This window comes from Paenibacillus polymyxa (assembly GCF_015710975.1).
Taxonomy (GTDB): domain Bacteria; phylum Bacillota; class Bacilli; order Paenibacillales; family Paenibacillaceae; genus Paenibacillus; species Paenibacillus polymyxa.
Genome location: NZ_CP049783.1, coordinates 173015 through 634387 on the forward strand (window position 1 = coordinate 173015; position 461373 = coordinate 634387).

Consider the following 461373-nt stretch of genomic DNA (forward strand, 5'->3'; position numbering starts at 1 on the left):
TAATCGTCCTGTCCAGTATCTTTTTACAATACTGGAGCCGCTGATAACAGAAGCTTGTCATATCATCGCCAGCTGTGGTTATACCGATCATCAGTTTATTGGCATACGCCTTCATTGCTTCCTTGATGATGTTATATTGCTTGGGCCGTGTATAAGCGTGCAGCTCGTCGGCAATAGCATAGTTACAGTTCAAAGAGTCCTGGGCATCAGGATTTGCCGCCAAAGCTTCAATGTTTATCGAACCTTCCCCAAAATCGCCAGAGATACTATGGTTCTGGTTATTGTCCAATATTCTAAAACTCTTTTCTTCCCCCATTTGTCGAAGGTTAAAAAGGATGAATTTAAAACTTTGAAGTGCTTGACGTAAAGCAGCGCCCACAATGTAAATCGTTGAACTAGACTTAACACTAAGAAGTGCAAGCGCCCAAGCCAATGCCGCTGAAAATGGCGTCTTACCATTCTTCCGGGGCAAGTAAATGAATGCTTCCTGATACCTTCGGATGATGGTCCCTTTATTGAAGAATGAAAGAAGGTTATAGATAATAAATTTCTGCCATGGTTCCAATAAAAAAGGCTTACCTCTCAATGGTGTGCCATCAAGACGTTCGCCCTTTTCATGAACAAATGTACTTTCAATGATTTCAATGACATATTCAGCGTCGGAAGGATTAAAATCATAAACACCCGATGCAACATCATCTTTAAAACGCTGGCAACCTTGAATAAGCTCTTTGCCAGCTAATTTTCGCCCTTCTACAATGCTGTCGGCATACTCCATGACTATATTGTAGTTCGGAAACTGTTCAATCACTTATTTCCTCTTACTCAATAAGCTTTGTAATTTGGATTCCTTCGGTTTATCAACCGTCACAGTATCAAGGGATTTAGGATTCAGGCATAGACGGTCAGAGTATGCCAGAATATCCTTTCGCAACGTTTCGAGAGACGCAAGAATCGGGCTTTTTTTTGCGCCTCCCTGGTCTGTACTTACCTCGTACTGGTAACCACCGTCCTCGAACTCTTTGGTCAGCGTGTTATACTGAAAAACCAGTTCCGCATAGATGTCAATTATCCTATTGTACTGCGGTTTATGAACACCAAGTGCTTTCATATCCGCAACAGTCGCCCGCTTGATCGTCTCCTTTGTCGGTGCCTTCGCCACATGCCTTCACCTCCCATTTACTGTAATTTATTGATCCAAAAAAAGTTTTTCGGGACTCGCACTATTGGAAAAGGCTCCCTTGCCCGGTCCCCAGATAAAATTTTAAAAAAAAATAAAAAGGGGGGGCTTTCTAAAAAAAATATATTTTTCAAAAAAATAATTTCAAATTTATTTGCTCAGTCCGCTTAGAGAAAATACATTGCCTTGCTCTCTGTCGAAATGTTCCCTTACTCTCCCTTGCCATGCTTTGCCTAGCTCTGTAAGCTCATGCGATTGTCTATCATGCATGGCGTTGTGCTGCCTGTCTGATAGTGATACTAAGTTCCAATCCTTTAGCGCAAGCTCTGGGTAATGCTCCAGCGGATAGATGTGATGTACCGTGACAGCCGATTCAGATTTTCCAAACCTTTTGCTTTCTTGGCACATGTATTTATCACGCCGCAGGATAGCAGCACGCTTTCGCTTCCAACGTTTTGATTTATAGAATGGGTTGGTCATGCTTCTATCTCCTTTGAATTGATACGCATAATAATGCGCATAATGTATTGACGCGCATGATAACACGTGTTATAATAAGAGTATAGAAAGGAGGTAAGCGATGCCGAAACAAATAACAGTAAGAGAGTTAGTCAAACGGTTGAGAAGAGAAGGGTTTAGGCCTTCACCTTCACACACTGGCGGCGGTAGTCATAAGCGGTGGAAACATAAAGATGATCCAACACGCTATGCGGATATCAGTTTCCACAATGAAGGAGCCACCATACCGATTGGTACACTCAAGAGCATCGAGAAGACAACAGGGGTTATCTTTTAACCCCTGCGCTTCTCCCTAAACGCTTACCTCCAGTAAGGATCATAAGCAGGTGAATTTTTCACCCCAATTATTGAAGCATATGCTTCAAAAAAGTTTAGTCTATACTTGAACCATATGGTTCAAAAAAATTTAGTCTTTAATTGAGACATATGTCTCAAAAACAAAAGGAGTGAGATAAATTGAAAAACACCTATGTTTATCCTGCTGTCATTGAAAAAGCAGATGATGGTATAGGACTGTACTTCCCGGATATTCCCGGAACGGCCGTTCTTGCCCCTGATATTCCAACGGCTGTTGTTGATGCTAAAAACATGTTAGTTGATCGTATACTGGAACTTGAAGATAATAATATGGCAATTCCGTCTCCGTCTGATCCGGCCAGCATTGAGTTAAACGATGCCAGTGACCGGATTGTATACGTTGAAGTTTTCTTGCCTCCATACCGGGATGCAGCAATGAATAAATCTGTGACCATCAATTGCACTGCGCCTCAGTGGCTTCGTGATGCCGGGAAGGATGCTGGTTTGAATTTCTCCCAGCTGCTTCAAAGCTCCGTAAAAGATGCTTTGGGCATTAAGCAAAAGTAACTACAGAGTGAAATAAAATGAATTAAGGCGTCCATTGCGGGTGCCTTTTTCTGCATCCCATCCTGGAAAGTTACTATAATAGCTCTGCTGCAAGCTGCTTGAGCACTGGTGGTGTGGCAATGAGTTTACCTTTTGACTTGTTACCATGAATGTAGGCTTTATCCTCTCGGGCATAATAGACAACGCCTTGGCCCTCAATTACCGGAAAGCCGCTTTCATCGTCAGTCAGCGAAGTTTGTACATGCTTGCCGTGCTGTGCTGCGTGCTCCTCATCGTGCAAGTGAAGGATACCGTCAGAACTGAGAAATGCGAAACGTGGTTTTACAGACATATTATTTTCCTCCATGTGTGCATAACAAAAAGGACGCGGTTACCCTACGCCCCTCATGTCTGCTTATGTTATTAAACTATTAGTGGGTACCAAAAAATAGTTTCTACCTATAGGTGGCAGTTGGGGGACAAAAATAAGCTTTCTGACACCGCTTGAGCAACTTTTTTTTGTGCCCTCTCCACATACTCGGTTACGCTATCCCTTGTAATATCCAAAAACTCTGCTATCTGACTCCGGCTGAAACATTGTCCATGAGCCATAGTGTAGCATTCGCGCTCGCGTGGACTGAGCGTAGATAATGCGTCCTCTATCTGGAACAACTGCCACTCAGATAGATTCGCCGGACTCCCCGCATGATTGCGTTGTACATATGCCTGCATTCTTAGTGGATCTACCGGACGTTCTCGCTGATAAGCAGCCATCCGTTCAGCTCCACGTTTATTCCCTGGTCTTCTTCCTGTATTTAGCCATTCCTCCACATACTCACAATCCGATATCATACCTGAAATAACTTTCTTATCATCAGCATCCGCTTTAGCGTACAGTCTTCTGGCAATGTTTAGGGACTTGTGATAGTTAAGAGATGTAGCAGCGCCCAGGTCAACAATATTTATATCTTGCATATTCTTAATTCTCAGCCCCATGATCTAATCCCCTTTGTGATATAATGGGTGTGAGAAATGAAGTAACAGGCCCCCGTGCTCCCTGTCAAGGTTGCGGGGGCTTTGTTGTGTTCATCCTTCATATTTTTGTAGCAGCTCCATGTATTTATCATGCCACATCCTCGCCGTGGCTTTATGATCCTCTATAAGCTCGTCTGACTTCCTAATAGTGTCGGTTAAAGCAGAAGAAGACTCCCGCATGATAATCTTCATCCGGTCTATCTCTTCAATTAGCATACCAGCCGCACTTTTCCAGTATGAAAACTTTCCTCCTTCAAGTTCCCTCCGAATTTGCTCAATGTCTACCTTCGGAGGACCAGGCATTTTAACAAGCTGTTTGAATTTAGGCAATATTAATCCTCCCTTAGTGGGTGTAGGTCCTACACCCTGTATTGGTTTAATCATCATAAGTGTCGAGTTAAAACTTCGTCTCTCATATTGTCTACAACTTCATTTAACATATTGTTCACCTCAATTAAATCTGGTAAAATTAAATTCAAAAAATTAGGAGAATAATATGAACTTTTTAACAGTACTTCTTATGTGTATTCCGCTTTATGCTGCATTCAGAGCTTTTACAATCACTCGTGATCCAGAAGCAAAAAAAAGAATCCCAAAAACGACACTAAAAGCTCTAACTTTTTTTGCTTATTTTATATTTATCGTTTTGGGATTTTTTATAATTACAGAAGGTGTAGAATACCTCTCTCAGTTATAATTGAATTGGTAGTTGCAAGTAGTTTTATAAATCTGAAGTGATTTAGAGTACGGGGGTAAAGGCTGTTATGCCTCATCCCTCGAAACACTTTGAATTGTCCTATTCATGCTCAGGATTGCTAAATTCTGTTTCGTAATCATCCATGATGACTTTTGACCCATGCGTGTATAGCTTAAACAAAGTCGCCTCAAGGCCATACAAACCGCCCATGATCGTTTTTTTGTCGAACGACTTATCGGCAATTTCTACACTGTTGATGTAGCCTTCTTTATCAAGGACAAGGCGATATTTACAATTGTATTGGGACTTATCTGGCTCCGGATCAAAATAGATGAACGACAGAACCCGTCTATCAGCATCAACATGAACTGTGATCTCTTGAACTTCCTCGTAATCTAGTTCATTCAACTCGCATTCATCTTCAACCATTTCTTTAATAAGCTCAGAAAAATTGACTTCTTCTCTTTTGGTTCCAAGCAATTCTTGAAGATTTTCTTGCATCTTGGCAACGCCGACACTGTGAATGGATTTTTCAACTTCGCTTTTTATCACGTCTAGAATTATATGGTTGTAAGATGGGATATCGAGGTTCTCCAAATTAATCTGAAGTTGATTGCGTACTGCTTCCTTCAACCCTTTTCCGAAGTCACTCCAACTACGCAAGGAATCTTCGACAACATCCTTAATAGTTTCTTCTAGTTGCTTCCTAATGACTTTTTCTACGTAGCCTTCTTCGTTTTATGCTGCCAATTGGTTATTAATGATTAAGTTCATATCCATTTGTATGTCCTCTCTGCCCTTGGGGGCGGTCTATTCGATCCAGCGGTCACGTTTCGTCTTTTCCATCCAGTCTTTTTGAAGATTGTCTATGTTAAACACGTAATGTCTACGGCCCAGCACGTAAGATACAAAACTGCCCGTGCTGCGTTCGTAAAAACATCCGTTCAAAAGCTGCCCATCCATCCCTTTTCGCAAATCCGGTGTTTCCTGTACAATCTCAGCAGAATAAAAGTTAAATTCCAGTTGCGTCATACCGTCTCCAAGCCGTTCAACTGCTCTTTAGTACGGAAGTAGAAGGGGGCATATCGGTATTCGGATCGGTGTTTTGGATTGTACATGTATGCTACGGGTGTTTCATTTTCCGCTACTGGGCAGTTCATGGTTACGCAGCTCGTACGAGTAAGCAATATCCCTCCAGCTGGGGGCAGCCCATTGTGCCATTTGCCCCGCTGTGCGTCCTTATCCGGTATCAGCACAGGCATGTTTAATTGTCTGACTTCATCGCGGCTTAACCAGCCGTTTGCATTCGGCATATATTCTCACTTCCTTGGTAGAGGGGCAGCCTTAGCCGCCCCAAGGATGTATTAAGCAATGATAGTTACAAAACCGGATTTAATCTCGTCCTCCAGCTCGGCATAAAGATGCTCCTTAATGCTTGCCATAGCTTGTAACTTCCACGCGCCTCCATCTGCTTCAAATAGGGCTGCGCGGGGTCCAGATTGCAAACGGAACACAAAGCTGCATTCTGGCTGAGGAATATCAATAAACGTTCTGTACGGTTTCAGTTTAACGGGATTAGGAACCGTTACCTTTTCAAGACTGGCGACCCCGCTTTTGGCTGTTACCTGTTGCGATACCCCATCGTCTGCGTAGGTATTTCCAGACTCTTCTTTAACGTTTCCTACTAACTTCAATACAGCAGCCCGATCAAGGTTTTCCACAAAGCAAGCTTGTAATTGGACATTGAAACTCTCTACATCCATGTACCTTTCAAAATTAATATCTGGTAAAACCGCAGATGCTTGAAGCATCACATTACGCCGCTTATCCCGGTTAAAAGCACTCAGCACCCGTACATCAGTCTCGCTGACCACATGAACCAATACAGGCTCCAATTTGTCGTAGTTGTCCATCAGGTATGTTACCAAGGCGGACAGCGTATTTACCTTGAGCGTGCTTGTTACTGGCTCCTGTACCAACTCCAGCGAACCCGTAGTGTAAATCTGACCGCCTACTTCCTTGACCTCTTTATTCGCCAGAGCTGCGATGTACTGCATTGCTTCCTTAATCATTTATAATTCCTCCTAAAATTTGTTTTTTTATTTGAAGACGACAACATTGCCTGTACCGGATTTTATTTCCCCGGTATCCTGGTCAATTGTTTCCCCAGTTCCAGTACGTACGGTACCTTCATTGTCAAAAAACGTCTGATCCTCATCACCGAAAAGCAATTCCTGCGCCACAACATTTCCAGCATTGTCGGTACCCATGATAAAGGTGGTCTCCAATGGGTTATCTGGAGCTATGGTTGACTTAGTGGTAACATTGGTATTAATTTTTTTCCGTTTTGCATCCGGTTTAAGGTTTACCGTTATTGTGATGCTGCGTGCAGCCGTTGCGGACGTATTGGGATCGTCAATATTCCTCATGACCCGATCCCATTCTTTATTGAATTTTTCCTGCACGCCACCTTGTACCAGCCTGCTCAGTTCAATACGGTTTTGCATGTAAACAACCTCCAAATAATAAATTTATAAGTACATACGTTTGGTATAACGGCTGTGGAGGGCTGCGGCCTCTGTCCATAACTGAGTCCTATTCCACAATCAAAACGTCAGGACGTATTTTGATGTAGCCCCATCGTATCTGGTCCAAAGCGATAATAATTACTTCCTGCCAACTATCCCGCTTAAAGTGCTTCCGAATCTGTTCTACGCTTTTGCCTTGTCTCCACATATCACGAAACTTTTTCAAATCGTCTGCGGACCAAATAAAGTTCAATTCCTCGCACGCAACATAAATTTTCCTAGTCTGTTTTCCCTGTTGTTCCAGACGCTTGTCCCAATCTTCTGGCGTGTATATCCTTTTTCCCAAATCCGGCACCTCCGATCCGCCTTAATAACTCCACTTCGGCATATGCCCGAATGTCATAATCCAATCGTTCGTCATGAAGCATTTCACGCAACCGGGAAACAGATTGTTTTTCCATATATGCTGTTGGTGTCACCGCTGTTCCCCCTTGCCTGATTGCATACGTTCAGCTAGCCGTAGCAATTCCTCGTATTCTTCTTGGGATACGTCTTGCTCATCCCCTGGCTCTGGAGACTTAACAATATCAATAGGCTGCTTACCGCTCCTACCACCGCCTTTGTTCGGTGGCTTCTCCTTGGTCCAAGGTTCGTCTATACCCTCAGCCTTCCAATTTTTTAGAATGCCGTTGACATATGACATACTGCGTTTTCCGGCAACTACGGCTTTTTTCATAGCTTCACATAGCCAGCGGTTACCATAGTCCTTTTCTAAGATTGCTATTTCATCGGCTATAAGAGGGCTGATTGTTCCAAAGCCTTCATTTTCAAATAATCTAAAAGGGTTATTCTCAATTTCAGGAAGACTACTACCAGAAATCTGTTCTGTTCCGTTCTCTTCCCTTCCCTTCTGTTCAGTTCTGTTCTCTTCTCTTCTGTTCTCTTCTAGAGGAATATTTGGGAAATTCCCGGAACTACCGGGAAAGTCCAAAGGAGGGTCAGGAAATTTTGAGCGTGTCCGTTTATGCAATCCTTGTTGATGTGCTTCAAAATTGACCACTTGAACCACCTTTTGACCGTCAGCTTCATACCATTCAATAAGGCCAGCAGACTGCAAACGGTGCAAAGACTCTTTCACATCAGAAACCAGCTTGTCCAACATAGGAACCACCAGCGCTTTAACTTTAGCTGGCGATCCTGCTAAACGTCCAAAATCATCTGTATGAGGAATCATCCATGTGAACAGCAACATATCAAATATGTCCGGCAGTTCATTAACTTTTTCTGAAATGGATATAACCTTAGATATCATCCTTTTTTCAGCCATCCCTAACGCTTCCCTTCGATTCTGGATTATTCTTAGAAGTTCCGGGAAGTTCCGGGAAGTTCCTGACATAATGGTCCAACACTGCGTTAATAGCTGCCGCCATAAAACGCCTTGATCGTATACCATCCTGCGTACCGTCCAACCAACGATGGCAGGGAATGCAGACATGGATAAGGTCAGTGACCTTCGTTTTTTCATCAATATGACCCCGCCCGGTCAAATGCGCCCTTTCCTCTGCCCAAGCTTTACCACAAAGCTCACATAATCCAGCAGAACGTTCTTTTAACTGCTGATCTACTGTATTGCTTATGTCGCCTTTCTGGCGTTGCGTATGCCTGATACGTTTACTGCTGGTTTGCTGCTTTTTACTGTACGGTTGAAAAGGTAAAGTCACGAACCACCACCCCCTATATGCATATCAACACGGAGCCTCAAGCGCAGTTCATACAGGTATTCAGCCAACGATTTAAATTCGTTCTTCCATAAATGCATCCGCTCGAAATCTTCCGCTTCGGTATCCCGTATATCCAACACAGCCAGTTCTGCCGCAACCTTTTTGTTCCTCTCGGTTGTATCTCGCATGGTTTCGGCATAAACTCGCTTTCGCAAATTATAGGTTTGCATATGCCTTCCGCTCATATAGGCGGATACTCGCCCCATTAACGTATGAGCCTGCGTCAGCAATTCAACCTTTCGCACCAATGCACCCGGTGAATCGTCAGTGAACGACTCTGCTGTATCCCGAAGACGCTGTATGTCATGGATGTACTGTTTGATTTCCTTAATGTCCATGCGTGAGACTCCTATTTTCAAAAAATTAAATGTGTGCTATAATCCCGTTAATTGTTTATTCATGCAATCGTGTTGGTAGCACGATTATGGGTCTGTTCATAATTGAGCAGATCCTTTTTTCATTTCCCGTTCTAAACGAAATAGCTTTCCGCTAAGAACATGCCACTCCTTTTTATACTCGATCGGGTTAATCCCCAATGAAATAGCTTCTAGTTTCTTATAGTTCAATTCCCGCATTCGTTTACGTATCTGCTTGCATTCCGTCTGTTTGTCCAACTCCGCTACCTCTTCTCCTGTTAAATGCAATAACGACATGTCCAGGCGAACCGCATCACTAAGCAAACTGTTTATGAAGTAAGCGCCCTCGAAGATTGTTCCGCCCGGTACCTCTAGGTAACTTCGCAAGCCGGAATTGTCTATTACTGGTATTAAGCGTGTTTCCAAGTTGAATCCCCTCTCTCTGGCGTAAAGCCGTTTCAAGATCTGTTATTGCTTCATCAAAGTAATCTGTTTGCAGAACTGCACGCATCGCGCACAGCTTACACAGCCGTTTCCACAACATACGTCGCTCAGCTAATCTTTCAGGTGTCAATGTTCATACTCCTTTCAGGTCAGTGTCCCGATGGACAGTTCTTTTACAACGGTTGTGTATATCTCTTTTAACTTTGGATCTGCCTCGATCACATCAAGGCGGTTCGTTTCAGATATCTTGGTCTTGGTTGCACCTGACTCGCGCAACCGATCATGGAGGTTACGAAGTCGGCGGTTAAGGTCGCATTTAGCCCGACTCTCCAGCATTTCATAACTCCGCTTTCGCAAATCCCGAAATACTCCGCCTGACCGCCTAGCAGCTCCATTAAGCATCCCGTTTAGCTTGTCTCTCCAATCGTCGTCACGCTGCAAGATTGTTTCCTGTATTACAGCTACCCTTTGGTCTGTTGCGTCCTGGCGCTGCATAATGGCTTGTTGCTGCTGCTCCTGCTGAATCAATAGCTGGAGTATCGGACTTAGTTGGGATGTGTCTACGGCTGTGGTCTGTATCTTCTCACGCATCCGGTGGAACTCGGTAATGTATCTTTCCTTAAATTCCATAGCCTTTGGGCCAGTGTAGCCCATGACCAACATCGTGAAGCCTTGCTCTGTCATAAGGTATTTTGGAGTTGGTCGGCCTTGCCCGTTTGTATAATCTGACTGCACGAAATGGTGCAGTCGAAAATCATCACTGCAAGGTAACTCTCTGATATCTTGCATTACTCTGCGATGCTCTTTGCCAAATGCTTCAGCTACAGTAAGGCTATCTGTTACGGCTTGTCCTTTTTGGATAAATACCAATTGGATCATAAAACTACTCCTTCCGATTAAATTCATAGCGATTCTTCACAGTACGTTGTTACATCATTCCAGTACACTGTTTCTGAGCGGCAATCCATCACTTTGGTGTTTTGTTCAATTTGATTGTTCCTTGTCTTCCAACCATTTATCTAGTGCAATCTGGCGAAAGTGAATTAACGTTCGATTTCGAATGAAAGGAATCTCACGGTCTTTGACCATGCGCCGTAACGTAGAATCCGAAACTTTCAGATACCTGCAAGCCCCAGCAAAGTCGAACACATTGGCATATAGCAGTCGTTCGATGTCTGGTTTAAGTTCGGAAAGAATCTGGTCTCTCAGTTCCTGCTTGATCTCCACTCGTAGAGCCTCAATGAAATCTGTGGTTGACGGCATTCAAGCACCTACTTAATCGTCAATTAAATTGACGTTGAATTTAAAAAAATAAGTAATTTAAAACAACACCTTGCGTCAATATAATTGACGGTGTATAATAGCCATTAACGGGTTATTAATTAGATTGAGCCTGCTGGCTCAATCTCAACTTCTGCTAAGTCAGGAAATAGTTCTTCAGCAGTGGTCTTCAAATACTTTACCAACTTGAAAAGTAGTTTAGCATCTGGGTTAGCTCTGCCAGCTTCAATATGTCGGATGTGATTTTCTGTCACACCCACAGCATTAGCAACTTCCCGTTGAGTCAAGTTGAAAAATTTTCGACGATTCTTGAAAGCCATACGTTTAACAGGAGTATCATGTTTCATTTAGCTCACCACCTTCCTGAATGACGTTTATTTAATTGACGTACACCCAATATATCACGTCAATTAAATTGGCGCAACACATTTTAATATTTTTTTTGACATGGAGTGTGTAAATGTGAATGAACAAGAGAAAAAAACAATGGGGCAACGGATTAGAACTGAAAGAGAACTCAAGGGTTGGTCTCAAGAAAAACTAGGTGAAATACTAGGGATGAACAGAACTAACATTTCAAACTATGAGTCGGGAAGAACCATTCCACCTGGCAACGTTGTAAAAGATATGGCCAATTTATTTGGGATCAACTCTGATTATATTTTGGTAAATTCGGATGTTCGAAGGTTTATAGACTTGGAAGTTGAAATGAAGGGTCAGTCTGGTTTATATGCAAATCCTGATGTGGAAACTATAGCAGCCCATCATGATGGAGAAGACTGGACGGAAGAAGAACTTCAGGACATTGAGGAATTTAAAGAATTAGTAAAACTAAGAAGGCAGCTTAGGAAGAACAAGGAGTGACATGATGGTATCCTACAACTATGAAACTCTATCCGCCAAGGCTCGTGAATCGAACGTTGAGATTGTCGAGAAGCAATTACGGGGCCGAAACAAAGGTTTCTATTCCGACGGGTTGATTCTCATAGACACACGAATTTCGACTATTATCGAAAAAGCTTGCATACTTTCAGAAGAGCTTGGGCACCATCACACGAGTTTCGGCGATATTCTTGATCAAAACATCATACATAAACGAAAACAAGAACTTCGCGCCAGACAATGGGCGTACCAATGCCTGATACCTCTTAATGGCATCATTCAAGCCCATCATGCCCGAATATCAGGCCGCTATGATCTGGCAGAATACCTGGGGGTAACAGAAGAGTTTCTTCAGGCTGCAATCGATCGATATACTGAAAAATTTGGTTTATCGGTTCAAGCTGATGAAAGGCATATAATCTATTTTGACCCGTTAGGTGTCGTAGAGTTAAAAGTGTGACCTTCGCAATCTCGTCGTTGCGATGCGGTTTTTCACGCCCAAAAATAGAACATATGTTCCCTAAAAGGAGGTGATTTAGATGTGAATGGAAATGGTTGGTGTTTAATAAATAGCAGAAAGGAAGAAGAACATGGCATGGACAGAACACTTAGGGGGCAACAAGTACAAATTAGTTGCCCGTGATCCATCGAAAGTAAATAAACCCAAACGGTCCATTTCCGTTGAGGTACCCAAAGAGATTGTTAAATCAGAGAGGAAAACAAAGCAGTGGCTCACATTGGAATTAGCGAAATGGGCTGCAAAGGTTGAAGCTGGTAAAGCGAACAAGTCTGAGAAAGTCAAATTCATGGATTTTGTACCGATCTGGAAAAAAGGTTACGCTGAAAAAAACATGGGGAAATACACTCTTAAAACTAACATGTGGTACATTGAATCTTTCTTGCTGCCTGAGTTTGGCAACGTGGGAATTGAAAGAATCACCACATTGCAACTAGTGACGTTTTTTGCAGATTTGAAGCGTCAAGATGGCAAGGAATATGCAACAAATACAAAGCTAAATATCTATAAGGCAGCTAAGTCCATCTTCGACGCAGCATTTACATGGGAAGTGATTACTAAAAATCCTATTGACGGTGTTCAACGCCCCCGAGCGGGAAAGAAAGAAAAGAAGGCAATGCGTAGCGTGAAGAAGTCGTACAGCACTACTGAGGTTGGGACGCTTCTAGCAGCCCTATACAGCCTTCCTGACAGATGGAGGTTATATTTCACCGGGTCTATGCTTGGAGGCTTTAGACGGGGCGAACTGTTGGCTATAGAGTGGCCTGACGTAAGCTATGGCAACCAAGCGATTTGGATTGATAAACAGATAACCTTTAACGAGTTGGGTGAAAAAATCGAAGGTGAGGTTAAGACAGAGGAAAGTGAGGGGTGGATTGCAATGCCAAAATGGTATATGGACCAGCTAAAAGATTTTGAAAAAGAGTGGAAAAAAGAAGCGGCGCGCTGCAAAGATTGGAAAGGTGAAAACAAACAATATGTATTCCATAGTGGGCAGGGCATGATGTACTACCCCACAACCCCTACTGTTACCTGGCGAAAGTTTCTCAAAAAGCATAATCTGCCGCATGTAAAACTACATGGTTTACGTCATACCGCTGGTATGCTGCTACGGGAAAATGGCGTGGATTTGAAAACAATACAAGAACGATTAAGACATACCAAAATCGGAACTACAGCAGACATCTATACACACGCATCCGACATTATTAGTCGAGCAGCAGCAGACCGATTAGAATCGTTTGATCCAAACAAATGAAAATTTGCCCCATGAACTGCCCCATAACCAAAAATAGCTCTGTCGTTTTACTAATTAAGGGTAAAGAAAAAACCCTTGCGCCACAAGGGTTTCAAACATTTTCGAATCAAAGCGGGTGATGGGAATCGAACCCACGCTATCAGCTTGGAAGGCTGAAGTTCTACCATTGAACTACACCCGCATTATATAACATCTTGATTCTTATGTATGACATGCACAAAACTTTGTCAACTAACTGAATCAGGATGGTATTTAGTATAACTTACCTTTTTGAAAAATGCAAGCATACTAGACGCCATCCTGAGCCAGCCAATTCACAGGTTTACGTAAAAACAATTTTTCAAAAACTTCTGCCGGAATGGGACGACTAAAATAATACCCCTGACCTTCATGACAATCCTGCGCCTGCAAAAATTGAAGCTGCTCCTCATTCTCCACCCCTTCAGCCGTAACCTTCAGCTTCAAATGGTGAGCCATAGAGGCAATGGTAGATACAATGGCCGCATTTTTGCTGTCAACCAGTACCTCATTTACAAAGGACCGGTCAATTTTCAGACGATCAATCGGAAGATTTTTCAAATAATGCAATGAGCTATAACCCGTTCCAAAATCATCAATACTGATTGCAACACCAATAGCTTTTATTTTTTTCAACTGTTCAAAGGCCCGGTCCTTATCAAAAGTCATACTCTCGGTAATCTCCAGCTCTAAATAGCGTGCCTCCAGTCCCGTATCGGACAAAATCCCCCGAATGACATCAACCAGCTTTTTTTGCTGGAATTGGCGCATGGATAAATTGACCGAAATCGGAATCGATGGATACCCCAGCTCCTGCCACTGCTTATTTTGGAGACATGCCTCACGCAACACCCATTCCCCCAAGGGCACGATCAGGCCACTTTCTTCAGCTACTGGAATAAAATCACCCGGCATCACCATCCCGCGATGAGGATGATTCCAACGCACCAGCGCTTCCAAACTCGTTAGCTCGCCACTTTGCAGGTGGACACGTGGCTGATACACCAATGAAAATTCTTCATTTTCAAGCGCACGCCGCAAATCATTCTCCAACTGGAGTCTTTCATGCGCTCGCATCTGCATCGCACTAGCATACCGCTGAAAATTCACCCCTTGCTCCTTGGCACTATGTACAGCAGTATCCGCCTGTTGAATAAGTTGTTCGCTCTGATTCGCATCCGACGGGTACAAAGCTATGCCAACGCTCACCATTACATGATAAGACTCCCCATTAATATCAAACGGCTGATCGAACAGCTTCACCATATCATCAATACGATTTCTCATGACATCTGAATCTTCGTAGCCCATTAGAAGAAAGGCAAATTCATCTCCACCCATGCTAAAGACCGCTTCACCTTCGCGGCAAAAATGCCCCAAGCGTTCGCCTACCGCATACAGCAAATAATTGCCTGCCGTATGCCCAAGCGAATCATTAATCGCTTTGAAACGATCAATATTTAGCACTAAAAGCGCTACTGTCTCATCAGATTTCAATGAATGGCGCAATATTTTATCCAGGCGCTGGGAAAGACGTCGCCGATTGGGGAGGCCTGTTATATCATCGTTATAAGCAATATGATTAAATTCAGATTCTGCCGCCTGTTTTTCCCGATAAGGAACCAGAACCATAAGCCGGACCAGACCGCTCAACAAATTATAAAACGCAATCACGTTAGTCAAAAGTCCTATAAGATGATTGATATCACTCATTTGCTCAGCAAATAAATAGAACAACTGGCTCACAACACACAGCCCAATCCCACGAACCATAAGCAACATGCCCAATTCCGCGGGGCGAACTTTCCGATATTTTCGTACTCCAAAAATAAATGTGAGTACCAGCAGTAACATGACAACCAGATTCAACGTCCAGCCCAGGTTACCTAATTCGTACCGTATACGTAGATCCGGTAAGCCTGCATCATATGCCTTTATAACTCCTAGAATCAGCAACGTGCAGCCTATCCCTGCCCACAAAGCCACTGTCTTGTATTCTGACTTCGTCTTTCTAAATGGAAGGGAACAAACGAATAAGAGCATGACCGAGGTAAAGGCACGATTTACAAACAGCAGCCACAACGAAATGCCCGGAGACAAAGCAAAGTCCGTCAGGCTTACGAAACTAAACGAAACGATATGAACAAGATAAAGCAGACCAGCCACCAAAAACGTTGGGGCAATAAGAAGTCTCTGCCAGGTTAACTGTTCCAGCAATACGGACCAGGATTGATAAAAAATAGAAAAACAAATCGCCGCACAGGCAAATCCTATAATCGGATATACCAAGAAAAATACATTATAGGAGTATATTTTATTCAAAGTTACGTGAAATAATTGCACTAAGACAAATAAAACTATGGCGGCAATTCCAATGCCTATCGTTTTTTTTACTTCCAGCCGTATATTCATTCAGCCTCTTCAGCCCCTGCATATCGGAGATTCCGATCATCTAAGACGTTTGACAGCTTTGGAAGCCGTTGTTTAAGTCTATAGTATCAAAAAAATGTTGTATTCTGGTATATAATAGCATTTAATCTGTGAAAGGTGAATCATTTTTTTGTTCTATATTCATGAATTTATTTTCGCATTTATGCAAATGCACATGCTTACAGTACCAAAAAAGCGCATCATCTTTTCAGATCATGCGCTTCAGATGACATTTTTCAAATAGGTGATACCTATACCCCAACGCTGCACACCACAACAGAAATAGTATGTACAGGACCCCTCTGCGAAAATCTCATCATATTAGACTACAGGAAGTGTGATTTTAAATTGTGTACCGCTTCCATGTTTACTGTCTACATGAATGAAGCCTCCGTGATTTTTGATAATACGATAGCTCACAGCCAATCCCAAGCCGGTTCCACTTTCTTTTGTTGTAAAAAAAGGATCGAATAAACGCGCCAATGTATTGTGATCCATACCTAAGCCGTTATCCTCAATGCAAATGTGCACATAAGAGCCCTCAAGCACGGTATGGATATCAATGCATCCCTCTCGTTCCCCGCTGATGCTTTCAATGGCATCCATCGCATTTTTAATCATATTGAGGATAACCTGCTTAATCTGCTTCACGTCAATGGAAACCTTCATGAGCTCATCATTTTCATCCAGTACGATCTGGCAGCCCTTCATCAACGCCTCGCTTTCTGTCAGCATCACTACTTCTTTCAACAGTCCCATCACAGATACAGCCGTTTTTTGTGGAGCAGAAGGCTTGGACGAATTTAAAAACTCATAAATAATGTCGTTCGCACGATCAATCTCGGTTAAAATAATACGGGCATACTCATCCCTACCCAACTCCACCAAGTGCGGCCGAAGCAATTGAATAAAACCCCGGATTGCAGTAAGCGGGTTACGGATTTCATGGGCGATAGAGGCCGAAATACGTCCCAGCATCGCCAGCTTGTCGTTTTGATACGCCGTTTGCTCAATCTGCTTATAATCCGACACATCCTTTACACTAAACAAAAAATCGCCATCCATCTGATCACCGTAGGTCACTGTTATCAACCAATGCCGACCATACTCATCAATCAACTCATGATAGCGCTTTCTATGAAAGATAGTTTCTTTATAAATCCGCATAATTTTCTTCTTCTTAAACCGACTTAACTCAGGATGATGCAAAATTTGCATCAGGTTGCGACCTGCGAGCGAACTACGTGGTAGCTCCAGTAATCTCGCCATTTGCACGTTAATAAAGGTCAGTACCCCGTCACTGTCAAACAGCATGATACCACTATCCAGGTTCTCCAGTACATTTTCATACTTATTATTGGCGATCTGTGTGGAAGGGCAAGCTCCCACGGTATCAAGCAAGGCTTCTTGGAATTCACTGATCATGCCAGGCTTCCCCCTTGTATCGGAATGATAAACTGGCCGTATCGGACGTGTAATATTCTTGAAGAATAGAAAGGTATCTATCGATTACCCTTCAAATGGTGTAGAAAACAGTTTCAATCAACTCCGACCATTTTTTTCGATTCGAGTCTTATTTTATGATAGACAAGATTAAGGATCACAGTCAATCGGAAAAAGTGTCGAATCCACATTTTTATCTTATTTTCTTTCGTCATAATATCTGCGCAACATTACCAAAATAAAAAAATAAGTTAAAAATAAGCGCCCTACACACCAAAGAAGCTCTCCAGATTTGAGAGCTTCTTTGGTGTGTAGGATGTCAACTGCCGCTCTTATTATGTTGAAGCCGGGATCGTCTTTGACTCATAACAGCCAGTCTTCTCTTAAGCTCTCCCTGCCATTTCTCATCGTTCATTTGTTTGGCTACCGTCAATAAATCCAGCGACATGTCAATTTGGCGCTTCACAATTTCAACTGCATCTTCACTCTCACGATTTACACAATTTTCAAATATCGTATCATCGTCTTCCATGACATAATCCTGAAAATCAATCTCGGATGCCCCATCTCCATGTGCATACTCAGCCAAAATTTCATACTCATTTTCGACTTTATAATGAACTTCAATGCGACGACATACCGGGCAAAACAGCAAAGGAACATTATGGACTTGGGTGCGGTAATGCTTCAGCGTTCCCTTGGTTCCTACCATGCTTGCTCCACAGCAATAACTCATCCGGGCTCAGCCTCCTCTGAACAAAACCTGTTCTGCCTTGTTTATCTTCTACAATACCTTATTCGCTTTCATCAGGCAAAATTCCTCCAGAACACAACAACATTTCCATAATTATTTGTTACTTCACTCTGTATTACATGAATCAGACAGGCTATTCCTATATCTTCGGCTGCATAGTGCAGGCAAGCAAGCCCCCAACAACGGTAAAGTAACCGCTTGTTGGGGGCTTGCTTGTTTAAGTTCAACTTGTAAAGCTAATATTACAGATTTTTATCGCCTGGTTTCCAGTTCATTGGGCACAAGCCACCGGATTGCAAAGCTTGCAGTACACGCAATGTTTCTTCTACACTGCGGCCTACATCGTTGTGGTTAACCACTTGATATTTCAGTTCGCCTTCTGGATCAATGATGAACAAGCCGCGCAATGCAACGCCTTCTTCTTCGATCAGAACGCCATAGTCGCTTGCTGTTTTTTTCGTGATGTCAGAAGCCAATGGGAAGTTCAGTTTGCCCAGACCGTTGTTTTCTTTAGCTGTGTTGATCCATGCTTTGTGGCTGTGCACGGAGTCTACACTGATACCCAAAATTTCAGTATCAAGCTCTTTGAATTGGTCAGCAGCATCGCTCAATGCTGTAATTTCTGTTGGGCATACAAACGTGAAATCCAGTGGATAGAAGAAAAATACGAGCCACTTGCCACGGTAATCGGAAAGTTTCACCGAGCCAAATTCTTGACCGTCTCCAGATACTGTTTCCAATGCAAAATCAGGTGCGGGTCTTCCTACCAATCTTTCTGCCATAATGTGAAATCCTCCTTTAAAATATGTAAGAAAAACACCAATTGTGCTTTCCTCAATCATCTGTATTGTAATAAACAACCTACTTGATAAATGTTATCATTCGCTGAAATCAAAGTCAATATTATAACCATTACTTTTTTATAATTATTTTAAACTAGCTTAAAAATTCACGATTTATTCACATTTGGAGTTTTCTGATACGCAAGTAGCTCCTGATTGCTCAGGAGCTACGATGTTAATTATTTGCTGTAAAGTTATACTGTATAACCGCCCTATATAATAGGAAGCTTTTTTTCAGAACGGGTGCGTTTTCGGAGCCTTTAGCGAATAGCTGCTGCAATTAAATCGCCCATTTGGGTAGTCGAGATCGCTTGTGATTTATCCACTGCGATATCTGCCGTACGGTGTCCTGCATCCAGTACCTCAGCTACCGCCTTCTCAATAGCGTCAGCTGCTTTCTCGTACCCGAAGGTGAGGCGGAACATCAAAGCAACGGACAAAATTGTTGCAATAGGATTCGCCAGTCCTTGGCCTGCAATATCAGGCGCCGAGCCGTGCACCGGCTCGTACAGACCGAAGCTGCCTTCTCCCAGTGATGCAGAGGAGAGCATACCGATGGACCCGGTCAGCATAGCTGCTTCATCACTAAGAATGTCACCAAACATATTTTCCGTTACGATGACGTCAAAACTAGATGGACGACGCAACAATTGCATGGCACAGTTATCAACCAATACATGCTCAAGCTCGACATCTGGGTAATCTACAGCGACCCGGTTAACGACTTCACGCCACAAACGGGAAGTTTCCAGTACATTAGCCTTATCCACCGATGCGAGTTTTTTGCGACGTTTTTGTGCAATTTCGAAGGATTGACGAACAATACGCTCTACTTCTGTTACATTATATGCGCAAGTATCGACCGCTTCTTCACCCTGAGCACTCTCTCGTCTATACTTCTCACCGAAATAAATGCCGCCCGTCAGTTCGCGCACCACGATCAAGTCCGTTCCTTCCAGTACCTCTGGTTTCAAAGTAGATGCGTCCTTAAGACAATCGAAAACGACAGCAGGACGAAGATTTGAAAACAGACCAAGCTCTTTGCGAATACCGAGCAATCCGGTTTCAGGACGAAGCTCCTTAGGATTGTTGTCCCATTGTGGTCCTCCTACCGCTCCCAACAGCACGGCATCTGCAGATTGACATACGGCCAGTGTTTCTTCCGGCAATGGAGTCCCTTTCTTATCAATGGCAATCCCGCCGAACAGCGCATGCTCTGTTTCAAATGAAAGGCCAAATACTTCTTCCGTACGTTTCAAAATTTTCTCTGCCTCTGCGACCACTTCAGGTCCGATTCCGTCTCCCGCTATTACTGCAATCTTTTTAACGTCTGCCATCACGTACACTCCTCTTGTTATACAGCCATACAGCCGTATTTCTCATACCTTCTTTGTAACATATAAAGCAGGGCTTTGACCAAGATATAGAATCTATCAATTCAATAGGCTCAGCCTATAAGCTGATTTTTCCATCAGAGAACAAGAAAACAGGACCGGTAACACCCGATCCTGTCTATATTCATTTCATAGGCATGTATAAACTTAGGATTTATAATCTACGCGATTGCTGTAATTTTTACGCTTGTCGATCAAACCATTCAGTGCATCCACATAAGCTCGTGCACTTGCTTCCAAAATATCAGTGCTTACCCCGCGTCCCTGTACAGATATTCCGTTTTGAGTCAGCACCACATGTACTTCACCTAGAGCGTCCTTGCCATGGGTAACAGATTTGATGGAGTAATCAGAAAGTACAACACTCTCGCTGCTGGCTTGGTCAATCGCATTATAGATCGCATCGACTGAACCATTTCCCTCAGCTTCTGTCTCGATTACCTGACCTTCATCGTTAACCAGGCGCACTTGTGCGGAAGGCGTAGCCTTGTTCCCGTAAGTTACGAAAATGGTTTCCAGCTTGAAGACTTCAGGTGCATCGGCCAATTTTTCTTCCAACAATGCCAAGATATCATCATCCGATACTTCCTTCTTCTTATCAGCCAAATCCTTAAACTGACCAAAAGCGCGATTCAGATCTTCATCGTTCAATTCGTAGCCCAATTCGACCAAACGCTCTCGGAAAGCATGACGCCCTGAATGCTTGCCCAGTACTAGCTTGCTTTCTTTCAGACCGATACTTTCCGGTGTCATAATCTCATAGGTCGTCTTTTCCTTCAGCATGCCGTCTTGGTGAATACCTGATTCGTGCGCAAAAGCGTTAGCACCCACGATCGCCTTGTTGCCCGGCACTACCATCCCCGTCAAACGGCTAACCAAACGGCTCGTACGTGCAATTTCAGACAGTTGCAGAGACGTTTTGGCCTGGAAAAATTCCTGTCTCGTCTCCAGTGCCATGGCGATTTCCTCAATGGCCGTGTTTCCAGCACGTTCACCGATACCGTTAATCGTTCCCTCAATCTGATCTGCACCGTGCAGGATGGCAGCAAGCGTATTCGCAGTAGCCATTCCCAAGTCATTGTGGCAATGTGCACTCAATTGAATCTTCTCCACATCAACCACATTTTGCTTGATATGTTTGAATATATTTCCGTATTCGTATGGTGTTAGGTAACCTACCGTATCTGGAATATTGACGACAGAAGCCCCTTCCTGTACAGCCATGGTGACCATTTCAACCACAAAATCAAGCTCCGTTCGCCCTGCATCCTCCAATGAAAACTCCACTTTTGGCAAATACTTCAATCCATAACGAATGGCTGCACGGGCCGTTTCCAGTACCTGTGCCTTCTCCATCCGCAGCTTATGCTGACGATGAATTGGAGAGGTTGCCAAAAAGATATGGATACACGGGTCCTGTGCTCCCTTAAGTGCCTCGCGAACCGCATCAATATCCTGTTCCCTTGCACGCGAAAGGCCAATAACAGTCGAATTTTTTACAGCTTTTGCTACTGCATTAACAGCCGCGAGATCACCCGGAGAAGCAGCTGGGAACCCAGCCTCCATACGATCGATTCCCAGCTTCTCCAACTGATGAGCGATCTCTACTTTCTCACGAGTATTCAAGTTCACGCCAGGTGACTGTTCTCCGTCTCTCAACGTTGTGTCAAATATATATATTTTGCGCAACCTAACGCACCTCCTCAGGATTTGGACCCTTAAATTACAATGCGGCTCACGCAATAAGCAGGGCCGCATTGTAATTAATATTTATAAATAATTCATATTGTCGAGCTTATAGTACAAAAGGTTATTACTTTTTGATCCAATGCATCATTTCACGCAATTGTCCGCCCACTACTTCAATCGGATGGTTAGCTTCATTACGACGAGTAGCCGTCAGGAATGCACGTCCAGATTGATTTTCAAGGATGAAGTCACGAGCAAATTTACCTTGTTGAATGTCAGTCAATACATCCTTCATAGCTTTCTTCGTATCTTCTGTTACCACACGTGGTCCAGTTACATAATCGCCATATTCTGCTGTATTACTGATGGAATCACGCATTGTTGCCAATCCACCTTCATACATCAGGTCAACGATCAGCTTAAGCTCATGCAAGCATTCGAAGTATGCCATCTCAGGAGCATAACCTGCCTCAGTCAATGTTTCAAAGCCCGCTTTTACGAGTGCGCTCACACCGCCACACAATACCGCCTGCTCACCGAACAGGTCCGTCTCCGTTTCTTCACGGAAGGAGGTTTCAATTACGCCCGCACGTGTACAGCCAATGCCTTTTGCGTATGCAAGACCGATCTCCTTGGCTTGACCTGTTGCGTCCTGCTCAATTGCGATCAACCCCGGTACGCCAAACCCTTCTACATAGGTACGACGTACCATATGTCCTGGGGATTTTGGAGCAACCAGCAATACATCGCTATCTTTAGGAGCTACGATTTGTCCAAAATGAACATTGAAACCATGGGAGAACAAAAGTGCTGCGCCTTTTTTCAGGTTAGGTTCGATTTCATTTTTGTAGACAGAAGCTTGAGTTTCATCAGGCAACAAAATTTGAACCACATCTGCACGGCTTGTTGCATCAGCTACGTTCAGAACTTCAAAACCGTCGTTTCTTGCGACATCAGCTGATTTGCCTTCACGCAAACCAATAACAACATTCACACCACTGTCACGCAAGTTTTGTGCTTGGGCATGTCCTTGGCTACCGTAACCGATAACGGCCACTGTTTTTCCTTTCAATACGCTAAGTTCTGCATCTTTTTCGTAGTACGTTGTAACTGCCATGGTTAATTTCCTCCTTTTAATTGGACCCTTCATAATGAGCGGGTAGTCCAAGAGACTTCGCCTCTGAATGGCATTTAAAAATCTCTTCGAGCACCCGCTCTTATGCGGGCGGTTCTTTAATGATGTAATGCGCTATAAGCGGTAAATCGTTAAAGCTTCATATTATGCATTGCCACGTATCATAGCTGTAACCCCGGTTCGGGTCAACTCGCGAATACCATAAGGCTTCAGCAATTCGATCATTGCATCAATTTTTTCGGTATCGCCAATGACCTGAACAATTAAGCTCGTCGTTCCAACATCAATTACAGCTGCTCTGAACGTTTCTACCACGCCCATAATTTCTGGTCGCTGGGGCGGTTCAGCCTTTACCTTAATCATTGCCAATTCCCGAGCAACCATCGGCTTGGAACTGAGATCAATGACCTTGATCACATCAACCAGCTTGTAAAGCTGCTTTTCAATCTGCTCCAGGTTGTTCTCATCTCCTACAGTCACAATGACCATACGGGATAATCCAACTTCCTCCGATTGACCCACAGTTATGCTTTCAATGTTGAAGCCACGGCGACCAAACAGTCCAGATACACGTTGCAAAACGCCGGGATGATCATTTACCAGTACAGCAATGGTATTTTTTGTCGTCATTTTACTCGTCCCCCATCAGCATTTGATCAATTGTCGAACCTTGCGTCACCATCGGATATACATTCTCTTCCTTGCTGACTACAAACTCGACAACGACCGGTCCGGGTGTATCAAGCGCCTCCTGCCAAGCCCGACGTGCTTCTTCCTTATTCGTAGCACGCAGTCCTTTGACACCGTATGCTTCGGCCAGTTTCACAAAATCCGGGCTTCCAGCCAGGTCAATGTGACTGTACCGATTGTTATAGATCAATTCCTGCCATTGGCGAACCATTCCAAGTACCTGGTTGTTGATGATTACGATTTTGACCGGAATGTTATTGATTGCACAGATGGCTAATTCCTGCGAACACATCTGCATGCCGCCGTCTCCGTTAATCGATATTACCAATCTGTCAGGATTGGCCATCTGAGCGCCGATGGCAGAAGGGAAACCAAATCCCATCGTACCCAGTCCACCGGAGGTGACCCATGAACGTGGCTGATTGAATTTGTAATACTGTGCTGCCCACATTTGATGCTGTCCTACGTCCGTCGTAACGATTGCTCCGCCCTTGGTCGTTTTATCCAACAATTCAATAACCCATTGTGGTTTAAGCACTGTTTCAGAATCCTTATAAGAAAAAGGTTTCGCAGCTTTCCATTGCTGAATTTGCGCTCTCCATGCATCTGCCAGATCCGCGCGTTTCACATCCTGATTCAGCAATTCCAATACTGCCTTCACGTCGCCTACGATTGGAATATCCGCGGCAACATTTTTTCCGATTTCAGCAGGATCGATATCAATGTGTACAATTTTGGCTTGAGGAGCAAATCCATCCAACTTGCCTGTCACCCGATCATCAAAGCGGGCACCAATACAGATCAGCAAATCCGACTGTTGAATCGCCTGATTGGAAGTGTATGTTCCGTGCATTCCCGGCATCCCTGTCCAGAGCTCATGTCCACTTGGGAATCCTCCCAAACCAAGCAATGTTGTTGCAATCGGAATTTCCGTTTTACGAACAAATTCGTAAAGTGCTTCATGTCCACCGGAGTATACAACTCCTCCACCTGCCAGAATGAATGGACGTTCTGCTTCGGCGATAGCTTGAGTCAGCTTGTCTAGTTGAATTTTGTTGGGCAACACATTCGGGTTGTAACCCCGCATGGTCACAGGTTCCGTCTGTGGAACAAACAACGTCTGGGCTGCGGAGACATCCTTCGGAATATCAATCAGTACTGGTCCTTTTCTACCTGTATTGGCAATATGAAATGCCTCATGGATGATTCGCGGCAGATCCTCTACATCTCTCACCAGATAGCTGTGTTTCGTAATCGGCATTGTAATTCCCGTGATATCAGCTTCCTGGAAAGCATCTGTACCGATCAGGGAAGATACAACATTACCCGTGATGACCACCAACGGCACCGAATCCATATAAGCTGTCGCTATGCCAGTTACCAGGTTTGTCGCTCCAGGTCCGGAAGTCGCGATACAGACACCAACTTTACCGCTTGCCCGTGCATAACCATCTGCCGCATGAATAGCTCCCTGCTCATGACGAGTGAGGACATGCTTGAAATCCTTGAAGCCGTACATGGCATCATAGATATAAAGCACTGCACCACCTGGATATCCAAAGACACACTCTACTCCCTCCAGCAAAAGGCTACGGAGTAAAATTTCCGAACCTGTAATCACCTCAGGCTTCATCCACTTTTGACGTAATTCATCGGTTGACCTAACTTCAGGAATTTGTGCACTCATTGGTCATCCTCCTTTACAAAATTTACATACAGCTGACATTTGTAAAAACAAAAAAACCTTTCATCCCTAGAACAGACTTGCTGTTACTGAGGGACGAAAGGCTGTAGCTTCCGTGGTACCACCCGTGTTTGCCCGATATTTCGCAATATCGAACCTTGGCAGGTACAGAAATCACAAAGGATCTCCATATCTGGCGTCTGTAACGTAGACCGTACGATTTTCCCTAATAGGCGATTCGGCGCACCGTTAATATCATGGGGCCCGAATACTTTTCAGGAAAACAGCTCCAAGGTGAGCTCGTTAAAAAGGGATTTTGGTGAAGCTTGCAGCTAATGCCTCACTCTCTGAACAAAAGAGCCCTAATCACTTCGTCCTCTTCATTGCCGTTGTGTTCATGTCATTCTTTCAAATGTTTAGACACATTATATGTCCCCCATCTGGGATAGTCAATACCCAGATTTCATAAAAATTTATGTTTCTCTGCTTAAGCCCCTCTGAGCCGCACGCTTGTAAGAGGTACCCGCATATGATAAAAAAGACCGCACAGTGAGACTTTGTACTCCTCCAAAGCCATGACATATCTTGTTAAAAGGGTAAAAAAGGAGGCCCGTTTATGATTCGCAAACGATGCGCCCAAGATGACAACATGATCTTTCGTCTAATCGAGCAAGAGCTTGTCCCTCTATCGCATTTAAGTGCCCAAGAAATGGATCAAATACGTAAAGAATTACCCCGGCGCTTAAACCGGGGCATCACTTTTGTAGCTTGCAGACCGGATAATGCACAGGTTGTTGGCTTCATTCATGTTATGCTGCATGGAGAACTATTATACATTGATTTGATCGCAATTTCTTCGGCTCATCAAGGTAAAAGATACGGAAAAAAGTTGCTGGAGTATGCCGAGCAATACGGCAGACTGCGACGTTGCAAGCGGGCTAAAGTGATGGTGGACGAAGACAATGTGCGAGGGATCCATTTTTATCTACGCCATCAATACCACATGCTACGATATGTGGCTCTAAGCCGATGTCACGAACTCGAAAAGTCACTGTGAAAAGTATGGTTTTCAGGGTCGTGATTTTGTAAAACTAAAAAAAGTTAGGGTAAAAAGGATAGCCTACCCCTGGGTAGCCCCCGTCTGTGTACGGTCCATACTGTGGACCATATCCTGGCCCTCCATAGCCTGGTCCTCCATAACCTGGACCGTAGCCACCGTAGGCACCCACGTATGGAGCTGTGCCAATGGCAAGCAAATCAAAAAGCACCAGAGGAATAATCGCCTTCGTGTTTACTTTTTTCTTACGGTTTGGTTGGAGAATCAGTCGGTTACCTGAAATGCGAATCAGCTTGCCACTGACCCGGGAGCCATCCTTACGTATAGCGAAGATGACTTTGCCGACAAGCTTCTCCACCTGCTTTCTGGTTACTGCCTGTTTCATCGTATTTCCTCCTTCTTTCTCAACGGATGGACAGATTGAACGGCTCCTTGATAGCTTACCACCACCACAAAATAGACTGGAGCTGACAGGGGCCGAGCGTCCGTCCAATCTGCATAGCACAGTCTATTCCATTCAAGCCATAAGCGTATGTTTAAATGCCTGCACAATGTAAAAAAATCTGGTACCTGCACATGCAGATACCAGATTTTCATATACACCAATATGTGTATTTAAAAACATTCAGTTGTCTATGAGTCATTAACGCTTGCTTGGATCATACAGTTGACCCAAAGCGGCCGGAGCGCGTGAACGTCCAACTGCCGCTACCAGCACAATAATTGTCAGGAGATACGGCAACATAAAAATAATTTCCTGGGGAATACTTTGCGACCATGCAAACAACTGCACATAGTTGCGAATTGCTTGTGAAAAACCGAAAAACACTGCCGCTCCAAAAGCACCGAGCGGATTCCATTTACCGAAAATCATAGCCGCAATAGCAATATAGCCCTGCCCTGAAACGGTATTATGTGAGAACATATTGGTTGTAGTCAAAGTGATCGTAGCTCCACCAATCCCAGCCAACGCACCACTAATCATAACACCGATATAACGAAGGCGATTGACCTTGATCCCCACGGTATCGGCTGCACCCGGATGCTCCCCTACTGAACGCAAACGCAAGCCAAACGGAGTTTTATACAAAGTAAAGTAGCCGATAATAACTAATAGAATAGCTAGATATGTCGTTGGATAGGCTTGGAAGAATGCTTTTCCTGCAATCGGAATATCCACAAGATAAGGAATGGATATCTCGTTAAAACCTTGAATTCGACCGGTGTCCCCATCACCCTCAAATAACAGCTTAACCATGTAAAGTGTACTACCTGCTGCCAAGAAGTTAATGACAATCCCGCTGATTACCTGATCAGCCTTGAATGTAATAGAGGCTACAGCATGAATTAGCGAAACCAGAATACCGAACACCGCAGCTGACAGCACACCTACCCAAGCCGCAGAGGTGCCACCTAATCCTGCTTGCTCAGCATAAAATCCGCCCACACCTGCCGCAAACGCGCCAAACACCATAAGACCTTCCAGTCCAAGATTCGTTACACCGGATTTTTCCGAAAAAACTCCGCCAAGAGACGCAAAAATAATCGCCGTCGCAAAAACGAGCGTTGTATGGATTAATTCACCAAGTGTTAACCAACTCATTTTACAACACCTTCTCTTTCTTCCGCTTGGAGTAGAGCGGCTTCACAACCCAACGCACAATACCTTGGGCCGCAATGAAGAAAATAATCGAGCCAATAACTACCCGGATAATTTCTGGCGGTACATCCGCGCTAAAGCTCATTCCCGCAGAACCATACGTGAGCGTTCCGAACAAAACAGAACCGAGCAACACACCGAACGGATTATTCATCCCGATCAAAGACACAGCGATACCGTCAAAGCCGGTTCCTGGTGATCCTGCCATGACAGATTGATAATGGAAAACCCCCAGCACCTCAAAGGCACCAGCCAATCCGGCAAAAACACCACTAATAAACATCGCTTTTATGATATTACGATTTACATTCATACCTGCATAGCGGGATGCATCCTGATTAAATCCGACAGCGCGAAGCTCATAGCCCTGCTTTGTTTTCCACATGAAAATATAGAAAAACACTGCCGCCAGCACAGCAATAACTGTGCCCCAATGAACCCGAGCATTCCCCATCATCTGGGACAGCCAATCAATGGAAATAGAAGCGGAAGGTTGGATATCCACAGAGCGATTTTCGCCTTCCATAAGTGCGAACTGATTAATTACCAAATTAGCCAAATACAGACCGATCCAGTTCATCATAATACATGTAATAACTTCGTTCACGCCTCGCTTGGCCTTCAAATAGCCAGCAATCGCAGCCCACAAGCCTCCGAAAACAGCTCCTGCGATCACAGCCAGCGGTGCATGAAGGATAGCAGGCAGCCCATGAAGTTTGATACCTACAATCGAAGCAGCTGTCATACCGACCAAAAACTGACCTTCGCCACCGATGTTAAACAACCCGGCACGAGCCGCAAAAGCAAATGCCAAGCCTGTTAAAATCAACGGTGTCATCTCACGGATCGCTTCGCCAAAATTGTAGGAATCTCCGTACACACGGCTAAACAAAGCGGAATAAGCCACAATAGGATCATACCCGCCAATCAACATCACGATAGCACCCAGAATGAGGCCTAGAATAATAGAGACCAGAGCCAGAACAAAGGAGTCTTTTGTGAATATTTTCAATAGGTTAGCCATTCTCTACTCCTTTCTTCACTGCACTTCCTGCCATCATTAGCCCCAGTTCCTGGTCATTCGTTTCTTCAGGCAGCACTTCCCCGACAATCTTACCCTCATAAATAACAGCAATTCGATCGGATACATTCATAATCTCGTCCAGCTCAAAAGAAATGAGCAGTACCGCTTTACCTTGATCCCGCTGAGCAATCAGTTGCTTCTGGACAAATTCAATAGCTCCAACATCCAGCCCGCGTGTAGGCTGCGCCGCAATGAGAAGGTCTGGGTTTTTATCAATTTCACGCGCTATGATTGCCTTTTGCTGATTTCCACCAGATAGCGATCTTGCCTTGGTATGAATATCTGGTGTTCTAACATCAAACTTCTCAATAAGACTTTTTGCCTGTTTTTCTATAGCGTCCTTGTTCAAGAAGCCATTTTTACTGTAAGGAGCCTGATAATACGTCTCCAGCACCATATTTTCACTCATGGAAAAATCGAGCACCAACCCATGCTTATGGCGATCCTCTGGTATATGTGAAACGCCTGCCTCTGAAATTTTGCGCGGTGGCTGATTTGCCAGTTCTGTTCCGAGCAAACGGATACTCCCGCTATCCACCTTGCGCAAGCCTGTCAAAGCTTCTATTAGCTCACTCTGTCCATTGCCGTCTACTCCGGCAATCCCCAAAATCTCGCCGGCCTTGACCTGCAGGTTCAATTCATTCAGAACATGAATGCCATCCTTGTTTTTAGAAATTACTTTGTTCATTTCCAGTACAGTTTGTCCTGGTTGAGCAAGCTTCTTATCCACTTTAAAGGACACACGACGGCCCACCATTTTCTCAGCCAACTCATTTGGTGTTGTTTCAGATGTTTTGACCGTGTCAATAACTTTACCTCGGCGAATAATCGTAACCGTATCTGCAATTTGCATAATTTCTTTGAGTTTATGAGTGATAAGAATAATTGATTTGCCTTCAGCTACTAAGCGCTTCATAATGTCCAGCAACTCAGAGATTTCCTGTGGTGTCAGCACCGCTGTTGGCTCATCAAAAATTAGAATATCTGCACCGCGATAAAGCGTTTTGATAATTTCCACACGCTGTTGCATACCAACAGATATATCCTCAATTTTGGCATTCGGATTTACCTGAAGTCCGTATTGTTCAGACAACCGCTGTACTTCTGCGGCAGCCTTTTTATAATTGATTTTCAGACCTTTACGTGGCTCCGACCCAAGGACAATATTTTCGGTTACGGTAAACGGCTGTACGAGCTTAAAATGCTGATGCACCATGCCGATCCCCAGATCAATTGCCTTATTTGGACTATCAATCTGTACGGGGTTCCCTCCCATTTCAATGGTCCCTTCATCCGGCTGATACAGTCCGAAAAGAATATTCATAAGCGTAGATTTGCCCGCGCCATTCTCACCCAAAAGGGCGTGAATTTCTCCTTTATGCAGCTTGATGCTGATGGAGTCGTTGGCAACGATGCCGGGGAATCGTTTTGTAATTTGCTTTAACTCAACGACGGGGGTCGCTGCATCCATGAGATCACCCTTATACACTTTATAGTATGTGCTCCAATGAGCTGATTTTGACCGTTATAATCTTATAACTCCAGACGTAAGAACAAGGCTAGTCTTATGAACCAGCCTTGTTGCCACCTTTATGTTCTTCACCTAACTTATTTCGAAGGAACTGTAATTTCGCCTTTAATGATTTTTTGCTTGTATTGTTCTACAAGATCAAGCACGTCTTTAGGAACGTTTTTCGTAGATGTATCTGCCAAACCAATTCCGTTATCCTTCAGAGCCAGTGTTTCGACACCGCCCTTAAACTTACCGTCAATTACTTCTTGGGATACGCGTTTTACTGCTTCATCTACGCGTTTTACCATCGACGTTAATGTTACTTCATCACCAAACTCAAGGGATTGGTCTTTATCTACGCCGATAACCCATACTTGCTGACCTTGCTGCTTACGTGCAAGTGCTTCGTTAAATACGCCTGTTCCTGATCCGCCAGCTGCATGGAAAATAATATCTGCACCATCGTTGTAGATCGTTGCTGCTGCAGCTTTACCTAAATCCGGCTTATCAAACGCACCCGTATAGTTCACAATCAGTTGTGCTTTTGGATTTACAGCCTTAATCCCTGCTTCAAACCCTTTTTCAAAACGTTTGATCAACGGGCTGTCTTGTCCACCCACAAAACCAATTTTGTTTGTTTTAGTAAGCTTACCAGCTACAACCCCTACCAGGAAGGAACCTTCATTTTCAGCAAATACAACCGATTTGACATTAGGCGCATCCACAACACTGTCAATGATCGCCAAATTTTTGTTCGGATTGTCTTTTGCTACTTGTCCAATCGCATTCGCCAGATTAAAACCGATACCCCAAGTCAGGTTAAAATCACCTTTAACGAATTGGTTCAGGTTAGGAATATAATCTTGGTCGGATTTACTTTGCAGGTATTTAACTTTAACGCCTGATTCTTTCTCAATAGCTTGAAGTGCCTCCCAAGCAGATTGGTTAAACGATTTGTCGTTTACTCCGCCCACATCTGTAACCATGCCAAGTTGGACATTTGATGTTTTGGCAGAACCGCCTGCTTCTCCACCATTTGCATTGGAAGCACCTTGATTTTTGTTACCGCAGCCTGCGAGAATGACCGAGATCGCCAGCAGCATAACCAAAGACATACTAAACAATTTCTTCATGCTGATACTGTTCCCCCTTAGTGTTAGATCCCTGGACTGTCTCTTTTCTTTAGAAAATGTATTTCATTTTCATGTCATTTACTGACGAGACAGATCGTACAGAAGACTTACTTTAGAGATTATACAATTATGATCGGCTAAAATCTAGACAATTAATAACCTTGGGTCAATTTTTTTTAGAATTTCAAAAATGTAAGCGTTACAAAGTTAAAAAAACCATACATTCTATCATCATACGTCATATTTATTCGTATTTTGAAGAAAATGAAGTCTTTTTTAATGTTAAGTATGTACAAAAAAAGGCGTCCCTACACAGCGTACTGCTCGGGACACCTTTGTTACCACTTCCGTGGTTTTCACGCCTTAATTAAGCGTTGATTTTACCTTTAGCAACAGTTGCCAAAGAGTTGAATGCATTAATATCATTGACTGCAAGATCAGCCAAGATTTTACGGTTAATGTCTACACCAGCCAATTTCAGACCGTGCATCAATTTGCTGTAAGACAAACCATTCAAACGAGCTGCTGCGTTGATACGCACGATCCACAGTCTGCGGAAGTTACGTTTCGTCTGACGACGGTCACGGTATGCGTAAACAAGCGATTTCATTACCTGCTCGTTAGCTGTTTTAAAAATGCGGTGTTTGGAACCAAAATAACCTTTAGCAAGCTTCAATACTTTTTTATGACGACGACGAACGACGAATCCGCCCTTTACTCTTGCCATATCAAAAGACCTCCCAAATAATGTTTATACTTTATTTATTGCCGTGCTTATGCTATTTCAGGTTAGCAAGACCTTGTTTCAAACGTCTAACGTCCCCAGGTGCCATCTCAGGGTTAGTACCCAGAACGCGTTTTGCACGTTTGGATTTGTGGGAAAGCAAGTGGTTTCTGTAAGCTTTGTAACGCGTCACTTTACCAGTACCGGTAATTTTGAAGCGGCCTTTAAGGCTGCTATGTGTTTTCATTTTTGGCATTGAACTTCCTCCTTAATTTGTCATTGACTCTTTGGAGCCAATATCATAATCATGCTGCGTCCTTCGAGCTTGGGTTGGCGCTCCACGGTACAAAGATCAGCAACTTCCGTTTTCACACGTTCGAGAATTTTTTGACCCACATTAGCATGGGTAATTTCGCGACCACGGAAACGAACAGAGCATTTCACCTTGTCCCCTTCATTCAGGAACTTCACCACATTGCGAAACTTGGTTTGGTAGTCATGTTCCTCGATGTTGGAACGGAACCATACCTCTTTGATGTCAACGATCTTCTGGTTTTTACGGGCTTCCTTTTCTTTCTTTTGTTGCTCATAGCGGAATTTTCCGTAATCCATAATCCGACACACGGGCGGCTTCGCTTGAGGCGCCACGTTCACGAGATCCAAGTTTGCGTCAATCGCCATTTGCAAAGCTTCACGAGTCGGTTTAATCCCGATTTGTTCCCCGTTTGCACCAACTAGACGCACTTCTCTCACTCGAATCTCATCATTGATCATATGTTCCTTACTAATAACCCTCCACCTCCAGAACCTGTTATTGTTGTATTGTGTTTAAGCACAAAAAAGGGATGACGACTATGCAGCCGACATCCCTGTCTGATACTCAATTCATCATGAAAGTTCAATTCACAAATCATTGGATCATGACCAGCCGGCAATACCGGACAGGTGAGAAGTCGGTCCTTCTACTTGTTAATCCATACTTTTCAATTAACATACTCAAATATCATATCATGTTACTACTGAGTCGTCAACACTTTTATAAAAACAGTTGAAGCCCAGCCTCTGTAGGACACAAAGTTTTACTTTATCGTCCATTAACCTTGCTTGCTCTGAACCTCTTCCAGACGAACGACACGCGTATGCTGGGTGTGACTCCATTGCTTGTTGTTCTGTGTAAAGAACGCATAGAACGTAATCGGATACCACGAAATCAGATAGACCGGGAACAGCAGCAAGTACAAATATACTTTTTTGAACGTGACCTTTTCCAAGATCATCGCGATCAAAAAGGTAACAATATTCAGCCCCACAGCCACAAAACCGGTCCAAGCAGGGAATTGTACGTAGATATTTTCAATATTGGGTCCACCAAATAATGCAATATCTACCCACATCGCTACTGTCATCAAGAAGGTAAACAGTACGATATACACGTTTAGACCATAAAGAGCCATATCGAATTTAATCAGGCTTCTATGCTTGATACTCTGCCACAGCAACGGGAAGAAATAACGACGAGCAACCGTAAAGTGACCTTGCATCCAGCGCAGACGCTGTCTGGACGAAGCTTTGAACGTCAACGGCTTCTCATCATAAACCTTGGCATCGTAATTAAATCTTGGATATACGTTGCGTTGTGTACAACGCATAGTGAATTCCAAATCCTCTACCAGACTTGTTGCACCCCAGCCCATTTCCTTGAGCAGATTTGTTTCAAAGCACATGCCTGTACCACCGAGGAAATTAGCCATATTCAGGTTATGACGTGACAACTGCCACAAACGGTTGATGTACCAATAAGATACCCCGTATGCGGCTGTGATCCAAGAGTCCTCAGGATTCTTAGTATCAATGTATCCCTGGATAACACGGGCGCCTGAGCACAAGTCATTGTTCATTTCGCTTAAGAAATTGGTATGCGCCAAATTGTCAGCATCAAACATGACAATGGCATCATATTGACGCGGCATAGCCCATAGCTCCTTGAGCATCCACTCAATAGCATAGCCTTTACCACGCAAATTCGGATTCGTACGTTCACATGCATTCATGCCGTGAGCACGAACGATGTCCGCTGTCTTATCTGTGCAGTTATCACAGATTACGAATACGTCGTACAGCTCCTTTGGATAGTCAAGCTGCTTGAGATTTTCCATCAATGCTCCGACAACTTGTTCTTCATTGTGGGCAGCGACTAAAATGGCAAATGATTTTTCTGGAGCCGCCTGCTCTTTCCTTTTCTTGCGAACCAATCCGAACAAGGAGAATGCAAACTGATAGACTGCGATCAACGCCAGTATAATCTGGAGCGTCACAAAAATAGCGTCTAACATGATCTCTTGTTACCCCCTTTTTATACCCCTTTAAAAATCTTGCGTTTGTCTGTTTTCTATCTGTGTAGCGCAAGTTGCGGCGCTTTGTGCGCCTTTTCTGTAGTTTTGACCCGACCCTTGCTTTCTTCTTTCGGCTCTGCGCAGCCCCCTTTTGGCTGACACAGGAATGCCATTACGATTTTCGTTGGTTTTCAATCTTTTGTCAAAGCCCCTAAACGGGTCTCAGCAGCAAAAAAACACGACAAATTCCCGTTTGAACCGAGAATGCGGCGCTGGACCTTTCATTCATGACGCTTAGGTCTTATTTTCATCCATTTGCTAACTTTTTATTTCTTTGGTCCCTCCTTTTTGTGGGCCAATTAGCAACCACTTCTAATCACTCTATCTTATTAGACGGATGAACGCAAAGAAAGTTATACAATACTGCTTATATTCCATTAACATTTTTGTGTAGAATTGAACCAGATAAGTGGTGATTCTTGAAATGAACAGCGTTTAAAAATATGATGAGAGCAAGAGAATAATTACTTAGATCTGATTCTGTCAAATTGATTCAAAATATTTGCCGACAGACCTGAACCGGCAACCGGAGGAAACCAAATGCAACGTCTAGTCGTAAAACTTGTAAATCTGGAGCAGCGATTGTTCAAATGGATCAACGGGCGCTTACACAACCGTTTTTTGAACTTTTGGCTGTACTATCTCACACATTTAGGCGGCGCTACCTTTACTATAGCCTCTACGCTTCTTATCTGGTGGCTCGCTCCGTATCCATGGAAAGATTCCGGCATGAAAGGAGCTATCGCTCTTGCGGTCAGTCACATCCCCGTGGCTATCGTTAAAAAGCTGTATCCGCGGATACGTCCGTACTTGGCGCTACCAGGTACGAATACATTTCGCAATCCCCTGTCGGATCATTCTTTTCCCTCAGGACACACGACCGCAATTTTTTCGGCTACCGTTCCTTTTATGCTGCAGTCACCCATGCTAGCACTGTTGCTGTTGCCTGTAGCGATAATTGTAGGTTTTTCTCGAATTTATCTGGGGCTTCACTATCCCACGGATGTACTTGCAGGAGCAGTCATCGGAACGTCTGCAGCAATAGGAACGGTTGCATTCTGGCCTTAAAGCCGATATGGTATGATTGAGAACATCCCAGCAGGAACAGGTGAAATGAGAGTGGCTAAAAAACGAGTGTTATTATTATCGGAAGGTTTCGGTGCCGGACATACTCAAGCTGCCTACGCGCTCTCAAGCAGCTTGCGGAAGCTTTCTCCGGATGTGCAGACAAGAGTGCTGGAGCTGGGGAGCTTTTTGAATCCGAGAATGGCCCCGCTCATTATTACAGCATACAAGAAGACTGTTGTATCGCAGCCTCGCCTAGTCGGATTGGTTTACCGTCATCAATACAAAAAATCATTAAACCGTCTTACAACGCTCGCTTTGCACCGTCTGTTCTACACACAGACCCGAAATATTCTTCGGCAGCTTCGTCCCGATTTGGTGGTATGTACTCACCCCATCCCAAGCGCGGTCATTTCACGTTTGAAGCGCTTAGGTCTACATGTCCCGCTGTGTACCGTCATAACAGACTACGATGCACATGGAACATGGATTAGTCCTGAGGTTGACCGGTACTTTGTATCTACGCCTGAAGTCATGCGTAAGCTGCGCGCGCGTGGAGTACCCGTATCAAAAATCCAGGTGACCGGCATTCCGGTGCATCCCAATTTTTGGGAACATCCAGGGCACGATGAAATCAGAGAACAATTTGGACTTAAACCCATCCCGACAGTACTTGTTATGGGCGGCGGCTGGGGGCTGATGAATGACGAATTTATACATCGTTCACTTACCGATTGGAGAGAAAAGATTCAATTTATTTTTTGTTTGGGGCATAATGATAAAATTCGTCGTAAAATGGAGCTAGATCCCCGGTTTAATCATCCAAATATTCATATTTTCGGATTCACACGGGAAATCGACAAATTAATGGAAGTATCGAATTTGCTCATTACCAAACCCGGCGGAATGACATGCACCGAGGGGTTGGCCAAAGGGATTCCGATGCTGTTTCACAAGCCTCTCCCTGGACAGGAGGAGGAAAATTGTCAGTATTTTACGGCTCAAGGCTTCGGAGAACCGATTACTTCGCTGGATGTTGTCGTTAAATGGATGAACCGGCTGCTATACGATTTTCCAGAAATCGTTCGCAAGCGACAGGAGCACATTCATAATATAGCGCGATATTATCCTCTTCAGAGCGCACAGAGTATTTTGGATATACTGGAACCAAACAGGGTGCTTTCCTAAAAGGAAGCACCCTGTCTTGTTCACTTTATTTATTTTGTCTGCTTTTACTTTCCGTATTTTTCAAGCCGTGTTTTTCCGTACTCTTCCAAAGCATCTTTACCAATCAGCACCTCGACGCGATGAATATTCATACCTTTACCCATGAACTTTTGTTCATATTCCGTCATGACATGCTCCTCATTGATTCCATCACGATGAAGGTTTAACGAAATATTCGTCATTTGCAGACCGCTGTCAGCGAATGAATTCAGAGAAAACTCAAACAATGTCTCCGAATCTGTCTTAAAATGAATTTGTCCTCTGCTATTCAAAAGCTGACGATACTTGTCCAAAAAACGCGGATGCGTCAAACGACGGCGAGCATGCTTGGCTTTAGGCCAGGGATCGCTAAAATTCAGATAAATGCGTTCTACTTCCCCTGTTTCGAAAACATTCTCGATCTGTTCGATGTTTGCCAGTGCCAATTTGATATTGGGCGGTGTAACAACCTCTGAATCACTCCAGGCCAGGCGGGACTTTTCCGTAGCACGGCGAACCAGCTCATCATACATATCAAATCCGATATAGTTAACCTCTGGATTTCGGTAGCTCATTTGGCTTATAAATTGCCCTTTACCCATACCAAATTCCACATGAATGGGGCGATCATTACCAAAAAGCTGCTGCCAATTCCCCTTATACTGTGATGGCTCCAAGATGACCAGATCTTGCTGTTCTTCCAGACTTTCACGTATTCCTTTTCTTCCGCGTAAACGCATGTTACTCCTCCATATGCTCTGTTATCAAGGAAAAAGGAATTCCACCCCCGCTTGAAGATACGGAAATGAAATTCCTTTTTCAATATATTTGGATTGGGGTCCAACTAGTTTAATTGTTCATAGTCTACCCCATCAGCAGGTGAAAAATCAATTGTCTTTTGGCAAGCGGCTCTGATTTTTTGACGTGCAGCCGTTCCAATCTGACGATCCTGCCCAAAACGGACACCAGTCAATGCTAACGCCTCATCAAAGGTTAACTCAACAGTAACTTTATCCATACGCGTCTTATCCTGCGTATTCATAAAAGATCACCTCACGGGTTATTTGTGATGGAACCGACGTGCACTTCCCCTAAAGCAGGCGATAGAAATAGCATAGCTGTCTCCCTGAAGAATAATCATTAGCGGCTGATAAGTTTTTATCTTCAGGATTAAAAACAGTCCTTTTATCATATGTCTGGTACCGCTTACAATATAACATATTGTGTAACCTTTTTCAATCCGGAAAGCGATAAAATCCGCACTTTTTAATGACTTTCTTGGTCAAGTGATTCCCATTTAAGATTGAATTTTGTTACAATAGGGTGATCGTAAAAAAAGGAGTCCTCCCATGAAAACAGATTTGTTGCCTGCTCCTCTCCTGTGGGGAGATAAACGGTTCCATACATGGAATTACGAAATGCGCGAGCAATTTCAAAATAAAGTGTTTAAAGTCATGCTGGATGCGGGTTTTACTTGTCCAAATCGCGATGGATCCATTGCCAAAGGGGGTTGTACCTTTTGTAGTGCACGCGGCTCAGGTGATTTTGCCGGACGTCGCCGCGATGATTTGGTCACCCAGTTCAATACGATTCGGGATCGCCAGCATTTAAAATGGCCCAATGCTAAATATATTGGCTATTTTCAAGCCTACACCAATACGTATGCCCCGGTTGAGGAACTACGAGAATATTTCGAGGTTATTTTGGAACAGCCCGGTGTTGTCGGTCTGTCCATCGCTACACGTCCCGATTGCCTGCCTGATGATGTAGTCGATTATCTAGCCGAGCTGAACGAACGCACGTACCTGTGGGTCGAAATGGGCCTGCAAACTGTCCATGAATCGACCTCTGAGCTGATTAATCGTGCTCATGATACTCAGTGCTATCTGGATGCTGTAGAAAAGCTACGTAAGCGGAATATCCGTGTGTGCGCCCATATCATTTATGGTCTACCGCAGGAGACGCATGAAATGATGCTCGATACAGGACGTGCAGTAGCTGCTATGGATGTGCAGGGCATCAAAATCCATCTCCTGCATCTCATGCGTAAAACGCCAATGGTCAAGCAGTACGAAGCCGGATTGCTACGCTTTCTGGAAAAGGACGAGTACATTAAGCTCATTGTAGATACCCTGGAGTTTTTACCCCCTGAAATGATCGTTCATCGGTTGACCGGAGATGCACCACGTGATTTACTGATGGGGCCTATGTGGTCGCTTAAAAAATGGGAAGTGCTTAACGGCATTGATAATGAACTAAAATCACGTGTAACGTGGCAGGGAAAATACTGGAGGAAATCTTAAATGGGATTCCTGTCTGTTCTGAGCTATGCTCATCAATTAGTAGCTGCGCGGGTGCAGCCAGGCGATACTGCTATAGACGCCACTGTCGGCACAGGAGCCGATACGTTGTTTCTGGCTAAAGCTGCTGGCAAACGGGGCCGCGTCTATGGGTTCGATATCCAGCAGGCAGCTTTGGATTACGCTCGTCGTCGGCTAGAAGAAGATACTTCCTCTTCATTAGCAGAAGTATCACTATTGCTGCAAGGCCATGAGCAAATGCGGGAGGCCGTTCCAGATCTGCTGCATGGTAAAGTGGCTGCTGTCATGTTTAACCTTGGCTACTTGCCGTCCGAAGGCGCCGATCTTACGGTTATCACACATACAGACAGCACGCTCGTCGCACTTGAAGCTGCCTTGCATTTGCTGCGCCCGCGCGGTATTTTGTCTGCCGTATTATATCCAGGACACGCCGGAGGCAGGGAAGAAGCGGAAGCGGTTCTTCAATGGGCTTCTGCCCTCCCAGTCTCCAGCGGTCAAAGCATTATTTACCGTCAATTACAACGAGACGCTTCGCCTTACGTAGTCGCGGTTGAAAAGAAATAATGTCGGGTTGTTAAACTCGCATATTTGGTAATGAGCGACTTTCTTAGCCGCCTTACATATATTTTTAGCGCCATATGGGTCTATTCATCCTGGTCTATTGCCCAGCGGCACGTTTTGATTGCCTGATTCTGTTAGATCGTACTCATTACTCATTATGGAGGAGAGAAATTATGCTAAAGCCATACCCGCTGCAATTTCAACCTGAATTCAAAGAGAGAGTTTGGGGAGGACGAGCCTTAGAACAATTTGGTCTGACCCCACCAGAAGGACATATTGGTGAAGGATGGATGATTGCCGATCATCCAAATGGAACAACAACGGTTATCAATGGCGAGCTGGCTGGAAAAGGACTGGATGAAATCCGCCAGACCTACGGACAGGATTGGCTTGGCGCAAAGGGCGTATCGAAAAAAGGCGGACGTTTTCCACTTTTGATCAAGCTACTGGATTGCAACGATGACTTATCCGTTCAGGTCCATCCGACGGATGATTACGCTGGACTTCCAGCTGGAGAATTAGGAAAAACCGAAATGTGGTACGTGCTTGATGCCAAGCCGGATGCCAAAATTATTTATGGTCTGACCGAAGGTGTAACCCGTGAAAGTCTGCGTACAGCTCTTGAAAGCGGAGATATCATGGGCAGTTTGCGTCAGGTTCCAGTTGAAGCAGGCGATACATTCTTCATCCCCGCTGGAACCGTGCATGCACTGTGTGCAGGTGTTGTGGTTGCTGAAATTCAGCAAAATTCGGATACAACCTATCGCTTATATGACTACAATCGCCCCGGTCTGGACGGCAAACCTCGTGAGTTGCACATCGAGGACTCCCTTAATGTAACTTCTTACGAAGGTGCAGGTGCAACAACGATGAAAACGGACGGCTTGCAGCCTGGAGAATGGCTCCAACTGGCATCCTGTGAGTATTTTGTTGTGGAAAAGGGTATCGTAGAGGGAAGTTGGACACTTTCTACAACGGAAGACAGCTTCACTATCCTTGTAATTTGCGAAGGCAGTGGAACCATAACATGGGACAATAATACGGAGTCTCTTTCCTGTAAAGCTGGAGATTGCTTCCTGCTCCCCGCTAATCTGGGCGGTTACACGCTGAATGACGGAATGACCGTACTTAGATCTTATCTTCCTTAAAGCTTAAAGGATGTGATGTCTAATCATGCGGGAATACACCTTCACCATCGCTGAAGATGACGGAACAGAGCTTTTTGCTTACCGATGGCTACCCGAGCAGAATGTTCCCGTCAAGGGGATCGTTCAAGTTTCGCATGGCATGTGTGAGACGTCCTACCGCTACATTCGGCTGGCCGAAAAACTTACCGCTTCTGGCTACGGTGTGTATGCCAACGATCATATCGGCCACGGACGCACAGCGGGTGATCCTGATAAGCTCGGTATGCCGGGAGCCAATGCATTCAATCGAATGGCAAAAGGCATGCTGGAGCTAGGCGAAATTGCGGCCAAGGAATTCCCTGATCAATCTCGTTTTTTACTGGGTCACAGCATGGGGTCCTTTTTAACCCAGAAAATTATGTATGATGATCAGCAGTCGTATCACGGGTTTATTTTATCAGGGACCAACGGACGACGTAGTCTGCTGAAACTCGGGGAGCAGGTTGCCCTGCTGCAAGCCAAACTGCAAGGAATGGATCATCGCAGCATGCTGCTCAACGCTATGGTCTTTGGCGGCTTTAACCGTGCCTTTCGTCCGGTGCGCACAGCGTTCGACTGGCTGTCCCGTGATCCTGAGGAAGTAGATCAGTTCGTGCACGACCCATTATGCGGAGCTATTTGCACGACAGGCTTTTTCCTCGATTTTTTCAGGCTTTTACAAGAAATCCACTGGCCTTCCTCGCTGCAAAACATTAATCCAAAACTGCCCGTTTATATTTTTGCCGGGGATCGTGATCCGGTGGGCTTGTTTGGAAAAGGTGTGTTGTCGCTAGTGGATATGTATCGAAGCCTGAAGCTTCAAGACGTGGAGTATCGCCTTTATCCTGACGGTCGCCATGAGATGTTGCATGAAACCAATCGTAACGAGGTAATGAGTGACATCGTGGACTGGCTCGACCGTCATATTAACACAGGAGCAACCTCTGTTTCCGTTTTGTCTGGAGCCTCCGAAGCGCCCTCTTTATCAGCTTCGCCCAAGTCATCATCCTAGTGAGGAATAAGCAAAAGAAACCTTTAAAGCACGATAAAAGTGGCTTTAAAGGTTTCTTTTGTATTCCTTTATATTTCATCAGGACATCATTTTTAAGTTATTACCATGCATTTCGTTCTTTCAGGGAAGTAATATGAGCTATGTGATGTTTGCCATGCCAGGCATAGATGCCAATGTTTCGTTCCAGGCGGATCGTCTGGCCCGATTCAGGATGAATAAATGTTCGGTGTAGCTGATCTTCCCCTAACGAGCGTAACATGGTCACCCATCGTGCATGCAGTCCTTCCAGCAATTGCAACGAAGGTTCCAGTGGAAGCTCTCTGGCATCTGGTATTTCAGCCCAACGCCCCTCATCATAGGGTTTGATTGTCGGTGTATCCTCGGTCAGCGCCAGCTTAAAACGGATATAACTGTTCATATGGCTGTCTGCCAAATGATGAACAACCTGTCGAATTGTCCATCCTCCTTCGCGATAAGGCGTATTTAGTTGTTGCTCATTCAGTCCTTCGACCGCCTGACGCAGTTGTCCAGGCAATTCAGCAATGTCGTCGATCCATGTGATCAGCTGTTCTTCTGTAATGGTATCTGGAACCACAAACGGTCCAATTGGGTAGCGCAAGTCTTTGTCCAAAACAATTCCCGCCCTTCTCTATATCTGAATGTCTGCAATGCCTATAGCCTTATGTTAGTACTATGCAGGAAAAAAAGCAGACCCGCAAGAGTCTGCTTTTGTCATGCACGTACAGAGGAAATACACTCGCTTAATTTATTTTTATCCTTCCAGCAACAATGATTCGGGATCTTCCAGCAATTCTTTGACCGTTACCAGGAACCGGACCGCCTCGCTGCCATCAATAATACGGTGGTCATAGGACAAGGCGATATACATCATTGGACGATTTTCCATGCGTTCCTCGTCGATGGCAATCGGGCGAAGTTGGATTTTATGCATTCCCAAAATACCCACTTGCGGTGTATTCAGAATTGGCGTAGACAGCAGGGAACCGAAAATACCTCCATTGGTTATGGTAAAGGTTCCTCCTTGCAAGTCTGCCAGAGAAAGTGAATTGGAACGAGCTTTGCTAGCCAAATCGGCAATGCTCTTCTCAATTTCAGCAAAACCAAGCCGATCCGCATCCCGGACAACGGGAACGACCAAACCTTCCTTAGCAGATACAGCAATCCCAATATCATAGTATTTTTTCAGTACGATATCATCGCCGTTGATTTCTGCATTCACAGTAGGGAAGCGCTTGAGCGCGCCAACCACTGCTTTCGTAAAGAAGGACATAAAACCCAACCCTACATCGTGTTTCTCCTTAAACTTATCTTTACGGCGTTTACGCACATCAAGAATGGCGGTCATATCCACTTCATTAAAAGTAGTAAGCATGGCGGCTGTTTGCTGTGCTTCAACAAGACGCTTGGCAATCGTCGCTCTCCGACGGGACATCCGCTGCCGCTCCACAGGCTTGCTGTACTCTGTTTGAGCTGGAGACGGTGACACAGGCTTGCTGGCAACGGGAGGCGCAGGTACAGATGCTGTACGTGATACTTCAGCACCATTATGCGTTTTTACGTCCTCCTGGAACACACGTCCAAGCGGGTCCTTTCCCTGTACCTGCTCCAGATTAATCCCGCGCTCACGCGCCAGCTTCCGGGCGGATGGTGATGCCGTCTGACCATTTCCGTCACTATTGGAGGGAACTGGCGGCGCAGACTTTTCTACTGCCTTACCGCTGCTTTCTACGGAAGTTGGTGAAGTTGCTACGGACGGCGCTTCAGGCGCTTGGGTCGCTGCGGCTTCTCCGGCACCGGTTGCTTCCGCGCCACTGCCGCTTCCGATCAAGCCAACAGCTTCACCGATAACCACAGTATCCCCCTCCTGACGAAGGATTTTCTGAACCACACCTGCTTCTTCCGCACTAATTTCCAGATTAACCTTATCCGTTTCCAGCTCCAGTAGAACATCTCCCTGTCCTACGGAATCTCCTTCCTTCACAAGCCATTTGGAGATTGTCCCTTCCGTGATGGATTCTCCCATTGCTGGCACTATAATGTCGCTCACAGCCGCTACCTCCCCAGTGTAATATTGTTTTTGGAATCCTGCTTCAACGCCGATTGAATAATTCGCTGTTGTTCTAGGCTGTGTACTTGCTGATAACCACTCGCCGGGCTGGAACGATCCGGTCTGCCTGCGTAGCGAATTTCCGCTCCCTGTGGCACAACCTCTCGCAGACGAGGCTCCATATAACTCCAGGCTCCCATATTTTTAGGTTCTTCCTGAGCCCATACGAACTCCTTAACATGTGGGAAGCGATTGAAAATATTCCGAATTTCCTCTGCCGGGAAAGGATAGAGCTGCTCCACACGAATAATATGCAAGTGCTCTTCTGCCTCATTCCCGTTCTTATCTTTCTCCAACGCTTCCTCCAGATCAATGGCAATCTTGCCACTACACAATACAATGCGCTCTACCCGATCTGGACGTGATCCCAGACCAGGTTGCTCCAACACAGGACGGAATGTTCCCTCACTGAATTCAGAAGCAGGCGAAGCAACACGATTGTTGCGAATCAGGCTCTTCGGCGACATCATCACCAGCGGGCGAGCTTCCTCACTTTCGCTTAATGCAGCCTGACGGCGCAGCAGATGAAAATACTGTGAGGCGCTACTCAAATTGGCGACAGTCCAGTTATTTTGTGCAGACAGCTGGAGGAAACGCTCCAGACGTGCACTCGTATGCTCAGGTCCTTGTCCTTCGCTACCATGCGGCAACAGCATCACCAGACTGGATTTCTGTCTCCATTTGGCACGGCCAGCGGAAATGAATTGGTCGAAAATAACCTGCGCACAGTTGGCAAAATCGCCAAATTGCGCTTCCCAAATGACCAACGTTTCGGGAGAAAACACGTTATAGCCATACTCGAAGCCGAGGACTGACGCCTCAGACAATGGACTGTTATGAATACTGAACGAAGCACGCGCTTCCGGCAATGTATGCAGCGGGCAATGGGTACGCCCGGTTTCGGGCTCATGCAGCACAAGGTTACGGTGAGCAAAAGTAGCACGCTCCGCATCCTGACCTGTCATACGAATAGGCTTGCCGTCTGCTAGAATGGTGGCCAAAGCCAGCGTCTCTGCCAAGCTCCAATCTACCTTTTCACCCTCGTTCAGAGCTGTTTTTCTACGTTGTAAAATTCGTTCCAGCTTCGGATATACATGAAAAGCCTGTGGCCATTTGAGCAAGTTTTCATTGATTTGGCGCAGCTTTTTCAGTTCAACCGCAGTACGGACCGGAGAGCTCTGATTTTTTTTCCCCTTCACAGCTGTAAATTCAGGTTCCTCTTCTGGTTGATTTTTCACATGCTCATGCGCTTCCTTCAGTCGGTTTTGCACCTTCTCAATCAGAGCAGTACTAAATGCTTCATCAACTATGCCCTGCTTCATCAGCTTTTGAGCATACAATTTGCTAACCGTCGGATGATTCTTCACCTTACGATACACTAGTGGTTGTGTTGTTTCTGGATCATCGGATTCATTGTGACCATAACGACGGTAACCAATCAGATCAATCAGAAAATCCTTCTTGAAACGATTGCGGTATTCGCCAGCCATACGAGCCGCTGCAATACAAGCCTCGGGATTATCCGCGTTCACGTGTACAATCGGAATTTCGTAGCCCTTAGCCAGATCGCTAGCATAACGGGTCGAACGTGAATCAACACTCTCTGTCGTAAAACCCAGACGATTGTTCACAATAATATGCACTGTACCGCCATTACGGAAGCCGCGCAAATTGGTGAAATTGAGTGATTCGGCTACGATACCTTCACCCGGAAACGCCGCATCACCGTGCATAATAATGGTAGCTGCCTTGCTGACATCCAGCTTCGGATAGCCTGCTTCACTGCGGTCTTCCTGCGCCGCGCGCGAAAAGCCTTGGACAACCGGATTGACATATTCTAGGTGACTTGGGTTGTTCGCCAACGTTAGACGGGCTTGCACGGCTTCCCCATCTTTTACAAAACGGTCTGCGCCCAGATGATATTTTACATCCCCAGTCCAGCCGTAATTAATTCCCGTGGAACCTTCCGACGGAATCAGATCCTTATTCGGTGAATGATGAAATTCAGAGAAAATTTTGCTGTAAGGCTTGCCCAGCACATGTGCCAATACATTCAGACGGCCGCGATGCGCCATCCCCATCAGGACATGACTTGCTCCTGCATTTGTGGTTAGACGAATAATCTCGTCGAGTACAGGGACAAGCACATCATTACCCTCGATGGAAAAACGCTTCTGTCCGACGAATGTTTTATGCAAGAACTCTTCGAACTGTTCTACTTCTACCAATCTGCCTAGCAATGACTTGCGTTCCTGTGTAGTGAGCGGCTTGGAGGACCAACCGGATTCAGCATAGCTATTCAACCAGCTACGTTCCTCCTCGTTATGAATATGACTAAATTCATAGGCGATCGGTCCTGTGTACGCTACACGTAGCCGTTGAATGGCTTCCCACCCGTTCAGTGTTCCCGCAGGAGCGTTATCCCATATTAAAGAGGCTGGAAAAGCCTTCAGGTCTTGTTCAGTTAAACCGTAAGATGCTGGATCAAGCAAACGTGTATCCTGCTCTGCATCCAATCCCAGTGGGTCAATTTGGGCGGCCAAATGTCCGTATTCACGGATATTCCACACCATTTTGCCCGCTGTAACCGCTTTCTGTAATATGTTTGAATCAAGGTGCCCCAGAGCACTTGTAGGGGGCCTTGCAACTTGTTGTCTATCATGGAAGCAGCCGAATATTCGGATTGTGGCGGCTCGCCCCATTGATCAAACAGCTCGCGGTAAGCCGGATCAACTGTTCCGGGGTCCGCTACATACTTTTCATACTGGTCCTGCACATAACCTAGATTAGGTCCGTAATACGTCTGCCAAGGTACCTGTCTGCTGCTCTCTTCCATTGTCATCTCGTTCCCTCCGTCAAATTTTGAAATTCATAGCTGGACGGAAATCATTTTCATTTTGATGTTTTGTTAAATCTTTAATTTGAGTAATTCACACTATGTTCACATTATATGAAATCCATCATCAAAAGTCGAATTTCACAGTGCTTATTTCTCTTCCATTGTATAAAGTTTTCTAGCTATGAGCATTTCCTTTTTCTCAACATATCCATGCGTAAATGAGATGAATCGGGTTGTTCTGTAATTCTGCAGCCTTGATCATTTAAAGATTAGAATGTGGTATAAAAGGATATCCTAATCAAAAAAAGTTAACAACGCTTTCAGAACATACAACTTATCCGTAAGGCTTGTTATCGGTAATATGGGCAAAACCACAATGGAGATGATATTTAATTTCAGGAATCAAACACTTGGCAACTTAAATAACCAGCCACCGGATATCAACCGACGGCTGGTTATTTAAGTTATGTTGCTCTCATACTACGCCAAACGAGTTAAAAACAACTTTCCAGTCCAACCCACTATGATTATCGTTGACAGCAGAATAAAAATGGTAGATGGCCGTTACGATGCAAATTCAAACTTAAAGTGACATTAAAGTCACTTTTCTGTACAATTTTCCTACTTTTCACTATTATTTTACTTAGGCATCTAAAAACCGCTTTGAAAGCGAAAGGGATGGAACTGTGACTGGACTAAAACAAATACTCAGAAACAAGAATTATGTCAGGTTTTTTCTGGCAACCTTCGCCTCACAAATGGGGGGAATTATCGGGGTTACTGCATTCATGTTTTATTTGTTGAAACGGTTTACAAATCAGCCTTACTATGCAACACTTGCCGAGTTAATGTATTCGCTCCCGATGCTGGTAGTATTTCTCGTGGTTGGAGTGCTGGCAGATCGGATGGACAGACAAAAAATTGCTGTTAATTGTGACTGGATTAGCGCTTTTTTATCTTTATGCTTACTTATTTTTATTTGGGTCGATTCGATTCCTTTGGTATTTGCCCTTCTCTTCATCCGTAGTGCTGCCTCCAAATTTTTCTTCCCAGCCGAAAGTGCCATTATACAGGGGATATTAAACGAAGAAGATTACACCATTGCCGCAGGCCTCAATCAAATGATGGGGAGTCTTTTCATGTTATTTGGAGGAACTTTGGGGGCCGTCGTCTACTGGCACCTTGGAATTACTGGAGCCATCCTCATTGATGCTGTTTCTTTTATTGTGTCTGCACTGCTTATTCGTTCCTGCAAAATTCCCAAGGAAGTACGCCTTCCGAACGGGGCACATCAATTTAAACAATTAAAATTCAAACTTGTCATGATCGATTTTAAACAAGGGTTTCTTTACATATTACGCAACAGACTATTGCTTTGGTTGGTTTCAGGCTTTTTTATGTTCGGTATTTTAAATGGTGGCTTTAGCGTTTTACCGATGTTTATTCTTAAATATAAGCTAGCTCCAGGTAACTATGAGCAGTATATGGTTTGGACAGGTATTATTTTTGGAGCTGGTGTGTTGCTTGGTACCCTAATCGCTTCGCTCATCTCCGCCAAGCTAAAGTTACACCAAATGATTGCAGCCGGAGTTCTGGTTGCCGGAATAGGTATGTGCATACTTGGATTTGTTAACCACCTCTATGCTTTTCTGATTATCAATTTTGTCATTGCACTGATCCTTCCGTTCATTAACATCGGCATAGGAGGATGGCTGCCTCGTATTGTAGATCCTCAAATGATGGGACGTGTGCAAGGTTTGATTAATCCGTTAATGATGCTGTCCCAGTCACTTACATTAGGTTTCATTGCTGTAAGCTTTCCTTCGTTTATTTCAATTGAGCTCTTGTTTTTATTAGTTGGGGTCTGTACCGTTATGGTAGGCATATACTACACTATTGTGCTTCCCCGTTATGCTGATTACAGCACTTCTTCTAAGGCCCTTCAGGAATCTCTATAGGTAAATTAAAAAATCATAAATGGCAGCATTGAGAGATTGTTGATTTGCCACTTTTGCTTCCGAATCCCGTGCAGAAGTGGCTTCATCCTATCTCCCCTCAATACTTCACAAGTACATACATTTGTTGTATACGACTATCTCGTCAAAACCCAGTAGAGACAAAGACTGATAGAGTATGTAATATACAAAAAAATGCCCGGCAGGCGCACTATCCGCACCAGCAGGACATTTGGATTATAATCGGAGTAGCGGGATTCGAACCCACGACCTCACCCACCCCAAGGGTGCGCGCTACCTAGCTGCGCTATACCCCGATGAACCAGTGTATGTAAACCGTTGCTGTTATTTACCATTATAATCTGGTCATAAAAGCCTGTAAAGGCATAATTTAGTCTGAGTGACGCAAAAAGTATAGACTAAAATCTGAGATCACAGGAGCTAACCATGCAGAGCAAAAAAATAATCATTTCCGCAGCATTATTACTTTTTTTAGTACAATTAAGCAATCCTATGTGCTATACCTTTGCACAGGATGAACTTGTCATAGATCAAAAAACGAAAGAGAGACTAGCAGAGCAATATGGCTTGGAAGAACCTCAGCCACCTACATCTGAGCAACAGCAAAAAATATTATTCGGAGCTGATTGGGGATTTAGTTTTCCTGTTAGTGCTGTTGTGCAGGACTTAATTAGCTTAACTCACGACCCACTTATATTTATTAGTCATCAATTGATTCATTCGCTAAAATCATAAGCCTTTTTTCATATATGGAAAATTCAATAATGTAAAACATTAGGATCATTTTTTTGTAGCAAGTTGCCTGCTGCCTGGAGTCATTTCATCCTTTTTTAAGAAGGTTTAATTCAATGGGGCCCCTACCATATAACCACAGCAGTTCATCGAATAAAAATGTCAGTCCATCCTTCGCGCGTAAGCGTTCGATAATCTCCGTGACAACTTGCATAACTTCCCCTTGTACACCCTCTGCCAGTTGCAAGCCTCCGCTCTCTCCATCCAGGTAAAGATGCGTATGATATGACTGCTCCACCTTCTTCACATGGCGCAAACACAGGATGCCATTTTCGAGGTAAAAGAAATATTGACAGTCATAAAGAACTCCTTCAAATATCTCATACATATGAGGGTAATCATACGGCCCCTGTACCATGGATACCCGCTCCAATTCTATTACCGATTCTGTCATACATCCTCGCTCCATTCCTTTGTTCAAAGTTTCTTATTTGCCAATAAGCTTTCTTTTACAGGTAGTTTTTCAAACTAGGCTGTTGAACGATAATTAATTGCTAATTGCAAAACCTTTTGATACGATAGGCATATTACTACAACGTTCACAAATAACATTTCAACAAACTAAATGCACATTACAGTGTTACTTTTGTTGTTTTCAGAATACATCCAACAGTGTTTATTGTCAATACTTTGATGTTTCTTTTTAACACTATAGAATGCATTAAGCTGGAGGAAAATATGATAAAGATTCATCTTTCCCGTATTATGGGTGAAAAACGGATAAATATTGCCGAGCTTTCCCGCATGACTGGATTACATAGAAACGGAATCACCAAACTTTACAACGAAGAAACAGACGGTGTGAAATTTGATACGCTGGATAAAATCTGTAAAGCTCTAGATTGCCATGTTCAAGATGTTATCGAGTATGTAGAGGATGATACAAATTAGTAAAATGGCACTTCTCTTGTTATGAGAAACTGTTTCAGTTAGGTTTAGAACCCATGGCGTACTCCCTGGTGAACTGATCGAATACTTGCCAGAAGACGACGAAGAGAGCCGTTAACATGTTAAGGGCTCTCTGTTTTTTGTATAATATTTAAAGTACTTTTTTACCGATCTTCCCACTCAATTAGATTTCACACCGTAATCCCTTTCTATAAGGTAATTTTAAATATATTTTTCCCACGTATGATAAATGTCCAATAAAGCATTAGGATTACGATCACCGTCTAAAACTCGATACATTTTATTCGTTAAGATCATGATCACATCCATATCTATTTCCTTAGACAAACCAGTGATAACAGGACGATTTACGCTAAAATAAGACTTTGGTTCCTGAATGATCCTCTTCTAACTCCAAAGCACTTTACTTTGAATCTGTACATTCCCTAGATACCATTCCCAAATATCTATGTGCAAAAAGGTGGTTGCATTAATTTATATTCCATTTCAAAATCCCTTCTTGCTTTGCTATCTTAATTCGAAGAAAAATTCACGGTGACACCGCCTGATACTAAGATCGTTAAAAGATCCCTAAAATATTGCTGTGGTGAAAATCCATAACTTCTTTCTTCTTGATCCCATTCTTCCTCGAATCTTTCCAAGAAATAATGTGCGTTTTTCCAATGGATCGTGAACGGTCCTACTGCCCCAAAACCTCCACAGAGACAGTCCGATATACTGTCCAAGCTAAATCCATAGTACCCTCCAGGCCCATTAATTGCTTCACCAAGTGCTATAAAAAATGTTGTAAAATCAAACATGTATTCCCCGTCTAAGGTGTAGACTTCTCCTCGTTTATCCGGTCTGGCAAAATGATTAGATGCAGAATGTATTCTAGTCACATTTAGCCATTCAGACCGTTCTTCGTTAGAAAAGCCTTGCCATATATTATTTTCAAGCGACTGAGAGCACTTTAAGAACTCCCATAATCTTAATTCAACAGGAGAGGGCTTCGTTTCAAGTATACCGGTTAGTTCCAGATTGAAGTTTCCTTTATTGTAATTTAGTTTATGGATTATAAAGGATTCAGGTAGGTGATAATAATAGCTTCCAATCCCTTTTTCTTCGTCATTTAAAATGACAATGCACAAGTTGGATACAGATTGTTTTGTCTTTGCTATGTTTCTTATGAATTCCTCATTAAAGACAAATTGTTCAAAAATGACCTTTTCATACGTTTCGACCATAATATCACCCGTTAGCCCAACCACATCTTGACAATAACCAACTGTGAGCCCACTTTCATCATCCATGACAGCAAATCTCTGCCTCATTTTGTATCATATCTCCTCACAATAATTTTAAGGAATATAGCATTTTAGGACTTCATTTTTAGTTTTTTGGGTAGAATAATCAATTATTCTGAAGCCGATAAGAATTGAAGTCCTCTGGCTTTTTAATTTTTTTCAGTTCTTCTGCAGGTATTGCAAAATGAACTTTTCCTAACTCGGACTTAAATGTTAACGAAGCATCATACTTCTTTTCAACAATTTACTGCTTTATTTCCAACATCTCTTGAAGATAATGAGTTGCTGAAATAAGAATTATAGTGTTTGATGAGAATGCTTGGCTAACAGTAGAATAGCTTGGGGGTTCATCGCGGTATATTTCTCTTCCTCTAATCCCTTTAAAATCTCTTACTATTCCCTTATTTGGATTTGGGCAAAACCTCATTCCTACTAGGTATGACAATCCATGATATTCATTCAATTATTTCGCTTTTTTTAGCTACTATACCTGATAGTTTATTTCCTGATAACAAGTAGCTTATTCCACCTTGCGATACTTCTAGGTCTACGTTACTTTTACTCGATAACCAAATAATATATCCATCCTCAATCTGTTCAATGACTACATCATCATCAATTGAAGATATCTCAAAAGAAGGTGTCCCATAAATCCATTCGTCAAGATGAAAATATGTTGAAATTTCAGCTTTGAAACTCTTAGGATAAATACATTCAATCTCTCCAAGTTGCCCTTTCTCATTTAGCCAAATGCAACATCCATTACCAAGCTGAGTAGGTTTACAATCATCTGTCATATTATCTGTGACAATATTGTAGGTTTCAATAGACGGAGTGTATGTGCATGACACGCTAGAGGTACTGTGGTTCGTATCAATCTCTTTTAGTAGCACTACTAAAGTTCTCCTTTCGCTCATTATTTGAAACTGCCAAGTTGAACTCCAATAATCTCTTTACTTGTTGGATTGACATTAGACCTTAATATCGGGTATAGGCGCTATTCTGTATACGATCTGTCAGTAATCCATCCCCGTTGTATCGGTACTCTCGTAAATCGGTTCCCTCTGGCATCATACGAATAAGCATTCTGATTTTCGGTGGAGGCAGCAAACCGATTCAGCTTATCGTACGTAAAGGTATTCTCTTACATTTAAAATAATAGCCTTCTTTTTTATACATTATATAAATTTGAATAGTGAAAAACGTCCTCACGCTCATCCCATCCATTGATTTAAAATAAACAAAATGTTATATTGTCTATAAAATAATCATCATTCGATTGAGGTGTTTGCTAAAATGGACCATTCCGAACTATTCTGGAATGCTGGTATCGAAGAACTGAAGCGTGGATATATTCGCCAAGGGGAGCAGGTAATTTGCCTCTTGGACGGACAACGATATGAACAAGGCATCATATATCAGGATCAAGGGGTATTTTATGACGCGGAACGGTATATGCGTCTTCATATTGAGCGGACGTACGGTTCGGTCTTTGACTATTTGATCGGTCTGGACAAAAAGCTGACTGGACTGACGGATCACCAGAATCGGTTACTTCAGTTATTTTATCAAGGGATGGGCGATGCGGATATTCAAAAGGAAACCGGAATCGGCAGTGCATCCACCATACGCAATCATCGCTTTGGTCTCAAGGAAAAAGAACGGCAGGCCAAGGTATTTCTCACATTAATGGAACTGTTAAAGGAGAAAGATCGCCACGCTCCCGCCATGGTAGAAGTACCCGTACAAGCACGGATGGTAGACGAACGTTACAACATTACAGAAGACGAAAGGCAAAAGGTACTCACGAAGTATTTTCCGAATGGGACAGACGGGCGCCTAAAGACCTTTAAAATGCAAGAAAAGCACAAGCTGATTGTGCTGCGTGAAATTGCGGGCCGTTTTGTGAAGGGACAAATATATCATGAGGAAGATATCAATGCGATTTTACAGGAAGTGTATGACGATTATGTCACGGTGCGAAGATATATGATCGAATATGGTCTACTAGATCGCAAACCGGATGGCAGTGAATATTGGTTGAAGGAATCGTGAAGCTAGGCGCTTATAAAATCAGCATTTTGCATAATTCGATTCTCGACGCTCGTAGGTACAATATATAGACGAACTAAAGCGTTTCGATCTATACATTGCTGATTTGAAAACGCTCTTGGGATTTATGCAAAATGCTCAAATAGGAGGATTCGACAATGGATCGAAGAAAAGAACTAGTTCAGCAATACATGGAGATGAAGACAGAGGCAGGAATCTATTGTATTCGCAATACACGCAATGGGAAAATTTTTGTCGCTTCCACGCCGAATTTAAAGTCGCTGAATGGACGGCGTTTTGAGCTGCAAATGGGTGGATTTAAGAACAAACCACTACAACAGGAATGGAATGAATATGGCGAAGATTCGTTTGAATTTGAAGTGCTGGACGTTTTGAAGAAAAAAGATTCGGAATTCTTTGATGTCAAAGATGCACTGGAAAAGCTGGAGCAGACCTGGCTTGATCGACTCCAGCCTTACGGAGACAAAGGATATTTATAAACTTACTGCTTTACGGGAAACTCCTTTCGAAGATAACCAAAAACAACAGCGTCAACAAACTGACCTTTTTCATAGAAGTAATCTCTCAGGTGACCCTCTTTAGTAAAGCCACTTTTGAGCAGCAGCCGTCTGGAGCCTTCGTTATCTGGATCAATGAAGGCTTCTATACGGTGAACCTGCGGCAATTGAAAGCCATAATCCACTACCGCTCTCAACGCTTCTGTCATCAGCCCTTGTTGCCAATATTCCGGCGCCAGCTCATAGCCAATTTCAATACGAGAGTGCTCCTTCTGCCAGTTATGAAATCCAATTGTACCCACCACCTGCTCAGGAGCTTCTTTTAACGTAATTCCCCAACGAAAACCCGCTTGCTTCTCGTATCTGGTTAGCATGGAACGAATAAATTTCTCAGCTTGCTCTACCTCCGTAAAACTTTCCAAATCATAATATTTTGTGACCTCATCTCTGGAAAAATAGGCAAATACATCCCTCGCGTCTCCTAATGTAAGCTGTCTTAAACGAAGCCGATCGGTTTCCAGAATCGGAAACGTTTCCATTGTCATCATTCATCTCCTCCTTCACATTCACAGAACCTACCTTGTCAACCACCAGCCGATCCCCACCATCAATCCATTGATGAAGAATAATGCGATACATGCTCTCCACTTGTTGATTTTACTTGTTTGAAAAAAGCTGGTTACCGTACTACGGCACATAAACAATGTAAACAATAAATTCCAAATAATACGCATACCATATTTAACGTAGTATAGAGCAGGGCTTAGCTGCACACCACCTAACATTGGGGAGACATCGGGAATAAACAGAATTGCACACGCATAACGCATGGTCTCATATGTAAAATAAAATAATGCCAGCCACCAAGCCCACTTCTTACCGAACAACATACCAATACCGGCAGCCGTTCCTGCCAAGCCAAGCAACGCGATAAACCCTTGAAACATGCCTCTGCACATGCCTAATAACGTAGAAGCCTCATTTAGTGCATTGAGCGTCAATAGCTGTGTCACCAACAGGAGTGCTCCATTAAAAATTAGTAAAATAGCTGCAATGCTTACACCTAAAGGTCGTTCGAAAACCACGTTCGTTACATAATCTTCTACTTCTTTTTTCGTATACAAATCGGACACTTCTTCTACTCTCCTAACCCAATTATATACCTCCATTTTGCGGCGGGCATAATAACAGTGTGTTCTCGCCTCATTTCCATATATCGGCTTTTAGGAAAATATGGTTTAATCTTCCCTGAAAAATTCCGTTATCTATACAATAATTTATTATTCAGGGCAACTATGCTATCAAATTAACGTCATGGGAATCCCGATCATTAACAGAATCCCAAATAGAGTAATATCTATCCTTATACTACCATTCCAAGAGTGAATCTGACAAATGATTGATACTAGCACTTATGAATGTATACGCGTTATTTTCGTAGCTCTGTAACCTTTAGAGGACTCGATATACTCTACTTGATACCCCATTCGGGCATCCAAAAGCTCTTCCATGAATAGGAGACATGGACTGTAAATAAAGCTCCCTCCTGGCCGAATGGCTCTAAGCAATTCCATATATTTATGAGCGTACTCATGAATATTACCGTCTGTCTTCAGATGATGATGTATAAAATGATTGGAGAATGCCATATGTGAAACGATCGTTCCCCATGTACTTTCTTCATAAGTAGTCGCTAACCAATCTCCTCGGGTGATACAACCGTCTGTTTCAGCCAGCCGATCTGTTCCGTATGCCTCAATTCCATAGGCACGTAAATAAGTAACCAACCGTGCCTCTGATCCGCAGCCAACATCTAGAACAGGCTCTTGCAAACGAGCAATGTCTAATCCTAGCAGATTCGCTTGTAACTCCGGTGTATATTCCTCACAAGGTACCCAAAAGGTATATTCATTCTCTGCATACTTAGCGAACACTTCACGTCCATTGGTACGAGTTAAAAAATCTCTCAAATGCCCATAATGCTGCTGGAGCAGTAAGTCCAGAGTTGCCCCTGCTATAGACTTCTTTTGGAACAGCTTTTCAATCCGGGTGAAGAATCGATCATACAGCTCCGCAAGCTCCCTCGCATGATCTGTGTGAAAATGTAGATACTGATTGGTATTTACAAACTGAGACAGTATTTTGGCCGCTACATCCTTCACAAAAACATGATACGTATGCTGGCGCTTCAAGCTTTGAAGCATGAGGATCAGTTCCGAGCTTCGCTGCGTCAGCCAGTACGTCATTTCCGTTGAAGGTCCTAACAGAACAGAACCCTCGCGCATGTAAAATAAACTCCGATGCTGATTATGCAGGAGTTGACCGGTAATAAGATTATGAAGTTGAGCGACTGTCATAGTGCTTCCTCCTTAAAGTCCAGAACATTAAAGCCCCACCCAAGCCTAAATCATGCTGGGTTTGGGCAGGGCCAGCTCATTTTCTGAGTATATCATTATGGAGACTCGGTGCTATTGCAGATTCTCCGTCTTTACATTTGAAGATAAAGGAATATTCAAGTCACGAACCCCTTGAGCTACCAAGCGGGCTATTTGCTCCGCACCATACTCCTGAAAATGTGTATCATCCTTCACGCCATCAGGAAATGCAGGATACACACCTGGATCCAAATGTAAAAACAGTGGAAGTGTTCCTTCCAGGCCTAGTGTATCATAGTAGGCTACACTCAATTGACTAAGATCGACCAGTGCAACACCCGTCTCTGATGCTGTTTCCTTCATCGCCTGCACATATTCCGGGAAACTGATCCGAAACGATGCACTTGCTGCATCATAATCGCGGCGGCCTACAGGAGTAATTAGCACAGGGACCGCACCGCGTTGGTTGGCTCCTTGGATGTACGTTTTCAAGTAAACTTTGTAATCGGCAGGTGAAACATAACGTTCCTGATTATTGATCGCGGCATCATTATGCCCAAACTGTATGAACAGGTAATCTCCTGGACGGATATTCCGTAAAATATCATCTAACCGCCCTTGAACCAAAAAAGTCTTCGTGCTACGTCCACCAATAGAACGGTTCACAAAAATAGTCTCATCTGTAAAAAATGGAGCAATCATTTGCCCCCAGCCTGCCTGAGGCTTCATCGAGGCTTTGTAAGTTTGAACCGTAGAATCGCCCGCCAGGTATACGGAAGGATGCTCTCCAGCTGTTCGAGCCTCCTTGGGAGTGATAACCAAGGCGTTGATCTTCGCTTCATTTCCTGAGAAATACAATTCTAGCTGACCGTCGATGAGTGCAAGCTCAAACGCAGCCTCAACAAATTGTCCTGCTGTTTTGGCGGTAGGTTCTACTTTAACAATGGATTCGGCTTTAACCGTAATATCCGTGTTTCCGGCAGTATCTCCGGCAATTAGAGAAAGCGTGTAATCCGCAGGTGGTAAATTGACGACAAAGGATGAGCCTTGAACACGCACAAAATCTGAGCGGATAGCATCACTTCCACCACGGTTCTCTTCATTTACCTTGGAAAGATCGGTAAATCCATAGCCACGCTCAGGCGTGTAAGCATCCTTAGCAGTGACCTGAGTGTAGCCGTCAGCCACATCCCCAGGACCAAAATCAAAACGAAGAGGCGCCGCAAGCTGCTTTTCCGCTAATGCCTGCCCTGGAATAAGTATGGTTGCAAACAACAAGCTGAACCCTACGCATAACCCAATCATCTTACCGAACGACCTGTGATGCTTTCCCTTTTGTTTCAAGCGCAACCCTCGCTTCTCAGATTATTTGAGTGGTGTGTCATCGTCCATACGTCTATTGATCCCCACCAGCCTTTGGCAGCCTTGGTCCAGTACCCAGGATACCACAATACCAACCGTGTACCTGATCAGATCCACGGTCAGAAACCCTTTCCCAAGCACTAGGCCGCCCAGGGTGGTCGCCCGAATGTGGTTAATCCAAGGAGCCTGGTACATCTGACTGAATTCAATAGCGAAGCAAAACAGCACACTGCCCCAAAGGGCTACAGACAACTGACGGTTCACCCACAACATTCTCAGCCCAAAATAAATCATGCATGCCCACAAGGCATCCCCAAAGTGATTGGCAACGAATGCAGGTAACTGGGTGGAGAAAGCCCTGCTTCCCAAGCCCAACAAGATCATGACCAGCACGGCAACCAGATACGCAGCGCGAGCCTTCCAGTGGAACTTTTCCTTTATTTCCTGATTAATTCCCCTACTGCTGCTCTTACGAAATTTTCTCATACTAAATTACCTTTCCTAACACCGGAAAATACCTACCAAACTTCTAAAACTTCGTAAAGCATCCTCTAGGGATAGCGCTCGCAAGATTGCTGAACCTTAAGCTGATGTCACATTGTATGCACACCAACTTGTCTGTATTTTTCGTCATATTATGAATCATATAAGCTCCCGCAATATCATACAATCGCTTGCTAAAATTCAATACCACGCACTTTGGCAAAAACCATATGGTGTACCATATTCCCCTCTTCATCATACTCGACATTCCTTAAAATCCCCTCTAATGTAAAACCTGCCCGTTCCGCTACCTTGGCGCTGCGCGTATTTCTGGAATCACAAAGAATCTCTAACCGGTTAGCATGTAAATGCTGTATGGCAAAATCTGTAATACCGTGCACGGCCTCTGTTATAATCCCCTTTCCGGTCCATGAGGTTCTGAGCCAATACCCAATTTCGAATCTTCGTGCATCCCAATTAATTCGGTGCAGACCGCTACTGGCTACAAATTGTCCCGAAGCCGTATCAAATATATACAGCACCATGTCAGACCGATCCAGAAATTTAAGTCTGGCTTGGCGTGAACGGATTTCAGATTCCTCTACCGTAGGGAGATTTCTCGCAAAAGGAAGCCAAGGCCGCAGCTCATGTACACTCTCGCGTATCGCCTCATTGACCGCCGCACCATCGCCCCATTGCGGAGCGCGTATAGTCAATCGCTCCGTCTGGAATTGTTCCGGGAATGATAACAGAATGGGATTCGGTTGCTGCTCGATACTCATGATGCTCCCTCCTCCATATTCGATGGATAACTGAGACGATCCAGCCAGCCAGTGATTTCTCGTAGGCTCTGAATCTGATGATCAGGTACAATGCCTGCTTCATTCCACGTCATAAAGCCTTCCAGCCAAATGGTATGCAATCCTGCACTTTGCGCCCCACGAATATCATTTGTCGGATGATCGCCTACATAGCAGGCATGACCAGGTTCGGCAATGTCCAGCTCTTTCAGTGCCAACTCGAAAATACGAGGATTAGGCTTCTCGACGTTGACGCCACCCGATACGATAATGGAATCCACATAATCTCTCAGCATAACCCGGTCAATCTTAGCCTGCTGCGTACGAAGTGAGCCGTTGGTAATCATACCAAGCTTCAAGCCCCGAGACCGCAGTTCAGACAGCACTTCCTTGGCTCCGTCCATCAGTACCGTGAATTTATGGAATTGACCATACCAAAAGCCCAGCATCTCCTGTACTGTCGTATCGGGATTTTTCAGTTTCAGGTCTGCATGCAGCTCCGTATACAGCTCCCTTTTATCCCGGTAGCCGTCCTGATCTGCCTGATCTGCCAGACGTATTCGTTCAACGACCGCCGCACGGCTGGCCGGTTCTTCTGCCACAATAAATCGTTCTATAAACCGCTCCGTATATGCCGCGAATGCCAGTTTGCGGTTAATCAGTGTATTATCCAGATCAAAAATAATAGCTTCTATAGACATAACAAGCTCCTTTCTGTCCGTAAATTTATACCGATCAGCTCGAAACAAATTGAATAACTCCGATCATAATAAGCAAGAAAAAAATAGACAAGAAAATGATGATCATGTACTTTAAGATTTTGCTGGAAGTCGACTTTTGTTCCAGTTTGGTCTCGATCTGGGTCAACCTTTCTTTGATTTCTTCCAAATCCTGCTCCAACTTCACCTTAGTCTCTCCTTCCTTTATCTCGACTTATTTAATTTCCTAACGATTCGGCGATTCAGCTACATAAATCACTCCAAAAGCGAACTGTTTTTACCGCCTCAAAATTAATCTGTTCGTAAGTCTTCTCCCCAAATTCCAGCTTGAAATACTCCTGCAAACTTTCTCCATACACGATAATATCCGTTTGATACACTGAAAATACCGGATTTCCTTCTTCACATGGCTGCTCTGGGATATATCGGTGACCATAGACGGGGATCAGCTTGGGCACACGCAAAAACTCACGTTTACATATGTCCACGGCTTCCTGCAAATCTGTTGGTCTATTCCCCCATTCAGAATGCCAGAACATGTTCTGTTCCACATCGAAAATCATACCTTCAAGCGGCCAATTCAGCCTTTCCCAAATGACACCCATCCGCTGTGGTGACGTATCTCTCCAAGGAATAAAGCTTTTACCGACTGGAAGAACGTTCATCAGCAGCTCTCTTAAGTCGGGCGGAAATTGAATATCATACCTGTCTTCGACTTCAGTAATCTCCCGGGTGGATAAGCCTGGGGTTAAGGTTACATCGTCTTTACGTAATAGATCGATAATATAAGCGACATCCATCTTCGATTGAACACCTCTATTCGCTGTCTGATTGCACCTTCTGATTGAATTCTAGCAGCTTAGTCGAGCGGATTGGTCAAGAGGCCTACCAGACTTGTAACTTCAACTTCACCGACTCGGCGTGGGCCTTCCATAAAATATCCCCTGGTTCCTACATGTATCCGGTGTCGGTGTACCTTTTCCCTCATTTCTCCAAACAAAATCCACATTCTTGCCTGACCTTCCCGGTGAACCGGGTGCCTGGTATCCATGATCAATTGACCCTCTTCATCTTCAAACTCAGGATGTATTGCATAAATTCCCGTTGTTGTAATATCGTCGCCCTCATAGGAAAAATCGCAGCGATAACCCTGAATAGGCAGTTGTTTCCTGCCTCCTTCTTCCGGTGTGTAAAATCGATATTCTACTATAAAATCGTGCGGATGCTGCCTACTATGTTCATAGGGATTCCACATTTCATATCATCCCCTCTGGTCTTTCCCAAAAATATGTACTTCTTTCTAGTGTAATCCAATAGGAAAAGAAATCCAAGACCTATCCGCAAGACATTGCTGAATAAGCTTGGATGATATGAGAGTCTTTTTTTCAGAATATATGACTTTTATACTTGCTGTCCGTTCACCTGAATATCTACGTCTACCTGCTGTCCCAGCCAAGCCCGCATGCGATTCCACGAAAAAACCTGCTCCATGTGAAAAACACCATATGGAAGTTCTGAACGATACAGGGCAAGCGCCGCAAAAACGGCGGCTTTAGCAGTCAAATCAGACTGATGATGTCCCCTTAGCCTGCATTCGACCCTCGTCTCCTTACCATTAAGAGTTCCTTGGGCGTCTACCTTGACCGCTACAGCATTTCCTCCAAAATGCACCTTGCCAAAGCTGCGAACTACTGCCTCACGAACCGTTGGCTTTCGGAGCAGACCTGATATTCCTATTGTCCGAAGCCCTGCCAGAAGCCGGGTGGTCAATCGCGAATCGAAGCACAGGCGTGTGCTGACCGTAGGAACATCAAGTGTACGTGGAAGTGTCTGTTGATCCGAAAAAGGAAACCGATACGCCCGATGACGACCCACTCCTGCACCAAAGTCTGCCACTATGCCGTCGGTAAAGCTTCTTCGAGTCACTGGGCGTCCCTGTTCTATCACCTCCAAGTCGGTATGAATCTGATCTACAGTCCACTCAATCGCAGCCTGACCGTGTCGATCACCCAAACCCAGCATCAATGATATGTTCAGTTCATCCGTTTGATCCATGAGCTGTGTCGCTTGCAATGCCAATAGATTAGTTAGCCCTGGAGCTAACCCTACACTTAGCAGCGCAGTGGCCTGATAAGCTCGGGCCTCCTGATGACACTGCTCCACCTGACTCAAAAAGGCCGCATTCGCAGTAATATCCATGTAATGCACCCCATGCTGAAGACAGGTGCGTACCAAGGCTGTATTGTCCTGATCCAGACACATAATAACCATTTTGGCTTGCTTTAATATCGACGGGTCCAGCGGTTCATGAATATTAAGCTGCAAGGGTCGTATCTTGCCATTCGATTGTTGGCTGAATGCAGTGGCACGTTCCAGACTGCGGCCTGCGGCAAATACCTTGCCGGGGAACATTTCACTTAACTCTGTACATACAATTTTTCCAACATGGCCATACCCGCCAATAATGATGATGTTATCCTTTGTCATAAGCCGTCTCTCCCTCTTTAACCGCAAACCATGCATTCACTAAAAAAGCACCGTAATACCGGGTGATGTGGGTAAAGCCTGCATCTATCAACAGTTCCTGAATTGCTGCATTGGACACCGGGTTTGACTCACGGCCGATGGAAGCAGCGAATCGCTCCCAATCCTCCAGTGAAATGCCCTGACTCAGCATATGAGCTTTCCATGCCTGCATTTGGAGGGAAAAAGAAGGCTCCTGCGGATTCCCATTAATAGAAGCTAGACAAAAAGGTGCATCCGGCTTGAGTCGAGCGGATATCTGGCGCAGCAATGCCTGTTTACTTTCCAAGCTCTGAAGAAAATGAAGCACCAGTAGGCAGGTAGCAGCGTCATAGACTGGTTCATCGGATAATTCTTTGCAGTACTTTTCGTGCTGTTCTTCAGGCGATTCTCCAGACAACTCTTCCAACGTGCCTGTAACAAATGATATTTGTGAACCGATGCCCGCTTGTGTCACACGTTGACGTGCCAAGTCCAGCATGTGCTCAGAGGGATCAACTGCCGTAAAGGACCATGCCTCATGCCGCCCTCCGAGCGTAATCAATTCCTGACCGCCCCCGGCTCCGACAATCAGCACATTCGGATCGATATTCCTGTTATGAGCCTGCGCTTCAAGCTGTGCGGTTATCAAACAATCTGTCATCTCATACAGATGGGTGTATCCAGGTATTTTTAAAGAAATCGTATCCGCATATTTATGTACATTCGGATGATTCCAGCTCATAGGTTGATTTGAGTCGGTATTTCCAATATGGGGTTGTTTCATATGTGCTCTCCTCCAAACATTTAGCCTTGATCTTCAATGACCATTCATTTATTGTAGATTTAATTAAGAATCATTCTCAATTATAAAGACAATACGAATATCCACCATCCCATAAATATGGGATTTAGGAAGAGGCACTTTAAGAATCTCCAGCTTTCACGATAGGAGTAAACGATGAACGCACATTATACTCAATTTGCACAGCTTAAGAATGATCAACAACCAATCATGGAAATGGGAAATAAATCACCCTCATCTCCTACATACAAGCACACGCTAATCGACCGCTTGCGTACTCAGATTTCTTTTGATGCGGCATGCTGTACCTCAGTAGATCCGCGAACGCTGCTTTCCACGGGTGCATTTACGGAGTCGGGTGTAGAGGACATTCATAGCAAACTGCTAGAATACGAGTATCTGCACGATGATATCATGAAATACGATCAATTGGTGCGAGAAGGACAGCCTATCGCGACGCTTCATGGATCTACACAAGGCCAGCCGGATCGCAGCACACGTTTTAGAAATGTTTTGCAGCCCGCTGGATTCGGCGATGAGCTGCGTATTCCATTTATGTACAAAGGAAGCTGCTGGGGATTTCTTACGTTGTTCCGCCACTATGGAAAGCCTGTATTCAGCGCGGAAGAGCAACAACTGCTTGAAGCGTTAGCGCCATCCATAGCCTACCATCTGCGTCAAACCAGTGTCGGTGTATCTCCAGCCCCCGCTATGGCTATGGAACATGAACTTGAGCCAGGTGTTCTGACGCTTTCCGCTCAACTAGAACCCCTCTCGTCCAATATAGTAGCAGAACAGTGGCTAAAGCTGCTTCGGCAGCAGGAGGGAATCCATGAGGACGAGCTGCCGGCCTCTGTTCGGGCGGTAAGCTTGCGAGCGCTATCCACTACTACTGCACCAGCCAGACTATGTATCCCTTCCGCAGACGCTGGAACTCCTTGGGTCACCGTCAGAGCTACTCTCCTGCAAAGCGGACGTGAGCATACGGGCGAGAAGCAGCTGGCTGTATGGTTTGAGCCTGCTAAAGCAACCGACATGTTGCCGCTCATGGCTGAGATCTACTCATGGACTGAACGAGAGAGACAGCTTGTCCGGCTCATTGTCCAAGGCTTTTCTACCAAGGAACTGGCAAGTGCACTTCATATTACGGCCTACACGGTGCAGGATCATCTGAAAGCCATTTTCTTGAAAACAGAGGTAAGCAGCCGTCGTGAGCTAGTATGGAAGGTATATTCCAGATTCAATTAATTATGTAAAAAAGACAGATGACCCGGTTAAGGATCATCTGTCTTTGCATCACTGCTCTATTGAGACGCAAGAGTCTTATTTCTGCGAAGAGGATTTCGTATCATCGTATGATACTGGTGAGGGCTTCGCAATCCATTCATCAGCCTCAGGCTCGATATCCACGCCATTGTCCAGCTTCGTTTTCTCCATCAAGGAATCTCCGTCCTCGTTCTTCTTGTTGCGGATTTTCGCTTCGTCTTGAGTGTGGTCGCTCATGTTGATTCCTCCTTTTTTAATTTCATCTGATGGTTGTACCTTACTCATAATTACCCATTGCCGTCCTGTACAAACCTCTACACCACCAGATGCCCTTTTTTCTCCGCCGGTCCAATGGTCGCCTCAATGCCAGCATTAAACTCCAGAAAGTCGCTCTCTACTCCATCACTAAAAATAACTCCATTCTCCGGCATCTGCGAAGCAATTCGCAGCGGTCTTTCAACGGCCACCTGTCCAAACACCAGCTCCGCAGCAGTCGTCCGACTGGGGAATGGTTCTCTCACTGTAAAATAAAGCGAAGGCGAGCTCCAGGTTGCACGATGATCATGCCCCATTCCTTCTACTGTCCCTTCCTGGCTGAAAGCAGCATCTGACATCAGGTGATCTGGAGTCAGCGAGACCGGATGCCGTGTAGCACTGCCGACAATCCCGGCAGCTCCAGCCAGCACACTGGTCAGCCAGCCCGTCGCCCCCAACCCGGTGGAAACAATAATACCGCTGGACGATTGCTGCTCTACCTGATCCTCCAATCTCAGCTCATATCTCGCAGAAACATGAGTTTTGCGCCCGATGAACAAATCGTTCACAGCATATATGGATTGGCCATCATTTAGTTGGGCCTTAGCCAGTGTAACCTCCTTAATCGGCCGTCTGTGCACGAACACATCCGGCACCACCCAGCGCAGATCAGATACAGTAAACGGCAGCAATACTCCATCCCAGCGCATCGGATCTGGATTCACGCCGATTAGCGGCTGCTCGCTCAAATATTTTAACGTGTTGGCTACCAGCCCATCCTGACCCAGTACCACCACCGTATCCTGCTCACCAAAAATAAAGTTCGGCACATGTTCCCGCTCCACAATCTGGACACGCCCCAAGGCCGATAACTCGGACGTCGCCGTTGCCACCGCCCTGCGGTAATTTTCATCCTCCAGCACATAATCACTAAAATCCGCACCCAGCCGTTCCATAAAGAAGCGAGCCTGCTGCACCGTATTGTAACGAACAATCAGTTCCTCCAGTCGCGTTTTACGCTTCACCAAAATAATCTTCTGCTCAGTCATTCGGCTGCTCATCGTGATCTTCCTCCAGACCCTCTCGATCCTGCTGATCCACTTGTTCCCGTATCTGACATGAGACCTTGCAGCAGATCAGGCGTAATATTCAACTGGCCGATTTTCCCTGCATTTTCTGCGAGTTCCTGAAAGGCGATCGCAATCAGCTTATCCGGGCTCATATCCATGTTGGCCATAGCTTGAAGTACGTTAGGCTCGACATCCTGCAACGATTTCATCACCGCTGTCAGCTCATAGGCCTTGGCATCGGCTTCGGCCTTTTTATTCGTTACGGTCAGCTCAATCAGTTCGCGCTTTTTCTCTTCCAAGGCCGTGTCAAACCGCAGCTGCTCCTCCTTCATCTCACTTTGCTTTTGCTTTACGGAACGCTCGGCATCCAGTTGGGTTTCGCGAATCTGCCTTTTTTTCGTCTCCACCGCAATTTCCGTATTCAGCTCATTTTCCTTCACACGCCGCTCCTGCTCAATGGATGCGTTACGACGCTCATACAATGCGTGATCCGCACTGCGAAGAATTTCTTCTCTCGCCTGCGCTTCCAGTGCTCTCATCGTCTCCTTATTTGGTAAAACCGCCAAAATGGACAGCCCCATAACCTCAATGCCCAGTTTCTCCATTTCAGTATGCTGAGCAATATCCTTCGTCATGTTTTGGGCCAGACGTTCACTGGACTGAACCGCTTCTTTGAGTGGAACACGTTCCAAATACTTTTTGGTAAGCACCTTGGCGATGTTAATCACCCGTTGAGCCAGCTTGCTTGGATCGTCCGAAATGTAGCGACGTTCCTTCAAATCATACGTGTAGTTTAAAATCTGCGTCGTTCTGCGGTAATCCACGATCCGATAAGTCAGTTGCCCCTGCACGGTCACCGCCTGGAAATCATTTGTCATATCTTCAAACATAAACGGTACATCAATGGAAGAGACAGGCACGACAACGACCGAGGTGGTCGGCGCGTAGTAATAAAAAGATAACCCAACACCCTCTCGAACCACCTTCCCGTTCTTCACCTTCATGACATACTCACTGGGCTGAAATTTAACAAAATTAAATCCAAACATCAGCGCTTCCTCGCTTTCTTTAGAGTGTTCATTTTTATTATTTCTTAATTGTTATTATCAATTTGTTATTAACAATAAAATAACACAGATAATCCATAATATCAATATGACATTTACAAAAAAAATAAAGGCCGCTTCCTCTCCGATACGCTCGGTTAAAGAAAACAGCCTCAGATTTCTTGCATTTTATTTTATAAGTACACTTTTAAAAATTTATACCTAACTGCATATTTACATAGAATCAGCAGCAAAACGAACCGCTCTGCTAACTAAAACAGGCAGCACGGATATATGACCTTCATCTGTAAATTCTCGGTACTCTACGTGTAGTCCTAGATCGTCCCTAGTCGTTAAACGCGTAGCTAAGTCCCTGGCCTTTTCCTGCATGCCACTAAAATGTCCGGCCTCTAACTCCCCTACAGCAATCAACAGCTTTTTATTCCAATGCTTCTGAGCTATAGAAGCTACAAACTGTTTCTCTTCATCCATAATAACTTGTCCGCCCCAGTGTATAGACGGACTTCCCGCCACATACACCTGAAAAGAGTTTGGTCTTGTAAACAGGGTATGTAATACGAACAGTCCTCCAAGCGAATGCCCGAAGATCGTCTGTCGGTTGCGGTCGATAAGAAAATCACCCTCGATCATTGGCTTAAGCTCATCTTCAATAAATGACAAGAAATGCTCGGCGCCCCCGCTTTCTTTGCAGGCATCTTCATTTGGCTTTACCGGAAGCTCCACAGCCGCCCCAGGCAGTGTAAGATCGTAATATCGTGAAGGATGAAAGGGAGCCTCTGTTGGATAGCCTATTCCTACAATGATAGCTGGAACAACCCCCGTTTTGTCAGGTCGTCTCCCCTGAACGCGCACCGCTTCCACCATGGTTCCAAAAACAGAATTGGCATCCAGCACATAAATAACGGGATAGCCAGATACAGGAGGTTCCTCGGCAGGAATGGCAATATAAATATGATACTCACAGTTTTCAGCCTGCGAGTACATTACTCGATGCTGACTGCGAGGAACATACACAGCTCCATGTGCATCGCTGGAATGATAATCTTGCGTAAATACGTTTTTAATGAGAATTACCTCCTATAGAACCTTAATTCCAATGAAATCAGGCCGTTTTTTTCATAAGCAAGACTACAAAATAAGGGACCCCGATCACCGCAATAATCAGTCCAACGGGAATTTCCGCAGGCGCAACCACCGTTTTGGCAACAAAATCAGACAACAGCACCAGTACCATACCGACCATACCGCATACGGGAATCACAAAACGATGATGAAGGCCAACAAGCCTTCTGGCGATATGAGGAGACAATAATCCTACAAAGCCTATTCCTCCAGAAACAGACACACAGGCACTCACCAGTCCAATGCTGGACAGCAAGAGAATAGACTTTTCCTTTTCGGTCGCAACGCCAAGACTTTTAGCTGTATGTTCATGTAATTGAAATAGATCCAGCACATACGATTTCAACCAAATAACAGGAATTAATATGACAAGCCATGGAATTACGGCAGCAACCAGCTTCCAATCAGCACTCCAAATACTGCCCGACATCCATACTGTCGCCATCTCGAAATCCGAGGCTTTCATTTTCAGCGACAGATATAAGCTTAAGGAACCGAAGCCAGAGCCAATCGCGATACCTACAAGTAGCAGTCGCTGCGAATCCAGACGTCCTGCTTTCCAAGCAAATGAATAGATCAGCAGCGCAGCCAACAAACCTCCAATCAAGCCAAAAAAGGGCATAGCCAACGCCGCAGTCCAGCCTGTCGTTTCCATTTGTCCTTGGTAAAAGAACATAAATATGACGATTGCTGCTCCCGCCCCTGCGTTAATGCCTAAAATGCCGGGATCGGCCAAACCATTCCGTGTAACTCCCTGTACCGCCGCCCCAGCAATCCCCAGACCTAAGCCGACCAAGGCCGCAATCACAACACGCGGTAGCCGAAAATCAAAAATCACCAAATCCAGCTGCGGAGTAGGGTGGATACGGAACAATGTCTGAATTACTTCCTGAAGGGTCATGTCGAACTCTCCATGGGTCAGACTAACATAGGAGGCTGCTAAAATAAGTGCAGCCCCACCTGAAAATACGAACCACAGCCGTTTCACACTGATTTTACGCATGCTCTCCCCCTCCTTTTCTACGTATTAAGTACAGAAAGAAAGGGATGCCAATGACCGAGGTAACCACTCCAATAGGCGTTTCAAACGGATAATTAAGAAAACGGCTCAACACATCAGACATGCCCAAAAAAACACCACCGATCAAACCAGAGCATGGAATGACCCAACGGTAATCTACTCCGATTAAATATCGGGTAATGTGCGGAATCAACAAGCCAACAAAAGCAATTTTCCCTGCCAGCGCAACAGAAACACCTGTCAGCAATGCTACACAGAGCATCGCCCCCAACTTGACTGGTAATGCCCGCTGTCCCAGACCTGTGGCCACGTCGTCGCCCAAAGACAGTAGTGTTATTGGCTTGGCCAGCAGCATTGCTCCTACAATTGCCACAAGAGCAAAGGGAATTGCCAATTGAATCATCCCGGGGTCCATTTGGTGCAGACGAGCGTTAAACCAGAAGCTTACATTTTGCGATACATTAAAATAAATGGAGAGAACGGCCGACAGGCTGCTTAAAAACGTGCCAATGATCGTTCCCAAAATGGCCATACGAACCGGGGCAAGACCGCCGGGAATCATCCAGGCTAAACCGAATACAATAGCCACCCCAGAGCCGATCCCACAAAAGAACTTCCAATCAGGCCCATCGAAGTGGAGTTCGGTGCAAGGATCATCATTAAGGTGATCACAAACGCCGCCCCATCCGACACCCCCATAATTGAGGGTGAAGCCAAGAAATTCCGCGTCATTCCTTGCATAATGGCTCCTGAAATCGCGAGAAAAGCACCGATTAATATAGAGCCGACCGCTCTAGGCAGACGCGAGTTTAAAACGACCTGATGGTCCACGTTTCCAGCATCAAAATGGAAAAAGGTAGCAGTTACCGTCTCCCATTCTATCGTCTTGGCTCCGTACATCACAGACAGCAGTAATGTTAGTACGATAAACAAGGGAGAGACGAAGATTACAAGGTAAGGAGAGATCAACTTTTTTCCCATGTTCCTACCTTTACTGCGAAAGTCGGTTCATAACCGCTTCCAAAAAGGCAAGTTTGCTCCATGAAGTACCACCTTGAGCATTGGGATCTACAATGTTGACGAAGGTTTTCCCATTCTTGACGGCATTGATGCTGCTCCAAATCGGATTCTTCTCCAAATCTGCCAATGCCTGCGGCTGGTCCTTGTTCTCTCCTTCGGAGAATTGCACGAACAGATAATCGGGGTTCATATCAGCCAATTTCTCCAGAGAAACCGCCTCTTGTGCTTTAACTGTATTTAACTCTTCCGGTACCTTAGCTCCTAGATCAGCATACAGCGAAGGATTGAAATATACATCCGCAGGGTATACATACAGATTGCCTGTACGAATCCGTACCATCAGTACCTTTTTATTTCCCCATATTGGTTTGAGCTTCTGTTGGGCCGCCTCCGCATCTTGCTTGTACTTGTCCAGGATCTCCTTCGCCTTCGCCTCTTTGCCTGTAAGCTGTCCCAACATTAATAGATTCGCTTCCCAGTTCGTTGAAATATGGGATACTGGAACCAATGGAGCGACCTTCCCTAGCTGTTCTGCCACCGCAGGCCGAAATTTAGAACTCCCAAGAATCACATCTGCCTTCAGTTTCAGGATCGTTTCAGCGCTAGGCTGCATTCGATCACCAACGTCTGCGGCTCCTTCCATCGCTTTTTCCATGAACTCAGGAAATGTTCCGCCCGAAGTAACCGCCCCAGTTGGTTTCACTCCCAGGACAGCTGCATCTTCCATCGCTTCCAGACTAGCTATAATAATATGATCCGTCTTGGCTAGCTTATAAGTCTTATCTAGATATGTAATCGTCTTAGCACTTTCTACGTCAGAAACAGACGTTTGTCTCGATGCATTGGTATTCTTTTGAGCTGAGTTATCTACCTCCTGCACCTTTCCACCACATGCCGTCAACAGCAAACTTGCCGATAATAAGGTACACATCCATATTGCAAACTTCTTCATAATCTGAAAGACTCCCCTCTACCTACTTGAATTTACAGATAATAATTATCATTATCATTGATAACTATTATCAATAGTAGGAGAGAAATCGGCGTATTGCAATATTTTTTCTAATATTTATTAAAAAGAGAGCTAGCTTCCCCTAGAATCCTTGCAATTAGGAAGCATCAGCCTCCCCTATTCTGTTGGATATCATTCACATTCCATTCTTTATAAAACTGCTCCAAATACATTTCCATCCATTGATGCCGAACCTCCGCCAGTTCTCGGGCATAAGGGGTATTCATTAAATCCTTGAGCTTGAGCAGCTTTTCGTAAAAATGATATATGGCACTTTTACCTGCGGCACGATATTCATACTGTGAATAGTCTTGACCCGGTTCATGCATGATACTGCCTTTTGAGCCTGCATACATAAAGGTTCTTGCAATCCCAATCGCTCCCAGAGCATCCAACCGATCTGCATCCTGCACAACCTGACCTTCCAGCGTTTCCATAGGCGGATTTTGTCCACCATTGTAGGACATTGTAGCAATAATGCTCATCACGTGTGTGATCACATCCGCATCGTTTACATGCAGATGCAGCCACTGATCAACTTTATCCAGCCCCGCTTGTTTGGATTCATTTAATTTTTCATCCGCTACATCATGCAGCAGTGCTGACAGCTCGCACACGAACGGATCTGCACCTTCTTTTGCAGCAATTTCAACAGACAGCTTCCTCACCCGGTCAATATGCCACCAATCATGACCACTGTGGTCATGCTCCAACTGCTGCTGTACATACGGCTCTGCCTTTTGAATAATATCTTCCATCATCGCTTCCTGCTGCTCTGTTCGTCTCTTCATAAGTCACCTTTCCATCCCGTCCATATTTGCTATGTGAGGTTGGTTTATTTTTTTATATGCTTGTCCATTTGCTTAGCGCGAATCATCGAGAGCGCCTTACGGGCTGCCAGCTTCCCATTCGGGCTTCCATGTTTCACTACTTCTTTTAATATTTCAGTCGCTGGTTCATACTCATGATACCCCAATAGAATACATGCACGTTCCTGTACATACATATCTTCATCATCTACATAAGGAAGCAATGAATCCACCTCACTAACAGGTGTAATCGCCATTAAGCTGTAAAGAAGCTGGCACCTCACATCATCCTCCATTGATGAATCCTTTTCCAGTATAGCCTGCATTTCATGCATACAGCGAATATCTTCTGCTAGTTGTTCAGTGCTTATGTCGTTGTCAGACGGGTAATCCTTACGCAGCTGTTCCCAATCCAGCTCTGGGTTTTGCTCTAACTCTGCAATCAGCGAAGCTGTACTTCGGTACATCGGTGACAAATCTGTTTCCTCGTGATTGATGTAACATAATTTATATGCTAGTGGCCCCTCTACATATAGACCTACATAATTAGAATGATCATCGGTCCATGCTATGGATTAGTAAAGCTTCCAGCGTATCGTCAGGTAGATCAATCGCTTGGCGTTCAAGCACCTCTTGTAAGCTCATTTTTCCACACTCCTAATCTTTCTACTCCAAATCTATTATCTAATCCCTGAAAAGGACAGGCTATCTCCATTTTATTCTATATGTGTATGGTATCCAACCTTAGGTCGACAAGTCCGTAACTATGCAAAAAAAGACCCCCCTTAACCACATCAGCTGTAGTTAACGGAAGTTCTTTTTTAAACTGATTCCCTTATTTTATTCCACGACACCAAGCTCGCGGTTTTTTTCCTTGAAGCGGCTGTTGTGAGAAGATACATATGCGGCTTTATCAGCTGTCGGATCAATGTACAACTTGGCGCTGTTGAGGGCAAGAGCAGCATCTGTGAACGTACCTGCAATCAGATACAGCTTGCTTCCGTACTCGACAAAATCGCCTGCAGCAAAAATCCCCGGTAGATTCGTTTCCAGCTTGTCGCTCACGCGGGCATGCCACTCTCCCATATCCAGTCCCCAATCTCGCAGGGGGCCGAAATCGGATTTTAGGCCATGATTTACGATAACTGCATCAACATTCAGCATCTCTATTTCGCCCGTATCTACATGATTGATCGTCACCTGCTCAATCGTTTCTCCGTTGTTGCTATGTAACTGACTTACCGCATAAGGTGTGAGAACACGGACCGAAGAGGACTTCATACGGGCTACATTTTTCTCATGTCCGCCAAAATGATCCCGACGATGTACAACTGTCACACTCGCCGCAATAGATTCCAGCTCATTCGCCCAATCTACCGCTGAGTTGCCTCCACCGGAAATCAGGACATGCTTGTCCCGGAACGGCTCCAGCTCTTGTACGGTATAATGCAGGTTTGTAACCTCGTAACGGTCAGCGCCTTCAATCTCCAGTTTAGCCATTTTGAGAATACCATAGCCTACGGCCAGAACGATCGTACGCGTCCAGTGCTGTTCCCCTGTGGCAGAAGTCAGCAGGAACGTGCCATCTTCCTGCCGATCCATCCCTGTAATCTGTTGTCCCAATACAATGGTAGGCTCGAACGTTCGTGCCTGCTGCTCCAGCTGGTCAATCAGCTTTTCACATAAAATCGGGGTTACCCCGCCAACATCCCATATCATCTTCTCCGGGTATATGCGCATCCGTCCGCCTAGCTCATGCTTGGCTTCGATCAGCTTGGTTTTCATATCTCTCATGCCACTGTAAAACGCAGTATACATACCGGCAGGACCGCCGCCGATGATCGTTACATCATATAATTCCAAGGACTCTGTCACTCTGCAACTCTCCCTATCATAGCGTATTATGTCTGCTTCTATTATAAGTGATAATAATTATCAATATCAATTAAGAAATAAAAACATATCTGTGACAGAGGTATTAGTGACTTTGGAACTACGTTTATACAGTTATTTGGCTACTGCTTTCGTTAACCTTGTGGATTAGGTAGGGATTGCTGCACTATTGCACGCAATGCTTTTTCATTCAGCCCAGTCTGTACAAATTGAAAACGGTGACCTGCCAGCCTCTGAACTCGATCTATGATCTGACCCAGATGATAAGCCGTATGCTCCACCACATGGTAAACGTCATACATATTTATATCGCCTGTGTTGTCCAATGCTGCACAGAAGGAAGAAAAAGCATCTTCAACTTCCTCCATAAGCTGTTCTTTGTTTTGCACTGAAGGCTTGAAGCTATCCTCCATCCCTTGCTTGTATGTAATCGTCGGATCCATGAGTTTGACTGCATTTCTACGCACATGCACCATTATATGATGGACAATTCCTCCAATACTGTTCTGTTCCGCTTCACCAGCGAACCATAACATGGGTTCATCCAAAAGCTTGATGCATACCCGCAGCTTAACCAAATATTGATCGTACATTCTGTGCTTGGATATGATCTTAAATTCATGCATGGAAGAATTCATATGTTCATTTCCTCCTTTATCTTTTCAGGTGTATTTTTTGAAAAAGTCACTTCCGTGGATCATCCAATATCGTTCAGCAGGAGGGACCTCTTCCAAAAAGTTCTGATATTCCCCTTTCCACCCCACCGGGACATAGTGTTCGAAAGAAGCTGGCTCCGGAAATAGAGAGTAGAGAACTTTCTGGTCAAAATCAACATACAAAGCAGGACAGAATTCCAACACTTCATCCTTATGCTGGATTGCTTCATCTAGCATTTGGAGCATTGTAGTGAGTTCTCCCGCAGCCACCTTATATTCACAGATGTGTTCCAAAAATGCTCCGGCTGTGGTCTCATCCAAAATAGCGATGCCAAACCGTTCCTCCATCTCGGTATTCAAAAACCAATACTCTCTTTCCGTCACATACCAATTCCATTGTCCCTGAAACATGACACCGACAATGATATTTTTCGCATATTCTGGCCATATTTTCATGAGCTTTTGCGTTCCCCTCCCTCACTTACAGCTCGATCCAAAACCGGTTTACACGGTTTCCATCTTCCTCTATGTAATCCTTGTCCGGTATTCCGCCGTTTCGCAGAATTGTTTTTTTGGAACTGATATTATCGGAGTCGCATACGACGAGGGCTTTGGAAATACCCAACTCTTTTGCTTTGCCCAATGCTAAGGCCAGCATAGTCCCAGCGTACCTGTTCCCTCGTGCAGAAGGACGGATACCATAACCGATATGACCGCCAGCGTTTAACAGATGCTCATTAAGATCATGACGGATATTCACTGCTCCGACGACCTGGTCATCTGCATCCATCAGCCAGTAGGTCGAACTTTTAACCCAGCCTTTAGACAAGCCAATTCCGTTTTTCTGTTGACTTAAAAACGTCAGCATACCTTCAAAATCATACGGTTCTATAGAAATCACCCAAGGCACCATATGCTCCTGGCTCTTTTTCCATTCCTCATAAAATGAAAGATAAGCATCCTTCCAGCGCCGATCCGGCTCAACCAATCTGATGGCCTGCATCCTACTCACCGCCCCCTCATTAAGCACTCCATGTATCTACTAATGGTCTCGTCATCTCTACACCCCATAGTTCTTCATCGTTGCTTCCAATGTTTCATCCGTATCCGCCAGCCACACGGAGCTAACCTCAAACGTCCCTGGCTCGAAAAACAATGGGAACCTCCGCTTAAACCAATCCTGCATCGGCAAATTCAGTGCTTCCTTCATATCTACCCACAGTAGTTCTCCCTCAGGAGGATTTTTTAATAGCTCACCTTCCGTTGCTGTAGCCAAATAATTAAAGACCATATATCTCAGCCCTTGGTTTGGATCACAATATTCGTCGATTCCTTTAAAAGCAATTTCCGTAACCGTTAAGCCTGTTTCCTCTTTTACTTCGCGAATGGCTCCATTCACAATGCTCTCTGGGAACTCTACTTTTCCTCCTGGAGCAATATAACCCGGAAACCCCTTTCGATTGGGTCTGTTCATTAGCAATACCTTGTTTCCATCTTGAATCATGCACATGGTATATATTTTGTGTGTCACTTCTGTACTCAATCCGATCATACCTTTCTCTATTCACATTCTCTATGATCTAGCTTTTAACTTTCTCACCGACATATCTTGGTTGAATATGGTATTCACCATAGAACGATTACAGTCCCTCGTCAAACAACTGTAGACCTATGATTTCAAAGGCGACACCGTCACCCGTTTTAACGTGGATATCACCATTCAATTCGTCAGAATCCAAAACAAACGTAGCCTCTCCTACAACAATCTCCAGACAGTCTATCCCACCTGCTTCGCCTTGTATCACTTGTTGTATCATCCCTTGAATCCAATAGTCACCTAGCTTTGGTTGAGGTTGAACAATGCCTGTCTTTTCCGTAGGCCTCAGTCTTCTGAACCCTTCTATACTGGATGGAGAAGTCTCGACCGAAATGACACAGCCGGGAATTAACTTTTCCAAGCTTTGTTCATACGGAACAACATACGCATATCCCGAGGTCAGTTCATGCCGAAAATATGTCCAGTAGCCGTATATCTTTTCCTTGCCAATATTACGAATGATAATCTTTTCATCTTGATTTACTTCCTTGATCTGTACGCGCATTTATGAAGTCCTCAGTAGATATTTTTCTTATAATAATAATGTTTAAAGCCTCTAGGAGCCTCATCAATGACACCGACTACTTCATACCCCTGCTTTTCATAGAATTCAGGTGCTTGAAAAGAAAAGGTATTCAGTTGTATCAAAGTACATCCTTTATCTCTAGCGATTTGTTCAATTTCACTAAGTAATTGCGAACCGTAGCCCCTTCCTCTATGGCCCTGATCTACCCACAAAATATCAACCTCCACCCAGTTCCAACAAAGTACACTTAGAAGACCGCCGATGACCTGACCGTCTCCTTTTTTGAGCGTAAGATTAATTTCTTCATATTGGGTTTGAATATCTGCCGGGACGTGTTTTGCATTAAACTCAATCAACTTGTTTCTGACGAAACGAGCTTCATCCCTACTACTTCGACTCCATTGAGGTTCCAATGTCATGGCTTAAATCCTCCAATTAGAATGTATAACAATCTATTAAATACTAAAGTCAAAAGCCTTCCATCTGCCCACTGTTATTTATTGTAATACTTTTTTAGGTTTAGTCACATGATTCATTTTGAACTACTATAAAACGCGAAAGCAGGCTCCCTATGTAACAGAGAGCCTGCTGTCTTTTGTATCCATCGTCTGGCTTACAGGAGAAAAGATAGGATGACTAAATAGAAATATCCAGTGATTTTCCAACCCCCGTGATATCACTGCCATTCGAGCTGCTGGTACGAGTCATTTCCATATTACTTGGAGCGGACTTTTCCATTTTTGGTGTTGACGTGCTGCTGGATTGAGAACTTTGCTGTGCAATCTGAGCTTCAATTTGCTTAATTTGCTGCTGAAGCTGCTTCATTTTCGTTTCTTTTGTATCCTTATTATCTTTGCTTTGCTGGACCTTATTGTACTCTGCTTCAAGCTGGGCTTTTTGCTTTTCCAAACTGGCTGTATCGTTGGTACTGGATGAAGATGAAGTTGAAGTATTGGCAATAGATATAGAGCTACTAGATGTGGTTGAAATATTCACAGAAGGATTCTCCTTTTTAAAAGCTAAGTTTGAGTTACAAGTGTGGGCTAAGCGTTTTTAAGGTATGCTATTGCGCTCTAAAGATTATGACGAAGACGATACAGATTGTTCAAAAATCTTAGCGATTTTATCGAATAAAACTGATACTTCTTCATCTGTTGCATTCGATTCATCTGTGTTTCCCCAAGCGTTTTTTAATGCAGAAATCAGGTCTGTTTGCTCATCTGTTTCTGAAGATATGGAGCCAGATAGAAGATCGGAACTCAGGACGTTTTGCAAATCATTCAGTAAGGATCTTTTTTCATCTACGGTATGCTCTTCTTCAGATGTAGTGGTGTTATCCTCTTGATGAGTAATCTCCTGAATATTCCATGCAAATGGGGGCATAATTCCACCCATCGCCTGCATCATTGGAGGCAGACCGTCAGGTCGGAATGAGTCACCTTCAGGCGGCGGTGTAGGGCGGTTATTCTGGATCGTTTCAGCTACTTTATCGAATAAATCTGATACTTCCTCATCTGTTGCTGTCGAAAGATCCACCCCGGATAACAAGTCGCTGACTGTAGCCAAAGGATTGTTTGTACTGTTATTGATTTCATTCGTTTCAGATAAAGCACTTGAAGACGTCAAGTAACTTTGTAAATCTGACAATAACGCTTTCTGTTCGTCCATAGTCAGCGCCACAGTATTCTGGTCGTATTTGTAGCCATAACTGTAGTTTTCCGTAGGAAGCGGAGCCTGCATACCTCCGGCGTATTCCATAAATTCCGCACTTAATTCGAGTGAATCGCTGGATTTCTTGTGTGTGGTATGCCCCGCGTTATTTAGTCCATTCTCATTTGACTTCAGCGTATTCGAGTTATCGTAGGAAGTCGAAGTCGTGATGAGATGCCTGTTGATGGATAATGACAAAGTAGATCCCCTCTCAGTGTACATAATGTTTTTAGCTGCCCACCTCTCTTTCATCGGTTGTAAAACTGAAGGCAGCCTGAGAGAATGCTGAATGATAACTGAATGAATTCGGACTGTCCCATACTGTACTCCTTTTCCTTCTTCCTAGACTATAGTCAAGGAAAATCCCCTCCGCAGGACGGGGAACCGAGCCCTACTCCAGACAGGAGCAAGTAAAGGGATAATTTGTTACTCTTAGCAGAGAATAAATGAACGCATTTTGAAAATTGAAGGTAGGGGAAAGAAGTATGATCCGTATTAGTCATTTAGTTCACGAGAGACTTATGTTCCTATTCAAATTTTTGTACTCGCCTGCATATGTGGGTAGCGTAACACCCAGTTCCAGATTTTTAGCTAAAAATATGATAGAATCCATTCCATGGAGTGATGTTCATGCCGTGGCTGAGCTTGGGGCTGGAACAGGCGCAATTACCCAATACATCCCGTCTACGACAAAAATTCAACCTAAGGTTTTGCTCTTTGAGAAGGACCCGACCATGCAGCAGAGTTTAAAAAGAAGATTCCCGAATTATCTGTGCTATTCCGACTCGCGTGAGCTTCAGCTTGCTATGAAAAATGCTCAAATTGAACAGCTTGACTGTATAATCAGCGGGCTGCCATTCTTCAACTTTCCACAAGCGATGCGAGATCAAATCGTAGAACAAATTCATCGGTCACTCAGGGATGGAGGGATGTTTGTCGCCTTTCAATACTCTAAACAGATGAAACAGCAGTTAGGTGAATGGTTTGATATTGAAGAAATCAAGTTTGTACCTATGAATGTTCCACCCGCATTCGTGTATGTATGCCGAAAGAAAGCTTAAGAAAGGAGTATGGGGATGGATGTTGAATATTTGATTTCCATTATCGAACAATATGGCTATGCAGCATTATTCTTCTCTCTATGGCTCGGAATTGTGGGACTGCCCATTCCAGACGAAGTTATAGTGATGACTGGCGGGGCCGTAACAAGCATGGGGATACTTCATCCGTTACCTGCTTTTTTAATTGTATATCTCGGGGTTGTATCAGGCCTATCCTTAGGTTATGTGTTGGGGAGAAGCTTGGGTACACCCATTTTGGATCGTTTGCGCCGGAAGAAGAAAATGGACAAGTACATTACTTTTTCAGAAAATTTAGTACATAAGTATGGAAACTTCACGATATGCATCAGCTACTTGCTACCGATCGTTCGCCACATTGTCCCTTATATTGTGGGGATCAATAAAATGAGTTTTAAGCGCTACGCTCTATTCTCTTATTCAACGGGCTTGATTTGGACGCTGATCTTCTTTTTGCTCGGACGTCTCTTTGGCGATCATGTACAAGCAGCAGGAGAATTGATTCATCGTTATGGCTTGCAGGTGGCACTGCTTCTCATCATGCTGACAATTATATTTTTTATAATGAAATTCGTGTGGGGGAAGAAAACAACGGAGGATTAGCTGAGATAAAGCTCACCAAAGTCAAAAAGACGTTTTTAAGTATTTTATCACTTTGATTATTCCTTATTTATGGTATACTTTTCTAATACAATATGCGGCTATAAAGGGCGGTCGGCTAGTCTCCCAGAAGGGAGGTGATGCCCATGGAGGTCAAAGATGCTATCTCCTTAATGATCATGTTTGGTATGTTCATTTTGGCGTTACTTACCTACATGAAAAAGAAATAGACCGCCCTGACCAAAGGTAAACGGTCTATTCTCGACCATATCTTACGCGGCCGACTGCTCTTTATGCAGTTATTGTATGGTGGAGTCGTGTTAGCGCACGGCTCCTTATTTATTCTTACCTTATTATAACCGATTTTATTACGTAATTACATGTCTTTGTTACTCGAATTTCTAAATTAATGGATTAATTAAGGGTTCATACTGCGATGAATAAGCCCTCTCACCCTAGGCTATTTTTTTAATTGAAGCAGCTTAACCAGCTTATCATGAATGGCCGTATTCGGGTAATTCCCGCTAAATTGGGAGGAACCCGGACCCATTGCAGTTAGCGCTACATCAACGGATGTATGCCCTCCTGTGGTCCAGTCGATATAAAACTTCTCATCAGAGCCTTTTACGGTAAAAGGACCGTCTTCTTTGGAAATACCTTCACCGGATTCATCCTCTGCATCTTCGCCTTCAATGGCCAAACCGCCCGTTTCATGGTCTGCCGTCACTAACACCAAAGTATCTGGATGCGCTTTGGCATAGTCCTTAGCTACTTTGACAGCCTTATCCAGCTGCTGCCCGGCTTTAATGGTTAATTCACCTTCATTGTCGTGCGCCATCTCATCCGTTCCTTCTTCCTCTACCATCAGGAAAAAGCCTTTTTTGTTTTTGGATAGAACATCAATCGCTTTCGCTGTCATATCCGGTAAAGAAACCGTTGGGTTGTAAGAATTGCCTAGTTTGTTGTGAGCTTGGAACATTTCTTCATTGGCGAACAGCCCTAGTAATTTAGAGCCTTTGGCTGCTTTCATTTCAGCCTGGTCTGTCACATAGCTATAGCCCAACTTCTTCGCTTGTTCCACCAAATTTCCTTGAGTTCCCTTACTAGCTTCCTCAGGATCTTCTGTCGGTGCATCTGGATGTTTGCCTGCTGTTCCTGCAGGGTACCAGAAATCCTCACCCCCGCCCAGAATCACATCCAGCTTGCTTTTCTCAATATACTGCTTGGCAATCTCGCTTTGAGCAGAACGCTTCTCAACATGCGCACCAAAGGCAGCGCCCGTCGCATCTGTCACTTGGCTTGTCGTCACTACTCCTGTAGACATGCCTGCTTTTTTAGCCAGCTCCATAATGGTTGTCACTGGTTTTTTATTCAAATCCATTCCGATCGCGCCGTTATACGTTTTCACACCTGTTGCAATGGCAGTCGCAGCGGCGGCAGAATCTGTAACCAGGTTGTCCCCTGAACTCGTGCTAACCAGGCCTGTTACAGGCATCTTGTCCATTTCAAGCAATCCCGATTTTCCAACCGTTGCTAAGCGAATCGCGTTACGACTGGCTTCTCCCATACCATCACCGATAAAAAGAATGACGTTTTTAGGAGTATCCGCTTTAGCTGATACAGCCTTCTGTGCCTTGGACTCTGCGACAGTGGACTTCGTAGGAGCCGCGGCTGCAAAAGCTTTAGGGATATCAGCAGATAATAAGGGTACAGTCAAAACAGTCACAGCACTCAACGCAAGGATACTCTTTTTCATGGAACGCTTTTTCACAAGGTCACACTCCAATAAATTTAATATTCATATATGATAAATTCATCATATATTGGTTTTGTAAAAAATCGTAAAGCACTAGGTTTCCCGAATGTAAAAAATTGAAGTGGTCATCTATATTTTATAAAAAAAGAAGACATCGACTCCTGATATTCCAAGAGTTGATGTCTTCTGGTGTTTATATTAAATCGCGGCGATATTTTTGCCGATGGGCATGGTGTAGTATAGCGGTTTTTGCTGTCCGTTTTGCTGATAAACTACAAGCAACAGTGTGCGGCCTTCGGCTGTTAATGGGCTACCACCACTCAGGATATGATCCAGACTGAACGGCAGGACATCCAGCACAGCGTGCTTTTGCAGTTCCTTTTCACCCAGCTTCAAGGAAGCAAAGGCTGGGATCATCTCGCGGTATGGCTGCGGCTGTTGGCTAGCCACATCCATCTCACCCGTGCTTTCCTCGCCCACATCTGCCACCGCAGGTGACAACAGCGCATCCGGGTGCTGAAGGGCCATTTTCATATAGCTGGACCAATCGTCCTTCTTCAGGGTATGTTCCCACCAGATTTTACGCGGCTTATATTTATGGTTTAAGAAATAATCAAGCTTCATCAGCCCAAGTACCATTTCCATTCGCTTGGTTCCCCGCGATTCCAAAAAGGACTGGAGACGCGTAAACAGGTCTTCGAGCTGATGTCCGATTTTTTGCCAGCCCTGTCCTTCCCAGTAGTCTCCAAATTCCTGAAAGAAATCAAAGGCGGACGAGAATTCACGCTCAATCAGGTAGCTCACCGTATGGTCCATACGATGAGAGTTCCAGTATTTCTCCAATACATCTTCCAAGCGTTTGAGCCTCACAATATCGGCAAAGGAAAGGACGTCATTGCTCAACATTTCATACGGCGCAACATCCATATAGGTATAGTTATACTTATCGGCGTCAATGCGCAGACCTGTACCACGCAGCATTTTGAGAAAGCCAAGCTGAAGCTCTTCTGGACCAAGCGCAAAAACGTCATTAAACGTTTTACGGAATGTATTGTAGTCCTCCAATGGCAATCCGGCGATCAGATCCAGATGCTGGTCGATTTTACCGCTTTGCTTGACCTTTGTAACGGTGCGTGAAAGCTTGGCAAAGTTCTGGCGGCGCTTAACCAGTTCATTGGTGGGATCATTCGTTGATTGGACACCGATCTCAAAGCGAAATACCCCCGGTGGTGCATTCTCCGCCAAATAATCCAACACCTCGGGACGCATAATATCTGCCGTAATCTCAAACTGGAAGACACAGCCACGGTGATTTTCAATCAAAAACTTGAACATTTCCAGTGCATAATCGCGTTTAATATTAAAGGTTCGGTCCACAAATTTAATCAATTTAGCCCCATTGTCAATCAGATACAGAATATCCGACTTAGTGCGCTCAATATCGTAATAACGCACCCCGACCTCAATGCTGGACAAACAAAATTGGCAACTGAACGGACAGCCCCGGCTCGTTTCAAAATAGACAACCCGTTTCCCGAGCTCCGGGATATCCTCTGCAAAACGATATGGAGACGGCAGCTCGTTCAAGTCCGCTTTAGGGCGACCCGGCATGATAATAACCTCTTCTCCCTTACGGTAAGCCAGTCCATATACAAAATGAAACTTGCGATCTCCTTCCAGTTCCTGCAGCAGTTGATGGAAGGTTTCCTCTCCCTCACCAACAACAATAAAATCCACATTCGCCAAGCGCTTCATCCAGTGCTCCGTATCGTAAGATACCTCCGGGCCACCCAAAACAATTTTGACCTCGGGCATAATCTTTTTCAACACATCAATGACTTTAATCGTCTCTTCAATGTTCCAAATATAACAGGAAAAACCGATGACATCTGCTCCCCGTTGAAACAGATCAGATACGATGTTCATCACCGGGTCCTTAATTGTATACTCCGCCAGCTCGATATCAAAATCCTTTCCACTGTAGGCTTTGAGGCATCGGATGGCCAGTGAGGTATGAATATATTTTGCGTTTAACGTTGATAAAATGACTTTCATAGGTCACAACCTTCTATAAGTTTGCATGGACTCTTATATCCTTAGTATAGCTATTCAAAATCCTCGTACACATCGTCTGCAAAAATCTCATCCTCGCTCACCATTCCGCCGGTATTCCCCTGATTTTGAAAGAAATCAAGAAACGGCTTGCCATACTTGCGGAACTTCACTTCACCAACACCCTTGATCCGCAGCATGTCTGCTTCGGATTGCGGACTCGCTACGCTCATCTCTCGCAGCGTGGCATCATTGAAGATGATATAAGACGGTACATGCTCCTGAGCGGCCAGATCGCGACGGATTAAGCGCAATTGCTCAAACACAGTTTCGTTGACCGCAGCAGGATAGGTGTCGCGTCCCTTTCGTCCACGTGATCCCGCTCCCCCTGCTAAAGCAGTGGCATGCCGCACCACACGCTGCATGACTTCTCGCTGACCTCTCAGCACTTCAGCAGCAAGCTGTTGCAAGCGTACGACCGGATACTGCCCCTCGGACAGCATCAGATAGCCTTCCGACACAAGAACATTGATAATCTCAGCAATTTCTTTCTCCGTTCGGTTGCCCATCACGCCATAGGTTGGCAGGCTGTCAAAACCATACTGCAGCACTTTTTTGTTACGCGAGCCTTTCAACACTGAGGCCACCATGGAAACCCCATACCTCTCCCGCATACGATGAATGCACGAAAAAATCTTTTGCGCATCTATGGTCATATCGACCAGTTCCCGCTCGTCAGTACATGAACTGCATATGCCGCAGGCTTCATGCTCCTCCGCTTCTCCGAAATACTCCAGCTGTGCTGAACGTAGACAGCGAGTCGTGTAACAATAGTCAACCATCTGCTGGAGCTTACGGTAGTCGTTGCGCTTGCGGTCTTCATCCTGTGGATTTTGCTCAATCAGGAACTTCTGGGTCACAATATCTTGCGGTCCGAACAGCAAAATACATTGACTCGGGTCGCCATCACGTCCTGCGCGTCCCGCTTCTTGTACGTACGCCTCCATATTTTTAGGCATATTGTAATGAATGACATAGCGTACGTTTGATTTATCTATCCCCATACCGAAGGCATTGGTTGCGACAATGACACGGATATCGTCGTACAGAAACCCTTCCTGGCTATCTGCACGTTCCTGATCTGTCATTCCTGCATGATAACGTCCGGCTGCCATGCCAGCGTCGCGCAGGCGTTGATATAAATCATCCACGTCCTTACGTGTCGCCGCATAAATAATGCCCGATTCACCCTCATGTTCACGGGCATAATTCAGTAAAAAGCTGCGTTTGTCCTCCCCTCGCAGCACACTGAACGCCAAATTCGGCCTCCCAAGCCCCGTAACGAACGTTTCCGGTGAGCGCAAACGAAGCAGGCGTACGATGTCATCCATAACCTGTGGTGTAGCCGTCGCCGTAAACGCAGCTACGATTGGACGTTCATATAGCCCGTCCACGAATGGAGCCACAGCCAGATAGCTGGTACGAAAATCATGACCCCACTGGGATACGCAGTGAGCCTCATCTACCGCAACGCAGGAAATCGGTAACTGAGCCATCTCATCACGGAACCAATCCAGTTCCAGTCGTTCAGGGGCGACATACAGCAACTTCAAATCTCCGTTCCGTGCGGCGCGTATACGGTCATTGACTTCTCGACCGCTCAACGTGCTATTAATGTAGGCAGCTGCAATCCCCATCGTGGTCAGCGCATCCACCTGGTCTTTCATTAACGAGATCAGTGGTGACACAACAATGGTCAGCCCCTCATGCAACAACGCGGGAATCTGGTAGCATATCGATTTTCCGCCACCTGTCGGCATGATGCCCAGCGTATCGTTGCCTTCCAGCATACTGGCCACAATTTTCTTTTGTCCCTCCCGGAAATCGGGATAGCCATAAAATTTTTGCAGCAAGTCCTGCGCCCGTTCCAATGTTGGTGCTTGTACACTCATAGTTTCAAAACTCCTCATATTTCTAGCGTCCTCGACGCATATCGGCTTTTCTTTCGTTACCTTATAGTTTACCGGGGTTAAGGGCAATGTTCAACCGCTGGAAGTCTGTCCATCGGGTTTTAGTCTCTTATGGCATTCGCTGTTTTCTCATGATATAGTGAACACGGTGCCGCAAATGGTCCACAATATGAAGAGATACGGCTCCAAGAAGGAGAAAGAACCCATGAATAATCGGAAACCTCAAAGGAAAAATCATACAAAATCAACTTCAAACACAAGCCACTCCAGACGCAATCACAAACCCGCCGGAAAATCTGGCTCCTATAGACCGGAAGCTCAACGAAAAACCCATACTTTGGATAAATCCCCTGCCAAAACATACATCGTTCAGGAACCTGCAGAGCTATTGAGCTTTTTAGTTGAGCATGTGACTGGCATGGGTCGTAATTCCATTAAATCGGCATTGGCGCGTGGGCAAGTTTCCGTCAACGGTACTCCTCGTACTGTGCATAATTTTCCGCTGGAGCAAGGACAGACTGTCGCGCTCTCCAAGGAAAAGGTAGCTCCTGTGGTGCCGCTAACCGGGCTGCGTATTTTGCATGAGGACGAAGCTATTATCGTTATTCATAAAGATGCTGGGCTACTTTCTGTCGCTTCTGCGCAGGAACAGGAAGTCACAGCCTATCGCCAGCTTACAGCCCACGTACGACGCGAGCATCCGTACAACCGTATTTTTGTACTGCATCGTTTGGATCGTGATACATCAGGAGTGATGATGTTTGCGAAAAGCGAAGCCATACAGCAGGAAATGCAACAAGCGTGGAAGGAAGTTGTGTATGAACGAACATACATTGCTCTCGTAGAAGGGCAGGTTAAAAAAGACGCGGGCACAATCACCTCATGGCTGAAAGAAAGCAAGACGCTGAAAATGTACTCCAGTCCTTATCCGAATGACGGCCAGCATGCAATCACTCACTACAAGCGGCTTCAGGCCAATCGGCATTTTTCTTTGCTGGAAGTACGTTTAGAGACCGGACGCAAAAATCAAATTCGCGTGCATATGGAGGATATCGGTCATCCGATTGTTGGAGATAAAAAATACGGTTCCAAGAGCAAGTCGATTGGGCGCCTTGGTCTGCATGCACAGGTATTGTCGTTTATTCATCCCGTCACCGGAGTATTGCTGCGTTTTGAATCCGACATTCCTAAAAGCTTTTTGAATCCGTTTCGGGAGTAGACTGGAGCAAAGCACACGAAGAAGAGTGTAAAAATACAAAGAGAAATTAGGGGGCTGTAAAAAAACAGCCCCTTTTTTGTTGGTTAAGCGGTATGCCTCCGAACACCATCAGCCATTTTCATCAACTCATCCCATATGTATATGGGTGAATTACACACTGGACATTCTACCCAACCGTTTAAGTAAGGTAACTGGGCAAGAAGTAATTTCTCATCTATTTTTTGAGCATATTCGTATAGCCACTGTATATCGGCACCTCTATGGTCCAATGAACGGGGGCGAATCGGATAGGGGATTAGATTGCCTGAACTGACAGGGTCTTTATCATAGATAACGAGAGTGTCACCCTGTTCATCAGGCCAAATATAGAGCGGGGTACCGCAATGGGGACAATCCAGCATATATTCGTCACCTGTATCAAAAGTTTGTAGCATATAGGCTACGCAATGATCCCCCTCAAAGGCGGCAGCCGCAGCGAGAACATAGCGCTTGCCGACATCTTCTTCGTGTTCTTTCGCATAGAGCACCATTTCTTCCGTCAATTCTGCAAGGCGAACGATGGCACTTCGATATTGCGTATAAATATATTCTGCCAGGCTAGAATCCACTTCCACCTGATCCCTTGCAAATTCCAACGGGATTTTGGTATGTAAGGGATTATTATTTTTCGCTTCAAATATTCCACAAATGGTATATATATCTGCCCGAATCTCTATATCAGAACTTTTTAGCGCAATGTCTACTAGGTAAGGTACAGCAGCAAAAGTACAAGTATACAACGTATTTTGGTGATACAATTCCTCCCAATACAAGGTGTCAGCCATTTCGCCATCATATCCGGCTTGGAGCTGTTTTAACATTTCTGGAACGTATTGAGAAGAACCGTAGGGGCCTTGGAGCAGAGTCCAGGCCGGATCGGACAAAGCCAGCATCTTTATACTCCTTCCACCGTTTTTCTTACAGTCATGAGATAGGTTTATAAAATGAGTTTGCGATCAAAATTCATTTTAACTTCATAATTCTTAGCTTGTTACGTTTATTTCATTATACGCATAACAGTGGCTGAAGTTGCTTTTCTCATTTTATGCAATGTACAAAATCACTATTTTTCAGGGCCTATAATCATATTCGGTTAAGCTTTCAGCATTATGAAGGTAACATACATTAAATTCATGAATTACGAACCTAGATCTTTTGTTGTACTACGAACCTTCTGCCAATTCCGTTCCCTTCCTGTATACATATATACATAGTCCACATTATAAGCTCTGTTACTTAAAAATTGCTGAGTAAGAAATAAAGTATATTAACGTTTAATTCCCATACATGTAAAATCGAGAGGATCTCAAGTGAATCTGGCTGTTTTTAATGATACCAAATGGGTAAAACATACATGTTCAAGTCTTTATTTTATCCGCTACAAAGCTGATTTTATGAATCGGTATATGAAAAGGCGTGTTGGGAATATTATGTATGAATACTGCGACTATAAGGGGAAATAGCCTATGACCATAACACCGGAACAGCGGATTACCCTGCACGGATTTAACAATTTGACCAAATCATTGAGCTTTAATATGTACGATATTTGTTACACCAAAACCAAAGAAGAACGCGAGGCCTATATTGAATATATTGATGAACAATATAACTCGGATCGACTGACAGCTATTTTAAAAAATGTATCCGATATTATCGGCGCCCATGTACTCAATGTTGCTCAGCAGGATTATGTCCCTCAAGGAGCGAGCGTGACAGTGCTTATATCAGAAGGGCCGATTGTGGAGGTACCGAATGATTCGTATGCAGAATCACCAGGTCCCCTACCTGAGTCTGTCGTGATACAGCTGGATAAAAGTCATATTACGGTTCACACCTACCCTGAATATCATCCAGACGAGGGGATCAGTACGTTTCGTGCAGATATTGATGTTTCTACCTGTGGGGAAATCTCCCCGCTCAAGGCACTTCACTATCTGACTCATTCTTTTGACACTGACATTATGACGATTGATTACCGGGTACGCGGCTTTACACGTGATACGAATGGTCATAAGCTTTTTATCGACCACGACATTGCCTCGATTCAAAACTATATTCCCGACGAAGTGCGCAATCAGTATGACATGATCGACGTAAACGTGTATCAGGAAAATATTTTCCATACCAAATGCAAGCTAAAACAATTTGATCTGGACAACTACCTGTTCGGCTACACAAAAGAAAGTCTGAGTGAAAAAGAGCAACAAAATATATCAACACGACTCAAAATCGAAATGGACGAAATTTACTACGGCAAAAATATGACGTAAACCAAAAATGGATCATTTCGTTATACAAAGGACGATTGCTTAGACTGGAATTCAGCCGGGCTTTCGTCTTTTTTGGATACAAGATCATATATATTACTCAGCTTGATCTGTACAAGTGGAAGAATGTTCACTATGATAGGGGAAGAAACCACTAATTTAAACTATCAGCCTAGATCTTAGACTTGCTCCCGATTGTAAGCGCAATCAATTGATCACTATTTTGTTTTAAAAGACAAAGGAGGAATTTGCATGCAAGGCGGTATTGGCGGTAAAAATATTATTTTACGACTGGAAATTTCCACCGAGCACATCCAGTTTGGTCAATTGATTACGTTGGTAAACGAACATGGCGGAGATGTCATCGCCATTGACGTCATCCGCACCTCTGAGAAGGCCACTGTGAGAGATATTACAGTCACCATTGCTGATCCAGCAGAAATCGACCGAATGATCGCCCGGATTAAAAAAGCACAAGGTGTAAAGGTACTGTCCATCTCTGATCGCACCTTCCTCTTACATCTCGGGGGCAAGATTGAAATGCAGCCCAAGGTCCCAATTCAAAACCGCGACGACTTATCCCGGGTATACACTCCTGATGTGGCGCGCGTATGCATGGCAATTCATGAGGAGCAGGACAAGGCTTTCCGATTAACAATTAAGCGTAACACCGTCGCTGTCGTCTCTGACGGAAGCGCTGTCCTCGGACTCGGCAACATCGGCCCGTATGCAGCCATGCCGGTTATGGAAGGCAAAGCCATGCTGTTCAAGCAGCTTGGGTCCGTCGATGCCTTCCCAATCTGCCTGGATACGCAGGACACGGAAGAAATCATTAAGGCTATTAAGCAACTGGCCCCAGCCTTTGGCGGTATTAATCTGGAGGATATTTCATCGCCACGATGCTTTGAAATTGAACAGCGATTACGTGACGAGCTGGACATCCCTGTTTTTCATGACGATCAGCATGGCACAGCTGTTGTTTTGTACGCAGGGCTGATTAATGCGCTCAAGGTGGTCGGCAAAGCTCTGTCTGACGTCAAAATTGTCGTCTGCGGTATCGGGGCTGCAGGTGTCGCCTGTACCAAAATTTTGCTATCTGCAGGGGCAGTGAACATTATTGGTGTAGACCGTCACGGTGCGCTTACAGCTGATGAAACCTATGAGCACCCGATGTGGAACTGGTATGCGCAGCATACCAACCCTGAGCGGCTGTCCGGCACGCTATCTGAGGTTCTGAAGGACGCAGATGTGTTTATCGGTCTGTCGGCAGGCGGAATATTGCAACGAGAAGACGTGAAGCGTATGAAGGAAGCTCCTGTCCTGTTCACCATGGCTAACCCGGTTCCGGAAATTAACCCAGAGGATGTCGAGGATATTGCAGGAGTCATCGCCACTGGGCGTTCGGACTATCCTAACCAGATTAACAACGTGCTTTGCTTCCCCGGCATATTCCGAGCAGCACTGGACTGCCGCGCCCGTGAAATTAATGAAGAAATGAAGCTGGCGGCCGCAGAGGCCATCGCAAGCACAATCCGTCCCGATGAATTAAACAAGCTATATATTATCCCGGGTGTTTTTAACGAAGGCGCTGTACAGCAGGTGCGTAAAAAGGTGATTCAAGCCGCGATTGCGAGTGGTACGGCCAGAAGAGTACCTAGAGATTTCAGATAAAAGAAAAGGATTGCTCCCGTAAAATGGGTGCAATCCTTTTGTATAGAAGGCTAGGTCTGTATTTCGATACTCTTCACAGCAGTTATGACTTCCATTTAGAAAACAATTGACTGGCACGCTGGGCAAACTCCTCCAGGTTGATGCTGGAGTTGTCCAGCTTGTAATACCATTTTTTGATCGTATCCAAAATCCATGAAGGAACCTTAACCTCGGAGAAACCGGAATAGAACGTATGATACGCCCACACCAAATGCTCCCAACGCTTGTCATCGCCTTCTTTTACATATTCAGATACGTCTAATACCTTGGCGCGTCCGTCTTGCATGAGTACATTCTTGAGATGAATATCACGGGGATTCAGTCCCCTGGACCGAACAAATTCCCTCGCCTTTTCCACGTCCAAAATGACCTGCTCCGGCACCGGAATTCCTTGCAGCAGGCAATCTAGCAACGTAACACCAGATTCGTAACTAATGACAATATACTTATCGCCTTTTCCGTAATAATGAGGAAAAAAATCAGACCCTTGCAAACGCTCATATACATCGGCTTCTGCATCTTTTTTTTCGATCGCCATGTCTGAATACACCTTGAACGCGTAGCCTGGCAACGTATCGAGTGTAAATACAGCCGCATCTGTCCCAATGCCAATACAGCGTACGCCTTGGGTGGCTGTTTTAATGGTAACTGGGTCATTATCCTCCGTACTATATACGGTCACTTGACTTATGATGTCGTCTGCCTGCCTCCATGGTTCTACCATGCGCGGGTCCCTCCTTCTCTGTTCTACCCATTTCAAATGAAGTTAGATTTATAACAGATAAATAGTATTACGGACCAGCTTTTGAAATAGCTTCAAAATAGGTTAGATTCTTTTGGATAACACGATATGTACCGTGTCTAACGTGCGTCTGGCAGGAGCAGCTTTCTTAACTCTGTGTAACTTGCCGCGGTTTTATAAGCCCCCGACACATCAGATTCCGGGAAAGCGTTCCTGTGATTGAACCAAATGACCTGCCAATTTGCAGCTATAGCTCCCGCCACATCATTACGCCAGGAATCCCCAATGTAGCAGCAATGCTCTGCTAAAGTTCCTGTCCGTTCGTTCACTATTTCGAAAATGCGCGGATCAGGTTTAGCATAACCAACGGTCCCAGACACAAAAATATGCTCTGCTGCAACATGATTTTCCAGTGTCATGGCTTTAATTTTGCTCATCTGGTGTTCTTCAAGACCGTTCGTAATTAAACCAACCACATAGCCAGCCGAGCTCAATTCATCAATTAACGAAGTAGCCCCCTCAAAAGACTCAATTCGGTACTGACGATCCAAGTATTCTTGTTGGACATGCACTGCCTGCTCACGGGTAATATCTACCCCGAATTCTTGTAGAGCCAGAATAAAACGACCTTCCCTCATCTCATCCAGTTCTTCCTGCCCTGCTTTCCCCTCCAATAGTCCTCCTTTAGCCGATAGTAAATCGCTGTAATAGCGAATACGGTGGTAGACTTCCTCATATGGAAAACGCTCACTTAATCCTAATACTGTACGTAATGCATCACGTGTAGGGTGCAGATGATCGTACATCGTATCATCTACATCAAAAAAAACAGCCTTCTTTTGCAAGTTCATATGCCCACTTCTTTCTGTTAAATCTTTGGATGACACTTCTCTATACCTTGTCCTGATATTATACCCGTTGACCTATTACGTTGCACCCTGACCTACCCAGCCCGTATCTGTCATTCACCCTTCTCAGATAATAACATACACTGAAAAGACTGCATTTTGGCAAACTCACTTTACTTCACTACTGCGCTAACATAGGCATCTTGTCCTAATTTGAACGAAAGCGTTTTATTTTGATAGCACACGGGTAAAAGGTCACATTTTTGAAAATATTCGTCATACAGGTTTACATTTCGTGTAAAATCACGTACCTTTTAGGGATGAACGCTTTACAGATGTACTTGGATAAGGGAGGTATACACAATGGATTCCGGTTCTAACCTAGCCTATGGATCAGCCACACCTTTGATTGAGGCACTTATAGAGTTTGAACAGGAGCTTGAAGCGAACCGGCATTCTCTGAGTTTTGATTTGGGATTGATTATGGAACAAGGCCGCGCTCCGCGATATATGGCTACACCGCCTGATGTTATTCCTTTTGCCCACGCTGGAGTGGACGGGATACATTATGGCTTTTTAACCGATTTTGGTCTTGAAAAGGACCTTTCACAGGCTCCGATTGTATGCGTCTCTCCCGTCGATTGGACAGGGGTATGGGTGGTTGCCCGCCATTTGCAGGATTTTTTAAGTGTTGTTTATACAGAAAACAGTTCATTAAAACGATACTATGCCAGTGGAGCAGACTATTCTGGACATGCTGGTCAGCGTCCTCCGCAGGCTGTGGATGAACGTACCGCGTTTGTACGCAAATGCTTTCGGGAGCGCTTTGGCATTCTGCCGATTCAAGATATGGCCGCCTACATCGACAGCTTGCGAACAGAGCGTAAGCAAAATGAAGTTGCTCCTACACTGAATGGCTTGGGTATTCAGGCACCTTCTTCTTTAAAGCGTAGCTCTTCTATTGAGAGCGACTTCTTGAACGTAACGGAGCCATTCCTTTGGGAACAACAAGGTGAAGCTGTACGTGATTTGTTCCGCAGCGGTTCGCGTGAAGCCAGACTAGCTTTTATTCGGGATGCTCAGACACGGCATCTGTTCACCCATTCAGCCCTTCGAGCTTTTGTAACAGGACAGCTTAGGCTGATGGGCTTGTCTGAGGCCGCAACATACCTAGAGGAGTCCTACTATACCGTTATTCCCGATACGATAGAATCTCGATAAACTCCATAGATTCCCCCAATTTAACCGCCTCTGAAAAGGCGGCTTTTTGTGCTACAATAAATGAAAACAACAGGGTCGAACGACCTGGGGCGCATGAAAGAGAGCGAGCATGAATAATCATTCCTATCCTACTCCTGAAATCGTTGAGGTTTGTCTGCTAGCAGGCAAACTGATGATGCAAAATGGAGCCGAGACCTATCGTGTTGAAGACACGATGTCCCGCATTGCTTCAGCCTATGGCATATCCCAGTCCCATAGCTATGTAACACCCACTGGAATTTTTTTTGCCATTAATGATTCGGAACCTGCCAAGCTAATCCGGATCGTAGAGCGGACTACAGATTTGCACAAGGTGACCGAGGTGAACTCCATTTCACGTAAAATCAGCGCAGGCACTTTGTCTCCCAGCGCAGCCGTAAAAGAGCTTTCGGAAATTGAACGTGGTCCCCTCCGCTATTCCAATCGTGTACAACTGATCGCTGCAGCGTTGGCCAGCGGTTGCTTTATGATCATGTTTGGTGGAGTGTGGCGAGATTTCCCCGGAGCTGTGTTGTGCGGCGGTATCGGATTTGCAGCCTTACAATATTTCCACAGGCTCGTTAAGGTTAAGTTTTTCTCAGAATTTTCTGCATCTTTTCTAATCGGCTTGCTGGCGGCTCTGTTAGTGATCGTCGGCGGGGGTCAGATGATGGATAAAATTATCATTGGCTCCGTTATGCCACTGGTGCCGGGCTTGTTAATTACAAATGCTCTTCGGGATTTAATGTCCGGGCACCTAGTCTCAGGGCTTTCCAAAGGTGCAGATGCTTGCTTGACGTCTTTCGCCATTGGTGCTGGTGTTGCAGTTATCATTTCTTATATGTAATTTGGAGGAGATTCAAGCTTATGCTTGCACAATTATTCACAAGCTTTATTGCCACCGCTGCTTTCGGTATACTGTTCCACGCTCCTCGGCGTTCGCTGCTGCAATGTGGTTTTGTCGGTATGCTGGGCTGGCTTGTCTATTATTCAACCACGGATAGCATGGGACCTGTGAGCGCCAGCCTTTTAGCCACGATCCTTATCGGCATCGTCAGTCAAGGTTTTGCTAGACTGTACAAAATGCCTGTGATTATTTTCAGCGTGGCAGGCATGATTCCCTTGGTGCCAGGAGGAATGGCTTATAATGCCATGCGCCAGTTCGTACAACATAATTATCCTCAGGCACTGGAGCTAGCCATGAGCACACTCATGATCGCCGGGGCAATAGCAGTCGGTTTGGTGATCTCTGAGGTGCTTAATCAAATCTTTCACAACGTACGTTTTAAACCTCAGCGTTAAAAACGAAGAAATAACAAAGTAAAAAAGGCTGCTCCCAAAATCGCCACACTGACAGTGTATGAGACGATGGTGGGGACAGCCTTTTTGTGTAGCTCAATATTAATCTACTCGCTTACCTAATATAGCCAGATCTCGCTCTATGCTGTCCAGCACGGCAACACGTGGATAGTATCCCCACTGCTCAAAGCCAAACTTCCGCAGCAGCGCAATACTCGGTTCATTATGACCAAATACAAACCCCAACAACGTTGTAATTCCTAGTCTAGGACATTCATTTAGCAAATGCTGTACCAGACGGCTTCCAGTGCCGGTTCCACGAGAATCCTCATGGACATAAATGCTAATTTCTGCTGTACCGTTATAAGCTGGACGGCCATAAAAGGACTGAAGGCTGGCCCATCCGGCAATGTTCCCCTTTTGTCTTAGTACCCACAAAGGGCGGTGGTTTTCCTGATGAGCTTCAAACCATGGAATGCGGCTCTCCACTGTCACAGGCTCCAGGTCTGCCGTGACCATTCGTCCTGCAATCGTAGAATTATAAATATCCACAATATCGGGAAGATCCTCCCTGCATGCAATTTCAATGGAAAAAGATTGGTCCTTGTTCATTATCGTATCTGCCCCCCTATTGTGGTGATTTATTTATTGTACAGGACAAGCGCTGGAACAGCCATATCGAGTTGTTTTGCGGATTAACCCCAAAGGGTCTTATAATAGAATTTGAAGATAAGCCAGCACTGCATTAACCAATTTAACAACATGAGACGGGAGGTATGCTTCGGAGTCAAAGGAATCCGAAGCAGCTTAATATGAATATTGGAACTCAAATTTTGATTTTGGAAGTGTCTATGGGACCTTTTTTTGGACACTCGATCATTCATCCTGTACTACTCAAGGACGAGGATGGACTTACACTGATAGACTCGGGCATGCTCGGCCAATTGGAGCCTCTGCGCAAAGCTATTTCAGATGTGGGTGAGGATATAAGCCGTCTGAAAAGAATTATTATAACGCATCAGGATATTGACCATATCGGAAATGTTCAAGCACTGCTGGACTTGCTACCGAACACTGCCCTGCTGGCCCATAAGGATGACATTCCATATATGACAGGAGAACGACCATTTATAAAGCTGACGCCGGAACGCATCAATCTGATGGAGCCTGCACTCAAGCAACAAGCAGAGGATATGATTCGCCGCCTGCCAGATTTGCGCTTTGCTCATATGCTTGAGGACGGTGAACATCTGCCTTATGGTGGAGGCATACAGATTATTCATACACCTGGTCACACGCCCGGACATATCAGCTTGTATGTGCCTGCACACAAGCTGCTGTTGGCAGCAGATGAACTGCGTGTAGTCGAGGGTGAGCTGGTCGGTCCCGCTGAGTCGGCTACGCCGGATATGCCGTTGGCTCTGAAGAGCCTTGATAAACTGACCGTATTGGATGTAGATAAGGTACTCTGCTACCATGGTGGTTACTATGATCAGAATGTGCAGGCACATCTGCAAGCATTAAGTCAGTCAAGAGAATAAGCCATATAAATTATGATGTAATAAGAGCTATAATGAATAAATGGACAGAAAGGAATGAGACTCTATGAATGATAAAATGACCAGATTGTATGATGAACTGAAGTCACAAGCTTGGGATGGCCTACTTGTGACCGATCCCAAACATATTTACTACCTGACAGGCTTCGCCAGTGATCCGCACGAGCGTTTTCTAGGGCTCGTGCTGCTTCGTGACCAAGAACCAGAACTAATTGTACCAGCCCTGGACGCAGAAGCTGCCCAAGCTGCTTCCTCGGTGACGCGTATATCCACCCACACCGATACGGACAATCCGTATGATCTGTTACGCCAACGCACAGGTACCGGAGTGAAAGCATTCGCACTGGAAAAGGAACACGTCTCCGTCCTCCGTTACGAACAACTACATACTGCCATTGGCGCTGCTCAATATGTTGACTTGGGTCCGGTGCTTCAAGACATGCGCGTGAGAAAAACTCCTGAGGAAGTACAACGTCTGAAGCATGCAGCTCGTTTGGTGGAAGATGCTCTTCGTCACGGCCTAACCCATGTTCGCGAAGGGGTGACCGAAGTCGAGTTGGTAGCCGAAATCGAATACCAGATGAAAAAACTCGGTGCAGATGGTCCATCCTTTGACACTACAGTGTTGTCTGGACCCAAAACAGCCTTGCCACATGGTGTCCCAGGGACCCGCAAGCTGCAACACGGTGATCTGCTCATGTTTGATATGGGTGTATATTCCGATGGTTATGCTTCGGATATTACGCGCACTTTTGCCTTTGGCAAGCTGTCAACTGAGTTGGAAACGATATATAATACGGTTCTTCGCTCAAATGAAACCGGAATTGCCGCCATTCGCCCGGGAGTTTCCTGCGCATCCGTAGATCAGGCAGCACGAGCCGTTGTTGAAGCCGCTGGATATGGCCCTGCTTTTAACCATCGGGTTGGACATGGTCTTGGTATGAGTGTTCATGAATATCCATCTGTACACGGAGGCAATAACGATCTGCTTCATGAAGGGTTTGTGTTCACGATCGAACCCGGCATCTACGTACCAGGTCTGGGGGGGGTGCGGATTGAAGATGACGTTCTGGTCACCTCTGAGGGTGTTGAAGTGCTGACTTCCTTTCCGAAGGAACTGACCGTGCTGGGGTAATCTATTGCTATTCTTTATATTGATATGTTAAAAGTACGAAAAAAAAGAGGGGCAACCCCAAGCCAATTAAGGCTTGAGGGTTTGCCCCTCCTCTTCTATCAAACGGAAATTACGTGCGATGTATAAAATCGGTGTACCTGCCGCAGTCAGTACAAATTTTAAGATGTAGGTGGTGAACAGCAGTTCGATCCATATCCCCCACGCATAGCCGTAAAAGGCAATGCTACAGAAAATGAGGGTGTCTATAAACGAGCTGATCATCGTGCTGCCATTGCCGCGAATCCAGAGCTGATGACGCTCCGGGAAAAACTTGCGAATCCAGGCATATAGACGCACGTCCAGCAATTGACTGACCGCATAGGCTGTCAAGCTGGCAAGCGCAAGCCTTGGCAACAATCCGAAGAGCTGTTGCATCGGTGTCTGGGCAAAATCGGTTGCAGTAGGCTCAAATAACAGCACCATCTGCATCGTGATCGTCGTCATAATCAGAGTGAAAAAGCCAAACCACACAGCTTTTCGCGCCTCTTTAGGCCCATATTTTTCATTTAGTAAATCGCTGGCCATATACATAGAAACATACATTGTATTTCCCAATGTCGTGGTAATGCCGAGCAGATCAATGGTTTTGGTTACCTGAATATTGGCCAATACAGTAGCAACGCCAATCCAGGCGTATAGCCCTTTTTTACCAAACAACCGATAACATAGCAAAAAGAACATAAAATTGACGAGGACAAATGCTGCCCCCCATAACAGATTAAACATGAAATCCTCCTAGTTTTGATAGCGCGGGATGGTTGCGAACCGCGGTTCATCCGAACAAGCCGGAAAAACATTATTTTAATGTATCATAGATTAGGATTTGTGAACAGCTATAATTTACACTGCCACCAGCCCAAAATAAAGAGCCGACCTTAGGGTCGGCTCTGAGTATGGAGGTGCACACTGCATGTGTTACATATACATATGCGATAAATGCGATATGAGGCTGCAGTGTATACCATTCGTCTATCTTTTACTTAAGAGTGTGCCGCTGCATCCAGATCCGTGCCATGGTTGTTGAACACGTCTTGATCGTTCTCCTTGAGTACTTTGCCAGAGATAAGACCTGCGGTAATAGAATCATTAACATTCAACGCGGTACGGCCCATATCAATTAACGGTTCAACCGAAATGAGCAATCCTGCCAAGGCCACGGGAAGGTTCAGGGTAGAAAGCACGATCAGGGAAGCGAAAGTGGCACCCCCGCCTACACCTGCCACACCGAACGAGCTCACCGTAACAACCAGAATAAGTGTGAGGATAAAATCCCAGCTTGTAGGATCTATGCCCACCGTTGGAGCAATCATGACCGCCAGCATGGCAGGATAAATACCCGCACAGCCGTTTTGCCCAATGGTTGCACCCAGGGTCGCGGACAGATTTGCGATGCCGTCGGACACACCAAGCTTTTTCGTTTGTGTTTCAACATTTAATGGAATGGTCGCTGCACTGGAACGAGACGTAAAAGCAAAAACCAGCGTAGGCAATACCTTTTTCACATATGTCACTGGATTATAACCGAACAAGGCCAGCAAAATAAGATGAATAACGAACATGACCAATAAAGCCACATAAGAAGCAAGTACAAACTTGATCAGCTTCAAGATTTCATCCGGATTTGTCGTAGCTACAACTTTCGTGATCAGTGCTAAAATACCGTAAGGCGTCAATCTTAGCACCAGCGTTACAATCCGCATCACTACAGCGTACACTGCGTCGATCACTTTGCGGAAGGTTTGCGCCTGCTCCGGTTTTTTACGATCCAATCCGAGTACTGCCACCCCGATAAAGGCTGAGAAGATAACCACTGCCAACGTCGATGTACGGCGTGCCCCTGTCATATCTTCAAAAGGATTCGAAGGAATAAATTCCAGCACCTGCTGTGGAATAGTCATATCCTGAACTGTTCCCAGGCGTTCTTCCATCTTCAGTCCCTGCGCTTGCTCCTTTTCACCACTTTGAATCTCAATTGCTTTTAGATCAAAAGACAGGCTGGTTACAATACTTACTGAAGCTGCAATCGCCGTTGTAATCAGTAGCACTGCAATAATGGACACGCTTATTTTGCCTAGGTTCTGTCTTCCCTTCAAATTCATAATAGCCGAAATAATCGACACCATGATAAGCGGAATAACGACCATTTGCAGCAAACGGACATAACCATTACCTGCAAGGTTGAACCAATCGACCGATTTGGTAATGACCTCTGAGCCAGCCCCATAAGCGTACTGAAGAATAGCCCCGTAGATCAGTCCGAAGCCGAGCCCGGTAAAAACTCTTTTTGTAAAAGAGATGCGCTTTTTCTGCATCCAGACCAACACGCCGAGCAGTGCAAGCAGCACGATAACATTTAAAATAATAAAGAAGGTATCCATATATCTTTTCCTCCAAACTTATACGTAAGATGTTTTCTAAAGTGACCCTTCAATCCGAAGATTACTATATCACAAAGCCAACTATTTTTGTAGGTTTTATTGAAATAAAAATAATAAAACTGCTTCAGCCTTAGATTTTATGAAAACGACAAACAGCAAGCCTTCGTAAGATGAAGGCTTGCTGTTTGTTATCCTGAACACAACAATTCGTTTTCAATTTATACGTAGATTTTTTTAGCTGTTAGACGATCACTGTATATAACAGTTCTTGTTCCTTAACGACTTTATGCTGATTCCCTGCGGGCTCCAATTCGCTAAACTGATCTACATTTGTAACAATAACAGGCGTTATCGTTTCGTATCCAGCCTTGCGGATTTCCACCAGATCAAACTCCAGTATAAGATCGCCTACCTTTACGCGATCTCCTGCTTTAAGATGAGGTGTAAAATGAAGTCCTTTTAGTTTAACAGTGTCCATCCCTACGTGAATGAGCATTTCAAGTCCTGAATCACTCACCAAACCTACAGCGTGCCCACTTTTGGAAATGGAGAACACTGTGCCCTCAACTGGGGAAACAACCCGACCTTCGGAGGGTTCAATAGCCCATCCTCTACCCATAATTTCTTGAGAAAATGCAGGATCATTGACTTCACTGAGCGGTTTAACTTCACCCACAATTGGGCTGAATACCGGGATTTTCTCACCTTTTGGCAGTGAGCTCATCGCAGATTGTGCTACTTCCTCAGTAGAGATCTCGCCAGCAGCATCTGCTGCTTGTGTCGCTTCTTCGTTCTTTTCATCTGTAAAACCGATCACATAGGTAACAATCGTAGCAACCACAAATGCAATAATGAGACCAAGAATTGCATACAAGAAAGTCGGTCCAATAAACATAGCCAGACCAGGCAAACCAACGAGTCCCCCAACGACGTACGCTTTTGTGCCAAACAAACTCATAAAGCCCCCGCCGACAGCTCCGCCAATCAACGCTGCCGTAAACGGTTTTTTAAACCGCATATTAACACCATACATTGCAGGCTCGGTTACACCCATAATAGCTGTCAAGCTCGTGGAGAAGGCCACTGTTTTGACTTTGGCATTTTTGGATTTCAAGAATACGCCGAGTGTAGCACCAGCCTGAGCCAAGTTAGCTGCTCCCATAATTGGAATCATGTAGTCATAACCCAGCGTTGCAATCGATCCGATCATAATCGGAACCAACGCGTAGTGCATACCCGTCATAATGATCAGGGAGAAGGTACCGCCGAGCAGTAGACCTGCAAGTGCACTTGTATTTTCAAACAACCAAGAGATACCACCAGACAGGCCGTTACCAATAATAGAGCCGAGCGGCCCTACAGCAACCAAAGTCAAAGGTACAATAATCAATAAAGTCAGTGTTGGGACAACAAGCAACTTCAGTGATGCATGAGTATACTTATCAATGAATTTTTCAACATAGGACGCCAGCCAGATCGCGATAACAATTGGAATAACGGTCGAGGAATACGTGGCCGCTGTCACCGGAAGGCCAATAAAGCTAACCTTCACATTCGAAGCCAGTAATGCTGTAATGTCTGGATGTAAAATAGAAGCACCAATCGCCGCACCAATAAACATATTACTGCCGAGTTTTCTAGCAGCACTGACAGCCAGAATAATAGGCAGGAAGTAGAACGCACCATCACCTATTGCCGCTAAAATCGTATAGGTTTGACTCTTGTCAGACATCCAGTGCATAGCTACCAATAGGGCAATGATCCCTTTGATCATACCTGCACCGGTGATCGCTGGCAAAATAGGTGTAAACATACCCGCAATAAAGTCGAACAGTTGGCTGATCGGGTTTTGTTTTTTCTTGGATGCAGTGCTTGCGCCTGTTTCACTTTGCGGTGCCTTGGACATGTTGCTCACCAACGATTTATATACATTAGCTACATCATTACCGATAATCACCTGAAACTGGCCGCCACTCTCCATGACTCCCATGACACCATCCGTTTTTTGCAACTGCTCTTTTTGAGCTTTCTTATCATCATGAAGATTGAAACGCAAGCGCGTCATACAGTGAATGACCTGCTCTACATTTTCTTCTCCACCGACCAATGTAAGTATCTCTTTGGATAATTGATTTCGATCCATGGGGTGTTCCTCTTTTCTTTTTAAGGTATAAAGTGTGAAAATTAGGAATAAAAAAAAACCTGAATACAGAAAGCAGACAGCTTTATAAAAGCCAATCTTCTTTCAGCATTCAGGTTTTGCCTTCTGGTTTAGAAGTAGCAATCCTAAATCCCTGATCATCTATAAAATCATTGATTTTTAATGATGCGTTCGATATGAATGGTGAGATACAGCATCTCATCCTGGGACAAGCTTCGACCATAGATCTTAGTCGTATAATCTCTTATTTTTTCCGCACAAGCATAAGCGTCCTTATATTGTACCTTAACCATATCATGAAGGGAATTATCTGTATTTTGTACAGGAGTTCCATTCATAACCCGTTGGGCAAAAAATTTGAGATGTGTAATAAAGCGGTAATAGCTTAATGACTCTTCATCCAGCTCCATTACAAAAAAGCGACTTACAATGTTTATGATATCCTTGACGATATTAGTCAGGGTTATCGTTTCACGCATTTCACTGTTAAGCTGTGCATTCACCAAATGTAAGGCAATAAACGCCCCTTCATCATCTGGAAGTGTAACCCCCAGCTTGTCCTGAATCATGTGTAATGCTTTGGTTCCAATCGCGAATTCTTTGCGGTACATTCGTTTGATTTCCCAGTAAAGTGCATTCTTGATGTCCATACCCAAACGATAACGCTCTATGGCAAAATGGATATGATCTGTCAGCGAAATATAGATGCTGTCATGCAACTCTACACCAAGTATCGTTTTGGCATATTGGATGATTTCATCAGAAATTTCAACATACTCAATAGGGATATCAGACATCAGGGTCATCAATTTACGGGAAACCTCGGTACTTTCAAGCTTGAAAATTTTCTCGATTTTCTCCTCTTCAATCTCATCGCCTGTGTTCTTTTTAAAAGCAATTCCTCTTCCCATAATGACTAATTCTTTCTGCTGTTCATCAATGACCGTTACGACGTTATTATTCAGCACCTTTGCTATCTTCATTCCATCACCTTAAGCCGCTTGGAGTAGTAAAAAAAAGGCAACACCAAAACTGACACAAAGTGCCTGTTTATGGTTTTGCCCGATATGCTCAGTAACAATCCATGATTGTGCAGTTTTGAATAACTGTCATCATAGTATCATATAAACACTGAGCTGACAAGATTTTTTGTAAACACTTTCATGATGTAATTAAGTGCTGTCGCTGCACCTTAACTGTTAGAGCTCTTTTCCACATTCAAATCCGAAGAAGCACTGATGCGGGATCGGATGCAATTTTGGATCGCTCCTCTTTTTCGTCCACAAAGCCCATAAAATACGTAATTACGCCAGCCGTAACGAACGAAATCAGCATGCTCAAAATGGCGTAAACAAATGTAGCGTCGGAAAACAGTGGTAAGCTAAGCAAGCCAGATAAGGCTGTAAAAGCAGTCAATTTCACTTCAAACAGACACATACACGCCCCGCCAACAGCCCCGCCGACCAGTCCCGCGATAAGCGGTTTTTTGAAGCGCACATTAACGCCGTATAATGCCGGTTCAATGATTCCAAACATAGCCAATATGCCTGTGGAAGCAGCTAGTGTTTTGACTTTGGCATTTTTGGATTTAACACATACACCAAAGGCCGCGCCTGCCTGAGCCATAACTGCTGCCCCAACAACAGGAGTAATAGAATCATAGCCATTCGTAGCTATGGATTCTATTATGTTCATCGACATCATATATTGCATGCCCGTAGAATTGAGCACAGGTATCGTCCCGCCAAACAGCAGACCCGCAAATACTTCCGCATCGTCAAACAGTGAAGCAAGACCATCTGACAAGTTATGAGCCAGGGTCGTCCACAGCGGACCAAAAACAAACAGTAATAAAGGCACAATAATGATAAGCGTCAATGTCGGAACGACCAATAGTTGAATAGAATAGCGGTCGAACCTACTCAATCCCTTTTCAATCTTTGATGCAAGCCAGACAACAATAAGGATCAGTATAAAAGAAGCAACATACTGCGGCTCCACCACGGGTAAATCGTCTGAGTTCATTTTTAGGCTGGATTGCAGCAGTTCTATAATGCCAGGATGAAATGAGCAGGCCGCAATTGCCGCCGCATTAAATAAATTGCTACCAAGCTTTCTTGCCGCATTTACCGCTATCATAACGGGCAAAAAATAATATACGACCCCACCAATGTACCCTAAAACAGTGGAAACTTGAGTATCAGAAAAAAAATCTAAGAACAATAAAACAGGCGCAATCACCTGAATGATTCCTCCACCAATTAGCAATGGCAAGCACGGAGTGAATACACCTGAGATAAAATCAAACAGGCGGCTGAACGGATTGCCTCCTCTATTCGCTTTATCTTTGTTTCTAGTCGGTTCCTGTTTATCTTCTCCTTCTACCTCCGAGTTTATTTCCTTAGAAAGTAATTCACGATCCATAACTGCCTTTACCCCTTTTATATGTATATTGAAGACCACATTCGAACGTACTAAAGCTAGCTTAGAAGAAGCTTGTAAAAAGTAGCATTCCTTATACTACTTATATTCCTTCTTTTTTACAATAGTTATAAAAGCACAGGTAAAGCATTTTAATTTTTTACTCCTGATAATTTACATCAAACTTACATCTAAACACCTAAGACCATAGTTATATATTTTTTGTTTGTTTTTGGGCAAATATGACTATTCAACCGTCTGTTAATTATGTAAAATAGGTCTAACCTACTTTTTAGTAAATCATGGATTACTTCCCTTTCTCATTCTTGTCCCTTGAATACAGCTGAAATATACATAGAATCCGAACATTTTCAGTCTTTTCTTCAAGCAAAGAAAGGAAACAAGTAGATCATGGCTGTCTAGTATCTCATTGGACAAGCGGCCTACATCAAGCAGGGCAATTCGTCTGTTTTATCACCATCATGTGAGAGGAGAATTTTCATGAAGCGTTTTAATCGTTCCCTTGGCGCAAAGCTACGAATTATGTTTTTGCTCATTCAGCTCTTTGCGTCTCTTCTGTTCAGCATCAGTTTTTATGCAGTTTCCATGAGTATCATTAATAGCAGTGTCATGCCTCAAGTAGACCAATTGCTAGAAACTGGGGCTAAAAATGTGTATCAGGATCTCAATATTTCCTTAGCTGTTCAAGCTGGGCAAGGAAGTGGGTCTGGTTCCAGCTCTGCTATGCAGATGGAAGCTTATCTTCAGGACAAGGTTGACACCCTCAAATTAGAATCCGCATATATTGCGGTGCTGAAGGATGATGGTAAGGCCGAAGTTGTCGCACGAAACGTAAAATCAGCATATAAGGTCAAGGATACCCTCGTTCCTGTTGAGGATATTAAAAAAGCCAAACAAGGCGAGATGAATATCAGTGGCATTTACAGCGACTCGCACGGAGTACACAAAACCGCCTTCTTTGCCATATCAGGCAGTAATCTGATTCTTGGCGTGAACGAAGATGTTGGATTCGTACAGGAAAAATCCCAACAAATTCTATGGATTTGCATAGGTATTACACTGACAACACTTATACTGGGCGGAGTTATTTCTACCCTTGTCATACGTAAAGTTGTACAGCCCATTGCCGAATTGGTTCGTCATAGCGAAAAAATTGCCCAAGGTGATCTTTCACAAGACACGAAGGTTCATGGAGTTAATGAAATCGCTCAACTTGCCCGCAGCTTCCAATCTATGTCTCATAACTTGAAAGAAATGATTGGCCATGTGCTTACTACATCAGGTGCAGTTGTTAAAGGGTCGGACGAGCTGCTTCGTCGGACTGAGGCTATGAGTGTAAAAGTGCAGGACTCTACAGCTGCCGCTGAAGAAGTAGCCAAGGGCAGCAACAGCATCGCTTCTGCTGCTGCTGAAAATGCGCAGGCTATGGAGGAGATTGCTCAAGGTGTTCAGCATATCGCTTCCTCTGCCAATGATGTATCTGATCAAATCAGTGAAGCGACGAAAGAAACGGTTAACGGTAATACGCTTGCTCAAAAAGCTGTAGCTCAAATGTCACAGGTAGGACATGCCGCTGATGAGTCGCTTCGATACATACATAGTATGAATGAACGCTCAGAAGCTATTGGTAGCATCGTTTCTGCAATTTTCGATATTACAAAGCAGATTCAAATGTTGTCCCTGAATGCCTCCATTGAGGCTGCCCGTGCGGGCGAGCATGGACGGGGCTTCGCTGTAGTTGCCGGGGAAGTTCGCAAGCTCGCAGAGCAATCCAAAGAAGCAACACAGGAAATTTCGGACTACTTGGTTACCATTCAGGAAGTATCGCAGCAATCTGTGGACTCTGTGACCCAGGTTAGCCGTGAGATTCACTCGGGAACAGAAATGGTTCAGCAGGCGAGTTTCGCTTTTAACCAGCTAAGTGAGCTCATGCAAAAGATCAACGCTACGATTCAAACCGTATCCGCAGCAACAGAGCAAGTATCCGCCAGCTCGGAGGAAGTATCTGCTTCCGTGGAAGAAACAGCTCTCATTGCTGCCAATGCACAGCATATGATTCAGGAGATCGGTTTAAATGCCGACGAGCAACTGAATGAAATGGAAAGCCACAGTGAGGTTGTTCGTCAATTAAGCCAACAAGCAACTGAGCTGCAAAAGGCGGTCCAAAAATTTAAAATTAAGTAAGCTGAGCTGCTAAAAAAGGTATCTCTCAGTCACAAAAATGACTGTAGAGATACCTCTTTATTTTTTAAAAGCGATTTAAAGGATCTTCCATGAAGAAGTTTATGAATCCATCCCCAGAATGCGATAAACTTGCTCCATATCTAAATGAGCGCGTACCACCTCTGCGACACGGTCAAACTCTTGTTCCTTGGCTTCACGTACAGTAAAAGTGCTATCTAAAGCTGCCAAGCCCTTGGCTTGTCGCAATCCATCCAACCAGGACCGGCGAAAACGGTCATTATCAAACACACCATGCAAGTAGGTTCCCCATACCTTACCGTCAATCGTGCCCCAACCTTCCTCAAAGGCGGCCCCTTCCCCACGCTTAATCTGGAATAATGTTTTCATATTCGTTGAGTCTGGAGTCCTGTCTATAGATACATGTGGTTCCGTGACATACTCCGTAACACCCATATGTATTTCATAACCTTCAATGATTGGCTTGGCGGCAGAATCTGAATCAGGTGCAGCGCTTAGCAAAAGCGGGCAATGATTAGACAGGGTTCCTTGAACACGCACGGTTTGCTTTTCCTTTAAGAAGGTCGTGGATAGAGCTAGCCATCCTAATCCATCTGCCTGCTGCGGCAACCCAGATTCGACGGCATCGGGGTCAAATAGCGCTGTGCCCAGCATCTGATAGCCCCCACAAATACCAACCAGTTGTGTGCGTCCCGTCTTCATGGCCTCTCGAATGTCTTCCTCCAGCCCTCTTTCACGCAATTCCAGCAGGTCTCCGATGGTGTCTTTGGTTCCCGGTAAGATAATAGCGTCCGGTACGCCCAATTGTCCGGCCTCTGTGACATAACGTACACTCACGTCAGGCTCTGCAGCCAAAGCATCCGTGTCCGTAAAGTTGGAAATACGCGGATAGCGTATCACCGCTATATCTAATTCTTTATCTTTTGTTGACTGCTTAGGCTTCTTGTCCAGTACGACCGAATCCTCTGCTTCAATGCGAATGTCCGGTAAATAGGGCAGTACACCGAGTACAGGAATACCTGTCCGTTCTTCCAGCCAGTCTAATCCCGGTTGAAGCAGGGACAAATCGCCTCTGAATTTGTTAATGATAAATCCACGGATACGCTGTACTTCATGGGGTTCCAGCAATTCGATAGTCCCTACCAGAGAGGCAAAGACACCGCCCCGGTCAATATCCGAAACCAGCAATACTGGAGCATCCGCCCAGCCTGCAAGGTTCATATTTACAATATCGCGGTCCTTTAAATTAATCTCTGCTGGGCTGCCCGCCCCTTCCATAAGCACAATATCATAGGTATCACGCAGCCGATTCAGCGCATCCATAACGGTATGCTTGGCTTGTGGCAAAAAATCCTTTCGGTAATCAGAGGCGCTCATATAGGCATAAGGTACACCGTGTACAACAATTTGTGAGTGCATGTCCTTGACCGGCTTAATCAGAATTGGATTCATATCGGTCGTCGCCTCAATACCACAGGCTTCGGCCTGCACACCCTGAGCACGTCCAATTTCCTTGCCGTCCTCAGTAACATAAGAGTTTAACGCCATATTTTGTGACTTAAACGGTGCGGGACGATAGCCGTCCTGCAGAAAGATCCGGCACAGTGCAGTCGTTACTACGCTTTTGCCCACATCCGACGCTGTTCCTTGAAGCATCAATATAGCTGCCGGGTTCGTGCGGGACGGTTCGAAAGTTGACAATTGCCTCTTCCCCTTTAACGAATTCATTTCAAATTTGATCACAACCCGTACAAAATGACAATAAACAGCAACAAAACCGTCTCCAGCAATTCGTTCAAAGCTCCGTATATATCCCCCGTAAGTCCCCAAGGCGGCGGTTAATACGGTTTGCAACAAAGGTTCCAGCTCCGTAGGCCAAAAGCGGAAGCAATGCAAATCCTAGCCAGATTGGAAAAGACCCAGAATTCGAAAGATGCATCTGTAAGTATGCCCCTGCTAACGATAGGCCCCCTGCTTCCTCTGTTACTGTAGCTAAACCTGCAAAGATATATTGCCCTGCAGCAGCGCATAGCGTCACTAATACTGCCCAGAATACGGCCAGTCCGACACGTTTACCGTTCATATCAGCAAAACGCGCCGCCAGCCCATCATCGTTACGGGCTTTAGGCCAGCGCCTCATCGCATGTACCATAAACCAACGGCTCCAAACCATCGGAAGTATCAGCAAGCCGGACGCATTTCGCTCAACCAGCACGGTATACAACAAAGAAGCCTTGAGCATGAGTAGCAGCACACAAGCAATAACACCCATTGCTCCTACACGGCTATCCTTCATAATTTCCAGCATCCGTTCACGGGACCTGTAGCTAAACAAGGCATCAGCCGCATCCATCCACCCGTCCAGATGCAGTCCGCCCGTCAACCACACCCAGACAGCAAGGGTAAGAATCGCACATGGCACTGGTGGCAGCACCATAGCCGTAAACGCCGCAAAGCTCCAAACGATAATGGCAATAACCAATCCAACCAGCGGATAATAGCTTGTACTGCGTTTCAGCAACTCCGGGGAAAAATCCAGCTCCGCCTTGACCGGTAGACGGGATAAAAATTGAAAAGCCGCAGCAACAGCCTGACGTTCACTGCTCATAGCTTATATTCCAACTGTTTAAGTTCTACGGGGATGCCCGCCGTTACTAAAAAAACTTCATCACAAAGACGGGCAATCCGCTGATTCATAATCCCGCTCAAATCCCGGTACAGCCTTCCAAGCGGATATTCTGGTACAATACCGTCACCGACCTCATTGGTTACGATGACGAGCGATCCCGGATACTGCTCCACAGCTGTTGCCAGTTCATCCATGGCGGCTCTGGCGACAGTTTCACCGTCCTCGCCTGCGGCCAGCAGTACGTTCGACAGCCACAGGGTCAGGCAGTCGACCAGCACCATAGACGCAGGCTGCGACGCTTGAGCGTCGCCAAGCCGCCGCAGCAGCTCCGGCAGCGCCTGCGCTTCCTCCAGCGTCTGCCAGTCATACCCGGCAGAATCGCGCTGGAGCCGATGAAGGGCGATGCGCTTCTTCATCTCCACATCATAGGCTTGGGCCGTTGCAATGTAGCAGGCGCGCGGCGCGCGCGCCATGCATAATCGCTCGGCAAAGCCGCTTTTTCCGCTGCGTGCCCCGCCGGTCACGAGCGCCTTCATCGCTGCGCGGCTCCCTGACCGTCCGATACACCTGCATCGGCAAAGGTCGCCATTTCGCGCATAATGCGGCACGCCGCATCAATCAGGTGCAAGCTCAGCGCACCGCCCGTGCCCTCCCCGAGCCGCATGTCCAGATGGAGCATGGGCTCCAGCTTGAGCTGGCGAAGCACCGCTGAATGTCCGCGCTCGTCCGAGGCGTGCGAAGCAAGCATGTACGCCGCGCTTGCAGGCGCAAGCGCGCGTGCAGCGAGAGCAGCCGCGCCGGAAATAAAGCCGTCCAGCACCACTGGACAGCGATGTGCGGCTGCGCCGAGGATGACGCCTGCCAGGGCGGCAATCTCCAGACCGCCGACCTTGGTCAGCACGTCCAGCGCGTCATTGGCATCCGGCTGATTCACATCCAATGCGCGGCAGACAACGGCTATTTTACGGGTAAGACCCACCGAATCTACACCCGTCCCCCGGCCTACGATAACTTCCGGCTCAAGCCCGGTGAGCGCACATACAACAGCAGCACTGGCTGTCGTATTTCCAATGCCCAGCTCTCCGGTAACGAATAGCCGTGTGCCACCTTTAACCGCTTCTGCTACAGCTTCAGCTCCGGCCAAAACTGCTTGTTCCGCTTCCGTACGCAGCATGGCTGGCCCTTTAGCCATATTCGAAGTGCCCATGCGCACCTTACGATTCACCAAACTCGGGTGAGAGACATCCGCATTCACGCCAACATCTACTACCTGGACATCAGCGCCCGCATGACGTGCCAGCACATTAATTGCTGCGCCGCCTGACAGCATGTTATACAGCATTTGCTGCGTAACCTCAGCTGGAAAGGCGCTAACTCCCTCTTCACACACCCCATGATCCGCAGCCATGACCATCACCGTTTTACGATCAAATTCAGGCTTGTCCACACCAGTAATTCCTGCTAACTGGATGGCCAAACTCTCCAGCTTTCCAAGACTTCCAGGTGGCTTCGTTAATTGGTCCAAATGTGCTGAAGCTGCCGAAGCCGCCACTCCATCCGGCTGGGCAATGCTATCGATCAGCTGACGCAGCTTGTCGCTCATATCTTCCACTCCCTGATCTTTTTTTAGTATGTTCCCATTCTCCTATTGGTCTGCTGTAGACGCAGCGCTTCTGCGCAGCAAGAGCTGCGGCACACCGCTATCGGGATGCGGAAGCATCACAGGCTCAACACCATATACACGACGAATCCGGTCCTCTGTTAGCAAATCCGATGAAGTACCCAATCCTTCAACCATTCCATCCTTAAGTACAAGCAAATTATCGCAAAACTGTGCCGCCAAATTAAGATCATGCAGGACAGCAATGATTGTCACGCCCGTTTCTTGGCGCCATTCTGCCAGCAACTCCATAAATTCAAGCTGATAGCGCAAATCCAGATAGGTCGTAGGTTCGTCCAGCAGCAATACCTGTGGCTCCTGTACCATCACCTTTGCTAATGCTACACGCTGTCGCTGTCCTCCACTCAAGCGGTCCAATGTTCTGTCGGCCAGTGAAGTTAGACTCAATCGCGCTAGGACCCGTTCCGTAATCGCCTCCACATCAACTCCCTTTTCCCTGCCTAGCCAGTCCTGATGAGGAAACCGCCCCATTTCTATAACTTCCCTGACGGTGTATCTCACTGGAGGAATGCCCTCCTGCTGGAGTACGGCTACAAGTCGGGAAAGCTCTTTTCTGCTGTAGCTACCGACCTTTTTGCCATAGATATGAACACTTCCAGAAGTCGGCTGATCTACGCCAGAAAGCAGATGCAGCAACGTCGATTTACCACTCCCATTCGGACCAATGATCCCCCACCAAGCTCCTTCGTCTACGTTCCAGCTAATATTCTTCAACACATCAAACTCTCCATAAGCACGGGTAAGACCTGCTATTTCTAACGCTTGATCACGCGCCTTCAGTAATTCACTTTGTTCGGTCACAGCAGATCCCCCCTGCGTAGCTTCTTGTTCCGGTACAGGAGATATGCGAAGAACGGTGCTCCCACAAAGGCTGTCATCACGCCCAAAGGAATTTCCGTCGGGGCTAACAGCGTACGAGCTGCCGTATCTGCCCAAGCCATAAAAATAGCTCCACCCAGTGCAGACAACGGAACGATCATCCGGTAATCAGGACCTGTCACCAGACGAATGATATGTGGTACAACGAGTCCGACAAAGCCAATGACTCCGCATACTGAGACAGCGGCAGCTGTCAGCAAGGTAGATATGATCAGGACAGATAGCTTCGTCGCATCTACATGAACCCCCATATGAGCCGCTTGACGTTCACCCAAAGCCAGAATATTCAGCACCCGTGCCCGGTTCCATAGAAACACCAGCCCAACGATCACGTAAGGTAACAGAATTCCCGTATATGACCAACCTCGCAGACTAAGACTTCCCAACGTCCAGTACAATATTTCATTGACTGTTTCCTTCGACATGGCTGTCAGAAAAGAAACAATGGCTCCCCCAAAAAATTGCATCACCACACCTGATAAAATGAGGCTTTGGGTCGGAATTTTCCCACCTTCACGCGCCAACGTCAACACCATCCACAGCGTCAGCATGCCGGTTATAAATGCGACTAGCGGAAGGGTCCATATACCCACAAATGAAAATTGAAGCCCCCAATAAATCAGCACTGCCGCTCCTACCGAAGCTCCCGAAGACACTCCCAGTGTATACGGATCAGCCAAAGGATTACGCAGCACACCCTGAAATCCGGCTCCCGCCAGCGCCAGCGCTGCTCCAACCAACATTCCCAGTAACACCCGTGGCAGTCTCACCTTCAAAATAATCTGCTCTGCAGATGTATTCCAATCCGGTGTAAACGTATCACCTAACCACGGTAGGTGGTTGATCAAAATACCTGTGATCTGGCTGACCGGAAGACTGACCGAGCTGATGCCAAGACAGAGCAGCAGCGTCAGCAGCAGCAAGACAAGACCAGTCCCCCCAAAACCGATCAGTCTACGGTTCATTTGAAAATTTCAGGGTACACGCCCTTGGCTACTTCCTTGAGTCCTTCTGTTACGCGTGGACCTGGACGGCTAATCAAATTATCATCCACGGCAAATACACGATTGTTACGAACAGCCGATATTTGATCCCATCCACTACGAGCTTTTATGATATCGCCGAGGGACTGGCCTGTTTTGTCATCCTTCACACTTTTGCTGTATAAAATCACGTCAGGGTTGGCAGCTATAATATTTTCCTCACTGATTTGGTACCAGCCCTTCTGCGTGGCACCCACGTTTTCGCCGCCCGCCAATGTGATCAGTTCGTCCATAAACTCGCCTTTACCCACTGTCCAGCCTGGTGAAAATTCGACGTATACCCGTAGCTTCTGCCCTTTGCCGATATTTTTAACTCCTTCTTTCACTTCCGCTACATCTGCTCTCATCTTGTCGGTCACCGCTCTCGCTTCTTTCTGATGATCGGTGATTTTCCCATACAATTCGATGTTAGCTATGACATCTTCAACGGTCTTCGGTTCCGTTTTAAAAATCATAATTCCCATGTCACGCAGCTTAGTCGTAGCCTGTTCACTAAGTGAAATTCCTGCAAAAACGACATCAGGGTTCGCAGCAATGATCGCCTCTTCGTTCGGTTTCATAATACCGCCCACTTTAGGCTTTTTCGTAGCTGCCTCCGGGTAATCAGAGTAGTCGGATACACCAACAATTTCCTTATCCAATCCGATAGCGAACAACGCCTCGGTTTCTGCCGGGGAGACGGAAACGATCTTGTCCGGTGCCTTTTTAAATGTAAATTCCTGTCCTGTTGCATCCTTAACCGTTAGCGGGTAAACCGTTTTGCCCGGAGGCTCTTGTGCGGTCACGGTCTGTCCCGGCTGCTGTGAAGAAGCTTGGCCCTCTTTATTTTCTACATTTTTTCCATTCGCGCCACATGCACTCAGCACAACTGCCAATATCAGCGCCAATAGACCTGTTGTCCATACCTTTATTTTTTTGCCTGCCATGATTTGCACCCCTTCATACAAAAATCGTTAAGAGCGTTACTTGAACATCATCCGATATTTTCCTCATTCCAGCCTTCTTTTCCTATCAAAAACCCCCGCATCCTCATATCAGGATACAGGGGTCACGTTAGCACAGATCGTGCGCAGGCGGGCAGCTTCTTTCCGCATGGACAGTCACTGCGAACACGTCATCCTTTCCTCGAAGGATTATGGTGACAGGCGGACGGGCAGGTATCCTGACTTATGGAAGAGGCATGCCCTGATATTCTTTCACATGCTTGGCGGCACATGTAACAGGGCTAATGAGCATGTTTCCATTTACAGTGGCGGGACCGCGTCGGACTCACACCGACTTCCCTTTTAACAGCGCAATGAAGAAAAGCAAGTTCCCTCACACGGCGCCGACCTCGTCTGCTGGATATTTGATGTAGTGTAGTCAAGCCGTTCTTTTACTTGATGATTATAGGTTAAAAAGAGTTAGCTTACAACCCAAACAGCTGCTTGATTCGCCACAACTACCCTAGTGAAAAAGCAATTTTGCTATACAATTGTGCAGTCCTGCCAGCCTTAACTGAAGCCTAATCGCTTCTCCCGGTTTTGGATTCAGACTCCAAAAATCATGACCTGGTATCAGCATACAAACCAATTGGCGAATTACTCCACCATGCGTGACAACCAAAACAGAGGGCGGTGCAGCATTCGACTCTATTGGCTGAACCTTCAAAGCAATGCGCCACGCAAACAGAGAGTCAAGGAATTCACGCAGACGATTCACAAAATGGACCCAAGACTCTCCTCCAGGCGGGGTGATTCGTTGCGGCTCATCAATCCAAGCGCGATACAACGCCACATCCTTAAGCATGTCATACGTTTTTCCATCCCACTCGCCAAAGTGAAGTTCTCGCAGACGTGGTTCCATCATGGGAGGCATAGCAGATAGGGAACGTTCAGTCGTCAATGCTGACTCCGGCAAAATGATCTGCAAGGTCTGGCGACATCGCATCAAGTCACTGCAATAGATTTGAGCAAAGGACTGGCCCTGCAATTTTTCCCGCAAAGGCTTTAATTCCTGCTCTGCTCCAGACAGCAAACTCAAATCGGCATGTCCCAGATATCGACGTTCCTTATTCCATGAGGTTGTGCCATGACGAACTAGCACGAGCTCCATGTCCCACTGCAGATCTTCTTTAGCATCATTCGGCTCACTATCCTGTTGTGGGTTCGGACTTAGTGCACATTCTCGCACTCTTTTCCCTTCTGTATTTTGTTTCAAAATAATGTCACTCCTCACCGCATCCATCCCAAGGCAAAACACCCCGCAGCTCCCAACAAACACAACCCTACAAACATAGTGGATACGGCGAACATCAGCCGGATGGTATGCCGGATATCCTTCGACTCCAGTGGTCGTATCTCTTCGCCCATATATGCCCGAAAGGAGCGTACGCCGTGATACACGTTGTAGCCACCGAGACGAATCCCCAAGGCACCTGCCACTGCTGATTCGGGGAAGCCGCTGTTCGGGCTTGGGTGCAGACGGGCATCCCGCTTGACTGTGCGCCAGCTTCTTGCAGCATCCAGCCGATACAACCACGCCGCTATCACAAGCATAACTGCTGTCAGGCGAGCCGGAATGTAGTTAGCTACATCGTCCAGACGTGCCGAGGCCCAGCCTAAATGCAGGTACTTTTCATTTTTGTAGCCAACCATTGAGTCGAGCGTATTTACGGCACGATATGCCAGTGCCAAGGGGGCTCCCCCGATCAGGGCATAAAAAAGCGGGGAAATAATGGCGTCCACGATATTTTCAGCGACTGTTTCGACGGTACCGCGTACAATTTCAGGCTCGTCAAGCTGCTGCGTATCCCTCCCGACAATCATGCCTAGCTCCCGACGTGCCACAGTCAGGTCATTCGCCTGCAACGCTCGGTATACGGCCATCCCTGCGTCCTTTAGTCCTTTGGAAGCAATTGTGGTTGCAACCAGAACAATTTCTACGACGACAGACAACCATGGGTGAATCCAGGCAAGCACACACAATAGCCCCCAAGCAAGCCCAAAGGAGCCTCCTGCCACAATGAGTGGAAGCAGTATACCCGCACGTTTCAATCCCCGGTCACTGCGGACCTTACGACGAATCGCTTTTTCCAATGCTGAAATGGCATGTCCCATCCCGATGACTGGATGTGGCAACCATCTCGGATCGCCGATTAGCCTGTCCAGCAAATAGGCTGCCATGATAACCAAGCTAACGATCACGCCGCTCCTCCTCCAACACTTCACTGAGTGCAGACAGCAGCATATTATTGGCTTCGGCGTCCTTGACTGCAATTCGAAAATGGCTCGCCGACAGCCCCGGATACATGGCACAGCTACGTATAAGAATCCCACGTTGTCCAAGCGCCTGCTGAATAGCCGATGAACTCCACGTTCCCGGCGCCCTTGCTAGCACGTAATTGGCTTCGCCGGGAACGACACCGCAGCCCCATTCCGCTAAGGCAGTCAGCAAGCGACTGCGCTCCGTCGCAATCAGTTCCTGTGTGCGGCGCTCATAAGCTTGCCCACTTCTCAGACACGCCTCTCCAGCCAGCAACGCCAATCCATTAACACTCCAGGTCACCTGTTTGGCCGTCATTTGCCGGATATAGTCCGGATGAGCAATCGCATAGCCCAATCGCAAGCCAGGAATGGCATAAAATTTGGTCATCGATCGGATCAAAATCACATGAGGATAGCGATCCAGCACAGGCAATAATGAGACTTGTCGTTCCAGTGGGATAAAATCAATAAAGGCTTCATCCACCACCAGCACGGTACCCGTTCTGCCAGCCGCTTCTGCCAGTTCGTATAGCTCCTGCACGCCATATTGCACACCGTTCGGATTATTCGGTTGCCCAAGGAACAGTACATCTACCTGCTTCATGAGCTGAAGGATGTCCTCCACGTCTGCCTTCCATTGAAGCGAAGCCTTCCCGTATACCCGGTGGATCTCGGCTCCAAATTTGCCAGCCAGCTCGGCATATTCCGAAAAACACGGCTCCACTGTGCCCACACGCTTGGGAGCCAGGCCCAATAGCAGCAGCGCCATGCTTTCAGCAGCGCCGTTACCGATGCTCAGCGACTCCGGTGGAACGTGCAGCCGCCGTGCCAGCATATTTTTAAAGTGGCGGTGTCCAGGGTCTGGATAGCGAATCACCGTGTCCAATGAGCTTCGCAGTGCCTCAAGCACCTCCGGTGGCGGGCCGAGCGGATTAATATTCGCACTAAAATCCACAAAATCCGCCGCAGCTCCGCCAAATGTCGCGGCAGCCGTTTCCCTGTCCCCGCCATGACCGTAAACCTCTATCATTGCCTCATATCCTTTCCGCCCGTTTTCAATCATTTAGCTCCATTATGAGGCTGCTTTTCGCGTCCCGTCAATGCAAATGAGCTTTTGTACATGGCTCACTTGGGTTACAATAGGGGGAGGCACACATAAAATACACAGTTTGTATATACGGAGGAATGGACATGCTGTTCATCGACAACCAGGGCATACACGATCCAGCCATTAATCTTGCTATTGAGGAATACGCGCTCAAGCATTTACCGCTGGACGACAGCTATCTGCTGTTTTACATTAATCAGCCTTCTATTATTATAGGCAAGCATCAAAACACCGTTGAAGAAATCAATGCTGAGTTTGTGAGAGACAACAATATTCAAGTCGTTCGTCGCCTGTCCGGCGGCGGGGCTGTATATCATGATCTCGGTAACTTAAATTTCAGCTTCATTACCAAGGATAACGGGGAGTCCTTTCATAATTTCCTCAAATTTACGCAACCTGTGATTGACGCCCTCCACCAAATGGGAGTAGAAGCCGAAATGACGGGACGCAACGATCTGCAAGTCGGAGAACGTAAAATTTCAGGAAATGCTCAATTTGCCACACGTGGACGTATGTTCAGCCATGGTACATTGATGTTCAACCTGAATCTGGACAATGTGGCTGCATCGCTGCACGCCAATCCCGAAAAATTCAAATCCAAAAGCACAAAATCCGTCCGTAGCCGCGTGGCTAACATCAGCGAACTGATGGACCGTGAGATGACCATAGAACAATTTCGCGAGGAACTGCTGCGGTCCATCTTTGGTTCAGAATTGGATCAGGTGCCTCAATATAAGCTCACCGATGCGGATTGGGCTAAAATCCATGAAATTTCCAAAGAACGCTATCAATCGTGGGATTGGAACTATGGTCTATCCCCTGAGAGCAATATCAAGCACACACGTAAATTCCCGGTCGGTATTATAGATATCCGCATGGATCTGAAGGAAGGCTACATCCGTGATATTAAAATCTACGGGGATTTCTTCGGTGTAGGTGATGTCGCTGATATTGAAAATATCCTGCGTGGCAAGCGTTATGATGAAGGTGAGGTCCGTCAAGCCTTATCCTCTCTCGATTTGAAGCATTACTTTGGTAATATTGAACTGGACGACTTTGTTGGACTTGTATTTCTGGAAGACTAAGCGTTACTTTTTTCCATGGTTTCAAGCCAATACTTCAGTGGTTATAAGGGGACAGGCTCTTATGGGCGTCGTCCCTTTTTCAATGCGATATTGTCATTTTGAATATTATAAGATACAATTTTAATATTGCCCCATGATAGAGATAAAGGAGAGAATACCGATATGTATAAATTAATTGCCATTGATATTGATGATACTCTCATTAATGACCAGAAAGAAGTTACTCCAGCGACACAACAGGCATTGGAAGCTGCTGTAGCTAAAGGTGTGGTGGTTACTCTCGCTACTGGACGAGCTTATGCCTCCGCGCACAAAATTGCACGCCAAACGGGGTTGAACGTACCGATCATTACGTACCAAGGAGCTTTGGTTAAAAACCTGCTGGACGAAAACGTGCTGTATGAGCGTTATGTTCCACTCGTAGCTGCACGTCGTCTGTATGAATTCTGCGTGGAACGCAATCTGCATTTGCAAACGTATATAGATGACAAATTGTACACTCGTGAAGATAATCAAAAAATTAAAGATTACACCGAGCTGAACAACACGGAATATTTTGTAGAGCCTGTGTTCAGTAAAGTTATAGAGCAACCAGCTCCTAAATTGCTGATTATCGACGAGCCGGAAGTGTTGGACGAATTAATTCCCGAACTTCGCGAATTGCTTGGCAGTGAAGTGCATATTACAAAATCCAAGCCTCATTTCCTGGAAATTATGCATCATGAAGGCACCAAGGGCCACGCTCTTGCCTTCCTTGCAAACCATTTTGGCTGTGATCTGTCGGAGACCATTGCGATCGGCGACTCTTGGAATGACCATGAAATGCTGGAATGTGCCGGTCTTGGCATAGCGATGGAGAATGCGATTCCTGATTTAAAAAAGCTGGCTGATTACATTACTCGCAGTAATAACGAAGACGGTGTAAAGCATGCCATCGACAAATTTGTACTCAATATTGAATAAGCAGAAACTGACTGTACCCATAATACTTAAATAAAGTATTACAACAACAAAGCCTCCAAACGCCGCATGTTTAGTAATATACGGCAGTTTGGAGGCTTTTTCTATCATATTACATCATATTCTAACAACTTCGAAATATCAGGCAGCAGAGCGTACTTTGCGTCTGTTCACCAGACGGATGATTCCGTTATTCATACACATCAACCCGGTCACAATGAGCAGCACCCCTGCCAGCATCCACCAGCTTACATGTTCTCCATACAAAAAAGCACCCAGGCCTACAGCAATTGGTGGTGAAATGTAGAGCCATGTGGTCGGAAACAATGGATTCGTACGCGCCATAAGCCAGTAAAATAGTGTTTGCGCAATCATGGAGCCAAACAGGATCAAATAAAACAGAGAGCCTATGGCAGGCAGCAGATTCCATCCCTCAGAATTCCAAGGCTCAGTGAAAGCCGACAGTACTAGCAGCATCCAACCACCATGGAACATTTGAGCTGCATTTAAGGCAATCGGATTCGTATCACGAAATGCATCCATAACTCGCTTGGAATACAGGGCTCCACCCGAATAGCATAGCTCACCCAGCAAAATGGCTATGCAACCTGCCAACCACAGGCCGCTGATTTGAACCGCTAAGCCGGGCAATACCACCAGCACGACCCCGAGAAAGCTGATTATACAGCCCATGAGCGTAATTCTCGTCGTTTTTTGCCGCAGTATTGCAGACTGCATCAGTACAATCATCATCGGTCCGGTGGCTGACAAAATAGCGCCGATCCCCGAGCTGACATATTGCTCTGCCCAATACAGTGTTGAGAATGTGCCGAAGGTCGTTCCCGTGCCAATCAGCAGCATTTCCTTACGCCATAACAACGACCACCGAACCTTTCCCGACAGCCTCATCGCAATAAACAAGATCGCCCCTGCTGTCATAAAACGTGCTCCTGCCGATAAGAACGGCGGAAGTCCGGCCTCCACTCCCACTTTGATAGCCAAAAATGTGGTGCCAAAAATAAGACACATAACTGTAAAGGCGATGCCAATCATGATACTTCCCTCTCCCTTCTGTTACTCACAAGCATACAAGGAGACATACAGAACAGATGGGCAACCACAGAACAGTTGTATACGTTTTTGAAGTGCTGTATAGTACAATACACACAAAGGAGCGTGGACAGCATGGGCAAGGTTAACAGCGAATTATTGTTTTCAACAGAAAATAACTCGGCCGATCCGAGCTTAAAGCTGTATGAGCAGGTCGTCCATTACGTAAATGTGCGGATTGAGCGCGGGGACTGGCCAGCAGACGTTAAATTGCCGTCGGTGCGAAGTCTGGCTCAGGAGCTGGGTGTGCATCGGTTAACCGTATTCCGGGCATATCAGGAGTTAAAGCAACAAGGACGCATCTATGTAAAAGATAAATCGGGATATTACGCTCATGCTTCCCATGCAGCAGAATTGGGAATATGTACTGCCTATTCGGAACGATCATCCACAAAGCGGATCTTCCAATCGGAATCCACTTACATGGCAGACGACCCGTCTGTTTCCGTCTGGAGGGGGCTGGATGGACTCACCCAGGTTCATGCCGTGAACGCAGACTTCCAATTTTCCAAGGCCCTGATTGATCCCTCTCTCCTGCCTAACCGATACTGGAGAGAATTAATGATGCAGGTGTTTGAAAAGCATCCAAAAATCGCAGCTACCTATTCTTCTGTACAAGGAGACGCTGAGCTTCGTGATGCCATGGCGCAGCATTTTAGCACAGATAAGCATTTTGCAGTATCAACGGACGAAGTACTGATTACCTCCGGCGCACAGCAAGCCATCGATTTGGTTTCCCGATCTCTGATCCGTACAGGAGACCGTGTATTAATCGAACGTCCGGTCTATGGTCCCGCCATGGAAATATTCCGTAGACAAGGCGCCCGCCTAACTGTAACTGATATACGGCCAGAAGGTTATGATATGGATCAGATTGAATGGTGCCTGAAAACGGAAAAACCGCGTCTCTTTTATGTGAATCCGACCTTTCACAATCCGACCGGCTTTACGATCCCCGATGAGCAGCGCAAACGTCTGCCCGAACTGGCCGAGCGCTACGGCTGTCTTATTGTCGAGGATGACAGCACCTATGATATCAGCTTTGGGCAAAAGCCGCCTTCTCCGATTTTCTCCTATGATATCTCGGGGAGCGTCGTCTATATTCGCAGCTACAGCAAATATGTCGCACCCGGTCTGCGAATCGCAGCCGTAACCTGTAGGCCTCAGCTCATGGACAGTCTACTGAGCGTCAAAGCGCTAGTGGACAACGGATCGCCGCTGCTGAATCAAAAGCTGTTTTTACAATACTTTCAATCCCCACGTATGCAGCAGCATATTAAAAAGCTATGTATTGCGCTCCAGATTCGTAAGGAAACGATGGAGACCAGTCTCCGCGATTCCGGCTGGACATGGACCAGCCCGGCGGGAGGACTCAACCTGTGGCTCCAGCTACCTTCTACGATACAACCTAATGAGCTGCTTGCCAAAAGTATACAAGAGTCCGTTTCCTTTGTCCCAGGCAATGTATTTGATCCCATCGGTGCAGAGGGTAAAACGCATATACGGTTGTCCTATTCTTACGCCAATGAGCTGCAAATTAAAGAAGGGATCTCCACACTTCTACGCATCAGTCGAACGATGTAAAGGTAAAACCATCGTTATTCTAACGGCAAACTCATGCCTGTATGTGCCAAACTGATCCCTTCCAGCAACCCGTAGTTGTATGTGATATCCACATCATGGGACATATGTGTAAACACCGTGCTTCCGGGCTTCAGTCTTCCTACAAGTTCCTGAGCCTCCAGCATGTCATATACTGAGCGGGTGGTATACTCCGCTTCCTCATGGTAAAAGCTCGTCCCCAGCACGAGTAAATTCAGATTATGTAAAGGTAAAATTTCCGCCTCATTCAGTCCAATCGAATCCGAACAGTAGGCCCATGAGAAGCCGTCTTTTTCCAAACGATATGCGTAAGCATATCCGTTCTTCCCGTGATTCACACGCCATCCTCGGATGTTCCACCCGCCAAGTTGGACTCCCTGATCTACTGGAATAAGATCCAGGTTTCCAGGGAGCCAGGAAAATTGACGTAAGATCGTGTCGATCACTTCCTGTGGAGCGAACAAGCGCCCTCTATTACCGGTCCAGCGACAGGCATCCGCCCATTCTGGCAATCCTCCAATATGATCAAAATGTGCATGTGTCACGAGGATCGTAGGGATAAAACGCAAACTGCGCAATTCTAACTGTCTACGCCAGTCGGGGCCACAATCAATCATAAAATCCTCTGTCTCGCTTTCGATCAGCACAGACGATCTCAACCTTACATTCGTTCCTATCGTGCGGGCCTCTGTGCACACGAGACAATCACAATATACACGCGGAACCCCCATTGCATCCCCTGTGCCAAGAAAAATAAGCCGATTCATGATTTAACTCCTATCTATCTGGGTGTTTTTACTCCTATTATAACGAACATATCAAGCCTGCGTAAATCACCCCAGCGACCAACGACAAAAGGAGCATGTCCAAAGCCGTAAAACAGGCCAGACACCCCCCTTATATGTGATCTTTTTATTTTCAAATGATAATAGGCATGGGGTCTTCCTTCAGTCGGTTTTCCACCATCCAGCTGGATTCCTCATTATATAGATAGGCCCGATGCACCAACACTCGCACCTGCTGACCAGGTTCCAGTGTAGACTTTTCCAATGAACGGTATGTCATGAGACGCTGATCCCCGACCTGGACTTCAACCATCCATTCACTCCCACGAAAATGTAAATGCTTCACAATGCCTTCCTCGGTTGCCGACAGGAGCGCAAATTCCTCACTCGGTCCGACATCAATGTATTCAGGGCGAATCAAGGCACGTGTTCCCACTCCAGCAGCTTCCTCGAAGCCTCTGAGACTAGCCGCCTGTTCAATCACCGTGGATTCCCCAATAAAGGAAGCCACAAACGGGGTCCCCGGTTTTTTATAAATATCCCAAGGCGTTCCCTTCTGCTCCAGCCGTCCTTGATTAATCACCATAATCTCATCCGCTACTTCAATCGCCTCGTCCTGATCATGGGTGACGAAAATAGAGGTAATGCCCACTCGCTCAATCAACTCTCGCAACCAGGTGCGCAGCTCCTGACGAATCTTCGCGTCAATAGCCGCAAATGGCTCATCCAGCAGCAGTAGTTGAGGCTCCGGTGCCAAAGCACGCGCAAAAGCAACCCGCTGTCGCTGTCCACCTGACAACTGATGCGGATAACGATGCTCAAAACCTTTGAGCCCCGTGAGTTCGACCAGCTCAGTGACCCTTTCCTTGATGCGGGCTTTGGAGCTTTTTTTCACTTTCAAACCAAAGGCAATATTGTCGTACACGCTCATATGCTTGAACAAAGCATAGTTTTGAAATACAAATCCGATTCCACGCTCCTGTGGTGTCAGCTCGTTTACCCTTTTTCCGTGAAAGCGGATCTCTCCTGCATCCGGTTGCTCCAGCCCCGCCAAAATGCGAAGAATGGAGGTTTTCCCCCCGCCACTTGGACCGAGCAAACCAATAAGATGACCCGTCTGAATATCAAAAGATACGTCCTTTACCGCATGAAAATTACCGAAATGCTTGTTTAATCCTCTTACTTCCACATGCATATCCGTACACTTCCTTTCCGCTTCTGGACCAGTTCAGGAACAGCAGCAGCCTTGCTTATCGCAAAGCACGCACCTCATTTGAAAACATTCAATTATTCCAATAAACTTACTTTGTTTTTCTTATGTGATACTTTATCAAAGGAAAGTAATTTTCGTCAACTCTATATATTATCTTAAGAATGAAAAGGGTAAAGTAATACATAGAAAGGAGATGGATTTATGTTGCATACTTTTGAATTATCTACGACACGGCGAGATGAAATGCGTGATATTACGCGTGAGGTTGCAGCACTCATCGAAAAAAGCGGGGTGCAGCAAGGAACAGCTCTAATTTATTGTCCACACACGACAGCCGGCATCGCCATTAATGAAAATGCCGACCCAGATGTCAAACATGATGTCATTTTAAGGCTGGATGAGGTTTATCCCTGGGAACATCCCCAATATCGTCATATGGAGGGAAATACGGCATCCCACCTAAAATCCATTACTACAGGCCCATCACAAACAGTTATCATTCATGATGGAAAGCTGTTGCTTGGACGATGGCAGGGTCTTTATTTTTGTGAATTCGACGGCCCACGCAGACGCCAATACCATGTGAAAATTATGAAGGGCTGACGGAGGCATGCAAAAAAACAGACGATGATGTTCTCCCTCTGGATACATCATCGTCTGTTAAATTCTTAGTCGCTTTCGCAAAGTACCGTAATGATAAGTCACCGTCATGAAGTGCAAACACCCAAAAAAGCGCCCTACATGTTCATGGCTGAAGCGTATGAATGCAGGTACGCTCATAGGTGTCTGCACAGCAGCTTTACATGTGCTAAAGCAGCGGGCCTGATCTCTTCAAATGTTAAACCGTCCTGAATATAAAATGACACAAAGCCATGCATGGATAAAAACAGACTTTTCGGTACTCTTGAGCATTCTTCCTCCGAATGTCCCTGACCATTCAATTCCTGGCGAATCATAGACGCAAATAATTCCACACAACGGTTTTGCTCTGTCCGACAGTATGCAAAGAGCTCTTCATCGTGCATCATGAACATAATTTCGTACTGATATGGATTTTCCAAGCCAAAACGGATATATTCCAGCATCAGGTACTCCAATCTGCTCAAGCCATCATCAGGCGTGCCTGTTGCTGCTTGCAGTAGAATCCCACGCAATGTATTGAAATCTTCAATCACAATGGCGTAGAACAGTTCAGCCTTCTCTTTAAAATGATAGTATAACGAACCATGACTGTAACCCAGATGCTGGCCAATGCTGCGCATTGAAATCGCACGGTAGCCCTTGGTGATAAACAAGTGCCTGGCCGCTTCCAGAATCCGCCCTCTTGACAACTCCTGTTCTACTGCTCTTCTAGCCATATTATTTATTCCCCTTCAATAAAGTAAAGCTGCTCTCCCTCCGACACAAGCGATTGTCCCTGTGTCAAGTCGGTTATCCAGTTGCAGAAGGATTCCGCATCACCAGCCAGCGGCAGACAGGTTAAGGTAACTTTATCCGTAAACATCGTTTCTCCGGTACGGATGCTGCGATTGCGTAATTCATTTTCCACTTTGCCCAACCAAGTATAATCCAATTCCACAAAAACTTCACGATGCAACACACGTGTAATCGCATCCCCTGCCTCGATAGCTGCAACAGCACCATCTGAGTACGCGCGAATCAGTCCGCCTGCTCCCAGCAAAATCCCGCCAAAGTAACGGGTAACCACAATAGCGACATTTTTCAGTTTCTGATTGCGGATGACCTCCAAAATGGGCTTACCCGCCGTCCCGCTCGGTTCTCCGTCATCCGATTGCTTTTGGATTTCGTCTCTTTCCCCAATCATATAGGCCGAACAATTATGGGTAGCATTCCAATGCTCTTTTTTGATGCGTTCTATAAAAGCAACTGCTTCTTCCTCAGTTTGAACAGGCTGAATATGGCCGATAAAACGGGATTTTCGGATTACAATTTCCTTGTTGCCGGCACCGCGTACGGTTCGGTATTGTTCCAACATACACGTATAACCTTCCTTACTTCATTTTACAAGAAAGCAGTTCCCCGCTTCTGGCAGCTGGCGAACTGCTTTCCTGTACTTAATTGATGCTATACACTATAATGCTTCAGACCGAAAGCCTGTTTCGAATTAGAAATTATAGTTCCCTTATTCAGACAATCTAGCTTCAAGCTCAGCTTTTTCTTTTTCGAAGCCCGGTTTGCCGAGCAGCGCAAACATGTTCTTTTTGTAAGCTTCTACCCCCGGTTGATCGAACGGATTTACGCCCAACAGGTAGCCGCTGATACCGCAAGCCTTTTCGAAGAAATAAGCAAGGTAGCCAAAGGAGTAAGGGCTCAAGTCAGGAATATTTACAATCAGGTTTGGTACTTGTCCGTCTGTGTGAGCCAGCAATGTACCTTGGAATGCTTTTTTGTTTACAAAATCCACTGTTTTGCCTGCCAGGAAATTCAGTCCATCCAGATCATCCTCATCTGCTTCAATGGTGATGTGACTAGGTACATTTTCTACTTGGATTACCGTTTCGAAAATGTTACGGCTGCCTTCCTGAATGAATTGTCCCATAGAGTGCAGGTCTGTCGAGAAGTCAACAGAAGCTGGATAAATACCTTTATAATCCTTGCCTTCGCTTTCTCCGTACAGCTGTTTCCACCACTCGGATACGAAATGCAAAGACGGCTCATAGTTTACGAGAATTTCAATTGCTTTACCTTTGCGGTACAAAGCGTTACGAACGGCTGCATATTGGTAAGCCTCGTTCTCAGCTACATTCGGGTTGCTGTATTCTTTGGAAGCGTCTGCTGCACCTTGCATCATTTCTTCGATGTTGATGCCTGCTGTAGCAATCGGCAACAAGCCTACTGCTGTCAGCACGGAGTAACGGCCACCCACATCATCAGGAATAATGAAGGATTCATAGCCTTCCTCGTTAGCGAGCTTTTTCAGAGCGCCACGTTCTTTATCCGTTGTAGCGTAAATACGTTTGCGCGCTTCTTCTTTACCATATTTTTTCTCCAGAGCCGCACGGAATACGCGGAAAGCGATAGCTGGCTCGGTTGTTGTACCTGATTTGGAGATGACATTCACAGAGAAGTCTTTTCCTTCAATCAGTTCCAACAGATGATTCACATATGTAGAGCTGATGTTGTTGCCTGCAAAATAGATAGCTGGACCCTTGCGTTGATCTTTAGGCAGCGCATTGTAGAAAGAATGCGACAGCATTTCAATCGCAGCACGTGCTCCAAGGTAAGAACCGCCAATACCGATTACAATCAATACCTCGGAATCGCTTTGAATTTTAGCAGCAGCCTTTTGGATGCGCGCAAATTCTTCTTTATCATAATTGGTAGGCAGGTCAATCCAACCCAAGAAATCTGAACCTACACCTGTTTGATTGTGCAGTTGCTCATGAGCCAACTTGATGGGCTCTGCAAAATAATCAATTTCGTGCTGCCCTACAAAGGAGAGCGCTTTAGTGTAATCAAAAATAACTTTTTTAGACATATTTGGAACCTCCTGTTTGGTATTACTAAGACCATGAATACGAACATAAGGACTTAGGAATAGGATACTTTAATTTGCTGAGCCTGACAAGCTTGCGTTACCTGTGTGTTCTGTGCCTTGACAGACCCTGCTGTAGATAGGGTAGCATGCCCATGCTACAATGAACTGAGAGCAATCTGTTTCAATATTCAATTCAAGCCGAACTCGCATCTGCATCGGACGGCAACTTCCAACAAGAAAGGTGATTAGCAATGAAAAACATCGGATTTATCGGACTGGGCACGATGGGCGCCCCGATGGCATCCAATCTGCTAAAGCAGGGATTCGGAGTCACAGTTTATAATCGTACCGCTTCGCGCTGCGAGCCCTTGGTAGAGCAAGGCGCACGTGCAGCTTCAACCCCTCGTGAAGCGGCCGAAGGGCAGCACCTGGTCATTACCATGGTCAGCGATGATCAATCAATACGTGACGTGTATTACGGTCAGGACGGTGTGTTTGCAGGTCTTACGGCTGGTATGACCGTGATGGACAACAGCACAATTTCACCTGAGCTGGTCAAACAATTGGCCGTCGAAGCGGACAAGCTGGGCTGCTCCTTCATTGATGCCCCCGTAACAGGCAGCAAGCCTGCCGCTGTAGATGGAACACTCGTGTTCATGGTCGGCGGTCATGCAGAAGCGATTGCGGCGCAATCAGATGTTTTTGATACCTTGGGCAAAAAGGTGCTCCATATGGGACCAAATGGTAGCGGGGCCGTGGCCAAGCTCGCTCACAATACGATGGTCGGTATAAATAACCTCGCTCTGGCTGAAGGCTTTGCCATCGCCGCTAAATCCGGCATTCCAGCAGACAGCTTCCTAGAATTGGTACAGCTCGGATCGGCAGGCAGCAAAGCCGCTGACCTCAAAGGGCGCAAAATCATTGAGCATGATTTTAGCAACCAGTTCTCACTTGCTCTGATGCTCAAGGATTTGAAGCTCGCTTCCTCACTAACAGACAGCCTGTCCATCCCTACGCCCATGTTGTCCATAGCCAAAAGCTTGTTTCAAGCCGGACAAACACAAGGCTACGGCGATGAGGATCTATCTGCCGTCGTAAAGACATACGAAGCATGGATTGGCCGCACCATTGGTGGTCAGCCTCTTGAGTAAGCTGTACTTTTCTTTGTAACCATGCTGCTGTGTGTTTGTATTTATAACACAGCTTTAGGGTAAGAACACTCGGCTTGTAGCTTGAGTGCTCTTACCCTTTTCAGAGCATTATTCCTGATAAGAACAGCAATAATCCGTTACACTTCGTACTTCCAGCTTGAAGGAAGACTTCGCAGGTACATGGAAGGTCGATGTGCCATGTATCTCCAGCCATTCCTCAGTACCTGGAAGCATCACTCTCAGGTCCCCTGCCAAAATCTCCATAATCTCACGGGAATCCGTACCGAACTCGTATGTTCCCGGCAACATAATCCCCAGTGTTACCTTACTACCATCACCTAGGATAACTGTGCGGCTTGTAACCTGACCATCGTAATAAACATTTGCTTTTTTAACTACGCTTACTCCATCGAACTGTGTCATTCGTTATCCCCTCATCTGCTCTCAATGGTGAATGAATATGGTGCATCATAACATAATTTGGATTCCAGCTTCAGTATGAAAATACACACTGTATCTGCGTACTCTATCCACTGATAATTCAAAGACATTTTATCGCAAAAAACAAATGTATGAAACAAACAGCCGTAAGCCTTACTCAGGTTACGACTGTTTGTGATACATGGATTGCCACAGCAGGTAAGTCGTTTGCCAGCAATACACGATCATTGCTTTATGGACAAACTCTTCCTAATTACTGATGCTCCAATGTTTTATTTCAACAATGCTTTGACACGGCTAACAACATTCTCTACTGTAAAGCCGTATTCCTTAATTACACGGTCACCAGGTGCGGATGCGCCAAATGTGCTGATACCGAGAATGTCGCCTTGGTCGCCAACATATTTTTCCCATCCCAGTGGATACGCCATTTCTACAGCCAAACGAGCTTTAACTTCAGGCAGCAGAACGGAATCTTTGTAAGCTTTGTCTTGTTTTTCGAACAAATCCCAGCTTGGGAAGCTGATAACGCGTACTTGAATACCTTGTTCTGCCAGTGCTTCCTGTGCTTTAACAGCCAGTTGTACTTCGGAGCCTGTAGCCAGAATTTGAGCAACCGGTTTGCCGTCTGCTGCATCTGCAACCACATAAGCACCGCGTTTGATACCTTCACGTGCATGCTCAGCAGTAGCAGCCAGGATTGGCAGGTTTTGACGAGTCAATACCAGTGCAACCGGGTTTTTCTTGTTTTCCAGCGTGTAAGCCCAAGCAGCAGAAGTTTCATTACCGTCAGCCGGACGAATGACCGTCAGGTTCGGAATAATACGCAGAGAAGCCAATTGTTCAATCGGCTCATGAGTTGGACCATCTTCCCCAACAGCAATACTGTCGTGAGTCAGAACGTAGGTTACAGGCAATCCCATCAGAGCTGCCAGACGAACGGCCGGACGCAGATAGTCTGTAAATACGAAGAACGTACCACCGAATACTTTTACACCTTGGTGCAGCGCCATACCGTTCATCGCAGCAGCCATACCGAACTCGCGGATACCGAAGTAAATATTACGGCCAGCGTAGTCTTCTGGCGTAAAGTTCGTCAGGTTGTTCAAATGTGTCATCGTGGAGCTTTCCAAGTCAGCAGATCCACCTGTCAGGAAAGGAACGTTTGGAGCCAATCCGTTCAGTGCATTACCAGAAGCTACGCGAGTTGAAACCGCTTTGTCTTCTGTGGAGTATTTCGGAAGATCACGATCCCAACCTTCTGGAAGATCGCCGTTTACAGCTGTTTCGAACTGAGCTGCCAAATCAGGGTGAGCCGCTTTGTATTTCGCAAATTGTTCATCCCATGCTTTATTAGCAGCGATACCACGCTCTTTTACTTTAGCAAAGTGCTCGCGAACCTCTTGTGGTACGTGGAAATCCTCTTCGTATACCCATTTGTAGAATTCTTTAGTCAGTTTAGCTTCTTCTGCTCCCAGCGGGGAACCATGAGTACCGCCGTGTCCGCCTTTACCTTGTTTGTTCGGGCTTCCGTAACCGATGACTGTTTTTACTTCAATCAACGTAGGACGAGTCGAGTCAGCTTGTGCTTCTTCAATTGCTTTTTGGATCGCTGGAAGATCATTACCATCTTCTACGCGCAGCACTTGCCAGTTGTAAGCTTCAAAGCGTTTGGCAACACTCTCGGAAGAGGAGAGATTAAGCTTGCCATCCAGTGTAATATCATTGGAATCAAACAATACGATCAGCTTACCCAGTTGAAGGCGACCAGCCAGCGAAGCAGCTTCGTGGGAAATACCTTCCATTAGATCGCCATCGCCACAAATAGCATATGTGAAGTGATCCACAACTTTAAATTCGTCTTTATTATATGTTGCACCCAGTTGTGCTTCTGCCATAGCCATACCTACGGACATTGCTAAACCTTGTCCCAGAGGTCCAGTTGTAGCATCTACACCGGCAGTGTGACCAAACTCAGGGTGACCCGGTGTAAGGCTGCCCCATTGACGGAATTGCTTCAGCTCTTCCATAGGCAGATCATATCCGCTCAGGTGCAGAAGGCTGTATAGCAACATGGAACCGTGTCCTGCAGACAGTACAAAACGGTCACGGTTCACCCATGTTGGGCGATCTGGGTTATGGTTCATTGTTTTAGCAAAAAGTTGGTAGCCCATTGGCGCGGAGCCCATCGGCATACCAGGGTGTCCTGAATTTGCTTTCTCGATGGCATCAATTGCCAACGTACGAATTGTTGTGATGGACAAATTGTCGATAGTGGAGTTTTCATCCTTTTGAATCGCTTGATTCTGGTCAGTCATGGTTTGCCTCCTCATATTGTATGAAGTATGTCAATTGCATTCGGTCATACTCTTCAAAATCACCGTCTCATATAGAAACAGAGACTATTGAAGTGAGTGAATCTGCTTGAATGTTTCAATATGACTTATACACTCATAAGTATTGTACCATTTGCCGTGGAAGTTTGCCAGATCGTTTGTAAAGATGATTGTCGAAATGGTCGAAATATAGTACAGCCCTCATATCAATATACCCGTTATGTATTAACATCATTTAAAAAATAATGAAATCGCAAAAAAATTTATATAGGGCCCAGATATAATACAATTACCCCACACAAAAAAACAAAGCCCATTATGCACTGGGCTTTGTTTAATCCGAAAGGTATTTTCATCAATTTGAAATTGTTAAGTTCAATTAAAAACGACCGTTTTGTTCTCATGAACCAGTATACGATCCTCAGTATGCCACTTCACGGCTCTTGCCAACACGACCCGTTCAATAGTACGACCGATCCGTTTTAGCTCATTTACATCATCTCCGTGGCTTACCCGCTGTACGTCCTGCTCAATGATCGGACCACCGTCCAATTCCTCGGTTACATAATGCGCAGTAGCACCAATAATTTTCACACCACGATTATAAGCTTGGGCATACGGCTTACCACCCACGAATGCAGGTAGAAAGGAATGATGGATATTGATAATCCGGTTGCGATAATGCTCAATAAACTTAGGCGAAATAATCTGCATATACCTAGCCAAAATGATCACATCAATCTCTTCGCCAATGACCTCTAGCTGACGGCGCTCTGCCTCTGGCTTCGTATCGGCTGTCACCGGGATATGGTGATATGGAATGCCAAAGGATTCCACATACTCCTTCATATCCGGATGATTACTAACCACCAATGCAATATCCGCATCCAGATCGCCTGCCTGCCATTGCCACAGCAGTTCTACCAGACAGTGATCTTCTTTGGAAACGAAAATAGCCAATTTTTTCTTACGGCTGACCGCAGAAATCGTCCACTCCATACGGAATTGCTCAGCAACAGCGACAAAGTCCTGCTCCAATTGCGACTGAGCTGCACTCAAATTTGGCAGATCAAATTCAATCCGCATAAAAAACATACCGCCGGACGGGTCCATTGTATATTGGTCAGATTGAACGATATTGGCCCCATGCTCGTACAAAAAGCGGGACACAGTCGCTACAATACCTGGACCATCTGGACAAGATACAAGCATGCGTGCACGGTTTTCATGTGTAGATACAGTGCTGTTTGGCTGATGTTTTACGTGAAGTTCCATGTGGCTATTAGTCCCCCTTGTCTTATACCGTCACTGGCAGATGACTACCGGCAAACCAGGCAATCAACCGTTGATTAATGTGTTCTTCGCTCATCTCTGGGAAGAGTGCTGCTTCTGTTATCATGTCATACAGACGCTCCAGCGGCTCACGCGGGTCTGCTTTTCTTGCTTTGGCATCATTTTTCAGCAGAGTCCAAGTATCCAGTACAAATTTACGGACATCCACATCCTGTTTTTTGAAAAACGAATGCAGCTGCTCCACCTGACCCAAAAACTCATCTCCAAAGCGTTCCTTTACATTACCACGAAGCAAAGCAATCTCAACTTCATACATTGGTCGTTGAGTTTTGGCTTCTTTTCCAATCCACGGCGTCTCCAAAATAAACGGACGTCCTTGAAGTGCTTCATGATGTACCACATTATGAATAGTCTGATAACCAATCCAACCTGATCCAATCGGCGTATGGCGGTCTTTATGAGCGCCAACCGGGTTTTTGCTGTCATTTATGTGAACAACTTGGATGCGATTCAAGCCGACAATACGGTCGAACTGCTCCAGTACACCGTCCAAATCATTGACAATGTCATAACCCGCATCATGAATGTGACAGGTGTCCATACAAACCGTCAGACGCTCGTTGCGCTCTACTTTATCTATAATGGAGGCAATTTCCTCAAAACTACGACCCATTTCTGTGCCTTTGCCAGCCATCGTTTCAAGTGCAATGTTGACATCGGTCTCCTTCACACCATTCAGTACCTCGTTCAAACCATCGGCAATTCGCCCAATTCCGTACTCTGCATCTTTATCTGTAAAAGCCCCCGGATGCAGCACGATATTTTTCACACCAATCGCATGTGTGCGCCGAATTTCCTCCTGAAGAAAGCTGACAGCAAGCTCATAGGTATTTTCTTTGTAGGAGCCGAGATTGATGATATACGGAGCATGCACCACGATATCTTCCATTCCCTTTTCCGCCATTAGCTGCTTGCCTTCCTCTAAATACATAGACTCCATCGGCTTACGACGTGTGTTTTGAGGTGCCCCCGTGTATATCATAAACGAGCTGGACCCGTAAGAAGACGCTTCTTTTGTAGCGCTGAGCAGACCCATGTCCGAGAAAGACACATGAGAACCAATTTTCAGCATGATTTTGATTCATCCCCCTATCCTGTTATGCTTGTCTTATTTTAATTTAATCATTTTAACGTGATTATTGAAATCAAACAACATAGCGTTTATGGCAACTTTTTTAGGTGACTCCCTAAGGGAACCTACAGACATAGTCCACATCTGAATATGTGTTATTGAAATGTAGGTAGATTAAAGCATGAATGGACCTTCTTTAGCGTACACCAGATACATTCAATATGAAGCTTTTGTATCAAAAAGGGTTATATTTTATAACAGAAACATTTTTTGAATTGGAAGGAGAATAACTCCATGAATATCATCGTATGCGGAGGAACTGGATTGGTGGGGAGTGCACTGGTCAAAAGTCTGCTAGATGACGGATATACCGTGAAAGTCATTACCCGCAAGCCGCTGGTTGGACATGAAGCGAGCCCTCGCTTGCAGTATATGAGCTGGAACGAATTAAAACAAAAGCCTGAATTAATGGAAGGTACAGATGCGGTCGTTAATTTAGCAGGTGAGACGCTGAATCAGCGCTGGACGGATAAGTCCAAACAAAGAATTCTTCAATCACGACTGCTGTCCGTTGCCCGGTTGGCTCAAGCGTTGAATGCTCTGCAAAAAAAACCGGAAGTTATCATTCAGGCTTCGGCTGTTGCCGCCTATGGTACTTCCCTGACCGAAACATTTGACGAAAAAAGTCCGCGTCGTTCGGAGGATTATCTGTCTCAGGTAGTTGAGCAGTGGGAGGAAGCAGCCAACGCCTACCCTACCGATGCCCGTTTAATTAATTTACGCATCAGCCTAGTGCTGGATAGAAAAAAAGGAGCATTTCCACTCATGAAGATGCCTTACGTCTTCGGATTCGGTGGAAAAATAGGTAGCGGCCATCAATGGATAAGTTGGATTCATATTGCCGATATCGTTCGTCTGATCTCGTACTGCATTCATACACCAGAGATTTCCGGGGCAGTGAACGCTTCATCACCACACCCCATGACGAACGACCAATTTGGGAAAACAGTAGCTAAGGTATATCGTCGTCCGCACTGGTTTCCCGTTCCTGGCTTTCTAGTCCAAAAGCTATTGGGTGAGATGAGCACGCTTGTATTAGACGGTCAAAAGGTAATACCGCGTAAAGCGCTGGAGCACGGATTTAAGTTTAAGTATTCTTCACTGAAGGAAGCGCTAGAGGAACTCCATTCTTCTCACAAGTAGCGTTGAATTAAAAAATGAACTCTATGGATGATAGATAATATCTTTGTATCTCTACCAGCTTAGGGTTCATTTTTGATTTAGACATAATCTATCAATTAAACTTGAGATCTTTGAGTTGTCTTGTTTTAGGCCTATGAATGGTCTTCTAGTTATAAAAAAGAAGCCCAGAATATAACAGGCCTCTTCTTAACATATATCCATTTAACGTTTACTCAAGATGCATTAGAGGATTTAAAAGAGTCCAATCGATAAATATAAGAGACTCCAGCGATTTTAAAAGTATCTCCATCCTTCATAGTATACTCCTTATAAGGCACCATAGGCTCTCCATTCAGCACTGTTCCGTTCGTCGAGGATAAATCTTTAATGATATGGCTTTGTCCTCCTGTAACTATACAAAGCTCAATATGAGAACGGGAAACTCCATTGGTATGCTCTACAAACTGGACCAATTGCGGATCTCTTCCGATGATAAAGCTACCTCCAACGAATTGGTCTGGCTGCAACCGTATGCGCTCGGTTTCTCCACTCCCAGATAACTTACGATCCAAACAAGCAATCGGCGAGTGCTGAACAGTTGGACTCGGTATCTCTTGATCCGGACGAAGCAGCACGGTTTCCTGCTTGGATATAGTATTGAGTAGCTCCGTTACCCCGGACAAGGACTTATAATAAGCCTCGCTAGTATCGCTGTCGTCCAATTCATTTCCCCGCATGGCACCTTTCCTCGAAGGCTCGTGCAAGTCATAATTTGTACTTACTTTCCCTCTATCCTCCGTCGTTCGGCTTCCCATGCTTTTAGATTCTGAGTCTGGAAAAGTCCAACGCCAGCTTTCCTGTCCTTGATCACTTGAATCGGATGATTGCTTGTCATGATGATGGCGTCCCGCTACAAACCCAGTTAGCTTATCTACCTGATAACGGTCATTTTTTCGCTGTGCTGGAGAAGCAGCTCCTAACCATTCCGAATCCAATACAGGTACTGCCTCGCTATAAAAAGGAGATAAAGCTCGGTTGCGCTCTAATTTCCCCGTCCAGCTTATATAAGCAACAGCGACAAGCACTAAAGTTAGCACAATCGAAATAAGCAAGGGCACCGTCTCTGGATGATCCAAATAAATATAACGCCAAACAATGGCCGAGGCGAGCAGACATCCGAGAGCAATGTATGTTTTATATTTTTGTGATTTAGGCTCCACCTCTTCATTTTCCATTTCGTTGTCGGCTCCTACCTCGACATTCTCCTCTGATTTTGCGGACTGCTTGAGTCGATTGACTCGCTTAAGCTCCTGAATTTCCTGCAGAGTCTCCCGATGTTCTTGGCCGTACGTTCTTCCGCCACGATCTGTATCGTTATCCTGTATGGTATGAGAGGAATGAACAGATGATCTACCTTCAGCCTGACCGCTGATGCTCTGTTCACCAGTCGCCATCCCCTGTAATAGTAGTTCCTTCAACGCGCTCAACTCAAATTCATTTCTATCGCATAGATCAAGTATGCGCTGTATAGATTCTCCCTGAAGGTGAGCCACACGAGTCATCAAACGAATAACCATCTGCTTAAAATAGCTACCTGTTTGTTGCGTATACTGTACACTACACAAAGGAACATAGGTTAAACTAACGTTCTTCCTTGTGCCTGAACCGCTTATAAAAATGTAATCTTCGTGCAAAATAAACTGGCGGATATTTAACATATATTGTGGGCTACGATGAAGAGCATCTACTACTTCAAAAAGAATCCGGTAGAAATCAGAAGTCGACACATTCCCACCTTTCCATACTTGGGAAAGCATACGTTGCCCCGAAATATCGTAATGTAACTCGATCTGAAAATCGACTTCTTTGATTCTAAGTTCCAGCAGACCGGGAATCCGATTACCAGTCATCATTCGGGTCTGTACAGAATTTAAATCATCGGTTTTGAGCCCGCCTTCCTTGTTTAGAATCATAAACGTCCCGCCATTGCGAGCAAAATCCCTGCTTAAACCAAACAATTCATGACCTCCTTAACAATTCTTATCCCCTGAGGTAGCATGATCTCCCCAAGCGGACACGTCATGACAAGAAGTAAAGATAAGCGCTGACCGCTCCTGGAATGACTGCCGTCATAAAGGGAAACCTGAGGTGCGCTTCTCTCCCACTAGTCAGCGCTTTGCCGCTGCGAAATAGGAAAAATCCTCCTAAATTAAACGCCACGCGTCGTAATCTCATGATGGTTTCCCTCCTCCATAGCAAAATCCCTATACTAATAATGCCTGCAAAAAAAATCGAATATAGAGCCGATTGCCACGCAAAAGCTGCACCTGTCCATGCTCCAATTAAGCCAAACAGCTTTACATCTCCTGCACCAACTGCTCCCATCCAGTACAAAATCAGCATGAATCCAAAGCCGGTGCCAAGACCAGCAATAGCAAATAAAAAACCATGCCAGCCTCCGAACAGAGTATTGAACAGCAAACCCACCGCTATACCGGGCAATGTAAGCTTATTAGGGATTTTCATGCTTCGTAAATCTGTCACTAGCGCGATCGCCAGCAGAACTCCACACACAATATACATCCATGTCAATGCGGTCTTCCCCCTTCATAACAATGAAAATTAGCAGGCTTGCCAAATCATTTTTCATTGTAGTTATCTCTATAAGTCTATATCTAGCCTATCCATCAGTTGTCTTCTGCACAGAAAACGGAACCTCAATACGTTGGCCATCCTCCGTTTCAATTACAAAGCTCCATTGACCTGGTGTTGTGTTTGTTCCTACAAACCAGTTCCATTCAACAATCCCATCTGCATTGGCTGAGGTCCAGCCCAAGTGCTGAGCTGTGCTTTCACCTGACTTATAAAGTACAGAAAGGGTAGCATTCGTCCCAGGTTCAACCTTGGCCTTGATCAAATTGTATACACCCTTCACAGCAGGCTCAGGCTTGACAAGCAACTGTATGGAATGCTGCGCATCCTTATCCCCTGTTTCATCACCTGTACCTGCTCCCTCTCCTGTATCACCAATCCAAAGACGTTCCTCAGCCGCCGCTTGGAGCACAATGTTGCGATACAAAAAGGGGACTTTCATCGGTAGTTCATACGATAGCTCTACTCTAAAATAAGGGTCCTTAGTTTCTGTAAGAGAGGGTACATGTACGCTCGTTATATGAATACGGTCATACTCCAGAATACTTTTCTCCATAAAAGGCTTTAGCATCGGCTTCAGAACAGGATCAAGTGCAGCCTCCGTCAAGCGTCCCCGCAACTCCTCCAGCGGCTTTTGACCGCCTTGAACAGCGTTTTCTACCCAGTCGCCGATTGGAGGTGGTAGTTGGGCAGCGAATTGGCTTGCATATTCACTCACAGATAACTTAGGAAGTTCATCTAGCGGTTTGCGGACTGCATCTATTTTAGCGGACGCCGTCTCCACGGCTAGAGACACCGGGTAGATTTTAGCCGAAACCTGCTTAACCGTTTCTGAAGCGGTAGTCTGCAAGGCTGTGGAGACCAGTGTCATTTGGACCATATAAATGAGAAAAATAATAAAAAACAAAAACAATGGCAACACCAGTGACGCTTCTAAAACAATACTTCCTTGTTCACGCTGCTTCAGTCCACAAGCCTGCCGTAGATACTGTTTAATAGGAAAAATGCGCTGTTTTCGTGACATAGTACACACTTCCCTTAATACTCTCGCCTTCTTTGGAGGCGGTTCCGAGCATTTTCATTACTCCAGGTAGAAACCACAGCCTCATCCCGTTCTTGACCTCACCCTTCGCATACGTCCGTCGCTCAGCTGGATTGACATCTGTATTCAGGCGGATCAGAGCAAGCATACGGGACATTTTTCGTTCATTATTGCTATGGAGCATCAGGAACAATCGCAAATGATCCTTGTAAGTCATTCGAAATTTCAGAAAATCAGACAAAGGAACATCCCCTTTTTGCGCCAGCATGATCATATCTTCAATCGCCTTCTCTACTCCATATAACAAAGCTGCCGCCAAAACGACCAACGGGTTACCCTTTGAACTGTTTTTGACCAGTCCCTCCATCGTTCGAATGGCAAGCCTCATAGCAAAAATCTCCCCATAGGCAGCTGCCAGATTACCCGTCGGATTATGAAACCCATACAAGATGTACTCAACTTCTTGATTATTCACCTCCAGCTGGTCCCCTAAAATCTGTGCAGCATTACCCACATTTCCACCTGATCCGGCCAAACTGCCAAAACGGCTGAAATCCACATGATGGAAGTAAGAAAGCGCGTACTCATTCTGGTAAAACTCGTCTCCCAGTTGAATCAGTAAGTTAGATGCCGCCTCATACAGACCATCCATACTATCCATGGAAGCCCCCGTTGCATCATAGGTGTCATAGGGCAAATCAGCGGATACAGATGGACTGGATGAAGACTGATTGAACGAAATACTTTCATTGTAATACTGCTCCACTACTCGAAATTGCTCAGCACTTTGTTTACCTTTAGAAAGAACCTCAATGATCCGATAAGCTTGCTTGAGCTTGTTTTTTGCCTCTCTTTCCATTTTTTTGCGCTCTTTGTCAGGGCCGCGTCGCGTATCCATCGTTCTGGCCTCACCGTCGAGTACATTGGCGGGTCCCGCCCAAGCATATGCATTTGAGTATTTATCTATCTCCTTGAGCGTTGAAGCAACTTCTTGCTTGAGCATGTCTGCATTCAAAAATGGATCTGTATAGAAAGACAGCGTACGCATCATGCTCGTTATTCTATTGTTAGCAGTATTTATTGCGATCCTTTGCTTTTCGATTCCTGCTTCCCATTGCTCAAATTCATTGCTCGGAACCAACAAATCCTCTGCCCTTTGCCGGGCACTTCCTACAGACGGATCAGCGTTGGAGCCTGCTCCGCTTGGGGTGGGGGCTGCAGAAACCTCGTCATAGCCTGCATTGGCCGCCCTCTGCTTATATTGAACAATGACTTTGCGCATTTCTTCATTAATCTGCCGGGCTTCATTTAACGGTTCCTTGGCTTGCAGAAGCAGCTTATCATGCTCCTCTCCAGTCTGAACCATGACCTGTCGCAGGCGATCCAGTGCTTTCCTTGCCTTTCTTGTATATTTCTCCATCTGCATGATTTTAACGTCATCCACACTCTTCTTGTTGTCCTCATATACATGTACGTAATGCTTATATTGAGCAGCAATGTCGGCTACAACTTCAAGTGGGTCCCATATATACTGATTAGGCATATATGTCCCCCTCTGTTTAATAATCCGTTTGCGAACCTCTTCCATATAAGCTCCTGCCTTACGCTGTTTCTCCAGCATGTCATCCAGTTTGGCCTCACGTCTGTCATACAGCTTTTGCAGCCGTTTCAGCAAATCTACCGTGTGTGAAGCCTCCTTCATATTTTGAGAGAGTGGCTTTAGCTTTTCTAGCACTTCCATCGTAAAATCGACAGGCGCTTTATACTTCATCTCTTCACGGATCTGCTCGTTAAATATGGCATATTTACCAAGCTCCCTTTCCATTTGCAGTGAACTGGAATCCAGCTTCATATTCATTAGCGGTAGCGCTTCCGCGCGCGCCGTACGCCGCGCACTGTCATTCAGCACTTTGACCATAATTTGTTCGCCGCCGCCTTCACCATAAGCAAACAAACCGTACTCCTGTTGTAATGCCGGATCATAAGCAGACATCACTGACCGTACTGCTGCATGGGTCAGCCGTTCAGTCTGCACATGCAGTGCAGCAATTCTAGCATAATCAATAAATACAGCAATAAAACCGAACATGACCGCCAAAATCAGAATGAGGAATACCGTGACAGCACCTGATTCTCCGTCCTTTGTATTTCGTCCCTTACCAAACACCCGCTTCCTCCTTTCCAGTTATATTCCCGTTAACTACTCCTTACTGACCGTTTTGCCCATATTGCATCAATACTTTCCCTACAATTGCCGGATCTACCTTTTCACCTGAGCCTCTACCCATAAACTTCGCACCATAATAACGGACCAACTCGACTGTACGAATCCATTCCACAGGTTCCACCACACCCGAGCTCATTTTTCCTTGTAAATCTGTCTGATCTAAAAACTGATTCAACAAAGGTACCTCCACGATCTTATTTAGCTCTGTGGTCACCTTACGGTGAATCATACTGTTCTCATATGTCATCTGCCCATGCATACCCGCAGGCATTCTATTTTCTGCATTGGACAGCTTCTGAGCAGGTAACGAGCCTCCTTCATTGCCGCCCGGTACCTGTACACTTTCCTGATTATTGGCTCCGGCCCAGCCAAACAGGGCGCCTAACATAACGTCATCCTTCAAGCGCCAATAGAGAGAATCCCGTTGCCCTTGCGCAAATGCTCCCGTACGCGGGTCCTTAAAGCTGTTATCCCAACTGTAAGCGGCTCTTTCCGAAGCAGTAGAGGCAACCTGCACCAATATAGATTTTTGATATATATACAGGCAAAAGAATAACATTATAAAAATAACCAGCAGCAAAATGGGAAAGACGAGGGAAGCCTCCAAGGAGAAGCTTCCGTCCTCTTTTTGTACCAATTTGCACAGCATTATGAATCCATAAAATCGTTACTTTTTTTATCCGCCTTTTTCAACAGCCCTTCTACAATTTTCTTGATCTGATCTTTAAAAATAATCGCCACCGCAATCAGAATCGCAATGATCAGGATCATTTCTAACGTCCCCAAACCATCCTCATCCTTGTGCAATTTACGAATACTACCTGCTACAATTGTCATCATCATTTTATTCCTCCTACATATTCATCATCATTAAAGCCGGAGCGCCCACCAGCACAATGACCGTTAGCAAAATTAGTGCCATCGGGAAGACTAACTTTGAAGAAGCCTGTTCCCCTCTTGTGCGGCTAATCGAAGTCCGCTTGCTCCATAACGTCTGAGATAACTCACGTAAAGCCATTACAAAATCGCTCCCGCCACGCCTCATATTCAATAAAACTGTTGTTGTAAATATCGTCACTTCTTGAATACCACAACGTTTGCTCAGATGTTCAAATGCCTGTTGAAAGGAATAGCCACTTTCCCATTCCCCCACTGTCTGCAGCAATTCCCGATACAATGGGTGTACCGTATCCGCCCCTTTACGCTCCACGCAATGAAGCAAAGCCCGTTGTACTGTCTCTCCCGCACCAACCAAAAGCATCATTTTACTCAATAATTCAGGCAATTCCATTAAGATTTGCTGATCCCGCTTCTGTACTTTTCCATGCAAATCCTTGACCAGCGCTACTGGCACCAGAACACCGAGCCCCAAGCCAAGCACCAGTCCAGTCACTTCCCCGCCCATCATAATGGATATTAAAGCTCCACCAGCAGCCACCATATATCCGTACCCCAACATTTCTGCCAGAAAAAGCATCGTTTTTTCTCCGCTGTTGCGCATACCATACAGTTTCTGTATTGAACGCTGTAGCTTGAACATTAGCAAAGGCAACCTATGAGTGGCACGTGAAACATGAAGCATGTGTACAAAAGGCACCGAAAGTTTTTGCAGCCGCAGTCCTTCCAGCTTCATATGGCGAAAATGTGCATACTTAGCAGTGTACATTTGGTTCAGCACCACCCAACCTCCCACTTGCAGAACCAGCATAACCAGACAAACCAACGTCACCACACCCATCACTCCTTACACTTCAATCTTCATAATGTGGTTGATCCACACAAGACAGCCACCAAGCACCAGTAGGCAAAAGGTTGATAGAATCATACCTGTACCGCTGTATAAGGGCATCATGTAGTCTCCTGCTGTCACTGTCATAAACAAAACAAACAAAAAAGGCGCTGCAAACATAACCCTCGATTCAAAACGTTTCTGCGCAATCATTACACCGATCTCCTGCTGAATTTCCAGCTTCTCACCAATGACACTTGAAGCCCGTCGTACGACTTCCACCAGATCACCTCCGGTTCGTTTGCAAGCCGCAAATACGTCCGCAAAATTCGTAATATCCTCAATCTGAGCCCGACGAGCCAAATCCTGCAAAGCAGCCTCTACAGGCTGTCCGATTTCGAGGCAGGCCGTAATAATGTTAAATTCAAAAATCAGATCGTGATCTCCATCCGGACTAAGCAACCTCAAATCCTCTACAGCCTCACGAAACCCATTCTCCACCGACCTTCCCGCTGAAAGAGAAGACGAAAGCGAGTATAAAGCCTGCTTAAATTGAATGCTTAAAGCAGACCTACGTCGTTGCAGCAAAAACTTTCTAAAATAACGAGGCATCACCACAGCTCCAGCAGCACACAGCAACGATAATATCCATTGGTGATAAAATAGATATCCGATCATCGCGAACAGCACTCCACTAAAGAGAATGCACATACTTTTTTGTACAGTCGATAATGTATACACCGTATAATCTGGCAGAGAAGGGACCTCACGTGACACTTGCTTGGCAGTCGCCTTTCCTGTTCTCATGCCGATACTCCTCCCTTGTGCCAGATTTCCGGCTTGATCCCGGCCATTTGCAGCTTCAATGTATGTTGTAGCCCCCCACCACAACGTTCCAGTTCCCCTACAATTTGTCCTTTACTTTCTCCGTGTTCCTGGAAGCGATAAAGGGGATTCAGCGTCACCTCACCATGTTCAAAACCAATCACTTCGCTAATTTCCAGCACCCTTCTGGATTTGTCGCGTAGCCGTGACAGATGAACGAATATATCAATGGCCGAGCTGATCTGCTGCCGTACTACTCCAAGCGGAAGCTCTGCCCCACCGAGTACCATCGTTTCCAGCCGGCTGACCATATCGCGGATATTATTCGAGTGCCCAGTTGACAACGATCCATCATGTCCCGTGTTCATCGCTTGCAGCATATCCAACGCCTCACTCCCTCTGACCTCACCCACCACAATGCGGTTAGGTCGCATACGTAAGGATGAACGAATCAGATCGCGAATCGTGATTTCTCCCTTCCCCTCGGTATTCGCGTTCCGTGTTTCCATGGAAACTAGGTTGGGGACAGTCACAATTTGTAGCTCTGCCGAATCTTCAATCGTAATAATCCGTTCAGACGAAGGGATGAACTGGGATAATGCATTCAGAAAAGTTGTTTTACCAGAGCCCGTTCCGCCGCTTATAAAAATGTTGTACTTGCTACGTACCAAGTCTTTGAGCATAGCGGCGGCTTCTGTATTGAGTGCACCCATTCGTATCAAATCATCCATCGTCATGGGACGCTCGGGAAACTTCCGTATGGTCATCGTCGGACCCTTGAGAGCAACTGGCGGCAGCACGATATTCACACGTGATCCGTCCTTTAGTCGGGCATCCACAATAGGAGAAGCCTCATTCACAATTCGGTTCACCCCGGCTACAATCGTCTGGATCAAATCCTCCAGTCGTTCGCGGGATTCGAATTGATCGGGCACCTGAATCACCTCACCTGCCCGCTCCACGAAGATTTCCCGATGACTATTGATCATAATTTCCGTTACGGTCGGGTCGTCAATCAACGGCTGGAGCACATCCAGCCCACGGAAAGAGTTGAAAATTTTGCGGACAAGTGCATGCTTTTCTCGGGAAGTTAAGCTCGCCAGCTCTACGTCGTGTAAAATTCGCTTTTCGATATGCCGTACTAGATCTGTATCCTTTACCGAGGACGTTACGTCCAGCCCGTTACGAATATCCGCGCGCAATACCTTAAATTGTTCCTCATTCATGTCATCATCCCCTTAAGACCAAGCAACCGTCGACTGTGCTGTGCTCTCCATATCCAGCAGCTCGCGGCACAAATGACGAATTTCCCGCTGATAAATCGGTGAACTAAGCAGCAGCTCACGATGCTGCATTTGTTTCCATGAAGGTATATAGGGTAACGCTCCGTTCAGTTCCATGAAGTCACGAGGTAACGAGTTGATCATAGTTCCCATGTAGCGATTCACCACAAAGCTGGTTTTGCATATCATGGCTTCAAGCCCTTCAGGCTGTGTAGTTTCTAAAACATCCAGCCATAATCCGCACTTGTGCATACTCATTAAATCGTCAGCCAGCAACCAGATCAGCTTATGACTAGCTTCAAGCACGGCTTGAGCCCGCTCACCATGTTCAGAATCGCAATCTACGATCACTACATCATACTGCCCGCTTTCAGCAATCGTTCGAATGAGCTCTTTCGCTTCATCACAAGTCATGTCTGTCAATTCCTTGCGATTATAGACAGGTTGAAACGTATCAGCCTGAATTTCAGGACGACGCACACAATACGAAGCCAAAGATAACGAAGTGTCCTCATTTCCCTCCGACTTGAGATCATACAGCAGTCTGGACAGTCCTTCTCCTTGTACTCCGCTAGAACTGTCTGAACCAGTGAACAACGAGCTTGAATCCACCGTTTCCAGATTCAAATAGAATACCGAATATCCCTCATTCCCCAGCTGCTTGGACATATTGAGCGCGGCCGTTGTCTTGCCCAATCCACCTGAAGCTGCGACCATGCCGATAATCATTCCACCTTCCCGACTGTTTACGCTTTTCCGACCATTCGACCTCTGTCTCGCCGTTTCCAAAATAATACCGACCAGTTCAGATAAAGGCTTATATTTTAATACAGGCTGCCCATATTCGCTTACTTGTTCTCCCTCATGCAATACCAAACAAGGAATATCCGCATCTTCCCGAGCTGTCCATAGATTCAGAAAGGGCATTTCACCTACTACCACATCTGGTCTTTTCATTCCGCTAGTTTCCATCATGTATTGATGAAATGCCTCCGGCTGCGAAAAAGCCGTTATTCTGAGCCTTCTGGCGTACTCGCTTCCGTGAACATAATTCAGCAGAGGCTCAATATAATCCCGGCCTTCTACGGCCAATACCACTTTTACCGGAACCAATATGCTCATCCCCTTTCCCAACACAACAACGCAAAAAAGCACCGTTCATCCATCCGTAAGTACATACGGTTGGTGAACGGTGCTTCCGTCACGTGCAATCTATTTATTGGTAGAATAGCATAGCACCTGTGTTAGAGCAAGTATTTTTTGCGCAAGTATTTTCTTAGAATTCTGGTACTAGGAGAAGGCGGGCAGTCTAGCCCCGCCTCCTACGATCTTCAACTTAGTAGAATTTGTGGTGACGACGATGACAGTCATGATGGCGATGATGGCGATGATGACGACGTTTCCGGCAATGACATTTCTTATCAAAGTCTTCATGTTTCCAGTGATCACGTTTAAATTTTGGTTTAAACTTAATGACAGTCACCTTAATGATTTTCTTAAAAACACGTTTTTTTGGCTTTGGAAAATGACAATCATGCTTACGATGTTTATACATTCAAACTCGCCTCCATTTCTTTGAGATAGAATATACTATGGAAGCAGTGAATAACCGGTAACCAGCATATGACTATTTATGAATGGATTGGGCATTTTAATAATCTGTCTCCAGCTTAATATCCGGATCATAATCCGCCACGATAAGAACATCCATATGACGTGCTTGACGGAGAATCCTCGGCACAACCGCAGTCTTCCCCCAACAGCTACTTCGGGAAGACTGTCCCACGATGAGCTGCGTACCTGAATATCCTTCTACTGGAGCAATCAAAATGTCGGCAATCTCGCGTCTGCTGGAAACAAGCCGAATTTCAAAGGTTCCCCCTAGTCGGTGGGTCAGCAGCTTTAGTTGTTCCAGACGAGGGTTCAATCTCTCCGGTATACGCTCACCGATATGGACATAAGTCACAATCCACACAGCCTTCAAACGAAATGCGATACGAAAACCGCGGCGAATCAACCTTTCAGCATTTTCGCTTAGCGTCACGCCTACAAAAATCACTTCCTCCCTGCGCCACGGTCCCCGAAGTGACTCGTGCCGATCCCAGGATTCCAGCCGCTCATCTACATCATCTGCCAATTCCCGCAAAGCAAGTTCACGCAGCGCAATTAGATTACCCAGCTTAAAAAAGTGGCTAAGTGCCTGCTCCACCTTCGCAGGAGCGTAAATTTTGCCCTCACGCATACGTTGCTGTAACGATTTGGGAGCCACATCAACAAGCTGGACTTCATCGGCCAGACGCATCATATGGTCGGGGACAGTCTCTCTCACCCGAATCCCAGTAATTTGTTCTACTGCGTCATTCAAGCTCTCCAGATGCTGCACATTCATTGTGGATATAACAGAAATACCTTGTTCCAAAATGGCCAGTACATCCTCATAACGCTTAGATCTCAGACTTCCCGGAACGTTGGTATGCGCCAGCTCGTCAATTAGCACTACCTCAGGATTACGCCTGAGAATGGCTTCAGTGTTCATCTCTTCCAAATGTGCACCATGACGCTCGATAGACTGACGGGGAATCATCTCTAGAGATCCTACCTGGGCTAGTGTTTCTGCTCTTCCGTGCGTTTCCAGCAATCCGATCACCACATCAATCCCGCTTTCCAGCAGATCATTTCCCTCTCTCAGCATGGTGTATGTTTTGCCGACCCCCGGAGCAGCCCCAATATATACTTTGAGCTTGCCCCGCAGAATTTTGGCTTCCTCAGCCTGTACTTCCTCAACGCTCAAACGATGATACGGATCAGTATCTCCTTCCTCCTGTCTCATCGTTGGCAAAATCCGTTCGCCCTCCTGCTCCGCTCGGTCTGCAATCAACAGCAGATCCATATTTTTCATTCGTTTTAAAATTCCGTTCACCAGTGATCCTTTAACTAGCTCCTGCCACAGAGTCTGCCGAGAATGCCCCATAACAATTCGGGTAACATTGTGAGTCACCGCATAATGGATAAGTTGGCGTGGCAGCCTTCTGCGGGAAAAGAGCGGGATTTCTTCAAATGTCGAACCGATCTTATCGGCCAACTGCTCAATGGAACGTTTGAAGGCTGCTGATTCCTTGGACAGCTTGCGCTTCGAGCTGACAAAAGAGACCACCAGCATATCTCCACCCAACCGCTTGGCCACCTGTTCTCCCCTACGTACATAAATGGACCCATTCCAATGATATTGGACAGGCACCAAAATACGCTCTGCTGCTCCTGACGCCCCGTGCAAGCCTAGCTCCTCCCGGTGCCGTTCCAGCGAATCATTCACATCCTCTGCTACTAATCGCAGAGCGAGCTCACGCAATTTACCCAAATTCCCCCGGTGAAACATCTCTGGATTGGGCGTATGCATGTAACCTTTCGCCAGCCGTTCCAGAATCATCTCCGGGGTGGCATCAATTAGACGAATTTCATCCGCCAGCTCCAATGTATCAACCGGAACCGTATATTCCGCTTCAAAGCCAGTCAGCTGATATACCCACTCCGTGATCCCTTCGAGTTCATAAACATTGACCGTCGTAATGACGCTAATTCCCATCTCCAGCAAATACCGAATATCCTCCAGCCTTGTTGGAAACGAGGCGTCTTTTCGGTTATGATGTGCCAAATGATCCACCAGCACCACCTCAGGATTTCGTGCCACCAAAGCTTCCAAATTCAGATCCTTTTGTTCTTCGCCATCCTTCATCCAATGAATACTGGGTACTCGCTCTAGCGAGCCGACCTGTTCCACGGTCTCACGCCGTTGCAGAGTCGATACCGCACAAATTACAACATCAATCCCTTCATGCTGCAGCGATTGTCCCTCCTGCAGCATATGATACGTTTTGCCAGAGCCACTGACCGCGCCAATGTATATTTTGAGTCTGCCTCGATGCAATTTGTTAATGGAATCCAGTATCTCCTCTGGTGATTTACGTTTGAAGCTCTCCAATTTCGTTCCTCCCCGCAGCGTAACAGCTCGTTCCGAATCCTTCTGTGTGATTGTAAAGAATGTACTCCCGTGTCCCGGTTAATTCAAGATGACCCAACAAGCTTGCCTCAAAAAAAGCCGCACAGATTAGCATAAGCGTAAAAAAGCGTGCATTCAGGCACTTTATGCCCGTCTGCACGCTATTTTGAGTAATTCATATAGGATCACTTCCTACGAGACTCACTTGCTATTTTCGCCAACAATTCCCCGTTGTTGAAATAACTTTCGCCATACCACACCATGAGACGGGGAAAATAGAAAAGCCAAAAGCAGCAACACACCCGATACACACAGCATACATGCCGCAATAGAAGCATCTAATACAGTTGCTGTATAAAAGCCTACGATCGAGCTAGTGGCTCCAACTCCCACGCTGTATGCAATCATACGGGACAGCTTCTCCGTCAGCAAATAAGCGGTAAGAGGCGGTACAACGAGCATGCCAACCACTAGAATTGCACCCACACTCTCAAATGACGCCACTGTCGTTAGTGATACGAGACTCATTAGCAGATAATGAAAAAAAACAACCGGAATGCCCAATGAAGCTGCCAATGCGGGATCAAAGGAAGTGACTTTAAATTGCTTGAAAAAGCCCCCTACCACGAGCAGATTGATCAAAAACATTGCGCCCGTAATCCACACAGCCCTCGGACCTATATCGAAGCCAGCAATCTCTATCGTATTCCACGGGACATAAGCAATTTCCCCATACAAAACGTGGTCCATATCCAGATGAGCATTGGAAGCAAACACACTGATCAGTAAAACACCGATAGCAAACAATGTTGTAAACACCACGCCAATGGCAGCATCACTTTGCAGACCGCTTTGTTGGAATAGCTGAATCAGATACACCGTTAGAAGCCCCAGCACGGCAGCACCAAACATCATCCACACCGAATCCCTCGATCCGCTGATGAGAAAGGCAATGACAATACCAGGCAGTACCGCATGACTGATGGCATCACCGATCATAGCCATTTTCCGAAGCACGAGAAAGCATCCGACGATACTACATCCCCCTGCCACTAACATTCCCGTCAGGATCACATAAAATGAACTCATAGGGCACGCTCCTCCCTGGGCTGTGTTCCAACTCCCTGCTCCAGACTTTTTCTGGCGTTTAACTGAACGATAGCCTTGGAAATCATTCCACGCTGCGGCGCAAAGATCAGACTTACACCAAATACCACAGTCGCACACAACACGCACAATGGTCCTGTAGGCAAATTTTGTCCCAGAGAGCTAATAACAGTCCCACCAAGACCCGCTATAGCACCAAACAAGCCTGACAGGCATACCATAACACCCAGCTTCTCTGTCCAGTATCTTGCCGACACGGCCGGGGTAATCAGCAGGGCAGCCATCATAATGACGCCCACAGCTTGAATGCCAGCCACCACCGCAATGACAATCAACAGCATTAACAACTTATCCAGTAAGCCTGCCGGAAAACCAAGTCCACGAGCAAAGCCGGGATCAAAGCTGAGCAGCTTAAATTCCTTGAAAAATAATAAACATATTCCAATGAGCACCACCGAAATTACCGCCATCGTATAGACATCAGACAACACCATTGCCGCAGCCTGGCCAAATAAAAATTTATCCAACCCACTTTGGTTGCCTGCGCCACTATGCTGAATTTCGGTCAACAACATAATGCCGAAGCCAAAAAATACGGACAGCACCGCTGCAATCGCTGAATCACTTTTAATTCGCGAATACCGGGTTAACGCACTGATGGCAAAGGTAGCAACAATCCCTGCAATGGCTGCTCCAATCATAAATCCAAACATGGATTTTGTACCTGTGATCATAAAAGCCACACATACTCCCGGCAAAGCCGCATGTGCCAAAGCATCTCCCATAAGCGATTGCTTACGCAAATACATAAAACTGCCAATCACCCCGCTGCTTAAACCGAGTAAAATACATCCAAGCAAAATCCATTGCATGTTCGGGTCTGTCAAAAGCGCTGCCAAGCTTGTCATACTGCTCACCTCACTCCGAGTATCGTGCCGGATTCCGAACCTGTTTTGAGTATACTCAGACGCCCGCCATACGTACGTTGCAGATTTCCCTCGGTAAAAATATCTGCGGTCTCTCCAAATGCCATCAGATGCCCGTTCAACAGCATAACCTGGTCAAAATAATCCGTGACCGTAGATAAATCATGATGAACGACAAGCACGGTTTTCCCCTGCTGTTTCAGATCGTTAAGCAATGAAATGATAGCTTTTTCTGTTACAGCGTCCACACCAACAAACGGTTCATCCATAAAATAAAGCTGAGCGTCCTGCGCAAGCGCTCTCGCCAAAAAAACGCGTTGCTGCTGCCCGCCTGACAATTGACTAATCTGCCTGTCTGCAAATTTGCTCATTCCAACCTTGTCCAAACTCTCCATCGCAGCCTGACGATCTGCTGCTCCCGGACGTTTAAACCAGCCCAGTCTGCCGTAACGTCCCATCATAACCACATCTAGAGCGTTCGTCGGAAAATCCCAATCCACCGACTCCCGCTGCGGTACATATCCAACCTTGAGCAGCTGTTGCTTATAGGGCTTGCCGTAGACCAGCACCTCGCCCCTGAGCTTTGGAATCAGCCCAAGCACGGCCTTGATCAGTGTAGATTTGCCAGCCCCGTTGGGGCCGATAATACCAATCAGCTTACCTTCCGGCACCTCAAAGGAGACATCGAACAATACGGGCTTTTTTTGATAGGCTACCGATAAATCACGAACAACAAGTGGTGAATGTCCCATGTGTCTACGCCTCCTTATTTAAGAGCTCTAACGATCGTATTCACGTTATGCTTGACCATTCCAATATATGTTCCATCTTCTGTACCTTCTTCACCCATAGCATCCGAATACAGCTCGCCGCCAACCTTTATCGTATGACCTTGCTGAGCTGCACCTTGAATAACCGCATCTATGGCCTTTCTCGGAACACTCGATTCTACAAATATGGCTTTAATTTTATGCTCCACCAGATAATCTCTCAGCTTGGTCACATCTTGTGAGCCTGCCTCTGACTCTGTACTCATGCCTTGAAGGCCTCTTACTTGAATCTGGTAAGAGTCTCCGAAATAGCCAAATGCATCATGTGCCGTGACAAGTACGCGCTGTGCCTTCGGTATACTGGCAATCTGCTCTCTCGTGTAATCGTCCAGTTCTCGTAGCTCAGCGAGATAAGCTTCGGCATTGGCCTTATAATCCTCCGCATGAGCAGCATCAAGTGCCGACAATTCATCTCTGACGGTTTCTACCGCAGACATCCAGTTTTGTACATCAAACCAGATATGTGGATCATACTCAGATCCCATTGCTGGGCTAGCTGCACGCAATTGATTTTGGGCAATGTTTTTGGACACGGGTATAACAGGCTTTTGTTTGCTGATTTTCTCCAGAATGTCCTGCATTTTTCCTTCCAGATGCAACCCGTTATAAAAAATGATGTCGGCTTCATCCAGCTTACGCATATCTCCCTGAGACGCCTTGTACAAATGCGGGTCAACGCCTGACTTCATAATTCCCGTGACCTCCACATGAGCACCACCGACCTTCCCGACAATATCAGAGATCATACCGATGGTAGTCGTAGCCTTTATTTTCTGTCCCGCCTCTTTCGTAGCTCCCTGTTCTGTCTTCTTGGCATCTGTACATGCAGTCGCTAGAACCAGAACTAGGGACAACACTCCAACCGTCGCTACCCATTGTGGCAAAGCCTTCTTAAACTGCTTGTTCATGTTTTAAAATCCTCCTTTTAATATTTGTTTTAGGACAAACTATTTCCTTAAGACAATTATTTTTTATCTATACTATATTTTAGAGTATACACTAAAGTTTTTACCTAAGGAAACATTTTTGAAATATAAATCTTAACTATTCTTTTATATCGTTCGATTTTGGCTCTCCGAATGTGTAATATATAGAAGATATCCGGTCGTTATACCAAAGAAACCATACAAAGAAGGTGCAAGTCATGGACCCAACAGGATACAGCCCTAATTGGAACAAACGTCGGCAAATACAGTTACGAAAAATACTGCTCATTTTTATGCTGGTGTGTTGTCTGTTTGCCCTAACTTCCTGTGCTCGGGGTGACATTCATGTAGATGTTCATCTGGATCAAAGTGTAGATATGGATGCAACGTTCAGTGTAAACAACCAGACACTGATGATGTTGGACAATCCGGGGCTGCTCGATCGATTAGTTCAACGTATGCAAAGCAATAATGTAGACGTGCAGCCGCTTTCGGAACAAGGGAGAAAGGGTTATCAAATAAAGGGGCATTATCAAGGGGATTGGAGTACAAACCAAAAAAATCCCGATCAGGGTTCAAATCTGCCTGAGGGATTAGAAATAAATCGCGCAGTGAGCCAGCATTTTTTCACAACCAATATGGATCTTACGCTTAAGCTCGATCTACCTCGGATGCTTCCTGAAGAAGCTCGTGGCCTGAGTGATAAATTAAAACAAATGAATGTGTTCGCACGCAAATTACTAGAGCGGCAACTGGATCTTAACTTCAGCCTATCCCTACCCATCCAGCCTGCTTCCAGTAATGCGGACCGTGTGTCGGATGACGGAAAGACACTCTATTGGGACATTGCTCCATTAGAGTCTAACGAGCTAAAATTGTCGGTCAACGTACCCAATGTACGCCATATCATGTATGTATCGGTTACGGGTCTTCTACTGATCGCAGTAGCTGTAATATTACTGATTCGTAATGTTCGCCGCAAAAATAACCACAAAAAAAGCAACTAAAAAAATCGTTTCCTAATTTCTGGTGGGGGGATCTGACATTGATCCTCTTCATCCTTGCCAAACCAACGATATCGGTTACGAGCTACCCAGTTATAGACTGCGTTGCGCACAAAGCGGGGAATCAAGATGAATACATAAGCCAGCGGATATGGAAAACGAAGGCGTTTGGCAATCCGTAAAGCTGCAGTTGACCTTGTATAATACGTACCGTCTTCAATCAGCACGAATGTATCCAGTTGATCTGTAGACAGTCCACCTGCACGTAAAAGTTCTTGTCCTGCCTCGGATTGCAGGGAACCAAAATGGAATATTCCCTTAGGATCACGTTTGATAATGAAGCGGGTTGCTCCCTGACAAAAGTGGCATACCCCATCCACCAATACAATGGAATGTTCGATATGGATATGACTAGACTGGTTCATCAACGTACTTCACCTCCACAGAGAAATCAACGGCATGAAAACGCAACGATTCAATTATAAACAAAAAAACGTCGAAAATATCCGACGCTTGTCTAGAACTGTATAATCCTTACCTGTTCGAAAAACTAGCTCAATGCTTTCTCAAACAGCTGTTTAGCATTAATTTGCTCTAAAAACTCTTCATGGAACTGATCCATACACTTGCAGATAAAATCCTTATGGCATACCGGGCAAGGTGTCGTTAGCAGTCGACTAATATTCGTCAAAGTCCACTCCGGATTACGTTGAGAAAAAACGCGGCACTCCGTTCCATCGGCCAAACTCATTTTAAACTCATAAAGCCCTTCCTTTTCGTTGCTACCAGCCAGCGTGAAATTAACAATATTCGGTCTGTAAGACATCATATCACCCGTATTTTTCAAATTTGTTTCGTACCTGATGACCAGAATCACCTATGACATCTTAATGAATTTTGGCGGTGATGTCAAATGGTCGTACATATCAGCGGATCAAGATTTAGGTGCAAAAGCCGCCGATCCATCGGCGGCCATGTGTGAGATCTTTAAAAAATGCGGTCAAATGACGTTGAGTTCAACATCAATATTACCGCGAGTGGCTTTGGAGTACGGACAAAAATCATGTGCTTGGCGTGCCAAATCTTCCGCCTGAGAACGCTCAATCCCCGGTATCTTTACATCCAGACGCACTGCCAACTGGAAGCCGCCGTCGCTTGGGTCCTTACCGATCGATACGTGGCTGGTGACCTCTACATTGTCCACCTTTACCTTGGCTTTGCGGGCCACATTCGCCAACGCACTCTCATAGCATGCGCCATAGCCTGCCGCAAACAATTGCTCCGGATTCGTAGCATCTCCACCTGCGCCACCCAGTTCCTTCGGTGTGCTCAGCTTATGCTTCAATACCCCGTCTGAAGAAGCCACTGAACCATCTCTTCCACCATGTACCGTTGCTGATGCTGTGTATAAAGCTTCCATGATTTCATCTCTCCTTCTCCATCTTATTTGCATTCCGCAGGAATCCTCATCATGTTAATACATGATTTCCTTCTCGTATGTACTTTAAACGAGCCACGCAAAATGAATCATTTCAAAAGGGATAATAACCCTTTTATTTACCGTTTAGTTCCACTTCTTTTATGTTTACACTATATGTTATAAGCCCCTAACTTGATGAGCCGCCTACACTTAGAAAATTCAAAACGACCAAGCTGCCCCTTGAGAGCAATATGGCTTGGTTTTTTCCATTGTTTAGTTTTAATTAAGATGGCCAATTGCTTCAAAAATACGATAAATTTGCTTAACCACATAAAAGTTGCACTAGACAAAAACTATTGTGGGTGTACAATAGGGATAACGCAATCGCTATGTCACTAATAATATATTTCAATATGAACAAAGAAGGTGAAGCGTATGAAAAATTCAAAGGGCAACTTCGCGGAAATCGCTTCACTATCGGAAGTGAATCGTTCTTTGAGCGTTCCGAAGGATGGCACCTGGTTTCGGAAGTTTCTTGCCTTTGCTGGACCAGGCTATATGGTCGCTGTCGGCTATATGGACCCTGGCAACTGGGCTACAGACATCGCTGGGGGATCAAAATTCGGCTATACACTGCTTAGTGTCATTCTAATCTCCAACCTGATGGCCATTCTGCTGCAAGCCTTATCTGGCAAGCTCGGTATTGCTACAGGTAAAGATTTGGCTCAAATGTGCCGTGATGCTTACAGTCGTCCTGTCGCGATCGGCTTATGGCTTTTATGCGAAATTGCCATTGCAGCCATGGATTTGGCCGAGGTCATCGGTTCAGCCATTGCACTGAAGCTGCTGTTCGGTCTCCCGTTGCTATACGGAGTCATCATTACCGCATTTGATGTTATGCTCATTTTGCTGCTGCAAAATAAAGGTTTCCGGGCATTGGAAACACTCGTCATTGTATTAATGGCCACGATTGCCGGCTGTTTTGGCATTAATCTCATTTTGGCACAACCGGAATGGGGCGGTGTATTGGGTGGCTTTGTACCGGACTCACAAATATTGACGAATCCAAGCATGCTGTATATTGCCATCGGTATTATGGGAGCTACTGTAATGCCACATAACCTGTATCTGCATTCTTCTATTGTACAAACTCGCAAATATGAGCAGACATCAGCAGGTAAACGGGAAGCTATTACATTTGCAACTTGGGATTCCAGTATAGCGCTCATGTTCGCTCTATTCATTAATGCAGCCATCTTGATCGTAGCAGCTGCCGTGTTCCATACAGCAGGAAGAACAGATGTAGCAGAGATTAGTGATGCCTATTATCTGCTTTCGCCATTACTGGGAACCACACTTGCGAGCATACTGTTTGGAGTGGCATTACTCGCCTCAGGTCAAAACTCGACCGTGACAGGTACTTTAGCCGGACAAATCGTGATGGAGGGCTTCTTGAACCTTCGTCTCTCACCTTGGTTGCGTCGTTTGGTGACCCGCCTTATTGCAATTATTCCGGCAGTCATCGTCACTGCGATTGCAGGTGAAAAAGGTGCAGAAGAGCTACTTGTGCTAAGTCAGGTTATTTTATCCATCCAGCTCCCTTTTGCCATCATTCCATTACTGCTCTTTACCAGTGACAAAAAGATTATGGGTGAATTTGCAAATAAAATGTGGCAAAAAGTAATAACCTGGATCGTGACTGCTGTCATCATTATCTTGAATGTAGTCCTCATTATTCAGACAATTACAGGTTGACAGACTGTTTGCAAGTAACCAATAAAAAAAGAGGTATTCCTGGAGTCCAAAATAGCCATGGAATACCTCTTTTTATTCATTTATTTTTCCAATATGCTTAGAATCAACGCTGCATTCTGTTCAACAAAAAACATAATACCTACTGTTTCTTTCGTATATTTACGGCTCTCTGTTTTTGTAAACCTATACATCATTGGATTGTAATGATATAATCCGACTATAATCCTTTACTAAATATTTAGTATAAAACATTTAGCAATAAAGTTATGGAGGAGATATCATCTTGAGTACGACACGTGTAATGGTTCTTGGGCTCTTGCTACAATACGGAGCAATGTCTGGATATGAAATACAACAGAAAATGCAATCAGCACAAACGGATAAATGGGCTTATGTGCAACCAGCTTCCATATATCACGCCTTAAAAAAACTGGACTCAGAAGGTATTGTGCGTTTAGAAACATTGGAACAGACAGGGAATCGGTCTAAAGCTATATATGCTATTACGGAGACTGGAAAAGGCGAGTTTAGTCGGCTTTTAATAGAATCATTTAAAGAAACTTCTGTTGTGTTTCCAACAGCCCTGTACACAGCTTTGACTTTTATGGATGAGGCTGGCCTCCATGAAATAGAAGAAGCTTTAAGTTTTCAGCATCAAGCCATTGAAAAAATTTATAAAGAAATGAAATTAGGTCAGGAACAAAAAGCTGAACTTATGGATATCCCTGTAAACGTCATGTTAATTTTCAAAAATATTTATGATCAATGCGAGCTGCAATTAAAATTTGTTAAGCAAATTAAAGAGGAAATCAGAAGAAACTTATAGGAGGATGTAATGATGAAAATGAGTAAAGGAGCGCACTATAAACAAAAAGCTGCTCTAACGGTTGTCGGATTAGCTGTGTTCATTGACATGTTAATCTATGGATTAGTCGTCCCCATTTTGCCAAGATACGCAGATTCTCTTGGAGCCACTCAAACCGAAATTGGATTTTTGTTCAGCAGTTATGCAATTGCACTGTTTATAGCTACTCCTATTTTTGGTCTGTTAACGGATCGGATTGGGAGAAAGACTCCTCTGTTATGGGGGTTAATTGGACTCATAGCTTCCACTTTAATGTTCGCCATAGCCCACACCTTCTGGCTGCTTGTACTGGCACGTGCTCTTCAAGGGGTCGCAGCCGCAATGACCTGGACAGCAGGGCTCGCTCTGCTGGCTGAGCTATACCCATCTGAAGAACGCGGCAAAGCCATGGGCTTGGCGTTATCTGGGCAAGCCGCTGGAACCCTTCTCGGACCGACAATAGGCGGTTGGTTGTATCAATGGGGAAGTTACCAACTCCCTTTTTACTTTGCCATCGCATTGGCTGTCGTTGATGCTATACTTCGATTAGTACTCCTGCACGATATTCCGGAAGAAAAAAATGAAAAGTACGTATCTCCTTTTTCGTTCATGAAAAATAAAGATTTGCTTTTGGTTATCGGGGTTGTAATTATCGGTGCATCCGTCCCAAGCGTACTTGAGCCAACATTACCGTTACACCTGCAGCACAATTTTAGCGCTAATCCAGGAGTTATTGGACTGTTATTTGCTATTCCCACACTTGCTTATGGCCTGGCAACCCCCTTTATAGGTCAATTCTCCAGCAAGATCGGCTATAAAAATGGAATTCTCCTCGGTCTACTTATGGTATCCATTGCTCTTCCTCTAACTGCACTTCCAGCAATATTATCACTTCAAGCTGTTATTTTAGCTGTTTTAGGAGTTAGCATGGGTATGGTTCTTGCTCCCTGCTTACCTCAACTTGCTGATATTTCTCAACGAAGTGGAATTCATTCTTATGGAATTACTTTTGCTCTCTATAACACGGCATACTCGATTGGTCTAATGATCGGCCCTATTTTGAGCAGTACTCTCACCGATTTAATGAATATTAAATTATCTTACTTAGTCATTGGTATGATTGTATTAATATACATGTTGGTACTCGCTTCAGCCTTAAGGAAAGCCAAAAATTCATCAAACAATATAAAACTAAGTAAATAAGTAAACAACAAATTCATATCACCTATAAGAAATAAAATACTTCCTTTGCAGCTATCCATCCCAGAGCACCCTAACCCATAGAAAAAGGTATCCCCCAAGCTTATCGCTCAGGGATACCTTTTTCACCATCTATGACTTAACTGGCTTTACCTTCATTAGCGCTTCAAGTGCGAGATTCAGCTTGAGTACGTTCACACGCGGCTCGCCGAACACCCCGGCGCTGCGGCCTTCTGTCTGCTCCTGCACCAGCGCCTTCAGCTGGTCCTGCCCAATTCCCGTCAAGCCGCTAATACGTGGAATTTGAGCCTGTGCCGCCTGTGGCGAGATGTGCGGGTCCAGACCAGAGCCGGAGTTCGTAATCAGGTCCAATGGAACCTGACTGACGGGTACATCCGGGTTATGCTTCTGCCAATCCGCAATAGATTCCTTGATCCGCTGCACCAATGCCGGGTTCGAGGGTGCGTAGTTACTTGAGCCTGAACCAGCCCCATTATAATCGATACTTGATACCCGACCTTGAAAAAACGCCGGATTGGCAAAGGACTGTCCAATCAGCTCAGAGCCGACCACCCGCCCCCCCGTGTCACGAAGCATACTGCCGTTTGCTTGCCGTGGAAACAGGACTTGCGCCACTCCTGTGCTGACCAGCGGGTATGCCAAACCGCACAATAGGATCATTAGCACAGAAGTTCGCAAAGCCACTCCAATAACCGTGCTTCCTCGCATCTCTTGTCTCTCCGGTTGATTTTCCGGCACTGCCTCCGTTCCTGTACGCTTGTTATGATCTTGTCCGCCAGATCCGGCTTTCTCATGTGCAGCAAACCTGCGTCCAGACAACATCCGATAAAAACCACTCATGTCGCTCACCCTTTCTGCACTAAATCCACAAATGTACCAGCAAATCAATGGCCTTAATGCCGACAAACGGTACCACCATACCGCCTAGACCATAAATCAGTAAATTCCGTCCCAATAGCCGATCCGAGCTCATTGGCTTATACTTTACACCCTTCATTGCCAGCGGAATCAGAAGTGGAATAATGACTGCATTAAAAATAAGCGCCGATAAAATAGCCGATAACGGGGAGCCCAGCCTCATGACGTTCAATGCACCCATTTGCGGAATAGCCAGCATGAACATCGCCGGGATAATGGCAAAATATTTAGCCACATCGTTCGCAATACTGAACGTTGTCAATGCCCCACGTGTCATAAGCAGCTGCTTACCGATGGCGACCACCTCAATAATTTTGGACGGATCAGAATCCAGGTCCACCATATTAGCAGCTTCCTTGGCCGCGACTGTGCCGCTATTCATGGCAAGACCGACATCTGCCTGCGCCAGCGCCGGCGCATCATTGGTACCATCCCCGGTCATGGCTACCAGCTTGCCCTGTTCCTGCTCACGGCGGATAACCGCGATTTTGTCCTCCGGCTTGCTCTCAGCTACAAAGTCGTCCACTCCCGCTTCCCGTGCAATGGTAGCTGCTGTCAGCGGATTATCACCTGTACACATAATCGTGCGGATGCCCATTTCCCGGAGCTGATCAAAGCGCTCCTTCATGCCCGGCTTCACCGTATCCTTCAAATAAATAATGCCGTATATCCGATCATCCAGCGCCACTGCCAGCGGTGTCCCCCCTTCTGCGGCTACCTGATTCGCTTTTTCCTCCAAATCGGTCGGAACACTGCCTTTTTGCGATACAACCCACTGCCGGACAGAGTCCACGGCGCCTTTGCGTACTCTTCGTCCATCAGCGAGATCCAGACCACTCATCCGGGTTTCTGCCTTGAACTCGATAAAGGTTCCACCTGCTGCCAAGGATTCATCCAGCGTGTATTCCTGCTTACGCATCAATTCCAGTACCGAGCGTCCCTCAGGCGTCTCATCCTTTAGTGAACTCATCGCCGCCCATTTCGCTAGCTCTGCCTTTTCTATACCATCTACAACCACGAATTCACTCGCCATCCGGTTACCGAAGGTGATGGTACCCGTTTTATCTAGAATCATCGTATTGATGTCCCCGGATGCTTCTACCGCCTTGCCTGACATGGCCAGCACGTTAAACTGGGTAACTCGGTCCATACCAGCAATCCCAATGGCCGACAAAAGCCCGCCAATCGTGGTCGGAATCAGACAGACCAGCAACGAAATCAGCACGGGGACAGGCAAATCAATCTTAAAATGACGGGCTATCGGGGCCAGTGTCACCACCACAATGAGAAAAATAATCGTTAAGCTAATCAGCAATGTATTCAGCGCAATTTCATTTGGCGTTTTTTGCCGCTGTGCACCTTCCACGAGCGAAATCATTTTATCAATAAACGTTTCACCCGGCTCAGTCGTAATCCGCACCTTAATGCGGTCACTGACTACCCGCGTCCCGCCAGTTACCGAGCAAAAATCACCGCCCGATTCCTTAATGACCGGAGCTGATTCTCCCGTAATTGCAGATTCGTCTACCGAGGCTAGGCCTTCAATAACCTCACCATCGCTTGGAATCATTTCGCCCTGAGAGACGATTACCACGTCACCTTTACGCAATGCTGTTGAGCTGACCACCTGAATCTCATTCCCGACGAGCTTATTAGCTTGTGAGTCCTGCTTCGATTTTTTCAAGGAAGCAGCTTGTGCTTTCCCCCGTCCCTCCGCGAGCGCTTCAGCAAAGTTAGCAAAAAGCAGCGTGAACAACAAAATAATAAATACAGCCAAGTTAAAGCCCATTTCCTTGCCGGTTCCAAAATAACCGGGAAGCAGTAGCATGAGCAGTACGACCAATGTACCGATCTCCACGACGAACATGACAGGATTTTTCATCATGATCATCGGATTTAATTTGATAAAGCTATCCTTGACCGCCTGCTTCAAGATGCTTCTATCCAGCATGCGTTTGCGTTGTTCCTTCATGATCAAGCACCCCGTTCATCCATTCTCATTTTCCTTCTATGCTCATTCTTCATCACATGGTCAAAAATTCAGCTACAGGACCCAGTACGATCACCGGCAAAAAGGTTAACGCACCAATCAACAGGACCACTCCGATTAGGATGGCTCCAAACAGCTTGTTGTCCGTGCGCAGTGTACCCATCGTCACCGGGGTCGGCGCTTTGGCATTCAACGAAGCCGCCACAGCCAGCAATGCAATCATGGATACATATCGTCCAAAGAACATAACCGCACCTGTTGTAACATTCCAAAACACGTTGTTATCCGAAAGACCTTCAAATCCCGAGCCGTTATTTGCCGCAGATGATGCATATTCATAGAGCACCTGAGTCAACCCGTGATATCCGGGGTTAGAGACCGCATCATATCCCCAATGACTCATAAACGCAAGCGCAGTGGGAGCAAGAATAAGAAACGGATGTACCAAAATGGCAATTGCAATCAGCTTCATTTCCTTGCCTTCAATTTTCCTACCCATAAATTCCGGGGTTCTTCCGACCATCAGTCCGCATATAAACACTCCCAGAATCGCATACATCAGCATATTCATCAGCCCGACGCCCTTGCCGCCAAAAATGACGTTTAGCATCATTTCTCCCAAAGCAGCCATACCACCTAGCGGGGTCAATGTATCATGCATATTATTGACCGAACCTGTCGTTGCCGCCGTTGTGACCGCAGTGAATAATGCCGATTGTCCAATGCCGAAACGAACCTCTTTCCCTTCCATGCTTCCCTGAGATGCATCCATACCCAGTGCCTGGATTAACGGATTACCTGTTTTCTCCGACACATACGTTATGGTTAGAAAAATAAGGAACAAGACCATCATCGAGCTGAAAATAATCCAGCCCTGCTTGCGATTACGGGCAAACAATCCAAATGTATACGGCAGCGAAGCCGGCATTACCCACATTGCCAAAATTTCCAGTACGTTCGTCCAAGGACTTGGATTCTCAAAAGGATGCGCAGAATTAGCTCCCGCAAAACCGCCCCCGTTCGTGCCCAAATGCTTGATGGATTCCAATGAGGCAATGGGTCCCATAGCAATCTGCTGCTGTGTACCACTTAAAGTCGTAATATCCGCCGTGGACTGTAGCGTCTGTGGTACTTTTAATCCCACCAGCACCAGCGTAAGTACAAAGGCAAGCGGCAGGAAAATCCGTATGTTGGCTTTAATAAAATCTTGAAAAAAATTACCCAGCCCTTCACCGCGCCGCGTCAATCCCCTCATAAAAGCCGCAGCAACCGAAAACCCCGAAGCAGCCGAAGTAAACATCATCATCGTGACAAACGCCATCTGTGTCAGATACGTAAGCCCGCTTTCTCCGCTGTAATGTTGGAGATTCGTATTGGTCATAAAGCTGATTACTGTATTAAAGGCCAATGATGCTTCCATATTACTGTTCCCAACCGGATTGCCCGGAAGTATAGCCTGCAAGCGCAATAGCAGGTAGCTGATCCCCACAAGCACCACATTGGTTGCAATGAAACTCATAGCATACGTGGTCCAGCGCATGCTGTCCTGTTTCTTCAAGCCTACAGCCTTATAAATCAGCTTTTCCGTTCCACCAAAAATACGATCCGTCCGATTCGGTTCATTCGAGAATACGTGATACATATAGGTGCCCATCGGCTTTACCAAGAGCAACAATATGATGATCACAATCCCAATTTGCAGTAGCTCCATCCTCTATTCCTCCTTAAAATGCTCCTGCATTTGGAACAACAGACCTGATTCAGACCATCCATTGAGTGCACACGTTTGCGAAAATCTGCATCTCTGATGCTGCATTCTTGATCTGTTGTTCCCACCTGCTCGATCCTATAGTTGACTAGAATTTTTCAGGATTCAGGAGTGCGTAGATTAAATACACGAACACAATAGCCGTAAGTCCTAGCACAACGATCATCCTCTTCGCCCTCCTTTTGAGGTCTGCGCATCACACCAGCGTACAAACAGCAGTATCACTCCATAACTCACAGCCATTACGAGCAGCATGTATAAATCCATCATGTTCATACCCTCCGTATCGCTTTTCAGATTGCCCTTTTGATTCCATCATAAAATCATAAACCAGCTATGTTATAAGTGCTTATCCGTTCAGCAGGAAACCCACCTCTCCGTTCAATGTGTAGATCACATGGTCCGCTCCCAATCCCCGATAAATTCCTTGTGGATTACAGCCGTGCGTAATAACATAGATCAATTCTGATGTTAGTGGCCGACATATTTGCAGGAAACGGCAAGTTAGATTCAAGCTGTTTTCGAACAAATACACACTACCAATTTCTTTTTTAGGAAAATTCCATTTTCCCGCTTGCATCGTATTGATGCGCACAATGTGTTCCACACCCATTTTTTTGAGTTGTCGTTCCTCCTGGGTGCTATTTGTGAGAACTGCAAACGCCAATTTTTTGAACATAAGCAATTTCACAAAACTTCTGCCCGCTTCATTCGGTGCAGTGACAATAATTAACCGACCTTCCATCAGTAGCTCCTCTCCCGGTATAAAAAGACAACAAAAAGAAGCCGAAGGAAAAAGGCTTCCTCCGGCTTCATACATTCCATGATAAAATAAACCATGGCTGCACACGGCGGTTTGTTGCCTCTCCCTGTACGCTTACGAGGTTAGCTGTCGGATTCGGACGTGAGAGTCGCCCTATTTACGGCACTTGGCCGGAAAATTCACCCCATGAGACACACGGCTTGCAAAGCCGTATATACTCGTTGGTTCCCCCGCTTTTGCAACTGCAAAATTCAGCGCTTTAGACAATTCGTTGTTGCTTCATTGTTGTTAATTTGAAATTACGTCTTGAATCATACACCCGTGCAAGGAAGACTGTAAAGCTCAACGGCAAGGCTATAAATCACCCTTTAGAGCATAGAAGATTAAGGATAACGCTTACAACCAACCTATGCTTCTCGTATCTCTCTAAAACTCTGTATTTCACCCCTTTTTGAAAATGAAAGGCATGTCAATATTGGCGTAGGGTATGGTACGGTTGCCCTTTATTATAAAAAAGAAAGAAAATGCGCTATATGTACTAGATAATTATCGAATGAAGCCTTTTTTATGAGAAGAAACACCTCAATTTGCTCCATTTGAAGTGCGATTTACCGTTTTGAACAAAAGACGATTTTACAATGCACAATGTTTGTAGACTCTTCTGGACTTGCAACCCCTTGTTGAATTGTTCACAATTTAATTGTAGAATATTGAATTAGGAGGGATATCATGAGCGTATATAAATATGATGCACAGACCCTACAAGGGGCACAAATTCCGTTATCCACATACGAAGGGAAAGTTCTTCTTATCGTGAATACTGCCAGCAAATGTGGGTTAACCCCCCAGTACAAGGCGCTACAAGAGCTATATGACCAGTATCATGAACAGGGGCTCGAAATTTTGGGATTTCCCAGCAACCAGTTCGCCAAACAAGAGCCGGGTTCCAGCGAGGAGATCTCCGAGTTTTGCCAACTCAATTACGGAGTGACCTTTCCCATGTTCGCCAAGACAAATGTTAACGGTGATCAGGCACATCCTCTATTTCGCTACCTGACCCACACTGCTCCAGGCGTATTAGGCTCCAAAGCGATCAAATGGAATTTTACTAAATTTTTAATTACACGAGAAGGTAACGTATTTAAGCGTTATGCGCCGCAAACCACTCCAGACAAGCTTGTAGGAGATATTAAGAAGCTTTTGCAGAAAAACTGACAATCTTTATGCACTACAGTCAACGAGCGGTCCGTTGTCCATACGACCGCTTCTGTGACGGGAGGATATGACGAAAAGTATTTAACAAAAAAGCATCCCTTCACGTAAAACGTGTCAGGATGCTTTTTCAACTGGGTATTGCATATAATGCGGTCGAGAGGACTCGAACCTCCACGGGCGTACGCCCACTACCCCCTCAAGATAGCGTGTCTGCCATTCCACCACGACCGCATGTCATAATGTATTGAGGCAACAGATTTATTATACTCTCTCAGCAACAATTTGTAAACAAGAATATTATAATTATTTTTAATGTAATTTTATATAACATATATAAGCAATAAAATTATTTAATTTGACATAATTGAGTTCGAAGTGTAAATATATATTACATAAATATTTGAATTATTATTATAAAAATAAGATTTGAGTCAAATAACATCACACAAATATTCACTTCAAGGAGGCGAACCGTCCTGCATAAAGGTAACCGGTTGCTAAACTACGCATTATTGTTGGACCCTTCCCTACCTATTGGTGGTTTCACCCGTTTCTACGGATTGGAGGAGCGTTTCCGCGCTGGACACCTGAACAGTCTACAGGATCTGAAACATTACATGCGAGACGATTGGTATCCTCAAATCACAACCCTTGACGGCATGGCCATTAAAAGTCTGTATGCAGCCATCCAGCAGAATGACGGTTGGCGGATCGCCCTTATTGATAAAATGCTGCACGCCCAACATCCTTCCTCGCAGCATGTAAAAGAGTCGCGACTTTCTGGCCAGCGACTGCTCAAGCTCACCAAGGCTCTTTATCCTTGGCTCGCATTTGACCAACTGGAAGACACACTCACTCAATACAATGCAATTGGCACACTCGCTACTGTCCACACTTGGATTAACTCCCTCCTCGGAAGCGATATAGAACAGACCATTCACGGCTATTTTGCCACAGCGGTATCCTTCTGTATCGAAGATGCCTTCAGACTACTCAATCCTCCTTATGAGGAAAAAAGTCCTCTTATCGATCATATGACCAGCGAGTTGCTTACCACCTGGAAGAAGATTAACAAACCTACGCCAAGCTCATATCAGCGCCATCTTTTCCACAGCCATCGGACCAGCTCCTACATCACTCAGCCACCCTATATGAGCCATAGCAGCCAATTGAATGCATCCAGACCCTTTTCCTCCTCCGTCCTATTTAAACGCCTTCCAGCATCCCTCTGATGCGTCGTTTACCAATCTAGCAGTCACAATAAAAATACTCTGCCCTTTTCTCAAGCGGCAGAGTATTTCATGTATCCCAAATTCACACCAATACCAGACCATAGTCGGATTATTTTCACTTTTTGCACTTAATTAAGTAATTATTTTAACGAAATGCCGTATTTAAGATTGTATAAACACGTATAAAAGTGTATCATAGTTTTAGATGGTTAATTCTAACATGTTTACTGATGATTATTATATCACACCAATTATTCCGTAAGAATCCGTAAGGGGCGATTTCTCTTGAACAACAAAATGCCTGTCACCTCCTTCGGGTGGGCCATCAAACAAAGGCTTGTCGAGCTTCGGCTGGATCAGAAAACATTTTGCGAGACACATAATATTCCGCCTTCACGCTTGTCCAATCTGATTCACGGCACCCGCAAAGCACAAAGGTACAGAAAACAAGTTGCTGCAATTCTAAATATCGACGATAACGATTATAAGGAGGCAACACCACACTAAATCCAACAAGCATTTCAGCATCCATCGCGTCGCCATATTATCAGGAAACCAAATAAACCCGTAAACCGAACCCTCAGTTCGGTTTACGGGTTATTCACCCAGGCGTTTAGCCATAGATTATTCAAGTTTTGTTTTATCCTTCTCTCTTTTTTGCTTACGGTACTTCGCAAATTCAACGTATTCTAAAATAAAGTTCTGTTCTTCTGTCTCAAGATCTTCAGCCTGGCAATTCAGTGGCCCCATCACCCCAAAAAAATAAGCAGCCTTCTGCTCCTGAAGCACGCCTTCCCCCGGCTTAATCCCTTTCATCAACCAGTCGAGCGATACATTAAAAAAGTCCGAAATCTGAATCAAATGGGCGGTACCCGGCGTTGTTTTTCCCCTTCTCCAATCACCGAGATTCCCTGAGCTAATTTTAAGCTTTTCACAAAATGCCTTCTTGGTCATTCCTCGATCCTTAATTAAAGCTTCAATCCGCTGATAAATAGTTTGATCTCCCACAACGTTTCCCCTCCGACACTGTAGCTTTTTCTAATTAATTTTCAATTGTACACATTAGAATATCCTTATCAAATCCCACAGCAAACATTAATCAGTAGTTGAATTGGGCTGGTTTTTCTCTTTACGAAAGCGGGTAAATTCAATATACTCAAGTATAAAATCTCTTTCCGCCTCACTTAGCGATCCCCCCTGGCAATTCAGTTGCCCTGAAGCTCCAAAAAAATAAGGGTCCTGCGACTCCTTCAGCACCTTACTCTGCACGTCTCGACCCAGCATAATCCAATCCAGACTAGCGTCAAAAAAAGAAGCGATTTCTATGAGTTTATTCGTGCCTGGTGTCGTTTTTCCTCTTTTCCAATCTCCAAAGTTCCCTGTACTAATGCCCAACTGCTGGCAAAACGCCTTTTTCGTCATACCTCGTTCCTTAATGAGCTCCTCAATGCGTTGGTAAATAGATTGCATAGAAGTTCCTTCCTCCCTAGCAGGCTCTCCAAATAACGATATCATGTCCCTTGTTCCCTTTTCAAAGATCGCGTGTGCTAAAATTACCGAATTATGTATGTTGGTATTCATTATACCACAATATGCAACAAAAACCGCCTGTTTTCCGAAGAAAGGGCGGTCTTTAAGTCAGTTCGCTTACGCCAATCACGTAGCAGAGTTGTCGATTTTAAGTAAAATCCGCTTCAATTCGTTCAACGTTTCACTTAAGTGCAATAAATCTTCTTCCGGCAGATACACCAGTCTCTCTTGAATTTTATTAGAGAAGGTATGAAACACCTGTTCACAAAAAGCGTCGCCTTCTTCTGTAATGGCTACGTTCACGACTCTACGATCCGAGTCGCACGATTGGCGGTCAGCCAACCCATGCTCCACCAGCTTATCCAGAAGAGGAGTCATGTTTGGACGAGAGACATTTAGTTGTTTGGACAAATCGGATACCGTAGACGAACGCACTTCACGCAGAAGCAAGAGTACCTGAAAGTTATTAGGCGACAAATGCAACGGAAAATCAAGCGGACCGTAGGTGAAAAATTTCTTCTTCACAATCGGAAACAAGCCCAAAATATTTTCTGATATATTCCCTAACAGTTGAGTGTCCATATTTTTCACCGTCACTTCACAAGTTTATATATTTATTATTCTATAACATTATGGCGTTATATTATACTATGGAATCATTATTTCATCATAATCATTGTTAATTGCATCCATGCACAAATAAAAAAAGCCTCTAACGCGAGAGACTTTTCCGTTTATTCCATTGATGCGGTCGAGAGGACTCGAACCTCCACGAGCGTACGCTCACTACCCCCTCAAGATAGCGTGTCTGCCATTCCACCACGACCGCATAACAAAATATAAATGGTGAGCCATGAAGGACTCGAACCTTCGACACCCTGATTAAAAGTCAGGTGCTCTACCAACTGAGCTAATGGCTCATGCTGTTCATCCTAGCTGTCCGCCATTAGATCAGACCTCAGGAATTCCCCTTAAGCATGCAACATGTAGTCTGTAAAGACAACAATGACCCGTAGGGGATTCGAACCCCTGTTACCTCCGTGAAAGGGAGGTGTCTTAACCCCTTGACCAACGGGCCTTATGAATGTACACCAACTTGGCGACAAGAAAGAGTATATCAAATAGAATAGTAAATGGCAATACTTATTTTTAAAATTTTCAAAAAAGCTATTTTATATAATTGTAAAATGCATATTTACTTACATTAACTTATTTATTATCATCTAAACCCTGAATAATCACGATAAATGATTGCAATATCACTTACATTTACTTATAATCACTTACGAGATACCGAAATGATTATATATTAGAGGAGCTTTCTATGTATCAGGAAGAACGAATGTTAAAAATCGTTGATTACTTACAGCTTCACAAGCGTATTTCGGTGGATGATATTTGCGAAATTTTTAATGTTTCACGGGATACGGCCCGCCGAGACCTGGTAAAACTTGAGGAGCACCAAAAAATTATTCGTACCCGCGGCGGTGCCCTTCTCCCTAAACTGCATCACGATCCAATTGGAAATTATAACGAAAGACTGCTTACTGTATCTGAGGAGAAACAAGTGATCGGACAATTGGCTGCCAGTATGGTACGAGATAGGGATCGTATTATATTGGATTCCTCTACCACCGTACAGGCGTGTGCAGAAAGACTGAATGTGCAGGAATGTTCGGTTATCACCAATTCAATCAATCAGGCTGACGTACTATCTGGAAAAGACGGTGTCTCCATTCATCTATTGGGGGGCCGCCTCCAAAAAGAACACCGATATGTATACGGTTCGTCCGTAATCGCCACTTTGTCTCACTATTTTGTAGACAAAGCTTTTATCGGGATTGGAGGCATATCAGCTCACGGACTAAGCCTGATTCATGAAGAAGACGGTATGCTGAAGCATCAGATGATGAAACAGGCAGATCAGGTGATCATCCTTGCGGACCATTCGAAATTCGGAATCAATTTCCCGTATCGTTTTGCTGATTTGTCTGAGGTTAATATCGTGATCACCGATCGCTTACCAGAACCGGCGATGCTGGAAATTTTACAACACCATGATATCGAAGTTGTTGTCCCCTCATAAACTTGAAGCCAATCGCTCTAACTAGACGCAATATGTATAACAGAGATATCAGAAGACAGGAGCTGGAGAGAAATGAAACTGTTTGCGATTGATATGGATGGAACGCTATTGAACGAGGAAGGAAAAATAAGCAAAGCCAACGCAGAGGCAATCCGCAAGGCACAGCAGCAAGGTGTTCAAGTGACGATTGCCACTGGCAGAGCCGCTTATGATGCCTGGACAAAGCTAGAGGAAGCAGAGCTGGTTACTCCCGTCATCGGGGCAAACGGCGCCACTGTGCACGATGTGCATCGTCGCCAGCTAACCTCTACTCCTATGGGCCGGAGCGAAACATTTGAAGTGCTAAGCTGGCTCGAGGGTAACGACTTCTACTATGAGGTCATGACAGACCGGGCTATTTATTCTCCACAAAAGGGGCATCAGCTACTTGCTGTTGAAATGGACCGCTTGCTGAGCGCCAACCCAGATATTTCGCTGGATACTTTATTACATGCAGCTGAAAAACAATATGAACAGACCGGGCATACCCGCATCGCTTCATATGAGCAGATTCCAATGGATGTAGAGATATATAATGTGCTCTGTTTCTCCTTTGATCATGCCAAATTGGAACGGGGGCGTAAACGTTACCGAGATTTTCAAGGTCTAAACATGGTCATCTCCTCAGATCGCAACTTTGAAGTCGAGCATAAGGATGCGTCTAAAGGTAATGCATTGCTTTATCTCGCGAATTATCTGAACATCCCTATGCAGGAAGCCGTAGCGATCGGTGACAGCTATAACGATATTTCCATGCTGACGATGGCCGGAAGAGGTATTGCCATGGGCAATGCAAATGACGACATTAAGGCTGTCTGCTCCGAAGTTACCCTGACCAATGTGGAAGATGGCGTTGCTCATGCTCTGTTGAACCTCCTCAACACCGTTGAGGCTGACACTGTGAAATAGAAGGGATTAGTTGCGTACTGCGTACAACTCAGGCTAACGCTGTTTCATGCTGTACGCAACATGTCCGTCTTACATATAACAATTCTTAAAAAGCAGATCTAGACGAAAAAGACGCTCGCAAGCATGGTTACCATGCATAGGAGCGTCCTTTTCTGTTTGAAATACCAACGGAGAGAGAGGGATTCGAACCCTCGCACCGCTTACGCAGTCTAACCCCTTAGCAGAGGGTCCCCTTATAGCCACTTGGGTATCTCTCCATGGCTCCCCGAACAGGACTCGAACCTGTGACAACTCGATTAACAGTCGAGTGCTCTACCAACTGAGCTATCAGGGAATATTACTGTAAATTATCATACAGTATGGTTAATTTACCATGAATCAGGGGGCCTCGTCAAGTGCCAACAAGCGAAGTTTACCTCCACATTTCCCACAGCGATATCGCTGTGGATTCATTTTACGCTTACGCATATACTCCTGTTGACAGGAAACACACACTAGCTTGTAACGATAAGGCTGAGGCTTTCTTCCCACTCTTCCCGGTAGGGTCTGACAATGCCTGCTTCCTCCTACGCGAGCCAGCCATGCTTTGAAATCAGCATCACGATGCTGGTAGCCCATTCCGCGCAGATGTAGATGATAATGGCACAGCTCATGCTTTATAATTTTTTCCACCTCAGAACGTCCATAAGCTGCGAGTTGATGTGGATTAATTTCAATATGATGACTTTTCATAAAATATCGACCGCCTGTAGAAGACAGGCGCGCATTAAAGGTGGCTTGATGTTGAAACGGCACGCCAAAGCTCTCCAGCGAGATGCGCTCTACCCATTCTTGAAGTTCTTTATTACTCATGGAAGGGTTCATTGAATTGCTCAGAGACTTGGACTCCATCCTTACGGTTTCCCTCCTTTGCTTCATACTGACAAGCATATTATAAAATGACGGCCGAAGTCTAACCCTGGTTCATAAGCACACTTTAGGTATCCACCCCATATGCTAAACATACAGATGTAACGCAGAGGAGGAGATCGGCTTGCCTCAATGGCTCAGCAACCAGCTCATGCGGGCCTTTTACAAGAAGGACCGACGCCAAATTAAACTGTTGAACGATTGTTGGTTTTTTTATCATAAAGCACCTGGTATAGAATTTGACGCCAACAACGGGTAGAAGCAGAAAAGTTCCAGAAACGGAAAACCGGAGTCTCCAATATGATTCGGAGATTCCGGCTTTTTTTACTCTCACAAAAGGTTATACAGCTTTATTTAAAGCACTATGCCTGTGACTGCGCATCTGCGGGAGGTTTCATAGTCAGACCTACCCTGCCTTTTTTCAAATCAACATTCAACACCCACACGGTTACGTTATCACCAACAGATACAACATCCATCGGATGCTTAACAAAACCACTGCGCAGCTGTGAAATATGAACCAGACCGTCACTTTTAATACCGATATCAACAAACGCACCAAAATCAATGACATTGCGGACAGTTCCTTGAAGTTCCATACCCGGTGCCAGATCCTCGATCTTCAACACGTCCTTGCGGAATACAGGCAATGGCAGCTCGTCACGCGGGTCACGCCCCGGCCGCTGGAGGCTGTCCAAAATATCCCGCAATGTTGGCACACCAACTTCCAGCTTCGCTGCCAACTGCTCAATATTAGACACATTCAGCGCTTCTGTCGCAGCTTTCGAACCCAGATCATGGGCACTGATGCCCAGTTCCGCCAGCAGGCGGTCTACGACAGCATACGATTCAGGGTGGATCGGCGTGCGATCCAGTGGATTTTCGCCACCTGGTATACGGATAAAACCAATGGATTGCTCGTAGGTTTTTGCACCAAGACGCGGCACCTTCTGCAACTGACGACGGTTGCTGAATTTACCGTTTTCCTCACGGTACTTAACGATGTTTTTAGCAATGGTCGCGTTGATCCCTGCTACGTAGGACAGCAGCGCCGAGGAAGCTGTGTTCACATCCACACCAACGTGGTTAACAGCCGATTCTACAACGTCCTTCAAACTTTCATCCAGATGTTTCTGCGACACATCATGCTGGTATTGGCCTACACCAATGGCTTTCGGCTCAATTTTGACCAGCTCAGCAAGCGGGTCCTGCACACGACGCGCAATAGACGCCGCACTGCGCTCAGCTACGTCCAAATCAGGGAATTCTTCCTGTGCCAGCTTGGAAGCAGAGTATACGCTCGCACCTGCCTCATTGACGATCAGATACGCGAGGCTGCTGTCACCAATATCCGCGATAACTTCGGCTACGAATTGCTCTGTCTCACGTGATGCAGTTCCGTTACCAATGACAATCAACTCGATATCGTATTTGGCAATCAGCTGCTTGAACGTTTCTGCAGCCTCACGTTTCTTGTTGTTTGGCGGTGTCGGATACGTCACAGCCACTTCCAGCAGCTTGCCTGTGTCATCGACAACAGCCAGCTTGCAGCCTGTCCGATAGGCTGGATCGACTCCAAGCACACGACGCCCCTTAATCGGAGCCTGTAGCAACAGGCTGCGCAAATTGCCTGCAAAGATAGAGATGGCCTGCTGCTCGCCCTTCTCTGTCATTTCAGCACGCACTTCACGTTCGATAGATGGCGCGATAAGCCTTTTGTATGCATCCTCAATGACACTGCGCAGCAGGTCTTCCACCACAGACGATCCTTTAATCACTTGACCTGCCACATAAGTGTAAATGGAATCTGGCGCTACCTCCAAACCAACCTTAAGAATGCCTTCCCGCTCCCCGCGATTAATCGCCAGAATACGGTGAGGTGGCATTTTCTTAGCCAGCTCACGATAGCTGTAGTAATTTTCATACACAGACTCTTGCTCGGTGTCCTTTGCTTCAGAGGTCAGCATTCCATGATCCAGTGTATATCGGCGCACCCATTGGCGAATAGCCGCATCATCAGCTATATTTTCAGCCAAAATATCCATGGCTCCTTGGATGGCAGACTCAGGGGTTTCGACTCCCAGCTCAGCATTCACATAGGATTCAGCTTCTTTCAAAGCATCACCCTGCTTCGGCTGACCCCAAATCCAGATGGACAGCGGCTCCAAACCCCGTTCCTTTGCCACACTGGCGCGAGTTTTGCGCTTTTGCCGATATGGACGGTACAGATCCTCCACTTCCTGAAGCTTAACCGCAGAAGTGATAGCAGCCTGCAGCTCTTCAGTCAGCTTGCCCTGTTCATCAATAATGCGGATGACCTCTACCTTACGATCCTCCAGATTACGTAAATACAGCACACGATCTTCAATTTCACGCAGCTGATTTTCATCCAGCTCTCCTGTCATTTCCTTACGATAACGCGCGATAAAAGGAATTGTATTTCCTTCATCCAATAAACTGATCGTTGTCCGGATTTGCTTGAGTGCCAGCGACAGCTCTCTCGCCACTTGTTTGACAATCCGTTCTTGGCGTTCTGCTTCGTTCGGCTCCTGCCCAATTTCCGTCTTCATTTCCTCGTTAGACAAACCTATCCCTTCTTCCTCACAGCTCTTGTCATACATCATGTCTTTTATTATCACAAAAAATGATTCAAAGCGCCAGCAGGTGACGTAAAAGCAAGCCCTACCTGTATTGTTCTTCGGACATGCAAAAGGACAGCGCTAGAGCGCTGTCCTTTCCCGTTTCACTCGTCGTTCCATCATACTAAAAATCAATCAAACCGAGACTGATCTGTAGCGAGTCGCTCACTTTGCGCATGGTTTCTTCATCCAAATGGGTGATTTTGTCGGTAAGCCTTTGCTTGTCGATTGTCCGGATTTGCTCCAGAAGAACAACAGAATCACGATCAAAGCCATGCGTCGCCGCGTCGATTTCCACGTGTGTAGGCAGCTTTGCCTTCTGAATCTGTGCAGTGATGGCTGCTACGATCACGGTAGGGCTAAACCGGTTGCCGATATCATTTTGAATGATCAGCACAGGTCTGACGCCACCTTGCTCGGAACCGACTACGGGTGAAAGGTCTGCAAAAAAAACGTCGCCGCGCTTTACGATCAATATGGATTACACCCCGCTAACTGTACGGCCCAAGGTGCTGTTTGCATCTTCCTCCGCGTGAAAGGCTTCGGATGCCATGGTCAGGTTAATTTTAGCCATTTCCATGTATCCACGCTGCATAGCTTCACGAATGTAACGTTTTTTACGTTCACCTACATAAAGCTTCATTGCCTGCCTGATAAATTCACTGCGGTTGGAATTTTCCATAGCTACGATCCCGTCCACTTCCTGCAAGAGATGATCTGGCAAACTGATCATTATTCTTTTGGTGTTCTGCAAATTGGCCAACTTCTCTTCCACCCCCAAAACCTTGTCGCCATTGTACCATTATAACGTTATTCCCGGTAATTTATTCAAACGGAATATAAGAGAATGTATATGATATTCGTATATCATCTATGCTGCATTCCATTATAAACTACGCAGTTCGTTTTCGTACAGGCGTTTGATCCCCGAAATACAAGTGTCAGCGGAGCCTAATGCGTCTTTTGACAGTTATAGCGCTCTTTTCTTTCCTTTGTACATATTTCGGGACGTTCTACGAAAACTCCTGCTTTTATCCGGTAATTTGCGTTATGAAATTAATTCCAGTAGGTTGGAAGAAGCGAGTTCACCCGAACGACAGGAACATGATCTCGCATGTAAACACGCGGTACCCTGTCTGCGATCATGCAGATCACCTCATAGTGGATCGTACCAAGCTTGGATGCCAGCTCATCCGCCGCAATGATTTCGCCGGACTGCTGGCCGATGAGAACAACCTCTTCGCCGGTTTGGATTTCTTCCGCATCCTCTGCGAAAGATTGTAAGGATACCATACACTGGTCCATGCAGATCGTACCGAGTACAGGGACGCGACGACCGCGTATCAACACTTCAACCTTCCCACTTAGCATGCGAGAATATCCATCCGCATAACCGATTGGCAGTGTGCCGATCCGCTCTTCACTAGAGGTCACATACCGGGTACCATAACTAACTCCCCATCCAGGAGGAAGCGTCTTGGTATAAACCACCGCCGTCTTTAATGACAATACAGGCAACAGTTCAATGACTTGCCGGTTAACCTCATCAGACGGATACAAACCGTATATACTGATGCCAATCCGCACCATATTGGGGGAAAGGGAAGGGGTATCAATGGTGGCCGCGCTGTTGCCCGTATGTATAATGGGAATAGTAATACCTTGTTCCCTTAGCGCATCCGCCACGCCCCGAAACCGATCATATTGTAGCAGTGTATAGCTTTTATCTTCTTCATCCGCGCGGGCAAAATGGGTGTACATGCCTTCCAGCAGCACCTGCTCTAATTCGTGAGCCTGCCGGACAAAAGCCAAAGCCGCTTCTCCAGGCAGCAAACCGAGTCTTCCCATGCCGCTGTCTATTTTGATGTGCACCTTCAGCTTGCGTTCGCTTCCTTGGCGGTCCAATCTGCGGATACCTTCCAGCACTTCCTCACTAAACACAGTCAATGAGATATCATGCTCCCAAGCCGTTTGGACAGCTTCAGGTGGGGTATAGCCGAGTACTAGGATCGGCAGTCCAACCCCCGCATGACGAAGCTCCAGAGCCTCATCCAGAAAAGCGACGCTCAAATAATCTGCACCAAGGCGTTCCATTTCCTTTGAAATTTCTACGGCGCCATGTCCGTAGGCATTAGCCTTGACACAGACCAGCATCAGCTTATCCGCAGGCAATGCCTTGCGAAAGGCTTCATAGTTGGCGCCAAGGTGATCCAGGTTGATTTCGGCCCGGGTCGATCTGTATTGTGCTTGCAAAATCCAGTCACCTTCTTCAATTGTTAGCCTGTAACGTAACCTTTTACCATTTGGAGTGTAGCAAAATCCTTGCTTCCAAAGGTTAATGGTAATGTTCAGAGACGTGGCTGTCAATGGCAGGGGGACTTTGCCAGCCTCCTCTACCATCTTTACAATAGAACAGGATATACAAGCGATGCACATCTTAGACTGCGAATGAACAAAAAACGGATACGGGCGGCAGCAGAGCTTTTTACACTCTAGACCGTCTGCATCCGTCTATAAAATTTTATTTACCCGATTGATCCTGTATAGAAGCGGCAATTTGTATCATTTCGCTCACAGGCAGGTCAGCACTGGTGATTCTGAATTCTATTCCATCATTCATCCAGGTCATCGTCTGTTGTTCGCTTCCTGTCAGCACGGCAAAGCTCCCTCCAATATCAACCAGTTCGCCTGCGGAAAGTGCGACCGCCCGATCTTTTGGACGCGCCTCCACAATGGTATAGTTATACGTTCCGCTATACCGCAACATCACTGCATGTGTACCATTATCCTCCAGCTCCGGCGTATCCTTAATCTGTACTCCGGCTGGCGTGTAGGACGGTTCAATCAAGCCGAATTCACCCAATACAGCTTCTGCGGCATCCGTTCCTGCTGACGTTCCGGTTGCACCATCCGCTGTGCTCGGTGTTTGTTGCTGCGCCTCTGCGTTAGCTGCTGCTTCCGGCTTGGACGTATCGCCTGTGACAGCTCCGTCGCTCTTCGCTTCACCAGACGGTTGCTGAACATCGTTTCCTACGGTTCCCTGCTCTTGCCCAGATCCACTAGATGTCACGCCAGTCGTCCCTTCTAACGTACCGGAAGAATCGGGCAGACCGCTGGAATCGACTGCCCCTGAAGATGGCGGTCCCTCGCTACCAGCACTCGTTTTTCCGGAAGCCATATTCCGTTCCATATCAAAGGAATCTTTGTCAAACTTCGTATCAAAAGCGAATTGATCGAATTTCAGATCGACAACCACCTTGGCATTCGCATCAGATACCTGTACCTGAGTAGGGGCATAGTTATTTTTGGATAGCCAAATCTTTTGCCTTACCAGCGCATGGCTGTTGTAGTTCGCGGCCACATCAAACACATAGGATTTATCATCGGTAGCCAGCTGACGGGAGGCATCACCGATAATGCTGCGAACCAGCGTTTCATATAAATATACCTGACCCTGATTGTTTGGCCAGTCGCTTTTGAAACGGAAACTCTTGTTCAGGCTAGGGGTCAGTACAAATACACCCTCATCATTACGAAGCACAATTTGTGTAACATCCTTTTTCTCGTTCGTCATGGCAATGCGGTAATAGGACGGCTTGCGGTAGGAAATATCGACCTTGTATTCCTGCGGCGTGTCGCCGGTATGCAGCGTCATCAAAGCTGTACCGTGGTAGCTGTTCAGGTCGCTCACCACGTCACTCAAATCTTTAACCACATCGTCTGCGCTCTTCTTGCCGCACCCGGCCAGCAGCAACGTTACACACATGACCATGGCAAGCATCCATGAAATCCGGCGCATGTCATCAACCCCTTCAGCACATGTTTTAAATGAATTAGTACATGTCTATGAAGGACTTGTTCGATTTATGCAGACTGGCATGACAAGCTTGAGCGTATCCTTGTGTAATGCTATAAAATCTTTTGGAGACTAACCATAAATTCATATAGGAAATAAACCGAAAAACCAATCAAAACTACGCCGGCACAGATCGTAACCCACTTGATGGCAGTTCGGTTCATGGCTTTTCGTGTTGTTGCTACGAGGGTCATTAAGCCTAAATCATGGACAAGAATACCAAACAAAATACCTAAACCAACAATCAAAAATTGACTTGTATTTGACCGATCAAACGAACTTGCCAGCACAGTCCCAAAAACACTTACCCAGAACACTAAATTCCCTGGTGAAACAGCTACAAGCAGCCCATTTTTATAGGAAGAAAATAATGACTTTGTCTTTTTCTCTCCTTCTAGCGCAATATCATGATCCGCATTTTTAATGCTTTCGTACCCTACGTAGCACAAAAATATGGCTCCAACGAGCCACATGATCACCTGTACAACAGGTAAGGACAGAACAGAGGCCAGACCAAAATATAAACCAATGATTAATAACAAATCGATGGTCATCCCCCCAAGCCCAACAATCCATCCATGCATGAATCCATTCTTTAGCCCTTGCTTCGTCATTTCAACCGTGATGGTACCTACAGGTAGTGCTATTGAGAAACCTAGTAAAACATATGTAATAAACAATGCCATTTCAAAACCCCTTTCAAATGTATAAAAGCGTTATTCTATACCATAAAAAATGACAAATCAATAAAATTTGAAGAATAAAATGAGCTAGTAACACATGAGACTTATTTTGTACAAAATCGGATGCATTGACCAAGTTTGTCCATTGAGTATTGAGGGTTCAGCGCTTATCATTGCTTTTGTGATAATAATTCTCATTTGCAATATTATGAATCATTCTATTATACGGAGGTTGCTATGATCAACAAGAACTCTATGATTAACAAAAAACCTACTCGACAATACACTTCTCTGCTCTGTCTATTCTCTCTTATGGGGGCATTGCTGCTGGGGTGCGGCGCATCAGACAACAATCAGACTGCAAACAGCAACACAGCAGCATCAACAAAAACATCGGAAGCAGCCACAACTCGCGCCTACACAGACTATAAGGGACATACAGTAGACATTCCCACGACTCCTGGGCGCATTGCTTACTTCGGAGAAAACTATGGGGATCTATTGGTTTTAGGCGTACAGGCTGTTGGTACATCGACTTCTATGATCGAGGGAAAGATATATGAAAAAAAAGTTCAGAATGTATCGGACCTAGGATTTCCCATTGATTTAGAAAAAACATTGGCTCTACAACCAGACCTAATCATCACCGCCGATACGGACGAAAAACAATACGCAGCGTTATCAAAAATTGCACCTACAATTATGTTCGATACCTTTGCTCCATTAAACGAGCGTTTGGTACATCTCGGAGACATTGTGAACAAGAAAAAGACTGCTGAAGACTGGCTTGCCCAATATAAAATCAAGGAAGCAGAGATGTGGAGCAAACTTCAGGCGAAAGGTGTAAAACCGGGTGAAACAGCTTCGGTCTTTACCTACTATCCCGGTGACCGTCTGTTCGTCATGGCACGGACAGGCTTGTCGCAAATACTGTATGAAAAAAATGGTCTCAAGCCTACTCCCCTTATTCAGAAAGCACTGGATGAGGACAAAGGATTCGTGCAATTATCACAGGAAGTAATCGGACAATACGCTGGAGATCGGATTTTCATACTAAGCACTCCAAGTTCAGAAGCCCAGCAATCCACCGAACAATTAATGAAAAGCAAGCTGTGGCTTCAGCTCCCTGCTGTCAAGCAGGGACATGTGTACATGCAGGACATTGGCAAAACCGAAAGTGATGCTTCTACTCGAGAATGGCTGCTGGAGGAATTGCCCAAGCTCATAAAATAAGATTGGAGAAGCCTATCGCCCTTGTTGATAGGCTTCTTTTTTGTTGAACCTAAAGGAGGTATACTTATGCATATATGATAACCATTCTCAGTAAAAGGAGCTTTACACCGTGAATCAGCCTTCATCGTCTGTAAATTCACCTCCACCCAACACACTGCTTTTTCATTTTAAAGGAATTGTGTTGGTTAGTGAGCCTACCGTTGGACTAATATCTCAATCAAATTCCGATCACTGTCTGCTTATGTTCATCGGCGGGGCTGGTAGGGTGGATGTGAGTCAAGAACAATATGTATTCCATTCAGGTCATGGGTATTGGTTAACTCCTGGCGAATCCTATCGCATCGCTCCCTTGGATGGAACTGTTCCTGAATACTACAAAATCACGTTCAAGGTCATTACCATGCCGTTGGAGCCACAATCGGACGCGAGCTTGGTTGAAAACGCAATGGGCATGCCATCCATATATCATGGATCTGTCCTGCCAGAACCGCGTGAATACATCGTTTCCTCTTCCTTCAAGCCTATTCAGTTGGCCGAAGAGTTATTTTATAGCACCCAACAAACAATACAGCCGCATAGACAAACCACTGCATTGCGTCAGCAAATCATGTTTCAAGAGCTGCTCTTACTGTGGCAGGAAGCCCACGTCCCTATTAAGCATAACGAGGCCTTTAATCCGACATTGCCTGCATCGGTGGAAAGTACCCTTGCATATATGGAAAACAACTACGAAAAGCCTATTACGGTCAAGCAGCTTGCCGAACAGGCCAACGTTTCCATATGGCAATACTCCCAGCTGTTTCGCAAAATAACGGGCAAAAAGCCGTTGCATTACCTCACTGAGCTGCGCTTGAACCATGCCAAGCGGCTGCTGCTGGAATGCAAACGGCCTTTACGTGAAATTGCCCGTCAGGTGGGTTTCTCTGACGAATATTATTTTAATCGGCGTTTTAGGCAAATGACCGGGGTTCCGCCGGGTAAATATGCGCTTTCCGCTCCCGGTTCTGTGTGCGTTAAGGATTGGACTGGCCACCATATTCATATCCCTCGTCGAGCGAGCCGCATCATCTACCACGGAGAAACGATGGGCGATTTGCTCGCGTTAGGAGCCACAGCCATAGGCGGAAGCCTGCGGCTCAGTGAATACAGCGTCTATAAGCATCGTCTAGAGAACGTAACTGACGTGGGACTTCCGCTGGATACCCGCTTGACCAGCGCTCTTGATCCTGATCTGATTATCATCGCCAACTCGGATGAACAGGAATATGAGCGTATTGCAAGCATCGCGCCCACCGTCACCTTCAACTCCTTTGCCGCCCTGGAGGAACGACTGCGTACACTTGGCGCCTGGCTCGATAAGGAACAAGAGGCCGAACGCTGGTTAGCGACCTTCACCGCTCGTAATCTGGCGATGTGGCAGCAGCTCAGCACGCATATCACAGCCGGAGAAACCGCCTCTGTTTTTATCTTCGACCATGGCGATCGACTCTTTGTCATGGGCATGTCCGGATTCTCATCGGCCCTCTACCACCCGCACGGCTTCCAGCCTGTCGAGCCAATCCAAAAAATGCTTGATGAGGGACTGGGCTTCGCAGAAATTAATCCAAACGAATTGCCTGATTACGCTGGCGATCGCATATTTATGCTCGTCCCTACGGCACCAGACTCCAAGCATACGCTGGAATGCATGCTCAACAGCCCTCTCTGGCACAACCTCCCTGCTGTGCGTCAAGGCCAGGTATATTTCGTAGAAGCAGACCGCTGGAACTGGAGCGATGCCATGACTCGGCAAAAGCTGCTCACTGCACTGCCCAAACTGCTCGTTCATTGATGCTGAAATGCTGCTATTTTTCAAAAGCTACATGAGTCCTTGAATAGTCCCATCTGCCTCCAGCGACATATGCTCAGCTGCTGGAGATTTGGGCAATCCTGGCATCGTCATGGTATTACCTGTTTCCACGACTACAAAGCCTGCGCCTGCGGACAATGATACGCTGGACACGTGAATGGTGAACCCCTCCGGCGCACCTAGCAAGGAAGGTTGATCTGAGAAAGAATACGGCGTTTTGGCCATACATACGGGCAGTTGTCCAAAACCAAGCTGCTCCATACCCGCCAATGCCCGTTTGGCAGCAGGCGTGTAAGCCACCTCTGCCGCACCGTAAACCTCCTTGGCAATAACACTAATTTTCGCTTGTAAATCAAGCGTATGATCATATAGCGGGGCAAAATGGGCTTTATCCTCCTGAAGTAAGTTCAGCAGACTTTGGGCCAATTTTTCTCCCCCTTGGCTTCCCTGCGCCCATACTTGTGAAAGCTCTGAGGGTACACCCAGCTTGCGGCATTCTGAGAAAATCAAATCCAACTCAGCTTCGCTATCTGTTACAAAATGGTTAATCGCCACCAAGACAGGCACACCAAACTTTTGCAAATTCCGTACATGCCGGCTCATATTGGCTAATCCGAGTTGCAATTGCTCCAAATTTTCCGCATCCAGCTCATGTTTAGCTACACCGCCGTTATATTTCAGCGCTTTGGCGGTTACAACCAGCACAGCCGCATCCGGCTGCAAGCCGGACTGGCGGCACTTGATGTCAAAGAACTTTTCCGCTCCCAGCTCAGCCCCAAATCCCGCCTCTGTGACGACGACCTCTCCCAGCTTCAACGCCAGCTTTGTACCGATCAGACTGCTACATCCATGGGCAATATTAGCAAAAGGTCCACCATGCACAATAACCGGAGTGCCTTCCAACGTCTGCACTAGATTAGGCTTTAATGCTTCCCGAAGCAGCACAGCCATTCCTTCCACCGCGTGCAGCTCCTCTGCTGTTACCGCTTCACCGGATTCGTTATATCCAATCACCATCCGACCCAACCGTACTTTAAGATCGTCCATATTTTCACTTAAGCATAGCACCGCCATGACTTCCGATGCCGAGGTAATCAGAAAGCCGCTTTCTCTTACCGCTCCATTCCCCGTTCCCAATCCAGTCACAATACTTCGCAAGCTCCGGTCATTCATATCGACAGCCCGTTTCCACACGATTCGGTCTGGCTTCAGCCGCAAAGCATTTCCATGGAACAAATGGTTATCAATCATCGCTGCCAGCAAATTATGTGCTGCCGAAATCGCATGTATATCCCCTGTAAAATGCAGATTAATGTCTTCCGCCGGAACAATCTGGGCCTGTCCTCCCCCGGTGGCTCCACCTTTCATCCCAAAGCAAGGTCCAAGGGACGGCTCACGCAGCGCAGCAACGGTTTTATGCCCCATCGCGTTGAGTGCCTGGGACAGCCCGATGGTTGTCAGCGTTTTTCCTTCTCCAGCCGGAGTGGGATTCATCGCCGTAACCAGCACCAGCTTTCCATTCGGGCGATCCTTCAGTTCCTCCCACAGAGATGGATTCAGCTTCGCTTTATATTTGCCATACGTCTCCAGATGCTCTTCTTCAATTCCTGCTTCTTTGGCTATATCAATAATCCTCTTCATCTTTCGTTATGTACCCCCCGTTTTATAAGTCTGACCCATGGTGTCGAACCCTTTATCATTTTATTCTACCAAAGTGTACGGTTTATTGCGCTATGATTCATTTCATCGCAAGCATGACTATCCTGTGAGTTATAAAAAAAGCATCCCCTGCCTGCATGAACTTTGAGGATACTCTTTTGGCATGTCCTAATCAGCAGAAATCCTTTAGAAATCAGGACAGCTTGGAACAACAAATTATCCATATGTAAGCAATTAAACTCTCAACTACTCTACACTTTATAATGCTTTTCTAGCAGTTCCTTAAAAACATCAATCGGGTACTTGTATTGATCCGTTTTGAACACAATTCGGTTATTCCATTGATTCTTTTCCAGCTCGCATCCATGCTCCATATCCAGTTCCTTCATAATAAATATAATCTCATCTAAGGTTACCATCACACTATGTCTGTTCGTTGTAGTCGCCAGCATCTGCTCGCCTTCCTGTATGTATGCCTTAACGATCTGTTCATCAAACCCTTCGCTGATCATTAATTCCATCAAGGTTTGTACAAAAAGAGACGGCAGGTTTTTGTACTGCGATTTTTTAATCCCAAACAGCGTGACGCTTAAGCGGGAAATATCATGCATAAACACAATGTTTTTTCTCCGGTTCAGTAAAAACAAGCTGGCATGCCAACTATTCAAAGGCGGATAAATATCAACTTGAAGTGGTTCAGTCTCCCATTCCTTCAGCAGTTTTTGTGTTCCACGTATAACAAACATTATTGCTCTCCTTTATTTGACGGTCCTGTACCGTAGCTCGTAATCTGGCATCCCTAACCTCTCACACCAGGTATGCCCCGGATATTATAACACCGTATACCAAACATCCGATTATAGACTATTTCAGTATAGAATAGGGGAATGATTAATTACCTGACACTGTTGAACGTAGCTCCTTCAGGACAATCCAGGGCATTTTCGTTTTCTTAGTGGATATTTTTTATGGAAATCGGCTCCACTGCTCTATATAATTCAGGTACAGTTCGTCACACGAGCTTAATCTAAAAATTAGGGGTGTTTTACACCTATGCCACAGCATATTTTACTTATTGAAGATGATCTATCTATTGCTGAAATGCTGCTTAAAGCACTCACCAAGGAGGGTTACAATTTAACCACCGCCTATGACGGAGAAGAAGGACTTAATGCCTTTGAACGTCATACTTACGACCTGGTACTCGTGGATCTGATGATGCCGAAGGTTGATGGTATGGAGGTAATCCGGCAAATTCGTACCCGTAGCGCGGTGCCGATTCTGATTATGTCGGCTAAGGACAGCGATGTGGATAAAGCGCTTGGACTGGGCTTCGGGGCAGACGATTATGTTGCCAAACCTTTCTCAATGCTCGAAATGACGGCTCGTATTCAGTCCGCGATCCGCAGATCGACTACATATGCCCGCCTGCAACAGCAGGAGGAACAGCCGCAAGCACAAGTTTTGACCTATGGAAATCTACGCATTGATTTTGATCATTTTACAGTCATTCGCGATGGAAATGAAATTCAGCTAACAGCCAAAGAATCCGATATTCTGAAGCTGTTTGCATCCAATCCGAACCGGGTATTTACGAAAGCTCAATTATACGGGTTTATTTGGAAAGACGATTATATGGGTGATGAGAATGTGATTAACGTCCATATTCGCCGCCTACGTGAAAAAATTGAAGAAGATCCCTCTCACCCTGTCCATATTAAAACGCTGTGGGGCATCGGTTACAAATGGGAGAACGGTTGATATGAACATCGAAAACATTTTCGAATGGATTGTCGTCCTCATGATGTCCGTCGTTATCATATGGCTTTGGCGGGAACGTGTAGCCTATAAGCGCAAAATAAAGGATATCCGAATCGCCCTAGAGCGGATCGTGACCGTGAATCATGCGGAAAAACTGCTATATGTCACAGGTGACGTGGAACTGCAGCGACTCATGACGGAAATCAACCGACTACTAGACTTAAATCTGAGGGTATCAGCCGATTACAACCGGGGCCAAATCGCTATGCGCAAAATGATTTCGAATATTTCACACGATCTCAAGACCCCGCTTACCGTTGTGCTTGGATATGCCGAGATGCTGGATGGCGATCCGGATATTTTGCCGGAAGAACGTATAAAGCTGTTATCCAGAATTCATCAAAAGACAAGCGAAGCGATTGAGTTGATCGGAAGTTTTTTTAGTTTGGCGAAGCTGGAAGCCAACGATACGGACATTCCACTGACCCGACTGGAGATAGGAGAACTGTGCAGACGCAGCATTTTGGAGTTTTATGATCTGCTGACGGCTCAGGGTTTTACGGTACATATTGACATCCCGGAGCATCCCATCCATGCCTTGGGGAACGAAGGAGCCATTGGGCGGGTGCTGAGCAATCTGATTTCAAATGCCATTCGGTACGGGGCAGAGGGTCGAACGCTAGGCCTGACGCTGTCAGAACAGCAGGATACGGTGCGTATAGAGGTGTGGGATCGTGGAAAAGGCATACAGGAGCCGGAGCAGGATAAGGTTTTTGAACGCATGTACACACTTGAGGATTCGCGTAATAAAGCGGTACAGGGCAGTGGACTGGGTCTTACGATTGCCAAGCGCCTGGTTGAATGCATGAATGGAGAGATGCAATTGACCAGCAAACCTTATGACCAGACCGTTTTCTCTTTTACCTTGAAGAAGATCAATTATTAAGCGAACTGCTCAACTTAATAAATTTGTAAGAATTACGAAAGAAAAATGAACATTTCGCCCTTTATTCTTGAAATATCAACAGCATACGAAGGGAGAACACCCATGACTTACATAGTACGTACACATCAGCTGACCAAAACTCTGAAGGGCAATGAAATTGTAGCAGGGGTCAGTATGAATGTGCGCAAGGGAGAAACCTATGGCTTTCTCGGTCCCAATGGAGCGGGCAAGACGACGGTGATGAAAATGATTACCAATCTGCTCAAGCCGACCTTGGGCGAGATTGAATTGTTCGGTGAAAAGCTAACGCCACAGTCTTATCATCTGCTCGGACGGATGGGTTCGATTATTGAATATCCGATTTTTTATGAAAGGCTGACAGCTCAGCAAAATCTCGAACTTCATTGTGAATACATGGGCTATTATAATAAGCAGGCTGTCCGGGATGCACTGGAATTAGTGAATTTGCGGAATGCAGATGACAAGCCGGTAAAAGACTTTTCACTCGGAATGAAGCAGCGTCTCGGGATTGCCCGAGCCATTGCGACCAAGCCTGAGTTACTCATTTTAGATGAACCGATTAACGGTCTGGACCCAGTGGGAATTAAGGAAATTCGGCAGTTATTCCATATGCTATGCAAGGAATATGGGATGACGCTGCTCGTGTCCAGTCATATATTAGCGGAAATTGAGCAGATTGCGGATACGATAGGCGTGATTAATCACGGACGGCTGATTGAGGAAGTTTCGATGGAACAGGTACGGGATACCAATACTGAATACATCGAATTTACGACCAACGATTGTAAAAAGGCAGCCTACGTCCTCTCCCATCATCTGAGTCTGAATAATATAAGGGTGCTGAATGAACGTAGTATACGTATTTACGACACTAGTGTACCGCAAAAGCAAATTACGAAAACGCTCATTTTAAATGATGTAGAGGTCGATTCCATTCATCAGAAGAGCAGTACGCTGGAAGACTACTTTTTACGTCTGTTACATGGAGGGGATCACCATGCTTAAATTGATACAGTTGGAGATGAAAAAGCTTCATCTAGCGGGTTATATCCGTTCAGCGCTGATCGCCAACGCTTGCATTCTAGGGTTACTTAGTACTATTGGGCTGGACAGCCACATTGAAGGAGTACCCGAATTTAGACAGTACGCTCAGCTTCTCGATCTCATGGACAATATGGTGAGGGCCACGTTTATTGTATTTGCCTCCGTCCTGCTATGCCGTTTTATCGTAGGAGAATTTAAATCCAAATCGATTACAATCTTGTTCATGTATCCGATTCATCGTCAAAAGCTAATGATCGCCAAGCTCTTGATTGTACTGATGTTTACGTTTTTATCTATTGTAATATCGGAAATCATCATTACGGCTGCAATTCATTTGCTCAACCAGTTTGTCATAATTGTACCGGATAAGCTTACTCTTTCCATACTAGCCGACCAATCGGCACGTACGCTAATCAATGCCGTTGCCGCCAGTTTTATGGGACTAGTTCCGCTGTATATGGGAATGCGAAGATACTCTGTACCCACGACTATAGTGACCTCGATTCTGATTGTAGCATTGCTTTTCTCCAATAATAACGGTGCTACCCTTAGCTCCATTGCCCCCGTGCAAATCAGCTTCTCTGTGCTGGGAATGCTTGTGGCTTATGCAGCCATTCGGCGCATTGAGTATAAGGATATTGCCTAGTAATAAGGATCAAACATAGAACGCTTTCATAAAAAGATGAAAATCCTTGCTTGATATACACACATTTTTCACTGGACTTCATTCAAAAACAGGTATATCCTATAGGAGAAATTAAAAAACGGAATAAGGATCTTCGGGGTAGGGTGAGATTCCCAACCGGCGGTATGGCTCATGGAGCTAAGCCCGCGACTCTGTATCCGGCAACAGGATACGGACTGATTTGGTGAGATGCCAAAGCCGACGGTAAAGTCCGGATGGAAGAAGATCGAAATATGAACATGCCGCAAAGTCGATGAATACTGCATTATGGTTGTGCAGTGACTTCATTTAATTTGCATCAAACGGCAAGTTTATTTGATCAACCCCCGTCCTGCATGGCCTTCGCCATGGACGGGGGTTTTTGTGCCACCGGTCCTGTATTCGCAAGGAGCTAAATAAGTATGAGTCAATCATCAACTGTACTATCATCCAAAGGTTTTGATCGTAGCTCCCACATGAAAAGCGGTTTTTGGCTAGTCGCGATTGGAGCGGCCTTGTGGGGCGCAGACCCGCTGTTTCGTATTATTTTGTTAAAATCATTTACCTCAGCACAAATCGTACTGATGGAGCATGCGCTACTCTTTATCGCTCTGACGCCGATGCTGTGGAAGCATCGCAAGGAACTCAAAACGATACGATTTCGTCAGGTTTTCGCTATTTTGTTTGTCTCATGGGGTGGCTCAGCACTGGCCAGTGTGATTTTCACCATGGCACTCAGCAACGGTGATCTGAATGCAGTTCTTTTGCTCCAGAAGCTTCAGCCTTTGGTCGCTATTATTCTGGCCCGCGTTATATTGAAGGAAATGTTACCGCGTCATTTTGGAATATTAATTGTCATCGCTCTGTTCGGGACGTATCTTCTGACTTTCGGTTGGTCACTTCCCTTTGGACATGTTCATGATTTTGTTCAAGTTGGTAGTCTGCTTGCACTGGGTGCAGCGATTCTGTGGGGCGGTTCGACCGTTATGGGCAGCTACTTGCTCCGTTCGATGAAATATGAGACAGTAACCTCCCTCCGCTTCATGGTGGCGCTCCCTCTGCTCATTGTTCTCACCTCGGTGGAGCATGCTCCGTGGAATATGCCTACAGGTACATGGGCGGGCGCAGCTGTAATTATCAACTTGCTGCTGCAAGCATTGCTTCCGGGTCTTCTCAGTTTATTACTGTATTACAAAGGCTTAAGTACAACCAAAGCTTCTTATGCTACGATGGCAGAATTGAGCTTCCCCATGGTTGGTGTCGTAATTAACTGGATCGCTTTTCAGCAAATCGTTACCGTAGCGCAATTGACTGGTTTTATGCTGATCTGGATTACACTCTTTATGATTTCTCGTCAGCAGAAAAATTAATAGCTTAATCTTCTTTCATGCTCATCCAAGCCAAATCGTGAAGATGCTTTTGCATCTCTGATTTGGCTTTTTATGTATTCATATTCATATTAACATTAGTTCCTAAGACCTATTTTCTCAAAAAAAGTGTACTATTCCTCGTTTTTAAAGATTACATCTATAAAATTAGTCGATTTATGTCGAATAAAACTATGTAGTGATCATCTGACACAGAGGAGAAAAAACGATGACTAAAGCAAAACAAACAGTTCCGTGGTGGAACAGGTTTCTCAGGCAGTTTTATTTAATGAGGACAAAATTAATAATATCTTTTTTGGCTGTGTTATTGATTCCAAGCGTACTTATTGGATACTTTTCTTACCAGGGGGCCACGACACAGCTCAGTCAGCAGATGGCTGCTTCCGTAAACACGAATCTGTATCTGATCCGAAGCAATGTTAATCAGTATGTAGCACCGATTATAAAAGACGTAGACGTGCTTACCAGTGAGATCGAATCTGATTCCATTGCTTCCAACCAAGAAGCCCTTCAGAAAAAGTTGGATGTCATCGTCAAAGCTCATCCTGAGTTAGATGCTGCGCTCCTCGGCAATATGGAAGGACAATATATCCGTTCTCCTATAAAAAAAGAGGCTGATTATGATCCTAGGGAGAGAAAATGGTACAAAAACGCGATGCTACATAAGGGAAAGGTATTCGTCGGTGTTCCAGTTGCCAGCGTTACGACAGGGAACTTAGTAGTTAATGTATCGGCAACGCTCAAGGACGGTGAAGGAGCTGTTGCATTGGCTTTGAATCTGGACAAGATGGGTGAAAGTCTACAGTCTGTGAAGATAGGTGAACGCGGAGGACTCATCATTGTTGATTCTGATCATAAAGTTGTATCTGGGACTGGAACAGCCTTTACCAAGACAGGCAAAAAACCGGCTGATACCATGGAGGGCCTTCCCGAAGTGGCGGCAACCGGTGAAAATGATACTCCTTCTGTGTCGCAAATTCAATTTATGAATCGGGACATGCTGGCCTTTACACTTAAGGACCCTCTCACCGGCTGGAACATTGTTGCACTATCGGATCTGGAGGATTACAGTGATGCAGCCCAACCGATTCTGAAGCAAAGCCTGATTGTAATTGTTATTTCCATACTGGCCGCTGCGATCATCATAGTGCTTATGGTCCGCTCATTCCTAATTCCACTCAAAAAGCTGCAAGCAGGAACACGGATCGTCCGTGATGGAAATCTGACCGAACGTGTTAATCTGTCTAGAAAAGACGAGTTCGGCGAGCTGGCACAGAATTTTGACCAGATGACGCATTCCTTGCATTCAATGGTCTCCGAAGTCAACCAAACCTCCTCCCGACTTGCTTCCTCTTCCCTGATAATCAAGGAAAGCACAGAGCAAACGACGGAGTCCGTACAACACGTAGCGGAAACAGTTATGGAATCCGCGGAAAATGCAGTGACCAGCGCCGAGGCATCCGAGCAAACCGCCAATGCTGTTGAAGAAATGGCGAAGGGTGTCAGCACGATTGCCGAATCGGCAAGCTCCATCGTGGATTCAGCAGGACAAACCGAGCAGGACGTAGCTCAAGGTAGTCAAATGATCAGTCATGTGCGGACACAAATGGACCGCATTTTGGAAGCTGTAAGCCAAACGGCTAGCCTGATGGATGAGCTATCCCAGCTCTCGGACGATGCGAAGCAAATGAACGCGGCTATAGCTGCCATTGCCAAGCAAACTAACTTATTGTCCCTGAACGCATCTATTGAAGCCTCCAGAGCAGGCGAAGCTGGACGTGGATTTGCCGTAGTCGCTATAGAGGTACGCAAGCTGTCGGAACAGTCCAAGGAAAGCGCTGATTCCATCAGTCAGATCATTACGCAGATGCTCGATTTGATTCAACGCTCTACCGCTACGATGAACGGTAATGTTCGTAATCAGGTAGGTGAAGGATTACGAATCAGCCAAGATGCAGAAGGTGCTTTTACGAATATTGAACGCTCTACTTCTCATATCGTGGAACAAATTCAAAGTGTGTCCGCTGCTGCTGAACAAATCTCTGCCAGTACAGAGGAAGTTTCAGCCACTGTCACCCATTTGGCAAGCCTATCCCGCAATTCGGCGGACAGTTCGCAGACAACCTCTGCTGCCGCTCAAGAGCAAATGGCAGCCATGGAGGAAATCGCCTCTTCCTCACAGGAGTTGTCCAACATGGCACAGGACCTGCAAGAGCTTGTTAAGCGATTTAAGATTTAGCTTCCACAGCTATTATTGAAATTTCACCAACGAAAGCTCAACAGCACTGCATCTGTTTAGTAACAAAAGCCTTCGCCCGCATACAAAATACGGGCGAAGGCTTTTTCGTTGATTCCTTTAGACGATGCCTCGTACTTACCTATATGCTCATCTGCCCCGTTAGCTGGCGGCGTCTATCCCCTTCTGGATCATGTTCCACCATAATATCCTGATGAAAAATGGCTGTAGCTCGCTGTTGCCTGTCGTACATCGGCCATGCTCGCTCAGGTAGCATAGGCTCCCCATCCCGTGCAAAAGCAACCCACGCCTGCTGCATATCATGAGCAAGCTTCTCCATCGAAGGTTGAATCTCTAATCCCAGCTTACCCAGCAGTTTCAGATTATCGAAAACAAAAGCAATTTCTGCACCGTGAACCGCTTGTCCAAAGGTAGGATGACCCGGCAGTGTCCAATCAAAACGGTACATCCATACCGATGCATACACCGACTGTGCAGCGGCAAGAGCCAACGCCGGACGCCAAAAAATGAGATCGGTCAACATTTGTGCCTGTCCCTCAATAGTAACTGGAAAAGGTTCTATCAGGTCGCCAATGTCGGACATACCTGTCATCATTTCCAATGCCTGACGTGCTGTTAGCTTGTTCATCAGATGGGATTCTTTGCGGATAAAATAGTTCCCTTCATGCAAGTTCGTTCCAATCATAACAGATACCTGTTTTGCTGAACCTTGGGCGATTGCCGACAGGGGTAGATCCGGCAAGGTCACCCCGTCTACAACGGGTTGATAAATCATCGCCATTCCTGGTCCGATGACTTCATGTGTTTTGGCCATAGCGAGCATCAGCGCTTCTGTCGGCAGCGTAAACAATCGCTCAGGATGCTGAGTGTCCACACCCAGTTGCTGCAAATACACAGCCGCCACTTGCTCTGCCTGTGCAGTTGGCAACACCTGCGATGCTCCACTTTGCAAAATTGCACGCTGGAACAGCCCCTCAGCGGCTGGCATCGCCAATAGAGCGGCAATACTCATCGCGCCTGCCGATTCACCGAACACCGTTACTTCGTCCGGGTTGCCGCCAAAGGCAGAAATATGATCCCGAACCCATTCCAGCGCAGCAATTTGATCCAACAGTCCGGCATTTGAGGTCAGCCCATTTCCCTTTGGAGTCAAATGCAAAAATCCTAATGGTCCTAACCGATAATTGATCGTAACTACAACAATATTGCCATTCTTCGCCATGCGTTCCCCGTCATATAAAGGTATAATCCCAGACCCGGTGACAAAGGCACCGCCATGAATCCACACCAGCACCGGACGTCCCTTCTCAGGAGCCTTCGAAGCCGGTGTCCAAATGTTCAGATACAAGCAATCCTCGGACTGCTGCGGCGGTTCCACCAGATTTCCGGTCATACTTTCAGCGGAGGGCATGGGTTGCGGACAGATGGGTCCGAAACTCGTCGCAGCCCGTACACCCTCCCAAGGCTCCAAAGGCTGTGGTCCGTGAAAACGAAGTTTTCCAACAGGAGGCTGCGCATATGGAATACCTTTCCACACATGATATCCATTCCCCGTTTCTCCACGTAATTGACCTAGACGAGTATGTACTGTATTACTCTCCATCATGAACCCTCCTTTATTTTGTATGTTCAACATAACGGTATACTATCAATCTTTACATATCTCTATTATACCCTTTGCGCAGGACCAAACCAAAAAATACCGGAAGCGCTTTTGCGCTCCGGCATTTTGTAGACAGAATGAGTGGATCTTGCTTAATCCCGAACCTCTTCTTTCGGAATCAGCTTGTAAATTTCTTCGCTTTCCATCGAATCAATCAATCGGTCTAGCCACTTGTAATAAGCCACGGCCTGCTTCATTTTCATACGGTCTTGCTGAAGAATGGTCTTAAATTCCTCGTATTCTTCACCCTGTGCCATCAATTTGTCCAGTTCCTCAATGGCTTTGCGCAGTACGAGTAAATTTGTTTCTACTGCTTTTCTCCATTTAATAGCGAAGAAGTCAGTAAAAGTTTGGTACCAGTCATATTCGACTTCATACAAGTCCTTGCGTGAGCCTTTGCTCCATACCTTGTTCACCATTTTCAGATCCAACAACGTTCGAACTCCTGTACTCATGCTCGTTTTGCTCATTTCCATTTCACGGCCCATCTCATCCAGCGTCATCGGTTTATCCGCAAAAAAAAGCAAACCGTACAAATGCCCCGCAGACAGAGTGATCCCATATAGGTCCATGTTTTTACCTATAGCTTCTATGACACGTTTGCGAATTTTTTGCAGCGACGCCTGCTGCTCATCACCTAACTGGTACAAGCTCATGCTTGCAACCTCCTAATTTTAGAGCATTTTGCACAACCTAGTATGAACGACTTACCCGTAAAGGATTAGCTTTGACGCAATATATGAAATCTTTCAATACGAATGAAATGTTTCAAAAGCAAAGCTTCTGTCTATATTACAACAGCATGATCGTTCAAAATCATAATTCGCAAAATTGCTAATGATAGTAAACTTTTAAAATTATGGATATACATAAATCTTTTTGTTATGGTCATATTTCATTGTCTATTTTAAAAAAAGCACTATCGGTTGTAAAGTTCCGAATGTTTGAGCATTCTAAAGAACGAAGGAGCATATCGAAGGAAAGTTTGTACAGTTTTTTCTGTACGTACTTTACGAACAGTTTTTTTGTTTGAAATGTAAGTGATGCTTCTGTTACAATTAATTTTGTCATTAACCGTTCAGGATGTACAGAATTATGATTTTTATACTCAATCCATCATGCAACATGGGGTTAATACCAAGCAAAGTATAGAAAGAAGAGGTGTATGTATGACGATTTTGGAAGTCAAAAATGTCAGCAAACTCTTTGGTCCTCACGCAGAGCAAGGTGTTCCGCTCCTGGAGCAAGGCTGGGGCAAAGAAAAGCTGGCCAAAGAAAAACAGATTACTGTTGGTGTTAACAAGGCCAACATGCAAATTAAGCAAGGTGAAATTTTCGTAATTATGGGGTTATCAGGTAGCGGCAAGTCCACTTTGGTGCGAATGCTAAATCGCTTGATTGAGCCTACCTCCGGTGAAATTCTGGTCCACGGCAAAGATCTCCGTAAGATGAACAAAGAACAACTCCGCGAGGTTCGTCGTAAAACCATCAGCATGGTTTTTCAAAAGTTCGCCCTGTTCCCACATCGGACTGTATTAGAAAATGTAGAATACGGTCTTGAAATTCAAAAGGTAGATAAAGCACAACGCCAGGAAAAGGCACAAACAGCGCTGGAACTGGTTGGTCTTAAAAACTGGGGCGATAAAATGCCCGATGAGCTGAGTGGCGGTATGCAGCAGCGTGTCGGCCTGGCACGGGCACTGGCAAATGACCCTGAAGTTCTCCTGATGGATGAAGCATTCAGCGCATTGGACCCTCTCATTCGCCGTGACATGCAAGATGAGCTGCTGGAGCTTCAAGATAAAATGAAGAAAACGATTGTCTTTATCACCCATGATCTGGATGAAGCGCTGCGGATTGGTGACCGGATTGCATTGATGCGGGACGGAGTGGTCGTACAAATTGGTACACCGGAAGAAATTATGATCCAACCAGCTAACTCTTATGTAGCCCGCTTCGTCGAGGATGTGGATCTGTCCAAAGTGTTGACGGCTGCTCATGTCATGCTTCGTCCAGAAACCATCACTATGGACCGCGGTCCACGTGTAGCTCTGGAATTGATGCGGGAGCGTGGAATTTCCAATCTATTCGTCATTGACCGCACCAAAAAGCTACTGGGTGTTATTAATGCCGAGGATGCTGTCCATGCACTGCGCAACAATTTGAAGATTGAAGATATTTTGATCACGGACGGACCGCAGGTTCCTGCTGAAACTGTTATTAATGATTTGTTTGAAATTACAAGCTCGTCCAAGGTGCCACTGGCTGTCGTCGATGACAAGCAGAAATTGCTGGGCGTTATCGTCCGTGGAGCTTTATTGGGTGCACTAAGTGGAGATGTACCTACTACAAAGGAGGTGAATGCCCATGATACCGAAACTACCAATCGCTGAGTGGATTCAATCCATTGTAGACTGGATGGGTATTCATCTGGCTGGATTGTTTAATGTTATTTCTTCGGTAATTGAAGCGGTAGTAGGCTTTTTCTCTGGCTTGTTCATGCTTCCGCACCCTCTGGTGTTCATCGTGATCATCGGGATTATCGCCTTTATGATCGGGCGGGTGCAGCTTACACTGTTCACTGTCATCGGCTTCCTGCTGATTGATAATCTCGGCTATTGGAGTGAAACGATGAACACGCTCGGACTGGTCATCACGTCTGCGCTTGTATCCATTGTTATCGGGATTCCGATCGGAATCTGGTGTGCATACAGTAAATCAGCATCACGCATTATCACGCCTTTACTTGATTTTATGCAGACGATGCCAGCGTTCGTGTACTTGCTCCCGGCGGTTACCTTTTTCAGCTTGGGTGTTGTACCAGGTGTTATCGCCTCTGTAATCTTTGCGATTCCCCCAACCATTCGCATGACCAACCTGGGGATTATGCAAGTATCGGATGAGCTGATTGAAGCCTCTGATGCTTTTGGTTCAACATCGGCGCAAAAGCTGTTTAAAGTACAGCTGCCACTGGCATTGCCTACCTTAATGGCTGGTATTAATCAGACGATTATGCTGTCACTGTCCATGGTTGTTATTGCTTCCATGATCGGTGCGGAAGGTATCGGTGCGGTTGTGTATCGTGCTGTGACCCAACTGCAAATTGGTAAAGGCTTTGAAGCCGGCTTGGCTGTGGTCGTTCTGGCTATTGTACTTGACCGCTTTACACAAAACCTGTTCAAACCGACGAAAAGAAGCAAAAGTCGTGTATCCAGCAAGCAAAAAGTATGGATCACCTCTGCAGTTACAGCGGTTATTCTGATCGCTGGCGCATCTCAATATTTTGTTGGAACAGATCATTCCGCTGCTGGTAAAGGTAGTGCTGCTGCCAATCCGATTGGCGCAGAGGTTGATTATAAAATTATTGGTATTGATGCCGGGGCAGGCATTATGAAGTCGACGGCTAAAGCAATTCAAGACTACAATTTGTCTGATTGGAAGCTAGTCGAGGGTTCCGGTGCAGCCATGACGGCCACATTGGACAAAGCCATCAAAGCGAAAAAACCGATCATTATTACCGGTTGGACTCCTCACTGGATGTTCAACAAGTATGATCTCAAATATTTGGAAGACCCTAAAAAGTCTTATGGTGAAGCCGAGGGTATTCATACGATTGCCCGCAAAGGTTTGCAGCAGGACGCTCCTACTGCTTATGAGTTTCTAAAACGTTTCAAATGGACTGCTGAAGATATGGGTGAAATGATGGTTGCTATCCAAGAAGGGACCAGCCCTGAGCAAGCTGCCAAGGATTGGGCAGAGAAACATGCCGACAAGGTTCAGGAATGGACTCAAGGACTGCAACCTGTCAATGGCGACACCTTTAAGCTAAGCTATGTAGCTTGGGATTCGGAAATTGCGAGTACGAATTTGCTGAAATATATTATGGAAAACAAACTGGGTTACAAAGTAACCGCACTGCAAGTTGAAGCAGGTCCTATGTGGACAGGTGTCGCTAGTGGCGATGTAGATGCCTCACCGGCTGCATGGCTGCCGTTAACGCATGCGGATTACTGGGCTAAATACAAAGATAAACTCGACGACCTAGGTGCAAATATGACTGGTGTTAAAACCGGGTTGGTCGTTCCAGCTTACATGAATGTTAAATCAATTACTGAATTGCAGGGGAACGGAGCCGAAGCGGCTCCAGCCTCCGCCGCTACTGGGGACTTTGGCAAGGAGGTCGGCTACCGCATTGTCGGTACCGACCCTGGTGCCGGACTGATGAAGCTGACTGCTAAAGCTATCAGTGACTATGGATTGTCCGACTGGAAACTGCTTGAAAGCTCTGGAGCTGCAATGACCGCTACACTGGATAAAGCTATCAAAGCCAAGCAGCCTATCGTTGTAACCGGTTGGACTCCTCACTGGATGTTTAACAAGTATGATTTGAAATACTTAAAAGATCCTAAAAAGGCTTATGGTGATAAAGAAGAAATTCATACCATTGCCCGCAAAGGGTTGAAACAGGATGCTCCTGTGGCTTATGAATTTCTAAGCCGTTTCAAGTGGACTGCTGAAGATATGGGTGAAGTGATGATCGCAATTCAAGATGGTACTCCCCCACAGCAGGCTGCCAAGAACTGGGCTGATAAGCATCCTGATAAAGTACAGGAATGGATCAAGGGTTTGCAGCCCGTCAACGGCGATCCTCTGAAGCTGAGCTACGCTGCTTGGGATTCGGAAATTGCCAGTACGAACGTATTGAAATATGTATTAGAACAAAAATTGGGCTATAAAGTAACCGCGCTGCAAGTGGAAATCGGCCCAATGTGGACAGGCGTGGCTGGCGGAAGTGTAGATGCTACCGCAGCCGCCTGGCTTCCATTGACGCATGCTGATTATTGGGCTCAATACAAGGATAAAGTAGATGACATCGGAACCAGCATGACTGGCGTTATGTCCGGACTTGTCGTTCCATCCTATGTACCCATTGATTCTATTGAGGATCTCAAAACGCAATAATACTTCTTCCAATTTTAATTGCTACTAATAAGTAGAAGGCAGATCAGGACTACTCCCGATCTGCCTTTTTGATATCCAAATTTAAAATTGCTCTCAGCCTTTGATTGTGAACCCTTCTTGAGCGGGCACATCGGCATGCTGTGCTGTCGTCTGATGTTGTCTAAAGAATAACGGATAGATCACGAAGGCCACCAGCAGACTCACACAACCAATGACGCCCAGAGCAATCAAATCCTTAAAGATGTATGTGATATCCAGACCCTTGAGCGTAATGTTCCGTACTGCGTCCAAATAATACGTCAGCGGCAATATTTCAGCAAGCCCTCGCAAGAAGCCGGGCATTGCTTCTAATGGCCACGTATAACCTGACAGCATAAAGGAAGGAACAGCAATGAGCATCAGAGTTTGTGTTGCATCCACTCTGGTCTTGGAAAAGAGACTGAACAGGAACCCTAATCCACACAAAGCAAAGTTAAAGACCAGCGAAACCAAAATCAATGGCAGTACCTGTCCCCTAAACGGAATATCGAAGCATAAAGCGCTAATACTGAATACAGTCAGCACATTAAAAGCTCCCGCCGCATAATAGGGTGCTAGCTTGGCAATAGCCAAGCGCCAAGGGGTGTTTTTCCATGCGCCAAATCTTCCCCAAGTCCCAGCTTCCTTATCACGCGTGCAAGACAACGCAATACCTAGCAGCAGACACTGCTGGAGAGCCGCAGAAATAACCCCCAACGGCATGAAAAGCTTATAATCATATACCGGGTTAAATAGCACTCTGGATCGGAACGGGATGGTAGTCAGCGTCGAGGCGGCCTGATCGGCGTTCATTCCCTTTTGCTTCATGGAATTGAGCGATACTCCGGCACTCACGCTACTAATGACCTGATTGGCAATCCGACTGGCACTATTGGAATACATCATATTACTGCCGTCAATCAGCGTAAGCACAGGTGGATTTTCCCCATGCTTAAGCCGAGTGGTAAAGTTATCTGGAATGACAATTCCGACCTTGGCTTCCCCAGTCTCTACTTGGCGGACTACATCATCCTGATTGGTCACTTGCCGTGTAACGGCAAATGAATCAGTCGCGTCGAACGCCTGAATGATTTGGCGACTAAGCTGCGAATTATCTCCGTCATACACCGTAACAGGCATCTCGGTAATCCGCTGATGCGAATACAGGAAGCCGAACAGTATCGTATACACAATTGGCGTAATCAGCAGAATAGCCATAAAGCGGCGGTCCCGGAAGATACTCAGCCATTCCTCGCGAAACACATCGCGGATACGAAGTCTTTCCTGTGAACCCTGCATATTACTGCGCCCCTTTGCCTGTAAACAGAACCGTGGAGCCTGTTGGAACGGAAGCCGCAAGATCCGGTAATGCTACCTTCACACCAAAGGAACGGACATCCTTATCACCTGAGCTTTGGCTCGGTTTTTGAATGGCAAAGTCCGCAGCCGATTCTAACAGAATGACTTTGCCCTTCAGCTCCTTACCGCCTGACAGTAATTTAACTTGAACTGTATCCCCTGCTTGAAGACCGTTCAGAGACGTTTCTGGTACATAGAATTTAGCCCAACGCTGTGTGGATGTTTCAATTGTATAGACAGGAAATCCTGCGCTAGCCATCTCACCCAAGCTAAGCGACTTGGATTTTACGATCCCATCCTCAGGCGCACGCAGCGTAGTATAGCCCAAATAGGTCTGAGCCTCCTGAAGTGCAGCTTCCGCCTGGGCTACCTGTGCATTGGCACCTTCAACCGCAGATTGTGCCTGCTCTACCGTCGATTGCGCCGCCTTCACTGCGGATTGCGCTTGCTCTACCGAAGCCTGAGCAGCTTTGACATCTTCCTGTTGCACAGCCACTTTGCCCGCTCCTGCCTGTGCTTCCTTCACTGCAGCCAAGGCTTGACGGTATTGGGCTTCAGCCGCCGTAATTTCCTCCTTACGGCTTCCCTCCCGCGCCATATCCAATTTTTGCGACTCAGCATTATACTTGGCCACTGCCTGTTGATGTTCCAATGTCGCTTGATCCAGTGAGGCCTGAGTTGCTGCACCGGCTTCTTGAAGTTTTTTGGCACGCTCCAGATTTTTAACAGTCAGGTCCAGCGTTTCCTTCGCTACCTTCACAGATGCTTGCAATTGCTCAAGCTCCTGCGGTCTTGCCCCGCTCTTGAGGGCATCCAGTTTCGCTTTGGCGGCGTTCGCAGCCGCTTGGGCCTGTTCTATCTGGCTGGAGGAAGCCTCAGCAGTCACACTGACCGCTGTCGTACCTTGGCTCTTCTTAGCCTGAGCGGCGCTCACGGTAGCCTGTGCCTGGCCTACGCCTGCTTGAGCCTGCAATACGCTGGCTTTCGCTTTGGACACATTGCTCTTGGCTGCCAGCAAAGCAGCCTGTGCTTGCTTCACCTTATCTTCCAGCTCACGGCTTTCCAGATGGGCTATCACCTGCCCTTTTTTTACCTTGTCGCCCTCATTCACCAGCATCTGATCAATACGTCCCGCCATCTTAAAGCTGGCATTGAGCGTATCGGATTCTACATAAGCCGTAGGGATAGAAGAAGATTCATCTGCGGATAAGCTGCTGCTCCCTCGTGGGAAAGCAGTCAAAGCATAGATTCCTACAGCGATTAAAATAATAAGTACGATGTAAATCGCATATTTTTTGGCTTTCATGTTCTCATCACTCCACTTGTCTATTTAATGTTGCATCCCCAGCGCGTTACATACAAATACTTCGGTACTTTCACGAACTTCCTGCAGATTCATCGTTTCGCCCCATACCATCGACCGCATTGGAGTAAAAATGTAAATGCCGAATAAACAATTTGCAGTCGTTTTTGCATCCAGCTTACTCGAAATTTTTCCATAGAACTTGCCGGAATCAATCTCTGCCTCCATAAAATCAAAATAGTCTGCCAGCACCTGCCTAATATTAAAATGCTGTTCCTGCGAGACCCATCCCTTACTGACCAGTAGACGGCAAAAATCCGGCTCTCTCCCAATGAACTCAATATGTACTTGGATCAGCTTGCGAACCCTCACTTCTACCTGATCCATAGGAATTTGAGCCATCGCTTCATGGATATCCTGGACAAAACGTTCCATTCCCATCTTCAAAATGTAAATGTACAATTCTTGCTTGTTTTTAAAATTGTAGTACAGGGTTCCTTTGGCTATGCCACATACCTTGGCAATTTCCTCCATATTTGTATCATTAAATCCTCGTTCGGAAAAAGCCTTGAGTGCGCCGTTAAAAATAATTTCCTTCGTTTGCTGTTTCATGCTTCCTCCTTTTTTGAACTGACCGTCCAGTACAAAAATTATGTATTTATTATAAGCCCATTTTCAGTTATCCAGCAATAGGAAATGTGCAAAAATGACCATTTTAGACACTTCGTCTAAACGATTATTCTAAAATGAAAATGCAAAAACGGATCGAATAAGTGAGGGGGTCACTCATTCGATCCGTTATTTCATAAAATCGGCTAATAAGGGGGCACATCTACGGATTATCAGTCGATTTTAAGGGAGGGCCGATTATTTCTTCACCGTTTGATTGTATTGCGCAATTTTGCCTGTAATTTCTTGTGCAGCTTGATCCAGAGCCTGTTTTGGCTGTTGCTGGCCACTCAGAACAGCCTCAATCGCACCTTCAACAATCTGACGCGCTTCTGGGAATACACCCATTACTGCGCCTTGTGTAGCAGTGGATTGTGCCGATGCATGCAATTGGTCAACCGCTGTCTGGAATTGCGGATATTTTACCATATTATCTTTGAGTACCTTCTCGTCATAAGCTGCTTTCGTGATCGGGAAGTACCCGGTGTTCACACTCCATTGTGCCTGCACTGCTGGGGAAGCGACGAATTTAATGAACTCCCATGCCGCCTTTTGCTGGGCTTCAGGTTTGTTGTTCATGATGTATAAGCTCGCGCCGCCTACAACTACGCCGCCTTCTTTTGCTTCATTGGCTCTTGGCAGAAACCCTGTGCCTACTTCGAATTTATCGCCAACCTGCTCCACAATATTACGCAGCGAAGCGGTAGAATCCAGCGTCATCGCAATTTGTCCTGCGGAAAAGGCTTTCGCTGTATCGTCCGAGTTACGTCCCAAATTGGATACGACCTTTTCATCGATCATTTTCTTCCACCATGTCAGCGTTTTTACACCGGCATCCGAATTCAGCAACGATTCCGTAGCTGCTTGCTCACGTCCATTGCCATTATTCACATAGTCCGCGTTCTGATTGGCAAACAGTTGCTCCATAAACCAGCCGTAAATGGCAATGGATGCACCAGATTTACCATCCTTACTTAAGGCTTTGGCAGCTTTTTCGAATTCATCATACGTTTTCGGAGGATTAGCTGGGTCAAGTCCTGCGGCTTTGAAAGCATCCTTGTTGTAATACAAAATCGGGTTTGACGTATTGAACGGCATGGCGTTCAACTTGCCATCAATCGTGTAGTATCGTGTAATATTCGGTTCAAGCTGCGACAAATCGAACTTATCCGCATCAATAAATTGTTGTACAGGCGTGATCATTTTGGAGTCGATCATGAATTTACTGCCGATTTCGTATACTTGAATGATGTCCGGTCCGCTATTAGAACCAAGCGACGCCTTCAGCTTGTTCAAGCTGTCATCATATTTACCTTGATATACTGGCTCTACCTGAATGTCCTTATGACTAGCGTTAAAGTCAGCAGCAATCTGCTTGATCGCTTTTTCACCGTTGCCGGACATTGAATGCCACCAAGTCAGCTTTACAGGTGAAGTTGCTGCTGCCCCTGTATCATTACCATTACTCGGCTTCTCCGCCGCTGTATTGTTGCTACAGCCTGCTGCAACCACCATAGCAGTCAGAATAAGCAGGGTCAAAGCACTTTTCAAACGAAAAAATCTCATAATCTCTCTTCTCTCCCTTTGATTAAATGATTCTTGAATGAAATGTTTGTACTCTTGTGTGTTAAAGCTTTGTATATAGGCTGCTTGCGCAGGTGTTGCTGTCTTTTGCTTCTATAATTAGCCTTTAAGCGCACCCGCTGCCATTCCACGCACCAGCTGTTTTAATCCAAAGATCAGCAGGAGCAGAGACGGTAAAATGACAAGTGCCGTACCCGCAAACACCAGATTCCATGAAGTCGATTCCTGAAACTCCAGCATAGATATGCCGATCTGTACGGTACGCATATTCTCGCTATTTGTGACCAGTAAAGGCCAGAGATATGAATTGTACATGTTCAGGAACGAATACACAGCCAGTGTTCCGAGCGCAGGGCGCGATAACGGAAGCACATGAAACAGGAAATATCGGATATGTCCGCACCCATCCATACGAGCAGCCTCGAACAGTTCCTTGGGAAGCTGGAGAAAAAATTGTCTTAACAGGAACGTTCCGAACGCCGTCGCCAGAAATGGAACCGTCAACCCTTGATATGTATCAAGCCAGTTCCAGCTTCGTACCGTCAGATAGTTGGGAATAATAGTAACTTCCCAAGGGATCATCATCGTCGCGACAAACATGCTAAAAATGAAGTTTTTTCCCTTGAATTCCATTTTGGCAAAGGCATAGGCCGCCAAGCTGGCTGTAATCAGTTGTCCGATCATTGTCAGACCCGAAATGAGAAAGGTGTTGCCGATAAAGGCTGCAATCGGAACGATTTCAAACACTTCAGAAAAATTGGCCATATGAAAGGAATGCGGGAAAAAGCTTGGTGGGTAAGCGCTCGCTTCCTCCGGTGACATGACCGCCATAAAAAATGTATAAATAACTGGGTACAAAATCAGAGCGGCTGCAATCGTAAGCAGCACATACAATAATGTTGAATTCAGGTGTTGTTTCATTGGTAATGCACCTTTCTTTCCACCCACTTAAACTGAATCATCGTAAGCAGCAAAATGACAGCAAACAAGACAATGGCCTGCGCACTCCCTGTTCCGAACCGGAAATTAACGAAAGCTTCCTGATAAATGGAATATACAAATACATTCGTACTGTTCACCGGACCACCTTTGGTCAAGATATTAATTTGAGCGAAAGACTGGAAGGCACCAATGATGGAAACTACGGTCACAAAAAAGATCGTCGGTGATAGCAGCGGCATAGAGATACGCCAGAACGTGACCAACGGTCCGGCTCCGTCCATTTTGGCACTTTCGTACATGTCATCTGGAATCCCTTGAAGTCCGCTTGATAAGATAATGTAATTGAAGCCAAGATTCATCCAGATGGTCATTATGGCTACGGAGAACAACGCCCAATCTGGGCTGGTCAACCACGGAACTGGATTGATATGTAATAGGGAAAGCACATAGTTGAACATCCCCAGTGTGGGATGGAAAAGGAATTTCCAAATGACCGCAGATGAACCCACCGATAACACCATCGGTAGCGAGAAGGCAAACTGAAAGATACGCATTCCACGTAATTTACTGTGTGTAAGGGCAGCGAGTACCAGCGCCAGTAAAATACCCACAGGTACCGTCAATAGTGCAAAAAGCAGCGTGACCTTAATCCCCTGTAGAAACTGACCTGAGCTGAACAGCATAGTAAAGTTATCTAACCCCACATAATCTGCAACGTTTCCTGCGGGATCTGTAGAATGCAAGCTGAGATAAACGGACTTTATCATCGGATAAAACATAAATACAGCAAACAAAATAAGCGATGGAGCCAAAAAGGTATACGCCAGCGCGTTTTCGCGCAGTCTTTGAATTTTTAGCGAACCCGTGCGTATGCGAGCTTTAGACGATGTCCGTTGCTGGCTCCTCGTCCCCAGTCCCAAAGATTTGTTAAGTTCACCCAAAACGGAACGCCCCTTTCTTTTCAAACCAACCTCAGTAAGTGTATCGTTTTGATGTAAAGGGAACATCAAGTGAACTGGAGTAAAATGTTAATGTTTTGACACTTTGTAAAACCTGTCTTACTTGGGTATTTGCACAAGGGCACAGGCTTCTGCATACGATATATCATTATATGAGTATGGAGGTCAGAGGCGAATGTCGTACAACACCGTCAGTCCGCAAACTTTATATCAAGCTAGACCGGAATTCCAACAAGAACTCAAAAAAGTCCACGATCATTTGCATTATCACTTGAGTCCCTACATGAACCACACGGTTAGGGTACAAACGATGGATCATCAGGTGTATGAAGGAACGATTGCGCATATGGATGCGGATCATTTGTATTTGAGAGTGCCTCAGCAGTATCACTCATCCTCCTTAGGAACCCCGACCCCTGATCGTTCCTATGCCTACAACAATGTCATTCTGCCGCTGGTGCTATTTAATTTGTTGGTTATAGTCCTGTTGAGCTAGCGCTCGATCCATGCAGTCTGTCTAACTAAAAGACAAAAAAACCTCCAAATCCGTAAGGAGCCTACCCTTGGCACATTACGAAGTTGGAGGTTTTATTTATTTGTGTTCTTATAATCATTAGTTCTCACAGGAGATGCCTGCTTCCTGCTCTAGTATAGCTATAAAACGCTCTATACGTTCTTTATTCGGCAGGTGGCAGAACACCTCATTTACCCCCTGATTGATCAGTAGGATGCTCCCCTTAGTATCCGACAATTCCTTTTCCAGCTTAGCCAGCGAAATATGGTGATAATTAATGAATTTGATCCAAGGAATACCCATATTGCAGGAATAAAAGATGATTCGTTGGGACGTTACTGCCAGCATTCCACAAAGCGGTATCTTCTCGGAGCTTTGCTGCAAATCATACGTACACCTAATAAAGGATCGGATGTGTTCGCCGGCTTCTAACGTCAGATTAATGGCTCGTAGCTCTTTTTCATCTGTTTTCATCCCGTCTCATCTCCTGTTCGAAGTTCAGGAACGAGTCGCAGCTCCATGACCTCAAATCAGCTTTTGCGGCTTGCCCCGTCGACCTCTTCCATTTTTCGTCAGAATAAGAACTGGACAATGACTGATCTCCACTACACATTAAAACCAAGGATGGATATGTACAACTTAACATGGGCACAGTATGTTATCAACAAGCAAGCGAGCACTGTTATTGAGCAAAAATCAGCAATCTGTACCTTATACACTAGATAGTATTTTGGTGATTTATTTAGGTGATTGGTAATGTGAATTTCAGAAATGAGGAATGGTATACGCTTCTTCTTGGCAAGCTAATGTGAGAATACGTCAGAACGGAGAAGAAGCCTGATGAAATATAACCGTTTGCTATGCGCTGGAATCGCTGTTTCTTTGCTGAGTATTACTCCTTGTCCCATTCCATATACGAATGCACAAGACACATCATACGCCTCTCCCGCTCCTACAAAGGGAAGAGCCTATTACGAAGAACGGGGCGACATTGTATGGGAAGTTCCTACCCATCGTAAGCTTATCGCTCTCACATTCGATGACGGACCGGACGAAAGCAATACGCCTGCCATTCTTGATTTACTTCAGAAATATGATGCGAAAGCGACCTTTTTTGTCGTCGGCAGCCGCGTAGAAAAGCTGCCACACCTTGTAAAACGGGAACGAGAGGAAGGACATGAAGTTGGCAACCATACCTTCCTTCATTCATCCTTTCAGTATATTTCCCGCAATAAAGCTCTGTCCGAATTGAATCAAGGTCAGGCCAGTATCGTTCAGGCAACTGGAGCAGGGACCCATCTATTTAGACCACCAGGCGGCTCCTATAACGATACACTGGTCAAGCTATCCAAAGAGAAGGGACTGAAAATTATTTTATGGTCCTGGCATCAGGACACCCTAGATTGGCGTAAGCCCGGTGTACACCGTATCGCTGATAAGGTGCTTCGCAATGCCCGTAACGGTGATATTGTCCTCATGCACGATTATGTACATCAAAGTACACAAACCGTTGATGCCTTGAAGATTATTCTCCCTGAGCTCAAGAGAAGAGGTTATTCTTTCGTCACTGTATCTGAATTACTCTCTAATCGAGAAAAGCCGGATGGGCTGATTGAAGTGAATAAGTGAAAGAGCAAAATAACATGAACTAAACACAAATATTTCAAGAAGAATTAAAGTGGGCTCGCCGTTGACTATGCAAAAAATATGCAGGATCGACATGGGAATTAGATAATACAAGAGACCTCTCACAAGTTTATTTAACTTGTGAGAGGAGAAATCGCAACCTGAATAGTGAGTACCGCATCTTATTTTACATAGCTATACTTCTCAGTCCAATGTTTTGGAGGCCAGCCATTGCATCATTGTTGTTTTCTTTCCGTTAATCAGCTTTGATACTTCATTGTTATATACGTAAATCCAGGACCAGTGGCCATTATATTCATACGGTGTTTTGTCGCTCTTCTTGTACAAACCAGAAGTATCCACTACATTATCAAACAACGACATATGGACATCCTTTGCTCCCGCATTCACCAAACGGTTATAGGTCGGAATCATGTAATCGTTGGGTGGAACTACGGTGTCGGTTTTGGCGGCGACAAACCAGATCGGCAGGTCCTTCATGTCATTAATTTGTTCATCGGTGATAAGGCTATCCTTCAAGGCTTCACACGCCACCACAGCTGCTGCAAAATAGTCTTTATAATCACGGATCAGCAGCATAGTCATGTATCCTCCGTTGGAGTCTCCGCCAATGTAGATTCGATCTGTATCAATGTCTTTGTTTTGAGCCACGTATTCCTTAATTAAGGACATCAATGCTTGCTCGTACTTCGAGGTTCCGTCTCCAAAGCCTGTAAAACCATCCATCCAGTAGGTTGGGGTCTGAGGTGCCAGCACATAAGCCCCGCCAAAATAAGATTGAATATCCTTAGAAGCAAAATTCGCTGCCTTATTTCCCGAAATTGGAATCGTCGGATCTGTACCTCCCTCTCCCATACCATGCAGCCAGATCACCAAAGGGTTCTTCACTTTGTCTTTTGCTGGTGCGTAGTTCGCGTAAGTTAAAGTAACCCCATCAAATGTAGCTTTGCCAGTTGTAAACTGATCAACAAGCTTCCGGATTTCACCTGAGGAAGTATCAATCTTCAATCCGGAAATTGTTCCTGATTGGGTTTTAATAGCCTTTTGCTGCGTGATCGTATATTTGTTATCATTCCATCCGTTAAACCCGGAACCTGCATCATAATGAATAGCGGAACCCAAAGTTAAGGACGGACCGATTTCCATTTCCAGCACAACGTAGCTTCCGGTTTTCTTTACAGGGTTGCCGCTTTTGTCCGATACATAGGCCTTGGTGACCTTCCTGTTACCTTTTTCAATAAAGGAATTTACCAACCTATTGTCGCTTCTTTCCACATGTACCTTAAATGTATCGTTTGTTATCGCATCTTTGGGTACTGGCTTACCCAGGTTAACAATGATCTTCGTAATGGCTGCTCCCCAATCCTTCACCTCCGCAACCGTCCGGTATGAGGTGGGCTGTACCTTGGCATCCTTGGCCCATGCACCGGAGTTGAAAGCAAAGGTCGTACTGACAGCTAAAGTGAATAACATAGATGTTTTAGCAACCTTTTTAAACTGTTTAAACATGATGTCTTACCTCCTAGATCCATTAATAAAACGCTTACATTATTAATTTTAACGATTTTTTTATTTGCATCCTGCCTTTTATTAGCCTAATTCAGGTCAATTACTGACTCCTTGCTTCAGAAAGCCTCTTGTGCTTTTTACGATATTGATGAGGCGTCACGTGATAAACCTTTTTAAATACCCTGGCAAAAGACTTCTCGTTCGGAAATCCGTGTTCCAGCGCAATTTGTATAATAGAATGGTCTGTATTCATAAGAACACGGAAAGATTTCTCCAGACGGATGGCGTTGATATATTGAAAGAGTGTCAACCCTACATGCTTTACAAAAAAACGGGACAAATATTCGGGAGACAATCCAAAAACCTGAGCGATGGAATCCAGCGATAGGCTCTGATCGTAATTTTCTTTGATATAATCAGTTATCAATGTCAGCCGCTCCAAATATTTATTCGTGTTAAAGCCAGGGAGCGATTCGTTGTCAATTTTAAAATGCATTAATAAAAGGTACACCAATCTATAAGATAGAGACGTTAAGTGAATATGTATTAAAGGGTCATTGTGCTGGTTGAGGTAAGCCACAAATAATGTGTTTAACAGATCACGCAGCTCCTCAAAATGCTGTAATCTCTGCTCGTTGGTTTCGAAAATGGATATACAATCAAATAAAATGGGATTACTATCCTTTATATTTTCTCGAATAAATCCTGAAGGAATCAGAACAGTTATAGCCTGTCTACCTTGGCCCTTAGCCACAGAAAAGGAATGAATAGCATTCGAATTAATGAGCACAATATCTCCTTCTTTGGAGCTATAATTCATGCCATCTATATAGATATTGTCGATTCTTCCTGAGAGTACATAGGATATTTCGATGCTGTCGTGCCAATGCCTAGGTATGTATGCTGGTTCATTGGAGGAATGAGCTATAATTTTTAATGGAAAATGATTGTCTGCCTGGACTAGCTCATATTTGTATTCCAAGTTTGTCGCTCCTCTCAGATGTGAACATCATAATAGAAGAAACGGCTTCGACAGGTTGTCTAAACCGCCATATTTAACCTTCCTGTCTCTATAAACAAAAAAACCTAAGATAACAAAATACATAAGATCCTTGGATCTTAGCATTTGGTTCCTTAGGTTTTGCCTGCGTAACAGTAACAATCCCAGTGCTATTCATTTTCAATTAACTAAGCTAAGTATATAGAGGGTTGAAATTTATGTCAACGCTTTCACTTAAGGCGTCTAACCCTCAACTAGCGGCGATGTCCTTTAGCTTCATATGCCCGTAGCTCTCCAGCCACATCTGTTTTGCCTTATGCTGCTCGGTATCTCTTTCTGGTCGTTTCCCCTAACAAAAAAGAACGAGCTTCCATAGCCCGTTCCTTTATTTATGATCCTGTTTTTTGAACTTTGAAGATCATATTTAAACCAAAACCAATCAGCACGAGTCCCGTGACCTTATCGATCATATTTTGAACTTTAGGTGACATTAACCAACTTCTTATGTAACTTAACAATAATACGATTGTAGTAAACCATATAATCGAAAGTAGAGCATAAAGAGAGCCCATCAGTAAAAACTGCAAACTGGGATTATAGCCCGGTAGAACAAATTGCGGTAAGAACGTGAGAAAAAAAATAGCAACCTTCGGATTGAATGCATTGGAAACCAATCCTTGTGTAAACGCTGATTTTCTAGAATTCTCTTGCTTCTCTTGAACCAAATTACTCTTTCCTTTTTTATAAAGGAAGACAGCCCCATATATATCAAGTAAACTGCCCCTGCATATTTGACTACCTCAAATGCTACAGCCGACTTCATTAATATGATAGAAAGCCCCAATGCGGCTGCCAATGTATGAACGAGAGCTCCGCTAGTTAAACCTAGTGCAATTTTGAAACCATCCTTCTTGCCATCAGTGAGAGTTCTTTTCGTTATTAATGCAAAATCAATCCCTGGTGACATGACAATAAAGATGAGCAGTATCGTAAATGCCAATATATCATTCATAATGTGCCTCCAGATGAAATTTCAGATACACAATACTAACGCGTTATCAGCTATATTTCAATACCTAACATTCATCCTTTTGAAGCTAATGCGCCACTCGTACGATTTTAAGAATCTTCTGAAAATAAGATTTTTTTGTAAATAATGTTTTTTTGATAACAGAAAATAATCAAAGTCTCCTACCAGCGGTTCATAGACTTCCCTTTGCGAACCAGACTTTTCAGGAACAGAAAGAGCAGCGGCGATGTCCTTAAGTCGCATCGCCCCGCTGCTCTCCAACCACATCTGTCTGGCTTTGTCCCGTTCAGGGATTCTCTCTCTAGGCATTTCCATATCTCAGGTCTCTGAATAATTAGACAAACTGACCGGATAAAAGACATAAACCTTAAACCTTTTACTGAATAAGCTACTACTAAGCAACAATATTAAGGCGTCAACTTTAATATTGTCATAGTTGTATTAATATTATTGTGCAACTGAGCAGGAGTTGCATTGGCATTTACCAGTTGTATTGTAGTTGGAACTGTTGTAACGGTTATAATAACTTCAGCTGCGGTAGGTCCCCCACCATTGCCTGAAAAAGGTAAGGGTGTTATAGGAGTTCCGTTAACAGTGAGATTGAAGTCCGCATCACCTTGGTTGTGGATAGAAAATGAGATGAAGTAGCTCCCCGTCTCGTTAATCGTTATCGTTGGAGATGGAGGAGTAAAAGTAAATGCACCCCCAACATTCGCTAAAACCCCAGTAAAGGTAATGGGTGAGTTACCCGGAACTGTGTCAGTCCCCGTACCAGGATCTGCTCTGAAAACACTTAAGAAGTCTGATATCCCGACGCCTGCAGGCCCTGCTGGCCCCGTAGCTCCTGCTGGTCCTGCTGGCCCTATTGCTCCTGCTGGTCCTGCTGGTCCTACTGCTCCTGCCGGTCCCGTTGCTCCTACTGGCCCTGCAGGGCCAGGAATTCCTTGGAAACCTTGTAGCCCTTGCTGACCTTGAGCACCTGGAACTCCCTGTGGACCTGGCAGTCCCTGGGGTCCTTGAGGTCCTTGAGGTCCTTGAGGCCCTTGAATTCCTTTAACAATGACCTTCGGCAAAACTTTGAATTTTTTAACTGAACATCTTCTAAATTTTCTCCGATGCATTTTCTTTTGCCAACAATAATGTCTAAACATAATTAATGGTCACCTCCAAAGTCTAGTCAAATTAGCTTATTGTGCAATTAACCAAAAAGATTGGGCTGTTGACTTCATCTAGGAAAAGATAGGCATAGGCCTGTCCGTATGCTCCAACTCGTTGGTCATGATCTTAAACCTCTGTGACCGCCCACCTGTTCTCGGCGTGTGTTGTATGCTTTTCCAACAAAAAAAGGACTAGCTCAACAGCTAGTCCTTAATGATTGGGTTGAAAAGTACTACCTTCTATTATTTTTGGGTAAATGCGATTTTTAAGCCGATGAGTGTAAATAACGAGCCTTGAATATAATTGATTTTTTTAGAAAAGGATGGATTTCTCCGTAGAAAGGAGCCTACTTTTCCAGCAAAAATACTTATCAAAATAAAAAGCACTAAAGTTTGCATTAAAAATACCACTCCAAGAACTAGCATTTGAATAGAAACATTACCGCTTTCTTGGTTTACGAACTGAGGAAGAAAAGCCAAGAAAAAAAGTGATATTTTTGGATTCAACACATTCATGATGACACCTTTTTTATACAATGATTTGTAATTCAAGGTATCACCACTCTTGAGTTCAAAACTCGTATCTTTTGCTCTAAATGACTTATACGCCAAAAATAATAGATAAGCTGCTCCAGCGTATTTGATTACTGCAAATGCCAAGGAAGATTGATAAATTATTGCTGCGAGGCCGAAGGTTGCTGCAAAAATATGAACCAACAATCCCGTGCAAAGGCCTAAAGTAGTAAATATCCCTGCATTCCTACCTTTTGCTATGCTCTGTGTCAGAGTGAACACGTTGTCGGGACCCGGCATAATGGTGAGAACAATTGCTGCTCCCAGAAAAGCTAATATAGTTTGAAGCTCCACACAACTTCCCCCTTTGGATAATTTGCATATATACTACACCACAATATGTATAGAAGCTATTAGAGCAAATGATTGATGTAAACTGCCGAATTACAGAAACTCCGCTGCAAGCTACATGAGCACTCATGGTGTAGCAATGGTATAGAAAAGGGCTCCCTCTCGGGAGCCCTTTAAATAGCGGTATTACAGGGTTTTGAGACCCTTATTACATCATGCCGCCCATGCTGTTTTTGCCTGTGTTATTTATGAAAACATATGAACACAAAGGTTTCTTGTTGTGCTATTTATGAACTAATAAGAACCAAAAATACTGTATTGCGTTAACATTCGGTTAACGTGTTAACATCCCCTCTTGGTTTTAAAGCATCCTTTAATCCCTGTTGGTAAGCTGATCTACAATAAATATCCCCTTTTATAATGTATAAATCTTCAATCTCCTCAATGATATCCACGCCGACGTTGTAATCATCGTGCAAACTGTTCAGGATTACTGCAAGCCTTTTATGTAACAAGTCCTCGCTCCGCTCGCAAGCCTCCATAATAGTAGTTACTCTTTTTAACTGTATCATCCCATTCACTCTCCCGACTTCCGATGCATTTACTGACAATCATTTTTCATGTATACTCACTGTGACTATTTTTCCGTGGGATCTAACTTGGCTATCCTGGCAGGGATGCCAACCCACATTCGAGCGCCTCTCTTTGGGAGGCGTTTTTTTCACATCCCCTCTCGTAACAGGAACGAAAGTCCCTGTTATTTTGAGTTCTTGAATCTCTTAACCTTTTTATACCAACATCACATTATGACGTAAAGGGGAAAAATGTCGTATGATGTCGAATGCGAGTTGGGTCATCCTAGGGTGAATTTATCTTGACTTTTCCCTATATGTATGATAAAAGCCCAACCAAAGGCGGGCTTAGTTAATATCTAATATTTTTTTAAGCATATCAAGTTTGTTTTTAGATATAGGGCAAGTGTAGTCCGTACCCTTAAATGTAATTTCGGTTCCATAACTCTGCTCATCATACCCTGCTACTTTAGACAAATTAATAAGGTGACTTGGAGTAGCGGGAAACAGGTAAGGAAAAACCTTCTTACACTTCTTAAAGGTCAAAACAATTGCGATGTATTCATTTTGGTTATGAAAACGGGGAACATGATAATTTTTTTTGGGGTCCCACATATCAAAAAAGCAAACATCTTTCGCAGGGTAAAGGCCGACCGAAGTTTTGGTTTCGCCTAAAATAAACCGCTGTTCATCAGGTCGCTTTTTAGCTGCATCAATAAGGTCACCCAAAAATACAGAATTAGTTTTATTAACGCTAGTATAAGTTTGGGAACCACCAAAAAAAACTTTGCCGCCATAGTCTGCCGTTTCGTGTGCGGTAACATTTTTTAGATTAACCAAATTACCTGAATCCAAGCTAATAAAATCGGGAAATCCGTTTGAGAATTCCCCGAGTGTAGTTGGAACTGTATAATTACCGCTGGTTGTGAAAAAAAACGGTATTTCATAGTTGGATTTTGGCTTCCAGTTTTCGATGGCTATTAGATCGCCCTCAAAAAAAGAAAATCTATCTCCGTAACTACCATCCGACATAATCTCAGGTGCAAAAATCTCTCTGTTGTTGTCCATAGATCAAATCATTTCTTCAGTTCTTTCGGCAGCGGTAAAGCTCCGATGATTGTTTTGCGGCTTACAGCAGCTTTGTTAGCATCTTTTACTAACTGTTTGGACACAAGACGCGCAATAGTCTTTTTCATGCTCTTTCACCTCCCTTCAGAATCGGTAGCGGTAGGAGTAGAATAGCCTGAGCCGCGAAAGAAAGAGCAATTATAGGAGATTGAATAATAAAATTAGTGAGTACAATAGTAAGGGAAATCCATTTTAGATATGGATCTATTTTAGAAGGATTAATTTCTTCGAAGTTATTCGGCGCCACGCATAGTACGACTAATGCTGTTATGGCTGTAAGTAGTAGCGTGCCAATATGTCTTAAATCCACCAAGGGTATACTAGCAAAAAGCGCAGCTGAAAACACAGCACAAACCGTTAAAGATTTAAAATGCAGTCCTCCAGAAAACTTCCTAAGTGCAACAAATGAGAAAAAAGCTACGAGTGCACCTACCAAATGTCCTAGCATCCATCCAAATAACGCCGTAAGCACAAGACCAGAAAACCAATTAAGCTTTATACCTATTATGTAGGTTAACACCTCAACGCTTCCTGGCCCTTCTGGATCAGCTTTTTTTAAAACGTTCGCGATACGCCTCGATAGCCTTTCTAGCATCTTCCCTGTCCTCCTTCCTCGAAAGAATATAGGAGAAACCAAATGTGAATATAGACATTAGTAAAAGAACAAACGGACTGGACTGGTATAAAAGAACCTCGGCTATAAAGATGGTGACAGAGGATAAAAGAGCACTAACTGATACCCTCCTATTTTCTTCGGATAAATAATTTTCTTTCCATATAAAATCATGCGGCGGAGTAACGATAAACGAGAAGCCGATATAATAAATTCTAAGGATTAACGATATAGCAAAACAGATAAGTATATATGTTATTTGTAAGATGTAGACCTGATAAGTTGTGTTTTGCTGTAGTACCCCTGTCTGTAAAATACCCAGAAAGTTATAAAAATAGTAGACGCCGACTTGCACAATCGCATATGCACTAATTCCAGCTCCGAGGATAAATGCCGCTAGATGTGTCTTAATCGACATCCCGTATCTAAAAAACAATATAAACAGTATATATTGTAAAGGTAAATCCCACTTAGGAATGTCGAAAACCACACGCATGAAAAAAGAAATTATAGCGATTAATACCCCAAAACCAATAATTCTTCTTTTATATGATGCTACTGGAAGCATATATATTTTAAGACTAAACACCATAACGGCTATTGCATCCAAAACGCCAAGCAATATATAAATCACATTACTTAACACCTTACACCACCCTATATTTAAGTTACCTTAATTATATAGCGGTGTATTGGGTAATCAAGGTATTTTATGTATTTACCGAAATAATATCCTCCAGCTTAATCCAGCTAAAATCATCCTCACCCCGGACCAGTTTCACCTCTCTACGCGCTGTGTTAATTGACGTAACTACACCAGTCATAACCGTATCATCAAACGGGCTAAATACGGTCACTGTGACGACTGTACGTGTATTGTAAGACTCTATTAGAGCCTGTTCGATCAATTGTACCTCTTGATCGTCTAGCTCTGGCTTTCCTCTCCGTTGTCGGTCCTTCATGAGCTTCAGATAAACCTCTTTATGTTCTGGTATGATAATCCGGCTGCTTTCCCAAAAACCGTTACCTTCTAATTTTTTAGACATGTATGTAGCCTCCTGATGTATTATGTAACGATTATATTACGAACGTTTGTTCCTAACAAGATATTTTATTTGCCATCTATAAAACTTTTGTACTAGAAAAATATTCCTAGGTCATATATACTATTTTTATAATAATATTACCAATAGATAGGGGTTATGTAATGACTGCAATAGCTGTGATTGCTTTGCTGGCTTTTTTTGTGTTTTTTGTTTTGTGGGCTATAGCTTTAATAAAAAAGAATGACAAGGCTAAGAAGATGTTTCTCTTTGGGTTAGCTACTTTCATAATATTTGTTATTGGAATATCAGTCGCAGACACACAGAAACCAACCGAAACTAATTCCAAACCAGTAGCTACTACGCCTGTTAAAGAGAAAGAAGTTACTACTGCGCAAAAGGAACAGACTGATGCTAAAAAGCCATTGATTGACACGTCGCTTCCTTTTGATAAGTTTTCATCTACTCTCTTTGCAATGCCAGTTTCCAAGCAGGGAGAAACATTCGACAGTGTAAGAAATCAAGTTGTGAAATGGTCAGGTGTGGTCATTGAAGCTGGTTCAAGCAGTCTTTATGTTTACGGTAAACCAGCAGATTACAACGGCGAATCATGGTCAGATATTAGCGCTGAAAAGAAAAAACTCGGAGATGTTGTTATCGTAAAAGTTTCAGACCGTTCAGAATTAAACGGTCTGAACCAAGGGGATATTGTTTCTTTCAGTGGTGAACTCGGTTCGCGTGGCGTTAAGGGTGAATCTAACTGGAAACTATATAACGGAAAAATTGAGGGTCGTACAGTAGCAGAGCCGCAAAATTCCGGAACTATTACCAAAGCTAAATATAACAAAATTAAAAATGGAATGACTTATGAGGAAGTTTCTAAAATTATTGGTGGTCCCGGTGAAGCTCTTTCAGAGGTTGGTGAAAAGGGAGACAAATACTATACTGTAATGTATTCATATCAAGGCGAGGGCGGACTTGGTGCAAATGCCAATTTCACATTCCAAGGTAACAAACTACAAGCAAAAGCCCAATTTGGTCTTGAATAAAAACATGCCCCGGAGCAATCCGGGGTTTTTGTGTTTCTATCCCCCTTCGCCTCTCCATTAATTATACTTTTGTATAATTTTTATTTGACAATAATATAATATAGGTGTATAATTAATATCAGAAGGGAGGGAAAAAAAATGGCAAAGAAAAAGAGAAAACGTAAGCCCCCTGAAGTCAAAGATGTAATCCAGTTCTTGACGGTCCTGATTACATTGATGACAGCGATCATCAACCTCATAGTCTTACTACTTAAGTAGTAAGCTGAGGGTTACGGTTCGCCTCGAAAGAGGCGGATTGTAACGGGGCTTATGTTCTCTCTTTAATTAAGTATACCACGAAGCGAAGGAGGTTACACCGTATATGAGCAAGTTAAACGTTGCCAGCTTTGCAATGAGTTTAGCCGGGTTTGTCATAAGTGTAATTACCCTCATAATTGTTCTGAAAGGCTGATAAATATATGACTATCGCGGAAATGATCGTACGCGAAATTGATAAGCGAGGATATAAAAATAAATGGGTGGCCGAACAAGTAGGCATTAAAGAGGTCACCTTTTCATTAAAGTTAAAAAAGGACCGTTTTACTGCTGCTGAGTTGGTACGGATCGGTATACTGTTTGATTTGGATCTTAACATGTTCAAAGGCTCCACTACATTGGAGGAAGCAGAATGAAATACGGCCCACGTAAGCCCAACCTAAACAAGCGTATAGCAGCTCGTACCAGCCTCAAGCGGCAGATTATACACCGCGCAGGCATTAAGATGCCACGGGGCTGGGGCTGGCTTAGAAACCCACGTAAGGCGGCATACAATAAGGTATATAATCGCAGCACATTTGATATATTTAAAGCGATTGGTAAATTGTTCAAGTAGGAAGGTGAGGTTATGGGACCTTATAATTTAGAGTTAACACCTTGGGAAATGCTCATATTGCGAGACGATATGAAGGAACGTTTAAAATATAATCGTGGTTTCGTTCCCGAAGAACTGGCTATTTGGAGAAAAATAGAGGCATTGCATGAACAGTTAGAACGAGATGAGGCAGATTATAAGAAAGTAGAATCAAAAGATACAAAATCAACATAAGCTTAAAAAGCTCTGCCGACCAATTAAGGTTAGCAGAGCTTTTTATCTACCCTAAATTCAAACTGATTCCGCATATAATACACTCCGGAAATCTTAATTATATCCGGTGAAAACTTTTCTATGGATCCTCCATAATCTACGACCGTTATCAAATCCTCACCCAACGGCTGAACAACGTACACCTTTACCTGGCTTAATGCTGCTGTAAATAGTTCGATATCCGACTTTAACACTTTATATGTATGGTTCATGCTGAATCACCTCATGATAGTGTTCTGTAGATTTCCTAATTGTTATGATTATATAACCATTCTACTATCCTAAGAGTGTCGAAGTTAGGGGAAATTTGTCATGCAAAAAAAGATTCTATCAAACTTTGGCAGATAGAATCTTTTTCCGTTATTTAACGATAAATTCAACTTTTGTTCCGTCAGCGTAGTCGTCCAGCTTGTGACCTACCCATGATCCAGCTCCACGATTATCCTTTGGACTTATGTACTTAATGTCTGCGCCCTCTCCACCTTCGGAGCACATAGCCATAGGCCATTCATCGCGGTCTTTACCCTTTTTAGTGGGTACACCTTTCAGAGATAGTTCACGGTTATGGTCTGCCCCCTCACGGTCTATGGTGCATACTGGTGACTTTCCGGCTGCTATAGCCTCTTTAATGTGCTGTGCTGTTTCAGGATAGCGGTCTGACGGAAATTCCAGCCGCACAGTTTCTCCTGACACTGTTGTAGCGGATACAGGAGCAGAAGTTTGTACACGGGGCTTATCACCCCATTCTGCGTGGGACAGTGTATTTATAAACCCACCTAATACTATTAACGCCCCAAGCAAGCAAATTGTAATACAGGTTTTACGCATAACGTTTCCCCCTTAAACGTAAAAAACACCCCACCAGCGTATGCCAGCAGGGTATCACCGATGCTTTCGGATTGCACAACGGTGCTTCCGTATGTGTTGTTATCAGCATACATCGTTTGGGGGAATCTGTAAATGATTTATTAAATTTATAGACTAAAACAATGACAAAAGAATTATCATTCACACATTTAATAGTATGTATTGATAATCGACAATAGTTAGTTTAAAATTAGAACATAACCACTTTTAATGAGGTGAAATTATGGTCGACTTTAATAATAGGGAGGACTTGAGATCTTTTATTGCAGCGGAAATTTTATTTCCTAATGAGGCTGCAAAATATCTAAATATCACTTCCCAACGTCTAAATCAGTTAGTCCAATCAGGAAAATTAGAACCTGTAAAAATCTCACGTTCGGGATCGTTATATTTAAGACAAGATTTAGATGAACGCCTTAAAGAGTTAGCAATTTTTGAACCTACTAAAAATAGCAGTGTTAAAAAGGATTTGGATAACATGAAAACAGAATCAGTTTTATTTGGTAATGATCCTAAGATAATAACAGAATCCATCAATTATTTTACACTTCAAACTTTACATGGGAACTCTATGAAAAAAACCAAGCCTGTTTATGAAGAGGTAAAGAATAAATTTGACTTGCATACCCCATTGACTGAATATGCTCATGAAATATCAACTTTTCTAAAAATTGATGTTGAAATTATTACCAAAACTTATAATACTGTATATAAGGGTTTTAATCAGTTGCTCCCAACAGATATTGTAATGAAGATTGGTCAAGAATACTATCCCAAATTACTTGAAAAGACAGAACAAGCCCCTCCTTTTTTGTTTATGCGGGGAAATTTAAACCTTATCAAATATCAAGGTGTAGCCATCGTCGGAACAAGAGTTCCTTCTGAAGATGGAACAAAAAAAGCAACAAAACTAGCAGCAGTCCTTGGAAAGAATCGAATAGTTGTGGTTTCTGGTCTTGCCAAAGGTATTGATCGCGCTGCTCATGAAGGAGCATTAATAAACAATAATCCAACGATTGCAGTAATAGGCACTCCTCTTACGAAAAGTTATCCGAGAGAGAATGCTGAAATTCAAAAGAAAATATCTGAGGAAGGATTACTTATATCTCAATTTGCTCCATCTTCTACAGTTCAAAGATGGAATTTCCCATTAAGAAATAGTGTTATGAGCGGTCTCAGTCTTGCGACTGTTATTATTGAGGCCGGTGAAACAAGTGGGGCTTTAATTCAAGCAGACTATGCGTTAAAACAAAAAAGATTAGTATTCATTCCCCAAAGTGCGCTAGATAACGAAAAATTAAAATGGCCCCGGAAGTATATACAAAAAGTTGGCGCAGAGAAGTTTTCTAGAATCGAAGACTTAATAAAAAAGCTTGAACAGTCAAATATAATTAATTTAATTCAATCATCAAAGAATCACCAACAGAAATCATCCGAAACAGAAATTCGACAAATAAGTTTATTTGATGAAGAGGGATAACAATGTTTGTGGAACTAAATGAGCTTAAGGGATTTATTGTTTTACTTGAACATTTAGAAAATTTAGATGAGTGGATTGAAATTTCGAATAAGTTTTCTTGTTCATTCATTTTAGATTCTGACAAAGAAATATCCACATTAAAGGAATTATTTAATAATGATACTTTCTTCTTAAAAAAAGAAACTCTTTTACCCTCATTAGATCAAGCTATGTCCCATATGAATATAGAGCCATTTGAGACAGTTGTAATTTCAAAAAATTTTGAGTATCTAAAAACAATTCAAAATCATTCTCGTGTAGGAACATTATATATAAATTCCACCCTAGATCAAAGCCAAGTTGGTCATATGCCAGACTACTACCTGAAAGAGGTAAAGGATATTATAAGACTCGTTAAAGAATACCCTGGTTATTTCGCTGAGGTAAACACCACCATAATTAATCAATACGGCGAGTCTTTTTCAAATAACGGGATTGTATTTGAATACTTCATGGAATATAAGGGTCTTAAACTAAAAGTTATTGCGGGTGGGAGATACTATAGTTCCAGACATTACTTTAAAAATAGAGTCCATCAACTTTCTCATAGAATTATTAGAAGCAAATCTAATGATTCACAGATGGACTTATTTAACGGCATTTTCTCAAGTATAATAAAGTCATTGAATGCAGATGGGGTTACTAGAGTCCCACCAAGACCAAACGGCGAAAGAGACAGATTCAGGCAAATAGTTGAATTAATCTCTGCAGAAACAAACACAATAAATTGTTGCGATCACCTTAAATGCATAGAGGATTTTCCTAAACAAAAAACTATGACAAATCAGGAATCGCGATCAATTAATGTCGAAGGGAAATTCGTTTCGTCGCCAGACTGCAGAGGAAAGAAAATTGTATTGATTGATGATGTGATTACAACCGGGGCTACTGTAGGTGAATGCGCAAAAACTTTATTGGCATCTGGCGCAAATGAAGTCGTTATTGTTGTATTAGCAGTAAACCAATACGATCCGATTTTCCCAGTTCATGAAAAGAAATTTACTTGTTCAATATGTGGTGAAGATTTACATTTACGACTATTTAAAAACGGAAAAGGCTTTATGTATGGTTGTAATAACTACTCTAGAGCCGATCACAACAATTCTACACCAGTCTTCTATAAAGAAGGTTGGGAGCAAATTAATAGTCAAAATATTTTAAAAACAGATGACTTTGAAGATGATGAACACTTGTTTTTTTAATACCCTCACCCTGCCAGCACACACCAGCAGGGTGTTTTTTTACATTTTTTCAGTAGTAGTTACAGGTGTTTATTTATCTTCTGTCGGCGTTGAAATAGGCTCAGGTTCAGATTGCACCTGAGCAGGAACAGCATTGGCTACCTCTGCTGTAGCCTGTGCCAAAAAATCATTCAACTTTGCAGCAAGACCCGATACAGCTTCCTTAGCTGCGGCCTGTGCTGCCTCCTCGTTTGGCTGTGCCTCAGTAGCCAGTCCTGCTTTTGTTTTGGCCTTATACTCCAGATATGCTTTCTCAATCGCGGCTTGCAACTCCGTAGGCGATACCACAATGCCCTGTTCCGTCAATCGCAAGGATGCATATTGTAAAGCCTCTTGCATCTTGCGAACTCCGCCAGCATCTTTAAACGTAGTCTGAGCAAGTGCGAATGCCTCTCCTGATACTTTATGGATTACCTCTCGCTGTGCCGCTGTTGTACGTGCATCTAACCAATTATTAGCCTTATTCTTAAGTGTGTTAATCCCCGCCAAAGCAAAGGTCACCAGTACGCCTACAATGGCTGTAACAATGGTACTAATAGCTGGTTGAATTGTTTCGATTACGTTTTGCATTTATAAATCCCCCTCTTATTGTGTTGGCAAACCTGCAGCACGCCGCAGATAGTTGGCCAGATTGTTATAGTGTTGCATTTGTTCCTTGTCGCCTGCTTGTTTCGCTTTAAACCAAGCTGGTTGGAGCCAGCGGAAAATGATTTCTTGTGCATTGGATTTAAACAGTTTCACAGCTCCAGCAAGCGGTAGATTTTTTCGTTCAGCCCGGCCGCCGCCCGAAGGTTATTGGCTAGGTTATGGAAATGCGTCTTGCCCACATCGTCCCCTGCCTTTTGAGAAGCGAACCAAGCTGGAGATACATAGTTGTCTATAAGTGACTGAGCGATATACATAGGTAACGGCGTAAAGTCCAGTGCAGCAGGAGCCACAGAAGCGCCTTTAAGCTCCGTTTCCACGTCATAAACCAATTCCTTTAGTGTCTTACCGATCGTCGCAAGGGCTTGGTCTACGTCCCTTTTACGGGCCGGGTCAAGCTGCTTATGACTCGGTATGTGTGTGCGTGGGTTAATCCCCCATTTATTGCAGCAGTAGGCCAGGTACCATACAAAGCGTTTGTAAGCCTCTAGCGTGTCGATCTTGCCACCAAAACAAAGTTCTATACCGAGGGCAATATCGTTTGCATCGTCGCCAAAGCGTTCATTGTCCGTTGTAACGTTGTATAAGACATGCCAAGCTTTCTCTGCTGCGTCTGGTCCGGTTCCTGTTGGGATTATCTCCAGAATCTTTTTGTCATCTACAAAGACCTGGGCAGATGCGGACCGGTCTTTTAGATTTTGAAAATAGGTAAAGTGGTTATCCGCTGAAGCTCCTGGATTGCCTGTGTCGTGAGCAACTAAAAAGACCGGTGCACCCGACGTTAAACGAGTACCCGGTCTTACGTTATGGCGCTTGTTTATGTAGCGCCGTTCTATCGTATATTTGGTTGTATCCAATTATCACAATCCCCCTTTTACAAATACCGCCGTGACGATAGCAATTATAGTCCCACCCAACACAAATGTGAGGAACTGAAACCATTGCTTGTTATTCGTGGTTCGCTCTTTAACACTGTCCTGCTGCGTTTGTTGGAGCCAGCTAAACAGTTTCATTTCTAACGTGTCAATCTTGGTCATAACCTGATCAAATTGCAGTTGCATCATTCTAGTCGAATCCTTGAGCTGGCGAATCTCTTCATCATGGCGCCCCGCTGTTTGTTCGATCAGTTTAAAACGTGCTTCATCCGACAATGTTTGTGCGGAAAGCCTCGCAAACTCCGCGCTAAGTCCTTGTAGTTGAGCTGTTAACTCTTCTGTTTTCGCATGCAATTGTTCAATTGCCATCACGTCTCCTTCCGGCATACCCTTTCCCCCGTCTCTATCTATTTTGCTCAGGAAAATTTTCCTGTCTTACTCTCCCCGTTTTTCTAATGGTGTGCCATCCACGTCTAATCCCCAACTTGCTAGATATGCCCTAACAGGTTCCTTTTGTATATCTGGCACCTGAGCAAACGTCTTTATGCCTTTCATGATTAGAGATCCATATATGGCTGCCACGTTAATCACCTCCCCTCTTTAAGAGCTTTAAGTTCAGCTTGCATTGCAAGCATTTGCTCATACATATCAGCCATTGCAATCTGTGTATTTGTAAGTTCTTCACGAAGCTTTGGCTGCGGTTCTGGCTGCTTGGTTAATTCCGCTATCTGTTCTGGCGTGAGTCCTTCTGTCCAAAGATTATCAGGCTGCCTAGGAGCAACATATACAGGCTGTTCCCCTTCTGCCCTTCCCTTAGCCTGCCAGTCATCCAATGCTGATATATACGCCTCCTGTGCCTCGTATACGGCACTCTCATAAGCCTTCCATGCAACAAGGTCAAACTTCGGCTTGTACAGACCCGGCGTTGTAATCGGTACACCCACCGTATAGCCTACAAGCTCCGGCTTTTTTGGTTCGGCACCCTCGTCCTGATCAGTGTTATCTGGCTGAGCATAAAAAGGGACGACACCGGAAAAGGCATCGTCCACTAGCTCGTCCTCCAGATAGAGGCCGTCTGTATTTACTTTAGCTGCTGATTTCATACATTCCCCTCCCTTAGTCCAATGTGAACTCTAAGTAGATATTCACTTCATTGTTACTCCCACCGGATACGATAAATTTACCGTCAGCATTTATTAAAACGGCAGCAAACACGTCTGTAGTTGTATAAGAATGTACGGGGCGAACCTGACCTACAAGCGGCCTATATCCTTCTGGCAGAATCATAAACGGCTGGCCTATAACGCCACTTTTAATTCGAGCCTTGACCTGCACTATATTGTCTTTCTTCCGGTAGCCCAACACGCCCATGCTCACCCAGCCATTAAGTAGTGTAGTAGGAGTAATCCATGCGGGATTATCTTTGTCAGCCTTCTTGTTCTCAAGCACCGACACGCGCGCCGTATTCTGTTGCACACTGTCCACCAAGTCCGCAAGTAGCGTCTTTTCATTGGCTGCGTAGGAACCTGTGAACGGCACGACTGGAGACGACATGAACGCAAGGTATGACACGGTATAGGCTGCGGCTGTATCCACATTGTAACTTTGAGCCAGAGCACCAGCAGGTGTTACCGTGTTAGGGTACAATGTCCAGCTGTCACGCTGCGAATTTCGGTAAATTCCGATGAATCTGTCAACTCTGTAGTTCAAAAGAGATGACTGATATTCTCCAGGGCTACCATTGTTAATGTTCCACCCTTTCGTACCTAACTCTTGATACATTTTAGCCTTCTCGCGCAGCACGATCCCTGTACCTACTTCAACCTGATTATCACCCTCAACAAAACTTAGCTGTCCCTCTGAAACAATAGGCTCTACTGTAGGCGTTGCAAGTTGGTATACAAGTTGATACGGCGTATACCCTGCATAGGATTGTGTCGGCACGGATTGGGTGAAGTTAGGTGCGCCCACACGCTGAACCCAATACTTAGTGCCTGTACCATTCCATGTCGCTGTTGTCGCTGCCTGCGCTTGCGCTGGCGTTATGGTATTAGCATCATACGCCTTGTAGCCGAAAAAGTAGGCTTTGATGTCATCTTGTGATGGACTGTATTTATCATCCCATCCACTGTCAGCAACACTGATACCAATATAGATGTCTCCTGCTGCGGTGACTGCGTTCGTGTCGGCTGTGTTGCCCGTGCTGCCTTGTGGCATTATTTTTCCATCAAACTTCGTGGCAATCCCGCTTGCAGCCACAGCGCCAGCCGCAAGACCTACTATTTTTACTTGTCTGACTCCAGCAGTAGCAGCAGCGTCACCAAGTACCCACGCCCTGTTACCGTCGATCGTCAATCCTTGCCACTTCTTGGACTTAAAGTATTGCCCGTCACGTTCGAATACAGTATCCGCATTAGCACCTGTCACTGGATCGGCGTACAGGTCTGTTTGCAACGCTAACATTGAGTCTTCGCGCGGCTTAAAAGGCTTGGCTGTGCTGCCGATGTTAAGCATGGGGTTTGACATTGTAACGGCTGTCGATGACGTGCCTAGTAAACGGATATTAGCAGCTCGGCTCGTTGCCGTGAATGTGGCACTCAACAACCCTGAGCCTGACGCTTCAACAACAATAGCAGATTCTGGTTCATCCGTTACTGTAATTCTACCAGTCGCCCCGCCGGATTGAACTGATACAGTGTACTTTTGTCCAGGCACTAACGGCGATACGGTGTGTACTATTTTGTTATCAACCGTTACCGAAACACTTTTTTCATTCGCTATGGTTGGTGTTCCTTGTTTTGCCGACCACTCGTAAAAACTCGGCAAAAGATTCTCACCGTACCGAATAGCATATGGATTCCGTACAGGCATTACGCTGTCTACGTAAGGCCATTTAGCAGCTACCTGAGCGGGCGTAAGTGTTGCCGCTGCTGCATAGTCTGCGTCACTTATCTCGTAGACGCGGACAGAATCCATATTAAACGTGCCTCCGCTGTTGCCTGTGCCTGTAATGGTCAAGATGTGGAAATAGTCTGTAGCGGCAAATCGCACAACAGACGGAGCAAAGACAGAGGCCGAAGACACTTCATTACCCGTTGCTCCAGCAATGCCGTTTATGGATATCGCTATCTTACTGGAATTGCCGTTTTTAACGTCAGCAATGGCAATGTATTTCCGCCCTGGTGTCGTAAGGAAGGTGACGGAAGCTGTGGCGGGTACAGAACCTAGCGTAATTTTAAATGAGCTGGTCCCGCTGGTTTTATTGGCTGTATCCGTTGCGATTGTGGTATTGCTCGACCATAGTCCAACACTCTCACAGTTCCCCATCCTTCCAAGCAAATTCACAAGCATTCTCCCGGTTACGCCGGACAATGAAAACGGAGCTGCCTTCACAGCGTTAAGTATCTGTACACCTGCATTCAGCGTAACCGTTTTGGTATTTATTGTGTTAAAGCGCGATTCTATTTCTTCTTTATGGACTGCGTTTTCTTGTAGCTCCTTCATTGCAAGATAAGCTGTATTAAGATGCCAATTAAACCACTGTGCCGGAGGCTTAATACCTACTTGATATCCGGTTAATTTCTGTGAAGCGTTCGGCTCAAGGCCAGTGGCAAACCATTCAGGCAATTTACTGGAAAATGACATGATTATCTCCTTTCTATATAGGCAAGTCTGTTGACGTTCCCGGTTCAAACACTGCACCCATTTTTCCGCCTATATTTGGGTCGTCCACGCTACCCCAGCCGCGTTCCGGGTCTACTTCCTCTGGTAAACCACCAAACTCAAACGACCCTGCCAATTCAATACTCTGGACGCTTACGCCAGCAGCAACCGTTTTTTGGATTATCTGTACGAATTGCGACAACTCTATGCCGGATTCATTAAGCTTCTCTAAAGGCAGGCGCATGAGAGATAATGCCGCTGGTTCCGGGTCTAACGGATCACTAAATTTCTGTTGAATCTTAATTTCGCTGTAATCTGCGCCGACCGCAAGAGCAATAACCCGTATAATCGTGTTTACATCCCCTTTGGACAGGTTACGGGCTATCTTGCTCTTTATCATGATTCGGTAAATTTCATCAGAAGCAGCTCCGCGAAGTTGTCCCACATTTCCGCCGATAAGATCCAATGTAGTTCCCTTTGCAGTGTCGATATCTCGCCATTCTTCGATTGTTTTGAACGTGTCCTGTAAATCATTTAAAGGTCCAGCCAAAATAAAAAAGAGCTTCCCTATGTTACTGTTTGGATTTTTCGCGAACACATCCGTAAGCTTTTTAATAAGATCAACCGGAGAAATCATGGTGTATCACCTCAATCCAACTCGCAGACGTTTGAGCCACTTGTTGCACGTCCACAACTAAATTGTGCGGCCCGTAGCTCGTCCCATTAGTGGAAAGCTCTATAACCACGTCTTCCACACCTGTAATAGAGTAAGCTGCAGCAGCAAGGCGCATCATGACAACATCTTCACCCATACTCAAGCCAGCGTATACAGTACCGTCTAAATCAGCGCCGCCAATGAATCTGACTAATTTGGATTTAACCTGGTCGTCTCCGTCAGCGGGATACGCAGTGCTTTTATACACCTGAATTTTTATGTGGACAGGTACAACTACAGCCCGACTAAATTTAATCGGCTGAAGGTTTCCGCTCAGGTCTTTAACTTGCATGGATATGTCACCGTAAGACTCGATGCCCGCAGCTCCCACAGATAAAATTGCGTTGGCAATGTCGGTGTCTGATCCACCAAGAGCATACACCTGATATGATTTTGCAGGGCGACCAGCAGCATCAGGAGTGATTTTATTGTTTATAATCACCGCCGCCGCACGTACCCCAGTTACCCGCAGCACCGCCCCCCGTATAGCATCGCCTGTCGCTGATCCGCCGCCAGCTACCGACAGACTGAACTTATCACGGAACTCCGGGTCAGTCTCCTTATCACGTCCGCCAAGAATAGCAGCGGGATTGTTTACTGCTGTCACTTCCGGTACCGGGTTAACAATGATCGTTACTGTACCCTCTGGCGTATTGCCAGACAAACCCGCCTCCATCGCCTCCACGGGAACCGTCATACTACCGGAGGCTGGGAAAGTGGCATCAGATGTGGTTTCATACTGCACATCTGTATCTGTTGACACTAAAAAACCCGCCGACACTGTGTAACCGGGGGTGCCTGTAAGGGTTACGTTGCCAGTTGCATATTGCGAAAGAGCACGTGACACACCGACATGAGGACCGAGACGGTCTAAACTGCTTCCCTCTGCGGTGTTTACGTAGGCGCTATAATATACCTTTTCAGCAAGCCCCCAAACCGTGGCAAGAAACCACGCAAAAATCCGCAAGATAATACCCAGCGGAGAGAGGGCGGAAGTATTAATTTTGTCGCCGTATACCTCTTTGGCCTTGTCTTCCATTTCATCTATTAGATCGTCGAATCTCTTACGCTTAAACCCCTTTTCATCCAGCATTAATACTCACCCCTTCCTGCTGGATTATCTCGCCATTGGTTCCGGTTGCCTTGAACGTTACTGTTAACAGCCGGGCCGCGCGGTCCACGATGAATGTAACATCATCAACGCTCTCTATTCGTTCCTCTTGTAATAACGCACGGGTAAGCTCATTTCTCATTTCTTCCTCACTCGCGAGTTTTCCAAGGAACAAACGAAAAGCAAGTCCGATATCAGGATTCAGAAACCACTCCCCCGCATTGGTCCCGATTGCTACCCGACAGCATTGCGCCAGTTCTTCATCACCTTCGATCATGACCAGGTTCCCACTTGAATCAAATTCAAGGTCACCATCTGTAGTAAGTCTGAAAGACTGCATATTGTCACCCCTAACTAAAAGAAGCCGGGAAGATCCCGACTATAACCGCGTCATTACTATCGTGTTGCCTTGCCGTATCAGGCGCAGCCACCGCACCAGCAAGCCCGTTCCGTATTTCCCGGTCAGCCACAACCACATAAACTACATCCCCCTGCTTGTACACGGGTAAGTATTCTTGTTCGCTGCCTCCATCCTTCGGCTTCAGGCGAAAACCCAACCCGGGAGCGGCTTGAATCATAGCAGGCTGATCGCTGCCCGTTCGGATAAGCGGCTGTACGCTGGCAATCATTTTCACAGGATCGAATTTAACGACCTTGCACGGAAAGGCCACATTAAAATCCGTGTACAGCTTCAACAAAAAGCCATCCAATAAAGCAGACATAGCGGCAGCAGGATCAACTTTATTCATAAAATCGCCTCTACTTCCGTTGTAAAGTCTCCCGTTCGGGTAAACGTATGGGAACCACTGCGGACATGGGCTTTCCCAGTAAAACGGGAATAGGACAGGTTAAGTACACTTGCGGTGGTTACTCGGTGCTGAAGTTGCATCTTTATGTTAAAGCCCTTGGCCCCATCCTTCTCAAATCGCCCAGGCGTTCCAATTAACCCGGTTTTGGTATTGACCGCAAACACATTGTCGCCGCCGCTCCGTAAATTGCGGACGTACAGTTTGTTCTTATTGATGTACACCGATGTTCCACAGTCTTTAGCGACCTTTGCAATTATCTCCGTTACTTTGCCTTTTGCGGTGTATCCATCCTGGTACCTATAATCTCGATTGAGGCTGAATTGAGCAATGGGTAAGCCGATATAGCTTGCCATCTGTTTAATAATCTTGCTGGCGAGTGTATTTTCAGCAAAGGCAATTTCTTTCACCTCACGTTTATCCAAGTCCTCGCTATCCAGTACGTGGATAGTGGTAATCTTGTCTACGCCCTCCCAAACGGTATCTACGTTGGATATGTAGCCGTGGAGTAGCAGACCCACATCACCCTTATATCCAGCATTGAGCATGAGCACCTTACCACGTTTGATATTGTTTATGGTTGTCTCTGCCAAATTCCAAATTTTAATTTCACTTTCATTCGGTAGGGTGTCATTGTCAAAAGGAACCTTGCCCTCGATGTTGTACTTGTCGGAGGAAAATTTCATACCAGCGGTCAAGACCTCTATCACGCGTCCAAAATTACGCATCGTCCTCATCCTCTTCCTCTATAACATAAAGAAACACGCTCACACCGAGCGTGTCCCATGTTACGGCTGTACTATTTTCAGATTCGTCGTATGGCACAACAGGAACCTTTGGAAACCGATCATCCTGGACATCGTAGAACAGCGGTATGCCGTATACGATCTTTTCCCCGTAAACCAATACTTCCCCATCTAGTTCAAGGTCCACCGTAAAGTAGTCAAATTCCGAATTGTAATGAACCTCAAAAGTGTACATTTGCTCTGCAAGTTCAATTTCAAATCTATAGGGGATAAGATCCTTTTCGATTTCAATAAATTCGTAGTCCATCCACACTCACCCCATTAAGCCCACGGGCTGCCCTTCTTAAATTTGACCTTCTGGACCTTTTCTTTTTCCTTTTTGCCCTTGCTCTTACCTTTTTTACCTTTCTTGGTCTTGTCCTTTTTGCCTGATTTCTTCTTGTCCTTCTTCTGCTTCACGCCACTATTAACGATCTTAGCGGCCTGAGATTTAACAGGAAGTGGCAGTTTGCCCACGTATGAAGATTGAGCGACAATAACCTCAGTAAGAGTAAACGAAACGGCGTAACCGTCTGCGTTTGTATAATCGTGGTCAGTCGCTAGGCCGGATATAATCCCGGTGAAAGATGTCCGACCAACATATTTTACAATCTGTCCAGTGTCAGATGCCTTTTTTAGATATGTAAGCACACGCGCCGCATCCGGCCCGGATATAACCCCACTAAGGGGCATTGTCCGGGCTTTGCGCTGCACATGGTCAACCATATCTATTCCTTTTTCCACGGGCTGGCTTGTTATGTCTACATCGAACGTGGGGCTTTCCTTTTCTATCCATACATAGTGGCTGTCGATCATTGCCATTATATGTTCACCTCCGGTGAAACAAATCCCTCACGCCGGAATGTTTCTTCTAAGATCTTTTGAACTTGGCGGCGTACCTCGGCAGCTACATCCCCAGCAACCGTAGCGCTTGAAGCATCTGCCCGAAGGTCGATATTTACACTAATGTTCATCGCCCCGCCTGCGCTGCCTCCTCCACCAACACGAGCCGGGGCTAATTTGCGGGCTGGTGCACTTATCGGGCTATTTGTGGATGGTACAATCTCGTCCGTCACGCCAGTTGCAGCCGCCGCCACGCGATCCTGTGTCCCTTCAATACCTTGGGCAAGACCTTCACCCGTGAAGAAACCGACTTCCATCATTACGCGAGAAGGTGAGTGAATACCTAAGATATCTTTGATTTTTTGCGTAATACTTGAACCAATATCTTTAACCTTTTGAACCACAGAGTCAGCCATTGAGCTAATACCGTTTATCATACCTTCGATTATGTTTCTGCCGATATCAAAAAGGTTGATCCCCTTTAAATAGCCCGTTATCTGATTCCAGATACTCGTGATTTTGTTCCAGATATTTGTAACAGTTGTTGAAATGGTAGAAAGAATATTATTCCATACGCTTGACAGGAAAGACTTCACACCATTGAATACATTGGACGTGGTGGTCTTTACGTTGTTCCATGCCCCTGTTATCCGGCTCCATATTGACGATACAGCCCCGCTAATACTTCCGGTTATTCCAGCCCAGACAGATACAAGCCACATCCACACAGCCATAAAAACAGCCACAGTAAACGCCTTTATCTGGCTCCAGTAAGTGACCACCAATCCAGTTACCAATACCAATGGACCAGCAACAACCATTAGCAGTTTTGGCCCCCACTGTACGATGAAATTCACAACAGAATTGAACAAGTTAGTAATCCAGTTCCATACCGCTGTTAACTTGGAAACCGTAGCATTCTTGATCTTGTCCCATGTCTGAGGAATGGTAACCGTAATAAAATTCATTACGGTCGAAAACCCGACTTTGATAGCCGCCCACACTCCATTTACAAAATTGCGGAATGTTTCAGACTTTTTATAAGCTACTACCAACGCCACTCCTAATGCCACCAATGCGATAACAATAAGCATAACCGGGTTAAGACTCATAACCACGTTAAATGCAGTCTGAACAGCCGTCCACACCCTGGTCAAGGAAGTTATCGCTGTTACAGCTGCATTATAAGCAACAATCGCTGCCGTTTGTATCTTCTGCCACGTAGCCCATGCCTTCATAGCAATAGTAATCGTAGTGACTACTGTCCGATATGTGACTAGCGCCGCGACAATGCCTATAAGCGTAGGTTTAAACCCATTCCATCCGACCATTGCCGATCCTACATTTTTGATTGTATTACCAACATTTTGTAGAGTAGGCCACAACTCCTGTGCCTTGACTGTAATCCAATTTATCCCGGCCGCTACCTTATCGCCTATCGCTGCCCCGAAAGCCTTTATTTGTGGCGTGTTGTCCGTTAGCCATTGTCCAAACTTATTTAAGTAAGGCAACAGCTTTTGTCCAACAGGTATTAATATTCCGGTTTCAATCTGCCTGCCAAACATCCCAAACGCTTCGGCTGGGTCTTTAAATCGAACCTTGTTTAATTCCTCCATAGTGTCAGCGGCAGAATTGAATTGTGATTTAGTCGTACCCATAGCGGTAATCGTCTTTGCTTCAAGGTCCTCGAATTGGCTCCCCATCAAAGCAACTCCGACAGTATTACGCTGTACAGGATCCTCTATGTCGCCAATCATCCGCATTATCTGCTGAAAACTCTTTTTAGCTTCTGGACCGCCGGCAGCAAATGTATGCATCATCTTATCTGCATTTAGTCCCAACATTTCGAAGGCCTGTATACTCGTCTTGCTACCGTCCTTGGAACGGATGTTAAATTCCTTAACCGCGTCCATTAAGGTGTTATCCTGTTGGCTTTTTATCCAACAGTTCTGTTAGTTTCTTTTCCCAACAGTTCAGCATATCTTTTCACTTTCCAGGGAAAGTGTCGCGGCCTCGTGGGTCTATTATTTCAAGACCTATGCGTTGCCCCTGACTGTTCAAAGAACAGCCTTCGGTTCGGATTAGCATTGCAGCCTCCCCGCTTAATTCCGCGATTTATAGTCGGCAACGCTTTTTACCGACTTTATCAAGGTTGAAAGCACCGTTTTGTGATCCGGCAGCCAAAGTATCAAACATTTCTGTCGCGCTGAAGCCTAAGCTTTTGAATTGGTTAGAATACTCATTCGCCGTATCAAGCAACTCACCCGACTTGTCCAGTCCTTTTTGCGCTCCCTGCGCCAACAGTGTCATAGCCTGATCGGATGTAATACCGAATTGCCGCATCATGGTATCAGTGGTTTTCACTGACTCCCCTACTTCAAAACCAAAGGCTTTTCCAAGCAGCATAGCGTTCTTGGTGGTGTTTTCCAGTGCGGCTCCAGTCTGTCCGGTTATTTGTGCCGTAGTAGATATTTGCTGCCCAAGATCCTGCCAATTTTCACCAAAGTTTTGACTGTATAAGTTTTTGGCTATACCCTTTGTCGCTTGCATCTGCTGATCTGTCTGACCAGTCGCCATTTGAACTTGGGACATACTCTTTTCAAAGTCGCTGGCCGCTTTTATAGATGCAACAGCAAAAGCACCCATTGCAGCAGCAGCCGCAGCACCAAAAGCGAATACACCACCACGTAAACTATTAAGTTGGTCCTCAGCCCGGCGCAAAGGACCCTCAGCGACCTTAAACCCTACGGCAAACATTAAGTTACCTATTACGCCTCCGGCCATACAATCACCTCACAACAAAAGAGCGCCCTTTATAGGCGCTCACTTAGGTTTATTTGCAGCACGTTCCTGCTGTTTTATATGGATATCTAAAGCGGCGTTTGCTTCTGCTAGATCATCGTCATCCATCAAGAAAAGATCCCCGTAGGTGACACCCATATCCGATAACAAAAGCCGCCATTGATTCCAACGTTCATTAGCCCTCCGATTCGCTTCCTGCTTGCTTATCGTCATTTTTCTCACCCTTGTCTTGGCCTGTGATAAATGCATAAGCTGCATTAATTACTTCGCTATATTCGTCATATTCCTCGAAGTCGTCAATTTTAAGCTTTGGACTTACGATTACATGCTTGAGCATTTCTTCCGATAGTCGTTCCTCCTGCAAAACGCCAAATTTATTTTTGGACGCATCGTTAATTTTAGAAACAGCACGGACACCTGGATGCTGGAACAGATATTCCTTTCCTTCAATATTCGAAGTGTATTGTTTTTGTTTGAAATTAGCCATTATAATCGTCTCCTTAAATTTGGATTATTGGATTAAAGAATTTCGTGGTTAGTCAATTGAATTTCGTATTCTCTATCGTCTGCCTCATTGCCGTATTTACGGGCAGCAGGCTTTTTGACCACCCCAGCCGTACTGGTGATAGTCTCTTTTGGTGTGCCGTTGTAAATTACACTGACATCCACGACCTGACCAGTAACGGCCAGTTTGTCCATATATGCCACTTGCGGACTTGTTGCAAGCAATGTGATTTTGAGTGTGGCGAGCGGGTTATTCACCTTGGTTACGAGTACATCACCCTGCGCCCCGACTTTGAAAGTATTGGAATCTTCGTCTTTTTCCCACTCTACCAAGTCCTCAGAAAAACCTGTAAGAAAAACCCCTCCGATTGATACGGAGAGGTCCATAGGATCATATGTGGTTGTAGTAGCCAATTAAATCAACTCCTTAAATCTGGATTAATCCAGTGATTTTTGACTTATGGATTGCTCCATCCAGTTCAAATGTGAACTTTGCATCGTTGTACTCACGCTTTTCGCGATCCGCCGGGTCTACCTCAGAACGGCGTTTAAAATCCGTTGAATATAACGGCAAACCATCATCACCTTTGGCAATCATTCCTTGCTGATCGGCACGCAACAAATTCGTCTTTACGACTGCTTCAATCTGAGCAATACCAGAGTTAGAAAAGCCCACTTTGTCCTGGCGGAAGAACAATTTTTGCACGCCCAACTGAATATTAAGTATGAGCCAGTCCCGACATTGCATAATATCAATGTATTCCCCTGACACTGTTACCCCTTCGGACGTTTGATCGTCTCCGGCCTTAGTAACATAGGTGTTAGCCCCTAATGCGTGAATGGCTTGCATTTCCGTTTCAGTGATATCCATAGGTGCGATACCTTTAAGGGGTTTAAATTTCCAAGTCAATGACCCGGCTGGCTTTTGTCCTGCACTACCAATCCAAGCAGCGTCAGGGTAATTGGTAATGTCTTCGTGATAAAGGGTTATTGTACGGGTATACTTTTTGGCCTTGATTGAGGCCAGATCCGTTTTGCTGCTCGAAGCAGTGAAAAATAACCGTGAATCATCCAACTCTACTGCATCCCCTATCGCTGTAACGTCCGCCAGCGTCCGACTGGTAGAAACAAGATAGTACCAGTCTTTAGAAAAAATCTTTGGAAGCCAGTCCGCAAGTGGGTCCCCCGTTTTATATTGCATAACTGCAATGGATTCTGGTGAATTGCTGCCTTGATTGAACAGAGCATAAGCAGCTTTATAAATCTGTGACGTATTCGCAAAGTCCTCCAAAACAGCATCCAGATCATAGTACAATTTAAACTCAGTAGCTGCAGCAGCAGCACCGATAATAAGCGGCCTACCCAATCCGGTTTTAGGAGTAGGACGAAGGATATTAATAATTACCTGCACGTCTCCACGTACCGCCAAAACAATCAGCTCCTTACGTTATTATTTTGTTTGCAATCTTCACTTTTTCGATGTACTCAAGGTCCTGATCGGCAACAGCGGTGGTACGAAAGTCCACGTCGAACCCATATCGTCGTTCCCATTCATCAGCAATAAGAATGTCCCTGTTGTCCACGCTGCCGATATTGAAAACAACCACGTTCAAATCCTTGAGAACATCCCGGCCGATGGTTTTAAGCCAGTCCTGCGCCCTAAGCGCGTTTGTAATGCTGTCCGCGCTATCCGCTGCGTAGGACAAAAAAGAGACAGTAAATTCTACCGTCTCCCGCTGCACCAATTTTCCATTTTCCTGTGTTACTACCGGGAAACCCCGTCCTTCTGCGAATCCATCTGAAATGTTGTATGTTAGAAACGCCCCTTTTGGCATGTCTCCCCGCCATTCAGTTCGATTACCTCTAGTCCCAAACGGGCCGACAAACCACGTACAATAGCAGACCTTATAGCCTTAAAAGGTATCACGACACATTCACCTTCTTGAGCAAATATTTGTTTATGTCGCTGTACTCGCGGTCCTCTACAGTATCCACCGTGTACTGTTTACCTTGATACTCTATCCGGTCTGCAGTGGAGTGCTTTGCGGCGGTGTACAATGTACGGTCTTCCTCGGTGTAACGTCCTCCTTCCTCCATCTGAAGCTTGGCGGAAACGGGTTGAAAATGACCTTGTAATGCAACGCGTTCCGGTTCAGCCGGAATCCATACACCATCCTCGTCCCGCCTGCCCGTATCTGGACGCACAAAAACATACGGAACATTGTACTTCCGCATTATGCCTCCAAAACTGAATTTACGCATATCGTACCTCCTTACTTATCAACGATCACATGTGTGATGCTGTCCCGTAGGTCCGCATCTGCAATGAGGATTTTCTTCCCCCTCTTGCGCCGGGCATACAACGGTGAAAGTGGAGGCTGCTTGATCCGATTAAAATTAGCAAGTGTTTTGGTTTCCCCTATTACTCCAACCTGTTCAAGAAATGACATAACGTCCATATCGCCCATAGCGACAGGTGTTATGTTCGTGCGGACCCATTTGGATATACCAGCAGCGGACTTCTTTTTACCAGTCCCGATAAATGAACGAGCTGGTATTTTCATCTTGGCAGACCCATATTCATGAACACCCGCAATCATCGCCAGATCCGCATCACCTTGCATACCTATATGAACCTCTTTTTTGGCAAGCTTGTTTAAGTTGGCCATGATTGCCGGAAGGAAACTCGTTTCATCCAGTTCCACGTTAGCACGGCGAGTGCGTGTCCGTCTTGCGCCAGCCATACAATCACCTCACAACTGAATAAGGGCCTTGACTGCACCCGGCAGGCTTCGGCCCTCATCTTTGTATGTCACGGATATGTCGCCTACCCGTTCACTGGTTACGCCCTGCTCGCGCATTAATGTTTGAGCAAGCAATACACAAGCCCATTCATATTTTTGCGGCAGTGTAGGCGCTGGCGCGTCCTCTGCATCGCTCGGGAGGATATAACCAGCCAGATATTCCACCTCGATTAAACGCGCTCCATGCGGCCAGCCGGACCGCCGAAACAGCATGCCGTTTTCAGACTCAATAGTGAATGACCCTTCCAACTTATCTACTCCATCGACATGTAGCAGAGATACCGAATGGATCGGGAAATTTCGAAGCCGGAGGAACTTAGTTCCAGGACCGTCTAGCGTCTGCCGATATGTCTTGTATTCGAAGCTCCGATTACATTCCCGTTCAATCCATTCCGAAGCTGCTCCTAATGCGGTGAGAAGTGTAAAATCTTGTGACGTATCATCCAAGGGAATGGACAGATAACTTTTAGCCCTCTGTAGGGTTGTCAGCATTCGTGTCACCACCAGCGTCCGGCACATCAGGAGTGATAGGTGTGTCAGGTGCATCAAGTGTATCGTCTTTGGTCGTTTTCGTTTTAACAGGTTTCTTATCTGTATCGGCAGTAGGCGCAGCATCTGGAGTCATCCCAGTGTCATCATCTGCGATTACTCCGGCTGCTTGCAATCGTCGTGCTCGCTGTTCTGTAGCAGGGAAATAAGAACCTGGAAGGATTGTGTCGCCAGTTTCTTTGTCCGTAAATGTAGCAGCAACTAAATACTGTCGCTTGTCTTCTTTAGCCATGTGTTATTCTCCTTAAAGACCCGGTCCATGCCGGGTCTGTAGTTTTATTTAGGCTGTTGGTACGTCCAGGGTCACATAAGGGCTTACTTTTGTTACGCCATCTTCCAGCGTAAGCGGCTCGATTACCCATGGCTTACCATCAACATTCCAGAATGCTTTAATAACTGTCTTGTTTTGACGGAACAGAACATGTTCGGAAGCGTCAATAAACGGACCGGAACCATCTTTAATGAGGTAGTACATAAAGTCCACCAACTGCAAATCGCCTTTTGAACCAAGCGGCTTAGTACGACCCGTGAACTTGATTGGAATACCAAGTAACGTTGATGGCACTCCCCGTGTTGCATCGCCTTGGATGTAGATGTAACGTCCAGCAGGGTCTTGCATTGTCATGAGTTGTGGCAATGTAGACTGGTGAGCAATGAAAGTGGCGTTGCCCACAGACTCTGGCAGAAGGCTTGCCAGCATATTCACCACGTCAATGTATGCAATTTGGTTAGCTGTCTTTCTTTTAACTGTTAATCCGCCTGCTGCTGTGGACACTCCAAGCGGTTTACCCACACCATCCCCAGTCAAGAAAGCAATATCCTCAGCTGCAGTCATCGCGTTTTCAAGTAGTGTACGAATGAAGGAGTCAGCCGCCTGCCAGTTTCGGAGCAACTTGTCTGTTACAACCGTTGTAGCAGCTACTTCATGCGGCTCCAGTGTTACTTCCTTCATATCCGCATCCGTCTCAGGCTTGTTGCCGCCTTCCTCAATCCACTTAACTTCTACCCCACCGTACACCCCGTTACTGCCTTGATCCAACGCAGGAATGGTGATCTTGGAATCAGGAGGGGAACCAGCAGGCAGTACAGTTGCGCGAGGACGCACAATAGAATCAGGCGCGTTCAGTTGCAAAACCTTATCCGGACGGAATTGAGTCGGTATAAAAGGCTGTGCTCCACCATCTCCACCCAAAGTAAACTCGTTACGAAATGACATGACTTGATCACGGAACGCCTCTGGAACTTCTACACCCCCGCCTTGATTTTCATTGACTTTAAGATTGTGAATTCGACCTTTCGAGTCACCAAAGCGCAAAGCATTTACAAACTCACCAAAGCTGCTGAATCCAGCTGTATCTTTCAATTTTGCTTGGACAGGGCTACCGCCTAATGCTGCAGCAGAAGGACGGTAACGAGCTGAAGCAGGATCGTCCAACGTTCCCTCACGCTTTGCCAATTCTTCCTCCAAACCAGCTTGCTTTTCCAGAGCGGCAATACGTTCTTCGAGCGCTGCAATTTCAGTGTTGATGCGTTCGAACTCTGTAACTTCTTCTTCTGTCAATTCAGTGTCTTCTGCTCTTGTCTTTGCTCGATTCAAAATCTCGCGTTGATTTTGAATAAGTGCTGCGCGTTCTTGTTGCAATTCTGCTTTAGTCTTTTTCATTATTTGGACATCCTCTCATTGGTAGATAGTATTTTTTCATACAACGACAACGACGACCGAGTTCTCCGTGGAGGTTCCGGTTTCGGATCACTCGCAGGAGGCTGGGCCGCCGCAGTAACAACAAATATTTTTGGTGCATTTTTATATTTGGAAAGATTCATATCTTGGCCATTAACATTAAGGACACCAGCATTAAGCGAGGCTGCAATTTCCTTGCCTTGGTCAATTTCATCGGCCAGACCGTAGCTGATTGCCTCGTCTGCAGAGAGCCATGTTTCAGCGTCGAGTAGTTCTATTAGCCGTGTTTCGTCAATCCCTGACTTGTCGATGTATGCTGCGATGAGACTTTTTCGGATATTATCCAGATCATCAGCAGTCTTTCGAAGTTGTGCCGCATTCCCCGCAGAAAACGTCCAAGGATTATGAATCATCATCATAGCGTTACGAGGCATATATACCGTGTCACCTGCCATAGCGATTACAGAGGCAATGGAAGCCGCTAGACCGTCAATATAGACGTTAACATGAGCTTTATGACGTTTAAGCATGCTGTGAATCGCTTGCCCGGCGAAAACATCACCACCGTCAGAGTTGATATATACATCCAACTCAGGTACATCACCCAATTGGTCTAAATCAGCTTTAAATTGATTGGGTGTTACCTCGTCCCCCCACCAATCCATTGATTCAATGACCCCATAAATGTACAAGGACGGTCGGTTACCCTCATTTTTGAAATTCCAAAACTTTTTCACGTCGTTCCTTCACCCCCTTTCAGCACGTTTTCAGCAGTTTTACTCGCCGCCAGATCAGCAGGAATCATATTCCCGTTAACCAGGTACTTTTTGCCTGATTCTTCTCCTGTAGGATTCATATCCTCAAGCTCTCTCCATGTATCGGCGTTAATTACGCCGTTCTGCCGTTGAATTTGCAGCCCCTGTTGACGACTAATATAGTCACCGCGCAGCAATCCCTTAACATTGCAGCGAACATAGTACCCTTGAGCACGTTCAGTAGGTGTGAAAAGCCTCCAATTTGCCGTCTGCTCAAGACGTGTGATGTATGGCATGAGCGAATACATCACAAATTCGGTGCTCATTTGCTCAATATTGTTGAAAGACGACTTCTCAAGGTTAGCAATCATGTGTGGAGGTACACGAAATAAACCGCATAACTCATCGCGGTTAAATTTCTTTGTCTCTATAAATTGAGCATCGGCAAGTGGAATCGGAATCCGGCTATATTTCATGCCTTCCTCCAAAATAAGCGGCTTCCAACTGTTTGCAATGCCGCTCCCCTTCTCGTCGAGCCATGCAGTAAGACGTTTATACGCCTCGTCACTAAGCGAATTTGGATGCTCCAGCAATCCTCCAACGTTCATACCCTGCGTATAAAAACGCTCAGTGAATTGCTGAGTAGCCAGACCGACTCCGACTGTTGATGCAGCCATGCGGATAGGTGAGTAACCCACCAGTCCATTAGAGCCAAACCCCCGAGTATGGAAGATCATTTCTGCTGGGTAAATTTCCGCTTTACCACGGTCATTTATAGCATATTCAATCTTGTTTGTTTCCGGATTCCGCTGAGGGTTAACCATATACCAAGGAATAGGATACAGTTCTATCGGGTACCCGCGCTGATTGTGCGTAATTATTGAATAACTATTCCCCGCTAATGCTTGTTCACTAACCGTTGTTTCCCTCCATGTTGACGACACCATTTCATCGTTTGGTGTGTCATGCAGCAGCGCGTGAACAGGATGATCCCTTGCCTCATCTTTGCCCCCGCCATTTCGTTTTCGGTATACGTCCATAGGCAAAGTGCCAATCGTTTCAGCAAGGACCCTCACGCAGCTGTACACAGTTATGAGTCTGAGCGCTGCACCTTCACTAACCTCAACCCCCGCATATTGTCCACCCAAAGAACGATGCCGAGTGTCGCGAAAAAAGTCGTCCATAGAATATTCTTGTGCTCTAGTTACCAACCGGCTTATAAAACCCATATTTAGCGTTCACCTCCTCCCTTTGCGGGCAGTCCGATCCAAACCAGCACGGCACCACAAATAATGAACATAGCTGGCGGGTAGATCATCCAAAGTCCACGTGCCGACATTAAAAAACCACATAACAGGAGAATTTCACGTATGTGGTCTAAAGTTATTTTTATTTTGGGTAATTTCACAAGTCTCTCGGCCCCCTTGTCTCATAAATTGACTTCTTCGGTTTCGCCGATAACGAAAGCGTTAGCTTATGGCTGTCTATAACAGCGTCCACAGGATCTATGCGCTTTGTTTTGGCTGTTGGGTCCTTATCTATTTTTATTTCCCCAAAACTGTTACTGGTGGTCTTAGCGTTCGCCATAGACCATGTTAGCAACTTATTGCGACGATCATAAATGACATTGCCTGCCTCAACCTCCAGCCTAAAATCAACCGTTGCGTCATTTAGGCTCTTGGCACTTTGAACTATCTCAACTAGGTCGACGCCAAATTCTTCAAGGTCAGACAAAAAGGCATCCGCATTATGAGGGTCATAAGCGATGCCTTTTAATTTGAAGTTATGTTTTTTGATTAGGTCGCGGTAATAAGCAAGGATATACTTATAATCTGTCTTCACGCCGCCCATTGTCTCCGTAGGAGTAAGTAACCCCTCCATGATCCACATGTCATACGGCGCATGGTCAGACTGCACATGCTCATGTACCCGCGCCGCTGGTATCCAGCTATGAGAATGGATGTAGTATTTGCGTTGACCATCCACATCCAAAGGAAACTCTAAGCTTCCGCTTGTCAAGTCCCCCCGGAAGAAAGGTCCAACCCTAAGTAACATTCCTTGCCTTCCATGTCTTCGATAGTCGTGTCAGATTCGCAGGCTTGCCAATGCTCCATATTCATATACTGCGTATCGGAGAACTGAACCCAACGATTCAAGGACTTGGTGAGGAAGTTTCGCAGTTCTTCCCCTTGCTGAACTTTGGCCTTTATCGCTTCTGACCTTAAACTATCTAACGTTTCAGGTGTCCATAACGGGTTAGCTTTAGGCCAGTTTGCTTCATCCCATACATCGTCGTCTTTGTCCAACTCGCAGATGAAAACGAACTGAGTTTCGTCGGCATGTGCGCCGGATAGAATTAACTTGCAATATTTGTACAGTTCATAGCATGGACCGTTGATATTAAAGCCTGCGGTTGTAATAACGGAAATAAGGCATTGTTTTAATTTTTTGGTTCCATCAGCAAGCAGCTTGTACATTTGATTATCTTTATGTAGATGGTATTCGTCCACGCTTGCAAAATACGGACGGAATCCATCTATCGTTTTCGTATCTCGACCAAGCGCCCTGATTTCACCCTTGGTCAGAGAACAAAGTATAGTGCTCTTATAGTCTTTAACGTCAAATAGCCCCGACTCATAATCTGAACCACCAAGCTCGGGGTCTGAATCAATGAATTTGATACATTCCTTTAGGACAATTCTTGCCTGAGCTTCTTTTGTAGCGGTGCAGTATACTTGGGGATAATTATAGCCGTCAAAGTTTCCATAAAAGAGGGCCGGGACCGCGTTGCCCAAAGATTTACCGTTTTGCCGGGCCACCTGAACATATGAGGTGCGGAATCGACGGTAACCATCCAACGTAACCCAGCCATTCCAACTCCCAAACATAAAGTCTTGAAAGCCCCATAGTTCAAGCGGCAAAGGTTCCTCGCCTTCTGCCAGCGTGAGGGATTCGGCAAACTCTATAATCTCATGGGCCTTATCTGGATCGAACACGTAAAGAAAATCTTCCGTACCCTGCCGATCCAAATCCTTAAGGTGGCGCTCACACGCCTGTCGCTGTGCCTGACCAGCGATAATCCTGCCGGACACCACTTCCAGTGCATAGGCTGTTACCCGGTCCGTCTCTCCGACAGTGTTGTAAGGATAAATCTGCGGGTTAGCCACTTCGGTTTCCCCCGAACTTTCCGAACTTGCTCGAGGTCTTCTCCGGTTCCTTCGGCTTCGGAACATTCTTCACCTTAGACAAAGGGTTTAAGAAAAGACGGTCCTGCATTTTGAGAAGCATGTCCATCTTCTTGTTGATTGCCGTTTCGATTTTTAATACACCTTCTAAGGAAGCAAGTTGGGAAAGGTACTTTTGTGCCCTCAAACCATACTCGTTCAAATCTTCTTCCGCTTCCTCAGCTTTGCGAGTTAATTCTTCAAAATATTCATCAAATACATAATCTTCAATGGAAATTCGCTCAATTTTTTGATACTGTTTCAGCAGCTTTTCGTACTCTGAATATGTCCGGCAGTACATCGCCAATAGTCCCACATCGGAGCTAGAAAGCAAATTAACACCTTCAGCAGCAGCGGCTTTATAATCTTTCATGCACTGTTTCCAGTGAGCGAAAGCAACTGTATCATCCTTTACAAACACAGGCGGTTTCAGTTTTTCTAGTTCAGTTTTCCCAAGCTTAACCTCACCTTCTTTGCGCGCCTGAATCTGTGCTTTTGTTAATCGGTTCGGATTGCCTCCCGCGATGTGAAGGTCAATCGGTTTTGCATTTCTCCCCATCCGGGTGCACCTCCAAATCCCGAAAAATTTATAAAACGAGTTTTTACGCGAAAAAAGTCCGGCGCGGTCTATTCCAAAAAAAGTTTTTAGAAATTTGACCCCCCTTCCCCTTTTCAAAAAAATATAATTTTATTTTAATTCAAAATATTTTGATAAGCTTTTATCCAATTCACTTGCAAGTTTCGCTTTTATATCTTGCACTGTACAGGGTTCTTTAACTTCGATGTACAGCTTGATTAAGTTTGTAGCTACCACGTGGGTGCTTACTCTTATATCCTTATCAGTTGAATGGTCATCGTTCAGCCGTTCGTACTCTATCAGCTCCTGTGGTGTACCTTCATGCTCGTACTCACCGCATCTAATGATCATGCGTTACCCTTCTCTCTTCCGTGCTTATTGACTATATCGCACACACGTTGAGTACGTGCAGCCTTGGCGATAGTCTTATCAAACAGAGAACGTCCTAGCAGCCTATCCCACCAACGTAGCTTTATAGCCACGCCTTGCAACATGCCTGTAGAGCGTCTACCTAAAACCAATAGGTTGCGACGGTCATCTATAGGCTGTATACGCTGTACGTAGTAATCATCCATAATAATTGTTCTCCTTCTTGGACTTATCATACTCACAGTTAAGGCGTAGTACCTGCTGTACTTCCTCGTGTTCCAGGCTGATATCACACTGGCGACTAAGGTTTCTAAGAATGTACCCAATACGCTCATCGCTTTTACTTACAGCGTCACGCCATCCTTCCGGCCTCATAGGCGGCGCATCAGCAGTACGTTTATTCATACAACAATCCACCCCACAGACTTATACTTACTAATCAAGCGCTGAACATCGTCAGCCATAGCCCACAGGTTAGAATAATTTGTGGGACGTCCTTCGTACTTTCTAGCTGCATTAAGAAGCTCTGATTTAAAAAACTCGGCTTGTTGCAACGTTAAAAATGCTGCCGTGTTTATAATTGATTGAAAACCACCCGCGGAAACCGTTACTTCAACAATGCTGTTGTACACAACCTTTATAGGCTCATAATTAGACGCCATTCCCAAAACCTCCATCTTCTTTTGCTGTCTTGGTATCGTGGCATTGCTTGCACAGCGGTTGCCAGTTATCCCTATCCCAAAACAGTTGCTTATCTCCTCTATGTGGGGTTATATGATCGACTACTGTTGCAGTAGCCAAGTACCCGCGTTGGAAGCAGTACGTACATAGCGGGTGTTTACGAAGATATCCTTCACGCGCCTTACGCCACTTGCTATCATAGCCCCGTTCTGCTGCTGTACCTCTATACTGGTCATAGCTGCGTATTTGGTCTTGGTGAGCCTCACAGTATCGCTCATTGCCTGTGACCATCTGTTTGCATCCCTGCTTACCGCAGAACCGCTTTAACGCCATTATGCTTTGAGCGCGGCTACAACTGAATTGAGTAATGTAGCTATTTGGGCAGTTGTTGCTGTAGCAGGATCTGCTAATGGGGTAAGTGCTGTAAATGCAGACTTATTAGTCTTTGCATTCAATGCCGTAGCTAAATCTGTGATATTAGCCATGACGTGTGTGTGATTACCTGCAGCAGCGTTTCCGGCTCCTGTGCCAAGGGTCAAGCTCGATGTACCAGCGCCAATAGCGGTTCTTGCTGCCGCTGCGTCCGTTGCCTTTACGAGAGCCTTACCAGTCGTTGTTGCGTCAGTGATACTATCCACCGTTATCGTTCCACCACCTGAACCGCCGCCAAAAGGTATCGGATTTTTTGTACTTACTGGAATGGGTTCCCCGTTTTCGCCTTCGATAAATAGCATTCTTCCTGTAATATCTCTTGACATATAAACACGTCCTTTTCTTTGGATATAAAACAAAAAAAGCCGCCTATTGGCGACTGCGTTATTAGTATTCATTTTCAGGCGGTTTTGGCTTCAGCCATTCACCTTGCTCATTGATGAATGCATCTTTGTAGCGACCTGATTCTAACTGTCTTATTATATCCTCTTCTTTAGCAACCAGTATTTTAGCAAGCTGAGTAACAGTGTAGTATTCACTACTTTTGTAGTCTAACTGTATAGGAACCGCCATTTCGTACAGCACATTCAGAAATTCAGCAAACGTCAACTTGCCCATGTTACTTATCCCTGAATAATAAGATGGCTTGTAGTTAGAAAATTCTCGAAATGATTTTCCTTGAAACTCTTTTGCTAGAGCGTTACTAAGGCGCACGCTCATAAGGTTATCGAAACGTGTCTCGAAGTTCATTTCTTCCGTTTTAGCGTATTTTGCTTTGAATGCGATTATCTTTATAAGAGGCAAGTCTTTGCGATTACCCTCTTTCAAACGCATTCTAAATTGTTCACGATCCATTATCATCGGCTGTACCATCCTCTAAGGTGTGTTTAACCGACATTTTACAGCACGTTTCTTATAAACGTAAACAGATATTAAGACACACAGCGGAATCGAACCGCTATAATCCTGTATGTGTCAAATAAGGTGAGGTGCGTTATGCACCCGACCTTTAGAGTTACTTGAGTTGATCAACCAACTGTTTAATTACAGCTGGCGTGCTGATACGTTGTCCATCTTTACGGTTACCCTTGATGTATGCTGCATCCTCATTACTGTAGTAGACTACACCGTTGCCCTCTACGACTGGATAGCCGCTTTCGTCTGCTTGCAACTCAGTAGCAACATGTTTGCCGTGCTGTTTGGCGTGTTCCTCATCGTGTAGATGCAGGATGCCATATTGATCGAGATACGCATAATTCTGTGCCATCGTTTGTTTCCTCCTGTACATAGCAAAAAGGACACCGTATACCGATGCCCTCATGCTTGCTTATTTAGTTGCGCCCTAACCCTCCGTCATGCGCTTGCCACTGCCGCTCCCTTATACATGCGGTATGGTTCCCAAAATATTTAGACTTTTGGTAAATTTATGATTTTCTAGTGATTGAAATAATGATATAATTCCTGTGGTGCCAAAAAGCGGTGGTTGTTCGCAATCGGACAGGACTCCACCTTGACACCTTTCGAGATAATTTCTCTGGCAATCGCGATAGCGGCTCTGACTGTCGATATCATTGACTTACTAAAGCGCTAATAACAACGCAATAAGGGTGCACTGTTTCTATAGCTAGAGTCTTCACCGTCTTTATGACCATGGGTACTTTAACACCCTGACACCTTTACCTTTTCAAGAGATGTCAGGTAGGCTAGCACATAGATTGGCTAACGGATTAACCACTTTAAAGAAATATGCCAAGGCACAGTGTGCTCAACAAGTTAATAGGACAATAAGAAAAAGACCAAGAGTGGGGGCTCTTGGTCTTTCCCTTTTTTTAGACATTGTAGAACACACGGCTTTACAGTCGTAAATACAATAAACGAGTATTTGTGAATCTCGTATAGAGATTAGATCTACATATTTATTGCACTTGGATTGCCTCCTCGTGTTCTGATTTGTCTAACATACTATGCGCGCGATCAAAAATCTCCTTTTCACTACAGAGCTCCTACTACCTATGTCTCCTTAGCGATATTTTCTTCTGGCTTATTCATAGTAACAAATATATCAATCATTTTCCAGATATGTTTGTTCGCTATGTTTTTATTGAATTTGGTTATATAAAGATAAAATATAATAGGTTTCACCTATAGGTGGCATTCGTAAGACAAATTTTTATCGTTCAAAATAATAAGAACATCTCCCAATATAGAAGGAAATGTTCTGAGTGATCTATTGAATTATTCTTACATGTACTTCTTCAACATCATTACCGTTAGCATCCACAACATTAACGACACCGTAATCTTCCCAAGACATCACTTGGGGATTATATTCCGTAGCTGTTAACAAGCCATTACTGCTAACCGAGAAACAATCCTTTGCATAGCCAGAAACATAATAAGTGTAGTGGCGCCCATAAGAAGGGTTATATCCTAATTGGTAAGTTTGTCCGACCTTTAATGTAATTGTGTACGTAAGGACTTTAGAAGCGGCTGGGGCAACTGTTGATTCTGCAGCACTTGCTATTCCCGCACTTAATGATAAAAGCAAAACCATTGATGCAGCTAATAATAGTTTCTTCATATTATCATCTCCTTTTCATAAATATTGTAATATGCCCGTCTAGTTTATTCAATATATTTCCTTTTATATTAAAAATAAGCTAAAATTTAAATCTTCTGTTATTTTTCTTTGTGCTCGTTGGACATACTCTTCAACTGAGCCCTTACTAATACCCAGCATATTACCAATCTCCCCGAATGAAAAACACTCTCCATGCGCCATTACATAACATTCTCGTTCCCTTTCACTTAAGCGCGATAATGCATCCTGAATCTGAAATCTTTGCCAGTCTGTTAGATTACTTGGACTTCCTGCTTTGGAGTTGCTTACATACGCCTGCATCTTTAGTGGGTCAACTAACTGTTCACGTTGGTATGCTGCTCGCCTCTCAATCCCACGCTTATTCCCTGGTCTTCTCCCGGTAACTAACCACTCTTCCGTAAACTCACAGTCGGATATCATACCGGAAATGATCTTCTTATCGTCCGCGTCAGCCTTCTTATATATCCTTGCAGCTATGTTCCTTGCCTTGCGGTAGCTTAATGCTGTAGCCCCTCCCAAGTCTGTTACAACGGGTGTTTGTTCCGTATCCTCGTCCGGTATCATATTAGCACCTCCTAGATGAAATCAAATATTGTTGTCTGCCCCTCACGCGGCGAATCTGCCGAATCCTGTATAAGCCCATCATCCAACATAAACTTAGGAGCCTCATAGAGATATCTTTCATGGACTGGATCGCCTTCACGTGAATGCGCTGGGTTCTTTATCTCTGCTTTCTTGGTCCAAACCCAAAAACTCTTAGCTGTCACTTTATCGTTGTTAACTGACATTCCCATTCCTTCCTTCGCTCAATGTGTTCGGTTCAATCGACGTGATAATCATATACCTATCTATACTGACTACACCCACATATAACAGTAATGCGCATAATATAGAGGTATAGGCTCTTATCATGGGGTGTTCTCCTTGAGCAGTTCAGTCAGAGCGGATTCGTATTCCTCCGTTTCTTCTCCACTCAACAACCGTTCATTTTCATCATTGGCTTCCTTAATTATCTTCTTCAGTCTTTCTATCTCTGCATCTTTTTGTTGTATAAGGGATTCAGCCTGTATATCTGGATGGTGTGGTGGGTCTGGATCAAAGTGTCCATTATTTATCCATGTGATCATCGTGTGATACGAGTCTACACGTCCCATATTGTAGGATGGAGAGCCAAACTTATCCTCTGCAAAGAGATCGCGATTATCTTGTAGCTGTTTTATGAGCTTATCTGCATCTATTAAACGTGGTTTATCTGTCATTGTTGTTTCTCCTTACTTCCCCATGAAGCCAGACCCATAATGACATATCCCTCTTTTACAAAATTCGGGTTATCCAAGATGTAAGTGACTCGTTTGCATATCCCTGAGCCTGTCCATTCGTTTTTTACTGGGTCCCATTCGAGCAGCACCAGCATGTCGCCTACCTGGTAATCCCGATCATTCAAACGTACCTCAAATGTCTTTGTTCCGTCCCACACAGCTTGGAAGTATTCAGGCCATAGCTTCAACTCATGCTTATTCATATATATCCTCCCTTAGTGGGTGTAGGTCCTACACCTTGTATTGGTTTAATCCACGTACAATCCAATCTCACCGCCGTATTCGTACTCAAGCCTCAGAATCAAACCAATATCAACAATACTCACGGCTATACCCTTTTCGATAAGTTTGTTGAAAATATATTCTGCACATTCGTCATAATTAAACTCTATTGGTTCTTCCTGCTGACCTTCGATTCCGTTAACTATTTCGAGCATATCTCTAATAAGTTTTGAATTGGTCTTTTCAAGCTCATCTACCCTTCGAGCCAAGAGCAGAACATAATCCTTGTCTATATCGCCCTTCTTAACTCGTTCCAATGCTCTCTTATATACTTTTCCTTGCTCGTTCATATCTATCATCCTTCCAACGCTCTTTAAGGAGCGTATTGTATTGGTGGTTACTCCCCTAATGCCTTGTTGATATGGTTAAACGCCGATAATAGAGACTGTTCATCCTTGTTAGCAAATGCTAAGTTCTTCTGTATAGCTGTCTTGGCTTCTTCCAGTGCCTTTTGGTATCTGTATGCTTTGTCTGTCATGTTTAATTGACTTGAAACTGATGATTCCAGGTCAGCAGATATCCGGGCTATTGTCCGCTCCCTCTCTGCAAGCTGCTTGCCTCTCTCCGCAGCCGTTTGGAAGTTAGCTAGGCTTTCCTCATTCAAGCCATTTACCTGCTGTTGGAGTGAGTCTACCAGGGCAAGCAGGTCTTCTACCTCTCTAACTGGTAATAGGATATTTTTCTTCGCTTCGTTTTTAGCCTGCTGCAAATCTGTACGGATTAAATCTACTGTCCGTTCACTCATGACTGTTCCTCCTTGAATTCTTTTTCAAACAGCACTGACAACATGCTGTGCTTATCCGTATCAAACGTGCAGTATCTGTAATGCACGTATCCATCTATGTCTTCGTAAAGTGCAAATACCAGTTCGCCATCTTCATCCGTGTAAAACCGCTCTATTCGACGTTTGAGGTGTATCACTCACCTTTACCGCCTCCAGTCAGCCTTTTAATAGCCTCTTCGATTTCATCCGTATTGGTAGGGTATGAATCAATATACTGCGAGGCATCTTCCCATATAGCTTCGTTTATCATTTGGTCGATTTCTTCCCTGCTCTTACCTTCTACATCCTCGTCGTCAATCTCGACTGCTCCCTCTCTACATGCGCCTGGATAGCCGATAGACAATTTCCATTCAACTAGCATTTATATTCATCTCCTTATAGGGGTATAGGGTAAGAGGCCAGAAGGCCCCTGTTTAGGCGTTCGGTTGATCCAGCGTGTCGATAATTACTTCTGGTCCGTCTAACATCCAGTATTTTGTTGCGTGATCACCGTTGAATGCTTCGTTAAGCACAGCCTGAATCTGGTCATAATGTTCTTGCTTCAAGCAATCAAACGCCCTGTCATCCCAATCTTCGTACATTTCGTTATATTGTGTTTCGATGTACTGACGGAGCATGGTCTTTGCGTCCGGATGCCACCGATGCTCATTGGCGACATACCATGTATGCAACATCAGGTCTCCATCCTCATTCGCTTGTTCACGTAGTTGATCGGGCGTAAGTGTGCAATTAGAATCCTCATAGCTCAACATTGTTTCATTTGGCAGCTCAGACAATTTAACTTTTTCCATTTCTAAATCGCTCCTTTGATATTTGTATTTGGTAGGGTAAGAGGCTGTTATGCCTCTCCCTCACTTGCCTTCAATCTTGCCATCTCCACTTTGTATCTATCTTTAATAAAGTTAATATGTCTGTCATTCCTCGTATTCGGGTGACGATGAGATTGTTTTAGGTATTCAGTTCCAACATGATCTATGCTTAATTGAGGGCTGTCCCACCATGAATCGGTACTTATACCCCGCCCATCCGTAAAACGTGACATGTAGCCTCGTTTTGTCTGACATTTCCACATTTCAAATTTTAGTCTCGGCATTCTGTATCTCTCCTTTATAGGTAGTAGGGGGTGTATCCCCCTTATGGAGGGCTGTTCCCTCCTTCTTATCCCCTGGGCCTGTCCTCTCTGCCCTTGGGGGCTATATATTTAATCCTCTGGTAGCAGCTTGTTAAATGCTCTACGGTATAATTCAGCTACTTTTACTCTCTTTGCTCGCCCATCTTGACGGACATTTACCATCCGATTGCTCTCTTTTACCAAAACAGGAAAGCCTGTTTTCGCATGTGGAGCAAATACTTTTCCGTTTTCGTCGATACGATATGGGTAATAGCCAGGGATATATTTAAGGGTCTTGTTCTCCATCGCCAATACTCCTTTATACGTTGTTATAGGAATTAACTAATCATTTATCCGTCATTCTAGCCGATTCTATTCCGATGATAGCTGCTGATATAATTTCATTTTGTTTCGTATCTTTTTGATAACATTGTCAGACATGTTTTGCCTGCTCATGCCGGTTATTTTAGCCATTGTCTGCTGTGTTTTTCCTTGCATCAGCCCTTCGACAATTACCCGTTGTTTTGGTGTCAACATGTCCAAAAATTCCTTGACGTACAAACCTGTTTTATCGTCATCGCTCGGCTTAAAATGTTCCCCATCGTCTTGCCGGAATCCCCATCTTTGTCATCCCGATATATTTTTCGGTTGAATGATACATATTTAAATTTTTGTTCCATGTTACCGCGTGTTTTTTGGTTTCTTGGCACCCTGATTAATTCGCTTTTGTCGTTTATATATATCAACATATGCCCATGAATATAGCGTGTAGCGAATGTGGAAAATGCGTATCCCCGGCTTGCGTCGAACCTTCTTGCAGCAAGCAGTAAACCGATATTCCCTTCACTGACCATATCTTCATAATCAATGCGTTTGGTTCTACATACTTCCAGATATTTTTGAGCAGCCTTGTGTACAAGCCTTTGGTTTTCCATCACCATTCGGATTACGTTGGTTTCATCCATACTCCCCACCCTTATCCTGTCATTTTTTCAAACTCAATTTCTATACGTGGGTTTTGCCGATCAATTTCAAAATCTATTATTTGTGGCAGAGCCATCTTGTCGTCCTCATATAGTCCTGCATCTTCTAAGGCGTCTAGCAGGGCTTTTAAGGCGTTGTGTGTGTCGCGCCTCCGTTTGTCCGGGAAGTAGAACCAAAGCCGCACGGCGACCTTTCCTGTGGCTGTAGACCACTTGTTTTTTTGTCGCCACACCTTAGCAACTAAAATCGTGTTTGAAAACCATTGTTCTGCTACCTTAGTTTTAATCCGCATACGCCGCCCTCTAACCATTGCATTACGGTACATATGGTTAACGCTCGGGGCCAGTCCCGGTAATATTAGTCGCTCCATCTATGGCTCGTCCTCCTTAAGATGGTCATTCGTTTTGCTGGAGTCAGGCGGCGGCTGAGGTAATATACTTCGGCTACCGTTTGCCCTCGCTGGTCTTTAATCTTGTAGCCGCGTTCCTTTTGGTAGAATGCATCAATCCGTTTTGCTTCTATTGGATTCATGGGGTATCCTCCAGTGGGGTTTCATAGATGTTGCCGAATTCTTTTGCTGTCTTATGATCAACTGGCTTGCCGTTATAGGTATTAGCTTTATCAGATACTGGTGAGCCCGGTTTGTACCATCCCGTTTGCTCCTCCTGTTCTGACAGCTCCCTTGGATTGTCGTATGCCCCTATCTCGGAAGCTCCACATGCTTGACAATAATATGGACCACACTGGACATAAGCACCCATATGACCAAAACCAGTATCGACCCAATCCGCATGGCATTCACAGGAGCAATATGGGCATTTCTCTGTCGGATGTTCAAACATCTATCTTCTTCCCTTCTTATTGGAGTCTCACTGCGGCCTGCGGTCCGGTCCAAGCAGTTCTATCATTTTCGAGTTACCATTTATCCGACTGGCTATTTTTCCGCCGTTCTCTGGAAGTCTGTGGCGTATGCGACCCGGAGCAAAGTTGCTGGTCATTATCGTTACTTTGCTTTGTCTCTCCCGTTCCTCAAGGATGCTGAACAACTTGCCTTCCGCCCAATCTTTGTATCCAGCAGTGAAAATATCGTCAATCATAAGAATCGGAACTTTATAATAACGTTGAAGCACTTCTTCTTCGGTTTCATCACTTTCACGGTTATAGGTAGATTTGATATCACCGAACAGCTTTTCTTCTTTGACAAACAATCCAGGGATCTTTCGCCGGGTCAGGGCATTCGCGATACACTGCATCATGTATGTTTTTCCGGTACCAAAAGCAGACACCTCATAATCTGCCTCTTTTTGGGCTTCCTGAGCCCGTTTGTCGTCTCCGAATATATAGAGCCATGTTCCGTCCTTCATGTGGCTCTGGATGTCTCTGACGAACTCTACGGCTGTCGCAAATTGTTCTCGGTTGTAATCATCCATGACGGCATTTTTGAAAGTGTAGCCTAACTCCTTTTCTGAAAATGATTCAGAAGGGTTATAACTCTGAAATTGACGTTCATAATAGCAACTGCAGAGTTCTACCGTAGCTACCTCTCGTGGCATAGGGTTGCCGTGTTTATCTGTATAGCTTTCATCTGTTACCCAACGGAATGTATTAATGGTCCCGGTATAATTGCATTTGGCGCAGCCTTCGTTACTCAAACTCGCGGACCATCCGGTCGAGCTCTGCTGCGTCTCTGTCGCTGGCTTGTCCATGCTTACCGATGAATCTTTCTTCGTGTTTGCCCGCATCCTTTCGATCCGCTTCTGCATCTCTTGCATGACCTTGCCCATACTTTCCACCGTTACCACCTCCCCGTTGCTTTTTAAATGTTTCAAATGGATTGTTTTCGCTTAAAAACTGGTCAATGTTTTTAGGACTCATGAATTTTTCCAAAGTGAATTTGTAGGTGTACCAATATAAATCGCTTTTTATAATGGCGTTGTAATTGCTTATGGCTTTTTTCATTTCCTCGAAGCTCATATTTTTCAATCTGGCATTTATACTAGATTTCATTTTTTGAGTCAGTTCTCGGTGTTTTATAATTTCGAGAGAATTCCAAAAATCATATATATCTTTTTCTTGTTGTTCATTATTGTTGTTATTATCATTATTGTTTATATTGTTGGGTTGCCGTTGCTTTCGTGGCGGTTTCGTAGCTTTTTCGCCGTTGCTTTCGCCGTTGCCTTCGCGTTCGTCCGAAGTCTGATAAACCCCGTAGTTACTTATGTTTATCAGCATCCCTTGCGTTGCTTTCGTCGTCGTGATCATCGTTGCTTTCGCGTTGCTTTCGCGACCCCCTTCGTTGGGTTTTCGTAGCCACTCAATTACTTGGTAAATTTGGTCCTTGGTAGGACGCTCAATCCGAGCTCCAACACGCCATTTACAAGCCTCTATGATTTCCGGAATAGACGTCCTTACCTGACCTGGCTTAAGCCCTTTATAATCCGTATGCTGAGCAGATATAAGGAGGAAAACCCACACTTTGATGTAAAGAGGCGGCTTCTCCCATATCTCGCTTTCAATCAACTTCCGATGGAGGCTGATCCATCCGTCCATGTCACCACCTACTTAGTTGCTTGGTGTTCCAACACCGTATTAATTGCTCTTGCGATAAAATTCCGCGACCTGATCCCTTCGGGCGTCTCATCTAACCAATCATGACAAGGAGTACATAAATGTATTAGGTCAGTTACCTTCGTTTTCTCATCCAAATGAGGGCGACCAGTCAAATGCGACCTTTCTGTTGCTCTGGCGGCGTTACACAGCTCGCACAAGCCATGTGACCGCGCTTTAAGCTGCTTATCTACCTGCTGGCTTATATCGCCTTTCTGCTTCTGTGTGAGCTTCACACGTTTGCTCTTGGCTGGTTTAGGAGCTGGATGAAATCCGTACTGTATCATGCTGCACGCCTCCAATCTCTAAAAAGGAAGATCTTCGTCTGCTATATCAATTGGTTTGCCATCGTCAGAAAAAGGATCATTGTTGTTTCTGGTTGAAGGCTGCTGTCTGCTTCCACTATCATTCTTGCTTGATTCAAGGAACCGGACGTTATCAGCCACAATTTCAGTGACGTAAACACGTTTCCCCTCATTGTTTTCATAGTTTCTTACTTGAACCCGACCTTCTACAGCCGTTAAGCGACCTTTACGAAGATAGTTGGCGCACGTCTCGGCAAGCTGCCGCCAAGTTACGATCTGCAAGAAATCCGCTTCACGTTCGCCACCCTGATTAGTGAAAGGTCTGTCCACTGCTAGGGTGTATGTGCAATTTGCCATACCAGACGGTGTATATCGTAATTCAGGATCCTTGGTCAAACGGCCGATCAATATCACTCGGTTTAACAATTTGGTTAGCCCCTTTATCTATTAATCAAATCCGAATAGTGGATTATTTGGTTAAGTTGTTTCGTCTCCCGGCAGTAACGACAGCGTTCGCAACGGTGTGGTTTTACTAAACCTGCTTTGACTTCGATTAAGTGCGGCATGTTCGCCGCAATACCTTCAAGTTCGCGTTTTATGTCAAAAGCATTTATCCCTATAACCGCTTTGTCTGGCGGGTCCTGCTTCGAAACCGCAACGATGATAGGCTCAATCCAGCCGTCACGCTGCTGCACAATGCGTTCAATCTCTGCATATAGGGCCATCTGTGTAACATAATGGTTCTGCTCCACGAAAGACACATAGCCGTTTTCTTGGTCCCAGGACTCTTTATTAATTTCTTGAACCGTTTTAATATCTGAGAATCGGTTACGTTCTAATGCGTAATTATCCATTTTGATTTTCCAATTAGCCCCGGCAAATTTGGCGGTCATAATGACCTCTTTTTTTCCCTGAAGAACAAACATACAAAGTGCATCACTTTTTATGGTTTCTATCATTTTGTTGGCATTTTGGAACTGCGATTTTAGTTTCCCCTTGGTCCCGCCGCGAGAAGAAATTATTTCAGGGTTACTATCTTTGAATCTTTGAAAAGCCTCCGGCCCCTCAAAATAAGCATGCACATACGAGCCAACCAGAAGCGCATCTGTAGCTGGTTCTGTCCAGCCTTGAAGCCTAGCCATAGCTCGCGCTTCACAGTCCCGGAACTCCTTATACTGGCTGTTACTCCAATAGGCTAGGTTAGCCTCCTGGGAATAATAGTTTTCTTCATTCAGCAACATTAGGATCACCGTCCGCCTTTGCTTTTTCCGCTTCCTGTTGCGCTTTAAATTCCAATTCAGCGGCGCTAGGAACATGACCCGCCCCGAAGTCAAAATAGTCTTCACGTTTGCCCATACCGTCTCTGAGCGACTTCCAGATGTTCCCGATACGAAGGTAATCATTTTCTGTAAATGCGTCTTGAGCGCATCCTATGCACTTCTCAATCATTTCTTTGTTGACACCATACTTCTCTTGGAACTGTTGGAATGCTTTCCTTACACGGTCAGCAAGCGGCTCTGTATAGCTGTTTACCAACGTTTTTCGGCACTCTGCAAGAGCGGCATCCACTATATCACCCGGGATTACCCCGAGGATGCATGCACGCATCCTACGGCTTCCCATATTAGCTACAACCTCGTAAACGTCACGCGCTTCAGTGAGCTGCTTTGTGGTGTTTCCCGCCTTACGTTCGTGCTTGACTGTAAAAACAATTTGACGGCGTGTATTCGTTTCAATGTCCCATGCATAGGCCATAGCCTTAGACTCTCCGTTTCGTTGCTCGAGCTCAATCAACCCATAGTCAATGTTCCCCCATGACTGCGCCAAGACCTCAGCTAGTCGGATAGATGGACCAGAAACCTTGCTACCGCCTTTTGGATACTCATATTCCGCTTCTTCTGCAAGCTTTTTCCGCTGACAAGAAAGCATGATACGGTTAAAAGATGCCTGTTGATCCCGTGGGAACTGTTTAGCCATGAAAATAGCAGCTTTTACTTCTTCTGTTTGGCGTGTTACTGCCATTTCTGTAGTGGTTGATCTAAAGGAAGGCGGCGCCTCCGGCAAGTAATTTTGGTAGTCAATTGGTTGTTGATCGTCAAAACTCATATTTACATCCTCCTAAATTTTTGTTATAGTGACCGTGAAATGTTTATTAATAGTTTGATTTGACTTCGGCTGCAACCGGAGTCATTTTGCTTTCCAGGTATAAATCCACTTGCTTAAGCTCGTCCACCATTTTAGGGATATCCTTATACCGGAACATTTCCATCAGAGCTTCTAAAATAGACTCAGGTGAGTTACAACGGGTACCCGTGTTTTCCTCGATTGCTTCTAATCTGCGGATAACTGACTGGACGTGTTGCTGGGCTGTTTGTAGATTCTGCATTCCTATCACCCTCCCTAATCTGTTTTCTGATCCGGTCATACTCCCGGCGCTGCGTCTCATTTCTGAACGCAAATTTAGGACGTGGTCCATCTACTACCCAACCACCGACTAAAGTTAAGGCAAACCTATCTTCAAATTCATCACTGGCCTTGATCCTTATTCCCATATGCATCGTCTATCACCCTCACCAGTACCTGATTTTTACACTCAACAGCGTCCAACATGCATTCTTTGCAGTGTGGTTGGTTGTCTTCATATACCAAATACTTAGCTTCAGCACCGCAGCATCCACATGTAATCATGAGACACCCAATACAACACGTAAGTCCAAAATCTCTTTAAGCATCCAGCCAAAAGATGCTTGAGATACTTCTGGATGAACCCAACTTGGGTTATTTGCTAATGCATCGTACATATTTTCAAGTTCGTTTAACCGTTTTTGTGCGTCGTGCATAATCATTCTCCTTTCTTAATAGGACGCCAGTAGGTAATGTAGTTCAGGACGTTCTCCAGTTCTTTCCGAAGCACATCCTTATAAGATGTTACTTGCCAGCGATCTTTGATTTCTCGGTGAAGTTGTTGGAATAACTCGCCTCGTGCGTCCTTATCTGGCTCAATGGCGTACACCTTTTTGGAAATTGCTCTTTGCAGCGTTCGTTGTTGACCGCTGTTTAAAGTGATCTGCTTGTCCAACTTCTGCTCAATCTCCACCAGTTTAGTACCGTGTTCTGCTGTAGTGGCTTTCACCACTTCGACTTCCTCTGCCATCTCAGCCGTAAGCTTGAGAGATTGTATGATTGCTTGCCGTTCCGTGAGTACAGGCGGCTTGGAGATTTCATCTTTCATACGATTAAACTCTGTGATGTACATTTCTTTGAAGCGTGCTGCTTCTTTTCCTGTGTAGCCCATTGCCAAGAACGAGAAACCGTCTTGAGAGATAATGTATTTTTGTTGTGTACGATTGCGTGAATCAGTGTAATCAATGAGTCCAAAATTGGACTCTATAAATTCCTCGCTGCACTCAAGTGATTTGATATCCCGTAGCACATGTTTGTGTTCCTTTTTAAATACCTCCGCTACTGTGAGGCTGTCTGTTACGGTTTGTCCATTTTCAATGAATACTAATTGAGTCATACTGTTTCTCCCCTCAAGCAAAATTTTTAAGGTGTTTTTGTTTTAAGTTATCTTTCCACGCTCTTACATCTTCTTTATCCGCGCGACGGGAAGTGCCTATGGAATAATTCGGGATGCCACCATGTGAAGGACTAAGGTCGAATATGTCATAAACAGTACGCCGGGTTAGTCCAAAAAAATCAGCAATGTCTTGAGCAGTCAAACTGTCTGGGAGTTCATCCCAATGCTTTTTTTTCGTCTTTGTCATTACATACACCTCGTTTCTACTTAGGTTAATGCTGGAACGCTCTTCTTTTTCTTTTTCACATCTTCAACTTCTTCAATGTAAAAATAGTCTTCGAATCTCCCGCCAAAGACTTCCATCACACCAGCTATGAACTGGTTACCAGGTGCATTATGGCGTTCATCATCTACAGGAAGTTTAGTCCTCCAAATTTGAGTAAGATTCACATTCATCAGATCAGCAAGTTCTCTATCCGTAGTGATATCCTTATCAATTTGAGCTTTCATTAGCTCTTTAACTTTTAGTCGGACGACGAATTTTTTCATTGTATCACCCCTCGAATTGCGTCCTCGCAATTTATTATTTTGTAATTTCGTCCTCGCAATTTAAGTATATTACAGCGATTACGAGCACGCAATATGTTTTGGGTAAATAATTGCGTGCACGCAATATTTATGTTATAGTTTCTTTAGCCATTAGATGAAGGGAGATTTTTGAAGGCAATGAGCGAAAAAACAATAGGTGAAATTATTAAAGAAAAAAGACTTGCAAGCGGTTATAAAACAAAGAAAGATTTTGCTGACAAGAGTGGAATCTCGGCTGCCACTCTCACTCGAATTGAAAAGAATGCGCAGTTACCTTTGCCTAACACTCTTATGCAAATTTCTCGTCATCTGGACGGGGTTACATACGGTGAACTAATGAAAGCGGCGGGTTATCTCGAGGGGTTAGAAGAAAATCATGAGACGTTTCTTGCTAATTTCATGAACGAAAACGAGGAACTCGACAACCGAATTTATGCCCTTATTGATAAAGTGTTCTTATTTACAAATGTTGATAAAGACTTACATAGAGAAATTGTTAGCTTATTCGTCGATCCACAGACTGCGGATTTGTTTTCCCATGCTACTTTAGACGATATTAAATCTGAGTATCTGCGTGGCGATCTTAACATTGAACAAAAGAATGACGTAATTAATACTCTTGAAAATATATTGAATAAGTATTCTCCAAAACTAGGAGAGTATTTGACTCTAGTCAAATACGCAAAACCGATACCTCTGATCGGATCAATCTGTGCTGGTGACGGGATAATTGCAGAAAACAATATTGAAGAATACATAAACTATCCTTTTATGAAACAAAAACAACCAGACTATGCTCTAAGAGTAAAAGGTGATTCTATGGTCAATGCAGGCATTAATGATGGCGACATTGTTTTCATGAGGAGAGAAAACTGGGCGGAATTCAATGGACAAATCGTTGCTGTTATCGTTAACGGCGAAGAAGGCATTTTAAAGAGAATGAAATGGTCTGAAGGTTCTGCAAAATTTAACCTTGTTCCAGAGAATGATTCTTATCAGTCCATGGAGGTGACACCAAATGAATTTATAGTTTGTGGAGTTTATGTGGGGCATTTCAGACAATAAAAGGAGTGTTAGAAATTGGAAGGAAGTTTCTATAAAAGAGGGTCCACCTGGTCATTTATGATTAGCATAGGTACTGATCCGAAAACAGGTAAAAGAAAGCAAAAGGGAAAAGGCGGGTTTAAGACTAAAAAAGAAGCGCAAGCTGCTGCCGCGGATATGCTGTCCGAGATAAATCGAGGCGTATTCAAAGAAGAAACCAAAATGACTTTTGAAGAATTAGCGGACAAGTGGTTGAAATATTATAGTTCTCATGGAAAACCAAAAAAAGATGGTACGATCCGAATCAGAACTAATGAAAAAGAAAACTTGTCACCATTCTTTGCAAAGCTCAATGCAGCTTCAATCACTGAACAAATGTATCAGGATGCACTCATAAGTCTACAGAATAAACTAGCAGACAATACGTTATCAGGTGTACACTCAACCGGCAGAATGATATTTTCATACGGTTTAAAAATTGGGGCTTTGAAAACAGATCCTACATCAACTGCTTTTGTGCCTAAGCGTCAGAAAACAGTCCAAGAGCTTGAAGAAAATAACGAGCTACCTAAGTATTTAGAAAGGGATGAACTCGTCCATTTTCTACAGATCGCTCAAGACCATGGATTGGATAATGATTTTGAAACCTTTAATACATTGGCCTATACAGGCGTGAGAGTCGGTGAGTTATGTGCATTAAAAAGACTGGATGTCAACTTCGAAGATGACAAGATAAGAATAACGAAAACTCTATATAACCCAAATAATAATTACGCTCTTTACAAACTCAACACACCTAAAACTGTATCATCGGTTCGCGAAATAGATGTTGATCACGAAATCATTATAGGATTCCAAAACTTGTTAACCATTCAACAAATAGAGAAATCAAAAAGACCAAAAACTTATCACGACCAAGGTTTCATATTCGCAAGAATCGGTAAATTCGCTGGATATCCTCAAGTAATAAAAATGGTTGAACTTCGGATGAAGCGATTACTAAAACTAGCTGGCCTAAATCCCGATCTTACCCCCCACTCACTTCGCCACACTCATACATCACTATTAGCTGAAGCCGGAGCCACTCTTGAACAAATCATGCAGCGGTTAGGACATGCAAACGATGAGATAACACGCAGAATATATCTTCATATAACTAAGCCAAAAAGAAAAGAGGCTGCTCAAAAGTTCAGCGAACTAATGAGAGCCTCAAAAAAATCTGATCAGAGTTAACAAAATGTTAACAAATCAATATAGCAATCCATCAAACCCTTGGTGCAACAAGGGTTTTTTGGTTTATTACATCATGCCGCCCATTCCGCCCATGCCGCCCATGTCAGGCATTGTAGCCTTTTCTGGTTCTGGCTTGTCAGCGATAACTGCTTCAGTAGTCAGGAACATAGCCGCTACGGAAGCAGCGTTTTGCAATGCATAACGAGTTACTTTCGCAGGGTCAACGATACCTGCGTCAATCATGTTTACCCACTCACCAGTAGCTGCGTTGAAACCAACGCCTACTTCTTCGCGTTTCAGACGCTCAACGATAACAGAGCCTTCTTCGCCTGCATTAGCAGCAATTGTACGGATTGGAGCTTCCAGAGCGCGCAACACGATGTTGACGCCTGTTTGCTCGTCGCCTTGCAGCTCAACAGCAGCAACTGCATTGTATACGTTCAGGAGCGCTACACCACCACCGGATACGATACCTTCTTCAACCGCAGCACGGGTTGCGTTCAGAGCATCTTCGATGCGCAGTTTGCGTTCTTTCAATTCTGTTTCAGTAGCCGCACCGACTTTGATTACTGCTACGCCGCCGGACAATTTAGCCAGACGCTCTTGCAGTTTCTCTTTGTCGAACTCTGAAGTAGTTTCTTCCAGTTGCGTGCGGATTTGGCTAACACGAGCGTCGATGTCGGCTTTGTTTCCAGCACCGTCAACCACAATCGTGTTTTCTTTTGTAATACGCACTTGACGTGCTGTACCCAGTTGGTCCACAGAAGCTGTTTTCAGGTCCAGACCCAGTTCTTCTGTGATTACTTGGCCGCCTGTCAGGGCAGCGATATCTTGCAGCATTGCTTTACGACGGTCACCAAAGCCAGGAGCTTTAACAGCTACAGCATTGAATGTACCACGCAGCTTGTTGACAACGAGCATAGCCAGCGCTTCGCCTTCGATGTCTTCAGCGATCAGAACGAGTGGCTTGCCTTGTTGTACGATTTTTTCAAGCAATGGCAGGATTTCTTGTGTGTTTGTGATTTTCTTGTCAGTAATCAAGATATATGGATTGTCCAGTACAGCTTCCATTTTGTCCGTATCTGTAATCATGTACGGAGAAATGTAGCCACGGTCAAACTGCATACCTTCAACTACTTCCAGTTCTGTTGCAAAACCGCGGGATTCTTCAACAGTGATGACACCGTCTTTGCCCACTTTTTCCATAGCTTCAGCGATCAGTTCGCCTACTTCATCATCAGCAGCGGAAATACCAGCTACTTGAGCAATGGATTGTTTGCTTTCGATTGGTTTGGAGATAGCTTGCAGTTCAGCAACTGCTGCTTTAACCGCTTTGTCGATCCCTTTACGGATACCGATTGGGCTTGCGCCAGCAGTTACGTTTTTCAAACCTTCAGTGATGAGGGCTTGAGCCAAAACAGTAGCCGTAGTCGTACCGTCACCAGCTACATCGTTTGTTTTGGTTGCTACTTCTTTAACCAGTTGAGCGCCCATGTTTTCGAACGCGTCTTCCAGCTCGATTTCTTTTGCAATCGTTACACCGTCATTAGTGATGAGCGGGCTACCGAATTTTTTCTCCAGTACAACGTTACGGCCTTTCGGTCCGAGTGTTACTTTAACAGCGTTAGCCAATGCATCTACCCCGCGCAGCATGGAGCGGCGAGCGTCTTCACTGAATTTAATGTCTTTAGCCATTTGTGATAAACCTCCCTATGGATTATGAATGATTTGTTTCAATTCCTATATTTAGGTCTTGTCCGGGTCCCGGTTAACCGATGATCGCGTGGATATCGCTTTCTTTCATAATCAAATATTCTTTACCTTCATATTTGATTTCCGTTCCAGCGTATTTGGAGAAAATGACACGGTCGCCTTCTTTTACTTCCAGAGGAATACGGGCACCGTCTTTCAATGCGCCTGCGCCAACCGCGATAATTTTGCCTTCTTGCGGCTTTTCCTTGGCAGAGTCAGGAAGTACGATTCCGAAGGAAGTCGTTGTTTCTTGCTCAATTGCTTCCACCAATACGCGTTCACCCAAAGGTTTGATCATGAAAAATAGCCTCCTTATTAAGTGTTTATCCTGTAATTTGGTTGTTATGTTGTATGTATTAGCACTCAACAGTCGTCAGTGCTAACAACCAACTTTATGATACTCAACTTGAGATTGAATTTCAAGTCCCTAATGTATTTTTTATGGGAATTTTTATGGGCAGCCATTCTCGATTATATCCACCTATCCTAAAAATAACCGTTAACTCAAGGCTAATGGTTATTTTTAAGACAGCTATGTTGATCAATTTTAGAGAAATTAGTTATTGAGCCGTTCAGGCCCTGCTTATTATTCCGCAGCTACACGCAATTGGGCCTCCTGTTCCTCCTGTGCACGCAGTTGCTTGCGGTACACGACTGATGACAAGTATACACTCGCTTCATACAGCACCAGCAACGGAATCGCCACCAAAAAATCGGATATAAAATCCGGCGGAGTGATAACAACAGCGACAAAAACAAGCAGGAAATAAGAAATCTTCCGCCATTTGCGAAGCCTCATCGGGGTTAATACACGAATCCCTGTCAGAAACATGATCAGCAGGGGGAGTTCAAACAGCAACGCTACAGGCAACACAATATTAAACATAAAGGTGAAATATTGCGCAATACCGTACGTTTCCTGCAATCCCATACTTTTGGTGACGGACGATGTAAACTGAATCGCCATCGGGAAAATAATGAAATAAGCAAAAGCTGCGCCAATAATGAACAAAAGCAGCACATAAGGCACATATCGCAAGGTTGCACTCCGTTCTTGCGGCCTTAATCCCGGGCTGACAAACTTCCACAATTGGTAGCATGCAAATGGTAACGCCACTGCAATCCCAATGATCATGGCGATCTTCATGTAGATACCGATTCCGTCCCAAAAGGAAAATGCATTTAACTGAAAAGCTTGCGCCGAACCGGAGCGAATAAGCCAGTTATAGACAGAACCCGCCGCGAACAATCCACCAACCAGCGCCAATACAAATACAATCAGCACATAAATTATTCGTCGACGAAGCTCACCCAGATGTTCCATTAGCGGCATTTCATGCTCTGATGGGGTCAAGCCTATTCCTCCTTTCTGAACGGCACGCAGCAGCGCCTCCTAAAAAATAAAGCCCTTCACTGAAGAAGAGGCTCATGTTTATTATACAAGCAGCAAAAATGAATAACTAAATCTATGACAAGCGTTTATCCTCAGGCTGAGGTTGAACTTCTGACGTCGTCTGTGATGCTTGGACCACACTATCTTTGCTTTCTTTACGCCCAGTCCGTTCATCTTCAGATAAAATATCGCGTGCCCCGTTTTTAAATTCACGGAATGTACGCCCTACAGCTCGGCCCAGCTCAGGCAGCTTGTTCGGACCAAATAGCAGCAGCGCCAGAATAATTAACAAAATATAACCCGGTGCTCCAATATTGGGCATGTGTAGTAATCCTCCTTATGTTGACGGACAAAATGATAACCTCTGTCCATATTCGGCCATATAAATTCTTACAGGTATCATACCACACACACGGGCTGCCTTCTACCGGAACTGACCTGTCACCATGAGCAACGCTTCCGGGAGCTGATCCATAATTGCTGCCAAGTTTTCATGCACGCCTTTGGGCGTTCCTGGCAAATTAACAATCAATGTACGTCCGCGTATCCCCACGATTCCACGAAAAAGCATGGCCGCCGGATTTTTCTGCATCACGATCATTCTCATGGCTTCCGCCATACCTGGCACTTCCCGTTCCACGACCCGTCTGGTCGCCTCAGGCGTCACATCACGGATCGCCAGTTCGGTTCCGCCCGTAGTTAGCACCAAGTCTGCATGAAAATAATCGGTCATTTCGATTAAAGCTGCAATAATCTCATCCGGTTCATCGGGAACGATCCGGTATTCCACAATCTCTCCGCCCAGTTCTTCTTCGACGAGTTCCCGGATGACCTGTGCGCTTGTATCCTCACGCTCTCCCCTTGCCCCTTTATCACTGGCTGTTAGGATCGCCGTTTTCCACACCATAAGATCACCCTTCTCCTATCATGAAAGAATACTTTCTCTTCTGAAAATCAGAAACAGCCACGCTGCATCCTCCATCACATCACAGTACCCTCTCGGCGACAATGTTGTCTATGTCAAGGTTTCCGGTGGTCCTCCCTTTGAAAATCCCCATGCTTGCCACCCGTTTTGGATTGCAGCATGGTAGGGCCGATGATCATATCTTTTTGCAGCGCCTTGCACATATCATACACGGTTAACGCTGCGGCTGAAGCCGCTGTCAAAGCTTCCATTTCTACACCCGTCTTACCCTCGGTCTTCACTTCAACTTCAATATGAAGTACATCATGTCCATTATCGGAAAAAGTAATGTTCACGCCTGTCAGAGCCAGCGGATGACACATCGGTATCCAGTCTGACGTTTTTTTCGCGCCTTGAATCCCCGCGACCTGGGCCACAGCAAGAACATCACCTTTGCCGATTCTGCCTTCTTTTACAGCCGTCAATGTAGCCGGGTTCATCGTAATCTGAGTCACGGCGACTGCTGTACGAACCGTAGACGTTTTGCCCGAAATATCTACCATACGAGCTCGTCCCTGTTCGTTAAAATGAGTAAAGGAATCCACGACTCCCTCACAGCTCCTTTCACATACCCAACTTTACTTCATTCATCATTTGTCGATTTTGCATGATTACAATCTAAGCGTCCTTCAGGTGTAAACAGCAGGTCCACTCGCAAATCTCCTGGCTCCATGGGTACTTGTGCCAACAATTGTCCCGGCAGCAGCAGCGAGACATAAAGCGGACCTACAGAGCCGTTATTACGCTTCTCTGCCTCTACCTGTGCGGTAAAGCGATCATAGTAGCCTCCGCCATAGCCGATTCTGCCTCCACGACGATCAAAGGCCAAGCCGGGCACAACAACCCAGTCGATTCCCGTCCACATTTCAGGCAACCATTCCTTGCATGTCAATGCAGGCTCAGGGATGTTCCATACGCCGGGCACCATATTTTCATACTGATCCATCTCCCTCAGCTCCATGGTTCGGGTTACCGAATCCACTCTCGGGGCCAAGACACGATCTCCCTGTGACCAGCAATGCTCAATGAGGGGAGTCGTAGAAATCTCGCTGCCAAAAGAGAGATAACTAAATAATGTTAGCTTATCCCCGTTTCTGTCTATTCTAAGCTGCTCCCATGCCTCGATTGCATGCCGACAGGCCACAGCCGATGCCTTCTGCCTTGTCAGCGGGTCCATGGAGTCACGCGCTTCCCGTTGCTGTACACGCAGCGCGTTCTTCACATTACAGACATCCACATATCCGCCCTCCCGCACAATCGTCGATAATCATCAAAACGTTGCAATTGTCCCATTTGTCAGTAAGTGCTGTACGTTGCAAGTTTTTTTCATTCTTTTTCACTTCTCGTTTAAGTTTATCATTGTTTATACAAATTGACTATACGAGGCTCAAGGGTTTCGGGGGTGAAAGCAGTGCAATAGTGGGTAATTTCATGTAAACTGGAAGGAAGGTACCTGCGAAAAAGGCAGGAAGAACTGTGCAAAATGTAATGGAGGAACGATACGCTATGCTATTGCAAGTAACCGGAATTACTAAATCCTATGGAATTGAGCCCGTTCTGGACGGGATTAACCTTCAAATATTGGAACGTGAACGTATTGGGCTGGTAGGTGTGAACGGTGCAGGCAAATCGACCCTGCTCAAAATCATTGCTGGTGAAATATCCTATGACAGTGGACAAATCTTTAAAGCGAAGGAAACCAGCATCGGTTATTTGGCGCAAAACAGTGGCTTAAATTCTGACCGTTCGATCTGGGATGAAATGATGCTGGTGTTCACACCGCTGATTGAAGCAGAACGAGAACTCCGGCAAATGGAGCAGGAAATCGCCGATCCGGCAAATGCGCAGAACGAAAAGCGTTATGCCGATCTGCTCGAACGCTATGCACGACGCTCAGATTGGTTCAAGGATCACGGTGGTTATGAAATGGAGACCCGTATTCGCAGCGTGCTGCACGGCATGGGCTTTGGTTCATTTGCACCCGAAACGCCTGTAGCCACCCTAAGCGGAGGTCAAAAAACCAGACTTGCACTAGCGCGCATCCTACTGCTCGCTCCAGATGTCCTTATGCTTGATGAGCCTACCAACTATCTGGATATTCAAACACTGACGTGGCTGGAAGACTATTTGCGCGGCTACTCCGGCTCGCTGCTGGTCGTATCACATGACCGATATTTTCTGGATCGACTGGTGACGACGATTATTGAAATTGAGCGCCATCGCTCCACCCGCTATACAGGCAACTACAGCCGCTATATGGAACTAAAGGCTGCCGAGTATGAAACAAACATCAAGCATTACGAAAAGCAACAAGAGGAAATCGCACGGATGGAGGCATTTATACAACGCAATATCGTGCGAGCCTCTACAACCAAACGTGCCCAGAGCCGCCGCAAGCAGCTGGACAAAATGGAGCGCATGGATCGACCTATGGGCGATTTGAAAAAAGCCCACTTTTCTTTTGAAACTGCCTATATGTCGGGTAAGGAAGTATTAGAGGTGCGTGACCTTTCCGTAGCGTATGAGGGGAAAAAGCCTTTATTTCAGCATGCATCCTTTGACTTAAAACGTGGAGATACGGTGGCACTGATTGGTCCGAACGGGATCGGAAAATCGACTTTGCTCAAATGTCTGACTGGCTCACTTAAACCTGCTGCTGGGTCCATCCACTGGGGTACGAAAATCAAAATCGGTCTGTATGACCAGGAGCAGACAAACCTGAACCCCGCCAATACCGTACTGGAGGAGTTGTGGAGCGAATACCCTCATATGGAAGAAGCACGGATTCGGACAGTGCTGGGTAATTTCCTATTTAGCGGTGACGATGTACTGAAAAAGGTAGCTTCATTAAGCGGAGGAGAAAAAGCCCGCGTATCCCTGGCCAAGCTAATGCTGCGCGAAGCCAACGTATTAATTCTCGATGAGCCTACCAACCATCTGGATCTATTTAGCAAGGAAGTGCTGGAAGCGGCTTTGATGGACTATGACGGTACGCTCTTGTTCATCTCCCATGACCGTTATTTCCTTAACAAAATGGCTGAACGTGTCATTGAGCTTCATCCTGAAGGAATAGAACATTTCCTGGGGAATTATGATGACTATGTAGCCAAGAAACAAGAGTTGGAGGAAATCGCACAGGAAGCGCTCGAGGCAAATCAGAGCAATCGTAGCAAGGCCCCATCTGCCTCTGCGTCCGTAGCAGACGAGACCACTCCAAAATCACGCGCGGCCACCTATGCGGCAGACAAACAAGCCAAAAGCGAGGAACGTAGTCGTCAACGCAAGCTGGAGGCATTGGAAAACAAGATTAAAACGCTGGAAGAACAAATTGTAGGCTTGGAGGAACAAATGACCATGCCTGAAATTTATCAGGATTACACAGCACTTCAGGATATTCAGGCACAACTCGACACCCATAAACAGGAATTGACTGAAACCTATGCATCCTGGGAGGAACTGCTTGAGGCATAAAGCTGCTGCATAAAATCTTAGCCATAAAAATTTCACATTTCCCTCTTCTATTTTTTGTACACAAGAATATCCACAACTTTTGTGTATGGACGATATTGAAAAATGGCCTTTTAGGCCATTTTTTTATTGATAAAACGCCACCTTCAAATGAAAACCAAATTTATCCACTACTTTATCCACATTATCCACAGATTTCACAATCAATATAGCTATGAAATATCCCCCATCCTACTATCACCTAAAAGTCTTAGCCTGCTTGCTTCGAGCCTGTTTATCCACATTTTGAACGGTATATGTGGATAACTTTGTTCACAACTTGACAAATCACATCATTATTCGGGCAGTATAAAATTTTCATGTTTTTTTGGTGGAACATGAAAAATCGTGAACAATTGTGACGAATCATGCGAGGAAATAAGATGCTGGCAATCATTCGCTCAAACTCCTGTATTTTATCCTCTTGAAATTCTATTTATATATATGTATAGCGCGGAATAAAAAAAGACACGACCCTGAATGTGTCGTGTCCTTCCTATTCGCTCAATTAAGTTTGAACAGACCACTCTTCCAGAGACAGCCCTGGATCAGCTTTCATGTCCAATGAGGTGAATTCTCCGCGCTTCCACTTGGCGTATGCCGCGGCACCGATCATCGCTGCGTTATCTGTACAGTATTTCATGGAGGGTACAAGCAGTTCGATGCCTTCACGCTCACAGCGTTCCCGCAATGCTGTACGTAGTCCACGATTAGCAGCAACACCGCCGCAAAGCAGCAGCTGCTTCGCACCGTATTCACGCATAGCACGAATCGCTTTTTCCACCAGCACCTCTACGACCGACTCTTGAAATCCTCTTGCAATCGCTCCCGCATGAACGGTTTCTCCGCGCATTTTCGTCTGGTTAATTACATTCAGCACCGCCGATTTCAAGCCGCTAAAGCTAAAATCATAAGAATCCGGCTCCAGCCATGCACGCGGCAAAGTAACCACTTCCTCCGATTCATGGGCTACACGATCCACATGCGGACCGCCGGGATATGGAAATCCGATGGCTCGCGCTACTTTGTCGTAGGCTTCTCCAACCGCATCATCCCTTGTACGACCAATAAGTTGAAAATGACCTTCGGACTCCATCAGCACCAGCTCGGTATGCCCTCCTGACACCACGAGAGCAATGCATGGATATACAATATCATGCTCCAACTGATTTGCATAAATATGTCCCGCAATATGATGCGTTCCGATTAACGGTTTGCCGAACGCCATAGCAGCGCTCTTGGCGGCGACTATACCAACCAGCAATGCGCCAACCAGTCCTGGTCCTTGCGTCACGGCAACCGCTGAAATCTCACGGGGGCTGATTCCCGATGTTTGCATAGCCTCGTCCAGCATATAGGTAATGCTTTCTACATGTTTGCGCGACGCTACCTCTGGCACAACACCGCCAAAGGCTTTGTGTGTTTCAATCTGACTGGAGATCAGATTCGAAAGCACCTCTGTGCCATTTTTCACGACAGAAACAGCCGTTTCATCACAACTCGTTTCCACTGCCAGTATATAGCAAGGCTCGCTAGAGGCAGAGCCTGTACCTGCTTTTTCCGCTTGCGTCATTGCTCCTGCACGCTTCCTTCCTGTTCACCGGATGCCCCGTGTGCGGGAAGATCCGCCCACATAATCACAGCATCCTCGTTATTATCCGAATAATAGCCCTTGCGTACACCTGCAGGCTTAAAGCCCTTTTTCTCATACAAGCCCTGAGCGATCCGGTTCGTTACCCGGACCTCTAGGGTCATACGCTCCATCCCTAAATAAGAGGCAGTCTGCATCAGCTCATCCAACAGCTTGTCTCCAAGCTTGCGTCCACGATAAGCCTCACGAACCGCAATATTCGTAATATGCGCCTCATCCATAATCGTCCACATGCCTGCGTAACCAATGGCTCGTCCATTAAGCTCCATAATCATATATTTAGCGAAATGATTCATCGTCAGCTCATTGCGGAAGGCTTCCTCCGTCCACGGCAGCGTGAACGCTTCATGCTCAATCTCCAGCACATCGGGGATGTCATCCAGTTGCATTAAGCGAAACTCAAGCTTCTCTTCCCGCTGTATGTTCTTTGCCATGTTGCTCACCGCCTCTTCAGCGCTGACGAAGCAGATTGGCTTCCGCCTCCGCCAGCTGGGTATAATTCGGAACCAGCGTATGTAGCTCGTCATATTCCTGACGAAGCAGCTTATCCGCCCCAAGGCGGCCAACCCATTTTCCTTCCAGCTCATACGGTACGATACGAAGCTCGCTCCATGCACGCAAGCGCTCCGCTGTTTCGGCGTGAATCGTCGTTTCACCGACGAGCCAAATCACCGCAGGACGCTCTTCGACAGGCAAAACCTCCAAACGTTGCAGCAGATCATCTGTCCACGCAGTCATCAACCGGATAGCATCCGCCTCTAACCGCTGCGGGCTACCGCTGTCGTTAACTGAATTCGCAGTGAACAGCCCCGTGTACACCTGACCACGGCGCGCATCCAGCACAGGCACAATCCAATCTGCTGCCTGCGCCCCAGACGAGTCGTTATTCGCAGATTCATGTTTACCTTCTTGCCCCTTCATTTCGATACCATGATTCCATCCACCCCAAGCCAAAGCCTGCAAAGTGGAAATGGATGTCACCGGAACCCCCAGGCCCAAGCTAGTGTCTTGGCTGCGGTCACCGCGATTCGGATGCCAGTGTAAGATCCCGGTCCAACACCTACTGCAAGACCGTCCACATCATCGCGTGTCAGTCCTGCTTCGCTCAAAAGCCGTTCCAGCTCAGTAATGACATGCACCGAGTGATTGCGTTCGCCATAAACATTACTTTCTCCCAGCAGCTCTTTTCCGTTCATCAGGGCGGCCGCCATTACAGTCGTCGCTGTATCTAACGTCAAAAACCGCTCACGCGGCTTTTCATTTACATCTGTATGCTCTCTTTGCATGGTTCAAACTCCATTCTCCCGCAAGCTGCGGCACCATTGTTCATAAGGCTCGCCGTACCCGGTCAGGTGAATCAAGCGCTCCCCTACATCCGTTGTTTCTATATACATGTGAAGCCGCTGATTCGGCAACATATCCGGTATAATACTACCCCATTCCACCAGACATACTCCTGTCCCGTAAAAGTATTCGTCCAGCCCCAGATCCTCCGCCTCGTCCTGAGAGATACGGTATACATCCATATGATACAAAGGCAATCGGCCCTCGTACTCCTTAATGAGGGTGAAGGTTGGACTATTTACGATACCCGGCACCCCTAAATGGCTGGCAAAAGCCTTGGAAAAAGCAGTCTTGCCCGCTCCCAGATCTCCATCCAACACAATCACGGTTCCGGGACCCGCTTGGGCTGCCAAAAAGCCTGCTAATGTCCCGGTCTGTGCCTCTGAGACAGAACGGAATACAAACTGTTCCTGCGAAATTGTCATCTCTTTTAATCACCTTTCGTCCGAATCGGACCGTTCCAACTTGTTCTTTATTATATAGTTCACCTTATGTCGCCGCAAGGCATGAAGACATGCTATTGTAAGTTAAGTGTTACACATAGGGAGGGAATCGAACTGATGGGACAAACCGTTTTACTCTTGATTGATGTTCAGCAGGCTATGTTCATGTATGATGAGAAGCTGTATCGTGAACAGGAAGTTGTAGCGCATTTGCAGCAGCTTTTAACCGAAGCCAGAGCTTCTGGTACACCGGTCATTTTCGTGCAGCATACCGATGAAGCGGATGAGGATTTCCGGGAAAACAGTCTAGGCTGGGCCATCGCAGACGTGGTGCGTCCTCTTCCTCACGAACGAATTGTCCGAAAATCATCCTGGGACAGCTTCTACCAAACTGAATTGCGTCATGTGCTCCAGGGATTGGGGGCAAGCCAGCTGATTATTGCCGGAATGCAGACTGAATTTTGTCTCGACACGACTTGCCGAAGTGCCTATAGTCTGGGATACCAGAACAACGTGCTCGTATCGGATGCGCATAGTACATTTGATAGCAAGGTACTAAGCGGCGAACAAATCGTAGCTCATCACAATGCAGTGCTGGGTAATCGTTTTGCGCGTTTGCTCACGACGGCAGACGTACATTTTTCGTGAGCTGTTGAAGTAAAATTTTTACGTTCCAAGCCGATTGCTCTCAAGCAGTCGGCTTCTTTTTTGTTCACACGAGCAAATAAAAAAACACTGACGTCATAACGTCATTGCTATAGGTGGCCCAGACATATATGAATTGATATTTATCCGAATTCCAAATGTATTCATTTGGATTGGCAACCTACTTTGCTTTTTTAGATGCTATAAGTTGGTTGCGAATTTACATATAGAGGGAGTTTTTCCCCTGTGATGAGCTAAATGAAATTTACCAAGAAATTTTTTTCACAGATTGATTTGCACTTTCGTATTTAACATAAAATTCAATTTTTGATCACTATTTTCAGAAAAATCAAGAAATTAACAGAAAACATTAGAATGACCTACTTATTGTGGACGATATGGCTCTATAAACATCTGTATTTGGATCTATGTAAAGATTTGAACATTGAGCAAAATCTGTATTAGAACTATGATAATTCTGGTTTTAATTTCCAGAAAGGAAAGAAGGCGATCGGACCGTCATACTCACTGTCTTAGGCACCATGATATGCCCGCATGTAAATGTATCTTGCAGTTTTTACGTTTCGTAGGTTAGGACCGGAATTACGAATGGAAGTGCAGTCATGGATGTATTGTGTCCTTGAACACAGCGAAAGGAATGTGAGTTTTTATGAAAAAAGTAGCTATAGTAAGCCCGTTGAGAACAGCGGTCGGTTCATTTAATAAAGCTCTTGCCCCCCTGAGCGCTCCTGAACTGGGAGCAACCGTGATGACAGCATGCCTTCAGCAAAGTAAATTAGAGCCTTCTTTGATTGATCAAATTTTTATGGGAAATGTTCTTCAAGCGGGCAATGGTCAAAATCCTGCCAGACAGGCGGCACTAAAAGCCGGTATCCCCATTGATGTACCCGAATCAACGATAAACACGGTTTGCGGTTCAGGACTCCATGCCGTCGCGTTAGCTTACGATTCCATATTGGCAGAACAAGGAAACATCGTCTTGGCCGGTGGCATGGAGAGCATGTCGAACGCCCCTTATCTGCTAAAAAATGCTAGAAACGGCTACAAGCTCGGTAACGGTGAATTGGTAGACTCCTTGGTGGCCGATGGCCTAACATGCCCGATCAACCATTACCATATGGGAATTACCGCCGAAAATGTTGCCGAAAAATATGGAATTTCAAGACTTGAGCAAGATGCATTTGCTTATGAAAGCCAGATAAAGGCTGTCGAAGCAAAAAACAACAAGGTTTTTGAAGAGCAAATTGTTCCGGTCATGATCAAAAACAAAAAAGAAACTACTTATTTCACAGAGGACGAACACATAAGAGGAAATACGACGAAAGAAAAACTTTCTCAGTTAAAACCTGCGTTTAAGGAGAACGGAACGGTTACTGCGGGAAACGCTTCGGGCATCAATGATGGTGCGGCGGCTATGCTAGTCGTGTCGGAAGACAAATGTAAGGAACATGCGTTAAAGCCGTTAGCATATATCAAAGGTTACTCGCTTGTTGGTGTTGACCCTGCATATATGGGAATGGGACCGGTAAAAGCCATTTCGTCACTGCTGAAGAAACAGGGAATGTCTATAGATGACATTGATCTCTTTGAAATTAACGAAGCGTTTGCTGCACAAGCTCTAGCGGTGCAAAAAGAGCTTGGAGTTAATCCAGAGAAAGCCAATGTCAATGGCGGCGCGATCGCAATCGGTCACCCTGTTGGTGCAAGCGGTGCTAGGGTATTGGTTACGTTGGTTCACGAAATGGTACGCAGATCTTCACGTTATGGCGTAGTCTCGTTATGTATTGGAACGGGAATGGGAATAGCCATGCTGGTTGAAAATGCACTTATTTAAAGCACGTGTGTTCAAGATAACTTTTTGAAATACCTCTTAAAAAGGAAGGGAGATCGCTATGAATCAAAAAGATGTACTTTCACTCCAATCCATGCCTGCGGCCAGTGGTAGTTATGGACGTCCGCCATGCCGGTTCATCAACCGGGAATTCTTTATTATTACCTATGAATCCGATCCCGCCGCGATTAGACAGGCGGTTCCTGAACCTCTTCAGCCGGATGGAAGTAATACGGTTTCCTATGAATGGATCAAAATGCCCGATTCATCCGGTTTAGGAAGCTATGAGGAAAGCGGCATTGTCATTCCGTGTACTTTTCAGGGAGAACCGTGTAATTTTGTTGCCCAAATGTATTTGGATAATGCACCTGCTATTCTGGGGGGACGTGAAATCTGGGGATTTCCGAAAAAATGGGCGAAGCCTCGCCTGGTCGTTGAGGATACAGAGACGCTGACGGGTACATTGCATTACAATAACGTCCTGGTAGCTATGGGAACCACCCCTTTCAAATATAACGTGCTTGATGAAAAGGAAACGGCTAAAGCCATCGCAAAAACGCAAGTTAATTTAAAATTAATTCCTGATGTAGACGGCACTCCTAAAATTGCTCAGCTAGTGGCATATAATCTTGAAAATATTACTGTAAAAGGAGCCTGGTCAGGGCCTGCCAGATTAAGCTTGATCCCCCATGTCAATGCTCCTGTGGCAGATTTGCCGGTTAAAACTTATGTTGGCGGAAAACATTTTATTGCCAATTTAACGCTTCCATATGGAAGAGTCCTATACGATTATCTCCAATAAAGTTTGCTTTTCTAAAAAATAGATAAGGAGACGGAACCATGAATAAAAAAGTAAACTCCGCTGAAGAAGCAGTTAAGAGAATCAAAGACGGAGATACGGTGATGGTCGGAGGTTTTCTGCAAGGAGGCATTCCAGAAGAACTGGTGCGTGCGCTTGTCGATACAAATTCCGCTGACAATCTTACGATTATTTCCAATGACACAGGCACAACGGAATTATCTATTTATAGACTTGTAAAAAGTGGTAGAGTCAAGCGGATTTTTGCATCCTATATTGGCTCCAATCCCGAAACAGGAAGGCTCTTGATGACAAAAGAAGCGGAGGTTCAACTCTTCCCACAAGGGACGCTCGCTGAAAAAATACGCGCAGGCGGAGCCGGTTTGGGTGGATTTTTAACACCTGTAGGTGTCGGCACCATTGTAGAGGAAGGAAAACAGAAAATCAAAATTGACGAAAGAGAATATTTGCTCGAACTACCGCTCAAAGCCGATGTGGCGCTCATCAGAGCCCATAAAGCTGATGAAGCGGGGAACCTTGTCATCAACGGCACTTCACGCAACTTCAATATGGTGATGGCTACCGCAGCCGAGTATGTAGTTGCTCAGACAGACGAATACGTAAAGGCGGGAGAAATTGACCCCAATCATATCAATGTTCCCGGAATATTTGTCGACGCGATTGTAAAGGTGGGTGGAGACAATGAATAATAGAGAATTGATTATTAGAAGAATAGCCCAGGAATTCAAAGATGGCGAAGTGGTCAATCTTGGTATTGGATTACCTACCATGGCGGTGGACTACATCCCGGAAAATATTAATATTATGCTGCAGGCGGAGAACGGAATTGTCGGCGTTGGTCCCAAAGCAGCTCCGGGAAAAGAAAGACTCGATTGTATCGATTCAGGCGGAAACTACGTTACAACCATGAAAGGAGCCTGCTATATTGACAGTGCGCTTTCATTTTCCATTATACGTGGAGGGCATGTGGACGTTACCGTTCTGGGTGCTCTGGAGGTCGATGAGAAAGGCAACCTTGCAAACTGGATGATCCCAGGGAAAAAGGTGCCGGGCATGGGCGGAGCCATGGATTTGGTGGTTGGAGCCAAGAGAGTGATTGTAGCTATGGAGCATGTGAACAAAAATGGGGCGCCGAAAATACTGAAACAATGTAAGCTGCCCCTAACCGCTGTAAATGTGGTAAAGACCATCGTAACCGAAAAGGGTGTCATCGATGTTATTCCGGGTAAAGGGCTGATGCTCAAGGAAATTGCTCCAGGTTTGTCGGTGGAAGATGTTCAAATGGCAACAGAGGCTGAGTTGATGGTTTCTCCACATTTGAAGACCATTGCAGTGTAAAAACCAGTTCCACCTTCAAATTAACTTGTTTGGCGTTTAACTTGTCTCCACAATCGCACTTATTATATAAAATAAGGTTCGCTAATTGCTCATTGAGCAATTGCGAGCCTTTTTAGGTTGGATTCCCTCTCCTATTGTTCTTCCAATCGATCCACACGAACGGTTTGTGTATTGCCGGGTCTGCTGCCGATCTGTATCGTTGCCATACCATTCGCTTCATCTACATGCTCAATCCAAATCGGTTTGCCATCCAATTGGACGGCAATCGTTTCGTTTGAATCATAAATGGCTTTTGCTCGTTCCACATTCATACTGTTCTCCTCCTGCTCCTTGTTTTTGTGCAATATTTAGAAATATAGGTCACCTAGTCTTCGTCTATAATCCGTTCAACATCCAATGAAGGAAAGCTATGAGAAGGCGAAGTTGAAACTACAGCCTCCAAATCCACATGAGCGACAGCTACGGGAAAAGGCGGCGGCGTTCCATGTGAAAGAGCAAACTCGGGTGGCAATGCATCCTGTTCGCCTGCAACAGGCCCTCGAAAGGCAATCTGACTTTGCCCCACACGATGACTGATCTTCTGAGGATAAGGTTTTCTAGGCATCAATGGTGTACCTCCTTTTGAATCGGATATGACTTAACATTCACCAATAAAACTGAAACCATGCGCAAGTGAAAGCAATTCGCAGCCTACATTTGCACCTCATACAATCCTTTGTGCGAAGCATACTAAGTGAAAAAGGAAATGCTCACAGCCCGGGTGTCCGGAATCGAAATATGAAATATGCGGGTAAAAAAGGAGGACTGGCGGTATGCATACAGTCTGGAAAGGCGCGATCAGCTTTGGGCTGGTTCATGTGCCAGTTAAAATGTTTTCAGCTACTGAGGACAAGGATATTTCCATGCGTTATATTCACAAGGAATGTGGGAGTCCACTGAGCTATGTACGGAAGTGCCCTGTTTGTGATAAGGAGGTTGAATGGGAGGAAATTGGAAAAGGATACGAATATGAAAAAGGAAAATTTGTCATGTTCGACAAGGAGGAACTGGAGCAAGTTAGCGGGCAAGCCGATAAAAATATCGTGATTTTGGACTTTGTGGATTTACAGGAAATTGATCCGATCTACTTTCAGAAAACGTATTATTTGTCCCCAGATCAAGCCGGCTCCAATGCGTATAAGCTGCTCATGAATGCAATGAAGGATACCGGAAAAATCGGGATTGCCCAAATCTCCATCCGCTCGAAAAGCAGTCTGGCAGCCATTCGCGTGCTGGATGAATGCTTGGCGGTGGAGACCATGTTTTACCCGGACGAAATCCGTCCCATTGCTCAAGTTCCCAACTTACCTGGACAGGAGGAGGTTAAAGAGAAAGAGCTGACCATGGCAAAAATGTTGATCGAGCAGCTATCTACCCCTTTTGATGCAGCAAAGTATACGGATCAGTACCGCGAGCGTCTGCTGGATCTTATCCAGCATAAAGTAGCTGGCGAAGAGGTGCGAATTGCCCCAACACAGCCTCAGACCAATGTGGTTGATTTAATGGCTGCCCTCCAAGCCAGTATTGAGGCAGTGAAGCCTGTCGTTACCGATCCTGGTCCTGCTGCGAAAAAACGTCCTGCGCGTAAACCAGCAGCCGTGACAGCACAACAAGCTGTGGCAGGCGACGCCATCTCTCCTGCTCCAGTCAAAAAGAAAAGGAGCCCTGCTAAACGTAAAGAAACGTGAGCTTTACAGGAAAGGAAATAACTAAATGTAGAGACAGAAAATTTTCATTTAGGGGGATGGCGAAGTGTTTCTATCCTACATCCCCTTTAATGGAATAACATGACTGACATTTTTAATCAACTCTATTGACACTTAACACTACCATCAATACTACACTTCGTTGAGCCACATTATTACAAATTTATTGATGTAGTTGAGATGGACTCACTTTTTGAATTTGAACAAGTATATCAAACGATTTACCTAATGATATATCAACAGTTTTTGGTATATTAGGGCCTTCCGTAGTTATTCCAGCGAAAATTGGATGTTGTTGGTTTAACCAAGTTTTTGTCACTCCGTTCGTCTTACGTAAATCTATAATAAATTGATCTTTTTTGACATGTCCAAAGATGTAGTTATAGCTGTTGGGATCATCTGATTTTAATGTTCCATATGGGCCAAATTCACCGTCATTATTATAGACATTATATTGCCCTTCGTAAACTGATGTTCCAATAGATACATACCGCTTTCCATAATACTCCGCTAAATGCTGCCCAGCTACTTTAGGGTATATAAAAGGAATCATATTTGTTTTCGAAACGTGTCCGTTATGTCCCCAAACAATGGTTTTTCCTAAATGTTCTTCAGTCCACTTCGCATTTTCATACATTGCAATATCATGTTTCAAAAAAAGGTCGGATGGTTTATCAGGTGGTGACGCTAACATTGTAGTAAATTGTTCAATAATACGGGCATTTTGTTTTATCCATGCGAACTCTCTGGATTTTCCATTTAGATAGCTTTTATTTTGTTCTAATAAAGCACTGATTTGTTTAGCATCTGAAATATACTTTTCTTTTTCCTTTTGCGTAAGGCTGCCAAAGGTATCCATGTCCTTTGTTACAGGAATAAGCCCTCTTATCTTCTTTTCGACTCTAGGCACAAGATCTGAATTGTTTCTTTTTATATATTCTACTATATTATTATAAACATTCTCGTTTACTGATTGAATATCCATCCCAATGACACGCACTTTAGATTTATGTTTTGGATTAGCATTATATTGCCGAATCCAACTAAGTAGATGTAACATTTCTTTCGTCTTAAATGCAGGTGATAGATGTTGGCTTGGGTTTCCCTTACCAGTAAGAACATATCGATCAAGTTCCAAAGCTCTGTCCCATCCCTCTTCTAAAACTAAGTTGGTAAAGCCCTTTTCAGATACTAAATAATTAACAATGCGGTGTTTCATTGTATAAACTTCATGAGCCCCATGTGTAGCTTCACCTAAACCTACAATTGAAGCTGAACCTACCATATTCTTAAGTGGTTTTAAATCATTAAGAGGTGCAGTTGGATTCGTTGTTTTTAAAGGCTTTGCATGCGCTTCTAACCATTCTGCTATTTGATTTGTATTGTAGGGAGCTGTAACAGAAACTACTGTTTTCGAATCTGCATAAGTACTTCCTACAAAATTAGCCAGCATTATAGCAGAAGCACCAAGTACAATAATCATTTTCTTTTTCATAAAAACCTCCTGAAATACTTACTTATTATTTTCTAAATTCCCTAAAAATCCCCTTTAACCATCAATTTAAAATTCGGCATTCACCTCATGGATTTTTTTGAAGTACGACTCTTTCTGCATACAAGCATATTGGGTCGTCTTCAGTAATCCAATTGTCACTCACTCGCTATCATTTAAGCTAGTTACAAATCTTCACTATTTCATGTGACATGCAATGCTCGCTAACGTATTGATCAGCGCCAGCATGTCACAAAGAAAATGATGACATGTTGATGACAGAGATGACAGCTGTGCGGTTAGTATGGAGCAGTACCATCAATAAAGGCGTGCATCGATATTAATATCGATGCACGCCTTTTGTTGAAAAGGGGGATTGTTATTTAGCTTTTTGTCATTTTCCGTATTTCAAAATCATTTATCAAGTCTTTATAAGTCGTCTTCATTTCTTGTGCGAAAAGATCCCCGTGAGGCTTACGGATTAGACATTGGTATGCCAAAATGGATAAAGATTTGACCTCATTAATTTCAATACTCTTCAAACTAAAGCTTTGTTTTCTTATTACTTTATATTTAGGAACATAAGGATCAGAATAAAAAATATTAGCGCCTTTTTGTTGCAAAATTTTTAGTATATTTATGGAGGGTGACTCTCTTATGACTAAGGGGCGGCGCTGACAGTGCTTTGATACGAAAGTAGCTGACTGAACGCCCCCCGCTCCTCTTCTACCAGTTGGTGGTAGTTCCCCTGCTGTATGACCTCGCCTTGATCCAGAACAACAATTTGATCTGCATGTCTGATCGTTGACAGGCGGTGAGCGATCACGATCAACGTCATTTGACCTTTCATCCGTTCCAATGCTGCCTGAATTGCAGCCTCGTGCTCACCATCCAGTGCACTTGTCGCTTCATCCAGGATGAGTACAGGAGGATGATGCAAAATAGCCCGCGCTAATACCAGCCGTTGACGCTCTCCCCCGGACAGACGAATCCCGCGATCACCAATGACTGTGTCCAGCCCTTCTGGCAGTCTGGATACAAAGTTGTCTGCAGCTGCAAAATGTAACGCCTCCCATAGCTGTTGTTCACTAGCATCCTTATCGGCCAGCTTCAAATTTTCACGGACGGTCGCATGGAACAAAAACGGGTCCTGTGACACATAGCCAAACGACTGCCGCCACAGCGGCAGCAATTTGTCGTCCAGCACATGACCATCGATTTTAATCTGTCCCCCCGTTGGGCGTAAAAAACCCATTAGAACATCGACCATTGTGCTTTTGCCTGCTCCTGATTTCCCTACAATGGCAGTCATTCCCCGGGCGGGTATCAACAAATTAATATGACGTAGGGCAGGCTCTGCCGCACCCTCGTAGCAATAATCCAAATGGCAGCATTCTATTCCATTACGAAAGGATAGGGGTTGCCGTGCAGATGTAGATGTAGATGACAAATGATTTACCGATGAATCGAATGGGACATGATTCTCAGAGGATGTAAGCCCAATTAAAGCAGGATCTGAGAAAGCCTCGCATTCCCGTTGCACTTTGGTTACACTCTCAAAAGCAGAGATCATAGACATAATATATTCCAGGCTCGCTTGTATAAGGGCAAACCTGGGCCATAAGCGGGAAAATATAAGGACGAGCACGATCAGTTTTTCAGGTGTAACATGCAGCCACTGGAGCGACACAAATAGGACACTAACGACAAAAACAGCTGCCGCTATGCGATGAAAAAACTGTGTGGTCGCATTTTGCCGGACAAACTGAGTCGTATTATCCTCCATGCGCTGCGTCAGGGAGCGAAACCAATGAATATTCGCTACTTCCAGCAGATTGCTTTTAATATCTTTCATCCCGTTCATATGATCCGTAATTCCGGCAAAATAAATCTGTGACAGCTCAGTGGTACGGTCACCTAATTGTTTGGCATTTCGGATGGAGCGACGGAACACGACAAACAGCGTCAAGCCACTCAGAAACACCAGCCCGGTTAAAGAAGGGGATAGCCAAAAAGCCAGCGCAATCTGGATTAGCGTAAACATGACGGCCGTGGTCAGTTGAAGAAGCAAATTCGTTCCCTGACTGACACGCGCCAGCTCGGTCGTCATCACGTGGCTAAAATCAGATTTACGCTGACGCAAATAAAAAGCCCACTGCGCCTTCATAAAGGAAGTGTATACGTCTATTCGAAGGGAACGCATAAAACGCTGCTGAATCCGTGAGTTAAGAATGGACTGGTAACGCTGAAGCCAAGCCTGCCCGGTAAGCAGCACGACGAAAAACATTAGCATCCCCGGCAACAGCCAGCTTTTAGGAATGTACGGCAAAAAATAATCAAATCCACCCGACAGAAATGGCATCTCTGAATGACCACCAAATACGCCGATGGCCGCCAGCATAGGAACAAGCATATAAATGCCGACACCCTCCAGTAGGCTGACGATCATCATACATCCAATATTAAGAAATAACGCCCCGCCGTTCACGCTATACAGCTTGGTCATATATAATCGCAGGTGAGTCATCATGTACACTCCTTATCGGGTTAGTGCTTTGAAAATCGACGTTTTAGCCAAAGAAATGGACGTAAAGGAATATACAAAAAATGCAGCTGGCGAGGCAGTGGGCAAATGACTGAATCCCTCGTAGAAGGAAACACACGGCTGATGAGATACCATAGTCTGTGCCTTGGCTCCTTTAAGGAAAGCAAGTAAGCGCGGCTAACCGGCTGAGGGGTAAACGCTGTTGTTGTAGCTCCAGCAATGGCTGGACTGGAGGCGACTGTAGCAGCACCTACAGGCTTGGCAAGGCTACTTACAGCAGTGTTCACTGTATTCACCGGGTCACCAAGGATGCTGCTGGCATCTTTCGATATGCCAGCAGCACTACTGACGGCGTACAGAACAGCTTCGCCCGAGGTTCCGTTAGCTGAAATACCGCCATCCGAAGGGGCGGTATTCATTGACTCGGTCAAAGCTACGTTAGGCAATAGCTCTGGCTGAACGAGTCTGCCTGTACCCGCCCCATTGGCAACCGGGTACGGCGCAGGGACGCTGGCCTGCATAAAAGCCAGCGCGCTCAGCGCAAGCCTGTGCGCCTGCCGGGTAGCCGATATCGGACGCATCGGCTCCGGGATCGGCGTACCGAACAGCGCAGCGGCCAGTGCCCAAGCCTGCCCGCCCGCGGGCAGGCCTCCGTAACGGCGCATTTGCGGCAGTAGCGCCCCCCAATCGACAGCGCGTACCGCAAGCCTGTCAATATCAACCAACCAGCGCAGCCTGAACCAGCCGTGACGCGCTCCGTGTGCGCTGAGGTACAGAAATTGATGCTCGCTGCCAAGCGTATACATACAGGATGTCGTCACATTCCTGCTGTCGGCAGAAGTCGCTGGTGCCATCTGACTGGCTCGAACTGCTGGGGCTTTATCCATTTGCCGGCAGTCCCAAAGCTCGTCAAAGGAGGGCTCCCGCCCCCCATCCGGGTGAAGCCGCCAGTGCAACTCGACTTCGACCCTCTTTTGCGGTTGTAGGAAGGAGGCATGATGATCCTTCCACTTCCAGCTACCAAGGACGCGCGCTTCTCCGCTTTTGGACGCATACCCAGCTTCCTTCATCCAGTGCTCCGCTTCATCCATGTCATTCGGGGCAATAAGTAAATCAATGTCTTTAGAGGTACGCAGGGAAACATCCCCGTACAATTGCTGCGCCAGAGCAGGACCCTTCAACATCAGCACACGGATTCCATGAGCTGTGAGCAGCCTGGTCAGACGCTCGGCTTCTGCTTGAAGATGGAGCATGCGCAGCGTGTTTCGATGATATTGCGCCTGAAGGTTTCGCAGCAATTCTGCGGGAATGAACGGGTGATTCAACGTTTTCAGCTGGAGATACACCGTAGGTATCACACGATGGTGTTCTGTCAGACGCAGCAAGCGGGACCAATCGATCTCCTGCAACTGGGAAGCAGTCATCGTATTCTGCCATAGATTGACGTCTTTACGAAGTAGAGAGAGTAACAACGTTAATTCTTGATCCTCATTCCAATTCGCAAGTTCCAAAATAGACTTGGTGGTCATGGATTCTTCTCCTTCGATTCATTGAACGTTCTTTGTTCCTTTTATATCGCACTAAAACTAAAACAGAGAACTGCCTTTATCCGCTGTCCTCGTATTTGTAGCTGTCCCAGCACGTCTCCCGAATATTCCCACCACGGTAAACGCTCCCATCTCCCGTTCTCCCGTAACATAGATCGGCCCACTCCGTACCCATGCATGTGCTGCCAATTGTCCCGCAGCATTTTTGGCTGTGCCCAGATACAGTGTACAGTCCAGTTTTCTGCGTACCAGCAACGTCATAGCGGCAGCGGCTTGTACAAGACAGCTACTGCGCCAAGGAGTATAACGGCTGGCTACATCCACAGCTTGTGAAATGTGACGGATAGACTTCTCCTGCCCGACCTCGCACTGCCAAGAGGTTTCTTCCATACATATTCCCCAAGCCTCTGAGTAATCTCCAAAAGAACGACGCTGGCGAAATCTCGCGCATCCCAGCTCCAGCCAGGCTTCCGGCAACAATCTCCTGACCTCTGGAGACAAGAGAAGAAGCCGTTGTATCCGCATGTTAGTTCAACTCCCGCAGGAGCCTCAGCAATCCTTCCCGCTCCAATTCAGCTACAAAGGTATGCACCTGCTGTCTGCACTGTTCCTCGTCCACTTCATATTCATTCGTCAGGACAGTTACAATATCTTCAATTGAAGGGCTGAATTCTGCCAATTCCCAGATCCGTCCTCCTGTGAAGCCCAAATTATAATACTTTCCCGTATGAATACTCATCATCACTTTTTCTCCGTCCATATCACTTACATAGACCTCTTCACTATACGTGATGCGATAATGATCCTTAGCTGGATTAATGGCTGCCATAACTCTTTTCCTCCTTATGAATGAGTTCAAGTACACGTTGTACAACCTCGGACGCCGTAAAGAAGGAGCTGTCCCTAAGCAGCCGCCAGCCTTCCACTTTCCGAGCCATCCGAGCCGCTGTATCAAAATACCATTCACCCAAACCCATTCGCGGAATGATCGCCCTACGATATGTATGCTGTAGTAATGTATGCAAGCACTCCAGTTTGTTCAAGGGCTGTTCCGTAACCACCACTGGCTCCCCTTCACGCATCGACTCACGGTTGGGAGAATCGCTCACAAGCTCGAATACACCGCCCAGGGGAAGCGGATCGTTATAAAATTCGTCCACAGCAGGCACGGCATATTTATTGAGCTCACCTGCAATCCTACGCAAATCTTGGTATTGTGTCCTTACAGGATTACCGTCAGTTAGGGAAAGAACATGCTTTCTTTGCCGTACATACTTGTTCTCCCGTAATGCCTCCAATTGAAGCAAGCTTTCCAGTCCCAGCTTCTGCTGCGGATATGCCGGATATACGATGGCTGCGGAAGCTGTCACGTTTATAGCAATCACATCATCACTGATCATCTGATAGCCAGCCTGTCTAAAGGCAGCAGCCAGCGTCGATTTTCCCGTGCCGGATTCACCTACAAATGCATAGACCCGACCTCCGATGACGACCGCACTTCCGTGAATAGGTAAAACCCGTTTTTGCAACAGTAGAACACCCATGCATGTGCCCAGTACAAACAACCGCACGGTGTCAGGATCAGCCCTTGGCAACATACTTACCTCGATTTCCTTGCCTCCCCTGATGGCATAAATGGCCGTGCCCGGTATTAGGAACATAAAGCGTTCACCCTGCATTACAAAATTGGCCTGCTCCAGTTGGTCCCTCCATGCTGACAAATCAACCTGCCGGATGACCACATCCTCTACCAATCCCGGTTCTGCTGGGATCAACTCAGGCAGAGTCAGCTCACTGGCAATCCTGAGTCCAAAGGCTGTATATTTCACCCAACTGTTATGGGCACTCCTGTCATGCGCGATAGGACTCACTCCCTGTTCTTAAAATTCCGTCTTTATTTCTTCCGGTCCAACCTAACCCGAATGAAATAAAGACGGCTCGTGATCAGTAAGCTATCTGGATCTCAGCCCAACATCGGCTCATGTATAATTATCTTCCGTTAGCTCGGATTATACAGATCGGCATCATGGTCTGACACCCAATCAATCTGTTTCCAGCCTTTACCCGCCATAGTCTGGTTAATATCCAGCACCTCAATCGTCGGTTCCTGCCATTCTTTTTTACTCATCTCATCACCTCCCCTCCCACGAATGGCACGCCGTCTGATCGGTTAGATCCAAATCAGTTCAAACCACAGAGAAAACGGTACACGATCAGGCTGTGCATGAATAGTCGTATATTCGGATCGGATGCCTGGTCCGGACGGGGATGTCGGTATTTCGCCATAGCCGTCTTAATGTAGTCCATATTGAGATATTCGGCAGCTCGTAAATCATGACACATCACTTGCAGCTCTCCCATAAACGTGTCCCAGCAAGGAAGCATACGATGTAGCCAATCCGCAGGCTGTACGCCGCGTACTCGCTGGTTCAACCGAACATCATCGGGGAGATGATCACGCATAGCTTTACGAATGAGGGCACGGTCCCGGCCATTTTGTACATATTGTTCAAAAGGTACCGATAAGCAAAAGCGAATGACACGGCTGTCCCCGGTCGGATCACGTTCCCACAGGCCATAACGGAGTGAAAGTTTGGTCGCCATGACACCATTTTTGTTAGCAATCGCCAAATTTGAAAACTTCTCTTTTCTTGTCTGATCGGCATTTTTCCTCCAGCCAGTTCCACTCAATACGGGAATATCTTCTACATTCATCCGCTTGGCAAACTCTGGGTGAATCAGTGAAGGAATCGGACTTTGCTTGCCACGTCCCCACCATGTGCGAGCGTCAAGTGAGGTGGCTTTTTTCAACATCACGGGCAGTAAATGAGACATACGACTGCCTGTAAGCTTGCTATACCGCCTCACTCCCTGCCAAGATTGCAGCCAATGCAAACGGCGAAACTGACGGGCATAATAGTCAAGTGCAGGCCCCCACGAAACGGTAAAGTTGCCGCGTGCCCCAGTCAACAGAACTCCGACATTATGTTCCTGTGCTTTCTCATAAAAACCTCTAATCCAGAAGGAGTTTTCAAAATATTTGTAGGGAGCCTCCATCAACTCCAGCCAAATATCAATTTCAGAAAACGGGCTTTTCCCCTCAAAATCCATATAATTTTCATGAATATTACCCACATAGCGAGCCGTGGACTGAATATAGCTGCGTTCATTTGCCAGCAATGTAGGTGGTGTCCAATCTGTAAAATCTTGAACAGGTACATAGCTGTAGGCATGTAGCGGCTTGTGTTGTAAGTGCAGCGCTGGCGCGGCAAAGCTGGCAACCGCTCCGGAATCCAATCCCCCACTCAGGGCAGCCCCTACAGCGCGATGCGTCCGTAATCGGGCAGTTACCGCCTGGGAGAATACCTCGCGGAAAGCTTCTATGTATTCGCCGCCTGTTTTGAGCCGCAACGGCTCTACCTCATCCAGACATGCATATTTACAGAGCGATTGCTTTCCCTCTTCCATAGTGAACCAATGTGCAGGAGGCAGCTGGTTGATATGCTTGTAGGCGGTTGTCCCGATATCGACGGATTCCTGCATTGCACGGATAGATAAGAATTCGGCCAGCCATGGTTCATGCAGTTCTTTTCGCAGAGAGGAAAGAACCAATAGCGGAGCGACTACCGTGCTAAACGCAAATCCTCCGTCATGTTGGTAGGTGTACAGCGTACGATTGCCTGTCATATCTCTAGCACCATATAACCGATGTTTCTTGGCATCCCAAATGACAAAGGCAAAATCACCTATCAGATAACCTGCTGCATCAACACCCCATTTGTCGTATGCCAGTAAAATCAGCTCGCTGTCCGTGATATCTATCCGCCGCCCCTGCTCAACTGCTAGTCGTTCAAACAGCTCAGAACGGTTGTCAATGATCGCATCGGCCGTGATGGCCAAATCTCTTAGCTCATCATAAAAGGGAAGACGCTCATGAACAGATTCTGGGGTCACATGCTGGGCATGACATCCCAAAAAAATGGAACCTTCACACCAAGCGCACACGCGGTCAGCGGGATATTTTTGCAGAGTTTGCATCATTTTTTCGCCTTCTTCAGCATATACAGACTCATGCCCAAATCTATAGATTCCGGCAATTGCACTCACGTTCTCCCCCCTTTTCTTTTCCGATACTTGATAATACTTCAGACGCCCAGCGCCCGAACTTACGGGCCAATAAATGGGACCGGAATCCTTGGCTTGGGCGCTGATAGCTTTGGAGCTGCGCGATCAGCCGGTTCCGTTCCTCAAAGCTATGTTCCAGTCTGTTTTCCAGTGATTGAATTCGTCGATCACTCACGATCTGTGCCATATCCATCCTTGCCGGGTTGTGAGGTGCAGCATGACAGGTTGCATTTGTCATGAATCCTTTGTTATCTGCATCCTGTTCTTCCAGCATCCGATAAGCTGTCTTCCATTCAAAGCCACTTTGTTGGAGGAACTGGTGTGTACGCCGACTCAACAGCTCTACATCCGGGTCATCCTCAAAGCGGACTCCAGTCATCTGCTCAGCCTGTTCCAGCGCTTCTCCGTAACCAAGCTGCCTAAACAAGCGAGCTCCAATACTTCTGCAATACAGTTCAACTTCCATTGTACTCAACAGATGTTGCCAACTATGTACCGAATTCTGATGCGCCTGTTCATGCTCCATAACAAACGGATCACCCGCTCCCATGCTATAAAAAAGATTGGATTGGGGCGTATCCGCGAAGTTCCCGTACCTTTCCATCCCCGGCTCATAATGGATCTCCAGAAAATGACACAGCTTCTCAGTCTCCATCCTTGGATTGGCTACGAGCTGTTCATACATCAGCGGGTATGCAAGTGGATGAGGTGTGGCAAAATAATGAGCGTACCGGAACAAACCAACCGTAATATCTGTCATCTTCATATTAAAATGCGGACTTCCCAGTTCCTTCAGCAGGTGAAAGTTCCCATTTCGGAGTTGATTGACCTTTTTAAACGAGGCCACGATGGACAAAGGATTGCGGATAAGCCACACTCGACGGGCAGCCGGGAACAAACGGTCTACAAATTCAAGCACTGTATAGTAACGCGGTGATTTGTCGATAAGCATATCAGCGGTCGTCCCTTGAAGCAGGCCATTATATATTTCAAGTGCATACGAACGAGCGGCCTGCTCCAATACATGTGGAGGGACCATACCTTTAAAAAATTGCCGGAGTATTCCTGTTCCTCCATATGGCCGTGCATGTGACTGAGGAAGATCATATAAACTGAGCAGAAACCACATTTCCTGCGTGGCAAACAGACGGGAATGGTTTTGCAAAATGGCAGTTAGCAGCGAGCTTCCACTTCGAGGGACACTCAACAGAAATACTAGCTTTCCGCCCTGCTTTTCAATCAAGCACACTCCTCCTCTACCTCTGCTCAAGACGTTTTAATAGATACATATCGTATTTTTATTATAATTTATGATACATAATGTATCTTGTCAATCCCTTTGATGGATAAATTCTGTGCTGCACGCTCATGTTAAACCTTATGTAGATGTAGAAATGCTGCCAGTTGTCTGTAAATAATGATCTTGCTGCATGTTAACCAAAGGAGCATAGCACTATGGGACGAGCTGTTAAAGGTACGATTACGATTGAAGGTCATGAAATTGCGATCACAAACCCGGATAAACCGCTGTGGCCCGAAGCAGGTGTAACTAAGGCGCTATATCTTCGCAAGCTTGCGGTATTGGCCCCCTTCCTGCTCAAATATTGTCATCAGCGTCTATTGACTGTCATCCGTTGGCCACATGGTATCCATGGAGATTTTTTTTATCAGAAAAATGCCCCACATCCTCGGCCAGACTATATTGAAACCGCTCTGCATGATGGCATTGAGTATATCGTGCTTGGCAAGCTGCCCCAACTACTCTGGCTCGGTAATCAAGCTGCGTTGGAATTTCATCCCTCTCTGCACAGAACAGGAAGCCAACTGCCCTGTGAATGGATGATTGATCTGGATCCATCCAGAGAAGTCGAGCCACGTATTATGGAGGCCGCCTCCATTGTAGGCGAAGTATTGGCTTCGCTTGGGTTGGACTCTGTCCCCAAAACCTCCGGGGCCACTGGTGTACAAATTATCGTCCCGATCCGTACAGGCATCACCTTTGACGAGCTACGCAGCATCGGACTGTTGGTTGGACAATTTGTGACGGAAAAGCACCCGCATCTGTTCACACTGGAACGGTTAAAGAAGGATCGTGGAACAGCCATCTATTTTGATTACTTGCAGCATTATCAGGGAAAAACCCTAGCCGCTCCTTATACTCCTCGGGCACGTCCCGGTGCTACGGTCTCGACTCCGCTAACCTGGGAAGAGGTACGGCAAGATGTGTCACCACTTGATTACCATTTGCTAAATATTGAGGAACGGTTAAACCAGGTAGGCGACTTGATCGACAAGGTGCCTCCCCAGCCCGTAGAGGACCTCCTCAAACATATGCGCTCCAAAACACACCCAACCTGATCCATGCTTTGAAGCACAAAAAAGGGGACGAACCCCGCAGCCATAGGCTGAGAAATTGTCCCCTTGCGCTAGTGTATTCCTTTTTTCTTAAAACGTCCGCCCTTCACATCGTGAATATTACCAATTGCAATGAAGGCGTGCGGGTCCCAATCCTCAACGATGCTCTTGAGTTTCGCTTCCTCCAGTCGGGTAATGACGACGAAAATCACTTTTTTGCTCTCGCCTGTAAAGCCGCCTTCACCTTCCAGGTAAGTTACACCCCGTCCAAGACGATCCGTCAGAGCATCTCCGATATCACGGTATTTATCACTAATAATCCAGACCGATTTGGACTGATCCAGACCCTCAATTGTAATATCAATCATTTTCATAGCAATATAATAAGCAATCATGGAATACAGGGCATTCGGCCAACCGAATACAAAACCCGCACTTCCCAGAATGAAAATATTAACGAACAATACGATCTCACCGACCGAAAAAGGAGTTTTTTCGCTGACGAGAATAGCCACGATCTCTGTCCCATCCAGCGAGCCGCCGGACCGAATCACAAGACCCACTCCCACGCCGAGAATGACACCCCCGAAGATAGCGCCAAGCAGCGGTTCCCCAGGCGTCAATGCACTTACATTGTGAAGTAACGCAGTTCCGATGGACATAACGACGATGCCGAATAATGTGGATAAAGCGAAGGTTTTACCGATTTGTTTGTAGCCGATAAGTAAAAATGGAAGGTTCAACAGGGTCAGGAAAATACCGAGCGGATAACCAGTAATCTTGGAGGCCATAATGGAAATACCTGTAACGCCGCCGTCAATAACGCCGTTAGGAACCAGGAATATTTCCAATCCCACGGCCATCAGCGCTGCACCAACCACGATCATGGCTGCACGCTGCAATAAGCGTTTTACTTTGTTCTTTGGATTAGCTGGAATTTTGCTGATCTTGGTCAACTCTCCGGTTACATCTGTGATCTCAGACAGATTTTGGACTTCCTTGCTCACTACACTCATATATAAATCCCCCCGTTACAGTATGGTATATTGGACCGAAAAAGGGGCTGCTCTCCGCAGTCCCCTCTCCTTTACGGCGCTTAGTTATGTGATTAGTATATCATAAAACTGTGATTTTGCGCAAAAAAGTTAGCAAAGAGCACATAAATCACAATAAAGCGGGATTATATTGATAAAAACGGCGAAAACCGGCTCTAAAGGAGGGGAGAGAGCATGCGAGTTAGAATTTCAGCTATTTTTTGAGATCGAGGGCGTCTGCGGAACACGTTCAAATCTATTTTGGAAGAGTTGGAAATGTCCTCTACAAAATCTGCCGATAGCCGTTCCAACGCCGAAGTTGCAAAAAGTACAGCGGTCAACTCAAAATTATAGAAAAAGCTACGCATGTCCATATTGGCGGTCCCAACCGAGCCGAGCAAATCGTCCACAATCACCACTTTAGCGTGAATAAATCCTTTTCGATATTGGTAGAACTCCACTCCTGCCTCCAGCAGTTCTTGCACATAGGACAGTGACGCCAGGTGTACCAGTTTCGAATCTGATTGGTAGGGAATAATAATTTTCACATCTATGCCGCTGACGGCCGCCAGCTTCAGTGCCTCATAAATCCCCGGATCGGGAATAAAATACGGCGTCGTTATCCAAATCCGCTTTTTGGCAACCGTAAGCGCTCCAAAACACAATTCCTGAATCGTATCCCATACCTGATCGGGCCCACTGCTCAAAATCTGTACTTCCTCATCCCCTGTGCAGGTATGTGGAGGAAATAAATTCACGTCCATTAGCCTCTCTCCCGAAGCCAGCTTCCAATCGCTAAGAAACACATTTTGCAGAAAATAAACGCCATCTCCTTCAATCTGCAAATGCGTATCCCTCCAAAATCCCACTTTGGGGTACTTTCCGAGATAATCGTCGCCTACATTGATTCCCCCCACAAATCCGATCGTGCCATCCACCACCACGATTTTCCGGTGATTGCGATAGTTAATCCGGCGGTCCAGCGTGGCGAAAAACGGCGGTAGAAAATAATGAAATTCGACCCCAGCCTCATTACAGGTGCGAATAAATGAATAGGGTAAATGGTAGCTCCCTACGCCGTCCACAATGAATCGTACCTTAACTCCCTCGCGTGCCTTACGGATCATGACCTCCTGAAATTTTTTCCCGATTTCGTCTGCCCGAAATATGTAAAACTCCACATGGATATGATGTTGTGCCTGTTCCATCGCTTTCAGCATGGCGTCGAAAGTCTCTTCCCCGTTCGTCAGCACACGTGTACGGTTGCAGCCAGTCAACGGGTTTTCCGACATACGAATCAACTGGTTAAACAGACGCTCCTGATGCTTGAAATGGGGATTGTGCATTTGCTCTACATTTTCAATCACCTTGGTTTGCGCCCACAGATGTTCACGGAATTCACGAAATAGCTGCGATCCTGCTTTACGAACCACTTTACGCTTCTGGTAATCCTGAGCAACAAAATAGTACACCACAAAACCAATAAGCGGGAAGCAAAACAAAATAAAGAGCCAGGCTACCGCTTTGGACGGCTTGCGAAATTCAAAGAGCAGAATCGTCCCGGTCTGAAAAATAAAAATAATTAAAACCAACAGCAACCACAGCATGTCTAAGCCCCCTTATATATCTACGTTTTATACAAAGCTCCAATTTTTTGACATGTTTGCCTCTTAAGCTGAATAGATAGTAACCAAGCACTATAGGAGCGATGTCCGGAAAGGAGCGATTATGAAAAAGGAAGCCTAAATCGCCGGATGACCCTGCTTGTCATTCGGGATGCACAGCAACCGCCCAAGCAGCTACAATGCTCCGCAGCCGCTGTCATTCTCGTCCCGACCCTTGTGATCGCATCAATCTCTACGCTCGTGATCGGGCTGCAAATCCGTTCTTCCCATATTATTTCCCAAATGGAAACCAATCTTGCTGTCCAGAGTTTGCAGATGGAGGTCACGGTAGCAGACAAAGACGCAGCCATTGGGCGACTGCGGCAGGAAGTCATGGAGCTGACGAATCAAGCCACCAGTATTCGCGAACGTCTCCAGCGTGTAACTGAGCTGGAACAACAAATGCAGCAATTCATTCGTAAACACGGAAATTCCTCCAGCGCAAGCAGTAATAAATCAACCATCACCCCCCTCTCCTGGGATGCTTCCGGCCATACCGGGGGTGAATTGATCGCAGTGCATGAAAATACAGCTCTTCTAGCCCGCCAGGCCATGGATGATTTTCAGGAAATCGAAGCTCTGCTGGACACAGTGGAGCGCACGGTTCCGCACTCTATTCAACAGGCAAACGCCGTACAGCAGAACCTGGAGCGCCAACAAGCCGCGCAACTGCTCCAGACCCGAAGACTGGCACTTGCTGAACAAGGCAGGCCCTCCATTTGGCCTGTTGGTTCGCGGCGCATGACCTCCAGTTTCGGCTATCGCAGCGACCCATTTACAGGGAAATCCGCTTTTCACTCAGGCGTGGACATTGCCGGTCAATCCGGTGATCCTGTCTATGCAGCAGGGGCAGGCACTGTGCTGGAGGCCGCTTCCAGCGGAGCTCGCGGCAAGTGCATCATCATTCAGCATCCTGACGGACTCCAAAGCTGGTATATGCACCTAAGCGGTATGCAGGTGGCTCCGGGGGACCGTGTTCACAAAGGACAGACCATTGGCCTGCTGGGAAGTACCGGGAGAAGCACAGGACCTCATCTTCATTTTCAGATCGTCAAGCATAACCAACCTGTCGATCCATTGCTGTATGTACAATAAGGTTTTTGCAAAATACCGACAATAAAGGATTGGAGGAAAACCATCATGTTCAAGGAATCCAAAAAAAAGCTCTCCACCCCGGCGACGGATACACTGCTCGCGAACGGCACCAGCTTTGAAGGTACGATTGAGGCAGAGGCCAACATTCGCATTGACGGTCATTTTCAGGGCGATATCTACAGCACTCGCACTATCGTCATTGGAGAATCAGCAGTTGTACGTTCGGACATCATTGCACGGGACGTCATTCTTGCCGGCAAGGTATTCGGCAGCATCACCACAGAAGGACGGCTGACCATTACATCGACAGGCGAACTGTACGGAAATACGGCGACCCCTACATTGGTCATTTCTGAAGGCGGCGTACTGAACGGCACAAGTCAAATGAACCAAACTATGGATGCAGAGTCGCCAGCTGCTATAGAGAAATCAGAGGATGAAAATCAATCCAGTTTCAGCCAAGACATAGAGGACAGCCAAGCCTCCCTACAACCTGAAGCGGGATAGTATCCAGTACATCCTCCAATCACTCCATAATATCCTCCACTCTGCGTTCCAAAAATAAATGGTACACCTTGCGTATGACGATTTTGCCGCACATATATAATGGAATAACCAAAATGATACCCAAGATCCCGAGCAGGTCGCCACCAACTAGCAATAAAATGACGACAGTCAACGGATGAATGTCCAGCTGCTTGCCAAAGACAATCGGCGACAGCCAATTATCCTGAATTTGCTGTGCAACGATCACCACCACCAGCGACCAGAGCGCCATGGAAGGCGATTCGAGAAATCCAATGATAACCACAGGTATAGAAGCAGCTACTGCCCCCACATAGGGAATAAAATTAAGGAAAATCGAAATAATGGCAAGCAGCAAGGCATAAGGCAAACCAATAATCAAAAATCCAAGGAACATCATCAAGCCCAACGCGACATTGATCAGCACTCGACTGACGATAAAGCTGCTGAGCGCACTATCAATATCCTCCATAACTTCCAGCGCGTCCTTATGATACTTTTTAGGAAAGAAGTTAAGCATTTTGGGACCAAACTTGCTCCCTTCCTTCAACATGTAATAGAGCAATATGGGAAAGGTAGCCAATACGATAAAAAAGTAGGATACGAACGATACCAGCTTTACCGAGTAATCTGACAGCGTTGAAAAAGCTTCGTTTAACGTATCTGACAGTTGTGACAGCGGGTCTTCACCCGGAGGCAGTACTTGTCTCAAGGATTGATTATGCCGCCATTGGCTCAATTGATCAACCAGACTTTTAATAAGCTTCGGCGCATTCTCAAATAAATTGGTTACCTGATCACGGAGCGTAGGCCACACTCCCCATGAGAAGAGGAACAGTAACACGCCAATAACCAAATAAATCAGCAATATGGAAATTGATCGTTTGATTTTTCTCCGTTCCATGACATCTACGATCGGTCTCAATAAATAATAGAGGAAAAAAGATAGCATCAACGGTACAACCAGCAAGCTGACCAAGGATACAAGAGGACTGAATATAAAGCTTACTTTGGTGCCCAAGTAAATAATGAGCAATAGCATGACGATTCCTGAAGTCAGGCGAAAAAAACGATTATTTTGCAGCATATCATACGCCCCCCTGTTCTGTTTCTCTCTACTTCTTTAAACGCAAACCGACCCTATTGATTGATTCTTGCTGAAAATAGATTACAATATACCCACACTTACAGAATATGTAGCAAAAATGACATAGATACTGAATAAAACAGTGCCAACATAGCAAAAAAGGAAGTCCAAATGGCTAGGCATTGGACTTCCTTTTTGTGATCTCAGCATTTTGCCAAAATCCTCGTGTTATTCAATCACACATGCTAAGAGATACGTGTTTAGGTTGAAACATCCCGTTTTATGAAAACCACCCAGGCAATGGCGATAAAAACCACATAATAAGCGGCCAGCACGGCGAGCGAAAAGGTTAGATTGGAACTTACTGTACCCGGCGGCATATCTAGATATTTTTTCAGATCCATATGTGTAAAGAGTACGTATTTGGTCCATTCAAAACGATCTGTGCTGAACAAGCCAATAGAGTTATACACCGTTTTGGTGAACATCATAAACAAGGACAAACCAATCGCCAAAGCGCTCGAACGAAACACCGCGGATAACATAAATGCAAAAGCCATGGTCACGAATAAGGCGATATAGCTATACAAGAAGTTCAGCGTTACGTAAGATATCGGATCACTGAACAGCGGAACAGAGCCCGCTGGTGCGTCCTTCGATAACATCAGCCAGGAGGATAGCGTAACCATCAAGACCAAAACGATTGTTCCAAGCAAGCTGAACAAAATCACCGATATATACTTGGACAACAAAATTTTGCTGCGAGTCCAAGGGCGGATGAGCAGCAACTTAATCGTTCCCCATGTAAATTCGCCAGCCACCGAATCAGCAGCTACAATGACCGTAAACGTCGTATTGAGGAAAAATGTAAACAACGTTGTCAATGCGATGCCATCCCACACACTAACCTGATCAGAAACTAGAGAAATCAGCATCGGAATCACAGCGGTGATGACCGCCAGCAGCCCCAGCATGATCCATGTGCGCACACGCAAGTAGATTTTAAGATTTTCATTATGTACCAGCTTGAAGAAATCAGCCAATGGACCCGCCTCCCGTCACTTCCAAAAATTGATCTTCCAACGTACGGGCAACCGGGCGAATCGCATACACCTTGACTCCATTTGCAGCCAGCAGACTGTTCATCTCTGCAATCTGTTCCCGCTCCAGGTGAAGCAGTAGTTGATTGCCTTCGACGCGCCCTGCTCCAGCAAGCGTATAAGCTTGCTCAGCATCATTGACTTCAAAAGCAATTTCCGCCGTCTGCACTTCTCCCTCTGTATTCTTCAACTGCTTAATATCAACCAATCGTCCGCTCTGAATAATGGCCACGCGGTCGCACATCAGCTCCATTTCGGACAACAAATGGCTTGATACAAACACGGTAATTCCTTCGGTACGGGTCAATTGACGCAAATAATCCCGCAGTTCACGAATACCCTGCGGGTCCAAGCCATTGGTCGGCTCATCCAGCACAAGCAGCTTCGGTCGATGTAAAATCGCCTGAGCTACCCCGAGTCGCTGCCGCATCCCGAGCGAGTAGGTTTTGACTTTATCATGAATTCGGTTTCCGAGTCCCACCAGACGAATCGCTTCGTCTATACGCTCTTGGCTCACCCCGGGAGACATGCGCGCAAAATGCTGCAAATTTTGATAGCCTGTCAAAAACTTGTACATCTCCGGGTTCTCAACAATCGCACCGACATGTGAAACAGCCTTTTCGAAATCGGTATTGATGCTGTCTCCGCATATATGAATATCACCCTTGCTGATCGAAATCAGGCCAACCATCATACGAATGGTGGTCGTTTTTCCTGCACCGTTCGGTCCGAGGAAACCAAATACCTGTCCTGCCGGAACCTCCAGTGTCAGATTGTCCACGATCGCTTTTGAGGAAATGATTTTACTCACACCCTCCATCCGTATGACGGGAACCTGCCCTGTCGCTTGCTGCATGCTATGAAACTCCTTCCACCCGGAGTGAAGCTGTCATCCATTTTACTGTACATTTCCGGTTTTGGAAGTATTGTACCATATTTATCCTGTCAGAAACACCTTTGGGAGCACCTTATCACGTCTGTTCCTTCTCCTTGTATATCCAAAGCACTCTCCACTCCTCATCTTCCTGCGTCACATAACAAGGCTGTACGATATCAAAAGTACCGAATCGGGTCTTGTAGTGCTGAGTGACCGTAATACGGTAGACCTTCCCTAAATCTTCCCCATTCGAATCGGTACGAATGTCATATTCAGCCTGCGGCTCCCCCAGTTCAAAGGTAAACGTATCCGTCCCCATATCCTGCATAAAAACGTGCGCACGCTGCTGCACATACGTGGACTTCTCGAATTTCTTCTTCATTTGTGAATGAAAAAGCTCCCATGAGCCGCCAAAATTCCCCGATTGCTCCATTGTGTAGAACTCGTTCAGCGCTTCTACGGCTTGATCCCCTTCCCCTGTAGACATCACCCCACGTAGACCCATCCACAGCAGCCATAGCAATCCACATATGATTGCAAAATACAGTAGCTTACGGACGAACGCCGAAGCCGCTCTCCTTCTAAGCAGCACACCTGTCCCTCCCTCTGTCGGACTGTACCGAATACTCTACAGATGTATGTGGGACAAGAGGAGTTTAGAAGAGAATAACAGGTCTCCCTAAAGGACATTCGCCTATATAAGGGATGCCTAAGGTGATGCGGGAGTGGTGAGCAAATGCTTCTCCAGCACTCCATGGATACGTTGGCGTTCCTGCTCATCTACGATGTAATAATACACACCGTTAATTTTGCTCCCATGTCCCTTTATCTCAACGGTATCCGTCTGCTTAAGAGACGGGCCGATCCGGGTCAGGAAGGTCTTCATATCGTCAAAGCTAATGTCTGTGCGAATCTGCTCCCCCGCTGCCTCCAGTATCAGTTTTACTCGCAATAGCCCTTCCTTGCTGATGGACTGGGCAAGAATTTGCTTGAGCAGCTCTCGCTGGCGGGCGTTTCTTCCGAGATCCCCACGCGGATCATCAAATCGCATACGGGCATAGGCCAATGCTTCAGTTCCGTTCAAGTTCAAATTCCCCTGCGCAAAATGATGCCCCTCATACTGAAAATCAAGTGGATTGTAGACCTCCACTCCTCCCACAAGGTCCACCATTTTCGCAAACCCTTCCATATTCATTTGTACATAGTAATCTATCGGGTGATTCAAAAAATGCTCTACCGTACGGATCGACATATCCACGCCCCCAAAAGCAAACGCGTGATTGATTTTGTCCTCACGCCCTCTACCGACCAACTCTGTTCGCGTATCACGCGGAATGTTGAACATCAACATCGAACCATTGGCGGGATTCACAGATAGAACGATCATCGTATCCGATCGTCCTGGATCGTGCGGTCGCCGATCAACACCCAGCACCAGCACGGTGAACGGCTTGAACTGAGAGATGGCTGCCGGATTGGGTGTACTTGATCCAGTGTCTGTACCTACGGAGCGCCCTGCTCCGCCCGTAGCAAGGGTAGAGACCGCTCCGGGCTGCACGATGCTGCGCGGATGATACATCGCATTTGCCGCTGTTTTAAAGGAATGATACACATAGACGGTATAGGCGGCACCTCCTACAACCAATAACGCCACAGCCCCCAATGTCACCTTCAGCCATCGTTTCATACGCAGCCTCCCTTTACGGATTCACTACAGACTGATGACGATCTATATCCAGATTGTTCATCTGTGGCCTGCCGACAGAATAGTATGCAAAGGCAGATTGTCTGATTTGTTCTTCGCTGTACACATTGCGCCCGTCAATCATAATGGGATACTTCATCAACTCGTTCAGCTCACCCAGTCCGACCTCACCAAACTCCTCCCATTCCGTCAAGAGACACAACGCATCGCATCCTTCTGCTGCTTCTCGTGCGCTATCGGCCCACTTTATTTCCGGGCTGTCCAGCAATCGGCGGAAGTTAGCGGTAGCGATCGGGTCATATGCACGAATGTGCGCACCTGCCTCCAGCAGCGACTGTATGATATCCAGCGCCGGGGCATCTCTTACGTCATCTGTATTTGGTTTAAAGGCCAGCCCCCATATGCCAATCGTAGCCCCTTCCAGCTCACCCAGTGCCTCTTTCAGCTTGCGAATCACGTTAAAACGTTGTCCCTGATTCACCTCTACCACGGATTTCAGCAGCTTAAATTCATAATCCACGTTGCCTGCAATTTGAATTAAAGCCTGCGTATCCTTGGGAAAACACGAACCACCATAGCCGATACCAGCAGACAAAAAGGAGGAACCGATCCGCTGATCCAGTCCCATACCGTGTGCCACGCGTGTAACGTCTGCACCCACCTTTTCACAAATATTCGCAATCTCATTAATGAACGAAATTTTGGTCGCCAAAAAAGCATTCGACGCATACTTAATCATCTCGGCCGAATGGATATCCGTGGTTAAAATATTCGTTGTCAGCGGCTCATGCAGAGTAGTTAGCACTGCGGATACATGCGGATCGGAAGCTCCAATGACGATTCGATCAGGCTGTAGGGTGTCCATGACCGCCGAGCCTTCTCGTAAAAATTCAGGAACCGAAGCGACACCAAAAGGATAGTTCGTGCGGCTAGCGATCCAATTTTGAATACGCTCGTTCGTTCCGACAGGCACCGTGCTTTTGGTAACTATGATCTTGTAGCCATTCATGGCAGCTGCCACCTCGCACGCTGCTTCTTCAATATAAGACAAGTTGGCTTCACCGCTCGGCAATGAAGGCGTACCCACCGCCAAAATAACAATTTCAGCTGCCTGCACTGAAGCTGCGGTATCTGTTGTGAAGCTTAGCCGGCCCTGCTCGACATTATCTTTAATTAGAGCCTTTAAGCCTGGTTCATAAATCGGTACTCCACCTGCACGCAGCTGACGAATTTTGTCTTCATTCTGATCGATACAGACGACGTTATTGCCAAGCGCGGCAAAACAGACCCCTGACACCAGTCCGACATACCCGGCACCTATAACACATAGTTTCAAACCAATTCCCCCTTTTACATGCTGTCTCATTTCACTGTACTTTTGCCCTGCTTCACTTCTCTACGCCTCTCCCTGTATGCCGATTATGATAGAGCGTGAGCCTTTTATTATGCCGATAGGATTTGAGAAAACGATAGATATACATTGGATTGTTATAGGCATACCTCTTCCATAAACGCTTTGGCTCACAGAGCAGACGGTACAGCCACTCCAGTCCCAACCTTTGTATCATTAGCGGCGGTCTGCGAACCTTGCCTGTAATATAGTCAAAGGCAGCCCCTACTCCAACCATCACGCCACGGATACGATCCTTGTTGCGATGCATCCAGATTTCCTGCTTCGGACAGCCCAGACTGACGAATATGAGATGCGCACCTGAAGCATTGATTTCCTCAATGATCCGCTTCTCCTCCTCTGGCTGAAGTTCACGAAATGGCGGTGAAAAGCTGCCCGCGATACGAATTCCAGGGTAATCCTGTCCTACCCTGTCTTTTAAGCTATCCAGCGTATCCGGCGTACTGCCGTAAAAATATACGCTCACCTCCGTTTGTGGCGCACGTTCGCACAGCTTGAGCATCAAACTGGGACCATCTACTCGATCCTGACGCTCGAACCCGTACAGCTTGAGTGCCCATACCAGTGGCATACCATCTGGAGTACACAAATCAGCCTGAGTGAGCGCTTCGTGGAACTCGGGATGATTCCCGGCCGTGACAATGGAATGGGTGTTGCAAATACATACATAGCTGTCCTTTCGTCCGACTGCCCATTGTTCCAGCGTATGTACCGTCTCCTGAAACGTCAGCGCTGCAACATCTGTGCTCGCAATCCTTCCGACTCTATACTGGGGCAGCTGCTTCATCATCACATTCCTCCATGGCCTCGCTATATATCGCCAGCAGTTGCTTCACATTCACTTCTTCCGTATAGTGTGCTGCATAGTTTTCCGCCACCTTCTGTCTCATAGCTGCATAGTTCTCATAGGCTACTGCACGGCGAATCACGGTCTTTATATTTTCCAGATCATCATGTTGAAAATGGAAACCCGTCACTCCGTCCTCCACGATTTCCTCCAATGCGCCAATTCGGCTGCACAATACCGGCGTTCCCACGGAATAGGACTCTACAATCGTCATCGGAAAACCTTCATACCAAATGGAAGGCACCATCACATACATGGCTCGGCTCATACAATCCAGCACGGTGTCTCCATCCTGCTTGCCGAGAAACCGAATGTCTTCCTGCGCATAAGCAGCAGCCAGTTCAGCCTTTTGCGGACCATCGCCAATGATGACCAGTCTCAATCCACCTCGATCTTCCAGCTGTGACCAGGCTTGCAACAGATTGCGAACCCCTTTTTCAGCTGAAATCCGGCCCACGAACAACAAATAACGATCATTGGGGTCATACTTGGCTTTGACTGTTTGATGATGGATAAAATTCGGTTTTACTGCGATGCGATCCAGCGGAATGCCACTTTCGGCAAATTTGTCCCGTGCAAACTCCGTCAGCGCAATATAGCGACTTACCTTGTGCTGCCATGTGCCGATCAGCTCGTTGAACTTAATCATCGCCGCCACCGGAATCGTCTGCAGCTGTGAGCCTCGGTAACATCCATGACGGATGGAGTGCAGCAGCGTGCCGTGCAGGCATTTTTCACAAACTTCATTCCCTCGCATAAAGGTTGCCGCCGGACAAATCAGCCTGTAATTATGCAGTGTCTGGACAACCGGAACCCCCAGCCGTTCACAGGCATGATAGACCGATGGGGATATGACCGGGAAAAAATTATGCACATGTACCACATCCGGTTTCACCCGCAAAAGCAGCTCTTTGATCCTTTTGAATTCTGGGAAGGACCAGGCTGCCTCTACCGCCAGCTTTGCCATGTTGGCCAATCCTTTGCTTTGAATGCTGTCGTTATGCACATAGTAATGCTCCGTCTCTATTCCTCTGGAACGCAGCATAGCCGATTCCTGCTCGACAACCTTGTCTTCTCCCCCACTTTGCTGATAAAAGTTATGGATGATCAGTACTTTGCTTACAGGCGGGGTCATTCGTCTGCTAACCTGTTGACTCACGTGGCCGCCCCACTTTCCTGTGTTGATTGCATAGCGTGATTGGAGCTTATGGGTTTGATCCGCTGCTGGCTTATGATTTCATCCGCAATCCGATCCCACGACATACGCTCGAGCGTAAGAAACGCTTGCTCGGCCAGACTTCGTCTAAGCCCAGCATCATCCAGCAATGTGCCTATACGACCAGCCCATTCCTCCTCCGAAAAGCTTCTCAGCATCACTCCGCTCACTCCGTCCTCAATCAAGGTAACCGAGCCACCGTTCACCGAAGAAATAATCGGGACACGGAACAGCATGCTTTCCAGCAGCACCATGCCAAAAATATCGTATTGGGTCGGAAACAGCATCACATCCGCTGCTCCGTAAATCTGCCACAGATGACGTTGCTCCACTCTTGGAAAATGTATAATACTATCCGTCAACCCCAGTTGCTCAGCATAAGCCCAATAACGATCCGTATCTATCTTTCGTCCATCCCCAACCATTAACAAAAGGCAGCCGGGATGCTTTTGGAGTACTCTTTTGAACGTATTCAGCATAAAACGTATATTTCTCCGTTCCTCCAGCACACCGACATACAGCAACACCGGGCGATTACCGATCCGACGCAGTTCATTCGCAACCTCACGGTTTTCCTCACGCTCTCCGCTTTGGTCGTCACTGTTGAATCCTCTCACTACATTGCTGCGATCCAGTCCGACCCCAATCGTTATCACGTTGTCAAAGCCTTTATTCTCCAGATAGCGCTTGGCAAGATCGGATTTGACATAGGTTCGGCGTAGAGACTTTGTCACCTTAGGCAGCAGCATAACATCGTACAGTTTGCGGATCAGCGCATGCGTATTATCCCGGTATGGACCGTGATACAGCGCCAGCTTATCGGGACATTTGCGGGAAAGCAGGTAGGTCATGATCTGGTTGTATTCTGTAGTAATAACCAGATCATAAGCTGCCAGAAAAGAATCTTTGAGAACATCTCTGTAGATGCTGTTGCTTAAAAACTTGAAACCGTGCAGCCAAATAATGCGCAAGGTGCATCCTTCGTGCCGATAGACCTGTTCCAGATGGGTCTCCTTACGATCGTTGTAGTAAACAATATCGCAATCGTAACCTTTACGGACGAGCGCTTTGCCCAAGCCGACTTCCTGCAAATTGTATGAGGCTCCATTCACCTTGCTGGCAAAGTTGCGAAGATACAATATTTTTGGAATCATCATCAGTACTCCTGCCATTTCATATTGGGTGAGTTATGGGAGGCGGGATTAGAGCCCGCTGCGCACTCCATTTGATCTTTCGATCGCTGTTGCAGTGAGATTCCTGGACATATAAAACAAAGCCGAGGTAGGAATCCCACTGCAAAGGCGAACGCTAGCGCTTCTTCAGATTCAAATGGACCGCTCCGCTGCTGACCGCCGTTTCCATAAAGTCACCCCTTCTTAAAAAGGGAATGCTGGGCATGAAGTGCCATCGCTGCGGATATACGCGTGCGAATGCATGCAGGGCGTTGACTTCGTCAAACAGCTTGTAAGCTTGGCACGTTATGGCACGCTCACAAGCAAGCATGGCTATACTACTGCTAGGCTGACCAAGATGCCCTAACTAGGCTTGATTTTGCATGCCGTAAGCACTATTCATCAAGCTCTCTCAGCTTGAGAGAGGACTATACAGAGCATTAATACACCGGCACACTGCCCGGCGTGAAGTTCGCTGCGATAGGGCGAAGCTATCGCCAGGCGGCTCTTACCTCCCCACCTTATAGGCTGGGGGAAAATCTTTTTTGGCGGCGGTGGGTAGCGGGTAGCGGAGAGTAAGGATTTGAAGCTGGAAAAGCGTCAGCGATCGGAAGATCAAACCCGCCCCGAAGCGGCCTCTCCCCTCCAACTTGAATGTTCCCCCTGCCGTTGTCTTTCCTCCATCATCTGCATATTAAAATGGTCTGCCCCTTTAAGCTGGGCCGCTGCCATATCCGCCACCAAGCTCACGCTCGATTCCATCGGTACAAAGCGATATTTGTAAGCTGTAAGCCGATGATCCGTTTCGTGAAATAAAATGTCCTGGGCATAATTGCCCCATCGGTCCTTAGGCATCAAATCAATCGTCATACCTGCATGTGCAGAAGGCAGCAGCATATTGGAGCCATGAATACCAATGACTAATCGGCTGGCTGCGTATACCTCGCATACCCGCTTTTCACTATCCCGATCGAAGCGTGAGACGCGCTCGTCAGCAATCCATGCTGGGAAGCTTCCCGTGCGCCCAAGTCCCGCAACTGTAAAGCAATGATCAGGGAAGCTTTCTCTCAGTCTGCGGAACAGTCCAATGATTTTGCTGCGTTGATGATAAATTAGCGGTTTCAGGCCACGTTTGAGCTTCGGAAATTTTTGCACTGCTCTGGCAATATGATGGCTGCCGCTCCACAAGCGGTCTTCCCTCCATACAAAGGTAATGCGTGGCTTCCGCTCACGTTCCTCGTCATAACGGGAGATCCCTGTAAATTGTTCAATCTCAAATTGGCTGGGATGTGAATATGACGGACTGACATACACCTCATCAAAACGTATCAATTCCTCAATCATCCGATGATGTAGCAGAGGATAAAAGTTTCGCGCCTTGTTGAACGGGACATCGACAGTCCAAATTTCTGACACATATGCCGGCACCATCCACTCCAGCGATTTTTGTACAATAACGATGATCCCCAGTTCCGGCGATTGCTCATATTCACGCTGAACATTCAGCAGCTTGAGCAACGCATGACCATATAAATAATCTATAGTGTTGATGATGATCACACGCGAAGAAGCTTTCTTTTTATGCACGGTCATACCGACTGCCAAATCATAGGAAGGATTCATCAACGATTGCCGCAGAGGCTCTCCGAGCCATTTTCTTGACTTCGCATTACCGGTCAGGATATAGTCAGGCATTTCTACACGATAAGGTGAATACGTCGCATGACCAACCCTCATGTCCTCGAGATATTCACGTCCGCAACCCTCACACTTAGTACTGACACATACGTGGATTCCCTGCCACAGCACCTCTCCAGCACGTAACGTGTCTCCACAATGCGGGCACTGTTCCTCATGCCGAACAAATGGTTTAATCGGTATCATGATTGTTCTCTCCAACTTTCGGTACTGTAATATGAACATGCCAGAAGGTCAGGATAGACTTCATCATCCAACCCAAATTGGCTTTGACTTCCTTAAACAACAAATCCAATAGAAATACAGATATCGTAAAGGACAAAATCGTCGCCACTAAGGACCCTCGGACACCAAGCCATGGAATCAGCGCGTAATTGAAGGCTATATTCGTAACCGCACCTATTATCGAGGTCAGCAGCGTGTATTTGAACAAATTTTCATTGGTGATAAACAAGCTTTTGGCGACACTAAAGTTGGTGAAAAATAGACGAATCGCAAACAGTGACAACAGCGAGCCTGCTTCAGCAAACTCTCTCCCATACAGCACAACGACTACCCATTGGGATAGAAAAAATAAGGGGACTGAGGTCACAAGAAAGCATATAAACATCAGCCGATACACGTTAGACAACGTCCGTCTGTATTCGTCGCTTCCTTTCTGCTTGGAACGCGTCACCACCGGGGCATAAGCTGTCGTTAGCACGACCGGGATAAAGCCCAGCACCTCGATGAGTCGGAGTGCAACAGAGTATTGCCCGACAGCTTCGTTTCCCAACAATTCTCCGATAATGACCTGATCAATCCGTGCCTGTACATATACAGCGGAGGAGGACAAAATAAGCGGCCAGCTGTGATTCATGATTCGCCGAGCAGTTGCGAAGCGGAACGTCCACTTGTTCACACGCCGCCCTTCCTTATGGAAGAAATACAGCAGCAGCAGGCTTCCCAGCAGAAACTCTCCATGAGCACACAACGCCACTGCCCAAACTGGAATACCGGACAATAATAGAATGATTTTGACGGTGGAACCGAGGACAAAGGCGGTATTCTTGGCAACAACCGTATATTTGGACAACATCTGCGCACGGAACCAGTAGTCGATAATATCAAACAACTGAAATACCGAGGCCGTAGCCAGGATCAGATTGATTAACCGCACTGAACTGTCTTCCGGTCTGAGCAGTGAAATAAAGGAATAGGACAGTACAATGGCTACCAAAGTACCTAACAACTTCAGCAGAACCGCCGTACCCAATAGTTCGTGCTCATCCTTGGGGTGTTTGACAAGATCGCGTACTAATATAGAATCAAAGCCAAGGGTCGTGAAAATCAGGAACATCCCGAAAAAGGATTCCGCATAATTCCATTTTCCCAGTTCCTCTGGTCCCAACGCTCTCGCCATGATGATACTGACTGCCAGCCCGAACACCATGCGAATCATTTTGTCACCGAACAGCCAGGATGTATTCACCAGCAAGCTTCTGCGCGGTTTGGCACGTTTCTTGACTAATGTCATAGGTTCTACTCCATCTTGAAAAATGACCTTAAACATTGCTTTATGATCTGTTGATCTGTCATACAGCTGAAATCATGTACAACGAAGAGACCCCCCGGCCAGGCGGGCGGCCTCTCCACCTCTTACACGACGACAGAAGCTTCAACTGCAGCCTGCCTTTTTACACGCTCCAAGTCTGCATCCACCATCATACGAACGAGCTGGTCGAAGCCGACTTCCAATCGCCAGCCCAGCTTTTCTTTCGCCTTGGCACAATCGCCAAGCAATAGATCTACCTCTGCCGGTCGAACAAATTGCGGATCAATCACCACATAATCCTCATAATTTAAACCTGCATGAGAAAAAGCAATTTGCAGCAGTTCACGCACAGAATGCATTTCTCCTGTAGAAATCACGTAATCATCTGGTCGATCCTGCTGAAGCATCAGCCACATCGCCTTTACATAATCCCCTGCAAAACCCCAGTCTCGCAGTGAATCCAAATTTCCCATGCGCAGCTCCTGCTGCAATCCCAGCTTGATACGAGCTACTGCATCCGACACTTTGCGTGTTACAAACTCCAGCCCTCGGCGAGGCGATTCGTGATTGAACAAAATACCGGAGCAAGCAAACATATCAAAGCTTTCGCGGTAGTTGACTGTAATCCAATGGCCGTACACCTTGGCTACACCATAAGGACTACGTGGGTAAAATGGGGTCGTTTCTGTCTGCGGCGTCTCCAGTACCTTACCGAACATCTCGCTGCTTGAAGCCTGATAAAAGCGTGCATCCGGCTTGGCAATTCGAACCGCCTCCAGCATATTGGTAACAGATAATGCTGTGATTTGCCCTGTAGCCAAGGGCTGCGGCCATGAGGCCGCTACAAAGGATTGAGCAGCCAAGTTATAGACCTCATCCGGGTCGGACTGACGGACGGCTTCGATCAGTGAAGCCAGATCGGTCATATCACCGGAAAGCCAGTGAATGTCATTCTGGATATGCGCTACATTTTCAAAGTTCGGTGTGCTGGTTCGTCTGCGCACCCCGTACACCTCATAATCCTTGGACAGCAGCAACTCAGCCAGATAAGACCCGTCTTGTCCGGTAATCCCAGTGATCAGCGCTTTTTTCATTCCAATTCCCCCACCGTTATTTATTGTTCAACCAGATCCAGACCTTGAAACGCCTGGTATACAGACCTTAATCCTTCTTCTAGTGAAATACGCGCCGACCAGCCCAGCCCGGAAATCCGGGATACATCTACCAACTTACGCGGCGTTCCGTCAGGAACGGATGTATTAAAAGTAATTCCGCCCTCATAGCCGACTACATTTTTGACTCGTTCAGCCAGCTCACGGATGGAAATATCCTCACCCACACCGATATTTACAATCTCATTCCCCTCATAGTTATTCATCAGAAATAGACAGGCATCAGCCAAATCATCCGAATGAAGAAATTCTCGCCGAGGCGTACCGGAACCCCATACTTCTACAGTCGGAGATTGATTCAGCTTTGCCTCATGAAACTTGCGGATCAGCGCAGGCAGCACATGAGAGGTTTGGAGATCAAAATTGTCGCCCGGACCATATAAATTCGTAGGCATCACCGAAATAAAACGGGTTCCATACTGACGGTTGTAGGACTGACACATTGTAATCCCGGCAATTTTAGCAACCGCATAGGCCTCATTGGTAGGCTCAAGCTCACCTGTAAGCAGATATTCTTCTCGCAACGGCTGTGGAGCAAATTTGGGATAGATACAGGTAGAGCCTAGAAATAACAGCTTGCTTACATTCTTCCGATATGCCGCATCAATCACATTTGTTTGTATAAGTAGATTGTCACGGATAAAATCGGCCGGATATTCGTTATTCGCCAAAATCCCGCCTACCTTGGCTGCTGCCAGAAATACATAATCCACGGGCTCTGTATCAAAAAAATGATCTACGGCCTCTTTATTGCGCAGATCCAGCTCACGGCTTGTGCGAGTAGTAATATGACGATATCCCGCTTTCTGAAGCGCTCGAACAATAGCGGAACCCACCAGCCCATTGTGTCCTGCCACATAGATGTTGGAATGAAGCTCCATCCTTCTCTCCTACCCCTCTTTATTAAAATTGACTTTAATAAGCATCCTTGGAGCCCAGCAGCACACGAAATGTTTTCAGCATGATGATCATATCCGTGCGGAAACTGCGTCTAGATATGTACTCCAAATCCAGTTCTACCATCTGGTCAAAGCTTAGATGATTGCGACCGCTGATCTGCCATAGTCCGGTGCAGCCCGGTGTAACCGTCAGACGCAGCTTATCCCTCATGGTGTAATCATGGACTTCTCTTGGCAATGGGGGTCTGGGTCCTACAAGGCTCATATGCCCACGCAGTACATTGAAGAGTTGCGGTAGTTCGTCGATGCTCGTTCTGCGAAGAAAGCGACCCACACGGGTAATTCGGGGATCGTCCCGCATTTTGAACATCGCACCCTCAATTTCATTTTCCACCAGCAATGCAGACAATCTGGCTTCGGCATCAGACACCATGGAACGAAATTTGATCATGCGAAACGGTCGCTCATGTTTACCAATACGTATTTGATAAAATAATGCACTTCCTTTGGGGTCCTCCAGCTTGATCAACAAAATGACGAGCAGAAATACCGGGCACAGTACGATGATTCCAATAAAAGACAGTATAATGTCCATACTTCGCTTCACGAACGGATATACGCTCCATCCTTGTCGTCGTTCAAGCCCATGAGCGACCGAATATACATCTACTGACGCACCCAGCACTTTGGCCTCGTTCGAGCGGGAAGAAGACACGTCTCATCACCTCACTCCTTATTGATAAATATTATTTATTCATTGTTAAAAGAATTTTATATACTTTTATTTTCCCCGATTTATTCATGTCAGATTGCGTTCCTCCATACCACGCTCGGCTCGGCGCTTCACGTTATTGAGCACTACACCCAGAATGCGCGCCTTAACTCTTTCTAAATTTGCCTTCGCCTTCTTAACGACATCCTTTTTGACTTTCCCTGCCTGTACTACCAAAATGACACCATCACACATGGCACTTACAATGAGGCCATCCGGAAAAGGCAGCAGGGGTGGCGTATCCATCAGAATCACGTCATAATGTTCTTTTAGCTCAACTAGTAGAGCCTTCATTCTACGGGAACTGAGCATCTCGGACGGATTGGGTGGATTCGGCCCAGCTGTGATTGCATGCAGATGATCAATCCCGGTTTCCTGAACCACATCCTGCCATGTCTGTTGATTGGCAAGTACCCGTGTCAGCCCTGTATGATTGCGCAAACCAAACATATGATGCAAGGAGGACCGACGCAGATCCATATCCATAACCAGCACCTTTTTTCCCTCTTGCGCATAGGTTACAGCCAAATTGCTAATCGTGACTGTTCTGCCTTCACCCGCCTGAGCGGACGCCACCATCATCACCTCAATCGGCTCGTCTATAGAAGAAAACTGGATGTTAGTGCGAAGCATGCGGTACTCCTCCGACACGGAAGACTGAGCATGCAAGGATGTAACGAGCTGATTATTGATTAATCGCGGCATATTGTCCCTCACCTACCTGTTTAGGAGTTGTAGTAGAGCTGTCAGAGCGTCTATCTTCTTTTTTCATTTTTGTAATCAGGGATAGGGTAGGCAGACCGAGTTCTTTTTCAATATCCTCCTCATTTTTAAATGTATCATCCAATACCTCCAGTAAAAACGCCAAGCCTATGCCCAGTAATAAAGAAATGGTAAAAGCAATAAAAATTTGTATAGCGGGATTATTGTTCACGGGAACTGCTGGGTCATTCAGACTGGCTTCGCTTAGGATGGTGACATTGTCCATTTTCATGATAGAGGGGATTTGCCGTTTGAATACTTTGGCTACCGCATTGACGGTTTTCACAGCCTTCGTATACGATAAGTCGCGGACTGTAACATCCATGACCTGTGAATCACCTGCGGTGTTTACTCTTAATTTTTGCGCCAAAGCTGACGGAGTAACCTTAAGATCGGGGAAGCTGGCGACCACCTGATCCATAATCGCCGAGGAGATCATAATTTGCTTATAGGAGTTCGTTAGAGCTATATTGGTTTGCACCACACTGTAATCGACGACACCTGCACGGTCCGGTCGTGGCGTCTGATTAATAATGAGCTTGGCGGTAGCTTCATAAACCTGCGGGGTAAAATATACATTTTTTATGCCTACTACAGTACACACCAGCAGTACAATGCTACCAATCAACCACATTCTTTTGCGGATCAAACGGATGTACTCTTTCAACTGCACAAGACCAGTCCTCCCTGCTTGACTTGTTTTCGATGAATAACGCTTGTACTGATCCTCTGCATGACGGGGAAAAGAACGATGCATGACCCTCTAATCTATAGTAAAATGTTGTATAATAGCGCATAGAAGGTCTAGCCAGCGAATAAGCACACAATGCTCAATCATCGTTGGCCTCTTAAGGGTATATAAATGAAGATATAAGTGAAAACTACGAAATAATGATACGTTATGTAACTTACATAATTAATTTATGATACAAATTGTATCTTGTCAAGCGCAAAATTGCTTTTCTTACCTTTCTTAACCTTGCCTTCAGGAGGAAAAACAGATGAATTATGGAACCCGCATCGCTGAATTACGAGAACATAAGGGATTAAAACAAGAGGAATTAGCGCAATCCCTCGGAATTACGCGGGCGGCTCTTTCCCACTATGAAAAAAATAGACGCAAGCCAGACTTTGAGACCTTGACCAAGCTCGCCGATATTTTCGAGGTAACCATCGATTATTTGGTGGGACGTACGAGCCACCCGACAGCAATATTGGATTCAGATGTGAGGGAATTTGTGGATCAGCTTGAACTGTCAGACGAGGATATCCTGCAACGTTTTAACCTGACGATTGACGGACGCACCTTGTCTGAGGAAGAAGCCAAACGTTTTATCGCGTTTGTTCGAATGGAACGAATGATGGAATAAAGAAAGCGCCGCTGCTTGATGTTTGGCTTAAGTAGGACCAGCAACTGAAAATTACACGCGCTTGTCCTTCTGGCACTTAGTTCTATCAGCGTCGCCCTCCAGCCATTCTGGTGTCGTGATACCACATTGGAGCAAAATGTTCCGGATGTCCAAGTGGATGGCTGCTTTGCCTGCTTTCCGTGCGTTGTCTCGAAGAAGAGGGCCACTCCCCCCTAATTCTGTTTCCTTGTTCATTCAGCACTAACCTCACTTTATTAGTCTTGGTCGCCGGAAAGAAAGAGATTCCCTACAAACCATGTATGTATAGTCATGAACAAAACTATTATATATGAATACATACCTGCAATGTTGTCGTCTTATGACGAGAATATTAAAGGATTTTCTTATTTTTTTCTCCATTATACGTAAAGTATTGGCAATTCAGAACGATTTACAAATAAAAAAGAACCTGTCAGGTCCTATTTTCTCCTGATAGGTTCTTTTTTGCTTTCTTTCGGAATGGTGTTAGATATTCATTAGGTAAGGTCCTACATGCATTCCGGTGTAACTAAGCGACCTCGGCTGCCTGAGAAACCTGAGTACCTCCGGTCGCTCGGACTTTGTAGACGTAATGACTTCCAGCTTTTACAGTGCGGTCCGTATACGTGCTTCCTTCTACTTGCGAGGCAATCACCTGATAGGCACCGTCTGTCCGGTCAGCACGCAGCACATCATAGGAAGATATGCCTTCTGCTTGAAGCCAATTAATCTTTACCCCCCCATCCTGAATAGAGGCTGCTTTCACCTCTGTTGGGGCAGAGGCCGTGGTTTGATCTATACTTTTTAATTCCAAAATATATTGTACCGATTCGCCAGGGCCCAGCTTTTCTTCAAAATCAAGGGCAGGAGAAGCCTTCAGCCCTGATATGGAACGCTGCGCCTGACTGTAGGTGGAACCCGCCCCAAAACGTTCCCCCGTGTACAAGCCAGCTTTCGGCATCGTCACCCGTACACGAACGGTCTGCGTAGTGGATTCGAAATTCACTAGGTTCACCAGCAATTTGTTCGAGGTAGCGCCGCTACCTGCCAGCGGTTTAAGCTTGGACGTATCCACCGCGCGAACATAAACCATCTTGTCCTTGGTCTCCTCTGGATTCAACATTGTATAAGTCAGCGGTTTACCATGCGTGGCATAGGCTAGACTCAAGCGTCTCATAATCTTAACGCGAGTATCCTGTCCTTGCCCAAACGGATAAATTTCCGTGTTAGCCGGATTGTGACTTTGCAGATCAAAACCCGTTTTAAACAGTGTGTAATCCTTATAAAAAGCAGCGTGCTGGATAAACATATCGGCAAACCCGATTTGCGATCGCATAATCCGATCGAATGCAGCTGCTTGTGGCTGACTAGCCCCGTAATCAGGATTGTCTCGATGCGTATCGTTAGTACCGAACTCCGTGTTTAGCATCTTTTTTGCCAGTCCGTTGCTCGAACCACCGAAGGTTTTCAAATTCTGAACGAAGCTGCCCCCGCCCTCTTCATTATACGATTCACCGTAGGCGTGTCCGTTGGTCAGGTCGGTGACTTCCTCCAGCTGTTTACGCTGCGCTGGGTCCCGTTCCCATCCATCCGGATCACCGCATTTTTGCGTGCCTCCGGTTTGATTTTTGCACGCCTTGGTAGAGTATGTCGGCCAGTAGGCCCAACCCGGCGCTACGGTTTTGAGGTGCGGTGCCAATTGCTTGCCTTCCGTATTCAACCATTTAGCCACAGCCAGATCTACTGCCTTGGAACGATTAAACAAACCAGGTTCGTTATCTACTTCATAATATTGAAGGTATGAACCGTATTTTTTTACATAATCACGCAACTTTTGCTTGGCCGTCTCTGGCAGAGTACCATCTTTTTGCAGCTTAATATCACCTGTGTATAGATACAAAGCAGACGATTGCATATTATACTGCTTTAACGTTTGATAGTAATCATCCACGTCTGTGCATGCCTTACCTACATTACTGGCACAGGTTACCCTCATGACGTTGCCGCTATAGGCAATTCCCAGCCATTTGAGAACGTATGGTAGATGCTTAACTGCACCCTGATCATAATAAAATTCTTTATTATTCACATTCGTACCAGTCATTATATATTTCCCATGTACCGGTTCGACCGCAGGGGAAGCTAACGTCTCCAAGCTCAAGTCATCCCAAGTCCACCACACATTTTTATCTTCCGCAGAGGAGCAGTATAGGCAGCGCGCTGTCTTTAGCTTGAGTACGTTAACACCGCTTTGCAATTGTTCTTTGGGGATATACAGCTCGTAGTTGTTTTTGAAATTATAGGTACTCCCAGTACCGGATACCCCGGCAATCTGAATGATTCCGGACAGCTGATGATTTGAGAAGACAGCCATCTGCGGCACAGCTTTGCCCGCATCCAAAATCCGAACACGGAATATCATACCATTGGGAGGAACCTGATTCAGCTTATATTGAAGTGTTAGTTCTGGATTCGTGGATGCATTCAAACCGGGAGGAATATCTCCACTGCTGAGCAATACCGGAACTGTTGTACTTTCTGCTTCCGACAACGCCGAAAATGCTGCTTTAGCAGATGATTCGGAAGAAGCTGCTGCTGCAGAAATATCGATATTATCCCTACCGACCACTCCTTTAAATTCCGCTGAGGAGTCATCCCTCTGGCCCAGCTTCCATACTGGACTGGCCGCCGCTACCTTATCTGTCTGCAATTCTACACTTTTTGAAGGCGTGTATATAAACCAAGCGATCATGGCTAGAGCTGCGACCCCTAGTAATCCGGATAATACGACCGTATACCTATGGGTCAACCATTTTTTCATCATATGATACACCCTCTCTCCTCAAAATTTTTGACCGGGAAAGAGTATCTATCAAGGAAGAAACAAAGCGTTTCCGGGAACCACCGCTTTCGCTTCATGCTGACTTTCCCACATCAGACGTGCCATCGCATCGCCTTTTTCATCATAGTATTCCACTTTTAGATCTACCATTTTACCTGCTTCCAAAGCAATACTGCCTTTTCGCTCTGTCCAGCTTTGTTTGAACCAACTATCGATCACTAACTTGCCGTCTACCCATACACGAATACCATCATCGGATATGGTTGTGAACGTATAGGTCTCGCAGTATTGTGGCTTGATTTTACCCGTCCAGCGAACCGAGAACTGGTCGGCATTTACCTTTGGATCAGCAGCAATGGCACGCCAGTTGTAGTCCAGCTTGCTGTCTGTACGGATCAAAACAGGACTGCCGCTCAAATTCATATTGTTGAAATATTCGCCCCGCAGCCCGTTCACATATACTTCATCAGGAACGGAAGGAGGAGTCGGAGCTGGAGGAGCAATCACTACTGGTGGAGCTGGGAGAGGCTCACTTTGTCCCTCATCCGGTAAGGTCGGTACATCTGTTCCAGGTTGTTGGATGGCCTCCAGCCCATTTTTCACATCATCCCGTGTCAAACTCTTCGCATCGTTCATATAATCCTGTATTTGAGTGGTTGTGTTATTCTCGGTCAGCATCTTGCCCCAAGTCATGGAATACACCCATTTTGGCTGAGCCTGCAACACCTCAGAACTAGGTATCTCACCGTGCTCGCCAATGGCAATCGGCTTATTCCGTGCCAACTCGAGCAGTCCTTCATAATGACTTTGCTTAAAATCATTGTTGTAGATGTCTACTGCCAAAATATCCACTTTGTCATCCCCCGGATATTTTGGGGTATACGGGACAGTGTAGGAATTGGGAGCATTGGGACTCCACACCCACAGCAGATTGTTCAATTGATGCGTGTTAACAAAACGGTCGTACATGATATTCCATAGCTGATTGAAATTGTTTTTGTTTCCCCACCAGAACCAGTCACCATTCATTTCGTGGTAAGGTCTCCACAATACCGGAACCCCTGCATCACGAAGCTGCTTTAACGATATAGCGACCTTATCCAGATCGGCAATGAGGAGGTTATACTGCGTAGTGCCTGGCGTGACGTATTTATTGAACTCCGCCTGACTTACTTTGGCCTGCACATTGGCCCAAGTCAGCGGTCTACCCGGCAGCGCTTCATGAAAAGTCATCGTCACAATGCCACCTGCTCTGCTCCAACGAATAGCGCTATCGACGACATTTTTACGTTGTGCTGCTTCTGTAGCGTCAGATTGACCAGAGATGGCTCCCATCTCATAGCCGTGCAGACCCACATACGCCTGGCTGATTTTTTGGACCTTGTTGCTTAATTCATCTGGACTTTCCAAATAATCATGCTGACCAGTGATTGTTTTCTTTCCAGAGATGCTGAGTAAATAATTGTATAGTTCACGGGCCTGAGTACAAGCGTCCGAATTAACAGGTTGTAATGAAGCGGCATTCACCACAGACAGAGAATCACCAAATCCGACGGGAAACAAAGAAAAAATTATAACTACGGGGAGTACATGACGTATCAGTCGATACAGAGGAATAAAATTGAATCTCACTTTTGCTCTTCCTTTCGGTAGCCAGGCTGCCATCCTTACGGGAAGGCCCTTTAGCTTTGCGTACCTGCCTTTCGACAGGGCTGCGTTTATCGTTGGAAGGAGTTTGGATTCCTTCTTAACCTAAGTATCGACTTTTTTTTACCAAAATTTAATAGGTCATGTTCATGAATTTACAGGTTTTCGCCCAATTTCGACAGTTTGGGCTATAAATTTTCATCAATTCTTCTTTATTTCGTTTTTACGAAAACGATTATGAGATAAATTGATGACGGGCAATTTCATTCCAATCCATGCAAAAGCGTACAATATCCTCTTCAACCAACTCAGAGCCAGTCTGCACCTCTATAAAATCCACATCGGTTACAGCCAAAATACTATGCTTGGTTCCTTCAGGGATACGGACTACGTCACCGGCCTTCACTTTGTGCAGCTTCTCATTCAAAATAATTTCCGCTTCGCCGCTAATAATGGTCCAGATTTCGCTTCGTTTGAAGTGAAGCTGGTAGCTGATATTTTTACCTTTGTGTACGCGGATTCGTTTGGTCAGTACCTCATTACCCTCGTCATACTTTACATAGTCTACAACTCGATACTGCCCCCAACGACGTTCTTCATACATTGGACGCTGCTCATGAGCCTTGAGCACTTCCTTGATGCGTGGGCTTTCTGCCTTATTGGTCACAAGAATACCATCTGGGCTAGCGGCTACAATCAGATCATTCGTTCCAATGATCGCTACCGGAATGTCCAGCTCATTAATAAGACTTGTATTGACACAATCCTCCGTTACTACACCTCTGCCCACTTGCTGATTAGACATTTCTTCTGTGAGCGTATTCCAGGTGCCCAAATCCTTCCAAAAACCATCGTACGGAAGCACCACAATGTCTTTTTCCTTCTCGACTACTTCGTAGTCAAAGCTGATTTTCTCCAGAGACGCATATTGCTTTTGCATTTCTTCATAATTCAGCGGCAGGCCCTTGGATGCCAGGATATCCAGCAAATAGCTTAATTTGAATGCAAAAACCCCGCAGTTCCATAGAGCATTGCGTTCAATCAGACGCTCCGCCTGCTCCCGGTCGGGTTTCTCTTGAAAATGGCTCACTTCGCGGTAGCCTGTGCTACCTTGAGTGGCATCGTTTTTCGGAATAATATAACCGTATTTCTCTGAAGGATAGGAAGGGACAACCCCGATTAATGCAAGCTTGCCTTCACTCTCCTGAAGTGTATGTTCCAGTTGGGCAACGGAAGCAAAGAAAGCATCCTCTACATAAGGATCTACAGGCAATATAGCTATAATTTCATCAGGCGAAACACCCGCAATGGAATATAGATAAGTCGCTGTCAGCGCAATCGCAGGAAAGGTATCTCTGCGTTCCGGCTCAACTATGATGCGCGTATTCGGTCCGACCTGACTCTGGATCATTTCGACCTGCGCTCTCCCTGTCGCAATAAACGAGGATTCGGATAATCCGTTGTCTCCCAATTGTCTCCATACCCGCTGCACCATGGATTCCGAAATCCCTTCCGGGCTCTCCAGTACCTTCAAAAATTGTTTGGAACGGGAATCGTTGGATAACGGCCATAATCTTTTACCGGAACCACCAGACAAAAGTACGAGCTTCATAATTCTCCACTTCCTCTCTATAATGTGTGGGCGATCGGATGAGGCAAGGTTGAGTAGCCCGCTACGGGCTGGATTTGATCTTACGATCGCTGTTGGACTGGGATTCATTCGATTGTATAAAATAGTATAAAGGTCTAAATCCCGTTTCAAAGGCGAACGCTATCGCTTCTCCAGCTTCAAATCCATTCCTACGCTACTCAAAAATGCATCATATCGATCATACCTTGTGGTGCAAAAGGCACGACCGGACATTATTAAGTCCGGTCAGCCTGTAAAAAACGTTCGGGAGCTCGGCGTTTGCCTGCCTTGCTTGCAAGCTTCTAGTAATCAAGGCTTCGTAACGCCTTGCCAAGATTGCCTTCGACAACCGCAATGGCGTCTTTGCTCTACAGGAGCAGCATAGCGTATCCACATGGTAGGCTTGCTCCACAGGGGCGCCGCGGTACAGCGCATGGCGCCTTAATCGGAAGGAGCGGCTTCAACTGTGCCGCTCCTTCCGATATGCCCTTACTACTCCCATCCCCTAAGATGGGAGATTAAAAACCGTGACTCTATGCGGCAAAAGCAGCGAAGCGGTCCATTTGAATCTGGAGAAGCGCTAGCGTTCTCCTTTGCAGCGGGATTCTTACCTTGGAATGTTTTATATAATCCAGAGAGTCCCACTGCAACAGCGCTCAGAAGATCAAATGGAACGCATAGCGTCTCCCCACCGCCCACAGTCACTTTTTAAACTTCCACTTTATCTCTGTTCCACCCACTCATCCGCGGACGACCCACGGAGTAGTATTCCAGTCCAGAACCTTGAATCTGTTCCTCGGTGAATACGTTACGACCGTCAATCAGAACTGGCTTGTGTAGAATAGAGCCCAGTTGCACGAGATCAACTTCTTTGAACTCTTCCCAATCCGTCAGCAGGCACACAGCATCGCTTCTTTCGGCGGCTTGCTGCGGGGAGGAGCACCATATAATATTCGGGTGATCCACGCGCTCCTTGAATTTATCCATCGCAATGGGATCATACAGCTTGACAATAGCACCTGCCTGAATGAGCGTTTCTACGATTTCCAGTGCTGGAGCTTCGCGGATGTCATCTGTATTAGGCTTGAAGGCGAGGCCCCAAATGCCAATCGATACGCCGTTTAGCTGACCCAGCGATTCACGCAGCTTGGATACAATCATAAAACGCTGGTCAGTGTTCACCTCGACCACCGATTTTAACAACTTAAATTCATAGTCTACATTACCCGCAATTTGGATGAGCGCATTCGTATCTTTCGGGAAGCAAGAGCCCCCGTATCCGATCCCTGCTTGCAGGAAAGAGGAACCGATCCGTTTGTCCATGCCCATACCCTCAGCCACACAGGTAACGTCCGCGCCAACCTTTTCGCAAATATTAGCAATCTCGTTAATAAACGAAATTTTAGTTGCCAAGAACGCATTGGAGGCATATTTGATCATTTCAGCACTGCGGATATCGGTCACATAGATTTTATCCGTGAATACCTGATGCAGAGTGACCATTGTTTCACGCAAACCTGTATTGTCCAAACCAATAATGATGCGATCTGGATGAAGCGTATCATTGATGGCTGAGCCTTCTCTCAGGAACTCCGGCGCGGATACAATATCAAAAGACAAACTCGTATGTCGAGCCACTACATCCTTAATCTTTTCGTTCGTTCCGACAGGTACGGTACTCTTGGTCATAATAATCTTGTACCCGTTCATGGCTTTGCCGACATCGGCAGCCGCCTGTTCAATGTAAGACAAATTCGCCTCGCCGTTAGCCAGTGAAGGCGTACCTACCGCTAAAATAACGATATCCGAGCGACGTACCGCATCGGCCAAATCGGAGGTAAACTCCAAACGGCCAGCTTCCAGATTCAACGCGATCAATTCCTCAATACCCGGTTCATAGATCGGAGATTCTGCCCGGTTCAACATGTCGATTTTGTACTGCTCCAGATCGACACAAATCACCTCATTACCTTTTTGCGCAAAACACACACCCGAGACGAGTCCAACGTATCCAGTACCGATTACAGCCAGCTTCATTCCGTTCATCCTCCTTTTAGAAAGTTCACATAGGCTTGTTCTACATACTTTTTCAATTGATCCTTGAAGTTATCTTCATCAAATTTGCGGGCATGGGTAATGATATCGTCCACATTCCATGCATGTTGCTCGACCTTTGCGACGGCCTCCAGCACATCGTCTACTTGATGCTTGCGGAAAAATACGCCGTTCACATGAGGAACAATCGTATCCAGCGCTCCCCCGCCCTGAAAAGCGATAACTGGCCGTCCAGCCGCATTCGCCTCCAAAGGCGTAATACCGAAGTCCTCTTCCCCCGGAAAGACAAGCGCCCGGCATTCGGCCATCAGCTTGTTAACCTCTTCGTCCTCAAGCCTGCCGAGGAACTCAATGTTCGGGCTAGCCATGGCTTCGAGTCGTTTACGATCTGGTCCTTCGCCAACGATGCGCAGCTTGAGACCGTTACGTTTGAATGCCTCGATCGCGAGATCAATGCGCTTGTAAGACACCAATCGGGATACGATCAGATAATAGTCACCGATGCTTGTAGCACGTTTAAAACGGGATGTATTGATAGGAGGGAAAATAACATCTGCCTCCCGTTGGTAATAGTGCAGAATTCTCCGTTTGACGACGGAAGAATTGGCGATAAACTGGTCTACGTTGCGAGAAGTTTTGGCATCCCATGTTTTCAGCCTGTTCATGTACAGCTTTAGCATATTTTTGAGCAGGTTGGATTTGGACTGCCGGGCCATATATGTATCGTAATCCCAGGCAAACCGCATCGGTGTGTGACAGTAACAAATGTGAAACGTATGTTTGGGTACCTGGATGCTTTTCATAAATGCGCTGCTGGAGCTTAAAACAATGTCGAAATCCCTAAAATCAAAATCACGGATAGCGATGGGATACAGCGGCAGCACTCCTTTGAAATTGGTCTTCACTCCTGGGACGTTTTGTAGCCAAGTGGCTCTAATGTCCGCATCCTTCAAGTTGCGCGACAGGCGCTCGTCGCTGAACACCGTTGTGAAGATGGGAGCCTCCGGATACATATCATGGAATACCTCTACTACCCTTTCCGCTCCGCCCATTTGGATTAAGTAATCATGTGCTATCGCTATTTTCATCTGAATCATCCTTTAACGCGAATGTCGGTCAGACTCCTGCCAACAAACCCTTATAGTAATGAACTATATCCTTAACAGTGTTCTCGATGACAAAATGCTTCTTGACCCGTTCCATCCCTCTCTCACCCATCTGCTGACGTTCCTGTGGATGCTCCAGCATCCAGCGGATGGCTTCTTCCAGCTTGGCCGGGTCTCCCGGTTCAATGAGCAGCCCGGTTTCATTAGGTACCACCGTTTCCTTGGGACCACCTTCGTTTGAAGCGATCACTGGCAAACCTGCAGCCATGCCCTCAATAATGACTTGACCGAATGGCTCCGGTGTAATGGAAGTATGAATTAGCAGGTCACAGCGCTGCATCAGTCCCTGAATGTCATCGACGTGTCCCATCAGATTGACGTTGGTCAACCCATATTCGCGCATCGTGGATTCCAATCGTTGTTTGTATTCCTCTTCTCCGAACAACGCATCTCCAGCCAGCCAGAATTTCACACGCTGATCTGGTAAAAAAGAACGTGCCGCTTCCAATAAAATATGTTGTCCCTTCCATTCCGCCAATCTGCCGACCAATACGACGTTAAACGAGTCATCGCCACGCAAATGCGCAGCCGAATCACGAGCCGTAATTGCTTTGGCAAAAGCGGAGTAGACGACGAGCGTCTTTTTGTCCGGGGGTAATTCCAATGCACTCAGCGTGGATTTGGAATTGGCAATCACACCGTTAGGCAAAAAGCGGGACATGAGCCGAATCCCTTTGGCTACAATCGGCTTCAGATACGGCGGACCGATGTGGTCACGGATATGCCAGATCAAGGGCAGCTTCGCCGATTTGGCGGCTACTGCACCATACAGTGCAGACTTGAGTGAGTTTGTGTGCACACACACGACTTTTTCCTCACGCAGCAATGGCGCGAGTTTTCTGCCGTAAGCCAGCAACCGAAAGGCTGCTGCAGGTGCACCCAGATTAACAGCATTTCGTCCTCGATTGCGAATCGAATCATCTAGTGGAACGATACGCACATCAATATCACGCTGCCGAAGCCGATCCGCCAAATCGCCCTCCTCCGCCAAAATAACGAGCGGGTCGATATGTTCCCCAATATTCGTCAGGATGTTATACAAAGCGACTTCGCCGCCGCTCCATCTTGCCGTATGGTCAATATAAGCTACTCTCATCATTTCGCCGCCGCCTTTCTGTCAAGGACCTGTCGGAATACCTCTTCTACCTGCTCCGCTACATGTCCCCATGTGTATCTGCTCAGGACATGGTCCCGGCATTCCCGTGCATTCGGTAGAAGTTCACGATGATCCAGCACACGCAGCAGCCCAGCAGCAATGGCTTCACTGTCCGTCCCCTGAAACAAAAGCTCAGGACGGAATCCTCTTAAGATTTCCTTGTTGCCGCCTACAGGAGTGGCCAGCACCGGTAGTCCCGAGGCCATCGCCTCGACTGTAATCAGACCGAAACCCTCTAGTGCCTGTGTTGGCACAACGAACAAGTTCGAGGCTTGATGGTACAGGGGCAGCTCCTCATCCGACACATAACCAAGCAATCTTACGTGATTATGAAGATTGTATTCCGCCACCTTGGAAGCCAATTCCTCCATCAAGGGGCCCTTCCCACCAATCAGCAGCAGATGATCAGGGTGTCGCTCGGTTACTCGCCGCCATGCTTCGAGCAGCTGTAGCAGTCCCATGCGATTAACAAGACGACGAACGGTTAGCACAATCGTCGCATTTTGCGGCAAATTCAGCCGCTTCCGTACGGCCTCCTGATCCTCTGCCGGATGGAACCTTTCTACATTCGCCGCACCAGGAATAATATGAATTTTACTAAGTGGAACTTTATAGTGCTCGTGTAAAATATCCCGAAAAGTCTCGCTTAGCACTATAAATTTATCCGCCAAACCATAAGCTTTCATTTCAATGGATTTGGCCAACGTCGTTTTAAGAAAATGCTTAATTCCCTGTCCTTCAATCTTCATTTCCTCCGTCCACGGTCCGTGGAAGGTAGTAACGACCGGGATTCCTCTTTTTTTCGCCTCCAGTGCCGGTCCGACACTATAGGGAGCAAAGTGGGAATACAGCACATCTATCGGTTGCTTGTCGAATAGCTCTGCTGCATATTTTTGCATCAGCTCTCGACGCTTCCAGATGGATTGCTGCTTGCTACCAATTGAATGAATACGAATACGTTCAGGCGCCTGAGGCTGCTCATCACTACAGATTAAAGCATCCAGCGTATTGCGCTCTAGCGTAAGCTGCTCACAGATGGATTTGAAATATGTGTTGAGACCTCCTGGCTGCAAGGACGGCCAGCTCAGCCCGGTTGCCGCAATACGAAATCCGTTATTGTACGACATAGCTGGTTTCTCCTTTCTGCTCGGTTTGTCCGCCATCTACAACTTCAATCTTTTTTCGCCGCTTGGTTAACTCATAATGCTTGAAGCAGACGAGAAACTCATACATCACCCAGAAAACGGCTACGGCAAAACCCGCCAACCCCTTGCGGTATAAGCCTTGAACAAAATACTTCTGTACAAAGCGGGCAGGCGGTCTCCACAACAGTCTGGTAATCCGAAAGGATCTTCCTTTGTTAAATGCCGTCTCTGCTTCCAGATCCGTATATTTGTTAAAACGGGTCATATGATCGCTGATGCTGCGGAAGCCATAGTGCCATAGCACGCCCTCCAGATTGATGATCTGGGAAGAGGCTACATCCGGCATTTCATGAACAAGACTATTCGTAATGCCATAAATTCGCCGATTGTACAAACGAACCAAATACTCGCCTTTGTTCATCCATTTGCCGAGAAAATCGCCAATGCGAAATACAGAATAGGCTTTGGCCGGATCGTGGAGCGTTTCCTTTACTTTCAACAAGTCACCAAGCAACTCTGCATCCACTACTTCGTCTGTATCAATCAGGAAAATCCAATCAAATTCCGCTTTATCAACACCAAACATGCGCTGTTTGGCATAACCAGGCCATGGGTTGGAAAACACCCGACAGCCCAATGATTCAGCTACCTGAATCGTATTGTCTTTGCTCCCTCCGTCAATGACGACGATATCGTCCGCAAAGGGCTGACAGGATTTAATGGCGGCTGTAATTCGAGTGCCATCATCCTGAGCGATAATAACTACGGATATCCGGTTGTCCGCGGGAACGCTAGACATGTGGTTCATTAGCGGGTGCCTCCTTCTTTATCTAACCGTTAACTGGCTTTTTCCGGATGTAGTGTGACATCGTTGATCGGAGCCATTGAAAATCTTGTTTGGAAATAAGCAGTCTTGGAATTTTCATTTTTAGAACGAACTTAACATTACATAAAATGAAAACGAACCGTAAAATCCCCGAAGACAGCATTGCTATCCCTGCACCCGTCAATCCATATCTCGGCACGAGTATGGACAGCAATGGAATGACGAGCGCCAATCCGACACCCTGTAGAATGGTAACCAGTTTGGGCTTACCCAGCGCCATAAATTGTTGTGCCAGCACCATGGTACCTCCACTGATAGCAACCTCAAGCACCAGAAACCGGAATACCGTAAGCGCTTGTTTAAACTCTTGACCATATAACAATGTAAATACGAACGGAGCAACCAGCATTAACATCACCGCAGCCAAAAAGGTTGCCGTTGAAGTCACTCGAAATGCCCGGAATGTTATGGCCACTGCCTCTTCCTTATCCAGACCAGAGGCTTTGGGAAACAACACGACAATGATCGAGGTTGAAAATACATTCACCATCCGGGCCAGGCTGACCGCTACCGCATATAAACCGAGATCAGCAGGTCTGAGCAGACCTGCAATCAAAATCTGGTCAATGTAAGTGGAAACCTGCCCCATGAGATCATTCCCGTATGAACCCATACCGTAGGTAAAGAGATTTTTAAATTGCGTCCAGCTGTTCTTCACCTTTGGTTTGTACAGCCGAATCATTCGTATCGTGACACCGATATAGATCGGCAAGCCTGGCAGTAAGTAAGCCAATGCTGAGGTGTACGGATTCATCGTCCCCGTCAGGGTCAGAATCGCCAGACCCAGCAGTGTACTTAGTGGTACCAAGTACCGGAATAAATTGTATTGTTTATATTCCGAGCGAACTTGAAGCAATGCATTATTGATCTGTGAAATCGCTATGAGCGGACACATCATCATAGAACACTGCGCAAAAAGTATGACCGATGAAGAAAAAGAGCGCAGCCAATAAGGAATTAGAAATACTCCGACGAGTGTCGCCATTCCCCCAAATACCGTAGCCAGCAGCAAGGCCAGACCATACAGCTTACCCGTTTCCTCAGGTTTCCTTTTGGCATTGTAAATCAATGCAGATGGAACACCGAAGCTCATGCAGAAGGCAAGAAATTGGGACCAGTTCACCATCGCTGTCTGTTCTCCGCGTCCAGTAGGACCCAAGAATCGTGCCGTCAGCACACCAGTCAGCATATTCACGACGAGAATCAGCATACTGAATATCATCGTTTTTACTGCTGCAGAGCTGTTATCCTTGCTTTTGGCAAACCGAATCACCGTGGACCATAGTGTCCGGACAGGTGCGGATAATGCTTGTAAGTTTTGCACAGCCTTTACCTTCTTTCCGCGATGACATCTTTTGCCCATAGTCCTATTCCGATCATCATCCAGATCAAATAGCCGCGCATACCGGGGAAACCATTATCCGATATGAGACTGGCTACAGCTCCGGCCCATGTAGCCAACGCCAGTCTGATATAAGGCTGACTGGAATTCCGTTCGGCAATACGGACGAGAAGGCGCTTGATGATAACGAACAGACCACCGAAGAAAAAGAATGCTCCGCAAATACCGAAGGTGAGGAAAATGGCAATATATCCATTATCCATAATCCCAAGTTCACCGAGATCGCCGCCGTTATCAAGCTTGGTTCCGATACCTACACTCCCGATCCCCTGCCCGACCGGATTGCTAGTAATCGCCGGAAGCATTGTATGCAGTAGATCCAAACGTTCATTGTACGAATGATCCTGTTGAATATCTGTCAACGTCTGCATGCGAGCCACCAAACCTTCTGCCCCCGGAAGTTTTGGAACGATGATATAGAGAAGAAGACCGACGATAGCAAGTTGAAACAGGGTCTTCCACTTTCCTTTGGAGGATGAGCTGAGGATGTAAGCCAGCAACATGACGAATGCAATCAGCCAGGCTGAACGTACGAGCGTGACCAAGAGACAAACGACTGTTAGCAGGACTCCAATCCATCCCAATGTGCCTCGCCACCGTTTCTCCATCAGCATTGGTACAAGTGCCATTGCCAGGAAAATAGCGCATGGGCCGGGCGAGTTCATGGAAGAAAACACTCTAATTTGAAGCGGTTCTGGCACGCCAATGGAATTCATTTCCACATGATTCATCCAAAATGCATCCCAAGGAGGCACCGTCAAGTACTGAATAATGCCGTATATCGCTACTAGAACAGCAATGTTGGCGTATGAATACAGCAGTCGGTCCAGCTCCTTGGCTTTCATAGGCTTAATCGCAAGATAAGGCAATAGAAGCAATGGAACCACATAATTGGCCAAATCATAAGCAAAAACAATACCATTTTTGAATAACCCGACCACACTTCCATAGGCCAACTCTATGCCGAAAAATACAGCAATCCGGGTTAATGGCTTTTCCGCCAGATGAATACCCCGCAGCACAGGAATGATCAGCATGCTGCTTACCAGCAGCGGCGCCACGCTCAATAAGGAAACCGAGTGATACGTTCCCTCCAACCAATCTGCAATGCGGCGGATTTCCGGGCCTACTGCCCACACCACCAATGTGTAAGAAATCAATAGCCGTGATTGCAAGATCGCCAGCAGGAAGGCTGGAAAAACGATCGCCAGCAATATGGCTCCCTGCTGGCTCGTGGTGGGATTCATCTTGGCGCTGACAAATCCGATGGCGAGTGGTAGCATACAAGCCAGCACCCCCATGCCGATCATGCCGATTCCACGCCGACTTCCTAGCCAGAAGGAAATCTGCTGATCTGCCAACCGACTCATGTTTCTCACCCCTGGCCTCCCTTCATCCGCTTCCGCTTGAACATCTCTTTAAACAGCAGAACGAGGAACTGGGAATCCTCAATCAAATATCTTTTCCACAATCGTTTAGGCTCCTGAGACAACCTCCAAAACCATTCAAATCCTGTCTTCTGCATCAGCTCCGGTGCTCTCTTTACATTTCCCGACAGGAAATCAAAGGTCGCTCCCACTCCAATCGAAACTGGAGCGCGGTAAGTCTCATAATATCTGTAAATCCATTTTTCCTGCTTCGGTGCTCCTACACCTACAAAAACGATGTCTGGGCGAGCCTCTTGAAGCAACTGGATAATGTATCTGTTCTCCTCTTCGTTTTTCTCAAAACCATAAGAAGGAGAATAGCAGCCTACTACATTCATGTTTGGATAGGATTCCTGGAGATTAAGCATAGCCTTCTCAGGAATACCGTCAGCTGCACCCAGAAAAAACAAGCGATAGCCCCGATCCTCAAAAGCCTCTCCCAGCCGGGTGAACAAATCGGACCCTGACACTTTTTGTTTGAGGGGCTTTTTCAGCAACTTAGACGCCCAAATGATAGGCATTCCATCGGCCACTACAGCTCCGGCATCCGAATACACCTTGCGGAATTCATCATCCTTACGAAGCTTGATCACATGATCGACATTACAGGTCAAAATGTAGGAATGACGCTGATGCTCAATAGAAGTATCTATAAATTCGAGTAGATCATTAAAATCGTAATTATCAAAGTTGACATCGAACATGTTCACTCTGCTCATCGTATCACTTCTCTTTGCGAAAATCGGTTTGAGTAGATGTCTGGTATAATGCGTTCAAATACCAGCAAAACGGAATAATCATCTGAACCGTCGACAACGTATTATCTGAAAACGAGTAGATCAAAAAACCTGCAATTAAAGTTGCAAAATAAGGTTTGATAGACTTGGCAAGTGACCGATAAATGAGAGCGAACACGATCAGTAATGAAAGCATTAATAGCCCGCAACCGATATATCCGGTATCAAAATAAAATCGTATATACTCGTTATGCGGTACAACAAAACCATTGAATAACGTCCCGTCGTTCGCAACCGTTACCGCGCCAAGGCCTCTGCCTGACCAAGGGTAATCATGTACTCTGTTCAAAAAATATTCCCATGCCTCCGAGCGTCCCGATAGGTCAATGCCTGTGTCGGTCTCCCGTTCGAAGGAGCGTTTTTTTAAATTGTTCCATTGTAGGGCCACCGCCCCCAGAGCAACCAAAAACGATCCGGCCAGCGGTAGCAAATAATTGACTTTTCCCTTGAGGTACTGACGGGCAATATCAAACAGATACACAGCAAACATTAATAACAATGCCAGAATCGGCCCACGTGTACCGGTGGCGATCAGGATTAGAAAGTTCAGGGCCAACACCGTGTAATAAAAAGCAGCTTGCCTAGGTTTGCGCTTGACCTCAATCAGAGAGACGGCAATTCCGAGAAAGGAGAGCATTGCCAAATGCGGCGGTATGTTCGCTCCTTGTACTCTGACTGCGCCCGTAAATTCCACATCCGTAAATGAGTGCAATCCTAAAACCTGCAAGCCTAATCCAATGACCACACTAATAATCGGCAACAGACTAATCAGTCGAATATGCTTTTCCGCCACATCCTTTTTCCACTGGATCAGTAAAAAAAAGAAGGGCAGTGATAGTCCCACGAACGCCTTCACGGCAATCGAGGTCGTTAACAAAGGCAGCCATGCTGAAAATCCAAATGTAATCCCCAGCATGATCACCAATGCCCAGACTGGATAGCTGAACTTGAGACGAATGCCATATACGAGCATGCAGGGCACTAGCAGAGCCAAAATGCCCAATTTGTACAATGACAATATCTCAATGCCGAACACGCCACCCTGATACAGAGAATCGACTGAGACTGCTGTGCTTAGCAAAACCGCATAGCTAATGCGCTCAGGATGATGGATAGAGACAGCCAACAAAAGCAGTAAGCATACCGCCGCAATACTGACCACAGGTTGATAGGTAGCTGCAATTCCTACAGCAAGAGCGCCTAGTAGAAAAATAAAAACATGCTGTATCGTGTTTATTCTGGAAGTCCAAGGATAGTTACTCATGTTCAATCTTTCACCCCGCAGCTGACTCGCTTTTCCGGTTGCGCAGTGTATCCAGCGTTCCGCGGATATTTTCAAGCCTGCACCGGTTCAACAGCTTCCTGCCCTCAGTACGTGCCAGCAGGGAATCCACCGTGATGTATAACACTTTGGCTGCCACTTTTGCCATCAGCACCGCGTTGCCGCGCAGACCTGTAGCTTGAGCAGCATTAGACATGCCCTGACAATAGTAGCGATTCAAAATCCATTCTCTCGTTAAGCGTGAAGCCGGAACAAAATGTTCTACAGCCATGTGCGGATGATACATAATCGTTCCACCATTTTTACGGATTTGCTCGAATACCCACGATTCTTCACCAGATAGTAGGATATCTCCCTTTCTGCCCAAGTGAAGCGGGAACATGACGGCGGCGAAAGCCGTTTTGCGCATAGCCATATTCGCTCCAAATGGATTCAGGCCCGCTGGATATTCCCGAACGGATTTCCCCAGATCAATAATCGTGTAAGGCAGTTCAAGCGGCCCTGTCAACCAGTTCGGCCGTTCCGTCTCAAACTTAGGATCAATCTTCCCACCCATAGCCGTCAGCTCGGGATTGTTCCCAAAGGCCGACATAATCGTTTGCAGCCATGTAACACACGGAATTGCATCATCATCCAGAAAAGCAATGACGTCTGCTTTTGATAACGTAATGCCGGCATTACGAGCGGCAGACAGTCCTTGTTCGCGCTCATAATGATACCGAAGATGAATATGCTGACCATGCGCAACGGTGAATCTTTTGATCGTCGCTGCTGTATGATCGGTGGATCGGTTATCGACCACAATGATCTCAGCCAGTGCAAGGTCTTCCAGCTTCAGTAGAGACATTAACGTTTTCTCCAGCAGGTCCGCCCGGTTATAGGTGCAAATAACGACGGACACTGCGGGACATCGCTTAAATGCATCCATCAGTAAGCATCCTTGGAGAACAGCATTTTAACGCCTGTTTTCATGATGATTTTCAGATCGAGCCACGTATTGCGAACATGAATATACTTCAAATCCATTTGCACCATTTCTTCGAAGCCTACACTGTTACGTGCGCTCACCTGCCAGTAACCCGTACATCCCGGTGTTACAATCAGGCGCTGCTTGTCATAATCGGAGTATTGCTCAACCTCGCTGGGCAACGGCGGACGCGGACCGACTAAAGTCATGTCTCCAACCAACACATTCCACAGCTGCGGAATCTCATCAATACTCGTCTTGCGCAGAAAACTGCCAATTTTCGTGATCCGAGGATCGTTTTTAATTTTGAACATGGCGCCGCTCACTTCATTCAGCTCCATCAGGTCCTTTTTCAGTTCCTCGGCATTGGACACCATTGAACGGAATTTATACATATCGAATAACTTCTCATTCTTGCCCACCCGAGTTTGCTTGAAAAACACACTTCCCTTTGGGTCTTCGAGCTTAATCAGAATGGCCACCACTGCAAACAATGGAAGCAATACGATTAAGCCCACGAAAGACAGCAGCATATCAAGGAGGCGTTTTGTGACCAGGTAGGACGTTTTATCCTGAATTTGTGTATTTCCGTATGGCATGTAAAACGCTTTACCTGACATGACAGCCTCGCCATCCTCCGGTAAATTTTCCATGCTCATGCTGACGTACCTCCTCTCAACCCGCTGTGGTTGCTTTCTCGGTTTTTTTCAGCCATTCATTCATGGCCTCCATAACCGGATACTTCAAATCATCGCTGGCAAGTGCAAATTCAAGAGTGGTTAAAATATATCCAAGACGTTCACCTACGTCATAACGCGTGCCTTCAAAGTCGTAGGCGTACACACGTTCACTCTGATTCAGCTTTTGGATCGCATCCGTCAACTGAATTTCGCCGCCAGCTCCTTTTTCCTGAAGATCAAGATATTTGAAAATTTTCGGCGAGAACACATAGCGACCCATAATAGCCAAATCGGATGGGGCTGTGCCTGGAGCCGGTTTTTCAATAAAATTATTCACTCGGTACAATCGTCCGTCCTGTTGGTCCGGTTCAATGATGCCATACCGGTTCGTGAATTCCTGTGGTACCCGCTGCACACCGATCACAGAGTTTTGTGTTTCCTCATATTGATCCATCAGCTGGCGCAGGCAAGGTTTTTGACCTGTTACGATATCGTCGCCCAGCAGCACACCAAATGGCTCGTCCCCGATAAAGCGTCTTGCGCACCATACCGCATGTCCAAGACCTTTGGGTTCTTTCTGGCGAATGTAATGAATTTCCACGCCTGAAGAACGCTGTACTTCCTCCAGAAGCTTCAGCTTACCGTCCTCGAGCAGTTTGGATTCCAGCTCAAATGCGTTGTCAAAGTGGTCCTCAATGGCACGTTTACCTTTACCCGTAACGATAATGATGTCCTCGATACCAGAAGCAATCGCTTCTTCCACGATATATTGAATCGTAGGCTTATTGATAATCGGGAGCATTTCCTTAGGCATTGCTTTGGTGGCAGGGAGGAAGCGCGTTCCCAATCCTGCTGCTGGAATAATGGCCTTTTTCACTTTTTTCATCATCGCACTCATTCTCCTTGCTTCATCGAATTTTGGTGTTGCTTACTTCACCTGATTCATCACAATTCCAACCAGCGTCGCGCTAGCCTGCTCCATGAGTTGCTTCGTTTTGCGTAGATCTTCCCGTTTGGTCCGGCCATGTTTGGCAACGAGAATCACACCATCCGTCAAGCCTGCAATCAGGCGAGCATCCGTATAATTCAGCGCTGGCGCCGAATCGAGTAATATGATGTCATATTCACGTTTGAGTTCTTCCAACAGCTCTGCCATACGTTCGCTACCGAGCAGATCTGCTGCGTTATACAGACTGTCCCCACCAGGAACAACCGATAGTTCCAGCCCACCATGCCTAACGATAGATTTGGAAGAAGCCCCACCGCGCAAATAAGCCGATAGACCTCCGGTATTCTCCATTCCGAATATCTCGTGCAGCGCTGGTTTATGCAGATTGCAATCCACCAGAGCCACCTTCTTGCCTTCTTGAGCAAAGGAAACTCCGATGTTGGCGATCATTGTTGTTTTCCCCGCTCCGCTTTCCGGCGAGGTTAACAAAAGAACCGTCCCACGGTCCTTTTGCCCGACCACCTGCTGCCGGATGTATGTACGGAGGGATCGAAATGATTCCGAGATATACGATGATGGATTACTTTCTGTAATCAACATGTCATTCAATCGCAGCATATTTACGCTCCCCTACCCGTTCTTTGGAATTTCCGGCCACTCCATCGATGTCCTTCTTGCGAATGACGGGAATCGATGCAATTACCGGAATGCCGATGTCTGCATCCGCTTCTTTTTCCGTGCGCAGCGTGCCGTTAATGCTTTCCAGGAACACAATCGTGCCCAGCGCAATCATCAGCGATACGAGAAAACTAATCGCAATATTCATGAGCGGATTCCCATTAATCGGATCAGGATTGGCTTGCGGATCCGCTTCATTTAAAATTTTCACATTATTTAATTCCATCAATCCCGGAACCGTCTGCACGAATTTCTGGGTTACTGCGTTTACAACCGCTGCGGCCTGGGGATAATTCCCTGCCTCAAACGTCAAGCCGATTACCTGACTTTTATCCGAGGATTTAATTTGCAGCTTCTCTGCCAACTTTTGCGACGTCAAATTGAACTCAGGATGAGTCGCTACCACAGCGTCCATAATTTTAGGTGAAGTGAGAATTTGCTTGTAGCTTTCCACCAAATTAAGACTTGTGTTGACGTCATTCAGATTGTTACTCCCCTGCTTGGCGGAAATATGATTAACCAGCAGTTGGCTTGAAGCGGAGTAGACTGGCTTTACGACATTGTCGCTCACAATGTAAGTCGTTACACATGAGAGAATGACAAAAATCGCAATCAGCCACAATCTTTTTTTGATCAGGACTAGATAATCCAAAATGGTTTTCTCCACAAAAATCCTCCCTCCCATACAATTTCTCTTCTTATTTTAAGTATGATCTAATTGTAACAATCCGTTGTATTAACGACATGGAACCGAACGGCACTTTCTCCCTCACTACAGAGGAAGGGGGATGTATACTTTTGGACACGGCATGGTATACTTTTGTACCATACTTTGTCGATTATGGTAAATACACAAGAAAAAATCCTCAAAACCACCAAAGTTGGTGATTTTGAGGATTTCTCTATACCACTCGCATATTGAAACTACTGCGTAGCTTATGGGGTTAGCGCATCATCATATTGGTTGGCTCGTACTTCGCTAGACCAATCGCATTGGCATATAATGCTGCCTGCGTACGATCTGCCAGTCGCAGCTTGGCCAAGATCTGACTGACATGCTTTTTGACGGTGAACTCACTGATAAATAACCGGGATGCTATTTCACGATTGCAAGCCCCTTGTCCCAGCTCCACCAGCACTTCCTTTTCCTTGGGTGTCAGGTCGTCCGTGAGATTGCCAGCATCTTCACGCAGCTTATTTTCGAGAATAGCCGGATCATAATATTTGCGTCCTTTGTTGACAAGATGAATCGCGTAAATTAGTTCCTCAGGCAAAGCCTCCTTAAGCACGTAACCGTCCACAGAGGCTTCCTCCGCTTTCAGAAAATCTTCACGTGTTGCAGAAGAGGTCAGCAAAATAAATTTGCTTCTGAACCCGCGTCCGCGCGCTATCTTGATAATATCCAGACCTGATTCATCAGCTAATTTCAAATCCAGCAGCACCAAATCCGGATCCGTTTCCTCGATCACCGCAAGTGCTTCCTGTTGATTCTGGGCCTCTCCCGCGAACTGAACATTGGGCTGCATGGATATAACCGCAGCGAGTCCTTTCCGTACTAAAGGATGATCATCGACAATGACAATTTTCATGATTCGGCCTCCTGTCTACAGTTCAGGATTTGCATAATCCCTATGTATCCGATTGTTACCGCAGATTTTGTATTGCAGAATGTTCACACATTGTATTCAAGGATTTTGTAAAATCCTCATTCATAAGCATTTACCGGAATGGACAATCGGATCTGTGTTCCCTCTCCGATTCGACTTGAAATATCAAATTCGCCTCCCATCGATTGAGCTAAATATTCCATATTCATCATGCCCAGGCCCCCGCCTGCACTGACCGCCTCACCTCCTGCTACCATTCTCGCCGTCTCAAACCCTACTCCGTCGTCATGAATAGACAGTCTAATCACTTGGGGCGTCAATTTTAACTTCACATCAATTCGCTTGGCCAATCCATGACGGATTGCGTTCCCCGCCGCTTCGGAAATGATGCGGAACAAAGCCTTTTGGTACAAATACGGAAGTGAATAATGATCACCATGAATGTCAAAATCAATTTGTACATGGTTCAGCTTGGAGAGTGTATGCAGATGACTTTTCACCGTCCCCAACCAAGTTGATCCTCCGCTTTTTTTCGAGCTTAGACTATGAATTGCCCCCTTCAGCTCTCTAACCGCTTGGTTGGCCGATTGCTGAATTAAATCAATTTGTTCCTCCACCTGCTCCTTAGGCTGATGGCACCAAGTCTGCCGGAGAGAATGCGTTGCATACACAATACCAAAAAGACTTTGTGAAACATTGTCATGCATTTCATTTGCAATCCGGTTCTGCTCATTCGTCACAATCAACTGATTCTCAATACGCTCCAGCTCATAGCGTTCCAAAAACACAGCACTCAGCTCAGCCAAGAATATCAGTTGTTGTACGAGCCAGCGTCTCCCCGTCAAACTTTGATCCGGTCCCAGCTTGAGACCAATTGTCGCTACAAAGCGGGTCGTCATCGGTACGGTGATCATGAGAAAGTCGCCCCATTCCGGTAGATGTCTGAAAAACGGTTCGCGCTCTTCCCTGAACTCCTCCCGGTAATTCTCCAGTTCCTCGAATAGCTGTTCCTCTTCCTCTACCGTCCAGCCTGTCTGGCTGCTTGCCGGCGCATCTTCCTCCTGACTATCCAGCCAGAAAAATGCACGGCTCTGCTTGGTTAACTTGATAGTGTAATCCGAGATGACCTGACCTAGATTTAATGCCTCATTATGGCTGGTCGTCTCCATGATGTGGTAAATCGACTTGATATGATCCATCGTCTCATTGGCTTGTTCTTTAGCCACCTTCAGTTCGTCCTTCATGACGCGAATAACCTGCATTGCCATAGTGGTTACGATCAATACCAGAAACAGATTAATGTTCTGCAATATAAGATCCCACAAAAAATATTGACCTGGTGTAAAAAAGATATAACAAAATGTGAGCACCAAACCGATATAAGAAAGTAGGAGCGTCCAGCTGTACCTCATAGATAGATGAGCACAAGCTACCAGCATGGGGGTAATCACATACCATTTGAACGGGCTATTGATCCCTCCGGTCGGGAATAACAGCAAAATGATCCCTGCGGTTTCTAGTGCAATACTGCATTTCAATACCATATCATGAAGTCTGTATTTACGGTAAATCCAAGTAAATGCTGTAACGGATAAAAATAGAAAAACAATCAGTAATAGCTTTTGCCATACCATTAATCTAGATGTTTCGAACAGAAAAACAAGTGATGTTAAAGATAATGATACATAACGGTATAAAAAAATCATTTTGTCTTCTGCTGACTTCTTCAACTTCATCCTGTCACCCTATTCTGTGTTTTGAAGGGACGATGGGCATATTAGGTTTGTTTGCGTACTCTAAAAAAATCATAACCAATCCAAAAATAAATAACAAGACATAAACTCTTACGTAAACGGTTACATTCCAAAAAATTTGGTACTTTTTATAACATATTTACCGTTTCAGGAAAACATTTTGGGGGTAATGTCAGAATTTATGACGTTTGTCAAGGTAATAAATCACATTTTTATCAGCCTAAAAAAAGGACTTGCTGGCACCGCCGTGACTATAACAGCGGTATTCAGCAAGTCCTTTTTAGTGAATTTGGCGGTCTGCTTTTTAGCCCCCGGTACGCGCCAACTCACGCATATTGGCTTCAAATGCTGCCAGTAGAGCTTCATCCCCGCTCAAACCGGTCGCCTCTTCTTTTTGGATCTGTTCAACCATACGCTTGTAATCCTTTGGAATCACCCGTACAAATTGCTGAATCGCAGTCTGCCATTCATCCAAAATACGTTGTCCTGCTTCACTACCCGTGTAAGTGACATGGCGCTGAATTAAGCCGCGCAAATCCGCTGCTTCTGCAGGGTCCTCCACATCTTCCAGCAACACCATCTCCAGATTACAACGGCTCAGGAACGTTCCTTCAGGATCATAGACGTATGCAATACCTCCGGACATCCCGGCTCCAAAGTTCCGTCCGGTTCCACCCAATACAGCTACACGTCCGCCCGTCATGTATTCGCAGCCATGATCACCAACGCCCTCAACAACAATACGTGCGCCGGAATTCCGAACGGCAAAGCGCTCGCCTGCGATTCCGTTAATATAAGCTTCACCACTGGTCGCTCCATACAAGGCTGTATTTCCGATAATAATGTTCTCTTCAGCCTTAAAGGTCGCTTTGTGAGATTTCTTTACAATAACTTTACCGCCAGATAGCCCTTTACCGACATAGTCATTGCTATCGCCTTCGACGCTCAACGTGATACCTTTCGGAATAAAGGCTCCGAAGCTCTGACCTGCCGATCCAATGAAGTTAAAGCGAATCGTATCCTCAGGCAGACCTGCCGCTCCATACTTACGTGTAACCTCGCTGCCCAGAATCGTACCTACCGCCCGATTCACGTTAGTAATAGGCAAGGTACCCTCCACAGGCGTTCCGCTCTCCAGTGCTTCCGCAGCCATCGGTAAGAGCTTCTGCATATCAAGTGTTTCTTCCAGACCGTGGTTTTGGCGCTGTACGCGGTAACGTACACTTCCATCTTCCAACTCAGGAACATGCAGTAGCAAGCTCAGATCTACGCCCTTCTTCTTCCAATGTGAATCGGCGTTCACGGTATCCAGACAATCCGTACGGCCAATCATTTCCTGAATCGTGCGGAATCCCAGCTCCGCCATAATTTCACGGACATCTTCTGCGATGAAACGCATAAAATTCACCACATGGGCTGGATCACCCATATAATTTTTGCGCAACTCTGGATTCTGCGTAGCCACACCAACCGGACAGGTATCCATTTGGCATACCCGCATCATAATACAGCCCAACGCTACGAGCGGCGCTGTGGAGAAGCCGTATTCTTCCGCACCCAACAGGGCAGCTACGACCAAATCACGTCCAGACAGCATCTTACCGTCTGTCTCCAGTACCACGCGGTCGCGCAGGTTGTTCAGCATGAGCGTCTGATGCGTCTCAGCCAGCCCCAGCTCCCAAGGCATACCCGCATGGCGGATGGAGCCTTGCGGGGAAGCGCCTGTACCACCGTCATAACCGCTGACCAGAATAATGTCAGCACGGCCTTTGGCTACCCCTGTAGCAATCGTGCCTACACCTACCTCTGATACCAGCTTTACGTTAATATCAGCACGTGGATTGGCGTTTTTAAGATCATAGATGAGCTCTGCCAAATCCTCGATAGAATAAATATCGTGATGCGGTGGTGGCGAAATCAGGCCTACTCCTGGCGTTGAACCGCGTACCTCGGCGACCCAAGGATACACCTTGCGTCCTGGTAGTTGCCCACCTTCGCCCGGCTTCGCGCCTTGCGCCATTTTAATCTGAATTTCGTCAGCATTCACCAAGTAGTTCGACGTGACACCAAATCGGCCAGATGCCACCTGCTTGATCGAACTGCGACGTGAATCACCATTAGCATCCGGGATGAAACGCGCAGGGTTTTCCCCGCCCTCACCCGTGTTGCTCTTGCCACCGATCCGATTCATCGCAATCGCCAAATCTTCATGCGCTTCCTGGCTAATGGAGCCGAAAGACATAGCTCCTGTTTTAAAGCGACGCATAATCGATGCAGCAGATTCCACTTCATCCAGCGGCACAGGCTCACCAGCAGGCTTCAACTGAAGCATGGAGCGAATCGTCAAATGTTGTTCAGATTCACCCTGTACCAGCTTGGTGTACTTCTTGTAAAGCTCGTAGTCTCCCGAGCGAACCGATTGCTGGAGCAAATGCACCGTTTGCGGGTTAAACAAATGCTCTTCTCCATCGTTGCGCCATTGGTATTCACCGCCCGAATCAAGCACCTTATCATTGCCGTCCTTATCAGTGAAAGCACGGTTATGGTGGGCCAGCGCTTCCATCGTCACTTCCTCCAGACCAATACCGCCAATGCGGGAAGGTGTCCAGGTGAAATAACGATCAACAAACTCCTGCTTCAAACCTACAGCCTCGAAAATTTGCGCTCCACGGTACGACTGAATCGTGGAAATACCCATTTTGGACAATATTTTAACAACGCCCTTGGTTGCCGCTTTAATATAATTTTTAACTGCTTTTTCGTGCGAGATGCCGCGCAGCAAACCCTGTTGAATCATGACATCCAGCGTTTCAAACGCCAGATACGGATTAACCGCGCTCACACCGTAGCCCAAAAGCACCGCATAATGGTGAATATCTCTTGGCTCCCCGGATTCCAGCAAAATGCTCACACGTGTGCGTGTACCCTGCTTAATCAGATGGTGATGAAGGCTGGAGACAGCTAGCAACGCCGGAATGGCTGCATTTTCTGCGTCCACTCCACGGTCAGACAGAATCAGAATGTTATGACCTTTGTCAATGACACGGTCAGCCGCCTCAAACAGTCCTTCCAGCGCCTTGTATAAGCCCTCAGCACCTTCTTTTGCTTCAAAGAAGATCGGAATGGTCATGGATTTGAAGCCTGGACGGTGTACGTGACGAATTTTAGCAAACTCTTCATTCGACAGCACCGGCGAATCCAACCGAATCTGGCGACAGCTTTCCGGTTCTGGGTGCAGTAAATTTCGCTCTGGTCCAATCGTCGTTGCAGTTGACGTCACTATTTCTTCACGAATGGCGTCAATCGGCGGGTTGGTAACCTGAGCAAACATTTGTTTAAAGTAATTGTACAAACGTTGCGGACGGTCAGACAATACCGCCAATGGAGCATCATACCCCATTGAGCCAATCGGTTCCGCACCTGTAAGTGCCATCGGCTCCAGAAGCTTGCGTAGCTCTTCAAACGTATATCCAAAAGCGAGCTGCAACTGATTTACATTTTCATGTTTCGGCTCTGGCTGCTCCAGTGCTTCAGGCAGATCATCCAGATCAATCAAATGCTCATCCAGCCACTGCTGATAAGGTTCTTCGGATGCGATACGTTCCTTTAACTCTTCATCAGAAACGATGCGGCCTTCTTGGGTATCCACCAGGAGCATACGCCCTGGACGGAGACGATCCTTATAAAGCACATTTTCAGGAGCAATATCCAATACGCCCGCCTCAGATGACAGTGCAATCAGATCGTCCTTGGTCACATAGTAACGTGCAGGACGCAGGCCGTTGCGGTCAAGAATCGCCCCGATTTGGATACCGTCTGTAAACGCCATCGCAGCAGGTCCGTCCCACGGCTCCATCATGGTGCTATGATATTCATAAAATGCCCGCTTCTTCGGGTCCATGGTCTCATGCTTGTTCCAAGGCTCAGGTACCATCATCATGGCTACATGAGGAAGCGAACGTCCACTCAGATACAGAAATTCCAGCGTATTATCAAACATAGCTGTATCCGAGCCATCTGGGTTGATGACAGGTTTAACCTTCTTGATATCGTTGCCAAACGCTTCACTTTCAAACTGTGCCTGACGCGCATGCATCCAGTTTACGTTACCACGCATGGTATTAATTTCACCGTTGTGAATCATAAAACGATAAGGATGCGCACGGTCCCAGCTCGGGAACGTATTCGTACTAAAACGGGAATGGACCAGCGCGATCGCCGATGTCACCCGCTCATCCTGCAAATCCAGATAAAATTTACCTACCTGCTCGGTTGTCAGCATTCCTTTGTATACAACCTTGCGACATGACAAACTTGGAATATAGAACGACTCACCATTCATATCCTCTTGGTTATAGCGAATAGCAAGCTCTGCACGTTTACGAATGACATACAGTTTCCGTTCAAAATCCAGTTCTTCCTTCAAATCGCTACTGCGGCCGATGAACACCTGACGTACGCCAGGTTTAGCTGCTTTTGCCGATTTACCCAGCATTTCGTCATACGTTGGTACATCGCGAAAGCCCAGACAGTTCTGGCCCTCGTCCACAATGATTTCTCTAAGCTTTTGCTCATGCAGCTCACGAACTTTTGGATCATTGGATACAAAAAGCATACCCACGCCATATTGTCCGGCCTTTGGCAATTTGAAGCCCAATCGCTCCGCTTCCTCTTGAAAAAACAGATGCGGAACCTGAATCATGATCCCTGCTCCGTCACCGGAGTTTGGTTCACTTCCCTGACCGCCCCGATGCTCCATGTTTACGAGCATGGTCAAAGCCTGACTTACAATATCGTGCGATGGTTTTCCCTTGATGTGGGCAACAAAGCCCATGCCGCAGGCGTCTTTTTCGAATTGGGGATCATATAGTCCCTGTTTGGGTGGTAAACCTGTCTGTCTCATGGAACGCAACCTTTCTGTTATAAAGTCATGCTGGCCTGAAATACAGGCGGCCGAATAGAAGACAGTGGCAACAAGAGGTAAATCAAAGAACAACTACGAGGAATGGGGGACAAAAAACATAAGACGTATTCAAGGCGGTACGGTCCGCCGAATGCGTATGTTTTTCAATAATTATGCAATGGCTTGACTTGAAAAACACGTCGATTCCACTGATGAATCTAATTAGTTCTATCATTTTATCATTGACCTATTGTGTTAGCAATTCAAAGTTTTTATGGTTGTGATAATAAATCTTTTACATTACAGCTTCAACGTACCAATGCAAAAATATATCATTTTTATGTATAAATATTCATTAAAAAAGTCAGCCTTTTCTATTCCCAAGGAACAGAAAAGGCTGACAAAGGAGTTTAATATACATACGGACCATCATGTACATTCCCGCAAATCGATAAACCGTATTAAAATTCGAGACTTTCGCCTGGCTTCAATGCTTTCCCTTCAATACCTTCTTTATGAAGACGGTCACAGAAGCCGTCTCCATCCTGCTCTATGCCGGGAAAAGTATTGTAATGCACCGGTATCACGCGGCTTGCCCGTAGCCATTTCGCTGCCAGCAAAGCATCCTCCGGTCCCATTGTATAACCATCTCCGATCGGCAATACTGCGGCATCGATGGAGTTGGTTTCTCCAATGAGACGCATATCGCCAAACAAGCCGGTATCCCCTGCATGGAAAAATGTTTTGCCCCCCATAGTCAATAAGATACCTGCTGGCTCTCCCATGTAGATGGTTTGTCCGTCCACTGTCAAAGAGGAGCTGTGAAACGCCAGCGTAAATTTCACATGAAAACCGTCAAATTGGTGACCACCACCCAGATTCATACCGTGAGCTTTCGTTCCCAAGGATGCACAATATTCAGCCAGTTCCGCCACCGCGATTACAGGGCAATCATTGCGCTTGGCAATTTCAACTGCATCACCAAAATGATCGGCGTGACCGTGTGTCAACAGTACTGCATCCACCTGAATATCTTCGGCCTGTACGGTTGCTTTAGAATTCCCCGTCAAAAAAGGATCGATAATAATCCGCTTCCCCTCTGCCTCCACCAACACAACTGAATGTCCATAATATGTGATTTTCATAACATTTACGCCTCCTTTGTCACTTTCATTATTTAGGTTACTTTCCTTTACCTAATTATACCTCTTTTGCATACCGGCTTCACCTGCGCACATAAAATACGCTCACAAAGCTGAACCCTGTTGTTTAGAAAGGGCTGTTATTTGTCGCTCATGGGATTTATACTAAATGCTCATTTATAAAAGGTATGATGACCGATAGTTTTCACCTTGGTACGCGAATGATGAACCGTAAGGTCCTGGGCCAACGTAAGCGAAAGGAAAAAACAGGTGTTATCAGGCACGGCTTTATGGCCATTCAAAGCGGCCGTAACTGCACGTATGCAGTCCTGGTTAGGCTGAACACGACGAAGACGCCCGTTCGCAACCGGACTAAATTGCGCTTTTTGATAAATCACTGCCTGAATCGTATCGGGAAATGAGGCTGACCGCAGCCGGTTTAAGACAACGTTGGCAACTGCCACTTTGCCTTCGTACGGTTCGCCTTCTGCTTCTGCCATCACTATTTTTTGCAGCAGGAGCAGTTCTTTAGCGGAGACAGGATAGCTCCAGGTAGACAACGCCTTGTCATCCTGAGTGAGCATTTTTGTCTTCGTAAAGTAGATGGTTGTAGGAGGGGTTAGGATTGCGGACTTGCTATGCTGGACCTCAGGCTTTTTCTTGCCTGTAACAGCGTTATTCCGAGCTTGTTCCACCTGCTTCATCTGGGAAGCGGGTAACGGAGTCGGCATGATTTCTTTCCAGCTTGGCTGCCCATGAGCAGCGACAAAGATGGGGCTTGTCCTGTTTGACCCGTTATGGGTCCCCATCCTGTCGCCATATGTAGGAACCGAAGTGTTCCCTGACCAGCTCAGAGATTGCATAGGTGCATTTTTATGATTATTCTGTGTTTGCTGAACCTCAGCGTAGAGGCCTATCCCCAATATACAAACAAGCAGCACACTCAAAAGAGGTGCAAACCAACGATGTTCTTTAACGATTTCCATAATGTTCCTCCCGTTAACTTTAAGCACATTCCTCAGATATGTAACCCAAAATGCGCTTTTTGAATAACGCTGAAACACTATATCACTAAATTCGCTGATAGATCAAGGGTTTCACCTCATTAATGGGAATGTTTGAATTATTTGGTACATTGGTTTTTGTCCCATTCGGGTTGCATATAATACAAATTCTCCCACTTCCCAAGGCTCGCCGCTTCGGTCATCTGACTGCCACACAGACGCTGAAACAGGCTCCCCTCCTGTATATGAACGTGCTACAGTGATATGAGGTCGATAAGGTCGTTCCTCGGGTTTAAAACCCAGCGGTTCGGTAGCTCGAAGTATGGACTGGTACAGCTGATCCAGTGACTCTCGCTGCCCGGTCACTCCCCTCCATAGTACACGCGGAAAATCTTCGCGTCCAAAAAAGCCTGCTTCACCCATGCCAAGCGTGAACGGGCGATGCTCAGCTGCAGCATGAACTAGAGCCTGCTCAAGTTTTGGAATAACCGAATTCGCCACATCACCCAGAAACTGAAGTGTCACGTGGTAATCTCTGAAGTCACTCCATTTGCGGAAAGACAAATTACTCAAATCCTGCTCTACCCAATGACGTAACTTCTTCTTGTGCTGGTCCGGGAGAGCTATCGCTGTAAAGAGTCTTTGCGATTCATTTTTCATCTACCTCTTCTCCTTTCTTAATGAATATCCCGTGGATATCCCAAAAAGTAGCTGTTTGGTTGGTCCCCAATCAGGGTAAAGCCACTTGTTGTTAAATATGATGACACCGCGGGCTTGTTTCTACCCATCTTATGCAAATTTTCCGACAATCTGTTATCCTTGAAGGGATGGTTCGCCAGAATATATTGGAAACTCCAAGGAATCAAACATCGAGGAGGCTATGAATCATGGGAAGCATTTTAAGTTTACATCAATTGACGGATGATCAAAAAAAACAGGTTCGTGCAGCGGCTCCAGGCTACGAGTTGATTATTGGCAAAGCCCAGGAATTGGAGACTGAACAGATCCGTGAGGCCGAGGTTATTCTAGGCTGGTCCAAGCATATTGCCGAGGAAGCATTACATCCAGACAGCAAGCTAAAGTGGATACAAACCTGGTCGGCTGGGATTGATAAGCTCCCGCTTACCAAACTGGAAAAGCGCAACATTGCACTCACGAATACGAGTGGTGTACATGCGATTCCAATTACAGAGCAGATCTTTGGAATGCTGCTATCGCATACCCGTTATTTACAGCAAGCGGCTCTCTTGCAGCGTCAGAAAACATGGCAGCCACCGGAAGGTCAACTGACGGAATTACGTGGCAAAACGCTGTTGATTACAGGCGTTGGCGAAATTGGCCGTGAAACAGCTCGGATTGCAGAAGCCTTTGGCATGCGAGTGATCGGGGTTCGCCGTTCCGGCAAGGAAGCTCCCCATGTAGAACACATGTACACAAACGAACAACTACATGAAGCATTGGGCGTTGCGGATATTGTGGTTAATATTTTGCCATTCACTGAAGAGACCCATCACTTCTTTGACGAAAAAGCATTTGCAGCGATGCGTAAAGGCGCCTTCTTCATTAATGTCGGTCGCGGCAAGACTGTTCATACAGATGCGCTGGTACGCTCGCTGGAACAAAAACATATTGCCTTTGCCGGACTGGATGTATTCGAGGAAGAACCGCTACCTGCGTCACATCCACTATGGGGCCTAGAGCATGTCCTGATTACGCCGCATATTGCAGGGGATACAAACCGATATGCTGAACGAGCGGTAGATATTTTTCTCACTAATTTGAAAGCCTATGCTACTGGTCAGAAGCTGCCGCTGAATTTGGTTAACTACAAAACTCAGTATTAACAAGCTACTTACAGATCCAGATTTCCCGACTCATACCTGTCTTATAGATACGGCATTGCTCCATAACGGTCCAGCCTGACTCGGATAGCAATGTTGCCATCGGCTCCGTGCTCACAATCACTGTCCGCGCGGCCAGGCGTCTCAGACTGCACAGCATCTTTTTTTGTTCGTCAGCAGGGAGCACGGAGCACAGGTTATAAGGCATATCCAATATAGCTGCATCATAATTACCTGTGAGCATGTTCATATCCCCCAGTTTCACCAGATCTTCTTCATATCCATAATGGCGTAAATTCACTCGTGCCCCACGCACCGCCAATGGGTTGATATCACAGCCGCGAATATCCTTGCCCATACTCAATGCCTCAATCATTACATTGCCCATCCCACAACACGGGTCCAGCAGTTTCAAGGAGTCTGACTTTCCCTTAGATGCAGTTAGATCCGTTGCTGCCAAATTCACAAGTGCTCTGGCTACCAGAACGGGTAGTCCAGTAGAATAGTTTTGCGGCTTCTGACGACGTTCCTGCCACGACCTGTCGCTATACTCGCATATGCCCATTAGCCATCGTTCTCCTAATCGTATGACTCCTAGGATTACATCCGGTGTCTTCATTTGCGCCTGCCCCTGAATACGTGCACCAATCCGGCGTTCTATCCCGCGCCGCTCGTCATAATCAGCCTCATTGTCCCCTTCTTTAAGGCACAGCACCTTAAAGGTCTTTCCTTCCTCAAGCTGTAACATGGAAGCTGCCTCGCATAGCTCCTCCAGCGTGTCCGCCTCGATGATGATATCCAGACGAAGATGGATAAACGGGCTGATCCCTGGCTCCCGCCGAAGATGGGACGACAGCATGGAACTATGCACAGGCTGTTGACCGAACAAGCACTTTAGTTCCAAAAGACACAATTCACGCTCGGTCTCATGACACGCATAGGTATATATGTAGCGAGGTTTCATTTTATCTGTATCGATTTTGTATTTATTCATGTCAGTTCTCTTTTCATCTTTTCATTTGGAATCAAGACTACCATTCACAACCTCCGCTATTAGTCGGTAGGAATGAAGGCGCTGCTCATAATCGGGAATGGGCGTGACCAACAGAAACTCATCATTATTATATTTGATCTGCAAGCTACGCAACCGTTCGGTAATAACCGATGGTGTTCCCACCAGCCAACTGGCTCGGATCGCTGGATCGCCTAATGAAATCTGAGCAGCCCATTGCTGCGCCAACTCATCTGTCGACGCACATACTGCTCCTACAGCAACCATAGTACGGGGCTTGTCCATCCGTGTGGACGGCTGAAAGCTGGAGCGGTAAATGCTTAGCATTTCTTCCGTTTGCTGTTCACTCATAAATTGGCCGAATACATAGCCCGTTGAATACTGCGCAGCATATTCGGCACTTTTTCGGTTGGTACCCAGCATCCACAGCGCTGGCGGCTGTTCTGGCATTGGACGGGCAAACACGGGGATCTGTTCATATTCATATGTGCCTTCCAACAAAGCCAATAGAGCTTCCATCTTCTGTGGCAGTTCGGTCACATGTTGAAGAAAATTGCCGCTCAGTGCCATCGAAGCATGAGGCCCCCCGCCAGGGGCCCTACCCAGACCCAATTCGACTCTGCCTGGATATAGAGCAGCCAGCAGATGAAACCATTCGGCGACCTTGACTGGACTATAATGCGGGAGCAATATAGCCCCCACCCCCAGTTGGATGGTCGTCGTCACCGCCCCGATATGAGACAACAGCACTTCCGGACTGGAGGAAGCCAGCCCCTCCATATCGTGATGCTCGGAGGTCCAGTAGCGTGTATATCCCCATGCTTCCGCCTGTTTCGCCAGCTTTGCCGCCCATTGAACTGCTTGCTCCGGACGATTGCCGGGCAGCAGCGGTACCATATCAAGCACACCGAGATTCAACGAGTTAGTAGCTAAAGACTGAGGTTGCATATACGCCTTCTCCTCTCCCTTCTATCCGTTCTAAACAAGTTTCTTCTACTATATAGGGTTAAAAAAAAACGTTAGTCCAGGTCATAAATGGAACCTACCTTCAGGCCATATAACTCATTATAAATTTTTTCAGCAAAAGCATCAGTCATGCCTGCAATATAGTCAATGACCATATGCTCCCATGTCCAGATTGGTTTGGCCTTGGCCTGGTCTCGCTCGTAGCGCTGGAGCCAATCGGTCGGAATAATGGACTTGGATGTTTCGGGGTCCAGAAAAGCCAACCATAACCGTCTAAGCATCCATTCACTGCGTTTTTGCAGACGCTGTACGCGCAGATCGCGGATCATGGTGACCCAAGCAAAGCTTTTTAATACACTCACCGTGCGCAGCATATCCAAATCCTCGCTTCCATCCCGTACGAAGGTTACCTTTTTCCAGTTTCCATCATCAATTACACCTAAGCTGCTGACAAATAGGCTGACCCAGTATGCTTTGACCTCCCGGCGAGTGCGAGAATAATCGTGTTCACATATCGGCATCTTCCCATTCCACACCTTCAAAAATTCGCTTAGTACCGCTGCGACCTTCTGCTCAATCTCAGCCAGTTGCCAGCCTTGCCAGAAGCTATCCTCCAACGTAGTGATTTTTTCCGTGATCAGACGAATTAAATATGGGTCATATAAGAAATGCTCGTGCACCTCAATTTTCCCTGCCTTAATCCCATCCTCCAAATCATGCGCGGAATAAGCAATATCGTCGCACAGATCCATGAGCTGGGCCTCCAGCGTTTTTTTACCGTCAGGGATGCCCCAATCCTCGCGGATAGAACGTATATATTCCCACTCATGCAGGTACAACCCTTTTTTGTTCAGAATCCCTGGATACGGGTATTTGTTGATTCCGAGCAATACAGCGTCCGACAAATTCAAACCATCCACATTCTCACGCTTCTCCAAAAACATAATCAGCCGAAAATTGTGCGCATTCCCTTCAAAATGCTCATAAATTTGTCGCTCGCGTGCATAGGCCTCAAGCCCACGCTTGGACTCAGGCGTAAAGCCACCAGCAGCGGATATCTTTTCTACCTTCGTCTCAATCAGTTGATCCAAAATCCCGTCCAGCACCTCTTCTCCCTTGTGTCCGAACGGTGGATGCCCAAAGTCATGTGCGATCGACGCACACTCCACCACCTCAGGGTCAATGATCAGTCCTGCGTTATCCGCCTGTTCCAATTCTACCTCTGGATGACGGCGCAGCAAGCTTCGTGCTGCCTCACGCGCAATTTGTGCTACCTCCAAAGAATGCGTTAGCCGTGTGCGATAATAGTCGCCTGTGCCTGCGCCAAATACTTGTGATTTACCCTGCAACCGACGGAAAGTCGGTGAATGGATCAATCGGGAATAATCCCGTTCATATGCTGCCCGTGAAGCGTCGCTTCGTGTCTGCTCCGCAAATTGTCGATGCTCTCTTTTATTTTGCCATGTCATAAAGCCCACTCCCTACGTACTCAATTGGAGTGATTATACATTTTTTTCACGCCTCAGGAAAGTTCACATGACTTACGGAGAAGATTGCAAACCATAGCGGGATGAATCGAAGTACACTAAACGTAAACAAAGTCATATAAAAAGGTGTTCCCCAGCTACCAGATTCAGGGAACACCTCTTTTCTTCAATTTAAATAGAAGTATATAAGTAAAACTAAAAAATGTGCATGGAAAACGGTGTAGACGGAATGATGCTGTTTATATACCTCGCTATTTTTATCCTAACGCTTCGCTCTTGGGTCCAAAACATCCCGCAGGCCATCACCCATCAGATTAAAGCCCAATACGGTCAGCATGATAGATATCCCCGGAAAAATAACTGTCCACGGCGCATTTTGGATATATTGCCGCGAATCGGACAGCATTTTGCCCCACTCGGGCTCAGGAGGTTGTGCACCCAAGCCCAGAAATCCGAGCGCTGCTGCTTCAATAATAGCCGTTCCGATCCCCAATGTTCCTTGTACGATGATCGGCGTCAGGCTATTAGGCAAAATATAACGGAGTATGATTCGCCGATTATTAGCTCCAAGCGCTCTGGCAGACGTAATATACTCCTCCGTTTTGACACTCAGCACCTTGGAGCGAACCAATCGTCCATACGTTGGCACATTGACAATGGCAATGGCGTATAACGCATTTTCCAACGAAGGCCCCAGAATGGCCACAATAGCAATTGCCAGCAAAATCCCCGGAAATGCCAGTAAAATGTCGAATAGGCGTGAGATGATCATATCAGCCCATTTTCCATAAAATCCAGCAATTAATCCTAAGGCAGTTCCTACAATCATGGAACCAATAACGGACAAGAAACCGACCCATAACGAGATTCTGGCGCCATACAGCGTACGAGTCAGCAAATCTCGGCCAAGATCATCGGTACCGAACCAATGTTCTGCGGAAGGAGGCTGCAAGCGGCTCACCAAATTTTGCTCTTTATAGTCAAAAGGAGCAATCCAGGGCGCGATCAAAGCAATGATGACAAAGAAGATAATAATGCTGAGACCGACGAACGCCATTTTATTGTGACGGAACGCTCTCCACGCGTCTCTCCAAGGGCCCGACACCACAGGCAAATGCGCCAATGTATTGCGTGTTGTCGGTATGTTATTGGGTTCGATTGAAAATTGTGACATCGGACATGCTCCCCCTTGACCAATTGACGACTTGATTACTGATAACGAATACGCCGGTCGAGAACAGCGTACAGCAAATCGACAATCAGATTAATGATGACGAACAGGAACGCAATGATTAGAATTCCGCTTTGTATAACCGGATAGTCACGCGAGCTGATCGCTTCAAAAATGTACCGTCCGATGCCGGGCCAGGCAAATATGGTCTCTGTCAGTACGGCGCCTCCCAGTAACGATCCGGTCTGAAGACCGATGACAGTAAGCACAGGGATCGCAGCATTTTTAAGCGCATGTTTGTATACGACTTGAAAAGATGCCAGCCCCTTCGCCCGAGCCGTGCGGATATAGTCCTCATCCATCACCTCCAGCATGCTGGAACGGGTAATACGCGCTATGACCGCCATTGGAATCGTTCCCAGTGCGATACTGGGCAGGATCAAATGCTTGATGACGGTCCATACCTGATCCATACGTCCACCTATGACCGCATCAATCACGGCTAAATGTGTCACAGCTTCCACCGGATCACGAGAATTCATACGTCCAATGGAAGGGAGCCAATGCAGCTTATTAGCAAAGATCCACTGCTCCATCAAGCCCAGCCAAAAAATCGGCATCGATACTCCGACCAGGGCAATGACCATGCTGACATAGTCAAACCAAGAGTTACGCTTCCAGGCACTTACGATGCCTGCATTCATACCCACGACAACGGCAAAAAACATGCTTGCTACCGTCAACTCTAGCGTAGCCGCCAGATAAGGGACCATTTCCCGGGCAATCGGCTGCCGGGTGCGAATCGAATCGCCCAAGTCCCCTCGTGCCAGCTCACTTAGATAGGTCCCATATTGCTGTAACCACGGCTTATTCAGCCCTAATTGCTCACGCAGCGCCTGTTTGGACTGCTCCGTGGCCTTGTCCCCCAATATCGTTTCCGCCGGATCACCAGGAATAGCATGAATAATCGAAAACACGATAAGCGTCATCCCCAGCAATACGGGAATCAATATGGCCAGCCTTTTTACAATATATGAGTTCATATGCTATTCACCGCCCGCTTGCGTTTAGCTATTCAAAATAAATATTACCGTACGCTTCAATACCTGCCGGACAAGGTACAAAACCCTTAAGATTGACTTTGCCTGCCATCAACGGTGTGCTGTGAACCAAGGGAATCCAAGGTGCATCCTGTTTAATAATGACTTGTGCTTGTTTATACAATTCCGCACGCTTATCTTGATCAACCTCAACCTGCGCCTTTACCAGTATTTTGTGAAGTTCCTCATTCACATAAAAACTGCGGTTATTGCCTGGGATCGTGTCCTTGTCCAGCAATGTGTAAAGGAAATTATCCGGGTCGCCATTATCCCCATTCCATCCCAACATGTACAGATCATCCTTCTCTCCGGCTTTAAGATCATCCAGATACGTAGCCCATTCTGGAGATTGAATGTTGACTTTGACTCCTATTTTTTCAAAATCAGCTTGAATGGCCTCTGCTACCTTTTTGCCGTCAGGCATGTATGGGCGAGATACAGGCATTGCATAGAAGGTTAACGGCTCTGGAAGTCCGTTAGGAAAACCCGCTTCCGCTAGCAAAGATTTAGCCTTATTTAGATCATAAGTGTAGTCCTGAATGCTTTCATCGTATCCCCATAACGTAGGCGGCATCGGATTGACCGCAGGCTTGGCCTCGCCCGCAAACAATGCATCAATAATGGCCTGTTTGTTCACTGCGTGATTCAGTGCTTGCCGTACCTTGGGATTACTAAATGTCTTTTTCTTTAAATTAAATCCAATGTATGCCACATTAAAGGAGGGACGTTCGATTTTTACCAACTCGCTGTTACCTTCTAACTGCTTCGCATCATCCGGATTCAAATCTTCCATCAGGTCAATTTCCCCGTTTTGCAGAGCATTAAATCGCGCAGTGTTGTCTGGAATGGAACGAACGATGACCTTAGCTAGCTTTGGCTGTCCTTCTTTCCAATAAGTAGGATTCTTTTCCAAGGTGATCGTATCGTTACGTTTCCATTCCTTAAATACAAACGGCCCTGTGCCGACCGGATTATTTTTAAAATCAGCCTTTTTCTCCTTAATAGCCTTGGGACTTGCAATACTAAAGGATGGCATAGCGATATTTTGTAAAAAAGGAGCCTGCGGCTTGTTCAGTGTAAACTGGACGGTATTCGCATCCACCGCTTTAACCTCCTTAATCACTCTGCTTCCATCAGGCCCAAACATAGAATCATAATAGTCAAACGAGTCACCCTCAAATTTGTATGGACTTTTTGGATCAACCCAGCGGTCAAAGTTAAATGCAACTGCTTCTGCGTTAAAGTCACTTCCGTCATGGAATTTTACGCCCTGACGCAGCTTGAACGTATAGACAAGTCCGTCCGGTGATACTTCCCAGCTCTCTGCGAGCCCAGGCTGAATCTCCGTGGTACTTTCCTTGTATTCCAGTAGTGTATCGAACACCTGTATTCCGATTTTTAACGACTCGCTTTCAGTCACAATGGCAGGATCTAATGCCACGGAATCTCCGCCACGCCCATAGATCAACGTGTCTTGCGCGCCTTCTCCCGCTCCACCTGGCGGTTGTCCTGCTTCTGGTTTTGCTCCTTCACCTGATCCCCCACAACCGGAAAGCACCAAAACCGTTCCTAGCGCAAGTACCAGCAGTACGGTCCAGATCTTGTGTTTTACGTACTTTTTGCTCATGCAGCGAACCCCTTTCACACCTTATATATTGTTAATTCGTTGATACCGGATGAATACCAATTCCTTTGGATTGGCATGACAAGCTTGTCCTCAAGCTGTAGTCCCAAGTTCCGAGTTCATCAAATAGGTGTGTAGTAGGGAAGGTATGGAGGTTCTGGACAGGCTTTTTTTGAAGAATACAGGCACAGAAAGCATTCATAATCTAGTGGTGTTAGAGATGCAGTAGGGTAATGGAATAGATGTAATGTCATAAAAGGGAAGAGGATTGTGTTAGGTCATGGAGAATGTGTGATAAATACTCACAGATAGTAAATATTAGTTTCATACAAAGTTGATTATTGGATACTTTACTATAAATTTTGGAAGCAGACAAGGGGGTTTTTCATACATTGCCCTATGTTTTTATACATCATGTTAATTAATATTACAAATCAACTCACATGTTCAAATTAAACAAAAGCTCCTGCTTGTGGTCTTCAACCTTCAGGCAGGAGCATGTTTTTACCTCAAAAATGTATTCAGTACCAAACCTACAGATACGGCTTGAGCGCCTTTTACGATGGAAAAATGATCGCCAGGCACTTTATGGGTATACATTTCCCCCCTACAATACATTTCCCATCCTTTATATCCTAATTCCCAGGTATGTTCTGAAATAAACAAACATACAGGGGCTGTTACAACTCGATCTGGCTGGTAAACGTGCTGCATTTTTACCCAATGATTTACGCTTTTAAAGCGTTCTAGTAATTCATTCCGTCCCAACTCATGGAATTCAGGCAGCAAGGGCAGTACACTGGCTGGAAATGCTCGCTTCCACAGCGATAAATCCAAAGTCTCGTCCATTCTTTCCAGCTCTTGAATATGACGGTCCCAATGATCTTCCTTGCCATACTTCAAAGGCGGCAGTGTGTCCAGAATCGTCAAGAGTTCAACACGTTCTTCCCGCTCTTCCAATTGGCGGGTCATTTCAAAAGCAATCGTTCCCCCCATACTCCACCCGGCAACATAATAGGGACCTTTCTCTTGAATACTTTTGATTTGATCTACATACCGATGTGCGGCTTCTTTCATTCCAGCTGTTTTATTTCCAGCAAGAATCGAAGCATCCATTTTTATGCCCCAATAATTCCATGTAGCCGTAAGTTCGTTTACCAATTCCATGTAGCAACTGACATCCAAGCTCCCATCATGAATGAAAAAAAGGTGCTTATCCTGCGATATACCTGGCTTTAAAAGGACTAGCGTATCTGCTCTGGCCGGAAACTCACTTTTCGCCCTTCCCTTCAATGCATCTGCCAGTTGGCGAATGGTAGGGTAAGTAAATAATTTGGTAAGCGGCAGGTCGATTCCCAGCTCACGCAAAACCAATGAAACCAGCTTGGTAGCCTTGAGTGAGCTCCCTCCCAGGGTGAAAAAATTGTCCATTACCCCGATGCGATCCATGGGTAGGTTCGAGGGCAGAACCATCGACCAGATGCGAACCAGCTCCTGTTCCAGTTCGTTACAAGGAGGGACATATTCATTTTCCCGCAGTGCTTCAAGATCAGGCTCCGGCAGAGCGTTCCGATCCACTTTGCCATTCACGTTCAGCGGCAAACGAGGAAGCCGAATCAAACAGGCAGGAATCATGTAATCCGGCAAATACGTAGCGAGCTCCAGTCGAACTTCCGCCTGTGACATTTCTACATCGGAGACAAAGTAAGCACAGAGATATTTGATCCCATCGTTGTGTTGGCGAACAAGAACGACTGCTTCCTGAATCCCCTCGATGTGAGCAAGCCGAGCCTCAATCTCGCCAGTTTCAATACGGAAGCCCCGAATTTTGACCTGGTGATCCATGCGACCCAAAAATTCAAGCGTTCCATCAGCCAACCATCGAGCGCAATCTCCGGAACGGTACATTCGCTCTTCCGGCAACCACGGATGCGTAACAAATTTGGCTGCCGTTAATTCCTCACGATCCAAATAGCCACGCGCTAGCCCTTCACCGCCAATACACAGCTCACCCGGCACACCAATGGGCTGTAGTTGATTGGACGCGTTCAAGATATAGACCTGCGTGTTGGCGACAGGCTTGCCAATCGGCACGTTATGGTCATAGTCTTCTTGAATCGTATGAAACGACGTAAAAATTGTATTCTCCGAAGGACCGTACGCATTCACAATCGTTAAATCCGGCTGTGCGGCGCGAAGGAGCTTCATATGCTGTGGAGACAGGGCATCTCCTCCAGTCATGATCAGACGAAGTCCAGTGAAGATGGATGGTTTGTCATCAATCAACTGATTTAGAAGCGGGGCCGTAAACCATGCCATGGTGATTTGATACTGTGCCATCCTCATTCCGAGTATGTCGGCAGATAAAAGCTCTTCTTTTTCAATGAGATACAAGGTTGCTCCACTCAGCAGCGTTCCCCACAATTCATAAACCGACACATCAAAGGCCAGGGAACACGTCTGCAATATTCGATCCTCTGGCGTAATCTTCAGCGGTCCCGGCTCCAGTACCAGGCGGGCAAAGGATTGATGTTCAATCATTACGCCTTTCGGTTGTCCTGTTGACCCTGAAGTATAAATAATGTACATCACATTGCACGCCTGATTATTGTCCTCCAGATTACAGGACTCTCCCGTATATAGACTCGGGTCTGTGAGCAGCAGCGTTTCCGCCTGAGGAAAACGTCTGGTGCTGGCAGTTGGTAGAAGGCATATTTTCGCCTGGCTATCCTGTAAAAGGTATTGAATTCGTTCATCCGGGTAGAGCGGATCAATCGGCAAATAAGCAGCCCCCGCCTTCAAAATAGCCAATATACCGACAATCATTTCCAGCGCAGGCGTAGCTAAAATTCCAACTACATCCTCAGCCTGAACCCCCTTTTGCCGTAAAACCCGAGCTAATTGATTAGCACGTTCATTTAATTCCTCATACGTCAGTTGCTTTTCTTTCCAGTTCACAGCTGGATGGTCAGGCGTCCGTATCACTTGCTGTTCGAATAGACGATGGATGGGTACTCCATGCAATTTTTTTTCATATGCATTTTTGCTGCTGGTCTGATTAAAAGTATGAAGGAGAACAGTGCGTTCCTCTTCTGTAACCATATCAATATCTTCAATCCGAATATCGGGTTGTTCGCCAATGATCTCGACAATTCTGGCAAAATGCCGCAGCATGCGGCTGGCGCTTTCCTCCTTAAACAACGCTTTGCGATATTCCAATTCCAGCCCTATACCCTCCTGCATTTCGTATGCATACAAGGTGATATCAAATTTTGAGATTTTATGCTCAAAGCTATAAGGAGAAAACGTGACCTCTGTTGCAGGCACGAGAGGCTGCGGTACATTTTCCAATACAAAGCATGCATCAAATAAGGGATTGCGGCCGCTGATTCGTTCAGGATTGACCTGCTCCACCAGCATATCAAAGGGATAGTCCTGATGATCAAAAGCAGCGAAGGTTCGGTCTGCCACTTCTTCCAGAAAAGCAGAGAACTGCTTGCTTCCCAGCGGCTTCTGGCGCAAGGCGAGCGTGTTCACGAACATGCCCACAATCCCTTCAAACTCTGAATGAGTTCTTCCAGCGACAGGTGTTCCGATGACCAGATCCTCCTGCCCGGCATATTTGGATAGAAGGATGCTGTATGCGGCGAGTAGAACCATATACAACGTAACATTGTGCTGCAAGCATAATGCCCGCAAGGAGTGAGCTGTATCAGCTTTAATAGAAAACGGTACAACCCCGCCGCTGTAATCGGATCTTAGCCCTTTTCCATCCGTAGGCAACGACAGCAGCGGGACATCTTCTGTAAATTGGTTCAACCAAAATTCACCCTGCTTCTGAATATGAATGTCGCTTAATTGATCGTTTTGCCAGATCGTATAATCAACATACTGAAACTCCAATGGAGCAAGCTCCTGCCCGTGATACAGAGCCATCAGCTCTTCAAATATAATGTTGATGGTTACCGCGTCTGCAATGATATGGTGGATATCAAACAGGAACAGGAGCTCCTCATCAGCCAAGGGTACTAGCTCAGCCCGCCATAGAGGGACTTCATGCAGGCTGAATGGACGGATAAACTCGTTAACAAGCTTATCCGTACTCTGACCCGAATGTTCTCTATAAGGGATGGATACGTCAATGGATTCATGGACGAGTTGCAAAACCTCACCGTCCTTTTGTAGGAACGATGTTCGCAAGCCCTCATGACGTTCTGTCAGCCTACACCATGCCCTGTACAATCGCTCCTGCTTCAGCGGGCCTTTAATCATTCGAATGCTGGGCATGTTATAGATGATGTTAGGTCCGAGAAGATCATCTATCAGATATAGCCGCTTTTGCGCCGAAGATGTTTCATATCCTTCATAATGCATGATGCTAAATCTCCCTCCGTCGGCGTTCTTTTTTCTCTACTTTTACCGATGACAGTGCATGCTGCTGTACAGGGACGACTTCCTTTATTAGCTTTCCAGCGCCCCGAAGTATGTTGCTAATCTCCGTTTCCTCTGTTTTAAAAAATTCAATATTTAATGGAACAGATTCATGAATCTGCTGGATAATTTCACCGTTGATCACATCAAATGTCGTCCTAAAAGCTTCATGACGCTGAATAAGCGCTTGGAAGGCTTCTTGAAGTTTGGCGATGTCCAGCTCTCCTTCCAGCATAATAGCGCCTGGTAGGTTGTAACTCAGATCCTCTGGATTCAGCTCGTGCATCATAAAAAGACGCATTTGAGCAGATGAGGCCGGATAATAGGCACTCGGAGCGGCGGCAGGAATCAAGGAACAGACCGTCTCTTCAACCTCGTGATGGTATTCAATTCTTCTGGAGCTTATGAGATCCGAAAGTTGTCGAATGGTCGGAGCTGCAAAAAGATCTTTTAAAGTCATCTCAATGGCCAACGTTTGACGCACACGCAAAATAAACTGGTGAGCCAGCAACGAGTCTCCACCGAACTCAAAGAAATGATCATCTATACCTACTGCACCTGTTTTGAAAATGTCCGCCCACAACAGGACCAGCTTCCGTTCCATTTCGTCACGTGGCGGTGTAAGCTCTTTGCCGGAAGGCAGCTCTATCCCCAAGGCATCTAACGCCTTACGGTCCAGCTTTCCGCTTGAACCAAGGGGCATGTTCTCGACCCTCATAAAACGTAAAGGGATCATATATTCCGGCAATCGTTCCAGCAAAAATGCCCTTAAATCTCGAACGGTACAGTCGGTTTGCACAACCAGATAAGCGCACAAATACTTGTTGCCCTGCTCATCTGTCCAATCTAGCACAGCCGCCTGTTGAATAGCCGTATGTTGCAAAAGAGCTGTTTCAATCTCGCCCGTTTCAATCCGGTAGCCCCCGATTTTCACCATTTGATCCGACCGTCCCAAGTAAACAATCTCGCCGCTAGGTAGCATACGGGCAAGATCGCCTGTACGATAGATTCGCTCACCCGGTACAAAAGGATTGGGAATAAAACGCTCTGCCGTAAGTTCATCCAGATGTACATACCCGCGTGCCAGATGGCGCCCTCCCAGACAAAGCTCTCCTACCTGTCCCAAACCTACCAATGCCAGCTTCTGGTTTAGGATATAGGCCCGAGTATTGCCCACGGGTCGTCCGATGGAAATTGGACCTTCCGAAGATACAGATGTACACGTATAGGCTGTTGCAAACACACTGGCTTCCGTAGGTCCATACAGATTCAGTAATTTTGCCTCCGGAAACTTCAGATTAAAGTTTCGCACTTGCTCCTGGCCTAACGGTTCGCCCCCTGACATGACCCAACGCAAAGTGGCTGCCTGAAGCGTATCCTCGACTGAAAGCTCTGACAAAAACATTTGCAGCACAGTAGGAATGAAGAAAGCCACCGTAACCTGATGCAGGTGAATGGTATCCAGCATTTGACGGGTATCCGTTTCTCCACCAGCCTCCAGTAATACCAATCGTCCTCCGCCCATAAACCAGCTGAACAGTTCGACGATGGAACCATCAAAGGTATAGGATGCTTTTTGCAGCACTGTGTCCTGCTCACTTAATTCAAGCTGTTGTGCTAGCCATACCACTCGTGAACTAAAGGCGTGGTGTTCCACCATTACCCCTTTGGGCTGCCCGGTTGAGCCGGAGGTAAAGATGACATAGGCCAGATGATCAGGCTGAATGGCAAGCTCTGGATTACCGCGTTCTTGCTGATCCTGACACAATAAATCAACGTCGATGACCCGCTGAATTTCTTCATCCATCCAGTTGTCATGGCAGCGCTGATGGGTCAGAATCCACTCGGCACCAGCGTCTGCCAGGATATAGCGAATCCGTTCCTTCGGATCGGCTGGATGGATGGGAAGATATGCCGCCCCTGCTTTTAACACGCCTAACAAAGCAACAATCATTTCCGGTGAGCGCTCCATAACTATAGCTACTACTTGCTCTGGCTGGGTGCCGGAGTCCAGTAAAGTATGTGCGACCAGATTCGCCCGCCGATTCATTTCCTGGTAGCTGATCTGCTGTTGACCGGAAATGAGAGCGATCTGTTCAGGGTTACGACTTGCTTGATCCTCAAAGTATTGATGCAATAGCTTTATAGATCCCATATCCATCTCTGTCTGGTTGAAATCGTGGACGAGCGTCTTCCATTCTGCCTCACTCACCGAATCCGAAAGTGCAACCGCAAGCTCATTCGTCCAGCCCTCTTCCTTATGGACACCTGCGGGCTCAAGCTCTTTCTCTTGGTAATGCTCATTCGGGTTAACAGCCACCTCTTCTATTCGAAGCTCTCCGATCTTTTGCTGTGGATTGATAAGGATCGAACGTAAAATTTGAAGATATTCCCGGCTCAAGCGTTCAACCGTCTCCTCAGTAAAGAGATCTACATCGTATTGAAGGATACATTCGATATGCTGGTCGGTCATGGCTGCGGTAAATGTTAAATCAAATTGTGCTCCTGTATATTCCACCTCATCACATGGGGTCAATTCCAGGCCAGGTAATTCCACGATGGTACGGGAAGACTCGTTCAATAATGCAAACATAGTATCGAACAGCGGATTACGGCTTGTTCGGCCAGCCAAATTCAGCTTCTCAACCAGTTGCTCAAATGGATAGTCCTGATGCTCAAAAGCCTGAAGAGAATGTTCCTTGACCTGTATTAAAAATTCCTGCACCGTCATGTCCTTCTTCGGCGTGTTGCGAAGGGCTAACGTATTGACGAACATACCCACCAGGGGACTCAGACTCGCATGGGTTCTGCCGGATACCGGAATACCGACGATAATATCTTCCTGCCCGCTGGCTTTGGCCAGCAATAGGTTGTAGACCGCCAATAAAACCATAAATACTGTGGCATTTTGTTGCAGGGCAAAGCGTTTTAATCTCCACGTCCATTCCTGATCCAGCTCAAAATGAACGGCTCGTCCCTCACCTCTTCTCTCATCGGGGCGTGAATAATCCGTAGGCAATTGCAGTTCTGTAATTTCCCCTTGAAAAAGCTCCTGCCAAAACTGCTCCTGCTGCCGGAATTCCGCACTGTTCATAAATTCACGTTGCCACACAGCGTAATCTTTATACTGGATCATCAATTCCGGCAAGTTCATGCCACCGTATAAACGAGCAAATTCCTCGACGATAATTTCTTGGGAAAGACCGTCCGTAATAATATGATGCATATCAATGAACAGCAAATGATGGTTTGCGGGCTGATGAATAACCTGAATGCGGAACAACGGCTTTTGTCGGAGATTAAAGGGCTTAATTAATCCGTTTTGTTCCACTACTATTCCATGTTCACGACCCGATTGAATTTCCTCGATCCATTTCGCTAATCCTTGAACCGTGCCTGCCCGGAAGAAATCACGCAGCGACAGACTTACATTCCATTCTTGATTAATAAGATAGACCAGCTTGGTTGCCAGTAAGGATTGTCCACCCAGCAGGAAAAAATCATCCTGTGTACCAATCTGCTCCCGGTGCAGGATTTCCGACCAAAGCTCAACCAGGCGCTCTTCCAGAGGTGTAGCTGGCTGTACATAGGTCGTGCCGACCTTGATGCTTTCATTTACCTGCGGTAAAGCATGACGATCGATTTTTCCATGATGTGTTAACGGGATTGCATCGACTCGAACAAAGTAAGACGGAATCATATAATCAGGCAAGGTTGCCGACAGATGGGTCTTCAGCTCTGCCACCGATAACTCCAGATCCGTCACGATGTAGGCGCATAGCTCTTGCATACCTGGTAGAACTTCCTGCACCAGCACAATCCCATCCTGTATATGCGGGTGCTGGAGCAACGATTTTTCAATCTCGCCCGGTTCGATACGGTAGCCCCGTACTTTAACCTGTTGATCTTTTCTTCCTAAAAATTGAATTTGCCCATCTTCGAGGTATCTGCCCAGATCACCCGTTTTGTACATACGCTCGCCTGGTATCCATGGGTTTGCTACAAACTGCTGTTCCGTCAGTTCGGGGCGGTTCATGTAGCCGCGTGCAATCCCTCGACCTGAAATACAGATTTCACCGGGTACCCCGATAGGCATAACATCCGTCCCCCTGCGATTCATGATGTATACCGCAGCATTGGCAACAGGTCGTCCGATAGGCAGCGGATGAACATCTGGAGTATCCGGCACACGATAATAGGTCGCACAGACGGTCGCTTCTGTCGGTCCGTACGTATTGTAGACCTTTGCGGAGCGCAACAACTGGGTAACATATTCACTTTTCAGCACATCCCCACCGCTAATATAAACACGAATATGCGGGAAAGGGGGCAGTTGATTCAGCTCATTCAAAATAAATGGTGAGGCACTGACCACTGTCACTTGCTGCCGGCGAATGAATTGATTGAGCAACTGGATGTCCTTCAGTTCATCCCGAGAAACCATAGCCAGCGTTCCACCTGCTGCCAATGTAGGGTATATTTCCTCCACGGATGCATCAAAGGTAATGGCTGCCTGCTGGAGCACCACGTCTTCAGCCGTTAAGTGGAACTCATGCTGAAAAGCCGTGATATAATTCGTTACATTTCTGTGCTCTACCATCACACCTTTGGGCTTACCGGATGATCCCGACGTGTACAAAATATACGCCAGATGGTGAGAGGCCAGAAGCTCCTTGCCCGCCAAAGCTATATTATCCGCATCTCCGCTGTACAAGGCCGGATCACTTACATCAACGACAGCCCCTGTAAAACAAAGTGAGGTTATGCTGACACTTTCCACAGAAGTTAGGAGCACAGTTGCGCCACTGTCCTCCATCATGTAGGCCACCCGCTCCGTCGGATGTTCCGGGTCCATAGGGACATAGGCTGCTCCTGCTTTAAGTACAGCAAGCATGCTGGTCAGCATATCCAGCGAACGGGGGACCAAAATACCAACAGCTTGGTCTGGTGCCAACTGATAGGCAAGCAAGTGCCGCGCTAGCTGATTCGCTCTAGTATTCAATTGTCTGTATGTCAGTGAATGCTGCCCATAAACGGCAGCATTCCGATCAGGGTGCTGTTCAGCCTGTTCTTCAAACCACTGGTGAACCAGCTTTTCCTGCGGATAATCCACCTGGGTTTGATTCCACTCGTACAGGGATCGCTGCTTTTCTTCCGCATGATTCATGGAAATGAGGCCAATCGGGCGTGTAGCATCCGCAACGACTTCTTGTAAAAGATTTTCGTAATAAGTGGCAAGTCGACGTATGGTCTCTTCCTTGAACAATTGGGTCGCATATTCAAAGTGAAAACGCAGCCTGCCTTCATTTTCAAGCCATATGACCGTTAGATCAACTTGTACAGCCTCCATTTTAGCTTCCAACGGAGTAAAGCAAAGCCCGTCGATGCTCATCGGTTCCCCCTTAAAGTTCTGGGAAATAAACTGAACATCAAATAGCGGATTTCGGCTCCGGTCTCGCGGCACGTCAAGCTGATTCAGCAGCATTTCAAAGGGATAATCCTCATGCTTATATGCTTCAAGCGCGTGTTTCTTAACCTCCTGCAAATAGGTCGAGAACGGCTTATCTTCGGATGGTGCAGTCCGCAGGGCCAGTGTATTGATGAACAGCCCAATCATGTGCTGAGTCTCTTCGGATTGACGGCCTGCGCTTGGCGTGCCAATGATGATATCTTCTTGATTCGCATATTTTGCCAATAATGTACTATAAACAGCGTACAGAAGCATAAAAAGCGTAACCCCGTGCTGTACCGCTGTTTCTTTTGCCAAAGCTGTTAGTTCCTCGCTTAGCTCAAATGTATAAACATCCCCGGCATTGCTCATTTGCGCGGCCCGCGGCTCATCTGTAGGCAAATCAAGTACAGGCAGCGTTCCCTTAAATACGTCCAGCCAGTATTCCTCCTGCTTTTTCATCTCGGCACTGTCCAGACGCTGATTTTGCCAAAGTATAAAATCGGTATATTGCATAGGCAGTTGCGATAGATCATATCCCGAATAGCCCTGTATCATTTCACTTAATAAAATACCAATTGAGGCTCCATCGGCTGCAATATGGTCAACATCACACAAAAAGAGGTGAACATTCTCCTCCAGCTGGACCAGCTTTGCCTTTAAAAGCGGCGCGCAATTCAGATCAAAGGGACGGATAAATTCGTCCACATACGCCTCCAACTCGCGCCCGTCCCCTTCGCTATATTCCAGCGAAAAATCTACCTCTGGGTACACGATCTGTACCAGTTCGTTATCCCGCAGTTCATAAGCGGTGCGCAGAGAGCTGTGACGCCGAATCACCGCATATATGGCTTCCTCCAACCGATGATGATCCAGATTACCCGTGATGGTCATCGCACTGCATAGGTTGTTCAAGGTGCTGTGCCCTGCCATCTGACGCATCATATAAAATCGACGCTGTGTCGATGAAGCAGGATACACCTCGCGTTGTTGCGGCGGACGAATAATCAGATTTGAGCCGGCTGATCGGGGTGAAGGCAGCTCCGTTTCTGCCAGAAGGGGCTGCTTCGCTTCTCCATCCGTATACAGGGCTAATTCGTGGACCGTCATATAATTGAAAATATCGCTGATATCCACTTTTGTAGACAAGCTCTGATTCATCTGCCCTACCATTTTACTGGCAATCAGGGAGTCTCCTCCCAGCTCATAAAAGCTGTCATAGATGTTCAGCTCATCAAGCCCCAGCACATCCGCCCATATGCTCGCGATCACCTTTTCCGATGAGCTGTATTCTCCTGTCCCTCGACCATGCAGCTGTACAGGACGACGCAAAGCATCGGATGACATGACCGCATGATTATGTAGAAGCCGACGATGACGTTCCAAAATAGCGCGCATTTCATGAGATAAGCCGAAAGGAATGGCAGTAGAATCGAGTGCGGCCACCTGAGCATAGTGCAAGCCACCCACAATGACACGCGAAACGGGATGAAGCAATAATTGTTCAAGAGCGGCCAGTCCTTCTTGTGTGGACAGAGCATGGAATAAGCTCTCCTGGAAATCAACCTTGTGCTCAAAAGCCATCCCGGTTTCCTGCCAAGGAGCCCAGTTGATGGAAAGTGTGCGATGGCCGGATTGATTCCGCCACTCGGCAAAGGCATCCAGATAAGCATTGGCCGCCGTATAGTCGCTTTGTCCTGGTCCACCCGTCAGCGAAGTGACGGATGAAAAAAGAATAAAAAAGTCCAGTGTATCCGAAGCTGTAATTCGGTCAAGCACATGTGTGCCTGTTATCTTGGGAGCCAATACCTCGTTGAAGCGGTCCTGACTCTTGAGCGCCATATAACCGTCTCCTGCCACACCCGCAGCATGGATGATGCCGTGAATAGCCCCATACTTGTGACGAAATTCATTCATGGCTTGCTTCATAGCCGCCTCGTCAGCTACATCGACAGCATAATATTCTACCTGAGCTCCCTGCCGCTCCAATTCCAGCAAGGCGGTAATCGTATTCAGAATTTTTGTATCCATATTCGGCTTTGAACTCTGTCTAAAGCTTGGACTGATGTTCGAATCTGCGTATGCAATGGTTTCCCATTGCTCTTTGGGTGGCAATGGTGTGCGACCCAGTAATCCCAGCGTGACCTTCCCTTTCGTAGCAAGCCATTGGCCGACTGCCAACCCCAGCCCGCCAGTACCACCAGTAATAACATAGACTCCCTGCGGTCTGATCGTAATCGGGTCAGCCTTACTTTCCATCAAATCCACGGGCTCAATTTGCTCTACATAACGTTCTCCGTTACGCCAAGCGGTCAGAAATGTATCATCATTTCCGTGCCATAAGGAGTGAGTGATGTCGGAAATCCGGGTGTTCGTATCTATATCAAGACAACGGCAAGTCAAATCGGGATATTCCTGACCGATGACCCGGGCCAGTCCAAACAAGCCCGCATGTTCCGGCTTTAATTCATTTTCCAATCCGTTCACTTGATAAGCCTGCTCAGCGATCACTGTCAGTTCCTGAACAGCAGGCTTGGTCTGTGTGATTACCTTGGCCAGATGAAATAGCTGAACCATAGACTGCCCGCTCCAGAGATATATCAGTTTCTTAGCGTTCCGGCATCGCACCTCTGTCAACAGGTGTATATGATCTTCCTCGGTACCATTAGAGAAGTAAGCATGGTCTGACAGTTTAGCAAAGCTGGCTCCCCGCTTTACTTCGACCACATCATACCCTTCTTGGGCCAACTGTCCACGCAGCGTTACACCGATCGGACGGTTATCTGTGAATAATAAAATCGTTTCCAGCGGTGCGGAGAATACCGAATTATTTGTGGTTCGGGTTGCTGTGTCTGCTTCATGCCCGGCATATGCCTGTTCTTTCTTTTTCCACACAAGCTGATGATATTTATGATGTTCTGTGTACCGATTTCGTTTGAAATCCGCCTCGTGCACTCGTTTGACAGCATAGTCTTCAATTTCCACCAGTACCTGACCTTCAGCATCCAGAATGAGCACATCTACCGTTAAAATTTCTCCACTTTCTCTAACCTTGCTTTTTTTACGCAGATAGCTGTAAAAATGCTGTGGGAGTGAGTCGTAAATACGCAGCTTTTGATATGAAAATGGCAAGAACAGACCATTTCCCAAGCTCTGGCTTGCTACCCCGACTGCCACATCCAACAAAGCCGGATGGAGCACGTATTGGTTCAAGTCCATATGATAGGCTGCGGGCAGCTCCAGTCTAGCCAGCACTTGGTCTGTTCCAATTGCAATCGTCCGCAATGTCTCCCATCGCGGTCCGAATGAAAAGGCGGCGGCTGCTTCAGCATGATTTTCGCCCACTACTACTTCCTGGTCGTTACATTCAGTTCGAATATCGCCCAGACTCATAACAGGGTGGCTAGCCTGTACAAACATCGCCTGCCCCTGTGCATGCCTTACCCATTGCTGTTCCCACGGCTGAGCTGAGAGTCCCGTTCGGCTTATCACCTTAAACGAAAACGTCTCACCTTCCCGTTGCAAAATGGTGTGTACTTCTCTTTCTTCCTCTACTTCCAAAATGAGCGGAGAAATAAACTGAACGTCATACAGTTCCAGCACCTTGCCTGGACGCTTGTATTTTTCCAGCCCTGCTCTAACCATTTCCAGATAAGTGGTTCCCGGTACAATACAGCTTTCCATTATCTTGTGCTCGCTTAGTACCCAATGACTCCCCACAGAGAAGCGTGTCAGATAAATATCCTGTCCCTCGGTTTCTGCCAAACAACGATCCAAAAGCGGGTGCATTTTTTCCAACTCTGTGAATTTACGAACTTGGGAAGCTTGCGAGGCTATAGCTTTTTCCTCTACTTCCACCCAGCATCGCTTAGGTTCAAAAGGATAGGTGGGAATGCTTCGTCTGTGGCAAGCTTTGCCTTCATATAACCTCTCCCATTCCACATCTGCCCCCTCAACATACATACGGCACAGAGAATTCAGGGTGTGAAATTCGATTGGAGACTGGGTCAGTTTCTCTTGGGCTGCAGCTGTCAGACTTCTGGCTTCCTCCAGCGTAAGCTCACCCGCTTCTTTTTCCTTTTGGGCAGATACCACCTTATGACGCCCAAAATATACGCCCGGTATAAGCTCTCCTTGTTGTGCTTGTCCGCTGAAGCCGAAGGCAGAGGTCTGAATCTGATCCAGTTTTGCCCCCAGATCATTCCAGTCCCGGCATAAAATCGCCAAACGATAGCTATGGTGCCCCCGTCCCGTATTGGCGGTGTAACAAAGATCGCGTAACGGATAGGCTTGGGGTTCTGTGACATATTGCTGATATTGCTTCACATAGGCTGCAAGCACGGTTTCATTTTTGGCAGACAACGTAAAAAGCTGAATCGTCTCTGCGGTTCCCTGTCCCAACTGACCACCGTCCTGCATGTCAGCCCAAGCCGGGGCTTCCTCCAGAACGACATGGCAGTTCGTACCGCTTAGACCGAAGGAGCTTACTCCGCAGCGTCGCGGAAAATTCTCCTTAGGCCAAGGTTGCAGATTATCGTTCACATATACAGGTGAATCAATAAAGCTGATGTCCGGGTTCGGACAGGTGAAATGCAGGCTCGCCGGGATTTCTGCATGCTTCAAAGCAAGTACTGCTTTCAAAAAGCCCGTGATTCCCGCACTGTTATCCAAGTGACCCACATTAGTTTTGACTGAGCCTATGGCACAAAATTGCTTCCGGTCGGTATACTGCCGAAAAGCTCTCCGTATACCATCAATCTCTACTGGGTCACCCAGTTTGGTGCCTGTCCCGTGAGCTTCGATATATGTAATGGTATCCGGGTCAATCCCAGCATCCTTCCAGGCCCGTACAATGACATCCTCTCCGGCCAGCGAATTGGGCGCCGTAATCCCGGCGGAAGTCCCGTCATTGTTCACAGCACTTCCTTTAATGACAGCATAAATATGATCGTGATCCTGAATGGCCCGCTTCAAGGGCTTGAGCAGAACAGCAGCTACACCTTCTCCCCCGCCTGTGCCATCCGAAATGCTATCGAATGTTCTCGTCCGGTCATCCGAGGAGCCTACCCCCAGCCCCCCGCCCTTCCCCTCTTTTACGGGCACGAGTGTAACTTTTACTCCCCCAGCAATCGCCGTATCGCAATCCCCGTGCCGCAAATCCCGACAGGCCAGGTGAATAGCTACCAGAGAAGAAGAACATGCTGTATCCACCAACAGACTGGGTCCTTTTAAGTCCAATAGATAGGCAATTCGACTGGCAATCATAGAATGGATATTGCCTGGAATCGCTGAGGAAGCTAAGGAAGGCGCCATTTCTGCTACAAAACGCTTGTACTCCTCGCCAAAATCACTACTGTAGCCCACATAGACTCCCGTCCGGCTACCAGAGAGCTTGTTGCCCCCATATCCCGCATCTTCGATCGCAGTCCAAGCAGACTCCAAAAATAACCGCTGGTTCGGGTCCATTAACCGTGCTTCTGCTGGAGAAAGTTGAAAAAAGGGATAATCAAACTTGTCGATCTCATCCAAAAACCCACCTTCATTTAGTGCCGTTTGTTCATTCAACAGTCCGACTTGGAAGAGACTCTCCAGCTCCTTTTTGCGACTGGCAGGAAAAGGACGTATAGCGTCCTGCCCCGCCCGCAGAAGCTCCCAAAACTGAGCTGCATTTTCACTTTCGGCAATTTTGCAGCTCATTCCGATGACTGCAATATCCGAATCTCGCAGCTCATTGACCGCGATCGGACCTGCATCCAGAAAATCCTGTTCACTAAATTGAAGAGCCGCCAGATTGAATCCTGTTTTTGTCATCATCGTTCCCCCTTCCGTTCCTCATGTTCGCTGCAATTAGCTGACCTGAAACGCGGGAAATAATTCGCGTGTATGCGTATTGCTGAAAATTTGCTCAAACCGCTCAGCCCGTTGTTCCGCAGGCGTTAATTTAGTTTCAAAAATGGACTTTAGCTTGTCCAGAGCTTGCTGCATTTGTTCAATCGTCGGCTCGGTCCCGGTCGCGATCAATTGTTCGCGCATGTTTTGCAATTCTTTATATGGAACAACTACACCCTGCTCATATTCATCATTGTTCCAGTTCCGATTTTGGGTTGAAACAGCAATCGCGATGCAGGAGGTCACAAGCCCCAACCCATCCGGCTTGCACTCCATATCAGCATTCCGTAGTAATTCCAGACCGGAGGGATGCTCAAAGGCAAAGGATTGAGCTGTGGAAGTGATACCTGTCATTAAATTTCTCAGCACAGTTTTGGGACCGATTTCTATAAAATGATTCACGCCCTGATTCAACATGTATTGAACGCTTTTATACCATTGCACAGGCTGGGCCATCTGCGACGTTAGGTTAGATATGATATAACGACGATCCGTATAGGGTGTCGCTGTAACATTAGAGAGCACAGGCCATTGAAAACGGCCATAATCATATCTCTCCAGCTCATCCCGAAACTTGCCCGCAGCGCTCCGCATTAAATTCGTATGGAACGGAAAGCCCACCTTAAGACGAACCGTTTTGATTCCTCTACGGTTTAATTCCTCTTCGGCCTTCTCCAGCGCCGGAGTATGGCCCGAAATAACAAGCTGCTCGGAGGAATTATAATTTGCAATGCCGACCGACACACCACCTGAAGAGGCTTGCTGGCACACCTCCTCGACCTCACGCTCATGACTCCCGACTACCGCCAGCATCGCTCCTGCCCCAGGGGCGACGGCTTCCTGCATCAGAATACCTCGCTGACGTACTATTTTCACCGCATCCGAAAAAGCAAGCGCCCCTGTACTGACCAATGCCGAAAATTCCCCCAGACTGTGACCCGCTACCAGGGATGGCGCAAGCTTCAATTCCTGCATCAGTACACGATAAGCAGCAATGCTCACGGTCAAAATGGCGGGCTGCGCATTAGCGGTCTGAGTCAACTCATCCATGGAACCTGTGAAACATAGGGACTTCAGATCAAACCCCAGTGCTTCTTCGGCCTCTTCAAAGGTCTCTCTCGCTACTGAATATTCATCGTATAAGCTTTGACCCATGCCTACATATTGGGAGCCTTGTCCCGGGAATAAAAAACCTAATTTTTTCATCGTTCCATCCTCCTTATAGTAGGTCAGCAATCTTGTGCAGGACGTGGACATAGGCCTTCATCAATTGTTCCGCCCAAGTCTTGTTTAGTTTTCCAGCTTGATATTCGCACAGGAACCGTACCTGCTCTGCACGCACATCCATATAAATCACCCAGTCCAATTGTTGGGTCACTTCATGTCCCGATGGCGTGTGATTCAAAAACACACAAGGGTGAAAAGCAGATGGATCGGCGTTTCCTGCCCCATTCGGCAACATGACGGGGATCGGGTAAAGATCTGTCTCTTTCGCTTTTTGGCGATGACTCGCAACCTCTTTGCACAGGACGCTAAAATCATCATTTTCCATCAATCGTACACGCAGTGGATACAAGCTCTCCCCGGTAGGCTGTACAGCCGTGTAAACAGAAGGTTCACGTTGCATTGATGGTTTATTGGGATATAGGTGTCCTTCCCCGATAAGCACTATAAGCTCAGGCTGACCTGTCATTTGTGACAATACATACGTATAAACGGCCAGTAGCAAGTCTGATAGGGCAAAATCCTGACGCCAAACGGCTTTCTGCAACACGGTCAGCAGGTCAGTAGGTAAGGTAAAAGTGAACGTAGCCTGACCATCTGCCCCTCCAGCTGCTCGCATCGCTTCATTCCACGGAATAGAAGGTAACGGTTCGACCAAATAACGACGCCAGTAGTACTCCTGACGCTCATAGCGTTCTTGTTCTGCATCTGTCCATGCTTGTTCTTTTTGCTGCTGTTCCAGAAAATCGGAAAGTCTCGCAATCGTCGGATAGGCGAAGCAGTCCGCCACATTGATTTTCCCTGGATAGATTTGCTGGAGACGAACATTCATTTGAATGAGCAAAACCGAATTGCCCCCCAGCTCAAAGAAATTATCGTGGATGCCAAGTTCGCTTCTGTGCAATACTTCTTCCCAAATCCGGCTGACCTGCAATTCCACCTCTGTAGCAGGTGACGCATATTCCACTTCGAGAAGAGGGCGGTTATGATCCGGCTTAGGCAGCATTCGACGGTTTATTTTTCCATTCGGCGTTAAAGGCATCTCCGACAACATAATAAAATGCGACGGAATCATATATTCCGGCAGTCGGGCAAGCAAATGATTACGCAGCTCACTCACCGATAAAGTCTGTTCGCCTATCCAATAGGCACAAAGAGGGCTGCTCCCCTGTTCATCCGATTTGTCCTGAATGACTGCAGCTTCCCGAACGCTGGGATGAGCCAGCAGCGCTTGTTCAATTTCCCCTAGCTCTACCCGGTAGCCGCGGACTTTGACCTGATCATCCATCCGGCCCAATACTTCAAGCTCGCCCTGATGCATCCATCGCGCCAGATCTCCAGTCTTAAACATTCGCTCACCGAATCGGAACGGATTAGCTTTGAACTTCTCCGCTGTCAGTTCAGGGCGCTTGTCATAACCGGCTGACAGCCCTTTGCCTCCAATCCAGAGATCACCCGCTACAAGATCAGGTACAGGCTGAAGCTGACCATCCAGGATATATACTTGTGTGTTCGTTATCGGCGTACCCACGGTCACTCGCTCCTGCTGGGTAAGCTCCTGCACAGTTGACCAGACTGTAGTTTCAGTTGGGCCGTACATGTTAAATATGCGTGCAGTCGTCATATCCTGTGCCTGACGTAGCAGCGACTGTGGTAAAGCCTCGCCTCCCACCATCATGATCTGCAATGTGTGCAGACCCTCTTGGGCTGCCGGGTGCATAAGCAAAAGCTGGAGCCGCGAAGGTGTCATTTGCAGCAAATGCGGGCCTGTTCGGCGAATAGCTTCCAGGAGCAGTTCAGCATTAGCCTGCTCTTCTCCCGTAGATAACACCACCCGTAGCCCCTTCGCCAAAGGCAGCAACGTTTCCAATACAAAAATATCAAACGCGGCTGTCGTTACCGAAAAGAAGGTCTGTCCTTCAGCAAACGGAATACGCTCGGTAATCCCATAGATCAGGTTAACGATAGCTTCCTGACGGATCATCACGCCTTTCGGGTTTCCAGTCGAGCCTGAGGTGAAAATCATATACGCCAAGTCATTGGGTCCCGGTTGTGTAATCTCCAGCCTTTTTCCATCCTGTCGATATATATTCTCATCATTCAATGAGATGACTTCGCCTCTAAAATCAAGTCCTTTCAGTAACGTGTCCCGACTTATAAGCCATTTCGCTCCGCTCTCTTCCAGCATGTAGGCAATGCGGGCCGCAGGATAATCGGGGTCGATCGGCAAATAGGCGGCTCCTGCCTTTAAGATCCCGAGCATCCCTATCAGCAAATCTACTGATCGTTCTAGCAGCAAGGCAACCACCGTATTCACGCCCGCTCCTTTGCTACGCAAGGTTCTCGCCATCTGATTGGACAGCATATCGAGCTCACCATAGGTTATACGGCGGTCCCCACATTCTACCGCTATGGCATCCGGTATCCGTGCAGCCTGCTCTTCAAACAGATGATGCATCAGCTTGTCAGCCGGAAGCGCAAACTCAGTCGCATTGCGAGCGACAAGAATATGCGATTGCTCCGCAGAAGTCAGCAGGCTGGCAGCATATAGAGGACGGTCTGGCTGTGAAGCCAGTTGAGCCGCCAATTCAATGAAATGCTGCGCCATCTGGCGAACAGTCTGCTCGCTGAACAGTTCCGAGCTGTATTCAAAGGTACAATGCAGACCAGCCTGTCCATCATCGCCTTCATTCTGGGCGATCGGCTCCACGACGGTCAGCATCAAATCAAATGAAGCAAAAGAGCTTTCCAGTGGATAAGGCTTTACTTGTAGCCCTGGTACCTCCCTGCTGACATCCATAAAGTTTTGCAGCCGAAACATGGTGTCAAACAGCGGATTGCGGCTTAAATCCCGTTGAAGATGCAAGCGATTGACAAGCATATCAAAGGGGTAGTCCTGATGTTCAAACGCGTTCAATGCATTGTCTCTAACCTCGTTCAAAAACTGCCGGAAGGTCTTTTCCTGTACGGGAGCATTTCGTAACGCAAGTGTATTCACAAACATACCGAGCATCCGTTCCAGCTGAACATGTGATCTTCCGGCTACTGGCGTACCGACCACGATGTCCTCCTGCCCACTGTAGCGGGACAAAAATACATTGTATGCTGCAAGCAAAACCATAAATAACGTGGCGCCACTCTCCATGGCCAGCTCTCGCAAGCTTGTTGCACTTGCTGAAGGAAGGCTAAATTCTAACGAGCCTCCAGCAAAGCTCCGCTGTTTTGGTCTTGGATAATCTCCTGGCAGATTCAGAAGCGGGACTTCCTGTCCAGTGTGCTGCTCATCGAACAATCCCACCCAGTATGCTTCCTGTTCTTTCAGATGTTCCCCGCTGAGCTGTGTATGCTGCCATGCAGTAAAATCTTTATACTGAATGCGCGGTATCTCCAGATGGCTTCCTTCCATTAGGGAGATAAACTCATCAATAAGCACTGTCGCAGATATACCATCAAAAATAATATGATGTACATCCAGCAGCAGCACGTGGCTCTGCCCCGCTAGTCGAACGAGCATTACTCGTAAAAGCGGGGGCTGTTGCAAATCAAACGGACGTAAAAACGATTGCTGAATTCGCGGCATATCAGCTGCCGCCCCTTCGGTATATTCCATTTTCCAAGCCACGTCTGTGTGAATCCGTTGTACTACCTCACCCTCCAGCAAGGTAAACCCCGTCCGAAACACCTCATGGCGGAGTAATAATGTATGAAAAATACGCTCAAGCTGCTCTCGTTGGATCACACCCTCCAATTGCCAGCCAGTGAACACGTGATTACTCAAGCTTTCTCCTTCCAGCTGATGCAGTACATATAATCGTCTTTGAGCGGCAGAAACGGGGTAATATTCCTGCTCAGGCAACGGTTCGATAGAAGCCGCATGAACAGAGGTCTTCTGACGAAGTAAATCTGCCAGCTCACGAATCGTTTGATGGTCAAAAAGTTCTTTGAACGTCACATTCACTTGCAAGCGCTCCTGAATCCGGTAAATCATTTTTGCCATCTTGAGCGAATGTCCACCCAACGCAAAAAAGGGGTCCTGCACACCCACTTGCGCTATATCCAAAATTTCTCCCCAAATAGCGGACAATTCTTGCTCCATATCGTCCCTTGGGGGTACATATTCTGTTCCTGCGAGACTTCTTCCCTCAGGCTCCGGCATATGCTTACGGTCGATTTTACCATGAGGGGTTAAAGGCATAGCTTCGAGCGGGACCAACAGACCGGGAACCATATAGTCTGGAAGCCGTTCCTTTAGATATTCGCGCACCTCTTCTGCCGTTATTTCGGACGACTGCAATGTGTAGTAGCCAATCAATCCGGTTCCGGTTTCCTCAATATGCGCAATCACTGCTGCCTCACGAATACATGGAAGACTGACCAGCGCCTGCTCAACCTCTTTCATTTCGACGCGAAATCCACGTACCTGAACCTGGTCGTCCTTACGCCCAAAATACTGGAATTGTCCGTCCGGCGTCTGACAGCCCAAGTCTCCTGTCCGATAGAGCCGTTCTCCAGTCAACGGATGCGTAGTGAAAGCCCTGGCTGTCAAATCCGGCTTGCCCCAATATCCGCTCGCGAGTCCTGTCCCGCCGATACAAATCTCGCCCTGAACATGGTACCCAGCAAGCTGTCCGTCCTGATCCAGCACATACACACGAGTATTCGTAATCGGGAATCCCAGCGGAATACGTAATGTACCTTCATCTGGCTTGCGCTGAATGATATGCTGGGTCGCATAGATAGCCGATTCCGTCATGCCGTACAGATTGGCGATTTTAGCTGTGCAAAAAAGGGAATACCATTCCTGCACGACGTTCACCGGAAGCGCTTCGCCCCCGTTAAAAATCCACTTTAAATTGGGCAATGGATGAGCTTCTCCCGCACTGCGGACAGCACTTAAGAAAACACTCATAAGCGCGGGAACAAATTGAGTGACTGTTACCTTTTCCCGCTTCATAAATGGATATAGCTGTGCAGGGTCCTTGACGATATCGGTGGGTACAATGGTTAATTTGGCTCCCACCATCAGCGGCCAGAACCATTCCCACACCGAGTCTGTGAAACTGGTAGACGTCTTCTGTGCGATGACATCTTCTGCCCCAGAGCAAAGGTATCCTGCAGCCAAAATAATGTATTCAGCACAGCCTTATGGGTCATCATCACCCCTTTGGGCTGTCCCGTCGAGCCGGATGTGTACATGATATAAGCGAGATCATCCTCGCCTGGAATGTTTTCCAAACCTAGATCATGAACGGGGATGTCTTGCACCTTAACAGGAATAAATGAAGCTTCAGCTTCATGTCCTCGCATCTCACGCAGCCTAACGATCCACTCCGATTCTCCCCATACCGTTTCATCCAGACAAATGACGGTTTCAATGCTGGCAGGCAAATGGTTTAACATCCGCCCGAAATAGCGTGTATCCGTAACAAGCACGCGGCACGAGCTGTCGTTGAGCATATACTCTATTCGTGATTGCGGATAATCGGGATCAATTGGGACATAGGCCCCGCCTGCCTTCATAATCCCCAAAATAACGGTGAGCAATGGAACATCCCGATCTCCCATAACGGCAACCAGCGAGTTGGGACGAACTCCATAACGGCTAAACAATTGGCCCAATTGGTTGGAACGAAGGTGCACTTCCTCATAGGTCACCGCTTTGCTACCGTCCACGACACCAACTGCATGAGGGGCACGAGCAACCTGCTCCTGGATACAGGATGTGATCGTGACTCCAGCCGGATACGTCTTCTGTGTATCATTAATGCGGTTCATTTCGGTCCGTTCCTCTACCCCGATATAGTCCATTTTCCAAACGGGCTGCTCCGGCTCCTGAATGGCACCTGCAATAATATTACGGAAGTATGCTCCAATCCTGCGCATCGTTAAAGGTGTAAATAGATCCGTTCCATAGCTGAGTGAGATGACCATTTCGTCGTTCACCGACTCCACAATCACAGTCCAGTCAAATTCATTCGCTTCCGCACCATTCCCTAGCTTGATTCGCTCCATCGGGATTCCCCCGAAGTTCTCTTCACTTTTAGATCCAGCTGCAAAATTAATCAGAACGTCAAACAGCGGAGCACGATTCAAGCGACGCGGACGGTTCAATACCTGCAATAGCTGATCAAAAGGATAGTCCTGATGGGCATATGCTCCTGCGCATTCATCTTTGACTTGCTGTAACAATTGGGAAAAAGTAATATCACGTGAAATTCGATTCCGAAGCACAAGTGTGTTTACAAAAAAACCGATCAGATTGCGCACCTGCTTTTGATTCCGCCCCGCCACAGGAGTACCGATAATAATATCCTCCTGCTGAGTTAGACGAGCCAATAACACATTCAGACTGGCCACGATCGACATAAACATGGTGGTTCCGTACCTACGATTCAACTGCTCCAAGCCCGCGCATAATTCCGCATCCAGAGTGACCTTTTCTACTGCTGCCGGAGCATTCCGGACGGTTGGACGCGGGAAATCCAGTGGTAATTGAAGACTTGGTAATTCGCCATTCAATCGGGATTTCCAGTATTGCTCCTGTGAGTTTAATTTTCCGGTAAGCACCTGCTGATTTTGCCAGTGTGCATAATCAATATACTGAATTGGCAAATCTGGCAAACGGAGGCTTGTTCCTTGCTCCAACGCCTGATAAATATGGAATAGTTCCTGGAAAAACAGATCCATAGACCAACCGTCTTCAATCATGTGATGCATACAAATATGAAAAATATAGTCATCTTCCGCCAGTTTATAGATCTGTGCCCGCCATAACGGACTTTGCTCCAGATCAAAAGGCTGATTCATCATGGTCTGTATTTCTTTTTGCACCTCTGCCCACGCTGTTTCTTCCCCTATGTCCGACACATCCGAGACAGGCACGTTTAAGGTCATTTGCTCCAGCACCACTTGCTTCGGCACACCCTCGACCACTGTAATCACTGTACGAAGGATAAAATGCCTTTCAACGATGATATGGAGCGCCTGCTGTAAATACGCGGTATTCACGGCTTGTCTGATCCGAACGGCTACCGATTGGTTAAAGGCGCTGCTCTGAGCGTCCAGTTGGGACTGAACCCAGAACCGTTTCTGCCCATGAGACAGATCATAGGTCTGCTTCTCTCCCATGTCTAAACCTCCATCTTGTACATTATTCGAGGATAGGCTACTGCTTTTCGTATAACGTTTCATTGCACCAGACATATCGGGTTCCGTTCCACTCGGTTGCAGAACGCACATCCGGGAAAAAGCCGCTGCCAAGCAGATTGGCACTGGTATTGCACAGGACTGGAATACCGCTTAATTTCTCGTACGCATGCAGCAAATCATAAATTAGCGGATTGTCCTCCCGACTTACTGTTTGCAAGCGTGCTGTGCCATCCAGATGACGGATTGCCGGAATGCGTTCCACCCATTCGTCACGCAGCATATGGTCAAACAGCATATACGGATCGCGGGTTCCTGGCGAAAAAATAGCAGGCGCATGCTCCTCTATGCAGATCGGTGAGACTGGACGATAGTCCTCCCGTTGCTTAATGGCATTCAGGCGGTCTTTCATATCCGGTCGAACGGCAGCTGCCAGTATACTGCGATTCCCCAGCGCACGTGGTCCCAGTTCCGCCCGATCATTCAGCACGACAACTGGCTCATCTGTCGCATGCAGCAGCTCCGCGAGCTGTGACACCGTACAAGCACGTGATTCCCAGCCTTCCGCTGGATTATTTTGGATGACCATCGGCCCGCTGTATACAGACCAATTCAAATGGGGATGACCTGTCTGATGAATCATCTCACAACAAGCAGCACCAATGGCCGAGCCTGTGTCATTCGTAAATGGAGAAACAAACACATCATCAAATAACCCGCTTTCTCGAATCGCACTGTTCCATTTAATATTCAGAGAACAGCCTCCTATAAAGCAAAAGTTCTTTGTTTTGCGCCCATGCTTGGTCACACTCGCCTCCAGCGAGGTTACAAGAAGCTGCTCCAAATACTGATGGAAAGACGCCAAAGCGTCTGCATGCGGAATATGATGCTCATCTACATATCGCTTGATTTCCTGGGAAAAGGTCCAGTTAAACTCCATGGAGGGTGAAAAATGCCGCGCATACGTCAACTCAAACTGTTCGAGCAGCTCTGAACGTACCCGCCCCTTGGCTATATAGGCCATAACCTTGCCCGCTACCGAAAGATCATCCACACGTGGTCCTTGTCCTCCGCGAAGGAAAGGCTCAAAGTGCAGCGAAAACAGTGAATAAATGTTGCCGATGTACATGAAGAGAGGGCCCAGGTTTTCTAATCTTTCGTTCGCTGGATCAAAGTAATAAAAACGCGGGTACATACCTCCATCGTATACAAGCGCGTAAGACGGCTCCTTGTTCACCGCATAAGGGCTCGCACAATAGGTGCTGGCGATATGTGTGGTTGCATGCATATAGCTGGTATAATCGAAGGATTTCTCTCCAATAACAAGTCCACTGCCCGAATAGGCTTGGAGTGCGTCCGCTGAAAGCGATACTTCGCGGTAAGGCGCAACCGAAAGGGACAACTCCTGCCCATGAGAACGCGTATCCACCCTGCTTTCCTTCAATCCGGCCCAGCCGTCAATAACAAACCGATCCACATCTGCCGAGGTATAGCCATGCAGGTTAAGTGCTTCTTCAACAAAATCTAAATCAGGAATTTCGCTGTAGCGTTTGTTGTTATTGAATTTTTCAACTTCATAGCTGAAAATAAGCTTGTTATCCTCAATCAAGGCTACACTACCATCATGCGTTAATTTCAGTCCGCAGAATAACATGTTCCTTTCACTCCTCACCTGTTAGCCCAACACAAAGCCGCTTTATTGTTCAGCCTCAGCAAAATGACGTGGTAATATCGGAATGATATCTTCCTCTTCAGAACTGCTGCGATTGGATTCATCGATCCAACTTCCCAGCCCGGCCACCGTCGGCTCCTGAAAAAAGACCTGAATCGGCACATCTATGGCCAGCTGGTCTTTGATTTTAGCAATGACACTCATCAGCATCAGTGAATCTCCATTTTCAAAAAAGTCCTGGTGTATGCTAATTTCCTCATGTCCTAGCACCTCGCCCCAAATCTGACCTAGCTTCCGTTCTGTTTCCGAATAGACCTCTCCGTCACGGCCGATCAAGGTCACTTGGATGTGAGACTGCATGTACACTCCAGTGTTGGCAAGCTTTGAGTTCGGCTGTAGTGTATGAAATAGCTCTTCCTCAAAGGAGACAAATTTAGCACCCAGCTTCACATTTCGCTGAATCATATCGTTCAGAGCCTCATTTGAAGTAATAAACTGCTTCAGCTCCTGATAGGACTCCAGCAGATGGCTGTAGACTTCTGACTCTTGCTCGTTATGTCCCTGTGCTTGCTCTGTAATTTCCTTTGTTAAGTCTGGGGAAAAGTGAACCTTGAGCAGCGTCAGCACTTGAGCCAGCTTCTGGCTGCGAATGTTGGCGATGACCGCTTGGGTCAGTTTATATTGCAAAAGCCGATCAAGCAGCTTTCCATAGTCCTCGGACGAAATCGGCTGAGATAACATCCGTTGATCCATCAGTTCGTTCGGTGTATCCCCCATCTCCAGATCCGACCAGTTGATCGCCATCACTTCCATGCCGCGACGGCTCTGATAGTGGGCATACTGATCCAGAAATGCATTCGCAGCAGCATAGCTGCCCAAACCTACGCCTCCCAGTTGCGAAGCCACTGACGAGAACAGAATGTAAAAGTCCAGCGTCTGCTCCTTGGTCACCTCGTTTAACACCCATGTTCCGGTCACCTTGGCTTCCATGGTTCGCTGAAATGCGGCGGTATCCATCTGTTCCAGACGAACCTCCTCCAAATGCATCGCGGCATTAATAACCCCATGAATTGGACCGTAACGTGCATGTATATCCTCAACGACCTTCTTCATGGAAGCCAGGTTCGTGATATCAGCTGCGTAGTAGCTAACCTTGGAGCCAAGGCTTTCAATCTCCAACATTTGCCGGATTTTCTTCGCAACCGCAGAAGTGTCCGGTCCCACAGCTTGTTCCTGCCAAGTTCCCCGGTCTGGAAGCTCTGTCCGATTGACCAGCACTAGCTTTACATTGGCCTTGCGGGCAAAATAGCGGCAAGTCTCCAGTCCTACCGAACCGGCTCCCCCGGCTATCAAATAGACACCGCCCTCGCGTAGCGTAATTTTGCGGCGTGGAAGGGCTGCAAGCCGCATCCGTTCCAGCTGTTGTGTATACCGCTGACCGCCACGCCATGCTGAACCTTGATCTGCTTCATCCCGATTCAATTCCAACATGATTTCCCGAGCGATGTCGGAATTCTCCCGGCCAATCGTTTCTACATCCATACAGCTGCAACGGTGCTGGCTATATTCCTGTGAAACGACCTTCATCAATCCCCACAGAGGCGCTTTTTCCGGGAACACATATGTATCCTCCGCTACGACCAGCTGTGCGTAGTTCGAGACGACCTTGATTTCCAACGAGCGATGAATCGAACTTGCTTGCACTGCCTTCATTAAATAAAAAAGACTTAAAACTCCTTGCTCCTGACTTTCATTCAAATCATCGAGTTGTCGCATGCGACTGCGAATTTCAGTACATGTCCACAGATGCACGATTCCGGTAAGCTCTGCTCCTCCTTGCGTGTCGGTCTCTGCCACGGCTGCAAGCAGCTTGGCATAATCCTCCGCAAAGCTAGGACGAATCCGATAATGTCCCGGATCTACGGCCGAAAAAGCAGATGCAGCCTCTACAATGATCGGCGTTTCTCCTTGGGCCTTCATCAACTCACCAAGTGAATCAGCGACCCCTTCTTCATCCGCCAGAATAAGCCATGACTTCCCGGCAGAAGGCCGCTCAGGGAGGGTAGAAGCCGGGAGAGGACTGGCTATCCAATTCAGTTCATAAAACCAATGATCCACCTGTTTCTCCGGTTCAGATTTCATGGCTGGAGAAGTCGCTTCGTGCTCTAGCGCATGCTCGGGAATATACTCCACCCAATGCCGCTTGCCTGAAAATGGATAGACAGGCAAAGGAACACGGCGCCTTTGCTCCAAATCATGCAGGGCAGCCCAATTGATCTCGCTACCTTGCATATATTCATCTACAACCTGTTCCAGACTGGTGTCGGGCTGCACCTTAAAGCTTTTCTCTTCACGGGTTGTCAGACGGGTATAATAAATCCTCTCTCCCGCCAAAGCTGGACGCACAGCTTCATCTGCGTTTGCAAAACGCTCTATCCCTTCCCTAAGCTCATCAAGGCTTGTAGCTACAATTGCAAGCCGATAAGCATAGTGCCCGCGTCCCTGATTGCTTGTGAAACAAATATCTGGCAGTGTATGAGTTGTACGGTCCAAAAAAGTACGGTAACGGTCAACCAAAGCATTGAAGGAAGCTTTGCTCTTGGCAGACAACGTAAATACGTACGGCACGTCTTCTACACTGGCGGACAGGCTCCGCTCATCCTGCTCATATTCTTCTAATATGACATGGCAGTTGGTCCCTGCCAGACCAAAAGCACTGACCCCCGCCCGCCGTGGTACTCCTGCCTCCGTCTCCCATGGAACCAGCTCTGTATTCACATATACAGGCGATTCAATGAAATTAATGTGCGGATTCGGCTCGTTAAAATGTAGGGTTGCCGGAATCTCCTTCTTTTGCAACAACAGCACCGTTTTGATTAGACCCGCAATACCAGCTGCGGTGTCCAAATGACCGATGTTTGTTTTTACCGCACCCAGAGCACAAAAATGCCGCTTGTCCGTGTAGCTGCGAAAGGCATTGGTAATGCCTTCGATCTCAATCGGATCACCTAGACGAGTTCCTGTACCGTGAGCCTCGATGTAGGTTACTGTTTCAGGGGGTATGCCCGCATTGCGCCAAGCTTCCTTCATCAGCTCCGTCTGAGCCAAGGCACTTGGGGCGGTAATACCGTTGGACTTTCCATCTGAATTCATGGAACTCCCTTTAATAACGGCGTAGATATGATCCCGATCCTTCTTGGCCTTTTCCAGCGTCTTCAGTACAATGACTCCAAATCCCTCGCCCCAGACAGTTCCATTCGCTGCAGCATCGAAGGTACGAGCGACAGAATCAGGAGAAGCAATGCCGATATCCACCAGCCCCTCGTCTACAGGAAACAGGGTTAGGTTTAGTCCTCCAGCTACAGCCATGTCGCAGTCTCCAGTAATCAGCCCTTTAACCGCATGATGTACAGCAGCCAAAGATGCCGAGCAAGCAGTATCAATCAGATGACTGCCGCTGGCGAGATTCAGCAAGTAGGCCACCCGACTGGCTACGACTGAAATGGTATTGCCGGGCAAAGCATAAGGCTCCATGTTCTGAATCAGCTGCAAGTAGTCGGCATCTGTATCCCCTACGTACACCCCGGTCCGTGAGCCATACAATTCCTTTTCGGCGTATCCAGCATCCTCCAGTGCTTCCCAGGTAACTTCGAGGAAAATGCGCTGCAAAGGGTCCATACAACGGGCTTCCGCTGGCGTGATATTAAAATATTCTGCATCAAAACGGTCAATATGGTCCAAATACGCTCCTCTGCGATACTTAATCTCAGGGGCATATCGTTTACCTTTAAAATAATCTCGAATAGGCCGATCTACATCCGACTTGCGACTTTCCGGAAATTCTCTTACGGCATCCATGCCGTTTACGAGATTATCCCAAAATTCATCCGTTCCATTCGCCCCCGGAAAACGGCAAGCCATCCCCACAACAGCAATATCATCGACTTTTACCGTTTTGGCCTCATTTTCGAATAGCTCTTTTAGCATCGGTAGAGCTTCTGTTTTGGAGAGATGTTTTGCAGCCACCTGAGCTAGCAAGTAATTCTGAACCCGTTTCATATGTTATCCCTCCTTCAGATGGTCCAGCGCCCGTATAGACTGGCTTACATCCAGTGAGCCATCTTCAATTTGATCCAGCAGGCTCATGAGATCCTGATCCAGCTGTTCGTCATCCTTGGATTGATTTTCAAAATGATTCATATACGCTGCAATCGTAGGATAGGAGAACAGCTCAGCGACCGTCGCCTTGCTGCCCAGCGCGTGTTGCATCTTACGATGCAGTCGAACAATCGAGATGGAATTGCCGCCGATTTCAAAAAAGCTGTCATGGATGCCGACGTCCTCCGGACTTATATTTAAAATTCCGGCCCAGATTTTCGCCAGCATATGTTCTCTCTCGTTACGGGGCGCCACATATGCGGTTGAACGATGAACTCGCCGCTCCGGCTGTGGCAGATTTTTGCGATCAATCTTTCCGTTAGGAGTAAGCGGCATCTCCAGCAGTTCCATAAAAAATCCTGGAATCATATACTCAGGCAATAATTCACGCAGGTGAGTTGTCAGATCATCCACTTCAAGCCCTTTTTCCAGCGATGTAAAATAACATAAAAGATTGGTTACACCAAACTCATCAGTTTGGGCAACTACAGCCGTTTCCTTAATCCCTGGAAAGACAGATACAGCCCGTTCCACTTCTTTCAGTTCTACGCGATATCCTCGCACCTGAACCTGATCATCCTTACGTCCGCTGTACTCCAGGATGCCATCTGGTCGTAACAAGCCCAGATCTCCCGTACGATATAATCTTTCACCGGTTTTGGGATGCTGGGTAAAAGCCTTGTCAGTGGCTTCCGGCTTATTCCAGTACCCCGCCGTCAGACCAATTCCGCCGATACAAATTTCGCCTTTGACCTCAAAGGGGCACAACTGCCCCTCCTTATCCAAAATATAGACATGCGTGTTCGCAAGCGGCCTGCCTAATGGAATACTCAACTCACCTTCAGCCGGAGATGCATCAATCAGGTAACAGGTTGCATAAATAGCTGACTCGGTCATGCCGTAAATGTTGGCAATCTTGGCTTCCTGGAACGTGCTGTACCAGTCTCGCACCCCATTGACGAGCAAGGCTTCGCCTCCATTGAATACCCACTTTAGTTCCGGCAGCGGATGGTCTGTCTCATCGGTCGGAATCGCATCCAAAAAGAGACTCATCTGGGCTGGAACAAACTGGGTAATGGTAACCTTGTCATCTCGCAGCTGTTCATAGAGCCTTTGTGGATCTTTGACCGTATCCGAACTGAAAATGGACAGCTTGGCTCCATAAATCAAGGGCCAGAAGAACTCCCATACCGAGTCGGTGAAGCTGGCGGAAGTCTTCTGCGCAATCACATCTGCTGCGGCCAGACAGAAAGTATCCTGCAACCAAAAAAGCGTGTTCAGCACAGCCTTATGCGTCATCATGACTCCTTTGGGATCTCCTGTGGAGCCTGAGGTGTAAATCAGATATGCCAGATCATTTTCACAGGCAGGACAGTGCCAAGAAGCCTTTCCCTGGTGCTCCCAATCCGATCGTTGATACACAGTCAGCTTATCTGTTTGCACCTTTGTTTCGTCGAGGCAGACAGCGGTCGTCATACTCTCCGGCAAATCTTCCAGCATCGTCTGCAGCTTGGCAGACTCGGTGATCAGCACACTGCAGGCACTGTCGCGCAGCATATATTGAATCCGTTTTTTCGGATAATCCGGATCAATAGGTACATAGGCCGCCCCTGCTTTTAATACACCGAAAACAGCCACCAAAAGCTCAATTCCCCGTTCCGCTACCACCGCTACCCGCTGGTTAGGCCGCACACCTACTGCGTACAGTAGGCGGGCCATTCGGTTCGCTTGTTCCTCCAGTTCGGCATATGTGATGGAAGAACCATATTCTTCAATAGCAGTATGCTGAGGGGTTTTCGCGACCTGACGGACAAACAAATCAGGAATCGTCAGCTGTTCCTCATAAGCCTTGCTGGTCTGATTCATCTCCGCAATGACGCGTTCCTCATCTGCCGATAGAATTTCAAATGCATCAAAATCAAGATCCATAGGAGCTACTCCTGAACCGGAATTGCAGCAGATCCAGCCGATTGACCTACCAAGCTATTTGTGAAAAAGTCCACTAATCGGTCTATGCCTTCGTTGTATCGCGTTGTAGAGTAGGACAGGCGCAGCATTTTCGGTAATCCAAAATCAGAACCCGGCACTGTCGCCACTTGTTTGGCTCTCATTATTTGTTCCGCCAACTCCAAACTCGTCTCAATGCCGTGCTCGTCCATGTACTTTTCACAATCGAGTGTGAAGTAAAAGCTGCCTTGAGCAGGAATGGCACGTACGAGTGGAACCTCATTGAACCGCTCTACCGTATAATCCCGTCTTGCTTTGTACAGGCTGACCAGTTGCTCAATCTCTTCGGGATGCGCCAATGCTTCCAGCGCGCCAAACTGCACGACAGGGTCGGCTGTCAACAAGGTATGATGCTGTATGACCGTAAGCGGTGTGACCAGCTCGTCAGGAACGATACAGTAGCCAACGCGCCGACTGTACATCCGGTATCCTTTGGAGAAAGCATTCGTCGTAATAAAAGCTGATTTGGTATCCGTCAGCTCCAGTACCGAGGTGCTTCGTTCATCAAAGCAAACATTGGCATAAATCTCATCATTAATGACTACAGCCTGTCCGTCGATGATTTCATCAATGGCGTACAGTTCTTCTTTCGTTAAAATATTGCCTAACGGATTGCCAGGCGAATTAATTACCACAATTTTGGTTTTATCCGTGAAGTTTTCCCTGAAGGAATCCAGATCGAGTGCCAGCGTATCCAGATTAATATCATAGTAGCGAACGTTCGCCCCTACCAATTGAGCGCAGAAATGATACAGGGAATAATACGGACGCGGCAGCAGTACCTCATCCCCTTCTTTCGCTAATAAATAAAACAAATTCCGGAACAAGGCACTGGTGCCCACATTAATCAAGATATTGTTAGGGTTAATGTCCAGATCGTAGGTTTTCTTGTATTCCTCCGCCAAAGCTTCCTTTAATTCCGGCAAGCCCGGTGGGAATACAAGCGAGCTTTTTTCAAAGGTATCTAATGCATCCTTCATCGACTGAATAATATCCTCGTGCAAAGGTAGCTCGGATTTTCCCAAGGTCATCCGAATGACCTCCTTGGAGCCGTTTTTCTCAAATTCATAAGCCATTTGATCCAGAACGAACATTAAAAACCGATTGTCGTAAAATTCAATAGATGATCTCAATTCCATTTGTAATTGCCTCCTTTGAATGAAACGCACGTTAATGGGATACTTTGGACAGGCTAGACACACTACCAGCAATGGTCTTGATTATTTTGTGATACCTCTCCAACATAGAGTGAACATAAGAAGATTCCAGCAAAGCGGTATTCCACCTCAGGGAACAGGTCAGTCCGGTTGTTAATCTCACAACAGACAGTTGCAGTGCTGCTGGTTCTGAGGGATATACACGTAATCCCACTTCCCCTACCACAGGTAAAGAGCTCGTGCAGTCCTCTTCGCAAAAGATGACGTTAAAACGGGTGGAATACTCCGCCCCGCTCTTCAATACATTAGGGTCCAGCAGCAAATGAAACGGATATAAAACGGCTTGAAGTGCAGCTTGATACTTGTCCTTCACTTTTTCTAGCAAAGGATTAAACGACGAAAGCCCCTCCATTGAAACTCTGACTGGCACAGGATACTGGATACGTAAAGGTATTCCACTCCCCTGCACCGGATGTCCCTCGGGATGAACGACATGGATCAAAAGCTCCTCCGCCTGCGTCAATTGCCGCAGCAGCAAGAAATAACATGCGAATAAAATGTCCGTAACACTACTATCATGACTGGAGGCAAAAATGTGTAAAGCTTCAGTCTCCTGTGTGGCAAGAGCCACTTCAATGGAATCCCACTCAGACGTTACAGAAGCATCTTCTCCTCGTTTGAACGGCAATCCGATTTGAGGAAGCGGATTTCGTAAAGCTTCGGTCCAGTACGCTTTTTGCGGCTCCAAATATCCTTCCTGCAACAACTGATGCTGCCAATAGGTAAAGTCAATCTGCGGGATTGACTGAAATGTGTGGACTGCATCTACTACCGAATCCGTAACAGCGGCGGAATAGCGGATAAACAGTCGTTCCAGCCAATCTTTCATGTCCAGACATTCCATTAGTAATGGATGAACAGCCACGATCAATTGGCACCGTTCGTTGTTGTCACACCCCAAGCACACCCGATACAGCGGCCCTTGTCGTGGCTCAAACGGGTTACGATACTCGGCAGCCACACTAGAATCCGCCCAAGAAGCCGCATCCTCCTCTATGACATCCGTGAATGTGTAATCCAACGGTAAGTGTCCCTGTACCTGCTGAACTGGTCCTTGCTCCTCTTCGTGAAAGGTTATTCGGAGTGTGCTGTGTTCGGCTTGCAGTTCTTCCAACACCCTGACAAATAACGTCTGATCCACCTTGCCTGTCCACGCTGCACGAACGATCACATGAGGAGTTGATCCCCGATGTCGCCATAACTGCTTTTGGTAAAAAGATAAAGGATGCCACTCAGCCTCTGGTGGCGGGCAAATCGGAGGAATCGCAAAAGTGGAGTCCTTTACCTGCCGCTGCCGCCTCATGTTCTCCGCTTCTTCAGGTGAAAAAATCCGGTACTCTGCCAAAGCTTGTTCAGGCTGGTCCAGAATCTGGTCGATCAGGCTGAGCAAGTGTCCTGCAAGTGTAGTGATTGTCTGTTGGTGAAACAAGCGGGAATAATACTCAAAGGTGCAATTTAGCTCTCCCTGCATCCCTTGAAAAATGTCGAGCTTCAAATCCATGGTTGAGCTGTGTTTGGCCCAGTCCACCATGTCCAGCGTCACATCTCCCATCGTAAATTGGGTCCTCTGCATCCCCTGATTATGTAAAATAAGCATGGTGTCAAAAATAGGGTTGCGTGAAAGATCACGTTTCTGATCCAGGTGCTCCACCATCTTTTCAAATGGATAATCCTGATGATCATACGCAGCTATAGTCCGATGAGCCACCTCCTTTAAAAAGTCTGTAAAGCAGCGCTCTCCTGCCGGGGTATTACGGATAGGTAAATAGTTCGTAAAAAGACCTATCGTATGCTCTACCCCCGTATAACGTCTTCCAGCAATGAGAGAACCTACAATGACATCCTCCTGCCCTGTGTATTGATACAGCAGCACATTGTATACAGCCAAAAGCGTCATATATAGCGTAGCCCCATGTTCTTGTCCCAGGGCCCGCAAGCGGTCAGCAGCCACCTTGTCAATCGTGAACGAATACATGCCCCCTTCAAAAGTCATCACAGGCGGCCGTGGATAATCACTGACCAGATTCAAAACCGGTAGACCCGCCTCCCGCCCTTCCGTTAACGTCTTCAGCCAAAATTGCTCCTGTTGCAGCATCTGCTCGCTGTGCAGAAAAGCATTTTGCCATACTGCATAGTCCTTATACTGAATACGTAGCGGTGGCAAGCTCTGCCCGCTATAAAGACTGGTAAATTCCCGAATGAGGATTTCCATGGAAACACCATCTGAAACAATATGATGCATGTCAAACATCAGCAAATGCTTGTCCTCTTCATCACGCTGATCCGTTAATCGCAGCAAGCATACACGAAGTAAAGGCGCCTCTCCCAAGGAAAACGGCTGTACAAATTCTTCCATCAGCTTTTGCACATCGGCTTCTTCTGAAGCCACTCCCAGTGATATCGCAAGCTCAACTTCCGGAAGAACACTTTGCACAATTTCATCCTCTGCGACATCAAACACTGTCCGAAAGGATTCATGACGATGAATGATCGCAGCAAATGCGTATTTTAAGCGCTCCACGTCCAAACGCCCAGTGATCATAGCCGCTCCGGGCATGTTGTAGCTCAAATTATCTTCTGCCAGCTGCTTTAGAATAAACTGACGCCGCTGTGCGTTGGATACGGGGTAAAATGCTTGTGGAGACACTGGTTCGATAGACGGGTAATCCGTTGTTTCTCCTCCTGAAACAAGCTGGGCAAGCTCACGAATACAAGGGTGTCCAAACAAATCAACCAATGTAATTCTCGTGTGGAACACCTGACTGATGGCTGTAATCAGATCCGTAGCCAGCAGTGAGTCTCCACCCAATTCGAAGAAATCAGCATCTATAGAGAGCTCGTCAATACCCAAAATCCGTCCCCAAATGCGTGCCAGCCTGTCTTCCGTTTCCGTCGGAACATACCCGTCAAGAAAGGAAACACGTACTTCGTTATAGGCTGGTACCTGTTCGTTACGACTACTACTTCGACGTTGGATCGGCGGCTCCACCCAGTAGCGCTGCTTGTCCCAGGCGTATGCAGGCAAAGGAACTTTGACACATCCACCTGTCGAATAATCCTCCGACCAGCGTCTGTTCTCTCCGTTAACATATCGCCGGGCAATCATTCGTGCATCTGTATCCAGCCTCATTTCTGCCAGGGGCAGGGGCTCGCTATATATAGTGCAAAAAATCCCCTGTTGCTCCAGCCCTGTTCCATCCTGATAGACCAATGCGTTATAAGCCTGGCGCAGCTTTGAGCAAAGACTGATCCGATCCGAAACTGGAATTGCCAATCGATAAGCATGATGCTCTCTGCCCGTGTTCAGGACATAACAGATATTTTCCAAAGGTGGAATATCGTCACTCTCCAAAAAATCAATATATCGGGCAGTCAATCTTCGCAGCGAATCCTCACTATATGCCGAAAGCGTAAATACTCGTTCCTCACCGCAGGGTGCATCGGAGGACGATGATAATGAGGGCCTGCTGCCTTGATACTCCTCCAGCACCACGTGACAATTTGTACCGCTTAGCCCCCATGAACTGATACCCGCTCTCAGCGGAATCCCGTCCTCACTTCGCCAATCAGCTAGCTTTGTATGAATATAGACCGGAGAACTATGCAAGTTCATCAACGGATTGGGATACGCAAAATGCAGGGTAGGCGGAAGTTTTTTACGCTGTAAAGCCAGAATCATTTTAATTAGCCCTGCCATGCCCGAGGCCGAATCCAGATGACCGATATTGCTTTTGACTGAGCCGATTCCACAAAATTGTCTTTTTTGCGTATACCTGCGAAAAGCATTTGTAATCCCTTTGATTTCAATCGGATCTCCAATTTTGGTCCCTGTTCCATGAGCCTCAATGTAAGAGATCGTCGACGGATCAATGCCTGCACGCTTCCAAGCCTCTACAATCACTTCTTCCTGGGCTCGGGCATTCGGGGAAGCCAATCCGTTGGAGGCACCATCCTGATTGATAGCACTTGCTTTAATCACCGAGTAAATATAATCGTGATCCTTCTCAGCTTGTTCCAGTGGCTTGATTAGAACAACGCCACAACCTTCACCCCATCCCGTACCATCGGCATCAGCATCGAAGCTGCGTGATTGTCCTTGCGACGAGGTGATCCCAAGCCCTCCCGGTTCCAATCTGGTGGGTAAAGCGCCAATGGCTACTCCGCCCACCAAAGCCATACTGCAATCTCCAGCAAGCAATCCTTCACATGCAAGATGCAAAGCGACAAGAGAGGAGGAGCAGGCGGTCGCTACACTGAGTGCAGGCCCAGATAGATTCAAGGCATAAGCCAGACGGCTTGCGATCACGGGCGGAAAATTCCCGACAAAAGCGGTGGATGAATCACTTTCGATCAGCTCCTTGTACCTCGCTTCACTATAGCCGACATATACGCCCATCCGTGAGCCACGGATACGTTCTCCGCCATAACCTGCATCCTCAATGGCCTCATAGCCGGTTTCCATAAACATACGCTGCTGTGGGTCCATATATTTGGCTTCCCCTGGAAGAATATTAAAGAATGCAGCGTCAAACGTATCTATTTCGTCTAGATAGCCTGCTGGCATATACGGCCCTTGATTGTGTTCATCCAAAAAAGGACGGATCAGTTCCAAACGTGAACTTGGAAACGTTCGTATCCCATTCAGACCATGGACCAGATTGTTCCAATATTGCTCCTTGGTATCTGCTTGCGGGAATCGTCCAGCTACGCCGATGATGGCTATATCCCTGTTGCGGTTTATCCCCTCATGGACTGCAGACGATGACGCAGCTTTGAGCTGAACTTGATATTGCTTGATCAGAGAATACGCATGCTCTTCGGATAATTCCTGTTTGGCTACAAGCTGCAAAATGGCTTCAACAAACGTATCCCTCATATGCTTTCATATCCTTTCATAGCCTCATCCACTGAAATAGCGTCCTCCTTTACCCGCTTGATCAGACTCCGCAAATCCTCATCCGCATGGTCAAGGTCAGAAGCTTTGACCGATGATTGCGGGCCTTCGGTTATCACTTCTCTCGTACTGGCAGCAAGCCTGCCTTCTATAAATTGCGCCAGCTGTGAAACTGTACCGTATGAGAACAGGTCTCCGGCCTCCACTTCAGGATCAACCCGTTCATTCAGAAGACTCAGCACTTTTAAAATAAGCAGCGAATCCCCACCAATTTCAAAAAAATGTTGACTCACATCAATTTCTTCGTATCCCAGCACCTCGGCCCAAATTTGAGCAATCTGCTGTTCCAATTCTGTGTAAGGTTCTGTCGGTTTCCCTTTCAGACTGACCTTCACATCTGTCACCAAACGGTTAGGCTTGACGAATGACGGAGCTCCTACCTCCTTGGTGAATAGCGGTACAGCTCGTCGTCGATCCGTCAGCATATCCGGTGCAAGCTGAATTTTCATCATCGGCGCCCATTCACGGAGCTTCTGTGTATCAAACTTGCCGATGGCCACTTGATCCAGCGGACAAGACAAGCTCATGTGGAAAGCAGCCAGTGCATCCGGTACAGGCATATAATCCATACAGCCTGGTCCTGTAAGTCCCTCCCATGCGTACCAGTTGATTGCCAACGTCGTTTGCCCCCGCATGTTCCGCTGTGCGCTGAAGGCATCCATAAAAGTGTTGGCAACCGCATAATCCCCACCGCCAGCTCCGCCCCATAGCGAAGCTACCGAAGAGAAGAGAACGAAGAAATCTGTCTCTTGCTCAGCAAGAAGCTTATCCAGTACTAACGTGCCATGAATTTTGGGGCAAAGTACCTTCCCAAAGTCATCCCTATTCTGAACTTCCAGCGGACGGCTGGTATCGCCGCTAGCTGCTGCGCAATGAACCACTCCTTTAATGGGGCCAAAACGAGCTTGCACATCTTCAAAAATCAGCTGCACCTGCCTAAAATCAGACACATCTCCCGCGTAGTAATGGACCTGTGAGCCGTGTTTTTCCATATCTACAAAGGCTGACAACTTACGATAAGTTGCAGCATCAGCTTGTCTTTCCACCGGATCATGTATAATTTGTGACCAATGCTCTTTTTCCGGCAGCTCTGTCCGATTCAGAATGACCAGATGGATCGGGGCTTGCTGGGACAAATACCGGCAGACCTCAAGTCCCAAGCCTCCTGCACCACCAGTCACGATATACACCGCACCCGGACGAATGGTGACGGAACGCCGAGCTGGAATATTCGGATGATTCCGAGTATCCGGGGTGCTTACCATGTCCGATTCCAGACGGGCCATGCCTTGGATATATCGTTCCTGACGGATGACAACGAACGAATCTGTTTTATTTTCTTGCAGCTCGGTCATGATCAGATCCGCAACTTGCTCCCTCGTGTGGTGGATCGTATCAACATCCAGTCCGAAACATTGCAATTGTGGATGCTCCTGAGAAATAACCTTCACTAAACCGTGAATCGCAGATTTTTCAGGTGATATATACTGTTCATCCGAAATCCGCTGTGTAAAGTTCGAGACCACTCGCAAATCGAACGTTTCATGTAAACCCTGATGCAGTAATGCTTTTGTCAGAAAATAAAGGCTATAGACACCTGACTCCAAAGCAACATCAACAGTTTCAATATTGACTGGAGTTGAAGGGGGATCTGTGCAGGTCCAGAGATGAACGATACCGTTCAAGCGCTGATTCCGTTGTCTCAGTTCACTCATGAGTTGAAGGTAATCTGCTTCTACACCCGCTCGGATGGTGTATTGATGATGGCTCTGTTTTTCAAACATCTGCCCCATCTCTATGGTCACCACCTGATGGTCAGAATGCGTCAAGCGAAGCGCCAGCTCGTCACCAATTCCCAGCTTGTCTTTAAAGATTAGCCAGTTTCCCTGAACTAGTGCACCTTCTCTTGTCTTCTTCAGTTCTTTTGGAGTCCAGCGAACACGGTACATTAAATCTTCGATTGTACTCACCTGTGCTTGTTCACTCATTCGACCGATAATCAGTGCGGTCTCAGCCTTAGTACGGTTTGGCAAACGCACAGGGAAGGTCCGTACTTCCGTGAATTGCTCTTCCTTCAACAACTGCTCCCATGTTTCCGTCGGAACCAGTGGAGAATCCTTTCGTATATCCTGATCTTCGAACAGCCACCATCCCTCTGTCATTCCCCACACGAGATTTTCCGCAGGCTCGTTCTGCACCTTTTCGATCATAAACAGGGCTCCACCAGGGGCAAGTACCTTTTTCAACTGAGACAAGGAGGTTCGTAAACGGCTCGTGGCATGAATCACATTCAGACCAATAATGATATCAAACTGTTCCGGCACAAAGCCTTGTGCCAAAGGATCCTCTTCAATATTAAAAGTCTGATATTGAACAAACGGATACGCTGCAAACTGCTTTTGTGCTTCCAAAATGATGCCCCGTCCCAAATCGGTATAGCAATACTCCACTTGGAGACCTGCTATGACTGGAAAAAGTACCTTACCCACCGTTCCCGAGCCAGCCCCGACTTCCAGAATGCGGAGCCGTTTTCCCGCTTGTGCTAAAATATGCTGCTTTAATGCGTCCAGCGCCATCGTCTCACACAGATCGCCCAGGGTACGTCCCTGATTGGCAAAGCCCGCCAGAAATTGCGATGTGCCATCGGGAAACAGTACACTCAAAGGCGATCTTTTCCCCGTTAATACAGCCGGATAGGCGTCCAGACAATACTTCAACACCTTGAAGGTTCCAGCAAATGCCGGATATTGCTCGATGTATTGGGTACATAACATCGACAGGTCGGGAACTGACTGATCAACGGTCAGCATTATATTTTCACCGTCCAAGCGTACGTGGCCCTGCTTCTCTACGAAACGCAGCATGAACCGGAAGAGACGCTGATATGTGGAGGTGATCCCTATCGTATGCAGCATTTCAGACTCTTTGTATACTTTTCCAGGTTGTGTGAGCGTCCCCCATTGCCTGAATAGTTCGATGATAAGCTGGGCCGCAAATTCATCAACCGCCTCTTTATATCCCTGGACTACCGCGAATCCGCTCTCCTCCAATAACCGTTCACCGAATTGAAAAACCATCTCGGTAGCCTGCCAGAAATCAGGAGCTCCCTTCTGCGTGCCAGCGATCAATTCCGCACTGGCTGGTACATCCGGTGATTGCTGAACTTTAGGTTCAACCCAGTAGCGCTTCTCTTCAAACGGGTAGCCTGGAAGAGGGACACGCACCCGGTTCTGTCCGCGATAATAGTCATCCCACTCCAGCTCACTGCCCTGCATATAAGCCTCCACCAAACGTTCCAGTGATTCCGCAGGTTGGACTCTGTACGGCGCTGGATTTCCCCCTGTTTTGCCTATCGTATTTACGTATATTCGTTCGCGATCTAGTAATATGGAAGCCGCATTTTGATCGCCCTGCTCTGCAAACAGCTTGAGTTTACGCTGTAATTCTTCCTGCGAGCTGACGACGGTAGCCAAACGATAAGCATCGTTTCCACGACTGATATTGGTGCAGTAACAAATGTCTGCCAAAGCTTCGTGGTTATTTCCCAAATAAGCCGCAAACCTCTCGGCATAAGCGTAGAGCGCTTGTTCGGTCCGGGCAGACAAAGTGAACAAATATTCTTCGCCCGGAGGCGGAGCTTCTCTTTGGAGCGTATATTCCTCCAATACAACATGGCAATTCGTTCCGCTCAGACCAAATGAGCTTACACCTGCACGACGAATCCCGCATTCAGGCATCCATTCCTGAAGTGACGGAGCGACATAAACCGGAGAATTGACAAAATCAATATGCGGGTTAGGCACTTTAAAATGAAGGGATGCTGGAATCTGGCGTTTGGTCATGGCCAGCACTGCCTTCATAAACCCGGCAATCCCTGCTGCTGAATCCAGATGCCCGATATTGCTCTTGACCGATCCTACCGCACAGAACTGTTTACGATTTGTATAACGTCCAAAAGCCCGCGCAATGCCTTCCATTTCAATAGGATCGCCTAGCTTGGTGCCTGTTCCATGTGTCTCGATATATGAAATTGTCTCTGGATCAATCCCCGCGCGCTTCCAGGCTTCCTCAATCACATCAGCCTGCGCAGCGGCATTAGGAGCGGTCATTCCGTTGGATCGCCCATCCGAGTTAGCCGCGCTTCCTTTGATCACTGCGTAAATATAATCACCATCAGCCACGGCCTGCTCCAGTGACTTGAGTACAACAGCACCTACTCCTTCGCCACCACCTGTACCGTCCGCCGATGCGTCGTACGCTTTCGTCTTGCCATCAGGCGCGGCGATTCCCATATTGAAGAGATTTTCATCTACCATCGACAGGTACAAATTGACACCGCCAGCCACAGCCATTTCGCAGCTACCAGACGTGATCTCCTGTACCGCATGATGCACAGCCATGAGTGAAGAGGAACAGGCCGTGTTAATGACCTCTGCCGGGCCTGTCCAATTAAAGACATAAGCAATTCGTCCGGCAATCACAGCTTGTAAATTCCCCGGTATAGCAGAGGGCTCAATCTGTGGCATCAGGTCCAAATATTGCGGTGTACCTGTTCCTACAAATACTCCCGTCTTCGACCCGTACACCTCTTTTTCCGAGTATCCCGCATTCATCATTGCTTCCCAAACAACCTGTAATAGCAGGCGCTGCTGTGGGTCCATCATTCGTGCTTCATTGGGAGCTATATGGAAAAACGATGCATCGAAGCCATCAATTTGCTCCAGATATGCCCCTTGCGGCAACGATCCTAGCTGTCCAGCTACATTATCTGAACCATGAACTATATCCTGTAACCGATGAGTTGGAATGTCGCGAACAGCATCCACCTCGTGACACAGATTGTCCCAGAAGGCATCGCAACTGTCCGCCATAGGAAAACGACAAGCCATGCCAATCACAGCAACATCACCGTGTCTTCCCTTGGCTCCAAGCTCAGCCCTGTGGATATGTTGCCGTCTTGTATCCATTTCGCGAAGGGGTTTGATAGGTTTCTCCACACCGCCGGACTGAATGATTTGGGCCTGCATCGCGATCGTATGATGTGTAAAAAGCTGCGGAATGGTCAGCTGAGTCTTCAGTAAATGTTGGATTCTGCTTTGCAGTCGCACGATAGACAACGAGTTGCCACCTGCTTCAAAAAAACTGTCCTCCACACTAACGGCAGGCACGGACAGCAACTTCTTCCAGATATCCGCGAGTTGTTCCTCCAACTCATTACGTGGTGCCACATATGCACGAGTATGGACTACTCCAATCCGTTGCAAAGGCAGCGCCTTTTTATCCACCTTGCCATTTGCCGTGACAGGCATGGACTCCAGACAAACTACATGTGCCGGAACCATATAGTCCGGTACATATTGCTTCAGGTACAATTGGATGTCATTGGTTCCTAACGGAGATGCTTTCGAGGTCTTCAGCCTCTTCAATGTATAAAAGGCTGCGAGTTCCTCGGTGTGCTCTCCTGATCCATGCGGGATGACCACCGCTTCTTTGATAGACGGATGACTTCTGAGAAGAGACTCAATCTCTCCCAGTTCCACACGCATTCCTCGGATTTTAACCTGATCATCCGATCTGCCTATAAATTCCAGATTATCGTCTGGCAACCATCTCACCAGATCGCCTGTTTTATACATCCGCTCTGTTTGGGTTCCAAACGGGTTCGGCACAAAGCGTTCGTCCGTCAAGCGTGGATTGTATAAGTATCCTCGCGCCAATCCAGCTCCAGCGATGAACAGCTCTCCAGTCGCCCCAAAGGGCAGCAAGCGTTGCTGTGGATCTAGAACATACACCTGATAATTTAATAGCGGCTTGCCTATGGGTAGAGTTGCCCGTTGCTCTACAGGTTGGCATTCATACAAAGTCGTATTAATAGCCGCTTCTGTCGGGCCGTAAATGTTAAACAGCTTGTCTATGTTCAGCTTATCGCGTAATTGCTGTACCAGTTGCCCGCTACAAACCTCACCTGCCATGATGATAAAAGCAAAGGGATGCTCAATATCCGGTGCCTGCTCCAACAGCACTTCCATTAGTGAAGGTACGGTATTTAACACATTAATCCGTTCCTTCCGTACCAATCCCCAAAAGGCGCTTGGATCTGTCTTGGCTTCTTTTGAAACCAGGTACAATGTCCCTCCGGTAGCTAAAGGCAAAAAAATCTGCTGCACAGAAGGATCGAATGTGAATGGAGCCATCAAAACATGCCTCAACTCTTCATGGAAATCATAGCTATGTTTCAGCCCAGCCAATTGATTAACAATATGTCGATGCTCTATCATCACGCCTTTGGGCGTTCCAGTCGAGCCTGATGTATATATGACATACGCCATATGATCAGGTCTGCCTTGAACTGGCAGATTGGATGTCTCGCCTGTATAGAAGGCGGGACTGGACAGATCAAGCACTGTTCCTTGAAAAGGATGGGCATCCACATACTCTGACGGTGAGATCAGCAACTCCATCCGACTATCCGTAAAAAGCTGCTGTACCCGCTCTGCTGGAAACGCCGGATCTATCGGACAATACGCCCCTCCTGCCTTTAGTACCGCCAGGATTGCCACGATAACTTCCACCGTCGGCTCAGTCATGATGCCGACAATATCATCTGGACCCACTCCATGACGTTGTAAAGCACGGGCAAGTTGATTGGCTCTTGCATTTAGCTCTCTGTAACTAATGCAATATTCTGCTTCGACTACAGCAGCTTGCTCAGGCGTTTGTACCACCTGTTCTTCGAACAACTGATGCAGCATATTCACATCCGTCAGTTCTACAGCCGTCTGATTTAAGCCCTTTACTAGAAGCTCTCGTTGCTGTGGAGCCAGCATATTTGCCGCATCATCCTCCAGAGAAACCGCTGATTTCTTAGGCCATTGAGCCAGAACATACAGCAAGTTGGCAGCAAAGGATTCAAGCAAGGACATCGAGTACACCTCAGGTCGATAAACGAGTTGCAGTATCCGACCTTCTTCTTCGTTCGGTACAAGCTTGATTATCAGATCGAATCGATCCAGGTCATCGACCGCCGTTTGTAATCCCTCATCCACACATGCCAGTTGCCACAGTTCTTGCAGCTCTCTTCCATGAAGAGATGTCCACTTGTCATAGAGAAGGGACAAAGAATTGGCCTGATGGTTCAATGTTCGGGAAAACTCGGCCTTCATGTCTTCGTTTAGCTCACGCCACGTTCGACTTCCTTGAACCCGAGGCTTGAGAAAAAGCAGACTCCCTGGCTCGGATTGGGCCTGTACAAGCGTCGTCGTGCCAATACATATATCTTCTGACTGCGAATAGCGATGGAGTAGCCCTGACAGCGCCGTCAGAAACAAAATAAAACGTCCCAGTTCCGAGCCTTTCGACATTTGATCCAGTTGGCGGATTGTCTCCCTGGGAATAACCCGTTCTAACGTTTCTCTGCGTGCTCCCGGTTGATAGTTAGACTTGCTTTTGCTTACAGGCAATAATTCCCGCGGCAGATCTTGAGACCATTTTTTCATCCAATATTCTTCAATGATCCGGTCTTTCAGATGCGTACTCTTGTCCATACACACTCCCCTCTCTGTCAACCGTTCCCGGCCTTCATGAGCTGACGAATCCACATGATCTTTAATTGGTGGACTACTTGATTAATTCACTATTCAAAATACTCAGTCTCTCCTCAAAAGGAGGATGCACGTGCTTCAATTCTTTCTCCCATTCCGCCTTGCAGCTGCAATCCAGATGCTCCAGAACGCTTGGATCAAGAGTGTGATTATACTCCTTCAACGCCTCCATCACTCGATCACTGCATTGCGGGCAATTGTAAGGCACCCCGACAGGAGAAGGATAAAATTGGAACAATCCGACGATGATCTTCCCCAAATGCGCCGTCCGTTTTACCACCTCAACGATGCTCCAGAGCCATGCCGGTTTATAGGCCTCTTGATCACTTAAATACTGCACCAGTGTATAATCCTGTACGGTACAGCTTTCCAGTGAAACAGTCGTCGTACCGATCTCAAAAGCATGTTCAATCGTTTGTACGGCATGCTCGATAGCCTCTTGTTCCGTAATAAAAGGCGGCTTCAGCAACACATAGCTGCGTAAATTTAGCTCCTGAGTCACCAAGCGGGCGGCCTTGTCAAATTGTTTTAATGAAAAGCCCTTGTTTATGCATACATACCGCAAAAAATCATCAATCATTTCAAGTCCCATGGCGACTTCCACATGCTTATCCGGTAAAAGGCGCTTAATTTCCGCCATATTTTCCTGCGTTACAAACTCGGGTCTGGTTTCAATAACCAGCATTTTGATTTCGGGCTTTTCCCCAACCATGCGTATGATCTCCCACAATGCTTCAGCTGGAACTTCATTGTCGTTGAGAATGGAACCGTTATTATACAGATTGAGTAAAGGATATTTGGTAAAATCAATCCGATTGAACTCCTTCCGAAATTGCTCCAAATAATAATGGGCGGAAAGAGGGCCGTCTTTGCGCGTTTGCTTGGCTAAATGACCGCACATGGTGCAGCCGTTTCCATTTTTCAGAGCCCACTCGCATCCGTTCGACATTAAATACATGACTGCGCGTTGGTAGTTTTTCCCTTGAAAGTTTTCCTCACGAATATCCGTTTCTGTCGCTACTTTGTCCAAATGATACTGTTCATCCGGAATTTTGGCGTGAATTTCCTTCATTAAATTAGCAATGAGTCGGTAATAGTGGGCAGTTTCCTTCGTAGTCATCCATTGATAGGAATCCATTTGTTCCCAGTCCTTCGGCTTTCTCATCTTCATACACCCCTTTTCAAAGTATCCGGGCTATAATCAAATTCAATCGCCCAGACCTCTTGCAGTCCCTTTTCCATCTCCGTCAAGGAGTGAATATCCTGAATAGCACAATCTCTTTCTGTAACCATCAGCCTGAGCAAAGCGACATAACGTTCACATAAGAGTTCTATTATCGATGTTTCATATGTTGAAGGCTGATACAACATTTGGATGGCTGTTTGCTCCATTTGATGAATACTCACTAGAAGTGAATAATCCGTTACGCTATGCCCGGCAAAGGATTCCAAGGTCAATTCACTTTGTCGATTGATCTCCAGCGGATAATTTTCAATCACGAGCAATGTATCAAATAGAGGCTCTGTGCTTCTGAAATTTCCGTAAGACTGTATATCCACAAGCGGTGTTGTTTCGTAAGGCTGCCTCGCTATACTCGCTTGCTGAACATCGAGCAGCGCTTGTTGCAGCGTATCGCTATTCCCAGACTGCAACCGCATAGGAACCGTGTTCATCAGAAGACCTACCATTCGTTCAATTCCAGGCAAGCTGCTGGAGCGGCCAGATACTGTTGTGCCGAAAAGCACGTCTTGCCGACCGCTAACCCTTTGTAGCAGAACGCCCCAAGCCGCTGTAAAAAGGGTACCTATCGTTACCGATTCTTCCTTCGCAACAGCTTCCAGCTCACTCACCAGATCTGGCGGCAATATATACAATTCGCAAGCCGTATCGCTTATTTTTGGGGCAGAAGTGGTATTAAGCAGGTACAGGGGCTGAGCTTCATATCCAGCCAGATAAGCTTGCCAAAATGCCTTGCTTCCGCTCTTATCCTGCTTTCCAAGCCATTTCACGTACTCTCGGAAACGCGGCTTGCTTATCTGTTCCGGTTCTCGGCCTGCACGCAGCGTATGATATGCGTGGATAAACTCACCCAGCACAATGCCATTACTCCAGCCATCCATCACAATATGATGGTTGCTGACCATCATGATATGACGGTCGTGCGTCAGCCTAAACACTGTAATCCGCAATAGTGGGCCCTCGGACAGGTCAAACCCTACAGCGCGGTCTGCCTCTCGCAGCTCCTGCAATACCACCTCTTGCTCCATCTCTGCCATTTCTGTGAGGTCATGGAAAGCGAAAGATAGTACGCGTCCTTTTAGGATAATCTGAACCGGGTTCTGGATCTTTTCCCAGCGGAATACGCTTCTCAGCACTTCATGCTGTTGAACCGTCCATTTCCACGCCTCACAGCAGACAGACAGATCAAGCTGGCCACGTAGCGTATAGCTGTATTGTTCAAAATAAGCTCCTGTGTCCTTGTCCCGCAAATAGTGGTAGAGCATCCCTTCCTGCATGGGAGTCAAACCAATAACATCCTCCACACGTGTTTTGTTCAATGGACGGTGGCTCATGGTTGTTCCCCCTTACATTTGAATGATAGTGCCAATCCCATATGCGAATAGTCCCTCTTGCGGGTGACGGATAAACGGTTCTCGACAGCCTGTTGGGTCTACAAATTCCTGAAAGGACGGATAACTTTGTTTCACTTCGTCCCAAAAAACGCCAACATCGTATCCTCTTCCCCACGTCTCAGGTCGCATGCTGATATCATGAAAAGCAATCATACCGCCCGGCGCCACCAGTTCTTGATACATGCGGAAATCCGAACTCACACCACCGTAGGAATGATCTCCATCAATAAATAGAAGGTCAATCTGGCGATTTCCCAGAACCTTTTTTAAATCCTGTTTGGTCGAGCAGTGAAATGAACGATCGCGAATAAAAGAAAACTGCTGTTCCGCGCTGCCGAAACTGGAGTAAAGCTTCACCTCATTGTCATCCTGACCACCTCCATACGGTCCACCCGGATAATCAATACTGACGAGCAGGGCTTCTGGATCGGCCAGTTGGCTCAAGCAATAAAATACGCCGCCGCTGGCTGTCCCGATCTCAACGACTGTTTTAGGCTTTTGGCGCTTCACGACCTCCAGAAAATGACGCAGCTCATAGGGATTCTGAATGGCTGGAAAAACAGGTACATGCTCAGCGACCTGCTCCAAAATAGCTCTTAACCGGATGGATTGCGGACTAGTTACGTCCTCTTTAAGATTTTCCGGGGAAAGAAGTTCAAACAACTCGGGCACGATAACCTTAGCCAAAAGTCCTTCTACATCAGGCTCATCTTCCCCGTCCACTAACCAGGATTCCGGCAACTTAGGAAGCTTGTCCTCTGGATTCTCTCCTTTTTCAATGGCTGCTTTGAAGTGACTCGCCTGCTCCCGTGTTAGCTTCACATACCCAGGCTTCCACGCATGAATGAGCAGAAAATCACCTTTCACCTTGATATGATCCAAGCCAAACTTGTGCACCCATGGCAGATCGTTGTATCGCTTTTGCAAATAATAATTTAAGGGGCCTGTCGGAAGAATTCGTAAATGGTCCAATCTGTTACTCATGCTCTCACCTCGTCCTCGTTGAAATCCATTCCGACATTACGCAAAAATGAGCCGGTATGGGAATGCACACAGGCTGCAACCTGCTCAGGGGTTCCAGCCACCACCAGCTGTCCACCTCTGGTCCCTCCCTCGGGACCAAGATCCAACACATAATCTGCCGTTTTGATCAAATGCAGATTATGTTCAATGATGAGGACGGTATTACCCTCATCTACGAGCTGTTGAAGGATGGTTAGCAGACGCTGGATGTCGTCAGGATGCAAGCCTGTGGTCGGTTCATCCAGAATGTATAACTGGCTGCTCCCCTTTTTTAACTGACCTAGCTCCTCCACCAGCTTAATACGCTGGGCTTCCCCGCCAGATAATGTCGTTGCAGACTGACCCAGCTTCATATAACCAAGACCCAGTTGGTTCATAAGCTTCAGCTTGCTGTAAATAACAGGCTGGTCAGCAAAGAAAACTGCAGCTTCTTCAATACTCATCTCCAATACATCCGCAATATTCTTCTCTTGATATGTAATGGCCAGTATATCTTCGCTGTAGCGTCTGCCCCGGCACGTCTCGCACATCATTTCAACGTCAGACATAAACTGCATTTCAGTGACGATCACCCCGAGTCCTGAACAAACTTCACAGCGTCCACCTGGTGAATTGAAGCTAAAATGTGCATCCTTCCGTTGCAGCTGTCTGGCTCTTTCAGTCCTGGCAAACAACTTACGGATAGCGTCAAACACCCCCACATAGGTAGCCGGAGTGGATCGCGATGTTCGTCCAATTGGCTTCTGATCGATACAAATCACCTGATCAATCGACGCTTCTCCTTTCATCTCTACATCGTGCTTCAGATATGCAGGCTTACCATCCAGGTGAGCACGCAATTTTTCATATATAACGTTATGAACCAGCGTGGTTTTCCCTGATCCGGATACCCCTGTGACACAAACCAAGCAACCGAGCGGTATGCGTATGTTCAGGTTCTGTAGATTATTCTCCCTCGCTCCCAGCACCTCCAGATACTTCCCGTCACGAGCCTTTCTCCGCCTTGAGGGCAATGGAATACCTCGCCGGCCGGCCAAATATTGTCCCGTCAAAGAATTGGGATTGCTCATGACTTGTTCCACCGTCCCCTGTGCCACAATTTCACCACCGAGCGCTCCTGCACCAGGTCCAATATCCACAAGATAATCCGCTTGGGCCATAATCTCTTCATCATGTTCGACGACCAAGATGGTGTTTCCCAAATCCCGTAGCCTGTGAAGCATTGCTATCATTTTGCCGGTATCCTTCGGGTGCAATCCGACACTGGGTTCATCCAAAATGTAGATCATCCCCATCAGTCCTGAGCTTAGTTGAGTCGTTAAGCGTACGCGCTGCGATTCACCACCCGAGAGCATCGTCACCGGACGGTTCAGACTTAAATAGTCCAGTCCCATGTCGAGCAGCAACGCCAGACGAGTCTTCATTTCCCGTAAAATAGGCTGTGCGACAGCCGCAAGACTCTGGAAAAATCGGGGGGCCGCTCGCAGTAGTTCATCGCAGTATGCATGCAGCTCAACTAACGGCATATTCGAAAAATCACGGATCGTTTGATCCCCTACACGATACAGAAGACGTTCTGCCTTCAAACGGGCTCCTCCGCAGCTCGGACACACTTGTTCTATCATGACTGCCTTATCTTCCGCTTTCATGGCGCTCATTTCGTCCTTGGCATTAGCGTTGAAGCGCTCATAAATGAGATTCACAATGCCTGCAAATTTTTCATGCATTGGCTTGCCACCTGTAGCAGGATTCTCAATGGCAATCTTTTCCCCTTGAGTACCGTATAGCACAGCGTATAACGCCTCATTCGGCAGATCCTTTACCGCCGTATTCAGGTCAAAATGATACCGGGTCGCCAGTCCCTCTAAAATTTTTCGATTTTTATGAAATTTCTCTTTCTCGCATTGCCAGCCAAGCAGGTGGATCGCTCCTTCGGCCACACTTTTGGATCGATCAGGAATCACACGTTCGAGATTCACTTCATAATGTGTGCCAAGTCCTGTACATGTCGGACAAGCACCCAGAGGACTATTGGATGAAAAAGCTCCTGCCGAGATTTCACTGACCATCATTCCGCAACGGCAACACCCGGAGTTTGGAGTACATGCAGATCGTTTATCGACCATAGGTCGAATTTGCATCCATCCGTCTCCCACATCCAGCGCCTTGTCTACCAGAACTTGAATATCTTTGACTTGCTCCACGGAATTTGAAATCGTCACTTGACCAACCAGTACCTCCAGCCGGTTGTACTCTTTTCCTAGGTGTACTACCTGTGGAGACATACTGGAGAACAAAACTTCTGCTTGCTGTACATCCAGCAATTTTTGGTTCCAATTTAACTGGGTATAGCCCTTTTTTCGTATTTCCTTCAGCAACGCTACAGGCCCGCCATGTGGCATGGAAAGAATTGGCGCATATACATCAATAGATGTATCAGATGGATATTGGAGCACCTGCTCTGTGATTTTCTTTCTGCTTTGAACAGGCAATGCTTCCTGGCAATAGGGACAAACGGCCTGACTTGTTCGTGAAAACAATAACCGCACATAAGAAGAAAGCTCGGTCAATGTTCCCACCGTAGACCTTGGATTCCGGGACAACGTCTTTTGCTCCATCGCAATTGCCGGAGACAGCCCTTCGATCAAGTCCACATCCGCATCTTCCGTTTTTCGCAAGCCCATTCGCTCATATGCGGACAGCGACTCCATTAAGCGTCGCCGTCCTTCTGCATATAGTGTATTGAACACTAGTGACGATTTCCCTGAGCCGCTTACTCCCGTGAAGACGACCAATTGATCACGCGGAATCCGCAAAGAGATATTTTTCAGGTTATGCTGTCTGGCGCCTTTGACAACAATGTAGTTTTGCATGTTTAAGCCCACACTTTTTTATAAATTTTAATGGATTGGTTATGAGCCACTGACTTCAGCACTCAGTACTTCCAGCTCCTTCATCTGTCCCATTTCCATCTTCAGCAGGCGGTCTGCGGTATGAAAATAATGGTCATCATGCGTGATGGCGAACACAATTTTGCCTGCCGCCTTCATTTCAGGCAGAAGTGTATGATAAAAGAACTTTCGGAACTCTGGATCTTGATCCGCAGCCCATTCGTCAAACAAATATACAGGTCGATTCTCCAGATAACAGATCAACAGCGCAAGCCGCTTCCGCTGGCCGCCAGATAGCTTGAGCGTGCTAAAATATCCATCCTTAACCGTTACTTTATCCTCCAATCCCAGCCTTTTCAGATAAAGAACAATGTCAGATTGCTTTTCCTTATAATCAATGTCGTACAAACGCTCAAACAAATGGAAATCAGAGAACACGGTGGAGAAATACTCGCCCGAGGTACGTGGGTCAATGACTTCTCCATTGATCGTGATGTATCCCGTTTGTGGCGGGTAAAGAGCGGTCATTAGCTTGGCAAGCGTTGTTTTACCACTGCCGTTGCCGCCTGTAATAAAAATGATCTGTCCTTTAGCGGCCTCCAGCGTAATAGGTCCGACCACAAAGCTGGACTCTCCAGTCACGTTGCTGTACTCAAAGCTAAGATTGTGAAAACCAATGCGTTCCACAGCAACCTCTTCATCTACCCCACTCGCAGTATCATGTACTTCTCCACTGTCATTAGTTGGCATTTCCGCAATAAAGGTTTTAATTCTTCGCCAGGAGGTCCGAATCTGGAACAACTCCGGCACAGCCTGCAACAACCCGTTGATCGGTCCAATCAAATAAAGAAACACGACAACAAATTGAATTAATGTGTAATCCTTTATGTTCGGGAAAATCGTCGGGAACACAAAGGTTACTACACCTAAAATTAAAATCAGCAGCGTTTCGCCCAGCACCAGCGCATTGGTAAATTTAATACGGGACACCGAGCGTTTTTGCCGATACTGTTCACAGCTATCCTGAATATCGCTCCCGAACTCCGCCTTTTTGCGACCATGCATACTAAGCTCTTTAAAGCCTTTGAGCATGTGATCGATAAACCCCAAATATACGTTTTGGGTATCCCTCGCCTCTTCCCAATAACGGTTAGCCGTACCGCTGACAAGGCTATAAAATGCGGCGATCACCGCAATCACGACCAGCGAGAGAATTGTTCCCCAAAACGAAATCGTACCGAGATAAACAAAGCAGCAGATGACAGTCAGCAAGCTGGTTGCGAACCCGACCGCCACATTAGCCGAGAAGCCGACCATCTCCGTATCATTATTTAAAGTGGCTAAAATTTTGCCGTTGTCCATGCGTTCTAATTTGTCATAAGAGCTGTGCAGCACTCGTTGAATGAGTTCCATCCGTTTTCGATAAATCATGTTATAGGTGATCTTCACTAATTTGGTTTCAATCAGCTTGCGGCCGAAAATATATACTGCCAGCGCCAGCCCGAAATAATACAGCAGGTATTTGAGCGGAATCTCGCTGCCAATCGAGAAATTGACGATAAAAATGACAAAGGCATTCGCCGCACCGCTCAGCAAGCTCATCATCACCAACAAAGGAAGCGAACGTCTAGTTTCATCTGCGTTAGGGAAAAGCGTACCCAGCACCAAGTAGACAAAGCTCAAGAGCAATCCTAGGCCCAAGGCCCCAATCGCAAACGGAAAGCTAAACGGAGACCAGACAATCGCGGTTGTCCAGGAAACCCCCTGCATCGCAGTAGGAACCAGATAAACTCCATACAAAAACGGTGTACTGCAAAGTAAAAACACCAGCCATGTAAGCAGCTTTTTTGGATTCAAAGACTTATAAACACGTTGTTTGCGGATGATGTCCCGTACAACTGTAATCAGCAGAACTCCTACAGCCAGCACATAACATGCCAGCATAATCGTAATGACGGACCATGCATTATCTGTTTTCTGATCCGGCTCATACGGAGACACAGGTTGACGATCTCGTAAAATATCCATCAGGCCGTGACCCGTAATATACGTTAAAGTGGTACCGTTATTCGCCATAATCCCTACAGCGAGCTGATCTTGAGGGCGAAAAACCATATATGCAGAAAAATTCGGATTTAATCCAGCCTTCGACACCTCTCCATTTCCGCTTTGATAATCAGCCCAGCCCATAGCATAAGACGACATATCAAACTTGCTGGGAGCCACAGTGCGGTCAGGCGCATGCGTTTCCATAATTAATGGAGTCATGGGAGATTTCAGGCTGCCCAGTTGATACTTGAGCCAGGTAGCGAGGTCATTACCGTCCATCATGATATAACCAGCAGGACGATTCCCCCTAAAGACAGGGGATTGATATTCACGTGCTTGAAAAAAGCCGTTCTTGTAGCCTGTTGCCAGTGTGGATGCGGCTTCTGTGGGGTAAAGAGTGGTCTTATGCAGACCCAATGGCTGAAAAATATGGGCCTTCATATAATCTTCGTAAGGCTGCCCCGTGACCTTTTGAATGACAGCCCCCACGATGGCATAGTTAATAGTGGCATATTCAAAGCGTTCGCCAGGACGGTTATGTAATTCTAAGCCATTCACATTCCTCACGACCTGTTCGAGTGAATCGACGCGGTTGGAGATCGGAATGTCGGTAATCGTATACCATGGAATGCCGCTGGAGTGGTGTAGCAACTGTCGTAGTGTAATCTCGACATTTTGGTGTTTGTACTTGGCTTGGAACCATGGAAAATACTTCGAAACAGGATCATCCAGCTTCAACAAACCCTGCTGCTGTAGCTGCAGTACGGCAAGTGCTGTGAATCCTTTAGAACAAGAGGCAATTTCAAAGCTTGTCTCAGGTGTAACAGGAGCTTGCTTGTCCACATTTGCATACCCAAAACTTTTGAGGTAAGCCGTTTCTTTTCCCCGAACCACCACTACTGTCATTCCGGGGATATGACCTTCCTGCATTTTCTCATGAATAAATGCTTCTAGACGTTGAGTCGTGGCTTGATCCAAACCTGCTGCGGCTTCCGCGTGATTGGGCAGAATACATGCCGCCACTAAAGCGAAAATCAGAATAACCGCTGCCATTTTTCTCATGATCATCTTTTTACATTCCATAATCGCTCCAGCTTTCTTTGTAATATGTAATCAAAGCATGCTTGACCAATATATGTAAGACTAATTATCTAGTAATTATATAAAAACACTAGGATAAATAGTATTCAAAACGAAGCATTCAATATGGCGTATAAATATGCGTAATTTTATATTTATTTTATGGATATTTAAGCAATTTATAATGAATATATATTAAATAGGTATGGGTTTATGTGACGAAAAATCGGGAGATTACCAGGTATTGATCTTAATTCGGAGAGTCAATTGCCAAAAATACGTAATAAACTAATAATTATCAATTTAATTGAATTTGTATTAACACCTTAACATTTCATCCCGTTCGGATGTAGTGAGTTAATTCACACTTTTTCGAAATTCCCTAGTAAACCTACAAAAACCTTTTAAAGGGAACTCGTATGTTTAAATTGGTATACAATTGTCGAAAATCCGTTTTATTTTCCTCATAAAAATACATTTTTTCTGCTTGATTGTTTTTATTTGGTCGGATAGCATCATTTTTATGTAGACTCTACGTTTTTCAAAATCTGCATGTATAAGGAGGCTAATGTATGTTCTATGCATTAACGCATGCTCAAAAAAGAATTTGGTATAACGAAAAAATACATGGCACGACGGCCATGCATAATCTGACCGGACTAGTACGCATTCAAAAGGAACTCGAGCTTGGTGCACTGGAGAATGCGATTCAGCTCTTCATTTCCAAAACTGAAGGCCTCCGTATCCGGATCGAAGAGCAAGATGGAGAACCCGTACAATACGTTAAGCCCTATGAAAAGGAGAATATCGAATATCTTGATTTTAGTCATGAGACTGATCCTTTACAGCATTTTGAACAATGGCTGAAGGTCGTGAGCGGACAAGCGATGCCTCTGTTGAACTCCAAACTATATTCTTTTGTTATCTTTCGGCTGGGACCTGATGATGTTGGTTATTTGGGTAAATTTCATCATATTATTGCAGACGGTTGGGCTTTACATATCGTGTCGGAACGAATTTCGCAGTATTATACTCTACTAGTCAACCACCGTCCTCTCCCTGCTGATGAAGAATATTCCTACATACCTATCATTGATCAAGAACAAGCCTATCTAGCATCTGAACGTTTTATCAAAAATAAAATGTTCTGGAATGAAAAGTTTCAAACCTTACCTGATATGATACCCATCAACAAAAGTAAAGATATTTCGGCCGTTCGCTCATCCTTTGCCATCGATAGCGAAACCTCTCGCATCATCCAGAATTTTATCCAAAGCTCCAAGCTTTCTGTAAATGTGTTATTCGTATCCGCCCTTCTGCTTTACATCTACCGAACGACTCAAGAAACCGATGTAGTCATCGGGACACCTGTCCTGAACAGATCAGGAAAAAAGCAAAAAAATACGTTTGGCATGTTCACCAGCACAATGCCGTTTCGTATCCAAGTGGATGAAGCTTTAGATGCCTACTCCTGGATGAAGCAGGTGGGAACAGAGCTAATGAATTTTTACTTTCATCAAAAATATCCGTATGATCTTCTGGCTGGTGATTTGGAGCTTGCCCAAAAAGGATATGACGGTCTGTTTGATATGTGTGTTAATTATTACAATATGAAATTTAGTCCCCAATTTGATGGATGCCCCTATGAAGTTCAGGAAGTATTCAGTGGTTATCAGCCTTATGCCCTGCAGCTGGTTATACGTGATTGGGAGGGGAGCGGAAGAATTACGCTGGATTTTGACTATAGAGTGAAGGCTTTCAGCGAGATGCAGATTGCCAAAATGTTTGAGCATCTCATGCATATGATTCGCGAGATGATCGAGCAGCCATACACTCCGATTGCGGAAATTGAAATGCTGTCTACGCAGGAACACAATGAGCTAATCTATGAGCTGAATCAAACTCACTCCCCCTATCCTTCGTCCCTAACCATTACTCAGTTATTTGAACAGCAGGTCGTTGAAAAAGCTAATGAAATTGCCTGTTACTTTAAAGAGCAAACGTTAACCTATCGTGAGTTAAACGAACGAGCTAACCAACTGGCGAGATTTTTAAAAAGTAGGGGAATTGGCCAAGAGAGTATCGTCGGAATCATGGCGGGGCATTCGTTCGAACTTATCATTTCGATCTTAGCTGTATTGAAATCAGGCGGGGCCTACCTGCCGATAGATCCACACTATCCAGCTGACCGTGTTAGCTTTATGCTGGAGGATTCCGGGGCTGCCTTGCTGCTCACCGACGCACCATTGGATGATGATATCTCTTTTTCCAGAGAAGTCTATCGTATGGATGATGCATCCCTGTACGATGGTGATGACTCCAATCTGGAGGCGAAAATCGGACCGGACCAGCTCGCTTATGTCATTTATACCTCTGGTTCCACAGGCAAGCCTAAAGGAGTTGCAGTCCACCACAAGGGACTTGTGAATTACATATATTGGGCGAATAAAACCTACTTTACCGCCGCACGTGAGGTCTTTGCCTGTTATTCGTCAATAGCCTTTGACTTGACCGTCACTTCCATATTCACCCCATTAATCAGCGGTCATGCCATGAGCCTCTACAGGGATGACGATTACAGCGAATTCGTATTGTTTCGCATTCTGAAAGACCAGCGTACAACCATTGTGAAGCTTACTCCCGCCCATTTGTCCCTTCTTCAAGAGTCGGATATTCGTACATCGAACGTCCGCAAATTCATTGTGGGTGGAGAAGATTTCAAAGTCAGTCTTGCCCGGAACGTTCATGACATATTTGGTGGCAATGTTACTCTGTACAATGAGTACGGACCTACAGAAACCGTTGTAGGCTGCATGATCCATATTTATGATTCGAACCGAGATATCCGAAGATCCGTTCCTATCGGCGTACCTTCTGATAACGTGGCTATATATGTGCTGGATGCGTACTTAAAGCCTGTTCCTATGCAGGTAAAAGGAGAAATTTACATTTCCGGTCCCGGAGTGGCGAGAGGATATTTGAATAGACCTGAACTCACAAAAGAAAGATTTCTCGATAATCCTTTTGTTCCAGGAGAACGAATGTATAAAACCGGAGACTTGGGAATACGGCTGGAAAATGGCCTGATTGAATACCTTGGCCGGAAAGATCACCAAGTCAAAATCAAAGGCTTTCGTATCGAACTGGGGGAAATTGAAGGCGCGCTATCCTCATATCAAGGTATTCAGCACGTTGTTGTGAATGTAGTGGAATCGGACGAAGACAATAGCCAGCCTATGTTGTATGCCTACTATGTATCAGATGCTGCTGTCTCTCCCGAGCTTCTCAAAAATTATTTACATGCTTGTCTTCCCCATTACATGGTGCCTAGCCATATAATCCGGCTCGAGACCGTACCACTTACGTCAAATGGTAAGGTCGACAAGCGGAAACTTCCTGTACCAGACCTGTCCTCTGGATTAACAAGCATGTATGAAGAAGCTCATAATGAGGTTGAAAATATTCTCGTGCAGGTTTGGGAAGAGCTATTCCAGATGGCTAACATAGGTATCCATGATAATTTCTTCGCACTGGGCGGAGACTCTATTAAGGCAATCCAAATGACATCCAAATTAAATAACTATGATCTGGAGATAGGCGTACAGGATATTTTAGCGCATCCCAATATCGCGGAGCTTGCTCATTATACACGTCCAAAGCGTCAGCTATACGATTCAGCTCCAGCCAGCGGAGAAATTCTGCCCACTCCTATCTCCAGTTGGTTTATGGCGCAGACATTTCACAATCCTCATCACTATAATCAATCGATCATGCTTCTGCTGAAAAACGAAATGGATCGTTCCGCTTTGGAAAAGGCCTTTCAGAAGTTGATCGAGCATCACGATGCTTTAAGGATGAGCATGGAGCCTGATGGCAAGTTATTTTATAATCCAGAACTCACCATCGTCTCGTTCAAGCTGGATTGTTACGATATGATGCATATTTCAGCCGAGGCACGGCAACATGAATTCAATAACCTGGTGCATAACCTGCAATCCGGTTTCGATCTGTCCCACCGTCTTCCTATCCGCGCAGCTCTATTCGATCACGGACAGGAAACTCGGGAACTGTTCATCACTGCCCATCATCTGGTTGTAGACGGAGTTTCCTGGAGAATTATATTGGAGGATTTATTGAATGCATACCATGCTATAAAAGAAGGTGAGGAGGTAAATTTCCCAAGAAAAACAGCCTCAGTTCAAGCCTTTGCTCAAGAACTCCATCACTATTCCACGACTGCGGATCTACGGAAAGAGCTAGAGTTTTGGCGCGAAATGGAGGGTGGAGACCGCTATTTTCCAGCATCTATCACAAGCCAACCATCTGCTACCGTAAACTATGCTTCATGCGCTGGGTTCGAAGGTCATCTTTCTCCTGTCCAAACGCACAAACTGCTCCATGAGATGTCGCAGGCTTACCATACCGAACCTGTAGATTTACTGCTGGCTGCCTTGGCGTTAAGTGTAAAGGAATGGACCGGATTGGACGATTTCACTTATGAGGTTGAGCATCACGGAAGGAGTCTAGATCACATAGACGTATCCAGAACGGTTGGCTGGTTTACTGCGTTATATCCCTTACGTATTCAAATGCCGGGCACAGAAATAGGCAATGTCATTGCACATGTCAAGGAACTGCGCAGACGTGTTCCCCATCAGGGTATAGGTTATGGCATCTTAAAATATATGCTAGGGGCTATTGAAAAGCATACAGACATTCGTCCTATACGCTTCAATTATCTGGGACAATTCGATCACGAAAGTCAAAGTTCAGACTATGTATATAGGCATACTATAGACAATCAAAATGTAGATAACATCAATCATCTAACGACCGCCATCGAAGTTAACTGCCTGGTTGTTAACGATCAATTAGTAATCGATATGATGTACAGTACAGAAATGTTTGAAGAAGAAAGTATAACTGAATTTATGCATATGTATGTCCAAGCAATCAATCAGATCATTGATTTTACGGTTCGTCAGCAGAATGTTCATTTCACTCCTTCGGACTTTGAAACCGCTCAGATTAGTCAGGAGGATATTGAATTACTTTTCGAGTAAAGATGCATTTTCCATTTACCTTTTTTTAGGATTCAGCTTATTCAGAGGTCATAAAAACATCACTTAACCATAAGGGCAGGCGGCTGCATTTAACCGCCTGTCTATTTAGGCTTCGCTCGTAGCTTCTTTACTCATTTCATATAAAAGTGGGATGGGCAGTGTATAAGTTCTTTCGAAGATTATTTGGCTTTTTTAAACACACCCAGACGGTTCAACACGACCAGTAAGCGATAAAAATCATAACTGCTTGGCAGTTTCGCATCCACAATCGGGCTTGCCGGATTAACTGCAACGGCGGCAGCCACCGCTTCCTTGGCCCAGACCGGTACAGGCATAGCCTGACGCGCCTCCAGTTCAGCTACTCGCTGATCCACCTTTTTAATATACGCGCTCTGTTCATTTAATGTTTGCTTGAGCACATCTTTGCTGTTTTCAAGGGCGGCGACCTGCTGCTGCAGGGCCTTAAATGCCGCTTTTTCCTCTGCTGTCATCGGCTCTTCCCCCTCTTCTCCTGCAAATGCTTGGCGTAGCTCAGCCTCTGTTCCGGTATATACATTCAGATCAACTGGCCCTTGAATGCCTTCAACCCGTCCACTATCGCTGTATTGCCAGAAGTCCCAGCACTTCCATGCTGTAGTATCATTGGGCACCTGTGTACTATAACGCGCAATCCACAGTTTATAACTATCCAACGGGGCTTTAAAATGGGTAGCAAAAGCATTGCCCGTATATACCATCGGCTTGCGGCCGCTTACTCGTTCAAATTCCGTCAAAAATGCCAGCGCAACCTCATGAATCGCGGCCGAGCTAAGCTTTCCCGGATTGTTTTCATAATCCATCACCGCTGGTAAGTCGAGCGCTTTCGCGCCTCCCACCTGATCCAGTACCTCGGCGAAATGTCTGGCTTCCGCTTTGGCTGTGTTTACACTGGTTGCATCTACAAAATGGTAAGCTCCCAGCAGAAGCCCGGCTGCCTTGATCCCTTTTGCATTCGTGATAAATGTTGGATCAACGTAACGCTGTCCTTGACTTGCTTTAATAAATGCAAACGATTTACCATCGGCTCGCACACGTTTCCAATCAATCGTTCCCTGATATCGGGACACGTCAATGCCTTCGGCAGCATTAGGGATGCGATTTTGCATAAGGCGCTCCCTCCTTGTCATTCATAATGTTGTAGCACGCTGTCTCTGTTATCCATATGCTTGGACCAAGTAAACGGTCTGGGCTTTTCCATTTTTACGCCGAAAAAGGGCGATAAGGTAGTCTTCCTTTTTTGTAATGGCGACAGTCAGCACTTTATAAAGCTTTATTTTGCTTGTCAGAAGGATCGGTTGGCTTTATTTTTTCCCCACTCGACTTGGACTCAAAAATGGCGACCGCATTCCGCAAAATATCCGGCATTGGCACTCCCATTCTGCCCACATTTTCTATAATAGACAACAGCTCGTTCGCTAAATAAAAGAAAACGACGGCATCCCGGAAATAGTGTGCATCCCCGAGAATACCGTCGATTAGATGGGCTACCGTAATGAGCAAAAACACGGTAACCTTGCGAAAAATACCGTAATATCCTTGGCGGCTTTTCAGCTCCCCATTAATCCAGGCCGCTGCCCATCCGGTGAAAAAGTCGATCACGACCATCCACCACAGCAACGTCAACATTGTAGTCCACCCCCCGAAAAAATAACCGATCAAGGCCCCCGTGGAAAACCCCAGCCAAATCTGATCGATCTTTTCATGCATGTTTGTTCCCCCGTATCTGTTGGTCAGGAAAAATTTCGTGACGTAATATAAGCCCCCAATCACAGTGGGGGCAAGAAAAAAAGCGTATCCAATTTGGATACGCTGGTTAATCTTTTACTCATAACAACCACCTACCACCCGATAGCTGTAAGATAACTTTGATAGTACCAAGTGATGCTGCCCGTAATATCACAGCGCAATTTGACCCCACCTTTTAAGTTAAAGTCTCCTGGGATGCTGATTGATATCGTCGGGCCACCAGTCCCCTGCTGTGCAGATCCCGTATAAAAAATAACACTAGCTGTTCCTACTGCCTTATCGATTTTGAATCCGGTACAGTAGTAGGTAGAGCCGCTTTTCCAAGGCTCACGGTGTACCGGAAAGTCAAACCGTCTACCGAAACCATCCAGCATGTAGAATAAAACAGTAGCATCCTGACTCATGGACATATAGAAAGCCGAACTGAGCCCGGGGCCATATGACAAGAGTGAACCGGAAGCCAGGCTGTTAAACCCAGCAGGCATCGTGAATAGGTCGCCGTTAGCCGTCCCCCGCTGGATCGTTTGAGCCTTATATTTCATTTGTGCAGATTGTGCTATTTTCGAGATGAGACTATTAAAGTCCTCTGACATTGTAGCCGATCCTCCATTGGCAATGATTTCGGCTACCAAGCGTTGCTTGTAATCATTGCCAGATTGAAAAGCCTGTTCAGCCCGATTGTAAGCTTCATTAGCTCGATCATTAGCAGCTTTTACCGCACTAGGCGTAGCTGCCTGATCTGTAGCTGTGCTGCCGGTAGAAGTATTAAGCTGTACAATCCCCCTCGCCTGTGTTGACGCAGAAGGCAAATCCGATGCCGGATGACTATGTTGCTTCGGAGCTGCGTAATCCCTTGAATATTGTTTGGCATTCCCCTCTGCTGCGCTCCAGGCCGCTTGTTTGGCTGCCGTAACATGGATCTCTGTATTGCTGGCATGATTGTCTAGCGCTTCCTTGGAAGCAACCCCGTTTCCAGCTGGGTCCTTTTTGATATTTTCAACCTGTGCGGCCAATTCCTGATCATTTGCATAAAGAGTATCAATGGGGACATTCAGAACGTCCGCATGTCCTTGGTCGGTAGTAACAAATCTGCGTGGTTGTTGTATGCTCATGTTTTTTCATCCTCCTTAATAAATGTCATCAATTTCAAAAATAAACTCCATATCACTATCTTTCACTTTATTAGTCATCGTACGAATAGCTGTCAGCTTACCCGTCGAATCTACTAGTGCAAGCTCATTAATAGTCTCACCCGCCAATTCAGTTTCCGCTAGTGAGCAAATATAACAGATGGTCGCAGGCGCAATGAATTCAAAACTAGTAATTTCCTTTTGGATCAGTTCCTTTTTCAACACCTGTTCTGTTCCGTCCAAAGGCAGTGGTTTTCCCGCTTGATCTACACCCCCGCTACCAAACGCCATTTTTACCACTTTTGTCAGCGTTCCTCCTTCAGCGCGGGCACGTGCCATTTGTTCTCTTGCATAAGCAGTTGTGACTGTTAGAACTTGTTCTGCCATACTTACCATCCTTTCTATTTTTAAAATAAAAATTTTTATGTTTTTAAATTGAAATGACTTTCTCGGTTGAGCTTAACATCTGACTTCCATCCAGCATCATGCTGCCATCTAACTTCCAATAATGGTTTCGAATTTTCACGTTGCCTTCCTGATGATGATCCATTCGATGCTGGATGACTAGTTTTGTACGGTTCAAATATCGCATAGGCTCCTCTGTCCATCCCGACAAAGAGGCTATTCCATTCAGTAACTCAACACCATCTAAATACCATGGCTTCCCACCAAAAAAGCGAACTCTCGATCGTAATCGGATACGAGAAACCATATCAGTCTCATGAAGAAATGCAAGCCTAGTTTTGTTATTCATATAAAATACAAGATGAGCAGGCTTAATATCCTCTATGATCTTTTTGAAATCAATCATATTTTCAGGAATACGGTTTTCAAAGCTTAAACCGAACTTATACTCCGTCGGATGAAAGTCTACTTCCCCTTCCACACCAAAAGAGTTCATGATTTTCCGTATTAAGTCTCCTGAAAATTTACCGCTTCCACGGAGTTTCGACTCCACAACAGAACGTCGCTGTTCCAACGGCTTTTCCAAATCGACCGGGATACCTAACTCCATCTCCCAGCTTTCCAGCGCCCAAGTGGCGGTGCGTACAAAAAATTGGGCTAATGTTTCATCCAGCGCGAGATATAGGGAATCTAGTTCACTACCCTTTACATCCATATTGACGTGCATAACACGGGAGTTCTCATAATAGGCCGGAAGATAGGAAAATAGCTCAAGACCCTGCAAACTGTTTATCTGGCCCTCTGTAACTCCTGCTAAAGTAGTTATCTGTTTAGCAAAAGTGCCACTACGGTTTGTGCTTTTTCCCTGGTCTGGGTTATTCAATAAATTTTTAAAACTGTTCGTTACATCATTACTCACTGACGCTCACCGTCCCCAGCACGGCTACCTGACCTGATCCAATCTCAATATTCTGATTGCTCTGTCCGTTGATTTTCAGCTCAGAGAAATCAATAATAATTGGAATGTCTAACAGCACAGCAGAAATCCGGGTGTACCTTACCAACGGATCTGCCTTGTAAAAAGCAAGCTGCTTCAAATACGTCAGCACACCGTTTTCGATCAGCTTTTTGATTTCATCCAGTGTGGACGGCTTCTCTTTGGTGCGCTGTACCTTGACCGAAATGTTAATCTCCACTTCTGTCGCTGGCATGATCGTCACCACGGGACCTGCTGGTGCCAGCCCTTCCCCTTGCCCATCCTGAGTCGGATCAATATACTTCTGCACCGCAGCCACGATATCCGGACTGGCAGCTCGTTTGTCCGTATCCAGCACATATAACCCCACTGTTCCTGGCCCTTTCCAGAGCGGAACAACTTCCACGCCACCCACTCCAGCAATCTCATTCGCCCACTGGGTATACTGCGCCTTGTTGCCGCTTGTACCCTGGTTCCGCACCTTGGCATAAAACCGCTCCAGCAACAGCTGGTCGCTCTCAACGTCTGTGCCGCTTTTGGTTTCCTCCGTATTGATCACGGAGGAAACCCCGCTAATCGGAGTAGCCATCACCTGAATGACACCCGCTGGCACGTTGCCGCTGCGTCCAGGATTAACCGCCCGAATGGCCGCTTCCCCGGTGCCCTGTTCATCCAGCGTGACCGATGCCGTGGTCGCATATTCAATAGAGGCTTCCCCGGATACATCATCTGCTGGAGTCGCCACCAACGTTCCCGCCGGAACGATTGTTCCAGCTGTGCCTGTGAACTTGACCTTCCCTGAGGCCGCAACGGCTTCCCGTCGTGTCACTCCATGCTCTGCTGTACGCAAATCCAGTTCCGGCGAGCGAAAATCCGGGTTATCACTGGCTGCTGTGCTGGCAAAACCCCGACGCAGCAGCTCCTGCGCCCAGATTGCCGCTTCAGAGAGCATAAATGCTACTGGCGCCTGCGCATCCCAAATAAAAGAGCCCTCGGACTTATCGATGTCCGAAGGCACTTTTTCCAGCATTCGATTTAAAATTTCCTCTTCCGTCTGGTCTACCAAATATTCCGGCAAGTCTGCCATTAGATCACCACACTTTCCACAATTTCTGTCTCATCCCGCACGTTCGTAATCTGGCAGCTAAAATAGCATACCTCACCTTCCCAGCGAAACGTGAACTGATCCACACTAGCCGTACGTGCATCTGCTAGCAACGCCTCTGTGACCATGCGCTTAATTTCACTTTCTTGCACACCGTGCCCATAGCTGCTGCCAATCAGCTCCTCCAGCTCACTTCCATAGTCAGGCGAATAGATCACATGACGATAGCGAGGAGTGCGTATGGCTTTTTCACACCACTGTACCCAAGCTTCTTTCTCGCCTGTAGTCACGATTTTACGGCTAGGGCTCATTACAAACTCCCCAGCTTCAAAATCAAATCTCCAGCTTCGCCCAAATACAGCACGGTTATCCTCCAGTACATCCGGGTCAGTCACATCTGTGTCTGTCCAGATCATATCATCTGTTTCGGGAAACAAATTAGCCACGTCCATTCACCACCTTGCACACGACCACCACATCGTTACCACTATTCACCCGCATCGCCAGTACACGATCCCCGGGCTTAAGTCCTTTGTTCAGGCTCAGATTTACATCCTCCAGCTCATCCTCCCCGATATAAAAAGAGGTTTTCAGCTCTTTGCCTTCCCAATTTTCAGATTCCACCGAGGTTGAGGTACCTTGGTACATATGACGTGGTACAGATAGTAGCCCCGGCAGCTCGGCGACTAGATAATCCTGAAGCTCATGTTTAAAATCATCCAGCTTGAGTCCTGTGGAAGTGATGGTACCTAATACTGCACCTACTCCACTCAGCGCTTGCTTGGTGTGTTTATGAAATGAAGATTGCAGCGCAGTGGCTAAATGCCCGTAGGGGTCCTTATTCAAGGTAAAACCTCCTTTTTACATCGTCATACGTTCCGAGTTCTAGCGACATACTGCCAGGGTTGCCCAATTCCCTGCTTACTGAAATCACCAGCAGCTTCATGTTCCCTAACATTACCGCGTCTCCTGCTCGAATCGTATTCATATCTGGTGCATTTACCGATATCGTTTGTTGTATGCCTCTCAGCTTACTTTTGGCCAACTCACGTGCCGCCGCACCCGATTTCACCTCGTCATCCTGTACGATCACCTGAAGTGTTCCATATTTGGCAATATCCTTTTCCTCAAGCGCCATCACCTTGGAAGGAACCTCTTTCCCCGTTTCACTGGCCGCCGTAGCCAACACCTTTACTCTCGTGGCTGCGCCTTCCAATGTACGGGATTGTGTCGTATCAGTCACTCTCTCCAAGACGTACACATCTTTGTTCGTGCCCAGTTCGTACAGCTCCAAGCCGGAAGAAATCATACGTGGATGATACAGCTTGCCGCCCGCCTTGGCCGTCTCCCGCAGATCGCCCAGCATCATGGAATAAATGGACTGCGTCCGGTATACGGCGCGCCCGAGCTGCTTTTTTGTGTCCGGCAAAGAAGCGATTTTCAGCTTCCAATCCCTCGCATATTTCTGAAAACGCTGGGTAGCCGTCTGCTTGGCAGGGAGCAAATATTCATCCTCGGACTTGTCCAAATATACCGTACGGTCATATAGCGTCAGCGTCATACGTTTAAGCCCGTTGTTGGAGGTTTCCACTTCCCAGATCACCGCTGGAGATAACAAAGGAACATAGTCTTTTTTACCATAAGGAATACCACTAACCCGGATTGACATCCCTGGAGAAATGGTCGGCATATCGGACGTAACGACCAAATTGACCGTCCCCTGATAGGCGATTTGCTCCAGCGAATCTCTTAAATTAATGTTCTCCACAAGTGGCGAAAGATCATATTTATCCTGTAAAATGACTTTATAGCTCATGACAGCACCAGCTTTTGCCCCGGTTTAATCGCATTCGGATTTTTCCCGATGGTCTTTTTGTTAAGCTGATAAATGCGACTCCATTGCGAGCTGTCTCCCAGCTCCAGCTTGGCAATTTTGGACAAGGAATCTCCCGATTTAACCGTGTAAGTTTTCTTTTTTTCTTTCATATCCGTGCGAGGCTTTTTGTTGACTGTCGCGGACTTCGAGCCGGTACCAGATTTTTTGGCTACCTTCATTTCACTCCAGGTTCGCAGTGACAAATCAAAATTCACATCCCCATATTCCCCGCCCCGAAAGGTCGAATTATGAGAAGCTACAATTACGGGTACGTTCACAGCTGTCTCCGTAATGATAAAACGTAGCGGACTCTTGGATAACAAAAAGCCATTCAACGTGTTCATGGCCTCCTGCGGATCAGGGATGTCTTCATATGTGCAATATGCTGGATTGTATTCTTTCGGAAAAAAAGAAGAGAAGGAGATTTCCTTCACCTTCTCCCCTTGTGGAAAGTCAAACTCCCCATAGGATAAAATCGTCGTTGTATCAAATCCCTTTTGTCGTGAAATCGTTACTTCCTCAGGATTTACTGGAAACTGAAACTTTTTTCCCTTACCATCCGTCAAACTAAATTCCATCTTTCTCCTCCTTCCCTATTGCTACCATTTACTGCATTACATAGCTCCAGCGCCCGTTGGCTTGGTGTTCTGCGTTGCACGCAAAATTTCAGCTTTAAGACGGTAGCCAATCTGCGTAATAAGCCCATCCACATCCAGCTTGTTCTCATGTACAGTGACCTGTACAGCCCCCGCAGGAAGATTAAATTGATTGGTGGTTTCGGTTTTAAAATCCTTCAAAAAGCCAGACAATGTTCCCATTTGTTCAGGACTGATCTGTACTACTTGAGGAGTGGGATTACCGTTGGCCTTACCTTTAGCTTTGGCGCCATTGTTCGCATGCGCCGCAGTATTCAACATTGGGCTTGGGTTTACCCCTTGGTTAGCGATAGCCATCGGTCCGTAAGGATTAGAAACGCCTTTGGCGCCCGGTTGTGGAGGCACGAATGCGGATGCACTATATAAAGGCGGCATAGTTGCTAAGGGCTTAAGGGACGCACCTATATTTGAATTAGGTGGGATTGAAGGTTTATGAACTTCAGGTGGCTTAGTTGGCTCTTTTTTAGGTTCGTCTTTTTTACCGAAAGAAAAGAAAACAGAAAAACTTTTACCAAAGTCTCCAGCCTTATCTGAAAGCCAACCTTTGACCTGGGAAGCCTTTTCTCCAAGAAGTTTACCAGCGGACTTTGCCTTTTCCATCATAGCTGGACCATAATCTGAGACTAAGCCGCCAATTTTACCTCCAATCCAATCACCTGCCATACTGCCCAGTGTAGAGCCAATAACAGTACCTGCTCCTGGAATCACTGAACCTACAATACCGCCGACGGTTCCCAATACTCCCCCACCAATAGCAGAGCCTATGGCTTGTGAGCGTTCTTTACCAGGAGCAGATTGAGCGATATTCATAATATCCATCCCATAGCTTAGTGGCCCCAACAATTTCTTCGCGCCGCCTTTTAAAAGGTTTTTGAACAAGCCTGATCCGGCTTCCTCAACCGCGCCAGCAGTGCTAGGGTTTATAATACTAGAAGCCGCGCTAGAAACTGCATCTATAGCAGCACTGCCACCGCTTTTAATATTCCCAATCATTCCGCCGCCGCCTTTAAAAAAATCCATCACCCCTTCTAACATGTCTCCAGTACCGCCGAAACTTTCGAGAACTTCACCGCCAGCCTTACCTAATGCAGCTCTGTTCTCCCATATTTTTCTTGCCCCATTAGCCAATTTTTGCCTTCTTGTAGCTCCCCCAACCGATTTGACTTTATCCCATTCCGCTCTAAAAGCACCCCTTTTTTCCTTTAATTCAGAAAATCCCTTCATGCCTTCGCCAATCTTTTTGACACCCCCGAGGGTATCTTTAAGATTTTCCAAAAAACCCTTAGGCTCTTCTTCTTTCGCCTCACCACCGATCTTCAGAGAACCTAATTTAGTACTCAAATCCGCAATAGCCTTCGTATTGGCCTCTACAGCAGTAGTATTTGCTTTCAAAACCGTACTCAAATTATTATCAGACTTGACCGGGTCTGCTTTAGCAGTGCCGCTATTTACCTTCACATTCACATTCCCAGAGGCATTAATAATCTGAGATTTAACCCGGTTAATCTTGTTTAACAGATTATCCAAGCCTTTGGAGGCCATATCGTTCAGGACAATTTCCGGAGCCATGCGGGTACGACCGATTTTTAGAACGCGTCCCTGAATTCGCTCAAAATAGCGTTCCATTGCGCGCAATTCTCTGTTGGCCTTAATGACGTTTTTGGGATCGATCACAAGGTTCATACGGTAATTTAATGCTTCTGCCATCTATCATGTTCACCTCCTTGTTTATGCTTTTGAAGCTGCAATGCTATCCATTTCCTGTTCAGCAAACGCCAGCAGCAGCATGCGCTCACCGCGGGGAAGCCGCCAAAAGTCTCCGGGACGAAGGTGGTGCCGGACCCACAAGTGGTACAGCATCGTCGTCATTCTCCCGGAGCCAATTAGTTTTTTAGATCAGCAATCTCAACGCCAAAACCGGACAGTTCCAGCACTTTATCTCCCACTGCATCCAGTTCACCCGCCAGCAGCATACGGCGGACAGACTGTTCGCCACCGGACAGCTTCAAGCGGCTTGTAATCCGGGGATCTCCCCAACCATTAAGGGACAGGCCCTTCACTTCCAACTTTCCGGTGGCTTCCGAAATCAACAAGGCGTTGAACGTTTCGGTATCTACCTTTTCGTCTACAGCACCCTTCACGGTTCGGCGAATCGTGCAACGCTCACGAATGCTGTCCACCTTACTAGAGGTCAGTCCGTGCAGTACAATTTTCATATCGAGGCGCTTGATACGAACCGTTTCTTCCGGTAGTTTCTCAGCGGCTTCAAACAGACTGTCCAAAATTTGTTCTTCTGTCATATTCTCATTCAAACTCATAGGTCATTCTCCCTTATTGTTAATTTCAGAATTTTAAAAATCCTTATTTGTATTTGGGGAACGGGACACCTGACAGCATCCCAATTCCCCGTTAACCAATTTAGTTCGCTACAATCGGATCCAGCAGCTCATAGCCTTCGAAGGTGAAGGTCGTTTCTTCCTGTACTTCCTCGCCTGCTGTCCAGTTGGCTAGCTGGATTTTGTCAGCAGTGCAACGGATGAGACGAATACTTTCATGTCCAAAAGCTTCTGGATCATCCAGCTTCGTAATAATCTCAAAACGATTAAAACCACGACGAATCATATCGGACGTAACTTTGTAGCCACTCATCGTCCCCGTCCCTTTTTTGATGCCGCGCTTATGCACCTTCCACTCATTGCCCACGAGATTCAGCTCGCGTTTTTCCATTTCCACGCTGGCTTCCAGCTTATTGATATTCGTCTGCCACACCCCATCCACATGCGCCTGACCAAACGTACCTAAAATAACTCTTGAAGCATCCAACATTTCTTTTTCCTCCTCAAAATAATTCATAATATAGTTCGGGATTTCACAAAATCCTCGTTGTTAAAATGCTACTGCAATCCTACTGAGCGCCACCGAAATGCTTAGGCGCGTAAAATGCTTATTTATTGCACGTAAAATGTGCCGAACAGCTGCTCCATCACGTCGGTGAGCTTCACATTCCATTGCAGGAACACTTGATCCGGCTCCGGCTTGATGACTGGCGCATCACCGTAGTAAGCCGGATCGAGAATGACATCGTAGCCATCCGCCTCGATCACGTTGCTCAGCGACAGCTGTGCCAGGTATTCTTTGATCGCACCGATGAGTGCCAGACGGCCTTCTACTGTGTTGTTGATTTTGCCAATGTAAGTCTCTTCGGCTGCACGCTGCAAGTCAGCGTTAATGGCATCCATGACACGGATGGAACGGATTTTCTTCCACGCATTGTTTTGTCCGGCAGACGGGTTCACCAAGCTGTTGATTCCACGCAGCGCTTTGACCTGACGGCCATCGAAGAACAGGAGGAACACCCCGTTACGGACAGCCTGCTCCTGCTCGGAACGTGTCCAGCGGCGGGTTACATCCTCAAAAGGCGTAACCGCATACGTTGCGGATTGGTTCAACCGTTGGCCTGCGATCAGTCCGGCTACATAGGCAGCCGTTTGGGCGGAGCTGTAGTCCGTACCTGCCAGACGTACGCCTGTGCCCACGTTTACGATGCCTTCATGGTTCAGTGCCAAAGAACGTGCAGAAGCCAAGCTGACAGCCGTTTTGGACACATCATCTGCTGCAGAACCGCCGAATACAGCGATGACGCCTTTGCCTTCATTCCGGACACGTTTGATCCAGGCAGCAAAGCTTTGCAGCAATGCCAGATCGGCTGCATAATCCAGGGCCAGCACATTAAATTCCTGTCCCTCAAGTGCTTCCTGCATCGCAATGTAATCGGCATTAACCAGCTTGCTATTGCCGCTATTGCCACCTGTCAGATGTACGCCGCTGACATCCGCTGGAATGCCGCCTTCGCCGACAACCTCAGCTTTTACCCATACGTTTTCGCTGTTTTCGTTCAGCGCTTTGGCAATCGAAGCAGCCGTACCGTCGCTGCCTTTGTACGTACCCAGCAGTTTGGTTCCTTCATAGAGGCGCACCTCACGAGCTTGCTCGTCGCCCAAAGTTGGCTGTACCGTTACGGCAAAACCATTACCGCGGCTACCTGTGTACAAAGCCTTCAAACGCAGCACGTCGGTTGGGGTCTCGCCACCACTTTTCAGCGTTACAGACGCCTCAGCAGCCGTGTCATCTGCCAAGCGATAAGCGAGCAGTTTTTTCGGACCGCCCAGCAAAGCCAGATACAACGTGGAATATGCTGTCGCACCATTCTCACTGCCGCCGGAGAAGATTTGGCTAATAGCCGTTTCGCTGCCCACCTCTACAAACTCACGTACAGGGCCCCAATTCGCCTTGACGGGTACAACGACCGTACCACGTGATCCACCTTGAATCGCTGAAGCTGCTGCTGCCTGAAAATTCATATACAAACCCGGTAATACCGGTTTATTCGTGTTTTCCCATGTTCCGCCTGCCATAATTAATCCACCTTCGCTTTCATAAATTGTTCGATTTTAGTGTGTGCTTCTGCTACCGTAAACAGCTTGTCCTGTGTGCCAAAAAAGGCGCCTGCCAGCACTTCTACTTTTACAGAAAATAATTGTTCTGCGTGTTCCTTTAGTTCCTCTAGCGTATAGCGTGGGCCACTTGCTTCCTGCCCGCTATGTAGCGGAGTCTTCTCATGGCTTTCCAAGGTCACTCGGACCACCTCATTTCAAAATAGGATGAATTTCCACTCTGCGAATCAATGCCGCTTCCTCAGCCGGACGCATACGCCGCTGTACCAGCGTCAGCCGAAGCTGACCGTCTAAAATGGCATCCGCCTGCAAATCGGCTGAGGCTTCAGCCGTAGACATATAACGGCCCTTGTCCTGCTCCAGAGGAAGCTGGATTTGAGCGGCAAAGCCTTCGACCAGCGCGGAAGCTGCGCGGTTCTCTTCGGTGGTGACCGGAGCAGTGATATGCCCGATGAACCGTTTGCGGAGCTCATACATGGAAGCTCCTGCCATCCGGGTTTCACAGCCGCTCAGCCGCCATAATACCGCGTGGCTTCCCGGCTGTGCGGGCCATGCGTCGGCGTATACCGACCACAATTCGCCCAGTTGCTTCTGCGTCCAGCCGACCAGTGCTGCCAACCATTCTTCCGGCTGTGCTACACCAGGTGCTGAAGCGGCCGATCCACCTTCTGTTTCAGGCACATACACGCCAAAACGCAGCGTTCTATAGGCCTTGCCCGTAACCGTGTCCAGCATTTCTGCATCCCGCACGCCCAGATAGTGCGCGGTAAAAGCAGACGTGTCCTCACCTTTACCTGTCACCGATGCTCGGTGCAGTCCGGCAATCAGGGTATTCGCCCATACATCGGCCTGCGCCAGCCCCGCTTGTCCTGCGTACAGCTTGATGCGGACAACCTGCCGGTAACCGGCCCAGGAAGACTTCCAGATTTCCTCGCCCAGCACCATAACCGCATACGGCTCCTCTGCCGTCTGCGACGGGGGTTGAACATCGTATACACGCCCTTGCAGCGCCGGAATAATGTCAATGAGCTTTTGCTTAAAGGCTTGTCTCATCCTGTGGCATGCCACCCTTGCGTATCCTGTGCTCGCATGCTGTGGCTGTTTAGCCAGGCTTTTTTCCACTTCCATGCTCTCAGCCGGCGTAGCCTTATACTCATGCATTGCAGCATCCCTTGCTTAGGCAACACGACTCCTCCTTTCTATACATCGAATTCCCGGGAAGTGACAAAGACGATGACCGCATGAAAAAACCGGCCCTATTGGCCGGCTAACGTTTGACAGTGTGTGTCTTCGGTATGTCCTCTTGTCTTGATTCCCGATGATATAATCTTACACCCTTATAACGAATGCGTTGCCGGGGAAATGGACGATAAAAGTAGAGACTAGGGATGAAGTTAGGTGGTATTTTGCGAACGTTTGTTCTTATATTAAAAAAGCGTTTACTCTCATTGTTGATGTGCACACAAAAAAATAACCGCCCTTTAAAAAAGGCGGTTATTACATCGTTCAATTCAATGAATTATAAATATTTGCAGTATACCTAGTGATGGCTTCATCGTAATCTGGATACTCATACTCCAAACTTCTGGCCACAGCCTTAGCGTATTTTCTAAACAATGCATAGCAAGTAAGTAAAGACTCCCACATTTCTCGATAGCCATTTTCAGAGTAACTGGATAGTAAACTTTCCCAGTCTTCATTAGGAAGGTACTGATTTATAAATTTATAGTTTTTTCCTACGCTAAAGGTGTACCCTTGCTCTGAGCCAATCTTCCAAGCCATCATTCGCAGCAAATTAGGTCGTGCTATCTCGTGCAAATGGTCAATAGCAAACAGGATTTCTTTTCTCGCCAATCCTTTTACGATATAAGTTGAAACCATCCAAAACTCATTACAGCAATCATCAAATTCCTTTGCCGTGGGCTTTTTAATCCAATATTGATGGTCGTTCGCGATCACTTCCTCTTGGATCAGCACATCCTTGTCGAGCAGAACCTCAACTAAACCATCGCTATTCGTAAAATAATCCTCTACCTCGTTTATAGGGATCAGTGTCAGATCTAATTTGTTTCCATCCTCAAAAAGAATGATATATGAAAACCAGTTACCTAGTTCTGATGGAAAAAGTTCCATATCCTCGGGTTTTTGCATCATAAGCCTATCCCCAAACACGTGGAGCCATTGATCACTTTCCTTGAAAGAATCCATATCTGTTACAAAGTAAGAAATATCATAATCTTGAAATGAATCAGGAGGAATATTGAAGTTTGTACGTGATCCTTCCATCGTGACCAATCGTATTCTTTTATCGTTCATAGCAAACTTTATAAGGATATTCATCATTTCTGGTTCACTTCTCAATACATCCGTCCTCCGTTCCTATTTTAATTGAGACCTATGCTTCTTATTCACCGTTGCGGTTCATACTCCTTGCTGTCTAGGTTAATAGAGCCACAGGTTGTGACCCCTATGCATTTACCTACCCCAGTCTTCGATCCGCACCCTTTTGCAAGCTTGCCAGATTCAGAACGCCTTGGTCTGCCAGCGCTAGCGCCATTTTGTAAAAAGCACGTGTGCGAAGCTTCGTATACGTATCTTTGCTGACTGGCGGGTCCAGCACATAATTGTAAACCTTGTAATCGAACACATCATCATCCTTTAAATAACGTTCACAGATCAGCAACTGTTCACGTTCATTCAAGCGGCTCACTACGGCATCCACCATTTGGCAATAGGCCAAGCGGGCGGCAGGAGCATCTACATTATATACAGCAGTCCGGGCCGTTGGGTCGCTTGTCACATTCGTGGGTCCGTTCGGGCGATCCGTATAGCCAGCAGTAATAAAGCTTTCCCGATCCATAAAGGTTATAGTTTTATAAATCCGGTATTTCTCAAATACACCCTCCAATGCATTCTGCGTTTTGCGACGGTCTAATTCGGGTAAGTTATTTCTCATGAAAAGCAACACTCCTTATATTATGCCTTTTGACAATGATGTATTTTCAAATAAAAACGCGTTTGTTTACATTGTGTTCCTCTTTTGTTCGTATCTTGAGTATAACATAACATTATTTAGGATAGGTATCCATCGTGAAAAAAAGCAATTTAACCCCAAAAACAGGATATTCGCTTTACTTTTCTATGCCTTTTGGCATATTACGTGCTTTTACTATTTGCCTAATGGTATAATAAAGCTAATTCTATGATTCTATTGCAGAAAGGAGCTCCATTGTGGAACAGCCAGCATTCGGAACTTACCTAAAACAGCAGCGTGAGCACAAGCAATTGAGCATCAACCAATTAGCAGATGCTGCAGGTATTAGTAATTCACAAATTTCCCGCATCGAAAATGGGCTGCGCGGAGTGCCCAAACCCTCCACCCTCCGCAAAATAGCGGACGCGCTCAGCGTATCTTATACCGAAATGATGAAGGCCGCCGGATATTGGGCGGACGATGATTCAATAGAGCAAAACCCACACGAACTTTATCGTTCTACTGTACCAGAATGGGCAAACTCCAAAGACCGCCGGGATTTTAAAAAAATGCTGGAGGAAGACGACGAATTAATGTTTGATGGCATTCCGCTGGATGAAAAAGACCGGCAACGAATCAAGGACGTACTGACAGGTCTGTTCTGGGAAGCCAAGCAAATGAACAAACATAAAAAGCCCGCAGATCCCGGTGCGAGCAAAGATCAGGGATAGTAGGTGATCGTATGAAGGAACTCATTCACCAACTTGTCCGAAAATACCGCACTAATTGCCCCTTCGATATTGCGAAAGCCCTAGGCATCCATATCCGATACTGCGATCTGGGTTCCACAACCAAAGGGTTGTATTATCACAAGCTGCGCAGAAGATTCATCGTCATTCACAATGGCCTTACACCAGAATGGGAACGGTTCGTCTGTGCGCATGAATTGGGACATGACCGACTGCATAAAGGTATTAGTCGCTTTTTTATGGAGGAGCATTCCTACTTTTCTTCAGGAAAATTTGAACAGCAGGCTAATCGCTTTGCCGTGCTTTTGCTGAGTGCAGGCAATCCGCCGCTGGCTGACGAAACATTGGATCACTATTTACCCCGGATCGGGCTGCCCAAAGAGACTGCCCTTTTTTTTGATCACAAAACAGAACAATAGTTCCTATTCTATGAGTTGCTGTCTATTACTGCCTCTACAATATAGGTAACTAGACGGTGGGTTTAACAACCGATATCTCAAAAAAATGTAGTGCTTTGATATAAAATAAGAGTTATTTTTACAATCATCTGATAAAATGTGGACGTAAGCGGTTTCTCTAATTCATTCATTTTATGGGAGGTTGAAGGAACAACATGAACTCATGGAAAAAACTCTCGTCGATCTTGACGACCGCCGCGCTTCTGTTCGGATGTCTCGGCACAGCAGCAGCGGACCCAGCTACTAATGCGGGAACAGCGGGAACGGGGACAACAACGACTCCAGTCAGCGGTAAACACATCACCATCCTACATACGAATGATACCCATGCTCACGTGGTCGCTAACGACAAGGAAATGGGGTTCGCCAAGCTGGCGGGAATCATCGACCAATATCGCGCCGCTAACCCTAATACATTGCTGCTGGATGACGGGGATACCGTTCATGGAACGACCTTCGCTACTTTGGTCAATGGTGAGAGTATCGTAAAAGTAATCAACAAGCTGCGCTATGATGCAATGGTTCCGGGTAACCATGAGTTTAATTACGGCTGGAAGCATCTGGTTGAGCTGAGTAAAGAGATTCAGTTCCCTGTACTGAGCGCCAACATTAAGCAAACCGACGGAACACGCTTGTTCCAACCGTGTACTATTAAAGAAGTCGATGGCGTTAAAATCGGTATTATCGGCCTAACTACGCCTGAAACAGCATATAAAACCAATCCTAAAAATGTGGAGGGCATTCAATTCACCGACCCTGCGGCTGAAGCCAAAGCGGCAGTAGACGAAATCCGCAGCAAAGTAGATGTCGTCGTTGCTCTGGGTCACCTAGGACAAGATGCATCCAGCAAAGACACCAGCCTCAAGGTTGTGAAGGAAGTGCCTGGCATTGATATTTTCATCGATGGACACAGCCATACCGTGTTGGAAAAAGGCCTGGTCGGTGACAATGGCACGTTAATCGCTAGTGCAGGTGAATACACCAAGTATCTAGGTGTGGTGGATCTGTGGGTCGATGGCGGCAAGGTTATCCAAAAGCAAGCGAAGCTGATCGATTCGACTCAAGCTGCTGACGTGCAGCCCAACGCTGACATTGCTGCACTAATCGCCTCCATTCAGAAGGAGCAAGAACCCATTCTTAAAGAGGTTGTAGCACAAACCAGTGTAGATCTGGAAGGCGCGCGCGAAAAGGTACGTGCGGGTGAAACTAATCTCGGCGATCTGCTTACTGATGCTATGCGTGACGTTTCGGGAGCAGACGTGGCTTTAACGAACGGTGGCGGCATCCGTGCTTCCATCAAAGCAGGAACGGTTACCAAGGGAGACATCATCACCGTACTGCCTTTCGGCAACCAAATCGTTACCCTGAAAGTGAAAGGCTCTGACCTTCAGGCCGCACTGGAAAATGGCGCAGCCTCCTACCCGGAACCAAGCGGGGGCTTCCCTCAGGTGTCCGGTATCTCGTTCAAAATAGACACCTCAGCAGCCAAAGGCAACCGTGTTCACTCCATCCTGATTGCTGGAAAAGCCCTTGATCCTGAGGCAACATACACACTGGCTACCAATGATTTTACTGCCGTAGGTGGTGACCAATATACGATGTTCGCTAAATATCCACAGGCAGGTATGTTCGGATCGCTGGATGAAGCGTTAATCCGCTATATACAAAAGGCCGGGTCTACTAGCCTGCAAGTACAAGCGGCCGGCCGTATTCAGGAAGCCAAGGCAGACGGAAAAACTTCTGTCCCTGCCACACAAGCTGTACCGTCTGCTCCAGCCACGACGCCAGTACCTCTGCAGGAGATACCGCAATCCGATTCCACATCGGCTGCGAAACCAGCACCTGTGAAATCGACACCTGCCAAGTCTCAAACTAGCAAGCCACAGCAGGCTTCGGCTACTGCACAAGCTGCAAATAGCCACGTATATGTTGTAAAATCTGGGGATACACTGTATGACATTTCCCGCAAACACGGTACTACCTGGCAACAGCTTCAGCAGTTGAATAAGTTGAAGAATCCTCACCGCATTTATCCGGGTCAAAAGTTGGACCTCCCGGCCTAATTCAATAGCTAGCATAAACAGCATTCGGAATCCAAGTGGTTTCGGATGCTGCTATATGTCAGGATTTTTTAGATATGCGATAGTCCAAGCTCATTTGGACATCGCATATTTTTTTTGAAAGCAAGCCTTTTAACCGCTGACAAGTTGTGAACCGAGAGGTATGATGGAGAAGAGTTATTCGGGCAGAGAACATTTGTCCCGGTATCCATCGGGATCAGTTATGTGTGTGGAAGGAGTCCATTATATGCAATACATTATTTATGATCTTGAATTTACCGTTAGCCGTAACGCCAGATATTCCTCCGAAATTATTGATATCGGTGCCGTCAAAGTTATTCAGGGAGACGATGGCCTATTCGTTGCGGATACATTTCACAGTTTTGTGAGACCATCGAATCGACCTGTGATCTCTACAGATACCGTTCAATTCACGGGTATTACTCAACGAGACATTGATGCCGCTCCACTCTTTCCTGAAGCTGTGAAGCAATTTATTGCCTGGCTCGGTACAGATTCGCCCTATTATTTATGCGCATGGGGACCGGATGACCGTCAGAAGCTGGTATCCCATTGTCGTACCCATCATGTAGATCTCGGTTGGATTCATAATACAAATGATATACAGAAGCAAATTTCCCGTCTGTTTAGTTCCAATGGAAAGTATCGTCAGTTGAGCCTGTCTCAGGCGTTGGAATTGTGCAACATTGACTTTGACGGTCAACAGCATCGGGCACTGGATGATGCCGTGAACACCGCTCAGGTTTTCATGTACCATTTTGATCGTCTTACATTAGTTCATAATGCTGCCGACGATGAGGAAAGTCGCGGCTCGAAGCTCGTCTACTCCTCACCAGAAGAAGAACAGGAGCAGTACAGTCCCTTCGGCAATCTCGCCAACCTGTTTAAGGACCGTTAAGCAGATAGCTCCCCGGCCCGTTCCGGGGGATCTTCCCCCTGTTATTCTTGATTTCCTGCCTTTTTATCGAAGTAAAACGCCCCCCAGGTTCGCAGCATTTCTTGCATACGTTTGCGGTACCGTAAAGGTTCCAGAATCTCGGCCTCAGCTCCATAGGATGTGAGCCAATCCAGAAATTCACGGTCATGATTGACCGTCACCTCAAACAACAAACTTCCATCTGGCAAATCCTTGAGAAGAGGCTTGATGAACAGCTCCTCTTCTTTGACCCGATATACAGAATCGGCAGAGAAACGTACGACAAACCGAATATTTTGATTTCCTTTGGTCACCGACCAGGTGCCTTTAAAAAACATTTCCATTTCAGATGTATTTTTTTGAAACGTATACGGCAAAATCCTCATATTCCGAAAACGGCTGATCCGAAAGGTTCTCATGGCGGATTGCTTATGACAAAAACCAAGCATATAGAATCGCCGATCTTGAGGAACCAAACAATAAGGATCTACTTGCACCAATGATACATCTTCATTTTGAGGCGAGCTGTATTCCGCTTCAATTGTCTGCTGCGTAAGACTCGCCAAAACAATCAGCCTGAGCAGATAGGGCTGGTTTTCCCGATCAAGTGTCGAGCCGAGCCGGATGATATTTTTCATTTCCTGCGCGAAGCTCGTCTGGTCCATCTTTTTTTTCTGACTAGAGGCCATCACTTTCTCATAAGCACTTTCAAAAGCTGGCGGTAGAAGAGGCTTTATCGTTTCCATCATCTCTCCCAGCTTGGTAAAAGCCTCTGCCTCTTCTTCTGTCCAATTCAGAGGATACAAAGCAAAATTGCTAATAAAAATGTACCCCTTGCCATGCCCCATATTCGTAATCGGAATATGCATAGCGCTTAGCGCCTCCATATCTCGGTATATGGTACGTTCTGATGTTTCACAACGTTCGGCAAGCTCTCTTGCCAATATTCCTGGATTTGCCTGAACAATAGTAATAATCCGCATTAAACGTATCAACCGATCAGTCAAGGAAGTCTCTCCTTTACAAAAAGATAGTAAATTAGACTCACTAATTTGCACAAATAAACTAGCACAATTACCTATCTCAACCTATTATTCTTCGTAAAACGAACATCTCCTAACGATATTTCCTTATTAAAAAAGACCTTAGAACTATACGCAGTAAACGATACAAAAGACCCACTCCATTTATTGCGTATGGATAGAAGTAACTCGGCTTCCTCAAGATAATCCATGTCTTCGCTTCTAGCTGCACATATAAGCAATTCATCTGCTTGTCTCGTAAGGATGAACGCCCCTCGCTCAGGCTCCCCTTTCTCATACATACGTAATGCCTTTTTTACAATTGGGGACGTCTCATTCAGCTTTATGTATTTTTCCACCTTCGGGTTGGATGGAATGCTCAGCAGACCAAGATGATGCGTGTAATGGATATAAAGCTGGTCTGTGCGGATCAGCGTTCGCTTTTCCTGCGATGGCTTGCGCCAGCTCCACTCGATCATTCCAATCGTATGTCTTCCGGACGCGTGAGCCGGTATAGAAAACGTTAAAATAGCTTGTCTATATTTTCCCCGTCGCACATCACCACAGTGAACCAGCATGCAATCTCCGTTTTCTGATTGTTTAAACCCGAGCCTCACCCCTTCAGCTTTTAATAGATTTACCCCGTTTTCTGGAATGAACTGAAGTTGAAGGTCACATCCCGCTGCCTTCGGTATTAGATTCCCTTTTCTTTTACGTATAGCCCCATAGCCCCATTCTATCAGTAGATTTGCTTGTTTGGACCCATTCGCCGATATAGACTCTTTGTCCCATGTGTACGTTACATTGAGCATTGACTTCACCACTGGTAAATTCCCCCTAAAAGAACATGTAACTCTAAATTAACAGTGTTATCTGACACTATATTGTCAGGGAACATATGTTTGATTGTGAAAATTATACATGGTAATCTTTATGAAAGGGGACCTAATTCGGCAAATAACATTTTCATCCATTCTAATTACATAAATACGCAAAAATAGCCCGGCTTTTGCCGGGCTACACGATAGTCTGCTTCTATATTTAAAATTATGAAATCGTAGTTTCTGTTAAAGATACTTTCGTATTTGTGCAAATATCGGATATTGGAGCAAATGTAGTGCTATCCACGATAAGCTCCTTCGATAATGGCTTGCCATTTACAGTGATTTTTAAAATTGTATAGTTTTGTTCTCTCTCATTCATCTTTCAAGATCTCCTTCTATATCTATTTTAATATTTCTAGTTCATATATTTTGTTCAAGCCCTGATCAGGTGCGGATGGTTCTTAACTCGTTTGTTGGGAAAAATGCCGGAATGTTGCCGCTTCCTTGATATACCCGTTTTAGGTTACACTTAAACTAATAATCGAGTTTTTTTGATAATCTTTTCCCGTATTTGTCGTCTATATATTCTAAATGCTGCATCCAAATCATTATATTGTACGTAACCATGTGATATGGGTAATGATCTGTAACATCTAACATCTTGGTTTCTCAAAAGGGGGAACATCACTTGGCACGAGCAACTTATCGCTTTGCTTTGTACCGCCGCATTGTCTGCGCTGCTATAGCGCTTTTGTTTATTTTTGGAGTAACCCGTGTACCCGAAGCTCATGCTGCTTATTGGGATGATGTATATCAAGGCTTTGAGCAGTTTTCACGTTTGCCAGGCGATGTATATCAGCTCAAGGAAAGCTACCGCCAAACACAGGAAGACCTGGAAAAGGCCCGTACCAGCATCGAGACCTACCAGAAGCAAAACGCCCAACTGCTGGAGCAAAATCGCAAGCTGAACGACACCGTTACAGAACTGAAAAATCTCCAAACCCAGCGCGATCAGACTTCACACCGAAATAAAATGCTCATCATCACGGCTATCATTCTGCTGGCCGGTTATTTTATAGGTATCCGACTGTTACGTTACGGGATGCGTCGACGCTCGGGAAGATACTAACTGCCTGAAAGGATGAAGGGTCTGAATGGACATACAAGCAGGACAACACCATGATGAAAGTGTCGGTTCGGTCGTAACGCTCGACCTGGCTGAAGGGGAAAAGCTGCACGTTCTGCATCCGCAGCAAATCATCGCCTATCGCGGACCCAGCTCAGGTCGCAGTGATAAGCTGATGAATATTAAAGGCATGTATCGCAAGCACAAACTGATTCAGGCCGATTTCACAGGCGCTTGCCGGCTAATTGCCGCACTTCCTCCTGGCTTTAGTCTGAAGATGATCAAGCTGGAAGGAAGCGACGATTTGCTATACGATTTCCGCAACCTGTTCTGGTACAGCGCCGGCATCCAAATGCGTACCAAGCTGCTAAGCATGAAAAACATGTTGTTTAGCCGTGATGTCATTAAAATGAAATTTGACGGTATCGGCCACATTGGCATTTTGACGCAGGGATTGGTATGTCAAGAACAGCTTCATCCGTCGGAGCCGATCTACGTCGATGCGAGCAGCGTCATTGCCTATCCCGAAAACGCCAAGCTGGAGTTAACCGTATATGGTAACCATTTGGCCAGCCAGCATATGAACTATCATTTTAAAATGACGGGGCACGGTACCGTACTATTTCATGCTGGTGAGCATCATCGGCGACTTCAGCAGGATATGAACGACGATGGCGTGATCAAGCGATTTTTAAGGGAAGTCATTCCATTTGGTGGAGTGTTTATCAAATAGCCCTGCCATGCTATAATGGCAATGCTATCAAGGAAGCTGTCTGTCCTTGTGGCAGCTGCTAATGAAGAAAATCCATGCATAACGCATGGGAGAGGTTCGCGAACTCCCTCTATAAAAAACTAACGATGCTTTGTCCTCCGCATTGAAAAATGAATTTGCGGGGCAAGGCCTGTTTTTTGTTGAAGCCGGTTCAAGAACTCTCCTTCTTCCACGTGACAAGACTCTGTGTCTTACACCATTCCCAGAAGATCGAGAGGTTTTTTTATGTTTACAAAAGAAAAAGCAGTCGTCGTATTCAGCGGCGGCCAAGACAGTACAACCTGTTTATTTTGGGCAAAAAAACATTTTGCCGAAGTAGAAACTGTGACGTTCGATTACGGTCAGCGCCACAAGCAGGAAATTGAAGTTGCCGCCGGAATCGCCAGCGAGCTGGGTGTTCCGCAAACGGTACTGGATATGAGCCTGCTCAACCAACTTGCCCCCAATGCCCTCACACGCACCGACATTGACATTACTCAAGAGGAAGGTGAACTGCCTAGCACCTTTGTAGACGGTCGTAATCTTTTGTTCCTGAGCTTCGCAGCGGTTCTCGCCAAGCAAAAAGGAGCGCGCCACATCATTACAGGCGTTTGCGAGACAGATTTCAGCGGCTATCCCGATTGCCGGGATTCCTTTATTAAATCGCTGAACGTCACACTGAACCTTTCGATGGACTATCCCTTTGTAATTCATACCCCGCTCATGTGGTTGAACAAGGCCGAAACCTGGCAAATGGCCGATGAGCTGAAAGCTTTTGAATTTGTAAGAACCCGTACACTAACGTGCTATAACGGCATCATTGGCGATGGCTGTGGCGAATGTCCTGCTTGCAATCTTCGTCGTGCGGGACTGGAGCAGTATCTTGCAGTTCGCGGCGCTTCGTCCCAAGGAGCTGAAGGCCATGCGTGAGCCAGGTACCTTTCGTATTGTCGACAAGCTCCAGCAGTTCGGGACAGACATTGAACACTCTCAGTTGCGTTATCACCGCAAGCGTGTACTTGTAAGCAAACAATTTACGTTCGATGCAGCCCACCATTTGCACTGTTACGAAGGCAAATGCAAAAATCTGCACGGACATACCTATATTGTCGTATTTGGCATAAGCGGCATACCGAGCGAAATAGGTCTGACGCTGGACTTTGGTGATATTAAAACGATCTGGAAAGAGCGAATTGAGCCTTTTCTGGACCACCGTTATTTGAATGAGACGCTTCCGCCAATGAATACAACGGCAGAAAACATGGTCGTCTGGATCTTTGAACAAATGGAGTCAGCCCTGACCTCGGATGCATACTGCAATCGTGTTGAAGGCGGACGTACCGAGTTTGTAAGACTATTCGAGACACCTACCAGCTACGCCGAATTCCGACGGGAGTGGATGTTCGATGAGTAATACTGTAACTGCTAATACTGTAACTACTCACCAACCTATGACAACCTCCGACAAGGCTAAAACAGCCCCTATTCCTGTACTGGAGGTGTTTGGTCCCACCGTTCAGGGCGAGGGTATGGTCATTGGCCGTAAAACGATGTTTGTTCGTACCGCAGGCTGCGATTACCGTTGCTCATGGTGCGACTCCGCCTTTACCTGGGACGGCAGCGCCAAGGATCAAATTCGCCGTCTGAGTGCCACAGATATTTGGCAGGAGCTACAGTCCATCGGCGGCGAACAGTTCTCGCATGTGACCCTTTCCGGAGGCAATCCCGCCCTGCTGCCACAGCTCGGGACGCTGATTACCCTGTTACGCAGTCAAGGCATTGCTACAGCGATCGAAACACAAGGCTCCCGTTGGCAGGAATGGCTGTACGATATTGATGAGGTGACCTTATCCCCGAAGCCGCCCAGCTCTGGCATGACGACCAACTGGGACGTGCTGGATGATATCGTGGTCCGTCTGACCAACCGGAAAATGGCTGGAGCCTCCAAGTCTACAACAAACGTCTCCATCACAACGTCCGCAAAGAAATCAGAGGATGAATCGGTCAGACTATATGCTGGAGCATGCAGCCTGAAGGTCGTCATCTTCGATGACACCGATCTTGCCTATGCCCGCACCGTTCATGAGCGCTATCCACACGTACCGTTGTTCCTCCAGACGGGTAATCCAGATGTGAACACGGAGAACACCGGGCAGATCGCAGAGTCTCTTTTACATCGTTATGAATGGCTTATCGACCGTGTCATGGACGATTCCCGGCTCAACGATGTAAGAGTACTCCCGCAGCTCCACACCCTCGTATGGGGCAACAAACGCGGCGTATAACATGCATATACAATATATTCCATGTGGTCTGTATGTGATACACAAGATACGCCAAATTCATCGTAGTACTTTTCAACATCTATAACTATAAATCAAGAGAAACCCTCGTCCGCGAGACGGGGTTTCTCAATAAAATAACGCTCCTTAAATATAAGGAGCGAAATTTCACTTCTGCCCAACCCACATGTAAACGGGTAGGGACTTTATGGTGATGACGGCGGTCGGCAGCGGAGCGGAGGATTTGAAGCTGGAGAAGCGTTAGCGTTCGCCTTTGAAATGGGATTCTAACCTATAGATCTTTTATCAGAAAGAATCCCATTTCAACAGCGATCGGAAGCTCAAATCCTTCGCGAAGCGTCGCCTAACCGAACCTCCCCACCATAACTCCCTCTCTCTTTTACCAAACTAAACCAACTTTAAGGAGCCTCACTCAATATGACCGGAAGAAAACCTGAAGAAATGACCGACGTTACCCTACTTGGCAATCAAGGCACACAATACACATTTGCCTATGATCCCGCCATTCTCGAAAGCTTTGATAATAAACACCCGTACCGCGATTATTTTGTAAAATTCAATTGTCCAGAGTTCACCAGCCTTTGCCCGATTACAGGACAGCCTGATTTTGCGACCATCTACATCAGCTACATTCCTGATATTAAAATGGTTGAAAGCAAGTCCCTTAAGCTGTACCTATTCAGCTTCCGCAACCACGGTGATTTCCATGAAGACTGCGTCAATATCATCATGAATGACTTGATTAAGCTGATGGACCCTCGCTACATTGAAGTATGGGGCAAATTTACGCCACGCGGCGGTATCTCTATCGACCCGTACACCAACTACGGCAAGCCGGGAACGAAGTATGAGCAAATCGCAGAACACCGTATGATGAACCATGACATGTATCCAGAGACGGTGGATAATCGATAGGCTGATCCCCTCAACTCATTCGCTACAAATATAAATAAGGGGCTGTCCCAATAGTCATAAAATGACTCAAGGACAGCCCCTATGTTTCTAGTCTATCAAAATAATCCATAAAAAATTTGCGCTTGTGGCGTCGTTTACACACTCAGATCAAATTTTGATTTTTTATATTCATAAGGGGTTTTCCCCATAACTTCCTTAAAAGCTTTTCTAAACGATTTTTCATTTGGAAAGCCTGCCTCGTAAGAGATTTCTGTAAGTGACTTATTCGTTGTTTCCAATAAATCGATCGCCTTTTCCAAACAAAGAATTTGCTTGTACTCCGTAAACGTCTGACCTGTATATTCATGAAACATTCTCGACAAATAGGCCTCTGAATAGCCGCAGATTCGGGCTGTTTTCGCTAGGCTAATATTTTCAGCGTAATGTTCTTTAATAAAGTCCATGATCGTCTTTATCTTTTGCTGCTTTTCACTAAATACCTCCGGCTGTAGGTCTGCTGCCTGACTAAAATGATTAACGAGCAAATACTTAAGTTCAATAATTCGGCTTTGCTCTAAAATATAGTCATATTTCCCTTTGGAAATATGCAGGTTATATATATCCATAAATAACTCTCTTAATTTAGAAAGTATAGTATGTTCAACTTGTTGCTCTTGCGTGTTTAATTGGATGAATACTTGTTCATTGGCAAAAAAGGTAGCTGGAAATTGCAATACAACGACCTGGTTTTCCGTAATACTTTGGGTGGAGTGCGGTACATTGCTATTAATGAACAGTGCATCCTTTTCCATCAAAATGGTTATTTTTCCTTCATGCCACACCTTAAGACTTCCACTTGTACAATAAATTAATTCCATATTACTGTGAAAATGCATAGGGATGACTCTTTCTGTATCTGTCGATTGAAACATAAAGAGGTTAATCATTTTTCTTCTGTCTATTTCAATATGTTCATATATTTTCTTCATACGACACCTCATCAACCAGCTATGAGTAATCAACAGTAATTATATTCAGTCATATACTCTAATACTCATACTATACCGATAGTAAAATGCCTACACAAGCTGAAATCTCTTCAGTCGACTAAGACAAAAAAAGGCAGTTCTTCTCGCAAACGGAGAAATGAACAGCCTTTCCTTGCCTACTTGTAGCTCTCAGGTAAAAGATAAGAATAAAGTTTTAATGATTGATTATGGCTCCACATTCCTGCAGCTGATAAATCTCAATTTCCCCTTCATTATCTCCTGCATCAAGCATCACACTGCGCTGTTCCGTATCTTCCAAGAAATAACGCAGAGAAAATACTTCCTCGCCTTCGTTCACATAAATCTCCAGACTTGAGCTTTCTATAAATATTTGCATGTCTACAAGTTGATTGGCTAATGTTGCTTTTCTGTACTCCCTCTGGTTCGTCAACCAGTTGGTTCTCCATATGGTTAAACTGTTTTCTTCCAAATCATAGTCAATTTCCACCGCATTTCTGACTATCATTTTGAAGTTCTCTGTAAGCTTCGAAAAATGAACATTGCACTCCACCTGTAGGGAAGGCAGCAGCCAAACCCTATTTTTGTGAATGTTCTCCTTGGAATGTACACCGTCCATTCTTAGCAATTGTAATTCCGGCAATGGTTTCTGGTATAGCACACCGTTAGACAATACGATTTCTCTAGGAAGAGTCAGCGCATGAATCCAGCCTTCCTGAATGGTGGGAACAGCCCTCTCTGCTTCTTCATTCATGGCGCTCATCCATCCGAACATAATGGTTCTATCATTCACCTTGAATGATTGTGGCGCGTAGAAATCAAACCCCCGATCAAGCTCTTTAAAATGGGCAAGGTTTCCGTTGAATTTTCCTGTACTCGTTAATTTCCCAACAACATATCCCGATTGGTTAGGGTTTCTATAATATTCGCCTGCTTCTGGTAAGCCCTGAGGAGAGAACACAAAAATATCATTTTCCGCAAATTGAAGTAGATCAGGGCATTCCCACATATATCCGAATTCATGATCATGGTCCAAAAATGATCCTTGGCATTCCCAATCAGACAAATTTATAGATTTGTAGATAAGCGTATCTCCAGTCAAATCCTCTCTTTGAGCGCCAACGATCAGCCACCAGTTCCCGTTCCGATCTCTCCATACTTTCGGGTCTCGGACATGTCTGGTATAGCCTTGTGGATGTTCAAACAAAGGACCCATTTTCTCGAAATGCTCCCCATCTTCCGAAATGGCTACGCATTGATAGCTTTCTCGGACTCCATCTTCCCTGATTACATTTCCTGTGTAAAACAGATACAGCTTTTCATCATGGACTATGGCGCCTCCGGAATAAATGCCGTCCTTGTCATACCATTCCGAAGGCTCAAGCGCGATGCCTTTCCTTTGCCAATGCACCAGATCGCTCGAAACTACATGGCCCCAGCATTTATTTCGATGTTCGGTTCCTTTGGGGTTCCACTGATAGAACACATGATATTGTTGATTGAAAAAGGCAAGTCCATTAGGATCGTTTAATAGCCCGTAAGGAGGAGTAATATGATATTTAAGATGATAAGCGTCGCTTTTATTCATGTTTATCCTCCGGTAACAAAGTAAAACTAAAGCTTAGCAAAATGTCCTGTGAGCTTGAACCGATATAAACCTCAAATTCACCTGGCTCACTCTTGTATTCCATTTCACGCCCGTAAAATTTGAGCATGTCTTCATCAATTGAAAATTCCACAACTGTAGTCTCGCCGCTTTGTAGTAATACTTTTCTAAAGTCTTTTAATTCTTTCACTGGCCTTGCAACACTTGCAAATTTATCGCGAATATATAATTGAATCGTTTCTTTTCCATCATACGTTCCAGTGTTGGATACAGAAAGACGGATATCCACTGACTCATTTGTTTTTATTTCCTTTTGGCTGACGGTTAATAGACTGTATTCAAATGAGGTATAAGATAAACCGTAGCCAAACGGATACAAGGGTTCGTTCACTTCATCTATATATCGGGATGCAAAGCGGTAAGAGCCATTTTCCTTTAAATTCGGTCTCCCTGTATTCAGCTCATTGTAGTAGATCGGAATTTGACCGACGCTACGTGGAAAGGTCATTGCTAATTTCCCGGACGGATTTACTTTCCCATACAATATATTAGCCAGTGCTTCTCCGCCCATCGTTCCTGGATACCAGGCCTGAACTATAGCGTCAACCTTTTCAACAACATCGGTAAGGATCAAAGGTCTTCCACTATATACGATCAGAACGATCCTTTTGCCCAATAAGCTTAATTCATGAAGTAATCTCAATTGCGGCTCTGGCAGCGTCGGATTCGTTCGTGATCCACCTTCTCCGCTCTGATAAATACTTTCTCCCAAGGCAAGGATTATGACCTCTGCTTCATTTGCATGCCTAATGGCTTCTTGCAGTAGATCTTCCTCGGACCTGGTTTCAACAGCCAGTTTGTCCGCATATTTATCGAACGTTTCCCTTGCATCAAGAGGTAGCAGATAACTTCCTCTACATACCGAGAGATTGTCGGGGCCAACAAGCTGTAACAACCCCGTTTTCAAATTAATAGTGTCTGTCTGCTCTCCCTTGATCGCCCACATACCCAGGGTGGAATTTTCTTCTGCATAGGGACCCATTAAAGCTATCTTCGTTTCCTTTGACAATGGCAATACATTATTTTCGTTTTTCAGCAGCACAACGGATTCTTCTGCCAAGGACAGTGCCGCTTGTTTATGTTCGTCTGACAGAATGCTGCTGGTTGAACGTTTAACGATTTCCTGTAATCCGCGGAATGGGTCCTCAAACAGCCCCAAATCATTTTTCAGATTTAAGACACGGTATACAGCTTCATTCAGAAGCTCCAGCATATAGTCGTTACCAGATATTACATTCTCCAATTGATTAGCGTACACTGCCGTTTTCATATCCACATCCACGCCCGCCAACAGTGCCAGCCTGGCAGCGGAAGCCTCGTCTTCGGCATAACCATGCATGATTAACTCTTCAATAGCGGCGTAATCCGAGATCAATACACCGTCAAAATTCATTTCCTGTCTTAGTACGTCACGGTTAAGCCACTCGTTTCCAGTCGCAGGTATCCCATTCAACGTATTAAAAGCCGTCATGACAAGCTTGGCGCCCGCTTCTATTGCTGCTTGATATCCAGGTAAATAATATTCTCGCAATGCATGCTCCGATAGATCCACGGCATTGTATTCACGTCCCGCTACAGGTGCTCCATAAGCGGCAAAATGCTTGACACAAGCAGCAATTTTATTAGCTGGTACGGCTCCATCTTCCAAGTTGCTGCCCTGGATTCCCAGAACTACGCTTTGCGCATATTTCTGTGCCAGCAAGGTATCTTCTCCAGGTGATTCCATCACCCGCCCCCAGCGAGGATCTCTAACCATATCTACCATGGGGGAAAAGGTTACATGAATGCCTTCCTCGTAGCACTCCTGAGCAGCAATCGAAGCAGCATTCTCTATCCCCTCATAGTTCCAGCTACATGCTTGAGCGATCGGAATTGGGAAAATGGTTCGATAGCCATAGATAATATCCGCCATGAATAACAGTGGAATTTTATGAACCGATTTTTCCAAATAATCGGTTTGCAACCGGATTATTTTTTCCGGGTTGGTAATGTTTAATATGGAGCCCGTGTTATAAATATTATAGTCCGTGTTTAGCCCCAATTTTTTCAAAGGACCCGTCACAACCGTATCCATGTCTCCTTCAAAAAAATCACCAGTCAGTTGGATGAGCTGGCCGATCTTCTCTTCTATTGAAAGACTATTCAATTTTTCAAGCAATGTTTTGTTGTCCATGATTTTCTCCACCAAATTTTATTTATTCTCTATTTGTTCTCTATTTGTTCTCTATTTTTTCTTTAAATCCAAAGATCCACGTCAACGCAAATGCTACACCAAAACCGATTAAACAAACTAAAGCATACAGAAAAATTTGATTATTCAGATACAATAACAAGCCAGGTATAGCTGTAATCGACATGCCTGTGGCTTGAACATTAAAGATACGTGCGAAGAATCCTCCAACCGCTCCTCCAATCAAGCCCATCACGAATGGTTTACCATACCGAATGTTCACCCCAAAAATTGCCGGTTCTGTAATGCCCAGCAGTGCAGACACGGCAGAAGGATAGGCAATAGATTTGGTTTTTAATCTTTTCGATTTCAGGCCGACAGCTAACGCCGCACCTGCTTGTGCACAAATAGAGGCCGAGCTGATCGGGTTAACCATATTCCAGCCGCCATCCACCAGCATCTGTATTTCGATCAGGTTGAGCGCATGGTGCAGTCCGGTAACGACAATAATCTGATTAATGCCACCATAAATAAACCCGCCAATGCCAAATGGCAATTTCAAAATAGCTGTAACGGCCGATAATATTAAAACCTCTACCTCATGGAAGATGGGACCAATCACGAACAAGCCCAGTACCAGTGTGAGCAACAATGTCAGAAACGGTGTCAGAATCAAGTCCAATGCCTCAGGAACGGATTTCCTGATTCTTTTCTCCATCATCGCTCCCACGATCCCTATAATGAACGCCGGCAGAACGGAACCCTGATAGCCTGCGATTTTAATGAAGCCCAAAAACAAAAGAGGCTCCTTCACATGTTGAGCGACATCCCAGGAAGTAGGTAAAGAAGGACTTACCAGCATGAGTCCGAGCAAAATTCCCAAGATCGGCGACCCGCCAAACACTCTGAATGCAGACCAGCAGACCAGCACGGGTAAAAAGGCAAAAGCAGTATCGGTCAGTATTTGCGTAAATAATATGAAATTCGCAGAAATATCATCCGGTGTAAGTCCAAATAACTGTAGCAGTGCAGGCTGAGTTACCAAGCCCCTAACTCCCATAAACAAGCCGGTAGCTACCAATGCTGGGATAATGGGAACGAATACATCCCCAAAAACCCGGATCATTCTTTTGAAAAAGTTATCATCTTGCGTGGAGGCCTTCTCTTTCAGCTCTGCCTTTGATGTAGCAGATACGTTCTGGCCGACCATCGCTTCGTAAACTTTGTTCACGGTACCGGTTCCAAAAATAATCTGGTATTGTCCGGAGGTAAAAAAGACCCCTTTTGCCTTATCAATATTTTCAATAAATTCATCATCAATAATATCCCTGTCTTTTACAATCAATCTCAACCGTGTAGCACAATGTGCCATGGAAATAATATTGTCTTCTCCACCAAGCCCTTTAATGACATCCTGGGCTATTTTAACGTATTCTTTCTCAAGACTCATCAGTCTTCTTCCTTTCCTCTGTTCCTCTTAGTTAGTCTGAACCTTTAAAACTTGGACTAATATGCTTCTTAAGAATAACATGACTGCGCTTTCAAACAGTGCGATTATTTTACTACATTAAGGTCAAATTTTGACCTTTTTATACCCTTGGCTATAAATAACTCCGAAAAATAGGCTTTATACTGGAACAAAAAATGCACCTTCAGAATGGGCACTGGATAACTTCATGGTTTATCCGGTGTATTCCAAAGGTGCTCTTTTTATTATCCTATTTGGTTACTTCGTGACTTTCAACTGAACACGATCAGCTGTATAGACAACCTTCACTTTATAGTTGCTCGGCAAACCTGCTACTTCGATGGAAGAAAATTCCCCGCTTCGTTTACCGTAGGTTAAAATGGTCGCACCGCTAGCTGGTACATATTTGTTAGCAAAATTCAGGCGTAATTTTCCGTTAAGTTGGGCGGTTCCCTTAATTTTGAGTACATCATTTTTACTTTGCAGATTGAGTTCAAGCTTGCCCTTGGCTGTTTGTTTGTAATTGCTGCCAACAATCAGCTTTCCAGCATTGTTTTTAAGAAGAGTTCCCCCGTTATTTGTAACTGTACCACTTCCGAAAGCTGTCTCCGAATTACCTTCAAGTATACCTTGATCGATCTGTGTACCACCGGAATACGTATTGCTACCCATAAGCTTCAACGTACCTGTTCCCTTTTTAATCAGCTTTCCAACACCAGAAATATGGTTGCGCCAGCGATCCAATGCATTGAAACCGCCTTTGGAAGCGTCCATATTCACCGTAACATTATTGGCAAAAGCACCGTAGCCGTCCGCAGCGGAAAACAGGTTCAAGCGTCCCCATCCTTCGGCATCGTCAAGCACAGGATAACCGGATGGAAGGCCTGTAGTGGCCAATACCCAACGGCGTTGTGTGCTGTCAAGGTAAGGTTGACGTGTCTCCAACAGCACTTCAGCTCCCTTAGGTACTGTCATGGGCGTCGTAGCTGGATTAATCTGACTGAATCCATACGTTAATCGTTCATTATAATTTTTTTTGTTCGTAGCATAATTGCTGAAACGATCTGGGGCTGTACCTTTTTGGGACAGCAATTGTTTATGAGCATCCTGGTAAGCTGCTTTCTTCAAGTTGCTATTGGCTGGATCAGACAGGATCGCAGCAGCCATCGCTGTTGCCATGACGCGTCCTCCCATAACATCAAGCGGGGAATGCATCCCAGCAACAACACGATTATTGCCCAGCTCCGAAGCTCGTGTCAGCAATTCCTGATAACGCTCCGGCATGGCATAGGCCATAGCTATAGAACTGAGGTATGCAGCATTGGTATGACCGCTAGGAAAGCCGCCATCATTAGTAGCATCAGATTTGAGGGCAGGGATCAGACTTGGAACAACTACTGAATTGTCGCTCCAGCGGAACGGACGAGGATAACTAAAGTAAGATTTGGCCGGGTTCGTCGTAGAGTAGTCCCCACGCAAGGTATTGACCAGATTCACGACGTTGCCGAGACTGGAACTGGTATCCCCTGCATTCGTTCCCTCATCTTCATATTTTTTAGTTGTGGCATCGGCCGGAACGTCGTTGATTGTTGTCGTGGCACCTGCCTTCTTTCGATATATATCAGTCAGCGAACCCAGACCGTCGATTACACTGTAGCTCTGATTTCGGCGGTCGTCCAAATAAGCCGCATCGGCCTCACTGGAAGTGCGACGGGCAGCAATATCAATCACTTTTTGAATATTAGCGTCCAGTACACTGCTATTTAGCTTAGTCCCTGTGTCCCAGGTAGCCCCAGGAGTCCAAAGCTTATTAAATTCAGAGAGCAACCCGAGAGTCGGATTGGAGCTTTCCGTCTTATTAGCAGAACTATTATTTTTGTAATGATCTACGAAATATCCCCATGACGGTTCTGTTGGAGTTACTGTTGTTGGCAGTGTTGCTGCACTCGCGTAATTTCCACCCAGAGAACCTAGAAGTAATGGTACAGATAATAATGCAACTGATAGTGGTTTTCTTAGCAATTTCATTCTCAAATCAGATCCTCTCTTTTCTTGTGCCCTTCATACTTTCTCTTCAGAGCTATCACCTATACAACAAGTTGTATGACATAAAGAATCATATCTTAAGTTTGTTAAATAAAGAGCCTAGTTTTGTTAAATTCTTCTTGCTTATTTATATGTAAAAGGAATATCAACAACATTCAACATAGAATAGTTTTTATTGTTTGTAATACTTTCACCATGTTGATATGTGCTTATGATCAATATAGTTGGTGTATTGGACCATAAAATCTAATTAAGGTAGGTTGTCTTATGAGCGAGGAAACTATTGCTTTCAAATGTGGAGCGTGTAAACAGATACCAGATAAACCCCTGTTAGAAAACAAAGATTTTGAGATTGTAGCCATCGAAGATGCTATGGACTGGGCGGATTTCAAACATCATACTCCAGATCTAAATAATGAAATATGGGAGAGAGCATTGATACCTCCGGTAAAAGGTGATTCAAAAAAGTACAAGTATATTTTCCTTTTCATATGTCCGTTGGAGAAACTTTTTGGACTTTATTCAAACCTGCTTATTCACATTTTAATGGTTGGGAAGAGCAGCCTGATGAGATCAACTTCTCTGCGTTTATTAAATGTAGATTTGAAGACATCATATCGGAAAATGAAAAAAGAGCTTGGATCACTGTCAGAGTGGAGGAAGTCCTGCTATTGAAAAATGTATGTAATGAAATGCCACCCCGTGATGGAACAGGATATCTGGATTCATTTCATATGTTTGGAGAGGCTCAGCTATTGCAATATAAGGATTGGATTCTTCTTGATGCAAACGCACAAAGTAATCTTGGGATTTGGGCATTAATTAAAAGAGTTAAGGATGATAACCATTTGGTGGCATATGGCGAATGGGAATTTCATTCCAATTTAGTCTACTGTGGAAATCTAATAATCCCTGAAGACGAGTTGAACCAATTCATGCATGTTAGAGAGTAAAATGATAAGTAAAGGATATCTTATACAGATACAATACACTCAGAGCGAGATAATCTGTTGTAAATTAAAGGATCGAGCAATAAAGAGTATCCAGCAGGATGGGCAAGCAGCGATGAGTAAATAGGGACTTTATCCCACTTTCAGCCATTTGCTGCAAATGGATTGCTTCCTATATCTTAAAATATACATACATACCCGGAGGTTGCCATGACTACTAAATCTGCTACAAAAAAAGAAACGGGCCAGTCGCTCCCCCTCCAGGGGCCGCAAGCGAAAGGTACCGTTTTTGCGATTCTGATTGCGATCAGTTTCGTCCATCTGTTCAATGACTCGATTCAATCGGTCATTCCAGCGATCTTTCCGATCCTGAAGGAATCTATGAGCCTGAGCTACACGCAGATCGGCTGGATTTCATTCGCCATCAACTTTACAGCTTCGATCATGCAGCCTGTCATTGGCTTGTTTTCGGACAAACGACCTACGCCCGCTATCCTTCCCATCGGTATGGGCTTTACGCTGACCGGCATGCTGCTGCTCGCCTATGCTGCCGATTATAAAGCGGTGCTAATCGCAGTCATCTTCGTAGGTCTGGGCTCAGCTGCCTTTCACCCGGAAGGCTCGCGCGTGTCCCATATGGCGGCAGGATCACGCCGGGGATTGGCACAATCCATTTTCCAGGTTGGCGGCAATGCAGGCCAATCGCTGGCACCGATGCTCACAAGCTGGATTTTTATCCCGTTGGGGCAATTTGGCGCCATCTGGTTCACAGGTATTGCGGCAGCCGGGATTGTAGTGCAGTCATTCATTGCCCGCTGGTACGGTAACGTCCTCCGTACAGAAGGCATTGCACGCAAAAAAGCGGCGACACGCCGCATGAAACCCGAAGTGCGCAGCCGTATTATGTTTGCCATGATTGTCCTCATTCTGCTGGTATTTGTCCGTTCGTGGTATTCGACCTCGGTGGGAAGCTACTATTCGTTTTACTTGATGGAAGTATTTAAAATGCCATTGGCGGATGCACAGCTGTACATTTTCCTGTTCCTCGGGGCTGGAGCGCTAGGTACCTTCTTTGGTGGTCCGCTGGCAGACCGTTTTGGTAAACGCAATATGATTTTTCTGTCCATGGTATTAGCTGCACCGCTGGCGCTGCTATTGCCTTATGCCAACCAATTCTGGACAGCGATCCTGCTGGCGATTATTGGATTTATTATGTTGTCCAGCTTTTCGGTCACAGTCGTATATGCACAGATGCTCGTGCCTGGCAAAATCGGGACGGTGTCCGGTCTCATTACGGGCCTGGCCTTTGGCCTTGGCGGTGTAGGTGCACTCGTGCTCGGCAACTGGATCGACAAAGTAGGCATCACCAACATTATGTTCCTATGCGGCTTTTTGCCACTGCTCGGCATTTTAACCTTCTTACTTCCTACAGACAAAACCCTGAATCGCTGGGCGGAAGAAAATGGAGCCGAAGTGTAACAGGCTGACGTGCGGCGGCCAACTAGGCCGCTGCACACCTTTATAGCAAAGGTTTTGTAGCAAAGTAACGTAATTCCCCACTTCTACTCCAATCCATTCTCTTCTTCTGCCAAACGCATCAAAATACGGCGCTTCCGATATAGCATTTTCCCTGCTTCAGCTACGTCACTAATAGCGCTTCGATTGGCAATGGAGCCAAACAAAATCCCCGCAATCGGGACCATTTGCAGCAGCTTTTTCCATCCAAACTGATCACGATAGGTGTTAATGATTTCTTTCCAACCCTGCATCTGGGAAAAAACCTGTGCCTGACGTGAAGGATCATCGAACAAGGCCAGTTCCTCTAATACAGCTTTCTTCCCCACAATATCAGATGAAGCGAATTGCATACATTTAATAATAAAAATGCGCTCCTGCTTATCATGGGGGTTAAATCCATAACACAAAGCGATTTCCTGAAACACCTTGAGTGACAAGCCAAGCAAAATAGGGATATCCGCCGCAATTGTAAATACACCGCCAATTCCCGTGGTTGCTCCCTGAGCGGTGGCAAAGGTAATGCGACCCGACGTCATCTCGTCCGCAGTCTGATCCATGATCGTTAGCGGAAGCTCAGCCGCCTGCTTCAAATCCCACGTGGATTCGGCACTATGTTCTGCATCTGCATTTTCCCCGGAATGGGGCTGATTCTCCGTATCCGAGGCGGAAGCTGCACCATTTTGCTGAATCATATATTCACGGGCCGTCTTGTTCAGCTTACTCAGGACTGTTTCTTCTTTCACCAAATATTTGCCACCATTTTGAATGAAGCTACCCATCTCGTTAAGCAACTGCTCCAGCTTGTCCTTAATGATTTTGGGCGTCAGCCGATCCAACAGCATAAAGGGCCATCTGCCGATTTTTTCCCAGAAAAAAATATCCTTCTGCTCCTTCTCCCACTTTTCAATCTGCTTCAGCTCTTGGTGCAATACATCCTGACTTTCCCGATATTCTATAAGCGGCTTCATAAGCGTAGACGTCTCCTTTTGACTATGCTAGTTTATGTATGGATAATACGTAAGTAAGGCGAGTTCAGGTTTCTTTTTTTAGCAAACGAGATGTATAGTAAGTTAAAATTTGTACAGATCGGAGTGTAATGATGAATAATATAGGGCTTGTCCCTTACCATTGTGAGCATGAAGCGATTTTACATACCTTTTATTTGCCCGAGGAGCAGAAGCAATTTACTGGAATGCCAGCTGAAATGCTGGCACTGGCCAAGGAAGATCCACACCGCCATCCTGTCGTGATTACGGCTACTGGAAGGCCGGTTGGATTTTTCATTTTATACGATGGAGATGAATTAGCAGACTATACGAATACTTCTGTGGCACTGCTACTGCGTGCATTTTCAATTAACTACGCAGATCAAGGACATGGGTTTGCTAAACAAGGACTGCTTCTGCTACCACAGTTCATCTCTACACACTTTCCACATATTCGCGAGATTGTACTGGGCGTCAATGCCCGTAATCTTGCTGCCCAAAGTCTATATCTCAAATGCGGTTTTATCGATGAAGGTAACACTAAAATGGGACAACACGGCTTGCAGCATATTTTTAAAATGAGCGTATAACGCTGACTTCAATTGCCCTCGTAAACAAAAGCTTTCGGCACAAAATGCCGAAAGCTTTTATCATTAAATTTCGCCAATGGAAAAGCTCAATTTGTAGTTACCAAACTTTGTAAGTTCATCCAGCATCGTATTTAACTCTGACTGTGAAGACATGCGTACCCGCATCCAATAACAGCCCTCCCCACTCACCCGATGGATTTCGACAATAGAGGAATGCTCCCGTGCAAAAGTCTGAAAAGCACTGTGAGTCGTTCCTGAATTCAGAAAAACCGTAATAAAGGCATGAATCGTCTGCCCAATTTTCTCCGGGTTCCAGCGTAGTGTATAGCCCTCAATAATACCTGCATCCTGCATTTTTCGAACACGCGCCCCTACTGCTTGGCCTGTCAAATGAACTAGCTGACCGATCTCCTTATGCGTTAAAGAGCTGTCTTCAATTAAATGATGAAGAATACGCAGGTCGGTCTCATCAGGTACGAATAGTTCCATAGTTATTTTTCCTTTCATGATGAAACGAGAATGCTGGTTTTCCTTTCAGCAGGCCGTAGCCTGCATCTGCTTGCGTCAGATATGATTGTAGCAGAAACAAAGAACGGCCGAAAATACATTCGGTCAAAAAAACATTTACGATCAAAGGAGCTTCCATATATGAATATCACACTAATCCGCAACGCAACCTTATGGATCGAATACGCAGGAGTAAAATTTCTGATTGATCCGATGCTGAGTGATGCTCGCCTAAATCCACCAGTTCCCAATACGGAAAACACTCTCCGCAATCCGCTGGTTCCCTTGCCACCACAATGGCAGACGCTTGGACAGCCTGACGTGGTCATCGTCACGCATTTGCATCTGGATCATTGGGACCCGGCAGCAGTACGCTGGCTGGACAAACAGCTTCCCGTCTTCTGCCAGCCCGGAAATGAAGAACAAATCATGGCTGACGGTTTTACACAGGTTACTCCGATTTCGGTGGCTGTTTCTGTGGGAGAAATTGAGATCAACCGTACTGCTGGACATCACGGTACTGGAGAAATAGGGGAGCAGATGGGACCCGTATCCAGCTTTGTATTTCAGGCTCCAGGTGAGCCTGTCGTCTACGTGGCCGGGGATACCATTTGGTGCAGTGAAGTCGCGGAAGCACTGGATAAATACCGCCCAGACTGGACGATCGTAAACGCTGGAGGAGCGCGGTTTACAGTGGGCGATCCCATTATTATGACTGCCCAAGATGTAACAGTTGTTGCACAGCATGCCCCTTACACCCAAGTCGTTGCTGTCCATATGGAAGCCATCAACCATTGTGTACTGACTCGCTCCGAGCTTACGGAACATATCCATCGTGAAGGTCTGGAGAAGCGCGTCCATATTCCGGCAGATGGAGCGACGATTTCGGCATAAGGCGATAATTCCCGATTCACCGTTTGCGCCTATTTCGAATATATTGGATTTCAAAACGCCTAAAAGAAGGGATTATTAAATGAATTGGCAATATCAGCATCCTTATTATGGTACAGAAACCCAATGTAAAGAAGTTCCGATTGCTTTTCCTCCCCAGCATCAATATAGACAGCCGGGGTTGGAATACCTGGTGGTTCCACGCCCTATCTTTGATAATCCAAAGTATATCGGTACGGGAAAGCTTCAGGATCGGGTGGCGATTATTAGCGGCGGGGACAGTGGCATTGGTCGCGCGGTTGCAGTCGCATTTGCCAAGGAAGGGGCCGATGTGGTCATTGCCTATCTCGATGAGCATCGAGATGCGATGGAGACCCGTGATGTCATTCACCGGCTTGGCCGACGTTGCTTGCTAATTCCAGGTGATCTAAGGCTTAGAAGCAACTGCTGTCTGGTTGTTCAAAAAACGATGGAAACCTTCGGTCGTATTGATATCCTCATTAATAATATGGGGATTCAGTTTGTGCGCGAATCCTATTTGGATATCAGTGAACAGCAGCTACGTGATACGTTTGATACGAATATTATTTCCTTCTTCCATATGACTACAGAAGCCTTGCCGTATATGCGGGCTGGGGCCAGCATCGTCAATACGGCATCGGTTACGGCCTATGTTGGGCAAAAAAATATGATTGACTATTCAGCTACCAAAGGAGCCATTGTCAGCTTCACGCGCGCTTTGGCTAATAATCTGGTCGATCAAGGTATTCGCGTGAATGCCATTGCTCCCGGTCCAATCTGGACTCCGCTGAATCCGGCCACACAGTCGCCTGAAGTCATTCGTACCTTCGGCAGCAATACACCAATGAAGCGTGCCGGGCAGCCTTATGAATTGGCTCCTGCCTATGTGCTGCTGGCTTCGGATGACGGATCCTACATTACGGGCCAAACGCTACATGTGAACGGCGGACAAATGGTGACGACTTAGTTGGGCTGGCTAATAGCCATAAGGCCTAACATACAAGCAAACCTCCAGCATCCACAAGTTAAGTGGGACTGGAGGTTTGCTTATTTTACAATGTTGAATATAAGCTTAAACTGATCTTTTGTTTTTGTTGTAAATATCGAAGGCAACCGCCAGCAGCAGTACCAAGCCCTTGATCCCTTGCTGCCAGTCAATACCGAGACCGATCAGAGACATACCGTTATTCAATACGCCCATAACCAAGCCACCGATAATGGCTCCAAAAACCGTTCCGATCCCGCCCGACGCCGAAGCTCCACCGATAAAGCAGGCTGCGATGGCATCCAGCTCAAAGTTCGTACCTGCTCTCGGCGTAGCCGCATTCAGACGTGCAGCAAAGATGAGACCAGAAATAGCAGCCAGTACGCCCATGTTGACAAATACCCAGAATGTTACTTTTTTCGTTTTGACACCAGACAGGCCCGCTGCCTTTTCATTTCCACCCAGCGCATACACATGGCGCCCCATAACCGTGCGGTTCATGACGAAGGAGTATACCACGATCAGGATGAACAGCAGGACGAGAATGTTCGGAATCCCCGCATAGCTCGCGAGCATGAAGGTGAACAGATTAATCACAGCAGCCACCACGATCAATTTGAGTACAAATAACACCTGTGACGGAACCTCAAATCCATATTTAAGCTGAGAGCGGCGTTCGCGAATTTCGTTCACGATAAACCATACCGTAAGTGCAATGCCGACAATGATGGATACCAGGTTATAACCGGTAGATGAAAAATCCGGCAGGAAGCCTGAACTGATTTTCTGGAATCCCCCCGGAAAAGGAGAGATCGATTGGCCTTCCAGCACGATCATTGTTAATCCGCGGAAGAGCAGCATTCCCGCCAAGGTAACGATAAATGCCGGAATCCGTACATAAGCGACCCAGAACCCTTGCCATGCCCCAATTAACGCTCCGACCAGCAAAGCTGCAATCACAGCGACCCACGCTGGAAGCTGCCAATCGACCATCATAATGGCGGCAACCGCACCGACAAAAGCGGCTATGGAGCCGACGGACAAGTCAATGTGCCCAGTGATGATAACCAGCACCATCCCGATCGCCAGTACGAGAATGTAGCTATTTTGCAGAATCAGATTGGTAATATTAATCGGCTTCAATAGCAAGCCGCCTGTCAGCACCTCAAACAAGATCATAATAACGACCAGTGCAATCATCATGCCATATTGGCGGATGTTATTTTTAAAAAGTTTAGTTATGGTTTCCATGCTTCACGCCTCCTGACTTGGTCATATATCTCATCAACGTTTCCTGCGAAGCGTCCTCACGGCTAACCTCTCCGGTGATCCGCCCGGCATTCATAACATAAATCCGGTCACACAAGCCCAGTACCTCTGGCAGCTCGGACGAAATAACCAGTACCCCCTTGCCTTCAGCGGCAAGACGATGAATAATCGTATAAATTTCGTATTTGGCACCCACATCTATGCCGCGCGTCGGCTCATCCAGAATCAGAATATCCGGTCCGGCAAAAATCCATTTGCTCAGTACTACCTTCTGCTGATTGCCGCCACTCAGATTGCCCGTTTTCTGCAAAATACTCGGCGCTTTGATGTTCATGCTTTTTTTCATTTCCTCTGCAACGACGACTTCCTCCTGCTCATTAACTACAGCGCCTTTCGCCAGCTTGTTCAGACCGGTCAGCGAAATATTGCGCTTGATATCATCCATTAAAATGAGGCCGTACTCCTTGCGATCCTCCGTCACATAGGCAAAGCCATTGTTAATGGCGTCCGTAACCGTGTTGTTCTGGATCGGCTTGCCGTCCTTAATCAGTTGACCCGAGATGTTGCGTCCGTATGACTTGCCAAAGATGCTCATCGCCAGCTCGGTCCGTCCCGCCCCCATCAGCCCGGCAATGCCGACAATTTCACCGCGGCGAATGTTCAGATTCACCTGATCCAGCACCTTGCGGTCTGCATGATGCTCGTGATACACCGTCCAGTCCTTCACTTCCAACACGACTTTGCCAATCTCGGCATGACGTTCTGGATAACGGCTGGTCAGATCGCGTCCAACCATCCCGCTAATGATCCGATCCTCCGTGACCTCATCCTTTTTCATATCCAGCGTCTCAATCGTCTTCCCATCCCGCAAAATCGTAATCGAATCCGATACCTTTGCGACCTCATTCAGCTTGTGGGAGATCAGAATGCAGGAAATGCCCTGTTTTTTAAATTCCAGCATCAAATTAAGCAGATTTTCACTATCATCCTCATTCAAGGCCGCTGTTGGTTCATCCAGAATAAGCAGCTTTACCTTTTTAGAGAGCGCTTTCGCAATTTCGACCAGTTGTTGCTTGCCGACCCCGATGTTCGTAACCAAGGTATTGGGGTTTTCACTCAACCCGACCTTGGACAGTAGCTCGCGTGTCCCGACAAAAGTCTCTTTCCAATCAATCACGCCACCGCTGGCGCGTTCGTTGCCCAGATAAATATTTTCTGCAATCGAGAGATACGGGATCAATGCCAGTTCCTGATGGATAATGACGATGCCCAATTCCTCGCTCTGCTTGATATCCTTGAACTCACACGTTTTGCCCTGGAAAATAATATCCCCTTCGTAGGTTCCATGCGGATATACACCGCTCAGTACCTTCATTAGCGTCGACTTGCCCGCACCGTTCTCGCCGCACAGCGAATGAATCTCGCCTTCCTTGACCTTGAGATTCACATTTTCCAATGCCTTTACGCCGGGAAAGGTTTTGGTAATTCCCTTCATTTCCAAAATGATTCCAGTCATGGGTTACACTCCTTTCGGTTGGATTCCTACTCTTATTTGAGTCCAATTTGCTCTTTGGTGTAATAGTGACTGCCGACAATATCCTTCTCTACATTCGTCCGATCCACCGAGATTGGATCAAGCAAGTACGCAGGCACTATCTTTTTACCGTTGTTATAGGATTTAACGTCATTCACTTCCGCTTGCTTGCCTTGTAAAATGCTATTGGCCATCACAACTGTTTGCTCAGCCAGCTTGCGGGTGTCCTTAAATATGGTTTGTGTCTGCTCACCAGCCACAATGGACTTGATCGAAGCCAGCTCTGCATCCTGTCCCGTAATGATCGGCAACGGCTTGCTCGCTGTTCCGTATCCGACCCCTTTCAGGGATGAAATGATACCGATGCTAATGCCGTCATACGGGGAGAGCACCGCGTCCAGATTGGCCCCTGAATAGTAGGCACTCAGCAGATTATCCATCCGTGACTGTGCCAAAGCTCCATCCCATCGCAGCGTAGCGATCTGTGCCATCGTCATCTGCTTGCTGCGCACAACCAGCTTGCCGGAATCAATGTATGGTTTAAGTACGGACATCGCACCATTAAAGAAGAAGTATGCATTATTATCATCCGGTGATCCGCCGAACAGCTCAATATTGAAAGGGCCCTTGCCTTCCTTGAGACCCAGCTTTTTCTCAATATATGCCGCCTGTAGCACGCCCACCTTGAAGTTATCGAAAGTCGCATAATACGTCAGATACGGTGTGTTGCGAATCAGACGGTCGTAAGAAATGACCTGAATCCCTCGGTCGTGTGCCTTCTGAATCACATCCGTCAGCGTGTTCCCGTCGACCGAAGCGATCACCATGACATTGACGCCCTTGGTGATCATATTTTCGATTTGTGAGATTTGGTTTTCCACCACGTCCTCGGCGTACTGTAAATCCGTTTTATAGCCTTGCTCCTGAAACAACCGAACCATATTCTCCCCGTCTCCTACCCAACGCTCAGACGATTTGGTCGGCATGGAAATGCCTACATAGCCTTTTTCCTTGCTGCCCGTTCCACTCTCCGCCAGATTGCAGGCCGAAAGCATCAGGGCCAAAACCAGAAGCCAAACAACAACAGCTCCCTTTTTCATATGAAGTTCCCCTTTCCTCATGTGATGCAGGTCATTTGAAGGTAAGGATTTTGCAAAATCCTCAGGTCATTGCTGATTAGACTAGAAGTTAGATAGCGCTTACATAAGTGAGGCGATGAGCACCTCTCTTTTTTTATGTGCAAACACATGGTATCATTCCAGGCCGGGGAAGGTCTTTGCAGGTTTTGAACTTTTTTTATAAAATTTTAACCTTTGTGGTGAGTGTAGGGAGACGG

General features: G+C 46.0%; 437 protein-coding genes, 8 tRNA genes, 7 pseudogenes and 5 riboswitches (1 of these 457 running past the window's edge). Of the genes and pseudogenes, 95 read left to right on the plus strand and 357 right to left on the minus strand.

Translation table 11 applies throughout. The annotated features are described in order from the left end of the window. From G7035_RS00885 to G7035_RS00895, 3 genes are all read right to left on the minus strand, one after another. Positions 1–778: the beginning of a terminase large subunit gene (locus tag G7035_RS00885; RefSeq protein ID WP_049789323.1), read on the minus strand. 914 nt of this gene lie to the left of the window's left edge; 778 of the gene's 1692 nt are visible here — the first part of the coding sequence; the start codon lies at positions 776–778; the stop codon falls past the left edge of the window. Between the two features lie 33 nt (positions 779–811). Then, positions 812–1162 carry a P27 family phage terminase small subunit gene (locus tag G7035_RS00890; protein WP_019686667.1) on the minus strand — a complete coding sequence of 117 codons (351 nt, stop codon included), beginning with the start codon at positions 1160–1162 and terminating at the stop codon, positions 812–814. A gap of 168 nt (positions 1163–1330) precedes the next feature. Then, entirely contained in the window at positions 1331–1660 is a 330-nt protein-coding gene (locus G7035_RS00895; RefSeq protein ID WP_019686666.1) for an HNH endonuclease, read from the minus strand. 100 nt (positions 1661–1760) lie between these two features. Here G7035_RS00895 and G7035_RS00900 point away from each other — a divergent pair, with 100 nt between their 5' ends. Both G7035_RS00900 and G7035_RS00905 read left to right on the plus strand, forming a co-directional pair. Then, complete coding sequence (locus tag G7035_RS00900) at positions 1761–1976, plus strand: type II toxin-antitoxin system HicA family toxin (RefSeq protein WP_019686665.1); 216 nt, start codon at positions 1761–1763, stop codon at positions 1974–1976. A 179-nt stretch (positions 1977–2155) separates the two neighbouring features. Next, a complete protein-coding gene (locus G7035_RS00905) occupies positions 2156–2563 on the plus strand; it encodes a type II toxin-antitoxin system HicB family antitoxin (protein ID WP_019686664.1) in 408 nt (135 codons plus the stop codon). Between the two features lie 73 nt (positions 2564–2636). Here G7035_RS00905 and G7035_RS00910 read toward each other — a convergent pair whose 3' ends face one another. The 3 genes from G7035_RS00910 to G7035_RS00920 all read right to left on the minus strand — a co-directional run bounded on the left by G7035_RS00910 (position 2637) and on the right by G7035_RS00920 (position 3907). After that, positions 2637–2894, minus strand: coding sequence for a hypothetical protein (locus G7035_RS00910; protein ID WP_019686663.1), 258 nt, complete (start codon positions 2892–2894; stop codon positions 2637–2639). A 107-nt stretch (positions 2895–3001) separates the two neighbouring features. Continuing rightward, the gene (locus G7035_RS00915) at positions 3002–3538 is read right to left on the minus strand and encodes a sigma factor-like helix-turn-helix DNA-binding protein (protein WP_019686662.1); all 537 of its coding nucleotides are present in this window, start codon (positions 3536–3538) and stop codon (positions 3002–3004) included. A 90-nt stretch (positions 3539–3628) separates the two neighbouring features. Continuing rightward, complete coding sequence (locus G7035_RS00920; protein WP_019686661.1) at positions 3629–3907, minus strand: hypothetical protein; 279 nt, start codon at positions 3905–3907, stop codon at positions 3629–3631. Positions 3908–4073: 166 nt separating this feature from the next. Here G7035_RS00920 and G7035_RS00925 point away from each other — a divergent pair, with 166 nt between their 5' ends. Then, complete coding sequence (locus G7035_RS00925) at positions 4074–4274, plus strand: hypothetical protein (protein WP_019686660.1); 201 nt, start codon at positions 4074–4076, stop codon at positions 4272–4274. A gap of 99 nt (positions 4275–4373) precedes the next feature. On the opposite strand, the gene G7035_RS00930 is transcribed toward G7035_RS00925, so the two are convergent. From G7035_RS00930 to G7035_RS00995, 14 genes are all read right to left on the minus strand, one after another. After that, a complete protein-coding gene (locus G7035_RS00930) occupies positions 4374–4937 on the minus strand; it encodes a hypothetical protein (protein WP_019686659.1) in 564 nt (187 codons plus the stop codon). A 147-nt stretch (positions 4938–5084) separates the two neighbouring features. Then, positions 5085–5306: a hypothetical protein gene (locus tag G7035_RS00935; protein ID WP_019686658.1), complete on the minus strand. Its 222-nt coding sequence runs from the start codon at positions 5304–5306 to the stop codon at positions 5085–5087. After that, the gene (locus G7035_RS00940) at positions 5303–5587 is read right to left on the minus strand and encodes a hypothetical protein (protein ID WP_019686657.1); all 285 of its coding nucleotides are present in this window, start codon (positions 5585–5587) and stop codon (positions 5303–5305) included. Before G7035_RS00940 ends, G7035_RS00935 begins: the two co-directional genes overlap by 4 nt. A 51-nt stretch (positions 5588–5638) precedes the next feature. Beyond that, the gene (locus G7035_RS00945) at positions 5639–6346 is read right to left on the minus strand and encodes a hypothetical protein (protein WP_019686656.1); all 708 of its coding nucleotides are present in this window, start codon (positions 6344–6346) and stop codon (positions 5639–5641) included. Positions 6347–6373: 27 nt separating this feature from the next. Continuing rightward, entirely contained in the window at positions 6374–6781 is a 408-nt protein-coding gene (locus tag G7035_RS00950) for a hypothetical protein (protein ID WP_019686655.1), read from the minus strand. 88 nt (positions 6782–6869) lie between these two features. Next, positions 6870–7148 carry a hypothetical protein gene (locus tag G7035_RS00955; protein WP_019686654.1) on the minus strand — a complete coding sequence of 93 codons (279 nt, stop codon included), beginning with the start codon at positions 7146–7148 and terminating at the stop codon, positions 6870–6872. Further along, positions 7081–7281 carry a hypothetical protein gene (locus tag G7035_RS00960; RefSeq protein ID WP_147288163.1) on the minus strand — a complete coding sequence of 67 codons (201 nt, stop codon included), beginning with the start codon at positions 7279–7281 and terminating at the stop codon, positions 7081–7083. The genes G7035_RS00955 and G7035_RS00960 overlap by 68 nt, the downstream gene beginning before the upstream one ends. Then, positions 7278–8129, minus strand: a complete 852-nt coding sequence (locus tag G7035_RS00965) for a DnaD domain-containing protein (RefSeq protein WP_019686653.1) — start codon at positions 8127–8129, stop codon at positions 7278–7280. The genes G7035_RS00960 and G7035_RS00965 overlap by 4 nt, the downstream gene beginning before the upstream one ends. Continuing rightward, complete coding sequence (locus tag G7035_RS00970) at positions 8122–8523, minus strand: hypothetical protein (protein ID WP_019686652.1); 402 nt, start codon at positions 8521–8523, stop codon at positions 8122–8124. The genes G7035_RS00965 and G7035_RS00970 overlap by 8 nt, the downstream gene beginning before the upstream one ends. Further along, positions 8520–8921: a hypothetical protein gene (locus tag G7035_RS00975; protein WP_019686651.1), complete on the minus strand. Its 402-nt coding sequence runs from the start codon at positions 8919–8921 to the stop codon at positions 8520–8522. Before G7035_RS00975 ends, G7035_RS00970 begins: the two co-directional genes overlap by 4 nt. A gap of 96 nt (positions 8922–9017) precedes the next feature. Next, complete coding sequence (locus G7035_RS00980) at positions 9018–9365, minus strand: hypothetical protein (protein ID WP_019686650.1); 348 nt, start codon at positions 9363–9365, stop codon at positions 9018–9020. Between the two features lie 162 nt (positions 9366–9527). Then, positions 9528–10262: a Rha family transcriptional regulator gene (locus G7035_RS00985; protein ID WP_019686649.1), complete on the minus strand. Its 735-nt coding sequence runs from the start codon at positions 10260–10262 to the stop codon at positions 9528–9530. A gap of 105 nt (positions 10263–10367) precedes the next feature. Continuing rightward, the gene (locus G7035_RS00990) at positions 10368–10646 is read right to left on the minus strand and encodes an excisionase family DNA-binding protein (RefSeq protein WP_019686648.1); all 279 of its coding nucleotides are present in this window, start codon (positions 10644–10646) and stop codon (positions 10368–10370) included. 119 nt (positions 10647–10765) lie between these two features. After that, entirely contained in the window at positions 10766–11011 is a 246-nt protein-coding gene (locus G7035_RS00995) for a helix-turn-helix transcriptional regulator (protein ID WP_019686647.1), read from the minus strand. Between the two features lie 115 nt (positions 11012–11126). Here G7035_RS00995 and G7035_RS01000 point away from each other — a divergent pair, with 115 nt between their 5' ends. The 3 genes from G7035_RS01000 (at position 11127) to G7035_RS01010 (ending at position 13321) form a co-directional block, all read left to right on the plus strand. Continuing rightward, complete coding sequence (locus tag G7035_RS01000; protein ID WP_019686646.1) at positions 11127–11528, plus strand: helix-turn-helix domain-containing protein; 402 nt, start codon at positions 11127–11129, stop codon at positions 11526–11528. A 1-nt stretch (position 11529) separates the two neighbouring features. Then, entirely contained in the window at positions 11530–12006 is a 477-nt protein-coding gene (locus tag G7035_RS01005; RefSeq protein WP_230877378.1) for an ImmA/IrrE family metallo-endopeptidase, read from the plus strand. Between the two features lie 130 nt (positions 12007–12136). Beyond that, entirely contained in the window at positions 12137–13321 is a 1185-nt protein-coding gene (locus G7035_RS01010) for a tyrosine-type recombinase/integrase (RefSeq protein ID WP_019686644.1), read from the plus strand. 110 nt (positions 13322–13431) lie between these two features. On the opposite strand, the gene G7035_RS01015 is transcribed toward G7035_RS01010, so the two are convergent. The 10 genes from G7035_RS01015 to ilvB all read right to left on the minus strand — a co-directional run bounded on the left by G7035_RS01015 (position 13432) and on the right by ilvB (position 25403). Further along, positions 13432–13502, minus strand: a tRNA-Gly gene (locus G7035_RS01015). Between the two features lie 107 nt (positions 13503–13609). Further along, positions 13610–15751, minus strand: coding sequence for a bifunctional diguanylate cyclase/phosphodiesterase (locus G7035_RS01020; RefSeq protein WP_019686643.1), 2142 nt, complete (start codon positions 15749–15751; stop codon positions 13610–13612). A 339-nt stretch (positions 15752–16090) separates the two neighbouring features. Beyond that, positions 16091–17194, minus strand: coding sequence for an ATP-binding protein (locus G7035_RS01025; RefSeq protein ID WP_019686642.1), 1104 nt, complete (start codon positions 17192–17194; stop codon positions 16091–16093). A 337-nt stretch (positions 17195–17531) separates the two neighbouring features. Further along, complete coding sequence (locus G7035_RS01030; RefSeq protein WP_016820546.1) at positions 17532–17948, minus strand: hypothetical protein; 417 nt, start codon at positions 17946–17948, stop codon at positions 17532–17534. Positions 17949–18208: 260 nt separating this feature from the next. Then, positions 18209–18748, minus strand: coding sequence for a peroxiredoxin (locus G7035_RS01035; RefSeq protein ID WP_013370083.1), 540 nt, complete (start codon positions 18746–18748; stop codon positions 18209–18211). A gap of 320 nt (positions 18749–19068) precedes the next feature. Further along, on the minus strand, positions 19069–20145 hold the full coding sequence (gene leuB, locus G7035_RS01040) for a 3-isopropylmalate dehydrogenase (RefSeq protein WP_016820547.1): 1077 nt from the start codon (positions 20143–20145) through the stop codon (positions 19069–19071). A 204-nt stretch (positions 20146–20349) separates the two neighbouring features. After that, positions 20350–21891, minus strand: a complete 1542-nt coding sequence (locus G7035_RS01045) for a 2-isopropylmalate synthase (protein WP_016820548.1) — start codon at positions 21889–21891, stop codon at positions 20350–20352. A 124-nt stretch (positions 21892–22015) separates the two neighbouring features. Beyond that, positions 22016–23008, minus strand: coding sequence for a ketol-acid reductoisomerase (gene ilvC, locus G7035_RS01050; RefSeq protein ID WP_013309387.1), 993 nt, complete (start codon positions 23006–23008; stop codon positions 22016–22018). Between the two features lie 162 nt (positions 23009–23170). Beyond that, positions 23171–23656: an acetolactate synthase small subunit gene (ilvN, locus tag G7035_RS01055; protein ID WP_013370080.1), complete on the minus strand. Its 486-nt coding sequence runs from the start codon at positions 23654–23656 to the stop codon at positions 23171–23173. A gap of 1 nt (position 23657) precedes the next feature. Beyond that, on the minus strand, positions 23658–25403 hold the full coding sequence (gene ilvB / locus G7035_RS01060; RefSeq protein WP_013370079.1) for a biosynthetic-type acetolactate synthase large subunit: 1746 nt from the start codon (positions 25401–25403) through the stop codon (positions 23658–23660). Positions 25404–26016: 613 nt separating this feature from the next. Between ilvB and G7035_RS01065 the strand changes: the two genes are divergently transcribed. Then, the gene (locus G7035_RS01065) at positions 26017–26457 is read left to right on the plus strand and encodes a GNAT family N-acetyltransferase (RefSeq protein ID WP_013370078.1); all 441 of its coding nucleotides are present in this window, start codon (positions 26017–26019) and stop codon (positions 26455–26457) included. A gap of 34 nt (positions 26458–26491) precedes the next feature. Here the strand turns inward: G7035_RS01065 and G7035_RS01070 are convergent, their stop codons facing one another. The 9 genes from G7035_RS01070 to G7035_RS01110 form a co-directional block, all read right to left on the minus strand. After that, positions 26492–26842 (minus strand): hypothetical protein, encoded by a 351-nt coding sequence (locus tag G7035_RS01070; RefSeq protein ID WP_019686641.1) that lies wholly within the window; start codon positions 26840–26842, stop codon positions 26492–26494. Positions 26843–27100: 258 nt separating this feature from the next. Continuing rightward, positions 27101–28060, minus strand: coding sequence for an ABC transporter permease (locus G7035_RS01075; RefSeq protein WP_010349245.1), 960 nt, complete (start codon positions 28058–28060; stop codon positions 27101–27103). 1 nt (position 28061) lies between these two features. Then, entirely contained in the window at positions 28062–29141 is a 1080-nt protein-coding gene (locus G7035_RS01080) for an ABC transporter permease (RefSeq protein ID WP_016820564.1), read from the minus strand. Next, a complete protein-coding gene (locus G7035_RS01085) occupies positions 29134–30672 on the minus strand; it encodes an ABC transporter ATP-binding protein (RefSeq protein ID WP_025364391.1) in 1539 nt (512 codons plus the stop codon). Before G7035_RS01085 ends, G7035_RS01080 begins: the two co-directional genes overlap by 8 nt. Before the next feature lie 137 nt (positions 30673–30809). Next, on the minus strand, positions 30810–31847 hold the full coding sequence (locus tag G7035_RS01090) for a BMP family lipoprotein (RefSeq protein WP_016820568.1): 1038 nt from the start codon (positions 31845–31847) through the stop codon (positions 30810–30812). 367 nt (positions 31848–32214) lie between these two features. Beyond that, a complete protein-coding gene (rplT, locus tag G7035_RS01095; protein ID WP_007429517.1) occupies positions 32215–32574 on the minus strand; it encodes a 50S ribosomal protein L20 in 360 nt (119 codons plus the stop codon). A gap of 52 nt (positions 32575–32626) precedes the next feature. Continuing rightward, complete coding sequence (gene rpmI / locus G7035_RS01100; protein WP_007429516.1) at positions 32627–32827, minus strand: 50S ribosomal protein L35; 201 nt, start codon at positions 32825–32827, stop codon at positions 32627–32629. A gap of 20 nt (positions 32828–32847) precedes the next feature. Next, the gene (infC, locus tag G7035_RS01105; RefSeq protein ID WP_007429515.1) at positions 32848–33345 is read right to left on the minus strand and encodes a translation initiation factor IF-3; all 498 of its coding nucleotides are present in this window, start codon (positions 33343–33345) and stop codon (positions 32848–32850) included. Positions 33346–33665: 320 nt separating this feature from the next. Next, a complete protein-coding gene (locus G7035_RS01110; protein ID WP_017426627.1) occupies positions 33666–34904 on the minus strand; it encodes a glycosyltransferase family 2 protein in 1239 nt (412 codons plus the stop codon). Between the two features lie 600 nt (positions 34905–35504). On the opposite strand from G7035_RS01110, the gene G7035_RS01115 reads away from it, so the two are divergent. Together G7035_RS01115 and G7035_RS01120 are read left to right on the plus strand one after the other, a co-directional pair. Then, the gene (locus G7035_RS01115) at positions 35505–36032 is read left to right on the plus strand and encodes a phosphatase PAP2 family protein (RefSeq protein ID WP_013370069.1); all 528 of its coding nucleotides are present in this window, start codon (positions 35505–35507) and stop codon (positions 36030–36032) included. Positions 36033–36083: 51 nt separating this feature from the next. Further along, on the plus strand, positions 36084–37217 hold the full coding sequence (locus G7035_RS01120; protein ID WP_404925993.1) for an MGDG synthase family glycosyltransferase: 1134 nt from the start codon (positions 36084–36086) through the stop codon (positions 37215–37217). Positions 37218–37261: 44 nt separating this feature from the next. Here G7035_RS01120 and trmB read toward each other — a convergent pair whose 3' ends face one another. Both trmB and G7035_RS01130 read right to left on the minus strand, forming a co-directional pair. Further along, positions 37262–37975, minus strand: a complete 714-nt coding sequence (trmB, locus tag G7035_RS01125; protein ID WP_019686640.1) for a tRNA (guanosine(46)-N7)-methyltransferase TrmB — start codon at positions 37973–37975, stop codon at positions 37262–37264. Positions 37976–38079: 104 nt separating this feature from the next. Further along, entirely contained in the window at positions 38080–38277 is a 198-nt protein-coding gene (locus G7035_RS01130; RefSeq protein WP_013370066.1) for a hypothetical protein, read from the minus strand. 307 nt (positions 38278–38584) lie between these two features. Between G7035_RS01130 and mnmL the strand changes: the two genes are divergently transcribed. The 4 genes from mnmL (at position 38585) to G7035_RS01150 (ending at position 42295) form a co-directional block, all read left to right on the plus strand. Beyond that, positions 38585–39538: a tRNA modification radical SAM protein MnmL/YtqA gene (gene mnmL, locus G7035_RS01135; protein WP_196478889.1), complete on the plus strand. Its 954-nt coding sequence runs from the start codon at positions 38585–38587 to the stop codon at positions 39536–39538. Next, positions 39539–40120, plus strand: coding sequence for a tRNA 5-(aminomethyl)-2-thiouridylate-methyltransferase MnmM (gene mnmM, locus G7035_RS01140; protein WP_019686639.1), 582 nt, complete (start codon positions 39539–39541; stop codon positions 40118–40120). Between the two features lie 170 nt (positions 40121–40290). After that, positions 40291–41265, plus strand: a complete 975-nt coding sequence (locus tag G7035_RS01145; protein ID WP_019686638.1) for a type I phosphomannose isomerase catalytic subunit — start codon at positions 40291–40293, stop codon at positions 41263–41265. 25 nt (positions 41266–41290) lie between these two features. Continuing rightward, on the plus strand, positions 41291–42295 hold the full coding sequence (locus G7035_RS01150; RefSeq protein ID WP_019686637.1) for an alpha/beta fold hydrolase: 1005 nt from the start codon (positions 41291–41293) through the stop codon (positions 42293–42295). 100 nt (positions 42296–42395) lie between these two features. Here the strand turns inward: G7035_RS01150 and G7035_RS01155 are convergent, their stop codons facing one another. The 3 genes and pseudogenes from G7035_RS01155 to G7035_RS01165 all read right to left on the minus strand — a co-directional run bounded on the left by G7035_RS01155 (position 42396) and on the right by G7035_RS01165 (position 47265). Next, on the minus strand, positions 42396–42926 hold the full coding sequence (locus G7035_RS01155) for a YfiT family bacillithiol transferase (RefSeq protein ID WP_016820583.1): 531 nt from the start codon (positions 42924–42926) through the stop codon (positions 42396–42398). A gap of 141 nt (positions 42927–43067) precedes the next feature. Further along, the gene (gene odhB / locus G7035_RS01160; protein ID WP_017426623.1) at positions 43068–44363 is read right to left on the minus strand and encodes a 2-oxoglutarate dehydrogenase complex dihydrolipoyllysine-residue succinyltransferase; all 1296 of its coding nucleotides are present in this window, start codon (positions 44361–44363) and stop codon (positions 43068–43070) included. Positions 44364–44368: 5 nt separating this feature from the next. After that, a pseudogene (locus tag G7035_RS01165) lies at positions 44369–47265 on the minus strand (2-oxoglutarate dehydrogenase E1 component). A gap of 683 nt (positions 47266–47948) precedes the next feature. Between G7035_RS01165 and G7035_RS01170 the strand changes: the two are divergent. Further along, complete coding sequence (locus tag G7035_RS01170) at positions 47949–49220, plus strand: MFS transporter (RefSeq protein WP_019686636.1); 1272 nt, start codon at positions 47949–47951, stop codon at positions 49218–49220. Between the two features lie 240 nt (positions 49221–49460). Here G7035_RS01170 and G7035_RS01175 read toward each other — a convergent pair. Then, a tRNA-Pro gene (locus G7035_RS01175) sits at positions 49461–49534 on the minus strand. A gap of 130 nt (positions 49535–49664) precedes the next feature. Here G7035_RS01175 and G7035_RS01180 point away from each other — a divergent pair. After that, positions 49665–49973, plus strand: coding sequence for a hypothetical protein (locus G7035_RS01180; RefSeq protein WP_017426622.1), 309 nt, complete (start codon positions 49665–49667; stop codon positions 49971–49973). Between the two features lie 85 nt (positions 49974–50058). Here the strand turns inward: G7035_RS01180 and G7035_RS01185 are convergent, their stop codons facing one another. Then, positions 50059–50424: a hypothetical protein gene (locus tag G7035_RS01185; RefSeq protein ID WP_019686635.1), complete on the minus strand. Its 366-nt coding sequence runs from the start codon at positions 50422–50424 to the stop codon at positions 50059–50061. 284 nt (positions 50425–50708) lie between these two features. On the opposite strand from G7035_RS01185, the gene G7035_RS01190 reads away from it, so the two are divergent. Continuing rightward, positions 50709–50921 carry a helix-turn-helix domain-containing protein gene (locus G7035_RS01190; protein WP_016820594.1) on the plus strand — a complete coding sequence of 71 codons (213 nt, stop codon included), beginning with the start codon at positions 50709–50711 and terminating at the stop codon, positions 50919–50921. Between the two features lie 530 nt (positions 50922–51451). Here the strand turns inward: G7035_RS01190 and G7035_RS01195 are convergent. Next, positions 51452–52252: a barstar family protein gene (locus G7035_RS01195; RefSeq protein ID WP_019686633.1), complete on the minus strand. Its 801-nt coding sequence runs from the start codon at positions 52250–52252 to the stop codon at positions 51452–51454. A gap of 428 nt (positions 52253–52680) precedes the next feature. After that, positions 52681–53022 carry a hypothetical protein gene (locus G7035_RS01200; protein ID WP_196478890.1) on the minus strand — a complete coding sequence of 114 codons (342 nt, stop codon included), beginning with the start codon at positions 53020–53022 and terminating at the stop codon, positions 52681–52683. Between the two features lie 499 nt (positions 53023–53521). Between G7035_RS01200 and G7035_RS01205 the strand changes: the two genes are divergently transcribed. Then, complete coding sequence (locus tag G7035_RS01205; RefSeq protein ID WP_019686631.1) at positions 53522–54280, plus strand: DUF2087 domain-containing protein; 759 nt, start codon at positions 53522–53524, stop codon at positions 54278–54280. A gap of 155 nt (positions 54281–54435) precedes the next feature. Further along, a complete protein-coding gene (locus G7035_RS01210) occupies positions 54436–54777 on the plus strand; it encodes a GIY-YIG nuclease family protein (protein WP_019686630.1) in 342 nt (113 codons plus the stop codon). Positions 54778–54779: 2 nt separating this feature from the next. On the opposite strand, the gene G7035_RS01215 is transcribed toward G7035_RS01210, so the two are convergent. From G7035_RS01215 to G7035_RS01270, 12 genes are all read right to left on the minus strand, one after another. Continuing rightward, entirely contained in the window at positions 54780–55340 is a 561-nt protein-coding gene (locus G7035_RS01215) for a GNAT family N-acetyltransferase (RefSeq protein WP_019686629.1), read from the minus strand. Positions 55341–55370: 30 nt separating this feature from the next. After that, a complete protein-coding gene (locus tag G7035_RS01220; RefSeq protein ID WP_019686628.1) occupies positions 55371–55928 on the minus strand; it encodes a hypothetical protein in 558 nt (185 codons plus the stop codon). Positions 55929–56207: 279 nt separating this feature from the next. Continuing rightward, positions 56208–57152, minus strand: a complete 945-nt coding sequence (locus tag G7035_RS01225) for a class I SAM-dependent methyltransferase (RefSeq protein WP_019686627.1) — start codon at positions 57150–57152, stop codon at positions 56208–56210. Positions 57153–57263: 111 nt separating this feature from the next. Further along, positions 57264–58475: a rhamnogalacturonan acetylesterase gene (locus tag G7035_RS01230; RefSeq protein WP_029514931.1), complete on the minus strand. Its 1212-nt coding sequence runs from the start codon at positions 58473–58475 to the stop codon at positions 57264–57266. Positions 58476–58535: 60 nt separating this feature from the next. Next, complete coding sequence (locus tag G7035_RS01235) at positions 58536–59018, minus strand: ribosomal maturation YjgA family protein (protein WP_019686625.1); 483 nt, start codon at positions 59016–59018, stop codon at positions 58536–58538. Between the two features lie 191 nt (positions 59019–59209). Beyond that, positions 59210–59797 (minus strand): GNAT family N-acetyltransferase, encoded by a 588-nt coding sequence (locus G7035_RS01240; protein WP_019686624.1) that lies wholly within the window; start codon positions 59795–59797, stop codon positions 59210–59212. Beyond that, entirely contained in the window at positions 59794–60516 is a 723-nt protein-coding gene (locus G7035_RS01245; protein ID WP_029514929.1) for an HAD family hydrolase, read from the minus strand. The genes G7035_RS01240 and G7035_RS01245 overlap by 4 nt, the downstream gene beginning before the upstream one ends. 34 nt (positions 60517–60550) lie before the next feature. Then, positions 60551–60721, minus strand: a complete 171-nt coding sequence (locus G7035_RS01250) for a hypothetical protein (RefSeq protein WP_016820608.1) — start codon at positions 60719–60721, stop codon at positions 60551–60553. 55 nt (positions 60722–60776) lie between these two features. After that, complete coding sequence (locus G7035_RS01255) at positions 60777–61334, minus strand: SMI1/KNR4 family protein (RefSeq protein ID WP_019686622.1); 558 nt, start codon at positions 61332–61334, stop codon at positions 60777–60779. A gap of 59 nt (positions 61335–61393) precedes the next feature. Further along, entirely contained in the window at positions 61394–61789 is a 396-nt protein-coding gene (locus G7035_RS01260) for a hypothetical protein (protein WP_013370043.1), read from the minus strand. Between the two features lie 146 nt (positions 61790–61935). Next, positions 61936–63021 (minus strand): saccharopine dehydrogenase family protein, encoded by a 1086-nt coding sequence (locus G7035_RS01265; RefSeq protein ID WP_019686621.1) that lies wholly within the window; start codon positions 63019–63021, stop codon positions 61936–61938. Next, positions 63008–63823, minus strand: a complete 816-nt coding sequence (locus tag G7035_RS01270) for a class I SAM-dependent methyltransferase (RefSeq protein WP_019686620.1) — start codon at positions 63821–63823, stop codon at positions 63008–63010. Before G7035_RS01270 ends, G7035_RS01265 begins: the two co-directional genes overlap by 14 nt. Positions 63824–63997: 174 nt before the next feature. Between G7035_RS01270 and G7035_RS01275 the strand changes: the two genes are divergently transcribed. Next, positions 63998–65089 carry a LuxR C-terminal-related transcriptional regulator gene (locus G7035_RS01275; protein WP_019686619.1) on the plus strand — a complete coding sequence of 364 codons (1092 nt, stop codon included), beginning with the start codon at positions 63998–64000 and terminating at the stop codon, positions 65087–65089. Positions 65090–65164: 75 nt separating this feature from the next. On the opposite strand, the gene G7035_RS01280 is transcribed toward G7035_RS01275, so the two are convergent. The 18 genes and pseudogenes from G7035_RS01280 to G7035_RS01365 form a co-directional block, all read right to left on the minus strand. Then, positions 65165–65344: a hypothetical protein gene (locus tag G7035_RS01280; RefSeq protein WP_013370039.1), complete on the minus strand. Its 180-nt coding sequence runs from the start codon at positions 65342–65344 to the stop codon at positions 65165–65167. Positions 65345–65421: 77 nt separating this feature from the next. Continuing rightward, entirely contained in the window at positions 65422–66423 is a 1002-nt protein-coding gene (locus tag G7035_RS01285; RefSeq protein WP_019686618.1) for an NAD(+)/NADH kinase, read from the minus strand. Further along, complete coding sequence (locus G7035_RS01290; protein WP_016820615.1) at positions 66420–67481, minus strand: SPFH domain-containing protein; 1062 nt, start codon at positions 67479–67481, stop codon at positions 66420–66422. Before G7035_RS01290 ends, G7035_RS01285 begins: the two co-directional genes overlap by 4 nt. A 231-nt stretch (positions 67482–67712) precedes the next feature. Continuing rightward, positions 67713–68483, minus strand: a complete 771-nt coding sequence (locus G7035_RS01295) for an alpha/beta hydrolase (RefSeq protein ID WP_016820616.1) — start codon at positions 68481–68483, stop codon at positions 67713–67715. Positions 68484–68601: 118 nt separating this feature from the next. Next, positions 68602–69624: a FecCD family ABC transporter permease gene (locus G7035_RS01300; protein WP_016820617.1), complete on the minus strand. Its 1023-nt coding sequence runs from the start codon at positions 69622–69624 to the stop codon at positions 68602–68604. Continuing rightward, a pseudogene (locus G7035_RS01305) lies at positions 69617–70623 on the minus strand (FecCD family ABC transporter permease). The gene G7035_RS01300 and the pseudogene G7035_RS01305 overlap by 8 nt, the downstream one beginning before the upstream one ends. Positions 70624–70633: 10 nt before the next feature. Further along, positions 70634–71614, minus strand: a complete 981-nt coding sequence (locus G7035_RS01310) for an ABC transporter substrate-binding protein (protein ID WP_016820619.1) — start codon at positions 71612–71614, stop codon at positions 70634–70636. Positions 71615–71781: 167 nt separating this feature from the next. After that, positions 71782–72465, minus strand: a complete 684-nt coding sequence (locus tag G7035_RS01315; protein ID WP_019686617.1) for an HD domain-containing protein — start codon at positions 72463–72465, stop codon at positions 71782–71784. Positions 72466–72509: 44 nt separating this feature from the next. After that, the gene (locus G7035_RS01320) at positions 72510–72959 is read right to left on the minus strand and encodes a HEAT repeat domain-containing protein (protein ID WP_230877381.1); all 450 of its coding nucleotides are present in this window, start codon (positions 72957–72959) and stop codon (positions 72510–72512) included. A gap of 364 nt (positions 72960–73323) precedes the next feature. After that, a complete protein-coding gene (locus G7035_RS01325) occupies positions 73324–74358 on the minus strand; it encodes an NAD(P)/FAD-dependent oxidoreductase (RefSeq protein WP_016820622.1) in 1035 nt (344 codons plus the stop codon). Positions 74359–74510: 152 nt separating this feature from the next. Continuing rightward, complete coding sequence (locus G7035_RS01330; protein ID WP_016820623.1) at positions 74511–75014, minus strand: hypothetical protein; 504 nt, start codon at positions 75012–75014, stop codon at positions 74511–74513. Positions 75015–75038: 24 nt separating this feature from the next. Continuing rightward, the gene (locus tag G7035_RS01335; protein WP_016820624.1) at positions 75039–75488 is read right to left on the minus strand and encodes a hypothetical protein; all 450 of its coding nucleotides are present in this window, start codon (positions 75486–75488) and stop codon (positions 75039–75041) included. A 25-nt stretch (positions 75489–75513) separates the two neighbouring features. Then, on the minus strand, positions 75514–76035 hold the full coding sequence (locus tag G7035_RS01340) for a GNAT family N-acetyltransferase (protein ID WP_016820625.1): 522 nt from the start codon (positions 76033–76035) through the stop codon (positions 75514–75516). Positions 76036–76092: 57 nt separating this feature from the next. Beyond that, positions 76093–76584, minus strand: coding sequence for an 8-oxo-dGTP diphosphatase (locus tag G7035_RS01345; RefSeq protein ID WP_016820626.1), 492 nt, complete (start codon positions 76582–76584; stop codon positions 76093–76095). Positions 76585–76672: 88 nt separating this feature from the next. Then, complete coding sequence (locus G7035_RS01350; RefSeq protein ID WP_019686614.1) at positions 76673–77134, minus strand: hypothetical protein; 462 nt, start codon at positions 77132–77134, stop codon at positions 76673–76675. Between the two features lie 11 nt (positions 77135–77145). Further along, positions 77146–77574: a GNAT family N-acetyltransferase gene (locus G7035_RS01355; protein ID WP_019686613.1), complete on the minus strand. Its 429-nt coding sequence runs from the start codon at positions 77572–77574 to the stop codon at positions 77146–77148. Between the two features lie 217 nt (positions 77575–77791). Continuing rightward, on the minus strand, positions 77792–78151 hold the full coding sequence (locus tag G7035_RS01360) for a FlxA-like family protein (RefSeq protein WP_017426589.1): 360 nt from the start codon (positions 78149–78151) through the stop codon (positions 77792–77794). Between the two features lie 84 nt (positions 78152–78235). Then, complete coding sequence (locus tag G7035_RS01365) at positions 78236–79117, minus strand: hypothetical protein (RefSeq protein ID WP_228552561.1); 882 nt, start codon at positions 79115–79117, stop codon at positions 78236–78238. 233 nt (positions 79118–79350) lie between these two features. Between G7035_RS01365 and G7035_RS01370 the strand changes: the two genes are divergently transcribed. From G7035_RS01370 to G7035_RS27135, 3 genes are all read left to right on the plus strand, one after another. After that, complete coding sequence (locus G7035_RS01370; RefSeq protein ID WP_016820631.1) at positions 79351–79926, plus strand: class I SAM-dependent methyltransferase; 576 nt, start codon at positions 79351–79353, stop codon at positions 79924–79926. A 15-nt stretch (positions 79927–79941) separates the two neighbouring features. Beyond that, positions 79942–80547, plus strand: a complete 606-nt coding sequence (locus tag G7035_RS01375; RefSeq protein WP_016820632.1) for a DedA family protein — start codon at positions 79942–79944, stop codon at positions 80545–80547. Between the two features lie 176 nt (positions 80548–80723). After that, positions 80724–80774 carry a putative holin-like toxin gene (locus tag G7035_RS27135; protein WP_229716897.1) on the plus strand — a complete coding sequence of 17 codons (51 nt, stop codon included), beginning with the start codon at positions 80724–80726 and terminating at the stop codon, positions 80772–80774. A gap of 230 nt (positions 80775–81004) precedes the next feature. On the opposite strand, the gene G7035_RS01380 is transcribed toward G7035_RS27135, so the two are convergent. The 3 genes from G7035_RS01380 to recQ form a co-directional block, all read right to left on the minus strand. Continuing rightward, complete coding sequence (locus G7035_RS01380; protein ID WP_019686611.1) at positions 81005–82315, minus strand: alkaline phosphatase; 1311 nt, start codon at positions 82313–82315, stop codon at positions 81005–81007. 183 nt (positions 82316–82498) lie between these two features. Next, on the minus strand, positions 82499–84355 hold the full coding sequence (locus G7035_RS01385; protein WP_019686610.1) for a B12-binding domain-containing radical SAM protein: 1857 nt from the start codon (positions 84353–84355) through the stop codon (positions 82499–82501). A gap of 50 nt (positions 84356–84405) precedes the next feature. After that, a complete protein-coding gene (recQ, locus tag G7035_RS01390) occupies positions 84406–86304 on the minus strand; it encodes a DNA helicase RecQ (RefSeq protein ID WP_017426585.1) in 1899 nt (632 codons plus the stop codon). Between the two features lie 223 nt (positions 86305–86527). On the opposite strand from recQ, the gene G7035_RS01395 reads away from it, so the two are divergent. Beyond that, positions 86528–87541: an RluA family pseudouridine synthase gene (locus G7035_RS01395; RefSeq protein WP_017426584.1), complete on the plus strand. Its 1014-nt coding sequence runs from the start codon at positions 86528–86530 to the stop codon at positions 87539–87541. 83 nt (positions 87542–87624) lie between these two features. Here the strand turns inward: G7035_RS01395 and G7035_RS01400 are convergent, their stop codons facing one another. Then, a complete protein-coding gene (locus G7035_RS01400; protein WP_017426583.1) occupies positions 87625–88473 on the minus strand; it encodes a hypothetical protein in 849 nt (282 codons plus the stop codon). A 573-nt stretch (positions 88474–89046) separates the two neighbouring features. On the opposite strand from G7035_RS01400, the gene speD reads away from it, so the two are divergent. Together speD and G7035_RS01410 are read left to right on the plus strand one after the other, a co-directional pair. Further along, positions 89047–89853 carry an adenosylmethionine decarboxylase gene (speD, locus tag G7035_RS01405; RefSeq protein WP_016820638.1) on the plus strand — a complete coding sequence of 269 codons (807 nt, stop codon included), beginning with the start codon at positions 89047–89049 and terminating at the stop codon, positions 89851–89853. Between the two features lie 249 nt (positions 89854–90102). Continuing rightward, entirely contained in the window at positions 90103–91521 is a 1419-nt protein-coding gene (locus G7035_RS01410; protein ID WP_017426581.1) for an NAD-dependent malic enzyme, read from the plus strand. A gap of 82 nt (positions 91522–91603) precedes the next feature. Here the strand turns inward: G7035_RS01410 and G7035_RS01415 are convergent, their stop codons facing one another. Next, positions 91604–92284, minus strand: coding sequence for a protein kinase family protein (locus G7035_RS01415; protein ID WP_016820640.1), 681 nt, complete (start codon positions 92282–92284; stop codon positions 91604–91606). Between the two features lie 137 nt (positions 92285–92421). Further along, on the minus strand, positions 92422–93153 hold the full coding sequence (locus G7035_RS01420; protein ID WP_016820641.1) for an HAD family hydrolase: 732 nt from the start codon (positions 93151–93153) through the stop codon (positions 92422–92424). A gap of 360 nt (positions 93154–93513) precedes the next feature. On the opposite strand from G7035_RS01420, the gene G7035_RS01425 reads away from it, so the two are divergent. The 3 genes from G7035_RS01425 (at position 93514) to G7035_RS01435 (ending at position 95691) form a co-directional block, all read left to right on the plus strand. After that, on the plus strand, positions 93514–94371 hold the full coding sequence (locus G7035_RS01425; RefSeq protein WP_017426580.1) for a hypothetical protein: 858 nt from the start codon (positions 93514–93516) through the stop codon (positions 94369–94371). Between the two features lie 109 nt (positions 94372–94480). After that, positions 94481–95236: a threonine/serine exporter family protein gene (locus tag G7035_RS01430; protein WP_016820643.1), complete on the plus strand. Its 756-nt coding sequence runs from the start codon at positions 94481–94483 to the stop codon at positions 95234–95236. 20 nt (positions 95237–95256) lie between these two features. Beyond that, entirely contained in the window at positions 95257–95691 is a 435-nt protein-coding gene (locus G7035_RS01435) for a threonine/serine exporter family protein (protein ID WP_016820644.1), read from the plus strand. A gap of 99 nt (positions 95692–95790) precedes the next feature. Here G7035_RS01435 and G7035_RS01440 read toward each other — a convergent pair whose 3' ends face one another. Beyond that, positions 95791–96300, minus strand: a complete 510-nt coding sequence (locus G7035_RS01440; RefSeq protein WP_019686608.1) for a GNAT family N-acetyltransferase — start codon at positions 96298–96300, stop codon at positions 95791–95793. Positions 96301–96464: 164 nt separating this feature from the next. On the opposite strand from G7035_RS01440, the gene G7035_RS01445 reads away from it, so the two are divergent. Next, complete coding sequence (locus G7035_RS01445; RefSeq protein ID WP_019686607.1) at positions 96465–97229, plus strand: MBL fold metallo-hydrolase; 765 nt, start codon at positions 96465–96467, stop codon at positions 97227–97229. 64 nt (positions 97230–97293) lie between these two features. After that, a complete protein-coding gene (locus tag G7035_RS01450; RefSeq protein ID WP_019686606.1) occupies positions 97294–98382 on the plus strand; it encodes a M24 family metallopeptidase in 1089 nt (362 codons plus the stop codon). 66 nt (positions 98383–98448) lie between these two features. On the opposite strand, the gene G7035_RS01455 is transcribed toward G7035_RS01450, so the two are convergent. From G7035_RS01455 to G7035_RS01475, 5 genes are all read right to left on the minus strand, one after another. Then, a complete protein-coding gene (locus G7035_RS01455; protein WP_016820648.1) occupies positions 98449–99147 on the minus strand; it encodes a queuosine precursor transporter in 699 nt (232 codons plus the stop codon). Positions 99148–99401: 254 nt separating this feature from the next. Further along, positions 99402–100799, minus strand: coding sequence for an L-cystine transporter (locus tag G7035_RS01460; protein WP_016820649.1), 1398 nt, complete (start codon positions 100797–100799; stop codon positions 99402–99404). A 241-nt stretch (positions 100800–101040) separates the two neighbouring features. Continuing rightward, positions 101041–102942 carry a beta-glucoside-specific PTS transporter subunit IIABC gene (locus tag G7035_RS01465; RefSeq protein WP_019686605.1) on the minus strand — a complete coding sequence of 634 codons (1902 nt, stop codon included), beginning with the start codon at positions 102940–102942 and terminating at the stop codon, positions 101041–101043. A 167-nt stretch (positions 102943–103109) separates the two neighbouring features. Next, positions 103110–103943 (minus strand): BglG family transcription antiterminator LicT, encoded by an 834-nt coding sequence (gene licT, locus G7035_RS01470; protein ID WP_019686604.1) that lies wholly within the window; start codon positions 103941–103943, stop codon positions 103110–103112. Positions 103944–104178: 235 nt separating this feature from the next. Beyond that, positions 104179–105384 (minus strand): PTS transporter subunit EIIC, encoded by a 1206-nt coding sequence (locus G7035_RS01475; RefSeq protein ID WP_049789177.1) that lies wholly within the window; start codon positions 105382–105384, stop codon positions 104179–104181. Positions 105385–105882: 498 nt separating this feature from the next. Between G7035_RS01475 and G7035_RS01480 the strand changes: the two genes are divergently transcribed. Then, positions 105883–107586, plus strand: coding sequence for a methyl-accepting chemotaxis protein (locus G7035_RS01480; RefSeq protein WP_019686603.1), 1704 nt, complete (start codon positions 105883–105885; stop codon positions 107584–107586). 99 nt (positions 107587–107685) lie between these two features. On the opposite strand, the gene G7035_RS01485 is transcribed toward G7035_RS01480, so the two are convergent. From G7035_RS01485 to cobD, 10 genes and pseudogenes are all read right to left on the minus strand, one after another. Then, positions 107686–109305 carry a cobyric acid synthase gene (locus G7035_RS01485; RefSeq protein WP_019686602.1) on the minus strand — a complete coding sequence of 540 codons (1620 nt, stop codon included), beginning with the start codon at positions 109303–109305 and terminating at the stop codon, positions 107686–107688. Positions 109306–109343: 38 nt separating this feature from the next. Continuing rightward, positions 109344–110212, minus strand: a pseudogene (gene cobS / locus G7035_RS01490) (adenosylcobinamide-GDP ribazoletransferase). Beyond that, positions 110209–110769, minus strand: a complete 561-nt coding sequence (cobU, locus tag G7035_RS01495) for a bifunctional adenosylcobinamide kinase/adenosylcobinamide-phosphate guanylyltransferase (RefSeq protein WP_019686600.1) — start codon at positions 110767–110769, stop codon at positions 110209–110211. Before cobU ends, cobS begins: the two are co-directional and overlap by 4 nt. Then, complete coding sequence (gene cobT, locus G7035_RS01500; protein WP_019686599.1) at positions 110766–111836, minus strand: nicotinate-nucleotide--dimethylbenzimidazole phosphoribosyltransferase; 1071 nt, start codon at positions 111834–111836, stop codon at positions 110766–110768. The genes cobU and cobT overlap by 4 nt, the downstream gene beginning before the upstream one ends. Before the next feature lie 42 nt (positions 111837–111878). Beyond that, positions 111879–112715, minus strand: a complete 837-nt coding sequence (locus tag G7035_RS01505; RefSeq protein WP_019686598.1) for an ABC transporter ATP-binding protein — start codon at positions 112713–112715, stop codon at positions 111879–111881. Continuing rightward, positions 112712–113758, minus strand: coding sequence for a FecCD family ABC transporter permease (locus G7035_RS01510; protein WP_019686597.1), 1047 nt, complete (start codon positions 113756–113758; stop codon positions 112712–112714). Before G7035_RS01510 ends, G7035_RS01505 begins: the two co-directional genes overlap by 4 nt. Then, entirely contained in the window at positions 113755–114762 is a 1008-nt protein-coding gene (locus tag G7035_RS01515; protein WP_019686596.1) for an ABC transporter substrate-binding protein, read from the minus strand. The genes G7035_RS01510 and G7035_RS01515 overlap by 4 nt, the downstream gene beginning before the upstream one ends. Before the next feature lie 209 nt (positions 114763–114971). Beyond that, positions 114972–115187: riboswitch (cobalamin riboswitch) on the minus strand. Between the two features lie 95 nt (positions 115188–115282). Further along, positions 115283–116035: a histidine phosphatase family protein gene (locus tag G7035_RS01520; protein ID WP_019686595.1), complete on the minus strand. Its 753-nt coding sequence runs from the start codon at positions 116033–116035 to the stop codon at positions 115283–115285. Positions 116036–116049: 14 nt separating this feature from the next. Continuing rightward, on the minus strand, positions 116050–117021 hold the full coding sequence (gene cbiB, locus G7035_RS01525; RefSeq protein WP_019686594.1) for an adenosylcobinamide-phosphate synthase CbiB: 972 nt from the start codon (positions 117019–117021) through the stop codon (positions 116050–116052). Beyond that, positions 117011–118111: a threonine-phosphate decarboxylase CobD gene (gene cobD, locus G7035_RS01530; RefSeq protein WP_029514925.1), complete on the minus strand. Its 1101-nt coding sequence runs from the start codon at positions 118109–118111 to the stop codon at positions 117011–117013. The genes cbiB and cobD overlap by 11 nt, the downstream gene beginning before the upstream one ends. A gap of 161 nt (positions 118112–118272) precedes the next feature. On the opposite strand from cobD, the gene lplA reads away from it, so the two are divergent. Next, positions 118273–119274 carry a lipoate--protein ligase gene (gene lplA, locus G7035_RS01535; protein ID WP_016820664.1) on the plus strand — a complete coding sequence of 334 codons (1002 nt, stop codon included), beginning with the start codon at positions 118273–118275 and terminating at the stop codon, positions 119272–119274. A 162-nt stretch (positions 119275–119436) separates the two neighbouring features. Then, entirely contained in the window at positions 119437–120237 is an 801-nt protein-coding gene (locus G7035_RS01540) for a Cof-type HAD-IIB family hydrolase (RefSeq protein WP_019686592.1), read from the plus strand. A gap of 138 nt (positions 120238–120375) precedes the next feature. Here G7035_RS01540 and G7035_RS01545 read toward each other — a convergent pair whose 3' ends face one another. Beyond that, positions 120376–121287 (minus strand): DMT family transporter, encoded by a 912-nt coding sequence (locus G7035_RS01545; protein ID WP_019686591.1) that lies wholly within the window; start codon positions 121285–121287, stop codon positions 120376–120378. Between the two features lie 132 nt (positions 121288–121419). Here G7035_RS01545 and G7035_RS01550 point away from each other — a divergent pair, with 132 nt between their 5' ends. Then, positions 121420–122928: an aminotransferase-like domain-containing protein gene (locus tag G7035_RS01550; RefSeq protein ID WP_016820667.1), complete on the plus strand. Its 1509-nt coding sequence runs from the start codon at positions 121420–121422 to the stop codon at positions 122926–122928. Positions 122929–122942: 14 nt separating this feature from the next. Here G7035_RS01550 and G7035_RS01555 read toward each other — a convergent pair whose 3' ends face one another. Both G7035_RS01555 and G7035_RS01560 read right to left on the minus strand, forming a co-directional pair. Further along, positions 122943–123713: an MBL fold metallo-hydrolase gene (locus tag G7035_RS01555; RefSeq protein ID WP_019686590.1), complete on the minus strand. Its 771-nt coding sequence runs from the start codon at positions 123711–123713 to the stop codon at positions 122943–122945. A gap of 151 nt (positions 123714–123864) precedes the next feature. Continuing rightward, a complete protein-coding gene (locus tag G7035_RS01560; protein ID WP_019686589.1) occupies positions 123865–124926 on the minus strand; it encodes a sulfate/molybdate ABC transporter ATP-binding protein in 1062 nt (353 codons plus the stop codon). Between the two features lie 219 nt (positions 124927–125145). Between G7035_RS01560 and G7035_RS01565 the strand changes: the two genes are divergently transcribed. Further along, positions 125146–125547 (plus strand): secondary thiamine-phosphate synthase enzyme YjbQ, encoded by a 402-nt coding sequence (locus tag G7035_RS01565; RefSeq protein ID WP_013369978.1) that lies wholly within the window; start codon positions 125146–125148, stop codon positions 125545–125547. Positions 125548–125720: 173 nt separating this feature from the next. Here the strand turns inward: G7035_RS01565 and G7035_RS01570 are convergent, their stop codons facing one another. The 3 genes from G7035_RS01570 to G7035_RS01580 form a co-directional block, all read right to left on the minus strand. After that, a complete protein-coding gene (locus G7035_RS01570) occupies positions 125721–126302 on the minus strand; it encodes a TetR/AcrR family transcriptional regulator (protein WP_016820670.1) in 582 nt (193 codons plus the stop codon). A 5-nt stretch (positions 126303–126307) separates the two neighbouring features. Then, positions 126308–126940: a YigZ family protein gene (locus G7035_RS01575; protein WP_013369976.1), complete on the minus strand. Its 633-nt coding sequence runs from the start codon at positions 126938–126940 to the stop codon at positions 126308–126310. A gap of 147 nt (positions 126941–127087) precedes the next feature. Further along, entirely contained in the window at positions 127088–128443 is a 1356-nt protein-coding gene (locus tag G7035_RS01580) for a glucose-6-phosphate isomerase (protein WP_013369975.1), read from the minus strand. Positions 128444–128694: 251 nt separating this feature from the next. Here G7035_RS01580 and G7035_RS01585 point away from each other — a divergent pair, with 251 nt between their 5' ends. Then, on the plus strand, positions 128695–129594 hold the full coding sequence (locus G7035_RS01585; protein ID WP_019686588.1) for an NAD(P)-dependent oxidoreductase: 900 nt from the start codon (positions 128695–128697) through the stop codon (positions 129592–129594). 108 nt (positions 129595–129702) lie between these two features. Here the strand turns inward: G7035_RS01585 and ppnP are convergent, their stop codons facing one another. The 4 genes from ppnP to G7035_RS01605 all read right to left on the minus strand — a co-directional run bounded on the left by ppnP (position 129703) and on the right by G7035_RS01605 (position 134796). Further along, entirely contained in the window at positions 129703–130017 is a 315-nt protein-coding gene (gene ppnP, locus G7035_RS01590) for a pyrimidine/purine nucleoside phosphorylase (protein WP_019686587.1), read from the minus strand. Between the two features lie 290 nt (positions 130018–130307). After that, positions 130308–132353 (minus strand): transketolase, encoded by a 2046-nt coding sequence (tkt, locus tag G7035_RS01595; protein WP_013369972.1) that lies wholly within the window; start codon positions 132351–132353, stop codon positions 130308–130310. 393 nt (positions 132354–132746) lie between these two features. After that, positions 132747–133646 (minus strand): formyltetrahydrofolate deformylase, encoded by a 900-nt coding sequence (purU, locus tag G7035_RS01600; protein WP_013369971.1) that lies wholly within the window; start codon positions 133644–133646, stop codon positions 132747–132749. Between the two features lie 22 nt (positions 133647–133668). After that, the gene (locus tag G7035_RS01605) at positions 133669–134796 is read right to left on the minus strand and encodes a deoxyribonuclease IV (protein WP_019686586.1); all 1128 of its coding nucleotides are present in this window, start codon (positions 134794–134796) and stop codon (positions 133669–133671) included. Positions 134797–135090: 294 nt separating this feature from the next. On the opposite strand from G7035_RS01605, the gene G7035_RS01610 reads away from it, so the two are divergent. After that, entirely contained in the window at positions 135091–135999 is a 909-nt protein-coding gene (locus G7035_RS01610) for a TIGR01777 family oxidoreductase (protein ID WP_019686585.1), read from the plus strand. A gap of 212 nt (positions 136000–136211) precedes the next feature. On the opposite strand, the gene G7035_RS01615 is transcribed toward G7035_RS01610, so the two are convergent. The 15 genes from G7035_RS01615 to G7035_RS01685 form a co-directional block, all read right to left on the minus strand. Then, positions 136212–137996 carry a DUF6382 domain-containing protein gene (locus G7035_RS01615; protein ID WP_019686584.1) on the minus strand — a complete coding sequence of 595 codons (1785 nt, stop codon included), beginning with the start codon at positions 137994–137996 and terminating at the stop codon, positions 136212–136214. Between the two features lie 61 nt (positions 137997–138057). Further along, entirely contained in the window at positions 138058–138570 is a 513-nt protein-coding gene (locus G7035_RS01620) for an A24 family peptidase (RefSeq protein ID WP_019686583.1), read from the minus strand. Positions 138571–138658: 88 nt separating this feature from the next. Beyond that, on the minus strand, positions 138659–139654 hold the full coding sequence (locus tag G7035_RS01625) for a pilus assembly protein (protein WP_019686582.1): 996 nt from the start codon (positions 139652–139654) through the stop codon (positions 138659–138661). Further along, positions 139623–141839, minus strand: a complete 2217-nt coding sequence (locus G7035_RS01630; RefSeq protein WP_019686581.1) for a DUF5702 domain-containing protein — start codon at positions 141837–141839, stop codon at positions 139623–139625. The genes G7035_RS01625 and G7035_RS01630 overlap by 32 nt, the downstream gene beginning before the upstream one ends. Before the next feature lie 40 nt (positions 141840–141879). Next, positions 141880–142548 (minus strand): TadE family protein, encoded by a 669-nt coding sequence (locus G7035_RS01635; RefSeq protein WP_019686580.1) that lies wholly within the window; start codon positions 142546–142548, stop codon positions 141880–141882. Beyond that, positions 142548–142742 carry a Flp1 family type IVb pilin gene (locus G7035_RS01640; protein WP_013369963.1) on the minus strand — a complete coding sequence of 65 codons (195 nt, stop codon included), beginning with the start codon at positions 142740–142742 and terminating at the stop codon, positions 142548–142550. The genes G7035_RS01635 and G7035_RS01640 overlap by 1 nt, the downstream gene beginning before the upstream one ends. A 10-nt stretch (positions 142743–142752) precedes the next feature. Further along, the gene (locus G7035_RS01645) at positions 142753–143637 is read right to left on the minus strand and encodes a type II secretion system F family protein (protein ID WP_080561139.1); all 885 of its coding nucleotides are present in this window, start codon (positions 143635–143637) and stop codon (positions 142753–142755) included. Positions 143638–143643: 6 nt separating this feature from the next. Further along, on the minus strand, positions 143644–144435 hold the full coding sequence (locus G7035_RS01650; protein WP_019686578.1) for a type II secretion system F family protein: 792 nt from the start codon (positions 144433–144435) through the stop codon (positions 143644–143646). Next, a complete protein-coding gene (locus G7035_RS01655) occupies positions 144432–145679 on the minus strand; it encodes a TadA family conjugal transfer-associated ATPase (RefSeq protein ID WP_019686577.1) in 1248 nt (415 codons plus the stop codon). Before G7035_RS01655 ends, G7035_RS01650 begins: the two co-directional genes overlap by 4 nt. A 12-nt stretch (positions 145680–145691) precedes the next feature. Then, complete coding sequence (locus G7035_RS01660) at positions 145692–146858, minus strand: AAA family ATPase (protein ID WP_029514920.1); 1167 nt, start codon at positions 146856–146858, stop codon at positions 145692–145694. A 529-nt stretch (positions 146859–147387) separates the two neighbouring features. Further along, on the minus strand, positions 147388–149715 hold the full coding sequence (locus G7035_RS01665) for a histidine kinase (protein ID WP_019686574.1): 2328 nt from the start codon (positions 149713–149715) through the stop codon (positions 147388–147390). A 219-nt stretch (positions 149716–149934) separates the two neighbouring features. Then, complete coding sequence (locus tag G7035_RS01670) at positions 149935–150822, minus strand: metal ABC transporter permease (protein ID WP_019686573.1); 888 nt, start codon at positions 150820–150822, stop codon at positions 149935–149937. After that, positions 150819–151748, minus strand: coding sequence for a metal ABC transporter permease (locus tag G7035_RS01675; RefSeq protein ID WP_019686572.1), 930 nt, complete (start codon positions 151746–151748; stop codon positions 150819–150821). The genes G7035_RS01670 and G7035_RS01675 overlap by 4 nt, the downstream gene beginning before the upstream one ends. A gap of 5 nt (positions 151749–151753) precedes the next feature. Then, positions 151754–152518, minus strand: a complete 765-nt coding sequence (locus G7035_RS01680) for a metal ABC transporter ATP-binding protein (protein ID WP_019686571.1) — start codon at positions 152516–152518, stop codon at positions 151754–151756. A 14-nt stretch (positions 152519–152532) separates the two neighbouring features. Next, positions 152533–153504: a metal ABC transporter solute-binding protein, Zn/Mn family gene (locus tag G7035_RS01685; RefSeq protein ID WP_019686570.1), complete on the minus strand. Its 972-nt coding sequence runs from the start codon at positions 153502–153504 to the stop codon at positions 152533–152535. A gap of 236 nt (positions 153505–153740) precedes the next feature. On the opposite strand from G7035_RS01685, the gene G7035_RS01690 reads away from it, so the two are divergent. Further along, positions 153741–154529, plus strand: coding sequence for an LppM family (lipo)protein (locus G7035_RS01690; RefSeq protein ID WP_019686569.1), 789 nt, complete (start codon positions 153741–153743; stop codon positions 154527–154529). Here the strand turns inward: G7035_RS01690 and G7035_RS01695 are convergent. The 3 genes from G7035_RS01695 to G7035_RS01705 form a co-directional block, all read right to left on the minus strand. Next, positions 154526–154951, minus strand: a complete 426-nt coding sequence (locus tag G7035_RS01695) for a thiol-disulfide oxidoreductase DCC family protein (protein WP_045244032.1) — start codon at positions 154949–154951, stop codon at positions 154526–154528. The two genes, G7035_RS01690 and G7035_RS01695, sit on opposite strands and share 4 nt — an antisense overlap. 125 nt (positions 154952–155076) lie before the next feature. Next, positions 155077–155403 (minus strand): hypothetical protein, encoded by a 327-nt coding sequence (locus tag G7035_RS01700; protein ID WP_017426537.1) that lies wholly within the window; start codon positions 155401–155403, stop codon positions 155077–155079. 123 nt (positions 155404–155526) lie between these two features. Beyond that, on the minus strand, positions 155527–155946 hold the full coding sequence (locus G7035_RS01705; protein WP_013369947.1) for an organic hydroperoxide resistance protein: 420 nt from the start codon (positions 155944–155946) through the stop codon (positions 155527–155529). Between the two features lie 435 nt (positions 155947–156381). Between G7035_RS01705 and G7035_RS01710 the strand changes: the two genes are divergently transcribed. The 3 genes from G7035_RS01710 to G7035_RS01720 all read left to right on the plus strand — a co-directional run bounded on the left by G7035_RS01710 (position 156382) and on the right by G7035_RS01720 (position 159748). Continuing rightward, entirely contained in the window at positions 156382–157701 is a 1320-nt protein-coding gene (locus G7035_RS01710; RefSeq protein WP_019686568.1) for an Nramp family divalent metal transporter, read from the plus strand. A 283-nt stretch (positions 157702–157984) separates the two neighbouring features. Beyond that, the gene (locus G7035_RS01715) at positions 157985–158527 is read left to right on the plus strand and encodes a PadR family transcriptional regulator (RefSeq protein WP_019686567.1); all 543 of its coding nucleotides are present in this window, start codon (positions 157985–157987) and stop codon (positions 158525–158527) included. A 12-nt stretch (positions 158528–158539) separates the two neighbouring features. Then, positions 158540–159748: an MFS transporter gene (locus tag G7035_RS01720; RefSeq protein ID WP_019686566.1), complete on the plus strand. Its 1209-nt coding sequence runs from the start codon at positions 158540–158542 to the stop codon at positions 159746–159748. A gap of 129 nt (positions 159749–159877) precedes the next feature. On the opposite strand, the gene kdpC is transcribed toward G7035_RS01720, so the two are convergent. The 5 genes from kdpC to G7035_RS01745 form a co-directional block, all read right to left on the minus strand. Next, complete coding sequence (gene kdpC, locus G7035_RS01725; RefSeq protein WP_019686565.1) at positions 159878–160606, minus strand: potassium-transporting ATPase subunit KdpC; 729 nt, start codon at positions 160604–160606, stop codon at positions 159878–159880. A 19-nt stretch (positions 160607–160625) separates the two neighbouring features. After that, a complete protein-coding gene (gene kdpB, locus G7035_RS01730; protein ID WP_017426533.1) occupies positions 160626–162656 on the minus strand; it encodes a potassium-transporting ATPase subunit KdpB in 2031 nt (676 codons plus the stop codon). Positions 162657–162708: 52 nt separating this feature from the next. Next, a complete protein-coding gene (kdpA, locus tag G7035_RS01735) occupies positions 162709–164385 on the minus strand; it encodes a potassium-transporting ATPase subunit KdpA (RefSeq protein WP_017426532.1) in 1677 nt (558 codons plus the stop codon). 145 nt (positions 164386–164530) lie between these two features. Then, positions 164531–164608 carry a K(+)-transporting ATPase subunit F gene (gene kdpF / locus G7035_RS27875; RefSeq protein ID WP_080561203.1) on the minus strand — a complete coding sequence of 26 codons (78 nt, stop codon included), beginning with the start codon at positions 164606–164608 and terminating at the stop codon, positions 164531–164533. A gap of 183 nt (positions 164609–164791) precedes the next feature. Beyond that, on the minus strand, positions 164792–165187 hold the full coding sequence (locus tag G7035_RS01745) for a hypothetical protein (protein WP_016820703.1): 396 nt from the start codon (positions 165185–165187) through the stop codon (positions 164792–164794). Positions 165188–165300: 113 nt separating this feature from the next. Then, positions 165301–165472: riboswitch (cyclic di-AMP (ydaO/yuaA leader) on the minus strand. Positions 165473–165934: 462 nt separating this feature from the next. Between G7035_RS01745 and G7035_RS01750 the strand changes: the two genes are divergently transcribed. Beyond that, complete coding sequence (locus tag G7035_RS01750) at positions 165935–166420, plus strand: glutathione peroxidase (protein WP_019686563.1); 486 nt, start codon at positions 165935–165937, stop codon at positions 166418–166420. A gap of 148 nt (positions 166421–166568) precedes the next feature. On the opposite strand, the gene G7035_RS01755 is transcribed toward G7035_RS01750, so the two are convergent. Continuing rightward, positions 166569–166651: transfer RNA gene (locus G7035_RS01755), tRNA-Leu, on the minus strand. A 263-nt stretch (positions 166652–166914) separates the two neighbouring features. On the opposite strand from G7035_RS01755, the gene G7035_RS01760 reads away from it, so the two are divergent. Both G7035_RS01760 and G7035_RS01765 read left to right on the plus strand, forming a co-directional pair. Then, on the plus strand, positions 166915–167652 hold the full coding sequence (locus tag G7035_RS01760) for an urease accessory protein UreF (RefSeq protein ID WP_019686562.1): 738 nt from the start codon (positions 166915–166917) through the stop codon (positions 167650–167652). A 285-nt stretch (positions 167653–167937) separates the two neighbouring features. Beyond that, positions 167938–168159 carry a Rha family transcriptional regulator gene (locus G7035_RS01765; RefSeq protein ID WP_013369935.1) on the plus strand — a complete coding sequence of 74 codons (222 nt, stop codon included), beginning with the start codon at positions 167938–167940 and terminating at the stop codon, positions 168157–168159. 117 nt (positions 168160–168276) lie between these two features. Here G7035_RS01765 and G7035_RS01770 read toward each other — a convergent pair whose 3' ends face one another. From G7035_RS01770 to G7035_RS01795, 6 genes are all read right to left on the minus strand, one after another. After that, positions 168277–168660, minus strand: a complete 384-nt coding sequence (locus G7035_RS01770; RefSeq protein WP_016818371.1) for a helix-turn-helix domain-containing protein — start codon at positions 168658–168660, stop codon at positions 168277–168279. A gap of 87 nt (positions 168661–168747) precedes the next feature. Next, on the minus strand, positions 168748–169122 hold the full coding sequence (locus G7035_RS01775) for a helix-turn-helix domain-containing protein (protein ID WP_016818372.1): 375 nt from the start codon (positions 169120–169122) through the stop codon (positions 168748–168750). A 186-nt stretch (positions 169123–169308) separates the two neighbouring features. Further along, positions 169309–169764 carry a MarR family winged helix-turn-helix transcriptional regulator gene (locus tag G7035_RS01780; RefSeq protein ID WP_017426529.1) on the minus strand — a complete coding sequence of 152 codons (456 nt, stop codon included), beginning with the start codon at positions 169762–169764 and terminating at the stop codon, positions 169309–169311. Between the two features lie 164 nt (positions 169765–169928). Beyond that, positions 169929–170011 (minus strand) — tRNA-Leu (locus tag G7035_RS01785). A 15-nt stretch (positions 170012–170026) separates the two neighbouring features. Beyond that, positions 170027–170102, minus strand: a tRNA-Lys gene (locus G7035_RS01790). Between the two features lie 86 nt (positions 170103–170188). Beyond that, a tRNA-Glu gene (locus G7035_RS01795) sits at positions 170189–170260 on the minus strand. A 246-nt stretch (positions 170261–170506) separates the two neighbouring features. On the opposite strand from G7035_RS01795, the gene G7035_RS01800 reads away from it, so the two are divergent. Next, positions 170507–171268 carry a DeoR/GlpR family DNA-binding transcription regulator gene (locus tag G7035_RS01800; RefSeq protein ID WP_017426528.1) on the plus strand — a complete coding sequence of 254 codons (762 nt, stop codon included), beginning with the start codon at positions 170507–170509 and terminating at the stop codon, positions 171266–171268. A gap of 72 nt (positions 171269–171340) precedes the next feature. Continuing rightward, positions 171341–172216, plus strand: a complete 876-nt coding sequence (locus G7035_RS01805; RefSeq protein WP_019686561.1) for a Cof-type HAD-IIB family hydrolase — start codon at positions 171341–171343, stop codon at positions 172214–172216. A gap of 168 nt (positions 172217–172384) precedes the next feature. Here G7035_RS01805 and G7035_RS01810 read toward each other — a convergent pair. The 3 genes from G7035_RS01810 to G7035_RS01820 all read right to left on the minus strand — a co-directional run bounded on the left by G7035_RS01810 (position 172385) and on the right by G7035_RS01820 (position 173107). Further along, a tRNA-Ser gene (locus tag G7035_RS01810) sits at positions 172385–172473 on the minus strand. Position 172474: 1 nt separating this feature from the next. Further along, positions 172475–172550 (minus strand) — tRNA-Asn (locus G7035_RS01815). Between the two features lie 44 nt (positions 172551–172594). Further along, on the minus strand, positions 172595–173107 hold the full coding sequence (locus tag G7035_RS01820) for a SprT family protein (protein ID WP_016821162.1): 513 nt from the start codon (positions 173105–173107) through the stop codon (positions 172595–172597). Between the two features lie 142 nt (positions 173108–173249). Between G7035_RS01820 and cmpA the strand changes: the two genes are divergently transcribed. After that, positions 173250–173384 (plus strand): cortex morphogenetic protein CmpA, encoded by a 135-nt coding sequence (gene cmpA / locus G7035_RS01825; RefSeq protein WP_016821163.1) that lies wholly within the window; start codon positions 173250–173252, stop codon positions 173382–173384. 103 nt (positions 173385–173487) lie between these two features. Here the strand turns inward: cmpA and G7035_RS01830 are convergent, their stop codons facing one another. From G7035_RS01830 to G7035_RS01855, 6 genes are all read right to left on the minus strand, one after another. Further along, a complete protein-coding gene (locus tag G7035_RS01830; RefSeq protein ID WP_029514917.1) occupies positions 173488–175710 on the minus strand; it encodes a Tex family protein in 2223 nt (740 codons plus the stop codon). 178 nt (positions 175711–175888) lie between these two features. After that, a complete protein-coding gene (locus tag G7035_RS01835) occupies positions 175889–176239 on the minus strand; it encodes a type II toxin-antitoxin system PemK/MazF family toxin (protein WP_007429335.1) in 351 nt (116 codons plus the stop codon). 6 nt (positions 176240–176245) lie between these two features. Next, positions 176246–176527 (minus strand): CopG family ribbon-helix-helix protein, encoded by a 282-nt coding sequence (locus G7035_RS01840; protein ID WP_007429334.1) that lies wholly within the window; start codon positions 176525–176527, stop codon positions 176246–176248. Positions 176528–176820: 293 nt separating this feature from the next. Further along, positions 176821–178017 carry an alanine racemase gene (alr, locus tag G7035_RS01845; RefSeq protein WP_029514916.1) on the minus strand — a complete coding sequence of 399 codons (1197 nt, stop codon included), beginning with the start codon at positions 178015–178017 and terminating at the stop codon, positions 176821–176823. Between the two features lie 268 nt (positions 178018–178285). Continuing rightward, positions 178286–179563 carry an outer membrane lipoprotein-sorting protein gene (locus tag G7035_RS01850; RefSeq protein ID WP_019686558.1) on the minus strand — a complete coding sequence of 426 codons (1278 nt, stop codon included), beginning with the start codon at positions 179561–179563 and terminating at the stop codon, positions 178286–178288. A gap of 110 nt (positions 179564–179673) precedes the next feature. Then, on the minus strand, positions 179674–180306 hold the full coding sequence (locus tag G7035_RS01855) for a LysE family translocator (RefSeq protein ID WP_019686557.1): 633 nt from the start codon (positions 180304–180306) through the stop codon (positions 179674–179676). A gap of 234 nt (positions 180307–180540) precedes the next feature. Here G7035_RS01855 and G7035_RS01860 point away from each other — a divergent pair, with 234 nt between their 5' ends. Both G7035_RS01860 and G7035_RS01865 read left to right on the plus strand, forming a co-directional pair. Then, positions 180541–181536 (plus strand): ABC transporter substrate-binding protein, encoded by a 996-nt coding sequence (locus G7035_RS01860; RefSeq protein ID WP_019686556.1) that lies wholly within the window; start codon positions 180541–180543, stop codon positions 181534–181536. A gap of 109 nt (positions 181537–181645) precedes the next feature. Beyond that, on the plus strand, positions 181646–183367 hold the full coding sequence (locus tag G7035_RS01865) for an ABC transporter substrate-binding protein (protein ID WP_019686555.1): 1722 nt from the start codon (positions 181646–181648) through the stop codon (positions 183365–183367). Between the two features lie 27 nt (positions 183368–183394). Here G7035_RS01865 and G7035_RS01870 read toward each other — a convergent pair whose 3' ends face one another. Both G7035_RS01870 and G7035_RS01875 read right to left on the minus strand, forming a co-directional pair. Next, entirely contained in the window at positions 183395–185026 is a 1632-nt protein-coding gene (locus G7035_RS01870; protein ID WP_019686554.1) for a formate--tetrahydrofolate ligase, read from the minus strand. 269 nt (positions 185027–185295) lie between these two features. After that, positions 185296–185790: a DUF6933 domain-containing protein gene (locus G7035_RS01875; protein ID WP_029514912.1), complete on the minus strand. Its 495-nt coding sequence runs from the start codon at positions 185788–185790 to the stop codon at positions 185296–185298. Between the two features lie 307 nt (positions 185791–186097). Here G7035_RS01875 and G7035_RS01880 point away from each other — a divergent pair, with 307 nt between their 5' ends. The 6 genes from G7035_RS01880 (at position 186098) to G7035_RS01905 (ending at position 193107) form a co-directional block, all read left to right on the plus strand. Further along, positions 186098–186805, plus strand: a complete 708-nt coding sequence (locus G7035_RS01880; protein WP_019686553.1) for a response regulator transcription factor — start codon at positions 186098–186100, stop codon at positions 186803–186805. A 1-nt stretch (position 186806) separates the two neighbouring features. Continuing rightward, positions 186807–187751: a sensor histidine kinase gene (locus G7035_RS01885; protein ID WP_019686552.1), complete on the plus strand. Its 945-nt coding sequence runs from the start codon at positions 186807–186809 to the stop codon at positions 187749–187751. A gap of 102 nt (positions 187752–187853) precedes the next feature. After that, positions 187854–188777, plus strand: coding sequence for an ABC transporter ATP-binding protein (locus tag G7035_RS01890; protein ID WP_019686551.1), 924 nt, complete (start codon positions 187854–187856; stop codon positions 188775–188777). Further along, positions 188770–189462 (plus strand): ABC transporter permease, encoded by a 693-nt coding sequence (locus G7035_RS01895; protein ID WP_019686550.1) that lies wholly within the window; start codon positions 188770–188772, stop codon positions 189460–189462. Before G7035_RS01890 ends, G7035_RS01895 begins: the two co-directional genes overlap by 8 nt. A 125-nt stretch (positions 189463–189587) precedes the next feature. Further along, positions 189588–189732: riboswitch (FMN riboswitch) on the plus strand. Between the two features lie 170 nt (positions 189733–189902). After that, positions 189903–190850, plus strand: coding sequence for a DMT family transporter (locus G7035_RS01900; protein ID WP_019686549.1), 948 nt, complete (start codon positions 189903–189905; stop codon positions 190848–190850). Between the two features lie 226 nt (positions 190851–191076). Further along, a complete protein-coding gene (locus tag G7035_RS01905; RefSeq protein ID WP_019686548.1) occupies positions 191077–193107 on the plus strand; it encodes a methyl-accepting chemotaxis protein in 2031 nt (676 codons plus the stop codon). 139 nt (positions 193108–193246) lie between these two features. On the opposite strand, the gene G7035_RS01910 is transcribed toward G7035_RS01905, so the two are convergent. After that, a complete protein-coding gene (locus G7035_RS01910; RefSeq protein ID WP_019686547.1) occupies positions 193247–194728 on the minus strand; it encodes a carboxylesterase/lipase family protein in 1482 nt (493 codons plus the stop codon). 152 nt (positions 194729–194880) lie between these two features. Continuing rightward, a complete protein-coding gene (locus tag G7035_RS01915) occupies positions 194881–195444 on the minus strand; it encodes a GbsR/MarR family transcriptional regulator (RefSeq protein WP_019686546.1) in 564 nt (187 codons plus the stop codon). A 513-nt stretch (positions 195445–195957) separates the two neighbouring features. On the opposite strand from G7035_RS01915, the gene G7035_RS01920 reads away from it, so the two are divergent. Together G7035_RS01920 and G7035_RS01925 are read left to right on the plus strand one after the other, a co-directional pair. Beyond that, on the plus strand, positions 195958–197181 hold the full coding sequence (locus tag G7035_RS01920) for a quaternary amine ABC transporter ATP-binding protein (RefSeq protein ID WP_029514910.1): 1224 nt from the start codon (positions 195958–195960) through the stop codon (positions 197179–197181). Continuing rightward, positions 197156–199750, plus strand: coding sequence for a glycine betaine ABC transporter substrate-binding protein (locus G7035_RS01925; protein ID WP_019686544.1), 2595 nt, complete (start codon positions 197156–197158; stop codon positions 199748–199750). The genes G7035_RS01920 and G7035_RS01925 overlap by 26 nt, the downstream gene beginning before the upstream one ends. A 93-nt stretch (positions 199751–199843) precedes the next feature. On the opposite strand, the gene G7035_RS01930 is transcribed toward G7035_RS01925, so the two are convergent. The 6 genes from G7035_RS01930 to G7035_RS01955 form a co-directional block, all read right to left on the minus strand. Beyond that, a complete protein-coding gene (locus G7035_RS01930) occupies positions 199844–201067 on the minus strand; it encodes an ABC transporter permease (protein WP_016821182.1) in 1224 nt (407 codons plus the stop codon). 1 nt (position 201068) lies between these two features. After that, entirely contained in the window at positions 201069–202433 is a 1365-nt protein-coding gene (locus G7035_RS01935; RefSeq protein WP_019686543.1) for an HlyD family secretion protein, read from the minus strand. Positions 202434–202457: 24 nt separating this feature from the next. Further along, complete coding sequence (locus tag G7035_RS01940) at positions 202458–203042, minus strand: TetR/AcrR family transcriptional regulator (RefSeq protein ID WP_016821184.1); 585 nt, start codon at positions 203040–203042, stop codon at positions 202458–202460. 255 nt (positions 203043–203297) lie between these two features. Continuing rightward, complete coding sequence (locus tag G7035_RS01945) at positions 203298–204665, minus strand: ABC transporter substrate-binding protein (RefSeq protein ID WP_019686542.1); 1368 nt, start codon at positions 204663–204665, stop codon at positions 203298–203300. Between the two features lie 117 nt (positions 204666–204782). Continuing rightward, a complete protein-coding gene (locus G7035_RS01950; protein ID WP_016821186.1) occupies positions 204783–205604 on the minus strand; it encodes a carbohydrate ABC transporter permease in 822 nt (273 codons plus the stop codon). After that, positions 205601–206566, minus strand: coding sequence for a carbohydrate ABC transporter permease (locus tag G7035_RS01955; protein ID WP_019686541.1), 966 nt, complete (start codon positions 206564–206566; stop codon positions 205601–205603). The genes G7035_RS01950 and G7035_RS01955 overlap by 4 nt, the downstream gene beginning before the upstream one ends. Positions 206567–206759: 193 nt before the next feature. On the opposite strand from G7035_RS01955, the gene G7035_RS01960 reads away from it, so the two are divergent. Beyond that, complete coding sequence (locus G7035_RS01960) at positions 206760–207080, plus strand: hypothetical protein (RefSeq protein ID WP_019686540.1); 321 nt, start codon at positions 206760–206762, stop codon at positions 207078–207080. A 117-nt stretch (positions 207081–207197) separates the two neighbouring features. On the opposite strand, the gene G7035_RS01965 is transcribed toward G7035_RS01960, so the two are convergent. Further along, a complete protein-coding gene (locus G7035_RS01965; RefSeq protein ID WP_019686539.1) occupies positions 207198–207572 on the minus strand; it encodes a hypothetical protein in 375 nt (124 codons plus the stop codon). Between the two features lie 366 nt (positions 207573–207938). On the opposite strand from G7035_RS01965, the gene G7035_RS01970 reads away from it, so the two are divergent. After that, positions 207939–208727 carry a polysaccharide deacetylase family protein gene (locus G7035_RS01970; protein WP_019686538.1) on the plus strand — a complete coding sequence of 263 codons (789 nt, stop codon included), beginning with the start codon at positions 207939–207941 and terminating at the stop codon, positions 208725–208727. 201 nt (positions 208728–208928) lie between these two features. On the opposite strand, the gene G7035_RS01975 is transcribed toward G7035_RS01970, so the two are convergent. From G7035_RS01975 to G7035_RS02030, 12 genes and pseudogenes are all read right to left on the minus strand, one after another. Further along, entirely contained in the window at positions 208929–210254 is a 1326-nt protein-coding gene (locus G7035_RS01975) for a prolyl oligopeptidase family serine peptidase (protein ID WP_019686537.1), read from the minus strand. A gap of 100 nt (positions 210255–210354) precedes the next feature. After that, positions 210355–211236, minus strand: coding sequence for an AraC family transcriptional regulator (locus tag G7035_RS01980; RefSeq protein ID WP_029514907.1), 882 nt, complete (start codon positions 211234–211236; stop codon positions 210355–210357). Between the two features lie 268 nt (positions 211237–211504). Then, on the minus strand, positions 211505–211558 hold the full coding sequence (locus tag G7035_RS27880) for a hypothetical protein (protein WP_080561202.1): 54 nt from the start codon (positions 211556–211558) through the stop codon (positions 211505–211507). 85 nt (positions 211559–211643) lie between these two features. Continuing rightward, a pseudogene (locus tag G7035_RS01990) lies at positions 211644–212266 on the minus strand (LysE family translocator). Between the two features lie 57 nt (positions 212267–212323). Then, positions 212324–212599 carry a phage terminase small subunit-related protein gene (locus G7035_RS27140; protein ID WP_029514905.1) on the minus strand — a complete coding sequence of 92 codons (276 nt, stop codon included), beginning with the start codon at positions 212597–212599 and terminating at the stop codon, positions 212324–212326. A gap of 92 nt (positions 212600–212691) precedes the next feature. Then, entirely contained in the window at positions 212692–213435 is a 744-nt protein-coding gene (locus G7035_RS02000) for a collagen-like protein (RefSeq protein WP_019686536.1), read from the minus strand. Between the two features lie 249 nt (positions 213436–213684). After that, positions 213685–214308, minus strand: a complete 624-nt coding sequence (locus G7035_RS02005) for a LysE family translocator (protein ID WP_019686535.1) — start codon at positions 214306–214308, stop codon at positions 213685–213687. A gap of 320 nt (positions 214309–214628) precedes the next feature. Then, the gene (locus G7035_RS02010) at positions 214629–214877 is read right to left on the minus strand and encodes a hypothetical protein (RefSeq protein ID WP_019686534.1); all 249 of its coding nucleotides are present in this window, start codon (positions 214875–214877) and stop codon (positions 214629–214631) included. A 348-nt stretch (positions 214878–215225) separates the two neighbouring features. Continuing rightward, positions 215226–215945 carry a LytTR family transcriptional regulator DNA-binding domain-containing protein gene (locus tag G7035_RS02015; RefSeq protein WP_019686533.1) on the minus strand — a complete coding sequence of 240 codons (720 nt, stop codon included), beginning with the start codon at positions 215943–215945 and terminating at the stop codon, positions 215226–215228. 124 nt (positions 215946–216069) lie between these two features. Further along, the gene (locus G7035_RS02020) at positions 216070–216600 is read right to left on the minus strand and encodes an accessory gene regulator ArgB-like protein (protein ID WP_019686531.1); all 531 of its coding nucleotides are present in this window, start codon (positions 216598–216600) and stop codon (positions 216070–216072) included. Next, positions 216551–217264, minus strand: coding sequence for a hypothetical protein (locus G7035_RS02025; RefSeq protein ID WP_019686530.1), 714 nt, complete (start codon positions 217262–217264; stop codon positions 216551–216553). The genes G7035_RS02020 and G7035_RS02025 overlap by 50 nt, the downstream gene beginning before the upstream one ends. 64 nt (positions 217265–217328) lie before the next feature. Beyond that, positions 217329–217664, minus strand: coding sequence for a YolD-like family protein (locus tag G7035_RS02030; protein WP_019686529.1), 336 nt, complete (start codon positions 217662–217664; stop codon positions 217329–217331). A gap of 161 nt (positions 217665–217825) precedes the next feature. Here G7035_RS02030 and G7035_RS27145 point away from each other — a divergent pair, with 161 nt between their 5' ends. The 4 genes from G7035_RS27145 to G7035_RS02050 all read left to right on the plus strand — a co-directional run bounded on the left by G7035_RS27145 (position 217826) and on the right by G7035_RS02050 (position 219794). Next, positions 217826–218710, plus strand: coding sequence for a DUF3862 domain-containing protein (locus G7035_RS27145; RefSeq protein WP_019686528.1), 885 nt, complete (start codon positions 217826–217828; stop codon positions 218708–218710). Between the two features lie 458 nt (positions 218711–219168). Then, positions 219169–219381: a hypothetical protein gene (locus G7035_RS02040; RefSeq protein WP_019686525.1), complete on the plus strand. Its 213-nt coding sequence runs from the start codon at positions 219169–219171 to the stop codon at positions 219379–219381. Then, positions 219378–219581 (plus strand): hypothetical protein, encoded by a 204-nt coding sequence (locus G7035_RS02045; protein ID WP_019686524.1) that lies wholly within the window; start codon positions 219378–219380, stop codon positions 219579–219581. The genes G7035_RS02040 and G7035_RS02045 overlap by 4 nt, the downstream gene beginning before the upstream one ends. A 12-nt stretch (positions 219582–219593) precedes the next feature. Beyond that, the gene (locus G7035_RS02050; protein WP_019686523.1) at positions 219594–219794 is read left to right on the plus strand and encodes a hypothetical protein; all 201 of its coding nucleotides are present in this window, start codon (positions 219594–219596) and stop codon (positions 219792–219794) included. A 29-nt stretch (positions 219795–219823) separates the two neighbouring features. On the opposite strand, the gene G7035_RS02055 is transcribed toward G7035_RS02050, so the two are convergent. Together G7035_RS02055 and G7035_RS02060 are read right to left on the minus strand one after the other, a co-directional pair. After that, positions 219824–220045 carry a hypothetical protein gene (locus G7035_RS02055; protein WP_019686522.1) on the minus strand — a complete coding sequence of 74 codons (222 nt, stop codon included), beginning with the start codon at positions 220043–220045 and terminating at the stop codon, positions 219824–219826. A gap of 148 nt (positions 220046–220193) precedes the next feature. Further along, the gene (locus G7035_RS02060) at positions 220194–220661 is read right to left on the minus strand and encodes a NucA/NucB deoxyribonuclease domain-containing protein (protein WP_019686521.1); all 468 of its coding nucleotides are present in this window, start codon (positions 220659–220661) and stop codon (positions 220194–220196) included. A gap of 262 nt (positions 220662–220923) precedes the next feature. On the opposite strand from G7035_RS02060, the gene G7035_RS02065 reads away from it, so the two are divergent. Continuing rightward, positions 220924–222180, plus strand: a complete 1257-nt coding sequence (locus G7035_RS02065; protein ID WP_019686520.1) for a DNA-protecting protein DprA — start codon at positions 220924–220926, stop codon at positions 222178–222180. Between the two features lie 2 nt (positions 222181–222182). Beyond that, positions 222183–223421, plus strand: coding sequence for a phosphoribosyltransferase family protein (locus G7035_RS02070; RefSeq protein ID WP_019686519.1), 1239 nt, complete (start codon positions 222183–222185; stop codon positions 223419–223421). A 69-nt stretch (positions 223422–223490) separates the two neighbouring features. Here G7035_RS02070 and G7035_RS02075 read toward each other — a convergent pair whose 3' ends face one another. From G7035_RS02075 to G7035_RS02390, 66 genes and pseudogenes are all read right to left on the minus strand, one after another. Further along, positions 223491–224030: a phage holin, LLH family gene (locus G7035_RS02075; RefSeq protein WP_019686518.1), complete on the minus strand. Its 540-nt coding sequence runs from the start codon at positions 224028–224030 to the stop codon at positions 223491–223493. 15 nt (positions 224031–224045) lie between these two features. Further along, positions 224046–224201 (minus strand): hypothetical protein, encoded by a 156-nt coding sequence (locus G7035_RS27150; RefSeq protein WP_230877385.1) that lies wholly within the window; start codon positions 224199–224201, stop codon positions 224046–224048. Further along, on the minus strand, positions 224198–224962 hold the full coding sequence (locus tag G7035_RS02080; protein WP_230877814.1) for a peptidoglycan recognition protein family protein: 765 nt from the start codon (positions 224960–224962) through the stop codon (positions 224198–224200). Before G7035_RS02080 ends, G7035_RS27150 begins: the two co-directional genes overlap by 4 nt. 3 nt (positions 224963–224965) lie before the next feature. Beyond that, entirely contained in the window at positions 224966–225367 is a 402-nt protein-coding gene (locus G7035_RS02085) for a hypothetical protein (protein ID WP_019686516.1), read from the minus strand. 48 nt (positions 225368–225415) lie between these two features. Beyond that, complete coding sequence (locus G7035_RS02090) at positions 225416–225562, minus strand: CD1375 family protein (protein WP_019686515.1); 147 nt, start codon at positions 225560–225562, stop codon at positions 225416–225418. Positions 225563–225567: 5 nt separating this feature from the next. Then, positions 225568–226083 carry a hypothetical protein gene (locus G7035_RS02095; protein ID WP_019686514.1) on the minus strand — a complete coding sequence of 172 codons (516 nt, stop codon included), beginning with the start codon at positions 226081–226083 and terminating at the stop codon, positions 225568–225570. A 13-nt stretch (positions 226084–226096) separates the two neighbouring features. Continuing rightward, the gene (locus tag G7035_RS02100; RefSeq protein ID WP_019686513.1) at positions 226097–228625 is read right to left on the minus strand and encodes a hypothetical protein; all 2529 of its coding nucleotides are present in this window, start codon (positions 228623–228625) and stop codon (positions 226097–226099) included. Positions 228626–228638: 13 nt separating this feature from the next. Beyond that, positions 228639–229280, minus strand: coding sequence for a hypothetical protein (locus G7035_RS02105; RefSeq protein ID WP_019686512.1), 642 nt, complete (start codon positions 229278–229280; stop codon positions 228639–228641). Beyond that, entirely contained in the window at positions 229264–230451 is a 1188-nt protein-coding gene (locus G7035_RS02110; RefSeq protein WP_019686511.1) for a baseplate J/gp47 family protein, read from the minus strand. Before G7035_RS02110 ends, G7035_RS02105 begins: the two co-directional genes overlap by 17 nt. After that, positions 230441–230809, minus strand: a complete 369-nt coding sequence (locus G7035_RS02115) for a DUF2634 domain-containing protein (RefSeq protein ID WP_019686510.1) — start codon at positions 230807–230809, stop codon at positions 230441–230443. The genes G7035_RS02110 and G7035_RS02115 overlap by 11 nt, the downstream gene beginning before the upstream one ends. 10 nt (positions 230810–230819) lie before the next feature. After that, complete coding sequence (locus G7035_RS02120) at positions 230820–231218, minus strand: Gp138 family membrane-puncturing spike protein (protein ID WP_019686509.1); 399 nt, start codon at positions 231216–231218, stop codon at positions 230820–230822. Continuing rightward, positions 231215–232003 carry a phage protein gene (locus G7035_RS02125; RefSeq protein ID WP_019686508.1) on the minus strand — a complete coding sequence of 263 codons (789 nt, stop codon included), beginning with the start codon at positions 232001–232003 and terminating at the stop codon, positions 231215–231217. The genes G7035_RS02120 and G7035_RS02125 overlap by 4 nt, the downstream gene beginning before the upstream one ends. After that, positions 231996–232328 carry a phage baseplate plug family protein gene (locus G7035_RS02130; RefSeq protein WP_019686507.1) on the minus strand — a complete coding sequence of 111 codons (333 nt, stop codon included), beginning with the start codon at positions 232326–232328 and terminating at the stop codon, positions 231996–231998. Before G7035_RS02130 ends, G7035_RS02125 begins: the two co-directional genes overlap by 8 nt. Positions 232329–232342: 14 nt before the next feature. After that, positions 232343–232882: a phage baseplate protein gene (locus G7035_RS02135; protein WP_019686506.1), complete on the minus strand. Its 540-nt coding sequence runs from the start codon at positions 232880–232882 to the stop codon at positions 232343–232345. Continuing rightward, positions 232882–234816 carry a phage tail protein gene (locus tag G7035_RS02140; protein ID WP_019686505.1) on the minus strand — a complete coding sequence of 645 codons (1935 nt, stop codon included), beginning with the start codon at positions 234814–234816 and terminating at the stop codon, positions 232882–232884. The genes G7035_RS02135 and G7035_RS02140 overlap by 1 nt, the downstream gene beginning before the upstream one ends. A gap of 202 nt (positions 234817–235018) precedes the next feature. Continuing rightward, on the minus strand, positions 235019–235687 hold the full coding sequence (locus G7035_RS02145) for a phage tail tape measure protein (RefSeq protein ID WP_019686504.1): 669 nt from the start codon (positions 235685–235687) through the stop codon (positions 235019–235021). A 39-nt stretch (positions 235688–235726) separates the two neighbouring features. After that, complete coding sequence (locus tag G7035_RS02150) at positions 235727–235918, minus strand: hypothetical protein (protein ID WP_147288162.1); 192 nt, start codon at positions 235916–235918, stop codon at positions 235727–235729. Continuing rightward, on the minus strand, positions 235881–236192 hold the full coding sequence (locus tag G7035_RS02155) for a hypothetical protein (RefSeq protein ID WP_019686502.1): 312 nt from the start codon (positions 236190–236192) through the stop codon (positions 235881–235883). The genes G7035_RS02150 and G7035_RS02155 overlap by 38 nt, the downstream gene beginning before the upstream one ends. 32 nt (positions 236193–236224) lie before the next feature. After that, on the minus strand, positions 236225–236623 hold the full coding sequence (locus tag G7035_RS02160; protein WP_019686501.1) for a phage structural protein: 399 nt from the start codon (positions 236621–236623) through the stop codon (positions 236225–236227). 13 nt (positions 236624–236636) lie between these two features. Further along, positions 236637–237638 carry a DUF3383 family protein gene (locus tag G7035_RS02165; protein ID WP_019686500.1) on the minus strand — a complete coding sequence of 334 codons (1002 nt, stop codon included), beginning with the start codon at positions 237636–237638 and terminating at the stop codon, positions 236637–236639. 13 nt (positions 237639–237651) lie between these two features. Further along, positions 237652–238136 (minus strand): annotated as a pseudogene (locus tag G7035_RS02170) (phage neck terminator protein). After that, positions 238133–238471, minus strand: coding sequence for a phage head closure protein (locus G7035_RS02175; RefSeq protein WP_019686498.1), 339 nt, complete (start codon positions 238469–238471; stop codon positions 238133–238135). Before G7035_RS02175 ends, G7035_RS02170 begins: the two are co-directional and overlap by 4 nt. Positions 238472–238482: 11 nt before the next feature. Next, positions 238483–238953 carry a phage virion morphogenesis protein gene (locus G7035_RS02180; RefSeq protein ID WP_019686497.1) on the minus strand — a complete coding sequence of 157 codons (471 nt, stop codon included), beginning with the start codon at positions 238951–238953 and terminating at the stop codon, positions 238483–238485. A 9-nt stretch (positions 238954–238962) separates the two neighbouring features. Further along, positions 238963–239505, minus strand: coding sequence for a head-tail connector protein (locus G7035_RS02185; RefSeq protein WP_019686496.1), 543 nt, complete (start codon positions 239503–239505; stop codon positions 238963–238965). Next, a complete protein-coding gene (locus G7035_RS02190) occupies positions 239480–239794 on the minus strand; it encodes a hypothetical protein (RefSeq protein WP_019686495.1) in 315 nt (104 codons plus the stop codon). The genes G7035_RS02185 and G7035_RS02190 overlap by 26 nt, the downstream gene beginning before the upstream one ends. 48 nt (positions 239795–239842) lie before the next feature. Next, the gene (locus tag G7035_RS02195) at positions 239843–241225 is read right to left on the minus strand and encodes a phage major capsid protein (protein WP_019686494.1); all 1383 of its coding nucleotides are present in this window, start codon (positions 241223–241225) and stop codon (positions 239843–239845) included. Further along, the gene (locus tag G7035_RS02200; RefSeq protein ID WP_019686493.1) at positions 241225–241980 is read right to left on the minus strand and encodes a head maturation protease, ClpP-related; all 756 of its coding nucleotides are present in this window, start codon (positions 241978–241980) and stop codon (positions 241225–241227) included. The genes G7035_RS02195 and G7035_RS02200 overlap by 1 nt, the downstream gene beginning before the upstream one ends. Continuing rightward, positions 241977–243227: a phage portal protein gene (locus G7035_RS02205; RefSeq protein WP_019686492.1), complete on the minus strand. Its 1251-nt coding sequence runs from the start codon at positions 243225–243227 to the stop codon at positions 241977–241979. The genes G7035_RS02200 and G7035_RS02205 overlap by 4 nt, the downstream gene beginning before the upstream one ends. A 175-nt stretch (positions 243228–243402) precedes the next feature. After that, positions 243403–245165 (minus strand): annotated as a pseudogene (locus tag G7035_RS02210) (terminase large subunit). Continuing rightward, positions 245158–245781 (minus strand): P27 family phage terminase small subunit, encoded by a 624-nt coding sequence (locus G7035_RS02215; protein WP_019686489.1) that lies wholly within the window; start codon positions 245779–245781, stop codon positions 245158–245160. The pseudogene G7035_RS02210 and the gene G7035_RS02215 overlap by 8 nt, the downstream one beginning before the upstream one ends. Before the next feature lie 129 nt (positions 245782–245910). Further along, entirely contained in the window at positions 245911–246150 is a 240-nt protein-coding gene (locus tag G7035_RS02220; RefSeq protein WP_019686488.1) for a hypothetical protein, read from the minus strand. Beyond that, positions 246147–246374, minus strand: coding sequence for a hypothetical protein (locus G7035_RS02225; RefSeq protein ID WP_019686487.1), 228 nt, complete (start codon positions 246372–246374; stop codon positions 246147–246149). Before G7035_RS02225 ends, G7035_RS02220 begins: the two co-directional genes overlap by 4 nt. Then, a complete protein-coding gene (locus tag G7035_RS02230; protein WP_019686486.1) occupies positions 246367–246573 on the minus strand; it encodes a hypothetical protein in 207 nt (68 codons plus the stop codon). Before G7035_RS02230 ends, G7035_RS02225 begins: the two co-directional genes overlap by 8 nt. Further along, entirely contained in the window at positions 246570–246830 is a 261-nt protein-coding gene (locus G7035_RS02235; RefSeq protein ID WP_019686485.1) for a hypothetical protein, read from the minus strand. The genes G7035_RS02230 and G7035_RS02235 overlap by 4 nt, the downstream gene beginning before the upstream one ends. After that, positions 246820–247140: an HNH endonuclease gene (locus G7035_RS02240; RefSeq protein ID WP_019686484.1), complete on the minus strand. Its 321-nt coding sequence runs from the start codon at positions 247138–247140 to the stop codon at positions 246820–246822. The genes G7035_RS02235 and G7035_RS02240 overlap by 11 nt, the downstream gene beginning before the upstream one ends. A gap of 41 nt (positions 247141–247181) precedes the next feature. Then, on the minus strand, positions 247182–247607 hold the full coding sequence (locus tag G7035_RS02245; RefSeq protein WP_147288161.1) for a hypothetical protein: 426 nt from the start codon (positions 247605–247607) through the stop codon (positions 247182–247184). Between the two features lie 61 nt (positions 247608–247668). Further along, positions 247669–248142 (minus strand): hypothetical protein, encoded by a 474-nt coding sequence (locus G7035_RS02250; protein WP_019686482.1) that lies wholly within the window; start codon positions 248140–248142, stop codon positions 247669–247671. A gap of 154 nt (positions 248143–248296) precedes the next feature. Beyond that, positions 248297–248548 carry a hypothetical protein gene (locus G7035_RS02255; protein WP_019686481.1) on the minus strand — a complete coding sequence of 84 codons (252 nt, stop codon included), beginning with the start codon at positions 248546–248548 and terminating at the stop codon, positions 248297–248299. Between the two features lie 960 nt (positions 248549–249508). Further along, complete coding sequence (locus G7035_RS02260) at positions 249509–249862, minus strand: hypothetical protein (protein ID WP_019686480.1); 354 nt, start codon at positions 249860–249862, stop codon at positions 249509–249511. Positions 249863–249925: 63 nt separating this feature from the next. Beyond that, the gene (locus tag G7035_RS02265) at positions 249926–250447 is read right to left on the minus strand and encodes a sigma factor-like helix-turn-helix DNA-binding protein (RefSeq protein WP_019686479.1); all 522 of its coding nucleotides are present in this window, start codon (positions 250445–250447) and stop codon (positions 249926–249928) included. Between the two features lie 11 nt (positions 250448–250458). Further along, positions 250459–250671 carry a hypothetical protein gene (locus G7035_RS02270; RefSeq protein ID WP_019686478.1) on the minus strand — a complete coding sequence of 71 codons (213 nt, stop codon included), beginning with the start codon at positions 250669–250671 and terminating at the stop codon, positions 250459–250461. Positions 250672–250791: 120 nt separating this feature from the next. Next, positions 250792–251142 (minus strand): hypothetical protein, encoded by a 351-nt coding sequence (locus tag G7035_RS02275; RefSeq protein ID WP_019686476.1) that lies wholly within the window; start codon positions 251140–251142, stop codon positions 250792–250794. After that, positions 251139–251405, minus strand: a complete 267-nt coding sequence (locus G7035_RS02280) for an ASCH/PUA domain-containing protein (RefSeq protein ID WP_019686475.1) — start codon at positions 251403–251405, stop codon at positions 251139–251141. The genes G7035_RS02275 and G7035_RS02280 overlap by 4 nt, the downstream gene beginning before the upstream one ends. A 45-nt stretch (positions 251406–251450) precedes the next feature. Continuing rightward, positions 251451–251774 (minus strand): hypothetical protein, encoded by a 324-nt coding sequence (locus G7035_RS02285; RefSeq protein ID WP_115293092.1) that lies wholly within the window; start codon positions 251772–251774, stop codon positions 251451–251453. 47 nt (positions 251775–251821) lie between these two features. After that, a complete protein-coding gene (locus tag G7035_RS02290; protein WP_019686473.1) occupies positions 251822–252229 on the minus strand; it encodes a hypothetical protein in 408 nt (135 codons plus the stop codon). Then, positions 252226–252405: a hypothetical protein gene (locus tag G7035_RS02295; RefSeq protein ID WP_019686472.1), complete on the minus strand. Its 180-nt coding sequence runs from the start codon at positions 252403–252405 to the stop codon at positions 252226–252228. Before G7035_RS02295 ends, G7035_RS02290 begins: the two co-directional genes overlap by 4 nt. Next, the gene (locus tag G7035_RS02300) at positions 252402–252629 is read right to left on the minus strand and encodes a DUF7167 family protein (RefSeq protein WP_019686471.1); all 228 of its coding nucleotides are present in this window, start codon (positions 252627–252629) and stop codon (positions 252402–252404) included. The genes G7035_RS02295 and G7035_RS02300 overlap by 4 nt, the downstream gene beginning before the upstream one ends. A gap of 52 nt (positions 252630–252681) precedes the next feature. Then, on the minus strand, positions 252682–253059 hold the full coding sequence (locus tag G7035_RS02305; protein ID WP_019686470.1) for a hypothetical protein: 378 nt from the start codon (positions 253057–253059) through the stop codon (positions 252682–252684). A gap of 47 nt (positions 253060–253106) precedes the next feature. Next, positions 253107–253361 (minus strand): hypothetical protein, encoded by a 255-nt coding sequence (locus G7035_RS02310; protein ID WP_019686469.1) that lies wholly within the window; start codon positions 253359–253361, stop codon positions 253107–253109. Positions 253362–253469: 108 nt separating this feature from the next. After that, positions 253470–253685 carry a hypothetical protein gene (locus tag G7035_RS02315; protein WP_019686468.1) on the minus strand — a complete coding sequence of 72 codons (216 nt, stop codon included), beginning with the start codon at positions 253683–253685 and terminating at the stop codon, positions 253470–253472. A gap of 66 nt (positions 253686–253751) precedes the next feature. Beyond that, entirely contained in the window at positions 253752–253916 is a 165-nt protein-coding gene (locus G7035_RS02320) for a hypothetical protein (protein ID WP_019686467.1), read from the minus strand. After that, positions 253910–254344 carry a sigma-70 family RNA polymerase sigma factor gene (locus tag G7035_RS02325; RefSeq protein WP_019686466.1) on the minus strand — a complete coding sequence of 145 codons (435 nt, stop codon included), beginning with the start codon at positions 254342–254344 and terminating at the stop codon, positions 253910–253912. The genes G7035_RS02320 and G7035_RS02325 overlap by 7 nt, the downstream gene beginning before the upstream one ends. An 11-nt stretch (positions 254345–254355) precedes the next feature. Further along, positions 254356–254733: a RusA family crossover junction endodeoxyribonuclease gene (locus tag G7035_RS02330; protein WP_019686465.1), complete on the minus strand. Its 378-nt coding sequence runs from the start codon at positions 254731–254733 to the stop codon at positions 254356–254358. Next, complete coding sequence (locus tag G7035_RS02335) at positions 254721–254894, minus strand: hypothetical protein (RefSeq protein WP_019686464.1); 174 nt, start codon at positions 254892–254894, stop codon at positions 254721–254723. The genes G7035_RS02330 and G7035_RS02335 overlap by 13 nt, the downstream gene beginning before the upstream one ends. After that, positions 254891–255205 (minus strand): hypothetical protein, encoded by a 315-nt coding sequence (locus tag G7035_RS02340; protein ID WP_019686463.1) that lies wholly within the window; start codon positions 255203–255205, stop codon positions 254891–254893. The genes G7035_RS02335 and G7035_RS02340 overlap by 4 nt, the downstream gene beginning before the upstream one ends. Positions 255206–255232: 27 nt before the next feature. After that, positions 255233–256126 (minus strand): DnaA ATPase domain-containing protein, encoded by an 894-nt coding sequence (locus G7035_RS27780; protein WP_330165456.1) that lies wholly within the window; start codon positions 256124–256126, stop codon positions 255233–255235. Continuing rightward, positions 256008–256913 (minus strand): hypothetical protein, encoded by a 906-nt coding sequence (locus G7035_RS27160; protein ID WP_019686461.1) that lies wholly within the window; start codon positions 256911–256913, stop codon positions 256008–256010. The genes G7035_RS27780 and G7035_RS27160 overlap by 119 nt, the downstream gene beginning before the upstream one ends. Positions 256914–256921: 8 nt before the next feature. Further along, on the minus strand, positions 256922–257257 hold the full coding sequence (locus G7035_RS02350) for a hypothetical protein (protein WP_019686460.1): 336 nt from the start codon (positions 257255–257257) through the stop codon (positions 256922–256924). An 18-nt stretch (positions 257258–257275) separates the two neighbouring features. Beyond that, on the minus strand, positions 257276–257701 hold the full coding sequence (gene ssb, locus G7035_RS02355) for a single-stranded DNA-binding protein (protein WP_019686459.1): 426 nt from the start codon (positions 257699–257701) through the stop codon (positions 257276–257278). A 14-nt stretch (positions 257702–257715) separates the two neighbouring features. Then, on the minus strand, positions 257716–258516 hold the full coding sequence (locus G7035_RS02360; RefSeq protein WP_019686458.1) for a PD-(D/E)XK nuclease-like domain-containing protein: 801 nt from the start codon (positions 258514–258516) through the stop codon (positions 257716–257718). Then, complete coding sequence (locus G7035_RS02365) at positions 258503–259381, minus strand: hypothetical protein (RefSeq protein WP_019686457.1); 879 nt, start codon at positions 259379–259381, stop codon at positions 258503–258505. Before G7035_RS02365 ends, G7035_RS02360 begins: the two co-directional genes overlap by 14 nt. Before the next feature lie 46 nt (positions 259382–259427). Beyond that, complete coding sequence (locus G7035_RS02370) at positions 259428–259661, minus strand: hypothetical protein (RefSeq protein ID WP_019686456.1); 234 nt, start codon at positions 259659–259661, stop codon at positions 259428–259430. Positions 259662–259959: 298 nt separating this feature from the next. Continuing rightward, the gene (locus tag G7035_RS02375; protein WP_019686454.1) at positions 259960–260115 is read right to left on the minus strand and encodes a hypothetical protein; all 156 of its coding nucleotides are present in this window, start codon (positions 260113–260115) and stop codon (positions 259960–259962) included. Positions 260116–260117: 2 nt separating this feature from the next. Next, positions 260118–260795, minus strand: coding sequence for a Rha family transcriptional regulator (locus G7035_RS02380; RefSeq protein ID WP_019686453.1), 678 nt, complete (start codon positions 260793–260795; stop codon positions 260118–260120). A 13-nt stretch (positions 260796–260808) separates the two neighbouring features. Beyond that, positions 260809–261042: a helix-turn-helix domain-containing protein gene (locus G7035_RS02385; RefSeq protein WP_019686452.1), complete on the minus strand. Its 234-nt coding sequence runs from the start codon at positions 261040–261042 to the stop codon at positions 260809–260811. 20 nt (positions 261043–261062) lie between these two features. Continuing rightward, entirely contained in the window at positions 261063–261344 is a 282-nt protein-coding gene (locus G7035_RS02390) for a hypothetical protein (RefSeq protein WP_019686451.1), read from the minus strand. Between the two features lie 177 nt (positions 261345–261521). Between G7035_RS02390 and G7035_RS02395 the strand changes: the two genes are divergently transcribed. Then, positions 261522–262448, plus strand: a complete 927-nt coding sequence (locus G7035_RS02395) for a helix-turn-helix domain-containing protein (protein ID WP_019686450.1) — start codon at positions 261522–261524, stop codon at positions 262446–262448. Positions 262449–262505: 57 nt separating this feature from the next. After that, entirely contained in the window at positions 262506–263660 is a 1155-nt protein-coding gene (locus G7035_RS02400; protein ID WP_172494059.1) for a tyrosine-type recombinase/integrase, read from the plus strand. A gap of 66 nt (positions 263661–263726) precedes the next feature. On the opposite strand, the gene groL is transcribed toward G7035_RS02400, so the two are convergent. The 7 genes from groL to G7035_RS02435 all read right to left on the minus strand — a co-directional run bounded on the left by groL (position 263727) and on the right by G7035_RS02435 (position 269006). Continuing rightward, a complete protein-coding gene (groL, locus tag G7035_RS02405) occupies positions 263727–265355 on the minus strand; it encodes a chaperonin GroEL (protein WP_019686448.1) in 1629 nt (542 codons plus the stop codon). A 73-nt stretch (positions 265356–265428) separates the two neighbouring features. Next, positions 265429–265710: a co-chaperone GroES gene (gene groES / locus G7035_RS02410; RefSeq protein WP_007429271.1), complete on the minus strand. Its 282-nt coding sequence runs from the start codon at positions 265708–265710 to the stop codon at positions 265429–265431. A gap of 288 nt (positions 265711–265998) precedes the next feature. Further along, positions 265999–266766 carry a twin-arginine translocase subunit TatC gene (gene tatC, locus G7035_RS02415; protein WP_019686447.1) on the minus strand — a complete coding sequence of 256 codons (768 nt, stop codon included), beginning with the start codon at positions 266764–266766 and terminating at the stop codon, positions 265999–266001. A gap of 112 nt (positions 266767–266878) precedes the next feature. Continuing rightward, positions 266879–267127: a twin-arginine translocase TatA/TatE family subunit gene (locus tag G7035_RS02420; protein WP_016821198.1), complete on the minus strand. Its 249-nt coding sequence runs from the start codon at positions 267125–267127 to the stop codon at positions 266879–266881. Positions 267128–267229: 102 nt separating this feature from the next. Further along, entirely contained in the window at positions 267230–267712 is a 483-nt protein-coding gene (locus G7035_RS02425) for a MogA/MoaB family molybdenum cofactor biosynthesis protein (RefSeq protein ID WP_013369877.1), read from the minus strand. A 113-nt stretch (positions 267713–267825) separates the two neighbouring features. After that, the gene (gene moaC / locus G7035_RS02430) at positions 267826–268314 is read right to left on the minus strand and encodes a cyclic pyranopterin monophosphate synthase MoaC (RefSeq protein ID WP_017426496.1); all 489 of its coding nucleotides are present in this window, start codon (positions 268312–268314) and stop codon (positions 267826–267828) included. Positions 268315–268352: 38 nt separating this feature from the next. Then, positions 268353–269006 carry a 5-formyltetrahydrofolate cyclo-ligase gene (locus tag G7035_RS02435; protein ID WP_019686446.1) on the minus strand — a complete coding sequence of 218 codons (654 nt, stop codon included), beginning with the start codon at positions 269004–269006 and terminating at the stop codon, positions 268353–268355. Positions 269007–269275: 269 nt separating this feature from the next. Here G7035_RS02435 and G7035_RS02440 point away from each other — a divergent pair, with 269 nt between their 5' ends. Continuing rightward, positions 269276–271240 (plus strand): ABC-F family ATP-binding cassette domain-containing protein, encoded by a 1965-nt coding sequence (locus G7035_RS02440; protein WP_019686445.1) that lies wholly within the window; start codon positions 269276–269278, stop codon positions 271238–271240. A 544-nt stretch (positions 271241–271784) separates the two neighbouring features. On the opposite strand, the gene tsaD is transcribed toward G7035_RS02440, so the two are convergent. From tsaD to tsaE, 4 genes and pseudogenes are all read right to left on the minus strand, one after another. Next, positions 271785–272849, minus strand: a complete 1065-nt coding sequence (gene tsaD / locus G7035_RS02445; RefSeq protein WP_019686444.1) for a tRNA (adenosine(37)-N6)-threonylcarbamoyltransferase complex transferase subunit TsaD — start codon at positions 272847–272849, stop codon at positions 271785–271787. After that, entirely contained in the window at positions 272846–273361 is a 516-nt protein-coding gene (gene rimI, locus G7035_RS02450; RefSeq protein WP_013369872.1) for a ribosomal protein S18-alanine N-acetyltransferase, read from the minus strand. The genes tsaD and rimI overlap by 4 nt, the downstream gene beginning before the upstream one ends. Positions 273362–273377: 16 nt before the next feature. Then, a pseudogene (tsaB, locus tag G7035_RS02455) lies at positions 273378–274213 on the minus strand (tRNA (adenosine(37)-N6)-threonylcarbamoyltransferase complex dimerization subunit type 1 TsaB). Positions 274214–274216: 3 nt separating this feature from the next. Then, the gene (tsaE, locus tag G7035_RS02460; protein WP_019686442.1) at positions 274217–274696 is read right to left on the minus strand and encodes a tRNA (adenosine(37)-N6)-threonylcarbamoyltransferase complex ATPase subunit type 1 TsaE; all 480 of its coding nucleotides are present in this window, start codon (positions 274694–274696) and stop codon (positions 274217–274219) included. A gap of 135 nt (positions 274697–274831) precedes the next feature. Between tsaE and G7035_RS02465 the strand changes: the two genes are divergently transcribed. The 5 genes from G7035_RS02465 to G7035_RS02485 all read left to right on the plus strand — a co-directional run bounded on the left by G7035_RS02465 (position 274832) and on the right by G7035_RS02485 (position 279369). Next, complete coding sequence (locus G7035_RS02465) at positions 274832–275362, plus strand: cysteine hydrolase family protein (RefSeq protein WP_019686441.1); 531 nt, start codon at positions 274832–274834, stop codon at positions 275360–275362. Between the two features lie 667 nt (positions 275363–276029). Continuing rightward, the gene (locus G7035_RS02470) at positions 276030–277214 is read left to right on the plus strand and encodes an acetyl-CoA C-acetyltransferase (protein ID WP_019686440.1); all 1185 of its coding nucleotides are present in this window, start codon (positions 276030–276032) and stop codon (positions 277212–277214) included. 58 nt (positions 277215–277272) lie between these two features. Continuing rightward, positions 277273–278013 (plus strand): acetoacetate decarboxylase, encoded by a 741-nt coding sequence (locus tag G7035_RS02475; protein ID WP_019686439.1) that lies wholly within the window; start codon positions 277273–277275, stop codon positions 278011–278013. A gap of 38 nt (positions 278014–278051) precedes the next feature. Continuing rightward, positions 278052–278720: a CoA transferase subunit A gene (locus tag G7035_RS02480; protein ID WP_016821212.1), complete on the plus strand. Its 669-nt coding sequence runs from the start codon at positions 278052–278054 to the stop codon at positions 278718–278720. Continuing rightward, positions 278713–279369 carry a 3-oxoacid CoA-transferase subunit B gene (locus tag G7035_RS02485; protein ID WP_019686438.1) on the plus strand — a complete coding sequence of 219 codons (657 nt, stop codon included), beginning with the start codon at positions 278713–278715 and terminating at the stop codon, positions 279367–279369. Before G7035_RS02480 ends, G7035_RS02485 begins: the two co-directional genes overlap by 8 nt. 131 nt (positions 279370–279500) lie before the next feature. Here G7035_RS02485 and G7035_RS02490 read toward each other — a convergent pair whose 3' ends face one another. Both G7035_RS02490 and G7035_RS02495 read right to left on the minus strand, forming a co-directional pair. Next, positions 279501–279680: an H-type small acid-soluble spore protein gene (locus G7035_RS02490; RefSeq protein WP_019686437.1), complete on the minus strand. Its 180-nt coding sequence runs from the start codon at positions 279678–279680 to the stop codon at positions 279501–279503. Between the two features lie 53 nt (positions 279681–279733). Further along, positions 279734–279973 (minus strand): hypothetical protein, encoded by a 240-nt coding sequence (locus G7035_RS02495; protein WP_019686436.1) that lies wholly within the window; start codon positions 279971–279973, stop codon positions 279734–279736. 208 nt (positions 279974–280181) lie between these two features. Between G7035_RS02495 and ku the strand changes: the two genes are divergently transcribed. Then, positions 280182–281096, plus strand: coding sequence for a non-homologous end joining protein Ku (ku, locus tag G7035_RS02500; RefSeq protein ID WP_019686435.1), 915 nt, complete (start codon positions 280182–280184; stop codon positions 281094–281096). Between the two features lie 181 nt (positions 281097–281277). Here ku and G7035_RS02505 read toward each other — a convergent pair whose 3' ends face one another. From G7035_RS02505 to G7035_RS02545, 9 genes are all read right to left on the minus strand, one after another. After that, entirely contained in the window at positions 281278–282609 is a 1332-nt protein-coding gene (locus G7035_RS02505; RefSeq protein WP_019686434.1) for an erythromycin esterase family protein, read from the minus strand. 658 nt (positions 282610–283267) lie between these two features. Continuing rightward, positions 283268–285133, minus strand: a complete 1866-nt coding sequence (locus G7035_RS02510) for an ABC transporter ATP-binding protein (protein ID WP_019686432.1) — start codon at positions 285131–285133, stop codon at positions 283268–283270. Between the two features lie 20 nt (positions 285134–285153). Further along, entirely contained in the window at positions 285154–286680 is a 1527-nt protein-coding gene (locus G7035_RS02515; RefSeq protein ID WP_019686431.1) for a nucleotidyltransferase family protein, read from the minus strand. Between the two features lie 57 nt (positions 286681–286737). Next, on the minus strand, positions 286738–287223 hold the full coding sequence (locus G7035_RS02520; protein WP_029514890.1) for a lasso peptide biosynthesis B2 protein: 486 nt from the start codon (positions 287221–287223) through the stop codon (positions 286738–286740). Between the two features lies 1 nt (position 287224). After that, positions 287225–287527, minus strand: coding sequence for a lasso peptide biosynthesis PqqD family chaperone (locus tag G7035_RS02525; protein WP_019686429.1), 303 nt, complete (start codon positions 287525–287527; stop codon positions 287225–287227). Next, on the minus strand, positions 287514–288569 hold the full coding sequence (locus G7035_RS02530; protein ID WP_019686428.1) for a dephospho-CoA kinase: 1056 nt from the start codon (positions 288567–288569) through the stop codon (positions 287514–287516). The genes G7035_RS02525 and G7035_RS02530 overlap by 14 nt, the downstream gene beginning before the upstream one ends. 128 nt (positions 288570–288697) lie before the next feature. Then, positions 288698–288826 (minus strand): paeninodin family lasso peptide, encoded by a 129-nt coding sequence (locus G7035_RS02535; RefSeq protein ID WP_013369856.1) that lies wholly within the window; start codon positions 288824–288826, stop codon positions 288698–288700. 53 nt (positions 288827–288879) lie between these two features. Further along, positions 288880–290805 carry an asparagine synthase-related protein gene (locus G7035_RS02540; RefSeq protein WP_019686427.1) on the minus strand — a complete coding sequence of 642 codons (1926 nt, stop codon included), beginning with the start codon at positions 290803–290805 and terminating at the stop codon, positions 288880–288882. After that, on the minus strand, positions 290780–292066 hold the full coding sequence (locus G7035_RS02545) for a sulfotransferase family protein (RefSeq protein ID WP_019686426.1): 1287 nt from the start codon (positions 292064–292066) through the stop codon (positions 290780–290782). Before G7035_RS02545 ends, G7035_RS02540 begins: the two co-directional genes overlap by 26 nt. 212 nt (positions 292067–292278) lie before the next feature. Here G7035_RS02545 and ligD point away from each other — a divergent pair, with 212 nt between their 5' ends. After that, on the plus strand, positions 292279–293181 hold the full coding sequence (ligD, locus tag G7035_RS02550; RefSeq protein ID WP_019686425.1) for a non-homologous end-joining DNA ligase: 903 nt from the start codon (positions 292279–292281) through the stop codon (positions 293179–293181). A 68-nt stretch (positions 293182–293249) separates the two neighbouring features. Here ligD and G7035_RS02555 read toward each other — a convergent pair whose 3' ends face one another. Together G7035_RS02555 and cls are read right to left on the minus strand one after the other, a co-directional pair. Next, positions 293250–294194 (minus strand): YitT family protein, encoded by a 945-nt coding sequence (locus G7035_RS02555; RefSeq protein WP_013369852.1) that lies wholly within the window; start codon positions 294192–294194, stop codon positions 293250–293252. A gap of 194 nt (positions 294195–294388) precedes the next feature. Then, positions 294389–295819, minus strand: a complete 1431-nt coding sequence (gene cls, locus G7035_RS02560) for a cardiolipin synthase (RefSeq protein WP_019686424.1) — start codon at positions 295817–295819, stop codon at positions 294389–294391. A gap of 147 nt (positions 295820–295966) precedes the next feature. Here cls and G7035_RS02565 point away from each other — a divergent pair, with 147 nt between their 5' ends. Together G7035_RS02565 and G7035_RS02570 are read left to right on the plus strand one after the other, a co-directional pair. Then, positions 295967–296971, plus strand: a complete 1005-nt coding sequence (locus G7035_RS02565; protein WP_196478891.1) for a M23 family metallopeptidase — start codon at positions 295967–295969, stop codon at positions 296969–296971. Between the two features lie 45 nt (positions 296972–297016). Continuing rightward, positions 297017–297478, plus strand: coding sequence for a bactofilin family protein (locus G7035_RS02570; RefSeq protein ID WP_019686423.1), 462 nt, complete (start codon positions 297017–297019; stop codon positions 297476–297478). A 19-nt stretch (positions 297479–297497) separates the two neighbouring features. Here G7035_RS02570 and G7035_RS02575 read toward each other — a convergent pair whose 3' ends face one another. From G7035_RS02575 to G7035_RS02650, 16 genes are all read right to left on the minus strand, one after another. Continuing rightward, positions 297498–298583 (minus strand): AI-2E family transporter, encoded by a 1086-nt coding sequence (locus G7035_RS02575; protein ID WP_019686422.1) that lies wholly within the window; start codon positions 298581–298583, stop codon positions 297498–297500. Positions 298584–298843: 260 nt separating this feature from the next. After that, positions 298844–299626, minus strand: coding sequence for an ABC transporter permease (locus G7035_RS02580; RefSeq protein WP_019686421.1), 783 nt, complete (start codon positions 299624–299626; stop codon positions 298844–298846). After that, positions 299619–300539, minus strand: a complete 921-nt coding sequence (locus G7035_RS02585) for an ABC transporter ATP-binding protein (RefSeq protein WP_019686420.1) — start codon at positions 300537–300539, stop codon at positions 299619–299621. Before G7035_RS02585 ends, G7035_RS02580 begins: the two co-directional genes overlap by 8 nt. Before the next feature lie 115 nt (positions 300540–300654). After that, positions 300655–301152, minus strand: coding sequence for a hypothetical protein (locus tag G7035_RS02590; RefSeq protein WP_016821231.1), 498 nt, complete (start codon positions 301150–301152; stop codon positions 300655–300657). Positions 301153–301269: 117 nt separating this feature from the next. Continuing rightward, on the minus strand, positions 301270–302247 hold the full coding sequence (locus tag G7035_RS02595; RefSeq protein ID WP_019686419.1) for an LCP family glycopolymer transferase: 978 nt from the start codon (positions 302245–302247) through the stop codon (positions 301270–301272). A 13-nt stretch (positions 302248–302260) separates the two neighbouring features. Beyond that, entirely contained in the window at positions 302261–303601 is a 1341-nt protein-coding gene (locus G7035_RS02600) for a UDP-glucose dehydrogenase family protein (protein WP_019686418.1), read from the minus strand. Between the two features lie 52 nt (positions 303602–303653). After that, complete coding sequence (locus tag G7035_RS02605) at positions 303654–304466, minus strand: WecB/TagA/CpsF family glycosyltransferase (RefSeq protein WP_019686417.1); 813 nt, start codon at positions 304464–304466, stop codon at positions 303654–303656. After that, positions 304441–305682, minus strand: a complete 1242-nt coding sequence (locus G7035_RS02610; RefSeq protein ID WP_019686416.1) for a glycosyltransferase family 4 protein — start codon at positions 305680–305682, stop codon at positions 304441–304443. Before G7035_RS02610 ends, G7035_RS02605 begins: the two co-directional genes overlap by 26 nt. Continuing rightward, positions 305679–306893 carry a glycosyltransferase family 4 protein gene (locus G7035_RS02615; protein WP_019686415.1) on the minus strand — a complete coding sequence of 405 codons (1215 nt, stop codon included), beginning with the start codon at positions 306891–306893 and terminating at the stop codon, positions 305679–305681. Before G7035_RS02615 ends, G7035_RS02610 begins: the two co-directional genes overlap by 4 nt. A 633-nt stretch (positions 306894–307526) precedes the next feature. Beyond that, entirely contained in the window at positions 307527–308795 is a 1269-nt protein-coding gene (locus G7035_RS02620; RefSeq protein ID WP_019686414.1) for a zf-TFIIB domain-containing protein, read from the minus strand. Next, positions 308782–310125 carry a flippase gene (locus G7035_RS02625; protein WP_019686413.1) on the minus strand — a complete coding sequence of 448 codons (1344 nt, stop codon included), beginning with the start codon at positions 310123–310125 and terminating at the stop codon, positions 308782–308784. The genes G7035_RS02620 and G7035_RS02625 overlap by 14 nt, the downstream gene beginning before the upstream one ends. Positions 310126–310247: 122 nt before the next feature. Then, complete coding sequence (gene gmd, locus G7035_RS02630; protein ID WP_016821239.1) at positions 310248–311237, minus strand: GDP-mannose 4,6-dehydratase; 990 nt, start codon at positions 311235–311237, stop codon at positions 310248–310250. Between the two features lie 20 nt (positions 311238–311257). Beyond that, positions 311258–312196, minus strand: coding sequence for a GDP-L-fucose synthase family protein (locus G7035_RS02635; RefSeq protein ID WP_019686412.1), 939 nt, complete (start codon positions 312194–312196; stop codon positions 311258–311260). 34 nt (positions 312197–312230) lie between these two features. Then, complete coding sequence (locus G7035_RS02640; protein WP_016821241.1) at positions 312231–312929, minus strand: sugar transferase; 699 nt, start codon at positions 312927–312929, stop codon at positions 312231–312233. Between the two features lie 84 nt (positions 312930–313013). Beyond that, positions 313014–313691: a CpsD/CapB family tyrosine-protein kinase gene (locus tag G7035_RS02645; RefSeq protein ID WP_016821242.1), complete on the minus strand. Its 678-nt coding sequence runs from the start codon at positions 313689–313691 to the stop codon at positions 313014–313016. Next, the gene (locus tag G7035_RS02650; protein ID WP_016821243.1) at positions 313672–314421 is read right to left on the minus strand and encodes a YveK family protein; all 750 of its coding nucleotides are present in this window, start codon (positions 314419–314421) and stop codon (positions 313672–313674) included. Before G7035_RS02650 ends, G7035_RS02645 begins: the two co-directional genes overlap by 20 nt. Positions 314422–314749: 328 nt before the next feature. Here G7035_RS02650 and G7035_RS02655 point away from each other — a divergent pair, with 328 nt between their 5' ends. Beyond that, positions 314750–315118 (plus strand): helix-turn-helix domain-containing protein, encoded by a 369-nt coding sequence (locus G7035_RS02655; RefSeq protein ID WP_016821244.1) that lies wholly within the window; start codon positions 314750–314752, stop codon positions 315116–315118. Positions 315119–315665: 547 nt separating this feature from the next. Here G7035_RS02655 and G7035_RS02660 read toward each other — a convergent pair. From G7035_RS02660 to thpR, 23 genes are all read right to left on the minus strand, one after another. After that, the gene (locus G7035_RS02660; protein WP_019686410.1) at positions 315666–317960 is read right to left on the minus strand and encodes a hypothetical protein; all 2295 of its coding nucleotides are present in this window, start codon (positions 317958–317960) and stop codon (positions 315666–315668) included. Positions 317961–318008: 48 nt separating this feature from the next. Then, positions 318009–319610 carry a glycosyl hydrolase gene (locus tag G7035_RS02665; protein WP_019686409.1) on the minus strand — a complete coding sequence of 534 codons (1602 nt, stop codon included), beginning with the start codon at positions 319608–319610 and terminating at the stop codon, positions 318009–318011. A gap of 13 nt (positions 319611–319623) precedes the next feature. Further along, positions 319624–319705, minus strand: a riboswitch (cyclic di-GMP riboswitch). Between the two features lie 155 nt (positions 319706–319860). Further along, entirely contained in the window at positions 319861–321237 is a 1377-nt protein-coding gene (locus G7035_RS02670) for a sugar phosphate nucleotidyltransferase (protein WP_019686408.1), read from the minus strand. A gap of 726 nt (positions 321238–321963) precedes the next feature. Further along, positions 321964–323292: a UDP-glucose dehydrogenase family protein gene (locus G7035_RS02675; RefSeq protein ID WP_016821249.1), complete on the minus strand. Its 1329-nt coding sequence runs from the start codon at positions 323290–323292 to the stop codon at positions 321964–321966. A 5-nt stretch (positions 323293–323297) separates the two neighbouring features. After that, positions 323298–324398 carry a glycosyltransferase gene (locus tag G7035_RS02680; protein ID WP_019686407.1) on the minus strand — a complete coding sequence of 367 codons (1101 nt, stop codon included), beginning with the start codon at positions 324396–324398 and terminating at the stop codon, positions 323298–323300. Positions 324399–324426: 28 nt separating this feature from the next. Beyond that, entirely contained in the window at positions 324427–325575 is a 1149-nt protein-coding gene (locus tag G7035_RS02685) for a glycosyltransferase family 4 protein (RefSeq protein ID WP_016821251.1), read from the minus strand. Next, a complete protein-coding gene (locus G7035_RS02690) occupies positions 325572–326759 on the minus strand; it encodes a glycosyltransferase family 4 protein (protein ID WP_013369822.1) in 1188 nt (395 codons plus the stop codon). The genes G7035_RS02685 and G7035_RS02690 overlap by 4 nt, the downstream gene beginning before the upstream one ends. Then, on the minus strand, positions 326746–327585 hold the full coding sequence (locus G7035_RS02695; protein ID WP_016821253.1) for a glycosyltransferase family 2 protein: 840 nt from the start codon (positions 327583–327585) through the stop codon (positions 326746–326748). The genes G7035_RS02690 and G7035_RS02695 overlap by 14 nt, the downstream gene beginning before the upstream one ends. Positions 327586–327607: 22 nt before the next feature. Further along, entirely contained in the window at positions 327608–328987 is a 1380-nt protein-coding gene (locus G7035_RS02700; RefSeq protein ID WP_019686406.1) for a lipopolysaccharide biosynthesis protein, read from the minus strand. A 5-nt stretch (positions 328988–328992) separates the two neighbouring features. Next, a complete protein-coding gene (locus G7035_RS02705) occupies positions 328993–330435 on the minus strand; it encodes an O-antigen ligase family protein (RefSeq protein WP_026065389.1) in 1443 nt (480 codons plus the stop codon). Between the two features lie 5 nt (positions 330436–330440). Next, a complete protein-coding gene (locus G7035_RS02710; RefSeq protein ID WP_014599532.1) occupies positions 330441–331211 on the minus strand; it encodes a WecB/TagA/CpsF family glycosyltransferase in 771 nt (256 codons plus the stop codon). Between the two features lie 4 nt (positions 331212–331215). After that, positions 331216–332553: an O-antigen ligase family protein gene (locus G7035_RS02715; protein WP_013369817.1), complete on the minus strand. Its 1338-nt coding sequence runs from the start codon at positions 332551–332553 to the stop codon at positions 331216–331218. A 10-nt stretch (positions 332554–332563) separates the two neighbouring features. Further along, positions 332564–333499 (minus strand): glycosyltransferase, encoded by a 936-nt coding sequence (locus tag G7035_RS02720; RefSeq protein WP_019686405.1) that lies wholly within the window; start codon positions 333497–333499, stop codon positions 332564–332566. Further along, on the minus strand, positions 333499–334197 hold the full coding sequence (locus G7035_RS02725) for a sugar transferase (RefSeq protein ID WP_013369815.1): 699 nt from the start codon (positions 334195–334197) through the stop codon (positions 333499–333501). Before G7035_RS02725 ends, G7035_RS02720 begins: the two co-directional genes overlap by 1 nt. Before the next feature lie 16 nt (positions 334198–334213). After that, positions 334214–335104, minus strand: coding sequence for a UTP--glucose-1-phosphate uridylyltransferase GalU (gene galU, locus G7035_RS02730; RefSeq protein WP_025364257.1), 891 nt, complete (start codon positions 335102–335104; stop codon positions 334214–334216). A gap of 42 nt (positions 335105–335146) precedes the next feature. Further along, positions 335147–335785 carry a CpsD/CapB family tyrosine-protein kinase gene (locus G7035_RS02735; RefSeq protein WP_016821260.1) on the minus strand — a complete coding sequence of 213 codons (639 nt, stop codon included), beginning with the start codon at positions 335783–335785 and terminating at the stop codon, positions 335147–335149. Further along, positions 335769–336512 (minus strand): YveK family protein, encoded by a 744-nt coding sequence (locus G7035_RS02740; protein ID WP_013369812.1) that lies wholly within the window; start codon positions 336510–336512, stop codon positions 335769–335771. The genes G7035_RS02735 and G7035_RS02740 overlap by 17 nt, the downstream gene beginning before the upstream one ends. Positions 336513–336789: 277 nt before the next feature. After that, positions 336790–337434, minus strand: a complete 645-nt coding sequence (locus tag G7035_RS02745; RefSeq protein ID WP_013369811.1) for a response regulator — start codon at positions 337432–337434, stop codon at positions 336790–336792. A gap of 116 nt (positions 337435–337550) precedes the next feature. Continuing rightward, positions 337551–339188: a sensor histidine kinase gene (locus G7035_RS02750; RefSeq protein WP_019686404.1), complete on the minus strand. Its 1638-nt coding sequence runs from the start codon at positions 339186–339188 to the stop codon at positions 337551–337553. Between the two features lie 322 nt (positions 339189–339510). Continuing rightward, positions 339511–344109 (minus strand): glutamate synthase large subunit, encoded by a 4599-nt coding sequence (gene gltB / locus G7035_RS02755; RefSeq protein ID WP_019686403.1) that lies wholly within the window; start codon positions 344107–344109, stop codon positions 339511–339513. A 461-nt stretch (positions 344110–344570) separates the two neighbouring features. Further along, positions 344571–345254 (minus strand): metal-dependent hydrolase, encoded by a 684-nt coding sequence (locus tag G7035_RS02760; protein WP_019686402.1) that lies wholly within the window; start codon positions 345252–345254, stop codon positions 344571–344573. A gap of 170 nt (positions 345255–345424) precedes the next feature. Further along, positions 345425–346237, minus strand: a complete 813-nt coding sequence (locus tag G7035_RS02765; protein ID WP_016821264.1) for a cell wall hydrolase — start codon at positions 346235–346237, stop codon at positions 345425–345427. A gap of 111 nt (positions 346238–346348) precedes the next feature. Then, the gene (gene thpR, locus G7035_RS02770; RefSeq protein ID WP_019686401.1) at positions 346349–346915 is read right to left on the minus strand and encodes an RNA 2',3'-cyclic phosphodiesterase; all 567 of its coding nucleotides are present in this window, start codon (positions 346913–346915) and stop codon (positions 346349–346351) included. Between the two features lie 227 nt (positions 346916–347142). Between thpR and G7035_RS02775 the strand changes: the two genes are divergently transcribed. Further along, positions 347143–348099: a D-2-hydroxyacid dehydrogenase gene (locus G7035_RS02775; protein ID WP_019686400.1), complete on the plus strand. Its 957-nt coding sequence runs from the start codon at positions 347143–347145 to the stop codon at positions 348097–348099. Positions 348100–348103: 4 nt separating this feature from the next. On the opposite strand, the gene G7035_RS02780 is transcribed toward G7035_RS02775, so the two are convergent. The 22 genes from G7035_RS02780 to G7035_RS02880 form a co-directional block, all read right to left on the minus strand. Beyond that, complete coding sequence (locus G7035_RS02780) at positions 348104–349090, minus strand: restriction endonuclease subunit M (protein WP_019686399.1); 987 nt, start codon at positions 349088–349090, stop codon at positions 348104–348106. 21 nt (positions 349091–349111) lie between these two features. After that, complete coding sequence (locus G7035_RS02785; protein WP_019686398.1) at positions 349112–350056, minus strand: MsnO8 family LLM class oxidoreductase; 945 nt, start codon at positions 350054–350056, stop codon at positions 349112–349114. Positions 350057–350127: 71 nt separating this feature from the next. Next, complete coding sequence (locus G7035_RS02790) at positions 350128–351543, minus strand: deoxyguanosinetriphosphate triphosphohydrolase family protein (protein WP_019686397.1); 1416 nt, start codon at positions 351541–351543, stop codon at positions 350128–350130. A 280-nt stretch (positions 351544–351823) separates the two neighbouring features. Continuing rightward, on the minus strand, positions 351824–352735 hold the full coding sequence (gene nikC / locus G7035_RS02795) for a nickel transporter permease (RefSeq protein ID WP_019686396.1): 912 nt from the start codon (positions 352733–352735) through the stop codon (positions 351824–351826). Between the two features lie 35 nt (positions 352736–352770). Then, positions 352771–353775: an ABC transporter permease gene (locus G7035_RS02800; RefSeq protein ID WP_019686395.1), complete on the minus strand. Its 1005-nt coding sequence runs from the start codon at positions 353773–353775 to the stop codon at positions 352771–352773. A 28-nt stretch (positions 353776–353803) separates the two neighbouring features. Next, a complete protein-coding gene (locus G7035_RS02805) occupies positions 353804–355459 on the minus strand; it encodes an ABC transporter substrate-binding protein (protein WP_019686394.1) in 1656 nt (551 codons plus the stop codon). 501 nt (positions 355460–355960) lie between these two features. Further along, positions 355961–359830 (minus strand): non-ribosomal peptide synthetase, encoded by a 3870-nt coding sequence (locus G7035_RS02810; RefSeq protein WP_019686393.1) that lies wholly within the window; start codon positions 359828–359830, stop codon positions 355961–355963. Positions 359831–359834: 4 nt separating this feature from the next. After that, on the minus strand, positions 359835–371150 hold the full coding sequence (locus G7035_RS02815; RefSeq protein WP_230877389.1) for a non-ribosomal peptide synthetase: 11316 nt from the start codon (positions 371148–371150) through the stop codon (positions 359835–359837). A gap of 33 nt (positions 371151–371183) precedes the next feature. Further along, the gene (gene fabD / locus G7035_RS02820) at positions 371184–372431 is read right to left on the minus strand and encodes an ACP S-malonyltransferase (protein ID WP_019686391.1); all 1248 of its coding nucleotides are present in this window, start codon (positions 372429–372431) and stop codon (positions 371184–371186) included. Between the two features lie 13 nt (positions 372432–372444). Then, a complete protein-coding gene (locus tag G7035_RS27165; RefSeq protein ID WP_269060449.1) occupies positions 372445–377571 on the minus strand; it encodes a non-ribosomal peptide synthetase in 5127 nt (1708 codons plus the stop codon). Beyond that, entirely contained in the window at positions 377472–379577 is a 2106-nt protein-coding gene (locus tag G7035_RS27170) for a non-ribosomal peptide synthetase (protein WP_269060450.1), read from the minus strand. The genes G7035_RS27165 and G7035_RS27170 overlap by 100 nt, the downstream gene beginning before the upstream one ends. A gap of 37 nt (positions 379578–379614) precedes the next feature. Then, entirely contained in the window at positions 379615–381249 is a 1635-nt protein-coding gene (locus G7035_RS02830) for a carbamoyltransferase N-terminal domain-containing protein (RefSeq protein WP_019686389.1), read from the minus strand. A 42-nt stretch (positions 381250–381291) separates the two neighbouring features. After that, a complete protein-coding gene (locus tag G7035_RS02835) occupies positions 381292–385326 on the minus strand; it encodes a type I polyketide synthase (protein ID WP_019686388.1) in 4035 nt (1344 codons plus the stop codon). Positions 385327–385329: 3 nt separating this feature from the next. Further along, positions 385330–387354, minus strand: a complete 2025-nt coding sequence (locus G7035_RS02840) for a non-ribosomal peptide synthetase (RefSeq protein ID WP_019686387.1) — start codon at positions 387352–387354, stop codon at positions 385330–385332. A gap of 5 nt (positions 387355–387359) precedes the next feature. Beyond that, complete coding sequence (locus G7035_RS02845) at positions 387360–388571, minus strand: pyridoxal phosphate-dependent aminotransferase (protein ID WP_019686386.1); 1212 nt, start codon at positions 388569–388571, stop codon at positions 387360–387362. A 31-nt stretch (positions 388572–388602) separates the two neighbouring features. After that, positions 388603–393525 (minus strand): condensation domain-containing protein, encoded by a 4923-nt coding sequence (locus tag G7035_RS02850; RefSeq protein WP_019686385.1) that lies wholly within the window; start codon positions 393523–393525, stop codon positions 388603–388605. Next, on the minus strand, positions 393522–401147 hold the full coding sequence (locus tag G7035_RS02855) for a non-ribosomal peptide synthetase (protein ID WP_019686384.1): 7626 nt from the start codon (positions 401145–401147) through the stop codon (positions 393522–393524). Before G7035_RS02855 ends, G7035_RS02850 begins: the two co-directional genes overlap by 4 nt. Positions 401148–401220: 73 nt before the next feature. Then, complete coding sequence (locus G7035_RS02860) at positions 401221–402369, minus strand: archaeosine biosynthesis radical SAM protein RaSEA (RefSeq protein WP_017426433.1); 1149 nt, start codon at positions 402367–402369, stop codon at positions 401221–401223. A gap of 2 nt (positions 402370–402371) precedes the next feature. Then, positions 402372–403778 (minus strand): condensation domain-containing protein, encoded by a 1407-nt coding sequence (locus tag G7035_RS02865; RefSeq protein ID WP_019686383.1) that lies wholly within the window; start codon positions 403776–403778, stop codon positions 402372–402374. 12 nt (positions 403779–403790) lie between these two features. Next, positions 403791–404822, minus strand: a complete 1032-nt coding sequence (locus G7035_RS02870; protein WP_019686382.1) for a class I SAM-dependent methyltransferase — start codon at positions 404820–404822, stop codon at positions 403791–403793. Beyond that, complete coding sequence (gene uvrA, locus G7035_RS02875; protein WP_019686381.1) at positions 404819–407734, minus strand: excinuclease ABC subunit UvrA; 2916 nt, start codon at positions 407732–407734, stop codon at positions 404819–404821. Before uvrA ends, G7035_RS02870 begins: the two co-directional genes overlap by 4 nt. A 39-nt stretch (positions 407735–407773) precedes the next feature. Beyond that, the gene (locus G7035_RS02880; RefSeq protein ID WP_230877816.1) at positions 407774–410863 is read right to left on the minus strand and encodes a cyclic peptide export ABC transporter; all 3090 of its coding nucleotides are present in this window, start codon (positions 410861–410863) and stop codon (positions 407774–407776) included. A gap of 590 nt (positions 410864–411453) precedes the next feature. Here G7035_RS02880 and G7035_RS02885 point away from each other — a divergent pair. Next, a complete protein-coding gene (locus G7035_RS02885) occupies positions 411454–415944 on the plus strand; it encodes a non-ribosomal peptide synthetase (RefSeq protein WP_019686379.1) in 4491 nt (1496 codons plus the stop codon). A 179-nt stretch (positions 415945–416123) separates the two neighbouring features. Here the strand turns inward: G7035_RS02885 and G7035_RS02890 are convergent, their stop codons facing one another. The 19 genes from G7035_RS02890 to G7035_RS02975 all read right to left on the minus strand — a co-directional run bounded on the left by G7035_RS02890 (position 416124) and on the right by G7035_RS02975 (position 431287). Beyond that, the gene (locus G7035_RS02890; protein ID WP_019686378.1) at positions 416124–417089 is read right to left on the minus strand and encodes a glycoside hydrolase family 25 protein; all 966 of its coding nucleotides are present in this window, start codon (positions 417087–417089) and stop codon (positions 416124–416126) included. 154 nt (positions 417090–417243) lie between these two features. Continuing rightward, entirely contained in the window at positions 417244–417690 is a 447-nt protein-coding gene (locus G7035_RS02895) for a phage holin family protein (RefSeq protein WP_019686377.1), read from the minus strand. A gap of 131 nt (positions 417691–417821) precedes the next feature. After that, a complete protein-coding gene (locus G7035_RS02900; protein WP_019686376.1) occupies positions 417822–418841 on the minus strand; it encodes a phage tail protein in 1020 nt (339 codons plus the stop codon). Between the two features lie 15 nt (positions 418842–418856). Continuing rightward, a complete protein-coding gene (locus G7035_RS02905) occupies positions 418857–419246 on the minus strand; it encodes a phage tail-collar fiber domain-containing protein (RefSeq protein WP_016821299.1) in 390 nt (129 codons plus the stop codon). Positions 419247–419289: 43 nt separating this feature from the next. After that, complete coding sequence (locus G7035_RS02910; RefSeq protein WP_019686375.1) at positions 419290–420183, minus strand: putative phage tail protein; 894 nt, start codon at positions 420181–420183, stop codon at positions 419290–419292. After that, positions 420176–421327: a baseplate J/gp47 family protein gene (locus G7035_RS02915; protein WP_019686374.1), complete on the minus strand. Its 1152-nt coding sequence runs from the start codon at positions 421325–421327 to the stop codon at positions 420176–420178. The genes G7035_RS02910 and G7035_RS02915 overlap by 8 nt, the downstream gene beginning before the upstream one ends. Beyond that, entirely contained in the window at positions 421327–421797 is a 471-nt protein-coding gene (locus tag G7035_RS02920) for a DUF2634 domain-containing protein (protein ID WP_019686373.1), read from the minus strand. Before G7035_RS02920 ends, G7035_RS02915 begins: the two co-directional genes overlap by 1 nt. Continuing rightward, complete coding sequence (locus G7035_RS02925; protein ID WP_019686372.1) at positions 421784–422191, minus strand: hypothetical protein; 408 nt, start codon at positions 422189–422191, stop codon at positions 421784–421786. Before G7035_RS02925 ends, G7035_RS02920 begins: the two co-directional genes overlap by 14 nt. Then, a complete protein-coding gene (locus tag G7035_RS02930; protein WP_019686371.1) occupies positions 422184–423161 on the minus strand; it encodes an XkdQ/YqbQ family protein in 978 nt (325 codons plus the stop codon). Before G7035_RS02930 ends, G7035_RS02925 begins: the two co-directional genes overlap by 8 nt. Then, positions 423158–423799, minus strand: coding sequence for a LysM peptidoglycan-binding domain-containing protein (locus G7035_RS02935; protein WP_019686370.1), 642 nt, complete (start codon positions 423797–423799; stop codon positions 423158–423160). The genes G7035_RS02930 and G7035_RS02935 overlap by 4 nt, the downstream gene beginning before the upstream one ends. A 36-nt stretch (positions 423800–423835) precedes the next feature. Then, the gene (locus G7035_RS02940) at positions 423836–425584 is read right to left on the minus strand and encodes a hypothetical protein (RefSeq protein ID WP_019686369.1); all 1749 of its coding nucleotides are present in this window, start codon (positions 425582–425584) and stop codon (positions 423836–423838) included. Positions 425585–425605: 21 nt separating this feature from the next. Then, complete coding sequence (locus G7035_RS27630; RefSeq protein ID WP_019686368.1) at positions 425606–425737, minus strand: hypothetical protein; 132 nt, start codon at positions 425735–425737, stop codon at positions 425606–425608. Positions 425738–425760: 23 nt separating this feature from the next. Next, positions 425761–426195 carry a phage tail assembly chaperone gene (locus G7035_RS02945; protein WP_007429164.1) on the minus strand — a complete coding sequence of 145 codons (435 nt, stop codon included), beginning with the start codon at positions 426193–426195 and terminating at the stop codon, positions 425761–425763. A 100-nt stretch (positions 426196–426295) separates the two neighbouring features. After that, on the minus strand, positions 426296–426703 hold the full coding sequence (locus G7035_RS02950; RefSeq protein WP_016821317.1) for a phage tail tube protein: 408 nt from the start codon (positions 426701–426703) through the stop codon (positions 426296–426298). A 122-nt stretch (positions 426704–426825) separates the two neighbouring features. Next, entirely contained in the window at positions 426826–428292 is a 1467-nt protein-coding gene (locus G7035_RS02955; protein ID WP_019686367.1) for a phage tail sheath family protein, read from the minus strand. A 2-nt stretch (positions 428293–428294) separates the two neighbouring features. Beyond that, positions 428295–428513 carry a YqzN/YkzM domain-containing protein gene (locus G7035_RS02960; RefSeq protein ID WP_016821321.1) on the minus strand — a complete coding sequence of 73 codons (219 nt, stop codon included), beginning with the start codon at positions 428511–428513 and terminating at the stop codon, positions 428295–428297. 10 nt (positions 428514–428523) lie between these two features. Further along, entirely contained in the window at positions 428524–429492 is a 969-nt protein-coding gene (locus tag G7035_RS02965) for a hypothetical protein (RefSeq protein WP_019686366.1), read from the minus strand. Between the two features lie 345 nt (positions 429493–429837). Further along, positions 429838–430692 (minus strand): aminoglycoside 6-adenylyltransferase, encoded by an 855-nt coding sequence (ant(6), locus tag G7035_RS02970; protein ID WP_019686365.1) that lies wholly within the window; start codon positions 430690–430692, stop codon positions 429838–429840. Between the two features lie 118 nt (positions 430693–430810). Beyond that, complete coding sequence (locus tag G7035_RS02975) at positions 430811–431287, minus strand: ArpU family phage packaging/lysis transcriptional regulator (protein WP_029514879.1); 477 nt, start codon at positions 431285–431287, stop codon at positions 430811–430813. 275 nt (positions 431288–431562) lie between these two features. On the opposite strand from G7035_RS02975, the gene G7035_RS02980 reads away from it, so the two are divergent. From G7035_RS02980 to G7035_RS02995, 4 genes are all read left to right on the plus strand, one after another. Then, positions 431563–432036 (plus strand): helix-turn-helix domain-containing protein, encoded by a 474-nt coding sequence (locus G7035_RS02980; RefSeq protein ID WP_013369769.1) that lies wholly within the window; start codon positions 431563–431565, stop codon positions 432034–432036. Between the two features lie 11 nt (positions 432037–432047). Further along, complete coding sequence (locus G7035_RS02985; RefSeq protein WP_019686364.1) at positions 432048–432473, plus strand: ImmA/IrrE family metallo-endopeptidase; 426 nt, start codon at positions 432048–432050, stop codon at positions 432471–432473. 194 nt (positions 432474–432667) lie between these two features. Beyond that, on the plus strand, positions 432668–434575 hold the full coding sequence (locus G7035_RS02990; protein ID WP_019686363.1) for a 5'-nucleotidase C-terminal domain-containing protein: 1908 nt from the start codon (positions 432668–432670) through the stop codon (positions 434573–434575). 244 nt (positions 434576–434819) lie between these two features. Next, positions 434820–435491 (plus strand): 3'-5' exonuclease, encoded by a 672-nt coding sequence (locus G7035_RS02995; protein WP_016821326.1) that lies wholly within the window; start codon positions 434820–434822, stop codon positions 435489–435491. A 41-nt stretch (positions 435492–435532) separates the two neighbouring features. Here G7035_RS02995 and G7035_RS03000 read toward each other — a convergent pair whose 3' ends face one another. The 3 genes from G7035_RS03000 to G7035_RS03010 form a co-directional block, all read right to left on the minus strand. Then, a complete protein-coding gene (locus G7035_RS03000; RefSeq protein ID WP_016821327.1) occupies positions 435533–436516 on the minus strand; it encodes a helix-turn-helix transcriptional regulator in 984 nt (327 codons plus the stop codon). A 71-nt stretch (positions 436517–436587) separates the two neighbouring features. Beyond that, on the minus strand, positions 436588–437355 hold the full coding sequence (locus tag G7035_RS03005; RefSeq protein WP_019686362.1) for a hypothetical protein: 768 nt from the start codon (positions 437353–437355) through the stop codon (positions 436588–436590). A gap of 223 nt (positions 437356–437578) precedes the next feature. Next, positions 437579–437734 carry a hypothetical protein gene (locus G7035_RS03010; RefSeq protein WP_016821329.1) on the minus strand — a complete coding sequence of 52 codons (156 nt, stop codon included), beginning with the start codon at positions 437732–437734 and terminating at the stop codon, positions 437579–437581. Between the two features lie 309 nt (positions 437735–438043). Here G7035_RS03010 and G7035_RS03015 point away from each other — a divergent pair, with 309 nt between their 5' ends. From G7035_RS03015 to queF, 6 genes are all read left to right on the plus strand, one after another. Continuing rightward, positions 438044–438484, plus strand: coding sequence for an SH3 domain-containing protein (locus G7035_RS03015; protein WP_016821330.1), 441 nt, complete (start codon positions 438044–438046; stop codon positions 438482–438484). A 25-nt stretch (positions 438485–438509) separates the two neighbouring features. Then, complete coding sequence (locus G7035_RS03020) at positions 438510–439214, plus strand: AIM24 family protein (protein ID WP_017426401.1); 705 nt, start codon at positions 438510–438512, stop codon at positions 439212–439214. Between the two features lie 85 nt (positions 439215–439299). Beyond that, positions 439300–439343: riboswitch (PreQ1 riboswitch) on the plus strand. Between the two features lie 135 nt (positions 439344–439478). Then, positions 439479–440162, plus strand: a complete 684-nt coding sequence (gene queC / locus G7035_RS03025; protein WP_019686361.1) for a 7-cyano-7-deazaguanine synthase QueC — start codon at positions 439479–439481, stop codon at positions 440160–440162. Then, a complete protein-coding gene (queD, locus tag G7035_RS03030; RefSeq protein WP_019686360.1) occupies positions 440155–440646 on the plus strand; it encodes a 6-carboxytetrahydropterin synthase QueD in 492 nt (163 codons plus the stop codon). The genes queC and queD overlap by 8 nt, the downstream gene beginning before the upstream one ends. After that, on the plus strand, positions 440639–441517 hold the full coding sequence (gene queE, locus G7035_RS03035; protein ID WP_019686359.1) for a 7-carboxy-7-deazaguanine synthase QueE: 879 nt from the start codon (positions 440639–440641) through the stop codon (positions 441515–441517). Before queD ends, queE begins: the two co-directional genes overlap by 8 nt. A gap of 435 nt (positions 441518–441952) precedes the next feature. After that, positions 441953–442450, plus strand: coding sequence for a preQ(1) synthase (queF, locus tag G7035_RS03040; RefSeq protein WP_017426398.1), 498 nt, complete (start codon positions 441953–441955; stop codon positions 442448–442450). Positions 442451–442584: 134 nt separating this feature from the next. Here queF and G7035_RS03045 read toward each other — a convergent pair whose 3' ends face one another. From G7035_RS03045 to G7035_RS03065, 5 genes are all read right to left on the minus strand, one after another. Beyond that, positions 442585–443418 (minus strand): AraC family transcriptional regulator, encoded by an 834-nt coding sequence (locus tag G7035_RS03045; protein WP_019686358.1) that lies wholly within the window; start codon positions 443416–443418, stop codon positions 442585–442587. Between the two features lie 214 nt (positions 443419–443632). Continuing rightward, complete coding sequence (locus tag G7035_RS03050; protein ID WP_019686357.1) at positions 443633–445024, minus strand: glycoside hydrolase family 32 protein; 1392 nt, start codon at positions 445022–445024, stop codon at positions 443633–443635. Beyond that, entirely contained in the window at positions 445017–447275 is a 2259-nt protein-coding gene (gene bglX, locus G7035_RS03055) for a beta-glucosidase BglX (RefSeq protein ID WP_019686356.1), read from the minus strand. Before bglX ends, G7035_RS03050 begins: the two co-directional genes overlap by 8 nt. A gap of 40 nt (positions 447276–447315) precedes the next feature. Beyond that, positions 447316–448722 (minus strand): sucrose-specific PTS transporter subunit IIBC, encoded by a 1407-nt coding sequence (locus tag G7035_RS03060; RefSeq protein ID WP_017426394.1) that lies wholly within the window; start codon positions 448720–448722, stop codon positions 447316–447318. Between the two features lie 276 nt (positions 448723–448998). After that, entirely contained in the window at positions 448999–450768 is a 1770-nt protein-coding gene (locus G7035_RS03065; protein ID WP_019686355.1) for an acid phosphatase, read from the minus strand. 509 nt (positions 450769–451277) lie between these two features. On the opposite strand from G7035_RS03065, the gene G7035_RS03070 reads away from it, so the two are divergent. Together G7035_RS03070 and G7035_RS03075 are read left to right on the plus strand one after the other, a co-directional pair. Further along, positions 451278–451739 (plus strand): hypothetical protein, encoded by a 462-nt coding sequence (locus G7035_RS03070; protein WP_230877817.1) that lies wholly within the window; start codon positions 451278–451280, stop codon positions 451737–451739. 207 nt (positions 451740–451946) lie between these two features. Beyond that, a complete protein-coding gene (locus tag G7035_RS03075; protein ID WP_019686352.1) occupies positions 451947–453215 on the plus strand; it encodes an MFS transporter in 1269 nt (422 codons plus the stop codon). Between the two features lie 83 nt (positions 453216–453298). Here the strand turns inward: G7035_RS03075 and G7035_RS03080 are convergent, their stop codons facing one another. After that, positions 453299–454222: an EcsC family protein gene (locus G7035_RS03080; RefSeq protein ID WP_019686351.1), complete on the minus strand. Its 924-nt coding sequence runs from the start codon at positions 454220–454222 to the stop codon at positions 453299–453301. Between the two features lie 131 nt (positions 454223–454353). Here G7035_RS03080 and G7035_RS03085 point away from each other — a divergent pair, with 131 nt between their 5' ends. Further along, positions 454354–454830 (plus strand): GNAT family N-acetyltransferase, encoded by a 477-nt coding sequence (locus G7035_RS03085; protein ID WP_019686350.1) that lies wholly within the window; start codon positions 454354–454356, stop codon positions 454828–454830. 63 nt (positions 454831–454893) lie between these two features. Here the strand turns inward: G7035_RS03085 and G7035_RS03090 are convergent, their stop codons facing one another. Then, positions 454894–455319: an Lrp/AsnC family transcriptional regulator gene (locus tag G7035_RS03090; protein ID WP_017426389.1), complete on the minus strand. Its 426-nt coding sequence runs from the start codon at positions 455317–455319 to the stop codon at positions 454894–454896. Between the two features lie 159 nt (positions 455320–455478). Here G7035_RS03090 and G7035_RS03095 point away from each other — a divergent pair, with 159 nt between their 5' ends. Together G7035_RS03095 and G7035_RS03100 are read left to right on the plus strand one after the other, a co-directional pair. Then, positions 455479–456231: an MBL fold metallo-hydrolase gene (locus G7035_RS03095; protein WP_019686348.1), complete on the plus strand. Its 753-nt coding sequence runs from the start codon at positions 455479–455481 to the stop codon at positions 456229–456231. Positions 456232–456310: 79 nt separating this feature from the next. After that, entirely contained in the window at positions 456311–457216 is a 906-nt protein-coding gene (locus G7035_RS03100) for a glucose 1-dehydrogenase (RefSeq protein ID WP_019686347.1), read from the plus strand. 105 nt (positions 457217–457321) lie between these two features. On the opposite strand, the gene mmsB is transcribed toward G7035_RS03100, so the two are convergent. Genes mmsB through chvE form a run of 3 tightly spaced genes read right to left on the minus strand, consistent with a single transcriptional unit; the run spans position 457322 to position 461137 of the window. After that, positions 457322–458485, minus strand: coding sequence for a multiple monosaccharide ABC transporter permease (gene mmsB / locus G7035_RS03105; RefSeq protein WP_016821349.1), 1164 nt, complete (start codon positions 458483–458485; stop codon positions 457322–457324). Further along, positions 458469–460019 carry a multiple monosaccharide ABC transporter ATP-binding protein gene (gene mmsA, locus G7035_RS03110; protein ID WP_019686346.1) on the minus strand — a complete coding sequence of 517 codons (1551 nt, stop codon included), beginning with the start codon at positions 460017–460019 and terminating at the stop codon, positions 458469–458471. Before mmsA ends, mmsB begins: the two co-directional genes overlap by 17 nt. 32 nt (positions 460020–460051) lie before the next feature. Next, positions 460052–461137 carry a multiple monosaccharide ABC transporter substrate-binding protein gene (gene chvE / locus G7035_RS03115; protein WP_019686345.1) on the minus strand — a complete coding sequence of 362 codons (1086 nt, stop codon included), beginning with the start codon at positions 461135–461137 and terminating at the stop codon, positions 460052–460054. Positions 461138–461373: the final 236 nt, after the last annotated feature.

Bases quoted from the DNA above. Each gene is read 5' to 3' on its own strand.
- G7035_RS00895 (WP_019686666.1), bottom strand. From the start codon at position 1,660: ATGACCAACCCATTCTATAAATCAAAACGTTGGAAGCGAAAGCGTGCT.
- G7035_RS00900 (WP_019686665.1), top strand. From the start codon at position 1,761: ATGCCGAAACAAATAACAGTAAGAGAGTTAGTCAAACGGTTGAGAAGA.
- G7035_RS00910 (WP_019686663.1), bottom strand. From the start codon at position 2,894: ATGTCTGTAAAACCACGTTTCGCATTTCTCAGTTCTGACGGTATCCTT.
- G7035_RS00915 (WP_019686662.1), bottom strand. From the start codon at position 3,538: ATGGGGCTGAGAATTAAGAATATGCAAGATATAAATATTGTTGACCTG.
- G7035_RS00925 (WP_019686660.1), top strand. From the start codon at position 4,074: ATGAACTTTTTAACAGTACTTCTTATGTGTATTCCGCTTTATGCTGCA.
- G7035_RS00935 (WP_019686658.1), bottom strand. From the start codon at position 5,306: ATGACGCAACTGGAATTTAACTTTTATTCTGCTGAGATTGTACAGGAA.
- G7035_RS00940 (WP_019686657.1), bottom strand. From the start codon at position 5,587: ATGCCGAATGCAAACGGCTGGTTAAGCCGCGATGAAGTCAGACAATTA.
- G7035_RS00945 (WP_019686656.1), bottom strand. From the start codon at position 6,346: ATGATTAAGGAAGCAATGCAGTACATCGCAGCTCTGGCGAATAAAGAG.
- G7035_RS00950 (WP_019686655.1), bottom strand. From the start codon at position 6,781: ATGCAAAACCGTATTGAACTGAGCAGGCTGGTACAAGGTGGCGTGCAG.
- G7035_RS00965 (WP_019686653.1), bottom strand. From the start codon at position 8,129: ATGGCTGAAAAAAGGATGATATCTAAGGTTATATCCATTTCAGAAAAA.
- G7035_RS00975 (WP_019686651.1), bottom strand. From the start codon at position 8,921: ATGGACATTAAGGAAATCAAACAGTACATCCATGACATACAGCGTCTT.
- G7035_RS00985 (WP_019686649.1), bottom strand. From the start codon at position 10,262: ATGATCCAATTGGTATTTATCCAAAAAGGACAAGCCGTAACAGATAGC.
- G7035_RS00990 (WP_019686648.1), bottom strand. From the start codon at position 10,646: ATGCCGTCAACCACAGATTTCATTGAGGCTCTACGAGTGGAGATCAAG.
- G7035_RS00995 (WP_019686647.1), bottom strand. From the start codon at position 11,011: ATGAAACATGATACTCCTGTTAAACGTATGGCTTTCAAGAATCGTCGA.
- G7035_RS01005 (WP_230877378.1), top strand. From the start codon at position 11,530: ATGATGGTATCCTACAACTATGAAACTCTATCCGCCAAGGCTCGTGAA.
- G7035_RS01010 (WP_019686644.1), top strand. From the start codon at position 12,137: ATGGCATGGACAGAACACTTAGGGGGCAACAAGTACAAATTAGTTGCC.
- G7035_RS01020 (WP_019686643.1), bottom strand. From the start codon at position 15,751: ATGAATATACGGCTGGAAGTAAAAAAAACGATAGGCATTGGAATTGCC.
- G7035_RS01025 (WP_019686642.1), bottom strand. From the start codon at position 17,194: ATGATCAGTGAATTCCAAGAAGCCTTGCTTGATACCGTGGGAGCTTGC.
- G7035_RS01030 (WP_016820546.1), bottom strand. From the start codon at position 17,948: ATGAGTTATTGCTGTGGAGCAAGCATGGTAGGAACCAAGGGAACGCTG.
- G7035_RS01035 (WP_013370083.1), bottom strand. From the start codon at position 18,748: ATGGCAGAAAGATTGGTAGGAAGACCCGCACCTGATTTTGCATTGGAA.
- leuB (WP_016820547.1), bottom strand. From the start codon at position 20,145: ATGGCAGACGTTAAAAAGATTGCAGTAATAGCGGGAGACGGAATCGGA.
- ilvC (WP_013309387.1), bottom strand. From the start codon at position 23,008: ATGGCAGTTACAACGTACTACGAAAAAGATGCAGAACTTAGCGTATTG.
- ilvN (WP_013370080.1), bottom strand. From the start codon at position 23,656: ATGACGACAAAAAATACCATTGCTGTACTGGTAAATGATCATCCCGGC.
- ilvB (WP_013370079.1), bottom strand. From the start codon at position 25,403: ATGAGTGCACAAATTCCTGAAGTTAGGTCAACCGATGAATTACGTCAA.
- G7035_RS01065 (WP_013370078.1), top strand. From the start codon at position 26,017: ATGATTCGCAAACGATGCGCCCAAGATGACAACATGATCTTTCGTCTA.
- G7035_RS01070 (WP_019686641.1), bottom strand. From the start codon at position 26,842: ATGAAACAGGCAGTAACCAGAAAGCAGGTGGAGAAGCTTGTCGGCAAA.
- G7035_RS01075 (WP_010349245.1), bottom strand. From the start codon at position 28,060: ATGAGTTGGTTAACACTTGGTGAATTAATCCATACAACGCTCGTTTTT.
- G7035_RS01080 (WP_016820564.1), bottom strand. From the start codon at position 29,141: ATGGCTAACCTATTGAAAATATTCACAAAAGACTCCTTTGTTCTGGCT.
- G7035_RS01085 (WP_025364391.1), bottom strand. From the start codon at position 30,672: ATGGATGCAGCGACCCCCGTCGTTGAGTTAAAGCAAATTACAAAACGA.
- G7035_RS01090 (WP_016820568.1), bottom strand. From the start codon at position 31,847: ATGAAGAAATTGTTTAGTATGTCTTTGGTTATGCTGCTGGCGATCTCG.
- rplT (WP_007429517.1), bottom strand. From the start codon at position 32,574: ATGGCAAGAGTAAAGGGCGGATTCGTCGTTCGTCGTCGTCATAAAAAA.
- rpmI (WP_007429516.1), bottom strand. From the start codon at position 32,827: ATGCCAAAAATGAAAACACATAGCAGCCTTAAAGGCCGCTTCAAAATT.
- infC (WP_007429515.1), bottom strand. From the start codon at position 33,345: ATGATCAATGATGAGATTCGAGTGAGAGAAGTGCGTCTAGTTGGTGCA.
- G7035_RS01110 (WP_017426627.1), bottom strand. From the start codon at position 34,904: ATGTTAGACGCTATTTTTGTGACGCTCCAGATTATACTGGCGTTGATC.
- G7035_RS01115 (WP_013370069.1), top strand. From the start codon at position 35,505: ATGCAACGTCTAGTCGTAAAACTTGTAAATCTGGAGCAGCGATTGTTC.
- trmB (WP_019686640.1), bottom strand. From the start codon at position 37,975: ATGCGTTTACGCGGAAGAAAAGGAATACGTGAAAGTCTGGAAGAACAG.
- G7035_RS01130 (WP_013370066.1), bottom strand. From the start codon at position 38,277: ATGAATACGCAGGATAAGACGCGTATGGATAAAGTTACTGTTGAGTTA.
- mnmL (WP_196478889.1), top strand. From the start codon at position 38,585: ATGAAAACAGATTTGTTGCCTGCTCCTCTCCTGTGGGGAGATAAACGG.
- mnmM (WP_019686639.1), top strand. From the start codon at position 39,539: ATGGGATTCCTGTCTGTTCTGAGCTATGCTCATCAATTAGTAGCTGCG.
- G7035_RS01145 (WP_019686638.1), top strand. From the start codon at position 40,291: ATGCTAAAGCCATACCCGCTGCAATTTCAACCTGAATTCAAAGAGAGA.
- G7035_RS01150 (WP_019686637.1), top strand. From the start codon at position 41,291: ATGCGGGAATACACCTTCACCATCGCTGAAGATGACGGAACAGAGCTT.
- G7035_RS01180 (WP_017426622.1), top strand. From the start codon at position 49,665: ATGCAGAGCAAAAAAATAATCATTTCCGCAGCATTATTACTTTTTTTA.
- G7035_RS01185 (WP_019686635.1), bottom strand. From the start codon at position 50,424: ATGACAGAATCGGTAATAGAATTGGAGCGGGTATCCATGGTACAGGGG.
- G7035_RS01190 (WP_016820594.1), top strand. From the start codon at position 50,709: ATGATAAAGATTCATCTTTCCCGTATTATGGGTGAAAAACGGATAAAT.
- G7035_RS01195 (WP_019686633.1), bottom strand. From the start codon at position 52,252: ATGAGGCAGAGATTTGCTGTCATGGATGATGAAAGTGGGCTCACAGTT.
- G7035_RS01200 (WP_196478890.1), bottom strand. From the start codon at position 53,022: ATGACAGATGATTGTAAACCTACTCAGCTTGGTAATGGATGTTGCATT.
- G7035_RS01205 (WP_019686631.1), top strand. From the start codon at position 53,522: ATGGACCATTCCGAACTATTCTGGAATGCTGGTATCGAAGAACTGAAG.
- G7035_RS01210 (WP_019686630.1), top strand. From the start codon at position 54,436: ATGGATCGAAGAAAAGAACTAGTTCAGCAATACATGGAGATGAAGACA.
- G7035_RS01215 (WP_019686629.1), bottom strand. From the start codon at position 55,340: ATGACAATGGAAACGTTTCCGATTCTGGAAACCGATCGGCTTCGTTTA.
- G7035_RS01225 (WP_019686627.1), bottom strand. From the start codon at position 57,152: ATGACAGTCGCTCAACTTCATAATCTTATTACCGGTCAACTCCTGCAT.
- G7035_RS01230 (WP_029514931.1), bottom strand. From the start codon at position 58,475: ATGATTGGGTTATGCGTAGGGTTCAGCTTGTTGTTTGCAACCATACTT.
- G7035_RS01235 (WP_019686625.1), bottom strand. From the start codon at position 59,018: ATGAGAAAATTTCGTAAGAGCAGCAGTAGGGGAATTAATCAGGAAATA.
- G7035_RS01240 (WP_019686624.1), bottom strand. From the start codon at position 59,797: ATGAGTATCGAGCAGCAACCGAATCCCATTCTGTTATCATTCCCGGAA.
- G7035_RS01245 (WP_029514929.1), bottom strand. From the start codon at position 60,516: ATGTCTATAGAAGCTATTATTTTTGATCTGGATAATACACTGATTAAC.
- G7035_RS01255 (WP_019686622.1), bottom strand. From the start codon at position 61,334: ATGGATGTCGCTTATATTATCGATCTATTACGTAAAGACGATGTAACC.
- G7035_RS01260 (WP_013370043.1), bottom strand. From the start codon at position 61,789: ATGTGGAATCCCTATGAACATAGTAGGCAGCATCCGCACGATTTTATA.
- G7035_RS01265 (WP_019686621.1), bottom strand. From the start codon at position 63,021: ATGACAAAGGATAACATCATCATTATTGGCGGGTATGGCCATGTTGGA.
- G7035_RS01270 (WP_019686620.1), bottom strand. From the start codon at position 63,823: ATGAAACAACCCCATATTGGAAATACCGACTCAAATCAACCTATGAGC.
- G7035_RS01275 (WP_019686619.1), top strand. From the start codon at position 63,998: ATGAACGCACATTATACTCAATTTGCACAGCTTAAGAATGATCAACAA.
- G7035_RS01280 (WP_013370039.1), bottom strand. From the start codon at position 65,344: ATGAGCGACCACACTCAAGACGAAGCGAAAATCCGCAACAAGAAGAAC.
- G7035_RS01285 (WP_019686618.1), bottom strand. From the start codon at position 66,423: ATGAGCAGCCGAATGACTGAGCAGAAGATTATTTTGGTGAAGCGTAAA.
- G7035_RS01290 (WP_016820615.1), bottom strand. From the start codon at position 67,481: ATGTTTGGATTTAATTTTGTTAAATTTCAGCCCAGTGAGTATGTCATG.
- G7035_RS01295 (WP_016820616.1), bottom strand. From the start codon at position 68,483: ATGTACTCGCAGGCTGAAAACTGTGAGTATCATATTTATATTGCCATT.
- G7035_RS01300 (WP_016820617.1), bottom strand. From the start codon at position 69,624: ATGCGTAAAATCAGTGTGAAACGGCTGTGGTTCGTATTTTCAGGTGGG.
- G7035_RS01310 (WP_016820619.1), bottom strand. From the start codon at position 71,614: ATGAAGAAGTTTGCAATATGGATGTGTACCTTATTATCGGCAAGTTTG.
- G7035_RS01315 (WP_019686617.1), bottom strand. From the start codon at position 72,465: ATGAAGAGACGAACAGAGCAGCAGGAAGCGATGATGGAAGATATTATT.
- G7035_RS01330 (WP_016820623.1), bottom strand. From the start codon at position 75,014: ATGAATTCTTCCATGCATGAATTTAAGATCATATCCAAGCACAGAATG.
- G7035_RS01335 (WP_016820624.1), bottom strand. From the start codon at position 75,488: ATGAAAATATGGCCAGAATATGCGAAAAATATCATTGTCGGTGTCATG.
- G7035_RS01340 (WP_016820625.1), bottom strand. From the start codon at position 76,035: ATGCAGGCCATCAGATTGGTTGAGCCGGATCGGCGCTGGAAGGATGCT.
- G7035_RS01345 (WP_016820626.1), bottom strand. From the start codon at position 76,584: ATGATCGGATTGAGTACAGAAGTGACACACAAAATATATACCATGTGC.
- G7035_RS01350 (WP_019686614.1), bottom strand. From the start codon at position 77,134: ATGCGCGTACAGATCAAGGAAGTAAATCAAGATGAAAAGATTATCATT.
- G7035_RS01355 (WP_019686613.1), bottom strand. From the start codon at position 77,574: ATGACATTGGAACCTCAATGGAGTCGAAGTAGTAGGGATGAAGCTCGT.
- G7035_RS01365 (WP_228552561.1), bottom strand. From the start codon at position 79,117: ATGAAAGAGAGGTGGGCAGCTAAAAACATTATGTACACTGAGAGGGGA.
- G7035_RS01370 (WP_016820631.1), top strand. From the start codon at position 79,351: ATGATCCGTATTAGTCATTTAGTTCACGAGAGACTTATGTTCCTATTC.
- G7035_RS01375 (WP_016820632.1), top strand. From the start codon at position 79,942: ATGGATGTTGAATATTTGATTTCCATTATCGAACAATATGGCTATGCA.
- G7035_RS01385 (WP_019686610.1), bottom strand. From the start codon at position 84,355: ATGAAAGTCATTTTATCAACGTTAAACGCAAAATATATTCATACCTCA.
- recQ (WP_017426585.1), bottom strand. From the start codon at position 86,304: ATGAGTGTACAAGCACCAACATTGGAACGGGCGCAGGACTTGCTGCAA.
- G7035_RS01395 (WP_017426584.1), top strand. From the start codon at position 86,528: ATGAATAATCGGAAACCTCAAAGGAAAAATCATACAAAATCAACTTCA.
- G7035_RS01400 (WP_017426583.1), bottom strand. From the start codon at position 88,473: ATGCTGGCTTTGTCCGATCCGGCCTGGACTCTGCTCCAAGGCCCCTAC.
- speD (WP_016820638.1), top strand. From the start codon at position 89,047: ATGACCATAACACCGGAACAGCGGATTACCCTGCACGGATTTAACAAT.
- G7035_RS01410 (WP_017426581.1), top strand. From the start codon at position 90,103: ATGCAAGGCGGTATTGGCGGTAAAAATATTATTTTACGACTGGAAATT.
- G7035_RS01415 (WP_016820640.1), bottom strand. From the start codon at position 92,284: ATGGTAGAACCATGGAGGCAGGCAGACGACATCATAAGTCAAGTGACC.
- G7035_RS01420 (WP_016820641.1), bottom strand. From the start codon at position 93,153: ATGAACTTGCAAAAGAAGGCTGTTTTTTTTGATGTAGATGATACGATG.
- G7035_RS01425 (WP_017426580.1), top strand. From the start codon at position 93,514: ATGGATTCCGGTTCTAACCTAGCCTATGGATCAGCCACACCTTTGATT.
- G7035_RS01430 (WP_016820643.1), top strand. From the start codon at position 94,481: ATGAATAATCATTCCTATCCTACTCCTGAAATCGTTGAGGTTTGTCTG.
- G7035_RS01435 (WP_016820644.1), top strand. From the start codon at position 95,257: ATGCTTGCACAATTATTCACAAGCTTTATTGCCACCGCTGCTTTCGGT.
- G7035_RS01440 (WP_019686608.1), bottom strand. From the start codon at position 96,300: ATGAACAAGGACCAATCTTTTTCCATTGAAATTGCATGCAGGGAGGAT.
- G7035_RS01445 (WP_019686607.1), top strand. From the start codon at position 96,465: ATGCTTCGGAGTCAAAGGAATCCGAAGCAGCTTAATATGAATATTGGA.
- G7035_RS01450 (WP_019686606.1), top strand. From the start codon at position 97,294: ATGAATGATAAAATGACCAGATTGTATGATGAACTGAAGTCACAAGCT.
- G7035_RS01455 (WP_016820648.1), bottom strand. From the start codon at position 99,147: ATGTTTAATCTGTTATGGGGGGCAGCATTTGTCCTCGTCAATTTTATG.
- G7035_RS01460 (WP_016820649.1), bottom strand. From the start codon at position 100,799: ATGGATACCTTCTTTATTATTTTAAATGTTATCGTGCTGCTTGCACTG.
- G7035_RS01465 (WP_019686605.1), bottom strand. From the start codon at position 102,942: ATGGATCGAAATCAATTATCCAAAGAGATACTTACATTGGTCGGTGGA.
- licT (WP_019686604.1), bottom strand. From the start codon at position 103,943: ATGAAGATAGCAAAGGTGCTGAATAATAACGTCGTAACGGTCATTGAT.
- G7035_RS01475 (WP_049789177.1), bottom strand. From the start codon at position 105,384: ATGGATCGTGAATTACTTTCTAAGGAAATAAACTCGGAGGTAGAAGGA.
- G7035_RS01480 (WP_019686603.1), top strand. From the start codon at position 105,883: ATGAAGCGTTTTAATCGTTCCCTTGGCGCAAAGCTACGAATTATGTTT.
- cobU (WP_019686600.1), bottom strand. From the start codon at position 110,769: ATGAAGGCGCTCGTGACCGGCGGGGCACGCAGCGGAAAAAGCGGCTTT.
- cobT (WP_019686599.1), bottom strand. From the start codon at position 111,836: ATGAGCGACAAGCTGCGTCAGCTGATCGATAGCATTGCCCAGCCGGAT.
- G7035_RS01510 (WP_019686597.1), bottom strand. From the start codon at position 113,758: ATGAACCGTAGACTGATCGGTTTTGGGGGGACTGGTCTTGTCTTGCTG.
- G7035_RS01515 (WP_019686596.1), bottom strand. From the start codon at position 114,762: ATGGCAGGCAAAAAAATAAAGGTATGGACAACAGGTCTATTGGCGCTG.
- cobD (WP_029514925.1), bottom strand. From the start codon at position 118,111: ATGATAGAGGTTTACGGTCATGGCGGGGACAGGGAAACGGCTGCCGCG.
- lplA (WP_016820664.1), top strand. From the start codon at position 118,273: ATGCTGTTCATCGACAACCAGGGCATACACGATCCAGCCATTAATCTT.
- G7035_RS01540 (WP_019686592.1), top strand. From the start codon at position 119,437: ATGTATAAATTAATTGCCATTGATATTGATGATACTCTCATTAATGAC.
- G7035_RS01545 (WP_019686591.1), bottom strand. From the start codon at position 121,287: ATGATTGGCATCGCCTTTACAGTTATGTGTCTTATTTTTGGCACCACA.
- G7035_RS01550 (WP_016820667.1), top strand. From the start codon at position 121,420: ATGGGCAAGGTTAACAGCGAATTATTGTTTTCAACAGAAAATAACTCG.
- G7035_RS01555 (WP_019686590.1), bottom strand. From the start codon at position 123,713: ATGAATCGGCTTATTTTTCTTGGCACAGGGGATGCAATGGGGGTTCCG.
- G7035_RS01560 (WP_019686589.1), bottom strand. From the start codon at position 124,926: ATGCATGTGGAAGTAAGAGGATTAAACAAGCATTTCGGTAATTTTCAT.
- G7035_RS01565 (WP_013369978.1), top strand. From the start codon at position 125,146: ATGTTGCATACTTTTGAATTATCTACGACACGGCGAGATGAAATGCGT.
- G7035_RS01570 (WP_016820670.1), bottom strand. From the start codon at position 126,302: ATGGCTAGAAGAGCAGTAGAACAGGAGTTGTCAAGAGGGCGGATTCTG.
- G7035_RS01575 (WP_013369976.1), bottom strand. From the start codon at position 126,940: ATGTTGGAACAATACCGAACCGTACGCGGTGCCGGCAACAAGGAAATT.
- G7035_RS01580 (WP_013369975.1), bottom strand. From the start codon at position 128,443: ATGTCTAAAAAAGTTATTTTTGATTACACTAAAGCGCTCTCCTTTGTA.
- G7035_RS01585 (WP_019686588.1), top strand. From the start codon at position 128,695: ATGAAAAACATCGGATTTATCGGACTGGGCACGATGGGCGCCCCGATG.
- ppnP (WP_019686587.1), bottom strand. From the start codon at position 130,017: ATGACACAGTTCGATGGAGTAAGCGTAGTTAAAAAAGCAAATGTTTAT.
- tkt (WP_013369972.1), bottom strand. From the start codon at position 132,353: ATGACTGACCAGAATCAAGCGATTCAAAAGGATGAAAACTCCACTATC.
- purU (WP_013369971.1), bottom strand. From the start codon at position 133,646: ATGGAACTTCACGTAAAACATCAGCCAAACAGCACTGTATCTACACAT.
- G7035_RS01605 (WP_019686586.1), bottom strand. From the start codon at position 134,796: ATGCTGAAAATTGGTTCTCATGTGTCTTTCTCGGACATGGGTCTGCTC.
- G7035_RS01610 (WP_019686585.1), top strand. From the start codon at position 135,091: ATGAATATCATCGTATGCGGAGGAACTGGATTGGTGGGGAGTGCACTG.
- G7035_RS01625 (WP_019686582.1), bottom strand. From the start codon at position 139,654: ATGTCACGAAAACAGCGCATTTTTCCTATTAAACAGTATCTACGGCAG.
- G7035_RS01635 (WP_019686580.1), bottom strand. From the start codon at position 142,548: ATGCTGTGCAAATTGGTACAAAAAGAGGACGGAAGCTTCTCCTTGGAG.
- G7035_RS01640 (WP_013369963.1), bottom strand. From the start codon at position 142,742: ATGATGATGACAATTGTAGCAGGTAGTATTCGTAAATTGCACAAGGAT.
- G7035_RS01645 (WP_080561139.1), bottom strand. From the start codon at position 143,637: ATGGGTGTGGTGACGTTGGTTTGTCTGGTTATGCTGGTTCTGCAAGTG.
- G7035_RS01650 (WP_019686578.1), bottom strand. From the start codon at position 144,435: ATGAGAACAGGAAAGGCGACTGCCAAGCAAGTGTCACGTGAGGTCCCT.
- G7035_RS01655 (WP_019686577.1), bottom strand. From the start codon at position 145,679: ATGAATGAGGAACAATTTAAGGTATTGCGCGCGGATATTCGTAACGGG.
- G7035_RS01660 (WP_029514920.1), bottom strand. From the start codon at position 146,858: ATGAGCATATTGGTTCCGGTAAAAGTGGTATTGGCCGTAGAAGGCCGG.
- G7035_RS01670 (WP_019686573.1), bottom strand. From the start codon at position 150,822: ATGAGTTCATTTTATGTGATCCTGACGGGAATGTTAGTGGCAGGGGGA.
- G7035_RS01675 (WP_019686572.1), bottom strand. From the start codon at position 151,748: ATGACAAGCTTGGCAGCGCTTTTGACAGACCCGAACATGCAATGGATT.
- G7035_RS01680 (WP_019686571.1), bottom strand. From the start codon at position 152,518: ATGGGACATTCACCACTTGTTGTTCGTGATTTATCGGTAGCCTATCAA.
- G7035_RS01685 (WP_019686570.1), bottom strand. From the start codon at position 153,504: ATGAACAAGCAGTTTAAGAAGGCTTTGCCACAATGGGTAGCGACGGTT.
- G7035_RS01690 (WP_019686569.1), top strand. From the start codon at position 153,741: ATGGACCCAACAGGATACAGCCCTAATTGGAACAAACGTCGGCAAATA.
- G7035_RS01695 (WP_045244032.1), bottom strand. From the start codon at position 154,951: ATGAACCAGTCTAGTCATATCCATATCGAACATTCCATTGTATTGGTG.
- G7035_RS01705 (WP_013369947.1), bottom strand. From the start codon at position 155,946: ATGGAAGCTTTATACACAGCATCAGCAACGGTACATGGTGGAAGAGAT.
- G7035_RS01710 (WP_019686568.1), top strand. From the start codon at position 156,382: ATGAAAAATTCAAAGGGCAACTTCGCGGAAATCGCTTCACTATCGGAA.
- G7035_RS01720 (WP_019686566.1), top strand. From the start codon at position 158,540: ATGAAAATGAGTAAAGGAGCGCACTATAAACAAAAAGCTGCTCTAACG.
- kdpC (WP_019686565.1), bottom strand. From the start codon at position 160,606: ATGAGTGGTTTTTATCGGATGTTGTCTGGACGCAGGTTTGCTGCACAT.
- kdpB (WP_017426533.1), bottom strand. From the start codon at position 162,656: ATGAAGGAACAACGCAAACGCATGCTGGATAGAAGCATCTTGAAGCAG.
- kdpA (WP_017426532.1), bottom strand. From the start codon at position 164,385: ATGGAGCTACTGCAAATTGGGATTGTGATCATCATATTGTTGCTCTTG.
- kdpF (WP_080561203.1), bottom strand. From the start codon at position 164,608: ATGATCGTTGTGCTAGGACTTACGGCTATTGTGTTCGTGTATTTAATC.
- G7035_RS01745 (WP_016820703.1), bottom strand. From the start codon at position 165,187: ATGGAAGGTCGGTTAATTATTGTCACTGCACCGAATGAAGCGGGCAGA.
- G7035_RS01750 (WP_019686563.1), top strand. From the start codon at position 165,935: ATGAGCGTATATAAATATGATGCACAGACCCTACAAGGGGCACAAATT.
- G7035_RS01775 (WP_016818372.1), bottom strand. From the start codon at position 169,122: ATGCAATCTATTTACCAACGCATTGAGGAGCTCATTAAGGAACGAGGT.
- G7035_RS01780 (WP_017426529.1), bottom strand. From the start codon at position 169,764: ATGGACACTCAACTGTTAGGGAATATATCAGAAAATATTTTGGGCTTG.
- G7035_RS01800 (WP_017426528.1), top strand. From the start codon at position 170,507: ATGTATCAGGAAGAACGAATGTTAAAAATCGTTGATTACTTACAGCTT.
- G7035_RS01805 (WP_019686561.1), top strand. From the start codon at position 171,341: ATGAAACTGTTTGCGATTGATATGGATGGAACGCTATTGAACGAGGAA.
- G7035_RS01820 (WP_016821162.1), bottom strand. From the start codon at position 173,107: ATGGAGTCCAAGTCTCTGAGCAATTCAATGAACCCTTCCATGAGTAAT.
- G7035_RS01850 (WP_019686558.1), bottom strand. From the start codon at position 179,563: ATGCGCCGGATTTCATGGATGCTTGCCATGGTCATGTGTGTAACGTTG.
- G7035_RS01855 (WP_019686557.1), bottom strand. From the start codon at position 180,306: ATGGCATTGTTTATTACATATGTTTTACTAGGTTTCTCAATAGCACTA.
- G7035_RS01860 (WP_019686556.1), top strand. From the start codon at position 180,541: ATGATCAACAAGAACTCTATGATTAACAAAAAACCTACTCGACAATAC.
- G7035_RS01870 (WP_019686554.1), bottom strand. From the start codon at position 185,026: ATGAAGAGGATTATTGATATAGCCAAAGAAGCAGGAATTGAAGAAGAG.
- G7035_RS01875 (WP_029514912.1), bottom strand. From the start codon at position 185,790: ATGTTTGTTATACGTGGAACACAAAAACTGCTGAAGGAATGGGAGACT.
- G7035_RS01880 (WP_019686553.1), top strand. From the start codon at position 186,098: ATGCCACAGCATATTTTACTTATTGAAGATGATCTATCTATTGCTGAA.
- G7035_RS01885 (WP_019686552.1), top strand. From the start codon at position 186,807: ATGAACATCGAAAACATTTTCGAATGGATTGTCGTCCTCATGATGTCC.
- G7035_RS01890 (WP_019686551.1), top strand. From the start codon at position 187,854: ATGACTTACATAGTACGTACACATCAGCTGACCAAAACTCTGAAGGGC.
- G7035_RS01895 (WP_019686550.1), top strand. From the start codon at position 188,770: ATGCTTAAATTGATACAGTTGGAGATGAAAAAGCTTCATCTAGCGGGT.
- G7035_RS01900 (WP_019686549.1), top strand. From the start codon at position 189,903: ATGAGTCAATCATCAACTGTACTATCATCCAAAGGTTTTGATCGTAGC.
- G7035_RS01905 (WP_019686548.1), top strand. From the start codon at position 191,077: ATGACTAAAGCAAAACAAACAGTTCCGTGGTGGAACAGGTTTCTCAGG.
- G7035_RS01910 (WP_019686547.1), bottom strand. From the start codon at position 194,728: ATGGAGAGTAATACAGTACATACTCGTCTAGGTCAATTACGTGGAGAA.
- G7035_RS01915 (WP_019686546.1), bottom strand. From the start codon at position 195,444: ATGAGCTTGTACCAGTTAGGTGATGAGCAGCAGGCGTCGCTGCAAAAA.
- G7035_RS01920 (WP_029514910.1), top strand. From the start codon at position 195,958: ATGACGATTTTGGAAGTCAAAAATGTCAGCAAACTCTTTGGTCCTCAC.
- G7035_RS01925 (WP_019686544.1), top strand. From the start codon at position 197,156: ATGATACCGAAACTACCAATCGCTGAGTGGATTCAATCCATTGTAGAC.
- G7035_RS01930 (WP_016821182.1), bottom strand. From the start codon at position 201,067: ATGCAGGGTTCACAGGAAAGACTTCGTATCCGCGATGTGTTTCGCGAG.
- G7035_RS01935 (WP_019686543.1), bottom strand. From the start codon at position 202,433: ATGAAAGCCAAAAAATATGCGATTTACATCGTACTTATTATTTTAATC.
- G7035_RS01940 (WP_016821184.1), bottom strand. From the start codon at position 203,042: ATGAAACAGCAAACGAAGGAAATTATTTTTAACGGCGCACTCAAGGCT.
- G7035_RS01945 (WP_019686542.1), bottom strand. From the start codon at position 204,665: ATGAGATTTTTTCGTTTGAAAAGTGCTTTGACCCTGCTTATTCTGACT.
- G7035_RS01950 (WP_016821186.1), bottom strand. From the start codon at position 205,604: ATGAAACAACACCTGAATTCAACATTATTGTATGTGCTGCTTACGATT.
- G7035_RS01960 (WP_019686540.1), top strand. From the start codon at position 206,760: ATGTCGTACAACACCGTCAGTCCGCAAACTTTATATCAAGCTAGACCG.
- G7035_RS01965 (WP_019686539.1), bottom strand. From the start codon at position 207,572: ATGAAAACAGATGAAAAAGAGCTACGAGCCATTAATCTGACGTTAGAA.
- G7035_RS01970 (WP_019686538.1), top strand. From the start codon at position 207,939: ATGAAATATAACCGTTTGCTATGCGCTGGAATCGCTGTTTCTTTGCTG.
- G7035_RS01975 (WP_019686537.1), bottom strand. From the start codon at position 210,254: ATGTTTAAACAGTTTAAAAAGGTTGCTAAAACATCTATGTTATTCACT.
- G7035_RS27140 (WP_029514905.1), bottom strand. From the start codon at position 212,599: ATGGAAATGCCTAGAGAGAGAATCCCTGAACGGGACAAAGCCAGACAG.
- G7035_RS02000 (WP_019686536.1), bottom strand. From the start codon at position 213,435: ATGTTTAGACATTATTGTTGGCAAAAGAAAATGCATCGGAGAAAATTT.
- G7035_RS02010 (WP_019686534.1), bottom strand. From the start codon at position 214,877: ATGATACAGTTAAAAAGAGTAACTACTATTATGGAGGCTTGCGAGCGG.
- G7035_RS02015 (WP_019686533.1), bottom strand. From the start codon at position 215,945: ATGGACAACAACAGAGAGATTTTTGCACCTGAGATTATGTCGGATGGT.
- G7035_RS02020 (WP_019686531.1), bottom strand. From the start codon at position 216,600: ATGCTAGAAAGGCTATCGAGGCGTATCGCGAACGTTTTAAAAAAAGCT.
- G7035_RS02030 (WP_019686529.1), bottom strand. From the start codon at position 217,664: ATGTCTAAAAAATTAGAAGGTAACGGTTTTTGGGAAAGCAGCCGGATT.
- G7035_RS27145 (WP_019686528.1), top strand. From the start codon at position 217,826: ATGACTGCAATAGCTGTGATTGCTTTGCTGGCTTTTTTTGTGTTTTTT.
- G7035_RS02040 (WP_019686525.1), top strand. From the start codon at position 219,169: ATGACTATCGCGGAAATGATCGTACGCGAAATTGATAAGCGAGGATAT.
- G7035_RS02045 (WP_019686524.1), top strand. From the start codon at position 219,378: ATGAAATACGGCCCACGTAAGCCCAACCTAAACAAGCGTATAGCAGCT.
- G7035_RS02050 (WP_019686523.1), top strand. From the start codon at position 219,594: ATGGGACCTTATAATTTAGAGTTAACACCTTGGGAAATGCTCATATTG.
- G7035_RS02055 (WP_019686522.1), bottom strand. From the start codon at position 220,045: ATGAACCATACATATAAAGTGTTAAAGTCGGATATCGAACTATTTACA.
- G7035_RS02060 (WP_019686521.1), bottom strand. From the start codon at position 220,661: ATGCGTAAAACCTGTATTACAATTTGCTTGCTTGGGGCGTTAATAGTA.
- G7035_RS02065 (WP_019686520.1), top strand. From the start codon at position 220,924: ATGGTCGACTTTAATAATAGGGAGGACTTGAGATCTTTTATTGCAGCG.
- G7035_RS02070 (WP_019686519.1), top strand. From the start codon at position 222,183: ATGTTTGTGGAACTAAATGAGCTTAAGGGATTTATTGTTTTACTTGAA.
- G7035_RS02075 (WP_019686518.1), bottom strand. From the start codon at position 224,030: ATGCAAAACGTAATCGAAACAATTCAACCAGCTATTAGTACCATTGTT.
- G7035_RS02085 (WP_019686516.1), bottom strand. From the start codon at position 225,367: ATGCCGGAAGGAGACGTGATGGCAATTGAACAATTGCATGCGAAAACA.
- G7035_RS02095 (WP_019686514.1), bottom strand. From the start codon at position 226,083: ATGAAATCAGCAGCTAAAGTAAATACAGACGGCCTCTATCTGGAGGAC.
- G7035_RS02100 (WP_019686513.1), bottom strand. From the start codon at position 228,625: ATGTCATTTTCCAGTAAATTGCCTGAATGGTTTGCCACTGGCCTTGAG.
- G7035_RS02105 (WP_019686512.1), bottom strand. From the start codon at position 229,280: ATGATTTCTCCGGTTGATCTTATTAAAAAGCTTACGGATGTGTTCGCG.
- G7035_RS02110 (WP_019686511.1), bottom strand. From the start codon at position 230,451: ATGCTGGATGAAAAGGGGTTTAAGCGTAAGAGATTCGACGATCTAATA.
- G7035_RS02115 (WP_019686510.1), bottom strand. From the start codon at position 230,809: ATGCAGTCTTTCAGACTTACTACAGATGGTGACCTTGAATTTGATTCA.
- G7035_RS02120 (WP_019686509.1), bottom strand. From the start codon at position 231,218: ATGAATAAAGTTGATCCTGCTGCCGCTATGTCTGCTTTATTGGATGGC.
- G7035_RS02125 (WP_019686508.1), bottom strand. From the start codon at position 232,003: ATGCGTAATTTTGGACGCGTGATAGAGGTCTTGACCGCTGGTATGAAA.
- G7035_RS02130 (WP_019686507.1), bottom strand. From the start codon at position 232,328: ATGGACTACGAATTTATTGAAATCGAAAAGGATCTTATCCCCTATAGA.
- G7035_RS02135 (WP_019686506.1), bottom strand. From the start codon at position 232,882: ATGGCAATGATCGACAGCCACTATGTATGGATAGAAAAGGAAAGCCCC.
- G7035_RS02140 (WP_019686505.1), bottom strand. From the start codon at position 234,816: ATGGACGCGGTTAAGGAATTTAACATCCGTTCCAAGGACGGTAGCAAG.
- G7035_RS02145 (WP_019686504.1), bottom strand. From the start codon at position 235,687: ATGGCCGGAGGCGTAATAGGTAACTTAATGTTTGCCGTAGGGTTTAAG.
- G7035_RS02150 (WP_147288162.1), bottom strand. From the start codon at position 235,918: ATGACGATAAGCAAGCAGGAAGCGAATCGGAGGGCTAATGAACGTTGG.
- G7035_RS02155 (WP_019686502.1), bottom strand. From the start codon at position 236,192: ATGGCTAATTTCAAACAAAAACAATACACTTCGAATATTGAAGGAAAG.
- G7035_RS02175 (WP_019686498.1), bottom strand. From the start codon at position 238,471: ATGCGTAAATTCAGTTTTGGAGGCATAATGCGGAAGTACAATGTTCCG.
- G7035_RS02180 (WP_019686497.1), bottom strand. From the start codon at position 238,953: ATGGCTGGCGCAAGACGGACACGCACTCGCCGTGCTAACGTGGAACTG.
- G7035_RS02185 (WP_019686496.1), bottom strand. From the start codon at position 239,505: ATGCTGACAACCCTACAGAGGGCTAAAAGTTATCTGTCCATTCCCTTG.
- G7035_RS02190 (WP_019686495.1), bottom strand. From the start codon at position 239,794: ATGGCTAAAGAAGACAAGCGACAGTATTTAGTTGCTGCTACATTTACG.
- G7035_RS02195 (WP_019686494.1), bottom strand. From the start codon at position 241,225: ATGAAAAAGACTAAAGCAGAATTGCAACAAGAACGCGCAGCACTTATT.
- G7035_RS02205 (WP_019686492.1), bottom strand. From the start codon at position 243,227: ATGGGTTTTATAAGCCGGTTGGTAACTAGAGCACAAGAATATTCTATG.
- G7035_RS02215 (WP_019686489.1), bottom strand. From the start codon at position 245,781: ATGGGGAGAAATGCAAAACCGATTGACCTTCACATCGCGGGAGGCAAT.
- G7035_RS02220 (WP_019686488.1), bottom strand. From the start codon at position 246,150: ATGATCATTAGATGCGGTGAGTACGAGCATGAAGGTACACCACAGGAG.
- G7035_RS02225 (WP_019686487.1), bottom strand. From the start codon at position 246,374: ATGGATGATTACTACGTACAGCGTATACAGCCTATAGATGACCGTCGC.
- G7035_RS02230 (WP_019686486.1), bottom strand. From the start codon at position 246,573: ATGAATAAACGTACTGCTGATGCGCCGCCTATGAGGCCGGAAGGATGG.
- G7035_RS02235 (WP_019686485.1), bottom strand. From the start codon at position 246,830: ATGGCGTCTAATTATGAGCCTATAAAGGTTGTGTACAACAGCATTGTT.
- G7035_RS02240 (WP_019686484.1), bottom strand. From the start codon at position 247,140: ATGGTCACAGGCAATGAGCGATACTGTGAGGCTCACCAAGACCAAATA.
- G7035_RS02245 (WP_147288161.1), bottom strand. From the start codon at position 247,607: ATGTCAAGAGATATTACAGGAAGAATGCTATTTATCGAAGGCGAAAAC.
- G7035_RS02250 (WP_019686482.1), bottom strand. From the start codon at position 248,142: ATGATAATGGATCGTGAACAATTTAGAATGCGTTTGAAAGAGGGTAAT.
- G7035_RS02255 (WP_019686481.1), bottom strand. From the start codon at position 248,548: ATGGCACAGAATTATGCGTATCTCGATCAATATGGCATCCTGCATCTA.
- G7035_RS02260 (WP_019686480.1), bottom strand. From the start codon at position 249,862: ATGAAGAAACTATTATTAGCTGCATCAATGGTTTTGCTTTTATCATTA.
- G7035_RS02265 (WP_019686479.1), bottom strand. From the start codon at position 250,447: ATGATACCGGACGAGGATACGGAACAAACACCCGTTGTAACAGACTTG.
- G7035_RS02270 (WP_019686478.1), bottom strand. From the start codon at position 250,671: ATGTCAGTTAACAACGATAAAGTGACAGCTAAGAGTTTTTGGGTTTGG.
- G7035_RS02275 (WP_019686476.1), bottom strand. From the start codon at position 251,142: ATGACAGATAAACCACGTTTAATAGATGCAGATAAGCTCATAAAACAG.
- G7035_RS02280 (WP_019686475.1), bottom strand. From the start codon at position 251,405: ATGAATAAGCATGAGTTGAAGCTATGGCCTGAATACTTCCAAGCTGTG.
- G7035_RS02285 (WP_115293092.1), bottom strand. From the start codon at position 251,774: ATGAACGAGCAAGGAAAAGTATATAAGAGAGCATTGGAACGAGTTAAG.
- G7035_RS02290 (WP_019686473.1), bottom strand. From the start codon at position 252,229: ATGAGTGAACGGACAGTAGATTTAATCCGTACAGATTTGCAGCAGGCT.
- G7035_RS02300 (WP_019686471.1), bottom strand. From the start codon at position 252,629: ATGCTAGTTGAATGGAAATTGTCTATCGGCTATCCAGGCGCATGTAGA.
- G7035_RS02305 (WP_019686470.1), bottom strand. From the start codon at position 253,059: ATGGAAAAAGTTAAATTGTCTGAGCTGCCAAATGAAACAATGTTGAGC.
- G7035_RS02310 (WP_019686469.1), bottom strand. From the start codon at position 253,361: ATGCCGAGACTAAAATTTGAAATGTGGAAATGTCAGACAAAACGAGGC.
- G7035_RS02315 (WP_019686468.1), bottom strand. From the start codon at position 253,685: ATGGAGAACAAGACCCTTAAATATATCCCTGGCTATTACCCATATCGT.
- G7035_RS02320 (WP_019686467.1), bottom strand. From the start codon at position 253,916: ATGTTGACACCAAAACAACGGGTAATTGTCGAAGGGCTGATGCAAGGA.
- G7035_RS02325 (WP_019686466.1), bottom strand. From the start codon at position 254,344: ATGGATGAAACCAACGTAATCCGAATGGTGATGGAAAACCAAAGGCTT.
- G7035_RS02330 (WP_019686465.1), bottom strand. From the start codon at position 254,733: ATGGAGCGACTAATATTACCGGGACTGGCCCCGAGCGTTAACCATATG.
- G7035_RS02335 (WP_019686464.1), bottom strand. From the start codon at position 254,894: ATGAATCCAATAGAAGCAAAACGGATTGATGCATTCTACCAAAAGGAA.
- G7035_RS02340 (WP_019686463.1), bottom strand. From the start codon at position 255,205: ATGTTTGAACATCCGACAGAGAAATGCCCATATTGCTCCTGTGAATGC.
- G7035_RS27780 (WP_330165456.1), bottom strand. From the start codon at position 256,126: ATGCAGAAGCGGATCGAAAGGATGCGGGCAAACACGAAGAAAGATTCA.
- G7035_RS27160 (WP_019686461.1), bottom strand. From the start codon at position 256,913: ATGGACGGATGGATCAGCCTCCATCGGAAGTTGATTGAAAGCGAGATA.
- G7035_RS02350 (WP_019686460.1), bottom strand. From the start codon at position 257,257: ATGATACAGTACGGATTTCATCCAGCTCCTAAACCAGCCAAGAGCAAA.
- G7035_RS02360 (WP_019686458.1), bottom strand. From the start codon at position 258,516: ATGTTGCTGAATGAAGAAAACTATTATTCCCAGGAGGCTAACCTAGCC.
- G7035_RS02365 (WP_019686457.1), bottom strand. From the start codon at position 259,381: ATGAGTTTTGACGATCAACAACCAATTGACTACCAAAATTACTTGCCG.
- G7035_RS02370 (WP_019686456.1), bottom strand. From the start codon at position 259,661: ATGCAGAATCTACAAACAGCCCAGCAACACGTCCAGTCAGTTATCCGC.
- G7035_RS02375 (WP_019686454.1), bottom strand. From the start codon at position 260,115: ATGCACGACGCACAAAAACGGTTAAACGAACTTGAAAATATGTACGAT.
- G7035_RS02380 (WP_019686453.1), bottom strand. From the start codon at position 260,795: ATGACTCAATTAGTATTCATTGAAAATGGACAAACCGTAACAGACAGC.
- G7035_RS02385 (WP_019686452.1), bottom strand. From the start codon at position 261,042: ATGACAAAGACGAAAAAAAAGCATTGGGATGAACTCCCAGACAGTTTG.
- G7035_RS02390 (WP_019686451.1), bottom strand. From the start codon at position 261,344: ATGAAAAAATTCGTCGTCCGACTAAAAGTTAAAGAGCTAATGAAAGCT.
- G7035_RS02395 (WP_019686450.1), top strand. From the start codon at position 261,522: ATGAGCGAAAAAACAATAGGTGAAATTATTAAAGAAAAAAGACTTGCA.
- G7035_RS02400 (WP_172494059.1), top strand. From the start codon at position 262,506: ATGATTAGCATAGGTACTGATCCGAAAACAGGTAAAAGAAAGCAAAAG.
- groL (WP_019686448.1), bottom strand. From the start codon at position 265,355: ATGGCTAAAGACATTAAATTCAGTGAAGACGCTCGCCGCTCCATGCTG.
- groES (WP_007429271.1), bottom strand. From the start codon at position 265,710: ATGATCAAACCTTTGGGTGAACGCGTATTGGTGGAAGCAATTGAGCAA.
- G7035_RS02420 (WP_016821198.1), bottom strand. From the start codon at position 267,127: ATGCCCAATATTGGAGCACCGGGTTATATTTTGTTAATTATTCTGGCG.
- G7035_RS02425 (WP_013369877.1), bottom strand. From the start codon at position 267,712: ATGGTGTGGAAAACGGCGATCCTAACAGCCAGTGATAAAGGGGCAAGG.
- G7035_RS02440 (WP_019686445.1), top strand. From the start codon at position 269,276: ATGCTATTGCAAGTAACCGGAATTACTAAATCCTATGGAATTGAGCCC.
- tsaD (WP_019686444.1), bottom strand. From the start codon at position 272,849: ATGACGCAAGCGGAAAAAGCAGGTACAGGCTCTGCCTCTAGCGAGCCT.
- rimI (WP_013369872.1), bottom strand. From the start codon at position 273,361: ATGGCAAAGAACATACAGCGGGAAGAGAAGCTTGAGTTTCGCTTAATG.
- tsaE (WP_019686442.1), bottom strand. From the start codon at position 274,696: ATGACAATTTCGCAGGAACAGTTTGTATTCCGTTCTGTCTCAGAGGCA.
- G7035_RS02465 (WP_019686441.1), top strand. From the start codon at position 274,832: ATGGGACAAACCGTTTTACTCTTGATTGATGTTCAGCAGGCTATGTTC.
- G7035_RS02470 (WP_019686440.1), top strand. From the start codon at position 276,030: ATGAAAAAAGTAGCTATAGTAAGCCCGTTGAGAACAGCGGTCGGTTCA.
- G7035_RS02475 (WP_019686439.1), top strand. From the start codon at position 277,273: ATGAATCAAAAAGATGTACTTTCACTCCAATCCATGCCTGCGGCCAGT.
- G7035_RS02480 (WP_016821212.1), top strand. From the start codon at position 278,052: ATGAATAAAAAAGTAAACTCCGCTGAAGAAGCAGTTAAGAGAATCAAA.
- G7035_RS02485 (WP_019686438.1), top strand. From the start codon at position 278,713: ATGAATAATAGAGAATTGATTATTAGAAGAATAGCCCAGGAATTCAAA.
- G7035_RS02490 (WP_019686437.1), bottom strand. From the start codon at position 279,680: ATGAATGTGGAACGAGCAAAAGCCATTTATGATTCAAACGAAACGATT.
- G7035_RS02495 (WP_019686436.1), bottom strand. From the start codon at position 279,973: ATGCCTAGAAAACCTTATCCTCAGAAGATCAGTCATCGTGTGGGGCAA.
- ku (WP_019686435.1), top strand. From the start codon at position 280,182: ATGCATACAGTCTGGAAAGGCGCGATCAGCTTTGGGCTGGTTCATGTG.
- G7035_RS02505 (WP_019686434.1), bottom strand. From the start codon at position 282,609: ATGAAAAAGAAAATGATTATTGTACTTGGTGCTTCTGCTATAATGCTG.
- G7035_RS02510 (WP_019686432.1), bottom strand. From the start codon at position 285,133: ATGACTCACCTGCGATTATATATGACCAAGCTGTATAGCGTGAACGGC.
- G7035_RS02515 (WP_019686431.1), bottom strand. From the start codon at position 286,680: ATGACCACCAAGTCTATTTTGGAACTTGCGAATTGGAATGAGGATCAA.
- G7035_RS02520 (WP_029514890.1), bottom strand. From the start codon at position 287,223: ATGCGGATACAACGGCTTCTTCTCTTGTCTCCAGAGGTCAGGAGATTG.
- G7035_RS02525 (WP_019686429.1), bottom strand. From the start codon at position 287,527: ATGGCAGCCATTAATCCAGCTAAGGATCATTATCGCATCACGTATAGT.
- G7035_RS02535 (WP_013369856.1), bottom strand. From the start codon at position 288,826: ATGAGTAAAAAAGAATGGCAGGAACCGACGATTGAGGTGCTGGATATT.
- ligD (WP_019686425.1), top strand. From the start codon at position 292,279: ATGGGACGAGCTGTTAAAGGTACGATTACGATTGAAGGTCATGAAATT.
- G7035_RS02555 (WP_013369852.1), bottom strand. From the start codon at position 294,194: ATGAGTGTAGTGAGCAAGGAAGTCCAAAATCTGTCTGAGATCACAGAT.
- cls (WP_019686424.1), bottom strand. From the start codon at position 295,819: ATGCTGTGGTTGCTGTTGGTTTTAATTATTTTTATTTTTCAGACCGGG.
- G7035_RS02565 (WP_196478891.1), top strand. From the start codon at position 295,967: ATGACCCTGCTTGTCATTCGGGATGCACAGCAACCGCCCAAGCAGCTA.
- G7035_RS02570 (WP_019686423.1), top strand. From the start codon at position 297,017: ATGTTCAAGGAATCCAAAAAAAAGCTCTCCACCCCGGCGACGGATACA.
- G7035_RS02575 (WP_019686422.1), bottom strand. From the start codon at position 298,583: ATGCTGCAAAATAATCGTTTTTTTCGCCTGACTTCAGGAATCGTCATG.
- G7035_RS02585 (WP_019686420.1), bottom strand. From the start codon at position 300,539: ATGCAGCAAGCGACAGGGCAGGTTCCCGTCATACGGATGGAGGGTGTG.
- G7035_RS02595 (WP_019686419.1), bottom strand. From the start codon at position 302,247: ATGAAACGATGGCTGAAGGTGACATTGGGGGCTGTGGCGTTATTGGTT.
- G7035_RS02605 (WP_019686417.1), bottom strand. From the start codon at position 304,466: ATGATGAAGCAGCTGCCCCAGTATAGAGTCGGAAGGATTGCGAGCACA.
- G7035_RS02615 (WP_019686415.1), bottom strand. From the start codon at position 306,893: ATGATTCCAAAAATATTGTATCTTCGCAACTTTGCCAGCAAGGTGAAT.
- G7035_RS02620 (WP_019686414.1), bottom strand. From the start codon at position 308,795: ATGATACCGATTAAACCATTTGTTCGGCATGAGGAACAGTGCCCGCAT.
- G7035_RS02625 (WP_019686413.1), bottom strand. From the start codon at position 310,125: ATGACATTAGTCAAGAAACGTGCCAAACCGCGCAGAAGCTTGCTGGTG.
- gmd (WP_016821239.1), bottom strand. From the start codon at position 311,237: ATGAAAAAAGCGCTGATCACTGGGATTACCGGACAAGACGGGTCTTAT.
- G7035_RS02635 (WP_019686412.1), bottom strand. From the start codon at position 312,196: ATGGAGCTTCATTCCAACATCTATGTGGCAGGACACAATGGGCTGGTG.
- G7035_RS02645 (WP_016821242.1), bottom strand. From the start codon at position 313,691: ATGCCGCGATTAATCAATAATCAGCTCGTTACATCCTTGCATGCTCAG.
- G7035_RS02655 (WP_016821244.1), top strand. From the start codon at position 314,750: ATGAATTATGGAACCCGCATCGCTGAATTACGAGAACATAAGGGATTA.
- G7035_RS02660 (WP_019686410.1), bottom strand. From the start codon at position 317,960: ATGATGAAAAAATGGTTGACCCATAGGTATACGGTCGTATTATCCGGA.
- G7035_RS02670 (WP_019686408.1), bottom strand. From the start codon at position 321,237: ATGAAGCTCGTACTTTTGTCTGGTGGTTCCGGTAAAAGATTATGGCCG.
- G7035_RS02675 (WP_016821249.1), bottom strand. From the start codon at position 323,292: ATGAAGCTGGCTGTAATCGGTACTGGATACGTTGGACTCGTCTCGGGT.
- G7035_RS02680 (WP_019686407.1), bottom strand. From the start codon at position 324,398: ATGAAAATAGCGATAGCACATGATTACTTAATCCAAATGGGCGGAGCG.
- G7035_RS02685 (WP_016821251.1), bottom strand. From the start codon at position 325,575: ATGATGAGAGTAGCTTATATTGACCATACGGCAAGATGGAGCGGCGGC.
- G7035_RS02690 (WP_013369822.1), bottom strand. From the start codon at position 326,759: ATGTCGTACAATAACGGATTTCGTATTGCGGCAACCGGGCTGAGCTGG.
- G7035_RS02695 (WP_016821253.1), bottom strand. From the start codon at position 327,585: ATGAACCACATGTCTAGCGTTCCCGCGGACAACCGGATATCCGTAGTT.
- G7035_RS02705 (WP_026065389.1), bottom strand. From the start codon at position 330,435: ATGAGTCGGTTGGCAGATCAGCAGATTTCCTTCTGGCTAGGAAGTCGG.
- G7035_RS02710 (WP_014599532.1), bottom strand. From the start codon at position 331,211: ATGAGCAGAGTGAACATGTTCGATGTCAACTTTGATAATTACGATTTT.
- G7035_RS02715 (WP_013369817.1), bottom strand. From the start codon at position 332,553: ATGAGTAACTATCCTTGGACTTCCAGAATAAACACGATACAGCATGTT.
- G7035_RS02720 (WP_019686405.1), bottom strand. From the start codon at position 333,499: ATGGATGCATTTAAGCGATGTCCCGCAGTGTCCGTCGTTATTTGCACC.
- G7035_RS02725 (WP_013369815.1), bottom strand. From the start codon at position 334,197: ATGAGCATGGAAAATTTACCGGAGGATGGCGAGGCTGTCATGTCAGGT.
- galU (WP_025364257.1), bottom strand. From the start codon at position 335,104: ATGAAAAAAGTGAAAAAGGCCATTATTCCAGCAGCAGGATTGGGAACG.
- G7035_RS02735 (WP_016821260.1), bottom strand. From the start codon at position 335,785: ATGCTGCGATTGAATGACATGTTGATTACAGAAAGTAATCCATCATCG.
- G7035_RS02745 (WP_013369811.1), bottom strand. From the start codon at position 337,434: ATGAAAATTGTCATTGTCGATGATCATCCTTTAGTACGGAAAGGACTC.
- G7035_RS02750 (WP_019686404.1), bottom strand. From the start codon at position 339,188: ATGAAGTTGAAGAAGTCAGCAGAAGACAAAATGATTTTTTTATACCGT.
- gltB (WP_019686403.1), bottom strand. From the start codon at position 344,109: ATGAGACAGACAGGTTTACCACCCAAACAGGGACTATATGATCCCCAA.
- G7035_RS02760 (WP_019686402.1), bottom strand. From the start codon at position 345,254: ATGAAAATCACATATTATGGACATTCAGTTGTGTTGGTGGAGGCAGAG.
- G7035_RS02765 (WP_016821264.1), bottom strand. From the start codon at position 346,237: ATGGAAATCGTTAAAGAACATCGTTGGTTTGCACCTCTTTTGAGTGTG.
- thpR (WP_019686401.1), bottom strand. From the start codon at position 346,915: ATGAAAAATGAATCGCAAAGACTCTTTACAGCGATAGCTCTCCCGGAC.
- G7035_RS02775 (WP_019686400.1), top strand. From the start codon at position 347,143: ATGGGAAGCATTTTAAGTTTACATCAATTGACGGATGATCAAAAAAAA.
- G7035_RS02780 (WP_019686399.1), bottom strand. From the start codon at position 349,090: ATGAATAAATACAAAATCGATACAGATAAAATGAAACCTCGCTACATA.
- G7035_RS02785 (WP_019686398.1), bottom strand. From the start codon at position 350,056: ATGCAACCTCAGTCTTTAGCTACTAACTCGTTGAATCTCGGTGTGCTT.
- G7035_RS02790 (WP_019686397.1), bottom strand. From the start codon at position 351,543: ATGACATGGCAAAATAAAAGAGAGCATCGACAATTTGCGGAGCAGACA.
- nikC (WP_019686396.1), bottom strand. From the start codon at position 352,735: ATGTCACAATTTTCAATCGAACCCAATAACATACCGACAACACGCAAT.
- G7035_RS02800 (WP_019686395.1), bottom strand. From the start codon at position 353,775: ATGAACTCATATATTGTAAAAAGGCTGGCCATATTGATTCCCGTATTG.
- G7035_RS02805 (WP_019686394.1), bottom strand. From the start codon at position 355,459: ATGAGCAAAAAGTACGTAAAACACAAGATCTGGACCGTACTGCTGGTA.
- G7035_RS02810 (WP_019686393.1), bottom strand. From the start codon at position 359,830: ATGCATTATGAAGGATATGAAACATCTTCGGCGCAAAAGCGGCTATAT.
- G7035_RS02815 (WP_230877389.1), bottom strand. From the start codon at position 371,150: ATGATGACAAAAACAGGATTCAATCTGGCGGCTCTTCAATTTAGTGAA.
- fabD (WP_019686391.1), bottom strand. From the start codon at position 372,431: ATGAAAAAATTAGGTTTTTTATTCCCGGGACAAGGCTCCCAATATGTA.
- G7035_RS27170 (WP_269060450.1), bottom strand. From the start codon at position 379,577: ATGGGAGAGAAGCAGACCTATGATCTGTCTCATGGGCAGAAACGGTTC.
- G7035_RS02830 (WP_019686389.1), bottom strand. From the start codon at position 381,249: ATGTTATTCTGCGGACTGAAATTAACGCATGATGGTAGTGTAGCCTTG.
- G7035_RS02835 (WP_019686388.1), bottom strand. From the start codon at position 385,326: ATGAAACGGGTTCAGAATTACTTGCTAGCTCAGGTGGCTGCAAAACAT.
- G7035_RS02840 (WP_019686387.1), bottom strand. From the start codon at position 387,354: ATGGATCTTGATTTTGATGCATTTGAAATTCTATCGGCAGATGAGGAA.
- G7035_RS02845 (WP_019686386.1), bottom strand. From the start codon at position 388,571: ATGGAATTGAGATCATCTATTGAATTTTACGACAATCGGTTTTTAATG.
- G7035_RS02850 (WP_019686385.1), bottom strand. From the start codon at position 393,525: ATGAGGGATACGTTTGTTGAAGCCATTTTGCAGCTTGTAGCCAAACAG.
- G7035_RS02855 (WP_019686384.1), bottom strand. From the start codon at position 401,147: ATGGACAAGAGTACGCATCTGAAAGACCGGATCATTGAAGAATATTGG.
- G7035_RS02860 (WP_017426433.1), bottom strand. From the start codon at position 402,369: ATGAGAAAGCCGAAGGACTGGGAACAAATGGATTCCTATCAATGGATG.
- G7035_RS02865 (WP_019686383.1), bottom strand. From the start codon at position 403,778: ATGAGCCACCGTCCATTGAACAAAACACGTGTGGAGGATGTTATTGGT.
- G7035_RS02870 (WP_019686382.1), bottom strand. From the start codon at position 404,822: ATGAGTAACAGATTGGACCATTTACGAATTCTTCCGACAGGCCCCTTA.
- uvrA (WP_019686381.1), bottom strand. From the start codon at position 407,734: ATGCAAAACTACATTGTTGTCAAAGGCGCCAGACAGCATAACCTGAAA.
- G7035_RS02880 (WP_230877816.1), bottom strand. From the start codon at position 410,863: ATGAGAAAAATGGCAGCGGTTATTCTGATTTTCGCTTTAGTGGCGGCA.
- G7035_RS02885 (WP_019686379.1), top strand. From the start codon at position 411,454: ATGTTCTATGCATTAACGCATGCTCAAAAAAGAATTTGGTATAACGAA.
- G7035_RS02890 (WP_019686378.1), bottom strand. From the start codon at position 417,089: ATGCAAAATCGCATCCCTAATGCTGCCGAAGGCATTGACGTGTCCCGA.
- G7035_RS02895 (WP_019686377.1), bottom strand. From the start codon at position 417,690: ATGCATGAAAAGATCGATCAGATTTGGCTGGGGTTTTCCACGGGGGCC.
- G7035_RS02900 (WP_019686376.1), bottom strand. From the start codon at position 418,841: ATGAGCATACAACAACCACGCAGATTTGTTACTACCGACCAAGGACAT.
- G7035_RS02905 (WP_016821299.1), bottom strand. From the start codon at position 419,246: ATGGCAGAACAAGTTCTAACAGTCACAACTGCTTATGCAAGAGAACAA.
- G7035_RS02915 (WP_019686374.1), bottom strand. From the start codon at position 421,327: ATGGCAGACTTGCCGGAATATTTGGTAGACCAGACGGAAGAGGAAATT.
- G7035_RS02920 (WP_019686373.1), bottom strand. From the start codon at position 421,797: ATGGACGTGGCTAATTTGTTTCCCGAAACAGATGATATGATCTGGACA.
- G7035_RS02930 (WP_019686371.1), bottom strand. From the start codon at position 423,161: ATGAGCTATAAAGTCATTTTACAGGATAAATATGATCTTTCGCCACTT.
- G7035_RS02935 (WP_019686370.1), bottom strand. From the start codon at position 423,799: ATGGAATTTAGTTTGACGGATGGTAAGGGAAAAAAGTTTCAGTTTCCA.
- G7035_RS02940 (WP_019686369.1), bottom strand. From the start codon at position 425,584: ATGGCAGAAGCATTAAATTACCGTATGAACCTTGTGATCGATCCCAAA.
- G7035_RS27630 (WP_019686368.1), bottom strand. From the start codon at position 425,737: ATGCTGTACCACTTGTGGGTCCGGCACCACCTTCGTCCCGGAGACTTT.
- G7035_RS02945 (WP_007429164.1), bottom strand. From the start codon at position 426,195: ATGAGTTTGAATGAGAATATGACAGAAGAACAAATTTTGGACAGTCTG.
- G7035_RS02950 (WP_016821317.1), bottom strand. From the start codon at position 426,703: ATGTTGGATGCTTCAAGAGTTATTTTAGGTACGTTTGGTCAGGCGCAT.
- G7035_RS02955 (WP_019686367.1), bottom strand. From the start codon at position 428,292: ATGGCAGGCGGAACATGGGAAAACACGAATAAACCGGTATTACCGGGT.
- G7035_RS02965 (WP_019686366.1), bottom strand. From the start codon at position 429,492: ATGCATGAGTATAAGGCTACGCCGGCTGAGAGCATGGAAGTGGAAAAA.
- G7035_RS02975 (WP_029514879.1), bottom strand. From the start codon at position 431,287: ATGAGAAATAACTTACCCGAATTAGACCGTCGCAAAACGCAGAATGCA.
- G7035_RS02985 (WP_019686364.1), top strand. From the start codon at position 432,048: ATGAAGGAACTCATTCACCAACTTGTCCGAAAATACCGCACTAATTGC.
- G7035_RS02990 (WP_019686363.1), top strand. From the start codon at position 432,668: ATGAACTCATGGAAAAAACTCTCGTCGATCTTGACGACCGCCGCGCTT.
- G7035_RS02995 (WP_016821326.1), top strand. From the start codon at position 434,820: ATGCAATACATTATTTATGATCTTGAATTTACCGTTAGCCGTAACGCC.
- G7035_RS03010 (WP_016821329.1), bottom strand. From the start codon at position 437,734: ATGAATGAGAGAGAACAAAACTATACAATTTTAAAAATCACTGTAAAT.
- G7035_RS03020 (WP_017426401.1), top strand. From the start codon at position 438,510: ATGGACATACAAGCAGGACAACACCATGATGAAAGTGTCGGTTCGGTC.
- queC (WP_019686361.1), top strand. From the start codon at position 439,479: ATGTTTACAAAAGAAAAAGCAGTCGTCGTATTCAGCGGCGGCCAAGAC.
- queD (WP_019686360.1), top strand. From the start codon at position 440,155: ATGCGTGAGCCAGGTACCTTTCGTATTGTCGACAAGCTCCAGCAGTTC.
- queE (WP_019686359.1), top strand. From the start codon at position 440,639: ATGAGTAATACTGTAACTGCTAATACTGTAACTACTCACCAACCTATG.
- queF (WP_017426398.1), top strand. From the start codon at position 441,953: ATGACCGGAAGAAAACCTGAAGAAATGACCGACGTTACCCTACTTGGC.
- G7035_RS03045 (WP_019686358.1), bottom strand. From the start codon at position 443,418: ATGAAGAAAATATATGAACATATTGAAATAGACAGAAGAAAAATGATT.
- G7035_RS03050 (WP_019686357.1), bottom strand. From the start codon at position 445,024: ATGAATAAAAGCGACGCTTATCATCTTAAATATCATATTACTCCTCCT.
- bglX (WP_019686356.1), bottom strand. From the start codon at position 447,275: ATGGACAACAAAACATTGCTTGAAAAATTGAATAGTCTTTCAATAGAA.
- G7035_RS03060 (WP_017426394.1), bottom strand. From the start codon at position 448,722: ATGAGTCTTGAGAAAGAATACGTTAAAATAGCCCAGGATGTCATTAAA.
- G7035_RS03065 (WP_019686355.1), bottom strand. From the start codon at position 450,768: ATGAAATTGCTAAGAAAACCACTATCAGTTGCATTATTATCTGTACCA.
- G7035_RS03070 (WP_230877817.1), top strand. From the start codon at position 451,278: ATGTCCGTTGGAGAAACTTTTTGGACTTTATTCAAACCTGCTTATTCA.
- G7035_RS03075 (WP_019686352.1), top strand. From the start codon at position 451,947: ATGACTACTAAATCTGCTACAAAAAAAGAAACGGGCCAGTCGCTCCCC.
- G7035_RS03080 (WP_019686351.1), bottom strand. From the start codon at position 454,222: ATGAAGCCGCTTATAGAATATCGGGAAAGTCAGGATGTATTGCACCAA.
- G7035_RS03085 (WP_019686350.1), top strand. From the start codon at position 454,354: ATGAATAATATAGGGCTTGTCCCTTACCATTGTGAGCATGAAGCGATT.
- G7035_RS03090 (WP_017426389.1), bottom strand. From the start codon at position 455,319: ATGGAACTATTCGTACCTGATGAGACCGACCTGCGTATTCTTCATCAT.
- G7035_RS03095 (WP_019686348.1), top strand. From the start codon at position 455,479: ATGAATATCACACTAATCCGCAACGCAACCTTATGGATCGAATACGCA.
- G7035_RS03100 (WP_019686347.1), top strand. From the start codon at position 456,311: ATGAATTGGCAATATCAGCATCCTTATTATGGTACAGAAACCCAATGT.
- mmsB (WP_016821349.1), bottom strand. From the start codon at position 458,485: ATGGAAACCATAACTAAACTTTTTAAAAATAACATCCGCCAATATGGC.
- mmsA (WP_019686346.1), bottom strand. From the start codon at position 460,019: ATGACTGGAATCATTTTGGAAATGAAGGGAATTACCAAAACCTTTCCC.
- chvE (WP_019686345.1), bottom strand. From the start codon at position 461,137: ATGAAAAAGGGAGCTGTTGTTGTTTGGCTTCTGGTTTTGGCCCTGATG.